This is a genomic window from Pseudomonas anuradhapurensis, assembly GCF_014269225.2.
Classification (GTDB): domain Bacteria; phylum Pseudomonadota; class Gammaproteobacteria; order Pseudomonadales; family Pseudomonadaceae; genus Aquipseudomonas; species Aquipseudomonas anuradhapurensis.
The window spans coordinates 591,373-1,041,073 of record NZ_CP077097.1; the positions used below are offsets into that span (position 1 = coordinate 591,373).

Annotated in this window: 419 protein-coding genes, 9 tRNA genes, 3 rRNA genes, 5 pseudogenes and 2 riboswitches (2 of these 438 running past the window's edge); of the genes and pseudogenes, 234 read left to right on the top strand and 202 right to left on the bottom strand. The window is 63.8% G+C overall.

The genetic code is table 11. From position 1 onward, the window contains the following. Positions 1–86, bottom strand: the 5' end (the start) of a protein-coding gene (locus HU763_RS02650; protein WP_186689736.1) for an alanine/glycine:cation symporter family protein. It extends 1,357 nt beyond the left edge of the window; the window shows 86 of its 1,443 coding nt (coding positions 1–86); its start codon is at positions 84–86; its stop codon lies beyond the left edge, outside the window. 179 nt (positions 87–265) lie between these two features. Here HU763_RS02650 and HU763_RS02655 point away from each other — a divergent pair, with 179 nt between their 5' ends. Next, complete coding sequence (locus HU763_RS02655) at positions 266–1,075, top strand: helix-turn-helix domain-containing protein (protein ID WP_170028040.1); 810 nt, start codon at positions 266–268, stop codon at positions 1,073–1,075. Positions 1,076–1,086: 11 nt separating this feature from the next. Here HU763_RS02655 and HU763_RS02660 read toward each other — a convergent pair whose 3' ends face one another. Then, positions 1,087–1,932 carry an alpha/beta hydrolase gene (locus HU763_RS02660; RefSeq protein WP_186689734.1) on the bottom strand — a complete coding sequence of 282 codons (846 nt, stop codon included), beginning with the start codon at positions 1,930–1,932 and terminating at the stop codon, positions 1,087–1,089. A 336-nt stretch (positions 1,933–2,268) separates the two neighbouring features. On the opposite strand from HU763_RS02660, the gene HU763_RS02665 reads away from it, so the two are divergent. Further along, positions 2,269–3,153 (top strand): sugar nucleotide-binding protein, encoded by an 885-nt coding sequence (locus HU763_RS02665; protein WP_170028042.1) that lies wholly within the window; start codon positions 2,269–2,271, stop codon positions 3,151–3,153. Next, positions 3,146–4,078, top strand: a complete 933-nt coding sequence (locus HU763_RS02670; protein ID WP_170028043.1) for an NAD-dependent epimerase/dehydratase family protein — start codon at positions 3,146–3,148, stop codon at positions 4,076–4,078. Before HU763_RS02665 ends, HU763_RS02670 begins: the two co-directional genes overlap by 8 nt. A gap of 148 nt (positions 4,079–4,226) precedes the next feature. Here the strand turns inward: HU763_RS02670 and HU763_RS02675 are convergent, their stop codons facing one another. Beyond that, on the bottom strand, positions 4,227–4,670 hold the full coding sequence (locus tag HU763_RS02675; RefSeq protein WP_186689732.1) for a winged helix-turn-helix transcriptional regulator: 444 nt from the start codon (positions 4,668–4,670) through the stop codon (positions 4,227–4,229). Between the two features lie 103 nt (positions 4,671–4,773). Between HU763_RS02675 and HU763_RS02680 the strand changes: the two are divergent. Further along, positions 4,774–5,978, top strand: a pseudogene (locus tag HU763_RS02680) (MFS transporter). On the opposite strand, the gene HU763_RS02685 reads toward HU763_RS02680, so the two are convergent. From HU763_RS02685 to HU763_RS02705, 5 genes are all read right to left on the bottom strand, one after another. Next, positions 5,966–6,649 carry an OmpW/AlkL family protein gene (locus HU763_RS02685; RefSeq protein ID WP_186689730.1) on the bottom strand — a complete coding sequence of 228 codons (684 nt, stop codon included), beginning with the start codon at positions 6,647–6,649 and terminating at the stop codon, positions 5,966–5,968. The pseudogene HU763_RS02680 and the gene HU763_RS02685 sit on opposite strands and share 13 nt — an antisense overlap. 109 nt (positions 6,650–6,758) lie before the next feature. Beyond that, positions 6,759–7,325: a DUF3299 domain-containing protein gene (locus tag HU763_RS02690; protein WP_225931918.1), complete on the bottom strand. Its 567-nt coding sequence runs from the start codon at positions 7,323–7,325 to the stop codon at positions 6,759–6,761. Between the two features lie 8 nt (positions 7,326–7,333). Continuing rightward, on the bottom strand, positions 7,334–8,599 hold the full coding sequence (locus tag HU763_RS02695) for an ABC transporter permease (protein WP_186689728.1): 1,266 nt from the start codon (positions 8,597–8,599) through the stop codon (positions 7,334–7,336). Beyond that, positions 8,599–9,309 carry an ABC transporter ATP-binding protein gene (locus HU763_RS02700; RefSeq protein ID WP_170028048.1) on the bottom strand — a complete coding sequence of 237 codons (711 nt, stop codon included), beginning with the start codon at positions 9,307–9,309 and terminating at the stop codon, positions 8,599–8,601. Before HU763_RS02700 ends, HU763_RS02695 begins: the two co-directional genes overlap by 1 nt. After that, positions 9,310–9,888, bottom strand: a complete 579-nt coding sequence (locus tag HU763_RS02705) for a DUF2796 domain-containing protein (protein ID WP_186689726.1) — start codon at positions 9,886–9,888, stop codon at positions 9,310–9,312. Positions 9,889–10,017: 129 nt separating this feature from the next. On the opposite strand from HU763_RS02705, the gene HU763_RS02710 reads away from it, so the two are divergent. Further along, positions 10,018–10,359 carry a hypothetical protein gene (locus tag HU763_RS02710; protein ID WP_186689724.1) on the top strand — a complete coding sequence of 114 codons (342 nt, stop codon included), beginning with the start codon at positions 10,018–10,020 and terminating at the stop codon, positions 10,357–10,359. A gap of 137 nt (positions 10,360–10,496) precedes the next feature. Here the strand turns inward: HU763_RS02710 and trxA are convergent, their stop codons facing one another. From trxA to HU763_RS02725, 3 genes are read right to left on the bottom strand one after another with little or no spacing between them, the layout of a single operon-like run. Further along, a complete protein-coding gene (gene trxA, locus HU763_RS02715) occupies positions 10,497–11,369 on the bottom strand; it encodes a thioredoxin (RefSeq protein WP_186689722.1) in 873 nt (290 codons plus the stop codon). 31 nt (positions 11,370–11,400) lie between these two features. Continuing rightward, on the bottom strand, positions 11,401–12,060 hold the full coding sequence (locus tag HU763_RS02720; protein WP_186689720.1) for a class I SAM-dependent methyltransferase: 660 nt from the start codon (positions 12,058–12,060) through the stop codon (positions 11,401–11,403). Further along, positions 12,061–12,513, bottom strand: a complete 453-nt coding sequence (locus HU763_RS02725; RefSeq protein ID WP_170028053.1) for a YbaY family lipoprotein — start codon at positions 12,511–12,513, stop codon at positions 12,061–12,063. Positions 12,514–12,619: 106 nt separating this feature from the next. Between HU763_RS02725 and nrdR the strand changes: the two genes are divergently transcribed. The 11 genes from nrdR to HU763_RS02780 all read left to right on the top strand — a co-directional run bounded on the left by nrdR (position 12,620) and on the right by HU763_RS02780 (position 20,522). Continuing rightward, complete coding sequence (gene nrdR, locus HU763_RS02730) at positions 12,620–13,084, top strand: transcriptional regulator NrdR (protein WP_003255402.1); 465 nt, start codon at positions 12,620–12,622, stop codon at positions 13,082–13,084. 2 nt (positions 13,085–13,086) lie between these two features. Further along, on the top strand, positions 13,087–14,217 hold the full coding sequence (gene ribD / locus HU763_RS02735) for a bifunctional diaminohydroxyphosphoribosylaminopyrimidine deaminase/5-amino-6-(5-phosphoribosylamino)uracil reductase RibD (protein ID WP_186689718.1): 1,131 nt from the start codon (positions 13,087–13,089) through the stop codon (positions 14,215–14,217). Between the two features lie 42 nt (positions 14,218–14,259). Next, the gene (locus tag HU763_RS02740) at positions 14,260–14,925 is read left to right on the top strand and encodes a riboflavin synthase (protein WP_170028055.1); all 666 of its coding nucleotides are present in this window, start codon (positions 14,260–14,262) and stop codon (positions 14,923–14,925) included. A gap of 18 nt (positions 14,926–14,943) precedes the next feature. Then, on the top strand, positions 14,944–16,035 hold the full coding sequence (ribBA, locus tag HU763_RS02745) for a bifunctional 3,4-dihydroxy-2-butanone-4-phosphate synthase/GTP cyclohydrolase II (protein ID WP_170028056.1): 1,092 nt from the start codon (positions 14,944–14,946) through the stop codon (positions 16,033–16,035). Between the two features lie 92 nt (positions 16,036–16,127). Then, positions 16,128–16,604: a 6,7-dimethyl-8-ribityllumazine synthase gene (ribH, locus tag HU763_RS02750; RefSeq protein WP_003255395.1), complete on the top strand. Its 477-nt coding sequence runs from the start codon at positions 16,128–16,130 to the stop codon at positions 16,602–16,604. Continuing rightward, entirely contained in the window at positions 16,601–17,101 is a 501-nt protein-coding gene (nusB, locus tag HU763_RS02755) for a transcription antitermination factor NusB (protein ID WP_170028057.1), read from the top strand. Before ribH ends, nusB begins: the two co-directional genes overlap by 4 nt. A gap of 18 nt (positions 17,102–17,119) precedes the next feature. Continuing rightward, positions 17,120–18,088, top strand: a complete 969-nt coding sequence (gene thiL, locus HU763_RS02760) for a thiamine-phosphate kinase (RefSeq protein WP_186689716.1) — start codon at positions 17,120–17,122, stop codon at positions 18,086–18,088. After that, the gene (locus HU763_RS02765; RefSeq protein ID WP_170028059.1) at positions 18,085–18,588 is read left to right on the top strand and encodes a phosphatidylglycerophosphatase A family protein; all 504 of its coding nucleotides are present in this window, start codon (positions 18,085–18,087) and stop codon (positions 18,586–18,588) included. The genes thiL and HU763_RS02765 overlap by 4 nt, the downstream gene beginning before the upstream one ends. Before the next feature lie 32 nt (positions 18,589–18,620). Then, complete coding sequence (locus tag HU763_RS02770) at positions 18,621–19,337, top strand: substrate-binding periplasmic protein (RefSeq protein ID WP_186689753.1); 717 nt, start codon at positions 18,621–18,623, stop codon at positions 19,335–19,337. Positions 19,338–19,488: 151 nt separating this feature from the next. Continuing rightward, positions 19,489–20,106, top strand: coding sequence for a GTP cyclohydrolase II (gene ribA, locus HU763_RS02775; protein WP_003260612.1), 618 nt, complete (start codon positions 19,489–19,491; stop codon positions 20,104–20,106). Beyond that, positions 20,103–20,522: an MFS transporter gene (locus HU763_RS02780; RefSeq protein ID WP_186689714.1), complete on the top strand. Its 420-nt coding sequence runs from the start codon at positions 20,103–20,105 to the stop codon at positions 20,520–20,522. The genes ribA and HU763_RS02780 overlap by 4 nt, the downstream gene beginning before the upstream one ends. Positions 20,523–20,853: 331 nt before the next feature. Here the strand turns inward: HU763_RS02780 and dxs are convergent, their stop codons facing one another. From dxs to ribB, 4 genes are all read right to left on the bottom strand, one after another. Next, positions 20,854–22,749, bottom strand: coding sequence for a 1-deoxy-D-xylulose-5-phosphate synthase (dxs, locus tag HU763_RS02785; protein ID WP_186689713.1), 1,896 nt, complete (start codon positions 22,747–22,749; stop codon positions 20,854–20,856). A gap of 203 nt (positions 22,750–22,952) precedes the next feature. Then, positions 22,953–23,840 (bottom strand): (2E,6E)-farnesyl diphosphate synthase, encoded by an 888-nt coding sequence (ispA, locus tag HU763_RS02790; protein WP_186689711.1) that lies wholly within the window; start codon positions 23,838–23,840, stop codon positions 22,953–22,955. Then, positions 23,837–24,079 carry an exodeoxyribonuclease VII small subunit gene (locus tag HU763_RS02795; protein WP_003255380.1) on the bottom strand — a complete coding sequence of 81 codons (243 nt, stop codon included), beginning with the start codon at positions 24,077–24,079 and terminating at the stop codon, positions 23,837–23,839. Before HU763_RS02795 ends, ispA begins: the two co-directional genes overlap by 4 nt. 234 nt (positions 24,080–24,313) lie before the next feature. Then, positions 24,314–24,964, bottom strand: a complete 651-nt coding sequence (gene ribB / locus HU763_RS02800; RefSeq protein ID WP_186689709.1) for a 3,4-dihydroxy-2-butanone-4-phosphate synthase — start codon at positions 24,962–24,964, stop codon at positions 24,314–24,316. A gap of 80 nt (positions 24,965–25,044) precedes the next feature. Beyond that, a riboswitch (FMN riboswitch) is annotated at positions 25,045–25,186 on the bottom strand. A gap of 92 nt (positions 25,187–25,278) precedes the next feature. On the opposite strand from ribB, the gene HU763_RS02805 reads away from it, so the two are divergent. From HU763_RS02805 to HU763_RS02815, 3 genes are all read left to right on the top strand, one after another. After that, positions 25,279–26,484, top strand: coding sequence for an RtcB family protein (locus tag HU763_RS02805; RefSeq protein WP_170028064.1), 1,206 nt, complete (start codon positions 25,279–25,281; stop codon positions 26,482–26,484). 523 nt (positions 26,485–27,007) lie between these two features. Beyond that, the gene (locus HU763_RS02810) at positions 27,008–27,250 is read left to right on the top strand and encodes a hypothetical protein (protein ID WP_186689707.1); all 243 of its coding nucleotides are present in this window, start codon (positions 27,008–27,010) and stop codon (positions 27,248–27,250) included. 155 nt (positions 27,251–27,405) lie between these two features. Further along, entirely contained in the window at positions 27,406–27,669 is a 264-nt protein-coding gene (locus tag HU763_RS02815) for a DUF3077 domain-containing protein (protein ID WP_170028070.1), read from the top strand. 31 nt (positions 27,670–27,700) lie between these two features. Here the strand turns inward: HU763_RS02815 and HU763_RS02820 are convergent, their stop codons facing one another. The 13 genes from HU763_RS02820 to exaC form a co-directional block, all read right to left on the bottom strand. After that, positions 27,701–28,393, bottom strand: a complete 693-nt coding sequence (locus HU763_RS02820; protein WP_186689705.1) for a c-type cytochrome — start codon at positions 28,391–28,393, stop codon at positions 27,701–27,703. Between the two features lie 9 nt (positions 28,394–28,402). Next, entirely contained in the window at positions 28,403–29,443 is a 1,041-nt protein-coding gene (locus HU763_RS02825) for a copper resistance protein B (protein WP_186689703.1), read from the bottom strand. Then, positions 29,433–29,780, bottom strand: coding sequence for a hypothetical protein (locus tag HU763_RS02830; protein ID WP_186689701.1), 348 nt, complete (start codon positions 29,778–29,780; stop codon positions 29,433–29,435). The genes HU763_RS02825 and HU763_RS02830 overlap by 11 nt, the downstream gene beginning before the upstream one ends. Then, positions 29,777–31,522 carry a copper resistance system multicopper oxidase gene (locus tag HU763_RS02835; protein WP_186689699.1) on the bottom strand — a complete coding sequence of 582 codons (1,746 nt, stop codon included), beginning with the start codon at positions 31,520–31,522 and terminating at the stop codon, positions 29,777–29,779. Before HU763_RS02835 ends, HU763_RS02830 begins: the two co-directional genes overlap by 4 nt. A 395-nt stretch (positions 31,523–31,917) precedes the next feature. Next, positions 31,918–32,619, bottom strand: a complete 702-nt coding sequence (locus HU763_RS02840) for a LexA family transcriptional regulator (protein ID WP_170028075.1) — start codon at positions 32,617–32,619, stop codon at positions 31,918–31,920. Positions 32,620–32,832: 213 nt separating this feature from the next. Next, the gene (gene ppa, locus HU763_RS02845) at positions 32,833–33,360 is read right to left on the bottom strand and encodes an inorganic diphosphatase (RefSeq protein WP_003255365.1); all 528 of its coding nucleotides are present in this window, start codon (positions 33,358–33,360) and stop codon (positions 32,833–32,835) included. Positions 33,361–33,453: 93 nt separating this feature from the next. Then, positions 33,454–34,269 (bottom strand): M90 family metallopeptidase, encoded by an 816-nt coding sequence (locus HU763_RS02850; RefSeq protein ID WP_170028076.1) that lies wholly within the window; start codon positions 34,267–34,269, stop codon positions 33,454–33,456. 9 nt (positions 34,270–34,278) lie between these two features. Then, positions 34,279–34,926, bottom strand: coding sequence for a DedA family protein (locus HU763_RS02855; protein ID WP_170028077.1), 648 nt, complete (start codon positions 34,924–34,926; stop codon positions 34,279–34,281). A 248-nt stretch (positions 34,927–35,174) separates the two neighbouring features. Continuing rightward, positions 35,175–35,633: a GNAT family N-acetyltransferase gene (locus HU763_RS02860; RefSeq protein ID WP_170028078.1), complete on the bottom strand. Its 459-nt coding sequence runs from the start codon at positions 35,631–35,633 to the stop codon at positions 35,175–35,177. A 108-nt stretch (positions 35,634–35,741) separates the two neighbouring features. Further along, positions 35,742–36,560: an ethanolamine ammonia-lyase subunit EutC gene (gene eutC / locus HU763_RS02865; RefSeq protein ID WP_170028079.1), complete on the bottom strand. Its 819-nt coding sequence runs from the start codon at positions 36,558–36,560 to the stop codon at positions 35,742–35,744. Between the two features lie 8 nt (positions 36,561–36,568). Next, positions 36,569–37,963, bottom strand: a complete 1,395-nt coding sequence (locus HU763_RS02870; RefSeq protein WP_186689697.1) for an ethanolamine ammonia-lyase subunit EutB — start codon at positions 37,961–37,963, stop codon at positions 36,569–36,571. Between the two features lie 46 nt (positions 37,964–38,009). Continuing rightward, positions 38,010–39,458: an ethanolamine permease gene (gene eat, locus HU763_RS02875; RefSeq protein ID WP_186689695.1), complete on the bottom strand. Its 1,449-nt coding sequence runs from the start codon at positions 39,456–39,458 to the stop codon at positions 38,010–38,012. 226 nt (positions 39,459–39,684) lie between these two features. Continuing rightward, positions 39,685–41,205, bottom strand: a complete 1,521-nt coding sequence (exaC, locus tag HU763_RS02880; protein ID WP_170028082.1) for an acetaldehyde dehydrogenase ExaC — start codon at positions 41,203–41,205, stop codon at positions 39,685–39,687. Positions 41,206–41,460: 255 nt separating this feature from the next. On the opposite strand from exaC, the gene HU763_RS02885 reads away from it, so the two are divergent. The 4 genes from HU763_RS02885 (at position 41,461) to HU763_RS02900 (ending at position 45,775) form a co-directional block, all read left to right on the top strand. After that, the gene (locus tag HU763_RS02885) at positions 41,461–43,449 is read left to right on the top strand and encodes a sigma-54-dependent Fis family transcriptional regulator (RefSeq protein ID WP_186689693.1); all 1,989 of its coding nucleotides are present in this window, start codon (positions 41,461–41,463) and stop codon (positions 43,447–43,449) included. A 66-nt stretch (positions 43,450–43,515) separates the two neighbouring features. Then, entirely contained in the window at positions 43,516–44,865 is a 1,350-nt protein-coding gene (gene mpl, locus HU763_RS02890; RefSeq protein WP_186689691.1) for a UDP-N-acetylmuramate:L-alanyl-gamma-D-glutamyl-meso-diaminopimelate ligase, read from the top strand. Next, positions 44,862–45,491 (top strand): flavin prenyltransferase UbiX, encoded by a 630-nt coding sequence (gene ubiX, locus HU763_RS02895; RefSeq protein WP_186689689.1) that lies wholly within the window; start codon positions 44,862–44,864, stop codon positions 45,489–45,491. The genes mpl and ubiX overlap by 4 nt, the downstream gene beginning before the upstream one ends. Further along, a complete protein-coding gene (locus tag HU763_RS02900) occupies positions 45,488–45,775 on the top strand; it encodes a YceK/YidQ family lipoprotein (RefSeq protein ID WP_170028086.1) in 288 nt (95 codons plus the stop codon). Before ubiX ends, HU763_RS02900 begins: the two co-directional genes overlap by 4 nt. A 146-nt stretch (positions 45,776–45,921) precedes the next feature. On the opposite strand, the gene HU763_RS02905 is transcribed toward HU763_RS02900, so the two are convergent. From HU763_RS02905 to HU763_RS02935, 7 genes are all read right to left on the bottom strand, one after another. Continuing rightward, positions 45,922–46,566, bottom strand: a complete 645-nt coding sequence (locus HU763_RS02905; RefSeq protein ID WP_186689687.1) for an oxidoreductase — start codon at positions 46,564–46,566, stop codon at positions 45,922–45,924. Positions 46,567–46,593: 27 nt separating this feature from the next. Then, positions 46,594–48,327, bottom strand: coding sequence for a C13 family peptidase (locus HU763_RS02910; RefSeq protein WP_186689685.1), 1,734 nt, complete (start codon positions 48,325–48,327; stop codon positions 46,594–46,596). Positions 48,328–48,557: 230 nt separating this feature from the next. Continuing rightward, positions 48,558–49,622, bottom strand: coding sequence for a 2,3-butanediol dehydrogenase (locus HU763_RS02915; protein ID WP_225931952.1), 1,065 nt, complete (start codon positions 49,620–49,622; stop codon positions 48,558–48,560). Positions 49,623–49,676: 54 nt separating this feature from the next. Continuing rightward, a complete protein-coding gene (locus HU763_RS02920; RefSeq protein WP_186689683.1) occupies positions 49,677–50,783 on the bottom strand; it encodes an acetoin dehydrogenase dihydrolipoyllysine-residue acetyltransferase subunit in 1,107 nt (368 codons plus the stop codon). Further along, entirely contained in the window at positions 50,780–51,802 is a 1,023-nt protein-coding gene (locus HU763_RS02925) for an alpha-ketoacid dehydrogenase subunit beta (RefSeq protein ID WP_186689681.1), read from the bottom strand. The genes HU763_RS02920 and HU763_RS02925 overlap by 4 nt, the downstream gene beginning before the upstream one ends. 33 nt (positions 51,803–51,835) lie before the next feature. After that, entirely contained in the window at positions 51,836–52,813 is a 978-nt protein-coding gene (locus HU763_RS02930; RefSeq protein WP_170028092.1) for a thiamine pyrophosphate-dependent dehydrogenase E1 component subunit alpha, read from the bottom strand. Positions 52,814–52,835: 22 nt separating this feature from the next. Beyond that, entirely contained in the window at positions 52,836–53,891 is a 1,056-nt protein-coding gene (locus tag HU763_RS02935; protein WP_186689679.1) for an ATP-NAD kinase family protein, read from the bottom strand. A gap of 282 nt (positions 53,892–54,173) precedes the next feature. Between HU763_RS02935 and HU763_RS02940 the strand changes: the two genes are divergently transcribed. Beyond that, positions 54,174–56,027: a sigma-54-dependent Fis family transcriptional regulator gene (locus HU763_RS02940; protein ID WP_186689677.1), complete on the top strand. Its 1,854-nt coding sequence runs from the start codon at positions 54,174–54,176 to the stop codon at positions 56,025–56,027. A gap of 208 nt (positions 56,028–56,235) precedes the next feature. Here the strand turns inward: HU763_RS02940 and accC are convergent, their stop codons facing one another. From accC to HU763_RS02970, 6 genes are all read right to left on the bottom strand, one after another. Next, a complete protein-coding gene (gene accC, locus HU763_RS02945) occupies positions 56,236–57,591 on the bottom strand; it encodes an acetyl-CoA carboxylase biotin carboxylase subunit (protein ID WP_170028095.1) in 1,356 nt (451 codons plus the stop codon). A 17-nt stretch (positions 57,592–57,608) separates the two neighbouring features. After that, the gene (gene accB, locus HU763_RS02950; protein ID WP_170028096.1) at positions 57,609–58,073 is read right to left on the bottom strand and encodes an acetyl-CoA carboxylase biotin carboxyl carrier protein; all 465 of its coding nucleotides are present in this window, start codon (positions 58,071–58,073) and stop codon (positions 57,609–57,611) included. Positions 58,074–58,173: 100 nt separating this feature from the next. Then, the gene (aroQ, locus tag HU763_RS02955; RefSeq protein WP_003255330.1) at positions 58,174–58,629 is read right to left on the bottom strand and encodes a type II 3-dehydroquinate dehydratase; all 456 of its coding nucleotides are present in this window, start codon (positions 58,627–58,629) and stop codon (positions 58,174–58,176) included. 178 nt (positions 58,630–58,807) lie between these two features. Beyond that, complete coding sequence (locus HU763_RS02960; RefSeq protein WP_186689674.1) at positions 58,808–60,580, bottom strand: protein-disulfide reductase DsbD; 1,773 nt, start codon at positions 60,578–60,580, stop codon at positions 58,808–58,810. A gap of 219 nt (positions 60,581–60,799) precedes the next feature. Next, positions 60,800–62,761 (bottom strand): methyl-accepting chemotaxis protein, encoded by a 1,962-nt coding sequence (locus tag HU763_RS02965; RefSeq protein WP_186689672.1) that lies wholly within the window; start codon positions 62,759–62,761, stop codon positions 60,800–60,802. 244 nt (positions 62,762–63,005) lie between these two features. Next, a complete protein-coding gene (locus HU763_RS02970; RefSeq protein WP_186689669.1) occupies positions 63,006–64,364 on the bottom strand; it encodes a diguanylate cyclase in 1,359 nt (452 codons plus the stop codon). Positions 64,365–64,614: 250 nt separating this feature from the next. Between HU763_RS02970 and HU763_RS02975 the strand changes: the two genes are divergently transcribed. The 5 genes from HU763_RS02975 (at position 64,615) to HU763_RS02995 (ending at position 69,615) form a co-directional block, all read left to right on the top strand. Continuing rightward, positions 64,615–65,682: a DUF2333 family protein gene (locus HU763_RS02975; RefSeq protein WP_170028100.1), complete on the top strand. Its 1,068-nt coding sequence runs from the start codon at positions 64,615–64,617 to the stop codon at positions 65,680–65,682. 2 nt (positions 65,683–65,684) lie between these two features. After that, a complete protein-coding gene (locus tag HU763_RS02980) occupies positions 65,685–66,221 on the top strand; it encodes an NUDIX hydrolase (protein ID WP_186689667.1) in 537 nt (178 codons plus the stop codon). A 286-nt stretch (positions 66,222–66,507) separates the two neighbouring features. After that, positions 66,508–66,879 (top strand): translation initiation factor Sui1, encoded by a 372-nt coding sequence (locus HU763_RS02985; protein WP_186689665.1) that lies wholly within the window; start codon positions 66,508–66,510, stop codon positions 66,877–66,879. A 151-nt stretch (positions 66,880–67,030) separates the two neighbouring features. Next, the gene (gene speA / locus HU763_RS02990; RefSeq protein ID WP_170028103.1) at positions 67,031–68,944 is read left to right on the top strand and encodes an arginine decarboxylase; all 1,914 of its coding nucleotides are present in this window, start codon (positions 67,031–67,033) and stop codon (positions 68,942–68,944) included. A 215-nt stretch (positions 68,945–69,159) separates the two neighbouring features. Then, positions 69,160–69,615, top strand: coding sequence for an REP-associated tyrosine transposase (locus HU763_RS02995; protein WP_186689663.1), 456 nt, complete (start codon positions 69,160–69,162; stop codon positions 69,613–69,615). A 133-nt stretch (positions 69,616–69,748) separates the two neighbouring features. Here the strand turns inward: HU763_RS02995 and HU763_RS03000 are convergent, their stop codons facing one another. After that, complete coding sequence (locus tag HU763_RS03000; RefSeq protein ID WP_186689661.1) at positions 69,749–71,086, bottom strand: MATE family efflux transporter; 1,338 nt, start codon at positions 71,084–71,086, stop codon at positions 69,749–69,751. Positions 71,087–71,255: 169 nt separating this feature from the next. On the opposite strand from HU763_RS03000, the gene HU763_RS03005 reads away from it, so the two are divergent. Further along, on the top strand, positions 71,256–76,157 hold the full coding sequence (locus tag HU763_RS03005) for an alpha-2-macroglobulin family protein (RefSeq protein WP_186689659.1): 4,902 nt from the start codon (positions 71,256–71,258) through the stop codon (positions 76,155–76,157). 164 nt (positions 76,158–76,321) lie between these two features. On the opposite strand, the gene HU763_RS03010 is transcribed toward HU763_RS03005, so the two are convergent. Further along, positions 76,322–76,615 (bottom strand): hypothetical protein, encoded by a 294-nt coding sequence (locus tag HU763_RS03010; protein WP_170028107.1) that lies wholly within the window; start codon positions 76,613–76,615, stop codon positions 76,322–76,324. 77 nt (positions 76,616–76,692) lie between these two features. Here HU763_RS03010 and pbpC point away from each other — a divergent pair, with 77 nt between their 5' ends. Continuing rightward, complete coding sequence (gene pbpC / locus HU763_RS03015) at positions 76,693–79,047, top strand: peptidoglycan glycosyltransferase PbpC (protein WP_186689658.1); 2,355 nt, start codon at positions 76,693–76,695, stop codon at positions 79,045–79,047. A gap of 8 nt (positions 79,048–79,055) precedes the next feature. Here pbpC and HU763_RS03020 read toward each other — a convergent pair whose 3' ends face one another. From HU763_RS03020 to HU763_RS03055, 8 genes are all read right to left on the bottom strand, one after another. Beyond that, positions 79,056–79,829: a response regulator transcription factor gene (locus HU763_RS03020; RefSeq protein WP_186689656.1), complete on the bottom strand. Its 774-nt coding sequence runs from the start codon at positions 79,827–79,829 to the stop codon at positions 79,056–79,058. 117 nt (positions 79,830–79,946) lie between these two features. Next, positions 79,947–80,417: an A24 family peptidase gene (locus HU763_RS03025; RefSeq protein WP_186689654.1), complete on the bottom strand. Its 471-nt coding sequence runs from the start codon at positions 80,415–80,417 to the stop codon at positions 79,947–79,949. Positions 80,418–80,520: 103 nt separating this feature from the next. Continuing rightward, entirely contained in the window at positions 80,521–81,090 is a 570-nt protein-coding gene (locus HU763_RS03030; protein WP_170028111.1) for a DUF4136 domain-containing protein, read from the bottom strand. A gap of 19 nt (positions 81,091–81,109) precedes the next feature. Beyond that, entirely contained in the window at positions 81,110–81,745 is a 636-nt protein-coding gene (locus tag HU763_RS03035) for a DUF4136 domain-containing protein (protein ID WP_186689653.1), read from the bottom strand. A 20-nt stretch (positions 81,746–81,765) separates the two neighbouring features. Beyond that, complete coding sequence (locus HU763_RS03040) at positions 81,766–82,515, bottom strand: methyltransferase domain-containing protein (RefSeq protein WP_170028113.1); 750 nt, start codon at positions 82,513–82,515, stop codon at positions 81,766–81,768. Beyond that, on the bottom strand, positions 82,512–82,817 hold the full coding sequence (locus HU763_RS03045) for a MazG-like family protein (RefSeq protein ID WP_013970728.1): 306 nt from the start codon (positions 82,815–82,817) through the stop codon (positions 82,512–82,514). Before HU763_RS03045 ends, HU763_RS03040 begins: the two co-directional genes overlap by 4 nt. A 103-nt stretch (positions 82,818–82,920) precedes the next feature. Next, positions 82,921–83,772 carry a MaoC family dehydratase gene (locus tag HU763_RS03050; protein WP_186689652.1) on the bottom strand — a complete coding sequence of 284 codons (852 nt, stop codon included), beginning with the start codon at positions 83,770–83,772 and terminating at the stop codon, positions 82,921–82,923. A 2-nt stretch (positions 83,773–83,774) separates the two neighbouring features. After that, on the bottom strand, positions 83,775–85,127 hold the full coding sequence (locus tag HU763_RS03055) for a 3-oxoacyl-ACP reductase (RefSeq protein WP_186689651.1): 1,353 nt from the start codon (positions 85,125–85,127) through the stop codon (positions 83,775–83,777). A gap of 117 nt (positions 85,128–85,244) precedes the next feature. Here HU763_RS03055 and HU763_RS03060 point away from each other — a divergent pair, with 117 nt between their 5' ends. Then, positions 85,245–86,522 (top strand): acetyl-CoA C-acetyltransferase, encoded by a 1,278-nt coding sequence (locus HU763_RS03060; RefSeq protein WP_186689650.1) that lies wholly within the window; start codon positions 85,245–85,247, stop codon positions 86,520–86,522. Between the two features lie 188 nt (positions 86,523–86,710). Continuing rightward, on the top strand, positions 86,711–87,490 hold the full coding sequence (locus HU763_RS03065; RefSeq protein WP_186689649.1) for an AraC family transcriptional regulator: 780 nt from the start codon (positions 86,711–86,713) through the stop codon (positions 87,488–87,490). A gap of 65 nt (positions 87,491–87,555) precedes the next feature. Here the strand turns inward: HU763_RS03065 and HU763_RS24960 are convergent, their stop codons facing one another. The 5 genes and pseudogenes from HU763_RS24960 to HU763_RS03085 form a co-directional block, all read right to left on the bottom strand. Beyond that, positions 87,556–88,323 (bottom strand): methyl-accepting chemotaxis protein, encoded by a 768-nt coding sequence (locus tag HU763_RS24960; protein WP_420831047.1) that lies wholly within the window; start codon positions 88,321–88,323, stop codon positions 87,556–87,558. 90 nt (positions 88,324–88,413) lie between these two features. Continuing rightward, positions 88,414–89,499: pseudogene (locus HU763_RS24965) on the bottom strand (HAMP domain-containing protein); the annotation flags it as partial. Positions 89,500–89,665: 166 nt separating this feature from the next. Then, positions 89,666–90,076 (bottom strand): Cu(I)-responsive transcriptional regulator, encoded by a 411-nt coding sequence (gene cueR / locus HU763_RS03075; protein ID WP_170028119.1) that lies wholly within the window; start codon positions 90,074–90,076, stop codon positions 89,666–89,668. After that, positions 90,073–92,472: a heavy metal translocating P-type ATPase gene (locus tag HU763_RS03080; protein WP_186689645.1), complete on the bottom strand. Its 2,400-nt coding sequence runs from the start codon at positions 92,470–92,472 to the stop codon at positions 90,073–90,075. The genes cueR and HU763_RS03080 overlap by 4 nt, the downstream gene beginning before the upstream one ends. 53 nt (positions 92,473–92,525) lie before the next feature. Next, complete coding sequence (locus HU763_RS03085) at positions 92,526–92,912, bottom strand: hypothetical protein (RefSeq protein WP_186689643.1); 387 nt, start codon at positions 92,910–92,912, stop codon at positions 92,526–92,528. Positions 92,913–93,052: 140 nt separating this feature from the next. Between HU763_RS03085 and HU763_RS03090 the strand changes: the two genes are divergently transcribed. Both HU763_RS03090 and HU763_RS03095 read left to right on the top strand, forming a co-directional pair. Further along, positions 93,053–93,250, top strand: a complete 198-nt coding sequence (locus HU763_RS03090; RefSeq protein ID WP_186689641.1) for a heavy-metal-associated domain-containing protein — start codon at positions 93,053–93,055, stop codon at positions 93,248–93,250. A 122-nt stretch (positions 93,251–93,372) separates the two neighbouring features. Beyond that, positions 93,373–94,554, top strand: a complete 1,182-nt coding sequence (locus HU763_RS03095; protein ID WP_186689639.1) for a multidrug effflux MFS transporter — start codon at positions 93,373–93,375, stop codon at positions 94,552–94,554. Here HU763_RS03095 and HU763_RS24655 read toward each other — a convergent pair. Then, positions 94,505–94,702: a hypothetical protein gene (locus HU763_RS24655; protein WP_225931920.1), complete on the bottom strand. Its 198-nt coding sequence runs from the start codon at positions 94,700–94,702 to the stop codon at positions 94,505–94,507. The two genes, HU763_RS03095 and HU763_RS24655, sit on opposite strands and share 50 nt — an antisense overlap. Positions 94,703–95,189: 487 nt before the next feature. On the opposite strand from HU763_RS24655, the gene HU763_RS03100 reads away from it, so the two are divergent. Beyond that, entirely contained in the window at positions 95,190–95,903 is a 714-nt protein-coding gene (locus HU763_RS03100; protein ID WP_186689637.1) for an ArsR/SmtB family transcription factor, read from the top strand. A gap of 19 nt (positions 95,904–95,922) precedes the next feature. Here HU763_RS03100 and HU763_RS03105 read toward each other — a convergent pair whose 3' ends face one another. The 5 genes from HU763_RS03105 to HU763_RS03125 all read right to left on the bottom strand — a co-directional run bounded on the left by HU763_RS03105 (position 95,923) and on the right by HU763_RS03125 (position 100,273). Continuing rightward, positions 95,923–96,870: an adenosine deaminase gene (locus HU763_RS03105; protein WP_186689635.1), complete on the bottom strand. Its 948-nt coding sequence runs from the start codon at positions 96,868–96,870 to the stop codon at positions 95,923–95,925. A gap of 86 nt (positions 96,871–96,956) precedes the next feature. Further along, positions 96,957–97,643, bottom strand: a complete 687-nt coding sequence (locus HU763_RS03110) for an SDR family oxidoreductase (RefSeq protein WP_186689633.1) — start codon at positions 97,641–97,643, stop codon at positions 96,957–96,959. Positions 97,644–98,005: 362 nt separating this feature from the next. Next, positions 98,006–98,590: an IMPACT family protein gene (locus HU763_RS03115; protein WP_170028127.1), complete on the bottom strand. Its 585-nt coding sequence runs from the start codon at positions 98,588–98,590 to the stop codon at positions 98,006–98,008. Between the two features lie 9 nt (positions 98,591–98,599). Then, the gene (locus HU763_RS03120) at positions 98,600–99,262 is read right to left on the bottom strand and encodes a TetR/AcrR family transcriptional regulator (RefSeq protein WP_170028128.1); all 663 of its coding nucleotides are present in this window, start codon (positions 99,260–99,262) and stop codon (positions 98,600–98,602) included. A gap of 90 nt (positions 99,263–99,352) precedes the next feature. After that, positions 99,353–100,273, bottom strand: a complete 921-nt coding sequence (locus HU763_RS03125; RefSeq protein ID WP_186689751.1) for a LysR family transcriptional regulator — start codon at positions 100,271–100,273, stop codon at positions 99,353–99,355. Between the two features lie 114 nt (positions 100,274–100,387). Between HU763_RS03125 and aptA the strand changes: the two genes are divergently transcribed. The 10 genes from aptA to HU763_RS03175 all read left to right on the top strand — a co-directional run bounded on the left by aptA (position 100,388) and on the right by HU763_RS03175 (position 113,000). Further along, positions 100,388–101,734 carry an omega-aminotransferase AptA gene (aptA, locus tag HU763_RS03130; RefSeq protein WP_186689631.1) on the top strand — a complete coding sequence of 449 codons (1,347 nt, stop codon included), beginning with the start codon at positions 100,388–100,390 and terminating at the stop codon, positions 101,732–101,734. A gap of 72 nt (positions 101,735–101,806) precedes the next feature. Further along, a complete protein-coding gene (locus HU763_RS03135) occupies positions 101,807–103,300 on the top strand; it encodes a CoA-acylating methylmalonate-semialdehyde dehydrogenase (RefSeq protein WP_186689629.1) in 1,494 nt (497 codons plus the stop codon). Between the two features lie 686 nt (positions 103,301–103,986). Continuing rightward, positions 103,987–105,523, top strand: a 16S ribosomal RNA gene (locus HU763_RS03140). A gap of 85 nt (positions 105,524–105,608) precedes the next feature. Further along, a tRNA-Ile gene (locus HU763_RS03145) sits at positions 105,609–105,685 on the top strand. A gap of 26 nt (positions 105,686–105,711) precedes the next feature. Then, positions 105,712–105,787: transfer RNA gene (locus HU763_RS03150), tRNA-Ala, on the top strand. A gap of 245 nt (positions 105,788–106,032) precedes the next feature. Next, positions 106,033–108,924, top strand: a 23S ribosomal RNA gene (locus HU763_RS03155). 134 nt (positions 108,925–109,058) lie between these two features. After that, positions 109,059–109,174: ribosomal RNA gene (gene rrf / locus HU763_RS03160) — 5S ribosomal RNA — on the top strand. The 16S, 23S and 5S rRNA genes sit together here with 2 tRNA genes alongside, the layout of an rRNA operon. Before the next feature lie 263 nt (positions 109,175–109,437). Next, positions 109,438–110,097 (top strand): paraquat-inducible protein A, encoded by a 660-nt coding sequence (locus HU763_RS03165; protein ID WP_186689422.1) that lies wholly within the window; start codon positions 109,438–109,440, stop codon positions 110,095–110,097. Continuing rightward, positions 110,084–110,707, top strand: coding sequence for a paraquat-inducible protein A (locus HU763_RS03170; RefSeq protein WP_186689420.1), 624 nt, complete (start codon positions 110,084–110,086; stop codon positions 110,705–110,707). The genes HU763_RS03165 and HU763_RS03170 overlap by 14 nt, the downstream gene beginning before the upstream one ends. Further along, entirely contained in the window at positions 110,700–113,000 is a 2,301-nt protein-coding gene (locus HU763_RS03175) for a PqiB family protein (RefSeq protein WP_186689418.1), read from the top strand. The genes HU763_RS03170 and HU763_RS03175 overlap by 8 nt, the downstream gene beginning before the upstream one ends. Positions 113,001–113,235: 235 nt before the next feature. Here HU763_RS03175 and rpsT read toward each other — a convergent pair whose 3' ends face one another. Further along, the gene (gene rpsT, locus HU763_RS03180) at positions 113,236–113,514 is read right to left on the bottom strand and encodes a 30S ribosomal protein S20 (protein ID WP_003247625.1); all 279 of its coding nucleotides are present in this window, start codon (positions 113,512–113,514) and stop codon (positions 113,236–113,238) included. Positions 113,515–113,764: 250 nt separating this feature from the next. Here rpsT and murJ point away from each other — a divergent pair, with 250 nt between their 5' ends. The 6 genes from murJ (at position 113,765) to ispH (ending at position 121,100) form a co-directional block, all read left to right on the top strand. After that, positions 113,765–115,303, top strand: a complete 1,539-nt coding sequence (gene murJ, locus HU763_RS03185; protein WP_186689416.1) for a murein biosynthesis integral membrane protein MurJ — start codon at positions 113,765–113,767, stop codon at positions 115,301–115,303. Positions 115,304–115,421: 118 nt separating this feature from the next. Next, positions 115,422–116,372, top strand: a complete 951-nt coding sequence (gene ribF, locus HU763_RS03190) for a bifunctional riboflavin kinase/FAD synthetase (protein ID WP_186689414.1) — start codon at positions 115,422–115,424, stop codon at positions 116,370–116,372. Then, a complete protein-coding gene (ileS, locus tag HU763_RS03195; protein ID WP_186689413.1) occupies positions 116,369–119,200 on the top strand; it encodes an isoleucine--tRNA ligase in 2,832 nt (943 codons plus the stop codon). Before ribF ends, ileS begins: the two co-directional genes overlap by 4 nt. Beyond that, positions 119,193–119,708: a signal peptidase II gene (gene lspA, locus HU763_RS03200; RefSeq protein ID WP_170028137.1), complete on the top strand. Its 516-nt coding sequence runs from the start codon at positions 119,193–119,195 to the stop codon at positions 119,706–119,708. Before ileS ends, lspA begins: the two co-directional genes overlap by 8 nt. Next, complete coding sequence (fkpB, locus tag HU763_RS03205) at positions 119,701–120,138, top strand: FKBP-type peptidyl-prolyl cis-trans isomerase (RefSeq protein ID WP_186674028.1); 438 nt, start codon at positions 119,701–119,703, stop codon at positions 120,136–120,138. Before lspA ends, fkpB begins: the two co-directional genes overlap by 8 nt. Positions 120,139–120,152: 14 nt before the next feature. Next, entirely contained in the window at positions 120,153–121,100 is a 948-nt protein-coding gene (gene ispH / locus HU763_RS03210; protein ID WP_170028139.1) for a 4-hydroxy-3-methylbut-2-enyl diphosphate reductase, read from the top strand. A 57-nt stretch (positions 121,101–121,157) separates the two neighbouring features. Here the strand turns inward: ispH and HU763_RS03215 are convergent, their stop codons facing one another. Further along, a complete protein-coding gene (locus HU763_RS03215; RefSeq protein ID WP_186689411.1) occupies positions 121,158–121,655 on the bottom strand; it encodes a GspH/FimT family pseudopilin in 498 nt (165 codons plus the stop codon). A 109-nt stretch (positions 121,656–121,764) separates the two neighbouring features. Between HU763_RS03215 and HU763_RS03220 the strand changes: the two genes are divergently transcribed. Genes HU763_RS03220 through thiO form a run of 5 tightly spaced genes read left to right on the top strand, consistent with a single transcriptional unit; the run spans position 121,765 to position 124,592 of the window. Continuing rightward, complete coding sequence (locus HU763_RS03220; protein ID WP_186689432.1) at positions 121,765–121,947, top strand: prepilin-type N-terminal cleavage/methylation domain-containing protein; 183 nt, start codon at positions 121,765–121,767, stop codon at positions 121,945–121,947. Continuing rightward, entirely contained in the window at positions 121,944–122,588 is a 645-nt protein-coding gene (locus HU763_RS03225; protein WP_186689409.1) for a PilW family protein, read from the top strand. Before HU763_RS03220 ends, HU763_RS03225 begins: the two co-directional genes overlap by 4 nt. Next, on the top strand, positions 122,585–123,049 hold the full coding sequence (locus HU763_RS03230) for a hypothetical protein (protein WP_186689407.1): 465 nt from the start codon (positions 122,585–122,587) through the stop codon (positions 123,047–123,049). Before HU763_RS03225 ends, HU763_RS03230 begins: the two co-directional genes overlap by 4 nt. Before the next feature lies 1 nt (position 123,050). After that, entirely contained in the window at positions 123,051–123,440 is a 390-nt protein-coding gene (locus tag HU763_RS03235; RefSeq protein ID WP_186689405.1) for a type IV pilin protein, read from the top strand. A 54-nt stretch (positions 123,441–123,494) separates the two neighbouring features. Next, the gene (thiO, locus tag HU763_RS03240) at positions 123,495–124,592 is read left to right on the top strand and encodes a glycine oxidase ThiO (protein ID WP_186689403.1); all 1,098 of its coding nucleotides are present in this window, start codon (positions 123,495–123,497) and stop codon (positions 124,590–124,592) included. A gap of 157 nt (positions 124,593–124,749) precedes the next feature. Here the strand turns inward: thiO and HU763_RS03245 are convergent, their stop codons facing one another. The 10 genes from HU763_RS03245 to HU763_RS03290 all read right to left on the bottom strand — a co-directional run bounded on the left by HU763_RS03245 (position 124,750) and on the right by HU763_RS03290 (position 134,572). After that, positions 124,750–126,159 carry an amidase gene (locus HU763_RS03245; protein ID WP_186689401.1) on the bottom strand — a complete coding sequence of 470 codons (1,410 nt, stop codon included), beginning with the start codon at positions 126,157–126,159 and terminating at the stop codon, positions 124,750–124,752. 1 nt (position 126,160) lies between these two features. After that, positions 126,161–127,438, bottom strand: coding sequence for a Zn-dependent hydrolase (locus HU763_RS03250; protein WP_225931921.1), 1,278 nt, complete (start codon positions 127,436–127,438; stop codon positions 126,161–126,163). Between the two features lie 111 nt (positions 127,439–127,549). Beyond that, the gene (locus HU763_RS03255; protein WP_186689399.1) at positions 127,550–128,245 is read right to left on the bottom strand and encodes an ABC transporter ATP-binding protein; all 696 of its coding nucleotides are present in this window, start codon (positions 128,243–128,245) and stop codon (positions 127,550–127,552) included. Next, positions 128,245–128,997: an ABC transporter ATP-binding protein gene (locus tag HU763_RS03260; RefSeq protein ID WP_186689396.1), complete on the bottom strand. Its 753-nt coding sequence runs from the start codon at positions 128,995–128,997 to the stop codon at positions 128,245–128,247. The genes HU763_RS03255 and HU763_RS03260 overlap by 1 nt, the downstream gene beginning before the upstream one ends. Beyond that, the gene (locus HU763_RS03265; protein ID WP_170028149.1) at positions 128,997–130,016 is read right to left on the bottom strand and encodes a branched-chain amino acid ABC transporter permease; all 1,020 of its coding nucleotides are present in this window, start codon (positions 130,014–130,016) and stop codon (positions 128,997–128,999) included. The genes HU763_RS03260 and HU763_RS03265 overlap by 1 nt, the downstream gene beginning before the upstream one ends. 1 nt (position 130,017) lies before the next feature. Then, a complete protein-coding gene (locus HU763_RS03270; protein WP_170028150.1) occupies positions 130,018–130,878 on the bottom strand; it encodes a branched-chain amino acid ABC transporter permease in 861 nt (286 codons plus the stop codon). A gap of 65 nt (positions 130,879–130,943) precedes the next feature. After that, the gene (locus HU763_RS03275) at positions 130,944–132,146 is read right to left on the bottom strand and encodes an ABC transporter substrate-binding protein (RefSeq protein ID WP_186689395.1); all 1,203 of its coding nucleotides are present in this window, start codon (positions 132,144–132,146) and stop codon (positions 130,944–130,946) included. Between the two features lie 90 nt (positions 132,147–132,236). After that, entirely contained in the window at positions 132,237–133,001 is a 765-nt protein-coding gene (locus HU763_RS03280) for a FadR/GntR family transcriptional regulator (protein ID WP_170028152.1), read from the bottom strand. Between the two features lie 226 nt (positions 133,002–133,227). After that, entirely contained in the window at positions 133,228–133,458 is a 231-nt protein-coding gene (locus tag HU763_RS03285) for a PP0621 family protein (RefSeq protein ID WP_170028153.1), read from the bottom strand. Positions 133,459–133,552: 94 nt separating this feature from the next. Further along, complete coding sequence (locus HU763_RS03290) at positions 133,553–134,572, bottom strand: outer membrane protein assembly factor BamD (RefSeq protein ID WP_186689394.1); 1,020 nt, start codon at positions 134,570–134,572, stop codon at positions 133,553–133,555. A gap of 147 nt (positions 134,573–134,719) precedes the next feature. Between HU763_RS03290 and rluD the strand changes: the two genes are divergently transcribed. From rluD to HU763_RS03320, 6 genes are all read left to right on the top strand, one after another. Next, the gene (gene rluD / locus HU763_RS03295; RefSeq protein WP_170028155.1) at positions 134,720–135,682 is read left to right on the top strand and encodes a 23S rRNA pseudouridine(1911/1915/1917) synthase RluD; all 963 of its coding nucleotides are present in this window, start codon (positions 134,720–134,722) and stop codon (positions 135,680–135,682) included. Further along, positions 135,679–136,419, top strand: a complete 741-nt coding sequence (pgeF, locus tag HU763_RS03300) for a peptidoglycan editing factor PgeF (RefSeq protein WP_186689393.1) — start codon at positions 135,679–135,681, stop codon at positions 136,417–136,419. Before rluD ends, pgeF begins: the two co-directional genes overlap by 4 nt. A gap of 250 nt (positions 136,420–136,669) precedes the next feature. Then, positions 136,670–139,234, top strand: coding sequence for an ATP-dependent chaperone ClpB (gene clpB / locus HU763_RS03305; protein WP_186689392.1), 2,565 nt, complete (start codon positions 136,670–136,672; stop codon positions 139,232–139,234). 466 nt (positions 139,235–139,700) lie between these two features. Continuing rightward, positions 139,701–139,776 (top strand) — tRNA-Asn (locus tag HU763_RS03310). Positions 139,777–139,780: 4 nt separating this feature from the next. Next, a tRNA-Pro gene (locus HU763_RS03315) sits at positions 139,781–139,857 on the top strand. A 6-nt stretch (positions 139,858–139,863) separates the two neighbouring features. After that, positions 139,864–139,939 (top strand) — tRNA-Lys (locus HU763_RS03320). Positions 139,940–140,167: 228 nt separating this feature from the next. Here the strand turns inward: HU763_RS03320 and HU763_RS03325 are convergent. The 3 genes from HU763_RS03325 to HU763_RS03335 form a co-directional block, all read right to left on the bottom strand. Beyond that, positions 140,168–141,463, bottom strand: coding sequence for an NAD(P)/FAD-dependent oxidoreductase (locus tag HU763_RS03325; protein WP_170028158.1), 1,296 nt, complete (start codon positions 141,461–141,463; stop codon positions 140,168–140,170). Between the two features lie 84 nt (positions 141,464–141,547). Further along, positions 141,548–141,721 carry a DUF3094 family protein gene (locus tag HU763_RS03330; protein ID WP_013970765.1) on the bottom strand — a complete coding sequence of 58 codons (174 nt, stop codon included), beginning with the start codon at positions 141,719–141,721 and terminating at the stop codon, positions 141,548–141,550. Between the two features lie 133 nt (positions 141,722–141,854). Then, positions 141,855–142,484 (bottom strand): DUF1780 domain-containing protein, encoded by a 630-nt coding sequence (locus tag HU763_RS03335; protein WP_186673993.1) that lies wholly within the window; start codon positions 142,482–142,484, stop codon positions 141,855–141,857. Positions 142,485–142,696: 212 nt separating this feature from the next. Here HU763_RS03335 and HU763_RS03340 point away from each other — a divergent pair, with 212 nt between their 5' ends. Continuing rightward, complete coding sequence (locus HU763_RS03340) at positions 142,697–143,380, top strand: energy-coupling factor ABC transporter permease (RefSeq protein ID WP_186689379.1); 684 nt, start codon at positions 142,697–142,699, stop codon at positions 143,378–143,380. Between the two features lie 192 nt (positions 143,381–143,572). On the opposite strand, the gene yacG is transcribed toward HU763_RS03340, so the two are convergent. Genes yacG through HU763_RS03360 form a run of 4 tightly spaced genes read right to left on the bottom strand, consistent with a single transcriptional unit; the run spans position 143,573 to position 146,470 of the window. Continuing rightward, positions 143,573–143,773: a DNA gyrase inhibitor YacG gene (yacG, locus tag HU763_RS03345; protein WP_170028160.1), complete on the bottom strand. Its 201-nt coding sequence runs from the start codon at positions 143,771–143,773 to the stop codon at positions 143,573–143,575. After that, the gene (gene coaE, locus HU763_RS03350; RefSeq protein WP_186689368.1) at positions 143,770–144,393 is read right to left on the bottom strand and encodes a dephospho-CoA kinase; all 624 of its coding nucleotides are present in this window, start codon (positions 144,391–144,393) and stop codon (positions 143,770–143,772) included. Before coaE ends, yacG begins: the two co-directional genes overlap by 4 nt. After that, entirely contained in the window at positions 144,393–145,259 is an 867-nt protein-coding gene (locus HU763_RS03355) for a prepilin peptidase (protein ID WP_186689364.1), read from the bottom strand. The genes coaE and HU763_RS03355 overlap by 1 nt, the downstream gene beginning before the upstream one ends. A gap of 2 nt (positions 145,260–145,261) precedes the next feature. Then, the gene (locus tag HU763_RS03360) at positions 145,262–146,470 is read right to left on the bottom strand and encodes a type II secretion system F family protein (protein ID WP_186689361.1); all 1,209 of its coding nucleotides are present in this window, start codon (positions 146,468–146,470) and stop codon (positions 145,262–145,264) included. 216 nt (positions 146,471–146,686) lie between these two features. Between HU763_RS03360 and HU763_RS03365 the strand changes: the two genes are divergently transcribed. The 3 genes from HU763_RS03365 to HU763_RS03375 all read left to right on the top strand — a co-directional run bounded on the left by HU763_RS03365 (position 146,687) and on the right by HU763_RS03375 (position 148,327). Further along, complete coding sequence (locus tag HU763_RS03365; RefSeq protein ID WP_186673979.1) at positions 146,687–147,097, top strand: pilin; 411 nt, start codon at positions 146,687–146,689, stop codon at positions 147,095–147,097. Positions 147,098–147,167: 70 nt separating this feature from the next. After that, positions 147,168–147,243: transfer RNA gene (locus tag HU763_RS03370), tRNA-Thr, on the top strand. A gap of 595 nt (positions 147,244–147,838) precedes the next feature. Then, a complete protein-coding gene (locus HU763_RS03375; protein ID WP_186673967.1) occupies positions 147,839–148,327 on the top strand; it encodes an Lrp/AsnC family transcriptional regulator in 489 nt (162 codons plus the stop codon). 6 nt (positions 148,328–148,333) lie between these two features. Here the strand turns inward: HU763_RS03375 and HU763_RS03380 are convergent, their stop codons facing one another. From HU763_RS03380 to HU763_RS03415, 8 genes are all read right to left on the bottom strand, one after another. Next, entirely contained in the window at positions 148,334–148,786 is a 453-nt protein-coding gene (locus HU763_RS03380) for a GNAT family N-acetyltransferase (protein WP_186689358.1), read from the bottom strand. Next, on the bottom strand, positions 148,770–149,990 hold the full coding sequence (locus tag HU763_RS03385) for an MFS transporter (protein ID WP_186689356.1): 1,221 nt from the start codon (positions 149,988–149,990) through the stop codon (positions 148,770–148,772). The genes HU763_RS03380 and HU763_RS03385 overlap by 17 nt, the downstream gene beginning before the upstream one ends. Then, on the bottom strand, positions 149,987–151,138 hold the full coding sequence (locus HU763_RS03390; protein WP_186689354.1) for an ATP-grasp domain-containing protein: 1,152 nt from the start codon (positions 151,136–151,138) through the stop codon (positions 149,987–149,989). The genes HU763_RS03385 and HU763_RS03390 overlap by 4 nt, the downstream gene beginning before the upstream one ends. A gap of 3 nt (positions 151,139–151,141) precedes the next feature. Then, the gene (locus HU763_RS03395; protein ID WP_186689352.1) at positions 151,142–152,392 is read right to left on the bottom strand and encodes an aminotransferase class III-fold pyridoxal phosphate-dependent enzyme; all 1,251 of its coding nucleotides are present in this window, start codon (positions 152,390–152,392) and stop codon (positions 151,142–151,144) included. Continuing rightward, the gene (locus tag HU763_RS03400; protein ID WP_186689350.1) at positions 152,389–153,798 is read right to left on the bottom strand and encodes a hypothetical protein; all 1,410 of its coding nucleotides are present in this window, start codon (positions 153,796–153,798) and stop codon (positions 152,389–152,391) included. Before HU763_RS03400 ends, HU763_RS03395 begins: the two co-directional genes overlap by 4 nt. Positions 153,799–153,808: 10 nt before the next feature. Beyond that, a complete protein-coding gene (locus tag HU763_RS03405) occupies positions 153,809–154,798 on the bottom strand; it encodes an iron-containing redox enzyme family protein (protein ID WP_186689348.1) in 990 nt (329 codons plus the stop codon). An 11-nt stretch (positions 154,799–154,809) separates the two neighbouring features. Further along, entirely contained in the window at positions 154,810–155,787 is a 978-nt protein-coding gene (locus HU763_RS03410) for a heme oxygenase-like domain-containing protein (RefSeq protein WP_186689335.1), read from the bottom strand. A gap of 406 nt (positions 155,788–156,193) precedes the next feature. Beyond that, a complete protein-coding gene (locus HU763_RS03415; RefSeq protein WP_186689332.1) occupies positions 156,194–156,646 on the bottom strand; it encodes an Lrp/AsnC family transcriptional regulator in 453 nt (150 codons plus the stop codon). Between the two features lie 112 nt (positions 156,647–156,758). On the opposite strand from HU763_RS03415, the gene HU763_RS03420 reads away from it, so the two are divergent. Continuing rightward, the gene (locus HU763_RS03420; protein ID WP_186689328.1) at positions 156,759–157,406 is read left to right on the top strand and encodes a LysE family translocator; all 648 of its coding nucleotides are present in this window, start codon (positions 156,759–156,761) and stop codon (positions 157,404–157,406) included. 26 nt (positions 157,407–157,432) lie between these two features. On the opposite strand, the gene chrA is transcribed toward HU763_RS03420, so the two are convergent. Continuing rightward, positions 157,433–158,803, bottom strand: coding sequence for a chromate efflux transporter (gene chrA / locus HU763_RS03425; RefSeq protein ID WP_186689312.1), 1,371 nt, complete (start codon positions 158,801–158,803; stop codon positions 157,433–157,435). Next, complete coding sequence (locus tag HU763_RS03430; protein WP_186689309.1) at positions 158,796–159,737, bottom strand: chromate resistance protein ChrB domain-containing protein; 942 nt, start codon at positions 159,735–159,737, stop codon at positions 158,796–158,798. Before HU763_RS03430 ends, chrA begins: the two co-directional genes overlap by 8 nt. A 189-nt stretch (positions 159,738–159,926) precedes the next feature. Here HU763_RS03430 and HU763_RS03435 point away from each other — a divergent pair, with 189 nt between their 5' ends. The 4 genes from HU763_RS03435 (at position 159,927) to HU763_RS03450 (ending at position 162,687) form a co-directional block, all read left to right on the top strand. Beyond that, positions 159,927–161,132: an MFS transporter gene (locus HU763_RS03435; protein ID WP_275959735.1), complete on the top strand. Its 1,206-nt coding sequence runs from the start codon at positions 159,927–159,929 to the stop codon at positions 161,130–161,132. Between the two features lie 61 nt (positions 161,133–161,193). Beyond that, positions 161,194–161,511 carry a metal-sensing transcriptional repressor gene (locus HU763_RS03440; RefSeq protein WP_186689306.1) on the top strand — a complete coding sequence of 106 codons (318 nt, stop codon included), beginning with the start codon at positions 161,194–161,196 and terminating at the stop codon, positions 161,509–161,511. 4 nt (positions 161,512–161,515) lie between these two features. Further along, positions 161,516–161,956 (top strand): YqaA family protein, encoded by a 441-nt coding sequence (locus HU763_RS03445; protein WP_186689294.1) that lies wholly within the window; start codon positions 161,516–161,518, stop codon positions 161,954–161,956. Further along, complete coding sequence (locus HU763_RS03450) at positions 161,953–162,687, top strand: TraX family protein (RefSeq protein WP_186689292.1); 735 nt, start codon at positions 161,953–161,955, stop codon at positions 162,685–162,687. Before HU763_RS03445 ends, HU763_RS03450 begins: the two co-directional genes overlap by 4 nt. A gap of 71 nt (positions 162,688–162,758) precedes the next feature. On the opposite strand, the gene HU763_RS24970 is transcribed toward HU763_RS03450, so the two are convergent. Then, positions 162,759–162,932, bottom strand: a complete 174-nt coding sequence (locus HU763_RS24970; RefSeq protein ID WP_476705419.1) for a YHYH domain-containing protein — start codon at positions 162,930–162,932, stop codon at positions 162,759–162,761. Positions 162,933–163,351: 419 nt separating this feature from the next. On the opposite strand from HU763_RS24970, the gene leuA reads away from it, so the two are divergent. After that, entirely contained in the window at positions 163,352–165,052 is a 1,701-nt protein-coding gene (gene leuA, locus HU763_RS03460; protein WP_186689287.1) for a 2-isopropylmalate synthase, read from the top strand. Positions 165,053–165,165: 113 nt separating this feature from the next. Continuing rightward, positions 165,166–166,095 carry a malate dehydrogenase gene (locus HU763_RS03465; protein WP_186689283.1) on the top strand — a complete coding sequence of 310 codons (930 nt, stop codon included), beginning with the start codon at positions 165,166–165,168 and terminating at the stop codon, positions 166,093–166,095. Positions 166,096–166,152: 57 nt separating this feature from the next. Here the strand turns inward: HU763_RS03465 and HU763_RS03470 are convergent, their stop codons facing one another. Then, entirely contained in the window at positions 166,153–166,974 is an 822-nt protein-coding gene (locus HU763_RS03470; RefSeq protein ID WP_186689280.1) for an amino acid ABC transporter permease, read from the bottom strand. Further along, a complete protein-coding gene (locus HU763_RS03475) occupies positions 166,971–167,792 on the bottom strand; it encodes an ABC transporter substrate-binding protein (RefSeq protein ID WP_186689277.1) in 822 nt (273 codons plus the stop codon). The genes HU763_RS03470 and HU763_RS03475 overlap by 4 nt, the downstream gene beginning before the upstream one ends. A 118-nt stretch (positions 167,793–167,910) precedes the next feature. On the opposite strand from HU763_RS03475, the gene HU763_RS03480 reads away from it, so the two are divergent. From HU763_RS03480 to HU763_RS03520, 9 genes are all read left to right on the top strand, one after another. Beyond that, complete coding sequence (locus HU763_RS03480; protein WP_186689428.1) at positions 167,911–168,795, top strand: homocysteine S-methyltransferase family protein; 885 nt, start codon at positions 167,911–167,913, stop codon at positions 168,793–168,795. A gap of 169 nt (positions 168,796–168,964) precedes the next feature. After that, positions 168,965–170,236 carry a cystathionine gamma-synthase family protein gene (locus HU763_RS03485; RefSeq protein WP_186689275.1) on the top strand — a complete coding sequence of 424 codons (1,272 nt, stop codon included), beginning with the start codon at positions 168,965–168,967 and terminating at the stop codon, positions 170,234–170,236. 143 nt (positions 170,237–170,379) lie between these two features. After that, positions 170,380–171,819, top strand: a complete 1,440-nt coding sequence (locus HU763_RS03490) for an amino acid permease (RefSeq protein WP_186689271.1) — start codon at positions 170,380–170,382, stop codon at positions 171,817–171,819. Between the two features lie 46 nt (positions 171,820–171,865). Next, positions 171,866–172,750, top strand: coding sequence for a LysR substrate-binding domain-containing protein (locus HU763_RS03495; RefSeq protein WP_186689267.1), 885 nt, complete (start codon positions 171,866–171,868; stop codon positions 172,748–172,750). Positions 172,751–172,772: 22 nt separating this feature from the next. After that, entirely contained in the window at positions 172,773–174,161 is a 1,389-nt protein-coding gene (locus HU763_RS03500) for a threonine synthase (protein WP_186689265.1), read from the top strand. Beyond that, positions 174,158–174,595, top strand: coding sequence for an Lrp/AsnC family transcriptional regulator (locus HU763_RS03505; RefSeq protein ID WP_170028186.1), 438 nt, complete (start codon positions 174,158–174,160; stop codon positions 174,593–174,595). Before HU763_RS03500 ends, HU763_RS03505 begins: the two co-directional genes overlap by 4 nt. A gap of 206 nt (positions 174,596–174,801) precedes the next feature. Continuing rightward, entirely contained in the window at positions 174,802–175,845 is a 1,044-nt protein-coding gene (locus HU763_RS03510; protein ID WP_186689262.1) for a homoserine dehydrogenase, read from the top strand. A gap of 12 nt (positions 175,846–175,857) precedes the next feature. Next, positions 175,858–177,276 carry an aldehyde dehydrogenase family protein gene (locus tag HU763_RS03515; protein WP_186689258.1) on the top strand — a complete coding sequence of 473 codons (1,419 nt, stop codon included), beginning with the start codon at positions 175,858–175,860 and terminating at the stop codon, positions 177,274–177,276. Between the two features lie 41 nt (positions 177,277–177,317). Then, entirely contained in the window at positions 177,318–177,641 is a 324-nt protein-coding gene (locus tag HU763_RS03520) for a RidA family protein (protein ID WP_186689426.1), read from the top strand. A gap of 24 nt (positions 177,642–177,665) precedes the next feature. Here the strand turns inward: HU763_RS03520 and HU763_RS03525 are convergent, their stop codons facing one another. The 3 genes and pseudogenes from HU763_RS03525 to HU763_RS03535 all read right to left on the bottom strand — a co-directional run. After that, on the bottom strand, positions 177,666–178,613 hold the full coding sequence (locus tag HU763_RS03525; RefSeq protein WP_186689255.1) for a bile acid:sodium symporter: 948 nt from the start codon (positions 178,611–178,613) through the stop codon (positions 177,666–177,668). 260 nt (positions 178,614–178,873) lie between these two features. Next, positions 178,874–180,127 (bottom strand): serine hydroxymethyltransferase, encoded by a 1,254-nt coding sequence (gene glyA, locus HU763_RS03530; protein ID WP_186689252.1) that lies wholly within the window; start codon positions 180,125–180,127, stop codon positions 178,874–178,876. A gap of 310 nt (positions 180,128–180,437) precedes the next feature. After that, a pseudogene (locus tag HU763_RS03535) lies at positions 180,438–183,422 on the bottom strand (bifunctional diguanylate cyclase/phosphodiesterase); the annotation flags it as partial. A gap of 1,094 nt (positions 183,423–184,516) precedes the next feature. Here HU763_RS03535 and HU763_RS03540 point away from each other — a divergent pair. From HU763_RS03540 to gdhA, 3 genes are all read left to right on the top strand, one after another. Continuing rightward, positions 184,517–184,918 carry a hypothetical protein gene (locus HU763_RS03540; RefSeq protein ID WP_186689247.1) on the top strand — a complete coding sequence of 134 codons (402 nt, stop codon included), beginning with the start codon at positions 184,517–184,519 and terminating at the stop codon, positions 184,916–184,918. 230 nt (positions 184,919–185,148) lie between these two features. Further along, the gene (ettA, locus tag HU763_RS03545; RefSeq protein ID WP_170028194.1) at positions 185,149–186,816 is read left to right on the top strand and encodes an energy-dependent translational throttle protein EttA; all 1,668 of its coding nucleotides are present in this window, start codon (positions 185,149–185,151) and stop codon (positions 186,814–186,816) included. Positions 186,817–187,129: 313 nt separating this feature from the next. Beyond that, positions 187,130–188,470, top strand: coding sequence for an NADP-specific glutamate dehydrogenase (gene gdhA / locus HU763_RS03550; protein ID WP_170028195.1), 1,341 nt, complete (start codon positions 187,130–187,132; stop codon positions 188,468–188,470). 403 nt (positions 188,471–188,873) lie between these two features. Here gdhA and HU763_RS03555 read toward each other — a convergent pair whose 3' ends face one another. The 4 genes from HU763_RS03555 to HU763_RS03570 form a co-directional block, all read right to left on the bottom strand. Next, the gene (locus tag HU763_RS03555; RefSeq protein ID WP_170028196.1) at positions 188,874–189,371 is read right to left on the bottom strand and encodes a GreA/GreB family elongation factor; all 498 of its coding nucleotides are present in this window, start codon (positions 189,369–189,371) and stop codon (positions 188,874–188,876) included. A gap of 66 nt (positions 189,372–189,437) precedes the next feature. After that, positions 189,438–189,794 (bottom strand): hypothetical protein, encoded by a 357-nt coding sequence (locus tag HU763_RS03560; protein WP_186689245.1) that lies wholly within the window; start codon positions 189,792–189,794, stop codon positions 189,438–189,440. Between the two features lie 94 nt (positions 189,795–189,888). Then, positions 189,889–191,742: an Lnb N-terminal periplasmic domain-containing protein gene (locus HU763_RS03565; protein ID WP_186689241.1), complete on the bottom strand. Its 1,854-nt coding sequence runs from the start codon at positions 191,740–191,742 to the stop codon at positions 189,889–189,891. Between the two features lie 74 nt (positions 191,743–191,816). Further along, on the bottom strand, positions 191,817–192,305 hold the full coding sequence (locus tag HU763_RS03570) for a DUF3015 domain-containing protein (RefSeq protein WP_186689238.1): 489 nt from the start codon (positions 192,303–192,305) through the stop codon (positions 191,817–191,819). A gap of 252 nt (positions 192,306–192,557) precedes the next feature. Here HU763_RS03570 and HU763_RS03575 point away from each other — a divergent pair, with 252 nt between their 5' ends. From HU763_RS03575 to HU763_RS03595, 5 genes are all read left to right on the top strand, one after another. After that, a complete protein-coding gene (locus tag HU763_RS03575; protein ID WP_170028200.1) occupies positions 192,558–194,996 on the top strand; it encodes a Lon protease family protein in 2,439 nt (812 codons plus the stop codon). Between the two features lie 160 nt (positions 194,997–195,156). Next, positions 195,157–195,495, top strand: coding sequence for a PA4575 family protein (locus HU763_RS03580; RefSeq protein ID WP_186673859.1), 339 nt, complete (start codon positions 195,157–195,159; stop codon positions 195,493–195,495). A gap of 110 nt (positions 195,496–195,605) precedes the next feature. Beyond that, the gene (locus HU763_RS03585; protein ID WP_170028202.1) at positions 195,606–196,094 is read left to right on the top strand and encodes a TIGR00645 family protein; all 489 of its coding nucleotides are present in this window, start codon (positions 195,606–195,608) and stop codon (positions 196,092–196,094) included. A 272-nt stretch (positions 196,095–196,366) separates the two neighbouring features. Then, on the top strand, positions 196,367–196,672 hold the full coding sequence (locus tag HU763_RS03590) for a DUF6482 family protein (protein ID WP_170028203.1): 306 nt from the start codon (positions 196,367–196,369) through the stop codon (positions 196,670–196,672). 85 nt (positions 196,673–196,757) lie between these two features. Further along, complete coding sequence (locus tag HU763_RS03595) at positions 196,758–197,375, top strand: BamJ family beta-barrel-assembly machinery protein (protein WP_170028204.1); 618 nt, start codon at positions 196,758–196,760, stop codon at positions 197,373–197,375. Between the two features lie 174 nt (positions 197,376–197,549). Here the strand turns inward: HU763_RS03595 and HU763_RS03600 are convergent, their stop codons facing one another. From HU763_RS03600 to HU763_RS03610, 3 genes are all read right to left on the bottom strand, one after another. Continuing rightward, a complete protein-coding gene (locus tag HU763_RS03600) occupies positions 197,550–197,795 on the bottom strand; it encodes a PA4570 family protein (protein ID WP_170028205.1) in 246 nt (81 codons plus the stop codon). Positions 197,796–197,878: 83 nt separating this feature from the next. Next, a complete protein-coding gene (locus HU763_RS03605; protein ID WP_009686103.1) occupies positions 197,879–198,220 on the bottom strand; it encodes a zinc ribbon domain-containing protein YjdM in 342 nt (113 codons plus the stop codon). 182 nt (positions 198,221–198,402) lie between these two features. Next, positions 198,403–199,371, bottom strand: coding sequence for a polyprenyl synthetase family protein (locus HU763_RS03610; RefSeq protein WP_170028206.1), 969 nt, complete (start codon positions 199,369–199,371; stop codon positions 198,403–198,405). 244 nt (positions 199,372–199,615) lie between these two features. Between HU763_RS03610 and rplU the strand changes: the two genes are divergently transcribed. The 5 genes from rplU (at position 199,616) to HU763_RS03635 (ending at position 203,311) form a co-directional block, all read left to right on the top strand. Then, entirely contained in the window at positions 199,616–199,930 is a 315-nt protein-coding gene (gene rplU, locus HU763_RS03615; protein ID WP_003247466.1) for a 50S ribosomal protein L21, read from the top strand. A 38-nt stretch (positions 199,931–199,968) separates the two neighbouring features. Then, the gene (gene rpmA, locus HU763_RS03620) at positions 199,969–200,226 is read left to right on the top strand and encodes a 50S ribosomal protein L27 (protein WP_070092741.1); all 258 of its coding nucleotides are present in this window, start codon (positions 199,969–199,971) and stop codon (positions 200,224–200,226) included. A gap of 188 nt (positions 200,227–200,414) precedes the next feature. Further along, complete coding sequence (gene cgtA, locus HU763_RS03625; RefSeq protein WP_186689235.1) at positions 200,415–201,641, top strand: Obg family GTPase CgtA; 1,227 nt, start codon at positions 200,415–200,417, stop codon at positions 201,639–201,641. A gap of 85 nt (positions 201,642–201,726) precedes the next feature. Next, positions 201,727–202,845 (top strand): glutamate 5-kinase, encoded by a 1,119-nt coding sequence (proB, locus tag HU763_RS03630; RefSeq protein WP_170028208.1) that lies wholly within the window; start codon positions 201,727–201,729, stop codon positions 202,843–202,845. Between the two features lie 22 nt (positions 202,846–202,867). After that, a complete protein-coding gene (locus tag HU763_RS03635; protein WP_085617292.1) occupies positions 202,868–203,311 on the top strand; it encodes a CreA family protein in 444 nt (147 codons plus the stop codon). Between the two features lie 146 nt (positions 203,312–203,457). On the opposite strand, the gene mksF is transcribed toward HU763_RS03635, so the two are convergent. From mksF to mksB, 3 genes are read right to left on the bottom strand one after another with little or no spacing between them, the layout of a single operon-like run. After that, on the bottom strand, positions 203,458–206,289 hold the full coding sequence (gene mksF / locus HU763_RS03640; RefSeq protein ID WP_186689225.1) for an Mks condensin complex protein MksF: 2,832 nt from the start codon (positions 206,287–206,289) through the stop codon (positions 203,458–203,460). Beyond that, positions 206,286–206,993 (bottom strand): Mks condensin complex protein MksE, encoded by a 708-nt coding sequence (gene mksE, locus HU763_RS03645; RefSeq protein ID WP_170028210.1) that lies wholly within the window; start codon positions 206,991–206,993, stop codon positions 206,286–206,288. The genes mksF and mksE overlap by 4 nt, the downstream gene beginning before the upstream one ends. Next, the gene (mksB, locus tag HU763_RS03650; RefSeq protein ID WP_186689223.1) at positions 206,983–208,269 is read right to left on the bottom strand and encodes an Mks condensin complex protein MksB; all 1,287 of its coding nucleotides are present in this window, start codon (positions 208,267–208,269) and stop codon (positions 206,983–206,985) included. The genes mksE and mksB overlap by 11 nt, the downstream gene beginning before the upstream one ends. A gap of 302 nt (positions 208,270–208,571) precedes the next feature. Between mksB and HU763_RS03655 the strand changes: the two genes are divergently transcribed. Both HU763_RS03655 and rimI read left to right on the top strand, forming a co-directional pair. Then, positions 208,572–209,357 carry an energy transducer TonB gene (locus HU763_RS03655; RefSeq protein ID WP_186689221.1) on the top strand — a complete coding sequence of 262 codons (786 nt, stop codon included), beginning with the start codon at positions 208,572–208,574 and terminating at the stop codon, positions 209,355–209,357. Further along, on the top strand, positions 209,354–209,809 hold the full coding sequence (gene rimI, locus HU763_RS03660) for a ribosomal protein S18-alanine N-acetyltransferase (protein WP_085626970.1): 456 nt from the start codon (positions 209,354–209,356) through the stop codon (positions 209,807–209,809). The genes HU763_RS03655 and rimI overlap by 4 nt, the downstream gene beginning before the upstream one ends. Before the next feature lie 116 nt (positions 209,810–209,925). On the opposite strand, the gene HU763_RS03665 is transcribed toward rimI, so the two are convergent. Next, complete coding sequence (locus tag HU763_RS03665) at positions 209,926–211,083, bottom strand: hypothetical protein (protein WP_186689219.1); 1,158 nt, start codon at positions 211,081–211,083, stop codon at positions 209,926–209,928. A 67-nt stretch (positions 211,084–211,150) separates the two neighbouring features. Here HU763_RS03665 and HU763_RS03670 point away from each other — a divergent pair, with 67 nt between their 5' ends. Continuing rightward, positions 211,151–211,732: a D-Ala-D-Ala carboxypeptidase family metallohydrolase gene (locus HU763_RS03670; RefSeq protein WP_186689216.1), complete on the top strand. Its 582-nt coding sequence runs from the start codon at positions 211,151–211,153 to the stop codon at positions 211,730–211,732. Here HU763_RS03670 and HU763_RS03675 read toward each other — a convergent pair. Further along, entirely contained in the window at positions 211,672–212,589 is a 918-nt protein-coding gene (locus HU763_RS03675; protein ID WP_186689213.1) for a LysR substrate-binding domain-containing protein, read from the bottom strand. The two genes, HU763_RS03670 and HU763_RS03675, sit on opposite strands and share 61 nt — an antisense overlap. Before the next feature lie 182 nt (positions 212,590–212,771). Here HU763_RS03675 and HU763_RS03680 point away from each other — a divergent pair, with 182 nt between their 5' ends. Continuing rightward, positions 212,772–213,383, top strand: coding sequence for a LysE family translocator (locus HU763_RS03680; protein WP_186689210.1), 612 nt, complete (start codon positions 212,772–212,774; stop codon positions 213,381–213,383). A gap of 66 nt (positions 213,384–213,449) precedes the next feature. Here the strand turns inward: HU763_RS03680 and HU763_RS03685 are convergent. Next, positions 213,450–213,526, bottom strand: a tRNA-Met gene (locus HU763_RS03685). 259 nt (positions 213,527–213,785) lie between these two features. On the opposite strand from HU763_RS03685, the gene HU763_RS03690 reads away from it, so the two are divergent. From HU763_RS03690 to HU763_RS03700, 3 genes are all read left to right on the top strand, one after another. Beyond that, positions 213,786–215,000, top strand: coding sequence for an MFS transporter (locus HU763_RS03690; protein WP_186689208.1), 1,215 nt, complete (start codon positions 213,786–213,788; stop codon positions 214,998–215,000). A 100-nt stretch (positions 215,001–215,100) separates the two neighbouring features. After that, the gene (locus HU763_RS03695) at positions 215,101–215,238 is read left to right on the top strand and encodes a hypothetical protein (protein WP_186689205.1); all 138 of its coding nucleotides are present in this window, start codon (positions 215,101–215,103) and stop codon (positions 215,236–215,238) included. 83 nt (positions 215,239–215,321) lie between these two features. Continuing rightward, positions 215,322–216,479 carry an MFS transporter gene (locus HU763_RS03700; protein ID WP_186689203.1) on the top strand — a complete coding sequence of 386 codons (1,158 nt, stop codon included), beginning with the start codon at positions 215,322–215,324 and terminating at the stop codon, positions 216,477–216,479. Positions 216,480–216,485: 6 nt separating this feature from the next. On the opposite strand, the gene HU763_RS03705 is transcribed toward HU763_RS03700, so the two are convergent. Next, complete coding sequence (locus tag HU763_RS03705) at positions 216,486–217,442, bottom strand: FecR domain-containing protein (RefSeq protein WP_186689200.1); 957 nt, start codon at positions 217,440–217,442, stop codon at positions 216,486–216,488. Next, on the bottom strand, positions 217,429–217,944 hold the full coding sequence (locus HU763_RS03710; protein WP_186689197.1) for a sigma-70 family RNA polymerase sigma factor: 516 nt from the start codon (positions 217,942–217,944) through the stop codon (positions 217,429–217,431). Before HU763_RS03710 ends, HU763_RS03705 begins: the two co-directional genes overlap by 14 nt. 169 nt (positions 217,945–218,113) lie before the next feature. Between HU763_RS03710 and HU763_RS03715 the strand changes: the two genes are divergently transcribed. From HU763_RS03715 to HU763_RS03725, 3 genes are read left to right on the top strand one after another with little or no spacing between them, the layout of a single operon-like run. Further along, entirely contained in the window at positions 218,114–218,740 is a 627-nt protein-coding gene (locus HU763_RS03715) for a DNA-3-methyladenine glycosylase family protein (RefSeq protein WP_186689194.1), read from the top strand. Positions 218,741–218,782: 42 nt separating this feature from the next. Further along, positions 218,783–219,835, top strand: coding sequence for a bifunctional DNA-binding transcriptional regulator/O6-methylguanine-DNA methyltransferase Ada (gene ada / locus HU763_RS03720; RefSeq protein ID WP_186689192.1), 1,053 nt, complete (start codon positions 218,783–218,785; stop codon positions 219,833–219,835). Positions 219,836–219,890: 55 nt separating this feature from the next. Continuing rightward, on the top strand, positions 219,891–222,302 hold the full coding sequence (locus HU763_RS03725) for a DUF3772 domain-containing protein (RefSeq protein ID WP_186689190.1): 2,412 nt from the start codon (positions 219,891–219,893) through the stop codon (positions 222,300–222,302). Between the two features lie 132 nt (positions 222,303–222,434). On the opposite strand, the gene HU763_RS03730 is transcribed toward HU763_RS03725, so the two are convergent. From HU763_RS03730 to ehuB, 7 genes are all read right to left on the bottom strand, one after another. Then, positions 222,435–223,865, bottom strand: a complete 1,431-nt coding sequence (locus HU763_RS03730; protein WP_186689188.1) for an aldehyde dehydrogenase family protein — start codon at positions 223,863–223,865, stop codon at positions 222,435–222,437. Between the two features lie 13 nt (positions 223,866–223,878). Beyond that, complete coding sequence (locus HU763_RS03735) at positions 223,879–225,378, bottom strand: purine-cytosine permease family protein (RefSeq protein ID WP_186689187.1); 1,500 nt, start codon at positions 225,376–225,378, stop codon at positions 223,879–223,881. Positions 225,379–225,474: 96 nt separating this feature from the next. Continuing rightward, a complete protein-coding gene (locus tag HU763_RS03740; protein WP_186689185.1) occupies positions 225,475–225,864 on the bottom strand; it encodes a YybH family protein in 390 nt (129 codons plus the stop codon). 344 nt (positions 225,865–226,208) lie between these two features. After that, a complete protein-coding gene (gene ehuA / locus HU763_RS03745) occupies positions 226,209–227,003 on the bottom strand; it encodes an ectoine/hydroxyectoine ABC transporter ATP-binding protein EhuA (protein ID WP_186689424.1) in 795 nt (264 codons plus the stop codon). 59 nt (positions 227,004–227,062) lie between these two features. After that, the gene (gene ehuD / locus HU763_RS03750) at positions 227,063–227,719 is read right to left on the bottom strand and encodes an ectoine/hydroxyectoine ABC transporter permease subunit EhuD (protein ID WP_170028227.1); all 657 of its coding nucleotides are present in this window, start codon (positions 227,717–227,719) and stop codon (positions 227,063–227,065) included. After that, a complete protein-coding gene (ehuC, locus tag HU763_RS03755; RefSeq protein ID WP_170028228.1) occupies positions 227,716–228,375 on the bottom strand; it encodes an ectoine/hydroxyectoine ABC transporter permease subunit EhuC in 660 nt (219 codons plus the stop codon). The genes ehuD and ehuC overlap by 4 nt, the downstream gene beginning before the upstream one ends. Positions 228,376–228,437: 62 nt before the next feature. Then, positions 228,438–229,292: an ectoine/hydroxyectoine ABC transporter substrate-binding protein EhuB gene (gene ehuB, locus HU763_RS03760; protein ID WP_186689183.1), complete on the bottom strand. Its 855-nt coding sequence runs from the start codon at positions 229,290–229,292 to the stop codon at positions 228,438–228,440. Positions 229,293–229,530: 238 nt separating this feature from the next. Here ehuB and ehuR point away from each other — a divergent pair, with 238 nt between their 5' ends. The 14 genes from ehuR to HU763_RS03830 all read left to right on the top strand — a co-directional run bounded on the left by ehuR (position 229,531) and on the right by HU763_RS03830 (position 246,077). Beyond that, positions 229,531–230,925: a MocR-like ectoine utilization transcription factor EhuR gene (gene ehuR, locus HU763_RS03765; protein ID WP_170034030.1), complete on the top strand. Its 1,395-nt coding sequence runs from the start codon at positions 229,531–229,533 to the stop codon at positions 230,923–230,925. 214 nt (positions 230,926–231,139) lie between these two features. Further along, the gene (eutB, locus tag HU763_RS03770) at positions 231,140–232,111 is read left to right on the top strand and encodes a hydroxyectoine utilization dehydratase EutB (RefSeq protein WP_186689181.1); all 972 of its coding nucleotides are present in this window, start codon (positions 231,140–231,142) and stop codon (positions 232,109–232,111) included. A gap of 32 nt (positions 232,112–232,143) precedes the next feature. Next, positions 232,144–233,136, top strand: coding sequence for a cyclodeaminase (locus tag HU763_RS03775; RefSeq protein ID WP_186689178.1), 993 nt, complete (start codon positions 232,144–232,146; stop codon positions 233,134–233,136). A gap of 37 nt (positions 233,137–233,173) precedes the next feature. After that, a complete protein-coding gene (gene doeA / locus HU763_RS03780; protein WP_170028232.1) occupies positions 233,174–234,364 on the top strand; it encodes an ectoine hydrolase DoeA in 1,191 nt (396 codons plus the stop codon). A gap of 3 nt (positions 234,365–234,367) precedes the next feature. Continuing rightward, positions 234,368–235,387, top strand: a complete 1,020-nt coding sequence (gene doeB, locus HU763_RS03785; protein WP_186689176.1) for a N(2)-acetyl-L-2,4-diaminobutanoate deacetylase DoeB — start codon at positions 234,368–234,370, stop codon at positions 235,385–235,387. 36 nt (positions 235,388–235,423) lie between these two features. Further along, positions 235,424–236,890: an NAD-dependent succinate-semialdehyde dehydrogenase gene (locus HU763_RS03790; RefSeq protein ID WP_186689173.1), complete on the top strand. Its 1,467-nt coding sequence runs from the start codon at positions 235,424–235,426 to the stop codon at positions 236,888–236,890. Between the two features lie 12 nt (positions 236,891–236,902). Beyond that, positions 236,903–238,288, top strand: a complete 1,386-nt coding sequence (locus HU763_RS03795; RefSeq protein ID WP_186689170.1) for an aspartate aminotransferase family protein — start codon at positions 236,903–236,905, stop codon at positions 238,286–238,288. Positions 238,289–238,415: 127 nt separating this feature from the next. Continuing rightward, a complete protein-coding gene (ycaC, locus tag HU763_RS03800) occupies positions 238,416–239,036 on the top strand; it encodes an isochorismate family cysteine hydrolase YcaC (RefSeq protein ID WP_010951959.1) in 621 nt (206 codons plus the stop codon). A gap of 214 nt (positions 239,037–239,250) precedes the next feature. Then, positions 239,251–240,069, top strand: a complete 819-nt coding sequence (ppk2, locus tag HU763_RS03805; RefSeq protein ID WP_186689167.1) for a polyphosphate kinase 2 — start codon at positions 239,251–239,253, stop codon at positions 240,067–240,069. 35 nt (positions 240,070–240,104) lie between these two features. Continuing rightward, on the top strand, positions 240,105–241,301 hold the full coding sequence (locus HU763_RS03810) for a monovalent cation:proton antiporter-2 (CPA2) family protein (RefSeq protein WP_186689164.1): 1,197 nt from the start codon (positions 240,105–240,107) through the stop codon (positions 241,299–241,301). Positions 241,302–241,339: 38 nt separating this feature from the next. Beyond that, positions 241,340–242,437, top strand: a complete 1,098-nt coding sequence (locus HU763_RS03815; protein WP_186689161.1) for an AI-2E family transporter — start codon at positions 241,340–241,342, stop codon at positions 242,435–242,437. Between the two features lie 13 nt (positions 242,438–242,450). Next, the gene (locus HU763_RS03820; RefSeq protein WP_186689158.1) at positions 242,451–243,971 is read left to right on the top strand and encodes an efflux transporter outer membrane subunit; all 1,521 of its coding nucleotides are present in this window, start codon (positions 242,451–242,453) and stop codon (positions 243,969–243,971) included. Then, on the top strand, positions 243,968–245,065 hold the full coding sequence (locus HU763_RS03825) for an HlyD family secretion protein (RefSeq protein WP_186689155.1): 1,098 nt from the start codon (positions 243,968–243,970) through the stop codon (positions 245,063–245,065). Before HU763_RS03820 ends, HU763_RS03825 begins: the two co-directional genes overlap by 4 nt. Beyond that, entirely contained in the window at positions 245,055–246,077 is a 1,023-nt protein-coding gene (locus tag HU763_RS03830) for a DUF2955 domain-containing protein (RefSeq protein WP_186689152.1), read from the top strand. Before HU763_RS03825 ends, HU763_RS03830 begins: the two co-directional genes overlap by 11 nt. 165 nt (positions 246,078–246,242) lie before the next feature. Here the strand turns inward: HU763_RS03830 and HU763_RS03835 are convergent, their stop codons facing one another. Together HU763_RS03835 and HU763_RS03840 are read right to left on the bottom strand one after the other, a co-directional pair. Then, entirely contained in the window at positions 246,243–247,955 is a 1,713-nt protein-coding gene (locus HU763_RS03835) for a SulP family inorganic anion transporter (RefSeq protein WP_186689150.1), read from the bottom strand. Between the two features lie 146 nt (positions 247,956–248,101). Further along, positions 248,102–248,317: a TIGR02450 family Trp-rich protein gene (locus HU763_RS03840; RefSeq protein ID WP_170028243.1), complete on the bottom strand. Its 216-nt coding sequence runs from the start codon at positions 248,315–248,317 to the stop codon at positions 248,102–248,104. Between the two features lie 214 nt (positions 248,318–248,531). On the opposite strand from HU763_RS03840, the gene folE reads away from it, so the two are divergent. Together folE and HU763_RS03850 are read left to right on the top strand one after the other, a co-directional pair. Beyond that, complete coding sequence (gene folE / locus HU763_RS03845; protein ID WP_186689148.1) at positions 248,532–249,092, top strand: GTP cyclohydrolase I FolE; 561 nt, start codon at positions 248,532–248,534, stop codon at positions 249,090–249,092. Then, a complete protein-coding gene (locus tag HU763_RS03850) occupies positions 249,089–249,559 on the top strand; it encodes a DUF3429 domain-containing protein (RefSeq protein ID WP_225931923.1) in 471 nt (156 codons plus the stop codon). Before folE ends, HU763_RS03850 begins: the two co-directional genes overlap by 4 nt. 59 nt (positions 249,560–249,618) lie before the next feature. On the opposite strand, the gene HU763_RS03855 is transcribed toward HU763_RS03850, so the two are convergent. Next, positions 249,619–250,089, bottom strand: coding sequence for an OsmC family protein (locus HU763_RS03855; RefSeq protein ID WP_170028245.1), 471 nt, complete (start codon positions 250,087–250,089; stop codon positions 249,619–249,621). 122 nt (positions 250,090–250,211) lie between these two features. Between HU763_RS03855 and HU763_RS03860 the strand changes: the two genes are divergently transcribed. Beyond that, positions 250,212–250,391: a hypothetical protein gene (locus HU763_RS03860; RefSeq protein WP_186689434.1), complete on the top strand. Its 180-nt coding sequence runs from the start codon at positions 250,212–250,214 to the stop codon at positions 250,389–250,391. Between the two features lie 93 nt (positions 250,392–250,484). On the opposite strand, the gene ychF is transcribed toward HU763_RS03860, so the two are convergent. The 8 genes from ychF to HU763_RS03900 form a co-directional block, all read right to left on the bottom strand. Continuing rightward, entirely contained in the window at positions 250,485–251,585 is a 1,101-nt protein-coding gene (ychF, locus tag HU763_RS03865; RefSeq protein ID WP_186689144.1) for a redox-regulated ATPase YchF, read from the bottom strand. A 24-nt stretch (positions 251,586–251,609) separates the two neighbouring features. Then, on the bottom strand, positions 251,610–252,194 hold the full coding sequence (gene pth, locus HU763_RS03870) for an aminoacyl-tRNA hydrolase (protein ID WP_051095896.1): 585 nt from the start codon (positions 252,192–252,194) through the stop codon (positions 251,610–251,612). A gap of 79 nt (positions 252,195–252,273) precedes the next feature. Continuing rightward, positions 252,274–252,867, bottom strand: a complete 594-nt coding sequence (locus HU763_RS03875) for a 50S ribosomal protein L25/general stress protein Ctc (RefSeq protein ID WP_087502895.1) — start codon at positions 252,865–252,867, stop codon at positions 252,274–252,276. Between the two features lie 121 nt (positions 252,868–252,988). Next, a complete protein-coding gene (locus HU763_RS03880) occupies positions 252,989–253,930 on the bottom strand; it encodes a ribose-phosphate pyrophosphokinase (protein ID WP_016391678.1) in 942 nt (313 codons plus the stop codon). A 47-nt stretch (positions 253,931–253,977) separates the two neighbouring features. Continuing rightward, a tRNA-Gln gene (locus HU763_RS03885) sits at positions 253,978–254,052 on the bottom strand. A gap of 20 nt (positions 254,053–254,072) precedes the next feature. After that, on the bottom strand, positions 254,073–254,933 hold the full coding sequence (ispE, locus tag HU763_RS03890) for a 4-(cytidine 5'-diphospho)-2-C-methyl-D-erythritol kinase (RefSeq protein ID WP_186689142.1): 861 nt from the start codon (positions 254,931–254,933) through the stop codon (positions 254,073–254,075). A gap of 3 nt (positions 254,934–254,936) precedes the next feature. After that, complete coding sequence (gene lolB / locus HU763_RS03895; RefSeq protein WP_170028250.1) at positions 254,937–255,554, bottom strand: lipoprotein insertase outer membrane protein LolB; 618 nt, start codon at positions 255,552–255,554, stop codon at positions 254,937–254,939. Between the two features lie 4 nt (positions 255,555–255,558). Next, positions 255,559–257,280, bottom strand: coding sequence for a tetratricopeptide repeat protein (locus HU763_RS03900; RefSeq protein WP_170028251.1), 1,722 nt, complete (start codon positions 257,278–257,280; stop codon positions 255,559–255,561). 1,145 nt (positions 257,281–258,425) lie between these two features. On the opposite strand from HU763_RS03900, the gene hemA reads away from it, so the two are divergent. The 6 genes from hemA (at position 258,426) to HU763_RS03930 (ending at position 263,775) form a co-directional block, all read left to right on the top strand. Beyond that, positions 258,426–259,703 (top strand): glutamyl-tRNA reductase, encoded by a 1,278-nt coding sequence (gene hemA / locus HU763_RS03905; protein WP_170028252.1) that lies wholly within the window; start codon positions 258,426–258,428, stop codon positions 259,701–259,703. After that, the gene (gene prfA / locus HU763_RS03910; protein ID WP_170028253.1) at positions 259,700–260,782 is read left to right on the top strand and encodes a peptide chain release factor 1; all 1,083 of its coding nucleotides are present in this window, start codon (positions 259,700–259,702) and stop codon (positions 260,780–260,782) included. Before hemA ends, prfA begins: the two co-directional genes overlap by 4 nt. Then, positions 260,782–261,612: a peptide chain release factor N(5)-glutamine methyltransferase gene (gene prmC, locus HU763_RS03915; protein ID WP_186686403.1), complete on the top strand. Its 831-nt coding sequence runs from the start codon at positions 260,782–260,784 to the stop codon at positions 261,610–261,612. Before prfA ends, prmC begins: the two co-directional genes overlap by 1 nt. Next, the gene (locus tag HU763_RS03920; protein WP_170028255.1) at positions 261,606–262,361 is read left to right on the top strand and encodes a molybdopterin-synthase adenylyltransferase MoeB; all 756 of its coding nucleotides are present in this window, start codon (positions 261,606–261,608) and stop codon (positions 262,359–262,361) included. Before prmC ends, HU763_RS03920 begins: the two co-directional genes overlap by 7 nt. Next, positions 262,354–263,151 (top strand): glutamate racemase, encoded by a 798-nt coding sequence (gene murI, locus HU763_RS03925; RefSeq protein WP_186686400.1) that lies wholly within the window; start codon positions 262,354–262,356, stop codon positions 263,149–263,151. Before HU763_RS03920 ends, murI begins: the two co-directional genes overlap by 8 nt. 105 nt (positions 263,152–263,256) lie before the next feature. Then, positions 263,257–263,775 (top strand): acyloxyacyl hydrolase, encoded by a 519-nt coding sequence (locus tag HU763_RS03930; RefSeq protein ID WP_186686397.1) that lies wholly within the window; start codon positions 263,257–263,259, stop codon positions 263,773–263,775. Between the two features lie 38 nt (positions 263,776–263,813). Here the strand turns inward: HU763_RS03930 and HU763_RS03935 are convergent, their stop codons facing one another. The 5 genes from HU763_RS03935 to HU763_RS03955 all read right to left on the bottom strand — a co-directional run bounded on the left by HU763_RS03935 (position 263,814) and on the right by HU763_RS03955 (position 268,883). Beyond that, on the bottom strand, positions 263,814–264,512 hold the full coding sequence (locus tag HU763_RS03935) for an SDR family NAD(P)-dependent oxidoreductase (protein WP_186686394.1): 699 nt from the start codon (positions 264,510–264,512) through the stop codon (positions 263,814–263,816). Continuing rightward, positions 264,509–265,951, bottom strand: a complete 1,443-nt coding sequence (gene phrB, locus HU763_RS03940) for a deoxyribodipyrimidine photo-lyase (RefSeq protein ID WP_186686391.1) — start codon at positions 265,949–265,951, stop codon at positions 264,509–264,511. The genes HU763_RS03935 and phrB overlap by 4 nt, the downstream gene beginning before the upstream one ends. Beyond that, positions 265,942–266,841 (bottom strand): MerR family transcriptional regulator, encoded by a 900-nt coding sequence (locus HU763_RS03945; RefSeq protein ID WP_186686389.1) that lies wholly within the window; start codon positions 266,839–266,841, stop codon positions 265,942–265,944. Before HU763_RS03945 ends, phrB begins: the two co-directional genes overlap by 10 nt. Then, on the bottom strand, positions 266,831–267,799 hold the full coding sequence (locus HU763_RS03950) for a YbgA family protein (RefSeq protein ID WP_186686387.1): 969 nt from the start codon (positions 267,797–267,799) through the stop codon (positions 266,831–266,833). Before HU763_RS03950 ends, HU763_RS03945 begins: the two co-directional genes overlap by 11 nt. Before the next feature lie 97 nt (positions 267,800–267,896). Then, complete coding sequence (locus tag HU763_RS03955) at positions 267,897–268,883, bottom strand: NAD(P)/FAD-dependent oxidoreductase (RefSeq protein ID WP_186686385.1); 987 nt, start codon at positions 268,881–268,883, stop codon at positions 267,897–267,899. 187 nt (positions 268,884–269,070) lie between these two features. Between HU763_RS03955 and HU763_RS03960 the strand changes: the two genes are divergently transcribed. Then, positions 269,071–269,976 (top strand): TIGR01777 family oxidoreductase, encoded by a 906-nt coding sequence (locus tag HU763_RS03960; protein ID WP_186686383.1) that lies wholly within the window; start codon positions 269,071–269,073, stop codon positions 269,974–269,976. A 13-nt stretch (positions 269,977–269,989) separates the two neighbouring features. Continuing rightward, the gene (gene hemH / locus HU763_RS03965; RefSeq protein WP_186686381.1) at positions 269,990–271,006 is read left to right on the top strand and encodes a ferrochelatase; all 1,017 of its coding nucleotides are present in this window, start codon (positions 269,990–269,992) and stop codon (positions 271,004–271,006) included. Between the two features lie 115 nt (positions 271,007–271,121). On the opposite strand, the gene HU763_RS03970 is transcribed toward hemH, so the two are convergent. Both HU763_RS03970 and upp read right to left on the bottom strand, forming a co-directional pair. Then, on the bottom strand, positions 271,122–272,396 hold the full coding sequence (locus HU763_RS03970) for a uracil-xanthine permease family protein (protein ID WP_170028264.1): 1,275 nt from the start codon (positions 272,394–272,396) through the stop codon (positions 271,122–271,124). A 2-nt stretch (positions 272,397–272,398) separates the two neighbouring features. Next, entirely contained in the window at positions 272,399–273,037 is a 639-nt protein-coding gene (gene upp / locus HU763_RS03975) for a uracil phosphoribosyltransferase (protein WP_186686379.1), read from the bottom strand. Positions 273,038–273,196: 159 nt separating this feature from the next. Here upp and HU763_RS03980 point away from each other — a divergent pair, with 159 nt between their 5' ends. From HU763_RS03980 to HU763_RS03995, 4 genes are all read left to right on the top strand, one after another. Further along, a complete protein-coding gene (locus HU763_RS03980; RefSeq protein WP_170028265.1) occupies positions 273,197–273,754 on the top strand; it encodes a hypoxanthine-guanine phosphoribosyltransferase in 558 nt (185 codons plus the stop codon). A 2-nt stretch (positions 273,755–273,756) separates the two neighbouring features. Next, the gene (locus tag HU763_RS03985; RefSeq protein ID WP_170028266.1) at positions 273,757–274,230 is read left to right on the top strand and encodes a WbuC family cupin fold metalloprotein; all 474 of its coding nucleotides are present in this window, start codon (positions 273,757–273,759) and stop codon (positions 274,228–274,230) included. Between the two features lie 186 nt (positions 274,231–274,416). Further along, positions 274,417–274,887: a hypothetical protein gene (locus HU763_RS03990; RefSeq protein WP_170028267.1), complete on the top strand. Its 471-nt coding sequence runs from the start codon at positions 274,417–274,419 to the stop codon at positions 274,885–274,887. A gap of 68 nt (positions 274,888–274,955) precedes the next feature. Continuing rightward, positions 274,956–275,246 (top strand): PA4642 family protein, encoded by a 291-nt coding sequence (locus HU763_RS03995; RefSeq protein WP_186686377.1) that lies wholly within the window; start codon positions 274,956–274,958, stop codon positions 275,244–275,246. Positions 275,247–275,423: 177 nt separating this feature from the next. Here the strand turns inward: HU763_RS03995 and mqo are convergent, their stop codons facing one another. Together mqo and HU763_RS04005 are read right to left on the bottom strand one after the other, a co-directional pair. Further along, entirely contained in the window at positions 275,424–276,932 is a 1,509-nt protein-coding gene (gene mqo / locus HU763_RS04000; protein ID WP_186686374.1) for a malate dehydrogenase (quinone), read from the bottom strand. 597 nt (positions 276,933–277,529) lie between these two features. Next, complete coding sequence (locus HU763_RS04005) at positions 277,530–277,763, bottom strand: hypothetical protein (RefSeq protein ID WP_170028270.1); 234 nt, start codon at positions 277,761–277,763, stop codon at positions 277,530–277,532. Between the two features lie 145 nt (positions 277,764–277,908). Here HU763_RS04005 and HU763_RS04010 point away from each other — a divergent pair, with 145 nt between their 5' ends. Next, positions 277,909–278,493 (top strand): YajG family lipoprotein, encoded by a 585-nt coding sequence (locus HU763_RS04010; protein WP_186686372.1) that lies wholly within the window; start codon positions 277,909–277,911, stop codon positions 278,491–278,493. 102 nt (positions 278,494–278,595) lie between these two features. Here the strand turns inward: HU763_RS04010 and HU763_RS04015 are convergent, their stop codons facing one another. Beyond that, entirely contained in the window at positions 278,596–278,802 is a 207-nt protein-coding gene (locus HU763_RS04015) for a hypothetical protein (RefSeq protein WP_170028272.1), read from the bottom strand. 160 nt (positions 278,803–278,962) lie between these two features. Between HU763_RS04015 and HU763_RS04020 the strand changes: the two genes are divergently transcribed. After that, a complete protein-coding gene (locus tag HU763_RS04020) occupies positions 278,963–279,223 on the top strand; it encodes a hypothetical protein (protein WP_186673704.1) in 261 nt (86 codons plus the stop codon). A 93-nt stretch (positions 279,224–279,316) separates the two neighbouring features. On the opposite strand, the gene HU763_RS04025 is transcribed toward HU763_RS04020, so the two are convergent. Next, the gene (locus HU763_RS04025; RefSeq protein WP_170028274.1) at positions 279,317–280,486 is read right to left on the bottom strand and encodes a 1-acyl-sn-glycerol-3-phosphate acyltransferase; all 1,170 of its coding nucleotides are present in this window, start codon (positions 280,484–280,486) and stop codon (positions 279,317–279,319) included. Between the two features lie 122 nt (positions 280,487–280,608). Between HU763_RS04025 and HU763_RS04030 the strand changes: the two genes are divergently transcribed. From HU763_RS04030 to HU763_RS04045, 4 genes are all read left to right on the top strand, one after another. Next, the gene (locus tag HU763_RS04030; protein WP_170028275.1) at positions 280,609–280,794 is read left to right on the top strand and encodes a CPXCG motif-containing cysteine-rich protein; all 186 of its coding nucleotides are present in this window, start codon (positions 280,609–280,611) and stop codon (positions 280,792–280,794) included. Next, positions 280,794–281,054 (top strand): putative signal transducing protein, encoded by a 261-nt coding sequence (locus HU763_RS04035; RefSeq protein ID WP_170028276.1) that lies wholly within the window; start codon positions 280,794–280,796, stop codon positions 281,052–281,054. Before HU763_RS04030 ends, HU763_RS04035 begins: the two co-directional genes overlap by 1 nt. 15 nt (positions 281,055–281,069) lie before the next feature. Next, positions 281,070–281,690: an SOS response-associated peptidase gene (locus tag HU763_RS04040; protein ID WP_186686370.1), complete on the top strand. Its 621-nt coding sequence runs from the start codon at positions 281,070–281,072 to the stop codon at positions 281,688–281,690. A 115-nt stretch (positions 281,691–281,805) separates the two neighbouring features. Further along, positions 281,806–282,621, top strand: coding sequence for a M48 family metallopeptidase (locus tag HU763_RS04045; RefSeq protein WP_170028278.1), 816 nt, complete (start codon positions 281,806–281,808; stop codon positions 282,619–282,621). Between the two features lie 124 nt (positions 282,622–282,745). On the opposite strand, the gene HU763_RS04050 is transcribed toward HU763_RS04045, so the two are convergent. The 3 genes from HU763_RS04050 to HU763_RS04060 form a co-directional block, all read right to left on the bottom strand. Then, positions 282,746–283,327 carry a TMEM165/GDT1 family protein gene (locus HU763_RS04050; RefSeq protein WP_170034036.1) on the bottom strand — a complete coding sequence of 194 codons (582 nt, stop codon included), beginning with the start codon at positions 283,325–283,327 and terminating at the stop codon, positions 282,746–282,748. Positions 283,328–283,417: 90 nt separating this feature from the next. Next, positions 283,418–283,557: riboswitch (yybP-ykoY riboswitch) on the bottom strand. Between the two features lie 39 nt (positions 283,558–283,596). Next, positions 283,597–284,595 (bottom strand): class I SAM-dependent methyltransferase, encoded by a 999-nt coding sequence (locus tag HU763_RS04055; RefSeq protein WP_186686368.1) that lies wholly within the window; start codon positions 284,593–284,595, stop codon positions 283,597–283,599. Positions 284,596–284,647: 52 nt separating this feature from the next. Then, positions 284,648–285,613, bottom strand: coding sequence for a 2-hydroxyacid dehydrogenase (locus HU763_RS04060; protein WP_186686366.1), 966 nt, complete (start codon positions 285,611–285,613; stop codon positions 284,648–284,650). A gap of 237 nt (positions 285,614–285,850) precedes the next feature. Here HU763_RS04060 and HU763_RS04065 point away from each other — a divergent pair, with 237 nt between their 5' ends. The 8 genes from HU763_RS04065 to HU763_RS04100 all read left to right on the top strand — a co-directional run bounded on the left by HU763_RS04065 (position 285,851) and on the right by HU763_RS04100 (position 298,172). Continuing rightward, positions 285,851–287,533 (top strand): fatty acid--CoA ligase, encoded by a 1,683-nt coding sequence (locus HU763_RS04065; protein WP_170028281.1) that lies wholly within the window; start codon positions 285,851–285,853, stop codon positions 287,531–287,533. Between the two features lie 331 nt (positions 287,534–287,864). Further along, the gene (locus HU763_RS04070) at positions 287,865–289,751 is read left to right on the top strand and encodes a DUF1302 domain-containing protein (protein WP_186686364.1); all 1,887 of its coding nucleotides are present in this window, start codon (positions 287,865–287,867) and stop codon (positions 289,749–289,751) included. A gap of 25 nt (positions 289,752–289,776) precedes the next feature. Further along, positions 289,777–291,141 (top strand): DUF1329 domain-containing protein, encoded by a 1,365-nt coding sequence (locus HU763_RS04075; RefSeq protein WP_170028283.1) that lies wholly within the window; start codon positions 289,777–289,779, stop codon positions 291,139–291,141. A gap of 319 nt (positions 291,142–291,460) precedes the next feature. After that, positions 291,461–294,172, top strand: a complete 2,712-nt coding sequence (locus HU763_RS04080) for a winged helix-turn-helix domain-containing protein (RefSeq protein ID WP_186686362.1) — start codon at positions 291,461–291,463, stop codon at positions 294,170–294,172. Between the two features lie 158 nt (positions 294,173–294,330). Beyond that, complete coding sequence (locus HU763_RS04085; protein ID WP_170028285.1) at positions 294,331–295,938, top strand: response regulator; 1,608 nt, start codon at positions 294,331–294,333, stop codon at positions 295,936–295,938. Continuing rightward, positions 295,935–296,627: a sensor histidine kinase gene (locus tag HU763_RS04090; protein ID WP_170028286.1), complete on the top strand. Its 693-nt coding sequence runs from the start codon at positions 295,935–295,937 to the stop codon at positions 296,625–296,627. The genes HU763_RS04085 and HU763_RS04090 overlap by 4 nt, the downstream gene beginning before the upstream one ends. Positions 296,628–296,699: 72 nt before the next feature. After that, positions 296,700–297,344 carry an MBL fold metallo-hydrolase gene (locus HU763_RS04095; RefSeq protein ID WP_186686434.1) on the top strand — a complete coding sequence of 215 codons (645 nt, stop codon included), beginning with the start codon at positions 296,700–296,702 and terminating at the stop codon, positions 297,342–297,344. Between the two features lie 108 nt (positions 297,345–297,452). Then, the gene (locus HU763_RS04100) at positions 297,453–298,172 is read left to right on the top strand and encodes a YiaD family glycine zipper/OmpA-like lipoprotein (RefSeq protein ID WP_170028287.1); all 720 of its coding nucleotides are present in this window, start codon (positions 297,453–297,455) and stop codon (positions 298,170–298,172) included. A gap of 36 nt (positions 298,173–298,208) precedes the next feature. Here HU763_RS04100 and pta read toward each other — a convergent pair whose 3' ends face one another. Together pta and HU763_RS04110 are read right to left on the bottom strand one after the other, a co-directional pair. Then, positions 298,209–300,296 (bottom strand): phosphate acetyltransferase, encoded by a 2,088-nt coding sequence (gene pta, locus HU763_RS04105; protein ID WP_186686359.1) that lies wholly within the window; start codon positions 300,294–300,296, stop codon positions 298,209–298,211. Positions 300,297–300,327: 31 nt separating this feature from the next. Continuing rightward, on the bottom strand, positions 300,328–300,630 hold the full coding sequence (locus HU763_RS04110; RefSeq protein ID WP_186686433.1) for a DUF3565 domain-containing protein: 303 nt from the start codon (positions 300,628–300,630) through the stop codon (positions 300,328–300,330). Between HU763_RS04110 and HU763_RS04115 the strand changes: the two genes are divergently transcribed. Together HU763_RS04115 and HU763_RS04120 are read left to right on the top strand one after the other, a co-directional pair. After that, entirely contained in the window at positions 300,629–301,114 is a 486-nt protein-coding gene (locus tag HU763_RS04115; protein ID WP_170028289.1) for an FKBP-type peptidyl-prolyl cis-trans isomerase, read from the top strand. The two genes, HU763_RS04110 and HU763_RS04115, sit on opposite strands and share 2 nt — an antisense overlap. Before the next feature lie 143 nt (positions 301,115–301,257). Further along, on the top strand, positions 301,258–301,740 hold the full coding sequence (locus tag HU763_RS04120; RefSeq protein ID WP_170028290.1) for a glutathione peroxidase: 483 nt from the start codon (positions 301,258–301,260) through the stop codon (positions 301,738–301,740). Between the two features lie 28 nt (positions 301,741–301,768). On the opposite strand, the gene HU763_RS04125 is transcribed toward HU763_RS04120, so the two are convergent. Further along, entirely contained in the window at positions 301,769–302,986 is a 1,218-nt protein-coding gene (locus HU763_RS04125; RefSeq protein ID WP_186686356.1) for a glycosyltransferase family 4 protein, read from the bottom strand. Positions 302,987–303,291: 305 nt separating this feature from the next. Between HU763_RS04125 and HU763_RS24975 the strand changes: the two are divergent. Together HU763_RS24975 and HU763_RS24980 are read left to right on the top strand one after the other, a co-directional pair. Next, positions 303,292–303,891, top strand: a pseudogene (locus tag HU763_RS24975) (PAS domain-containing protein); the annotation flags it as partial. Positions 303,892–304,062: 171 nt separating this feature from the next. Then, positions 304,063–304,479 (top strand): annotated as a pseudogene (locus HU763_RS24980) (methyl-accepting chemotaxis protein); the annotation flags it as partial. Between the two features lie 162 nt (positions 304,480–304,641). Here HU763_RS24980 and cysZ read toward each other — a convergent pair. Next, positions 304,642–305,370 carry a sulfate transporter CysZ gene (gene cysZ / locus HU763_RS04135; protein WP_170028293.1) on the bottom strand — a complete coding sequence of 243 codons (729 nt, stop codon included), beginning with the start codon at positions 305,368–305,370 and terminating at the stop codon, positions 304,642–304,644. Between the two features lie 331 nt (positions 305,371–305,701). Here cysZ and trxB point away from each other — a divergent pair, with 331 nt between their 5' ends. After that, entirely contained in the window at positions 305,702–306,664 is a 963-nt protein-coding gene (gene trxB / locus HU763_RS04140; RefSeq protein WP_170028294.1) for a thioredoxin-disulfide reductase, read from the top strand. Positions 306,665–306,789: 125 nt separating this feature from the next. Here trxB and nadC read toward each other — a convergent pair whose 3' ends face one another. Continuing rightward, entirely contained in the window at positions 306,790–307,638 is an 849-nt protein-coding gene (nadC, locus tag HU763_RS04145) for a carboxylating nicotinate-nucleotide diphosphorylase (protein WP_170028295.1), read from the bottom strand. A 242-nt stretch (positions 307,639–307,880) separates the two neighbouring features. On the opposite strand from nadC, the gene HU763_RS04150 reads away from it, so the two are divergent. The 3 genes from HU763_RS04150 to ampE all read left to right on the top strand — a co-directional run bounded on the left by HU763_RS04150 (position 307,881) and on the right by ampE (position 311,529). Continuing rightward, complete coding sequence (locus HU763_RS04150; protein ID WP_186686354.1) at positions 307,881–310,028, top strand: DUF1631 domain-containing protein; 2,148 nt, start codon at positions 307,881–307,883, stop codon at positions 310,026–310,028. Between the two features lie 101 nt (positions 310,029–310,129). Beyond that, complete coding sequence (ampD, locus tag HU763_RS04155; RefSeq protein WP_186686352.1) at positions 310,130–310,702, top strand: 1,6-anhydro-N-acetylmuramyl-L-alanine amidase AmpD; 573 nt, start codon at positions 310,130–310,132, stop codon at positions 310,700–310,702. Then, the gene (ampE, locus tag HU763_RS04160) at positions 310,699–311,529 is read left to right on the top strand and encodes a regulatory signaling modulator protein AmpE (RefSeq protein WP_170028298.1); all 831 of its coding nucleotides are present in this window, start codon (positions 310,699–310,701) and stop codon (positions 311,527–311,529) included. The genes ampD and ampE overlap by 4 nt, the downstream gene beginning before the upstream one ends. 165 nt (positions 311,530–311,694) lie before the next feature. Here ampE and HU763_RS04165 read toward each other — a convergent pair whose 3' ends face one another. Both HU763_RS04165 and cra read right to left on the bottom strand, forming a co-directional pair. Continuing rightward, entirely contained in the window at positions 311,695–312,471 is a 777-nt protein-coding gene (locus tag HU763_RS04165; protein ID WP_186686350.1) for a TatD family hydrolase, read from the bottom strand. 2 nt (positions 312,472–312,473) lie between these two features. Then, positions 312,474–313,469: a catabolite repressor/activator gene (cra, locus tag HU763_RS04170; protein ID WP_186686348.1), complete on the bottom strand. Its 996-nt coding sequence runs from the start codon at positions 313,467–313,469 to the stop codon at positions 312,474–312,476. 283 nt (positions 313,470–313,752) lie between these two features. Here cra and ptsP point away from each other — a divergent pair, with 283 nt between their 5' ends. From ptsP to HU763_RS04185, 3 genes are read left to right on the top strand one after another with little or no spacing between them, the layout of a single operon-like run. Next, complete coding sequence (gene ptsP, locus HU763_RS04175) at positions 313,753–316,605, top strand: phosphoenolpyruvate--protein phosphotransferase (protein WP_186686346.1); 2,853 nt, start codon at positions 313,753–313,755, stop codon at positions 316,603–316,605. Then, entirely contained in the window at positions 316,606–317,553 is a 948-nt protein-coding gene (gene pfkB / locus HU763_RS04180; RefSeq protein WP_186686344.1) for a 1-phosphofructokinase, read from the top strand. Then, on the top strand, positions 317,550–319,289 hold the full coding sequence (locus tag HU763_RS04185) for a PTS fructose-like transporter subunit IIB (protein ID WP_186686342.1): 1,740 nt from the start codon (positions 317,550–317,552) through the stop codon (positions 319,287–319,289). The genes pfkB and HU763_RS04185 overlap by 4 nt, the downstream gene beginning before the upstream one ends. A gap of 59 nt (positions 319,290–319,348) precedes the next feature. On the opposite strand, the gene HU763_RS04190 is transcribed toward HU763_RS04185, so the two are convergent. Beyond that, positions 319,349–319,570: a DUF3820 family protein gene (locus HU763_RS04190; protein ID WP_170034042.1), complete on the bottom strand. Its 222-nt coding sequence runs from the start codon at positions 319,568–319,570 to the stop codon at positions 319,349–319,351. Positions 319,571–319,771: 201 nt separating this feature from the next. Between HU763_RS04190 and HU763_RS04195 the strand changes: the two genes are divergently transcribed. Beyond that, complete coding sequence (locus HU763_RS04195; protein ID WP_186686339.1) at positions 319,772–320,248, top strand: ferritin-like domain-containing protein; 477 nt, start codon at positions 319,772–319,774, stop codon at positions 320,246–320,248. Here HU763_RS04195 and HU763_RS04200 read toward each other — a convergent pair. From HU763_RS04200 to norR, 7 genes are all read right to left on the bottom strand, one after another. Continuing rightward, positions 320,245–321,735 carry a sensor domain-containing diguanylate cyclase gene (locus HU763_RS04200; RefSeq protein ID WP_186686336.1) on the bottom strand — a complete coding sequence of 497 codons (1,491 nt, stop codon included), beginning with the start codon at positions 321,733–321,735 and terminating at the stop codon, positions 320,245–320,247. The genes HU763_RS04195 and HU763_RS04200 overlap by 4 nt on opposite strands. Before the next feature lie 277 nt (positions 321,736–322,012). After that, the gene (locus HU763_RS04205; RefSeq protein ID WP_170028306.1) at positions 322,013–323,347 is read right to left on the bottom strand and encodes an OprD family porin; all 1,335 of its coding nucleotides are present in this window, start codon (positions 323,345–323,347) and stop codon (positions 322,013–322,015) included. 204 nt (positions 323,348–323,551) lie between these two features. Beyond that, positions 323,552–323,776: a hypothetical protein gene (locus HU763_RS04210; RefSeq protein WP_186686333.1), complete on the bottom strand. Its 225-nt coding sequence runs from the start codon at positions 323,774–323,776 to the stop codon at positions 323,552–323,554. A 193-nt stretch (positions 323,777–323,969) separates the two neighbouring features. Beyond that, positions 323,970–324,704 carry a YkgJ family cysteine cluster protein gene (locus tag HU763_RS04215; protein ID WP_186686330.1) on the bottom strand — a complete coding sequence of 245 codons (735 nt, stop codon included), beginning with the start codon at positions 324,702–324,704 and terminating at the stop codon, positions 323,970–323,972. Then, positions 324,701–325,012 carry a hypothetical protein gene (locus tag HU763_RS04220; RefSeq protein ID WP_186686328.1) on the bottom strand — a complete coding sequence of 104 codons (312 nt, stop codon included), beginning with the start codon at positions 325,010–325,012 and terminating at the stop codon, positions 324,701–324,703. The genes HU763_RS04215 and HU763_RS04220 overlap by 4 nt, the downstream gene beginning before the upstream one ends. Positions 325,013–325,098: 86 nt before the next feature. Then, the gene (locus HU763_RS04225) at positions 325,099–325,998 is read right to left on the bottom strand and encodes a chemotaxis protein (protein WP_170028310.1); all 900 of its coding nucleotides are present in this window, start codon (positions 325,996–325,998) and stop codon (positions 325,099–325,101) included. A gap of 211 nt (positions 325,999–326,209) precedes the next feature. Next, positions 326,210–327,763, bottom strand: a complete 1,554-nt coding sequence (norR, locus tag HU763_RS04230; protein ID WP_186686326.1) for a nitric oxide reductase transcriptional regulator NorR — start codon at positions 327,761–327,763, stop codon at positions 326,210–326,212. A 154-nt stretch (positions 327,764–327,917) separates the two neighbouring features. Between norR and hmpA the strand changes: the two genes are divergently transcribed. From hmpA to HU763_RS04295, 13 genes are all read left to right on the top strand, one after another. Beyond that, positions 327,918–329,096, top strand: coding sequence for an NO-inducible flavohemoprotein (gene hmpA, locus HU763_RS04235; protein ID WP_186686324.1), 1,179 nt, complete (start codon positions 327,918–327,920; stop codon positions 329,094–329,096). A 494-nt stretch (positions 329,097–329,590) separates the two neighbouring features. Further along, positions 329,591–330,097, top strand: coding sequence for a disulfide bond formation protein B (locus HU763_RS04240; RefSeq protein WP_170028313.1), 507 nt, complete (start codon positions 329,591–329,593; stop codon positions 330,095–330,097). Positions 330,098–330,655: 558 nt separating this feature from the next. After that, positions 330,656–331,600, top strand: coding sequence for a ubiquinol oxidase subunit II (gene cyoA, locus HU763_RS04245; RefSeq protein WP_015268993.1), 945 nt, complete (start codon positions 330,656–330,658; stop codon positions 331,598–331,600). Positions 331,601–331,603: 3 nt separating this feature from the next. After that, complete coding sequence (gene cyoB, locus HU763_RS04250; RefSeq protein WP_063911280.1) at positions 331,604–333,622, top strand: cytochrome o ubiquinol oxidase subunit I; 2,019 nt, start codon at positions 331,604–331,606, stop codon at positions 333,620–333,622. Positions 333,623–333,625: 3 nt separating this feature from the next. Then, on the top strand, positions 333,626–334,249 hold the full coding sequence (gene cyoC, locus HU763_RS04255; RefSeq protein ID WP_170028314.1) for a cytochrome o ubiquinol oxidase subunit III: 624 nt from the start codon (positions 333,626–333,628) through the stop codon (positions 334,247–334,249). Continuing rightward, on the top strand, positions 334,249–334,581 hold the full coding sequence (cyoD, locus tag HU763_RS04260; protein ID WP_003259128.1) for a cytochrome o ubiquinol oxidase subunit IV: 333 nt from the start codon (positions 334,249–334,251) through the stop codon (positions 334,579–334,581). Before cyoC ends, cyoD begins: the two co-directional genes overlap by 1 nt. 11 nt (positions 334,582–334,592) lie before the next feature. Next, on the top strand, positions 334,593–335,480 hold the full coding sequence (gene cyoE / locus HU763_RS04265) for a heme o synthase (RefSeq protein ID WP_170028315.1): 888 nt from the start codon (positions 334,593–334,595) through the stop codon (positions 335,478–335,480). A gap of 337 nt (positions 335,481–335,817) precedes the next feature. Next, a complete protein-coding gene (gene alaC, locus HU763_RS04270) occupies positions 335,818–337,026 on the top strand; it encodes an alanine transaminase (RefSeq protein WP_186686323.1) in 1,209 nt (402 codons plus the stop codon). A 197-nt stretch (positions 337,027–337,223) separates the two neighbouring features. Beyond that, the gene (locus HU763_RS04275; RefSeq protein ID WP_186686322.1) at positions 337,224–338,351 is read left to right on the top strand and encodes a hypothetical protein; all 1,128 of its coding nucleotides are present in this window, start codon (positions 337,224–337,226) and stop codon (positions 338,349–338,351) included. 159 nt (positions 338,352–338,510) lie between these two features. Then, positions 338,511–338,894 (top strand): YkgJ family cysteine cluster protein, encoded by a 384-nt coding sequence (locus HU763_RS04280; RefSeq protein WP_170028317.1) that lies wholly within the window; start codon positions 338,511–338,513, stop codon positions 338,892–338,894. A gap of 88 nt (positions 338,895–338,982) precedes the next feature. After that, the gene (locus tag HU763_RS04285; RefSeq protein WP_170028318.1) at positions 338,983–339,546 is read left to right on the top strand and encodes a GNAT family N-acetyltransferase; all 564 of its coding nucleotides are present in this window, start codon (positions 338,983–338,985) and stop codon (positions 339,544–339,546) included. Between the two features lie 84 nt (positions 339,547–339,630). Continuing rightward, positions 339,631–340,170 (top strand): hypothetical protein, encoded by a 540-nt coding sequence (locus HU763_RS04290; protein WP_170028319.1) that lies wholly within the window; start codon positions 339,631–339,633, stop codon positions 340,168–340,170. Positions 340,171–340,190: 20 nt separating this feature from the next. Further along, positions 340,191–340,577 (top strand): lysozyme inhibitor LprI family protein, encoded by a 387-nt coding sequence (locus tag HU763_RS04295; RefSeq protein ID WP_186686321.1) that lies wholly within the window; start codon positions 340,191–340,193, stop codon positions 340,575–340,577. Positions 340,578–340,744: 167 nt separating this feature from the next. Here the strand turns inward: HU763_RS04295 and mnmH are convergent, their stop codons facing one another. Both mnmH and selD read right to left on the bottom strand, forming a co-directional pair. Beyond that, the gene (gene mnmH / locus HU763_RS04300) at positions 340,745–341,857 is read right to left on the bottom strand and encodes a tRNA 2-selenouridine(34) synthase MnmH (RefSeq protein ID WP_186686319.1); all 1,113 of its coding nucleotides are present in this window, start codon (positions 341,855–341,857) and stop codon (positions 340,745–340,747) included. Further along, positions 341,857–342,891 carry a selenide, water dikinase SelD gene (gene selD / locus HU763_RS04305; protein ID WP_186686317.1) on the bottom strand — a complete coding sequence of 345 codons (1,035 nt, stop codon included), beginning with the start codon at positions 342,889–342,891 and terminating at the stop codon, positions 341,857–341,859. Before selD ends, mnmH begins: the two co-directional genes overlap by 1 nt. Before the next feature lie 126 nt (positions 342,892–343,017). Here selD and HU763_RS04310 point away from each other — a divergent pair, with 126 nt between their 5' ends. The 4 genes from HU763_RS04310 to phnE are packed head-to-tail and all read left to right on the top strand — an operon-like array spanning position 343,018 to position 346,266. Continuing rightward, positions 343,018–343,872 (top strand): putative selenate ABC transporter substrate-binding protein, encoded by an 855-nt coding sequence (locus tag HU763_RS04310; protein WP_186686315.1) that lies wholly within the window; start codon positions 343,018–343,020, stop codon positions 343,870–343,872. 14 nt (positions 343,873–343,886) lie between these two features. Next, entirely contained in the window at positions 343,887–344,681 is a 795-nt protein-coding gene (locus HU763_RS04315) for a phosphonate ABC transporter ATP-binding protein (RefSeq protein WP_186686431.1), read from the top strand. Beyond that, positions 344,675–345,502 (top strand): PhnE/PtxC family ABC transporter permease, encoded by an 828-nt coding sequence (locus tag HU763_RS04320; protein ID WP_186686312.1) that lies wholly within the window; start codon positions 344,675–344,677, stop codon positions 345,500–345,502. The genes HU763_RS04315 and HU763_RS04320 overlap by 7 nt, the downstream gene beginning before the upstream one ends. Next, a complete protein-coding gene (gene phnE, locus HU763_RS04325) occupies positions 345,499–346,266 on the top strand; it encodes a phosphonate ABC transporter, permease protein PhnE (protein WP_186686310.1) in 768 nt (255 codons plus the stop codon). The genes HU763_RS04320 and phnE overlap by 4 nt, the downstream gene beginning before the upstream one ends. 183 nt (positions 346,267–346,449) lie before the next feature. Here phnE and HU763_RS04330 read toward each other — a convergent pair whose 3' ends face one another. The 3 genes from HU763_RS04330 to HU763_RS04340 form a co-directional block, all read right to left on the bottom strand. After that, positions 346,450–347,343 carry a bestrophin family protein gene (locus HU763_RS04330; protein ID WP_186686308.1) on the bottom strand — a complete coding sequence of 298 codons (894 nt, stop codon included), beginning with the start codon at positions 347,341–347,343 and terminating at the stop codon, positions 346,450–346,452. Positions 347,344–347,465: 122 nt separating this feature from the next. Further along, positions 347,466–347,954 carry a GNAT family N-acetyltransferase gene (locus tag HU763_RS04335; RefSeq protein ID WP_186686306.1) on the bottom strand — a complete coding sequence of 163 codons (489 nt, stop codon included), beginning with the start codon at positions 347,952–347,954 and terminating at the stop codon, positions 347,466–347,468. A 119-nt stretch (positions 347,955–348,073) separates the two neighbouring features. Further along, positions 348,074–349,177, bottom strand: coding sequence for a GlxA family transcriptional regulator (locus HU763_RS04340; RefSeq protein ID WP_186686304.1), 1,104 nt, complete (start codon positions 349,175–349,177; stop codon positions 348,074–348,076). 98 nt (positions 349,178–349,275) lie between these two features. On the opposite strand from HU763_RS04340, the gene HU763_RS04345 reads away from it, so the two are divergent. The 6 genes from HU763_RS04345 (at position 349,276) to alr (ending at position 355,250) form a co-directional block, all read left to right on the top strand. After that, positions 349,276–350,148, top strand: coding sequence for a substrate-binding periplasmic protein (locus tag HU763_RS04345; protein ID WP_186686302.1), 873 nt, complete (start codon positions 349,276–349,278; stop codon positions 350,146–350,148). A gap of 71 nt (positions 350,149–350,219) precedes the next feature. Then, a complete protein-coding gene (locus HU763_RS04350; protein WP_170028331.1) occupies positions 350,220–351,008 on the top strand; it encodes an amino acid ABC transporter ATP-binding protein in 789 nt (262 codons plus the stop codon). Next, positions 351,008–351,664, top strand: coding sequence for an amino acid ABC transporter permease (locus HU763_RS04355; protein ID WP_186686298.1), 657 nt, complete (start codon positions 351,008–351,010; stop codon positions 351,662–351,664). Before HU763_RS04350 ends, HU763_RS04355 begins: the two co-directional genes overlap by 1 nt. Continuing rightward, positions 351,661–352,344, top strand: a complete 684-nt coding sequence (locus HU763_RS04360) for an amino acid ABC transporter permease (protein ID WP_186686295.1) — start codon at positions 351,661–351,663, stop codon at positions 352,342–352,344. Before HU763_RS04355 ends, HU763_RS04360 begins: the two co-directional genes overlap by 4 nt. Positions 352,345–352,348: 4 nt before the next feature. Continuing rightward, entirely contained in the window at positions 352,349–353,776 is a 1,428-nt protein-coding gene (locus tag HU763_RS04365; protein ID WP_186686292.1) for an amidase, read from the top strand. Positions 353,777–354,008: 232 nt separating this feature from the next. Continuing rightward, the gene (gene alr, locus HU763_RS04370; RefSeq protein ID WP_186686428.1) at positions 354,009–355,250 is read left to right on the top strand and encodes an alanine racemase; all 1,242 of its coding nucleotides are present in this window, start codon (positions 354,009–354,011) and stop codon (positions 355,248–355,250) included. Between the two features lie 119 nt (positions 355,251–355,369). Here alr and HU763_RS04375 read toward each other — a convergent pair whose 3' ends face one another. Genes HU763_RS04375 through HU763_RS04385 form a run of 3 tightly spaced genes read right to left on the bottom strand, consistent with a single transcriptional unit; the run spans position 355,370 to position 357,921 of the window. Then, entirely contained in the window at positions 355,370–356,272 is a 903-nt protein-coding gene (locus tag HU763_RS04375) for a transporter substrate-binding domain-containing protein (RefSeq protein WP_186686289.1), read from the bottom strand. A gap of 29 nt (positions 356,273–356,301) precedes the next feature. Further along, positions 356,302–356,652 (bottom strand): RidA family protein, encoded by a 351-nt coding sequence (locus HU763_RS04380; protein ID WP_186686287.1) that lies wholly within the window; start codon positions 356,650–356,652, stop codon positions 356,302–356,304. A 27-nt stretch (positions 356,653–356,679) separates the two neighbouring features. Then, positions 356,680–357,921 carry a D-amino acid dehydrogenase gene (locus HU763_RS04385; RefSeq protein WP_186686285.1) on the bottom strand — a complete coding sequence of 414 codons (1,242 nt, stop codon included), beginning with the start codon at positions 357,919–357,921 and terminating at the stop codon, positions 356,680–356,682. A gap of 107 nt (positions 357,922–358,028) precedes the next feature. Between HU763_RS04385 and HU763_RS04390 the strand changes: the two genes are divergently transcribed. Then, positions 358,029–358,934, top strand: a complete 906-nt coding sequence (locus tag HU763_RS04390) for a LysR family transcriptional regulator (protein ID WP_186686283.1) — start codon at positions 358,029–358,031, stop codon at positions 358,932–358,934. A gap of 103 nt (positions 358,935–359,037) precedes the next feature. Here the strand turns inward: HU763_RS04390 and HU763_RS04395 are convergent. Continuing rightward, positions 359,038–359,122, bottom strand: a tRNA-Leu gene (locus HU763_RS04395). A 107-nt stretch (positions 359,123–359,229) separates the two neighbouring features. Here HU763_RS04395 and queA point away from each other — a divergent pair. The 6 genes from queA (at position 359,230) to HU763_RS04425 (ending at position 365,295) form a co-directional block, all read left to right on the top strand. Continuing rightward, positions 359,230–360,279: a tRNA preQ1(34) S-adenosylmethionine ribosyltransferase-isomerase QueA gene (queA, locus tag HU763_RS04400; protein WP_170028339.1), complete on the top strand. Its 1,050-nt coding sequence runs from the start codon at positions 359,230–359,232 to the stop codon at positions 360,277–360,279. A gap of 14 nt (positions 360,280–360,293) precedes the next feature. Next, on the top strand, positions 360,294–361,409 hold the full coding sequence (gene tgt, locus HU763_RS04405; protein ID WP_161959640.1) for a tRNA guanosine(34) transglycosylase Tgt: 1,116 nt from the start codon (positions 360,294–360,296) through the stop codon (positions 361,407–361,409). A gap of 42 nt (positions 361,410–361,451) precedes the next feature. After that, positions 361,452–361,787, top strand: a complete 336-nt coding sequence (gene yajC, locus HU763_RS04410; RefSeq protein WP_085623861.1) for a preprotein translocase subunit YajC — start codon at positions 361,452–361,454, stop codon at positions 361,785–361,787. Between the two features lie 64 nt (positions 361,788–361,851). Beyond that, a complete protein-coding gene (secD, locus tag HU763_RS04415) occupies positions 361,852–363,714 on the top strand; it encodes a protein translocase subunit SecD (RefSeq protein ID WP_186673521.1) in 1,863 nt (620 codons plus the stop codon). Between the two features lie 11 nt (positions 363,715–363,725). Then, a complete protein-coding gene (gene secF, locus HU763_RS04420; protein WP_170028341.1) occupies positions 363,726–364,634 on the top strand; it encodes a protein translocase subunit SecF in 909 nt (302 codons plus the stop codon). Between the two features lie 118 nt (positions 364,635–364,752). Next, a complete protein-coding gene (locus HU763_RS04425) occupies positions 364,753–365,295 on the top strand; it encodes a glycine zipper 2TM domain-containing protein (RefSeq protein ID WP_170028342.1) in 543 nt (180 codons plus the stop codon). 218 nt (positions 365,296–365,513) lie between these two features. Here HU763_RS04425 and suhB read toward each other — a convergent pair whose 3' ends face one another. After that, positions 365,514–366,332, bottom strand: a complete 819-nt coding sequence (gene suhB / locus HU763_RS04430) for a type III secretion system regulator SuhB (protein ID WP_186686281.1) — start codon at positions 366,330–366,332, stop codon at positions 365,514–365,516. Between the two features lie 151 nt (positions 366,333–366,483). Here suhB and trmJ point away from each other — a divergent pair, with 151 nt between their 5' ends. From trmJ to HU763_RS04535, 21 genes are all read left to right on the top strand, one after another. Further along, a complete protein-coding gene (gene trmJ / locus HU763_RS04435) occupies positions 366,484–367,239 on the top strand; it encodes a tRNA (cytosine(32)/uridine(32)-2'-O)-methyltransferase TrmJ (protein WP_186686278.1) in 756 nt (251 codons plus the stop codon). A gap of 3 nt (positions 367,240–367,242) precedes the next feature. Continuing rightward, a complete protein-coding gene (gene cysE / locus HU763_RS04440) occupies positions 367,243–368,028 on the top strand; it encodes a serine O-acetyltransferase (RefSeq protein WP_186686275.1) in 786 nt (261 codons plus the stop codon). Positions 368,029–368,207: 179 nt separating this feature from the next. Beyond that, complete coding sequence (iscR, locus tag HU763_RS04445; RefSeq protein ID WP_186686273.1) at positions 368,208–368,699, top strand: Fe-S cluster assembly transcriptional regulator IscR; 492 nt, start codon at positions 368,208–368,210, stop codon at positions 368,697–368,699. Positions 368,700–368,745: 46 nt separating this feature from the next. Further along, a complete protein-coding gene (locus tag HU763_RS04450) occupies positions 368,746–369,960 on the top strand; it encodes an IscS subfamily cysteine desulfurase (protein WP_170028346.1) in 1,215 nt (404 codons plus the stop codon). Positions 369,961–370,006: 46 nt separating this feature from the next. Then, positions 370,007–370,393 (top strand): Fe-S cluster assembly scaffold IscU, encoded by a 387-nt coding sequence (iscU, locus tag HU763_RS04455; protein ID WP_003248539.1) that lies wholly within the window; start codon positions 370,007–370,009, stop codon positions 370,391–370,393. A 28-nt stretch (positions 370,394–370,421) separates the two neighbouring features. Continuing rightward, entirely contained in the window at positions 370,422–370,745 is a 324-nt protein-coding gene (iscA, locus tag HU763_RS04460) for an iron-sulfur cluster assembly protein IscA (protein WP_170028347.1), read from the top strand. An 8-nt stretch (positions 370,746–370,753) separates the two neighbouring features. Next, positions 370,754–371,275, top strand: coding sequence for a co-chaperone HscB (gene hscB, locus HU763_RS04465; protein ID WP_186686271.1), 522 nt, complete (start codon positions 370,754–370,756; stop codon positions 371,273–371,275). A gap of 42 nt (positions 371,276–371,317) precedes the next feature. Continuing rightward, on the top strand, positions 371,318–373,180 hold the full coding sequence (gene hscA, locus HU763_RS04470; protein ID WP_186686269.1) for a Fe-S protein assembly chaperone HscA: 1,863 nt from the start codon (positions 371,318–371,320) through the stop codon (positions 373,178–373,180). A 3-nt stretch (positions 373,181–373,183) separates the two neighbouring features. Further along, on the top strand, positions 373,184–373,525 hold the full coding sequence (fdx, locus tag HU763_RS04475) for an ISC system 2Fe-2S type ferredoxin (RefSeq protein ID WP_186686267.1): 342 nt from the start codon (positions 373,184–373,186) through the stop codon (positions 373,523–373,525). 10 nt (positions 373,526–373,535) lie between these two features. After that, positions 373,536–373,736 (top strand): Fe-S cluster assembly protein IscX, encoded by a 201-nt coding sequence (gene iscX, locus HU763_RS04480; RefSeq protein ID WP_110699949.1) that lies wholly within the window; start codon positions 373,536–373,538, stop codon positions 373,734–373,736. A gap of 89 nt (positions 373,737–373,825) precedes the next feature. After that, the gene (ndk, locus tag HU763_RS04485) at positions 373,826–374,257 is read left to right on the top strand and encodes a nucleoside-diphosphate kinase (RefSeq protein WP_023382208.1); all 432 of its coding nucleotides are present in this window, start codon (positions 373,826–373,828) and stop codon (positions 374,255–374,257) included. 24 nt (positions 374,258–374,281) lie between these two features. Continuing rightward, positions 374,282–375,427 carry a dual-specificity RNA methyltransferase RlmN gene (gene rlmN, locus HU763_RS04490; RefSeq protein ID WP_170028351.1) on the top strand — a complete coding sequence of 382 codons (1,146 nt, stop codon included), beginning with the start codon at positions 374,282–374,284 and terminating at the stop codon, positions 375,425–375,427. A 14-nt stretch (positions 375,428–375,441) separates the two neighbouring features. Next, a complete protein-coding gene (pilW, locus tag HU763_RS04495; protein WP_186686265.1) occupies positions 375,442–376,203 on the top strand; it encodes a type IV pilus biogenesis/stability protein PilW in 762 nt (253 codons plus the stop codon). Beyond that, on the top strand, positions 376,200–377,258 hold the full coding sequence (locus tag HU763_RS04500; RefSeq protein ID WP_186686263.1) for a RodZ domain-containing protein: 1,059 nt from the start codon (positions 376,200–376,202) through the stop codon (positions 377,256–377,258). Before pilW ends, HU763_RS04500 begins: the two co-directional genes overlap by 4 nt. Positions 377,259–377,261: 3 nt before the next feature. Next, positions 377,262–378,371: a flavodoxin-dependent (E)-4-hydroxy-3-methylbut-2-enyl-diphosphate synthase gene (ispG, locus tag HU763_RS04505; RefSeq protein ID WP_038408727.1), complete on the top strand. Its 1,110-nt coding sequence runs from the start codon at positions 377,262–377,264 to the stop codon at positions 378,369–378,371. Positions 378,372–378,395: 24 nt separating this feature from the next. Further along, complete coding sequence (gene hisS / locus HU763_RS04510; protein ID WP_186686260.1) at positions 378,396–379,685, top strand: histidine--tRNA ligase; 1,290 nt, start codon at positions 378,396–378,398, stop codon at positions 379,683–379,685. A 39-nt stretch (positions 379,686–379,724) separates the two neighbouring features. Further along, on the top strand, positions 379,725–380,363 hold the full coding sequence (locus HU763_RS04515; protein ID WP_186686258.1) for a tetratricopeptide repeat protein: 639 nt from the start codon (positions 379,725–379,727) through the stop codon (positions 380,361–380,363). After that, the gene (gene bamB / locus HU763_RS04520; protein ID WP_170028355.1) at positions 380,364–381,506 is read left to right on the top strand and encodes an outer membrane protein assembly factor BamB; all 1,143 of its coding nucleotides are present in this window, start codon (positions 380,364–380,366) and stop codon (positions 381,504–381,506) included. A gap of 117 nt (positions 381,507–381,623) precedes the next feature. Beyond that, entirely contained in the window at positions 381,624–383,090 is a 1,467-nt protein-coding gene (gene der / locus HU763_RS04525; RefSeq protein ID WP_170028356.1) for a ribosome biogenesis GTPase Der, read from the top strand. A 210-nt stretch (positions 383,091–383,300) separates the two neighbouring features. Next, a complete protein-coding gene (locus tag HU763_RS04530) occupies positions 383,301–384,449 on the top strand; it encodes a pyridoxal phosphate-dependent aminotransferase (protein ID WP_186686256.1) in 1,149 nt (382 codons plus the stop codon). Continuing rightward, entirely contained in the window at positions 384,437–385,228 is a 792-nt protein-coding gene (locus tag HU763_RS04535) for an amidohydrolase (protein ID WP_186686255.1), read from the top strand. Before HU763_RS04530 ends, HU763_RS04535 begins: the two co-directional genes overlap by 13 nt. 142 nt (positions 385,229–385,370) lie before the next feature. Here the strand turns inward: HU763_RS04535 and HU763_RS04540 are convergent, their stop codons facing one another. After that, positions 385,371–387,926: a PepSY domain-containing protein gene (locus tag HU763_RS04540; protein ID WP_186686254.1), complete on the bottom strand. Its 2,556-nt coding sequence runs from the start codon at positions 387,924–387,926 to the stop codon at positions 385,371–385,373. A 239-nt stretch (positions 387,927–388,165) separates the two neighbouring features. Continuing rightward, positions 388,166–390,448: a TonB-dependent receptor gene (locus tag HU763_RS04545; protein WP_170028361.1), complete on the bottom strand. Its 2,283-nt coding sequence runs from the start codon at positions 390,446–390,448 to the stop codon at positions 388,166–388,168. Positions 390,449–390,671: 223 nt separating this feature from the next. On the opposite strand from HU763_RS04545, the gene HU763_RS04550 reads away from it, so the two are divergent. Both HU763_RS04550 and HU763_RS04555 read left to right on the top strand, forming a co-directional pair. Next, positions 390,672–391,352: a Fe2+-dependent dioxygenase gene (locus tag HU763_RS04550; protein ID WP_170028362.1), complete on the top strand. Its 681-nt coding sequence runs from the start codon at positions 390,672–390,674 to the stop codon at positions 391,350–391,352. A gap of 3 nt (positions 391,353–391,355) precedes the next feature. Next, positions 391,356–392,105: a tetratricopeptide repeat protein gene (locus HU763_RS04555; protein ID WP_186686253.1), complete on the top strand. Its 750-nt coding sequence runs from the start codon at positions 391,356–391,358 to the stop codon at positions 392,103–392,105. Positions 392,106–392,180: 75 nt separating this feature from the next. Here the strand turns inward: HU763_RS04555 and HU763_RS04560 are convergent, their stop codons facing one another. Continuing rightward, positions 392,181–393,344, bottom strand: a complete 1,164-nt coding sequence (locus HU763_RS04560; RefSeq protein ID WP_170028364.1) for a type III PLP-dependent enzyme — start codon at positions 393,342–393,344, stop codon at positions 392,181–392,183. A 507-nt stretch (positions 393,345–393,851) separates the two neighbouring features. Here HU763_RS04560 and HU763_RS04565 point away from each other — a divergent pair. The 3 genes from HU763_RS04565 (at position 393,852) to HU763_RS04575 (ending at position 397,858) form a co-directional block, all read left to right on the top strand. Continuing rightward, entirely contained in the window at positions 393,852–394,337 is a 486-nt protein-coding gene (locus tag HU763_RS04565) for a sigma-70 family RNA polymerase sigma factor (RefSeq protein ID WP_186686252.1), read from the top strand. 20 nt (positions 394,338–394,357) lie between these two features. Beyond that, a complete protein-coding gene (locus HU763_RS04570) occupies positions 394,358–395,320 on the top strand; it encodes a FecR family protein (RefSeq protein WP_186686251.1) in 963 nt (320 codons plus the stop codon). 108 nt (positions 395,321–395,428) lie between these two features. Then, positions 395,429–397,858, top strand: a complete 2,430-nt coding sequence (locus HU763_RS04575) for a TonB-dependent siderophore receptor (RefSeq protein ID WP_186686250.1) — start codon at positions 395,429–395,431, stop codon at positions 397,856–397,858. Between the two features lie 118 nt (positions 397,859–397,976). Here the strand turns inward: HU763_RS04575 and HU763_RS04580 are convergent, their stop codons facing one another. The 4 genes from HU763_RS04580 to HU763_RS04595 are packed head-to-tail and all read right to left on the bottom strand — an operon-like array spanning position 397,977 to position 401,422. After that, positions 397,977–399,134 (bottom strand): osmoprotectant ABC transporter ATP-binding protein OsmV, encoded by a 1,158-nt coding sequence (locus HU763_RS04580; protein WP_186686249.1) that lies wholly within the window; start codon positions 399,132–399,134, stop codon positions 397,977–397,979. Next, a complete protein-coding gene (locus tag HU763_RS04585) occupies positions 399,131–399,784 on the bottom strand; it encodes an ABC transporter permease (protein ID WP_186686246.1) in 654 nt (217 codons plus the stop codon). The genes HU763_RS04580 and HU763_RS04585 overlap by 4 nt, the downstream gene beginning before the upstream one ends. After that, complete coding sequence (locus HU763_RS04590) at positions 399,781–400,695, bottom strand: glycine betaine ABC transporter substrate-binding protein (RefSeq protein WP_186686244.1); 915 nt, start codon at positions 400,693–400,695, stop codon at positions 399,781–399,783. The genes HU763_RS04585 and HU763_RS04590 overlap by 4 nt, the downstream gene beginning before the upstream one ends. A 13-nt stretch (positions 400,696–400,708) precedes the next feature. Continuing rightward, positions 400,709–401,422 (bottom strand): ABC transporter permease, encoded by a 714-nt coding sequence (locus HU763_RS04595; protein ID WP_186686243.1) that lies wholly within the window; start codon positions 401,420–401,422, stop codon positions 400,709–400,711. A 347-nt stretch (positions 401,423–401,769) separates the two neighbouring features. Here HU763_RS04595 and HU763_RS04600 point away from each other — a divergent pair, with 347 nt between their 5' ends. Together HU763_RS04600 and HU763_RS04605 are read left to right on the top strand one after the other, a co-directional pair. Beyond that, positions 401,770–402,348: a hypothetical protein gene (locus HU763_RS04600; RefSeq protein WP_186686241.1), complete on the top strand. Its 579-nt coding sequence runs from the start codon at positions 401,770–401,772 to the stop codon at positions 402,346–402,348. Between the two features lie 107 nt (positions 402,349–402,455). Next, positions 402,456–404,039 (top strand): peptide chain release factor 3, encoded by a 1,584-nt coding sequence (locus tag HU763_RS04605; protein ID WP_170028373.1) that lies wholly within the window; start codon positions 402,456–402,458, stop codon positions 404,037–404,039. A gap of 137 nt (positions 404,040–404,176) precedes the next feature. Here the strand turns inward: HU763_RS04605 and HU763_RS04610 are convergent, their stop codons facing one another. The 13 genes from HU763_RS04610 to HU763_RS04670 all read right to left on the bottom strand — a co-directional run bounded on the left by HU763_RS04610 (position 404,177) and on the right by HU763_RS04670 (position 420,054). After that, entirely contained in the window at positions 404,177–405,256 is a 1,080-nt protein-coding gene (locus HU763_RS04610; RefSeq protein WP_186686239.1) for a polyamine ABC transporter substrate-binding protein, read from the bottom strand. 52 nt (positions 405,257–405,308) lie between these two features. Next, on the bottom strand, positions 405,309–405,650 hold the full coding sequence (locus tag HU763_RS04615; RefSeq protein ID WP_186686237.1) for a cupin domain-containing protein: 342 nt from the start codon (positions 405,648–405,650) through the stop codon (positions 405,309–405,311). Positions 405,651–405,682: 32 nt separating this feature from the next. Next, complete coding sequence (locus HU763_RS04620; RefSeq protein WP_186686235.1) at positions 405,683–407,089, bottom strand: NAD(P)/FAD-dependent oxidoreductase; 1,407 nt, start codon at positions 407,087–407,089, stop codon at positions 405,683–405,685. Between the two features lie 64 nt (positions 407,090–407,153). Further along, the gene (locus HU763_RS04625) at positions 407,154–407,963 is read right to left on the bottom strand and encodes an AraC family transcriptional regulator (protein WP_186686232.1); all 810 of its coding nucleotides are present in this window, start codon (positions 407,961–407,963) and stop codon (positions 407,154–407,156) included. Positions 407,964–408,391: 428 nt separating this feature from the next. Beyond that, positions 408,392–409,360, bottom strand: coding sequence for a peptide ABC transporter ATP-binding protein (locus HU763_RS04630; protein ID WP_170028378.1), 969 nt, complete (start codon positions 409,358–409,360; stop codon positions 408,392–408,394). After that, the gene (locus tag HU763_RS04635; RefSeq protein ID WP_170028379.1) at positions 409,360–410,328 is read right to left on the bottom strand and encodes an ABC transporter ATP-binding protein; all 969 of its coding nucleotides are present in this window, start codon (positions 410,326–410,328) and stop codon (positions 409,360–409,362) included. Before HU763_RS04635 ends, HU763_RS04630 begins: the two co-directional genes overlap by 1 nt. Positions 410,329–410,338: 10 nt before the next feature. After that, the gene (locus HU763_RS04640; RefSeq protein ID WP_063911340.1) at positions 410,339–411,265 is read right to left on the bottom strand and encodes an ABC transporter permease subunit; all 927 of its coding nucleotides are present in this window, start codon (positions 411,263–411,265) and stop codon (positions 410,339–410,341) included. A gap of 10 nt (positions 411,266–411,275) precedes the next feature. After that, positions 411,276–412,286, bottom strand: coding sequence for an ABC transporter permease subunit (locus HU763_RS04645; protein WP_170028381.1), 1,011 nt, complete (start codon positions 412,284–412,286; stop codon positions 411,276–411,278). Between the two features lie 91 nt (positions 412,287–412,377). Further along, positions 412,378–413,988: an ABC transporter substrate-binding protein gene (locus HU763_RS04650; protein WP_186686231.1), complete on the bottom strand. Its 1,611-nt coding sequence runs from the start codon at positions 413,986–413,988 to the stop codon at positions 412,378–412,380. A gap of 77 nt (positions 413,989–414,065) precedes the next feature. After that, the gene (locus tag HU763_RS04655) at positions 414,066–415,445 is read right to left on the bottom strand and encodes an OprD family porin (RefSeq protein WP_170028383.1); all 1,380 of its coding nucleotides are present in this window, start codon (positions 415,443–415,445) and stop codon (positions 414,066–414,068) included. 204 nt (positions 415,446–415,649) lie between these two features. Beyond that, on the bottom strand, positions 415,650–417,242 hold the full coding sequence (locus tag HU763_RS04660; RefSeq protein WP_186686230.1) for an ABC transporter substrate-binding protein: 1,593 nt from the start codon (positions 417,240–417,242) through the stop codon (positions 415,650–415,652). A gap of 149 nt (positions 417,243–417,391) precedes the next feature. Next, on the bottom strand, positions 417,392–419,017 hold the full coding sequence (locus HU763_RS04665) for an ABC transporter substrate-binding protein (protein WP_186686229.1): 1,626 nt from the start codon (positions 419,015–419,017) through the stop codon (positions 417,392–417,394). A gap of 320 nt (positions 419,018–419,337) precedes the next feature. Then, on the bottom strand, positions 419,338–420,054 hold the full coding sequence (locus HU763_RS04670; protein WP_186686228.1) for an SIMPL domain-containing protein: 717 nt from the start codon (positions 420,052–420,054) through the stop codon (positions 419,338–419,340). 203 nt (positions 420,055–420,257) lie between these two features. Between HU763_RS04670 and HU763_RS04675 the strand changes: the two genes are divergently transcribed. The 4 genes from HU763_RS04675 (at position 420,258) to HU763_RS04690 (ending at position 424,646) form a co-directional block, all read left to right on the top strand. Beyond that, positions 420,258–421,514, top strand: coding sequence for an ATP-binding protein (locus HU763_RS04675; RefSeq protein WP_170028387.1), 1,257 nt, complete (start codon positions 420,258–420,260; stop codon positions 421,512–421,514). Beyond that, the gene (locus HU763_RS04680; protein ID WP_170028388.1) at positions 421,514–422,074 is read left to right on the top strand and encodes a response regulator transcription factor; all 561 of its coding nucleotides are present in this window, start codon (positions 421,514–421,516) and stop codon (positions 422,072–422,074) included. The genes HU763_RS04675 and HU763_RS04680 overlap by 1 nt, the downstream gene beginning before the upstream one ends. Positions 422,075–422,290: 216 nt before the next feature. Next, the gene (locus HU763_RS04685) at positions 422,291–423,232 is read left to right on the top strand and encodes an AEC family transporter (protein ID WP_186686227.1); all 942 of its coding nucleotides are present in this window, start codon (positions 422,291–422,293) and stop codon (positions 423,230–423,232) included. A gap of 55 nt (positions 423,233–423,287) precedes the next feature. Beyond that, complete coding sequence (locus tag HU763_RS04690; RefSeq protein WP_186686224.1) at positions 423,288–424,646, top strand: amino acid permease; 1,359 nt, start codon at positions 423,288–423,290, stop codon at positions 424,644–424,646. A gap of 126 nt (positions 424,647–424,772) precedes the next feature. Here the strand turns inward: HU763_RS04690 and HU763_RS04695 are convergent, their stop codons facing one another. The 6 genes from HU763_RS04695 to gatC all read right to left on the bottom strand — a co-directional run bounded on the left by HU763_RS04695 (position 424,773) and on the right by gatC (position 430,001). Next, positions 424,773–425,147, bottom strand: coding sequence for a carboxymuconolactone decarboxylase family protein (locus HU763_RS04695; RefSeq protein WP_012270635.1), 375 nt, complete (start codon positions 425,145–425,147; stop codon positions 424,773–424,775). Positions 425,148–425,157: 10 nt separating this feature from the next. Continuing rightward, a complete protein-coding gene (locus HU763_RS04700) occupies positions 425,158–426,201 on the bottom strand; it encodes a calcium/sodium antiporter (RefSeq protein ID WP_170034046.1) in 1,044 nt (347 codons plus the stop codon). Between the two features lie 60 nt (positions 426,202–426,261). Then, positions 426,262–426,636: a septal ring lytic transglycosylase RlpA family protein gene (locus HU763_RS04705; RefSeq protein ID WP_186686221.1), complete on the bottom strand. Its 375-nt coding sequence runs from the start codon at positions 426,634–426,636 to the stop codon at positions 426,262–426,264. A gap of 153 nt (positions 426,637–426,789) precedes the next feature. Further along, a complete protein-coding gene (gene gatB, locus HU763_RS04710; RefSeq protein ID WP_170028393.1) occupies positions 426,790–428,235 on the bottom strand; it encodes an Asp-tRNA(Asn)/Glu-tRNA(Gln) amidotransferase subunit GatB in 1,446 nt (481 codons plus the stop codon). A gap of 11 nt (positions 428,236–428,246) precedes the next feature. Next, positions 428,247–429,698 carry an Asp-tRNA(Asn)/Glu-tRNA(Gln) amidotransferase subunit GatA gene (gene gatA, locus HU763_RS04715; RefSeq protein WP_170028394.1) on the bottom strand — a complete coding sequence of 484 codons (1,452 nt, stop codon included), beginning with the start codon at positions 429,696–429,698 and terminating at the stop codon, positions 428,247–428,249. A gap of 15 nt (positions 429,699–429,713) precedes the next feature. Then, the gene (gatC, locus tag HU763_RS04720) at positions 429,714–430,001 is read right to left on the bottom strand and encodes an Asp-tRNA(Asn)/Glu-tRNA(Gln) amidotransferase subunit GatC (protein WP_003255165.1); all 288 of its coding nucleotides are present in this window, start codon (positions 429,999–430,001) and stop codon (positions 429,714–429,716) included. A 205-nt stretch (positions 430,002–430,206) separates the two neighbouring features. Between gatC and mreB the strand changes: the two genes are divergently transcribed. The 8 genes from mreB (at position 430,207) to tldD (ending at position 441,315) form a co-directional block, all read left to right on the top strand. Then, positions 430,207–431,244, top strand: coding sequence for a rod shape-determining protein MreB (mreB, locus tag HU763_RS04725; RefSeq protein WP_003255163.1), 1,038 nt, complete (start codon positions 430,207–430,209; stop codon positions 431,242–431,244). A 196-nt stretch (positions 431,245–431,440) separates the two neighbouring features. Next, a complete protein-coding gene (gene mreC / locus HU763_RS04730; protein ID WP_189665766.1) occupies positions 431,441–432,466 on the top strand; it encodes a rod shape-determining protein MreC in 1,026 nt (341 codons plus the stop codon). After that, on the top strand, positions 432,466–432,954 hold the full coding sequence (gene mreD, locus HU763_RS04735) for a rod shape-determining protein MreD (protein ID WP_186686219.1): 489 nt from the start codon (positions 432,466–432,468) through the stop codon (positions 432,952–432,954). Before mreC ends, mreD begins: the two co-directional genes overlap by 1 nt. Before the next feature lie 31 nt (positions 432,955–432,985). Next, positions 432,986–433,597, top strand: coding sequence for a Maf family protein (locus HU763_RS04740; protein ID WP_170028396.1), 612 nt, complete (start codon positions 432,986–432,988; stop codon positions 433,595–433,597). A gap of 54 nt (positions 433,598–433,651) precedes the next feature. After that, entirely contained in the window at positions 433,652–435,109 is a 1,458-nt protein-coding gene (rng, locus tag HU763_RS04745) for a ribonuclease G (RefSeq protein WP_186686217.1), read from the top strand. An 82-nt stretch (positions 435,110–435,191) separates the two neighbouring features. Next, positions 435,192–439,019 carry a YhdP family protein gene (locus tag HU763_RS04750; protein WP_186686215.1) on the top strand — a complete coding sequence of 1,276 codons (3,828 nt, stop codon included), beginning with the start codon at positions 435,192–435,194 and terminating at the stop codon, positions 439,017–439,019. A gap of 2 nt (positions 439,020–439,021) precedes the next feature. After that, complete coding sequence (locus HU763_RS04755) at positions 439,022–439,873, top strand: carbon-nitrogen hydrolase family protein (RefSeq protein ID WP_186686213.1); 852 nt, start codon at positions 439,022–439,024, stop codon at positions 439,871–439,873. A 2-nt stretch (positions 439,874–439,875) separates the two neighbouring features. Continuing rightward, entirely contained in the window at positions 439,876–441,315 is a 1,440-nt protein-coding gene (tldD, locus tag HU763_RS04760; protein WP_186686211.1) for a metalloprotease TldD, read from the top strand. A 114-nt stretch (positions 441,316–441,429) separates the two neighbouring features. Here tldD and yjgA read toward each other — a convergent pair whose 3' ends face one another. Then, positions 441,430–441,951, bottom strand: a complete 522-nt coding sequence (yjgA, locus tag HU763_RS04765; protein WP_003255152.1) for a ribosome biogenesis factor YjgA — start codon at positions 441,949–441,951, stop codon at positions 441,430–441,432. 108 nt (positions 441,952–442,059) lie between these two features. Between yjgA and pmbA the strand changes: the two genes are divergently transcribed. The 3 genes from pmbA (at position 442,060) to HU763_RS04780 (ending at position 445,347) form a co-directional block, all read left to right on the top strand. Continuing rightward, positions 442,060–443,406 (top strand): metalloprotease PmbA, encoded by a 1,347-nt coding sequence (gene pmbA, locus HU763_RS04770; protein ID WP_186686209.1) that lies wholly within the window; start codon positions 442,060–442,062, stop codon positions 443,404–443,406. Between the two features lie 169 nt (positions 443,407–443,575). After that, positions 443,576–443,968 (top strand): FagA protein, encoded by a 393-nt coding sequence (locus HU763_RS04775; RefSeq protein ID WP_186686422.1) that lies wholly within the window; start codon positions 443,576–443,578, stop codon positions 443,966–443,968. Between the two features lie 2 nt (positions 443,969–443,970). Beyond that, complete coding sequence (locus HU763_RS04780; protein ID WP_186686206.1) at positions 443,971–445,347, top strand: class II fumarate hydratase; 1,377 nt, start codon at positions 443,971–443,973, stop codon at positions 445,345–445,347. A gap of 81 nt (positions 445,348–445,428) precedes the next feature. Here the strand turns inward: HU763_RS04780 and HU763_RS04785 are convergent, their stop codons facing one another. The 6 genes from HU763_RS04785 to lptB form a co-directional block, all read right to left on the bottom strand. Further along, on the bottom strand, positions 445,429–445,701 hold the full coding sequence (locus HU763_RS04785) for an HPr family phosphocarrier protein (RefSeq protein WP_170028403.1): 273 nt from the start codon (positions 445,699–445,701) through the stop codon (positions 445,429–445,431). Between the two features lie 19 nt (positions 445,702–445,720). Beyond that, complete coding sequence (gene rapZ, locus HU763_RS04790) at positions 445,721–446,575, bottom strand: RNase adapter RapZ (RefSeq protein ID WP_170028404.1); 855 nt, start codon at positions 446,573–446,575, stop codon at positions 445,721–445,723. Between the two features lie 2 nt (positions 446,576–446,577). Continuing rightward, positions 446,578–447,042 (bottom strand): PTS IIA-like nitrogen regulatory protein PtsN, encoded by a 465-nt coding sequence (gene ptsN, locus HU763_RS04795; protein WP_186686204.1) that lies wholly within the window; start codon positions 447,040–447,042, stop codon positions 446,578–446,580. Positions 447,043–447,054: 12 nt separating this feature from the next. Next, a complete protein-coding gene (hpf, locus tag HU763_RS04800; RefSeq protein ID WP_003255135.1) occupies positions 447,055–447,363 on the bottom strand; it encodes a ribosome hibernation-promoting factor, HPF/YfiA family in 309 nt (102 codons plus the stop codon). Positions 447,364–447,442: 79 nt separating this feature from the next. Further along, complete coding sequence (locus HU763_RS04805; protein ID WP_170028406.1) at positions 447,443–448,936, bottom strand: RNA polymerase factor sigma-54; 1,494 nt, start codon at positions 448,934–448,936, stop codon at positions 447,443–447,445. A gap of 175 nt (positions 448,937–449,111) precedes the next feature. Beyond that, on the bottom strand, positions 449,112–449,701 hold the 3' portion of the coding sequence (lptB, locus tag HU763_RS04810; protein ID WP_012270657.1) for an LPS export ABC transporter ATP-binding protein. It continues 136 nt past the right edge of the window; 590 of the gene's 726 nt are visible here — the last part of the coding sequence; the start codon falls outside the window, past its right edge; it ends in the stop codon at positions 449,112–449,114.

Here is a 449,701-nt window from a genome sequence, read left to right on the forward strand (position 1 = left end):
GAACGGATGGTGAAGTAGCTACCCAGCCCCACGATCAGCACGATGAGCAGTTTCCCCGAGAGGAAATCGTTGAGTACTTCGAGCATTGGAAAATGACCTCGATTCTTATTGTTCGTGTGGAATGACCAGCGGATGGCAGGCACACCGCTATTCGTTGGCGCGCATGGTTGGCTATGACAAGAGCGGTTACAATTTCGCGGGTTGCTCCAATTTGGTGCGAATTGCTGCTACACTGGCGTCATTCGCGTCACCTGGGTTCCGTGTCATGAGCGATAATTTCGCTACCAACCTCAAATTTGCCTGCAGTCATTACCGCTCTATCTCCGAAGTTTGCCGCCAGCTCTCGATCAATCGCGCCCAGTTCAACAAGTACCTGAGCGGGCAGAGCCGTCCGACGGCTTTCAACCTCAAGCGCATCAGCGATTTCTTCGGCGTCGAAGAATACGAGCTGAATTTGCCGCCCGAGCAGTTCAGCCAGCTGATCGGAGCCCGCGCACCTGCGTTGGTGGAACAACCTGGCGACCCGATCAGCGAGCTGTTCCGCCCGTTGCACGATCACGGCGGCAACCTGTCGCGTTATTGCGGCTATTACCTGGAGTATTCCAACTGCCTGTCGGTGCCGGGCACCGTCCTGGTGTCGCTGGTGCACTTGTGGGAGGAGCGTGGGCGTTTCCTGTTCGAGCGTGAGGAGCGCCAGGAGCGCTCCAGCACCATCGACCACCATGCCGAGGTGCGTTGCCGTTACCTGGGCGCGGCGTTCCAGCTGCAGGACCGGATGTTCCTGGTCGACTACGAGTCGCTGACCTTCAATGAGATGAGCCACACCATCCTCATCCCCAGTTTCAAAAGCCGCATCACTCGCCTTAACGGCTTGAAGGCGGGCGTATCCAGTGGTGACCGGCGCAACCCGGCCTGCACCCGGGTGGTGTGGGAGTACCTGGGTGAGCAGATCAATCGCGCCAGCATCTTCCGCCAGGTGAAACTGTACCAGCCGGATGATCCGCGTATAGATGACGATATACGTGAGCGGTTGAGTGAGCGGCCGTTGCGTAACAGCCTGTTCGAGATCGAGTAACGCTCAACGCCTCAAGCAGTGTCGAGGATGAACGTGCCTACCGCATCGGCCACCTGGTCTGCGATGGCTGGTGTACTGCGCAGATGTGCCGCGATGCCATGGTCGCAGTCTGTCAGAAACAGGCATTGCAAACGCGACGGTGAAACGGCCCTGATCAAGGCGAGGGTAACTTCTTCCGGGATCGGGCTGTAGCGTTCAGTGCCGGCAAGCCACAGGTTGCCAGCGCTGGTTCCGGGTGTTTTGCCGAATTTCTGTGAATTGAGGCCGTCGTACTCGCCGATCACCAACATTACCTTCCCTTGAAACTGGTTGAGGAAGGCATAGCTGTCGCTCAGCAGAAAACCAAAAGGCTGGCTGATGGCTGCTGTAAATGCCGGGCCGAACGGCGCAGGGTGGGCTTGGTCTGGATAGACTGCCGGGCAGATCAGTACGATTTTGTCCACTTGAGGCAACTTTGCTGCAAGCTTGAGCGTGATTGCCGCGCCAAGACTATGGCCTATGAGCGTTCGACATCGCGGTGCAATATGCGCGTGGAAGCGCAGTGCTTCATCAAGGTTGGTCGCCAATGATGGCGATACTGCGCCTGGCTCGGCGGCGAGGCTATGGCCTGACAGATTACCGGTAAGTGAACCAATGCCTGCAGCTTGCAGGCGGTAGAGCAGGGGGTTGAGCCGGGTAAAGTCGGAGCGCGCGCCTCCCAGGACGAATGCTGGGGCTGCGCGCTCGACATCAGGTACCAGCAACCGCGCCTGTTGCCGGTAGTTTCCAAAAACTTCATCGATGAATAATTCTGTACCCGGTGCGGGCTCGTCGAACTGCCATTGCAGCCGTTGAGAAGAACTCTTTTGGAAGTGCATGGTAGTTTTCTGGAAGAGCCAATGATTGGTGCCACGGTCACGCAGAACAGGCTAGTCGATACCGTTACCTTGCGCGATTGTCCTTTGCTTTTGGATTGAAGGCAAAGTGTGAAACGCCCTGGCTGGCAAGTGGCGAACCTATTATTCAATGCAGTTTTGCTGTGGCATGGAAGTCAGCTCTTCCTGCAGCCTTATAGGGGGATTTCAGCTTGTGGCGGTTTTTGACTGGAATTACCCACGCTGTGGCAGTGAACAGGCCCGGTGTTGGACTTCCCGGGCGGGAAACCGCAAAATGACCCCTTTCCCTTGATCAACCTCTCCGGATCTGCTGACTCTATGCGTATGCGCCTAATGCTGTTGGGTGGTGGCAATGCCCTCGGGCAAGCGCTGATTCGTCTTGGGGCCGAGGAGGACATCGCTTTCCTGGCGCCGCGCCCGCCCGAAAACGGCTGGACCCCGGCCAGCCTTACCCAGTTGCTCGATGACCATCGCCCCGACGCGCTGGTCAACCTGGCCTACTACTTCGACTGGTTCCAGGCCGAGACGGTCAGCGAGCAACGCCTGGCCCTGCAGGAGCGGGCGGTGGAGCGCCTGGCGGAACTGTGCCAGCACCACCAGATCACCCTGGTGCAGCCTTCCAGCTACCGGGTATTCGATGGTTCGCGGGCCACGGCCTACAGCGAAAAGGACGAACCGGTGCCGCTGGGCCTGCGCGGCCAGGCACTGTGGCGCATCGAACAGAGCGTGCGTGCGGCTTGCCCGCAACATGTGCTGCTGCGCTTTGGCTGGTTGCTCGATGAAAGCATCGACGGCGCGCTGGGCCGCTTCCTGACCCGCGCCGAGCAACCGCAGGAATTGCTGCTGGCCGATGACCGGCGCGGCAACCCGACACCGGTCGACGATGCCGCCCGGGTCATCCTGTCGGTGCTCAAGCAGCTGGATTGCAATGCGCCGCTGTGGGGCACCTACCATTACGCCGGCAACGAGGCGACCACGCCGCTGGCGCTGGGCCAGGCGATCCTCGCCGAGGCCGGCCATTATCGCCAGCTGGCGGTACAGGCGCCGACGCCTCAGGCACATGCCGCGCGGCCGGATGCCAGCGAAGAGCCGCAGCACGCCGTGCTGGCCTGCAAGAAAATCCTTCACACCTTCGGCATCAAGCCGCGTGCCTGGCGCGCTGGCTTGCCGCCCCTACTGGACCGGTTCTACCGCCATGGCTGACGCCCCCATCCTGATCACCGGCGGTGCCGGCTTCATTGGCTCCCACCTGTGCGATGCGTTGTTGGACAAAGGCTACGCCGTACGCATTCTCGACGACTTCTCCACCGGCCGGCGCGACAACCTGCAGGTCGATCACCCACGGCTGCAGCTGATCGAAGGCGATGTTGCCGATGCCGCGCTGGTGACCCAGGCGGCGGCCGGCTGCGGTGCCGTGGTACACCTGGCAGCGGTGGCCTCGGTACAGGCCTCGGTCGAGGACCCGGTGCGGACCCACCAGAGCAATTTCATCGGCACCCTCAACGTCTGCGAAGCCATGCGCGTGCACGGCCTGCGCCGGGTGTTGTTCGCCTCCAGCGCAGCGGTATATGGCAACAATGGCGAAGGCGAATCGATTGCCGAAGACACCCCCAAGGCGCCGCTGACGCCCTATGCCGTGGACAAGCTGGCCAGTGAGCAGTACCTGGACTTCTACCGTCGCCAGCATGGCCTGGAGCCGGTGGTGTTCCGCTTCTTCAATATCTTCGGGCCGCGTCAGGACCCGTCCTCGCCTTACTCCGGAGTGATCAGCATCTTTTCCGAGCGCGCGGTGCAGGGCTTGCCGATCACGGTGTTCGGCGACGGCGAGCAGACGCGGGACTTCCTCTACGTGGGTGACCTGGTACAGGTGATGGTGCAGGCGCTGGAGCAGGCCCAGGTCGAGGAGGGCGCGGTGAACATCGGCCTCAACCAGGCCACCTCGCTGAACCAGTTGCTGGCGGCGCTGAAGACGGTGGTCGGTAGCTTGCCGCCGATCAGCTACGCGGCGGCGCGTTCGGGTGACATTCGCCATTCGCGGGCGGATAACCAGCGCTTGCTGGCGCGGTTCGACTTCCCGCAGGCGACGCCGATCGTCGAAGGCTTGGCGCGGCTTCTGGGTAAGGGCTGAACATCTCCGGGGGCGCTATGCGCCCCTATCGCGACGCAAGGCCGCTCCTACCGCGACCGCGAAACCTCGGCTTGCGCACCCCTCGGCCCCGCACGCCCCTGTAGGAGCGGCCTTGCGTCGCGATGGGCTGCGCAGCAGCCCCCGATAATCACGGATGCTGCACCACTTTGCGCTGGCAATCCTCGGCCGCCAGCACTCGCCCATCGCGGCTTCGAACCTGCAATATCTCCAGCGCCTGCCCGGTAACACCCTCCACCAACGCCGAACGCGGCTCACCGGGTTCGAACAGAAACCGCTCGCCCCATTGCCTCAAGCCGACCACCACCGGAAACACTGATCGGCCTTTCTCGGTCAGCACGTACTCCTTGTAGGCACTGCCATCCGATGCCGGTTGCAGTGTCAGCAGCCCGCTCTCCACCAGCAGCTTCAGGCGTGACGCAAGGATGTTCTTCGCCAATCCCAGGTTTTTCTGGAATTCACTGAAGCGCCGCAGGCCATCGAAGGCATCGCGCAGAATCATCAGCGCCCAGCGGTCACCCAGCACCTCCAGGGCCCGTGCCACCGGGCAGCGGGCGTTGTTTTCATCGAGCATTGCGGCCAACCTGTCCTGATTGTCTGGTTGCAGATTAAAACCACATTTGCTAGAAAGCCAGCATGTGGTTTCAATTCGAAACCAGATTGGTGAGGCCCATCCTATGCCCCCTGTGCTGACACGCTGGACGACACTGCTGCTCGCCATTACCAGCGCCATGGCCGTGGCGACTGTGTATTTTGCCCAGCCTTTGCTCGAATCGATGGCCAACGACCTGGGGGTGGCGCAGCAGCGAATCGGCTGGGTAGTTGGCGCAACGCAGGCGGGCTACGCGCTGGGGCTGCTGACGATCGTGCCGTTGGCCGACCTGATCGAGCGCAAGCGCTTGTTGCTTGGGCAGCTACTGTTCTCGGCCCTGGCATTGGTCGGTGTAAGCCTGGCTCCCAACTGGCCGCTGCTGTTGCTGGCGCTGGCCATTACCGGGCTGATGGCGGTCATGGTGCAGGTCATGGTGGCGCATGCCGCGAGCCTTGCCGCAGCCGGCCAGCAAGGGCAAGCCGTGGGCACGGTTACCAGTGGGGTGGTGCTGGGGATATTGCTGGCGCGGTTGGCCTCGGGCGGGCTTGCCGACCTGGCCGGGTGGCGCAGCGTGTACCTGATGGCCGCAGGGCTGCTGCTGGTGCTGGCCCTGGTGCTGTGGCGCAGCTTGCCTTCGGCGCCGCCGGTGGCGCTGCGGTCTGGCTACCGCGCGCTGATCGTGGCCCAGTTCAGCTTGTATCGGCATGACCGGCTGCTACGCCAGCGCGGAATGTTCGGTGTGTTGATCTTCGCCGCGTTCAGCGTGCTGTGGAGCGCCATGGTCATGCCCCTGAGTGCCGCGCCATTGGCATTGAGCCACACCGAGATCGGCCTGTTCGGCATCGCCGGTGTGGCCGGCACGCTGGCGGCAGCGCGCGCCGGCCGCCTGGCCGACCAGGGGCTGGGGGAGCGCACCACCGGGGTGGCGCTGGCCCTGCTGACACTGTCGTGGCTGCCAACGGCTTGGTCGGGCAGTCGCTGACGCTGTTCGTGTTGGGTGTGCTGATGCTGGATGTTGCCGTGCAGGCGGTGCATGTCACCAACCAGAGCCTGTTGCTGGCCGGGCGCAGCGCTATGGCCAGCCGCTTGATCGGCGCCTACATGGGTTGCTATTCGCTGGGCAGTGGGCTGGGGGCGGTGCTGGCGAGCTGGGTGTTTGCCCATTGGGGGTGGGCTGCGGTGTGTGGCCTGGGCATGGCCATCAGCACGCTCGCGCTGGGGTATTGGCTGTGGCTACGACGGGCGAGGGCGGCCGAAGCCGCCCTGCAGTGTCCAGGTCAGAACTTGTAGCCAAGGCCGACCATGTACACCCATGGGTCGACTTCGACGTCGACCTTGGTCTTGCTGAAGCCCAGGGCGGATGGGCCGTCGACGGTGGCTTTGGTGTCGATGTCGACGTACCAGACCGCGGCGTTGACCAGCAGGTTGTCGGTGAGCATGTAGTCCATGCCCAGCTGGCCGGCGATACCGACCGAGTCCTGCAGTTTCAGGTTGCTGAAGCCCTGCTGCTTGCGAGCGCTGCTGAGGTCTTCATCGAAGAACAGGGTGTAGTTGATGCCCACGCCAGCATACGGCTGGAATCTGGAGCTGGGCTCCATCGGGTAGTACTGCAGCGACAGGGTCGGTGGCAGTTGCTTGATGTCTGCCAGCTTGCCATCCAGGCCGCCGCCCAGGCCCTTGACGCCGACGGTGTGCTTGAACGGGGTGGCAGCCAGCAGCTCCAGGCCGACGTGGTCGGTGAGCATGTAGGCGAAGGTCAGGCCCAGCTGGGTGTCGCTGTCCAGGGTAGCCTTGGTACCCGAAACCTTGTTGCCATCGAACTTGAGGTCGCCACTGCTTTCGTTGGGAGCGGTGGTGATGGCGCCGGCGCGCAGGATCATATCGCCTGCCTGATAGGCGTGGGCGGCGGGTGCGGCGAGCGCAAGGGCCACGAGTGAGGCGCCGAGCAAGGTCTTGTTCATGGAAGCTCCCAGAGGACGTGAGTAATCGAGTGGCCCAATGGTACGGATGCGTTTGAACAGAAAGTTTGACCCAGCTCAAAGAAGCGTCGTCACGAATTCGAAACAGTTCTCACTTCAGCTCATAAGCGTATATTTTCTCGGCTTCCATCTGGTAGCCGGCATCCGCCAGTTCGCTGGTGGAGGCTCTAACCTGCAGCTTTCCCTCGATCCAGTAAGGCTGGTAGAGGTCTTCGATGCGCACGCCCATTTCGCTGAAGATGTGTACGATCTGGTTCGACGGCGGCGGCGGCACATGAATGCACGCGCCGTAGTAGGGGACCAGCAGGAACTCGGTGGTGCGGCCTTCTTCGCTCACCTCCAGCGGCACGATGTAGCCGGGCAGCTTGATCTGCTGGCCGTCGAGGCTTTTTACCACCGGTGCATCGGGGGCCTGCTGGCGCGCCGCAGGTGCCGATTCGGCGGACAGCGCGTTGCCGAGCTGCGACATGTCGTGCAGCGGCGCGAGTTGCGGCGGAATGACCGGGGCGCCCTCGGGGATCAGCGAAGGCCAGTCCAGCTCGCGCGGTTCGGCGGCCCACAGCGGCATTGCGACAGTCAGCAGCAGGGTCAGCAGTGTGTGCAGTGCCGGCTTCTTCGCGGGCGTGCCCGCGAACAAGGCCGTGAGGTTTCGGATCATTACGGCTCTCACAAATGTATCGACAGGCCATCGGCCAGCGACTGCCGATAGGCCCGCCACGCCGGCACGCTGCCCATCAGCAGCGCAGCCCCCAGGATGATAGCCAGCAATGTCCACTCATGGGCACTGGGCAGGGCCAGCGGCAGGTATAAACCATAGTTGGCTTGCACATAGCCCTGCGCCAGGGCGATACCGGCATACAGCAAGCCAAGCCCGGCGACGATCCCGACCGCTGCCAGCGACAGGGCCTCCAGCACCAGCAGCCCGGCGATGTGCCACGGCCTGGCACCAACCGAGCGCAAGATCGCCATTTCCCGCCGACGCTCGTTCAGGCTGGTGAGGATCGCCGTGAGCATGCCGATCAAACCGGTCAGCACGACGAACAGCGACACCACGAACAACGCCTGCTCGGCAGTCCCCATCAGGCTCCACAATTCCTGCAGGGCCACCCCGGGCAGGATCGCCAGCAATGGCTCGTTGCGGTATTCGTTGATCTCCCGCTGCAGGCTGAAGGTGGCGATCTTGTTGTTCAGGCCAAGCATGAATGCAGTGATGGCGGCAGGTTGCAGGTCCATGGTGCGCGCTTGCTCGGCGCTGATGCGCCCGGCACCACGGGCTGGTACGCCGTTGTGCCAGTCGATGTGGATGGCTTCCATGCCGCCCAGGCTGATATGCAGGGTACGGTCAACCGGCGTGCCGGTGCGCTTGAGCACGCCGACCACGGTGAACGGTTTGTCGTCGTGCTTGACCAGGCTGACCGCGGCCACGCCATGGGCCAGTACCAGCTTGTCGCCAAGCTTGTAGTGCAACGCATCAGCCACTTCGGCACCCAGTACCACCTCGAACGGGTCATCGGCAAATGCGCGGCCCTGGCTGAGCTCCAGGTGCTGGCGCCGGCCGTACTGGTAATGGCTGAAGTAGTCAGCGGTGGTGCCCATTACCCGATAGCCCCGGTGCGAGTCGCCCAGCGAGATGGGGATGGCCCATTTCACCCGCGGGTCCTTGGCGTAGTGCTGGTAGCTGTCCCAGTGGATGTTGTTGGTGGCGTTGCCGATGCGAAACACCGAGTACAGCAGCAGGTTCACCGAGCCGGAGCGGGCACCGACGATCAGGTCGGTGCCGCTGATGGTGCTGGCGAAGCTGGCGCGGGCCTCGGTACGCACCCGCTCCACGGCCAGCAACAGGCATATCGACAGGGCGATGGCAAAGGCGGTGAGCAACGCGGTGAAGCGGCGGTTGGCCAGGCTGGCCAAGGCAAGGCGAAGCAGGTACATCAGGCCTCCCGGGGCTTGGCGGCACGGTTGAGTTCGGCCAGCGACAGGTGGCGGTCGAACAGCGGCGCCAGGCTCTGGTCATGGCTGACGAACAGCAGGCTGGCACCGGCGGCGCGGCATTCATCGAACAGCAGGCGGATGAAGGCTTCGCGGGTGTCGGCGTCCAGCGCCGAGGTCGGTTCGTCGGCGATCACCAGCTCGGGCTGGCCGATCAGCGCGCGGGCGGCGGCCACCCGTTGCTGCTGGCCGATCGACAGGCTGTCGGCGCGGCGGGCGAGCAGCATCGGGTCGCCCAGGCCAAGATGGGCCAGCAACGTGCTGGCCGCCTGGTCGACACTGCCATGGCGCTGCTCGGCACGGGCCTTGCGGCTGCGCGAGAAGCGGCAGGGCAGCTCGACGTTCTCACGTACCGAGAGGAATGGCAGCAGGTTGAATTGCTGGAAGATATAGCCGGTGTGGTCAACCCGGAAGCGGTCACGGGCGCCTTGGCCCAGGCTGCCGAGGTCCTGGCCGAGCAACTGGATGCGGCCCTCGGCTGGCACATTCACCCCACCCAGCAAACCGAGCAAGGTGGTTTTGCCGCTGCCGCTGGGGCCCTTGAGGAACAGGGCCTCGCCAGCTTCCAGGTGGAACGCCGGTATGTCCAGCAGCGCTGGCTGGCCTGGCCAGGCGAACACCAGGTCATGCAGTTCGATCAACGGCTGGCGCATTCAGAACGCGACCGCTGCCTTGGCCGGCGTGGCTTCCACGCCCTTCTGGCCGTTGCGGCCGATCAGCTGCACGTTGATTTTCTGCGTGGCCGGGAAGGCCTTGAACAGCGGCGCGAGGTCCAGTTGCGCCAGTTTGTCCGGGCTGGCGCAGGTCAGCTGGTAATGGGCGCCGATGTCGCTGTGCGAGTGCTCGTGGTCATGTTCATCGCCTTCGTCGTCGGCTTTCGGGGCGTCACCGAACAGCGGGCTTTCCAGCTCTTGCTGGTCTTCCTTGCAACCGGCGGCAGCCGCCAGGCCGAACAGTTTCAGCGGCTGTTCGAGTTGCTGACGCACTGCCGCGACCTTGGCTTTGTCGGCATCGCTGCTGGCGGCGTGTTCGAAGCCGACCAGGTTCATGGCCGGGCTGTCCAGCTCCAGTTCAAGGGTGTTGCCATCGAGCACGGCATTGAGCCTGGCCACGCCATGCTCGTGGGCCCCAAGGGTGCCGTGGGCGTGGTCATGATCGTGGTCATCGTCGTGGGCTTGGGCCACGGCCAGTGGCAACAAGGCGAAGGGCAGGGCGAGCAGCAGGCGGCGCATGGACGACTCCGGGACGGCTGGAAGATGTGGTTATGTTATAACAACTTTTCTGCGCGCTGCCAGCCTGCGTGGCGCAGGTTTCATGTTCGGGTAGCATGGTTGCATTGACCTGGGTTCAAGGAATGCATCATGAGAATTCGTGGACAGATCGGTGACTGGCCGGTGGACCTGACCTTCGAGCTGGCGCCAGAAGAGTGGGCGCAACTGCGGCGCCAAGAGGAGCCGGCGCTGGCGCAGACGGCTGCGGCGGCAACGGTGGCACCGCCGCGCCAGGATGACGGGCAATGGACGGCGGCGCGCGACGTGTTGCGCCTGGCGGGGCAGATGAGCGGGCCGGAGTTGCTCGACCGCCTGGAAGGGTTGGCCGGGAGTACGGCAGCAGGTAAACGGCTGCTGGTGCGCTTGCGGCACAGCAGCGAGGTGAAGGTGGAAAGTGGCGTGGATGCGCCGGTTTATCACTGGGTGGGGTGAGCTTTTTCGGGAATTCGGGGCAGCTTTGCAGCCCATCGCGACCACGCCCCTGCAAGGGAGCGGCGAATCATCTGCGTAGGCCGTCCCTGTAGGAGCGGCCTTGTGTCGCGATGGGCCGCAAAGCGGCCCCAACATGCTCAGAACATTGCCGCCGAAAGCTTGCGACGGTACACGCTGACCAGCGGGTGGTCGCCACCGAGCAACTCGAACACCTGCAGCATCGCCTTCTGTGGCAAGCCGTTTTCATAACCACGGTTGCGCTGGAACAGCTTCAGCAACCCCTCCAGCGCCGCCTCATACTGCTGGCGCGCCAGCTGCTGCACGCTCAGCTGGTAGGCGGCCTCGTCATCCTGCGGGTTCTGCGCCAGGCGGCTCTTCAGGTCAGCCACTTCCGGCAGGCTGGCGGCCTGGCGCAGGAAAGTCAGCTGGGCCTTGGCACCGGCCAATGCAGCCTTGTGCTCGTCAGTCTTGACTGCGTCCAGCACCACCTGGGCTTCACCCAGCTCACCGCGTTCGGCCAGGCAGCGGGCGTACAGGATCAACGCCTCGGCATTGCTGTTGTCCTCTCCGAGCAACGCCTGCAGCAGCGCCTCGGCCTCGGCAAAGCGGCTTTCGGCGAACAGCGCCTTGGCCTGCTCCAGCGGCGAGGCGGTAGGTGCGGCAGGCAGCTGCACGTGCGGCTCGAGCATGCCGCGGATCGCCGACTCCGGCTGGGCACCGGCAAAACCGTCCACCGGCTGGCCATCCTTGAACAGCACCACGGTCGGCAGGCTGCGGATGCCGAACTGGGCAACCACCTGTTGCTCCACGTCGCAGTTGATCTTGGCCAGCAGCAGCTCGCCCTGGTAGCCCTCGGCGATCTTCGCCAGCAGCGGCATCAGCGCCTTGCAGGGCGCGCACCACTCGGCCCAGAAGTCGACCAGTACCGGCTTGTGGAAGGAGTTCTCGATCACCAGCTGCTGGAAGGTGGCATCGGTGGCGTCGAAAATGTACGGCGTGTCTTGGCTCATCGCGACTCTCGCAAACTCATCAATGGCACCACTATAAGGTGTCGCGGCTGGCGTGGTACAGGCTGACCCGGCGGAATTCGTGTGGCTCGGCCAGGTCCGGCAGGGTCAGGGCTTCGAGCACCCCCAGTTGCTGGTAGAGCGGGTGGCTGAAGTCGCGCACCCGCGAGTCGGCCACCAGCGCCTGACGGCCGCGGTCGAGGAAGGCGTCCAGCAGCGGCAGGTTGGCGCAGTCATACAGTACATCGGCGACCAGAATCAGGTCGAAGCGGTCGTCTTCGGCGAAGAAATCACGGCTGTAACCCAGCTCCACCCCGTTCAGCGCGGCATTCGCCCGGCAGGCATCGAGGGCCAGCGGGTCGAGGTCGCAGGCCACCACCTCCAGCGCACCGGCGCGGGCGGCAGCAATGCCAGCGATGCCGGAGCCGGCGCCAAAGTCCAGCACGCGCTTGCCAGCTACCCACTGCGGGCGCTCGGCCAGGTAACGGGCCATGGCCAGGCCGCTGGCCCAGCAGAAGCTCCAGTAGGGCGGGTCTTCGAGAATACGCCGGGTCTCTTCGCTGCTGAAGGCGCGGTCCATGTTCTGATCATCGACCAGCCACAGCTTCAGCTCGCAGCCGGGCAGCTCGCTGACGACCAGGCGCGCCTCGCCGATCAGGCTGCTGAGCGCCTGTTGCAGGGCAAGCGGCGCCACTTATGGCGCCTTCTCGAAACGCAGCGGGCCGGTGGCCTGGGTCTGGGCCTGGGTAATACGCACGGGCGGCAGGTGCAGGATCAGTTGACCGGAGCGGCTGGCGCGGCCGCGCAGTTCGACCCGGGCACCGGCGGGGAAGGCCTCGGGGTTGAAGCGCAGCTGGTAGGGCAGGGCCTGGCCGGTGCCGGTCAGGTTGCTGCTGGCCAGCAGGCGCTGCGGGCGGTCGCGCTCGTCGATGACCAGCAAGGCCAGTTCGACCTCGGCCCCGGCCGGGATTTCCAGCAAGGTGCCGCTCAGCTCGCGCTGGTAGGCTGGCAGCGGGCCCGGTACGTTGGCCGGTTTGGCCACCCGGGCCGGCGTGGGCGCCGCAGGGGTATCGGGCTTCGGCCTGTCGCTGCCACAGGCGGCGAGCAAGGCGGCGGCGCACAGCACGACGAGCGCTCGGTAGTGCATGGGGTTGTCCTTCACGGGCAGATTTCCCATGGATGTTAACCCCTTTGGCTTGTCTTGCCAGTGGGATGCGCTACCATGGCCCTCCCTTTTTTTGTTGCCTGCCACCATGCACTGTCCCTTTTGCGGTGCCAACGACACCAAGGTCATCGACTCTCGCCTCGTTGCCGAGGGCGAGCAGGTGCGCCGCCGCCGCGAATGCGTGGCCTGTGGCGAGCGCTTCACCACCTTCGAAACGGCCGAACTGGTGCTGCCCCGGCTGATCAAGCAGGACGGCACGCGCCAGCCTTTCGACGAAGAAAAACTGCGCGCCGGCATGCAACGGGCACTGGAAAAACGCCCGGTCAGCGTCGAGCGCCTGGAAGCCGCGCTGGCCCACATCAAGAGCCGCCTGCGCGCCACCGGCGAGCGTGAAGTCAAGTCGCTGGTGGTGGGTGAAATGGTCATGGCTGAGCTGCGCAAGCTCGACGAAGTGGCCTACATCCGTTTTGCCTCGGTTTACCGGCGCTTCCAGGACCTCGACGAGTTCCGCGAAGAAATCGACCGTCTGGCGCGTGAGCCGGCCAAAGAGTGACCATGCCCAACCAGACTGCCATCCTTGATGCCCACTACATGGCCCGCGCGCTGCAGCTGGCGCGCAAGGGCCTGTACAGCACTCATCCGAACCCGCGTGTCGGCTGCGTGATCGTGCGCGATGGCGAAGTGGTCGGCGAGGGCTGGCACGTGCGTGCCGGCGAGCCGCACGCCGAAGTGCATGCCCTGCGCCAGGCTGGTGAACGTGCCCGGGGTGCCTGTGCCTACGTCACCCTGGAGCCGTGCAGCCACCATGGCCGCACGCCGCCGTGCGCCGAAGCGTTGGTCAAGGCCGGCGTGGCGCGGGTGGTCGCCGCCATGCAGGACCCTAACCCGCAAGTGGCAGGGCAAGGCCTGCAACGCCTGGCCGAGGCCGGCATCGAAGTGGCCAGCGGGGTGCTCGAGGGCGAGGCCCGCGCGCTCAACCCGGGCTTTCTCAAGCGCATGGAGCACGGCCTGCCGTTCGTTCGCGCCAAACTGGCGATGAGCCTGGACGGGCGCACGGCCATGGCCAGCGGTGAAAGCCAGTGGATCACCGGCCCGGCCGCCCGTTCTGCCGTGCAGCGCCTGCGCGCCCGCTCCAGCGTGGTACTGACCAGCGCCGCCAGCGTACTGGCCGACCATGCGCGCATGACCGTACGCGGTGCCGAGCTGGGCCTGGATGCCGAAGCCACCGCCCTGGCGCTCAGCCGTGCACCGCTGCGCGTGCTGGTCGATGGCCGCCTGCGCCTGCCGCTGGACGCACCGTTCTTCCAGGCCGGCCCGGCCCTGGTGGTGTGCGCTGTCGCGGATGACCCGCGCTATGCCGCTGCCGGCCACGAACTGCTCAGCCTGCCGGGCAATAATGGCCAGGTCGACCTGCCCGCGCTGCTGCAGGCCCTGGCTGCCCGTGGCGTCAACGAAATCCTGCTGGAAGCCGGGGCCGGCCTGGTCGGTGCCTTTGCCCGGCAGGGCCTGATCGACGAGTACCAGTTGTTCGTCGCCGGCACCTTCCTCGGCTGCCATGCCCGCCCGCTGCTGGACTGGCCAATGGACAAGATGAGCGAAGCGCCGCGGCTGAAAATTACCGGAATGCGCGCAGTGGGCGATGACTGGCGGGTCACGGCCGTACCCCTGCCGGCGCCCGGCGTATAATGCCCGGCTTGCCCTGCGCAAACCGTTTTTGAGGAAGACCCAATGTTCACCGGCATCATCGAATCCATCGGCACCATCCGCAGCCTGACCCCCAAGGGGGGGGACGTGCGCGTCTACGTCGAAACCGGCAAGCTCGACCTGGCTGACGTCAAGCTCGGCGACAGCATTGCCGTCAATGGCGTGTGCCTGACGGCCGTCGAATTGCCGGGCGACGGCTTCTGGGCCGACGTCAGCGTCGAGACCCTCAAGCGCACCGCTTTCATCGACCTCAAGAGCGGCAGCAAGGTCAACCTGGAAAAGGCCCTGACCCCCACCACCCGCCTGGGCGGGCACCTGGTCAGCGGCCACGTCGACGGGGTTGGCGAAATCATCTCGCGCAGCGATAACGCCCGCGCCATCCAGTTCCGTGTGCGTGCACCGAAGGAACTGGCCAAGTACATCGCCCACAAGGGTTCGATCACCGTCGACGGCACCAGCCTGACGGTCAACGAGGTCAATGGCGCCGAGTTCGAGCTGACCATTGTCCCGCACACCCTGTCCGAAACCATCATGGCCGACTACCGTGCAGGGCGTCGGGTAAACCTTGAGGTCGACTTGCTGGCCCGTTACCTGGAGCGTTTGCTGCTGGGTGACAAGGCCGCCGAACCGAGCAAGGGCAGTGGCATTACCGAAAGCTTCCTGGCCGCCAACGGCTTCTTGAAATCCTGATTGAGAAGGGGGTGCCGCGTGGCGCTCAACAGCATCGAAGAACTGGTCGAAGACATCCGCCAGGGCAAAATGGTCATCCTCATGGATGACGAAGATCGTGAAAACGAAGGCGACATCATCATGGCCGCCGAGTGCTGCCAGCCTGAGCACATCAACTTCATGGCCAAGCACGCCCGCGGCCTGATCTGCATGCCGATGACCCGCGAGCGTTGCGAAACGCTGAAGCTGCCGCTGATGGCGCCGCGCAACGGCTCCGGCTTCGGCACCAAGTTCACCGTGTCGATCGAAGCCGCTGAAGGCGTCACCACCGGCATTTCCGCCGCCGACCGTGCACGTACCGTGCAGGCCGCCGCCGCCAAGGATGCCAAGGCCGAAGACATCGTCAGCCCTGGCCACATCTTCCCGCTGATGGCCCAGCCCGGCGGCACCCTGGCCCGCGCCGGCCATACCGAGGCGGCCTGCGACCTGGCGCGCATGGCCGGTTTCGAGCCGAGCGGGGTGATCTGCGAGGTGATGAACGACGACGGCACCATGTCGCGCCGCGCCGAGCTGGAAGTGTTTGCCGCCGAACATGGCCTGAAGATCGGCACCATCGCCGACCTGATCCACTACCGCATGATCCACGAGCGCACCGTGCAGCGCGTTTCCGAGCAACTGATCGAGAGCGAGCTGGGCGAATTCAACCTGGTCACCTACCGTGACGCGGTCGAAGGCGACGTGCACATGGCGCTGACCCTGGGCAAGATCTGCGCCGAAGAGCCGACCCTGGTGCGCGTGCACAACATGGACCCGCTGCGCGACCTGCTGCTGGTCAAGCAGCCGGGCCGCTGGAGCCTGCGCGCCGCCATGGCCGCGGTGGCCGAGGCCGGCAGCGGCGTGGTACTGCTGCTGGGCCACCCGCTGGACGGCGACGTACTGCTGGCGCACATCCGCGAAAGTGCCGGCGAAGCGCCGGTCAAGGCGCCGACCACCTACAGCACCGTGGGTGCCGGTTCGCAGATCCTGCGTGACCTGGGTGTGCGCAAGATGCGCCTGATGAGTTCGCCGATGAAGTTCAACGCGATATCCGGATTCGATCTGGAAGTTGTAGAATACGTGCCCTCCGAGTGACTTGAGGCGGCATTTGCGCCCTCCAGCTCGAGTCCATACCCCTGTCGAGGCCGCCAGCAAGCGGCCTCGCTCTTGAAGATGAGAATATCGGAATGACCCTGAAGACCATCGAAGGTACCTTCATCGCCCCCAAAGGTCGCTATGCTTTGGTGGTTGGCCGCTTCAACAGCTTCGTAGTCGAAAGCCTGGTAAGCGGTGCCGTTGATGCCCTGGTACGCCACGGTGTCAGCGAAAGCGACATCACCATCATCCGTGCCCCGGGCGCGTTCGAAATCCCGCTGGTGGCACAGAAAGTCGCCCAGCAAGGTGCCTATGACGCGATCATCGCCCTGGGCGCAGTGATCCGTGGCGGTACCCCACACTTTGAATACGTAGCGGGCGAATGCACCAAGGGCCTGGCCCAGGTGTCCATGGAGTTCGGTGTTCCGGTGGCCTTCGGCGTGCTGACCGTCGACTCCATCGAGCAAGCCATCGAGCGTTCCGGCACCAAGGCCGGTAACAAAGGTGCTGAAGCTGCCCTGTCCGCTCTGGAAATGGTCAGCCTGCTGGCGCAGTTGGAGGCCAAGTGATTAGCGACGAAAGCGATCGTTTCAACCCGCGCGATCCAAAACCTGCGGATGCCGGCAAGCCGTCGAAGAGCGCCAAGCGCCGCGAGGCCCGCAAGCTCGCGACCCAGGCGCTGTACCAGTGGCACATGGCGCAGCATTCGCTGAACGAGATCGAAGCGCAATTCCGGGTCGATAACGATTTTTCCGATGTCGATGGCGCCTATTTCCGCGAGATCCTGCATGGGGTCCCGGCGATCAAGAGCGAAATCGACAGCGCCCTGAAGCCATGCCTCGACCTGCCGCTGGAAGAACTCGACCCGGTCGAGCTGGCCGTGCTGCGCCTGTCCACCTGGGAGTTCATCAAGCGCGTCGACGTACCGTACCGCGTGGTGATCAACGAGGGTGTCGAGCTGGCCAAGGTGTTCGGTGCCACCGACGGCCACAAGTTCGTCAACGGTGTGCTGGACAAGCTGGCGCCGAACCTGCGCGAAGCAGAAGTCAAGGCGAACAAGCGCTGATCCTGGCGCCGCTAGCCCATGGGTGAGTTCGAACTGATCAACCATTACTTCGCCGCCGCGCCTTGTGCGCAAGGTGGCGAGGGCGTGGCGCTGGGTATCGGCGACGACTGTGCCCTGCTGGACCTTCCCCCTGGCGAGCAACTGGCGGTGTCCACCGACACCTTGGTGGCCGGCGTGCATTTCCCTGCGGTGTGCGATCCGCTTCTGCTGGGCCAGCGGTCGTTGGCCGTGGCGGCCAGTGACCTGGCGGCCATGGGCGCGACTGCCATAGGCTTCACCCTTGCGCTGACCTTGCCCGACGTCGGCCCCGACTGGCTCGAGGCATACGCCAACGGCCTCAGCCGCATGGCCCATCGCTGCCGCATGAGCCTGATCGGCGGTGACACCACCCGTGGCCCGTTGAGCATCACCGTGACCGTATTCGGCCGTGTGCCCGTCGGCCAGGCCTTGCGCCGCAGCGGCGCAAGGCCTGGCGACCTGCTGTGCGTGGGCGGTTCGCTGGGCAAGGCCGCCGGTGCGTTGCCGTTGGTGCTGGGTGAGCGACAGGCGCCTGCTGAGCAGGCCAAGCCGCTGCTGCGCCACTACTGGGCGCCGATGCCGCAGTTGACCCTCGGCACCTGGCTGCGAGGCCGCGCTACGGCTGCGCTGGATATCTCCGACGGCCTGCTCGCCGATTGTGGCCATATCGCCAAGGCATCCGGGGTCGCCCTCGAGGTGAACCTGGCCCAGGTACCAGTGTCTGCTGAGGTGGAGGCACTACTGGGTCGTGAGGCCGCACTGCAGGCGGCGCTTAGCGGCGGCGATGACTACGTGCTGGCCTTTACCCTGCCGCGTGAAGCACTTGCGCCGCTGACGGGCCTGGGTTTCATCGAAGTGCATGTCATTGGCCGTGTGGTCGAAGGGCAGGGCGTGACCTTGCGCGATGCGCAGGGCCGTGACATCACCCCCGCACAACGCGGCTACCAACATTTCAGGGAGACACCGTGACCGATCACCCCAACCAGGTGCCTGCGGAGTTCGTTCCGCCCTCGGTCTGGCGCAACCCATGGCACTTCATTGCCTTTGGTTTCGGCTCCGGCACCTTGCCCAAGGCCCCGGGTACCTGGGGCTCGCTGGTCGCAATCCCGTTCATCCCGCTGTGGCAGATGCTGCCCGACTGGGGCTACTGGCTGCTGCTGGGCGTGAGCATGCTGTTCGGTTTCTGGCTGTGCGGCAAGGTTGCCACTGACCTGCGTGTGCATGACCATGAAGGCATCGTCTGGGACGAAATCGTCGGCATGTGGATAACCCTCTGGCTGGTGCCGGAAGGCTGGCAATGGCTGCTGGCAGGGTTCCTGATGTTCCGCTTCTTCGACATCCTCAAGCCGTGGCCGATCCGCTGGGTCGACCGCCACGTACATGGGGGTGTCGGGATCATGCTCGACGATATCCTGGCCGGTGTGTTCGCCTGGCTGGGCATGCAGGTGCTGGTGTGGGCGGTTGCCTGATTCGCCGGCGGTTGCCGACGCTGCTGCTGGCCATGCTGCTCAGCTTTGCGCCGTGGCTAGCGGCTGCCGAGCGCGTACCCGCTCAAATTCACCTGGTCAGCGAGCAGTGGCTCGACTACACCAACGCCGACGGTACCGGGGTGGCCTGGGATGTGCTGCGCAAGGTGTTCGAGCCGGCCGGGGTCAAGGTGCTCGCCCAGAGCGTGCCCTATAGCCGGGCGGTCGGGCTGGTCAAACGCGGCGAGGCGGATGCCTGGGTGGGGTCTTACAAGGAAGAGAACGCCGACAACCTGTATCCGCGTTGGCACTTCGACATGGACCACATCTACGCCCTGGGCCTGGCCAGCAAGCCCGTACCTACCCTGGAGAACATAGGCCAGTATCGTCTGGCCTGGGTGCGTGGCTACGACTTCGGCAGCTACCTGCCCAATATCCAGGATTCCCGCGAAGTGCAGCGCCGCGAGAGCATTCTGCCGATGCTCGAACATGACCGGGTGGACTTCTACATCGATGCGGCGGCGGAAGTCGATAACGTGCTCGGCCGGGCTTCCCAGCCCGAGCGTTTCCGCCGCACCCACATCGCCGAACTGCCGCTGTACCTGGCTTTTGCCCGCAGCGACAAGGCCAAGGCCCTGCGTGAGCTGTTCGACAAGCGCATGGCCGAGCTGGTGCGCAGCGGCGAACTGAAACCGATTTTCGAACGTTGGCAGCAGCCGTATCCGTTCGGTCCGGGCAGCAAGCCGCAATAGCGCCGAGGCAGAGCGCCTCAGCATCATGGCTGCTCCCTGCTAAGCATCGAACTTTTCGATCTTACCCCACGGTATTCAGCCAGCGCACAGCCCTCAACCTGCTGATACAATCGGCCCACGAGAAATTTCCTACTTATTCCAGGAGCACAACGTGCCCGTCGTCTTTGTTGCCGCCTCTAAACTCCCGACTCCCTTCGCGACCTTCACCATGCATGGTTTCCTCGACGAAGCCACGGGCCGTGAGCATGTGGTGCTCAGCCTGGGTGACATCGCGGACGGCCAGCCGGTGCTGGGGCGCCTGCACTCCGAGTGCCTGACCGGCGATGCCCTGTTCAGCCAGCGCTGTGACTGTGGCTCGCAACTGGAAGCAGCGTTGCAGGCCATCGCCCGCGAGGGCCGCGGCGTGCTGCTGTACCTGCGCCAGGAAGGCCGTGGCATTGGCCTGCTGAACAAGATCCGCGCCTATGAACTGCAGGATGGTGGCGCCGATACCGTCGAGGCCAACGAACGCCTGGGCTTCGCCGCCGACCAGCGCGACTACGCCATGTGCCTGCCGATGCTGGAGCACCTGGGGGTGAAGTCGCTGCGCCTGATGACCAACAACCCGCGCAAGGTCAAAGCCCTGACCGACATGAACATCGTCGTCGCCGAGCGCGTGCCGCTGCACACCGGGCACAACCCGCACAACCGCTATTACCTGGCAACCAAGGCCGGCAAGCTCGGTCACATGCTGGGTAACGAGCACCAGGGCGAGGTGCCCCAGGCGTGACCCGCGCCGAGGTCAAGCGGCGTCTGGCGCTGGCGTGGTGGCAATACCTGGCGGTGGGCCTGGTGCCGCTGCCGGTCATGGCCTGGGCCTTTGGCGGTGGTGATGCGCTGGTGCCGGTGCTGGCCATGCCGCTGTTCATTGGCGGCGCGGCGACCATGTTCCTCAGCCTGCCGCGCTTCGCGGCCTACAAGCGCGCGTTGATTGCCACCTCGCAGGTGCTGGGCACTGGCGAAGAGCCCGCCGCCTGGATCGAGCTGGCGCGGGTACGGCGCCTGGCCATGCTGTATGCCTGCTTCCCGGCCTGGGTCGCTGCGCTGTCGGTGTTGGTCGGCCTTGAGGCGGTGCCGCAGATCCTGCTGGCGTTGTCCACCGTGGTGGTGCTTTACCTCTACCGCATTCCGCGCCAGCTCGGCTGACGCCTGCTGCCTGGCCCGCTGGGCAGATGCTCGAAGCGATGGGGCACCGATGTGCTAGCGCGCGCTGGCGTCCAGGTGAGATTCGGCGAGGGCTGCGCCCTCGATCGCGACACAAGGCCGCTCCTACAGGAAGGCGCAGCCCTCGGTCGCGGCGCAAGGCGCATCAGGAAGGCGCAGCCCTCGGTCGCGGCGCAAGGCGCATCAGGAAGGCGCAGCCCTCGGTCGCGGCGCAAGGCGCATCAGGAAGGCGCAACCCTCGTTCGCGATGCAAGGCGCATTCCTGTAGGAGCGGCCTTGCGTCGCGATGGGCCGCAAGGCGGCCCCAGGGGGATTACAGCCCGAGCCTGGCCATCCGAGCCTTCACCGAAGCCTCGATCCCGGCTGCATCCAGCCCACACTCAGCCAGCATTTGTGCAGGCTTGGCATGCTCGACGTAGATGTCCGGCAGCCCCAGATGCAGCAACGGTTTCACGATTGCCTGGCTGGCCAGGAACTCGCCGACGGCAGCCCCCGCACCGCCCATGATGGCGTTTTCTTCGATGGTCACCAGCAGTTCATGGCTAGCAGCCAGCTCCAGCACCAGCGCCTCGTCCAGCGGCTTGACGAAGCGCATGTCGACCACCGTGGCGTTGATCTGCTCAGCCACCTGCATGGCCTCGGCCAGTTGCACGCCGAACACCAGCAAGGCGACTTTCTCGCCCTGGCGCCGCACGATGCCCTTGCCGATCTCCAGCGGTTCCAGGTCGCCGCTGATCGGCGCGTTGGGGCCGGTGCCGCGCGGGTAGCGTACCGCCGCCGGGCCGTTGTACAGGTGGCCGGTGCTGAGCATCTTGCGCAGCTCGTTCTCGTTGCTCGGGGTCATCACCAGCATGCCCGGGATGCAGCGCAGGTACGACAGGTCGTAGCTACCCGCGTGGGTCGGGCCGTCTTCGCCGACCAGGCCGGCGCGGTCGATGGCGAACAGCACGTCGAGGTTCTGCACCGCCACGTCGTGGATCAGCTGGTCATAGGCGCGCTGCAGGAAGGTGGAATAAATCGCCACCACCGGCTTGCTGCCCTCGCAGGCCATGCCCGCCGCCAGGGTCACGGCATGCTGCTCGGCAATCGCCACGTCGAAGTAGCGCTCCGGGTAGCGTTCGCTGAAAGCGACCAGGTCGGAACCTTCCTTCATCGCCGGGGTAATACCCACCAGGCGCTTGTCGGCAGCGGCCATGTCGCACAGCCACTGGCCAAACACGGCGGAATACTTGGGTCCGCTGGCTTTTTTCGGCGCGGCGGGCTTGTCTGCCGGTTCCAGCTTGGTAATGGCGTGATAGCCGATCGGGTCAAGCTCGGCGGGGGCGAAGCCCTTGCCCTTCTTGGTGACCACGTGCAGGAACTGCGGGCCCTTGAGGTCACGCATGTTGCGCAGGGTGGCGATCATGGTTGGCAGGTCATGACCGTCGATCGGGCCGATGTAGTTCCAGCCCAGCTCTTCGAACAGCGTACCCGGCACCAGCATGCCTTTGGCGTATTCCTCGGTGCGGCGGGCGATTTCCCAGGCGCCTGGCAGGCGTGACAGCACTTTCTTGCTGCCTTCGCGCATGCTCGCGTAGGTGCGGCTGGAGAGGATCTTGGCCAGGTAGTTGGACAGGCCGCCGACGTTGCGCGAAATCGACATGTCGTTGTCGTTGAGGATCACCAGCATGTCGGCGTTGACTTCCTGGGCGTGGTTCAACGCCTCGAAGGCCATGCCGGCGGTCAGCGCGCCGTCACCAATCACCGCGATCGACTTGCGCGCGCTGTTTTGCAGACGGGCGGCAATGGCCATGCCCAGCGCGGCGCTGATCGAGGTGCTGGAATGGCCGACGCCGAAGGTGTCGTACTCGCTCTCGCTGCGGCGCGGGAAGGCGGCGATGCCGTCTTTCTGGCGCAGGCTGAGCATGCGCTTACGGCGCCCGGTGAGGATCTTGTGCGGGTAGGCCTGGTGGCCGACGTCCCACACCAGCCGGTCGTCCGGGGTGTCGAAGACGTAGTGCAGGGCGATGGTCAGCTCGATGACGCCCAGGCCGGCACCAAAATGCCCACCGGTCTGGCCCACGGTGTAGAGCAGCTCCTGGCGCAGTTCGTCGGCCAGGGTCTCCAGGTCGGCTTCGGCCAGCCGGCGCAGGCCGGCAGGCGTGTCAGCGCGGTCGAGCAACGGCGTGACCGGGCGTTCGCGGGGGATCTCTTGAAACGTCGTGGGCATCAGGCGAGTCGTTATAGGTGTGTAAGACGCGGCAGTTTACCCCATTGTAGGAAATACTGCCCATTCAGACGGGTGTCGCATGGGCCTGCTTTGCAGCCCATCGCCGGCAAGCCAGCACGCACAGGGTATTCAGTTTTATAGCCACTGAGGCGTCTGTGGCCGCTGGCTTGCCGGCGATGGGCCGCACCGCGGCCCCAATCAAATCAGTTGCGGCGCTCGACGATATAGCGCGCCAAGGCTCGCAGCGGCTCGGCTTTTTCGCCAAAACCATCCAGTGCGAGCAGTGCCTGGTCGCGCAGTTCGATGGCATAGGCCTTGGCCGCCTCCAGGCCCAGCAATGCCGGGTAGGTCGGCTTGTCGCGGGCGATGTCGGCGCCCTGACGCTTGCCAAGGGTGGCGGTGTCGCTTTCCACATCGAGGATGTCGTCCTGCACCTGGAACGCCAGGCCGATGGCCTGGGCATAGGCCTGCAAGGCATCCAGTTGCGCCTGTTCGGCGCGGGCGCTGGCCAGGGCGCCCAGGCGCACGCTGGCTTCGATCAGCGCACCGGTCTTGTGCCGGTGCATGGACTCCAGCGCCTGCTGGTCAAGCTTCAGGCCCACCGAGCCGAGGTCGATGGCCTGGCCGCCGACCATGCCGGCCGGGCCGGCGGCCTTGGCCAGCGCCTGGACCATGGCCAGGCGGATGCTGTCGGCCTGCGGGCTCAGGCGTGGGTCGAGCAGGGCGCTGAAGGCCAGGCTCTGCAAACCATCGCCAGCGAGGATGGCACAGGCTTCATCGAAGGCCTTGTGAGTGGTTGGCTGGCCCCGGCGCAGGTCGTCGTCGTCCATCGCCGGCAAATCGTCATGCACCAGCGAGTAGGCGTGGATGAGCTCTACCGCACAGGCCGCGCCGTTGGCCTGTTCGGCCGGGGCGCCCAGGGCTTCGCAGGCCGCATAGACCAGCAACGGGCGCACGCGCTTGCCGCCGTTCATCACGCTGTAGCGCATGGCGGCGTAGAGGCGCTCGAGTTCCCGGGTGGGGGCGACGAACAGCGGCTCGAGTGCGGCGTCGACCCGCGCCTGGCAGTTGGCCTGGTAGGTGCCGATCATGCTTCCGGCTCCGCGTCGAAGGGCTGCGCGGCCAGCTCGCCGTCGCGTTCCAGCAGGATCTGCACCTTCTGCTCGGCCTGGGCCAGGGCGCCTTGGCAATCACGGGTCAGGGCGATGCCTTGCTCGAAGGCGGCCAGCGACTCTTCCAGCGACAATTCGCCGTTCTCCAGGCGCTCGACCAGGGCTTGCAGGTCTGCGAGGGATTGCTCGAAATCGAGGGAGGCTTTTTTGCGGGCCATGGCGACTGTCTCGGTGGCATTCAGAACGGCGCGACACTAGCAGAGCGGGGCGGGGGGAGCAAACTTCCGGCCACCCGATCGGCTAACGCCGTCAATTGTGTAGGAGCGGCCTTGTGTCGCGAAAGGGCCGCACAGCGGCCCCACGATGTCAGCGCAGATGCACAAATTGCTGGGGCTGCTTTGCAGCCCTTTCGCGACACAAGGCCGCTACAGGCACTGTGTCCCGGTGCGGGATCAGGCTGGCTCTGCTTCTAGCTCCAGCATGGCCTCACGGTACTGCGCCAGTTCCTCGATGGTCAGCACCGGCAAATTGTACTGCCGTGCATACACCGCCACCTGCTCGCCGCGCGCCATGCTGCCATCGGGATTCATCAGCTCGCACAGCACCGCCGCCGGGCGCAGGCCGGCCAGGCGCGCCAGGTCCACCGAACCTTCGGTGTGGCCACGGCGGGTCAGCACCCCGCCATTGCGCGCGCGCAGCGGGAATACATGGCCCGGGCTGACGATATGGCGCTGCTCGGCAGTAGAGCGCAGCGCCGCGCCGATGGTGGTGATGCGGTCCTGGGCGGAAACCCCGGTGCTGATTCCTTCGGCCGCCTCGATGGTGACGGTGAAGCCGGTGCCATGGCGAGCCTGGTTGTTCTGCACCATCGGTGCCAGCTGCAGCTCGTCGACGGTGGCTTCGTCCAGGCACAGGCAGACGATGCCGCTGCAATCGCGAATCATCATGGCCATGGTCTGCAGCGAAATGTTCTCGGCGGCGGCAATGATGTCCGCTTCGTCCTCGCGGTCGTCATCGTCGAGCAGCAGCACAGGGCGCCCGGCCTGGAAGGCGGCGATGGCGGCGGCAACATTGGGAAATTGTGGGTGGCGCTGGGTGGACATGAAACGCTCCTCGTGAATGATCGATGAACGTCTCGGGGCGAACCAAATGCGCGCGCAGGGGCGCCCGGATGGCCCCTGCCTGACGCCTTCTTTCATCCGGACTATGACCGTCGGCCCTGGAATTGCACCAGATCTGCTGACCCCCGGCATGGCCGGGGCGCTCGCGGGCTCATCTTTCGATTTACCGCCGGTGGGGACTTTCACCCCGCCCTGAAGACCGGCCAAGCATACCGCACCTCGCCACCCCGCTGGCAACCCACGGCGCTACGACCTTTGGCGGTATCATGCCGGCATGGCCTTTCAGGAACAGCCCCATGGACATTCTCCAGGTTGCCGGCGGCAAGCCGGTCAAGTTATGGACCGATGGCGTGCCGGTCGAAGACGACGCCCGCCGGCAATTGCTCAATACCGCCAGGATGCCGTTCATCTTCAAGCACCTGGCGGTGATGCCGGACGTGCATCTGGGCAAAGGCTCGACCATCGGCAGCGTGATCCCGACCGTTGGCGCGATCATCCCCGCGGCGGTAGGGGTAGACATCGGCTGCGGCATGATCGCCGCGCGCACCTCGCTGCATGCCCGCGACCTGCCGGACCATCTGCACGGCCTGCGCAGCGCCATCGAGCAGGCGGTGCCGCATGGCAAGACGTTCGGCAAACATGACCAGGGCGCCTGGGCCGATGTGCCGGCCCAGGCCGACCAGGCCTGGGGGCGGTTGGCCGGGCGGTTCAAGGCCATTACCGACAAGTACCCGCGCCTGGCGAAGACCAACAACCGCCAGCACCTGGGTACGCTGGGGGGTGGCAACCACTTCATCGAGGTGTGCCTGGACGAGGCCGACCGTGTCTGGTTCATGCTGCACAGCGGCTCGCGGGGGGTGGGCAATGCGATTGGCAACCTGTTCATCGAACTGGCCCAGGCCGACATGCGCCAGCACCTGGCCAACCTGCCAGACAAGGACCTGGCGTACTTCGAGGAAGGCAGCCGCCATTTCGCCGACTACGTGGAAGCGGTGGAATGGGCGCAGGACTATGCCCGGCAGAACCGCGAGCTGATGATGCTGGCGGTGGTCGGGGCAGCCCGCAAGGTGCTGGGCAAACCGTTCGAGGCTAGCCTGGAAGCGGTGAACTGCCACCACAACTATGTGCAGCGCGAGCAGCATTTTGGCCGCGAAGTGCTGGTGACGCGCAAGGGCGCGGTGTCGGCGCAGAAAGGGCAGCTAGGCATCATTCCTGGGTCGATGGGGGCCAGGAGCTTCATCGTGCGGGGGCTGGGTAACGAGGAATCGTTCTGTTCCTGCAGCCATGGCGCCGGCCGGGTGATGAGCCGGACCAAGGCCAAGAGTCGCTTCACCGTGGAGGACCAGCGACGGGCCACGGCGCATGTGGAATGCCGCAAGGACAAGGAGGTGATCGACGAGATCCCGATGGCCTACAAGGACATCGATGCGGTGATGCGCGCGCAGCGGGAACTGGTGGAGGTGGTGCACACCTTGCGCCAGGTGGTGTGTGTGAAGGGCTGACGGGGGTATTCCTGCACTGGCCTCTCGCGGGTAAACCCGCTCCTACAGGGGCTCCACAGGCTTCAAGATTTGCACGGTACCTGTGGAAAAGTTCAGTGTTTAAGACCTGCACAGTACCTGTAGGAGCGGGTTTACCCGCGAAGAGGCCGGCACAGGTCTACTACGTAATGCCTTCGATCGCGCAACGGCATGAATCGCTGATAATCAGATTTTTCCCGTTGCGTGTAGGCCATTTCTGAAATAGCTTCCTACCGCCTTTGCGCCATTGCGGTGGTGTTCTCAGCGACCTAGTCTGGCCCCGTCGTTGCCAAATCAGCGACCGGGCCTGCAAGCCCGCAGACGATTCAGTACCGCTTTCCAAGTTGCCGCGTGCCGGCGATTTCGGTCAATGGTGGCTGCGTGCGGGAGATCTTCGGATCTGCCGGTTTATCGTCTGTCCGGTCTTGCAGACCCGTACGTAGCCGCCACCCATCAACTGCAAGTGATGTCGTGGCTGTCCCTTCGGAACAGACGAGATTACACCATGCTCAAGATTGTCCCCGATCCACCCCACGATATTCATGCCCTTGAAGACACCCTGATCCAGGCCACGGACTATGCGCTGTGCGCTGCGACCGTCGTGCGCCAGGCAATGCTGCTGCAGCCCAAGTCACCGGCATCGATCCTGATGATGACCTCGATGCATGAGCTGGAGACGCTGCGGGCTTTGCTGGAGACGGCACTGGTTCAGGTGCAGATGCCTACAGAGCCCAGGATTTTGCACTAGGCATTAGTGATGTGTTTTCTGGGCTGGCCTCTTCGCGGGCATGCCCGCTCCCACAGGCTCACCACAGGCCTCAAGGCTTGCACAGTACCTGTGGGAGCGGGCAAGCCCGCGAAAGGGCCGGCCCGGAGAGTCGAGAACTATCAGGGAATTCAACAATGACTACCGACGACACCCAATTCACCGTCGGCAAGACCACCTTCTACCAAGGCGAAAACGGCACCCACCCACTGTTCCGCATCGAGCCCGGCATCCCGTGCGAGGACGCCCGCGAGCAGGCCTCGGAACTGATGGGCTATGTCCGCGAGTTGACCATCACCGGCCTGATGGATGAAAAACCGATGATGATCTGGGCTGCGCACTACCTGAGTGCGATGGCCAAGGCGCTGATGGATGATGCTGAGCTAGGCATGAAGCACTGAAATGAGAGGCCTGCTTCGGACCGAGCGGCCTTCAGTTCCCATGGGTGTGCGCTTTGCCATCACGGTGCATATGTGTCTTCGGAACTGGGTTGCCGGGCGCTGGGTGATGCGCTTCTGAATTGCCCATTGCGTGGTGGCCCGCGCGCTCAGGCGCGTGGCTGCCGTGCTGGCCTTCATGGTTGTGCATTTGGCTTTCGCCACCGCCATGCTGGTGGCCGCTGCTGCTCGCTACCAGCGCGTTGTACTGCTGGGTATCGAGCTTGGGCAATTGGTCGAGGAAGGCCACGATGCCCCAGATGTATTCATCACCCATGCTTTTGCCCCAGGCCGGCATGCCAGTGGCCTTGATGCCATGCTTGATGATCCAGAACGCTGCGGCAGGGTCGCCGCCGAGGCCACGGGTGGCCAGGTTGGGCGGCGAGGGGTACAGCGCCTGGCTGAGCTCGGTTTTCTCCACGCCCGGGGCCAGGTGGCAACCGATGCACATGGCATTGTAGTTGCCCGCGCCAGTACGGATCAGGGCTTCGTCTTGCAGGTCGGGCACTTCGATGTCGTTGGCACGTACCGCAATGGAACGGTCCCGGGCCATGGCCAGAAAGGCATGCACGGCGGGGAAGTGCGGGTCATCGGCGCCGACGTTGACCAGGCCGGAGTAGGCGGCACCCAGCACTGCCGCGCTGGTCAGCACGCCAGCCATGACAAGCGTTGTTATTGTTTTCTTCATGTCAGGGTCTCAAAACCACATGCGGATACCGGCGACGAAACGCGCTTCATCCACATCGCCACCCTCATCCCGGACGAAGTCGGCAGTTTTGCCATAGGAACGTTTCCAGGTGATGCCGATGTAGGGAGCGAACTGGCGGACAATCTCGTAGCGCAGGCGCAGCCCGACCTCGGTATTGGCCAGGCCGGAACCTACGCCGCGCTCAGGGTCGTTCTTGCCGTAGAAGTTGGCTTCAGCGGTTGGCTGCAGGATCAGGCGGTTGGTCAGCAGGATGTCGTAGTCGCCTTCCAGGCGAGCAGCAGCCTGGCCGTTCTCGCCAATGAATGCGGTGGCTTCGGTCTCGAAGTCGTACAGTGCCATGCCCTGGATACCGAATGCCGCCCAGGTCTGGGGCGATTCGGGCTTGAAGTCCTGGCGCACCCCGGCAACCACATCCCACCAGGGGCTGACCGAGCGGCCGTATAGCAACTGCAATTCGGCATCTTCGCTGACGCCGTTGGTGCGTTCGCCTTCGGAGCGGATCCACAACCGGTTAATATCGCCACCTATCCAGCCGGATGCATCCCAGGCCAGGGTGCTGCCTTCGTCCGCATCCTGGTACTCCAGCTGATCCAGCAGCAGGAAGCTGTTGATTGCGCTGTCGTGCATCTGGTGCCCACCCAATGGCGGAAAGGCTGCCTGGCGGTCTGCATCCGTCAATACCGGGATCGGGGTACGGCTGGTCGTCGTCGGCGCCTCTGCCGAGCCGTGGTTCATCGTCGAGTGGTCCATGCCATGCATGCTGCCGTGGTCCATCTTGCCGTGGTCCATGCCCTGCATGCTGCCGTGGTCCATCGTGCCATGGTCCATGCCCTGCATGCTGTCATGGTCCATCTTGCTGTGGTCCATGCCAGGCATCGAATCGTGCGACGAGCCGCTATCCATCGGCATGGCATCGTGCCCCATGGCCGAATGGTCCATTGCTCCGGCGGCGAAGCTGGGCGCAGTGCCCAGCATGCCCAGGGCAACGCCCAATGCCAGTAGCGATGGTCGTGCCAGGCTATTGAGCATCGTTCCCTGCCTTAGCTTTATCGCTGCCATGCGATTCCATCATCTTGCCGTGGTCCATGCCTTGCATCGCGCCATGGTCCATTCCCTTCATGGTGCTATGGTCCATGCCTTTCATGGCGTCATGGTTCATACCCTGCATATTGCCGTGGTCCATGCCTTTCATGGCGCCGTGGTCCATGCCCTGTGCGCCTTTGGCGTTTGCAGCATTGGCCGGTTGTTTGCTGGTGTCGCCGGACCACGAGGAGGGGGCATGGACAGCAAGCAGGCCCGCCATCGCGGCAGAGAGGAAAAACGCGCTTCGTTTCATGGCTTTGCTCATCTCGGATCTCCAGTTCATTCGTCCACACGGACTTCTCGGAACATGCCCATTTCCATATGGAACAGCAGGTGACAGTGATAGGCCCAACGCCCCAAGGCATCTGCAGTGACGCGATAGCTGCGTTTCGAGCCAGGCGGCATATCGATGGTGTGCTTACGCACCATGAAGTTGCCGTTGTCATCCTCCAGGTCGCTCCACATGCCATGCAGGTGGATGGGGTGAGTCATCATGGTGTCGTTGACCAGGGTGATACGCAGGCGCTCGCCATACTTCAGGCGCAGTGGCTCGGCATCGGAAAACTTGATGCCGTCGAAGGACCAGGCGAATTTTTCCATGTGACCGGTAAGGTGCAGTTCGATTGTGCGCCCCGGCGCGCGGCCGTCCGGGTCAGGGAAGGTGCTGCGCAGGTCGGCATAGGTGAGCACGCGACGGCCATTGTTGCGTAGCCCAATCCCGGGATCGCTCAGCTTTGGCGTCGGCGACATCGTCTGCATGTCGACCAGCGGGTTGTTGGTCTCGGAGGCCGGGTGGCGCTGCATGGCGGCGCTTGTGCCGGTCATGGCGCCGTGGTCCATGCCGGCCATGCTGTTGTGGTCCATGCCGGCCATGCTGTCATGGTCCATACCGCCCATGTCGCCATGGTCCATGCCCATATCGTTCATCGAGATGATGGGGCGTGGATCCACGGTTGGCACAGGCGCCTGCAAGCCCTCGCGGACAGCCAGGGTGCCCCTGGAATACCCGGTACGGTCCATGGACTGGGCGAAAATGGTGTATGCCTGCTCGCTTTCAGGCTCGACGATGACGTCGTAGGTTTCGGCAACGGCGATGCGCAACTCGTCGACCGAAACAGGCTTGACGTGCTGCCCGTCTGCCGCGACAACGGTCATCTTCAGGCCGGGAATGCGCACGTCGAAATAGGTCATGGCAGAGCCGTTGATGAAGCGCAGGCGGATTTTCTCGCCCGGCTTGAACACGCCCGTCCAGTTACCGTCCGGCGCCTGACCATTCATCAGGTAGGTGTAGGTGTAGCCACTCACGTCGGCGAGGTCGGTGGGGCTCATCTTCATCTCGGCCCACATCTTCCGGTCGGCTAGCGCAGCCGACCAGCCCATTTCGCTGACGTCGTTGACGAAGTCACCCACCGTGCGCTTGTGGTAGTTGTAATAGTCCGACTGCTTCTTGAGCTTGGACAGCACCCGGGCAGGGTCTTCATCTGTCCAGTCGCTGAGCATCACCACGTAGTCCCGGTCGTAGCTGAACGGCTCGGGCTCTTTCGCATCGATGACCAGGGCGCCGTACACCCCAACTTGTTCCTGGAACCCGGAGTGGCTGTGGTACCAGTAGGTACCATTCTGCTGGACCTTGAACCGGTACTCGTACATGCCGTCGGGGGCGATGCCGTGGAAGCTCAGGCCCGGCACGCCGTCCATGTTGGCCGGCAGGATGATGCCGTGCCAGTGGATGGAGGTGTCCTGCTGCAAACGGTTACGCACACGCAGGGTGACGGTGTCGCCTTCGCGCCAGCGCAGAATGGGCCCGGGCACGGAGCCGTTGATGGCCATCGCCGTGCGCTTGGCGCCGGTGAAATTCACCGGCAGTTCACCGATGTACAGGTCAAAGTCGGTGCCCGTCAGTACATTCGGTTGGCCAGGGCTGGTCACCGCCCAGACCGGCGCGCGCCACATGCCCAACCCGCCAAGCAGTCCGGTAGCGGCCAGGCCTTTGACGAAGGAGCGTCTCGTGGTTTTGCTTTGCATGCCGTTGCGTCCAGTCAGTCGATAATTTTGCGATAAGCACCAACAGACTGCAGGCTAGCCGGCCCGCGCTGTCAACTGGCTGAGCGCTACATTACTTTTTAGTCAGCTTGCGCAGGCGAGGCGTGCACGCGCAGCCTTGAAGGCAGGGAAGGAATTTCAGGAGGGCATTAAAAAGCCGGCTTGTGGCCGGCTTCTCGGGGACGCTTCCGACTAATTTTTGGTAAGCCGCAATCGCCTTAACTGTGTGGCCATCAAGGCCTGAAAGAATTGGCAGATGCCCGTGTGGGACATCGCCGAGCCCTCTGGACCGCGGCATGCGCCGGTCGGGGCTGAATGTGCGGCGTAGCATACAAGGGCGCGCGCGGGATGCCCAGCAAAAAATGGAACAGGTTGTTTCAGCCAGGCCGTTGCTGGCGAAAATGCGACCAGTGGAAGACCCAGCCGAGGATTTCCAGCCCCTGCGCCTGGCGCTGCACGGTGGTATAGCGTTCGACCGCGTAGCTGCGCCGGTCAAGGCTGTGCAGGTACAGCGTGCCGTGCTGGCCGAGGCTGAGGTTGTTCACCCGGAGCGTGCCATTGTGCAGCAGGGCATAGGTTTCGCCCTCAACCACCTGGGTCATGCCCAGGTCGATGGCAAGGGTGGCCTGCTGCGGCATCAGTGGGGCCATGTTGCCGGCGGGCATGGCCAGGCAGATGGCGTTTTCGGCTTGCACGCCGAGGCTTCTCAGCGCTTTTGCGGGCAGGCACAGGTGCCTGCCGGGCACGGGCGACAGCAGGCCGCTGTGCAATTCGTAAAAGGGCAGCTTCAACACCCGGCCCCCTCGCGCCGACAGCGGCGTGGGCAGGTTGCCGGGCGCTGGCGCCGGGGAATGGTTGCGCGGGATCGGGTTGAGGTGCTTGGGCCCTTCACCGGTGCGCAACCAGCGACGATGTACGCAGAACAGGTCGGCCAGTTCGTCCAGCCGGGCCAACGGCACACCGCGCTTGAACCAGTTGTTGACGTGCTGGGGTGTGACGCTGCGCTGGGCGGCGAAATCGGACGGGGTAAGGCCACATTCGTGGAGGAGAGCTTTGAGGCGGTCACCGGATGTGTTCATGGCGGCGAGTGTAGCGGCGCGGTGCCAGCAAGGATATCAACCGGATGTTGATGAGGTCTGTGTGAAAACAGCGATTTGTAGGGCGTTGGAGTAGGACGGTGTAGGATTTTTTACTAAGCGTCGCACTTGCCACAGGCCGCCTCCACAGCCCCCTGGGCCAGCCTCCAAGCATAAAAAAACCCCGCCGAGGCGGGGTTCTTCGTGCAACCGGTATCAGCCCTTGTAGGCAGCCACCGACTTGGTGATCGCGGCACGAGCGGCGTCGGCGCCTTCCCAGCCTTCGATCTTGACCCACTTGCCCTTTTCGAGATCTTTGTAGTTGGCAAAGAAGTGCTCGATCTGCTGGATCAGCAGGGCTGGCAGGTCGGTGTATTCCTTCACGTCGACGTACAGCTGCGACAGCTTGTCGTGAGGAACAGCGATGACCTTGGCGTCGCCGCCGCCGTCGTCGGTCATGTTCAGTACGCCAACCGGACGGGCGCGGATAACCGAACCAGGGGCAACCGGATAAGGGGTAACGACCAGCACGTCCAGCGGGTCGCCGTCGTCAGCCAGGGTGTTCGGGATGAAACCGTAGTTGGCTGGGTAGAACATCGGGGTAGCCATGAAACGGTCGACGAACAGGGTGTCGCTGTCCTTGTCGATCTCGTATTTGATCGGCGCGTGGTTGGCCGGGATCTCGATGGCGACGTAGATGTCGTTCGGCAGGTCTTTGCCCGCCGGAATCTTGCTGTAGCTCATTGGGCAGTGCCCCCGTGTTTGACCAAAAAAGTGGCGGCGATTATAGGCACATTCTGCCGGGGCATGCCACGCCTGGCCTGATGTGCGGCCCCGTCAGGCGTGGCTTGCGCGGTAGTCCGGGTGTTCGGCCTGCAGCCGGCACAGGCGCGCCAGCGGGTCCTGGCGGTAGAACTGCGACAACTGGTGGTAGACCTTTGGATAAGCCTGCTGCAGCAGGTCGGGGGCACTAAAGAAGTATTCGCTGGTGACGGCGAAGAACTCGGCCGGGTTTTCCGCTGCATAAGGGTCGATGGCGGTTTCGGCGTCGGGGTCGTTGTCCAGCTGGCGGTTGAGGTCGTCGTAGGCCTGTTGCATGGCGCTGGCCCATTCCTCCACAGGCATGCCGTTGTGCAGCGGCGGCAGGCCGTTGGCGTCGCCATTGAGCATGTCGAGCTTGTGCGCCAGCTCATGGATGACCAGGTTGTAAGCCTCCCAGCCGCCACTGGCCAGTACGCCATTCCAGGCCAGGATGACCGGGCCTTGCTGCCAGGCCTCGCCGCTGTGTTCGCCATCCCAGACGTGTTCCACGCCACTGGCATCGCGGTGGCGTTGGGGGCTCTTGAAGTCGTCGGGGTAGAGGATGATCTCGTGGAAACCCTGGTACCAGTTCAGCTCGCCCAGGTGCAACAGAGGCAACTGCGCCTGGGCCGCCAGCAACAGGCGCTGCTCGTCGTCCAGTTCGACGCCGGGCAGGCAGGTGAGGTGTTTGTCCAGCAGGAACAGGATGCAGGCTTCTCGCAGCCAGCGGTCTTCTGCTTCAGTGATGCCGTCCAGCATCGGCAGGCGCGCGCGCACGGCCTGCCATTGCTGGGGGGCGATGGGGTAGCGCGCCAGGGTGCGCTTGCGCCGCCAGGCGCTGAATGACCACATCGGCCAGCTTCAGTGAGCCTTGGCCGTACGGCCCAGGCGGCCACGCAGCAGGCCCAGGATCATCGGCACCAGCGACAGGAGGATGATACCCACCACCATCAGCGACAGGTGCTGCTTGATGAATGGCACGTTGCCGAAGAAGTAACCCAGGGTTACCAGGCCTCCGACCCACAGCAGCGAACCGGCAACGCTGAAGCCGAGGAAGCGCGGGTAATGCATGTGGGCGATGCCGGCGACGAAGGGCGCGAAGGTGCGCAGGATCGGCAGGAAGCGCGCCATGGTCACGGTCTTGCCGCCGTGGCGCTCATAGAAATCGTGGGTGCGCTGCAGGTAATCGCGGCGGAAGATCTTCGAGTTGGGCTTGTTGAACAGGCGTTCGCCAACCGTGCGGCCGATCACATAGTTGGTGCTGTCGCCGAGGATCGCTGCAGCCATCAGCAGGCCGGCCAGCAGCAACGGGTCCATGCCGCCACCGGCGGCCACGGCGCCAGCAATGAACAGCAGCGAATCACCAGGCAGGAAGGGCATGACCACCAGCCCGGTTTCGCAGAAGATCACGGTGAAGAGGATGGCGTAGATCCAGGGACCGTAATTGGTGACCAGCAGATCGAGGTAGGCATCGAGATGCAGGATAAGGTCCAGCGGGTTGAAATCCATGTACAGCACCTGTGTTCTTGGGGCGTAGGCTCGGTTACCTGGCGATGGGTAAAATTTCACACATGACAGGTGGGCCATTATACGGCGAAGTCGGGAACATGCCCGGGGAGTTTGTAGCGGGGGGTTACGGCAGGGGAGTCCTGTTCCGGCCTCTTCGCGGGCACGCCCGCTCCCTCAGGGATATCACCGCTTCCTGAGGCTGTGCTGTACCTGTGGGAGCGGGCGTGCCCGCGAAAGGGCTGGAACAGTCAATCCTGATTGATCGGCAGGATATAGCTCTTGAACTCGTTATCCTCACGAAACCCGATGGACTCGTAAGTCTTGTGCGCGACCTCGTTGTCCGCGCTGGTTGACACCCGCATGCGCACGGCGTTGGTTTCCTTGGCCATCTTCTTCGCCTCGCGCATCAGGTGGTCGGCCACCAGCATGCGCCGCGAATCCTCGGCCACATAGATGTCGTTGAGAATCCACACCCGCTTCAGCGACAGCGACGAATAGCTCGGGTAGAGCTGGCAGAAACCCAGCAGCTTGCTGTCGTCGTCATCCGGCAAGGCCAGGTAGATCACCGACTCATCCCGCTTCAGGCGCTTTTCCAGGAAGCTGCGCGAGCTGTCGGGGTAGGGAAGCTGCCCGTAGAACTCACGGTATTTGACGAACATCGGCGTGAGCAGGTCGAGGTGTTCCAGGGTTGCCTTGATGATGCGCATGTGCGGCCCTCAGAGTCCATTAGGGGAAACAGCGGATTGCCAGCAGCTTTCCTGGGCATGCTGCCCAATGCGCGGCGCAAGTGCAATCCGCCTTCCGTTACAGGTTTTTTACCCTTTGCCGAGCAGGAAGTTGCCCTTCTGGCCGGCGCCATGTTCACTCTCAAGGCTATGGACTTCGGCTTCGTCCTTCAGATTCACTCCGGAAAGCTGACGTCGGCAGGCTTCGCGCATCAGGTACAACAGGCGGTGCGCCGCCATCCCGTAGCTCAGCCCCTCCAGGCGGATGTTGGAAATGCAGTTGCGGTAGGCATCGGTCAGGCCGACCTTCGGCGCGTAGGTAAAATACAGGCCGAGGCTGTCGGGCGAGCTGAGCCCCGGGCGTTCGCCAATCAGCATCACCGTCATGCGCGCACCCAGCAGCTCACCGACCTCGTCGGCCACGGCCACGCGGCCCTGCTGCACCAGCACCACCGGGGCACTGCTCCAGCCGTCGGCGGCGGCCTGCTCTTCGAAGCGGGCCAGGAACGGCAGGGTGTGGCGGTGCACGGCCAGGGCCGACAGGCCGTCCGCCACGACGATGGCCAGGTCGACCCCGCCGGGGTTGGCTTGGGCGTGCTGGCGCAGCGCCGCCACCGAGTCCTGGTTCAGGCGCCGCCCCAGGTCCGGGCGTTGCAGGTATTGGTTGCGGTCGCTGGCGGCGCTGTGCAGCACCAGGCTGTCGCGGCCGCGGTCAGCCAGCTGCGCAGCCAGGCTGGCGTGATCGAACGCCAGGTGTACGGCGTCGCGCGCCTGGGCATGGGCGAACTGGAAGTCCAGCTGCGCGCCGGTTGGCAGGCTGGTGCCGGCACGGCCCAGGGCGATGCGCGCCGGGGTGAGGTTGCGCAGGGCCAGCCAGGGGTTGTCGGGGGTAGGCGTGCGATGGTCCATGGTCATCCCTATGCAAGCTGTGCCAAGGCCTGGCGGAAAGCCGGCGGCAGGTTGTCACCAAAGCGTACCCGGCCATCGGCCTGGGTGAAGATGCCGGTGCGGGCCAGCCAGGCCTCGAATTCCGGCCCGGGTTTCAGGCCCAGGGTCTGGCGCGCGTACAGCGCATCGTGGAACGAGGTGGTCTGGTAGTTGAGCATGATGTCGTCGGAACCGGGGATGCCCATGATGAAGTTGATCCCGGCCACGCCCAGCAAGGTCAGCAGGGTGTCCATGTCGTCCTGGTCGGCTTCGGCGTGGTTGGTGTAGCAGATGTCGCAACCCATCGGCACCCCCAGCAGCTTGCCGCAGAAGTGGTCCTCGAGGCCGGCGCGGATGATCTGCTTGCCGTTGTACAGGTATTCCGGGCCGATGAAGCCGACCACGGTGTTGACCAGGAACGGCTTGAAATGGCGGGCCACGGCATAGGCGCGGGTTTCGCAGGTTTGCTGGTCGACGCCGTGGTGGGCGTTGGCCGACAGGGCGCTGCCCTGGCCGGTTTCGAAGTACATCAGGTTCTGCCCGAGTGTGCCGCGCTTCAGCGAAAGGCCCGCTTCGTAGCCTTCCTGCAGCACATTGAGGTTGATGCCGAAGCCGGCGTTGGCCGCTTCGGTGCCGGCGATGGACTGGAACACCAGGTCCAGCGGCACGCCACGGTTGATCGCCTCGATCGACGTGGTCACGTGGGTTAGTACGCAAGCCTGGGTGGGGATGTCGTAGCGCTGGATGATGGCGTCGAGCATCTCCAGCAGCGCGCAGATCGAAGCGATGCTGTCGGTGGCCGGGTTGATGCCGATCATGGCGTCGCCGTTGCCGTACAAAAGGCCGTCGAGGATGCTGGCGGCGATGCCGGCCGGTTCGTCGGTCGGGTGGTTGGGCTGCAGCCGGGTCGACAGCCGCCCGCGCAGGCCCATGGTGCCACGGAAGCGCGTGACCACGCGGATCTTCTGCGCCACCAGCACCAGGTCCTGCACGCGCATGATCTTCGACACCGCTGCGGCCATTTCCGGGGTCAGCCCGGGCGCCAGGGCGCGCAGGCTGTCCTCGTTGGCTTCATCGCTGAGCAGCCAGTCGCGCAGGCCACCCACGGTCAGGTGGCTGACGATTGCAAATGCCTGGGCATCGTGGCTGTCGATGATCAGCCGGGTGACTTCGTCTTCTTCGTAAGGGATCAGTGCTTCATTGAGGAAATGCGTCAGCGGGATATTGGCCAGGGCCATCTGAGCGGCGACGCGTTCACCGTCGTTGCTGGCGGCGACACCCGCCAGGTAGTCCCCCGAACGGGCGGGGCTGGCCTTGGCCATCACTTCCTTGAGGCTGTCGAAGCGGTAGACCAGGTGGCCCACCGTGTGTACGAAACTTGCCATACAGACTCTCCAGAGCCGCGGGTTGCCCCGCGGCGGGTGGCGGCGATCAGTGCAGGGCCTCTTCGGCCTTCTGGATCGCGGCGAATTCCTCTTCCGGTGTGCCCGCTACCAGGTGGTGGCGGCTGTACAAAGCAAAGTAGGCAATTAATACCGCATAGATCACTGCGGCGCCAATCACCACCCGTGGGTCGACCAGGAAACCGGCGACCACGGCGATGCAGGCCAGTACCAGGGCCACGCCCGAGGTGACGATGCCACCGGGGGTGCGGTACGGGCGCTCCATCTTCGGCCGGCGGATACGCAAGGTGATGTGCGCAGCCATCATCAGCACATATGACAGTGTGGCACCGAACACCGCCACCAGGATCAGCAGGTCGCCCTGGCCGGTCAGCGACAGGGCAAAGCCGATGATGCCAGGGATGACCAGAGCCATGACCGGGGCTTTGCTCTTGTTGGTTTCCGACAGCTTGCGCGGCAGGTAGCCGGCGCGCGACAGGGCGAAGATCTGCCGGGAATAGGCGTAGATGATCGAGAAGAAGCTGGCGATCAGCCCGGCCAGCCCGACCAGGTTGACGAAGCCGCCCATCCAGGTGGAGCCGCCGTAGGCCTTGGACAAGGCTTCGACCAGCGGGTTGCCGGAGGCCTTCAGCGCCTCGGAGCCTGCGCCGCCGGGCCCGACCACCAGGATCAGCAGGGCGAAGGCGAGCAGGACCAGCATGGCCCCGATCAACCCGCGTGGCAGGTCGCGCTTGGGGTTCTTGGTTTCTTCCGCGGCCAGCGGCACGCCTTCGACAGCCAGGAAGAACCAGATGGCGTAGGGGATGGCTGCCCACACACCGACGTAGCCGAACGGCAGGAAGCTGCTGGCGCCCACGGCATCTGTCTTGGCGATGTCGAACAGGTTGGCTGCATCAAAATGGGGCACCATGCCCAGCAAAAACACAGCCAGGGCAATGGCGGCGATGGCGGTGATGATGAACATCAGCTTCAGTGCCTCACCCACGCCGAAGATGTGAATGCCGATGAACACGATGTAGAACGCCAGGTAGATCATCCAGCCGCCGATACCGAACAGCGACTGGCAATAGGCGCCGATGAACACCGCGATGGCGGCGGGGGCGATGGCGTATTCGATGAGGATTGCCGTGCCGGTGAGGAAGCCGCCCCACGGGCCGAAGGCGCTGCGGGCAAAACCGTAGCCGCCGCCTGCGGTGGGGATCATCGACGACAGTTCGGCCAGCGAGAAGCACATGCACAGGTACATGGTGGCCATCAGCAGGGTGGCGAGGAACATCCCGCCCCAGCCACCCTGGGCCAGGCCGAAGTTCCAGCCGGCGTAGTCGCCGGAGATGACATAGGCCACGCCCAGGCCGACCAGCAGTACCCAGCCGGCGGCGCCTTTTTTCAGTTCACGTTGCTGGAAATAGTCCGAGCCGACCTTTTCGAAGTCGACGGAAGAGCCTGCCGGAGAGCCGGCGGAATGATCGCTTGGCATAGATTCACCTGTTGTTTTTCTTGGTGGCCGGAAGGGTTCCGGGCCGATGGTGATAGGTGTTGCAGGAAGCGAGCCAGAGCGGTTGGTGCGCGGTTGCCGCTCTGGGTTTGGTGTATGCAGGCCTGGCCTCTTCGCGGGCTTGCCCGCTCCCACAGGGACTGCACAAGTTTCAAGACCAGTGCAATACCTGTGGGGGCGGGCGTGCCCGCGAAGGCCGCGACGCGGTTTAGAAGAAGCCCAACGGATTGATGTCGTAGCTCACCAGCAGGTTCTTGGTCTGCTGATAGTGGTCCAGCATCATCTTGTGCGTCTCACGCCCGACGCCCGACTTCTTGTACCCGCCAAACGCCGCATGCGCCGGGTACAGGTGGTAGCAGTTGGTCCACACCCGGCCTGCCTTGATCCCACGGCCCACGCGGTAGGCACGGTTGATGTCACGGGTCCACACGCCGGCGCCCAGGCCGAACTCGGTGTCGTTGGCGATCGCCAGCGCTTCGGCTTCGTCCTTGAACGTGGTGACGCTGACCACCGGCCCGAAGATTTCCTCCTGGAACACGCGCATGCGGTTGTTGCCCTTGAGCAGGGTCGGCTGGATGTAGTAACCGGTGGCCAGCGAGCCTTCGAGTTTTTCCACCTTGCCGCCAGTCAGCAGCTCGGCGCCTTCCTTCTCGGCAATCTCCAGGTACGACAGGATTTTCTCGAACTGCTGCTGCGAGGCCTGGGCACCGACCATGGTGTCGGTGTCCAGCGGGTCGCCACGCTTGATCTGTTGCACCTTCTTCATCACCGCTTCCATGAACTGCGGGTAGATCGACTCCTGGACCAGGGCGCGCGACGGGCAGGTGCACACCTCACCCTGGTTGAAGAACGCCAGCACCATGCCTTCGGCGGCTTTCTCGATGAAGCTCGGCTCGGCCTGCATGATGTCTTCGAAGTAGATGTTCGGCGACTTGCCGCCCAGCTCCACGGTGGACGGGATGATGTTCTCGGCGGCGCACTTCATGATGTGCGAGCCCACCGGGGTCGAGCCGGTGAAGGCGATCTTGGCGATGCGCTTGCTGGTGGCCAGCGCCTCGCCGGCTTCGCGGCCATAGCCCTGCACCACGTTGAGTACGCCTTTTGGCAGCAGGTCGCCGATCAGTTCCAGCAGCACGGTGATGCCCAGTGGGGTCTGCTCGGCCGGCTTGAGCACCACGCAGTTGCCGGCGGCCAGGGCCGGGGCAAGCTTCCAGGCGGCCATCAGGATCGGGAAGTTCCACGGGATGATCTGCCCGACCACGCCCAGTGGCTCGTGGATGTGATAGGCCACGGTGCCTTCGTTGATCTCGGCGGCGCCGCCTTCCTGGGCACGAATGCAACCAGCGAAGTAGCGGAAGTGGTCGACCGCCAGCGGGATGTCGGCATTCAGGGTTTCACGCACCGGCTTGCCGTTGTCCCAGGTTTCGGTGATGGCCAGCAGTTCGAGGTTCTGTTCGATACGGTCGGCGATCTTCAGCAGGACGTTGGAGCGGTCCTGCACCGAGGTACGGCCCCAGGCGTCGGCAGCCGCATGGGCGGCATCCAGGGCTTTTTCGATGTCTTCGGCAGTGGAGCGGGGGAATTCGGCGATCGGCTGGCCGTTCACCGGCGAGGTGTTGGTGAAGTACTCACCCTTTACCGGAGGAACGAACTCACCACCGATGTAGTTGCCGTAGCGGCTCTTGAAGGAAACCTTCGCGCCTTCGGTACCGGGATGTGCGTAACGCATGGTGTGTCTCCTGGCTATTGTGCTTGTTAGGGAGTTGAAAAGCGTAGAGCAAAGGTTGGGCCAGCGTTGCCAGTGCCAGGCAAATCAATGGCTTGGCCTGCTTTCCAGGGCCTGGGCCAGCGACGTTGTGCCAGCGCCGGTACGCACCGGGGTGACACTTTGTGCCATTTGCGACACGTAACCCGGGGATGCATTGCAAAGGCCACCCGGGTGGAGGATGCTGGCGGGACGCTCCATCTGCGGAGAACTACAACAATGCAGAGCAATCATTTCAGTCGCCATGCCCAGCAAGTCCACACCGTTGCCCATGGCGGGGCCGGGGCAGGCGCTAGCGACCCTTCCATCGCCCGCTCCTGGCTGCGCTGCCTGGAGGACTACCACCTCGACCCGGCGCTGATCGAGGCGCCAGTAGTGCTTGAGCACGGGCGCCTGCTGGAAAGCCGCGAGCGCCTGCGCCAGGTGCTGCAGATTGCCGACCATGAGATGAACAGCCTGCACCAGCAGCTATCCGGGGCCGGCCATGCGGTGCTGCTGACCGATGCGCGCGGGGTCATCCTCAACTGTGTCAGCGCCCCGAGCGAGCGACGCAGCTTCGAGCGCGCTGGCCTGTGGCTGGGCGCTGACTGGAGTGAAGCGCGCGAAGGCACCAACGGTATTGGCACGTGCCTGGTCGAGCGCCAGGCCCTGACCATTCATCAGGACGAGCACTTCCGCGGCCGCCACACCGGCCTGACGTGCTCGGCCAGCCCGGTGTTCGACCCGCATGGCGAGTTGCTGGCGGTGCTGGACGTGTCTTCGGCACGGCCTGATGTTTCCCGGCAGAGCCAGTTCCACACCATGGCCCTGGTCAACCTGTCGGCGAAGATGATCGAAAGTTGCTATTTCCTGCGTCATTTCGAACAACAGTGGCTGCTGCGTTTTCATTTGCAGGCCGAATCGGTCGGCCTGTTCAGCGAAGGCCTGCTGGCCTTCGACGGTGACGGGCGCATCTGCGCTGCCAACCAGAGCGCACTGAACTTGCTGGGTACGGTGCGTGGTGGTGTGCTGGGCAAACCGCTGGAGCGTTTCTTCGCCTGCAGCCATGACGAGCTGTTCAGCCGTGCCACGCCCTCCGGCAGCACGGCCTGGCCGCTGCATACCCTGGACGGGCGCCAGGTATTCGCCAGCCTGCGTGGCCAGGCCCGCGCGCCGGTATGGTCGGTGCCAGCCGCGCAGCCACGGCCGGCGCGGGAGGCCGAGCCGCTTGTCTGCCTGCTCGACCCGGCCTTGCAGAACGACTTCCGGCGCAGCGTGCGCGTATTCGATCGCGACGTGCCGTTGTTGCTGCGCGGCGAGACCGGTTGCGGCAAGGAGGCGTTCGCCCAGGCCGTGCACCAAGCCAGCGAGCGGCGCGGCAAACCGTTCGTCGCCATCAACTGTGCGTCGATCCCGGAGAGCCTGATCGAGAGCGAGCTGTTCGGCTATCGCGGCGGCAGTTTTACCGGGGCGCGCAAGGAAGGCATGCGTGGCAAGCTGCTGCAGGCCGACGGTGGCACCTTGCTGCTGGACGAGATCGGCGACATGCCGCTGGCCCTGCAAACCCGCTTGCTGCGGGTACTTGAAGAGCGCCAGGTGGTGCCGATCGGTGGCGAGCCGCAGGCGGTCGACGTGCGCATCGTCAGTGCTACCCACCGCGACCTGCTGGAGCGGGTGGAGCAGGGCAGTTTCCGTGAAGACCTGTATTACCGCCTGAATGGCCTGGAAGTGGCGTTGCCGGCGGTGCGCGAGCGCAGTGACAAGGCGCAGTTGCTGGACTTCCTGCTGCGCCAGGAAGCGCAGGGTCAGTTGATAGACATCGAGCCCCGGGCGCGACAAGCGCTACTCGACTTTGCCTGGCCGGGAAACGTGCGGCAGATGCGCAACGTGCTGCGTACCCTGGTGGCGCTGGGTGAAAACGGTTGCATCGGACTCCCGGACCTTCCCGCCATCCTCCGCAGCAGCACCGCCCCTGTAGGAGCGGCCTTGGGTCGCGAAAGGGCCGCAGAGCGGCCCCAGGGGCCCAGCCGCGCCGACCAATCTGCCGGGGCTGCTTCGCAGCCCGATCGCGACACAAGGCCGCTCCTACAGGATGCGGAGCGGCGAGCATTGTTGGTGACGCTAGAGGCAAAACACTGGCACCTCACCCGTGTCGCCGAGCACTTGGGCATCAGCCGTAATACCTTGTATCGAAAACTGCGCAAACACGGCATCACCAGGGCCGGCTGAGCGAAACAGCGGGTGCGAATTGTCGCGCCCTAGGCTACCCTGCCTCGATGTTTTGCGAGGTCGACCATGCATATTCACATTCTCGGTATTTGCGGCACTTTCATGGGCTCGCTGGCGGTGCTGGCCAAGGAACTTGGTCACCGTGTCACCGGCTCTGACGCCAACGTCTATCCCCCGATGAGCACCCAGCTCGAAGCCCAGGGCATCGAGCTGACCCAAGGCTACGACCCGGCCCAACTGGAGCCGGCGCCGGACCTGGTGGTTGTCGGCAATGCCATGTCGCGTGGCAACCCGGCGGTGGAGTACGTGCTGAACAAAGGCCTGCCGTATGTTTCCGGCCCGCACTGGCTGGCCGACCACGTGCTGCAGGGCCGCTGGGTACTGGCTGTTGCCGGTACCCATGGCAAGACCACCACCAGCAGCATGCTGGCCTGGGTGCTGGAGCACGCCGGCATGAGCCCGGGCTTCCTGATCGGCGGTGTGCCGCAGAATTTCTCGGTATCGGCGCGCCTGGGCAATACGCCATTCTTCGTGGTCGAGGCCGATGAGTACGACAGCGCCTTCTTCGACAAGCGTTCCAAGTTCGTCCATTACCACCCGCGCACCGCGATCCTCAACAACCTCGAATTCGACCACGCGGACATCTTCCCCGACCTGGCTTCGATCGAGCGGCAGTTCCACCACCTGGTACGCACCATCCCCAGCGAAGGCCTGGTGATTCACCCAACCACCGAGCAGGCGCTGGAACGCGTGATCGGCATGGGCTGCTGGACCCCGGTGCAAACCACCGGTGAAGGTGGCCAGTGGCAGGCCCGCCTGCTGAGCCCGGACGGTTCGCGCTTCGAAGTGCTGTTCGAAGGCGAAGTGCAGGGCGTGGTGGACTGGGCGCTGACCGGCCAGCACAACGTCGCCAATGCCCTGGCAACCCTGGCAGCGGCCCGCCACGTCGGTGTGGTGCCGGCCATGGGCATCGAAGGCCTGAGCGCGTTCAAGAGCGTCAAGCGGCGCATGGAGAAGGTCGCCGAGGTGCAGGGCGTGACCATCTACGACGATTTCGCCCACCACCCGACCGCCATTGCCACCACCCTCGACGGCCTGCGCAAGCGCGTTGGCGAGGCCCCGGTAATCGCCGTGATCGAGCCGCGCTCCAATTCGATGAAGCTCGGTGCCCACCGTGACGGCCTGCCGGAAAGCGTCAACGATGCCGACCAGGTGATCTGGTACGCCCCGGCCAACCTCGGCTGGGACCTGGCCGCGACTGCCGCGCAGTGCAAGGTGCCGAGCGTGGTGGCCGACAGCCTCGAGGCGATCATCGAGCGAGTCAAGGGCCAGGCCCGCCCGGGCACCCACGTGGTGATCATGAGCAACGGCGGCTTTGGTGGCCTGCACGGCAAGCTGGCCGAGGCATTGCAGTGAGCGGGCCGGAACGCATCACCCTGGCCATGACGGGCGCCTCGGGCGCCCAGTATGGCCTGCGCCTGCTCGATTGCCTGGTGCGTGAAGACCGCGAGGTGCACTTTCTGATCTCCAAGGCCGCGCAGCTGGTGATGGCCACCGAGACCGATGTGTTGCTGCCGGCCAAACCGCAGGCAATGCAGGCGTTTCTTACCGAATACACGGGTGCCGCCGATGGGCAGATCCGGGTGTATGGCAAGGAAGACTGGATGTCGCCGGTAGCCTCGGGCTCCGGCGCGCCGGCGGCGATGGTGGTGGTGCCCTGTTCCACTGGCACCTTGTCGGCGATTGCCACCGGTGCCTGCAACAATCTGATCGAGCGTGCCGCCGACGTTACCCTCAAGGAGCGCCGCCAGCTGATCCTGGTGCCGCGCGAAGCGCCGTTCTCCACCATCCACCTGGAGAACATGCTCAAGCTGTCGCAGATGGGTGCGATCATCCTGCCAGCAGCGCCGGGCTTCTATCACCAGCCGCAGACCATCGACGACCTGGTCGACTTTGTCGTGGCGCGCATTCTCAACCTGCTGAACATTCCCCAGGACATGTTGCCGCGTTGGGGTGAGCACCACTACGGGGTGGATGATTGAGGCGCGCATTGTGCGGCTTGCTGGCGCTGGGGTTGCTGAGTGGTTGCGCCACGGTGCGGACGCTGGATGCCAACAAACCCGGGGCGCCGGTGGTGTATGCCGGCACCCGGTTGGACTTGTATGTCATGAATGGCGGCTGTTGCCCGCGGGATCATTATGGGGCTGATGCGCCGGCGTATCCGGGGTTGGATTTGCCTGGGAGCATGTTGCTCGACACCCTGTTGCTGCCGTTGTCGTTGCTGACCGCAGCAGGTGTGGGCTTCCAGGCCACCGGCGGCCTCTAGGCAGTACACCGGCCCCTGTAGGAGCGGCCTTGTGTCGCGATGGGCTGCAAAGCAGCCCCGGGGTTTCAGCGCAGATGCACAAATTGCCGGGGCCGCTTCGCGCCCCATCGCGACACAAGGCCGCTCCTACAGCAGCTGCAGGGCTATTACTTCTTGCCCAACCTGCGCAATTCATCCGACTCCACAATGCGCACCCCGTCCTCTTCCTCCAGCGCCAGGCGCCACAACGCCCGGGCCAACGTGCAAGCCTCGATGCCCCGGTACTTCCCGGGTATCAGCTTGGAGAACGGCGAAATCAGCTGCTCGCTCAGCCGCGGCTCGATCCGCTCGCCCAGCAGCAATGACGGCCGCACGATGGTCAACTGTGGCCAGTCCTGAGCCTTGAGCGCCTCTTCCATTTCGCCTTTGACCCGGTTGTAGAAGATCGACGATTTCGGGTCGGCCCCCAGCGCACTGACTACCAGCAGGTGCCGCGCGCCCATCTCGCGGGCACGCTTGCTGAACGCCACCACCATGTCCAGGTCCACCGCGCGGAAGGCCGATTCGGAGCCGGCCTGCTTCAACGTGGTGCCCAGGCAGCAATAGGCGATATCGACCCGCCCGGCCAGTTGCGGCAAAAACACCGCCGGGTCACCCACCGGGTTTTCCAGGTGCGGGTGCTCGGCCAGTGGCCGGCGGGTAGGCGCCAGTACGCGGGTGATGGTGGGCTCGTTGAGCAGGCGGTCGAGCAGGTGTTCACCTGTAAGACCCGTGGCACCGGCAAGCAGGACATGCTGAGGCGTCAAATACATGATGTCTCTCCCTCGTTACTCACAAGCTTAGTGGCTGCCGGGCGTTTTCGCCTGCGCCCTCACGTTGGCCCGTGCGGCATTACGTAATGCTTCTTCGGCCTGCTGCCGCCGCAGGTGCTGCCAATGCTCGAGCACCGAGGGCGGCGCCCACAGCTGCGGTTCGGAGGCCTCGAAACCTTCCCTTTGTTCTCTTTCGGCAACACTGGCGCGCGCCAGTTCGAACGCTTGTTTCAAGTCATCGGTCTGGTTCAGCGCCTCGGCGAACAGGGCATCGCCGAAGTAGGTGAAATCGGCTTCTTCCGAGCAGCCGAAGGACACCCGATCGGCTCGCGCAGCGGTCATGATGACGGTGCGTTGATCCTTGAGCGGGGCGATGTAGCCCCCTGAATAGCAGGCGGATATGACGATTACCTTGTCGCGGTCTTTCAGCGGTGCCAGGGCGCTGGCGAGTTCGTCGGCGGACAGGTCGGCCAGCTGCAGGCGCGGCTGGTCGAGCACCAGTTGGTGGTCCTGGCTGCCGTGGCTGGTGAGGTAGATGAACACCAGGTCTTCGGGGCCGCTGCGCTCGGCCAGGGTGCGGGCGGCGCGGGTGAGGTTCTCGCGGGTGGCCATGGGGCGGCTGGCCATGTGGTCGCGGTGGTTGACCAGGGTTACCTGGCCCCAGGCACCAAAGCGCACCTTGAGCATGTTGCTGACGTAGTCGGCTTCGCGCAGGAACACGCTCTGTTGGCCATCGCCAGCGACCACCAGGCTGTACAGCTGGATGGGTGGCGCCGAGCGGGGCACCTGCGCCAGCGCCTGGTCCAGCAGCCGGCCCTGGTTGAGCAAGGCCAGGTCCAGCGGGTCGGGCAGCAGCTTGCCGTTCTGGTCGCGTACGCGCACGCCGTTGGCCCAGGTGCCGCTTTCCACCTTGCCGCTGGGCAGAATCAGCCGGCCCTGACCGTGGTAGGCATCGTCGAGGAAGCCGCCGATGTACTTGCTGCCATCGGCCAGTTGCAGACTCCCCTGGCCCGACATGCGCCAGTCGACGAAGGTGCCCTTGTAGTGGCTGCCGTCGCTGCCCAGCAGCTCGCCGTCACCGACCAGGGCGCCATCCTTGAACTGGCCGATCCACACATCGCCATCGGCGTTTTCATAGCGGCCACGGCCTTCCAGGCGGTTGTCCTTGAACTCGCCGATATACTGCTCGCCGTCGACGCTGTCATAGGTGCCGCTGCCTTGCAGTTGGCCATTGACGAAGCGGCCGCTGAACTGGTTGCCGCTGGCATCGCTGCGCACCCCGGCGCCATTGGGCTTGCCTTTGGCGAACAGGCCCTGGTAGCGGCTGCCATCGGCCAGTTCCAGTTCGCCGGCGCCTTCGTACAGGTCGTCCTTGAACTGGCCACGGTAGGTCTGGTCGGCCTGCTTGAGGGTACCTTCACCGTCGCGCCGGCCATGGCGGAAGGTGCCGGCATAGTGGCTGCCTGGGGTGGTCAGCTCACCCAGCCCCTGGAACAGCCCGGCGGCAAACTGCCCGCGATACACCTCGCCATTCTGGCCGTGCCATTCGCCCTGGCCGTGCCACTGGCCGTCCTTGAAGCCGCCGGCGTACCAGCTGCCGTTGGGGTAGTCGATACGGCCCTCGCCTTGCAGCAGCCCATCGACCACCTGCCCCCGGTAGCGTCCGCCGTCAGGCAAGCGCGCGTCGGGCGGCAGCAGCGATTCACCATCGCCACAGGCGGCGAGTAGCAGGACCAGGGAGAAGGGGAGCAGTAGACGCATGGCGAGGACCGGGCAATAGGTCTGCCGAGTATGCCGCAGAATGGGATCCCGAAACAGCGAGCGTACGTGCTGGCGCAGCTCTCGAGCCTGCACTGGATTGAAAATGCTGGCACGGAACCTGTGGGAGCGGCTTTAGCCGCGAACACCGGCGAAGCCGGTGCCAGGCACCGCGTCGTCGGCTTCGCGGGCACGCCCGCTCCCACAGGTTCCGTGTTGTCTTTGAGGTGCAATCAGCGCAGGCCCGGCGACACGATGATCTTCACGTTCTCCTCCTTGTTGTTCACCAACTCCTCGAAGCCCAGCTCGACGATCTGCTCCAGCCCGATCCGCCCGGTCACCAGGGGGCGGATGTCCAGCCTGCCATCAGCGATGAAGGCAATCACATCAGCGAATTCGCCGTTGTAGGCCAGCGCCCCCAGCACCTGCTTCTCGGTGGACACCAGCTCGAAGAAGTTGAACTCGCTAGGCTCCTCGAAGATGCCCACCATCACGCATTTGCCGGCCTTGCGGATGGTGTCGATGGCCAGCTTGGCGGTGTGCTTGTTGCCAATGCACTCGAAACTCACATCCGCACCCAGCCCGGCGGTAAGCGCGCGGATCTCCGCCAGCGCGTCGCACTGGCTGGGGTCGAGCACCACGCTGGCGCCGACTTCCTTGGCCTTGGCCTTGCGCGCCGAAGACATTTCCAGGGCGATCACCTGCGCCGCTCCGGCAGCCCTGGCGCACATGATGGTGCACAGGCCGATGGTACCGGCGCCGACCACCACTACAGTCTGGCCCAGCAGGCTGCCGGCCTTTTTCACCGCATGCATGCCCACCGCCAGCGGCTCGATCAGCGCCCCGGCTTCGGCCGGGAAACCCTGCGGTAGCCGGTACAGCAAGTTGGCCGGCACGTTGACCAGCTCGGCAAACGCGCCGTTGTTCATCAGGCCGGTGAAGGCCAGGCGTTCGCAGATGTTGTACATGCCATGGGTGCAGTAGTAGCAGGTACCGCAATGCTGGCAGGCGTCCGCCGCCACCGGGTCACCGACGGCAAAGCCTTGCACGCCTTCGCCCAGCTTGGCGATCTGGCCGCAGAACTCGTGGCCGAGGATGCACTGGCCCTGGATGCCGGTCAGCGGGTGCGGTGCCTCGACCGGGATGAACACCGGGCCGGCGACGTATTCATGCAGGTCGGAGCCGCAGATGCCGCACCAGTCCACTTTGATCTGCACCCAACCGGGTGCGGGGTCGGCTGGCAGGGGTACCTGTTCGACGCGGATGTCGTTGCGGCCATGCCAGACGGCCGCGCGCATGTGGGTGTGGCTCAGGTCGTTCATTGTGTTTGTCTCCAGGCTCACGGAAAGGGCTCAGTGCTTGCGCAGGAAGGCGAGCAGCTGCTGGTTGACCTGTTCGGCCGCTTCCATCTGCACCATGTGGCCGGCCTCCGGCAGCACCAGCACTTCGGCTTCCAGCCCTTCGGCATGGCTGGCCGGGATGATCGCGTCCTTGCCGCCCCACACCACCAGTGCCGGGTGTTGCCCCAGCACCCCGCGCAGGTCGTGGCGCTGCCGGTCACCGTCAGCGAGTGCCGCCGCCAGCTGCTGCAGGGCCTGCTCGACCCCTTCCAGGCGCTTGAACTTGAGCATGTCTTCGAGCATCTGGCGGGTGACCAGCGCCGGGTCGGCAAACAGTTGCACCATCTGGGGCTTGAGCGCGTTGCGGTTGGCCGCCGCGACGAAGCCTTGCAGGTACTGGCCGTTGATCGCTTCGCCCAGGCCGGCACTGGCCACCAGGCTCAGGCTGGCCACCCGCTGCGGCGCCAGGCGCGCGACGTTCAGGCTGACCGCGCCGCCCATGGAATGGCCGGCCAGGTGGGCCTTGGCGATGTCCAGGTGGTCGAGCAGGGCCAGCACGGTTTCGCTCAGCTCATCCAGGTCGCCGCGCTGCAACGCCTTGGCCGACTCGCCATGCCCTGGCAGGTCGAGGGCGATCACCCGGCGCTCGGCCGCCAGTGCCGGGTGGTTGAACAGCCAGTTGTTGAGGTCGCCACCAAAGCCGTGCACCAGCACCAGCGGTGTGCCGCCTTCACCCAGCTCGAACCAGCGCAGCTGCCGGCCAGCCACTTCAGCCTTCTGCGGTGCCGGGCCCTGGGCCTGCTCAGCGCCACCGTCGGCGACGAACTCGGCCTGGAAGCGTTGCACCACCGCATCGATCTCGGCTTCCTCGGCTTCGCCTTCCACCACCACTGCCAGCAGGGCGCCGACCGGCAGGGTTTCATCGGGCTTGGCCACCTGGCGACGCAGCACGCCGCTGAACGGGGCTTCGACGCTGCTGCTGATCTTGTCGGTCTCGACGTCCAGCACCTCGTCACCCTTGTTGATCGCGTCGCCTTCCTGCTTGAGCCAGGTGTCGACCCTGCCTTCGGTCATCGACAGGCCCCACTTGGGCATGGTCAGGGTATGGATCTGGCTCATGCGGCACTCCTTGCAGCTTCGATAACCTTGCGCACGGCGGCCTCGATCTTCGCCGCGTCAGGGATGTACAGGTCTTCCAGGGCGTCGGAGAACGGCACTGGGGTGTGCGGTGCGGTGACCATTTCGATCGGCCCCTTGAGCGCGCCGAAGGCCTTCTGCGCGACCAGGGCGCTGATGTCGGTAGCCATGGAGCAGCGCGGGTTGGCTTCGTCGATCACTACCAGGCGGCCGGTCTTTTCCACGCTCTCCAGAATGCTGTCTTCGTCCAGCGGGCTGGTGGTGCGCAGGTCCAGCACCTCGCAGTCGATGCCCTGGCGGGCCAGGTTGTTGGCGGCTTCCAGCGCCACGTGCACCATGCGGCCATAGGTGACCAGGGTCACGTCGTCGCCATCGCGCAGGAAGTTGGCCTCGCCGAACGGCACGCTGTACACCTCTTCCGGCACCTCGCCCTGCATGCTGTAGAGCAGCTTGTGCTCACAGAAGATCACCGGGTCGTTGTCGCGGATCGCCTGGATCAGCAGGCCCTTGGCATCGTATGGCGAGGACGGGCACACCACTTTCAGGCCAGGGATGTGGGTCCACAGCGAGGTAAGCATCTGCGAATGCTGGGCCGCCGCGCGCAGGCCGGCACCGTACATGGTGCGCATCACCAATGGGGTGACCGCCTTGCCGCCGAACATGTAGCGGAACTTGGCAGCCTGGTTGAGGATCTGGTCCAGGCAGCAGCCGGCGAAGTCGACGAACATCAGTTCGCACACCGGGCGCAGGCCCTGGGTGGCCGCGCCGACGGCAGCACCGACGTAGCCGATTTCGGACAGCGGCGCGTCGAGCACGCGCCCCGGGAACTGGTGATACAGGCCCTTGGTCACGCCCAGCACGCCACCCCAGGCGTCGTCCTCGCCCGGTGCACCGGCACCACCGGCGACGTCTTCGCCAATGATGAACACGCTGTTGTCGCGGCGCATTTCCTGGGCCAGGGCTTCGTTGATGGCCTGCTGGTAACTGATCTTTCTTGCCATGGTGGTTCTCCTGTTGTTCTTGTAATCCGCAGCTCAGGGGTAGGCGACGTAGACGTCGGTGAGCAGGTCGGCGGGCTGTGGCTTGGGATCGGACTTGGCGCGGCGCACGGCGTCTTCGATCAGGTCCTCGACGCGGGCGTCGATGGCATCCAGCTGGGCGGCCGTGAGCAGGCCGGCGCGGGTGGTCTTGTTGCGGAACTGCAGCAGGCAGTCGCGGGACTCGCGCAGGTTCTTCACCTCATCGGGGGCGCGGTAGGTTTGTGCATCGCCTTCGAAGTGGCCGTAGTAGCGGCTGAGCTTGACCTCGATCAGCGATGGGCCTTGCCCGGCACGGGCACGTTCGATGGCGGCACCGGCAGCCTCGTACACGGCAAAGAAATCGAAGCCGTCGATGGTGACGCCGGGCATGCCGAAGCCGGCAGCGCGGTCGGCGATGTGGTCGCACGCCACCGACCAGGTCGAGGCGGTAGCTTCGGCGTAGCCGTTGTTCTCGGCGACGAAGATGCACGGCAGGTTCATGATCGACGCCAGGTTCATGGCCTCGAACACTGCGCCTTCGTTGGAAGCGCCGTCGCCGAAGAAGGCCACCGACACATCGTCGCGGCCCTTGATCTTGGCTGCCAGCGCCGCCCCGGCCACCAGCGGTGCACCGGCACCGACGATGCCGTTGGCACCGAGCATGCCTTTTTCCAGGTCGGCGATGTGCATCGAGCCGCCCTTGCCGCCGCAGACGCCGGTCTTCTTGCCGTAGATCTCGGCCATCATGCCGTACACGTCCACGCCCTTGGCGATGCAGTGGCCGTGGCCGCGGTGGGTCGAGGCGATGCAATCGCTGTCGCGCAGGTGGGCCATGACCCCGGCGGCGGAAGCCTCTTCGCCGGCATACAGGTGCACGAAGCCAGGAATCTCGCCGGTGGCGAACTCGACGTGCAGGCGTTCTTCGAAGGCACGGATGGTGCGCATCACTTCATAGGCATGCAGCAGTTGTTCGGTACTGAGTTGATTGGACATCTTGTTGTTCTCCGGGGTTGTCTCAACACGGGTTTGCAGGGTGCAGCCGGTGGCCACGGGGCACGGCCAGCAGGTGATGGCGGGCCGCGTGCGCCAGTACGGCCTCGACGTCCACGCTCAGTGGGCCTTGGTGGTCGAGGGTGATGGTGGGGCTGTCGTGCTCGGCGAATTCGATCTCGCGCTCGCCGTCCAGGGCCAGGGTGCCGCTGGCCAGGCTCAGGCGATGGGCGACACCGGGGCTCAGGGTACCGCTGGCGGTGATGCCACAGCCTTGCAGCAGGCCGGGCGCCAACGGTGCCAGCAGGGCCTGGTCGGCAGCGGGGTTGAGGCGAACCCAGGCGCCGTGCGGGTCCTGCCGGGAAACCGGGCACCACAGGCCACACAGCGCCGAGAGGCCGATGGCATGTGGCTCGGCGAAACAGGCGAACACTTCGCTCAGGTCTTCGCTGCGGCTGAGCGCGCGGGCACCGATGAAACGCTGGGGCGACACCGCCACCTCCACCAGGGCCCATTCGGCAAGCCGTTGTTCGGGCACTATCACCAGCAGGCGCTTGTTGCGGCGCAGGCCGATGCTGGCGGGCACCCGGCCGCTGGCGAGCAGGCCGCCGGCCAGGCCGGCACTGGTGGCTTCGCGCAATTCGGGGAAGGCATTGTTGGTGCCGGTGGACAAGGTCAGCAGCGGCACGTCGCCGGCTTCGGCGGCGACCGCCTTGTGCGTGCCATCGCCGCCGAGCACGGCGATCATCGCCACGCCGCGTTCGACCATGCGTCGGGTGGCCAGGCGGGTATCGGCAACGGTCTGGGTCAGTGGCAGGTCGAGGATCTCGATGGCCGGCCAGTGCTGGTCGCGGGCGACCGGGCCCTGGCTGGCCTTGAGCACGGCAGCGGCGATGCCGGTCATGTCGCTGGGCAGCAGCACCTGGCCGATACCGGTGGCACCGAAGGCGGCGAGCAGGCGCTGGATCGCCGAGGCCTTGTCGGTGCTCGAATAGAGCCCGGCATTGGCAGTCAGGCGGCGTAGGTCGCGGCCAGAGGCAGGGTTGGCAATGATCCCGACAGTCGGGGCGGGTAGCGGCATGGCGCACCTCGTTTCTTGTTTGCCAGTGCCGGAGCAAGCGCGGTGCCAGTTTTGTTGAAGTTGGCTGGAATGGCCGAGCCAGAGCGGTTTCGTTGCGCAAAGGCGGGCGTGCATGGCCAGGCCGGCGAGACGCCGGGTGCCAGCCGCGCGATGGCCCGGCCGAGACGCTGAGACGCTGCGTCTCAGGCCGGCCGGTAATCACTCAGTGCTTGTCGGGGCATGCCCGGAGGCGCTTAATGGCCGGACAACGATAAAAACAGCAACGAGAACCGGAGGGCCTGAATGCTTGCCGCGAACTCCCGAGCCCATGTCGATTGCGTCAGCCGGGTGCTGAAGAATGCCGATCGCCTGCCGCAGGCGCCGGTGCCACCGCTGATCCTCGATTCCTGGCGCCGTTCCATGGAGCTGTACCGTCTCGACCCCGCTTCCCAGCAGGGGCCGCGTATTCTCTCCCAGAGCCTACTCAACGAATGCCGCGAACGGGCCGAGCTGTTCCTGCGCATCGCCAGCGATGCCGTTGCGCGCCTGCATGAGCGGGTGCGCGGGGCCGATTATTGCGTACTGCTCACCGACGCCCAGGGGCGCACCATCGACTACCGGGTCGAGTCGGCCATCCGCAACGACTGCCGCAAGGCCGGGTTGTACCTGGGCACTTGCTGGTCCGAGGGTGAGGAGGGCACTTGCGGGGTGGCCGCGGTGCTCACCAGCAAGGCGCCGGTCACGGTGCACAAGCGTGACCATTTCCGCGCTGCGTTTATCGGCCTCACCTGCACCGCGGCGCCGGTGTTCGACCCGCTGGGCGAGCTGCTGGGCGTGGTCGACGTGTCGGCCTTGCAGTCACCGGACGACCGCCGCAGCCAGCACCTGATCCGCCAGCTGGTCGAGCAGACCGCGCGCGAGATCGAAAACGCCTTCTTCATGCACAGTGCCCAGGGCCATTGGGTGATGCGCGCCCATGGCACGCCGGGCTATGTGGAAAGCCAGCCCGACTACCTGCTGGCCTGGGATGCCGATGGCCGCCTGCAGGCCATCAACAGCCTGGCGCGGCAGCGCCTGGTGGAGCGCCTGGGGCGGTTGCCCGAGCACATTGGCGAGTTGTTCGACATCGACCAGTTGCGCCGGGTCAATGGCGCATCGGCCCAGCGTTTGCCAGGCCTGGGCGGGCTGTATGGCCGGGTCAGTGCACCACAGCAGCGCCAGCGCGCGCAGCCCTTGCGCCAGGCCCAGGACGCCCGCATCGAGCAGCACCTGCGGCTGGCCACGCGGGTCAAGGACTGCAACCTGGCGGTGCTGGTGCAGGGCGAGACCGGGGCCGGCAAAGAGGTGTTCGCCCGCCAGTTGCACCAGCAGAGCCTGCGCCGTGACGGACCGTTCGTCACCCTCAACTGCGCGGCCATTCCGGAAAGCCTGATCGAGAGCGAACTGTTCGGTTATGTCGCCGGGGCGTTCACCGGGGCCTCCAGCAAAGGCATGCAGGGCCTGTTGCAGCAGGCTGACGGCGGCACGTTGTTCCTCGACGAGATTGGCGACATGCCAGTCAACCTGCAGACCCGCCTGTTGCGCGTGCTGGCCGAAGGCGAAGTGGCACCGCTGGGCGCTGCGCGGCGGGAGCGGGTGGACATCCAGGTGATCTGCGCGACCCATCGCGACCTGGCGGCGATGGTCAAGGAGGGGCGTTTCCGTGAGGACCTCTACTTCCGCCTGGCCAATGCCCGCTTCGAGTTGCCACCGTTGCGTGAGCGCGAGGACCGGCTGGGGCTGATTCACCAGTTGCTGGCCGAGGAAGCCGCGGCCTGTGGAGTCGAGGTGGTGCTGGCGGATGATGCGCTACAGGCGCTGTTGCTGTACCGCTGGCCGGGTAACCTGCGCCAGCTGCGGCAGGTGCTGCGTTATGCCTGTGCAGTGAGCGAAGGCGGGCAGGTGCAACTGCAGGATTTGCCACAGGAGGTGCGGGGCGATGCGGTCGCCTGCGCTGACAGCGTGGTGTCCTGTCCGGCCCGGCAGCTGTTGCTGGATGCGCTGATCCGCCATCGCTGGAAGCCGGCCGATGCGGCGCGGGCTTTGGGGATTTCGCGGGCGACCTTGTACCGGCGGGTGCATGAACATCACATCGAGATGCCGCGAATGAAAGGCTAAGCCTCGTCGCGGTCCCTGTAGGAGCGGCCTTGTGTCGCGATGGGCCGCGCAGCGGCCCCAGGATTTCAGCTTCGCCGCAGATATTGCCGGGGCCGCTTCGCGCCCCATCGCGACACAAGGCCGCTCCTACAGGGACCCAGACCAAGCCCTTGCAGACAATAAAAAACCCCGGCGCAAGTCCGGGGTTTCAGTACTTCACACTATCCGATCACTCCTGGTTGGCCAGTTTGTGCTCGAGGTAGTGAATGTTGACGCCGCCTTTGCAGAAACCTTCATCACGCACCAGGTCGCGGTGCAGCGGGATGTTGGTCTTGATGCCGTCGACGACGATCTCGTCCAGGGCATTGCGCATGCGCGCCATGGCTTCGTCGCGGTCCTTGCCGTAGGTGATCAGCTTGCCGATCAGCGAGTCGTAGTTCGGTGGAACCGAGTAACCGCTGTACAGGTGCGAGTCGACGCGCACGCCGTTGCCACCCGGGGCGTGGAAGTGCTTCACCTTGCCAGGGCTCGGGATGAACTTCTTCGGGTCTTCGGCGTTGATACGGCATTCCAGCGCGTGGCCACGAATAACCACGTCTTCCTGGCGGAACGACAGCTTGTTGCCAGCGGCGATGCTCAGCATCTCCTTGACGATGTCGATACCGGTCACCATCTCCGACACCGGGTGCTCAACCTGCACACGGGTGTTCATCTCGATGAAGTAGAAGCGGCCGTTCTCGTACAGGAACTCGAAGGTACCCGCACCACGGTAGCCGATCTCGATGCACGCATCGACACAGCGCTTGAACACTTCCTGACGGGCTTTCTCGTCGATGCCCGGGGCTGGCGCTTCTTCCAGTACCTTCTGGTGACGGCGCTGCAGCGAGCAGTCACGGTCGCCCAGGTGCACGGCGTTGCCCTGGCCGTCGGACAGTACCTGCACTTCCACGTGACGTGGGTTGGTCAGGAACTTCTCCAGGTAGACCATCGGGTTGCCGAAGGCAGCACCGGCTTCGGTACGGGTGAGCTTGGCCGAGGCGATCAGGTCCTCTTCCTTGTGCACCACGCGCATGCCGCGACCACCACCGCCACCGGCGGCCTTGATGATCACCGGGTAGCCGACGTCTCGGGCAATGGCCAGGGCGACTTCTTCGTCTTCCGGCAGCGGGCCATCGGAGCCCGGTACGGTCGGTACGCCCGACTTGATCATCGCGTCCTTGGCCGAAACCTTGTCGCCCATCAGGCGAATGGTGTCGGCTTTCGGGCCGATGAAGGCGAAACCGGATTTTTCCACCTGCTCGGCGAAGTCGGCGTTTTCCGCCAGGAAGCCGTAGCCCGGGTGGATCGCGGTGGCGCCGGTGACTTCGGCAGCAGCGATGATCGCCGGGATATGCAGGTAGGAATCCTTGGACGATGCAGGGCCGATGCAGACCGACTCGTCTGCCAGGCCCAGGTGCATCAGTTCACGGTCGGCAGTGGAGTGCACGGCGACGGTCTTGATACCCAGCTCTTTGCAGGCACGCAGGATCCGCAGGGCAATTTCCCCGCGGTTGGCGATCAGGACTTTTTCGAGCTTCCCAGACATCGTTGGCTCTCCGCGATTCAAACGATGGTGAACAGCGGCTGGTCGAACTCAACCGGCTGGCCGTCTTCTACCAGGATGGCGTCGATGACACCGCCAACATCGGCTTCGATGTGGTTCATCATCTTCATGGCTTCGACGATGCACAGGGTGTCGCCTTTCTTCACGCTCTGGCCCACTTCAGCGAAGTTCGGCGAGGTTGGCGAAGGCTTGCGGTAGAAGGTACCGACCATCGGCGAGCGGATCACGGTGCCTTTCAGGGCTGGCGCAGCGGCAGCGGCTTCGGCGGCCGGGGCAGCAGCAGCGGCAACCGGGGCAGCGGCAGGCGCAGCGGCTACCGGGGCCGGTGCGAAGTACTGCTGGGCAGCAGGGGTCTTGCTGTGGCGGCTGATACGGACCGACTCTTCGCCTTCCTTGATTTCCAGCTCGTCGATGCCAGACTCTTCCAGCAGCTCGATCAGTTTCTTGACTTTACGGATATCCATTAATCATCAACTCCCAAAGGTTCGGTCAGGGGGCGAAATTACAAAAAACGTATCTGAAACGTTTCTCTCGAACCCTGGCCCACCGAGGCCAGGGTTTTCATCATTTGGGCTGTGCGTTGGCAGCCAGTTGTTCCAGCGCGGACTCCAGGGCCAGGCGGTAACCGCTGGCGCCCAGGCCGCAGATCACCCCTACGGCAACATCGGAAAAGTAGGAGTGATGGCGGAACGGTTCGCGTTTGTGCACGTTGGACAGGTGCACTTCGATGAATGGGATGCTCACCGCAAGCAACGCGTCACGTAATGCAACGCTTGTGTGCGTGAAAGCAGCCGGATTGATCAGGATGAAGTCCACACCCTCGTTGCGTGCGGCGTGAATACGGTCGATCAGTTCGTACTCAGCGTTGCTCTGCAGGTATTGCAGATGGTGGCCTGCGGCGCGGGCACGTTGCTCCAGGTCCTGGTTGATCTGGGCCAGGGTCACGGCGCCGTAATGGCCAGGCTCGCGGGTACCGAGCAGGTTGAGGTTGGGGCCGTGGAGCACCAGTAGCGTTGCCATCTGCGATTCCTTGGATTTGTAGGGCAATTCGACACAGCGCGGCGAGTGTGCCGCAAAGCGACAGCGAGTGTCCAGTTCCCGGCAATAGGCAGCACGATGTCCGAGATTCGCGCGAGATATGTGACCAGATAACTAGATCCAGTCACTGATTTTCGGTTTTTTCACCGCGCGCGAGAAGTTATAGACCGACTTTGCCGCGTACGCGTGTAAGAATTTGCGCAAATTCACTGGCGTTTAGCTCGCCAATGACCCGATCAGCGTTGATTTCGCTGCCGTTCGCGGCGAAGAACAACAGGGCAGGGGGGCCGAACAGTTGGTAGCGGTCGAGCAGCGCGCGTTGTTCGGCATTGCTGGCGGTTATGTCGAAACGCAGCAGCTTGAAGCCGGCCAGTTGTGCTTGTACCTGCGGCGCGGTCAGCACTTCGCGCTCGATCACCTTGCAACTGATGCACCAGTCGGCATACCAGTCCAGCAGTACCGGTTGGCCGGCGGTCTTGGCCTCGGCCAGGGCGGCGTCCAGTGCAGCCGGGGTGGTCACGGTGTGCCAGCTATCCGCGGCAGCCGCCGGTTTGCCGCCAGCACTGGCAAGGGCCGGCGGTGGCAGCGGGCGCAGCGGGTCGCCCTGGCCACTGAGCGCGCCGTACCAGCAGGCCACGGCATACACCAGCAAAGCCAGGCCGAGCAGTTGCGCCAGGCGCTGGCGCGGGGACTTGACCACGAACTCCAGGGCGCCCAGGAACAGCGCCACCCCGGCGGCCAGGAAACCGACCAGCAGCAAGGTCAGCGGGCCCGGCAGCACTCGGCTGAGCAGGCCGATGGCCAGGCCCAGCAGCAGCACGCCGATGGCATTTTTCACCGTGTTCAGCCAGGGGCCGCTTTTCGGCAGCCAGGCCGCGCCGCCGGTGGCCACCAGCAGCAGCGGTGCGCCCATGCCCAGGCCCAGGGCAAACAGCTTGAGGGCGCCGCCCAGGGCATCACCACTGGCGCTGATGTACAGCAACGCACCGGCCAGCGGCGCTGAAACACACGGCGAAACCAGCAGGCTGGAAAGCACGCCCAGTATCGCCGCGCCCAGCAGCGAGCCACCCCGGGTGTGATTGGCGACATTATTCAGGCGCTGATTGAGGGCCTGCGGCAGCTTCAGTTCGAACAGGCCGAACATGGCCAGGGCGAACACCACGAAGAACAGTGCGAAGGGCACCAGCACCCAGGCCGATTGCAGGCGTGCCTGCAGGTTCAGGCCGGCGCCGAACAGGCCCATCAGGGCGCCGAGGACGGCAAAGCTGGCCGCCATCGGCAGCACGTAGGCCAGTGACAGGGCCAGGCCGCGCAGGCCGCCGGCCTGGCCGCGCAGCACCACGCCGGAGAGGATCGGCAACATTGGCAGCACGCAAGGGGTGAAGGTGAGGCCGACCCCGGCAAGGAAGAACAGCAGCAGCGACTTCCAGCTCCAGCCATGCTCGGTGCTGGCCGGTGTGTTCGCGCCGGCTTCGCCATCGATGCTCAGGCGTGCGGTTTCCGGTGGGTAGCACAGGCCTTTGTCGGCACAACCCTGGTAGCCCACCAGCAAGGTGAAGGCGCGCGGGTCGTTGCGCGGTAGTTCGATGTCGAGCACGCCATGGTATACCTCGACATCGCCGAAGAATTCATCGTGCTTGGCCTCGCCCTTGGGGATATTCGGCGTACCCAGGGCAACGTCGGCCGGTTCCGTACGGAACTGGAAGCGGTGGCGGTAGAGGTAATAGCCATCGGTGGCGACGAAGCGCAGCTTGATGGTTTGCGCATCGGCCTGGATCAGGTTGAGCCTGAACGCTTCGTGTACCGGCAGGAAGTCGGCGTTGTTGGACAACGAAGCGGCGCCGAGGGTGGCGCTGGGGCGGTTGTCGAGCAGGCCCGTGGCGAAGGCGGGGCTGGCCAGCAGCAGGAACAGCAGGAAAAACAGGCGGCGCATGGCGGACTCGCGAGGTCGAACGTGCCGGGCATGATAGCGGAGTTGGTGCAGGTTGGGGCCATGCTGATGGCGGGGGCGACACATGGCCGCTGGCTGATTTGCTACCTGTGTCAGCCTCTTCGCGGGTAAACCCGCTCCCACCTCGACCGCATAGACCTCAAGCCATACGCTATCCCTGTGGGAGCGGGTTTACCCGCGAAGACGCCAGTACAGGCCAACCTAGACTCTGAAGGCCCGCACCGCCCGGTTCAGCTCACCGCCCAGGCTCAGCAATTGCTCGCCTTGCTCACGCCCCTCGCCAATGCGTTGCAGGTTGTCCTCGCCTAGCGCATGAATGCGTTGGCTGTGGTCGCGAATTTCACTTACCGCGCCACTCTGCTGCGCCGTGACGTCGGCAATCCGCACCGCAGTATCCGCGATGGTGCGGATGGCACTGACGATCTGGTCCAGCGCCCCGTCTGCGGCCTGGGCCTGGCTGGCGGTGGCCTCGGCATGTTCGAGCTGCGCACGCATGCCGGCCACCGAGCCTCTGGCGGCCTGCTGCAGGCGGTCGATCAGTGCCTGGATTTCGCCAGTTGCCCCGGTGGTGCGCTGCGCCAGCGAACGCACCTCATCGGCCACCACGGCAAAACCACGGCCCATCTCGCCGGCACGCGCGGCTTCGATCGCGGCATTCAATGCCAGCAGGTTGGTCTGTTCGGCAATCGAGCGGATCACTGTCAGTACGCCACCAATGGTGGCCGACTCTTCCGCCAGTTGCTCGATCATGCGGGCGTTGCCTTGCACTTCATCGACCAGTGCGCGCAAGCCCGACAGGCTCTGGCCAATCACCGTCTGGCCCTGTTCCACTGCGCGGCCGGCATCGCGGCTGGCGTCGGCGGCGGCGCTGGCGTCACCGGCCACCTGCTGGATGGTCGCTTCCAGTTCACCCAGGGCATCGCGAATCTGCCCGGTGTCACCCGCCTGGCGTTCGGCACCGTCATGCAACGCGGCACTCATGCCGGCAAGGGCATGGCTGCTGCCGGCCACCTGTTCGGCGTTGTGGCGGATGGTGCCGACCAGCTCCACCAGGTACTGGCGCAGGCGGTTGAGCGAATCCTGGATGTCGTGCAGTTCGCGGTTGGTCTTGCCCAGCGTGATGGGCTTGGCGAAGTCGCCTTCGGCCCAGCGCGACAGGGCCGGGGCCAGGCCGGTCAGGGTGCGTGCCAGGCACCGTTGCAAGGTGTCGACCAGCAGGGCGATGAGTAGGATCAGGGCAATCATCAGGCCCTGGATGATGCGTACTTCGGCGGCGATTTTCGCGTGCTGGCTGCGTACTTCTGGCTCCAGCGCGGCGATGGCCTGCTGCACCGCTTGCAGACGCTGGCCGGTGCTGGCGGCCAGGGCTGCTCGGCGCTCGATCTGGTCGCGGGTGCGCTGCAGCTCGGCCGGGTAGCGGCTGAGCAGGCTTTGCAGCTCACGTTTCAGGCCAATTGCGATGTCTTCCTGCTGGGCGCTGGCCTGGGTCTCCAGGCCCATCATGGCCGCAAAGTCGTCGGCGCCGGATTCGGCAGCACGAGTTACCCCAAGCAGTGGCAGGCTGTCGATGATCTGGGCCTGGGCGCGAATCCGCTGCAGCTCGCGCTCGACTTCGTCGGCCAGTTCCGGGCGACTGCTGCTGACCAGCTTGTCCCGTGCCAGCGAAAGGCGACCGAGGTGCACGGTGGCCTCCAGCAGGGGCTGCAGGTAGCGGTTGGCGTCGGCGCTGGCGCTGTCACGCACGTAATCAGCCAGCTGTTCGAAGTTGGCCCCCAGCTCCCGCTCGGCCTGCAGCAACAGCGCCTGCGGGTCGCCGGCCAGCTTGCCGGCAGCCAGCAGTTCCTCGGCGGTGAAGGCCTGCAGGCTGTCCAGGCTGGGGCGTAGCTGGTCAGCCAGTTCGGCGGGCCATTCGGCCAACGCCGCTTGCAGTTGCTGGTTGGCCTCCATGGCCGCTGCGTGGCGCAGGGCATCGCCGCTGGCCAGGTAGGCCTGGATGTTGCCTGCAGCCTGGTGCTGGAACTGCTGGGACAGGCCCAGGTAGTGCTCCATCAATTGATAGGGGCGCTCCAGGGCCCGCTGCGACCACCACAGGGTGGCGCCCAGGGCGATACACACGGTTACCAGCAACAGGGTGTTGAAATTGGTCAGCCACTTCAGGCGCATAGCCGCGAGCTTCCTGCGGGAGGAGAGAGTCGGTGGCTGAAGTTATGGCGGTTGTGTGACGGAGTGATGACGAAAGGGGCTGGTGTCAGATAAAAAAGTGGCACTGTGCCTGTATCTGTATTGCCTGTACTGGCCTCTTCGCGGGCTCGCCCGCTCCCACAGGATATCTACCAGTCCTGAATGCAGCGTAATCCTTGTGGGAGCGGGCAAGCCCGCGAAGAGGCCGGTACAGGCGATGAGCAACTCAGGGCTCTACCCGCACCACGCAATTACGCCCGGCATGCTTGGCCCGGTACAGCGCCTCGTCTGCCGCACTGGCCATGGTCAGTGCATCCAGCCCGTCGTCCAGCTGCACCACCCCGGCACTGAAGGTGCAGCGTAGATCCTGCGGCTGGGCCGGGTAGAGAATTTCGGCAAAGCGCCGGCGGATTTCGTCCAGCACCTTGTGCGCCGCGTGCAGCGCGGTATTGGGCATGACGATGGCGAACTCTTCGCCACCATAGCGGCCAATGAAGTCGGTCTTGCGCAAGCGCTGCTTGAGAAACAGCGCCAGGCTCTTGATCACGCGGTCGCCCATCGGGTGGCCGTGGCGATCGTTGATCTTCTTGAAGTGGTCGATGTCGAGCATGGCGAAGCTCAACGGTTGCTGCTCGCGCCGGGCGCGGAAGCTGCAATCTTCAAGCAGTTGCAGGATATGCGTGTGGTTGTACAGCCCGGTCAGGCTGTCGCGCACCATGCGCGCCTTCAGGTGCCTGGCACGGGCGGCCCGGTTGCGCACCGTGGTGATCAGCTGGCGTGAGCGAAACGGCTTGGTCAGGAAATCATCACCGCCTTCACTCATGGCATCCAGCTGCTTGTCCAGGTCATCCTCGGCAGACAGGTAGATGATCGGCACGCTCACGTAGCGGTCGCTGTGGCGGATGACCTTGGCCAGCTCGGGGCCGGTGCAGGCGGGCATGTACAGGTCGAGGATGATCAGGTCGGGCTGGAAGTCGGCCAGTTCGGCCATGGTGCGGATGGGGTCGGTCAGGCTGCGGGTGAGCATGCCGGCACTGCTCAGCACCTTCTCGGTGTGCAATGCCTGGGTGCGCGAATCGTCGATGATCAGCACGCGCAACGGGTCGTGCGGGGTAGCGTTGGTCAGCCGCTCGACCTTTTCCAGCAGGCTGGAGGCTTCCAGGGTACCGGTGAGAAAGTCCTGGGCCCCGGCGCGCACCGCGGCCAGGCGCGTCGGGGTATCGGTTTCGTGGTGGCTGAAGAACAGCAGCGGAATGTGGCGGGCCAGCCCCTGCTGGACCTGGGCCGCCAGCAGCAGGCCTTGGCCGGCGCCGTTGAAATCGACATCCATGATGATGGCCGAGGGAGGGTATTCGGCGATCGAGGCGTGGAATGCCGACGTGCTGGCCAGCGCCTGCACCACCAGGCCAAAGAATTCCAGTTGCTGGGCCAGGCGCTGGGCACGTTCGTGGTCCTGCAGCAGGATGTACACCGGCTTGCGGATGGGCGATGGCAGCAACTGGCCGAGCGGGTCGTCCTTGCGCAGGCCGCTACGCGTCAGCTGTTGGGCGGGGCACTGCGGGCTCGGCTCGACTGCTTGGCTCATGTCCTGGCTACTTTGTAGGGGTGGGAGGTGCAGAGGCGATGATGGCTCTATGCTAGCAGTTCTTTGCCGGTGCGTGAGTGCTCTGTATCAACAAAGCGGGCAGAACGAATATTCAGTTGCCGACCGATTGGTCGCTTATGCGTAAGGCGGTGTCTGCTTTATAGTGCAGCCATGCGGGCTTGCCGTGGCACCCTGGCACAGGCCTGTGGTCCAAGCCCCTGAACCGTCGTGACTGATTAAGGACAAAGCCATGCTGGACTGGAAAAACCGCGAGGCCCAAGCCGAGCCCCGTGAGCGCGTCGATGGCCGTGGCGCCGCCGCCCGTAGCTACCTTGGCGGCCTCTGGAGCCGTGCACTGGGCACCCTCATCGGGTTGTACCTGCTGGTGTGTATCGGCCTGGGCTGGTACTGGAGCCAGGAGCCGGCCCTGTTCCCGGTGCAGCAGAACGCCCAGGCTGCAGCCGAGCGCGCTGGCCAGCAGATGGTGGTGGGCTACACCACCGTCGAAACCCTCAAGACCGTGGCTGGCACCTTGTTGAACAAGCCGGGTGGCTACATTTCCAACGACCGCTTCCCGCCAGGGTTGTGGATGGACAACATGCCCAGCTGGGAGTACGGCGTGCTGGTCCAGGTGCGCGATCTGTCCCGTGCCCTGCGCAAGGACTTCGCCCGCTCGCAATCGCAGTCCACTGAAGACGCCGACCTGGCCAAGGCCGAGCCGCGCTTCAACTTCGACAACAAGAGCTGGATCCTGCCATCGAGCGAATCGGAGTTCGAAGAGGGCATCAAGTCGCTGAGCCGCTACCAGACCCGTCTGGCGGCTGGCGACAAGGGCGCGATCTTCTATACCCGTGCCGACAACCTGAACAACTGGCTGGGTGACGTGGCCACCCGCCTGGGCTCGCTGTCGCAGCGCCTGTCGGCCAGCGTTGGCCGGGTCAAGCTCAACACCACGCTGAAGACCGAGTCGGTGGTTGCCGGCCAGGCGCCGCAGGTGGATGAAGAACTGGTGGAAACCCCGTGGTTGCAGATCGACAACGTGTTCTACGAAGCCCGTGGCCAGGCCTGGGCGCTGTCGCACCTGCTGCGCGCGATCGAGGTGGACTTCGCCGACGTGCTGGCGAAGAAGAACGCCACGGTCAGCGTGCGGCAGATCATCCGTGAGCTGGAAGCCTCGCAGGAAGCCTTGTGGAGCCCGATGGTGCTCAATGGCAGCGGCTTTGGCATGTGGGCCAACCACTCGCTGGTCATGGCCAACTACATTTCCCGGGCCAACGCCGCAGTGATCGACCTGCGTCAGCTGCTGTCGCAGGGTTGAAGATGGCTATCAGCCCTGACGAGGCCGCCCACCGGGCGGCTTCCGACCGCGAGCTGGTCACCTGGGTGGACGAAGCCGACCAGGTCCTGGGGGCCTTGCCACGCGCCGAGCTGCGCCAGCGCGGCCTGATTGGGCGGTGCACGTTCATTCTGCTGTTCAACAGCGCCGGTGAGCTGTGCGTGCACCGGCGCACCCTGAGCAAGGCGCTGTACCCGGGTTACTGGGATGTGGCGGCAGGAGGCATGGTCACCGCCGGGGAGGCCTATGCCGATTCGGCGGCGCGCGAGCTGGCCGAGGAGTTGGGCATCGACGGTGTCGAGTTGCGCTTCCACGAGCGCTTCTACTTCGATCAGCCGGATAACCGCTTGTGGTGTGCGGTGTATTCGGCGGTGTCGGATGCGCCGTTGCGGCTGCAGCCAGAGGAAGTCATCGAGGCGCGCTTCATTGGCCTGGAGCAGGTCGAGCAGGAGCGCCTGGCAAAGCCGTATTGCCCGGACTCGTTGACGGCATTGCAACGCTATAAAGCCAGCCTCGAATAGGGCTGGGAGCCATGCCGGCCCCTTCGCGGGTAACCTGCACCCACAGGTACTGCGAAGGCCTCCTGGCCTGTGAAATCCCGCTGGCAGCGGGTTTACCCGCGCGGGGTCGCAAAACTTTCGCAAAATGCCGCAATCCGGTACTTAGCAACAGTCGCATTTATCGTTAAACTGCGCGCCCTTTTCGGGCTGCCGCAGTTCTTGTGGCAGTAGCGCCGCCCCTGCCAGAGTGGGGCTTCGCGGTCGGCTCCCGCCGACCAGTTTTTGTCCTCAGCCCAGAGGAACAAAAGTGGCCAAGAAAGCTTCGTCCTTCGCCGCCCTTGGCGGTCTTGTTTACTCCACCGACGCTGGTCGGCACTGTCCCGACTGCAGCCAGCCGGTGGATGCCTGTATCTGCAAGCAGCAAACCATTCCCGAAGGTGATGGCATTGCCCGTGTGCGCCGCGAAAGCAAGGGCCGCGGCGGCAAGACCGTGACCACCGTCAGCGGTGTGCCGCTGCCGCTCGAACAGCTCAAGGAGCTGGCCTCCACCCTCAAGCGCCGCTGCGGTACCGGTGGCGCCCTGAAGGATGGGGTCATTGAAATCCAGGGCGACTATGTCGAGCTGTTGATCGGCGAGCTGATCAAGCAGGGTTTCAAGGCGAAAAAGTCCGGCGGCTGATGCGGCCACGCGCTTTTTTGCCCAGTGCTTTCTAAACTCGTTGCCGTGACCAGGGTCTACCTTGGGCACGGACGAATCGTCATTTTTGGCTTTTACACTGCGCCCGCCTCCTTGCGGGGCAGTGTCTTCGACTTATCTATAGGGGACTTGAATGTCCGTACGACGCACACGCAAAGACGATGGTAGCCAATGGACCGTGGCCGACAGCCGCAGTGTTTATGGCATCCGTCATTGGGGCGCTGGTTATTTCGCCATCAATGAAGCCGGGCGCGTCGAAGTGCGCCCCAACGGCCCGCAAAGCGCACCGATCGACCTGTTCGAACAGGTCGACGAACTGCGCCAGAGCGGCCTGTCGCTGCCATTGCTGGTGCGCTTCCCAGACATTCTGCAGGACCGCGTGCGCCAGCTGACCGGCGCCTTCGATGCCAACATCGCGCGCCTGGAATACCAGAGCCAGTACACCGCGCTGTACCCGATCAAGGTCAACCAGCAGGAAGCGGTGGTGGAAAACATCATCGCCACGCAAAACGTTTCCATCGGCCTGGAAGCCGGCTCCAAGCCCGAGCTGCTGGCGGTGCTGGCGCTGGCGCCGAAGGGCGGCACCATCGTCTGCAACGGCTACAAGGACCGCGAGTTCATCCGCCTGGCGCTGATGGGCCAGAAGCTCGGCCACAATGTGTTCATCGTCATCGAGAAAGAGTCGGAAGTGGCGCTGGTGATCGATGAAGCCGCCGAGCTCAAGGTCAAGCCGCAGGTAGGCCTGCGCGTGCGCCTGTCGTCGCTGGCCTCGAGCAAGTGGGCCGACACCGGTGGCGAGAAGTCCAAGTTCGGTTTGTCAGCTGCCCAGCTGATTTCGGTGGTGCAGCGCTTCCGCGATGCCGGCCTGGACCAGGGCATTCGCCTGCTGCATTTCCACATGGGTTCGCAGATCGCCAACCTGGCCGACTACCAGCATGGTTTCAAGGAAGCCATCCGGTACTACGGCGAGCTGCGCGCGCTGGGCCTGCCGGTGGACCATATCGACGTCGGTGGTGGCCTGGGCGTGGACTACGACGGTACCCACTCGCGCAATGCCAGCTCGATCAACTACGACATGGACGACTATGCCGGCGTGGTCGTCGGCATGCTCAAGGAGTTCTGCGATGCGCAGGGCCTGCCGCACCCGCACATCTTCTCGGAGAGTGGCCGCTCGCTGACCGCGCATCACGCCATGCTGGTCATCCAGGTAACGGATGTCGAGAAACACAACGACGACGTGCCGACCATCGAAAACAAGGAATCCCTGCCCGAGACCGTGCAGTGGCTGGTCGACCTGCTCGGCCCGACCGACATCGAGATGGTGACCGAGACTTACTGGCGCGCCACCCATTACATGGGTGACGTGGCCGCGCAGTACGCCGACGGCAAGATCAGCCTGGCCGAAAAGGCCCTGGCCGAGCAGTGCTATTTCGCCGTGTGCCGGCGCCTGCACAACTCGCTGAAAGCCCGCCAACGCTCGCACCGCCAGGTGCTGGACGAGCTCAACGACAAGCTGGCCGACAAGTACATCTGCAACTTCTCGGTGTTCCAGAGCCTGCCGGACACCTGGGCCATCGGTCAGGTGCTGCCGATCATCCCGCTGCACCGCCTGGACGAGGAGCCAATGCGCCGGGCCGTGCTGCAGGACCTGACCTGCGACTCGGACGGCAAGATCAACCAGTACGTCGACGAGCAGAGCATCGAGACCAGCATGCCAGTGCATGCGGTGAAGGAAGGTGAGGACTACCTGCTGGGCGTGTTCCTGGTGGGTGCCTACCAGGAAATCCTCGGTGACATGCACAACCTGTTCGGTGACACCGACTCGGTGAACATCTACCAGAACGCCGACGGCAGCGTGTACCACGCCGGTATCGAGACCCACGACACCATCGAGGACATGCTGCGCTACGTGCACCTGTCGCCGGAGGAGTTGATGACTCATTACCGTGACAAGGTGGCCAGTGCCAGGATCAGCGCGCGTGAGCGGACCCAGTATCTGGATGCCTTGCGCCTGGGGTTGACCCGGTCTTCGTACCTGTCGTCCTGAGTCCAGGGGGCCGCTTTGCGGCCCATCGCGACACAAGGCCGCTCCATGAGATAGCGGTTACAAATGGAGACAGGGTGATGGGGCCTGTCGTAGGAGCGGCCTTGTGTCGCGATCTGAGGGCGTAGCCCTCACCGCGTCATACCCGGTAATGGTTCGCTGGCGATGGCCTTCATCGCCACGGCTACCTTTGAATGCAATGTTCAAGGGAGTTCGACATGGATCGTCACGGTAACCATCGATTACGCCAAGGGCGCTTCTCAGAGCCAGGCCGGCTCTATCTGCTGACCACGATTACTCGCCAGCGGCTACCTCTGTTCAGAAACCTCTGGTTCGCACGTGCGGCCATCCAGCAATTACGTCTGAGTCACCATGAAGGTAGTTGCCGCTCATTAGCATGGGTTCTGATGCCAGACCATCTGCACTGGCTGGTCGAGCTTGGGCCGAGCAGCCTGGGCAAACTCATGTGCGGCTTCAAGTCGCGTAGCAGTTGTGCGCTTTACCCCAGAGGCGCTGAGCGACGGCATATCTGGCAGCCTGGCTTTCATGACCGGGCTCTGCGCAGGGAGGAAGATGTGAAAGCCGCTGCTCGATACATCATTGCTAATCCCATTCGGGCTGGGTTGGTGCGGCGGGCTGGCGATTATCCACATTGGGATTGTGTGTGGCTGTGAGCCTGCAGGTGAAGGCTTCGCCCTCATTTCGCGACACAAGGCCGCTCCTACAGATGACCGCGATACCACGCCGCCCCGCGAACCTTTGTAGGAGCGGCCTTGTGTCGCGATGGGCCGCAAAGCGGCCCCGGCGTCACTGAACCCAAAGGCCCTTTTCCTGCAACTGCCACCCCACCCACCCCAGGGTGATCGCCCGCAACCCCATGAACCCGAGGAACGCCAACCACAATCCATGGTTGCCGAACCCTCCCATGAGAACACCCAGGGGCAAAGCAATCAGCACCGAAAGCAACATCGCATTGCGCATCTCCCGCGCCCGGGTTGCACCAATGAACAACCCGTCCAGCAGATAACTCCACACCGCAATCAACGGCAGCAATGCCAGGTATGGCAGGTACGGATAAGCCGCCGCCCGCACGCTATCAATATTGGTCTGCAGGTCGATGAACAGGTGCCCGCCCAGCAGGAACACACCGGCAAACCCCAGGCTGATGATCAACGACCAACCACAGGCCACGACCAGCGAGCGGCGCAAGGTATCCCGGTCCCGTGCACCGATGGCATGCCCGCACAGCGCCTCCACGGCGTGCGCCAGGCCATCGAGGGCGTAAGCGGTGAGCAGCAGCCCGTTGAGCAGCAGGGCATTGGCCGCCACCGTGGCTTCACCCAGGCGCGCACCCTGCACGGTGATCAGCAGAAACACCATCTGCAGCGCCAGGCTGCGCAGAAAGATGTCGCGGTTCACCGCCAGCAGCGGGCGCCAGGCCTGCCAGCGTTTGAGCGTTGACCACACGATCTGCCCCGGGTAGGCGCGCAGGGCCGGGCGGGTCAGGGCAAGGCCGAGCAACGCGGCGCTCCATTCGGCGATCACCGAGGCCCGTGCCGAGCCCAGCACGCCCCAGTTCAGGCCCAGCACGAACCACAGGTTGAGAGCGATGTTCAGCAGGTTGGTGGTCAGCAGAATCGCTAGCGGCGCCCGCGCGTTCTGGGTGCCGAGGAACCAGCCGACCAGCGCATAACTGGCCAGCGCTGCCGGCAGGCCGAGCAAGCGGGTGTGGAAGAAGTCTTCGGTGGATTGCTGCAACGCCTCGCTTGGCTGCATGGCGTGCAGCGCCAGCTGGCTGAAGGGCAGGGCGAGCAGGCCGATCAGCAGGGCAAAGGCCACCGCCAGTAGCAGGCCCTGCACCAGCACCTGGCGCAGCGCCGCGCCGTCGGCACGCCCGGCGGCCTGGGCGGCGAAGCCGGTGGAACCCATGCGCAGGAACCCCATCAGGCCGACCATGAAGGTGAACAGCGTGGCGCCCACGGCCACGGCGCCAAGCTGGTGGGCATGGGGCAGGTGGCCGATGACGGTGCTGTCGACCAGGGCGACCAGCGGCACGGAAATATTCGAGAGGATCATCGGCGCAGCCAGCGCCCAGACCTTGCTGTGGGTGGGACGATGCTGCCAGTCGGTGGCCAGTTGCGACATTGGAATCCTTGCCTGATCAGGGTCCGCTTCAACGATGGCCACAGTGTAACGGCCGGGCCACCTATTCGCGCGACTCTGGTCACACCTCGCACGCAACATCGGGTACTGCGCCTGCGTTTGCGCTATAGTTGCTGCCCTCACGTACACCCTGCCAAAGAGTTTCTACTCCATGTTCAACAAAGGATTGTTGCTGGCCTGTGCGCTGGCTTTGCTCAGTGCCTGTGACTCTTCGACACCGGACAAACCTGTACCGGCCGAAAAACCGGCGGCCAGCGCGCCTGCCGCTGCCCCGGCAGCCCAGCGCGAAGACCCGGCCAAGCTCGCCAAGCGCTACGAGGGCCGCGAGCTCACGGTGCTGGATGTTTCCGAAGTGCAGCTCGATGGCGCTGCCACATTGTCGATCAGTTTCTCCGCGCCGCTGGATGCCAAGCAGGACTTGGCCACCAAGGTGCATCTGGTCGATACCGTCAAAGGTAAGCTCGATGGCGCCTGGGAACTCTCCGACAACCAGATGGAGCTGCGCCTGCGTCACCTCGAGCCACAGCGCAAGCTGGTGCTGACCGTCGACAAAGGCCTGCTGGCCGTCAACGGCAAGCAACTGGAAGAAGAGTCGATCACCCGCCTGGAAACCCGCGACATGCAGCCGACCATCGGCTTCGCCAGCCGCGGTTCGCTGCTGCCGACCCGCCTGGCCGAAGGCCTGCCGGTGATCGCCCTGAATGTCGACAAGGTCGATGTCGAGTTCTTCCGGGTAAAACCGGAAATGCTCTCGACCTTCCTCGCCAACTGGGGACGCAACAGCAGCCTGTACTACTACCAGTCCAAGGAAACCCTGGACATGGCCGAACTGGTCTACAGCGGCCGCTTCGACCTCAACCCCGCGCGTAACACCCGCGAGACCGTGCTGCTGCCGATCGCCGGCATCAAGCCGCTGCAGGAGCCAGGCGTGTACCTGGCGGTGATGCGTGCCTCGGGGACCTACGACTACTCGCAACCGGCGACGTTGTTCACCCTCAGCGATATCGGCGTATCCGCGCACCGTTACCGCGACCGCCTCGATGTATTCGCCCAGGCCCTGGAAGGCGGCAAGGCGATGAGCGGGGTCAACCTGGAAATCCACGACGACAAGGGCAAGCTGCTGGCCCAGGCCAGCACCGATGGCGATGGCCATGCCCAACTGCCGATCACGCCCAAGGCTGACACCCTGATCGCCACCCAGGGCGTGCACACCACCCTGCTGCGCCTGAACAGCGCAGCGCTGGACCTGGCCGAGTTCGATATCACCGGGCCCCAGGCCAACCCGCTGCAGTTCTTCATCTTCGGCCCGCGCGACCTGTACCGCCCAGGCGAAACCGTGCTGCTCAACGGCCTGCTGCGCGACCAGGACGGCAAGCCGGTCAAAGCCCAGCCAGTCAGCGTGGAAGTGCGCCGACCCGATGAACAGGTCAGCCGCAAGTTCGTCTGGGAGGCCGACAGCAATGGCCTTTACCAGTACCAGCTGCAACTGGCTACCGAGGCCCCGACCGGCCGCTGGCAACTGCTGCTGGACCTCGGCGGCGGGCGCAAGCAGGTGTATGAATTCCTTGTCGAAGACTTCCTGCCCGAGCGCCTGGCGCTGGAGCTCAAGGGCAGCAGCACCCCGCTGTCGCCTGACGAGAATGCGCGCATCCGGGTCAATGGCCGTTACCTCTACGGCGCCCCGGCAGCCGGCAATCGCCTGAGCGGCCAGGCTTATGTGCGCCCGCTGCGCGAGGCGGTCCCCGCGCTGCCCGGCTACCAGTTCGGTTCGGTCACCGAAACCGAGCTGAACCAGGACCTGGAGCTGGACGAAGTGACCCTCGACCAGGCCGGCAAGGCCGTGGTCGAAATCGAGAGCCGTTGGGCTGAAGCCCGTTCGCCGCTGCAACTGACCGTGCAGGCCAGCCTGCAGGAGTCGGGTGGTCGGCCGATTACCCGGCGCCTGGAACAACCCATCTGGCCGGCTGAGCGTCTGCCAGGCCTGCGTGGCCTGTTTGACGGTGAGGAAACCGACAGCGACGCGCCGGTGGAATTCGAGTTCCTGGTAGCCGACCGCGACGGCAACAAGTTGGCCGCCGAAGACCTCAAGGTGCGCTTGATCCGCGAGCGCCGCGACTATTACTGGAACTACTCGCAGAGCGATGGCTGGAGCTACGCCTACAACGAGAAGTTCCTCACCCAGAGCGAGGAGACCATCAGCGTCAAGGCCGGCTCCACCGCCAAGCTGAGCTTCCCGGTTGAATGGGGCCCGTACCGCGTCGAGGTGGAAGACCCGCAGACCGGCCTGGTGTCCAGCGAGCGTTTCTGGGCTGGCTACCGTGCCCAGGACAACGCCGAAGGCGGCGCGGTGCGCCCGGACCAGGTCAAGCTGGCGCTGGACAAGCCATCCTATGCCGACGGCGCTACCGCCAAGGTCACCGTTACCCCACCGGCGGCCGGCAGCGGCTACCTGATGATCGAATCCAGCGACGGCCCGCTGTGGTGGCAGGAGATCGACGTGCCCGCCGAAGGCAAGACCTTCGATGTGGAGCTGGACGAGAAGTGGGCCCGCCATGACCTGTACATCAGCGCACTGGTGATCCGCCCCGGTGAGCGCAAGGCCAATGCCACGCCGAAACGCGCGGTGGGCGTGCTGCACCTGCCGCTGGACCGTGCCGAGCGCAAACTGGCGGTGAGCCTGCAGGCACCGGAAAAGATGCGCCCGAAACAGCCGCTGACAGTCAAGGTCAAGGCCGCCAATGCCGATGGCAGTATCCCCAAGCAGGTGCATGTGCTGTTGTCGGCGGTGGACGTGGGTATCCTCAACATCACCGACTTCAAAACCCCCGACCCGTTCGCCAGCCTGTTCGGGCGCAAGGCCTATGGTGCCGACCAGCTGGATATCTACGGCCAGCTGATCGAAGCCGGCCAGGGCCGCCTGGCCAGCCTGGCATTCGGCGGTGACGCGGCGATGGCCAAGGGTGGCAAGCGCCCCAACACCACCGTGACCATCGTTGCCCAGCAGAGCCTGCCGGTGACCCTGGACGCCAAGGGCGAGGGCCAGGCCACGGTCGATATCCCCGATTTCAACGGCGAACTGCGGCTGATGGCCCAGGCCTGGACCGATGAGCACTTCGGCATGGCCGAAGGCAAGACGGTAGTCGCCGCGCCACTGATTGCCGAGCTGTCGGCGCCGCGCTTCCTCGCCGGTGGCGACCGCACCAGCCTGGCGCTGGACCTGGCCAACCTGTCCGGCCGCGCCCAGCAGCTGAACGTTGAAATCAGCACCGAAGGCCAGCTGAGCCTGGCGGCCAGCGCCCAGCAGAACGTCAACCTGGCTGAGGGCCAGCGTTCGACGCTGATGATCCCGGTACAGGCCCAGGGTGGCCTGGGCCAGGGCAAGGTGCGTGTGCGGGTCACCGGCCTGCAGCTACCGAACGAGCCGAGCAGGGCGTTCGAACGTGACTGGACCCTGGGCGTGCGCCCGGCCTACCCGGCCATGCTCAAGCATTACCGCGTGGCCTTGAAGGATCAGCCGTGGACCCTGCCTGAAGCAGACCTGGCCGCCTTCGAGCCTGCCGGCCTGGAAGCCACCCTGGCCTTGTCGAGCCGGCCGCCGCTGAACCTGGGCGAGCAGATCCGCGCCCTCGAGGCCTACCCTTACGGGTGCCTGGAGCAGACCACCAGTGGCCTGTACCCGTCGCTGTACGCGGATGCCGACAGCCTCAAGCGCCTGGGCATCAAGGGCGAACCGGCGGATGTGCGCAAGCGCAAGATCGAAATGGGCATCGAGCACCTGCTGGGCATGCAGCGCTACAACGGCAGCTTCGGCCTGTGGAGCTCGGACAGCGAAGAAGAGTACTGGCTGACCGCCTATGTCACCGACTTCTTGCTGCGTGCCCGTGACCAGGGCTACGGCGTGCCGGCCGAAGCACTGAAGAAGGCCAGCGAGCGCTTGCTGCGTTATGTGCAGGAGCGCAACCTGATCGAAGTCGACTACAGCGACAACGCCGAGCACACCCGCTTTGCCGTACAGGCCTACGCCGCATTGGTGTTGGCGCGCAGCCAGCAGGCACCGTTGGGCGCCCTGCGTGGCCTGTTCGAACGCCGCGCCGACGCCCGTTCCGGCCTGCCACTGGTGCAGCTGGCGGTGGCACTGGACAAGATGGGCGACAAGCCACGCGCCAACCAAGCCTTGCAGGCTGGCCTGGCCATCAGCCGCAGCAAAGGCTGGATGGCTGATTACGGCAGTTCGCTGCGAGACCAGGCGCTGATCCTGGCACTACTGCAGGAGAACGACATGGCCAGCAGCAAGGTCGACCAGCGCCTGTTCGCCTTGTCGGACGAGCTGGCAGCCAACCGCTGGTTGTCGACCCAGGAACGCAATGCGCTGTTCCTGGCTGGCCGTGGCCTGCTGGGCAAGCCGGAAGGCCAGTGGCAGGCACGCCTGGACAGCGCCGGTGAGGTACGTGAGTTCAACAATGCCGAGTCCGGCATGAAGCTGGAAGGCCCACTGCTGGCCTCGCCGCTGAGTGTGCAGAACCAGGGCAGCGAGACGCTGTACCAGCAGCTGACCTTGTCGGGTTACCCACGCCAGGCACAGCCAGCGGGTGGCAACGGCATGCAGATCCGCCGTGAGTACCTGGGCATGAATGGCCAGCCGCTGGACCTGCACAGCCTGCGCAGTGGCGACTTGGTGCTGGTGCACCTGGCGCTCAAGGCGGAAAACCCGGTGCCGGACGCGTTGGTAGTGGATCTGCTGCCGGCGGGCCTGGAGCTGGAAAACCAGAACCTGGCACAAAGTGCCGCCAGCCTGGACAACGCCAGCAGCGCGGTGAAGGAATGGCGCGATTCCATGCAGAACGCCAGCCTGGTGCACCAGGAGTACCGTGACGACCGTTACGTCGCCGCGCTCAAGCTCGACGGCTACGGCACCACCCACCTGCTGTACCTGGCGCGGGCGGTAACCCCGGGCACCTACCGTGTGCCAGCGCCGCAGGTCGAGTCGATGTACCGGCCCAACCTGCAGGCCGTGGGCGATGGGCAAGGGGAAATGACCGTCAGAGCCCGCTAGGGCGATGCGGTCTGGTGTAGGAGCGGCCTTGTGTCGCGAAAGGGCCGCAACGCGGCCCCATTGCCTGGGTACGCGGAACGGCGGGTAGACCGCGTCGCCAGGTTTTGCGGCCGCTGCGCGCCCGATCGCGACGCAAGGCCGCTCCTACACGATCGCCGCATCAGTCAGTGAATCACCCAGCTCATCACCCACAACCCCAGCATCAGCCAGATGATCCCGAGGATGATCGAGGCGCGCATGAACGCACGGATGGCCGAATACAGCAGCATCAGCCCGATGATCAGGGCCAGGATGCTGAGCAATGAGGTGTCCATGCCCAAGGTGCGTGCCAGGCCATCGATGAAATTGCCACCGGCGTTGGCCAGCAGATTGAACAACCCGCTGAATATGTCGACGATGAAGCGGATCAACGAGCCCAATGCCTGGCCCAGCCACTCGAAAAAACCTTCTACATGCATAGTTGCTTCCTGATGAACGAATCGGCGAGGTTACCGTTCCCCAGCCTTTGGCCATCACCTGGCCAGGTCGGTTCCCGATGCCAAGCTTAACGCGGCTGCGTAGCCGTGCGCGCCGGCTGTTGCGCATTGCCGTGCCTGGCATGCTGGTGGTGCTCGGTCTGTTGTGGCTGGCCGACCGCCTGTGGCCGCTGCCCATGCCTGGCGATGACCTGGCGCGGGTGGTGCTGGCCGAGGACGGCACGCCGTTGTGGCGCTTTGCCGATGCCGATGGCGTGTGGCGGTACCCGGTCAGCCCCGACGAGGTGTCGCCGTTGTACCTGCAGGCGCTGCTGACCTACGAGGACCGCTGGTTCTACCGCCACCCTGGGGTCAACCCACTGGCCCTGGCCCGCGCCGCCTGGCTCAACCTGCGCGGCGGGCGGGTGGTGTCGGGCGGCAGTACGCTGTCGATGCAGGTGGCACGCCTGCTCGACCCGCATGACCGCACCCTGGCCGGCAAGCTGCGGCAGTTGTGGCGTACCGCGCAGCTGGAGTGGCATCTGTCGAAACGCGAGATCCTGCAGATCTACCTGGACCGTGCGCCTTTCGGTGGCACCCTGCAGGGTGTTGCCGCTGCCAGCTGGGCCTACCTGGGCAAGTCGCCCATGCACCTGACCCCGGCCGAAGCGGCGCTGCTGGCGGTGCTGCCGCAGGCACCCAGCCGGCTGCGCCCGGATCGCCACCCCGAACGCGCCCAGCGCGCCCGTGACAAGGTGCTGCAACGCCTGGCCGAATACCAGGTATGGCCGGAGCGGCAAATCCGCGAGGCAACTGAAGAGCCGCTGGTGCTGGCGCCACGCCAGGAACCTGCCCTGGCGCCGCTGCTGGCGCGGCGCCTGAACAGCGCCGACAGCCCGCCGCTGATCCGCACCACGCTCGACGCCGCCTTGCAGCGGCGCCTCGAAGACCTGCTGCTGGGCTGGCGAGCACGGCTGCCGGAGCGGACCTCCGCCGCCATCCTGGTGGTCGAGGCGCAGACCATGGCGGTGCGCGCCTACCTGGGGTCGATCGACCTCGCCGACGAGCGCCGCTTCGGGCATGTCGACATGGTGCGCTCGCTGCGCTCGCCAGGTTCCACGCTCAAGCCGTTTCTCTACGGCATGGCCTTGGACGACGGCCTGATCCATTCCGAGTCGTTGCTGCAGGACGTACCGCGGCGCTATGGCGACTACCGCCCCGGCAACTTCTCCATGGGCTTCAGCGGGCCGGTGTCGGCCAGTTCGGCTTTGGCGCTTTCGCTCAACCTGCCGGCAGTGCAGTTGCTGGAAGCCTACGGCCCGAAACGCTTTGCCGCGCAGTTGCGCATGGCTGGCATGCCGCTGACCTTGCCGCCCCTGGCCGAGCCCAACCTGTCGTTGATCCTGGGCGGCGCGGGCAGCCGCCTGGAAGACCTGGTGGGTGGCTATGCGGCGCTGGCACGGGGTGGCAACAGTGCACGGGTGCGCCTGCAACCGCAGGACCCGTTGCTGGAACGCCGCCTGCTGTCGCCCGGGGCGGCCTGGATCATCCGGCGTATCCTCAGCGGGCAGGCGCGCCCCGACCGCGACCCGCATGCCGAGTTGGTGCAACGCCCGCAACTGGCCTGGAAGACTGGCACCAGTTACGGCTTTCGTGACGCCTGGTCGATTGGCGTGGGGCCACGCTACCTGATCGGTGTGTGGATCGGCCGCCCCGACGGTACGCCGGTGCCCGGGCAGTTCGGCCTGGCTTCGGCGGCGCCGCTGATGCTGCAGGTGCACGACCTGTTGAGCAACCGCGACAGCCAACGTGGCATCAGTGTGCCGGTCGAACGGGTACCGGCGAATGTTGGCGTGGCAGCGATCTGTTGGCCGCTGGGCCAGCCATTGCACAAGCAGGACCCGAATTGCCGGCGTCAGCGTTTCGCCTGGACGTTGGACGGCACTACACCGCCCACCCTGCAGGCGGCCGACCAGCCGCTCGGCCTGGGCCTGCGTGAAAGCGTGTGGGTCAACGACCAAGGGCTCCGCGTCGATGGTAGCTGCCCCGGCGCCAAGGCGCGCGACATCGCGTTGTGGCCGGCCCCGCTGGAGCCTTGGCTACCTCGTGTCGAGCGGCGGGCGGCGCGCCTGCCGGCCATCGACCCGGTGTGCCCGCCGCAGGTGCCGGCCAGTGCGCCGCCGCTATCGATCGTGGGCGTGCGCCCGGGCGACAACCTGCGTCGTCCGGCGACCAGCAGCGAGCCGTTGCAGCTGCATGTGTCAGCGCTGGGTGGCGGCGGCCGGCGTTGGTGGTTCCTCAACGGCCAGCCGTTGGGCGAGACCCAGGGGCAGGACAGCTTGCTGGTCCGCTTCCAGCAGGTCGGTCAGGCCGAAATCAGCGCGCTGGATGAAAGCGGCGAGACGGCGCGGGTGGCGTTCCAGATCAGCGAATAGCGGTTGCTTCAATGGCGGGTGAAGCGCTGCTGTATCGGCGATGAACTGGGCGTCAGCGCCAAGGCCAGTTGGGTGCGGTTGTGCATGTGGGTCAGGCGCAATACCTGTGACACATACAGCTTCACGGTATTTTCGGTAATGCCCAGCTCGCAGGCGATCTGGTAATTGGTCTTGCCGGTGCTCACCAGCCGCGCCACTTCCAGCTGGCGCGGTGATAGCTTCTCGAACGCAGCAGGCAGCTCGCTTTCAGCGTCTTCGGCATCGTTGGCACGCCGATGCACACCTTGGCCGCGGGCTTTTTCCAGGTCCCGATACAGCTCGTCCACGGACTCGGCCAACTCCTGCAAACGTTGGTTCAGCCCGCCCAGGTCGCGGATATTGCGTTGGCGCTCCAGTACCACCTGTTCCTGCCGACGCACCCCTTCCAGCAGTTCATCGAGGTCCATGGGCTTCTGGTAGTAATCGGCAAAGCCTTCACGCAATGCGCGAATAACGTCCTGCTTCTCGGCACGCCCGGTCAGCAGGATGGCCTCGAAAATACGCTGGTCACCCAGTGCCTTCAACGCGCGGACCAGCTCGATACCATCTCGCCCGGGCATGCTCAGGTCACAGATGACCAGGCCGATGGCCTCGTCGGCCTGGTAACGGTCGATGGCTTCGTCAGTGCAATGGGCTGGCAGGCATTGATAACCCTGGGCCCCGAGGAACTCACAGAGTTGCTCGACGATTACGGCTTGGTCATCCACCACCAGGATTTTCACTTGGCTGAATGCTTTGGACACGATCGACTCCCTGTTCTTATGCAGTCCTGCTCCCGAGCCAGACGCTGTGGCAAGTAAAAATAGTCGCGGGGAGCGGCTTTGTACAAGTTATGTACAGGTATCGGACCAAGGGATCGTTCATTGGATCCATACAGCGGTCAAAAGAAAACCGCTGAGTACATAGGGGACGAATGCCTGCTTGTCGCCCATTTCCTCGGTAAGGGCCTGCAAACGCTTTTTCACCTTGGGGTTGAGCAAGGTCCACAGGCGTCGGCGGGTGAGTAGCCACACCAGCACGCTGACGCCGGCGCCGATGAAGGTGCCGAGCACATAGTGCGGGCTGGTGGCCAGGGCCAGGGCGCCCATCAGCTTGACATCATCGGCGCCGAAACGGCCGAGCATGTAGCCGGGCAGGGTCAGCAACATGACGATGGCCAGTGCCCAGCCGGCATCGCTGGCATCGGCGCCGATCCAGCTGCGCCCGGTGGCGAACAGCCAGACCAGGGCGCAGGTCGCCACGCCCAGTGTCAGCAGGTTGGAGATCTGGCGTTGACGCACGTCCTGTTCGGAGCACAAGGCAAGCCACAGCAGGAGAACAATGCTTTGCATGGGCGGGGCGCCTTCCAAAGGTTGAACACATCTACCCGGTCAGTCAGGTTTCCTTAAGTGAAGATAGACCTGCAGGAACAGGCTTGCCCGCTCCTGCAGGACATCACTTCCGGCTGCCAGGCGGATAATTGCCCAGCACCTTGGCCACGGTGTTCTGGATTGCGCTGTTGCGTTCTTCCGGGCTTGGCGGGTAGTTGTTCATGATCTGCTCGGCACTGCCGCGCCATACCAGCTTGCCATCACGCCCGTCGAACAGGTCGATCTGAATGGTGGCGACCTTGTAGTCGACACTGCGGGTTTCGTTGTACATCGGGCCGCCCCAGTAGCCACCCCAGTATCCGCCCCAGCCACCGCCGTAGTTGGTGGTGATCTGTTGCTGGCGCTGCTCGACGATCAGGTAGGTGCGCACGGTCAGGTCCGGCCGTGCGCCGCCCTGGGCCGGGCGCAGGCCGCGTTGGTCGAGCTGGTCGGCGACCGCCTGGCGAATGCGTTGTTCGGTCAGGTCGCTCTTGATCCGTGGGTCGTCCGGGCGGTATTGCAGGCCCGGTTCCTGCCAGGCCCAGCTGCGGTAGGCGGCAAAATCGCGGCTGGCGTCGAAATCCTGCTGGACGTTATTGCTGGAGCAGGCGGCCAGCAACAACGCGAATGACAGTAGAACGAGGCGGCGCAACATGATGGTTCTCCGTTAGGCACTAACTGGGAGGATAGCCGCTGAGCGCCTTGTATACCGAGTCGCGCACGGCACTTTCGCGTTCTCGCGGCGAGTCCCTGTCACTGCCGCTTTCGGCGCTGGCGCTCCACACCGGCTGGCCGCTGCGGGCGTCGTACAGGTCGATGCGGACCACCATCACCTGCACTTCGTAGGTACGTACGACAGGCACATTGGCATAGCCCCCATAACCATTGCGGTAGCCGCCATAGCCGATACCGCCGTAGGGGTAGGGGCCGTAATAGGGGTCGTAGGTGTCGTAGTCACGCACTTGGCGCAAGCGCTTTTCCAGGCGTATGTCGGCGCTCACCAGCAGGTCGCCGGGGCCACTGTGGGCCGGGCGCAGGCCGTGCTGGTCGAGGGCACCGCTGACGGCATCGGCCAGTTGCGCCGGGTCGGTATTCGCCGAGCCGCTGGGCAACTGGCCGTTGCGCCAGCTCCAGCTGCGGTAGTGCCCGTAGTCTCGCGTGGGCGCCGGGTAGGCACTGGCATCGAAGGTGGTCGCCGCCTGGGCAGGGGCGGGGGGCAACGGGCGGCTGCTGGCCACGTACGGGTTGCTGCCCTGGCAGCCAGCCAGGGCAAGCGGCAGCAGCGCCAGGCACAACAGACGGTACGGCATGTAGTCCTCCGACGGATGAGTCAGCGGGGGCGGCAGACCCAGTGCAGGTAGCGGCCGAGCCCGGCGAAACTGGGGTGGCGACGGTAGGCCAGTTCCATTTCCAGCAGGTCGAGCAGCTCGGCCTTGCCTTGGAATTCCTTGGGCATGTAGTCATGGAACACGCGCACGCCACTTTCGCTTTCAACCTGCCACATAGGCTCAAGTTGCGCCCTGAGTTGGCGCGGATCAAGTGGTTTTTGTGGCGTGAGGCTCTGCTTTTCGCCTTCCAGCCGGTTGCTGCGCAACTTGCGGAAATGGCCCTTGAGCAGGTTGCGATAGACCAGTGCGTCACGGTTGTAGAAAGCCAGCGACAGCCACCCGGAAGGGGCGGTGAGCTGATGCAGCACAGGCAGGATGCTTTCCGGTTCGGCCAGCCATTCGAGCACAGCGTGGCACAGCACCAGGTCATAGCGTTCGGTGAGCTGGCCAAGCAGGTCTTGCCACGGGGCCTGGATGAAGGTGGCCGGCTGGCCCGCTTCGGCGAAGCGTGCCCGGGCGCCATCGAGCATCGGCGCGGCGGGCTCGGCCAGGGTCAGCTGGTGGCCACGTTGTGCCAGCCACAAGGCCATGTGGCCCAACCCGGCGCCAATATCGAGAATGCGCAGGGGGCGGTCGGGCAAGGCTTCGGCCAGGTCGGCCTGGAGCACGGCCAGGCGGATCGCGCCCTTGGCGCCGCCATAGATCTTCTCGGCAAAGCGGGTGGCCAGCTCATCGAAATGACGGTCGTTCATCGGGCGAAGCGCCTCTCGCTGTCGGCCAGCTTGGCCCGCACCACCTGGTCCATGTCCAGGCCAAGTTCGCTGCACAACAGCAGCAGGTAGAGCACTACGTCACCGATTTCCTGGCCGGCATGGGCCAGCTTGTCGGCGGGCAGCTGGCGCGATTGGTCTTCGCTCAGCCACTGAAAGATTTCCACCAGCTCGGCCATTTCGACGCTGGCGGCCATGGCCAGGTTCTTCGGGCTATGGAAGCCGCGCCAGTCGTTGTTGTCGCGGATTTGGTGCAGGCGTTGGGTGAGTTCTTGCAGGTTCATCGGGGTCTCCTAATGCTGCATAGCTTCAGCGCAGGCCCGATGCAAAGCAAGCGTGTTCCGCCACGGCAGGCGGGGTTCATGTAGGCGCGACACAAGGCCGCGCCTACAAGGGCTCCCAACGCCCGACCATATGCAGCACGCCGCCATGCCCGTCCAGCCGCAGCGTTCCCTGCGGCCCTGCCTCACTGGCACTGAGCAGCACCTCCGACGGCAACCGCACCGGCTTGCGGAAACCCACCTCGAAGGCATAACCACTGTGCGGCAGGTGGCCACGCAACGCTGCCAGGGCCATGGCCTTGCTCCACATGCCATGGGCGATGGCGGTGGGGAAGCCGAACAGCCGGGCACTGGCGGCGCTGAGGTGGATCGGGTTGTAATCCCCGCAGACCTTGGCATAACGCCGGCCAATATCGCTGTCGGCGTACCAGCGGGTCGCCTCCGGCAATGCCGCCGGTTGCTCTTCGGCCGGCTCGTCCGCCGCGCCATCCAGCTTCAGCCCGCGCACCAGCATGCGGCTGGTCTCGCGCCAGAGCAGGCCGATGCCGTCTTCGGCTTCGCTGACCAGGTCGAAGGTGCCGCCCTTGGCGTGCGCTTGCAGGTTGTCCGTATACACCGCAAAGCGCAGCCCTTCGACAGCGCCGAGCGGGCGTAGCACTTCGATGCGGTTGTGCAGGTGCACCAGGCCCAGCAGGGGGAAGGGGAAATCGTCGGCGGTCATCAATTGCAACTGCAAGGTGAACGCCATCACGTGCGGGTAAGTAGCCGGCAGGCGGCCATCGTCGGTGAAATGGCACAGCCGCCGATAGGCTGCCAGGTTGCCCGGCTGGACGCCGATGAGGCAACGCAGGCCATCGCCCGGCAGGCGGTCACCGCTGATCTTGCGCTTGCTGGCTGCGCGCAGGTACAGGCTGGCGCGCGAAGCCGGGCTGTGCAGGTCGTGCCAGTGTCGGCTCATGTTCACGCTCCCATCAAGGCCTGGCCGCAAACGCGCAGCACCTGGCCGTTGATCGCCCCGGAGCCGGGCTGGCTGAGCCAGGCGATGGCTTCGGCGACGTCCTGCGGGCGCCCGCCCTGGCCCAGCGAACTCAAGCGTCGCCCGGCCTCGCGCAGGCCCATGGGCATGACGGCGGTCATGTGGGTTTCGATGAACCCGGGGGCCACGGCATTGATGCTGCCGCCACGCTCGGCAAGGCGTGGCGCCCAGGCCTGGGCCAGGCCGATCAAACCAGCCTTGCTGGCGGCATAGTTGGCCTGCCCGCGGTTGCCGGCGATGCCGCTGACCGAGGCCAGCAAGGTGATCCGCGCATTGTCACCGAGGGCGCCGTGGTCAAGCAGCGCCTGGGTCAGTACCTGCGGCGCCTTGAGGTTTACCGCCAGCACCGCATCCCAGTATTCCGGGGTCATGTTGGCCAGGGTCTTGTCGCGGGTGATACCGGCATTGTGCACCACGATGTCGATGCCCTCCGGCAGCGCTGCGAGCAAGCGGCTGGCCGCGTCGCCCGCGCAGATATCCAGCGCCAGCGCCTTGCCACCCAGGCGCGCGGCCAGGGCGTCGAGGTCCTGGCTGGCCTGCGGCACGTCCAGCAACAACACGTCGGCGCCATCCCGCGCCAGGGTTTCGGCAATCGCAGCGCCGATGCCGCGTGCGGCGCCGGTGACCAGGGCGCGGCGGCCCGCCAGTGGCCGGGTCCAGTCCTCGACCTGGCTGGCGCAGGCTTCCAGGCGCAGCACCTGGCCGGAAACGAAGGCGCTTTTCGGCGACAGGAAGAAACGCAATGCGCCCTCCAGCTGGCTGTCTGCGCCGGGGGCGACATACAGCAGCTGCGCGGTCGCGCCATTGCGCAGTTCCTTGGCCAGCGAGCGGCTGAAGCCCTCCAGGGCCCGTTGCGCAATGCTCGCCAGCGGGTCAGCGAGGCTTTCCGGGGCGCGCCCCAGCAGCACCACGTGGGCGCACGGTGCCAGGCTGCGCAGCAACGGCTGGAAGAATTCGCGCAACTGCTTCAACGCGTCGCTGTCGGACAAATGCGTGGCATCGAACACCACGGCCTTGATTTTCGGCCCCAGGCCGGCCACCCACGGCTCGGCCTGGAGGTTGTCGGTATTGAAGCGGTAAAGCGTGTCGGTAAGGCGCGGGGCGAGGGCTTCGACCTGGCTTGCCAGCGGCCCGCCACCCAGCACCAGGGCGCCCTCCACCGGGCGCAGGCGGCCGGCCTGCCAGCGCTCCAGCGGAGCCGGGTGTGGCAGGCCAAGGGCATCCACAAGCCGGCGGCCGAGGGTGGAGTTGGCAAAGCCGAGGTAGCGATCGCTCATGAGTGGTCTCCCGGAAGGCAAGCTTGAAAGTGTGGACCAAGTTTGTAGCAAGGTCGTTCGAATGCGCTAAAAACACCTAGGCTGTACGGATCAAATTGTTTCAGGAGGAACCAACGCATGCGTTCACCTCGCCGGGTCGCGATCCTGGGCGGCAACCGAATTCCCTTCGCCCGCTCCAATGGTGCCTATGCCACCGCCAGCAACCAGGCGATGCTCACTGCCACGCTCGAGGGGCTGATCGAACGTTATCGCCTGCATGGCTTGCGCATGGGCGAAGTGGTCGCCGGTACGGTGCTCAAGCACTCGCGTGACATGAACCTGACCCGTGAATGCGTGCTGGGTTCGCGCCTGTCGCCGCAAACCCCGGCCTATGACATTCAGCAAGCCTGTGGCACCGGGCTGGAGGCGGCGCTGCTGGTGGCCAACAAGATTGCCCTGGGGCAGATCGACTGCGGCATTGCCGGTGGCGTGGACACCACCTCCGATGCACCGATTGCGGTAAATGAAGGCTTGCGCTACATCCTGCTGCAGGCCAACCGTGGCAAAAGCCTGGGCGAACGGCTCAAGCCGCTGCTGAAGCTGCGCCCCCACCACCTGAAACCCGAGTTGCCGCGCAATGGCGAGCCGCGTACCGGCTTGTCGATGGGCGAGCACTGCGAACGCATGGCCCAGGCCTGGCACAGCGAGCGTGCCGAGCAGGACCAGCTGGCACTGCTAAGCCACCAGCGGCTGGCCGCTGCCTACGCCGAAGGCTGGCAGGATGACCTGCTGACGCCGTTCCTGGCGCTGACCCGCGACAACAACCTGCGCCCTGACCTGACCCTGGAGCAACTGGCCCGGCTCAAGCCAGCCTTCGACCGCAGCGGCCAGGGCACGCTGACGGCCGGTAACTCCACACCGCTCACCGACGGTGCTTCGCTGGTGCTGTTGGGCACTGAGGAGTGGGCGGCGCAGCAAGGGCTGTCGGTGCTGGCGTATCTGGTCGATGGTGAAACGGCGGCGGTGGATTTCGTCACTGGCCGCGAAGGGCTGTTGATGGCGCCGGTGTATGCGGTACCGCGGCTGCTGGCGCGTAATGGGTTGAGCTTGCAGGATTTTGACTACTACGAGATTCACGAAGCCTTTGCCGCCCAGGTGCTGTGTACGCTCAAGGCCTGGGAGGATGCCGACTACTGCCGCCAGCGGCTGGGGCTGGAGGCGCCGCTTGGGGCAATCGACCGCAGCAAGCTCAACGTCAAGGGCAGTTCGCTGGCGGCCGGACACCCGTTCGCGGCGACCGGCGGGCGGATCCTGGCCAACCTGGCGAAGCTGTTGGCTCAGGCCGGGCGGGGGCGTGGGTTGATTTCGATCTGCGCGGCGGGTGGGCAGGGGGTGACTGTCATCGTCGAGCGCTGAAACCAAGCCCTGTAGGAGCGGCCTTGTGTCGCGATAGGGCTGCAAAGCAGCCCCAGCAATTTGTGCGTCTGCGCTGAAACCCTGGGGCTGCCTTGCAGCCCTATCGCGACACAAGGCCGCTCCTACACGTTGACCGATCAGCTGTCCCGGCTGTTAGGCTTGTCTGCTCAGAACTACAAGAAACCGCCATGCCGACCATCGGACAACCCCGCGCCATCCCGGCGCTGGCCCGCCTGCCCAGGCCTTTGTACGCCCGCGCCGAAAGCCTTGGCGCCGGCTCCTGGACCACTCGCCACCAGCACGACTGGGTGCAATTTTCCTACGCCATCAGCGGTGTACTGGGCGTCTATACCCAAGAAGGCAGCTACTTCGCCCCGCCGCAGTGGGGGGTGTGGATACCTGCCGATGCCGAACACGAAGTGGTTACCTCGATGCAGGCCGAAATGCGCAGCCTGTACGTGCGCCGTGACGCCTGCGCGTGGGCGCCGGCGCGATGCCGGGTGCTGGAGGTGACACCGTTGGCGCGCGAACTGATCAAGCAGTTCTGCCTGTTCCCGGCAGATTACCCGGAAGGCGACAGCGCCGAAGCGCGGCTGGTGGCGGTGCTGCTCGACCAGTTGCGCACGCTACCCGAGGTCGGCTTCTCGCTGCCGTTACCGCGCCATCCGGGGTTGCTGGCGTTGTGCAACGGCCTGATCGCTGCCCCGGAACAGCCGCAGACCTTGCAGCAATGGGCGCGCCAGCTGGGCTGTTCGGAAAAGACCTTGATGCGGCTGTTCCAGCGGGAAACCGGCTTGAGCTTTCGTAACTGGCGCCAGCGCATGCGGCTGCTGTCGTCGCTGGCCTTGCTGGAGGCGGGGGAGAATGTGACCGCAGCGGCGTTGGGCTGTGGCTATGACTCTACGTCGGCCTATATTGCGGCGTTCAAGCAGCTGTTCGGGGCGACGCCGGGTGAGTTGAAACTCTGATCGTAGGTCCCCGGTACTGGCTGCTTCGCCGCTGATCCCGCGAAGCAGCCAGTACCGGTATTGCATCAGGTACGGAACCTGCGTACCAGCGCATCCAGTTCGTTGGACAGCCCGGCCAGGCTCTCCGAATCCACCCGGGCTGCATGGGCCAGTTCGGCAACCAGCTGCGCATCCCCGTGAATCTGGCTGATGTGCCGGTTGATGTCCTCGGCCACCTGATGCTGTTCCTCGGCCGCCGTGGCGATCTGGGTGTTCATGTCGCGGATCACGTCCACCGACTCGCGAATCTGCCCGAAGCTGTCACGGGCCATGCCGATGCGGCTTACCGATTGCTGGGAAACTTCCAGGCTGGCATGCATCTGAGCGGCCACTTCGGCGGTGCGGCTGGCCAGGTTGCCGAGCAGGCCATCGATCTCGGCGGTGGAGTCGGCGGTGCGCTTGGCCAGCGCCCGCACTTCGTCGGCGACCACGGCAAAGCCGCGGCCCTGCTCACCGGCGCGGGCCGCCTCGATGGCGGCGTTGAGGGCCAGCAGGTTGGTCTGTTCGGCAATCGAGCGGATGGTGCCCAGGATCGACTGGATAGCGTTGCTGTCGCGCTCCAGCTGCTGGATCGACTGCGCCGATTGCTCGATCTCCTGGCTCAGGCGGTCGACACTGTGCACCGCTGCGTCGATCTGCTGCTGGCCTTCCCGGGCCTGCTGCTGGCCGCTGTCGGCCGATTGCGCCGCCTGGCTGCAGGAACGCGCTACTTCGTTGGCAGTGGCGACCATCTCGTGGAAAGCGGTCGAGACCATGTCCACGGCTTCGCGCTGGCGGCCCGCCGCTTCGGCCATGTCGCTGGACACGCGGGTGGAGCTGGTCGAGGTGCTGAGAATCTTGCCGGCTGCAGCCCCGATGTGCTGGATGAGGCTGCGAATGGCACCGAGGAACTGGTTGAACCAGTTGGCCAGTTGTGCGGTTTCGTCGCGGCCGCGAATTTCCAGGTTGCGGGTCAGGTCGCCTTCGCCCTGGGCGATGTCTTCCAGGCCGCTGGTGACGCTGTTGATCGGCCGCACGATCAGCTTGGCGAAGGTTGCACCGACCACGGCGAACAGTGCCGCCAGCACCACGGCCACGATACCGATCAGCCAGGTCAGGCGGGTGGTGGTCTGCATCACTTCGCTTTGCTCGATCAGGCCGATCAAGGTCCAGCCCAGCTGTTCATCCGGGTAGATGTTGGCCATGTAGCGCACGCCACCAAGCTCCACTTCAGCCAACCCTTTGCCATGCTTGGCCAGTTCGGCGTAGCCGTCGCCAAAACTCGCCAGTGGCTTGAAGTTGTGCTTGGCGTCACGCGGGTCGACCAGCACGTTGCCGTTGTTTTCCACCAGCAGCACGTAGCCGCTCTCGCCCAGCTTGATCTGCTGCACGATCTCGGTCAGGCCTTTGAGCGAGACGTCGACGTTGACCACGCCGCCGGGGTTGCCCAGCTGGTTGGCGACGGTACGCACGGTGCTGACCAGCACGGCATCGTCGGGCGCCCAGTAGTAGGCTTCGGTGCGCAGGGTCTTGCCAGGGTTGGCCATGGCCAACTGGTACCAGGGGCGGGTGCGGGGGTCGTAGTTGACGAACTTCTGCCCGGCCGGCCAGCCGACGTAACCACCGTCACTCACCCCGTAGGACAGGTAGGCATAGGCGGGGTGCGAGGTGGCCAGGCGGGTCATGAACTCCAGCACTTTGCTGGCCTGCTCGCCCAGTTCGTAGGACGGCGTCGCGCTCATGTACTTGTTCAGTTCGCTGCCGGTGGCGGCGACCAGGGGCTGCGCCGCCATGTACTCGACGTTCTGGTTGATGCCCTGGAAGAAGATGTTCATCGCGTTGCTGACCTGGCGGATTTCTCGGCTGCTGCCGTCCAGGAAGCCGTCGCGTGCTTCGCCACGCAGATTGAGGACCACCAAGGTGGCCACCAGGACGATGGGCAAGCCGGCAATGACCGCGAATGCCCAGGTCAGTTTTTGTTTGATGCTCATCGATGCCCCCGGATTGTTATTGTCGCTACTCGAAGCAGGTAACAATTACATCGGCAGCATCTGGGTTTAATGTAGGAAAAGTCCCCGTATTTATTGGATCAAGTCGCGGGCGAGTGACTAGCGGTCGTGTTTGAACCGATGGGGCCTGCTGCAGGCACGGGGCGCCTCAGTGACAGCAGCCGCCCGCAGCGCCATTTGCCAGGTCCTTGAGGATCGGGCAATCCGGGCGGTCGTCCCCCTGGCAGTGGGAAACCAGCTCCCCGAGGGTGTCGCGCAGGCTCACCAGTTCCTCGATGCGGCGGTTCAGCTCATCGATGTGCTGCAGGGCCAGCGCCTTGACATCGGCGCTGGCACGCTGGCGGTCTTGCCACAAGGTCAGCAGCTTGCCAACTTCCTCAAGGGAGAAGCCCAGGTCGCGGGAGCGCTTGATGAATGCCAGGCTGTGCAGGTCTTCGGCCTGGTACAGGCGGTAGCCGCTGTCGCTGCGTGTGGCGGGCTTGAGCAGGCCGATGGACTCGTAGTACCGGATCATCTTGGTGCTGAGCCCGCTGCGGCGGGCGGCCTGGCCGATGTTCATGGAGCCTCCTGGGTATCGCTGGTGGGTTTCCAGGCCTTGAGCCACAACGCGTTGCTCACCACGCTGACGCTGGACAGGGCCATGGCGGCGCCCGCCAGTACCGGGTTGAGGTAACCCAGCGCGGCCAGCGGGATGCCGATGAGGTTATAGATGAACGCCCAGAACAGGTTCTGGCGGATCTTCGCGTAGGTCTTGCGGCAGATCTCCAACGCAGCCGGCACCAGGCGCGGGTCACCGCGCATCAAGGTGATGCCGGCGGCCTGCATGGCCACGTCGGTGCCGCCGCCCATGGCAATGCCGATATCGGCGGCGGCCAGCGCCGGCGCATCGTTGATGCCGTCGCCGACCATGGCGACCACGCCATCGCGCTTCAATGCGGCCACGGTTGCCGCCTTGTCGGCCGGCAGCACTTCGGCATGCACATCGTCGATGCCCAGCGCGTCAGCCACCACCTTGGCGCTGCCGCGGTTGTCGCCGGTCAGCAGGTGGCTGCTGATGGCTTGTGCATGCAGGGCCTCGATCGCCTGCGCGGCGCCGGGCTTGAGGCTGTCACCAAAGGCGAACAGGCCCAGCACACGGGGCTGCGTGCCGCGTTCGACCAACCACGACAGGGTGCGCCCTTCGGCTTCCCAGGCTTGGGCCAGGGCAGCCAGGTCTCCGGCTGGCAGGGCGCTTTCGTCGAGCAGGCGGCGGTTGCCAAGGGCCAGCTCGCGGCCTTCCACCCAGCCGGCGATGCCGCGCCCGGCCAGCGCCTGGCTGCCGGTGACGGCGGGGACATCCAGCCCTTGTTCGGCACAGGCAGCCAGCACCGCCTTGGCCAGCGGGTGTTCGCTGCCGCGCTGCAGGGCGCCAGCCAGGCGGTGCAGGTCGGCGCTGCTGCCTACCTGCGCCTGGCTGTGCACTACCCGCGGGCTGCCGGAGGTGAGGGTGCCGGTCTTGTCGAACACCACGCGGTTGACCGCATGCGCACGTTCCAGGGCTTCAGCGTCCTTGATCAGGATGCCGTGGCGGGCGGCGACCCCGGTGCCGGCCATGATCGCGGCGGGGGTGGCCAGGCCGAGTGCACAGGGGCAGGCGATGACCAGCACGGCAACGGCGTTGATCAACGCGATTTCCAGCGGCGCGCCGGCCAGCCACCAGCCGCCCAGGGTAACCAGCGCCAGCACCAGCACGGCCGGGACGAACACCTGGCTGACCCGGTCGACCAGCTTCTGGATCGGGGCCTTGGCGGCCTGGGCGTCTTCGACCAGGCGGATGATGCGTGCCAGCACGGTTTCGGTGCCCAGCGCCTGGGTGCGTATCAGCAGCCGGCCTTCGCCATTGATGGCGCCGCCGGTGACGTTGTCGCCAGGTTGCTTGGGCACCGGCAGGCTTTCGCCACTGATGAGCGCTTCATCGGCATGGCTGTTGCCGTCCTCGACCTTGCCATCGACCGGAAAGCGCTCGCCAGGCTTGACCAGCACCAGGTCGCCGAGGCGCAGCTGGGCGATGGCAACGTCTTCTTCGCGGCCATCGACGACGCGCACGGCCCGTTCCGGGCGCAGGGCTTCGAGGGCGCGGATGGCGCTGGCGGTCTGGCGTTTGGCGCGGCTTTCCAGGTACTTGCCCAGCAGCACCAGGGCAATCACCACGGCCGAGGCTTCGAAATACAAGTGTGGCGCCATGCCCGCCGAAGCCTGCGCCCATTGGTACAGGCTCAGGCCGTAACCGGCGCTGGTACCCAGGGCCACCAGCAGGTCCATGTTGCCGGCGCCGGCGCGCACGGCCTTCCAGGCCGCCACGTAGAAGCGGGCCCCGAGCACGAACTGCACTGGCGTGGCGAGCACGAACTGCACCCAGGCGGGCAACATCCAGTGCACACCAAACGGTTGTAGCAGCATGGGCAACACCAGCGGCAAGGCCAGCACCAGGGCCGCGCCGACGGCCAGGCGTTCGTGGCGCAGGCGCCGCTGGGCGGCAGCTTGGTCGTCCCGGGCCGTTTGCGGCAGGCTGGCGCTGTAGCCGGCCTTTTGCACCGCGTCGATCAGCAGGTTGTCGTCGACGGTCGGCAGCACTGCGAGGTGTGCCCGTTCGCTTGCCAGGTTGACACTCACCTGCTCCACACCGGGCAGCTTGGCAAGGGCACGCTCCACGCGCCCGACGCAGCTGGCGCAGGTCATGCCGCCGATCTGCAGCTCGACGGTGCGGGTGGGCACGCTGTAGCCGGCTTCGCGTACGGCATCGACCAGCGCAGGCAGGCTGTTGGCCGGGGCCTGGATCCGGGCCTGTTCGGTGGCGAGGTTGACACTGACCTGCTCGGCGCCGGTGACCTTGCGCAGGGCGCGTTCGACCCGGCCGGCACAGCTGGCGCAGGTCATGCCGGCGATCGGCAGGTCATAAGTGGTAGATGCGGGCATGGGCTCTCCTCCTTGGGCATGCCGCCAGCATCAACCTTGCCACGCGGGTAAGGTCAATAGCCCAGGCCGGCTCGTTGCAACTCCAGCCCATGTTGCCCCATGGCGATGCGGTATTTGTTGATCTGGCCCGCCTGCAGGTTCAATCGTGTGCTGCGTTGGTCCTCGATGCCTGGCGCGCAGCCCGGCATTTGCCCGGGCAACATGCGCAGGCGCACATCCACGGGGCCTGCTGGCAGGTTGAACGAGGTGGACTGCTCCTGGAATACGCGCCCGGAGAGCTGGTCGTTGAGGTAGATGCCGATTTCACAACTGGTGGCCACTTCCAGGCGCTCGCGGGAAATGATCAGTACGCTGTAGTCCGAGTTGCCCTCGGCGCTGGCCGGTGGCACCGCAGCCAGCGTGCTCAATAGCCCGACGGCGCCCAATACTGCCCTGAACATGAAGAATCTCCTGCTTGCCTGATCGTCAAAGGCGCAGCTTGGCCGACGCGCGCGCGGATTTCCACCCCGGCAGTTGTTGGCAAGACTTGACCTTGACCCGGTGGCAAGCTTGAGACTGGCCAAAACTGAAGGAGGTAACCATGCAAGTGTTCAATGTACAAGGCATGACCTGTGGCCACTGTGTGAAGGCCGTGATCCAGGCGGTGCAGGCGCAGGATGCTGCGGCCAAGGTGGAAGTCGACCTGGCGGCCAGGCAGGTACGGGTGCACAGCGAGCTGGCGCAGGAGCAGATCCTCAACGCCATTCGGGAAGAAGGCTATCAAGCCGAAGTGGCATGACCGGCCAAGGCCGCTCCTCCACGGGCCGCGGCGAACAGGCAAGATTGTTGCAAATGTTTTCGTACTGATGGGGTGCATAGCAGGTAGAATCAAATACTTGCTTAGCCTGCTATGGATTCCTGATGAACCTGCGAATGGTGCTCATCCTGGGCGCACTCAGTGCGTTCGGGCCCTTGGCGATCGACTTCTACCTGCCAGCCTTCCCGGCCATGGCGCAGGCGTTCGCCACCGATGAAAAACACGTCCAGATCACCTTGGCGGCCTATTTCCTCGGTTTGTCCATCGGCCAACTGGCCTATGGCCCGGTGGCTGACCGCTTTGGTCGACGCAAACCGCTGATGTTCGGCGTGACCCTGTTCACCCTGGCGTCGCTGGCCTGTGCCTATGCTCCCAACCTCGACACCCTGGTGCTGGCGCGGTTTGTCCAGGCATTGGGCGGTTGCGCCGGTATGGTGCTGTCGCGCGCCATCGTCAGCGACAAGTGCGACCCGGTGGCCTCGGCCAAGGTGTTTTCGCAATTGATGCTGGTCATGGGCCTGGCGCCGATCCTGGCGCCGATGCTCGGTGGGGTACTGGTGAACCTGGCCGGCTGGCAATCGATCTTCCTCGCCCTGAGCCTGTTCAGTGCCGGTTGCCTGCTGGCAATCAGCCTCGGCCTGCCGGAAAGCCTGCCTGCGCACATGCCGCGCCAGCCGTTGTCTGGCGCCTTGCGCCAATACCTGCGGCTGTTCGCTGACCGGGTGTTCCTCGGCCATGCCTTGACCGGCGGCATCGCGATTGCCGGGATGTTCGCCTACATTGCCGGCTCACCGTTCGTCTTCATCAAGCTCTACGGTGTGCCGGCCGAGCATTACGGCTGGTTGTTCGGCACCAATGCTGCCGGTTTCATCCTCGTGGCGCAGGTGAATGCCCGTTTGCTGGCCAAGCGTGGCCCGGCATTCCTGCTGGCCCGGGCGGTTTGGCTATACCTGGCTGCCGGGCTGGTGCTGCTGGGCGTGGCGGCGCTGCGGCCGGCGCAGTTGTGGCCATTGTTGGTGCCATTGTTCGTGTGCATCGCCAGCCTCGGCTGCATCATCCCCAATGCTTCGGCTTGTGCCATGAGCGGGCAGGGTGCCCGGGCTGGCAGTGCCTCGGCGCTGATGGGCTGCCTGCAGTTCAGTGTCGCTGCCGGCGCGGCGGCGCTGGTCGGGCTGCTGCATGACGGCAGTGCGATACCGATGGCGCTGGTAATCAGTTTGTGCGGCGCGCTGGTCGTCAGTGTCGCGCTGCTGACCCGGCGCTTGCAGGCCAGGGCTCGCGCATAAGCGGGTGAGGTGCCTGCAGGCGGGTTTCCAGCGTGGCGACGAAGGCACGCGCTTCGGCCTCGCTGCGGAAACTGACCACGTGTTGATCGAGTTGCACCTGCCACGGGCAGGCAGGGTTTCGGCTAGACGTGCTGACGACAATCTTCATCGCGGCATACCTCCACAGGGAAACAGCCGCTGTAGTGTAGCGCCGCCCCTCCTGCCTGCCATGGCCTGCAACAGCGTCCTGACTGACGGTCGAGCAGGCTGGTTCGCCAGTCCTTCTGCACCCCAGGGCGCAACGCCCATGAGCGCGTGGAACCTTCGCTTTGGTCTGCGTTATTTGTGGAAGGCAACTGTCGGGCACATCCGAAGTTGTGCCTGGTGTTTCTACCGTGCTACGTCGCGGCCCAGCAGGCTGTGCGCCCCGGCTGCTTCAGCGCGCGGCTTGGGGTGGGTTTGCAGGTTTGTTCCCGGTTCACCATGGGTACACCTACCCAGTTGTTTCCGCGCGGAGGTGCCGCCGCGCTAGGGCTGCCTGAGTGGCGTTTTTTGCGGCTTATACTGGCGAGCCAGGCCAGTGCCAGCGAGAGGTGCTTCCCTGCCAGGGTTGGCCATCGCATCCACACAGTGAACTTGCAGGGAGTTACAGGGACATGAACGCAGCCAGCAGTATCAGCCAGATCGCCAGCCTGATGGCCGACCCCAAGCGCAGTGCCATGTTGTGGGCATTGATCGATGGCACACCACGCTTGGCCAAAGAGCTTGCGGTGATGACCGGCCTGACCTCGTCATCGGCCTGCGCTCACCTTTCCTTGTTGTCGTCTGCCGGCTTGCTCCGGCATGAAGCGCGCGGGCGCAAGCGCTATTTCTGCCTGGCGACTCCGCAGGTCGGGGCCGCAGTGGAGGCGCTGGCCAGTGTCCAGCTGGAAAGCGCCAAGGGGACGCAGGCCAAGGCATCGGTGGCACCCTTGCCCATGTCGGTACGCCGGGCGCGCCGCTGTGGTGATCATCTGGGCGGGGAGCTGGCCAGTGAGCTGTATCACCGCCTGGTGGTCGCCGGCTGGCTGGAGGGCAGTGGTCGGCAGCTGATGGTCAGTGATGAAGGGCGGGCGCAGTTGGCGCTGGTCGGGGTCTACATAGATGCGCTGGCGCCTCACCAGCAACGTGGCTGTGTGATCTGCCACTGCACCGAGCGCAACGACCAGGGGCCGCATCTGGGCGGCGTGCTGGGGCAGGCCTTGTTCAGGTTGTTCCTTCAATCTGGCTGGATGCGCGAGGCCGAGGATACGCGAGCCTTGCATATCTCGGCGTTGGGCATCCAGCAGATCAATCGCATTGCCCGCGTGGCGACGTTGCAGGTCGGCTGACCGCAACACCGTCCTTCATTCAGACCAACCGCGCATCCAGGCTATTCTGGGCCAAGCGACGGGCCTGGGCTTCGGTCATGCTCAGGTGGGTGTACAGGGCGTGGAAGTTTTCGGTGACGTAGCCACCGAAGTAGGCCGGGTCGTCCGAGTTGACCGTCACTTTCACGCCGCGCTCGAGCATGTCGAGGATGTTGTGCTGGCTCATGTGGTCGAACACACAGAGCTTGGTGTTCGACAGCGGGCACACCGTGAGCGGGATCTGCTCGTCGATGATGCGCTGCATCAGGCGCTCGTCCTCGATAGCGCGCACACCGTGGTCGATGCGCTTGACCTTCAGCAGGTCCAGGGCCTCCCAGATGTACTCGGGTGGGCCTTCTTCACCGGCATGGGCAACGGCGGCGAAGCCTTCGCTACGAGCGCGATCGAACACACGCTGGAACTTGCTGGGCGGGTGGCCCATTTCCGAGCTGTCCAGGCCAACGGCAATGAACGCATCGCGGAACGGCAGCGCCTGGTCGAGGGTTTTCTGCGCTTCTTCTTCGCTGAGGTGGCGCAGGAAGCTGAGGATCAGGCCACTGCTGATGCCCAGTTGTTTGCGGCCATCCTTGAGCGCGTGGTCGATGCCATTGAGCACCACTTCGAAGGGGATGCCACGGTCGGTGTGGGTTTGCGGGTCGAAAAACGGTTCGGTGTGGATGACATTCTGTGCCTTGCAGCGTTGCAGGTAGGCCCAGGTCAGGTCGTAGAAGTCCTGCTCGGTGCGCAGCACGTCGGCGCCCTGGTAATACAAGTCGAGGAATTCCTGCAGGTTGTTGAAGGCATAGGCACCACGCAAGGTTTCCACGTCGGCCCACGGCAAGGCGATCTTGTTGCGCTCGGCAAGGGCGAACAGCAACTCGGGCTCCAGCGAGCCTTCCAGGTGCAGGTGCAGTTCGGCCTTGGGCAGGGCGTTCAACCAGTCATACATAGTGGGTCATCTCGATCAGGTACGGTTGCTGCCATTCTACAGGGCCTGGCTGGGCAATGCGCCCGGCCAGGCTGCAACCCGCTGAATCACCAGACCAGGGGTTCGCCCTTGTAGTTGATGAAACGCAGGCCGCCGTGGCCGCTTTGCGCCTTGATCTGTTCGAGCATGCCGCGGGTACTGGTCAGCACGTCAATCTCGGCGTTCTCGCCGCCCATGTCGGTCTTTACCCAGCCTGGGTGCATGGCCAGCACACACAGGTCGGGACGTTGCTGCTCGACGACGAAGCTGTTGATCATCGAGTTGAGTGCTGCCTTGCTGGCCTTGTACAGGCAGATCTCGCCACCGTCGGGGATGGTCACGCTGCCCAGGATCGAGCTCATGAAGGCCAGCACACCGCTACCTTCACGGACCTGGCCGACCAGGCGGCGGGCCACGCGGATCGGTGCCACGGCGTTGGTCATGAACAGCTCACCGATGTCCCTGTTCTGCACGGCTTCCAGGTCTTGGGGCAGGGGCCCCATGATGCCGGCGTTGACGAAGACCAGGTCGAACACCTGGCCTTGCAGGCGCTGCTTGAGGCCATCCAGCTGGGCCGTGTCGTTCATTTCCAACTGCTCGATACGCACGCCGGGCACATCGGCCAGCGCCCCGGGCTGCTGCGGGTTGCGCACGGTGGCGGTAATGTTCCAGCCGTCCTCATGCAGGCGTTGCACCAGGCCAAGGCCCAATCCGCGCGAGGCGCCGATGATGAGGGCCGATCTTGAAGAAGCCATAGGATCATTCCTTTATCGGTGTATGAAAGGTAATGAGCATACGTCACCGTGGGCACCGGTGCCCGTTCTCTGAGTGGATAAAAATTGACCAGTTACCCACGGTCCTGCGTGGCCGGGCGCCTGGCCTGTTGGCGCACGGGTTATCCACAAGCTGTTCCACAGTTATTGTGTGCAAGTTCAGAGGGAAGGTGGGTGGTTTGGCCGTTGCATTGGGGATAACTCGTGAGGTTTCAGCTGTTCGAAGCTATCCCAATGTTCTGGTTAAAAAATGACCATGGCTCTGTAGGCCTTGAAAACATTGGCCTGCAAGCGAGTGCCCCAAGCTTATCCACAGGCCGGCCCACAGTTGTTGTGGGCAATGTTCAGCGCGCTTCGAGCAGAATACGCCCCCGGCTCAGGTCGGCCAGTTGTTGCTGCAATGACGCCAGGTGGGCATCGCCGAGGGCAATCAGCAGATCAACACCATTGGCAGTGAACTGCTCGTCGAGCACCAACCCGTCAACCTCCGCCAGGCGCAACTTCACCAGCGCCAGTTCGCTGAAACCGCAGCTGCAGGTGAATTCGCTGCGTTGCACCAGCAGCCGCTTCGGGGCCTGTTGCAGGCACTTGTTGGCACCGCCGCCGTAGGCCCTGGCCAGGCCACCGGTGCCCAGCTGGATACCGCCGTACCAGCGGATCACCAGCACCACCACCTGGTCGCAGTCCTGCGCTTCGATGGCTGCCAGGATCGGTCGCCCGGCGGTGCCCCCCGGTTCGCCGTCATCACTGCTGCGGTACTGGGCGCCAAGCTTCCAGGCCCAGCAGTTGTGGGTAGCGGCCAGGTCGCTGTGGCGTTCGATGAAGCTCATCGCTTCCGCGGCACTGCTGATGGGCCCGGCGAGGGTGATGAAGCGGCTTTTGCGGATTTCCTCGCGGAATTCGCACAGGTCAAGCAGGGTAGAAGGCATAAATGACGGTCAGGCAGCCGGCTTGATGCCGCAGCCTTTCAGGATGATGTGGATAAGGTTGTTGCTCGCGTCTTCCATGTCCTGCTTGGTCAGGCGGCTACGACCGGTAACCTGGCAGATCTGGGTAGCGAAGTCGGCGTAATGCTGGGTACTGCCCCAGAGCAGGAAGATCAGGTGCACCGGGTCGACCGGGTCCATCTTGCCGGCCTCGATCCAGGCCTGGAACACCGCGGCCCGGCCGCGGAACCATTCGCGGTAGTCGGCACTGAAGTACTCGGTCAGGCAGGTGCCACCGCTGATCACTTCCATGGCGAAAATCCGCGAGGCTTGCGGGTTGCGCCGGGAGAATTCCATCTTGGTGCGGATGTACTGGCTCAGGGCTTCGGCGGGGTCGTCGTCGACGCTCAAGGCGTTGAAGGTGCTGTCCCACAACTCGATGATGTTGCTGAGCACGGCAATGTACAGGCCCAGCTTGTTGGTGAAGTAGTAGTGCAGGTTGGCCTTGGGCAACCCTGCCTTGAGGGCGATGGTGTTCATGCTGGTGCCCTTGAAACCATGGCGGGCGAACTCGTCTTCGGCGGCCTGGATAATGGCCTGTTCGTTCTTCTGGCGGATGCGGCCCGCGGGCTTGCCCGAGGTGGCGAGGCGATGCGCAGGGACTTCTAGGGTCATGGACGATTCCGTACGGGTCAGTGGCTGCGGCTGTCGGACAAGATTACCTGCCTGCGCCGAAGTGACAAGCGTTAGCGGCAAAGACTGGCATCAGCGTGTCGCAGCCAGGCTCTCGAGGAAGCTTTCCAGCACCAGGTTTGGCCGCCGGCCCTTGCGCGTTACCCAACTGAGGCTCAGGTCATAGAAGCGTTGCCGGGGCTTGAGCGCGCGCAGGCGGCCTTGCTGGACCCAGAACGTGGCGTAGTGGTCTGGCAGGTAGCCGATGTAACGCCCGGTAAGGATGAGAAACGCCATGCCCTCGCGGTCCGAAGCGCTGGCCGTGCAGTTCAGGGCCTGGTAATGGGCCTGGATCTCGGCCGGCAGGCGGAAGGTGGGGGCGATGGCTTCCTGGCTGTTGAGGCGGTCGTCATCTACCTGCTGGTCATCGGCGTAGAACAGCGGGTGGCCGACGGCGCAGTACAGCAGCGAACGCTCGCTGTACAACGGCTGGTACTCCAGGCCCGACAGCGGGCTGGTCTGCGGCACCACGCCGACGTGCAGGCTGCCGTCGAGCACGCCGTGTTCGACCTGGCTGGGGGCGATCATGCGGATCTGGATGCGTACATCGGGGCCACGGTCCTTGAGTTCGGCCAGGGCATGGGTGATGCGCATGTGCGGCAAGGTGACCAGGTTGTCGGTCAGGCCAATGTTCAGCTCACCACGCAAATGCTGGTGCAGGCCGTTGACTTCGGTGCGGAAGCTTTCCAGGGCGCTGAGCAATTGCAGGGCCGAATGGTAGACCTCGCGGCCTTCCTCGGTCAGCGAGAACCCGGCGCGACCGCGCTGGCACAGGCGCAGGCCCAGGCGTTGCTCCAGGTCGTTCATTTGCTGGCTGATGGCCGAGCGACCTATGCCCAGCACGTTCTCGGCAGCCGAGAAGCCCCCGCACTCGACGACGCTGCGGTAGATCTTCAGCAGGCGGATGTCGAAATCGCTGACTTGGGCGAGTGGATCGGGGCGTCGGCTCATCAGTTTAGTCAGGGCCTGTCTGAAGGTTAGAAATGTTGGCTTTTTCAGACTTTATCGCCGTGCCACCTTAGCTGCAACAACATCCATCGTTGCCTAATCGTCTTCCGAGGAACCGCAATGAACATGCCCGAAACCGCCAGCGCCGGTATCGCCAGCCAGCTCAAGCTGGATGCCCACTGGATGCCCTACACCGCCAACCGCAACTTCCAGCGCGACCCGCGCCTGATCGTGGCGGCCGAAGGCAACCACCTGGTCGATGACACGGGGCGCAAGATCTTCGACGCGCTGTCCGGCCTGTGGACCTGTGGCGCCGGGCACACCCGCAAGGAGATCACCGAGGCGGTAGCCCGCCAGGTCGGTACCCTGGATTACTCTCCGGCCTTCCAGTTCGGCCACCCACTGTCGTTCCAGCTGGCCGAGAAAATTACCGAGCTGACCCCGGGCGACCTGAACCATGTGTTCTATACCAACTCCGGTTCCGAGTGTGCCGACACCGCCCTGAAGATGGTGCGCGCCTACTGGCGCCTGAAAGGCCAGGCGACCAAGACCAAGATCATCGGCCGTGCCCGCGGCTACCACGGCGTGAATATCGCCGGCACCAGCCTGGGGGGTGTCAACGGCAACCGCAAGCTGTTCGGCCAGTTGCTGGATGTCGACCACCTGCCTCACACCGTGCTGCCGGTGAACGCGTTCACCAAGGGCCTGCCGGAAGAGGGCGGCATCGCCCTGGCCGACGAGATGCTCAAGCTGATCGAGCTGCACGATGCGTCCAATATCGCGGCGGTGATCGTCGAGCCACTGGCGGGTTCGGCTGGCGTACTGCCGCCGCCAAAGGGTTATCTGAAACGTCTGCGTGAAATCTGCACCCAGCACAACATCCTGCTGATCTTCGACGAAGTGATCACCGGTTTCGGTCGCATGGGTGCAATGACGGGTGCCGAAGCCTTCGGCGTGACCCCGGACCTGATGTGCATCGCCAAGCAGGTGACCAACGGCGCCATCCCGATGGGCGCGGTCATTGCCAGCAGCGAGATCTACCAGACCTTCATGAACCAGCCGACCCCGGAATACGCCGTGGAATTCCCACATGGCTACACCTACTCGGCCCACCCGGTAGCTTGCGCCGCCGGTATCGCGGCACTGGACCTGCTGCAGAAGGAAAACCTGGTGCAGTCGGCTGCCGAGCTGGCGCCGCTCTTCGAGAAGCTGCTGCACGGCGTGAAGGGCACGAAGAACATCGTCGACATCCGCAACTACGGCCTGGCCGGCGCGATCCAGATCGCGGCCCGTGACGGTGATGCCATTGTGCGTCCGTACGAAGCGGCGATGAAGCTGTGGAAGGCTGGCTTCTATGTGCGCTTTGGTGGCGACACCCTGCAGTTTGGCCCAACCTTCAACACCACGCCGCAGCAACTGGACCGCCTGTTCGACGCAGTGGGCGAGACCCTGAACCTGATCGACTGATCTGTCCGATTCTGAGGTCAGGTGCGCGAGCAGATCGCGCGCTTGGCTCAACCTTCTTATCTGGAGTTTTGCATGAGCATTGTTCAGCACCTGATCAACGGCGAGCTGGTTACCAAGGGTGAGCGCAGCGCCGATGTCTTCAACCCGTCCACTGGCCAGGCTGTACGCAAGGTCGAGCTGGCCAGCCGCGCGACCGTGCAGCAGGCGATCGACTCGGCCAAGGCGGCCTTCCCGGCGTGGCGCAACACCCCACCGGCCAAGCGTGCCCAGGTCATGTTCCGCTTCAAGCAGCTGCTGGAGCAGAACGAAGCTCGCATTGCGCAGATGATCAGCGAAGAACATGGCAAGACCCTGGAAGACGCTGCCGGCGAACTGAAGCGTGGCATCGAGAACGTCGAGTTCGCCTGTGCAGCGCCAGAAGTGCTGAAAGGCGAGTACAGCCGCAACGTCGGCCCCAACATCGACGCCTGGTCCGACTTCCAGCCGCTGGGCGTGGTTGCCGGTATCACCCCGTTCAACTTCCCGGCCATGGTGCCGCTGTGGATGTATCCGTTGGCCATCGCCTGCGGTAACGCGTTCATCCTCAAGCCTTCCGAGCGTGACCCGAGCTCGACCCTGTACATCGCCCAGCTGCTGCACGAAGCCGGCCTGCCGAAGGGCATCCTCAACGTGGTGCATGGTGACAAGGAAGCGGTGGATGCGCTGATCGAAGCGCCGGAGGTGAAGGCCCTGAGCTTCGTCGGTTCGACCCCGATCGCCGAGTACATCTATGCCGAAGGCACCAAGCGTGGCAAGCGCGTGCAAGCCCTGGGTGGTGCCAAGAACCACGCAGTGCTGATGCCCGATGCCGACCTGGACAATGCGGTCAGCGCACTGATGGGCGCGGCCTATGGTTCCTGCGGCGAGCGTTGCATGGCCATTTCGGTAGCGGTGTGCGTGGGTGACCAGGTGGCGGATGCGCTGATTGCCAAGCTCGAACCGCAGATCAAGGCGCTGAAGATCGGTGCTGGCACTTCGTGCGGCCTGGACATGGGCCCGTTGGTGACTGCTGCAGCCCGTGACAAGGTGGTGGGCTACATCGACGAGGGTGTTGCTGCTGGCGCCAAGCTGGTGGTGGATGGCCGAGGCTACCGAGTAGCCGGTAATGAGGATGGCTACTTTGTGGGTGGCACCTTGTTCGACAAAGTGACCCCGCAGATGCGCATCTATAAGGAAGAGATCTTTGGCCCGGTGCTGTGCGTGGTGCGCGTGAACAGCCTGGAGCAGGCCATGCAGCTGATCAATGATCACGAATATGGCAATGGCACCTGCATCTTCACCCGTGACGGTGAAGCGGCGCGGCTGTTCTGCGACGAGATCGAAGTGGGCATGGTCGGTGTGAACGTACCGTTGCCAGTGCCGGTGGCTTACCACAGCTTTGGTGGCTGGAAGCGTTCGCTGTTTGGTGACCTGCATGCCTATGGGCCGGACGGGGTGCGTTTCTATACCCGTCGCAAGGCGATCACCCAGCGCTGGCCGCAACGCGCCAGCCATGAGGCTTCGCAGTTTGCCTTCCCTAGTTTGTAAGGGATAGTGAAGAAGCGGGGAGGCCGGTAGGCCTCCCCGCTTTGTTTTTGGGGTGCTGGGTGGTTTGCCTTGGTTTTTGGGGTGGGGCGTGAATCGAGCGCCGCCCGCGCGGCGCTCGATCTCATGGGCGCCGAAGGTGTAGGCGAGCATCTGGTGGCCTTGATAGGGTCTTCGCCTGAAATATTCCAGCCTAATGAAATTAAAGGTTGACGCGGTTTCGAATGCCCTTATAATGCGCCCCACTTCCAGCGACATCGGAACGAAAAACTCCTTGCTCATCAAAGAGTTAAGTAGTAACGAAGAAGCTGAAAGTGCTACGATCGAATGATCGGCAGCGGTCGAGATGAAGGTTGACAGCGTTTCAAAACGCTGTATGATTCGCCTCCCGCTACGAGAGATCGCAGCGAGTCAAGTGTTTGAAGCTAAACGAGTTTCTCGCAAAAAACTTCAAAATAAACGCTTGACAGCAAATGAGGAAGGCGTAGAATGCGCGCCTCGGTTGAGACGAAACGCTCTTAGCCAAACGCTCTTTAACAAATCGAATCAAGCAATTCGTGTGGGTGCTTGTGAGTACGGACTGATAGTCACAAAGATTATCAGCATCACAAGTGGCCATGCGAGAAATCACATAGTCATTTGAGATTGCTGAGCCAAGTTTAGGGTTTCTTAAAAACCCAAGCAGTATTGAACTGAAGAGTTTGATCATGGCTCAGATTGAACGCTGGCGGCAGGCCTAACACATGCAAGTCGAGCGGATGAGGGGAGCTTGCTCCTTGATTCAGCGGCGGACGGGTGAGTAATGCCTAGGAATCTGCCTGGTAGTGGGGGACAACGTTTCGAAAGGAACGCTAATACCGCATACGTCCTACGGGAGAAAGTGGGGGATCTTCGGACCTCACGCTATCAGATGAGCCTAGGTCGGATTAGCTAGTTGGTGAGGTAATGGCTCACCAAGGCGACGATCCGTAACTGGTCTGAGAGGATGATCAGTCACACTGGAACTGAGACACGGTCCAGACTCCTACGGGAGGCAGCAGTGGGGAATATTGGACAATGGGCGAAAGCCTGATCCAGCCATGCCGCGTGTGTGAAGAAGGTCTTCGGATTGTAAAGCACTTTAAGTTGGGAGGAAGGGCAGTAAGTTAATACCTTGCTGTTTTGACGTTACCGACAGAATAAGCACCGGCTAACTCTGTGCCAGCAGCCGCGGTAATACAGAGGGTGCAAGCGTTAATCGGAATTACTGGGCGTAAAGCGCGCGTAGGTGGTTCGTTAAGTTGGATGTGAAAGCCCCGGGCTCAACCTGGGAACTGCATCCAAAACTGGCGAGCTAGAGTACGGTAGAGGGTGGTGGAATTTCCTGTGTAGCGGTGAAATGCGTAGATATAGGAAGGAACACCAGTGGCGAAGGCGACCACCTGGACTGATACTGACACTGAGGTGCGAAAGCGTGGGGAGCAAACAGGATTAGATACCCTGGTAGTCCACGCCGTAAACGATGTCAACTAGCCGTTGGAATCCTTGAGATTTTAGTGGCGCAGCTAACGCATTAAGTTGACCGCCTGGGGAGTACGGCCGCAAGGTTAAAACTCAAATGAATTGACGGGGGCCCGCACAAGCGGTGGAGCATGTGGTTTAATTCGAAGCAACGCGAAGAACCTTACCAGGCCTTGACATGCAGAGAACTTTCCAGAGATGGATTGGTGCCTTCGGGAACTCTGACACAGGTGCTGCATGGCTGTCGTCAGCTCGTGTCGTGAGATGTTGGGTTAAGTCCCGTAACGAGCGCAACCCTTGTCCTTAGTTACCAGCACGTTATGGTGGGCACTCTAAGGAGACTGCCGGTGACAAACCGGAGGAAGGTGGGGATGACGTCAAGTCATCATGGCCCTTACGGCCTGGGCTACACACGTGCTACAATGGTCGGTACAGAGGGTTGCCAAGCCGCGAGGTGGAGCTAATCTCACAAAACCGATCGTAGTCCGGATCGCAGTCTGCAACTCGACTGCGTGAAGTCGGAATCGCTAGTAATCGCGAATCAGAATGTCGCGGTGAATACGTTCCCGGGCCTTGTACACACCGCCCGTCACACCATGGGAGTGGGTTGCACCAGAAGTAGCTAGTCTAACCTTCGGGAGGACGGTTACCACGGTGTGATTCATGACTGGGGTGAAGTCGTAACAAGGTAGCCGTAGGGGAACCTGCGGCTGGATCACCTCCTTAATCGACGACATCAGCCTGCTGATGAGCTCCCACACGAATTGCTTGATTCATTGTAAAAGACGATGCTGTAACGCGACCCTGTTATAGGTCTGTAGCTCAGTTGGTTAGAGCGCACCCCTGATAAGGGTGAGGTCGGCAGTTCAAATCTGCCCAGACCTACCAATTACTTGGTGCGGCCTAGAATACACGGGGCCATAGCTCAGCTGGGAGAGCGCCTGCCTTGCACGCAGGAGGTCAGCGGTTCGATCCCGCTTGGCTCCACCACTCTTTCAGGTTTCGCAGCACTGCTCAGAACTTAGAAATGAGCATTCCAATGTGAATGTTGATTTCTGGCTTTTGTCAGATCGTTCTTTAAAAATTCGGATATGTGATAGATATAGACTGATGGCCAGTTTCACTGCTGGTTAATCAGGCTAAGGTAAAATTTGTGAGTTCTGCTCGAAAGAGCAACATGCGAATTTTCGGCGAATGTCGTCTTCACAGTATAACCAGATTGCTTGGGGTTATATGGTCAAGTGAAGAAGCGCATACGGTGGATGCCTTGGCAGTCAGAGGCGATGAAAGACGTGGTAGCCTGCGATAAGCTTTGGGGAGTCGGCAAACAGACTGTGATCCAGAGATCTCTGAATGGGGGAACCCACTCAGCACAAGCTGAGTATCTTGTACTGAATACATAGGTGCAAGAGGCGAACCAGGGGAACTGAAACATCTAAGTACCCTGAGGAAAAGAAATCAACCGAGATTCCCTTAGTAGTGGCGAGCGAACGGGGACCAGCCCTTAAGTTGATTTGAGATTAGTGGAACGCTCTGGAAAGTGCGGCCATAGTGGGTGATAGCCCCGTACACGAAAATCTCTTGTCAATGAAATCGAGTAGGACGGAGCACGAGAAACTTTGTCTGAACATGGGGGGACCATCCTCCAAGGCTAAATACTACTGACTGACCGATAGTGAACCAGTACCGTGAGGGAAAGGCGAAAAGAACCCCGGAGAGGGGAGTGAAATAGAACCTGAAACCGTATGCGTACAAGCAGTGGGAGCCTACTTTGTTAGGTGACTGCGTACCTTTTGTATAATGGGTCAGCGACTTATATTCAGTGGCGAGCTTAACCGAATAGGGGAGGCGTAGCGAAAGCGAGTCTTAATAGGGCGTTTAGTCGCTGGGTATAGACCCGAAACCGGGCGATCTATCCATGGGCAGGTTGAAGGTTAGGTAACACTGACTGGAGGACCGAACCGACTACCGTTGAAAAGTTAGCGGATGACCTGTGGATCGGAGTGAAAGGCTAATCAAGCTCGGAGATAGCTGGTTCTCCTCGAAAGCTATTTAGGTAGCGCCTCATGTATCACTCCAGGGGGTAGAGCACTGTTTCGGCTAGGGGGTCATCCCGACTTACCAAACCGATGCAAACTCCGAATACCTGGAAGTGCCGAGCATGGGAGACACACGGCGGGTGCTAACGTCCGTCGTGAAAAGGGAAACAACCCAGACCGTCAGCTAAGGTCCCAAAGTCATGGTTAAGTGGGAAACGATGTGGGAAGGCTTAGACAGCTAGGAGGTTGGCTTAGAAGCAGCCACCCTTTAAAGAAAGCGTAATAGCTCACTAGTCGAGTCGGCCTGCGCGGAAGATGTAACGGGGCTCAAACCATGCACCGAAGCTACGGGTGTCATCTTTGATGACGCGGTAGAGGAGCGTTCTGTAAGCCTGTGAAGGTGAGTTGAGAAGCTTGCTGGAGGTATCAGAAGTGCGAATGCTGACATGAGTAACGACAATGCGAGTGAAAAACTCGCACGCCGAAAGACCAAGGTTTCCTGCGCAACGTTAATCGACGCAGGGTTAGTCGGTCCCTAAGGCGAGGCTGAAAAGCGTAGTCGATGGAAAACAGGTTAATATTCCTGTACTTCCAGTTATTGCGATGGAGGGACGGAGAAGGTTAGGCCAGCCTGGCGTTGGTTGTCCAGGTTTAAGGTGGTAGGCTGAAATCTTAGGCAAATCCGGGATTTCAAGGCCGAGAGCTGATGACGAGTTGCCTTTAGGCGACGAAGTGGTTGATACCATGCTTCCAAGAAAAGCTCCTAAGCTTCAGATAACTGGGAACCGTACCCCAAACCGACACAGGTGGTTAGGTAGAGAATACCAAGGCGCTTGAGAGAACTCGGGTGAAGGAACTAGGCAAAATGGCACCGTAACTTCGGGAGAAGGTGCGCCGGCGAGGGTGAAGGACTTGCTCCGTAAGCCCATGCCGGTCGAAGATACCAGGCCGCTGCGACTGTTTATTAAAAACACAGCACTCTGCAAACACGAAAGTGGACGTATAGGGTGTGACGCCTGCCCGGTGCCGGAAGGTTAATTGATGGGGTTAGCGCAAGCGAAGCTCTTGATCGAAGCCCCGGTAAACGGCGGCCGTAACTATAACGGTCCTAAGGTAGCGAAATTCCTTGTCGGGTAAGTTCCGACCTGCACGAATGGCGTAACGATGGCGGCGCTGTCTCCACCCGAGACTCAGTGAAATTGAAATCGCTGTGAAGATGCAGTGTATCCGCGGCTAGACGGAAAGACCCCGTGAACCTTTACTATAGCTTTGCACTGGACTTTGAATTTGCTTGTGTAGGATAGGTGGGAGGCTTTGAAGTGGGGACGCCAGTTCTCATGGAGCCATCCTTGAAATACCACCCTGGCAACTTTGAGGTTCTAACTCAGGTCCGTTATCCGGATCGAGGACAGTGTATGGTGGGTAGTTTGACTGGGGCGGTCTCCTCCCAAAGAGTAACGGAGGAGTACGAAGGTGCGCTCAGACCGGTCGGAAATCGGTCGTAGAGTATAAAGGCAAAAGCGCGCTTGACTGCGAGACAAACACGTCGAGCAGGTACGAAAGTAGGTCTTAGTGATCCGGTGGTTCTGTATGGAAGGGCCATCGCTCAACGGATAAAAGGTACTCCGGGGATAACAGGCTGATACCGCCCAAGAGTTCATATCGACGGCGGTGTTTGGCACCTCGATGTCGGCTCATCACATCCTGGGGCTGAAGCCGGTCCCAAGGGTATGGCTGTTCGCCATTTAAAGTGGTACGCGAGCTGGGTTTAGAACGTCGTGAGACAGTTCGGTCCCTATCTGCCGTGGACGTTTGAGATTTGAGAGGGGCTGCTCCTAGTACGAGAGGACCGGAGTGGACGAACCTCTGGTGTTCCGGTTGTCACGCCAGTGGCATTGCCGGGTAGCTATGTTCGGAAGAGATAACCGCTGAAAGCATCTAAGCGGGAAACTTGCCTCAAGATGAGATCTCACTGGAACCTTGAGTTCCCTGAAGGGCCGTCGAAGACTACGACGTTGATAGGTTGGGTGTGTAAGCGCTGTGAGGCGTTGAGCTAACCAATACTAATTGCCCGTGAGGCTTGACCATATAACACCCAAGCAATTTGCTGACGCAGATTGCGGTGGTGAAGATGATACGAACCGAAAGTTCGCAACGAACCACGAACATCACATATCCGAATTCGCTGGAGTGTCTACCAAGACCTTCTGGCAACAGAATTTCTTGACGACCATAGAGCATTGGAACCACCTGATCCCATCCCGAACTCAGCAGTGAAACGATGCATCGCCGATGGTAGTGTGGGGCTTCCCCATGTGAGAGTAGGTCATCGTCAAGATTCATTTCGCAAAACCCCTATCTGCGCATGCAGGTAGGGGTTTTGTCTTTGCGCCGGCAAAACAAGCGCGCGCCCTGTAGGAGCGGCCTTGCGTCGCGACCGGCCGCACAGCGGCCGCCACCCTGCAACGCCGAGCTACCTGGCAAACCGCGTCGCCGGTTTCGCGGCTAAAGCCGCTCCTACACCGATCGCACGAAAGGCCCGCTCCCACTATCCAGGCAAGAACACTAGAATAGCCCCACGCACCTATTCAGAAGCGCTATATGCCCAACCCTGTCGAACCCGAATCATTGGCCCGCTTGCCGTTGGACGAGCTGGTTGCCTGCCATGAATGCGATTTGCTGCTGCGCAAGCCCGTACTCCAGCATGATGAAAAGGCCTTGTGCCCACGCTGCGGCTACGAGCTCTATGCCCATCGGCACAACGTGGTCAACCGTAGCCTGGCGTTGGTGCTGACTGCCCTGCTGCTGTTCGTGCCGGCCAATTTCCTGCCAATCATGCAACTGCACCTGCTGGGCCAGACATCGGACGATACCGTGTGGAGCGGCGTGTTGGGCCTGTACAACTCAGGCATGCGCGGCGTGGCCGTAGTGGTATTCCTTTGCAGCATGGCCATACCCCTGGCAAAACTCCTGTGCCAACTGGCCGTACTGTTGAGCATCCGGTTGGACATCGGGCGTGATTACGGCCTGCTGTTCTACCGCATCTATCACCACTTGCGTGACTGGGGCATGCTTGAGGTCTATTTCATGGGAGTGCTGGTGGCCATCGTCAAACTGGTGGACCTGGCTGAACTGACCGTGGGCCTGGGGTTGTTCTGCTTCATCAGCCTGCTGTTGATCCAGGTATGGCTCGAAGTGGTGATGTCGCCGCACCAGATCTGGAGTGCGTTATCGGGGGAGGACCTGCATGCGGGCGATTGATGCGGGCATTCTGGTCTGCAACGAATGTCACGAGCTGAACCGGCAAGAGCCGGGCAGCACTTCCCAAACCTGCACACGCTGCGGCGCCATCGTGCATGCCCGCCGCCCGAACAGCATCGTGCGTACCTGGGCGCTGCTGATCGCTGCATCGATCCTGTACATTCCGGCCAACATGCTGCCGATCATGACCGTGAGTACCCTCGGCCAAGGTAGCCCTGACACGATCATGTCCGGCGTCATTACCTTGCTCAAGCATGGCATGGTGCCCATTGCTGCGGTGGTGTTCATTGCCAGTATCCTGGTGCCCACCTTCAAGCTGGTGGGCATTGGCCTGCTGTTGTATTCCGTTCAGCGGCGGCAGCCGCTTTCGGCGCGGCAACGGATATTGATGTACCGCTTCATCGAATTCATCGGGCGCTGGTCCATGCTTGATATCTTCGTTATCGCCATCCTGGTGGCGGTGGTGAATTTTGGCCGTATCGCCAGTGTCGAAGCCAACCTGGGCGCTGTCGCCTTTGCAACTGTGGTGATCCTGACAATGCTTGCTGCTTTAACTTTCGATCCCCGACTGATTTGGGATAACACGGAGTCGGATGACGACCATGAGTGACCTGCCAACGGCTAAAACCCGCCCAGCCTCGAACTGGTCGGCCATCTGGATACTGCCTTTGATCGCCTTGATGATCGGTGGTTGGCTGGCCTGGCAGGCTTACCGTGATGCCGGGGTGGAAATTGAAGTGCGCTTCGAATCGGGTGAGGGGATCGTCGCCAACAAGACCGAGGTCATCTACAAGGGCATGCCGGTTGGCAAGGTGACCCGCCTGGTCCTGGATGCCAAGGGCGAGAACCAAGGGGTGATCGCCACCATCGAGATGAACAAGGCTGCCGAGCCCCACCTGACCAAGGGCACGCGCTTCTGGCTGGTGAAGCCAAGTGTCAGCCTGGCGGGTATTTCCGGTCTTGAGACATTGGTGTCAGGTAACTACATCGCCGTCAGCCCGGGGGAGGGTGAACGTACCAAGCGCTTCACCGCGTTGAAAGTGGCACCGCCGCTGTCGGACACCGAGCCCGGCCTGCACCTGACCCTCAAGGCCGACCGGCTGGGCTCGCTTAACCGTGACAGCCCTGTGTTCTACAAGCAGATCCAGGTCGGCCGGGTGAAAAGCTATCGTCTTTCCGACGACCAGAGCACCGTCGAAATCAAAGTTTTCATCGAGCCGGCATACGCCAGCCTGGTGCGCAAGCACACACGTTTCTGGAACGCCAGCGGCGTCAGCATCGATGCGTCGCTGTCGGGGGTGAAGGTGCGCAGCGAGTCGCTGTCGAGCATCGTGGCTGGTGGTATCGCCTTCGCCACGCCGGAACACCGCAAGGACAGCCCGCCTACCGACTCCAGCCTGCCGTTCCGCCTGTATGAAGATTTCGACGCGGCCCAGGCCGGTATCCGGGTAAAGCTGAAGCTGAGCGACTATGAAGGCCTGCAGGCGGGGCGTACGCCGGTAATGTACAAGGGAATCCAGGTCGGCTCGCTGAAAACCCTGAAGATGGAAGACAACCTGGCCAGCGCATCGGCCGAATTGACGCTGGACCCATTGACCGAGGACTACCTGGTCGAGGGCACGCAGTTCTGGGTGGTCAAACCATCGATTTCGTTGGCGGGTATAACCGGCCTGGAGGCGTTGGTCAAAGGCAACTACATCGCTATCCGTCCCGGCGAGAAGGGCGCGCGCCCCGAGCGTGAGTTCGAGGCCCGTGCCAAGGCGCCGCCACTCGATCTGAAGGCACCTGGCCTGCACATGGTGTTGTTCGCCGACACCCTGGGCTCGCTGGAGATCGGTAGCCCGGTCATGTACCGCCAGGTCAAGGTGGGTAGCGTGCAGAGCTACCAGTTTGCGCGTAACAGCAACCGCATCCTGATCGGCGTGCATATCGAGAAGGAATACGAAAAACTGGTCAACGGCTCGTCGCGCTTCTGGAACGTCAGTGGTATCACGCTGAGTGGCGGTCTGTCCGGCATCAAGATCAAGAGTGAGTCGCTGCAGACGCTGATGGCCGGTGGTATCGCCTTCGACACGCCGCGACCCGATGTGGCGCTCAAACGCCATATTCCGCGCTTCCGCCTGCATGACAGCCAGGAAGCGGCCAACCGCGCTGGAACGTTGGTCACCATCCGTGTCGACCGTGCCGATGGTTTGAAGCCGGGTACGGCTATCCGCTTCCGTGGCCTGGATGTAGGCAGCATCGAGAGCGTCGACCTCACGGATGACCTGCAGGCGGTATTGCTGCGGGCACGTATTACCGAAGCTGCAGACCGTATTGCCCGGGTCGGCACGCAGTTCTGGGTGGTCAAGCCGGCTTTTGGCCTGGTGCGCACCCAGAACCTCGACACCCTGGTCGGCGGGCAATACCTGGAAGTGCAGCCGGCAGCCAAGGACCGTGGCCCGCAGCGTGACTTCATCGCGCTGGCCGAGGCTCCGCAAGTGGCTGGGCCGGAAGTCGGCCTGCCGTTGACGCTCAGCGCGCCGCGCCGTGGCTCGATCAAGCCGGGCGTGCCGGTGACCTACCGCGAGGTTGCGGTGGGCAAGGTGACAGGCTTCGAGTTGGGCCAGAGTGCTGACCGCGTGCTGATCCATATCCTGATCGAGCCGCGCTATGCGGCCCTGGTACGCAGCGGCAGTCGCTTCTGGAACAGCAGTGGCTTCGGTTTCGACTGGGGGCTGTTCAAAGGGGCTTCGGTGCGTACCGAGTCGGTGGAGACCCTGATCGACGGCGGTATCGCCTTCGCCACGCCGGATGGTGACCAGATGGGCACCCCGGCACGGCCGCAGCAGACGTTTGCCTTGTTTGATCAGGCCGAAGAAGACTGGCTGAAGTGGGCGCCGAAGATTCAGATAGCCAAGTAGTACCGGGCCACCTCAGGCTCGCCTCTTTGTAGGAGCGGCCTTGTGTCGCGATCGGGCTGCAAGGCAGCCCCAGCGGTATCTGCGTTGCAGCTGCAATCGAGGGGCTGCTACGCAGCCCGATCGCGACACAAGGCCGCTCCTACAAAAAGCGGTGCGGCGATGGAGTAGTGCCGAAGCACAAATCGCAGGCAATAAAAAACCGACCCTGAGGTCGGTTTTTTGACTAGCGCGTCGCTTAGGCAGCTGCAGCTTCTTTCAGCGCCTTGATGTGGCCATTCAGACGGCCTTTGTGACGAGCAGCCTTGTTCTTGTGGATGATGCCCTTGTCGGCCATACGGTCGATTACAGGCACAGCCAGAACGTAAGCGGCTTGCGCTTTTTCGGCGTCTTTTGCGTCGATGGCTTTGACTACATTCTTGATGTAGGTGCGGACCATGGAACGCAGGCTGGCGTTGTGGCTGCGACGCTTCTCAGCCTGTTTTGCACGTTTCTTGGCGGAAGGTGTGTTGGCCACCGTCGAGCTCCTCGAAAGACTTTAGGTAAATAGCAAACAAAATAGGCCGCGAATCATGCCGATCAGTCGAGCGGATGTCAAGGCCACCTGCAAGGTTCCGCCGAGCGGTGCGCCAACAGGAGGGAAAGATTCCTTTCTGCTGCGCGACCTGTAAACTCGGGAATTTTTGGCTCCCCTGCGAAGGCGCGGGAGTATCGCACATTCGGACGCTGTCTGGCAGCGTCCTCTGCCCTTGGCGTGAATCTTTTCGATGAACCTGCTCAAATCCCTGGCTGCGGTAAGCTCGATCACCATGATTTCGCGGGTGCTGGGCTTTGTCCGCGACACCATCCTGGCGCGTATCTTCGGCGCCGGCATCGCCACCGATGCCTTCTTCATCGCCTTCAAGCTGCCCAACCTGCTGCGGCGCATCTTCGCCGAAGGTGCGTTTTCCCAGGCGTTCGTGCCGATCCTGGCCGAATACAAGACCCAGCAAGGCGAGGAGGCCACCCGTACCTTCGTCGCCTATGTCAGCGGCCTGCTGACCCTGGTCCTGGCGCTGGTCACCGCCATCGGCATCCTGGCCGCGCCGTGGGTGGTCTGGGCGACCGCCCCCGGCTTCGTCGACAGTGCCGAAAAGTACCAGCTGACCACCGCCCTGCTGCGGGTGACGTTTCCTTATATATTGCTGATCTCGCTGTCTTCGCTGGTCGGGGCCATCCTCAATACCTGGAACCGCTTCTCGGTACCGGCCTTCACCCCGACCCTGTTGAACGTGGCGATGATCGCCTTCGCCGTACTGCTGACGCCGTACTTCGACCCGCCGATCATGGCCCTGGCCTGGGGTGTGCTGGTCGGCGGCCTGGCGCAGCTGCTGTACCAGCTGCCCGCGCTGAAGCGGATCGGCATGCTCGTGCTGCCGCGCCTGAACCTGCGCGACACCGGGGTATGGCGGGTGCTCAAGCAGATGCTGCCGGCGATCCTCGGGGTGTCGGTGAGCCAGATCTCGCTGATCATCAACACCATCTTCGCCTCGTTCCTGGTGGCTGGCTCGGTGTCGTGGATGTACTACGCTGACCGCCTCATGGAACTGCCTTCAGGCGTGCTGGGCGTGGCCTTGGGCACCATCCTCCTGCCGACCCTGGCCAAGACCTACGCCAACAAGGACCGCGAAGAGTACTCGCGGATCCTCGACTGGGGCCTGCGCCTGTGCTTCCTGCTGGTGCTGCCTTGCACCCTGGCCCTGGCCATCCTCGCCGAGCCGCTGACCGTGGCGCTGTTCCAGTACGGCAAGTTCACCGCCACCGACGCGGCGATGACCCAGCGGGCGCTGATTGCCTATTCGGTGGGCTTGCTGGCGATCATTCTGGTCAAGGTACTGGCCCCGGGCTTCTATGCGCAGCAGAATATCCGCACGCCGGTGAAGATCGCGGTGTTCACCCTGGTCTGCACCCAGCTGTTCAACCTGGCCCTGATCGGCCCGCTGGCTCATGCCGGGCTGGCACTGGCGATCAGCCTGGGTGCCTGCCTGAATGCCGGCCTGCTGTTCTGGAAGCTGCGCAGCCAACAACTGTTCCAGCCGCAGCCAGGCTGGGCGATGTTCCTGCTCAAGCTGCTGCTGGCAGTGGGGCTGATGTCGGCGGTGTTGCTGGCTGGCATGCACTTCCTGCCGGCCTGGGAGCAGGGCAACATGCTCGAGCGCCTGCTACGCCTGGCAGCGCTGGTACTGGCCGGCGTCGTGAGCTATTTCGGCTGCCTGTACCTGTGCGGCTTCCGCCCACGGCATTTCGCCCGCAAGGCCTTGCACTAGGGCAACGGGTGGGTCAGGCGTCGGTTTTTCGCATTCCACGCCGCCCTTGGGCGCTGCTGCCTGTCACCGGCGCCCGGGTGTGGTTATAATCGGCCACTTTATGAGCAAGAAGCGCGTTATGCAGCTGGTTCGAGGTCTTCACAACCTGCGCCCCGAGCACCGGGGCTGTGTCGCCACCATTGGCAACTTCGACGGGGTTCACCGCGGCCACCAGGCGATCCTGGCGCGCCTGCGCGAGCGCGGCCAGGCCTTGGGCCTGCCAACCTGCGTGGTGATCTTCGAACCCCAACCACGCGAGTACTTCGCCCCTGATAGCGCGCCGGCGCGCCTGGCGCGCCTGCGCGACAAGATCGAGCTGCTGGCAGCCGAAGGCATCGACCAGGTCCTGTGCCTGGCATTCAACCAGCGCCTGAGCCAGCTCGGTGCCGATGCCTTCGTCAAGACCATCCTCGTCGACGGCCTGGGGGTACGCCACCTTGAAGTGGGTGATGACTTCCGCTTTGGTTGCGATCGCGCCGGTGACTTTGCCTTCCTGGTCGATGCCGGCAAGCAGTACGGCTTCTCTGTCGAGGCCGCCAATACGGTGATCCAGGACGGCCTGCGGGTCAGCAGCACCGAAGTGCGCAAGGCGCTGTCCGAGGGCAACTTCGAACTCGCCGAGCACCTGCTGGGCCGCCCCTACAGTATCAGCGGCCGCGTGCTGCACGGCCAGAAGCTGGCCCGCCAGCTCGGTACACCCACTGCCAACATCCAGCTCAAGCGCCGTCGGGTGCCGTTGTCCGGGGTCTACCTGGCCAGCATCGAGATCGACGGCAAGGCCTGGCCGGGTGTCGGCAATATCGGCGTGCGCCCCACCGTTGCCGGTGACGGGCGCCCGCACCTGGAAATTCATCTGCTGGACTATGCCGGCGACCTGTATGGCCGGCGCCTGACGGTGAAGTTCCACCACAAGCTGCGTGAAGAGCAGCGTTTCGCCTCCCTGGAGGCGCTGAAGTCGGCGATCGATGCGGATATCGCCGCCGCACGTGCACATTGGCACGCTCAACCGTTAACGAAGAGCCTGAAATGACCGACTACAAAGCCACGCTAAACCTTCCGGACACCGCCTTCCCCATGAAGGCCGGCCTGCCACAGCGCGAACCGCAGATCCTGCAGCGCTGGGACAGCATTGGCCTGTACCAGAAGCTGCGCGAAATTGGCAAGGATCGTCCCAAGTTCGTCCTGCACGACGGCCCGCCCTATGCCAACGGCAAGATTCACATCGGTCATGCGCTGAACAAGATCCTCAAGGACATGATCGTCCGTTCCAAGACCCTGGCCGGCTTCGATGCGCCTTACGTGCCGGGTTGGGACTGCCATGGCCTGCCGATCGAGCACAAGGTCGAGGTCACCCACGGCAAGCACCTGTCCGCCGACCGCACCCGCGAGCTGTGCCGCGAGTATGCCGCCGAGCAGATCGAAGGGCAGAAGACCGAGTTCATTCGCCTGGGCGTGCTGGGTGACTGGGACAACCCGTACAAGACCATGAACTTTGCCAACGAGGCCGGGGAAATCCGCGCCCTGGCCGAGATGGTCAAGCAAGGCTTCGTGTTCAAGGGCCTGAAGCCGGTGAACTGGTGCTTCGACTGCGGTTCGGCGCTGGCCGAAGCCGAGGTCGAGTACGCCGACAAGAAATCGCAGACCATCGACGTGGCCTTCCCGGTTGCCGACGAGGCCAAGCTGGCCGCCGCGTTCGGCCTTGATGCGCTGGCCAAGCCGGCCGCCATCGTGATCTGGACCACCACTCCGTGGACCATCCCGGCCAACCAGGCGCTGAACATTCACCCGGAGTTCAAGTACGCCCTGGTCGATACCGGCGCGCGCCTGCTAGTGCTGGCCGAAGAACTGGTCGAAGCGTGCCTGAAGCGCTACAACCTGGAAGGCTCGGTCATCGCCACCGCCCAGGGTTCGGCACTGGAGCTGATCAACTTCCGTCACCCGTTCTACGATCGCCTGTCGCCGGTGTACCTGGCCGACTACGTCGAACTGGGCGCCGGTACCGGCGTGGTGCACTCCTCGCCAGCCTACGGTGAAGACGACTTCGTCACCTGCAAGCGCTACGGCATGGTCAACGACGACATCCTCACCCCGGTGCAGAGCAACGGCGTGTACGTGGATTCGCTGCCGTTCTTCGGCGGCCAGTTCATCTGGAAGGCCAACCCGGCCATCGTCGACAAGCTGAGCGAAGTCGGTGCGCTGATGCACACCGAAACCATCAGCCACAGCTACATGCACTGCTGGCGCCACAAGACCCCGCTGATCTACCGCGCCACCGCGCAGTGGTTCGTGGGCATGGACAAACAGCCGTCCACTGGCGAGCCGCTGCGTGAGCGCGCGCTGAAAGCCATCGAGGACACCAAGTTCGTACCCGCCTGGGGCCAGGCGCGCCTGCACGCGATGATCGCCAACCGCCCGGACTGGTGCATCTCGCGTCAGCGCAACTGGGGCGTGCCGATCCCGTTCTTCCTGCACAAGCAGACCGGCGAACTGCACCCGCGCACCGTCGAATTGATGGAAGAAGTGGCCAAGCGCGTCGAGCAGCAAGGTATCGAGGCCTGGTTCAAGCTGGACGCTGCCGAACTGCTGGGCGCCGAAGCCGAGCAATACGACAAGATCGCCGACACCCTCGACGTGTGGTTCGACTCGGGGACCACCCACTGGCATGTGCTGCGTGGTTCGCACGACATCGGCCACGCCACCGGCCCACGTGCCGACCTGTACCTGGAAGGTTCCGACCAGCACCGCGGCTGGTTCCACTCTTCGCTGCTGACCGGCTGCGCCATCGACGGCCATGCGCCGTACCGCGAGCTGCTGACCCACGGCTTCACCGTGGACGAGAACGGCCGCAAGATGTCCAAGTCGCTGGGTAACACCATCGAGCCGGAAAAGGTCAACAACACCCTGGGTGCCGACATCCTGCGCCTGTGGGTCGCCGCCACCGACTACTCCGGCGAGATGGCCGTTTCCGAGCAGATCCTGCAGCGTAGCGCCGACGCCTACCGTCGTATCCGCAATACCGCACGCTTCCTGCTGTCCAACCTGTCCGGCTTCGACCCGGCGCGCGACCTGCTGGCCCCGCAAGACATGCTGGCGCTGGACCGCTGGGCAGTCGACCGCACCCTGCTGCTGCAGCGCGAGCTGGAAGAGCACTACAGCGAGTACCGTTTCTGGAACGTCTACTCCAAGGTGCACAACTTCTGCGTGCAGGAACTGGGTGGCTTCTACCTCGACATCATCAAGGACCGCCAGTACACCACCGGCGCCAATAGTGTCGCCCGTCGTTCCTGCCAGACCGCGCTGTACCACATCAGCGAGGCGCTGGTGCGCTGGATCGCTCCGATCCTGGCGTTCACCGCCGACGAAATCTGGCAATACCTGCCGGGCGAGCGCAACGAGTCGGTGATGCTCAATGGCTGGTACCAGGGCCTGAGCGAGCTGCCGGAAGGCACCGAGCTGGACCGTGCCTACTGGGACCGCGTGATGGCGGTGAAGGCATCGGTCAACAAGGAGCTGGAAAACCAGCGTACCGCCAAGGTCATCGGCGGCAACCTGCAGGCCGAAGTCACCCTGTACGCCGACGAAGGCCTGAGCGCCGACCTGGGCAAGCTGGGCGACGAACTGCGCTTCGTGCTGATCACCTCGGCTGCCAGCGTGGTGCCGTTCGCCCAGGCGCCGGCCGAAGCCGTGGCCACCGAAGTCGAAGGCCTCAAGCTGAAGGTGGTCAAGTCCGGCCACGCCAAGTGCGGCCGTTGCTGGCACTTCCGCGCCGACGTCGGCAGCCACCCGGAGCATCCGGAAATCTGCGGCCGTTGCGTCGACAACCTGAGCGGCTCGGGTGAGGTGCGCCACTATGCCTAACCCTGCAGCGGGGCGCTTCGGGCGCCTTGCATGGCTTTGGCTGAGCCTGCTGGTCCTGGTCCTCGACCAGGCCACCAAGCTGTATTTCAACAATGCCCTGACCATGTACCAGCAGATCGTCGTGATTCCCGACTACTTCAGCTGGACCCTGGCCTACAACACCGGCGCGGCCTTCAGCTTCCTCGCGGAAAGCTCCGGCTGGCAGCGCTGGCTGTTCGCCCTGATCGCCGTGGTGGTCAGTGCCGTGCTGGTGGTATGGCTCAAGCGCCTGGGGCGCAACGAGACCTGGCTGGCCGTGGCGCTGGCGCTGGTACTGGGTGGTGCGATCGGCAACCTGTACGACCGCGTCGTGCTCGGCCATGTGGTCGACTTCATCCTGGTGCACTGGCAGAACCGCCATTACTTCCCGGCCTTCAACCTGGCCGACAGCGCCATCACCGTTGGTGCGGTGATGCTGGCGCTGGATATGTTCAAGAGCAAGAAGTCCGAGGATCCGGTTCATGACTGACACCCGTATCGGCCAGAACACCGAAGTCACCCTGCACTTCGCGCTGCACCTGGAAAACGGCGATACCGTCGACAGCACCTTCGACAAGGCCCCGGCCACCTTCAAGGTGGGCGATGGCAACCTGCTGCCAGGTTTCGAGAACGCCCTGTTCGGCTTCAAGGCCGGCGACAAGCGTAACGTGGTGGTGGCCCCAGAGAATGCCTTCGGCCAGCCTAACCCACAGAACGTGCAAGTCATGCCGCGGTCCCAGTTCGAGGGCATGGAGCTGTCCGAAGGATTGCTGATCATCTTCAACGATGCCGCCAACACCGAGCTGCCGGGTGTGGTCAAAGCGTTCGATGACGACCAGGTGACCATCGACTTCAATCACCCACTGGCTGGCAAGACCCTGACCTTCGAGGTGGAGATCCTCGAGGTCAAGGCCCTGTGAGCCTGGAGCCGAGCATGCAAATCAAACTCGCCAACCCTCGCGGCTTCTGCGCGGGGGTCGACCGGGCGATCGAGATCGTCAACCGCGCGCTGGAAGTCTTCGGCCCGCCGATCTATGTGCGTCACGAAGTGGTGCACAACAAGTTCGTGGTCGAAGACCTGCGCAACCGTGGGGCGATCTTCGTCGAGGAGCTGGACCAGGTGCCGGACGACGTCATCGTCATCTTCAGCGCCCACGGGGTTTCCCAGGCCGTGCGCCAGGAAGCCGCTGGCCGTGGCCTGAAAGTGTTCGACGCCACCTGCCCGCTGGTGACCAAGGTGCACATCGAAGTGGCCAAGTACAGCCGCGATGGCCGTGAGTGCATCCTCATCGGCCACGCAGGGCACCCGGAAGTCGAAGGCACCATGGGCCAGTACGACGCCAGCAACGGTGGCGCCATCTATCTCGTCGAGGACGAGGAGGATGTCGCCAACCTGCAGGTGAAAGACCCGGACCACCTGGCCTTCGTCACCCAGACCACGCTGTCGATGGACGACACCAGCCGCGTCATCGACGCCCTGCGCGCCCGCTTCCCGAACATCGGCGGCCCACGCAAGGACGACATCTGTTACGCAACCCAGAACCGCCAGGATGCGGTGAAGCAGCTGGCAGACGAATGCGACGTGGTACTGGTGGTCGGCAGCCCGAACAGCTCCAATTCCAACCGCCTGCGCGAGCTGGCCGAGCGCATGGGCACCCCGGCTTACCTGATCGACGGCGCCGAAGACCTGCAACGTGGCTGGTTCGAGCAGAAGGCGCGAATCGGCATTACCGCCGGCGCTTCGGCCCCCGAAGTGCTGGTGCGTGGCGTGATCGAGCAGCTCAAGGCCTGGGGCGCTACCGGCGCTGAAGAGCTGGATGGGCGAGAAGAGAACATCACCTTCTCCATGCCCAAAGAGCTGCGGGTTCGTTCGCTGATTTAAGGTGACCCTGTCCCGGCCCTATCGCTGGCTTGCCGGCGATAGGTGGCTACGGCTTGTTCAGGGCTGGGCGGCCGGACACTGGGTGTCTGGGCCGGCCTCTGTATCCAGCCTGACCCTGCCGGTCGATGCCAGCACCACCTTGTAGCGGCTGTCGCCTGGCGACCGCTCGCAAACACGCAGCGTGGCAGCCAGCAACTGGTTGCCCACCCCCAGCGGAACACCCTGCGCACTGAATTTCACCTGCCCGCCACGATTGCCAGCAATGTCCAGAGGCCGGGAAAGACGCTGTTCACGCAACACTTGCTGGTTATGTTCCAGCAGTACCCGCCAACCGTTCCCCCACTTACCGTTCAGGGCCTGCACCAGCACCGGCTGGCCTTGCAACATGGCATGGCTGCGCGCACTGCGCAGGGCCTGCGCCAGGTCGCGGGCGGCAGCTGCCCTGTGCAAGTCGTCGCTCAACCGGGCATAGGCGGGCATGCCGAGCTGAGTCAACAGAACTGCCACTGCCAAGGCCGACAACATTTGAATCAGTGTTACGCCGCGTTGCTTCACCGTGCATTCCTCCCTGGAAGTGCTTGGCTATAGCTTCTCGGTCGTTGGACAGGAGCACCAGTCGCCCGAGTTCAAGGCAATTGCAGGAAAAGTCCTAGGAGGTGCAGGGATGCACGGAGTTCAACGAGGCATGACACTGCTGGAAGTACTCTTGGCAGTGGTGGTAGTGGCGGTCGGCCTGTTTGCAGCAGCAGGCCTGCAACTGCAGGCATTGCAGGCCGTGGAGGACGCGCGCCGCGATGGACAGGCAGCAATGGCGGCGCACAGCGAGCGAGAACGGAGGCTGCAGTGAAGCGCAGGCAACGCGGGTTTGGTCTGCATGAGGTGATGATCGCCCTGGCGTTTGGCCTGATGTTGCTGGCGGCGGCTAGCCAGGTCTTTGTTTCGGCACACCAGGGCTGGCGACTACAGAGTACGGCAGCACACATGCAGGACGAGGCCCGCCTGGCACTGCTGCGCATGGCACAGGATATCCGCATGACGGGCATGTTCGGCTGCTTGCGCCTGCAGCCTGGCGATTTTGCCGATGCGGCAGCACGTCAGTCGTTCGGCCGCCCGTTGCAAGTCGAAGGCACCACGCTCAGCCTGGTGGTGACAGAGTTGCCCGGGCAGGCCGGGGCGCCAGACTGGTACTTGCACACAGACTGTCGGAGTAGGGTGCTTGTCGATGCGCAGCGCAAGGCGGGCTTCCCAGTGGTGCATCCGATCAGCAGGTATACCTATCAGCTGCAAGGCACCAGGCTGAGGTTCAAGCGCGGTGAAAGAGCGTTCCAACCGCTGCTCGAGAACGTGCAGGCGATGCGTCTCGAGCATGTGCAAATGCCGGAGGGAGAGCGGATAGACATTGCCCTGACGCTGTACGAACCGACGCTCGGGCTCGAACAGCGGCATGAGCTGAGCGTGGCAATCCGCAACCCGGTGCCTGCCTCATGAACCGCCAGCGTGGCCTGGTCCTGTTGCTGGCACTGCTATTGAGCATGCTGTTAAGCCTGCTGGCAGCTTCTGCCCTACGCGCGGCGCTGGTAGAAACGCGAATGGTCGGCTACCTGAGCGATGGCCTGCTGGCGCTGGAGCAGGCCGAGGAAGCCTTGCTGGCAGGGGAGGGCGAGGTGCATCGGGCACCGCCTGCCCCTTGTGATGCATGCCCGCCCCCGGTCCGCCCGCATGATCTGGCCGGGCAATGGCAGCGCACGCGCATGGGCTATTTCCAGTTGCAGAACCTGGGGTCAAGCAGCCGCGCCGCGCACATGCCGGAAGGACAGCAGGTCGCCCTGTTCAGGGTTACCGCCGTCAGCCTGCAAGCCCAGCCACGCTATGTACTGGAGGCGGTCTATGCCGTGGGAGACGACGGTGCACGGCGCATTGCCTGGCGGCAGAGATTGCAAGGAGACTGACATGCAGCAAGGCTTGAGCCTGATTGAGTTGTTGATTGTGCTGGCGGTCACCGGCATTCTGGCAGCCATTGCCTACCCAAGTTACAACGATCAGCTCCGGCGCGCTGCACGCAGCGAGGTGGTCGGCCTGCTGCACGATACCGCCCTGCGCCTGGAGCGCCATCGCGTGCTCACCGGCCAGTACGCCGAGGGCGAGCCGGACTTGCCCATGGGTAACCGCTACTACCGCCTGCAGGCCCAGCGTGACAGGGATACCTTCACGCTGCGTGCCCGGCGGCTGCCGGGCGCACTGATGGCGCAGGATAGCTGTGGTGATTTCCAGCTCGACCAGGCCGGTGTACGGAGTAATCCGGGCGCCGTTGGTGGCAGCGAACACTGCTGGGGAAGCTGAAGGTTGAATGATGCCGGGTGCATCGCGAATTTACTTCAGGTGTTGGATCGACAGATGAGCAAGCGAGTAGTGGTGGTCGGCGGCGGGGTGATCGGCCTGCTGACGGCGTTCAACCTGGCCGCGAAGGTCGGGCAGGTGGTGCTGTGTGACCAGGGCGAGGTCGGTCGCGAGTCGTCCTGGGCCGGCGGTGGCATTGTTTCGCCGCTGTACCCGTGGCGCTACAGCCCGGCAGTGACGGCCCTGGCGCACTGGTCGCAGGACTTTTATCCACAGCTGGGCGAGCGGCTGTTCGCCAGCACTGGCGTCGACCCTGAAGTGCACACCACTGGCCTGTACTGGCTCGATCTGGACGACGAGGCCGAAGCGCTGGCCTGGGCCGAGCGTGAGCAGCGGCCGCTGAGTGCCGTGGATATCTCGGCGGCCTATGACGCAGTGCCGGTGCTGGGCCCAGGCTTCAAGCGTGCCATCTACATGGCCGGCGTGGCCAACGTGCGCAACCCGCGCCTGGTGAAGTCGCTCAAGGCGGCGTTGCTGGCGTTGCCCAACGTGACCTTGCGTGAGCACTGCCAGATTACCGGCTTCGTCGGGCAAGGCGGCCGCGTGACCGGTGTGCAGACGGCAGACGGCGTGCTGGCAGCGGATGCGGTGGTGCTCAGCGCCGGGGCCTGGAGTGGTGAGCTGCTGGGTACGCTTGGCCTCGCGCTGCCGGTGGAGCCGGTGAAAGGCCAGATGATCCTGTTCAAGTGTGCCGAAGACTTCCTGCCGAGCATGGTGCTGGCCAAGGGGCGCTATGCGATCCCGCGGCGTGACGGGCATATTCTGGTAGGTAGCACGCTGGAGCATGCCGGGTACGACAAGACCCCGACCGGGGAGGCGTTGGAGAGCCTGAAAGCGTCGGCGGTGGAGTTGTTGCCTGAACTGGAGGGGGCTCCGGTGGTGGCGCATTGGGCCGGGTTGCGGCCGGGGTCACCGGAAGGTATTCCGTATATCGGACCGGTGCCGGGGCATGAGGGGTTGTGGTTGAACTGCGGGCATTACCGCAACGGTCTGGTGCTGGCGCCGGCTTCGTGCCAGCTGTTTACCGACCTGTTGACCGGGGCAGAGCCGATCATTGACCCGGCGCCGTATGCGCCAGCCGGGCGTTTGAGCTGAGATTGCCGGGGCCGCTGTGCGGCCCTTTCGCCGGCAGCCAGCTCCCACAGGTTCACCGACAGCCTCGGGACTTGTGCTTTACCTGTGGGAGCCGGCTGGCCGGCGATGAGGCCAGCAAGGCCAGTAAATATTTCAACCGGCGGGGCCAATGGAGCACTTAGCCGGTAATGGGGGCTTGCAAGTGCCGGCCAGGATAATGCTGCTCATACACCTTGCACACTCGCAGCACCTGCTCATCGGCAAAGCGCCCGGCCACCACCTGCAGCCCCACCGGCAACCCCTCGCGGGTGAACCCGCACGGCACCGAAGCCGCCGGCTGCTGAGTCAGGTTGAAGGGATAGCTGAACGGCGTCCATTCCATCCACTGCGCCATCCCCGACCCAGGCGGCACATTGTGCCCTGTCTCGAATGCCACCAGTGGCAGCATCGGCGATACCAGCACGTCATAGCGCTGGTGGAAGGCATTCATCCTGGCGATCAACTCTGCCCGTGCCTCCAGGGCCTGGGTGTATTCGCCCAGGTTGATCCGCGCCCCCTGTTCGGCAATCCAGTGCAGCCCTGGGTCAAGCAGCGCCCGCTGTTCATTGCTGAGCGCACTGGCCAACCGCGCCGCGCCGGCAAACCACAGGGTGTTGAACGTCTCCAGCGGGTCGCCGAACCCCGGGTCGACCTCTTCAACCTGCGCGCCCAGCCGTGCCAAGCGTTGCACGGCCTGGGCCACCAGTGCCTGGATTTGCGGGTCGACCTGCACGTAGCCGAAGTTGGCACTGTAGGCGATGCGCAGGCCGCTCAGGTCCTGCTCCTGGCACAGCCACGGCGCCTGCCTGGGTGCGCCAGCCAGCCCGTCACGGGCGTCGGGCCGGGCGACGCAGCCGAGCATCAGTACCGAATCGTCGACGGTGCGCGTCATCGGCCCCAGGTGCGACAGTACGGTCATGGCACTGGCGGGCCATTGCGGTACGTAGCCGAAGGTCGGCTTGATGCCGAACGTGCCGGTAAAGGCGCAGGGGATGCGAATCGAGCCGCCGGCATCGCTACCCTGGTGCAGCACGCCCAGGTTCAGCGCGGCTGCAGCCGCGGCACCACCGGAAGAGCCGCCAGCTGTCAGCCGGGTATTCCAGGGGTTGCGGGTGATGCCATACAGCGGGTTGTCGGTGACCCCCTTCCAGCCGAACTCCGGCGTGGTGGTCTTGCCCACCAATACAGCGCCGGCTTCGCGCATGAAGGCCGTGAAGGGCGCATCGACTTCCCACGGGCCGCTGCCCGAAGTGGTGCGCGAACCCTTGCGTGTGGGCATACCGCGGGTCAGGGTCAGGTCCTTGATCGAGGCGGGTACGCCATCCAGCCGGCCGCAGGGCTCGCCACGTTGCCAGCGCTGTTCGCTGGCGCGGGCGGCGGCGCGGGCACCTTCGCCGTCGACATGGCAATAGGCGTTGACCGCCGGGTTGTGCAGGTCGATGCGTGCCAGTACATCGTCGATCACCTCGACCGGTGACAGTTGGTGGCGCTGGTACAACTCGAGCAGTTCGACGGCGGTGAACTCGCCAATCGCGGTTTTCTGATTCATCTCAGCGGGCTCCCGGGTTGGCGGCCTGGAACATGGCGCGCAGCAGCACGTCGCAGCCATCGGCCAGGTCCTGTGGCGCGGCATTTTCGATTTCGTTGTGGCTGATGCCGCCCTCGCAGGGCACGAAGATCATCCCGGCCGGGCCCAGTTCGGCGAGGAAGATCGCGTCGTGGCCAGCGCCGCTGACGATATCCATGTGGCTCAGGCCCAGCTCCCGCGCGCCTTGGCGCACAGCGTCCACGCACTGCTCGGCGAAGTACAGCGGTGGAAAGTCGGCGGTTGGCGTCAGCTTGTAACTCAGCCCGTGTCTTGCCGTGCTGGTTTCAATGGCCGTGAACACCTCGTTGACCATGGCTGCGAGGTGCTCGGGGTCGAGGTGGCGCAGATCGATGGTCATTTGCACCTGGCCCGGAATGACATTGCGCGAGCCCGGGTGCAGGTTCAGGCAGCCGACGGTGCCGCAGGCATGCGGCTGGTGAGCATGGGCCACGCGGTTGACCGCAGCCACCACCTCGGCGGCACCGACCAGGGCATCCTTGCGCAGGTGCATCGGGGTGGGGCCGGCGTGGGCCTCTACGCCGGTCAGTACCAGGTCGAACCATTTCTGCCCCAGACAGCCCTGGACCACGCCAATGGTGGTGCGCTGGTCTTCCAGCACCGGGCCCTGTTCGATATGCGCCTCGAAGTAGGCGCCGACGGCGTGCCCGGTGGGTACACGCGGGCCAGCGTAACCGATGCGCTGGAGTTCCGCGCCTACCGACAGGCCCTTGTCGTCGACCTTGGCCAGCGTCTCCTGCAGGCCGAACTTACCGGCGAACACCCCCGAGCCCATCATGCATGGCGGGAAACGCGAGCCTTCCTCGTTGGTCCACACCACCACTTCCAGCGGGGCTTCGGTGGTCAGGTTCAGGTCGTTCAGGGTGCGCAGCACCTCGAGGCCGGCCATGACGCCGTAGCAGCCATCGAACTTTCCGCCGGTGGGTTGGGTGTCGATGTGGCTGCCGGTCATCACGGGCGGCAGCGATGGGTTGCGGCCGGGGCGGCGGGCGAAAATGTTGCCGATGGCGTCGATGCTGACGGTACAGCCGGCTTCTTCGCACCAACGCACGAAAAGGTCGCGGGCCTGGCGGTCGAGGTCGGTCAGGGCCAGGCGGCACACGCCGCCCTTGGCGGTGGCGCCGAGGCCGGCCAGGTCCATCAGCGATTGCCAGAGCCGTTCGCGGCTGACCAGCGGGCCCTGGCCGAGCAGGTGTTGCGAGGGATCGATGCGGTTGTTCATGGTTCATCTCTCCTGAAATGACTGGGTTGCTTGTGCCGGCTTCTTCGCGGGTGAACCCGCTCCGCAGGGACATCACTGCCTTCAGGCCTGCGGGCCCCTACGAGGCCTGTATCAGGCACTAAGGGCCAGATAACGGTTCTTGATACTCGGGTCCTCGCGGAACTGCGCGGCACTGCCTTGATAGGCAACCCGACCCTGCTCCAGCACGTAATGGCGGTCAGCCAGGGCATCGCAGACCATCAGGTTCTGCTCCACCAGCAGGATCGACAGGCCTTCGTCCTTGATCCGCCGCAGAATCTTCACCAGTTCGTCGACGATTACCGGGGCCAGGCCTTCGGTGGGCTCGTCGAGGATCAGCAGCTTGGGGCCGTTGAGCAGGGCGCGAGCGATAGCCAGCATCTGCTGTTCGCCGCCGGAAAGGGCGAAACCGCCGTTGCGGCGCCGTTCCTTCAGCCGCGGGAACATGCTGTACACGTCTTCCAGCTGCCAGCGGCTGTCCTTGCGTACGGCAATCCTCAGGTTTTCCTCCACGCTGAGCTGGCGAAAGATGCCGCGGTGCTCCGGCACCAGGGCAATGCCGAGCCGCGCGATATCGAAGATTTCGCGGCCGACCAGCTGCTGGCCGTTGAAGCTGATCTGCCCCTGTCGTGGGCGGACGATGCCGAGGATGCTGCGTAGGGTGGTGGTCTTGCCGGCGCCGTTGCGCCCCAGCAAGGTCACCAGTTCGCCAGCCTCGACCTTGAGCGAGACGCCTTCGAGCACATGGCTCTTGTCATAGTAGGAGTGGATCGAATCGACTTTGAGCATCAGGCGGCCTCTCCAAGGTAGGCGGTGCGGACACGCTCGTCGTTGCGCACCTGTTCAGGGGTACCCTCGACCAGGATCTGGCCGTGGCTCATCACTGTGATGCGCTGGCTGATTGACATGACGATGCTCATGTTGTGCTCGATCAGCAGCACGGTGTGGTCGCGGCCGAGGTCGCTGATCAGGTTGGTCATCACCGGGATGTCGTCGATGCCCATGCCCGAAGTGGGCTCGTCGAGCATCAGCAACGTCGGTTTGGCGCAGATCGACATGCCCACCTCCAGCACCCGTTGCTGGCCGTGCGACAACTCGCCGGCCAGGGTCTCGGCGCGGGCGGTCAGCTTCAGGCGCTCCAGCACCTGGTCGGCAGTGTCCCAGTGGCTGCGCTTGTGCTCGACGCTGCGCCAGAAGTTCAGCGCACCCAGACCATCGCGCCCCTGGGCGGCCAGGCGCAGGTTCTCGCGCACCGACAGGTTCTGGAACAGGCTGGTGAGCTGGAACGAACGGGCCATACCCAGCGCCACGCGCCCGTGGGACGGTTTGCGGATGATGTCCTGGCCGTTGAACAGGATCTTGCCCGCGGTGGCCTGGCGCTCGCCGGTCAGGCAGTGGAACAGGCTGGTCTTGCCGGCGCCGTTGGGGCCGATGATGGTGTGGATTGAGCCGGCGCTGACCTTGAGGTCGACGCCTGCAACCGCCTTGAACGGCCCGTAGGCCAGCTCCAGCTGGCGGGTTTCCAGAAGGTAGTCGCTCATCACAGGGTCTCCTTGGTCTTGGCCTGGGGTTTGTCATTGGCGTTGCGGGTAGCCAGCAGGCGCTTGCCCAGTCCGGCGAGGCCGCCCCACAGGCCACCGCGCATGAACACCACCACCAGGATCAGGATCACCCCCAGCAGCATCAGCCAGCGCGGCCACAGCTCCGACAGCACATCACCCAGCAACACGATGGCGCCGGCCCCCAGCAGCGAGCCGAACAGCGAGCCGGTGCCACCGACGATGGTCATGATCAGGATGTTCTCGCTCATCATCAGGTCGATGTTCGACAGTGGCGCAAAGTGCAGCAGCATGGCGTACAGCGCCCCGGCGATACCGGTGATGGCACCCGACAGCATGAACACCAGGATCTTGAAGTGGCGGGTGTCGTAGCCGATGGCTGCGGCGCGGGTCTCGTTTTCGCGGATGGCCAGCAGGGTACTGCCGAACGGTGAGCGGATCACCCGCAGGGCGCCGGCAAAGATCAGCAGGAACAGCACCGCAACGAACACATAGAAATGCCGTGGGTCGGCCAGGTCGAATAGCACATGGCCGGCGATTTCGATGTTGGGCCGGGGCACATCGAGCAGGCCGTTGTCACCGCCGGTCCAGCCGCTGAGGGTGTAGGCCAGGAAGTAGGCCATCTGGCTGAAGGCCAGGGTCAGCATGACGAAGTAGATACCCGTGCGGCGGATCGCCAGGGCACCTACCAGCAGCGCCAGGAAGGCACCGAACACGGCTGCGCCAAGCAGCGCGGCGAACATGCCCCACTGCAGGTGGATCATCAGCAACGCCGCGCCATAGGCGCCCACGCCAAAGAAGATGCCCTGGCCGAACGACAGCAGGCCGGTGTAGCCGAGCAGCAGGTTGCAGGCCAGCGCCGCCAGGGCAAAGATCAGGATCTCGGTGGCCAGGGTGGCAGATGGAAGCAGCAGCGGCAGCGCCACCAGGCTGGCGACCACCAGCAACAACAGGGCCGGGGCGCGGCCCTTGGCGACCGGCAATGGGTTTTTCTCGCTCATCTCAGGCTCTCCCGAACAGGCCATAGGGACGGACCAGGATCACGGCGGCCATGGCGCCGTAGATCATCAGGCTGGCGCCTTGCGGCCAGAGACTGGTCATCATGCTTTGCACCACACCCACCAGCAGGCCGCCGACCAGTGCACCGCCGAACGAGCCCATGCCGCCGATCACCACCACCACGAAGGCGATGCCGAGGATTTCCGGGCCGACGAAGGGCTGGGCGCCACGCAGCGGTGCGAATAGCACGCCCGCCACGCCGGCCAGGCCCACGCCCAGGGCGAAGGTCAGGGAGAACAGGCGGAAGATGTTGGTGCCCAGCAGCGACACGGTTTCGGTGCTTTCGCTGCCGGCCCGGACCAGGGCGCCGAAGCGGGTGCGCTCCAGCAGCAGCCACAGGCCAAGGCCGATCAGTGCGGCGAAAGCGATCAGGAACAGCCGGTAGTAGGGGTAGATGAAGTCACCGACGATCAGCACCCCGCGCAGCTCCGGCGGCACCGCGATGTTCTTGCCCACCGGGCCCCAGATCAGTACCGAGGCTTCCTGGATGATCAGCGCGATACCAAGGGTGACGAGGATCTGGAACGTGTGCGGCAGGTGGTAGATGCGCTTGATCAGCAGCCGCTCGACCGCCCAGGCCAGCGCCGCCACCACCAGTGGTGCGATCAGCAGGGCAAGCCAGAAGCTGCCGGTAATGGCCACGGCGGTATAGCACAGGTAGGCGCCCAGCAAGAAAAACGCGCCGTGGGCGAAGTTGACGAAGTTGAGCAGGCCGAAAATGATCGTCAGGCCCACGGCGATGAGGAAGTAGATCATCCCCAGGCCCAGGCCGTTGAGCAGTTGGAACAGGTACAAATCGAGCATGAACGTGCCCTCGACAGCGCGCGGTGCGGCTGCCTGTACGAGTGGGTGTGACTGACGCCGCGGCTTCAGGCCAGGGCGCAACCGGTGTGGTCGACTTCGACGAACGAGCGACCCGAGCTGATGACTTCGGCCAGGTCGTCCTCGTCGCGCATCTGCCCCTGGGGCTTGCCGCGCAGCAGGTAGTAGTCCTTGAGCACCTGGTGGTCGCCCGGACGGATAAGTTCATCACCCGTCGGGCCCTGGAAGCGCATGCCCTGCAGTGCCGCGGACACGGCCGCGCCATCCAGGCTGCCGGCCTTGATGATGGCCTCGAGCATGACCTTGGTGCCGATGTAGTCGGCCGCCAGCGGGTAGTTGGGGTTGATGCCATAGGCCTTGCGGGTGGCGGCGACCAGCTGTTTGTTCAGTGGGGTATCGACCTGGTGCCAGTACTGCGCGCCTAGGTACACGCCTTCGAGCACGTCGCTGCCCAGCTCCTGGAACTGATCGAGGCCGGCGGACCACACCATCAGCACTTTCATGCGCTCCTTGATACCGAAGTTCACTGCCTGGCGCAGGGCGTTGGACGCCTGGCTGCCGAAGTTGAGCAGCACCAGCACGTCGGGCTTGGCGGCGATGGCGTTGGTCAGGTAGCCGGAAAATTCCTGCTCCTGCAGCGAGTGGTAGCTGTTGCCGATGTGTTCCACGCCGAGCTCGGCAAACACCTTGCGGGCATTGTCCAGCAGGGCATCGCCGAACACGTACTGCGGGGTGATGGTGTACCAGCGCTTGGCCTGGGGCAGTTGGCGGATCATCGGCACCAGCGTTTCGCGGATGGCGCCGTAGGTGGGCACCGACCAGCGGAAGGTCGAGGCATTGCAGTCCTTGCCGGTAATCTCGTCGGCGCCGACCGGGGTCATGAATATGCCGCCGGCCTTGTGGATTTCCTTCGACACCGCCAGTGCCGAGGACGACAGGGTGCAGCCCTGGAAGAAGCGTGCGCCATCCTGGCCGATGGCTTCCTGCACCTTGCGCACCGCCTTGCCGGCGTTGCCTTCAGTGTCGATGACCTTGTACTTGAGCGGGTGGCCAAGCAGTTGCGGGTGTTCGGCGATAGCCAGGCGCGAGCCCATGTCGGCGTACTTGCCGTAGCTGGCGAAGGCGCCAGACATGGACTTGAGCCCATAGAAGGTCAACGGTTGGTCGGCGAATGCCCGGTGCGACCCCAGGGGGAGGCTACCTAAGGCACCCAGGGCAAGGCCTGCCTTGAGCAGGGTACGTCTTTGCATGAGTAACTCCTTGGTTGTGGTTATTAGGCAGGAGTAGCAATGACAAAGCGGGTACGGCCGGGCCTGTGTGCAGGCCTCTTTCCAGGTGGATCAGTGGTGGTGTTCGAACTCCAGCAGGAAGTTGCGGGCAACCTCGCCTTCCAGCGCGGTCATGTGGTGTTCGGCGTCGCACATGTGATCGTGCATCAGCCGGCGTACGGCAGGCTCGTCGCTGGCGCGCAGGGCGGTGAGCAATTGCTTGTGGTAGGCGATGTTGGCGGCGGCGAACTGCTGGCGCTTGGGCAGGTAGGCCTTTTTCAGCACCACCAGGTCGCGCAGCAGGTCATTGAGGAACACCGCCATGAAACGCAGCAATGGGTTGGAGCAGCGGTCGGCCAGCAGGGTGTGGAACTCCAGCTCGGCCAGGCGCTGTTCGCGCTGTCCTTCCTCGCTGTCCTCCGGTGCGCTGCAGAAGTCGATGTTGGCCTGCAGTGCGGCGTAGTCGGCTTCGCTCAGCTTGCCCATCACCGACACCGCCAGCTCCACCTCGATGACCTTGCGCAGCTGGTACACCTGCTCGCCGTCCAGGTGCTGGAAGTGCAGGTAGTTGCGCAGCGCGCGGCTGGCAGGTTCGGTGCCCACTTCGTTGAGGTAGGCACCGCCGCTCGGGCCGGTGCGGGTGCTGACCAGGCCCTCGACCTCCAGGGCCTTGAGCGCTTCGCGGGCGGTACCCTTGGAGCATTCGAAATGCTCCATCAGCTCGCGCTCGGTGGGCAGGCGGTCGCCGGGGTGCAGCGCTTCGGTGACGATCGAGCGCTTTACCGATTCGACAATCACGTCGGACAGCTTCTGGCGCTTGCGTTTGGGTTTGAGCATTTCGCTATTTTTCATATTTATGCGGATAAATAGGATTTAGCGAGTTTTGCCGGGGTGGGTCAATGCTGGTGGCGGGGGAGGGGTCGCAAATGGTGCGAAAGGGTCGGGGAGGGATAAGTGAAGAGGCGATCAACCGCGCAACCTGTGGGAGCGGGTTTGCCCGCGAATGCTGCAGTGAAGCCAGCGACGCATTCGCGGATGAACCCGCTTCCACAGGCTACCGTGTTCAGTTCTGGCGGCCGGGCCCCTGCTGCAGGTGCGCCTGGCTGCAATACCACTCGTTGCCCTGCTGCAGCGCCCGGTCATTGGGCAGGTGCACACCACAATGGGCGCAGCGCACCATCTTCAGTGGCGCATCCAGCTTGGCCTCGGGGCGTGACTGCTGGCTGACTTTGAATTTGCGCCACAGCCAGAACGCGGCGGCGATCAGGGCGATCCAGAAAAGTAGGCGAACCATGGTGTCCAGCTTGTCGGTTGAAGAAGTCGACAGTCTAGGACGCGGCCAATAAAAAAGGGAGGCCCAAGGCCTCCCTTTCACCTACCGCAGCAGATCAGTCGAACAGACCAAAGGTCATGTAGCTGAACCAGGAGCGGTCTTGCTCGGCTTCCTTCGGCCCTTCCGGCACGATCGGGTCGCCGTTCTCGTCCTTCGGCAGCAGCTCTTCCGGCATCTCGTCGCGCGCGTCCTGGAACTGCTTGACCACGTCCTGGTTGGCGCGGGTTTCGCCCGGCGGCAGCGGGGTTTCGGTTTCGATCAGGCCCAGGGTGGCCTTGGACAGCCAGCCACGGCCGTCAGACTCGGTCTGCTTGGGCTGGAACTCACCATCCGCCAGGCTCGGGTGGTCCGGGTAGTTGAGCTTGAGGGTTTCCAGGCTGGTGGCCGCCAGTTCGTCCAGGTGCATCTTCTGGTACGACTCGACCATCACCGCCAGGCCATCACCGACCGACGGGGTTTCCTGGAAGTTTTCCACCACGTAGCGGCCACGGTTGGCTGCGGCCACATAGGCCTGGCGGCTCAGGTAGTAGTCGGCCACATGGATTTCATACGCGGCCAGCAGGTTGCGCAGGTAGATCATGCGCTGCTTGGCATCAGGCGCGTAGCGGCTGTTGGGGAAACGGCTGGTCAGCTGGGCGAACTCGTTGTACGAGTCGCGCGCGGCACCCGGGTCACGCTTGGTCATGTCCAGCGGCAGGAAGCGCGCCAGCAGGCCACGGTCCTGGTCGAACGAGGTCAGGCCCTTGAGGTAGTAGGCATAGTCGACGTTCGGGTGCTGCGGGTGCAGGCGGATGAAGCGCTCGGCGGCCGACTTGGCAGCCTCGGGCTCCGAGTTCTTGTAGTTGGCGTAGATCAGCTCGAGCTGCGCCTGGTCGGCATAACGGCCGAACGGGTAGCGCGACTCCAGGGCCTTGAGCTTGTTCACGGCGCTGGTGTAGCTGGAGTTGTCCAGGTCAGCCTGCGCCTGCTGGTACAGCTCGGCCTCGCTGAGGTTCTCGTCAATGACTTCCTTATTCGAGGAACAGGCCGCGGTGAGCCCGAGGATGGCGATCAGCAGCAGGTGTTTCACTTGCATGGCGGCTTGCGTCCCTTTGACGGCCGCTGTCTTGGGCGGTGCCGTCCTGTTATGATGAGCGCCCCGGCCAACCCCGGGACAAAAGAAGCCGTATTTAACCACAAGCTCGCAGCCGAAACCAAAGGCTGTGCGCCCGCCGAATCGAGCATGTCCGAGATCATTCAACTTAGCGCAGAGGTGCCGTCCGAACTGGGCGGTCAACGCCTCGACCAGGTCGCCGCCCAATTGTTCGCCGAGTACTCGCGTTCGCGGCTAACTTCGTGGATCAAAGAAGGCCGCCTGACGGTCGATGGCGCGGTAGTGCGCCCTCGCGACCTCGTCCATGGTGGCTCGCAGCTTATCCTGGAGGCCGAGCAAGAGGCCCAGGGTGAGTGGGTCGCAGAAGATATCGAACTGGATATCGTCTACGAGGACGACCACATCATGGTGATCAACAAGCCTGCCGGGCTGGTTGTGCACCCAGCCGCCGGGCATGCCAGTGGCACCCTGCTCAATGCCTTGCTGCACCACGTGCCGGATATCGTCAACGTACCGCGCGCCGGTATTGTTCATCGCCTGGACAAGGACACCACCGGCCTGATGGTGGTGGCCAAGACCTTGCAGGCGCAGACCCGGCTGGTCGAGCAGATGCAGGCGCGCAAGGTCAGCCGCATCTACGAGTGCATCGTGATTGGCGTGGTGACAGCTGGTGGCAAGATCGATGCCCCGATCGGTCGCCATGGCGGCATGCGTCAGCGCATGGCGGTCACCGACGGCGGCAAGCCGGCGGTCAGCCACTACCGTGTGCTCAAGCGCTTCCGCTCGCACACCCACGTGCGGGTCAAGCTGGAAACCGGCCGTACCCATCAGATTCGCGTGCATATGGCGCATGTCGGTTTCCCGCTGGTCGGCGACCAGACCTACGGTGGCCGCTTCCGGATTCCACCGGCGGCCAGCCCGACCATGGTCGAGGCAGTGAAAACCTTCCCGCGTCAGGCACTGCATGCACGCTTCCTCGCGTTGGCCCACCCGATTACCGGTGAAGTCATGAAGTGGGAATCGCCACTGCCGGACGACTTCGTCTGGTTGCTGTCGCTGCTGAACCAGGACCGCGAGAGCTTTATCGGATGAGTGGCCTGACGCAGACGCTGCTGTACCCCGACTGGCCGGCCCCGGCCTCGGTGCGCGCCTGCGTCACCACTCGCCAGGGCGGCGTCAGCCTGCCGCCCTATGAAACCTTCAACCTTGGCGACCACGTTGGCGATGACCCGGCAGCGGTGGCCGAGAACCGTCGCCGCCTGAGCGACGCATTCGCCATTCAGCCGGCCTGGCTCAAGCAGGTACATGGGCTGGTGGTGGCGGATGCCGACCCGGCGATGGTGGCCGAAGCTGACGCCAGCTGGACCGACCAGCCTGGCATTGCCTGTGCCGTGATGACTGCCGACTGCCTGCCCGCGCTGTTCTGCGACCGGGCGGGTACCCGCGTGGCGGCGGCGCATGCTGGCTGGCGCGGGCTGGCCGGTGGTGTGCTGGAGGCCACGCTTGACCGTTTGGCAGTGGCCCCGGAAGAGGTGCTGGTGTGGTTGGGGCCGGCAATTGGCCCCCAGGCATTCGAAGTCGGGCTGGAAGTGCGTGATGCGTTTACTGCCGTTCATCCTGAAGCGGCCCGGGCGTTTGTCGACGGCGAACGGCCAGGCAAGCTGATGGCTGACATCTACGAACTGGCGCGCATTCGCCTGGCTGCCCGTGGGGTGACTGCCGTTTATGGCGGTGGCTGGTGCACGGTCAGCGATGAGCGCTTCTTCTCCTATCGCCGTACCCCGCAGGGGGGGCGGTTTGCTTCGCTGGTGTGGCTGGAGCCGCGCTGACCTGCACCGGCCTCTTCGCGGGTGAACCCGCTCCCACAGGATAATCACAGTCTCTGAGAGCAGTGCAGTACTTTTGGGAGCGGGTTCACCCGCGAATGGCCCGGCATTAATCCAACAGGTTGACTTTGGTCAACCCCGCTACGCTTGAATCTTCCACAATCAGCCTTATCTATAAGGTCATCTCAGGCAGGTTTCTTCATCAACAGGCGCTGTCCATCGCTCCGACCTGCCCTTTAAAGGAAGGTATCCCATGCGAATAGACCGTTTGACCAGCAAGCTGCAGCTTGCCATATCCGATGCCCAGTCCCTGGCCGTTGGCATGGACCACCCAGCCATCGAGCCCGTGCACCTGCTGCAGGCGCTGCTCGAGCAGCAGGGCGGTTCGATCAAGCCGCTGCTGATGCAGGTAGGTTTCGACATCAACAGCTTGCGCCAGGCGCTGGTGAAGGAGCTCGACCACCTGCCGAAAATCCAGAACCCGACCGGCGACGTGAACATGTCGCAGGACCTGGCGCGCCTGCTCAACCAGGCCGACCGCCTGGCCCAGCAGAAGGGTGACCAGTTCATTTCCAGCGAGCTGGTGTTGCTTGCTGCCATGGACGAGAACAGCAAGCTCGGCAAGTTGCTGCTCGGCCAGGGCGTCAGCAAGAAGGCCCTGGAAAACGCCATCAACAACCTGCGCGGCGGTGCGGCAGTCAACGACGCCAACGCCGAGGAATCGCGCCAGGCGCTGGACAAGTACACCGTCGACCTGACCAAGCGTGCCGAGGAAGGCAAGCTGGACCCGGTGATCGGCCGTGACGATGAAATCCGCCGTACCGTGCAGGTATTGCAACGCCGGACCAAGAACAACCCGGTGCTGATCGGCGAACCTGGGGTCGGCAAGACCGCCATCGCCGAAGGCCTGGCGCAGCGCATCATCAACGGTGAAGTGCCTGACGGCCTCAAGGGCAAGCGCCTGTTGGCGCTGGACATGGGCGCGCTGATCGCCGGTGCCAAGTACCGCGGCGAGTTCGAAGAGCGCCTCAAAGGCCTGCTCAATGAGCTGTCCAAGCAGGAAGGCCAGATCATCCTGTTCATCGACGAACTGCACACCATGGTCGGTGCCGGCAAGGGCGAGGGCGCCATGGACGCCGGCAACATGCTCAAGCCGGCCCTGGCCCGTGGCGAGCTGCACTGTGTGGGCGCGACCACGCTCAACGAATACCGCCAGTTCATCGAGAAGGACGCTGCCCTGGAGCGGCGCTTCCAGAAGGTGCTGGTCGAGGAGCCGAGCGAGGAAGACACCATTGCCATCCTGCGTGGCTTGAAGGAGCGCTATGAAGTGCACCACAAGGTGGCCATCACCGACGGTGCCATCATCGCCGCGGCCAAGCTCAGCCACCGCTACATCACCGACCGCCAGCTGCCGGACAAGGCCATCGACCTGATCGACGAAGCGGCCAGCCGCATCCGCATGGAGATCGACTCCAAGCCGGAAGTGCTCGACCGCCTCGACCGTCGCCTGATCCAGCTCAAGGTGGAATCGCAGGCGCTGAAGAAGGAAGAAGACGAAGCCGCGAAAAAACGCCTGGAGAAGCTCACCGAGGAAATTACCCGGCTGGAGCGTGAATACGCCGACCTGGAAGAAATCTGGGCGTCGGAAAAGGCCGAAGTGCAGGGCTCGGCGCAGATCCAGCAAAAGATCGAGCAGGCCCGCCAGGAACTGGAAGCCGCCCGGCGCAAAGGCGACCTGAGCCGCATGGCCGAGCTGCAATACGGGGTGATCCCGGACCTGGAGCGCAGCCTGCAGATGGTCGACCAGCACGGCAAGGCCGACAACCAGTTGCTGCGCAACAAGGTCACCGAGGAAGAAATTGCCGAAGTGGTGTCCAAATGGACCGGCATCCCGGTGGCCAAGATGCTCGAAGGCGAGCGCGAGAAGCTGTTGAAGATGGAAGAGCTGCTGCACCAGCGCGTGATTGGCCAGGGCGAGGCGGTAACCGCCGTGTCCAACGCCGTGCGCCGCTCGCGTGCCGGGCTGTCCGACCCGAACCGGCCCAGTGGCTCGTTCCTGTTCCTCGGCCCGACCGGGGTGGGCAAGACCGAGCTGTGCAAGGCGCTGGCCGAGTTCCTGTTCGACACCGAAGAGGCCATGGTGCGTATCGATATGTCCGAGTTCATGGAGAAGCACTCCGTGGCGCGCCTGATCGGCGCCCCGCCAGGCTATGTCGGCTATGAAGAGGGCGGTTACCTGACCGAGGCGGTACGCCGCAAGCCTTACTCGGTGGTGTTGCTGGACGAGGTGGAAAAGGCTCACCCGGATGTGTTCAACGTGCTGTTGCAGGTGCTGGAAGACGGCCGCCTGACCGACAGCCACGGGCGCACCGTGGACTTCCGCAACACGGTGATCGTGATGACCTCCAACCTGGGCTCGGCGCAGATCCAGGAACTGGTGGGTGACCGCGAGGCACAGCGGGCAGCGGTGATGGATGCGGTGGGTTCGCATTTCCGCCCGGAATTCATCAACCGTATCGACGAAGTGGTGGTGTTCGAGCCGTTGGGCCGCGAGCAGATTGCCGGTATTACCGAAATCCAGCTGGGCCGCCTGCGCAGCCGTCTGCAGGAGCGCGAGCTGTCGCTGAGCCTGAGCCCGGAAGCCCTGGACAAGCTGATTGCCGTGGGTTACGACCCGGTGTATGGCGCACGGCCGCTGAAGCGCGCCATCCAGCGCTGGATCGAAAACCCGCTGGCGCAGCTGATCCTGGCAGGCAAGTTCATGCCTGGTACGGCGATTACCGCCAAGGTGGAAGGCGAAGAAATCGTCTTTGCCTGAATAGCAGCACCCAGAGCCCCGCATCTGCGGGGCTTTTTCTTGCCTGTTTTCCTGTGCTGGCCTCTTCGCGGGCATGCCCGCTCCCACAGGAATTGCATAGATTTCGAGGGCTGCGCCGTCCCTGTGGGAGCGGGCGAGCCCGCGAAGAGGCCGGCGCGGCCCCAGCAAATCCGGGGTGTTTAGAATTTCCTGGATAACTTGCTGAAATTTTTGAAATTTTTGCTTGCATCTGAAATCGAGTGCCCCTAATATACGCCGCGTTGTCAGGCACTAAGCGAATCACCAGCAACATCGGGGATCGCAAAACAACTTACAAATCAGTAAGTTGAACGAAAAAAAGTGGTTGACAAGCAAAACGAAGAATGTAGAATAGCCGGCCTCAGCAGCGACAACGCGAAAGCGGATAGCCAAAGAGACCGAAGCTAACACAAGCTTCGAAGTAGTAAAGGTTGTACCGAAGTTCAGTTCCGCGATAGCTCAGTCGGTAGAGCAAATGACTGTTAATCATTGGGTCCCTGGTTCGAGTCCAGGTCGCGGAGCCAATCTCGGGGTGTAGCGCAGTCCGGTAGCGCGCCTGCTTTGGGAGCAGGATGTCAGGAGTTCGAATCCCCTCACCCCGACCATTTTCCGGGTCGTTAGCTCAGTTGGTAGAGCAGTTGGCTTTTAACCAATTGGTCGTAGGTTCGAATCCTACACGACCCACCATGTAAAAAGGGCATCTCGAATGAGATGCCCTTTTTCTTTTGCCTCGATTTTTTCCAGAGCGCCGGCCGTCCGGTGCATCTCGACGCTAGCCTTGCAAGAGGGCTACCAGCCTTGTCGCCGACAAGCCAGCTCCCACAGGTACAGCACAGAACTTGAGGTCTGTGAGCATTGTGTGGAGCCGGCTTGCCGGCGATGGGGCCAGTACAGGCAACCGCTACGGCGTGCCTGTCAGTGCAACTTCAGGCGCGGCTCGGTACCGCGGCCAATCTTGCTGCCCAGCATCATCAGCGCAGTGCGGAAGAAACCGTACAGCGCCATCTGGTGCATGCGGTACAACGACACATAGAACATGCGCGCCAGCCAGCCCTCCAGCTTCACGCTGCCCATCAGGTTACCCATCAGGTTGCCCACCGCCGAGAAGCGCGACAATGACACCAGCGAACCGTAGTCCTTGTACGCATAAGTCGGCAGCGCCTTGTTCTCCAGCCGTGCCTTCAGGCTCTGCGCCAGCATCGAGGCCTGCTGGTGCGCGGCCTGCGCCCGTGGCGGCACGTTGCGGTCGCTGCCGGGTTGCGGGCAGGCGGCGCAGTCGCCGAAGGCAAAGATGTTGTCGTCGCGCGTGGTCTGCAGGGTCGGGCGCACCACCAGCTGGTTGATGCGGTTGGTTTCCAGGCCATCGATGTCCTTGAGGAAGGCTGGCGCACGGATACCCGCCGCCCACACCTTCAGGCTGGCCTGGATCACTTCGCCATCCTTGGTCTTCAGGCCATCCTCGGTCACTTCACTGACGGCGGCGTTGGTCATCACCTTGACCCCGAGTTTTTCCAGGGTCTTGTGCACCGGCACGCTGATGCGCTCGGGCAGTGCCGGCAGCACGCGCGGGCCTGCTTCGATCAGGGTGATGTGCATGTCCTTGGGCTGGATACGGTCCAGGCCATAGGCTGCCAGTTCGTGGGCCGCGTGGTGCAGCTCGGCCGCCAGCTCCACACCGGTGGCACCCGCGCCGACGATGGCCACGCTGATTTTCTCGCTGGCCACGTCACCGGCATGGGCACGCAGGTAGTGGTTGAGCAATTGCTGGTGGAAACGCTCGGCCTGCTTGCGGGTGTCGAGAAACAGGCAGTGCTGCGCTGCGCCCAGGGTGCCGAAGTCGTTGGTATTGGAACCCACGGCAATCACCAGGGTGTCGTAGCCCAAGGTACGCGCAGGCAGCAGCTCGCGGCCCTCTTCGTCGAGGGTGGCGGCCAGCTGGATCTGTTTGCCTTCACGGTCCAGGCCGCTCATGCGCCCCAGCTGGAAGTTGAAGTGGTTCCACTTGGCCTGGGCCACGTAGTTCAGTTCGTCTTCCGAGGAGTTCAGCGAGCCGGCGGCCACTTCGTGCAGCAGCGGTTTCCAGATGTGCGTGAGGTTGGCGTCGACCAGGGTGATCTCGGCCTGCTTGCGCTTGCCCAGGCTTTTACCCAGGCGGGTCGCCAGTTCCAGGCCGCCGGCGCCGCCGCCGACAATCACGATGCGATGAGTCATGGGAATATCTCATAAGGTTTACGGAATTCGGGGCCCAGGGGGCCGGCCGCACACTGCGCGAGGGGAGGGCGAGCGCGAAGCAGCTCATAGCACCAACCCACTCAGCAGGCGGCTGATGAGACCCAACCCGATGGTCACGGCCACCACCAGCACAAGGAGCAGCCACGGCCGGAAGGGCCTGCGCTCGACTTGGTGCTGGGGGGCTCGCAGATACTCATCGACACGACGCTGATCTTCTGGATTCAGACGGCTGGTCATGGTGGGGCCTCGTCAGGTAGACGTTTGTGACTGCGCAAACGCTACAGCGTTCACGCAGGGGCTTGAAACAAATGATAATGCTTTCTATCTCTGGCGCCGAGTGTACGCCATCGCAAACACTCGCTGCACTGGATCAAAGACTGATGCCCACGTCGAACACGATGCTGCGCCCCAGGTTGCCGCGCAGGAAGTCCGGCGCATCCGGGTGGGCGAACAGCACCCGGGCAAAGGTCGGCCCGACCAGCGACAGCGAGCGCCAGCCCTGGCGCAGGTATTCGGTGGGTGGCGGGAAGTGCGTGTTGAGGTCGAGCACCTCGCGCTTGAGGCTGGCGAAGGCGATGATGTCCAGCTCGTTCAGCTCCAGCCCGCGCTCACGGTAGTTGTGTGCCTTCTTGCGCAAGGTCGGCGCCAGGCGCCCCAGCAGTTCGCTGGCACTGATGCGCCGCGGGCGCGCTTCGCGGCGCACCAGTTGCGCCAGGGAAAACGCACTGCGCCGGCGCTGCAGCTCTTCGCGCCATTCATCGTTCAGCCGGCGGCCCTCGTCGAGCACGAAGAACACCTCGAAGGCGGCGTCGCGGAACAGCACGTCTGGCGGCTCCTGGCCGGCCGGGGTGAAGTCCTCGCTGCGGTAGGGGATGTTCAGCCCCTGCAACAGGCGTTGGCACACCCAACGCTCCCGCTCCCACTTGCGGGCGTTGGAGAGAAAGGCATTGGCTTGTTCGGCCTGGATAGTAAGCAGGCGCAGGTAGTCTGAGTCATCCATGGTGCAAGCTTAGACGCTAATCGATGACGGTAAGATGCTGTTTGTGCGTATAAATCAGCGCCGCGTTGGCCCTTGCTGCCGGCCCTGCGTATTCACCGGGCCAAAGCCCGGCCGGCGCTGATGCTGTGGAGCGCTGCTGCCCGCAGCCGAATGAAACGGATAATAGGTGTAGACTCGGCCTTATCCACAGGAAGGCAGGGGGCATTGTTCAGGTGATCAGCGCGCAGGTATTGTCCGGCACCACCCTTACCCTTGGCTGGCTGGGTTACGTACCGTTGCTGATCTGGGCAATCAGCCAGGTGCGCTGGGTAGAGCTGTTCACCGACCGGCGCCGCCAGCACCTGCTGTTCGGCACGGTGTTCTGCCTGTTCGCCCTGTGGCTGGTGAGGCGCGATTTCGACACTGGGGTGTCGTACCACTTCATCGGCATGACGGCGGTGACGCTGTTGCTGGACTGGCCGTTGGCCGTGCTCGGCGGTTTCATGGCGCAGCTCGGTTTGCTGGTGCTCGGGCGCCAGGACCTGGCCGCGCTGGGGATCAATGGCTTGTTGCTGGTTGGATTGCCGGTGTTGATTGCCGAGGCGTGCGCGATAGGGGTCGAGCGCGCTCAACCCAGAAACCTGTTCGTGTATATCTTCTGTTCCGGCTTCTTCCCCGCAGCCCTGACGGTGCTGGCCTGCCTGTCGGCCGGGTTGGGCTTGCTGTGGCTGAACGGGCGCTTCGCCATGCCGGAGTGGCTGAGCGACTTTGTCGGCTACCTGTGGCTGATGATGTTCCCCGAGGCGTTCATCAACGGCACGGTGATCAGTGCGCTGGTGGTGTTTTGCCCGGAGTGGCTGGAAACCTTCAACCGCACACGGTATCTGCAGGCGCCGTGGAAGGAGGATGAGCGATAGCTGTGCAACCACATGCCCCCCTGTGGGGCGGGCTTGTGTCGCGGAAGGGCAGCGAAGCAGCCTCGGCGATAGTGGCCATGAAGCCATTGAAGGGGGCCGCTTTGCGGCCCATCGCGACACAAGGCCGCTCCTACAGGGGCGGAATGCGGCAGCAGGTTGCCAACGAAGGCCGGCATGGCCGGTGTGGTGGACTTAGTGGCGCGGTTCCAGGTCGCCCGAATACAGCTCATCCTCGGACTCGTCCGAACCCGGGATCTTGTGCTCCTCCGCCGCCCAGGCGCCCAGGTCGATCAGCTTGCAACGGTCCGAGCAAAACGGCCGGAACGGGCTTTTCTCGTTCCATTCCACAGGTGCGCCACAGGTCGGGCAATCGACGGTCAATGGCTGGCTCATGGCTGGCCTCCTCGTAAAGTCAGGTAAAAGTGGTGCAGGCGGTCAATCTGTTCATGCAACGCGGCGAGGTCGCCGTCATTGACCACCACATCGTCGGCATGGCGCAGGCGCTCCTCACGCGCCAGTTGGGCCTTGAGTATGGCCTGCACCTGCTCGGTACTGGTGTTGTCCCGCGCCAGGGTTCGCGCCATCTGCAGTTCTTGTGGCGCATCGATCACCAGCACCCGTTGGGTTTTCTGGTATTGCCCCGACTCGATCAACAGCGGCGAGACATACACCGCATACGGCGACTCGGCCTTGGCCAGGTAGCTGAAGATCTCCTGGCCGATCAGTGGGTGCAGCAATTGCTCCAGCCATTTGCGTTGCGCCGGGTCGGCGAAGATCAGCTGGCGCAGGGCCGTGCGGTCGAGCTGGCCGTCCGCTTGCAGCACGCCAGGGCCGAAGCGCTCGACGATGCTGGCCAGCGCCGGTCGGCCAGGTTCGACCACCCAGCGCGCCGCCTGGTCGGCATCGACCAGGTGCACGCCAAGCTCGACGAAGCGCTCGGCAGCGGCGCTCTTGCCGCTGCCGATGCCGCCGGTCAGGCCGAGAATCCAGGGGGTAAAGGCCGCAGTGGTCATCAGAATCCAAGCAGTTGCAGGTATGAGGCGTATATTTCATCACCCCAGAGCACGGCAATCCACCCCGCAATCGCCAGATAGGGCCCAAACGGCATCGCCGTGCCCAAGGCATGCCGGTGCAAGCGCAGCAGGCACAGCCCCACCAACGCCCCGACCAGCGACGACAGCAGCAGCGTCAACGGCAATACCTGCCAGCCCCCCCAGGCGCCGATCAGTGCCATTAGCTTGAAGTCGCCGTAGCCCATGCCCTCCTTGCCGGTGACCAACTTGAACAGCCAGTACACCGTCCACAGGCTGAGGTAGCCGATCACCGCCCCCCACAGCGCCCCGGCCAGGGGCGCATAGAGGCCGAAGGCGTTGACGATCAGCCCCAGCCACAGCATCGGCAGCACCAGCACATCCGGCAACAGCTGGTGCCTGGCATCGATCAGGCTCAGGGCCAGCAGGCACCAGGTCAGCGGCAGTGCCAGCACGGCCTCGAGCGAAACACCAAAGTGCCAGGCCACCACCAGCGAAAGCAGCGCGCTGGCCACCTCCACCAGCGGATAGCGCAGGCTGATGCGGGTCTTGCAGGCTGAACAACGCCCGCGCAAGGCCAGGTAGCTGATCAGCGGAATGTTCTCCCACGCGCGGATTCGATGGCCGCAATGCGGGCAACGCGAGGCTGGCAGCCACAGGTCGAAGCGTTCCTGCGCCGTTGTCGGCAGCCCCAACACCTCCTGCGCCTCACGCTGCCATTGCTGCTCCAGCATGATCGGCAGGCGGTACACCAGCACATTGAGGAAACTGCCCACCAGCAGGCCGAGCAGCGTGGCCAGGGTGAGGAAGTACGCTGGCTGCTCCGCCAGTAAAATCCATGAAGTCATGTTCAGATCAAGCTACCCAACTGGAAGATCGGCAGGTACATCGCCACCACCAGGCCGCCTACCAGCACGCCCAGGATCAGCACGATGGCTGGCTCCAGCAGGCTGGTCAACTGGTCCAGCGCCTGGCTGACCTGTTCCTCGTAATGGCTGGCGGCTTTCTCCAGCATCTGGTCCAGCGTACCGCTGGTTTCACCGATGGCCGTCAGTTGCACCAGCAACGGTGGAAACAGCGGCTCGGCGGCCATCGCCTGGTGCAGCCCCTGCCCATTGGCCATGCCCTGGCGCAACCGCAAAACCGCCTGTTCGTGCAAGTCGCCACCACTCACCCGCGCCACCGTACCCAATGCATCCAGCAAAGGCACTCCGGCGGCATAGGCCGTTGCCAAGCTACGGGCGAACCGCGCCAGCGCCGCCTGCGCCAGCAACCTGCCGAACACCGGCAAGCCCAGCACCTGCCGGGATAGCCACAGGCGCGTCGGTGCATGCTGCCGGTAAATCCGGCGCATGGCGAAACCGAGCACAGCGCTCAGCACCACCAACAGCGGCGCAAACCGGCTCAGCAGCGTGGACAAGTCGATGACCCATTGGGTGTACGCTGGCAATGCCGCGCCCATGCCTGAAAACAGGTTCTCGAATTCGGGTATCACCTCCAGCAGCAGAATCGCCGACACCCCCAACCCGGTCAGCAACAGCAGCAGCGGATAGATCATCGCCTTGCGCACTTTCCTGTGCAGCGCTTGGCGTTGTTCCAGCATGGTCGCCAGCTGTTCCAGCTGCCGGTCGAGCGTGCCGGATTGCTCACCCACCCGCACCAGGTTGCAGTACAGCGCATCGAACCAGCCTGGGTGGCGCTGCAACGCGTCCGCCAGCCCCAGGCCCAAGGCCACATCCTGTTTCAATCTGCCCAGCAACGCCGCCTGCCCCGCGTCGCAGCCACTGCGCCCCATCACCTCGAACGCCTGCAGCAGCGGTACCCCGGCCTTGAGCAAGGTCGCCAATTGCCGGCTGAATCCTGCCGGGTCGGCTTTTGCCTGGCGTTTCGGCAAACTGAAGGTCAGCCCGCCGGCGGGCCGCAAACTTGCCACTTTGATGCCCTGACGAATCAGCCCGGCGCGCACGTGTGCCGGGCTGCGCCCGGGCGTCTGGCCGCTGACCGGCTGGCCGTTGGCGTCGGTGCCGTGCCAGCTGTAGAGAGGAGTCGATGGGTTCATGCCAAGGTCCTTTTTCCTGCCCGTGCGACAAGCTTCGAAACAGCTTGCCGGGTCCATGCCAGGGCGCGCGTCCATGATGCTCACTAGAGTAGTTCAGCGAAGATGACGCCCAAGCGGGCAGGGGTGACAAAAGGTGTCTGTTCAGGCCTACTGCGCCGCTGCCGGTTGGGGCGAGACAGACCTCAACGAGTACACGTAGCAAAAAGGAAACTGTTCATGAAAGGGCAACGCGGTATCACCCTGATCGAACTGATGATCGTTGTCGCGATCATCGGCATTCTGGCGACCATCGCCTTACCGATGTACACCAACCACCAGTCCCGCTCGAAGGCTGCGGCCGGGTTGCTGGAGATCAGCGCGCTGAAGACCGCGATGGACCTGCGCCTGAATGATGGCAAGGACGTGGCGACGGTGGCCGAGCTGGGTGGGCAGCCGGCCACGGCGCATTGTGCGATCACGGCCAGCGGCAAGGCGGCGGACGGCACCGGGAGCATCGTTTGTACCCTGGTGGATGCGCCGGCTACCGTGCTCGGCAAGGCCATTACCCTGACGCGCGCGGCGGCTGGCTGGGCGTGTACGACCGACATTGAAGAAGACCTGGCACCGAAGGGGTGCAAGGCGCCTTGAGGTGGGGTAATAAGGTAGGCGAAACAGGGGTTTGCGTAACGGGTGCGAGCAGTGGTACGTTGCGCTACACGCCGGTGTAGCTCAGTCGGTAGAGCAGCGCACTCGTAACGCGAAGGTCGCAGGTTCGATTCCTGTCTCCGGCACCAGACAGTTTGGTCGATAGTATTCTTTGCTATCGCACCATCAGTAAGCCCGCCTAGTGCGGGCTTTCTTGCGCCTGTTTTTTCTCAACAGGCCTGCAAGTCTCGGACTTAACCGTTCAAACCCCTGCGGCCACCACGCCCATTTTTACAGGCAGCTCCCGCCCTGTAGGAGCGGGTTTACCCGCGATCCCGGGCGAAAATATTGCCGGTTTTGCGAGTACGCCTACGAAACCTTGTCCCGCAATAGAGACCCGTTTTTAAAAGCTCACGAAACACCCCGCAAGGGCTGCAGAGTGAGGGGCTTGGTTCTCCCTATCTGTCTCATGCTGCTGTCGGCTCGCACACTTTGGCCGCAGATATCTCGTATCTCAACAGTCCGGCGGAGGACTTGCGCTACCTATTGACACCAACCCCCCGCCGTTGCTTAATCGATTCGCCCCTCGCGACCTGGCAGGCCCAGATCCCTGTAGTACCTGCCCCCGGCCCATCGCAATCCCTACCCGTCGTGTATTCCCAGTTTCATATAACAACAGGGGTAGTACCGTTCATCTGCCGATTACGTTATGTCCTGATTGAGTAATCCAACCAAGGAATGGCCATGAAAAGGAAATCGAGCGCCCTTGATTCAGTGGACCTGCAAATCCTGTCCATCATGCAATCCGATTGCCGGACAACCCTCTCCAAATTGAGCGAAAAGATCGCCCTGAGCGAGACGCCTTGTTGGCGGCGGCTCAAGCGGCTGGAAGACGATGGCTATATCAAGCGCTACCAGGCGATCCTCGACAAGCAAGTGCTGGGCTTCGACATCACGGCATTCATCCAGCTGTCGGTGGATTCCCATACCCCCGAATGCACGCGTGACCTCGAACAGCGGCTGACCGCCTCGCCCGAAGTGATGGCGCTGTACAACGTCACCGGCGACTTCGATTTCCTGGTCCACATCGTCTGTCCGAACATGGAGATCTATTCGCAGTTCGTCGAGCTGACGTTGCGCTCGCTGAAATGCATCAAACAGATCAAGACCTCGGTCAGCCTACGGGAGATCCGCGCCAGCAACGACCTGCCGATCTTCTCGATCTCCGCTTGAGTCATTTCACGTGGTGGGAGGCTGGGCGTACACGTCCGGGCGGTGGAGTTGCCACAGGTAGTTGGGCCGGTTCACCGGTGTGAAGCCAATTTTCTCGTACAGCCAGGGAGCGGTGGTGGTGGCCAGGAGGATGCGCCGCAGCGAACGGACCTCGGGTACTTCGAGCAACGTTTCCGACAGGCGCCGCCCCAGGCCCCGCCCCCGGTACGCTTCGTCGACGAAGACGTCGCACAGGTAACCGAACGTCGCGTAATCCGTGACCAGCCGGGCGAAGCCCACCTGCTTGTCGCCGTCGTAGGCACCCACGCACAGGCTGTTGTTGATGCTGGTTTCCACCCGCTCCCGGGAGATGCCGGCGGCCCAGCTCGAGGTAGTGAGGAAGCCGTGGACGTACGGGATGTCCAGGCGGGTCTTGTCCAGTGTCAGCGTGATGGTGTCGGTTTCAGTGATGGTGTCCATGAAGCCCTTCCTTGAATGCCGGGTTGTCTTGTTTGCGGTAGAAGGCCACCAGGGCCACCGCCAGTGCCGCAAGCGCGCAGTTAACATACCAGAACAAGGTGAAGTCGCCCGCGGCGACGAAGCGGCTGGCGACCGCGTTGCCTGCCACTGCGCCCAATAGGCCCATCAGGCCCAGCACACCGAAGCCCACCGGGAGCAGGTCGACCGCCAGGCCTTTGCTGAGCAACGCGTCGATCGCCGGGTCGATGGTGATTTCGCCAAGGGTGAACAACAACACGCCAATCAGGAACAGTGGCCGGCCGGACGACTCGGCCAGAAGCCAGAAGGCCAGCAACATGCAAGCGAAGCCCAGGGCCAGGGTGAAATACACCGACAGTCGTTGCGACAGCCACGTGTTCAGGGGAATCTGCAGCGCCATCACCGCGGCGGCGTTCACCCAGAATACGTGGGCCACAGCATCGGTGCCCCACGCGCTGTCGGCGACCAGGGGCAGGGCATACTCCAACTGGATGTAATGGAACTGGTAGCACAGGGTGACGATCATCAGGATCACTGCCAGTGGCATGCCCACCACTGCACGTACGGCCTTGCCGAAGGCTGGTTTCGGCCGGGCAACGCGCTCGGGTGCCGTCGCGGGAGCACGTACGACCCGAAGCACCCACAGCGCCACTACCTGGATGCACGCTGCGAACAAAAAGAAGGCGAATGCCGTCTGGTCGATGAGCGCGGCCCCCAGGGCACTGCCCACCGCTACACCGAGGTTGTTGACCGTGCTTCGGAAGGAAAACAGCAGGTAGTGGTTCTCACCCGGTGTCAGGGCGACGAGTGCGGCCTTCGCTGCAGGTGTGAAAAACGCCTTGCTCACCCCCAGCGCCAGGCTCAGCGCGCAGAGTGCGGGCGCGGCGGACACACCGGTGGCGAACAGGGCATAGGTGGCGATCTGCAACACCAGGCCAACCTTCATCGTCAACAAGGGGTTGGTCCGGTGGCTCAGGTAGGCCCCGGCAAAGGATGCCACGTATTGCCCCGTGAGAAACAACGTGAGCTGCCCCGCGGCGAAGGCCGGGGACTGCCCGAGCACCTTGACCAGGTACACCACGAAGAAGGGAATGACCGAAAAGTAACCCAGTGCGGTCAGGAACTGGACCAGTACGACGCGCCGTGCGTCGCTCGGCATGGTAACCAGCAGGGTGCGTAGGTTCATGGGGCGACAATGACCTCGATGTGGTCGATTTCCAGGTTCAGGCGTGCGTCCAGCAGAGCCCGATCGGGCGCCGAGACGATGATGCCGCCATGACGGTGGAACGAGTCGGTCATGCCTGCGATCCGGTCGCCGGGTGCAAGCTTCATTTCCAGCCAATGCACGTAATCGGCCCTGTTTTCGGGCAGGCGGATCGACCTTACGGTGCCGGCAGGGAAGTCGAAATAGCGGATGGCGGCGCACCCGCGACGAGCGAGCGTCACCTTCACCGGCTCGTCGAGCAGCAGCCGGGCATGGGCGCTGACCATGTCGAACCCGGTTGCTATCTCCACCAGATGCCAGATGCGGTCGCCTCCTGGCCGGTTATGGCATTCAATGATCTCGATTGCCTCGCCGTCGAGCTTGAACTCCAGGTGTCCCGGCCCGTCGCTGAGGCCGATGGCATCCAGGCAGCGGGTGATGTAACGCCAGTGGCTGGCGGACAGGCCGGATGATTCGGGATCGACCACGTGGCCGAGTTCCACCAGCCCGCTTACCCCACCCAGGCGTTTCTCCGTCACGGCCAGCAAATGGTGAACCCCGGCGATGCTGAAGGTCTCGCAACTGTATTCCTTGCCTGGTATCCAGGTTTCGACGATGTAGCGTCGGTTTGCCGCGAGGTTCACGCTGGCACCGGGTTCGACCCGCTGCACGTCGCGGCTGCCGGTACCGTCCACAGGCTTGACCACAAGCGTATCGCTGCCTTCGTTGTGCAGCGCAGTCTCGCTCGTGCCGGTCCACCGCTCGCAGAAGGCGACCTGGGTGAGCCCATGGTCGCGCAGCGCCTCGCGCGTCAACACCTTGTCCCGCGTGACCAGCGAGGGATGCAGCGGCGGGGCCACGATACCCAGGACTCGGCCGATGATGGCCGCCGGTACGGTACCGAGCTCGGTGAACGACAACACCGCCCGCAACGGCGCGGATGCGTCGATGGCGCTGGCTTTGAACAGCAGGCCAGGGAGGTCGTTGAAATCCGCCAGGTGGATTTCGCACGGTGCCGTACGTTGCCAAGGGGTCAGCCGGTTCGGCTCGGTCAGCACGATGACCGACGGCGCCACGGCCATGACCTTGCGCAAGTAGTCGTCTGTGGGGCCGAGCAATAGCAGGCTCATCGATCACCCTTGCAGGTCGAGGGTCAGTTCGGAGAACACGTGCAGGAACTCGTCCAGCGAGTCCTGGCTGACGGTCAGCGGCACGATCAGCTTCAGCACAGCGGGATCATGCGCGCAGATCGTGGTGCAGACCTGGTTGAGAAACAGCGAGTGCCACAGGTTGAAGCAGGTCTGTGCATCCCGCGCGCGGATGAAGAAGCACGCACCGAGTGCGGTAACCTCCTCGATCACACCCGGGCAGCGTGTCGCGCAGGCGCGCAGTTGCCCGGCAAAGCGCTCCAGTGGGGCCAGCGCATGGTCCGCCCGAAGGTACTCGTCGAGCAGGTCCAGCACAGCGCTGGCCAGGTTCAGCGCCAGGTTGTTGTTGGCGAAGGTGCTGCCGAGGATCTTCTGGCAACCGGGCCGGGCGAACAGTTTGTCGAACAGCGGCGTGCGCAGCAGCAATTGGGCACTGGGTATCATGCCCCCGGTCAGCGCCTTGGCCAGCAACAGCACGTCGGGCCGTTCACGCCAGCCCAGGGCCTGCATCGCCGAATAGGCGCCGCAGCGGCCGAGCCCGGAGAACACCTCGTCGACGATGCTGACGGTGCCGAACTCCCGGCACGCCAGGAGCAAGCGGTCTGCCTCGTCGGCAGTGCAGCAACGGCCGCCGCCGATGGCCTGGACGGGTTCGATGAGCAGGGCGGCGACGTCTTCATGGGCGATCAGTGCCAATGCCTGGTCGATCTCCTCGAAATACACCACTTGCAGGTCGGGGCGCAGCGTCTCGAAACCCGCGCGGTGGGCGGGCTGATCGCTGAGGTGCAGGGTCAAGGCACTGTTGCCATGGAAGCAGCGCTGGCGGACCAGCACCTTGCGCCGCGAGGTGTGAAACAGCGCCGCCTTGACCGCGCCTTCCACCGCTTCGGTGCCGGTGGTCAGGGTACACAGCTTCCATGAGCCGGGCAGTTCGATGCGCTCGACCAGGCGCTCCGCCAGTGGCGCGGCCGCGGTACAAATTCCCAAGGGCGCCCCGGCGGGCAGGTCTTGGCGGAGCAGCGCCACCAGGCACTGCTGGACCGCTTCATGGTTGTGCCCGAGGATCGAAGCCCCGTAGTGGCCGATGAAGTCCAGCCAGCGCTTATTTTCGTTGTCGTACAAGAATTCGCCTTTGGCGCGAAGGAATACCGGGGCCTCGCCCAGCTGCTGCAACAAGCCTGCCCAGTGCGGGTTGACCAGCGCCTGGTATCGCTCCAGAGCCGTCGTTGGGCTCACAGGAAATCTTCCATGGCGAAATTCAGCGGCGGGCGGCGGTTGACGACATGCAGCCGGTGCAGTTCCTCCCAGGCGCGGTGGGTCAGCTCCAGCAGCAGGGCGTAGGCCGTGGCGGTCGAGCACTGTTGTGCCACGCTCAGTTCGCCCACCTCGGACAGCATGATCCGCGAGATGTACTGGTGGGCCAGTTTGTCGTTCAACTGCTCATGCTTGCGCGAAGGGCGGTTGTTGAACAGGGGCGTGCTGCTGAATTGCGCAGACAAGGCATTGAGCAGGTTTTCCTGGCCTGGCAGCCCTTCGGTGATGGTGGCTGCCGCGAAGTACGACACCACGTCGCGGGTCGCGAAATAGGTGTAGAAATCGCACAACAATTGGGCGAAGGGTGTCGGTAGCGCGGTGTGCAATGCCTCTTCGCTCATGCCCAGCGATTTGCAGGTCTTGAGCTCGTAAAGCTCATGTCCGGCTTCTTCCATGTAGTAGCGGCGCGCGAGTTTCTTCAGCGGTCGGGGCAACCGCTGGGCGATGGCCGGGCAGATCAGGTCGATGAACCGGTCGGTGATGTAGTACTCCTGGGCATAGCTCGCGGCGATCAGGGCGTCGCGGCGGTCGTTGTCGGCGTTGAACGAGGCGCGGTACTGGCTGCTGCCTTGCTCGGCGAGGAAATCCAGCCCCCAGCGTTCCAGGCGAATGGCCAGGTTGAGGCCCGAATCCTCGGCATCAACGGCCAGCACGCTCGTGCAGAGCTTATGCGCCCCCGGCTGTTGGCTGCGCACCAGCAGCCAGGTCAGTACCGACAGACATTTGCGCACTTCGCTCACCCAGAACGCGCTGAACTCCACGGCAACCTCGCGCGGCGGCCCGCCCAGCAGCCGCTCAAGCAGCGCGGCGGCTGCGGGTACCGCGGGCGGGCAGATGACCGACCAGCTCTGCAGCGCCACACGGGCATAGACCAGGTAGACGTTCGGGCTGCTGGCGTACAAGGCATCGAAAGGGCGTGGCGAGGTGTCGGCAATGCAGTGCAGTAATTCGCGGACAACGTCGAGGTCGGCGAAGCGCTGTCCTTGCAGGGCCGACCACGCCTCTTCAAGGGCCTGCTGCAACAGTTGGTGTTTCTTCGCCAGGGTGTGTTCGGGCGCCGACTCCCTGATCAGGCCGGCATCGTCGAGTATCGCAACGATGTCCTGCAGCTGCGGGTCGGCGGCTTTCTGCCGCAGCGCCGGCCAATGCTCGCTGTCTTCGCGCATCAGGCCTTTCAATGTCGCGTCGAGAAAGGCCATGGATTCGGAAGACAAGGCGAATTCGGAATCCTTTTCGCCAATCTCGACCGTTCCACTGGCCGCGTCCGAATGGAAATAGCCAACGTCGAGGAACGGTTTGCGGTAGCTGCCAATGGACCACTTTTCCATGTCGGGTTCCTCAGCTGAACAGGCGAAGTTTGACGCTCGTCTCGTAGTACGAGCAGATCTGGTTGTCCCAGCGGCCCATCAGTTCGAGCAGCGAACAGGTGTGAATCAGCGTCACTCGGGCTTCCTCGTCCGAAATCGCCGGGAAGTAGCCGAGTAATTCGTTGGTGATGTTGCCGTGGCCTTCGGACTCGTTGACGTTGGAGTGCCCGATGATTGGGCCCCAGAACGCCTTGGGAATGTCCAGGCGCTGACAGGATTCGATGAACAGCTGGTTGAATTCCGGATAGGGCTCTTCGAACAGGAACAGCGCGCTGATGAACGACAGCAGGTGCTGGCGCGCGTACACACCGAGCGAGGAAAAGATGGAGAAGGTCGAGTCCAGTGGCGCCACCTGGCTGAGCTTGTGCTTGTCGATTCCCACCGCGTGCAGCGCGTCGGCCAGCAGCGACTCATGATCGTGCTCTTCCAGGAACAGCTTCTTGATCCCTTGATACACCTCAGGGCTGGTGTGGTGGGCCAGCGCCGGCGAGATGACTTTCGGCGCCTGCTTGACGATGTGGTAGTACTCGACGGCGAAGCCGATGAGCTGAGTGCGGGTGACACTCTGGTCCTTCATGCGCGTATACAGCGGCGAGTCGCCCTGTTTCCGGTGGAAACTGGCAATACTGGCGTTGAGCTTGCGCGTGAACTCCTTGCCAGAAAGCACCCCTACCGGTTTGCGGTAGCGGCCTTCTGTCAGCAGGTAGTGCTTGTCCAGGTCGGCGATAAGCTCAGCTATTGATTCGGCCTCGAAGCGCGCTTCATGCTTGCGGTAGAGCTCGTCGGTGCTGAGGCAGCCTTCTTTCAGGTCGGCCAGCAATTCCACCAGGCTGGTGTCCTGCGGATCCTCCAGCACCACGCTCTGCAGCCGATAGTCCAGGTGATGGCTGTCACCGACCTGTGTGTGCAGGACGCCCGCCCGGAACTTGGGATAACGAAAACGTTGGCTATGGGTTTGCATGCGGGCGCCCCTTATGGGTTGACTGGCCGGAGAAGGGTGTCGGTGGTCGAGTAGAAATCCCAGACGGCGGAGTGGAAGTTGTCGTACAGCTCGACGAACACATGGGTGTTGGCTTTCATGCTGCGCAACTGGTCTGCTGTCACCACAGGTATTTCGGCGAACAGTTCACGGGTCAGTACGCCGTGCTCGGCGCCGATGTTGATGTTGGCGTGGGCCAGGATCGGGTCGATGAAGGCTTTGTCGACCTTCCCGCTGGCCTGCATCGCCAGGATGTAGCTGTCGACCTCGATGTCCTTGCCTTCGAGAATGCCCATGGTGGTGAAGAAGAACAGCGGATCGGTCGCGGCCCAATAGGCCAGTGCATTGCACAGGGCGAGGGTTTCCGGCAGCGGCACCGATGCGCGTATCTGCTGCTGGGTGATGCCGAGGGTACTCAGCGCCTTGAAGATGAGTTCATCGTGGCCGTACTCTTCACCGTAGAACTCATTCATTTTCAACCGCGCCTTTTCCGACGCCACATAATTGAGTACGGGCGAGTCGAACCAACTTTCGCGGTAGAGGAAGTTGAAATTCTCGATGGCCATGCCGTAATAAACGTTTACCGGTACTTGCTTCGGCGTCTGCAATGCACGCCAGAACTTGTTTGCATAGAGCGTCTTGTGCAGCAACTCCGCCTGCAGGTCCTCGATAACGAGTATGGCTTCATCACCGGTCATGTAGCGTTCGCCGGAGTCGACGCGGTAGGCCAGGTTGTTTTCGGCAAGAGAGTTCAGGAAATCCCCCACCTCCTGGCTGGGCAGGGCGCCGTTGAGCGCACAGACTTCGTCCAGTGTTTTAGTGCCGTCACATAACGCGAGCACCTGGTTCCACTGAGCGGTGTCGCCCGTCAAACCGCTGATTTCATGCTCGCTGCCTGAATACAGAAAGGTTTTTACTGCAGGGTCATTACCCTCTTCGAACCGGCCAAATGCGACAAAAGACTCGCTCATCCCAATGCTCCTGGTCGAAAGAAATAGCCGGGCATTACGCCCGGCCAGTGACGCCTTGTTACAGGTGAGCAGCCATCAGGATCGGGCGCTGATTCTTGGCCTTGATCACGATTTTTTTGCTGGAGGTTTCAACTTTCTTTTCCGATTTGGCAACGGTAGTCGACATAGCTTTATCCCTTCAGTAATGGGTGGTGCCGGTCCGGTCCGATACATGGCGTGCATGCAATTAAACATCGAAATGTCTAAACCCGGCGGGAACTATTCAAGCACCCGCTGAAGGAAAAAAAATTGCTTTTTCGAAGCTTCGCTGGCGCCAGGTTTGGAAGATTTTTCCAAGGCGCTGCTGTTGCTCTGGGCATACCTGGGAGTGGCCGCAGGCGGTCAAGTGCGGTGGAGTCTTGGGGCGTTAAGCGGCTGGTATCCGCGCAGGCCGCTCAAGCGCACGCGGTGGAATCGGGGTCGACATCACAATGGACGTCCGCGTCTCCCCATAGTGGTTGATCTTTTCAATCAACCGCTCCAAATCACCCATGCTCGCCGCCACCACCCGAAAGATGTAGGAGTCCGCCCCCGTTATGTGATGGCACTCCAAAACCTCCGGTATCCCCTCCAACACCTTGAGAAACTTCGCCTTGGCCGGTTGAGGCACGGTCATCGCCAACATTGCGCCAACCAGGTAACCCGCAGCTATCGGGTTGACCCGAGCCGCATAGCCCTCAATCACCCCCTCTTCTTCAAGGCGCCTGATGCGCTCGGTTACAGCGGGCACCGATAGATGCACATGCCGCGCAAGCTCGGTATAGGTCATGCGGCCATTGCCTTGAAGGCGCTCGAGGATTTTCCAGTCAATATCATCCATGTGCCTTAATTCCTTAGGTAGATTTGTTTTTTTCCTTGGAAAACCCATTCTGCACAATCGCCGGTATACCTACCATTCTCCCGAGCCCCCTGCCTATCGTCTGGAGAAACCCATGCTGCTGGCTAAATCATTCGTTATCGGCTTTTCGATTGCTGCGCCTGTGGGCCCGATTGGACTGCTGTGCGTTCAGCGAAGCCTGAAGAACGGCTTCCGTTCGGGGCTCGCGACCGGGCTGGGGGCTGCCAGCGCCGATACGGTCTATGGGTTGATCGGCGCGCTGGGCATTACCGGGATTTTCCTGGCTGCCCCTTCGCTGGCCAGCGTGCTCAAAGTGTTGGGTGGTGCATTTCTGCTGTGGTTGGCCTGGAGCATTGCCCGAGATGCGTTGAAACCCAGGCAGGCTGCGGAGGCGGCCGCTTCTGCGTCGGTGACGCGCGACTTTCTCACAGCGTTTGGGCTAACCCTGTCAAACCCGATGACCATATTGGCCTTCATTGCCATTTTTGCAGCGCTCGATCCCTTGGCCAGCCAGCGACAGCAGAGCGACAGCGCAATGTGGTTCGCCACCTTCCTGATGCTCGCCGGGGTGTTTCTAGGATCGGCTGCCTGGTGGCTCTGCCTGAGCGGGTTTACCGCAGCACTGCGCAAGAAAATGCCTGTTGCCTTCATGCGCGTCATCTCTGCCGTTTCCGCAGTCGCCATCGGCACTTTCGGGTTCGTCCAGGTGTTCTCCGAGTTGTGGCAGGTCGTTCCTCGTTGAGCAGGGGCTGTGAATCGCCGCTGGTTTCAAGCCCGCAGCAAATGCACTACCAGGCCAAGCACGGCACAGCCAAACAGCACCTGAATCACCCCGCGCTTGAAGCGGAACAAGGCGACCGCCGCCGCAACCGCAATCACCGCCGAAGGCCAGTCGAACGCGCCAGCAAACCCCTTCGGCCAAAGCACGTGATAACCGAAGAACATCGCCAGGTTCAGGATCACCCCCACCACCGCCGCCGTAATCCCGGTCAGCGGCGCAGTGAACTTCACCTCGTCATGCGTCGACTCCACCAACGGCCCACCGCCGAGAATGAACAGGAACGACGGCAGGAAGGTGAACCAGGTGACCAGGCTGGCCGAGACCGCGCCAGCGAGGAACGGGTGTTCCGCGCCAAACATCGGGTGCAGGTAACCTCCAACGAAGCCGACAAAGGCCACCACCATGATCAGCGGCCCTGGCGTGGTTTCGCCCAGGGCGAGCCCGTCGATCATCTGCGCCGGTGACAGCCAGCCGTAATGGCCGACAGCGCCCTGGTAGACATAGGGCAACACGGCGTAGGCCCCGCCAAAGGTCAACAACGCGGCCTTGGTGAAGAACCAGCCCATCTGGGTCAGGGTCGCACCCCAGCCAAACGTCAGTGTCAGCAGCGCCATGGGCAGGCACCACAGCGCAGCACCGACCAGCAGCAGGCGCAGCAGGTGTCCCCAGCTGAAACGGGCATGTTCGGGCGTCGGTGTGTCGTCATCGATCAGCGCCGGGCCATAGCTGTTCTTCGCAGCCCCATGGCCACCACCGATCACGAACTTGTCCGGGGCGAAGCGGCCGCCCGCATAGCCGATCAGCGCGGCGGCCAGCACGATCAGCGGGAACGGCACGTTGAGCGCGAAGATGGCCACGAACGAGGCCGCGGCCATGGCCCACAGCCAGCCGTTCTTCAGGGCCCGCGAGCCGATCCGGTGGGCCGCGTGAACGACGATGGCGGTGACCGCCGGCTTGATGCCATAGAAGATGCCGGCGACTACTGGCACCTCACCGAAGGCGATGTAGACCCAGGACAAGCCGATCAGGATGAACAGCGAAGGCAGCACGAACAGCGCGCCGGCAATCACGCCGCCCCACGAGCGGTGCATCAGCCAGCCGATGTACGTGGCGAGTTGCTGGGCCTCGGGGCCGGGCAGCAGCATGCAGTAGTTCAGTGCATGCAGGAAGCGCTTTTCGCTGATCCACCGACGGCGCTCGACCAGCTCCTGGTGCATCATCGAAATCTGCCCGGCGGGCCCGCCAAAGCTGATGAAGCCCAGCTTGAGCCAGAACAGGAAGGCCTCGAACAAGCTGACCGGCCGCAGCGCAGCTTGCGGCTCTGGCTGTTCGCTCACGGCGGAGGGGGTATCAACCATTTTCGATTTCCTCACTTGCGAAAGCCGTCAGCAGCCCATCGAAGATGCTCCCGGCAACGGTTGTCAGTTGGTCGTCATCGCCGATGCTTGCGCGCAAGCCGGCGAGGACACGCTCGATACCGGGTGCTTCGGAGGGTTGGTAGCCTCCCACATCCAGGTAGTGAATCACACGCGCCAGGCGTGCCAGGCCTGGCTGCTGAACCTCAAAACTGTCGATAAGCGTTTCGAACGACACCCGCTGCCCGACATGGCTGAACCTGGCGCCATCGAAGTCGAAGCCCAGCGCATCGTCTGGGCAATCGCCGGGGCTGTCGAGCCAGATGAACCGGGCGTTAGCATCAATGAAGCGGCGGATAAGCCAGGCACAGGCCAGGCGATCGACCCACGGGCGCTTGCGGGTCGCCCAGCGGCGGCCCTGATAGTCGCCACGCGCCAGGCGGGTGATGGCCTGGTCGTGGGCGCGCGGCTCATCGGCAGACAAGGCGCGGCTGATGTCGGTCTCGAGCGCCTGCAAAGCCGAGTCGGTCTGGGCTTTCAGTGCGCCCGGGAAGAAATCGATGGCTGCCAGCTGAGTGAACATCTTCCTCAGCTTGCGCGCCTGCCGGGCTGTCTGCAGGGCATTGTCCGGCGACAGGTCCGCCCGGCAGCCGGCAATTTCAGCGAGCAGCTTGGCGTATTCGTCACTGCGGTCGAACAGCCCGCTGAAGCGCTCTTCACGTTCCGCCAGCGTCAGCAGAAATGCCGTGCCGTTGATGGCCAGCACGTCTCGTTCCACGGCTTCGAACGTTTTACGCCCCGCACTGTGTTCCGGCAGCAGGTATACGCCATCCCGAAGTACTGCGGCACCGCAGGCTTTAAGGGTTCTCCAGGCGCGCATACGCTCGGTGGCGTTGGCTGTCGGCAGCCCGAGGATCAGTAGCGCCCAGTCAATCATGTAGGAAGCTCAACATAAAATGTATCTATCCCTACATTAAGCCAGGTTGGCGCAAAAGTAACGGTATTTGACGAGGTGTCGTGGACAGCAGGGCGCCGCGTTGCGATATCCCCCCTGGGGGGATAGGCTATTGGCATGATGATTCAGTCCAGGCGATAGCAATCGCCTTCAGCCTTGCCCCGAGGTGCCATGCTCTCCGTCCTGCAAAACCGCACTTACAGGCACCTGTTCATCGCCCAGGTGATCGCCTTGATCGGCACCGGCCTGGCGACCGTGGCGCTCGGCCTGCTGGCCTACGATCTGGCCGGCGCGCAGGCCGGTGCCGTGCTGGGTACGGCGTTGGCGATCAAGATGCTGGCCTACATCGGCGTGGCGCCGATTGCCGGGGCGTTGGCGGAACATTTGCCGAGGAAGGCCATGCTGGTCACGCTCGACCTGGTCAGGGCCGCGGTGGCGCTGTTGCTGCCCTTCGTCACGCAGATCTGGCAGGTGTATGTCCTGATCTTCGTGCTGCAGTCGGCTTCCGCCGCTTTCACCCCGACGTTCCAGGCCACTATCCCAGACATCCTTCCCGATGAGCGTGAGTACACCAAGGCGCTGTCGCTTTCACGCCTGGCTTACGACCTGGAGAGCGTCATCAGCCCGATGCTGGCGGCGGCGCTGTTGACTGTGCTCAGCTTCCATAGCCTGTTTGGCGGCACCGTCGTCGGTTTTGTGGTTTCGGCGGCCATGGTGGTTTCGGCGGTACTGCCGGTTGCCGTGCGTGGGCCCAGGCGCAGCATCTACGAACGCACTACCAAAGGCCTGCGGATTTTCCTGCATACCCCACGCCTGCGCGGCTTGCTGGCGCTGAACCTGGCGATTGCTGCGGCCAGTGCGATGGTGATCGTGAACACGGTGGTGTTCGTGCAGGCGCAGCTGGGGCTCGACCAGCGTGCCATGGCCATGGCCTTGATGGCCTTCGGCGGCGGGTCGATGGTGGTGGCGTTGGTATTGCCGCGGCTTCTGGAGCGCCTGGACGAGCGCAAGGCCATGCTGGCCGGTGGCGCGATTCTGGTGGTCGGCTTGCTGCTCGGCGCTTTCGTCTCGAGCTATTCGGCCTTGATCGCGCTTTGGGTGGTGTTGGGTGCGGGCTACTCGCTGGCACAAACGCCGTCGGGGCGGATTTTGCGTCGATCGTCCTCGGCGCAGGACCGGCCAGCCCTGTTCGCGGCGCAATTCGCGTTGTCCCATGCCTGCTGGCTGGTCACCTATCCGTTGGCCGGGTGGCTGGGTGCCAGCGTCAATCTCGGCGCAGCGTTCATCGGCCTGGGCCTGCTCGCCGGGTTCGCCTGGGTAGTGAGCAAACGGATCTGGCACCCTGACAGTGAATCAGCCGCAAAGCTGCACGTTTGACCCAACCCCGAGGGGGGGATAGCATCGCCAGCGTAAATAACCCCTGACAGAGGCCCTGGATATGTCCGATCATTCCCATGATCACCCACATGATGCCGAGCCGGGGCATACCCATGTACACCAGAGCCATGAGGCGATCATCAAGCGCCTGAAGCGTGCTGACGGGCACCTGCGCAGCATCATCGTGATGATCGAGGACGGGCGTGAATGCGTGGACATTGCCCAGCAACTGCATGCGGTTGAAAAGGCGGTCTGCCAGGCCAAGCGCACGCTGATCCAGGACCATATCGATCACTGCCTGGAAGATTCGGTCACGGCCTTGAGCAAGGGCGATCGCTCGGCCCTCGACGAATTCAAGCAAATCACCAAGTACCTGTAGCGCCGTGTTCGCACTCAGCAGCTACCTCGGGCTGTTCCTGGCCGCGTTTGCAGCGGCAACCTTGTTGCCCATGCAATCGGAAGCGGCGCTGGTCGCGATGCTCCTGTCCGGGCACTACCTGCCAGTAACGCTGGTCGCGGTGGCCACCGCCGGCAACGTGCTTGGCTCAGTGGCGAACTGGGTGCTTGGCCGGGGCATCGAACATTTCCGCCACAAGCGCTGGTTCCCGGTCAGCGAGGCCAAGCTGGAAAAAGCGCAGGTCATGTACCGGCGCTACGGATACTGGTCACTGCTGCTGAGCTGGGTGCCGCTGATCGGCGATCCGATCACCCTGGTGGCCGGGGTCATGCGCGAACCGTTCTGGCGCTTCCTGTTGCTGGTCATCCTGGCCAAGGGTGGGCGTTACCTGGTGCTGACGCTGGTGGTGCTCGGGAGCATGGCATGACGCCGGCCCCCGTCTGCCCGCTGGCAGCGCGGCACACCGGCCAGGACCTGATCAAGTGGATCGCCCTGATCAGCATGGTGCTCGACCACATGCGGTTGGCCTGGCCAGCGAGCGCTGACCTGTTCGTACTCGGCCGGCTGTCCTTTCCCTTGTTCTGCCTGGCAGTGGCGATCAATGTCTCGCGAAACCCGCGAGGCGAGTTGTTCACCTGCAGCAACGCTCGCTACCTCGCACTTCTGCTGCTGTTCGCTGCGCTTTCCGAAGTGCCTTACCGGCTGCTCGGCACTTCGGCAACCTTCAACGTGCTGGTCACCCTGGCGCTGGGCCTCATGGTCGCTTGGGGCGTGCAACACCGGACCCTCGCAAGCCTGATAGTGGCTGGCGCTGCACTGGTGGCGGGCTATTTGTTGAGCGAACCGTTGATGTACGGTTTTTACGGGGTGTTGCTCCCCGCTGCGCTGCTGCTTGCACTCAAGCGGCCCGAGCGGTTCTTGCTGGTCCCGGTCGCCTTGTGCGTTGCCAGCAACACGCGAAGCGACCTGTTCGAACGGGCCGCACAGCTTGAGCCATTCGCGATCCTGGCGCTTTCGACCGCAGCCCTGGCGCCGCTGCTCGGGTTGGCCCTGTTCTGGGCACGCCTGCCGTTCAAGGTCTTGCCCGTCACGCAGTGGGGCTACTGGTTCTACCCTGGGCATCTGCTGGCGTTGTTGGGTATTCGCCAGCTGTTGTAACGCTCATGAGTTGATTCCCTACTTGGCATCCTCAGGCTCAAGGACGCCAAGGTTCAGGGTTGATCACTCCCTCAGTGGCAGTGATAGCCACCCGTCTTGTGATTGGTATGGCAACCCTTGGAATCGGTACCGCCGCTATGTGCGAAAGCGGCTACCGAGTAGAACGAAAGGACTGCAGCGATCATGAGAGAAGCAACTTTCATCAGGCTACTCCTTGCTTGGTTTGAGTGATGGCTTATTGCCATATATAGCGTAGGACAAAGTGCTGCCGCACAACAACCAAGATGACGGTGAAGCTGATAAAAGGATTGGTCGGTAAGGACGGTGCAGGCTTTGGGCGGGCTGAAATCCGCGCCAGCCTGCTTCCCTGTTCGCACCTGTCTACCCTCGATGGCTGATTCAGACGGACGTTGAATACAGGCTGAGGGGCATCGGAAAGGCTTCGATATTTCTGGCAGCAATTAATAGCCTTCAGTATTTTTGCGCAAATAATCACCAATAAAACTATCTTTCATGCAATCCTGCATTAATTGATTCACGCTTGCGGAAAAAAACGCAATCGCGGGCAACATCATTCGGCATAAATTGGATCCAATGTTGAAATCTGGTCGTCGTCTCGTCGCCGGCCATTCATGATCCGTCGCAGGCAAAGGAGACCGCCGCCATGATGTTGAAAGACCCTTCCACCAAGTACCGCCATTTCGCCACCGTCGATCTGCCAGACCGCACCTGGCCGGGCAGGGTACAGAAAGCGGCGCCCACCTGGTGCAGTGTCGATATGCGAGACGGCAATCAGGCGCTGATAGAGCCAATGAATGCCGAGCGCAAACGTCGCTTCTTCGATTTGTTGGTCAAGGTGGGCTTCAAGCAGATCGAAGTCGGCTTCCCGGCGGCCTCGCAGACCGACTTCGATTACCTGCGCGAGTTGATCGAAAGCGGTGCAATCCCTGACGACGTCACGATCCAGGTCATGACCCAGGCCCGTACCCACCTGATCGAACGTACCTTCGAAGCGCTCAAGGGCGTGCCGCGGGCGATCGTGCATGTCTACAATGCCACCGCTCCGGTATTCCGCGAGGTCGTGTTCGGTGTCGATCGCGCCGGGTGCGTCGGTATCGCCACCCAGGCCACCCGCGAGATCAAGGCACTGATGCAGGCCAACCCGCAAACTCAGTGGACCTATCAGTATTCGCCGGAAACCTTCTGTTTCACCGAGCTGGATTTCGGCCTGGAAATCTGTGAAGCGGTCATCGACGAGTTTCAGCCAACTCCGTGCAACAAGATGATCCTCAACCTGCCCACTACCGTCGAGGTCGCCACCGCCAATGTGTTCGCCGATCAGATCGAGTGGTTCTGCCGCCAGGTAAAGAAACGCGACAGCGTGATCATCAGCGTTCACCCGCATAATGACCGTGGCACCGGGGTCGCTACTGCCGAACAGGCCTGCCTGGCGGGTGCCGAACGGGTCGAAGGGACGTTGTTCGGTAATGGTGAGCGCACCGGTAACGTCGATATCCTGACCTTGGCCATGAACCTGTACACCAGCGGTATCAGCCCCGGGCTGGACTTCTCGGACATCATCCATGTTCAGCGCGAAGTCGAGTATTGCAACCAGCTGCCCACCCATCCGCGTCATCCTTATGCCGGTGAACTGGTCTTCACCGCTTTCTCCGGTTCCCATCAGGACGCCATCAAGAAGGGCTTTGCCCGCCGCCGCGACAACCCTGGCGGCTATTGGGAAATTCCCTACCTGCCGATCGATCCGGCCGACATGGGACGCAACTACGAGGCCGTGATCCGCGTCAACAGCCAGTCGGGTAAAGGCGGGGTCGCCTACTTGCTGGAGCAGCAGGGCATCGTCTTGCCGCGTCGCCTGCAGATGGAATTCAGCGGCCTGGTTCAGCGCGTCGCCGACGCCAAGGGCCAGGAAGTGACCAGCGAGATGATCCTGTCCAGCTTTACCGATCACTATCTGGAGCGGGGCAAGCCCTACACCCTGACCCAGCCTGTAATCACCAGTGACGATGCTGGCACCTACATCAATGCACAGCTGGCATTCGAGGGCGGGCGGGTGACGCTGGCTGGTAAAGGCAACGGGCCGCTGGCCGGGTTGGTCAATGCGTTCGCCGCACAAGGGCTGAGTTTCGACATCGCCGACTACCACGAGCATGCGGTGCGTGATGGTGCCCAGGCCGAAGCCATTGCCTACGTGGAAATTCGCGTCAACGGCCAGTTGCTGTTTGGCGTCGGCAGGGACCACAGCAGTTTGCAGGCCTCGTTGCAGGCGGTGGTCAGCGCCGTATGCAGGGCGACTCGCCAGGGGCTGCTGGAGCCGATAGGGGACGTGGTTGCGGCCCTCAGCTGAGAGCGCAACGGGCCAGATGATCGTCGGTCAATGTGGCCTTTTGGTCCCAACCGGCGATACTCCTTCTATACGCAGGCGTGTTCCTGGTGGCGCGCGCCGCTGGGAGGTGTCAGATGAACAAACTGTCAATCGTAGGCGCCGGCATCGTCGGCGAGGCGGCGGCGCAGATCATTGCCCGGGACGAGCTGTGCCGTGAACTGGTGCTGATGGACGTGCAAGGTGAAATGGCCAAGGGCAAGGCGCTGGACGTGTGGCAAGCTGCAGTCGAATCAGGTTCCGATACCCGCGTGCATGGCGGCGGCGACGCCGAGTTGCTGCAGGGCTCCGAGCTGGTGGTGATCACCGCAGGCGTGCCGCGCAAGCCGGGCCAGTCGCGTCAGGATGTACTCGCTACCAACCTGCCCATCCTCGACGGCATCATGGCGGACATCAAGCAGCATGCGCCGACGGCCACCGTGCTGGTAGTGTCCAACCCGGTCGATGTGCTCACCTACCGCGCCTGGAGCCTCAGCGGGCAGGGGCGCAGCAAGGTGTTCGGCCAGGCAGGGGTGCTGGATACCGCGCGAATGAAATGTTTCATCGCCGAACAGACCGGTTTCTCCGCCCGCGATATCACCGCGCTGGTGCTCGGCGGGCATGGCGACAGCATGGTGCCGCTGATGCGCTACTGCCAGATCGGCTCGGTGCCGTTGTCGCACTTCCTGTCCAGTGAGCAGATCGAGCAGATCGTCGAGCGCACGCGCAAAGGTGGCGGCGAGATCCTTGGCTTGAAGAAGCTGGGCAGCGCCTGCGATGCGCCGGGCGTGGCCATTGCGCAGATGGTGGATGCGATCGCCAACGGGCGCAACCGCATCTTGCCGGCGGTAGCGATTCTGGAGGGCGAGTATGGGCGCAAGGATATTGCCATGGGCGTGCCTTGCGTACTGGCAGAGAAGGGGCTGGCGCGGGTGATCGAGCTGCCGCTGGATGCGCAGGAACAGGCAATGTTCGACCAGTCGGCCGATCAGGTGGCGCGGGATATTGCCGAAATGAAAGCGCTGTGACTGTGTGGGAGCGGGCACGCCCGCTCCCACAGAGCCCCTGCCTACCGAGCCTGGCCCTTAGCGCTGATACGCCCGGCCAAAATGCCGCTCCAGCCGCGCCTGCAACAGTTCCAGCAATATCGACAGCACCCAGTAGATCACCGCTGCCGTGGTCAGCATCTCCAGGTAGCGATAGCTCGAGCGCCCGTACGACTGCGCCAGGAACATCACCTCCCACACGCCCATTACCGAAATCAGCGACGAATCCTTGAGCATCGAGATGAACTGGTTGGCCGTCGGTGGAATGATCACGCGCATGGCCTGGGGCAGGACGATGTGCCAGAAGATCTGCGGCGTGCGCATGCCCAGCGCCAGCGCCGCTTCACGCTGCCCGCGGGCGACGCCGAGGATGCCGGCGCGGAAGATCTCGCTCAGGTAGGCCCCGTAGTTCAGCGACAGGGCGATGATGCCGGCACTGATGGCGCCCGGTACCAGGCCCAGCTGTGGCAGCCCCAGGTAGATCAGCAGGATCTGGATCAGCAGCGGCGTGCCGCGGAAGAACGAGGTGTAGAAGCTGGCGATGCCCACCAGCACCGCACTGTTCGACAAGCGCGCCAACGCGGCGGCAAAGCCGAACAGCACCGACACCACCATCGAACACAGGCACAGGAACAGGGTCAGCGCCGCGCCCTGCAGAAAACCGTTGGGCCCGAGCTTGAAGCCGGCGAGGTTCGGGAACTTCTCCAGGATGATCGAAAACTTCAGGTCGAAGCTGAGGAAAAACGCGACGAACAGGCCGAACAGCGCCAGCCAGGTCAGCAGTAACCGGGTGCGAAAGCCGAACAGGCCGGCACCCGTGGCTTTTGCCACGGGCTTGAGGGACGGGGGGAAGGTGCTCATTTGCTGATATCGGCGCCGATCCATTTCTGCGACAGCTTGGCCAGGGTGCCGTCAGCCTTCAGCTCGGCAAACACCTGGCGCACCTTGGCATCCCACTCGGGGTCGCCTTTCTCGATGGCCACCGAGTTCGGTTCCTCGTACAGCGGGGCGCCGGCCAGCTTGAAGCGCTTGTCCTGTTCCAGGCGCGGCTGCGCGGTCACCAGGTTGGTGAGGATGGCATCCAGGCGCACGCCAGCGCCCAGGCCCAGGTCCTGGAAGGCGACGTTGTCGGTGTCGTACGGCGCGATCTGCACGAAGTCGAAGGGGTAGTCGATCTTCTGCTCTTCCTTGCCTTCGATCACCAGGTTCTTGTTCAGGTAGCTCTCGTAGCTCGAGGCACTGGTCAGACCGACCTTGCGGCCGTCCAGGTCTTTCGCCCCATGGATGCGCTCATCCTTGGCGTTGACCACGATCACCGCAGGCGAGGCGTAGTACTCCACCGGGAAGTCGAACACCTCGGCGCGGGCCTTGCTCGGGGTCATCGAGCAGATGCAGATGTCATAGCGGCCACTCCAGCGGCCGGCGGCGATCACATCCCAAGATGGGGTTTCCAGACGCAGCTTGACGCCCAGCTTGTCTGCCACGGCCTTGGCCACATCCACGTCGAAACCGGCCAGTTGGTTCTGCTCGTTGACGAAGGAAAACGGCGGGTAGCTTTCCATCAGCACGTTGACCAGTTCCTTGCGCGATTCAACCCGCTCCAGCGTGGCGCCCGCAAAGGCCTGGGAAGCAGTCGCGAGCAGCACGAGGCCCGCACCGAGCACAGTAGAAAATCGCATGCACATACCTGAAATGTTGGCCAATTGGGAGAAAGCGTATTTAATAGTTATAAATGAAACTCACATAATGAATTTAATTCATAAGAACCTGCAGAGTAGTTATATGAAACAGCGAGCGATGGTGATTCTCGACGGTGGCATGGGCCGTGAACTGCAGCGCAGTGGGGCGCCGTTTCGCCAGCCCGAATGGTCGGCCCTGGCGCTGAGCGAGGCGCCCGAAGCGGTGGTCGGCGTACACGCCGCATTTATCGCCGCCGGTGCCCAAGTCATCACCAGCAACAGTTATGCGGTGGTGCCTTTCCATATTGGCGAGGAGCGTTTTGCCAAGGAAGGGCGCCAGCTGGCCAATATCGCAGGGCAGCTGGCGCGGCACGCCGCCGATGTCGCTGCGCACCCGGTCAAGGTCGCGGGCTCGCTGCCGCCGCTGTTCGGCTCCTACCGCCCGGACCTGTTCCAGCCCGAGCGCGTCGAGGAAGTGCTGTCGCCGCTGTTGCAGGGCCTGGCTCCGCACGTCGACCTGTGGCTGGCAGAAACCCAGAGCTCGGTGGCCGAAGTACGGGCCATCCATGCCCACCTGCCGGAAGACGGCAGGCCGTTCTGGGTGTCGTTCACCCTGCAGGACGAAGAAGTGGACGACACCCCGCGCCTGCGTTCCGGCGAGCCGGTAGCCGATGCCATCGAAGCCGTGGTCGGCCTGGGTGTGGCGGCCGTGCTGTTCAACTGCAGCCAGCCCGAGGTCATCGGTGCTGCGGTGGATGTGGCGCGCTCGGTGATCGAGCGACACAACGCTGACGTTGCCATCGGTGCCTATGCCAACGCCTTCCCGCCGCAGCCGAAGGAAGCCACCGCCAATGATGGCCTGGATGAGCTGCGCGAAGACCTCGATCCGCCGGGTTACCTGGCATGGGCCGCTGACTGGCGCAAGCGGGGTGCCAGCATGATCGGTGGCTGCTGTGGCATCGGCCCGGAGCACATTGCCGAGCTGAAGCGTAATCTGGCGTGAAGCCATGAGGGGGCCGGGCGGCTGCCACACTCGACCGGCCCCCAGCCATTAAAAAAAACGCCACTCAGACCCGGATTCCATCGTTTTTCAGTCCCCCGCCATGTCCCTATAGTCCGCTGAAAGCCGATGCTCGATCGGCATACACAACTCAGCCGTGCGGGAACCGGATATGAACAACAACGAAAAATTCGAGGGCAATGCAGCGGCCGGTGTCGGTACGCGCGTGGTGTGGGGCGGCGAGCAGGTGCAGCACCCGTACAACGCCACCCAGACCCCGATCGTGGTCAGCGCCGCCTACGGCTACAACGATATCGACGCCTGGTATGACGTGGCCCAGGGCAAACTGCCGGGCTACATCTACAGCCGCATGAGCAACCCGACGGTCGCCACCCTGGAAGCCAAGCTGTGCGAGCTGGAGCAGGCCGAGTCGGCCGTGGCTTTCAGCAGTGGCATGGCGGCCATCAGCGCGGTGCTGCATACCTTCCTGTGCACCGGCAAGCGCGTGGTATCGACCCGCGACAGCTACGGTGGCACCAACAAGATCTTCGAAGAGTTCCTGCCGCGCATGGGCGTGCAGGTGTGTCTGTGCGACACCCTCGACACCGAGGCGCTGGAGCGCGAAATCGCCGCCGGCTGCGACCTGCTGTATCTGGAAACCCCGACCAACCCGACCTTGAAGGTACTGGATATCCAGCGCCTGTGTGCGGCTGCCCGGCGGGTGGGTGCCGTGGTGGTGGCCGACAACACCTTCGCCACCCCGCTGAATCAGAACCCGCTGGCCCTGGGCGTGGACGTGGTGGTGCACAGCGCCACCAAGTTCCTGTCCGGGCATGGTGACGTGCTGGGCGGTGTGGTCTGCGGTGCCGAGCCGCTGATGGCGCAGGTGCGTCACTACCGTGAAATCAACGGTGCGGCGCTGGACCCGTTTTCCGCCTACCTGATCATCCGCGGGATCAAGACCCTGGCTTTGCGCCTGCGTCAGCAACAGGCCAGCGCCCAGGCCCTGGCCCAGTACCTGAGCAGCGAACCGCTGGTCGAAGCGGTCAACTACCCAGGGTTGCCCGAGCACCCGGGCCATGCGATCGCCAAGGCGCAGATGCGCGGCTTCGGTGCCATTGTCAGCTTCGTGCTCAAGGGCGGCATGCCCACCGTGGCACAGCTGCTGCCGCGCCTGAAATACGCCCACCGGGCAGGCAACCTGGGCGCGGTGGAAACCATCTATGGGCCGGCGCGGACCACCAGCCATGTGGAAAACACCCTCGAAGAACGCCTGGCCCTGGGTATTTCCGAAGGGCTGGTGCGCATCTCGGTGGGTATCGAAGACACCGAGGACCTGCTGGCAGACCTGGCACAGGCGTGTGCAGCGGTCCGCCAGGAGTTGGCCGCAGCAAAGGACTTGCACGGTGACGCGTACGCCGGCCTGGCCGCAGTACAGGCCTGAGGCAGGCGCGTGGCACCCGTTCCTTGCGGTGGGTGCCAGTTCATGAAGTCGAACAAAAACAATATGCAAGGCAATTCGCTTCGCTCTGCCAAGACGAGGTCGTTGCAACGTCCTTGCCCGCCAACTTTCATGAGAAAACCACAATGTCCCTGCAGACAACTACAACGACAAATGCTTCTGCGCATGGCTTCAAGCAGGATATGCAAACCCGCCATATCGTCATGCTGGCGCTGGGCGGTGTCATCGGTACCGGCCTGTTCCTGACATCGGGCTACACGGTCAACCAGGCCGGGCCCCTGGGTGCGGTCATCGCCTATATCCTCGGCGCGATCATGGTCTACCTGGTGATGATGTGCCTGGGCGAACTGGCCGTGCACATGCCCGAGGTCGGCTCGTTCAGCAGTTACGCCACGCGCTACATCGGGCCGGGTACCGGCTACATGGTGGCGTGGATGTACTGGCTGACCTGGACCGTGGCCATCGGCTCGGAATTCACCGCCGCCGGCATCCTCATGGTGCGCTGGTTCCCCGATACGCCGGTGTGGCTATGGAGTGCCCTGTTCGGCCTGGCAGTGTTCATCAGCAATATCATTTCGGTGCGGTCGTTTGCCGAGACCGAGTTCTGGCTGTCACTGATCAAGGTGCTGGCGGTGGTGGCCTTCCTGGTAGTGGGCGGTGGCGCGATCCTCGGCGTGTTCGAGATTACCCAGGCGCACAGTGTCGGGCTGGGCAACTTCACCCGTGAAGGGCTGTTCCCCACCGGCTTCTGGTCGATTGCCATGACCCTGCTGGCGGTGGCCTTCGCCTTCTCCGGCACCGAGCTGATCGGCATTGCCGCCGGCGAAACCCGCGACCCGGAAAAGAACGTGCCCAAGGCCATCCGCACCACGGTGCTGCGCCTGGCGCTGTTCTTCGTCGGCACCATTTTTGTCCTCGCCACCTTGTTGCCGCGCGAACAGGCCGGCGTGGTGGAAAGCCCGTTCGTGATGGCCTTTGAAATGATCGGCATCCCCTACGCGGCAGACATCATGAACTTCGTCATCATCACTGCGCTGCTGTCCGCCGCCAACTCCGGGCTCTATGCCGCCGCGCGCATGCTCTGGACCCTCAGCGACCAAGGCAACATGCCACGCCGCTATGCCGCGCTGTCCCGCCGTGGCACGCCGTTCAATGCCATCGTCCTGAGCATGGCCGGCGGCATGGCGTCGCTGCTCAGCAGCGTGTTCGCGCCGGACACCATCTACCTGGCGCTGGTGTCGATTTCCGGGCTGGCAGTGGTGGTGGTGTGGATCAGCATCGCGGTCAGCCAGATGGCCTTCCGTCGTCATTACCTGGCCCATGGCGGCAAGCTGGAAGACATGAAGTTCCGCGTGCGCGGCTACCCGTTCGTGCCGCTGGCGGCGATCTTCTGCTGCGTGCTGGCCTGCGTGGGCATCGCCTTCGACCCGGCCCAGCGCGTGGCCCTGTACTTCGGCCTGCCGTTCATCGCCTGGTGCTATCTGGCGTACTGGCTGACTTGCAAGTACCGCGCGCAGCGTCCGTTGCCGCTGCAAACCGTGACGTCAGGTTCCGAGCCCGCCTGAGCAGAGTGATACTAGGCCACCGGAACGTTGCCACGAGAAACCGCCGATGACCCAGAAAACCCTGCCCCCCTTGAACTGGCTGAGAGCCTTCGAAGTGTCGGCGCGTTACCTGAACTTCACCCATGCCGCGGAAGAGCTGCACCTCACCCAGGGGGCCGTGAGCCAGCAGATTCGCCACCTGGAGAGCCAGTTGGGGGTGGCGCTGTTCAAGCGCCTGCCCCGGGGGCTGGGCTTGACCGAAGAAGGGCAGTCCTACCTGCCGGTGGTGCAGGACGCGATCAGCCGCCTGGCAGTGGGCACCAACGAGATCTTCGGGCAGCGCCAGCGGCGGCCGCTGAAGGTGCGCGGCAGCCTGTCGTTCCTGCACTTCTGGCTGGCCCCCCGGCTGGCCGATTTCCGCCGTGCCCACCCACAGGTGGATATCCGCTACATCAGCAACCTGTGGGTCAAGGAACTGGATGCCGAGGACGACCTGGAAATCCGCTGGGGCAGCGGCCAGTGGCCGGGGGTGGAGGCGCAGCGGCTGACCCGCGACCTGCTGGTGCCGGTCTGCTCGCCTGCGCTGATCGCAGGCTCGCCGTTACGCGAGCCGCGCGACCTGGCCGGTGTGCCGTTGCTGCATGTGCTGGGTTACGAGGAGGGCTGGGGCTACTGGCTGGAGCGGGTTGGCGCCGATCAGGTCGATTCCTCCAGCGGCCTGCAGTTCGACACCCTGGTGTCGACCTTGCGCATGGCGGAGTTGGGGCTTGGGGTGGCGCTGGCGCGTTCGTCGCTGGTCGAGGACTTGCTGCAGGAAGGGCGGCTGGTCGCGCCTTTTACCCAACGCATCGAGGCCAGCGAATCGTTCTACCTGGTACGCGGCCTGGGTGAGGCGTTGTCCAGCGATGCCCAGGCCTTCAGCCACTGGTTGGTGGCGATGGCTCACCGTTAATCAATACATACCTGGAGCACCGATGCAGTACACATCCACGCGTGGCAACGAGATACGGGTCGATTTCCGCACGGCGCTGCTTTCCGGCCTGGCCGACGATGGCGGGCTGTACGTGCCGACTGCGGTGCCAACCTTCAGCCAGCAGGAAATCGCCAGCTGGTCCTGGCTGCCGTTCGATGAACTGGCCTGGCGGGTGATGGCGCCGTTTGTCGGCGATACCCTCGACGAGCCGACCCTCAGGGCGCTGGTCAGCGACAGCTACCGTGGCTTCAGGCACCGTGGCATCGCGCCGTTGCAGCAGATTGGCCATAACGAATGGATCCTGCAGCTGTTTCACGGGCCGACCCGCTCCTCCAAGGACTTTGCCGCGCAGTTGCAGGCGCGGCTAATCCGCCATTTCCTCGGCGCCGATTGCGAGCGGGTGATGCTGGTCGGTGCCAGCAACGGCGACACCGCGGTGGCGGCCATCGACGCCTTGCGCCATTGCCCGACGGCACGCCTGCTGGCGCTGTACCCCAACGCCGGGACGCCACCCGACCGGGCCGCAGTGATGCGCAGTGCCGCGGGCGAAAGCGTCAGCTGCGTGGCCGTGGCTGGCAGCTTCGATGACTGCCAGTCGCTGGTGTCGGCGCTGCTGCGCGCATGGCCGTGCCCGGAGCTGATTCCGGTCAGCTTCAATTCGACCAACTGGGTCGGCGTGCTGGCGCAGATCGTGTTCTATTTTCATGCGGCGCTGCAGCTGGGCGGGGGTATCCGGCCGGTCGGTTTCAGCATTCCCACGGCCAGTTTTGCCGAGATCTACGCAGGCTTCATCGCCCAGAAGATGGGCCTGCCGATCAACCAGATCATTGTCTCCACCAACCGTAACGATGCCTTGCACCGGTTCATCCACTGCAACCGCTACAGCCGTGGCTCAACCAGCCAGACCTTGTCACCGGTCATGGACTTCTCGCTGTTCTCCAACCTGGAGCGCTTCGTCTGGGAGCTGTATGAGCGCGACGGCGCGGCGACCAGGGCGTTGATGGAGCACTTCGAGGATTGCGGTGAACTGAGCATCGGTAACCGCCAGTGGCTGCATGCGCGCATGCTGTTCGACTCGTATGCCGTGGACGACGCGCTGATCCGCGAGGAAATCGTCACGCTGTTCCAGGAGACCGGCACGGCAGTAGACCCGCATGCGGCAACCGGGGCGTTCGCCGGGCGCCTGCACCGGCGCAATATCGGCGCGCCGATCGTCACGCTGGGGCAGTTCGCCCCGGAAAAGTCCGCCGCGCTGCTGGCGGAACTGGGGGCCTGGCACGGCGAGGTGCCAGCCAACGTCGCTGGCACCGCAGACAGTGGGCCGCTGCTGGCACCCGAGGACCTGGCGGGGGTTCATGAACTGTTGGCGCAGTTGCAGGCACGGCGATGAAGCGCATCCTCGACCCCCTGGACGAGCGCATTCTCGCCGAGCTCACCGCCAATGCGCGCATTGCCCATGCCGAGTTGGGGCTGAAAGTGAACCTGTCGCGCAATGCGGTTCGCCAGCGCATCGAACGCCTGGAGCGGGACGGCGCCATCCAGGGCTACACCTTGCGCATTGGCGAGGGGCGACGGCCGACCTCGTTGATCAACGCGGTGATCTTCGTCTACCGCTACGACCGCATGCGCGGTGAAGCGGTGCTCGATGCCCTGCGCCAGATCCCCGAGGTGATCCAGTGCGAGGTACTCAGCGGCGAATTCGACCTGCTGCTACGTGTCGAAGCCTCCAGCCCGGAGCGGGTGCATCATGTGTGGAAGGAAATTGCCGCCATGCCCGGGGTCGAGAACACGGTGACGTCGTTCGTCCTGGCCGCGGTGATCTGAACCGCCCCGTTGCCCCCCAACCCTCGATACCACAACGCCGCCCGGGCTCGCGCCCTGGCGGCGTTGTGCATTCCTGGGCCGCCCAGCTGTGGTTAGGGCACTGGCCAGATTGGCCAATAAATACAGCGGATTGCCATATTCAACTGGCATTGCCCGGCTCATAGGCTTGTCCTCATCGACCCATCGCCTGGAAAGGACAGCAAACCATGACCGAATACAAGATCGCACTCGTTGGCTTTGGCGGCGTGAACCGTGCCCTGGCCCAACTGATCGCCAAACGCAACGCGCGCTGGCAGCAAGAACTGGGCTTTGCCCTGAAGATCGTCGGCGTCACCGACCTGTTCCTCGGCTCGGTGATCGACCGCGATGGCCTGGATGCAGCCAGGCTGGCCGCCTTGCCCGCTGAGAAGGGCGCCCTGGCGCAGTTCCCTCAGGGTTCGGCCGAGGCATTCAACGAGGCGGTGATCAAGCAGTCCGGCGCCGACATCATCGCCGAAGCCACCTTTACCAACCCCAAGGATGGTGAGCCGGCAGCTACCTTCTGCCGCTGGGCACTGGAAGCGGGCAAGCACGTGGTCACCACCAACAAGGGGCCGATCGCCTTGCATGCCCAGGCGCTGAAAACCCTGGCCAAGGCCAACGGCGTGTCGTTCGAATACGAAGGCGCAGTGATGAGCGGTACACCCGTACTGCGCATGGCCCGGCAGACCTTGGCCGGCGCAGGCCTGGTCGGCTTCGAGGGCATCCTCAACGGTACTTCGAACTACGTACTGACGCGCATGGAGCAAGGGCTTGGCTTTGCCGATGCAGTGGCGCAGGCACAAGCGCTTGGCTACGCCGAGGCCGACCCGACGGCCGATGTGGAAGGGCATGACGTGCGCCTGAAAGTGGTCATCCTTGCCAACGAGCTGCTCGGTGCCTGCCTGCAGGTGAGCGATGTCACCTGCAGCGGTATCAGTGGCATCGACAGCGCGGCGATCCAGCAGGCGCAGGCAGCGGGCGAGCGTTGGAAGCTGATCGGCAGCGCCAGCCGGCAGGCCGATGGTTCGGTGCGCGCCCGTGTCGAAGCGCGCCTGTTGCCGGGTAACCACCCCCTGGCCGGTATCACCGGCGCAACCAACGCGGTGGCGTTCGACACCGAGTTGCTGGGCGCGGTGACCGTGTCCGGCCCGGGTGCGGGGCGTGTCGAAACGGCCTTTGCCCTGCTGTCGGATATCGTCGCCATCCACACCGCTGGCCGTTCGGCCTGAGGAGCTACTTTCATGAGCCTGACTTCCGTGTCCCGGGTAGCCTTCCAGCAACCCGCCCTGATCGATGTGTACAGCCCCTACGACGGCAGCCTGGTCGGCAGCGTCGCCAACCTCACAGCCGATGCGGTGCCGGGCCTGCTGGCGCGTGCTCGCCAAGGGGTACGCGAAAGTGCCGCGCTGCCCCGTCACCGTCGCGCCAGCATTCTTGAACAGGCCGCCCGCCTCATCGAACGCGATGCTGCCGATTTTGCCGGGCTGATTGTCGATGAAGCGGGCAAGACCCTGCGCCAGGCCGAAAAGGAGGTAAAACGCTGCATCAACACGCTCAAGCTGTCTGCCGAGGAAGCGCGGCGCAACGCCGGTGAAGTGGTGCCGTTCGATGCCTATGAAGGCTCCGAGTCGCGCCAGGGCTGGTTCACCCGCGAGCCGCTGGGGCTGATCCTGGCCATCACCCCGTACAACGACCCGCTCAATCTGGTGGCACACAAGCTGGGCCCGGCCATTGCTGGCGGCAATGCGGTCGTTCTCAAACCCTCGGAGCTGGCCCCGTTATCGGCGCTCAAGCTGGTGCAGTACCTCACCGATGCCGGGCTGCCTGAAACCGTTGTCAGCGTTGCCACCGGCGGCGCCGAGCTGGGCAAGGCGCTGGTGGCCGTGCGTGATGTGCGCATGGTTTCGTTTACCGGCGGCTTCGCCACGGGCGAGCAGATTGCCCAGGGCGCAGGCCTGAAAAAGCTCGCCATGGACCTGGGCGGCAACGCCCCGGTGCTGGTGCTCAAGGACTGCGACCTCGAAGCCACTGTCGAATCGTGCGTGTCCGGCGCGTTCTGGGCCGCTGGACAGAACTGCATCGGCACCCAGCGTATCCTGGTCGACGCCTCGATCTACGAAGCATTTCGCCAGCGCTTCGTCGCCCTGACCCAGGCCATGGTGCTGGGAGACCCGGGCCTGCGCGAAACCGACATGGGGCCGATGATCAGCGAAGCCGCTGCACGGCACATCGAAGAGCGTGTCCAGCAGGCCCTGCAGGGCGGCGCCCGGCTGCTCTGTGGCCACAAGCGCCAGGGCGCCAACTACGCGCCGACGGTGCTGGAAGGTGTCGACCACAGCAGCCGGCTGTGGCGTGAAGAGGTGTTCGCCCCGGTGGTGATGCTGGCGCCTTTCGAGGACATCGAGCAGGCCGTCGCCTTGGCCAATGCCCCTGAGTACAGTTTGCATGCCGGGGTGTTTACCCGCGACTTGTCCTTGGCGCTGAGCCTGGCGAAGCGCATCGAGGCAGGCGGCGTGATGATCAACGACTCGTCCGACTACCGCTTCGACGCCATGCCATTCGGTGGTTCCAAGTATGGAAGCCTGGGCCGCGAGGGGGTGCGGTTCGCCTACGAGGACATGACCCAGCCCAAGGTCGTGTGCATCAACCAGATGGGCTGAGAGGGAAGCTTATGATCGAGCGATACGGGGTTGGCCAGCGGATGTCGTTGGCGGTCAGCTACAGGGGCCTGTTCGAAACCGCTGGCGTGGTCGCCGACGACCTGCAGCTGGACGTGCAGGGGCAGTTGCGCCAGGCGCTGAATACGATCGACGGGCTCATGGCTGAGGCCAGGGTGACCAAGGAGCAGTTGACCCGGGTCCAGCTGTGGATCGCCGACTACCGCCACTTCGACCTGGTGAACGAGGTATATGACGCCTGGTTGCAGGGCTGTGCCAAACCGGCACGGGCCTGCGTCGGTGCCGACCTGGGGGAAGGCTACCTGGTCGAGGTGCAGGTGTTTGCCGTGTGTAGCGAGCGCCCATGACCGGCGGTGGCATATGCCCGCGGGTCAGCGCACCAGCCGTGGTACCACCCGTACGTAGACGAGCTCGCTCACCAGCTCGACCAATGTCTGGGTAATCACGGCTGCTGCCGCCAACCCGCGCACCTCGTCCGGCAGCGCCAGCGCCAGCGGCAGCACTACCAGCGAGTTGCGCGTGGCGGCGCTGAAGGTCACCGCGCGTGCTTCGCTGGCCGGCAGGCGCAACAGGCGCGCCGCGAGCCTGCCGAGCAGCGGTGCCGCAAGCATGAAGCCCAGGTATACCGGGATCACCGGCAGTAACTGCTCGAAGTCACCCTGCACCTTGGTGATCTGCGAGGCGATCACCACCAGCAGTACCAAAGCCATCGCCGGTACCGGCAGCCATGCCCAGGCGCTGTTCCACGTTGCGACCCTGCGTGAGCGACGGGCGCCGGCGCTGGTGAGTACAGCCAGGGCCAGCGGCAGCACGATCAGCAGCACGAAGGCTTCCACGAACGGGGTGAGCGCGAGCGGCACGTTGTTACCCAGCATCAGCGCCAGGTACAGCGGCAACAGCGCCAGTTGCGCCAGCAGCAGCACAGGTGTGGCGGCCAGGGTCAGGCGCGCATCGCCTTTGCCGATATGGGTGAACACCACCACGTAGTCGATGCACGGGGTCAGCAGCACCAGCAGCGCACCGACGAGGAGTGCCGGCTGGTCGCCCAGCCCGCGGGTGATGGCCCAGACCAGCAATGGCACAAGAATGAAGTTGGCCAGCAGCAAGGCCGCCATGAAACGGCGGTTACCCAGGCCTTGGCGCAGGTCGAGGAAGGGAATCTGCAGGAACATCGCGTACATCAGCACGGCGATGGCGGGCGTGATCAGGGCTTGCAACAGGCGTGCGGTATCGCTGGCCAGCAGGCCGAAGGCGACGGCGGCGAATACGGCGGCGAAATAGATCGGGATCTGCCGGGTTTCGAGTTGCTCTCTGGTCAAGGTGCGGCCTGTGTCTGCTGGCTGAAAGGCACACAGGGTAATACGCACTATCAGCAGCGTGTCGCGCTTTTTTGTAGGAGCGGCCTTGTGTCGCGAAAGGACCGCAAAGCGGTCCCGGCTAGCCCGGCGGCGAAGCTAGGGTCGTGGGGCCGCTGCGCGCTCCTTTCGCGACACAAGGCCGCTCCTACAGGTTGGCGACAGGGCCGAAAACGAAAAAGCCCGGCACTAGGCCGGGCTTTTTCCTGTCAGGCAATCGCCAATCAGTTGCCGTAGACCGGCAGCTTCTTGCAGATAGCCTTGACCTTCTCACGTACGGCGTCGATGACCGCTTCGTTGTTCAGGTCAGCCAGGATGTCGCAGATCCAGCCAGCCAGCTCGCGGCACTCGGCTTCCTTGAAACCACGGGTGGTCACGGCCGGGGTGCCGAAACGCAGGCCCGAGGTGACGAACGGGGAACGTGGGTCGTTCGGTACCGAGTTCTTGTTGACGGTGATGAAGGCTTTGCCCAGTGCGGCGTCAGCATCCTTACCGGAGATTTCCTGCTTGATCAGCGACAGCAGGAACAGGTGGTTCTGGGTGCCACCGGAAACCACGTCGAAACCACGCTCGATGAACACGGCGGCCATGGCCTGGGCGTTCTTCACCACCTGCTGCTGGTAAGCCTTGAACTCAGGCTGCAGGGCTTCCTTGAAGCAGATGGCCTTGGCGGCGATGACGTGCTCCAGCGGGCCGCCCTGGGCGCCGGGGAACACGGCGGAGTTCAGCTTCTTCTCGATCTCTTCGTTCTTGCGAGCGAGGATCAGGCCACCGCGCGGGCCGCGCAGGGTCTTGTGGGTGGTGGTGGTGACCACGTCGGCGAACGGCACCGGGTTCGGGTACACGCCAGCGGCAACCAGGCCGGCAACGTGGGCCATGTCGACGAACAGGTAGGCACCGACCTTGTCGGCGATGGCGCGGAAGCGGGCGAAGTCCAGAACCTGCGAGTAGGCCGAGAAGCCGGCAACGATCATCTTCGGCTTGTGCTCGACAGCCAGGCGCTCGACTTCGTCGTAGTCGATCAGGCCGTTGGCATCGATGCCGTACTGGATGGCGTTGTACAGCTTGCCCGAGGAGCTTACCGAAGCACCGTGGGTCAGGTGGCCACCGTGGGCCAGGCTCATGCCCAGGATGGTGTCACCGGCCGACAGCAGGGCCAGGTAGACAGCGGCGTTGGCCTGGGAGCCGGCGTGCGGCTGAACGTTGGCGTAGTCGGCGCCGAACAGCTGCTTGGCACGGTCGATGGCCAGTTGCTCGACGACGTCGACATACTCGCAACCACCGTAGTAGCGCTTGCCCGGGTAGCCTTCGGCGTACTTGTTGGTCAGGACCGAGCCCTGGGCTTCCATGACTGCCGGGCTGGTGTAGTTTTCCGAAGCGATCAGCTCGATATGCTCTTCCTGGCGCAGAGCTTCTTGCTGCATGGCTTCGAAGAGCTCGGCGTCGTACTTGGCAATGGTCAAATCACGGCTGAACATGGCGGTCCTCAAGGATCGGGGTGAATTGGGGGGGCATTCTAACCGATTGATTCGCCGCTGGCATATGAAGTGGCATCAAGTCGCGGACCAATGGGCTTCATGTTGCATCCCGCGCCGTGTCTGGGCTGGGCGCGGATCGGAGTTGACTCTCAGGTCCGTTTTTCAGGCGTGGGGCGCGGGCCCTGCATGGGCTTCTGCAGGAGCGGCTTCAGCCGCGATCGCCGGCAAGGCCGGTGCCAGCCAGCGCGTCGCCTGCATCGCGGATAAATCCGCTCCTGCAAGCGCCCGCGTATGCCAGGAGAGGGCCGGCTCAATTGAACATGAACAACGTCTCGTTGGCGAACTGCGCCTCGAACTGATGCGCCGGCATCGGCCGCCCGAACAGGTAGCCCTGCACTTCGTCACAGCCATGCTCGCGAAGGAATTCCAGTTGCTCGTGGGTTTCCACGCCTTCGGCGATCACCGCCAGGTTGAGGCTGTGGGCCATGGCGATGATCGCCCGGGCAATCTGCGCATCCTGCTCGCCTTCTGGCAGGCCGTCGACGAAGGTGCGGTCGATCTTCAGCACGTCGATAGGGAACTGCTTGAGGTAGTTCAGCGACGAATAACCGGTGCCGAAGTCGTCTACCGCGATGCTCAGGCCAAGGTTTTTCAGGCCGGCGAGAATCTGCAACGCTTCGTTCACCTCGCGCATCAGGATACTTTCGGTCAGCTCCAGTTCCAGGCACGCCGGCGGCAGGCCGCTCTCTTGCAGGACCCTGGCGATGCGCGTGCCCAGCTGGCCATCGGAGAACTGCCGCGCAGAAATGTTCACCGATACCTTCGGTACACGCACCTTGGCCTTGTGCCAGGCCTTGAGCTGGCGGCTGGCTTCGCGCAGCACCCAGTCGCCCACGTCCACCACCAGGCCCAGCTCCTCGATCACCGGGATGAAATCGCCCGGTGGCACCAGGCCGCGGGTCGGGTGCCGCCAGCGCAGCAGGGCTTCGGCACCGGTCAGGCGTTTGCCATCGCCGCTGAACTGCGGCTGGTAGTAGAGGATGAACTCGTTCTGCTCCATGGCATGGCGCAGGTCGCTCTCCAGCTCCAGGCGCTCCAGGGCGCTGGCGTTCATCTCGGCCTGGTAGAACTGGAAGTTGTTCTTGCCGCGTTCCTTGGCGTGGTACATGGCGGTGTCGGCGTTCTTCATCAGCTGGCTCAGTTCGCTGCCGTCCTGCGGGCTGAGGGCGATGCCGATACTGGCGGTGACGAAGAACTCGCGGTTTTCCAGCACGAACGGCCGCACCAGGCTGGCGAGGATGTTCTCGGCCACGTGAATCGCGCGGTTGAGGGCGATCTCGCGGGTAGCGCGTGGTTGCAGCAGCAGGGTGAACTCGTCGCCACCCATGCGCGCCACGGTATCGTCGTCGTCCACGCAGGCCAGCAAACGCTGGGCCATGTCCTTGAGCATGCGGTCGCCGGCGGCGTGGCCGAGGGAGTCGTTGATCGGCTTGAAACGGTCCAGGTCGAGGAACATCAGCACCACCCAGGCCTTCTGCCGCTCGGCCTGTTGCAGGGCGTTGTACAGGCGGTCCTGGAACAGCGTGCGGTTGGGCAGGTGGGTGAGGGCGTCGTAGTACGCCAGGCGGTGGATGCGCTGTTCGCTGGCCTTGCGCTCGCTGATGTCGGTGAAGAAGCACACGTAGCTGGCCAGGTCGCCCTCGTCGTCCAGCACCGCGGTAATGCCGACCCAGGCTGGGTAGTGGTCACCGTCACGGCGCTTGAGCCACACTTCACCTTCCCAGCTGCCGCGCTGGTGCAGCTGCTTGACCACATAGCGCAGGTGGCCTTCCTGCTGTTCGTCGACGGTGAGCATGCCCGGCAACTGGTCGAGCACCTCGCTGACGGCGTAGCCACTGACGCGGCTGAACGCCTCGTTGGCCTGCACGATATAGCCGGCCGGGTCGGTGATGAGAATCGCCGATGTCGAGTGCTCGAATACCGTCGCAGCCATGCGCAGGTCTTTTTCGGCACGGCGTTGCTGGCTGATGTCGCGGCCCACCCCGAGCACGCCTTCGAAGTGCTGGTCATCGTCCCACACCAGCACCAGGCGCAGTTCGATGGGTATCTTGCGGCCATCGGCGCGCAGGCAGTCGAACAGGAACAGCTGGGTTGGCAACTGGCTGCGCAGCTGGGCCAGCAGCGCGGGGTCGCCCATGGCCTTGCTGACGCGCTCCATCAAACTGTAGATGCCGGTCAGCTGCGCCGGGTTGGCGATGATCGACTGCCAGCCATTGGTGAAGATCCAGTCGGCCTGGTAGCCCAGCACGCTCTGCACCGAGGGGCTGACGTAGTTGAGCTGGAGCCGGCTGTCGGTGGAGAAGATCACGTCGCTGATGCTCTCGGCGAGCATGCGGTAACGCTGCTCGCTGTCGCGTAGTGACTGGCTGGCTTCGATCTGCACTGTCACGTCCTTGCCCACGCCGATGATGCGTGTGACCAGGCCATCGGCGTCACGGGTCAGCACCTGTTCGCGGATGTCGTAGCAGCGCCAGCCGCCATCGCGATGACGGAAGCGCAGTTGGCAGTGCAGCGGCTGGTCATGGCCGCTGTCGCGCTGCTGGCGGCGCAGTGCCTGGTAGTGCGTGGCGTCTTCGGGGTGCAGCAGCAGCTCCCAGAAGCGGTCGCCCATCTGCGCCAGTTCGGTACGGTCGTAGCCCAGAGTCTGGCCGAGATGGCGGTTGCTGAAGATCATCCGCTGGCTGAGCACGTCCTGCACGTACAACTGGTCAGGCACGGTGCGCACGACGTCCGACCAGAAGCTTTCGCGCTCCAGCAACGACAGTTCAACCTGCTTGCGGCTGGTGATATCGCTGATGCTGAGGATCACTGCCTGGTAATCACGGCGCTGTTGCGGCAAGCGAGCCATCAGCCACAAGTGCAGTTCGCCGCCCAGGGGGGCCGGCAGGCGCACTTCCAGCTCCAGCAACTCGCGTTGCTCGATCAATGCATCGATCAATTGCATGCCCACACTGTCGCGACCATCGCCGGTGCCGTCGATCAGGCGCTGCCAGGCACCTTGGTGGCACTCGATGTTCAACAACTGGCGTGCCACCTGGTTGATCTCGGTGATCTTCAGCTCCAGCAGCAGCGAGCGGCGCAGGTTCGGGTCGAGGGCCAGGCTGTGTTTGAGCGCGGCGCGGTTGCGCAGGTGGTAGCGGTCGAGCTCGCCGGGCAGGCTGGACAGATCGAGCACGCACAAGGCCACGCCGGTGCCCTCGAAAATTTCCTGGTAGCGCCGACGGTCTTCCTGCAGCGCCCGTTGCCGACGGCGCATGTTGATCAGCGCCACAACCGGCAGCATGGCGCAGAACAGCACCAGCAGGCATTTGCCCAGCAGCGCGGGCAGCAGGGTCTGGCGCGCCAGCTTGGCGTCGAACAGGCCGCGCAGCTGCCAGGTGCTGTTATCGATGAAGGCCAGCATCACGCTCTGCAGCGGCGCGTTGCTGCCAGGGGTTGGCGCATGGCGCTGCAGCACTTCGCCGCTGCGGCTGTTTTCCAGCAGCCACAGCGGACGGCCGGGGCCATCCAGGTAGGTGATCAGCGGGCGGTAGTACGCTGGCGCCAGGCGCAACAGCCAATAACCGCTGTGCTCATCGGAGCCTTGACGCAGTAACAGGTAGACGGAGCTGTTGTTGGCCGAATTGGTGAAGAAATACGGGCTGCCCTGGCTCAGCTTGAGCAATTCGTCAATCGACTGGCGGTCGGGGCTGCCGGCAAGGCTGTCGGCCTGCAGCTTCCCGGCTGCATCCAGCCAGGCCAGGCTCTGCAGGTCCGGCAGGTGTTCGCGCAAACCGGCCAGCACGGCGGGCAGGGCCGTGGGCGTCGGTACATTGGCGTAGGGCTGCACCACATTCGTGGCCTGTTGGGCCTTGAACGCCAGGTTCAGGCTGAGGTGGTCGGCCAGCTCGGCGGTGCCTTCCAGGGTTTTCTTGCGCAGGTCGGCCTGGGTATGGCTGAACTGGGCGAACAACTGCCACAGCAGCAAACCCAGCAGGATCAGGGCCAGCAGCGCCAACGCACCCTTGATCGACCCGCGCAGGGAGGCAGCGGGCGCCTGGGGCGCGGAACGCAATGACGGCGGATGAGTGAGATTGGTCAAGCGTTGATCCTGCGATTGGGCTGGCGATGGCAGGGGTTGATGATGCACGGTACGTGCCGGTATCTGGTTGCCAGACTGCGGTGGCGCACTATAAGGCCGGACACCCGAAACGGGCTAGCATGCCTAGGATTATGGCAAAGTGCCAGCCAATGTGACCGGTGGTGCCTGCCGTGTGGTTCGGCAAGCCCCTGCGACCTGTGCGAGAATAGCGCCCGCTTCACATGACAACGCATCGGAGATGTTCGGTTTTGGTTACTCACTTTTCCTCCAATGGCCTCGATTCCGCCTGCGGGCGCAGCAGTCAGACCCTTGTCAGCACTGCCGTGACCGAGGACGTATCCTGCAAGTCTTGCCAGCGTTCGCTGAGCAAACCCGAGGCGGCCACTGCCGCCAAGAGCAAGAGCCCGTCGCTGGCGGAACTGCGCAAGACCGCCAAGGCGGCAGCAGAGCCGGCAGTTGCCGTAGCCGCGGCCAGCAAACCGGCCGCCAGGGTGGTCAGCGTGCCTGCTGCGCAGCCGGCCAAGGCGGCGCAACAACAACCGGCCCGTGCCGCTGGCTTCAGTGTCAAGGCAGCCTGGGCTGCGCGCCTGGCCGAGCAGGGCGACCGTTGCCGCTTGCCCCGCGGCAAGGCCAAGCAGCGTCACGTCTGAGCCCGCTTCGGCTGTTGTGCCGGCCCTTTCATGGGCGAGCCCGCGAAGAGGCCGGTACTGGCAACCATTTTCCCCTGGGGATCACCCCACCATCGGCCCCTCCTGTGCAACGCTGCGCGTTGGCGTAGAATGGTCGACTTTGTTCAATGACACCCCGTAAGCACATCCCCCTGGCCAGCGTGCCGGGGCGATCGTCGATGTCTTTACCTATCTGATTAGAGGGCTTGGTTTTGGCTCAATACGTCTACACCATGCATCGGCTGAGCAAAGTCGTGCCGCCGAAGCGGGAAATTCTCAAGAATATTTCCCTGTCGTTCTTCCCGGGCGCCAAGATTGGCGTGCTCGGCCTGAACGGCGCCGGTAAATCGACCCTGCTGCGGATCATGGCGGGCGTCGACAAGGAATTCGACGGCGAAGCCCGTCCGATGCCCGACATCAACGTTGGCTACCTGCCGCAGGAACCGCAACTGGACCCGAACAAGTCGGTGCGTGAAGTGGTCGAGGAAGCGGTCAGCGTGATCAAGGACGCCCAGGCACGCCTGGACGAGGTCTACGCCGCCTATGCCGAACCCGATGCCGACTTCGACAAGCTGGCTGCCGAGCAGGCCAAGCTCGAGGCCATCCTGCAGGCCGCCGACGGCCACAACCTGGAGCGCCAGCTGGACGTTGCCGCCGACGCCCTGCGCCTGCCGGCCTGGGATGCGCGCATCGAGCACCTGTCCGGTGGTGAAAAGCGCCGTGTGGCCCTGTGCCGCCTGCTGCTGTCGGCCCCCGACATGCTGCTGCTGGACGAACCGACCAACCACCTGGATGCCGACTCGGTGGCCTGGCTGGAGCGTTTCCTGCACGACTTCCCGGGCACCGTGGTAGCGATTACCCACGACCGTTACTTCCTCGACAACGTCGCCGGCTGGATCCTGGAACTGGACCGCGGCGCCGGCATCCCGTACGAAGGCAACTACTCGGGCTGGCTGGAAGCCAAGTCCGAGCGCCTGGCGCAGGAATCGAAGCAGCAGAGCGCCCATGAAAAGGCCATGAAAGAGGAACTGGAATGGGTGCGCAAAGGCGCCAAGGCCCGCCAGTCCAAGTCCAAGGCCCGTCTGCAGCGCTTCGAGGAAATGCAATCGCAGGAATTCCAGAAGCGCAGCGAAACCAACGAGATCTACATCCCGGCCGGTCCGCGCCTGGGTGACAAGGTGATCGAGTTCAAGAACGTCACCAAGGGCTACGGCGACCGCGTGCTGATCGACAACCTGTCGTTCGCCATGCCGAAAGGCGCCATCGTCGGCGTGATCGGTGGTAACGGTGCCGGTAAGTCGACCCTGTTCCGCATGCTGATGGGCAAGGAGCAGCCGGACTCGGGCAGCATCGAGATCGGTGAAACCGTGCAGCTGGCCTGCGTCGACCAGAGCCGTGAAGACCTGGACGGCAGCAAGACCGTGTTCCAGCAGATCTCCGACGGTTCCGACGTGATCCGCATCGGCAACTACGAGATCCCGTCGCGTACCTATGTGGGCCGCTTCAACTTCAAGGGTGGCGACCAGCAGAAGTTCGTCAAGGACCTGTCCGGTGGTGAGCGTGGCCGCCTGCACCTGGCCCTGACCCTGAAGGAGGGCGGTAACGTCCTGCTGCTCGACGAACCGTCCAACGACCTCGACGTCGAAACCCTGCGTTCGCTGGAAGAAGCCCTGCTGGACTTCCCGGGCGCCGCGATCGTGATTTCCCACGACCGTTGGTTCCTGGACCGTGTGGCCACCCACATCCTGGCGTACGAAGACGACTCGAACGTGGTGTTCTTCGAAGGCAACTACACCGAGTACGAAGCCGACCGCAAGAAGCGCCTGGGTGATGCCGCTGCCCAGCCGCACCGTGTACGGCACAAGAAGCTGGCCCAGTAAGCCGGTATTCAGATGCACAATAATGGGGCCTTGTCAGGCCCCATTTTTGTGCCTGGCTGGAAACTGGAGTTGGCTTCATTCGCGGGCATGCCCGCTCCCACAGCAGCCCTTGGAACCTCAGGTCTGTAATGGGCCTGTGGGAGCGGGCGAGCCCGCGAAGAAGCCGCCGCCGACATTTGGTTTTGTATACACTTATAGAAAACGCACCAAATAATTTCAAAAAAACGACATTTCGCCCTGTTCCGGTGCGATGGCTTCTTGGTACATTCGGGAAAAAACCAATAAGTCCAATCCTCTTGGTGAGATGTCTACCATGATCGAATCCGTCGACAATTTCCTCGCGCGCCTGAAGCAACGCGACCCGGCCCAGCCCGAATTCCACCAGGCGGTGGAAGAAGTGCTGCGCAGCCTGTGGCCGTTCCTCGAAGCCAACCCACATTACCTGCAGGCCGGCATTCTGGAACGCATGGTCGAGCCGGAGCGCGCCGTGCTGTTCCGCGTGTCCTGGGTCGATGACCAAGGCAAGGTGCAGGTCAACCGCGGCTACCGCATCCAGATGAGCAGCGCCATCGGCCCGTACAAGGGCGGCCTGCGCTTCCACCCGTCGGTCAACCTCGGCGTACTCAAGTTCCTGGCTTTCGAACAGGTGTTCAAGAACTCCCTCACCTCGCTGCCCATGGGCGGCGGCAAAGGTGGCTCGGACTTCGACCCGAAAGGCAAGAGCGACGCCGAAGTGATGCGCTTCTGCCAGGCGTTCATGAGCGAGCTGTACCGCCACATCGGCGCCGACCTGGACGTGCCGGCCGGTGACATTGGCGTAGGAGCCCGCGAAATCGGCTTCATGTTCGGCCAGTACAAGCGCCTGGCCAACCAGTTCACCTCGGTGCTGACCGGCAAGGGCATGACCTATGGCGGCAGCCTGATCCGCCCGGAAGCCACTGGCTACGGTTGCGTGTACTTCGCCGAGGAAATGCTCAAGCGCCAGGACAAGCGCATCGATGGTTGCCGCGTGGCGATTTCCGGCTCGGGCAACGTGGCCCAGTATGCGGCGCGCAAGGTCATGGACCTGGGCGGCAAGGTCATCTCGCTGTCCGACTCCGAAGGCACCCTGTACGCCGAGGCCGGCCTGACCGACGCCCAGTGGGAAGCGGTCATGCAGCTGAAGAACGTCAAGCGTGGCCGCATCAGCGAACTGGCCGCCCAGTTCGGCCTGGAGTTCCGCCAGGGCCAGACCCCATGGAACCTGCCGTGCGACATCGCCTTGCCGTGCGCCACGCAGAACGAGCTGGACGTCGAAGACGCCCGCACCCTGCTGCGTAATGGCTGCATCTGCGTGGCAGAAGGCGCCAACATGCCGACCACCCTCGCGGCTGTGGATATCTTCCTGGACGCCGGCATTCTTTACGCGCCTGGCAAGGCCTCCAACGCCGGCGGCGTGGCTGTGTCGGGGCTGGAGATGTCGCAGAATGCCATGCGCTTGCTGTGGAGCGCCGGTGAGGTGGACAGCAAGCTGCACAACATCATGCAGTCGATTCACCATGCGTGCGTGCACTACGGTGAAGAGGCCGATGGCCGGATCAACTATGTGAAGGGTGCGAACATCGCCGGCTTCGTGAAAGTGGCGGATGCGATGCTGGCGCAAGGCGTGGTCTGATTCGAGCGTGCCGGGGCCGCTTTGCGGCCCTTTCGCGACGCAAGTCCGCTCCTACAAGCGCCGCGGTCACCCAGGTTGTCGGGGTTTGCTGTAGAAGCGGCCTTGCGTCGCGATGGGCTGCAAAGCAGCCCCCTGGCTCCTACAAGCGCCGCGGTCATCCAGGTTGTCGCGGTCTGCTGCAGGAGCGGCCTTGCGTCGCGATGGGCTGCAAAGCAGCCCCCTGGCTCCTACAAGCGCCGCGGTCATTCAGGTTGTCGGGGTTTGCTGTAGGAGCGGCCTTGCGTCGCGATGGGCTGCAAAGCAGCCCCCTGGCTCCTACAAGCGCCGCGGTCACCCAGGTTGTCGGGGTTTGCTGTAGGAGCGGCCTTGCGTCGCGATGGGCTGCAAAGCAGCCCCCTGGCCTTCAATCCTCGCCCTCGATATCGACTACCTCGATCATCTGCTCTCCCGCCGGCCGTCGCCACAGCACTTCATCTCCAGGCCCGGCCCCGAGCAATGCCCGCCCCAGCGGCGAACCCCAGTTGATCAACCCGCGCCCCGCATCCGCCTCGTCCTCGCCCACCAGCCGCACCACATGCTCCTGGTCCTGGGCATCGACAAAGCGCACCCGGCTACCGATCTGCACCTTGCTCCGCGACGTCGCCGCCGCGACCACCTGGGCGCTCTGCAGCCGCGCGTTGAAATAGCGCAGGTCCCGCTCGGTATCGGCCAGGCGCTGCTTGTCGCCGCGCTCGCCTTGTGCCTGCAGCTCGTTGCGCAGGGCATTCAGCTCGGCCACGCGGTCTTGCAGCTGGCGCAGGCCACTGGCGGTCACGTAGTTGGGTTGTTCGCTGACCCGCCGCTCGACCGGCTGGTCGGCCTGGGCGGCGGCCTGGTCTTCGTTGACGAATGCTCGGCTCATGGATACCTCCTTGTGCAGGAGACCATCATGGCTGGCTGCCGGTTTCAAGGAATGTCCGATTGCGACTCAGTCGTGCCGATAAGCCTTGGCAGCGCCGCGATCCTTTTCCTGTTGCCATTCGCGTTCACGCTCGTCCCAGAAACGCTCGTGGTACTGGCGCTGTTCTTCACTGTTCTGCATGGCCTGGCACTGGCGGAAGCCGTCGTCCCAGCCCGATTCGTACTGCCGGTCGTGCAGGTAGCGCGGTACATCCTTGCGGAAGTCGCCGACCATCAGCCCGGCCGCCTGGCGGCCACTGCTGCAGCCATCTTCATAGCCGTCGGCGAATGCGGGGGGATAACCCCGGTCGACCAGCTGTTCGTGGGTCGTTTCGCAACCCGCCAGCAACAAGGCAATGCACAAGCCCGACCAATACCGCGACATGACCACCTGGACCTTCGGAGAGATACCGGAAAGTCTAGGTGGCGATTTGTCGGGGAGCTGTCAAAACAGTGTCAAAGAGTCGGTTGGTTCACACTCAGTAGTGGTACCACTTCAGTTCCAGCATCACCTCGTTCTGCGCCGTTGCCAGGTGGCTGAACTCGCGCGAGGCGCTCAGGCGCAGCCCCAGGTTCTGGCTGATTTCCCACTGCTGGTTCAGGCTCACGCTGCGTCGCACTTCGCCATTGGTGAAGTAATCCCCCTTGGCCTCGAGCGTCATGTTGCCCAGCCCGTTGCGCCACAGCAGCCCGCTGTTGAACCCCGCCGCCGGGGCGATGAACTGGGCAAAGTCGTTGTGGTGCTCGACTCGCAGCGTGCCCAGGGCAAAGCCCAGCAGCCCGTCCGCCAGCTGCCAGGTGCCACCGGCTCCACCATTCACATGGCTCACCAGCACTTCGTCATCATGCTTGCCCGGTACCCGTTCCAGCCCGCCGGCCACCTGCCACGACCACGGCTGCAGCAACTCGTTGCGCGGGGTCAGCGAGCGGATGGTGGCCAGGTCCAGGCGCTGTACCTGCCAGTCGTTGCCTTCGTACTGGCGCACCTTCAATTGCAGGATCTCGATCTGCGCCCCCAGCGGAAAGCCATAAGCGTTGTCATTCAGGTCGTGGTAGGCCATGCGCAGGCCGTATTCGGCATAGGCGCGGTCTTCGCGCGTGCCCACGCCCAGCTGCCAGGTGCGCGAGTCGTGGCCGTCCTCGGGCAGGCCCGGGCGCTCGATCTGCAGGGGCGGTGGCGGGTTGCTGTTGATCGCCCGCAGCAGTTCGAAACTGCGCTTGGCCTGCCCAGGGTCGCGCTCCTGGCCATTGGCGCGGTAACGCTCCAGGCGGTACGCGGCATCCTGCACCAGCGCCTGGCGCTGGGGGGGCAGGGCCTTGAATTCGCGGCTCTGTAGTTGCGCGGTGTCGGCGCTTACCGCCAGCACCTGGCGTTTTTCGTCGTGATCGAGTGGCTCGGCCCGGGCCAGCAGTTCACGTTCGCGAGAGGGGCGGTACGTCTCGCTGGCGACCAGGCCGGACTGTTTCACGGCCTTCACCGTGTCGGTGGGGATGGCGGTCAGCGGGAACTGTGAGGTCAGGTCCAGGCTCGGCCGGGCTACCTGCAGCAACTCCAGCAGGCGATACGAGCAGTTTTCGTCGAAGAAGAAGTAGTCGAACTGGATCTGCTTCAGCTCCCACACATGCTCGACCATGCGCCCGGTCTCTGCTGGCGTCAGGTCCAGCTGGTATTCCCACAGGTCGCGGTTTTCCAGGCTGCGGTACTCGGAGAGTTTTTCCTGGTAGGGCATCAGCGCGAACAGCCCCGGGTAGCCGCCCATCAGGCCTTTCCAGGCATACAGGATGCTGTTGTCGCTGCCTTCGATATAGGCGCCGAAGTTGATCGCGTAGCTCAGCAGCGTGGTGTCGTCGCTGCGGGTTTTCGACTGGTCGATGCGCAGCAAGGTATGGCCGAACATCGAAGACGGGCTGTTCAGGTACGCCGCCGGAAAGATCAGCGCCGCGCTGTGCGGGTCGATCGACTGGTACCAGGTGGTGAATTCCTGGCAGGCCGGCTGTGGCAAGCCTTGCAGGTCGAGCTGTTCGCGCAGCCAGCGGGTACGCGCCGGGAACCGGCACTGGGCGTGCTGGTCGCCGAGGCTGGCCGGGGCGTACAGCGCTTCGACGGTGGCTTGCAGCTCCTGGTCGGGGTGGTGCGCGCCGTCCTCGGCGAGGAAGAATGCGTCATCGTCCACATAGCTGCGCCAGCCACCGAGCTTGGCGGTTTCGTAGTGGCCCAGGGCAGTCCAGTAGGGGGTGTTGGCCAGTTGCTGGAGACGGCCTTGGTCCAGCAACGGTGCGGCATGTACAGGGGCGCAGGCACACAGCGCCAGGGAAACGAGGCGTTTGAGCATGTCGGGCAACTACTTCTCAACGATGCCGAAAAAAGGCGAAACCCGCCCCGTAGCCGGGGCGGGGGCAGCTGCGCTTAGGCCTCGGTAGCGTATTTGGCCAGGCGTGGATCGTTCTTCAGAACGGCCAGGGTGTTGCTGTGGACCGTTTCGGCAGTGACGTCGGCACTGCTGAAGATCTGGTTGAAGTGCTGGTGGGTGACTGCTGCGAAGTAGCCGCGGTCTTCCGGCGCTACGCCGAGTACCACGGCATAGGTGGTCAGTGCTTCGCCCTGGCCCAGGGCCATGTCTTCGGACAGCTCGTTCATCATGCCGTTCATGGCGAACCAGGACTTGCCGCCGTAGGTCAGCGAAGCCTTGGTCGAGCAACCGTTGGTGCCGGACGTCATGCCGAAGGTAGCGTTACCGGAGGTGCCGTTGGTGGTAGAAGCCAGGAAGTGTGCCGGAGTGCCGCGCTGGCCTTCGAACAGCATGTTGCCCCAGCCGCAGTTCGGGCCACCTGGCGCTTCGGCCATGGCGTTGAGAGAAACTACGGTGAACAGAGTACCCAGAAGAATCCGTTTCATAGCATTTGTTCTCTATTTGACTTAACCAAGGGTCAGGGTTTCTGGCAACTCGGTTGCCAGGTCGGGAAAGCTTTTCACCCACCCGCGCAGCTTGGAGTTTAGGCACGATCTAAAGGTTGCGTTGCTGATTGCGAAAAATTTGCTCTCAGATGACCCGCTGCGGCTGGAGATAAAGTCCCGCGGAGCCTTGCAAGGCGCGCGCGGGCAGCGCCAGAATGCTGCGTATCTGCCCCGCCGAAGTAAGGAAACCCAATGCCCGATCCTGTCGCTGCGCGCCTGCGTCTCGCGCCTGAAGCCCTGACCCGGCGTTTCTCCCCCGAGCAGTTTGCCTTTACCAACACCGACGATCTGGAGCCGTTTCGCGGAGTCCTGGGCCAGGAACGTGCTGTCGAGGCCCTGCAGTTCGGCGTGGCCATGCCGCGCCCCGGTTACAACGTGTATGTGATGGGCGAGCCCGGCACCGGCCGTTTCTCGTTCGTCAAGCGCTACCTCAAGGCCGAGGGCAAGCGCCAGCAGACCCCGGCCGACTGGGTCTACGTCAATCACTTCGATGACACCCGCGAACCGCGCGCGCTGGAATTGCCCTCCGGCAGCGCCGGGGCGTTCATTGCCGACATGAACGGGTTGATCGACAACCTGTTGGCGACCTTCCCGGCGGTGTTCGAGCACCCGTCCTACCAGCAGAAGAAAGGCGCCATCGACCGTGCCTTCAACCAGCGCTACGACCGCGCCCTGGATGTGATCGAGCGTGCCTCGCTGGAAAAGGACGTGGCCCTGTACCGCGATGCCAGCAATGTCGCCTTCACCCCGATGGCCGACGGCAAGGCCCTGGATGAAGCCGAATTCGCCCAGCTGCCGGAAGAAGTACGCGAGCAGTTTCACGAAGATATCGCCCTGCTCGAGGAGCGCCTGAACGAAGAACTGGCCAGCCTGCCGCAATGGAAGCGCGAGTCGAACAACCAGCTGCGCCAGCTCAACGAAGAAACCATCACCCTGGCCCTGCAGCCGTTGCTGGCGCCGTTGTCGGAAAAATACGCGGAAAACGCGGCGGTCTGTGCCTACCTGCAGTCGGTGCAGTTGAACCTGCTGCGGACCGTGGTCGAGCAACTGGTCGACGACAGCAAGAGTGACGCCGCCGCGCGCAAGCTGCTCGAAGAGCAGTATGCTCCCAGCCTGGTGGTCGGCCACCACGCCGACGGCGGTGCGCCGGTGGTGTTCGAGCCCCACCCGACCTACGACAACCTGTTCGGCCGCATCGAGTACAGCACCGACCAGGGCGCCCTGTATACCTCGTACCGCCAGCTGCGCCCGGGCGCACTGCATCGCGCCAACGGGGGGTTCCTGATCCTCGAAGCCGAGAAGATGCTCGGCGAGCCGTTCGTCTGGGACGCACTCAAGCGTGCCCTGCAGTCGCGCAAGCTGAAGATGGAGTCGCCGTTGGGCGAGCTGGGCCGCGTGGCCACCGTCAGCCTGACGCCGCAGGTGATCCCGCTGAACGTCAAGCTGATCATCATCGGTTCGCGCCAGCTGTACTACGCGCTGCAAGACCACGACCCGGACTTCCAGGAGATGTTCCGCGTGCTGGTCGACTTCGACGAAGACATGCCCATGGTCGACGAGAACCTGGAGCAGTTCGCCCAGTTGCTGCGCACCCGCACCAACGAAGAGGGCATGGCGCCGCTGACCAGTGATGCGGTGGCGCGCCTGGCCACCTACAGCGCCCGCCTGGCAGAGAACCAGTCGCGCTTGTCGGCGCGTATCGGCGACCTGTTCCAGCTGGTCAGCGAAGCCGATTTCATTCGCCAGCTGGCCAGTGACGAAATGACCGACGCCGGCCATATCGAACGCGCGCTCAAGGCCAAGGCCACCCGTACCGGGCGTGTTTCGCAGCGGGTGCTGGACGACATGCTGGCCGGCATCATCCTGATCGACACCGAAGGCGCGGCCATCGGCAAGTGCAACGGCCTGACCGTGCTGGAAGTGGGCGACTCGGCGTTCGGCATGCCGGCGCGTATCTCCGCCACCGTGTACCCGGGCGGCAGCGGCATCGTCGACATCGAGCGCGAGGTCAACCTCGGCCAGCCAATCCACTCCAAGGGCGTGATGATCCTTACCGGTTACCTGGGCAGCCGTTATGCCCAGGAATTCCCGCTGGCGATCTCGGCGAGCATTGCCCTGGAACAATCCTACGGCTACGTCGACGGTGACAGCGCCTCGCTGGGCGAGGCCTGCACGCTGATCTCGGCCTTGTCGCGCACGCCGCTCAAGCAGTGCTTCGCCATCACTGGCTCGATCAACCAGTTTGGTGAAGTGCAGGCGGTGGGTGGGGTCAACGAGAAGATCGAAGGTTTCTTCCGTTTGTGCGAGGCACGTGGCCTGACCGGCGAACAGGGGGTGATCATCCCGCGGGCCAACGTCGCCACGCTGATGCTCGACGAGCGCGTGCTGCAGGCGGTGGAGAACGGCATGTTCCACGTCTATGCGGTCAGCCAGGCCGACGAGGCGCTGAGCCTGCTGGTGGGCGAGGAGGCCGGCGTGCTGGATGACAAGGGCCAGTTCACCGAAGGCAGCGTCAATGCTCGCGTAGTAGAGCGCCTGCGCGAGATCGCCGAGATGATCGGCGAGGAAGAAATCGAGAAGGCGGAGAAAGAGCGTCTGGAAGAGGTGATTGCCCAGGCCAAGCCGGCCTGAGTCAATAAATCGGCGCTGGCGGCGATATGCTACCGTTCAGCGCCGGTTTTCCATCTTTTCGTGCTGTTCTTCTATGCTGGAACTTAAGGACGTTATCAGCGTTCAGGATGGAAACAGCCTGACTCCAGGCTGAACAAGGCTCTTTGGAGGGGACGCGGCCATGCGCAACCTCAGCCTCACGCGCCAGTGCCTAGGCCTGGTGACCCGTATCGAATGTTGCATCCGACCGCTGGCCGGGGACAACGGTATGTGGACGCTGCTGTTCGCTGCTGGAATGGCCGGTGAACAGCCTTCCGCGATCAAGGCCCAGGGGCCGTTTCATGGGCCGCTGGTGGCCGAGTCGGTAATGAATGCCATTGTCGACAGCCTGACCTTGCATGGCTACCAGGTGGCCGAAGATCCGCAGATCTGGTGTTTGCACCTGCAGGCGCAGTTGCGGCGAATCAATGGCGATCGTTGTCGCAACCTTGGGGATTTCCAGTTCCATCCTGAAACCTGAACCATTGCTGGGGCTGCAGCACAGCCCCTTTTCAGCGGGCTTTTGCTGCAACAGGTGGCTGGCTATACTCGCCGTCGCTTTTTTAGTCACCTGATGAGTCCCAACCCTCCATGGAACGTATCCTCGAAAACGCGATGTATGCCTCGCGCTGGCTGCTCGCACCGATCTACTTCGGTCTGTCCCTTGGCCTGCTGGCCCTGGCGCTGAAATTCTTCCAGGAAGTGATCCACGTCCTGCCCAATGTCTTCGCCCTGAGTGAAGCCGACCTGATCCTGGTGATCCTGTCGTTGATCGACATGTCGCTGGTCGGTGGGCTGCTGGTGATGGTGATGATCTCTGGCTATGAGAACTTCGTCTCGCAACTGGATATCGACGAAAGCAAGGAAAAGCTCAACTGGCTGGGCAAGATGGATTCTTCGTCGCTGAAGATGAAAGTCGCGGCGTCGATCGTGGCCATTTCGTCCATTCACCTGCTGCGAGTGTTCATGGATGCGCAGAACATCTCCACCGACTACCTGATGTGGTACGTGATCATCCACATGACCTTCGTGGTCTCGGCGTTCTGCATGGGCTACCTGGACAAGCTCACCAAGCACTGAACCCTCGCCTGACGCGGCCCGTGTAGGAGCGGCCTTGTGTCGCGATGGGGCGCGCAGCGGCCCTGACGATTGCAGCTTCGCCGCGAATTTGCAGCTTTGCACGACTATGGCCGGGACCGCTGCGCGCCCCATCGCGACGCAAGGCCGCTCCTACAGCAATTGCGCTGCTTGGCGCTGGCAACTGACGAGCGGCGTCAGTCGTGCCTTGTGTATTCTGCGTTTCTGTACAAAAAATGAGCTTTCATGCGTGGTTCCCGTCCCGAGGTGCTCTCATGAACCTGCATCAGCTCAACACCGAGGCCAGGTCTGGCCATGTCGACGAACTGAACCTGATCGCCATCGAAGGCGGTGACTACCTGCTCGAGGCCCGGGTCAAGGGCCACGCCCATCCGCTGTCCGACGCCCGTGGGCAACGCCTGCGCGTGCACTCGGTAGAGGATGCGCGCAAGCTGCTGCAAACCATCCCCATGGTTTCGATGAACCTGGTGCACTGGTCGGTGCAGGATGAAATGTGTGGCATGGGCACGCACCCGGAAGAAGACTTGAAGGTGCCGATTTCCCAGCGCTCGGCCTGGTAGCTGCTCGCGGCGCCCCAGTGTGCTAGGCTGCTCGCCCTTTTCATCAAGGGCGCGGCTTCACTGCGCCCTGCAGTGGAGCACGACAATGTCCGAACTCAACCTGTCCACCGACGAAACTCGCGTCAGCTACGGCATCGGCCGTCAGCTGGGCGGCCAGCTGCGTGACAACCCGCCACCAGGCGTGAGCCTGGAAGCCATCCTCGCCGGCCTGACCGACGCCTTCAACGGTGCCGACAGCCGCGTCAGCGAAGCCGACCTGTCGGCCAGCTTCAAGGTCATCCGCGAAGTGATGCAAGCCGAAGCGGCCGCCAAGGCTGAAGCTGCTGCTGCCGCTGGCAAGGAATTCCTGGCTGAAAACGCCAAGCGCGAAGGCATCACCACCCTGGCCTCGGGCCTGCAGTTCGAAGTGCTGACCGCAGGTGAAGGCGCCAAGCCGACCCGCGAAAGCAACGTTCGCACCCACTACCACGGCACCCTGATCGACGGCACTGTGTTCGACAGCTCCTACGATCGTGGCCAGCCGGCCGAATTCCCGGTGGGTGGCGTGATCGCTGGCTGGACCGAAGCCCTGCAACTGATGAACGCCGGCAGCAAATGGCGCCTGTACGTACCGAGCGAGCTGGCTTACGGCGCCCAGGGCGTTGGCAGCATCCCGCCGCACAGCGTGCTGGTGTTCGACGTCGAGCTGCTCGACGTTCTGTAATACCGCTGGGGCCGCTTTGCGGCCCATTCGCGACACAAGGCTGCTGCTACAGGGTGAACTGCGCCCCTGATGTTGGACAAAAAATCCAACCTCAGGGGCGTAGTTCAGGGATATGCGTTCTCCTGTAGGAGCGGCCTTGCGTCGCGATCGAGGGCGAAGCCCTCGCCAGGCTAGTCAGTTCCAGTCTGTTCCCCCAGGGCGCAATGCCCGTGCATAGCAGAACAGAAACAGGTTGCGCACCAGCTCCTTGAGCACCCCCGGTTCACTCGAGTTGAGCCCGCTCATGTCCAGGTCGCCCTGGTCACGCAGTTCGTCGAGCGCTTCTTGTTCAAGCACCGCGCACACTTCGCCGGTTTCCCGATGAAGGATGCGCAGGTAGGGGTGAGGGCGGTCCAGCCAGGCGTCGATCAGATAAGTCATGGCTATTCTCCTTGGATAGCGGACCCAATGAGAATAATTCTTATTATCTAAATAGCAAGCGCCAATTGGCGGTTTTTGCGTTATCAGACTTTACGCACGAACTCGGACTTCAGCTTCATGGCGCCGATGCCGTCGATCTTGCAGTCGATGTCGTGGTCGCCATCGCACAGGCGGATGTTCTTGACCTTGGTACCGACCTTGACCACCAGGGACGAACCCTTGACCTTGAGGTCCTTGATCACGGTGACGGTATCGCCGTCCTGCAGGATGTTGCCGACCGAGTCCTTCTTCACCACCTCGTCGCTGGCTGCCTCGGCATCGCCGCTGGCCGACCATTCGTGGGCGCATTCAGGGCAGATCAGCTGAGTGCCATCCTCGTAGGTGTATTCGGAGTTGCATTTTGGGCAGGGTGGCAGAGTGCTCACTTCGGTTCCTCAAACAGACAGGCGGTAAAGCCCGACATTGTAAGAGGTATCGTTGCAGAAGGGATTATGTCCGGACAAAAGCATTCGCGGGCTTGCCCGCTCCCACCGGGATAGCACCACCTCGAGGGCTGTACTTATCCTGTGGGAGCGGGCGAGCCCGCGAATGGAGTTGACGCGATCTATCAGTGAGTACGCGCGACCGCAAACTCGCTTAGCTCAACCAGCGCATCCCGGTACTCGCTGGCCGGCAGCACCTCGAGGCATGCGATGGCGCGCTTCACATAGTCACGTGCCAGCTCGGCGGTGTAGTTCAGCGCACCGGATGCCTCGACCGCCACGCGAATCTGCTCGAGGTCTTCCAGGCCACCCTTCTGGATCGCCTGGCGCACCAGCGCAGCCTGTTCGGCGGTGCCTTCGCGCATGGTGTAGATCAGCGGCAGGGTAGGCTTGCCTTCGGCCAGGTCGTCGCCGACGTTCTTGCCCAGGGTCTGCGAGTCGCCCTTGTAATCCAGCAGGTCGTCGACCAGCTGGAAGGCCACGCCCAGGTGATCGCCGAAGGTGCGCAGGGCTTCGCGCTGCTCGTCGCTGGCATCCGCCAGCGCGGCGGCGCTGTGGGTCGAGGCCTCGAACAGCATCGCGGTCTTGCCGCGAATCACCTCCATGTAGACTTCCTCGGTGGTGCTGGCATCGCGTACCCGCGACAGCTGCAGCACTTCGCCCTCGGCAATCACCCGGGTGGCCTTGGACAGGATCTGCATGACCGGCATCGAACCGAGTTCGACCATCATCTCGAACGAGCGCGAATAGAGGAAGTCGCCCACCAGCACGCTCGGCGCGTTGCCCCACAGGGCATTGGCGGTGGAGCGGCCACGGCGCATGCCGGACATGTCGACCACGTCGTCGTGCAGCAGGGTGGCGGTGTGCAGGAACTCGATGGTGGCGGCCAGCAGGCGCAGGTCGTCGCCTTCGCGGCCCAGGGCCTTGCCGCACAGCAGGACCAGCAGCGGACGCAGGCGCTTGCCGCCGGCCGACGTGATATAGTCGCCGATCTTCGATACCAGCGGCACGCGCGAGGTCAGCTGCTTCTTGATGATCTCGTCGACGGCGCTGAAATCATCAGCCACCGCTCGGTAGAAGGATTGGGGTTGCATCGGCTGCTCCAGTGAGGTTGCGCGGCATGCTAGGTCGCGGGTCCCGGTGTGTCAAGGCACGGTGCCGCCTGCCCGGGGGCGGTACTTGCAAGCAAAACCGCGGTTGCGTACAATCGCGCACCCTAACTTCCTGGGCAGCACCTGCCTTACGCAATTGCACCGGGCCGTTCCAGCCCTGTGCAGCCATGCCAGCCAATACTCATCATATAAAGCGCTGGGTGAGCAGGATTATCGGAGAAATACCATGTCTTACGCAGTAATCGTTACCGGCGGCAAGCAGTACAAAGTCGCTGAAGGTGAATTCCTCAAGATCGAAAAACTGGAAGTCGCCACTGGCGAATCCGTGACCTTCGATCGCGTTCTGCTGGTCGCCAACGGTGAAGAAGTCACCATCGGTGCTCCAGTTGTTGCTGGCGCTAAAGTAGTGGCCGAAGTCGTTTCGCAAGGCCGCCACGACAAGGTTCGCATCATCAAGTTCCGTCGTCGTAAGCACCACATGAAGCGCATGGGCCACCGCCAGTGGTTCACCGAGATCAAAATCACCGGCATCCAGGCTTAATCCCCTAGATCCCCTGAATTTATTTGGAGAATTGAACCATGGCTCACAAGAAGGCTGGTGGTAGTACTCGTAACGGTCGCGACTCAGAATCGAAACGCCTTGGCGTGAAGATGTATGGCGGCCAGGTTATCAAGCCAGGCAACATCATCGTCCGCCAGCGCGGCACCGAATTCCACGCCGGCTACGGTGTTGGTATGGGCAAGGATCACACCCTGTTCGCCAAGATCGAAGGCGTGATCAAGTTCGAGAAGAAAGGCGAGTTCAACCGCCGTTACGTGAGCATCGTCGCAGCTTAATCGCGACGTCGCTCCAGAAGCCCCGTCATGCGACGGGGCTTTTTCGTTTGTGGTGAGCCTCTTGCAAAGCTGTTTGTATGGGCTGCCGGCGTGGGTTTCTACGGTCGTACGGGGCCGCCGCGCTCATTTTTGCAAGAGCCTCAGGTTTATCAGTATTCAGCTCGTCGGAAGGCGAGAGGCGGTTTTGAATGAAGTTTGTTGACGAAGTATCCATTCGGGTCAAGGCCGGTGACGGTGGCAACGGTTGCATGAGCTTCCGTCGCGAGAAATTCATCGAGAACGGTGGTCCCAACGGCGGTGACGGTGGCGACGGCGGCTCGGTGTACATGGTCGCCGACGAAAACCTCAACACTCTGGTCGACTATCGCTACACCCGTCACCACGAGGCCCAGCGTGGCGCCAACGGTGGCAGTACCGATTGCACCGGCAAGAAAGGCGACGACCTGTTCCTGCGCGTACCGGTCGGCACCACCGTGATCGACGCTTCCACCCAGGAAGTGATCGGTGACCTGGTTACCCCGGGGCAGAAGCTGATGGTCGCCCAGGGCGGCTGGCACGGCCTGGGCAACATCCGTTTCAAGTCCAGCACCAACCGTGCCCCGCGCCAGACCACCCCGGGCAAGCCGGGTGAGCAGCGCGACCTGAAGATGGAAATGAAAGTGCTGGCCGACGTCGGCCTGCTGGGCTTGCCGAACGCCGGCAAGAGCACCTTCATCCGCTCGGTTTCGGCAGCCAAGCCGAAAGTGGCCGACTACCCGTTCACCACCCTGGTGCCGAACCTGGGCGTGGTCAGCGTCGACCGTTGGAAGAGCTTCGTCATCGCCGACATTCCCGGCCTGATCGAGGGCGCTTCCGAAGGTGCCGGTCTGGGTATCCGCTTCCTCAAGCACCTGGCGCGTACCCGCGTGCTGCTGCACCTGGTGGACCTGGCGCCGCTGGACGGCAGCAGCCCGGCCGATGCTGCCGAAGTGATCATCAACGAGCTGACCCAGTTCAGCCCGTCGCTGGCCGAGCGTGAGCGCTGGCTGGTGCTGAACAAGGCCGACATGGTCATGGATGACGAGCGCGACGAGCGCGTCAAGGAAGTGGTCGAGCGCCTGCAGTGGGAAGGCCCGGTCTACGTGATTTCGGCCATCGCCAAGCAGGGCACCGAGAAGCTCAGCCACGACCTGATGCGCTACCTCGAAGACCGCGCCGACCGCCTGGCCAATGACCCGGCCTACGCCGAAGAGCTGGCCGACCTCGACCAGCGCATCGAAGACGAGGCGCGTGCCCAGCTGCAGGCCCTGGACGACGCTCGTACCCTGCGTCGTACTGGCGTCAAGAGCGTGCATGACATCGGCGACGATGACGGTTGGGACGATGATTTCGAGGACGACGAAGACGGCCCGGAAATCATTTACGTGCGCGACTGACCGGTTGCAGTACACTAAACGCCGCTCTCGGGAGCGGCGTTTTTGTATCCACGGTATCTACAGATTCGACATAGGTTGGAAGAAGATGCGAAGCAAGGTGACGGGCGCCAAGCGCTGGGTCGTGAAGATTGGCAGTGCTCTGCTGACCGCCGATGGCAAGGGCCTCGACCGCGGTGCCATGGCCGTTTGGGTCGAGCAGATGGTTGCGCTGCGTGAGGCAGGCGTGGAGTTGGTTCTGGTCTCCTCCGGGGCCGTGGCTGCCGGCATGAGCCAGCTGGGCTGGACTTCGCGACCGAGTGCGATGAACGAGCTGCAGGCGGCCGCCTCGATTGGCCAGATGCGCCTGGTGCAGGCCTGGGAATCGAGCTTCGGCGAGCACGGCAAGCACACTGCGCAGATTCTCCTGACCCATGACGACCTGTCCGACCGCAAGCGCTACCTGAATGCCCGCAGCACCCTGCGTACGCTGGTCGACCTGGGCGTGGTGCCGGTGATCAACGAAAACGACACCGTGGTCACCGACGAGATCCGCTTCGGCGACAACGACACCCTGGCGGCGCTGGTGGCCAACCTGGTCGAGGCCGATTTGCTGGTGATCCTCACCGACCGCGATGGCATGTTCGACGCCGACCCGCGCAACAACCCCGAAGCCCAGCTGATCTACGAAGCCCGCGCTGACGACCCGGCGCTGGATGCCGTGGCCGGCGGTACCGGTGGTGCGCTGGGCCGTGGCGGCATGCAGACCAAGCTGCGCGCCGCACGCCTGGCGGCCCGTTCCGGTGCCCACACCATCATCATCGGCGGTCGCATCGAGCGCGTGCTGGACCGGCTCAAGGCCGGCGAGCGCCTGGGTACCCTGCTGTCGCCAGAGCGCGGCATGCTCGCGGCGCGCAAGCAGTGGCTGGCCGGCCACCTGCAGACCCGTGGCACCCTGGTGCTGGATGCCGGTGCGGTGCAGGCCCTGCGCCAGGCCAACAAGAGCCTGCTGCCGGTTGGCGTGAAGACCGTGCAAGGCAGCTTCCGCCGCGGCGAAATGGTGGTGTGCGTCGGCCCGGACGGCCATGAAGTGGCGCGCGGCCTGGCCAACTACAGCGCCCTGGAGGCGCAGAAGATCATCGGTCAGCCGTCGGATGCCATCGAAAGTATCCTCGGCTACATCGCGGAGCCCGAGTTGGTGCACCGTGACAACCTGGTTCTGGTCTGAGGGTGCGTACGTGCTGAAAAGGATGATTGCCGTGGCAGCACTGGCCTTGCCGATGCTGGCCGGGGCCGAGGAAATCGGCCAGGTGTCCACCGTGTTCAAGTTCCTCGGGCCGAACGACCGGATTGTCGTCGAGGCGTTCGACGACCCCAAGGTCGAGGGCGTGACCTGCTACCTGTCGCGGGCCAAGACCGGCGGCGTGAAGGGTGGGCTGGGGCTGGCGGAAGACCGGGCCGAGGCATCGATTGCCTGCCGTCAGGTGGGGCCGATCAACTTCAAGGGTGAGCTGAAGGATGGCGAGGAGGTGTTCAAGGAACGCACCTCGCTGGTGTTCAAGACCATGCAAGTGGTGCGCTTCCTCGACAAGAAGCGCAATACGCTGGTGTACCTGGTGTACAGCGACCGGATGATCGAAGGCAGCCCGCAGAATGCGGTGACGGCGATACCAATCCTGCCTTGGGCGCATTGATCGCCTGGTAGAACCTGGGAGGCCGTTGGCCTCCATCGCGACACAAGGCCGCTCCTCCAGGGATTCGCGTATTCCGGTGATACGCAAATCCCTGTAGGAGCGGCCTTGTGTCGCGAAAGGGCCGCAAAGCGGCCCCACGCTCTCTGTCAGGCCAATTCCTCGGCCTGATCTTCGCGCACAACCGCCTTCACCTCATCCCGACGGCTGATGTACTTCCAGTCCGCCTCGTCGATGTAGATGCCGTTCGGCCCGCTGCCACCTTCCAGGTCGATTGCCACGCGCGCCGACACCTGCGGCTTCACGCTCGCCAGAATCGGCACGAAGCCCAGCTGCAGGCTGGTCTCCAGCAGCGCGGCCTGGTTGCGTTCGTCGATGTCCGCCGCTTCGTCCAGGTAGTACGGCAGGCGGATGCGCCCGGCCAGGTCACGGTCCATCAGGTGCAGCAACAGGTACATGTTGGTCAGCGCCTTGATGGTCATGGTGGTGCCGTTGGAGGCCGCGCCGTCGATGTCGGCGTGGATCACCGGCTGGCCGTTGACCTTGGTGATCTCGAACGCCAGTTCGAACAGGTCCTTGAGGCCCAGCTGGTTGTGGTTGGCCGCCACCAGGCGTGCCAGGTACTCCTTGGCCTCTTCGTTCTTGTTGTCCTGCTCGGCGCTTTGGGTCAGGTCGAACACCGACAGGGTCTCGCCCTCTTCGTACTGGCCGGCGCTGTGGATGATCTGGTCGATGTGCTTGAGCGCCTCCTTGTTCGGTGCCAGCACCACGCGGAAGCTCTCCAGGTTGGACACCTGGCGCCGGTTGATCTCGCGGTTGAACAGGGCCAGCTGGTGCTCGAGGCTGTCGTAGTCGCTACGGATGTTGCGCAAGGTCCGGGCGATGTCGGTGACCGCGGCGCGGCGGGCCTTGGCCAGGGTCAGGGCCTCGTCGGTGCGGTGCGCATAGGCGTTCACCAACAGCTGCAGGCGGCGTTCCATGTCGTCTTCGCTGTCGAACTTGGCCACGCCTTTGAGGCGCACCTGGGCGTACAGCGCCTCGATCTGGTTGTCCACCCGCTGCAGGCTCTGCCAACTGTCCTGGTAGTCGTTGAGCAGCGGCAGCAGGTTGTCCATCGAATCGTCGATGGCCTCCATGTACGGCGTGCCGAAGGGCAGGTCGGCCGGCAGCAGCTGGCGACGGCGCAGGGCGTCTTCCAGGGTGCGCTGCTTGGCCTCGAGGTCGCCGATCTGCCGGCCAACCAGCTGCAGCTTGGCCGACAGCTGCTGGACGCGCTCGGTGAAGGCATCGCTGGAGCGCTTGAGTTCGTCCTGGGCGGCTTCCAGCTGCGCCAGTTGCTCCAGTTTCTCGGGCTCTTCGGCGGCCAGGGTTTCGCTGCGGCGGAAGTCTTCCAGCGCTTTCTGCGCGTCCAGCACCTGCTGGTACAGGGCTTCGGTCTGGGCCTTGGACGCGGAGCGGTCGGCGGCTACGGCTTGCTGGGTCTTGAGCTGCTTCAGCTCTTTTTCCAGGCGCTCCTTCTGGTCGCGCAGGGCGGCGCGGTCGGCCAGGGCCTGCAGTGCCGGCGGGTCGATGTGCGACAGGTCGATGGACAGGCCGGGCGCCTCGAAACGCTCGCCCTTGAAGCCGTCGAGCACCGCTTCCAGCGATTTTACCCACAGCTCGCTGTCATCCAGCTCGATCCCCCGGTCGCCCAGCGGCAGGCTGAACAGGGCCCCGTTGAACAGGCGCATAAGGCGGTCGACGTCCTGCTGCGAGAACTCTTCGCGCAGGCGCGCGTAGCTGTTGTTGTCGGCGTGGTCGAGCTGCTGGCGTACCTGCTTCAGGCGTTTTTCCAGGTCGCGCACGCGTTCGTCCAGGTCTTCGGCACTGAACTGCCGCGACTGGGCCAGGGCGCCGGCCAGTTCGTCGTGGGCGTCCTTGGCCGCCAGCAGCTGCTGCTCCAGGACCTTGACGTCATCGACCAGGGCAAAGCGGTGCTTGAGCACCGACAGCTCGCCCAGCCAGCGCTGGATGCCGGTGATTTCCCGCTCCAGGCGCATCAGCTCCTGGGTGCCGCCGCGCTGGTCGTTCTGCAGGCGGTCTTGCTCGCCACGGTAGTGCTCGGCCTGGATTACCAGCTCTTCCTTGCGTGCCATGGCGTATTCCTGCCAGGTCGCCAGCAGGGTATCGAGCACGGGTGAAATGCGGTGCAGCTTGCCGCGCAGGATGTCGCGCTGCGCCACACCACCGGCCAGAGCCTCGACCAGTGGGCCGGCGGCGACCAGGGCGTTGTAGTCCTGTTCCATGCGGCGTACGTCGCGGAAGGCCTCTTCGCAAGCGGCGATGTAGTCGACACTGCCGGAGCGCAGGCTGTGCTCGAAGGCATCGAGGAACAGCTGCTTGAGCTTGGCGGCGGTGATCTCGCGCATGTGCAGCAGGTTGATGAACAGCGCGCGGAAGGTTTTCAGGCTTTGCTCGCTGGTCGAGCGCAGCGGGATCATGGTCAGGTCCAGCGGCACCGAGGTGTGGCCGCCGACCAGCAGCCGGCGCAGCTCGTCCGGCTTCACTTCATAGGCCTTGATGCCCAGGCGTTCGAGGTTGGTGAACAGCTCTTTCTGACGCAGGCAGGTGTCGTTCTTCTGGTAGTGGGCCAGGTCCAGCTCGCCCTTGTAGGCGAAGAACTGGTGGCCGAAACCGCCGCCCGGGCCACGCCCGACCACGCCGATCACGTGCGGGCCGTGGGGCAGGCTCAGCTCGCAGAGGATGTACGAGGTGTCGCTGGCGAAGTAGAAGCGGCGCGACTGCTCCAGGCTGTACTTGCCGAAGCTCATGTCCGACATGCGTGCCAGGATCGGGAACTGCAGGGCGTTGATCGACGCCGATTTACCCAGGTTGTTGGCACCGTAGACCGACAGCGGCTGTTCCAGCGGGAACAGGCCAAGGCTGTAGCCAGCGGTGTTGAGCAGTGCGAAGCGGCGGATGCCGTAGCGTTCCTGGCTCATGCGTCAATCTCCTGTTGCTCTTCGCGGATCGCCCGGGCCAGGGCTTCCTCTTCGCTTTCCTCGCCCTCGAAGGGGCTGAGGTCGAGCGGGTCGTCGGTGCGGTTGAGTTCTTCGGGGCTTTCTTCCTCGACCAGCACCGGGGTCGGCAGTGGCAGGTCGCTGTGCAGCGTGGCCGCCAGGTCGCGGTCCTGCTGCACCGCCAGGCACACGTCGAGGAAACGGTGCATCGGCGGCAGGAAGCGGTAGATACCGCCTTCCTCGAAGGCGAAACCGAGCTGGGTCATACGCCGGAGGATTTTTTCTTCCAGCTCGTCCACGGTCTGCACTTCGGCCTGCAGGAACAGGTCGCGGTACTTGTCCAGCAGCGACGGCAGTTCGTCGCGGCCAATGCTGCCGCCGTCGAGCACGGCCATCGGGTCGCGGCCCTGGTCGGCCAGGTGCTCGACCAGGATGAAGGTGAACAGCGACAGGCGCTGCGCGGTCTTGTTGACCTGCGCGGCGCTCAGGTCCGGCACGAAGTAGTAGAAGCCACGGGTGTCGCACACCAGTTCGAAGCCCAGGGCCTTGAACAGGGTGCGGTACTGGTCCTGGAAGTTCGACAGCTGGGCATACAGCTCGGGGTCGCGGCGGCTGACGTGGAAGCCTTTGAACAGCTCGCGGAAGATCGGCGCGAGCTGGGACAGTTCGGAAAGATCAAGATGCATGGGCTGGGCTCGCGTTGGTTTCGGTAGACGCAGTGGCGTCTTCGCGGCTGGAGGTCAGGGCGAACGAGCGCAGGCTGACCAGGTGTTCCTGGGTGGTGTACTCGCGGCGGTCGAGGCGTTCGCGCTTGAAGCGCTTTTCCCGCGACAGGCGCGAGAACCAGTACAGCAGCTCGTCGGTGGCGCTTTCCGGTTCCTGCTCCAGCAGCCAGACCATCAGGTCGGGCAGCGGCAGGGCCTGTTCGCAGCGTTCGGCCATTTCCTTGACCGTGCGCGGTGCGCGCGGCAGGACGCCGGACTGGGTCTTGTGGGCCTTGGGGAAGCGCGCCGGCTTGGGCTCGAAGCGAGCCAGGGCGTAGACGTAGGCTTCAACCTGGCTGGCACTGCCGAGGAAGGTGCTTTGCGGGCGGGTGAACAGCGGCATGGCGGCTTGCGGCACGGCATCGATGCCCTTGCGCCGGATCACTGACAGGGCCAGCGCGGCGCCACGGGTCACGGCGTTGTGCCGGCGGGCTTCTTCACGCAGCGGCAGCAACAGTTCGCGGGCGTGGCGCAGGGTCAGCTGGGCGCTGGTCTGCATTTCCAGGATGCGTGCGTGGGTGCGCAGCAGCATGTCGTCGTCGACCAGGTGACCCAGGCGCGCCTGTTCGCCGAGCAGCTTCAACAGCACCGTCTCGACCTTGCGCACGCCCTGCTCGAAGGCGCCATCGGCGTTGACCAGCTGGATCATCGGCTCGACGTATTCGTCCCAGGTGGCGAGCACTTCGGCATAGCGCTGGCGCAGCGGGATCTGGCGGTTGCTGGTCTTGGCCCGTTCGGCCACGGCCACCAGTGCCTGCTCGTCATTGTCGAGTTTCTTCAGCACATCGCGCACGCGCATGTCGAGCAGGCGCAACTGGCGCGCCAGGTCGTCGCTGTCGCGGTTGTCGAAGGCATCCTGGATATGCCCGGCCAAGCGCTCCAGGTGGCGCAGGTAGGCTTCGATCTCCAGGCACAGGCCCAGCCGGTGTTCGCGGCGCAGGTAGGCGAGGAAGTCGTGGATCTGCGCGTTGAGCTCGAAACGGTTCGGGCTCTTGGCCACCGGGACCAGGATGTCCAGGCGGATCCACACGTCGAGCAGCTGGGTGATGTCCTGCGGGGTGCTCTCGACCTGCTGGCGGGCGACGTGCTGGCGCAGTTCGACCAGGCTCAGGGTGCCCTGGTCGAAACGCTCGCACAGCGGCTCGATCAGGGCCCAGTGTTCGGCTAGGGCGCGCAGGACGCGCTTGGGTTCGATCATTGGCTTCGACTCGTTGCCAAGAAAAAGGGGGCGATTGTACTGCATCCGGGGGGGAGGTTTTCACCCCTTGGTCTGTAATGCGAGATAACCTTTGCTTCTATAAGGGATTCACTGGCCTCTTCGCGGGCTCGCCCGCTCCCACAGATCCTCCATGCACCTCAAACTGTGGGTGATACCTGTGGGAGCGGGCGCGCCCGCGAATGCGTCGGCACAGGCATCAAAAATCCGCCGACCAGTTGCGGCACTCGCATGCCAACAGCGTTAGAATGCGCAATTGTCTTCACCCCTCGGGACCCCGCACCTTGCTCACCGAACCCCGTCGCCGCGCCTACCTTTCCGCCATGCAAGTGGTGCACTGGCTGCCGCGCGCCGAACTGCCGTTCGCCGCACCGTCGCGGCCCGAGCTGCTGCTGCCGGTGGCACCGGTCGAGGACGTCGATTTCCAAGCCCGGCCCGCACCAGCCACCAACGAAGCGCCCGCCGCCCCACAAGCGCGCGCCGGCGAGCGGCCGAAAATCGAGATACCGCGCCCGGCCAGTCTGCCCAAGCCGGCCGCCAAAGCCGCCGAGGCCGAGGAGCCGGTCGCCGCTACCCGCCCGGCACCGGTGCCGCCCCCGCGCTTCTCGCTGCAGCTGCTGCGCGCCGGCAACTGCCTGCTGCTGGTGGAATTGGCCACCGGCCAGCCGTTCCAGAGCCGCGACCCGTCCTACCTGCTGCTCAAGGACATGCTGCGCGCCGCCGGCCTGCCCGATGCCCCGCAGATCATCGGCGAACCGGTGCGCTGGCCGCTGCTGGTGCGCGGCAACCTGGACCAGGGCCCGGAAGCCGCGCGCGACTTTGTCCAGGGCTTTGTCCAGGCACGCCTGGAAGACGCCCCGTGCGCCTGCCTGTGGCTGGTCGGCCTGCCGGCGCTGCGCTTTGCCGCCAATACCGACAGCGACGCCTATTACCAAACCCTGACGCTCGACGGCCTGGGCGACGCCTGGGCCTTGCCGGGCCTTGAACTGTTGATGGACGAGCCGCAGCGCAAGGCGGACGTCTGGAAAGCCATGCGCCAGCTGATGGCGCGCTGGAAGAGCGTTGAATGAGTGACTCGATCAGCTTCCGCCCAATGACCGAGGCGGATCTGGATGCCGTACTTAAAATCGAATATGCCGCGTTCAGTCATCCCTGGACCCGTGGGATCTTCCAGGATGCGCTCAAATCCTACGAAGTCTGGCTGATGTTCGACGGCCAGCAGCAGGTGGGGCATGGCGTGATCAACGTGATCATCGACGAGGCGCACCTGCTCAATATCACGGTCAAGCCGGAAAACCAGGGCCGCGGCCTGGGCCTGCGCCTGCTCGAACACCTGATGGCGCGGGCTTACCAGCTCAATGGCCGTGAGTGCTTCCTGGAGGTGCGTGCCAGCAACCAGTCGGCCTATCGCCTGTACGAGCGCTATGGTTTCAACGAAATCGGTCGCCGGCGCGACTATTACCCGATCGCCGGCGGCCGCGAGGATGCGCTGGTGATGGCCTGTACCCTGCTCGAAGACTGAGCGGGCCTGCACGGGCCCCTTCGCGGGCATGCCCGCTCCCACAGATGCAATGCAAGGCCTGAGGCCTGTGGTTCAGCTGTGGGAGCGAGCGTTTTCACAAATAGACGGTATGCCGGTCACAAGCCCTGCGGCTGAGCCTCGACCGGCTTGTCCAGCTCGCGCAGGCTGCGGGTCACGCTGGCGGTGTTGCATTTTGCCGCAGCCTGCTCTGGCGTGTACTTGCGCACAGTGCGGAAGAACAGTTCACAGGTCTGCTTTTTCTGTGTCACCTGCCACTTGGTTGCGCAGGCATCCAGCGTCAGCTTGGCATCGGCGCGTTGATTGCGCCCCATCCCCGCCTGCCAGCAAGCCGCTGTCAGGTCCTGGCCCATCATCTTCAGCCCGGCGGCATCGGCGGCGTCCTGATCGCCACCGTGGCTGTCCTTGTCCGCTGCATACCAGATGGCACTCGGGTGGTTGGCACCCAGCACCGGCACCTTGGTCCCGGCTTGCGGGCTGATGGTGACCAGCCCCAGCACATTCACCTGCGGCCCATATTGCTGCTGGATCCAGCTGCGCACTGGCGCGCCGAAGGCGACCATCGGCAGGGGCTTGGCGGGGTTCTGCAGGGTCATCTCGCTGACCATGCGCACCTGGTAGTCCTTGAAGTAGCTATAGGTGTCCTTCAGCGTTTCACCGGCGCTGGCCGGCGCGGCGATGGGGGCGATATCGATGATGGTCTGGTAGGCCGGGGTCTGGCTGGCGTCGACACCGTTGAAGGTCAGCAGCTCGGCCCAGCGGTCGGTGGTGTTGGAGCGCAGGTAGTCCTGGGCCTGGGTCAGCGAGTAATCCGGCGGGAAGTGCAGCAGCTCGATGCTGCGGCGGTTCTGCAGGGCCATCCCCAGCGGCAGGAACAGGTACCAGTCGTAGGACCATTTGCCGTCCTTGTTCAGCTGGGTCGCGCCCTGGTAGGCCAGTTCACCGGTGTCGAGCAGCTTGCGCAGGGGCTTGGCATAGCTGGCGGGTACGCCGCTGATGGTCGCCTGCAGGCGGTCGTTGTCGCGGCTCACCTTTACCTGGGCATCGGCGTGGCCGTCGCGCCGTACGCTCTGGGTCAGGTAGTGCTCGACGGTCTGTTCCAGGGTCCAGTCGCGATAGCAGATGACGTGGCAGTTGTTGGGGAAGGCGAACAGGCGGGTAACGCGCTGGGCGTCGCCCAGGTCGATACGCGCATCGGCCGCGGCCAGGCCGCTGAAGGCGAGGGCGATGAGGCCCGGTAAGGCAATCTTGTGCATGCTTAACTCCTTGTCGTGCGCCGCCGTGTTTGGCAGCGTTGCACATACTGGGGCAGGGAGAGCAGGGATGAAAAGGGCTAGATGGTTGCTGCTGGCGCTGGGCATGCTGGGGGCTGCGCTGCGGGCCGATGAGCGTGACTTGTGGATGTTCGCGCAATGGGCCGGGGACCATCAGACCCGGCCATTTCGCCAGATGCTGGTGGACGCCCGGCTGTATGGCGTGGTACCCATCCACCAGTTGCTGCGTTCGGCTTCGGACTGGCGGCTGTGCCGGGCTTCACCTTTTGCGCTGCCGCCTGCCAGCAACTGGCCGGCAGTGCGGGCCACGCTGTCGCTGATCAAGGTGCTTGACCAACAAGGCATCCTGCGCCAGTTCGAGGTGGTGTCGGCCTACCGTGACCCAGGCCTCAACCGCTGCGCGGGTGGTGCCGTGGGTAGCGCTCATACTCGCGCCTTTGCGGTGGATATCCTGCTGCCGGCGTGGGCCGACCCCAACCCGCTATGCCGTTTCTGGCAGCAATCCGGCCAGGCCTGGAACATGGGGCTTGGGCGCTACCCGAGCGGGCGCATTCACATCGATACCGCAGGCTATCGCACCTGGGGCGGTGACGGCCGTTCGGGTTCGTCGTTCTGCACCAGGCCCAGCTGAGCCAGGCAGCTGCGGCATTCGTCCGTCACCCAGGCGGCGAAGCGCTGGCGCTTGCCGCCGTCGTGCAAAGGCTGGGGGCTGAGCAGATGATAGGCCGAGCCGTCAGGTACAAAGCCGAAGGGGGCTTGCAACTGCCTGCTGTCGAGTTCGTCGCGTACCATCAGGGCGGAGGCCATGGCCAGGCCCAGGCCAGCGCTGGCGGCCTGGATCGACAGGTAGAAGTGCTCGTAGTCGCTGCGCTCGGCATGCCGGGCCTGCTGCCCGCTCAGGCGCAGCCAGGTGGGCCATGCCGCGGGGCGGGTGCTGCTGTGCAGCAGGCGCTGGTGGTCGAGCCGCACGCTGGCGGTGGGGTGGCACACCGGGCCGATCCATTCGTCACAGATCTTCACGCTGTGCAGCTGGTTGCCCCAATGGAAGTCGTCGCGGCGGATTGCCAGGTCGACACCGCTGCGGGTGAAGTCCAGCGGCCCGCCGGCAGCCACCAGGTGCAACTGCAGGTCGGGGTGGGCAGCATGAAAGCGCGGCAGGCGCGGGATCAGCCAGCGCATGGCGATGGTGGGCTCGCAGGACAGCACCAGTACATTATCGCGGCCCTGTTGTTGCAGGCGCTGCACAGCGCCTTCGAGTTGCTCGAAAATCGCCTGGGTGGTGCTGTGCAAGGTGCGGCCGGCCGGAGTCAGGAAAATGGCCCGGTTACGGCGCTCGAACAGTTCCACGCCAAGGCTTTCTTCAAGCAGGCGCACCTGGCGGCTGACCGCGCCATGGGTGACATGCAGGTGCTCGGCGGCGCGCACGAAGCTTTCGGCCTGCGCGGCGATGTCGAAATAGCGGAAGGCGTTCAGTGGCGGCAGCTTCATGGCGTCCCTGTTTGGCTGTGCCGGCCTCTTCGCGATTAAACCGCGAAGAGGCCGGCACAGGTTTCTATGATCAGTGAGAAAAACTAGCAGATTTACCTCACTTTAAATCGATTTTGCCTTGTCCATAAGCTCTCGATAATCAGCGAATCTGTGCATTTACATCGTCTATCGAGAGCCCCTTCATGACCGAACTCATCGCCATCGCCCTGTTCACCTTGCTCGCCGTCATCAGCCCCGGCGCGGATTTCGCCATGGTTACCCGCAGCAGTTATGCACAGGGCCGCAAGGCAGGGCTGGCTGCCGCCGTGGGCATAGCGCTGGGCGTGCAGGTGCACGTGCTGTACACGGTGCTGGGAATTGCCCTGATCATCAGCCACAGCCCGACGCTGTTCCTGGCCATGAAAGTGCTCGGTGCGGGTTATCTGATCTACCTGGGTTACCGGTTGCTGACCCGCCGCAGCCAGGTAAGCGTGAACGGGGAGGCGGGCCAAGCAGGCTTGCTGATTGCGCTGCGCACCGGCTTTCTGACCAATGCCCTCAACCCCAAGACCATGCTGTTCGTGATCAGCGCCTATACCCAGGTGGTTCAGCCGGGCAGCTCGCTGGCACTGGACTTCGCCTATGGTGGGTTCATGTCATTCGCTCACTGGGCCTGGTTCAGCCTGGTGGCGGTGTTCTTTTCCAATGCGGGATTGCGCAAGGCGATGCTGGCAAGGCAGCAGCTGGTCGATCGGATGATCGGCGTCGCGCTGATCGGCCTGGGCCTGGCCGTGGCGTTCGCCGGGGTGAAGTGAGGGAGGGCGGATTTTCTGCAGGCAAAGAAAAAGGGCTTACCTTGCGGTAAGCCCTTCGTCTTTGTTTGGTGGCTACACAGGGACTTGAACCCCGGACCCCAGCATTATGAATGCTATGCTCTAACCAACTGAGCTATGTAGCCGATGGCGCGCATTATTCTCTTGAACGGCCCCCCTGTCAACACTCATTTCAAAAAAAATTTGCACGCTTTCAAAAACTTAGCGGCCAGGCTGGGTTTCTGCCTGGCCTGATGGGATCACCCTGCCGCGACAGCGGGCATTTCGCCCAACGCTGGCGGGGACATTTGCAAGAAAAGCGCGACTGGATTGTAAAAAAGGTAGCTAGGTAGCTATCTATTTCCTGATAATCGGATCCCAGACTGCGGACGGAGACTCAGGGCCATGGCCATCAGTAGCGCCCCCACGGCATCCACCAGTGCGGCGGCGAGCCAAGCCACGCCGCTGGTGATGCGCATCATCGGTTTCTGCGCGCTGGCGCACCTGATCAATGACCTTATCCAGTCGGTACTGCCGGCGATCTACCCGATGCTCAAGGCCAACTACGACCTGAGTTTCGCCCAGATCGGCATGATTACCCTGACCTTCCAGATCACCGCCTCGTTGCTGCAGCCCTGGGTCGGCTTCTTCACCGACCGCCGGCCCGCACCCAACCTGTTACCGCTCGGCACCCTGTGCACCTTGGTCGGCATCGTGATGCTGGCTTTCGTCGGCAGCTTCCCGATGATCCTGCTGGCTTCGGCGCTGGTAGGCATTGGCTCTTCGACGTTCCATCCCGAGACTTCACGCATCGCCCGCCTGGCTTCGGGTGGCCGTTTCGGCCTGGCCCAGTCGACCTTCCAGGTCGGTGGCAACACCGGTTCGGCGCTGGGCCCGCTGCTGGCGGCAGCCATCGTCATTCCGTTCGGCCAGAGCCACGTCGCCTGGTTCGGCCTGGCCGCGCTGTTCTTCCTCGGCGTCACCCTGATGCTGCGCAGCTGGTACAAGGAACACCTCAACCAGGCCAAGGCGCGCAAGGCAGTACAGGCAACCCATGGCATTTCCCGCACGCGGGTGGTCGCGGCGCTGATCGTGCTGGGCCTGCTGGTGTTCTCCAAGTACTTTTACATGGCCAGCTTCACCAGCTACTTCACCTTCTACCTGATCGAGAAGTTCCAGGTGTCGGTGGCCAGCTCGCAGCTGCACCTGTTCCTGTTCCTCGGTGCGGTGGCGGCGGGTACGTTCTTTGGTGGGCCGATCGGTGACCGCATCGGGCGCAAGGCGGTGATCTGGTTCTCGATCCTGGGCGCGGCGCCGTTCACCCTGGCACTGCCGTATGCCGATTTGTTCTGGACCACGGTGCTGAGCGTGGTGATCGGTTTCATCCTGGCTTCGGCATTTTCCGCCATCGTGGTGTATGCGCAGGAGCTGGTACCGGGTAGCGTCGGCATGATCGCCGGCATTTTCTTCGGGCTGATGTTTGGCTTCGGTGGCATTGGCGCGGCACTGCTGGGGTATGTGGCGGACTTGCGCGGCATCGAATATGTATATGGGCTGTGCTCGTTCCTGCCACTGTTCGGATTGTTGGCGGTGTTCTTGCCGAGTACCGGTAAGCGCTGATATTGGCGGGGCGCGCAGCCGCCCCGGCGATTGACGACCTGGCCCCCTTGGCCTAGAGTGCCGCCTCTTTTCCCCAGCCACCTGCGTAGTAGCCACCGCAATGCGCCGTACCCAGTCCCTGCCACACGCCCGCCAGCCTGCCCTGCAGGCCCTGCGTCGTGCGTGGCCGAGCGACACCGTGCTCAAGCGCCGCCGCAGCGTGCTGTTTGCCTTCACTTTCTCGCCACACTCCGCCTGACCTGATCTGCGCTTTCGCGTCGCGCGCCGCCCTGGCGTGCGCGCCTGTGTCTGCACGTCTTTTCGGTTTGCAAGGAGTGGTACATGAACATGCGTTTGCTGGCGGGCCTATTGTTCGCCGTCTCGGTGGTGGGTTTCAGCCTGGGGGCCAGCCTGCCGCTGGTGTCGTTGCGCCTGCATCAAGCGGGGGCGAGCACGCTGGAGATCGGCGTCCTCTCGGCCATTCCGGCTGCGGGCATGATGCTCTCGGCATTCCTGGTCGATTTCTGCTGCCGCCATTTCACCCGGCGCACCCTCTATCTGCTGTGCTTCAGCCTGTGCACGGTCAGCATCGCCCTGCTCGAATCGGCGTTCGGTTCCCTGTGGCTGCTGGGCTTGCTCCGCCTGGGCCTGGGGCTGGGCATGGGTATCGCCATCATTCTCGGGGAATCATGGGTCAACGAACTGTGCCCGGAACATAACCGCGGCAAGATCATGGCCCTGTACGCCACCAGTTTTACCGGCTTCCAGGTGCTCGGCCCGGCCATGCTGGCCGTGCTGGGGGCCGACAGCCCATGGATCACCGCCGTGGTCACGGCCTGCTATGGCCTGGCATTGCTGTGCATCGTGCTGACCGTGCCTAACGACTATGTCGAACACGAAGAGGGCGACAAGAGCTTCGGCCTGGCCGGCTTCTTCCGCGTGGCGCCGGCGTTGTGCGTGGCGGTGCTGTTCTTCTCGTTCTTCGATGCGGTGGTGCTGTCGTTGCTGCCGGTCTATGCCAGCAGCCATGGCTTCGCCATGGGCGTGGCGGCGCTGATGGTGACGGTGGTGTTCGCCGGCGACATGCTGTTCCAGCTACCGCTGGGCTGGTTGGCCGACCGGGTCGAGCGTACCGGGCTGCACCTGGCCTGCGGGCTGGTGGCGATGGCGATCGGTATCGGCTTGCCCTGGCTGCTGAACATGCCCTGGCTGCTCTGGCCGCTGCTGGTGCTGCTGGGGGCCGTGGCCGGAGGCATCTATACCTTGGCGCTGGTGCTGATCGGGCAGCGCTTCAAGGGCCAGGACCTGGTTACCGCCAACGCCAGCGTGGGCTTGCTGTGGGGTGTCGGCAGCCTGGTCGGGCCGCTGCTGAGCGGCGCGGCGATGGACGTGGCGCCGCATGGCCTGCCGATGGCGCTGGCCCTGATGGCCGGCTTGTTCGTGTGCTTTGCCCGGCAGTCTTACCGGCGCGCGGGGCGCTTGCGGGCATTGGCGGACTGAGGTTGTTCAGGCCGCGTCGATGCTCACCCAATAGCGTGTGTGGTAATCGACCCGCACCGGCAGGCTGCGGGTGAGCAGTTGCAGGATCTGCCCGGTGTCGTTCAGCTGGTAGGTGCCGGACACCGCCAGCCCGGCCACCTCGGGGGCGCAGCGCAGCAGGCCCGGGCGGTAGCGGGCCAGTTCGGCGATGAACTCGCCCAACGGCATCTGTTGCACGCTGAGTACGCCGTCGGTCCAGCCCCACGGGTCGCTGCGCAGGGTCACCGCCTGGAAGCTGCCGCTGGCCCACACCTGCAAGGTTTCGCCAGGCAGCACCCGACGTGGCGAAGCAGAGGCGGGGAACAGCGTGACATCGCCCCGACGCACCGCCAGCAGCAGGCCGTGGTCGTTCTCGCGCAACAGTAGTTGGCCATCGAGGGTGGTCATTGGGCCGACGCGAGTGTCGATGCGGAATGGGCGCTTGTCGTTGGGGTTGCTGTCCAGGCTTATCTCGCCGCGCAGCAGTTGCAGCCGGCGTTGCCCGGCGTCGAAGTGCAGGTCGATGGCGCTGGCGGTGTTGAGCTGGATGTGGCTGCCATCGCTGCCTTGCAACTGGCGGCGCTCGCCGGTGGCGGTACGGCTGTCGGCCAGCAGCTGAGGCAGGCCCAACGGTTCACGCGCGGCCCAGCCCAGGCTGCCGCCCACGGTCAGCACGGCCAATAGCTTGAGGTGGTCGCGACGGCTGCTGCGCTGCCGCTGGCAGGTATCCAGGGTGCGCCGGCTCAGGTCGTTGGGCAGCCCGGCCAGCTCGTCGCCGAGGCGGCTGACCCGCTGCCAGGCCAGGGGGTTATGCGGATGGCTGGCCAACCACTGCTGGAACTGCTGCTGCAGACGCGGGCTGGGGCGGTCGAAGCGCAACTTCACCAGCCAATCGATCGCCTGGTCGACATGCGCCTGCGCGGGCGTGCTGTCAGGCGTCGGCATAGCGCAACCGGTAGCAGGCGCCCAGGGCCTTGGCCAGGTCGCGCTCGACCGTGGCCCGCGACACGTTCAGCCGTTGGGCAATCCGCACGATGCCCAAGCCGTCCAGCTGGGCCAGCAGGAATGCCTGCCGGGCGCGCGGCTTCAATTGCTGCAAGGCTTGGTCGAGGCGTGCCAGGGTATCGAGTATGAGCAGGCGATCTTCTTCGCTGGGCACGTCGGCTTCCGGCAGGTGGGCCAGGCTTTCCTGGAAGGCCCGCTCCAGCGCGCGACGACGGAACTGGTCGATCATCAGGCCCCGGGCGATGCTGCTGAGGTAGGCGCGCGGTTCCTTCAGTGGCGACACCTGGCGCGCCCGCAACAGCCGCACGAAGGTATCCTGGGCCAGGTCGGCGGCATGCTCGCTGCACCCGACCCGGCTGCGTAGCCAGCCGCGAAGCCAGCTGTGGTGGGCCTGATAGAGCAGAGCGACCTCGGCCGGCTTGAGCATGTCGTTGGTCTGCATCTTGGTGAAGGCCCGGTCCCGTGTGCATGCGATTGTGAATGGTTCTCAATTCTATGCGGGGATGATGCCGCTGGGCAACGGCATGCGCGCAATTAACGCGCAAGAACCGGCGTTTGTCTGGTGCACGGCTGCGCTAAGCTGGACCTGCAATCGACCTGATGGAGGTGCCATGATCCTCGCCGACCTTTCGCCTGACACCTACCGGGAGGCCACCGAATACCTGGCGGCGCTCGACCCGGACTGGGCGCGGCACATCGCCGCGACCGGGCCCTGCCTGCATCAGGCCACGCCGGGGCGTGAACCCTATGAAGTGCTGGTGCGGGCGATTGCCTACCAGCAGCTGCATGCGCGTGCCGCCGAAGCCATTCTCGGGCGGTTGCTGGCACTGTTCCCGGACAACGCGTTCCCAGGGCCGGAGCAGTTGTTGGCGGTTGCCCCGGAAACGATGCGCGCCTGTGGCTTTTCGGCGAGCAAGATGGCCACGCTTCAAGGCATCGCCCGGGGCCGGCTGGAGGGCTTGGTGCCGACTCGGGAAGAGGCCCTGGGCATGGCCGACGAGGCGTTGATCGAGCGGCTGGTGGCGCTGCGCGGGGTGGGGCGGTGGACCGTGGAAATGTTGCTGATCTACAGCCTGGCGCGTGCGGATGTGCTGCCGGTGGACGATTTCGGCGTGCGTGAGGGATACCGGCGGCTGAAGGGGCTGGACAAGGCGCCGACACCGGCGCAGATGCGCTCGTTGGGGGGCGGCTGGCGGCCGTACCGTACCGTGGCGGCCTGGTACCTGTGGCGGGCCTGAAGCAGCGCCTGCACAGGCAACAACCTATCTGGACACTGACTAATGAACCTTTACACCACCCCCGAGCAACGCTGGCAAGCCGTGGAATCCCGTGACCGCGCCGCCAGCGGCCACTTCGTCTACGCCGTACGCACCACCGGCATCTATTGCCAGCCCGGCTGCAAGTCACGCCTGGCCAAGCGCAGCAATGTCGTGTTCTACGATACCCCGGCCGCCGCCGAAGCGGCCGGTTACCGCGCCTGCAAACGTTGCACCGCGTCCACCAGCCCCACTCGCCATAGCCAGCTGGTCACCCGCGCCTGCCGCCTGATCGAAGCCTGCGACCCCGCGCCCAGCCTGGACCAGCTCAGCGCCGAGCTGGCGATCAGCCCGTTCCACCTGCACCGGCTGTTCAAGGCCGAAACCGGCCTTACCCCCAAGGCCTACGCCACGGCCTTCCGCGCCCGGCGCCTGCGTGCGCACCTGGTGGATGGCCAGCGTTCGGTCACCGATGCCATCTACGACGCTGGCTACAACTCCAACAGCCGGTTCTACGAAAGCGCCGAGCAGCGCCTGGGCATGCGCCCGCGGCAATACCGCGCCGGTGGTGCCGGGGCGACCATTCACTTCGCCCTTGGCCAATGTTCCCTGGGCGCGATCCTGGTGGCGCAGAGCGAGAAGGGCATCTGCGCGATCCTGCTGGGCGACGACCCCGAGGCCTTGTTGCAGGAGCTGCAGGACCAGTTCCCCAAGGCCCGGCTGATCGGTGGCGATAGCGCCTACGAACAGCTGGTTGCCGAAGTGGTGGGCTTCGTCGAAGCGCCATCATTGGGCCTGGCCCTGCCACTGGATGTGCAGGGCACCGCCTTCCAGGAGCGGGTATGGCAGGCCCTGCGCGAGGTACCGGCCGGCAGCCGGGTCAGCTACACCGAGATCGCCGAGCGCATCGGTGCGCCCAAGGCGGTTCGCGCGGTGGCGATGGCCTGCGCGGCCAACCACATTGCCGTGGCGATCCCTTGTCATCGGGTGGTGCGCCGCGACGGCGACCTCAGCGGCTACCGCTGGGGCGTGGCGCGCAAAGCGCAACTGCTCAAGCGAGAAACGGCACTCTCCTGATCGCCTGAAGCCGCGTAGAATCCCCCGCCAAATCGAATTGCAAGAGGAATATTCGATGAGGCGTGTCAGCCTTGCCCGTTACTGCCCAGGCCTGATGGTCCTGATGGCCTTCATGCTGGTTCTTGCCAACCCTGCCTGGTCGGCCCCGGCCACGCCGTTATCCAACCTGGCGGTCGCCGAAGCGCCCGTGCTGGATGAAAACGCCAGCATCGAGCAACTGAGCGAGCGCCTGGACCAGATCCGCCAGGGCGTTACCAGCGAGGCCAACGACGACCTGCTGGCGCAACTGCGCCTCGGCGCCGTGCAGGTGCAACGCCAGGCCGATGCGTTGAGTGCCCTGCGCACTGCCGACGTGGAAAAGCTCGACGACAAGCTCAAGGTCATCGGCCCGCGCCAGCCGGACGAGGCTGCCACCCTGACCCAGCAGCGCAAGGAACTGGAAGCTGAGAAAAAGGCGCTGGTGGCGCAGCAGGACCAGGCCATCAAGCTGACCCAGTCGGCCCGCGACCTGTCCACGCAGATCGTCAACCTGCGCCGCAGCCAGTTCAACTCGCAGATCACCAGCCGCGCCGCCTCGCCGCTCAGCCCGGCGTTCTGGCAGAGCATCATTCGCCCGACCCAGGACGATGTGGCGCGCTTGCGCGACCTGCGTGGCGAGGCAGCCGATGCCATCGGCAGTGCCTTCAGCGTCGAGCACCGCTGGTTGTTCATTACCAGCCTGGTGGCGGCCATCCTGGTCTGGACCCTGGTCCGCCGTGTGTTCGAGCGCCTGCTGGCCAGCGCCATGGTCCGCTGGCTGCCGGAAGGCCGGCTGCGCCGCAGTTCGTTGGCGCTGAGTGTGAGCCTGGCAACCCTGGGGACCATCGCCGGCTCGGTTTCGCTGCTGCGTTGGGGGCTGGAGAGCAGCGCCGAACTGGGCTCCGATATCGCCAGCCTGGCCAACCATGTGCTCGCCCTGGTGGTGTTCAGCGCCTTCATCACCGGCCTGGGCCGCGCCATGCTGATGCTCCAGCGGCCGTCCTGGCGCCTGCCGCCGATCCATGACGAAGTGGCCAGCGCGCTGGGCTGGTTCCCCAAGGTCCTGGCGCTGGCGCTGATGGTCATGATGACCATGGAACGCATCAACAGTGTGATTGGTGCCAGCCTGGCGTTGACCGTGGCGGTCAACGGTCTGACCGCGCTGGTGGTGGCGTTTACCTTCGCCGGTGCGCTGCTGTGCTACCGCCGTACCCTGCGCAAGCATGACCTGGAGCGCCCCACGGGCCTGGCCGGGTTGATTCCGTTCGTGATGGTGATCTGGCTGACGCTGATCCTGCTGGCGCTGCTTGCCGGCTACCTGACGCTCGCCTACTTCCTCACTGGCAAGTTGCTGTGGGTCAGCCTGGTCATCACCTGTGCCTACCTGCTGACCACGTTCTTTGGCGACCTGTGCGAAACCCTGTTGTCGCCGCGTCAGCCCGGTGGCCTGGCGCTGGCCTCGACCCTGGGCCTGGCGCCTCGTCACCAGGCCCAGGCCAGCACCATCCTTGCCGGTATCGGCCGTACCGTGGTGCTGTTCCTGGCGCTGTTGCTGGCGCTGATGCCGTCGGGCACCAGCCCCAGCGAGCTGCTGCTGAGCCTGGCTGACTGGGACGGCACCGGCGGCAAGTTGCTCGGCAACCTGAACATCGTGCCCCAGGACATCCTGCTGGCGCTGGCGATTTTCTTCGGCGGGCTGTTCGCCATCCGCGTGGTCAAGCGCTGGCTGAGTGAGCGCCTGCTGCCGGAAACCGACATGGACGCTGGCATGCGCGCCTCGTTGGTCACCCTGGTGGGTTACCTGGGCTTCATCTTCCTGGCCATGCTGGTGATGTCGACCTTGCGCATCAACCTCACCAGCCTGACCTGGGTGGTCAGTGCCCTGTCGGTGGGTATTGGTTTCGGCCTGCAGCAGATCGTGCAGAACTTCATCTCCGGCCTGATCCTGCTGACCGAGCGCCCGGTGAAGGTGGGTGACTGGGTCAGCCTGGCCGGTGTCGAAGGTGACATTCGCCGCATCAACGTGCGTGCTACCGAGATCCAGATGTCCGACCGTTCGACGGTGATCGTGCCCAACTCGCAGTTCATTTCCCAGAACGTGCGCAACGTGACCATGGGCAATGCGCTGGGCGTGGTCGGCATCACCCTGACCTTGCCGCTGGAGACCGATGCCAACCGCGTGCGTGAGCTGCTGTTGGCGGCGTACCAGGAGCATGAGGCGATTCTGGATGCGCCGGCCACTTCCGTGTCGTTCAAGGACCTGACCAGCAGTGGCATGGTGATTGGCGTGAGTGGTTACGTGGCGGGGCCGCGGCAGGTGTCGGGTACTCGCAGCGATCTGCTGTTCACCATCCTTGGGCGCTTGCGTGCCGAAGGTATTGCCTTGTCTTCGCCGCAGAGCATGGTACTGCTGCAAGAAAGCGCGCGGTCGGCTGACGAGACGGTGTGAATGCCGGGGGCTGCTGTGCAGCCCATCGCGACGCAAGGCCGCTCCTACAGGTATCGCGCCAGCACATGGACTGCGCATTCCCTGTAGGAGCGGCCTTGTGTCGCGAGCGGGCCGCAGAGCGGCCCCAGAAATCTAGCCCAAACACCGCGTCACATGTTTGACCGACTGATACGCCGACAACCCCCATGGCCCCAACTCGCGCCCGATCCCGCTGCCCTTGGTGCCGCCCCACGAAGTCTCGACGAACACCGCCTGCACCGAGTTGATCCACACATGGCCAACCTCAAGTGCATCGGCCACCCGCTCGGCACGCGCCAGGTCGGTAGAGCACACCGTCGCCACCAGCCCGAAACGGCTGTCGTTGGCTTCGGCAATCGCCTGTTCCTCGGTAGCGAAGCGACGCGCGCAGAGCACCGGGCCGAAAATCTCCTCGGTCCACAAGCGGCTGTCCTTCGGCACATCGGCATACAACGTCGGGCTGACGAACCAGCCGTCCCGGTCCAGCGCCCTGCCACCGGCCAGGCACTGCAGACCTTCTTCCCGCGCCGTGGCAAAGTAGCTGGCCACCTTCAGCCACTGCGCCTGGCTGGTCAGCGGCCCCATGTCGACCTCTTCGGTCAGCGGGTTGCCCACCCGCAGGTTGTCCAGGGCCGCCTGCAAGCGTGGCAGCAGCGCATCGGCAATGCCGTCCTGCACCAGCAACCGCGACGTGGCCGAACACATCTGCCCGGCGTTCCAGGTGATGCCGGCGACAATCCATGCCACCGCCTGGTCGACATCGCAATCATCGAACACCACGATCGCCGACTTGCCGCCCAGCTCCAGCGTCACTGGCCGACATTGCGCCGACGCGCTGCGCATCACCTGGCTACCGACGCTGTTGCTGCCGGTGAAGGACAGCTTGTCCAGGCCAGTGTGGTTGCTCAGTGCGGCGCCGGTCTCGGCCTTGCCGTTGACGATATTCAGCACCCCGGCGGGCAGGCCCAGGGCATCGGCGATCTGGCCGTAGGCCTGTTCGACCAGCGGGGTGACTTCCGAGGGCTTGAGCACCACCGTGCAGCCCGCTGCCAAAGCCGGGGCGAGCTTCCAGGCGCTGGTCACCAGCGGGAAGTTCCACGGCACGATCAGGCCGACTACACCCACCGGCTCCAGGCGGGTGCGTGCCGTGAAACCCGGGGCGGCCAGGGGGACCTCACGGTTTTTCGACGGAAGTTGCGCGGCCAGCTCGGCGTAGTAGTTGAACGTGGCAATGGCATCATCCAGGTCGATTTCCGCCTCGTGGCGCGGCTTGCCGTTGTTGCGCATCTGCACGCTGATCAGCGCTTCGCGGCGCTGGCCCAGTTGCTCGGCAAAGCCGCGCAGGTAGCCTGCGCGCTCGCCGGCGCTGGTGGCTTTCCAGGCGGGCAGGGCACCACGGGCGGCGGCCACGGCCTGGTCGACCTGGGCGGCGCTGGCTGCCATCAGTTCGGCGAACGGTTGCCCCAGCGCAGGGTCGTTGACGCTGATGCAATCGCTACCCTGGCCTTCGACCCAGCGGCCGGCGATGTAATGGGAAGTGGTCATGGTCAGTTTCCAGTCAGGCCATTTCGGCAGTGGTTACCGGCGTATGCGCGGCGCTTTTGCAACGCACCCAACGCGGGCCCTGGGGGCCATACACGCCAGCAGGTTCGGGGAACAGGTTGAGCAGTGCCAGGTACAGCACACCGGCCAAGCCCAGGGTGACCGGCAGGCTCAGGTCGATGCCGCCAGCCAGGTCACCCAGCGGGCCGACGAACTGCCCTGGCAGGTTGACGAAGCACAGGCCGACTGCCGCGCTGGGGATCCACGCCCCCATGCCGCGCCAGTTCCAGCCATGCAGGAACCAGTAGTGGCCGCCGCGCTGGCCACGGGTGAACACCTGCAGGTCATCGGCATGGTAGAAGCCGCGGCGGGTGACCAGGCCAAGGATCATGATCACCATCCACGGGCTGGTGCAGGTGATGATCAGCACGGCAAAGGTCGACACGCTCTGCACCAGGTTGAAGGTGAAGCGGCCGATGAAGATGAAGCCGATCGCCAGCACCCCGATCAGCAGGGTGGCACCGGCGCGGCTGAGCAGGCGCGGGAACACGCTGGACATGTCCAGGCCGGTGCCATACAGCGCGGTGGTGCCGGTGGACATGCCGCCGATCACGGCGATCAGGCACACCGGCAGGAAGAACCAGCTGGGCGCCACTGCCAGCAGGCCACCGACGTAGTTGTTGGCGGCGATGTAGTCGGGGGCCTGGGTCGCTACCAGCGTGGCCGTGCACAGGCCGAACAGGAACGGGATCAGCGTCGCGCCCTGGGCCGCGATCACCGCCAGCATGATGCGCGCCTTGGGCGTTGCTCGCGGGATGTAGCGCGACCAGTCGCCGAGGAACGCGCCGAACGACACCGGGTTGCTCATGGCCAGGATCGCCGCGCCGACGAATGCCGCCCAGAAGCCCGCCTGGCCGAGGTTGACGCTGCCGGCATAACCGGCATCGAACGGCCCGGCGAAGGCGACGATGCCGAGCAGGAACAGCAGGCTCGAAGCCCACACGGCCACCTTGTTGACCCACAGCATGAAGCGGAAGCCGAAGATGCACACCACCAGCACCAGGACCGCGAACAGGCCATAGGCCAGGCCTAGGGTCAGGTCGGTTTCCGGCAGGCCAGCCAGGCGCTTGGCACCGCCCACCAGGGCGTCGCCCGAACTCCATACCGACAGCGAGAAGAACGCCACCGCCGTGAGCAGCGACAGGAACGAGCCGACGATGCGCCCGTGCACGCCAAAATGCGCGCCCGACGACACCGCGTTGTTGGTGCCGTTGAGTGCACCGAACAGGCCCATCGGTGCAAGGATCAGGGCGCCTACGCCGACGCCAAGCAGGATCGCCCATACCCCGGCCTGGAACGACAGCCCGAACAGTACCGGGAAGCTGCCCAGCACCGCCGTGGCAAAGGTATTGGCACCGCCGAAGATCAGGCGGAACAGGTCCAGCGGGGAGGCGTCGCGTTGATCGTCAGGGATCTGTTCGACGCCGTTGGTCTCGATAGCGGTCGAGTGGCTCATGGTGATGCTCCAGCGCGGTTGTTGTGGGCCGGCGCGGTGCGCGGGCCTTCTTGTGGGTGCGATGGCAGGGCGGCAAGGCCGCAGGAAAAATGCAGGTCAGCCCGAGGACACGACCGACAGGTGCTCGTGGCACGCCAACCATTGGGCGCCGTGGCGGCGGAACACGATGGTCTCGCGTTCGCTTAGCTGGTGCTCTTCACCGGCATTGCGGATGTGCGTGGCCACGTCATGCATGAAGATCGCCACATCGCCTTGCAGGCTGACCTGGGCATTGCCGGATTCGCAGGCGAGCACGGCAAAGCCGTCGGCCTGCCACTGCGCCCACAGTTCTTCGTAGGCACGGCGTGACAGCAGGGGCTGTGGCAAGGTGTGGAACAGGAAGGTGGCGTCTTCGCTGAAGCAGGCGAAATAACGGGCGGTGTCGTTGCTGGCGAACGCGGCAACGAGCTCGGCGGCGGCTTGGCGTACCTGGAGTGTCTGGTCCACGGAAGTGGCCTCACGGTTCTTGTGATTATGGTGAAGCGATTCTGGTGGCGGTCGGCGGGCGGAAAAATCGCTATCGGCAAATAATCAGTTCAGAAATTCGTGAAGTGATGTGGCATGCGCGCAGTTGACCCTGTGGGAAAGGGCATGCCCGCGAAGCAGGCAACGCGGTGGATGGCACCGGCGTTGCCGGTGATCGCGGCTGAAGCCGCTCCTACAGGCAGCGTCAATTCGAAGTGTAGGAGCGGATTTATCCGCGAAGCAGGTAGCGCAGTTTACAGGTTGCTTGCCCCGCCTGGCGTGGCGGCGCTGGTCGTTTCGCAAGCAGTGTGCGCAGCGCCCCGTGCTCAGTTCGCCTCCCGCACGGCGCTGAGAAACGCCCGGGTACGTTCCTGTTGCGGGTTCTCGTAGATCTGCGTCGGCGTCCCCTGTTCATGGATCTGCCCCTTGTAGAAGAAGCACACCCGGTCGGCGAACTCGCGGGCAAAGCCCATCTGGTGCGTGACCATCAGCATGGTCAGGTTGTGCTCGCTGCCCAACCGACGGATCACGTTCAGTACCTCGCCGCACAGTTCCGGGTCCAGCGCCGAGGTGACTTCGTCGAACAGCATCACCTTGGGCCGCATCGCCAACGCCCGGGCAATCGCCACGCGCTGTTGCTGGCCGCCGGACAACTGCGAGGGGTAGTGCTCGAACTTGTTGCCCAGGCCAACCATCTCCAGCAGCTCGGCAGCCCGCTCGCGCGCTTCGGCCGGCTTGACCCCGAGCACCTGCACCGGGGCCTCGATCACGTTCTGCAAGGCGCTCATGTGCGGGAACAGGTTGAAACTCTGGAACACCATGCCGATCTTCGCCCGCACCTTGCGCACATGGCGCTCGCTGGCGGTGACCAGCGCGCCGTTGCGCCCGGGCATGTGGGTGAGCGATTCGCCATCGACTTCGATCATGCCCTGGTCGATGCCTTCCAGCGTCATCAGCACGCGCAGCAAGGTCGACTTGCCCGAGCCGCTGGGGCCGATGATCGCCACCTTCTCGCCGGGGGCGACATCCAGGTTGAGGCCATCGAGCACGGTGAAGTTGCCGTAGCGCTTGGTCACGTCCTTGAAGCTGACGATGGGTTGGGCGATGGCCGGTGTGGGCATGGCGGTGTCCAACGGCAGGGGGGTAGTTGCGGTTGCGAGGTGGGTCACAGGCGCGATCATCAGCGGAGCTCCAGGCGCACTTCAAGGCGCCGCACGAGGTAGGCCAGAGCGACGCTCAAGGCCAGGAAGAACAGGCCGACCAGGGTGATCGGCTCGAGGTAGCGGAAGCTTTCCGAGCCGACGTTCTTGGCCTGCTGCATGATTTCCACCACGGTAATGGCCGACAGCACCGGGGTGTCCTTGAGCATGGCGATCAGGTAATTGCCCAGCGGCGGCAGGATCGGCCGGATCGCCTGGGGCAGGATGACCACCCGGTAGGCGGTCCACGGTGCGAAGTTCAACGCGACCACCGCCTCCCACTGGCTGCGTGCGACCGAATCCAGGCCGCCGCGGTATACCTCGGCCAGGTAGCAGGCGTAGTGCAGGCCGATACCGATGATGCCGGCCTGCATGGCGGTCATGTTGACGCCGTAGTTGGGCAGCACGTAGTAGAGGAAGTACACCTGGATCAGCAACGGCGTGCTGCGGATGAACTCGATCAGCACTGCCACCGGCCATGACAGCCAGGCCTGGCGGCTGCGCCGGGCGATCGCCAGGAACAGGCCGAGCACGACCGCGATGAGGAAGCCGGCAACGGTGATGCCCAGGGTTTTCAGCGATGCCTGCAGCAGGTCGGGCAGGATCTGCGCAACATAGTTCCAGTCCCAGACATTCATGACAGGCTCCCCCGCAGGCGACCACGCCCCAGGCGCCGTTCGACCCGGCGCATGAGCAGGTTGATGACCTGCGCCAGGATGAAATACAGCAGCAGGGTAAGGCTGAAGATCTCCAGGGTCTGGAACGTCGCCTGGTCCAGCTGGCGGGCGCGGAAGCTCAGGTCCGACAGGGTGATCAGCGACACCAGCGAGGTGTTCTTCAGCAGTTCGATCAGCAGGTTGGTACCCGGCGCGATGGCCGCCAGCAAAGCCTGCGGCAGGATGATGCGCCGAAAGCGGATGGCGGCGGGCATGTTCAATGCCGTGCAGGCTTCGTACTGCCCCTTGGCCACCGAGCTGATCGCCCCGCGCATCACTTCGGCGCCGTAGGCACCGATATGCAGCCCGAGGCCGACGATGGCCACCGTGTAGGCGCTGAGTTCCAGATTGAACGGTGGCAATGGCAACACGAAGAACAGCCAGAACAACTGCACCAGCAACGAGGTGCCGCGGAACACTTCGATATAGGCCACGCACAGCCAGCTCAGTGGCCGCCACGACGAGCGTCGGCCAAGCGCGGCGAGGATCGCGGCGACGATGGCCAGCAGCGAGCCGAAGAAGGTGACCTGGACGGTGATCCAGGCGCCTTGCAACAACAACGGTATCAATTCACCCATGGTTCGACCTGAATAAGCGGATTACACAGGGAATGGCACGGCAAGCGCCATGCCACCTCGATTCACTGCTGGGCACACAGCTCGGCGGCGGTCTTGTCCGTCACGTTGTTGCGGTCGAAGCCGAACGGCGCGACGGTCTGCAGGTGCTCCTCGCTGCCCAGCCACTTTTTCAGCTCGGCGTTCACTGCATCGCGCAGGGCTTTGTCTTCCGGGCGGAAGGCCAGCGCGCCGTAACCGGTATGGGCCGGGTCGTCGCTGAAATCGCTGATCGCCTCGACCTTGTCGCCGCCTTTTTTCGCCAGGCCCTTCATGGTCAGCTGGGTACCGACGGCAGCATCGGCGCGGCCGGCGCGCACGGCCTGCAGCTGGGCGGTGGTGTCCGGCACCTGGAGGATCTGCGCGTCCTCGACCCCGGAGTCGCGGGCATAGGCGAGGTTGACCGTGCCAGCCATGATCGCCAGCTTCACCTCCGGGTTCTTGGCGATGTCGGCGTAGCTGTGCAGGTTCTTCGGATTACCCTGGGCCACCAACAGGGTGTCGGGCAGGGCGTATTGCGGGTCGGTGAAGATCACTTGCTTGCAGCGCGCCGGGGTGATGTACATGCCGGCGGCAATCACATCGAAGCGCCCGGCCCGCAAGCCGGGAATCAGCGAGCCCCACTCGGTGAGCACGCCATCGACCTGTTGGATGCCCATCTTGGCGAAGATGACCTTGGCGATTTCCGGCGATTCCCCGGTTACCCGGCCATCGGTCTCGGTGAAGGCGAACGGGGTTTCGTTGGCGTAGCCGATGCGGATGTGGCTGCTCGCCTTGATCTCGTCCAGGCTGGCGGCCTGGGCGCTGGTGAGCACGGCGCTGGTGGCGCAGGCCATCAGCAGGCGTTGGAACGGGCGTGGGATGTTGAACGGCTGGCTCATCAATGAATCTCCTGTTTGTTATAAAAACCGTCGCCGACGGCTCTGTGTTAGGAGGCAGTGGAGCAAAACAGCGAACGCAGGCTCGGTCGTTTGTTCGAGGCTGCCAGGCAGCGGGTGGTCGACCTTGGGCCGAGCATACAAAAGCTGAAACGGCGGTGGCATTGCACTAGGACAATTGCCCGAGGCGCTTGTCCGGGAGATGCTGTGTCCTGGCCCGGCAAGCGAAGCGAAGATCATGATGCACAGTTGGAAGGCAGCCCTGGATGCCGCGCGCATCGGCGAGTCCAAGTACAAGATTCTGGTGCAGGCGGTTACCGGCGAGATCGAGCGTGGCGTGCTGGTGCACGACCAGCGCCTGCCACCGCAGCGCCAGGTGGCCGACGCCTTGGGTATCAGCGTGCAGACCGTGACCAACGCCTACAAGGAGCTGGAGCGTCAAGGGCTGGTGCGCTGCGAGATCGGCCGTGGCAGTTTCGTCAGCCGACGCATGAGTGACCGTGTGTCGGACGACATCATCGACCTGCCCGAGCGCACCCTGGTCGACTTCTCCATCACCCGCATCCTCCATACCCAGGTGCATGAGCGCATTTGGCGCGACACCTGCGCCGAGCTGGCCGTGGAGGAGGAGCAGCCGTGGATCCACGCCTACCGGCCGATCGCCGGTTTCGAGAGCCACCGCGAGGCGGCGGTACGCTGGCTCGACGGCCTGGGCATGCAGGTGGAGCGCGACGATGTGTTGGTCACCAACGGTGCCGCCCACGCTATTTTCCTGGCCCTGGCGTCACTGGCCGGGCCGGATGACGTGGTGCTTTGCGAAGGGCTGACCGACCACGGCGTGATCGGCAATTCCCAGGTGCTCGGGTTTACCCTGAAAGGCCTGGAAATGGACCGCGAAGGTATCAACCCGGAACATTTCGAGGACATCTGCAGCAACGAGCGGGTCACCGCACTGGTGTGCACCCCCAACCTCAACAACCCCACCGTCAGCCTGATGCCCGACAGCCGGCGCCAGGAGATTGCTGCAATTGCCCGGCGTTTCGGCGTACACATCATCGAGGATGATGTGTACGGGCCGCTGCTCGGCGGGCGCCATGCACGGCCGCTCAGTGCCTATGCACCGGAGCTGTCGTTCTATTGCACCAGCATGACCAAGTCGGTGTTGACCGGCCTGCGCGTGGGCTACCTGGTGATGCCCAAGCGCCTGGCTTTGCGCACCGAGAGCATCCTGCGGGTGAACAGCTGGATGGCCACGCCGCTGGTGGCGGAAATCGCTGCGCGCTGGATCAACGACGGGCGCGCCCTGCAGCTGGTGGAATTGCAGCGCGAGTTGCTGGGCAAGCGCCAGGCATTGCTGCGCGAGTATCTGGGCGAGTACCTGCGCGGTCAGCATGCCCATGCCCTGGGGGCATGGCTGAACATTCCCGAGCGCTGGGAGGTGGACAGCCTGGTACGCGCCTTGCGCCGCCGGCAGATTGCCGTGACGCCGCCAGAGCCGTTCCTCGTGCGTGGCACGCCGCGGCCACGGGCCGTGCGTTTGTGCGTAGGCGCCGAGTGTTCCGAGGCCAAGCTGCGCCAGGCGCTGGGCGATATGCGGGAGTTGTTCGGGCAGTATCCGCAGATTCACGAACTTTGAGCTGCCTGTACCGGCCTCTTCGCGGGTAAACCCGCTCCCACAGGAACAGCGCACTTTATGCACCTCGTACGGAACCTGTGGGAGCGGGTTTACCCGCGAAGAGGCCGGTACAGGCAAAAACAAATTCCCCGGCAAATTGCCCTAGTACATTCATCACGACAATTTTCGCCTCATACACTCCGCCCAACATCAGCTCACTGGTTGGGTCCCGGTCATGTCAGCGCTCTCGCTCCACGATATCTACCTTGCTCGCCAGCGCATCCACGGTCTGGTGCGCAACACGCCGCTGGAGCTTTCACCCAGCCTGTCACGCCACCTGGGCGCGCCGGTCTACCTGAAACTCGAAGCGCTGCAGACCACCGGCAGCTTCAAGCTGCGCGGGGCCAGCAATGCCATTGCTGCGCTCAATGCCGAACAACGCGCTTGCGGCGTGGTTACCGCCTCCACTGGTAATCACGGCCGGGCAGTGGCCCATGCGGCAGCTCAACTGGGCGTGAAGGCGACCGTATTTCTTTCGCAACGGGTACCGGGCAACAAGGTCCAGGCCATCCGCGACCTGGGTGCCGAGGTGTGTATCGTCGGCCATTCCCAGGACGACGCCCAGCACGCCGCGCAACAGTATGCCGAGCAACAGGGCGCAACCCTGGTTCCACCCTTCGACCACCCCCAGGTCATCGCCGGCCAAGGCACCTTGGGCGTGGAAATCATCGAGCAGTTGCCCGAGGTGGCGCAGGTGCTGGTGCCGCTCTCCGGTGGCGGCCTGTTCGCCGGTGTGGCGCTGGCCCTGAAAAGCATCAACCCGGCGATTACCACCCACGGCATCAGCATGCAGCGCGGCGCCGCGATGCACGCCAGCCTGCAAGCCGGCCGGCCGGTCGAGATCGAGGAGTTGCCGACCCTGGCCGACTCGCTCGGCGGTGGTATCGGCCTGGGCAACCAGCACACCCTGAGCATGACCCAACGGCTGCTCGACCAGCTGCACCTGTTGCCGGAAGGGTCGATCGCCAATGCCATGCGCCACGCCTACCAGCACGAACGCCTGGTACTCGAAGGCGCCGGCGCAGTGGGTATCGCGGCGCTGCTCGACGGCCTGGTGCCGGCCCGTGGCCCGGTGGTGGTGGTGCTCAGCGGGCGCAATGTCGACAGCGCACAACACCTGCGCGTGCTCAATGGCGGCGACGCCTGAAACCCACGTTTCCCTGCCCTGGAGGTATTCGAATGCCGGCCATCACCTTGCTCAGCGAAGCCGACCTGCGTAGCTGCATCACCCTCGATCGCGCCGCGGTCGATGCCATCGAACAGGCCTTTGCCCTGCTCGCCACGGCCAAGGTGGCGATGCCGCCGATCCTGCGCCTGGATATACCCGAGCACAATGGCGAAGTGGACGTGAAGACCGCCTACCTGCCGGGGCTGGAGCGCTTCGCGATCAAGGTCAGCCCGGGTTTCTTCGACAACCCCAGGCTTGGCCTGCCCAGCCTCAACGGCATGATGATGCTGTTGTCGGCGCGCACTGGCCTGCTGGATGCCTTGCTGCTCGACAACGGCTACCTCACCGCCGTGCGCACTGCCGCAGCCGGTGCGGTGGCCGCTCGCTGGCTGTCGCGGCCAGACAGCCGCAGCGTGGCCCTGATCGGCAGCGGCGAACAGGCCCGCCTGCAATTGCAGGCACTGCGCCTGGTGCGGCCGATCGCGCAGGTCAGGGTGTGGGGCCGCGATGCGCAGAAGACCGCAGCCTTGTGTGATGACCTGGGGCGCGACGGGCAGTTGCAAGTGCAGGCCTGCGCCAGTGTCGACCAGGCCATGCAGGCGGTGGACATCGCCATTACCTGCACGCCCAGCCGCGAGCCGCTGATCCAGCCGCAGCACCTGCAACCGGGGCTGCACATCACCGCCATGGGCTCGGATGCCGAGCACAAGAACGAAATCGCGCCAAGCGCACTGGCCCTGGTCGATCGCTACGTCGCCGACCGCCTGAGCCAGACCCGCGTCCTGGGCGAGCTGCACCACGCCTTGCGCGCCGGCACGCTCGACGACCAGGCCATGCTTGCCGAACTGGGCCAGGTCATCGCCGGCCTGCAACCGGGCCGCGTGCACGCCGAAGAGGTCACCCTGTGCGACCTGACCGGCACCGGGGCCCAGGACACCGCCATCGCCAACCTTGCCTTCGAACGCGCAGTCGCTGCCAACAAAGGCCTGGCGTTTCACAGCTGACACCTTTTAGCAACCCACTCACAAGAAGGGCACCCGTATGTCACAGACAGTGGTCAACCTGCCGTTCAGCCGGCAGGAGTACGCCCAGCGCCTGGCCAGGACCCGCAGCGCCATGCAGGCGCAGGGCCTGGAGCTGTTGCTGGTCACCGATCCCTCGAACATGGCTTGGCTTACCGGCTATGACGGCTGGTCGTTCTACGTGCACCAGTGCGTGCTGCTGGCGCTCGACGGCGAGCCGATCTGGTTCGGCCGCGGGCAGGACGCCAACGGTGCCAAGCGCACGGTGTTCATGCAGCACGACAACATCGTTGGCTACCCGGACATCTACGTGCAGTCACGCGAGCGCCACCCGATGGACTACCTGTGCCAGGAAGTGATTCTGGCCAAGGGCTGGGGCGGCCTGAGCATTGGCGTGGAGATGGACAACTACTACTTCAGCGCGGCGGCCTACCAGGCCCTGTGCAAGCACTTGCCGCAGGCGCGTTTCAGCGATGCCGCCGGGTTGGTCAACTGGCAACGGGCGGTCAAGTCGCCGCAGGAAATCCAGTACATGCGCATTGCCGCACGCATCGTCGAGAAGATGCACGGGTGCATCCTCGAACGTATCGAGCCCGGCATGCGCAAGAACGAGCTGGTGGCCGAGATCTACCGCAGCGGCATCCTCGGTGTCGATGGCCACGGCGGCGACTACCCGGCGATCGTGCCGCTGTTGCCGACCGGCGCGGACGCCAGTGCGCCGCACCTGACCTGGGACGATTCACCCTTTGCCCGGGGCGCCGGTACCTTCTTCGAGATCGCCGGCTGCTACAAGCGCTACCACTGCCCGCTGTCGCGCACGGTTTACCTGGGCAAGCCGCCGCAGCATTTCCTCGACGGCGAAAAGGCGGTGGTCGAAGGCATTGCGGCCGGCCTCGATGCCGCGCGGCCGGGCAACACCACCGGTGACATCGCCCGGGCGTTCTTCGGCGTGCTGGAGAAGTTCGGCATCCACAAGGACAGCCGCTGTGGCTACCCGATCGGTATCAGCTATCCGCCAGACTGGGGCGAGCGGACCATGAGCCTGCGCCCGAGCGACACCAGCGTGTTGCAACCGGGCATGACCTTCCACTTCATGCCGGGGCTGTGGATGGACGACTGGGGCCTGGAAATCACCGAAAGCATCCTCATCACCGAGACCGGGGTCGAGACCCTGTGCAACGTGCCGCGCCAGCTGTTCGTGAAGGACTGACCCATGAATGCGATCGCACAGGCCGCCACCTCGGTGGCCAATCCCATCGGCTGTAACCTGGACTTCGAGCAGGACGGCGTGCAGCACGGTTTTCTCAAGCTGCCGTACTCGCGTGACGACTCGGCCTGGGGCGCGGTGATGATCCCGCTGACGGTGGTCCGCAATGGCAACGGCCCGACCGCCTTGCTCACCGGCGGCAACCACGGCGACGAATACGAGGGCCCGGTGGCGCTGAGCAAGCTGGCCCAGCAACTGCAGGCCGGGCAGGTGCGCGGGCGGGTGATCATCGTGCCGTTCATGAACACGCCGGCGTTCCACGCCGGTACCCGCACCTCGCCAATCGACCGCGGCAATCTCAACCGCAGCTTCCCGGGCCGCGCGGATGGCAGCGTGACGGAAAAGATCGCCGATTACTTCCGCCGCACCTTGCTGCCGTTGGCCGATATCGTGCTGGACATCCATTCCGGTGGCCGCACCCTCGACTTCCTGCCGTTCGCCGCTTGCCATGTACTGGCCGACAAGGCCCAGCAGGCCCGCTGTGAAGCCGCCATGCTGGCCTTCGCCGCGCCCTACAGCATGCGCATGCTCGAGCTGGATGCGCAGGCCATGTACGACACCGCGGCGGAGGAGCAGGGCAAGGTGTTCGTCACCACCGAGCTGGGCGGTGGCGGCACCTCCACGGCAAAAAGCGTGGCCCTGGCCGAACGCGGTGTGCGCAACCTGCTGATTCACGCCGGCATCCTCGCGGGCGAAAGAGAGCAGGGCGAGACCACCCTGCTCGACATGCCCGATGGCGACTGCTTCATCGCCAGCGAGCACGACGGCCTGCTGGAGATGTGTCGCGACCTGGGCGAGACGGTCAGCCAGGGCGAAGTGATCGCGCGAATCCATGACATCCGCCGCACCGGCAGCGCCCCGGTCGAATATCGCGCCAGGCGAACGGGCCTGCTCACCGCCCGGCACTTCCCCGGGCTGGTGCAGTGTGGCGACACCCTGGCGGTGATCGCCGACGTACTGGCCTGAAGCGGGCGCCACGACAACGAGGTATGGAGAACAGTCATGTCACACCACTACCCATTCAACAGCCTGTGCTACGTCGATGGCCAATGGCTGCACAGCAATAGCGGCAACAGCATCGCCGTGCATGACCCGGCCAGCCGCCAGGTCATCGGCCATGTGCCGCTGCTCGAGCACGAGCAGATCGTCGCTGCGGTGGATGCTGCGCAGCAGGCCTTTGCCGCCTGGCGCCAGCAGAGCCTGGATAGCCGCGCCGCGCTGTTGCGGCGCTGGGCCGAGCTGATGCTGGAGCATCAGGAAGCGCTGGCGCGCATCCTCAGTACCGAGCAGGGCAAGCCGCTGGCCGAAGCACGCGGCGAGATCGCCTATGCGGCAAGCTTCATCCCCTGGTTTGCCGAAGAGGCCCGGCGCCTCAACGGGCAGACCATCCCCAGCCATATTCCTGGCGCGCAGCTGAGCACGCTGAAGGAGCCTGTCGGCGTCTGCGCACTGCTCACTCCCTGGAACTTCCCCAGCGCCATGATCACTCGCAAGGCGGCTGCAGCGTTGGCTGCCGGCTGCAGCGTGGTGGTCAAGCCGGCCCATGAGACGCCGTTTTCGGCGCTGGCCCTGGCCCAGCTGGCGGAGGACGCCGGCTTCCCGCCGGGGGTGTTCAACGTGGTCATCGGCGAGCCGCAGATGGTCATGGAAACCCTGGTCCGCGACAGCCGGGTGCGGGCGGTCAGCTTCACCGGCTCGACCCGGGTCGGCAAGCTGGTGCTGCAGGCCGCGGCGCAGGATGTGAAGAAAGTGGCGCTGGAACTGGGCGGCAATGCACCGTTCATCGTCTGCGCCGATGCCGACCTCGAACTGGCCGTGCGGGTGGCCGTGGCGGCCAAGTTCCAGACCTCTGGCCAGGACTGCTGCGCTGCCAACCGGATCATGGTGCAACGGCCGCTGTACGAAGCCTTCCTGGCGCGCTTCGCCGAAGCGGTACGGGCGCTGAAGGTTGGCCCGGCCATGGTCGATGGCGAGGCAACGACGGCAGAGGTCGGCCCGCTGATGCACCAGGCCGCCTTCGATGCCACCCAGGCCCGGGTCGAGGACGCCCTGCAGCGTGGCGCGCGGCGGCTGGTCGGCGGCGAAGGGCATGCGCTGGGAGGCTGGTTCTTCCAGCCGACGGTGTTGGCCGATGTGACCCCGGCGATGCGCATCTACCAGGAAGAAAACTTCGCGCCGATTGCCGGGGTCATGCCGTTCGACACGCTGGAGCAGGCCATCACTCTGGCCAACGACACCGAGTACGGCCTGGCGGCCTATATCGTCGGCAATCGCCTCGATGTGGTGCACCCGCTGGTGCGCCGCCTCGACCACGCGATGGTGGCGATCAACGGCGTCAAGTTCACCGGCCACCCCATCCCGTTCGGCGGCATGAAGGCTTCCGGCCTGGGCCGCGAGGGCGGTAGCGAAGGCTTCGAGCCCTTCGTCGAGACCAAATACGTTTGCCTGCACCACCACGGTCAGTTCTAAGGAGTGTTTGCCATGAGCCAAGATTTCAGCCAGCTGTTCGAACAGGACCGCGCCCACTTCATGCACCCTTCGACCCACGCCCACGATCACGCCAGCGGCGCGCTCAAGGGCCGGATCATTACCGGTGCCGAGGGCATCCGCCTGCGTGACCATGAAGGCCGCGAGTTGATCGACGCCTTCGCCGGGCTGTATTGCGTGAATATCGGCTACGGCCGTACCGAGGTCGCCGACGCCATCCACCGCCAGGCCACGGAGCTGGCGTACTACCACACCTACGTCGGCCACTCGACCGAGGCAATCATCGAGCTTTCCAGGCGCATCATCGACTGGGCGCCGGCAGGCATGAAGAAGGTCTACTACGGCCTGTCGGGGTCCGATGCCAACGAGACCCAGGTCAAGCTGGTGCGCTACTACAACAACATCCTCGGCCGCCCAGGCAAGAAGAAGATCATCTCCCGCGACCGCGGCTACCACGGCTCGGGGATCATGACCGGCAGCCTCACCGGCCTGCCCAGCTTCCACCAGCATTTCGACCTGCCGGTGGAGGGCGTGCGGCACACGGTCTGCCCGCACTGGTACCGCAAGGCGCCAGCGGGCATGGACGAGCAGGCGTTCGTGCAGTACTGCGCCGATCAGCTGGAGCAGTTGATCCTTGCCGAAGGCCCCGACACCGTCGCCGCGTTCATTGGCGAGCCGCTGATGGGTACCGGTGGCATCATCGTGCCGCCCAAGGGTTACTGGAAGGCGATCCAGGCCGTGCTCGATCGCTACGATGTGCTGCTGATCGCCGACGAAGTGGTCTGCGCGTTCGGCCGCCTGGGGTCGAAGATGGGCAGCCAGCGTTACGACATCCGACCGGACCTGATCACCACCGCCAAGGGCCTGACCAGCGCCTATGCGCCGCTGTCGGCGGTGATCGTTGGCGAGAAGGTGTGGAACGTGATCGACGAGGGCTCGCAGAAGGCTGGCCCGATGGGCCACGGCTGGACCTACTCGGGGCACCCGATCTGCGCGGCGGCGGCGCTGGCCAACCTGCATATTCTCGAGCGCGAGAACCTGACCGGGAATGCCGAAGTGGTGGGGGCGTACCTCAACCGGCGCATGCGCGAAACCTTCGAAGGCCACCCGCTGGTCGGTGAAGTGCGCGGTGACGGCATGCTCTGCGCGGTCGAGTTCATGGCTGACCGCGATGCCCGCACGGCATTCGACCCGGCGCTGAAAGTCGGGCCGCAGGTGTCGGCAGCATGCCTTGAACGCGGCATGATCGCGCGGGCCATGCCACATGGCGACATCCTCGGTTTTGCCCCACCGTTGGTGCTGACCCAGGCGGATGCCGAGCAGATCGTTGCCATTACCAAGGCGGCGGTCGACGAGGTGTCTGCCAAGGTGCTTGGCTGAAGCCGTGCCGGGGCCGCGCGCGGCGGCCCCATTGCCGGCGCCCCGGGCGAACCGACTGGCGGTATTCCCTGCGGCTGATCCTTGCCTACGCTGATATTCCCAACCTGCCGAAGCAAGGAGATCCGTCATGGCCTTCCAATACAAGCGTCTGGACAAGAACAACGCAGCGGTGCTGCTGGTCGATCACCAGACCGGCCTGCTCTCGCTGGTGAGGGATATCGACCCCGACCGTTTCAAGAACAATGTGCTGGCCCTGTCGGACCTGGCCAAGTACTTCAAGCTGCCGACCATCCTCACCACCAGTTTCGAAACCGGCCCCAACGGCCCGCTGGTCCCCGAGCTCAAAGAGCAGTTCCCCGACGCCCCGTACATCGCCCGCCCGGGCAACATCAATGCCTGGGACAACGAGGATTTCGTCAAGGCGGTCAAGGCCACCGGCAAGAAGCAGTTGCTGATTGCCGGTGTGGTCACCGAAGTGTGCGTGGCCTTCCCGGCACTGTCGGCGCTGGAGGAGGGCTTCGAGGTGTTCGTCGTCACCGACGCCTCCGGGACCTTCAACGAACTGACCCGTGACTCGGCCTGGCGGCGCATGGAGGCAGCCGGGGCGCAGTTGATGACCTGGTTCGGCGTGGCCTGCGAGCTGCATCGCGACTGGCGCAACGACATCGAAGGGCTGGGCACCCTGTTCTCCAACCATATTCCGGACTACCGCAACCTGATGACCAGCTACAACAAGCTGGCCAAGTAGCCACCTCACAGCCACTACACACCCTGTGGGGACGGGTTCACCCGCCAATGCTGCGCTCGCTTCACTGACGCATCCGCGGCTAAAACCGCTCCCACAGTCAGCTGAACACCCACAAATCAATCGGCTGGAAGCCAATCCTGGGGAAACTACAAGCGAAGCGGCAAATCGCCATGGATCGACCATACTGACTCTTCAATCGCCTCAGGAGAGCGCCATGTCGAAGCCGTCCAGGAAAAAAACCACCCTCGATCTACCGGAAAAACTGGGCAGCAAGGCGTACGAGAAGGAACTCAAGCGCCTGCATGTGGAGCTGGTAAAACTGCAGGAGTGGGTGGTGGCCCAGGGCCTGAAGGTCTGCATTGTCTTCGAAGGCCGCGACGGCGCTGGCAAGGGCGGCACCATCAAAGCCATTACCGAGCGGGTCAGCCCACGGGTATTCCGCGTGGTGGCGCTGCCGGCACCGACCGAGCGGGAAAAGACCCAGATGTACGTGCAACGCTACCTGGGCCATCTACCCGCTGCGGGAGAGGTGGTGATCTTTGACCGCAGCTGGTACAACCGTGCCGGCGTCGAGCGGGTAATGGGCTTCTGTACCGAGGAGCAGAGCAGCAAGTTCCTCACCGTGGTGCCGCTGTTTGAAAAGTTGATGGTCGAGTCCGGGATCATCCTCATCAAATACTGGCTGGAGGTCAGCGCCGAGGAGCAGACCCGGCGTTTGCAGGACCGCATCAACGACGGGCGCAAACTGTGGAAGCTGTCGCCGATGGACCTCAAATCCTACACCCGCTGGGATGACTACACCCGCGCCCGCGATGACATGTTCGCCGCCTCCGATTCGTCCTGGGCGCCCTGGTTCATGGCCAACTCCAACGACAAGCGTCGTGCCCGTCTGAACATCATCAGCCATTTGCTGACACGTATTCCCTACAAGGACGTAACCCGTGACCAGGTAGTGAAGCTGCCCAAGCGCGGCAAGATCGGCAAGTACAAGGCCGTTGCCTACCCGTTCAAAGTGGTCGAAGAGCGTTTCTGATCCCTCCCTGCGGGGAGCAGCAAGGGTGCAAACCTATGCCACATGACGGCAGCCTGCTACAGGCGACGGTGGTGTTCCTGCTGGCCGTGGTGCTTCTGGTACCGCTGGCGCAGCGTCTGAAAATGGGGGCAGTGCCGGGCTATCTGCTGGCCGGCATCCTCATCGGCCCCTCCGTGCTCGGGCTGCTCGACAACCCCGAGAACGTGGCGCGGCTATCGGAAATGGGCGTGGTCATGCTGCTGTTCGTCATTGGCCTGGAGCTGTCACCGCAGCGCCTGTGGACCATGCGCCGGGCGCTGTTTGGCGTCGGTTCGCTGCAGGTAGGGCTGACCGCCATCGCGCTGGGCCTGCTGGCGTATTTCGCGTTCGGCCAGTCGAAGGCTGCAGCGATCGTGCTGGGCCTGGGCCTGGCGTTGTCTTCGACAGCGTTCGGCCTGCAAGTCCTGGCCGAGCGCAAGGACCTCGGCAAGCCACACGGGCGGCTGGCCGTGGCCATCCTGCTGTTCCAGGACATCGCTGCCATTCCCTTGATCGCCGTGGTGCCCCTGCTCGGTGGCAATGTCAGCACCGCCGACGAAGGCACGTGGCCGCTGTTGGCGGTGGCGCTCGGCCTTGGCACGTTGATCGTGTTTGGCCGCTATCTGTTGAGCCCGGTGTTCAAGTGGACGGTCGGTTCGGGTTTGCCCGAGCTGTCGACCGCTACCGCTTTGCTGGTGGTGCTGGGCACGGCCTGGGTGATGGAGCATGTGGGCGTGTCGATGGCCCTGGGTGCCTTTCTCGCCGGCGTGCTGATGGCCGAGTCGCCTTTCCGGCACGAGCTGGAGACCCAGATCGAACCGCTCAAAGGCTTGCTGCTGGGGTTGTTCTTCGTCGGCGTCGGCATGAGCGCCGACCTGCGCCTGCTGTTCGATCTGCCGTTGCTGGTGTTGGGGCTGGCGCTATTGCTGGTGGCCATAAAGCTGCCGCTGCTGTACGGCCTGGGGCGTACGGCCGGTGGCCTCAACCAGGCGCAGGCGCTGTGCCTGGGCGTGGTGCTGGCCTCTGGCGGCGAGTTTGCCTTCGTGGTGTTCAAGCTGGCGCTGGAGCACCAGGTGCTGGCGCAGCAGGTGCACGACCTGTTGGTGCTGGCCATCACCTTGTCGATGGCAGTGGTGCCCCTGGTAATGATGGCCCTGGCGCGGCAACTGCGTGACCCCAGCCCCGCCCAGGCAAGCCCTGAAACGGGCCACTGATCGCGCCACACGGCGCAGCTGAAGTTCGGAGGTGAAGCATGCAACCGGGTGTCAAGCTGGACAGCCGCCTGTCGCGGGGCTTGCTCGATGTGCTCATCAAGGCTGGCCTGATAGCTGCCCTGGTGATGTTTGCCTTCCAGACGTTCCAGCCGTTCCTGGAACTGATGCTGTGGTCGGTGATCCTGGCAGTGACCCTGTATCCGCTGTATTGCCGTGTCCAGCGCCGCACCGGGCTCAAGGACGGGCTCTCGGCGACCCTGGTAGTGGTGCTGGTACTGGTCGTGCTGCTGGTGCCGATCTACCTGGTGGTGATGTCCATCGGCGAATCGGTGGACAGCCTGGTGACCTTGCTCAAGAGCGGCGCCTGGAGCGTGCCGCCACCCCCTGAGTCGGTGGCCACCTGGCCGCTGATCGGGCCGAAAGTCCATGCCCTGTGGCTGGCGGCTTCGGAAAACATGGCCGGTGTGCTGAACCAGTGGATGCCGCAACTCAAGGGCGCCGGGCGCACGGTGCTGGGGGCTGCTGCCAGCGCCGGGGGCGCGTTCCTGCTGTTCATCGCGGCGATCGTCATCTCTGGCATCATCATGGCCTTCGGTGAGCGTGGCGAAATTGCCGCGCAGCGCATTGCCATGCGGGTATCGGGCGAGGAGCGCGGCAAGCCCCTGGCCAAACTGTGCACCGCCACCATTCGGGCCGTGGCCCAGGGGGTGATCGGCATTGCCTTCATCCAGATGTTGCTGATCGGTGTCGGCTTTGTCGTCAAGGGCGTGCCAGGTGCCGGGATGCTGGCCATCGTCATCCTCATGCTGGGGATTGCCCAGGCACCCGCCACGCTGGTCACCGTGCCGGTGATCATCTATGTCTTCAATGCCGAAGGCTTCACCGTGGCCACCATCGTATTCGCCATCTACACCTTCGTCGCCGGGCTTGCCGACAACGTGCTCAAACCGTTGCTGCTGGGGCGCGGGGTGGATGTGCCGATGCCAGTGGTACTGATCGGCGCGCTCGGTGGCATGGTGGTCAAAGGCATCATTGGCCTGTTCATTGGCCCGGTGATCCTCGGCGTCACCTATGTGCTGTTCTGGCAGTGGGTGGCGCTGCAGGTGCCGGAAAACCCCGCAGAGCCGACCGCCTGAGCCAAGGATTGCCATGCCCGGACGCGTCTACGGTTGTGCACTGAGCCTGGTTGCCGTGTTGGCCGGCTGCACCCAGGTCGGCCCGGATTTCCAGCCGCTGCAGGACCCCTGGCTGCACACGTGGGATACTCCTTTGCTGAAGCAGGCCGGGCAGCAGGCCAGCGCGCCCGACCTGCGCCAGTGGTGGGCGGTGTTCGCCGACCCGGCGCTGGACGCCCTGATTGCCGAGGCGGATGCCAACAACACCAACCTGCGCGTGGCTGGCTTGCGCATCGCTGAAGCCCGTGCCCAGCTGGCTATCGTGCAGACCGGGCGTTATCCACAGCTGCAGCAACTACGTGCCCAGAGCCTGTACCTGAAGCAGGACCAGTCCGGCAGCGCCAACGCCCGCGACTCGGTGTTCTGGCAATCCAGCGCAGGCTTCGACATCGGCTGGGAAATCGACTTCTGGGGGCGCTTCAGCCGCGCCATCGAAAGTGCCGATGCTGCCTACTTCGCCTCCCAGGCCAATTACGCCGATGCCATGCTGCTGTTGCGGGCGCAAGTGGCTGACACCTACTTTGCCCTGCGCACTGCCGAGGCGCGGCTGGATATCGCCGAAGAAAACGCCCGACGCCAGGCGCGCAGCCTGGACATTACCGAACGGCTGTTCCGCCATGGTGAAAACGACGAACTCGACTGGCAACAGGCGCGTAGCCAATACCTGGCCACCCAAGCCACCATCCCCGAGTTCCACAACCAGCTCAATGCCCTGCGCAACGTGTTGTGTGCGCTGCTCGGCCGGCCACCCGGGCCGTTGCCGCAGCTGGACGCAGGCCACGGCCAGCTGCCGTTGCCGGACCGTGCCGTACTGCAGGACGTACCCGCCAACCTGCTGCAGCGCCGCCCGGACATCCGCGCCGCCGAGCAGGCAGTGACCGCGCAATCGGCGCTGGTCGGGGTGGCCGAGGCCGATCTCTATCCCCAGCTGAGCCTGCTGGGCAGCATTGGCTGGAGCTTCGTCACGGCCAGTCACCTGCCCGACACGTTTGATCTTGCCGCCGGGCCCAGCCTGATCTGGAACCCGTTCGACTACGGCCGGCGCAAGAACGCCGTGCGCGTGGAGGATGCTCGCTTGCAGCAACTGATCGAGCTGTACCACCAGGGGGTGCGCGAAGCCGCGCGCGAGGCGGACGATGCCGCCAGCGGGCTGGTGCGCTCGCTGCAGAGCGCGCGCATTCGCGAGCAGGCCTCGCAGGCCGCGCAACGCTCGTTGAGCCTGGCCAGCTCGCAGTACCGCGAAGGTTTCGCCGACTTCCAGCGGGTGCTCGATGCCCAGCAACTGCTGTTGCAGCAACAGGACGGTTACCTGGTCAGCCGCGGCAATGCCGTGAGCAGCCTGGTGACCTTGTACAAGGCCCTGGGTGGCGGTTGGGACGCCAGCCGCACGCCGATCGACCCGGCCACGCGCCAGCAGATGCAGCAACGGACCGACTGGGGCGAACTGCTCGACGGGCCAGCCCCCAGCGCACATGCACAAGGTGAAATGAAATGAGTGACGCCGCCCCGACGCCGCCCCCAGCCGCCCCCGATCGCGGCATGCGCTGGGTATTGCTGCTGATTGCCGTGAGCCTGCTCTGGTACCTGCTGGCCGACCGCTTCACGCCCTACACCCAGCAGGCCCGCTTGCAGGCCTATGTGATACCGGTCAGTGCCGAGGTGGCCGGCCAGGTGAAGCGTGTGGCGGTGGGCAACAACCAGGAAGTGCGCCGGGGTGATGTGCTGTTCGAGCTGGACCAGGAGCAGTACCGCATCGCCCTGGCGCGTGCCGAGGCCGACCTGGACGCGGTGCGCCGGCAGATCGGCGCGCACACGGCTGGCATCGATTCGGCACAAGCGGCGTTGCTCGCGGCGCAGGCCAACGAGCGCAAGGCGCGGCAGGACGCCGAACGGCTCAAGCGCCTGATCGACGAAGACCCGGGGACGGTGTCGGTGCGCCGCCTGGAAGGCGCCCAGGCCACTCGCGACCAAGCCATCAGCCAGGTGGCTGCAGCCCGCGCCGAAGTGGAGCGGGCGCGGGAGCAGCAGGGCGGAGGGCAGGATGACAACGCCCAATTGCGCAGTGCCGCAGCCAATGTGGAAAAGGCCCGCCTGGACCTGGCACGCACCGTGGTGCGCGCCGATGCGAACGGCTTGATCACCGACCTGCGTACCGACGTCGGCCACTATGTCGGGGCCGGCAGCCCGATGATGACCCTGATCGCCATCCATGACGTGTGGATAAGTGCCGACATGACCGAGAACAACCTCGGCCGCCTGCGCCCCGACACCCCGGTGCTGGTGGTGCTCGACGCACTGCCCGGCACGGTGTTGAAGGGGCGCATTCGCAGCATCGGCTACGGTGTGAGCGTGGGCCAGAGTACCCCGCCGGGTACGCTGCCGAGCGTGCAGAACAGCCGCGAGTGGCTGCGTTCGGCGCAACGCTTCCCGGTCATCGTCGAACTTGAGCGTGACCAGTTGCAGGACAAGAGCGGGCTGCGGGTTGGCGGGCAGGCCGAGGTCATGGCCCTGCCCAGCGAAGGTAACCCGTTGAACCTGCTGGGCCGGCTGTTCATGTGGCTGATGAGCTGGTTGTCGTATGCCTATTGAATTGCGCCGCCTGCACGCCCTGCGCCTGGCCTGGGGCGTGGCACTGTGCCTGGCGGTGAGTTTCGGCATCGGCCTGCCGGTGCCGATCCTGGCGCCGGTGTTCGCGGTACTGTTGCTGGCCATGCGCAGCCAGCCCTTGCCGCTGCGTGCGGCACCGGTTTTGGCGTTGCTGGTGCTGCTCAGTTGCGGCAGCGGGCTGTTGCTGATTCCGCTGCTGCGCCATGCGCCGGTGAGCGGGGTGTTGCTGGTGGGCGTGGGGGTTTTCCTGACCTTGCGCTACGCCCTGAAGGGCGGCAACGGCTTGCTGGCGAACCTGCTGGTGATCGGGCTGACCATGATCGCTGCCGCCGGTACCAGCGACTTCACCCTGGCACTGTCGGTGGTCGAAGCGTTGGCCAAGGGTATGCTGCTGGCGGTACTTGGCACGGCCTTGGCCCATGTGCTGTTTCCCGAACCTGCCGATGCGCCGGCGCAACCTGCGCCGCCGTTGCTGGGCAGTGAGCAGGTCAGCTGGGTGGCGCTGCGTGCCACGCTGATCGTTATGCCAGCGTTCCTGCTGGCATTGATCGCCCCGGACCAGTACATGCCACTGATCATGAAGGCGGTAAGCCTTGGGCAACAGGCTGGCGAGACCCGTGCACGGCATGCCAGCCGGGAGCTGATTGGCTCGACCTTGCTGGCCGGCTTGCTGGCGATCCTGATGTGGGGGGCGCTGAGCCTGTTCGTGCACCTGTGGATGTTTTTCCTGTGGGTGCTGCTGTTCGCACTTTGGCAGGGGCGGCGGATGTACCAGGCCGTGCCCAACCGGCAAGGCCCAGCCTATTGGCTGAGCTGCCTGACGACCATGCTGATATTGCTGGGGCAGTCGGTGCAGGACAGTGCCGGTGGGCAGGATGTCTACCGCGCCTTTGCCGTGCGCATGGCGCTGTTCCTGGCGGTGTCGGTATATGCCAGTGCCATGCTCATCTGGATCGACCGGCTTCGGCTACAGCGTGGCCTGCTTCGCGGGTAAACCCGCTGACGCAGCTCAAACGTTGTAGGAGCGGCCTTGTGTCGCGAAAGGGCTGCGTAGCAGCCCCAGGTTTTCAGCGCAGATGCACAAATTGCTGGGGCTGCTTCGCAGCCCTTTCGCGACACAAGGCCGCTCCTACAAGGGGGCGCAGACCTTCCATTGCTACTAGGGCTTCCAGTCAACCCCACTCTCGTCCAGATAAGCATCCACCGCCGCCCCCACGGTGGGATGAAACGCGGTCTCCCCCATGTGCTCGAACAACTCGAACTGCCGCATCTTGTCCTTCACCGGGTCTTTCATCTCGGCAAACTGCAACTCCACCCCGCGCGCCTCCAGGGCCCGGTCCAGCTCGGCGAGCATGTCTGCCGAGGTGACATCGATACTGGTCACCGGTTCTGCCGCAATCACCAGCCGTTGCACCGGGGTAGGCGATGCGTCCACCGCCGCCATCACCGTGCTCTGGAACTGCTCGGCATTGGCAAAGAACAACGGCGCATCCCAACGCAGCAGCACCAGCCCCGGAATGCGCCGGGCCTGTGGATAACGCTGCACGTCATGGTAACCGCGGGTGCCATCCACCCGGCCCAGCACCGCATGATGCGGCCGCCAGCCGTCCCACAGGAACTCGATCACCGAAATCACCACGGCAATGCCGATACCGGGGATCGCACCGAACACCGCCACCCCGACAAAGCAGGTGATGGACAACCAGAACTCCCACTGCTGCATGCGGAAGATGCGCTTGAGGTCGGCGAACTCGAACAGCCCCAGTGCGGCTGCTATCACCACCGCTGCCAGGGCGCTGTTGGGCAGGTACTGCAGCAGGTTGGGCGCCACCAGCAGCAACAGGGTCACCGCCAGTGCACCGATGATGCCGGTGAGCTGGGTCTGCGAGCCGGCCGCTTCGGCCACCGGGGTACGTGACGAACTACTGCTGATGGGGATGCCCTGGAACAGCCCGGCGGCCAGGTTGGCCACGCCCAGGCCGAACATTTCCTGGTTCGGGTTGACCGGCATCTTCATGCGCGCGGCATAGGAGCGCGACAGCACGCTGGTATCGGCGAACGACACCAGCGCCACGGCAATGCCGCCCAGTACCACTTCGACCAGGTCGATGTCGGAGACCCAGGGGAACACGAAACTGGGCAGGCCCTGGGGCAGTTGACCAAGTACCTTGACACCCATCTGCTCGAGGTCGAGCAGGCTCACTGCGAGTGTAGCCAGGACCACGGCGATCAGGATCCCTGGCAGGCGCTTGTAGGGTTTGAGCAGCAGGATCAGCAGCAGGCTACCGCCACCGACGATGAAGCTGGGCCAGTGCCCTTGGCCGGCGAGCAGTGCTTCGCCCAGTTGCCAAAGGTCACGCAGCGGCCCCTGGCTATCGACCTTGATGCCGAACAGCTTGGGCAACTGGCTGATCAATACGGTGAGGGCAATGCCGTTCATGTAGCCATAGCGGATCGGCTTGGACAGCAGTTCGGTGATGAAGCCCAGGCGCAGCAGCCCGGCGATCATGCAGAAGGCCCCGGCGACCAGGGCCATCAGGCTGGCGATGGCGATCGCCCGCTGTGGGTCGCTGGCAGCATACTGCACCACCACCGCCAGGATCGGTGCGGCCAGCGCCGAGTCCGGGCCCAGCACCAGGATGCGGCTGGGGCCGAACAGGGCATAGGCCAGCAGCGGGATGATGGTGGCGTACAGGCCATAGATGCCGGGTACCCCGGAGGCCTCGGCGTAGGCGATGCCCACCGGTACCAGCATGGTGGTGAGCACCAGGCCGGCAGCGATGTCCTTGGGCAGCCAGGCGGGTTGGTAATGGAGCAGGGTGACCAGGCCGGGTAACCAGCGTTGCCAGTCGAAGCGGTTCTTTTCCGCCATGGTGCGCTCCGAGGGAACAGTGCTGAGTCACAGCTTAGATGCTGTTTTTTCTGCCCGCTGGCAAACGCTGCCATGTCGAGAAGGCAGCAAGAAGCTGCTTCTTGCCTATCGTCATTCGCTGCTAGCTCGGATGGCGCCCTGGGTGTTCAACACCAGCCGAATTTCCAGCGTTGGCTATCCCTGAGTTCTCGCCAGTCGAGCACTTGCTTGCGTTGGCTGTGGACGGCCTCCAGTTCAATCTGCACAGGCGTACCGTCTTCGTCGCAAATCAGCTCGGTCACCATGAAGTGCTTTTCCCGGTTTACAGGCTGGCACGCCGTCCACTTGGACGCCCCCAGCTTGCGCGGATTGAATCTGTTCATCTGGTGTGGATCCCCTGATCACCTTCACGTTGAGGTTCGTGACGCTCTGCGCTCGGCCGGGTCCGGGCCGGCAAACGCTGCTGGCGACATTTCGTACTCGAAGCCGGAGCGGGTATTGCTTATTGCTGGCTTTCGGCTAAATTGTACAAAACCTATACAAGAATTCAATCTTGTACATATTTTTCGGTCGTCGCCGTAGCGGTGAGGAGTCCAAATGTCCCATTCGTTAGCTGAAAACTATCGCGAAATTCTGCTCGAAGTAGGCGAAGACCCGCAGCGAGAAGGGCTGTTGGACACTCCCCAGCGCGCGGCCAAGGCCATGCAGTACTTGTGCAACGGCTACAGGCTGAGTATCGAAGAGGTCATCAATGGAGCGCTGTTCGAGTCCCAGAACGACGAGATGATTGTCGTGCGCGATATCGAGCTTTATTCATTGTGCGAGCACCACATGCTGCCCTTTATCGGCAAGGCGCATGTTGCCTACCTACCCACTGGCAGGGTGCTGGGGTTGTCCAAGGTCGCGCGCGTGGTCGATGTCTTTGCCCGCCGTCTGCAGATTCAGGAAAACCTCACCCGGCAAATTGCCTGTGCCATACAAGACATCACCGATGCGGCAGGGGTGGCTGTGGTCATCGAAGCAAAGCATATGTGCATGATGATGAGAGGTGTCGAAAAGCAGAACTCGGTGATGGTGTCATCCGTGATGCTGGGTGTGTTTCGCGACTCGGCGACGACGCGCCAGGAGTTTCTTCAACTGATTGGTCGAAACAAATGACAGGCATTCAGATGAGCGGGTCTAGCACGTTATTGCCAAGGCGCTTTGCCATCCTCGGTTATGGCGGCTTGCTGCCGTTTGTTGGCTTGATGCTGCTGGTGGTCTTTTTTCCCGAGTACCGAGCATGGTGGGCGATGATGCTGGTGAACTATGGCGCCGTCATTTTGAGTTTCGTCGGCGCCTTGCACTGGGGCTTCGCGATGGCCCTGCCGGCGCTACCCGCAGAGCAGCGTCGCAAACGGCTGATGTGGAGCGTCGTGCCGGCGTTGCTCGGTTGGGTCAGCACTTTGCTGCCTGTTTCCCTGGGTTGCCTGATGTTGCTTGGCGGCTTTGCCCTTCATTATTGGCAAGATCGGAAGTTGCTGCAGGTCGTGCCAGGCTGGTACCTGCCGATGCGATTGCAGCTGACCACCGTGGCGAGCATTTGCCTGCTGCTTGGCGCGATGGCTCTGACCAGCGATATTTGAATCTACGTGCCATCGCGACACCAAGCCATGCCTGCAAACGGAGCGTTAGCCCCGGGCCTCTAAGCCAGCGTCACCAGCGCCTCGCACTCGACCGGGAAATTCACCGAATTGGCAATGAAGCACTCATGGTGGGCCTCCTCGTGCAAACGCAAGGCAAGCTCACGGTTCGAGCCGGCGCTGATGGTCACCTGCGGGCGCAGCAGCACATGGGTGAAGCGGCCTTTGCCCTGAGCGTCGCCTTCCACCATGCGTCCCAGGGGCTGGTCGACATAGGCCAGCACATTCACGCCATTTACCGCGCACAAGTGCAGGTACCAGAGCTTGTGGCACGCCGACAGTGAGGCCACCAGCAGGTCTTCCGGGTTCCAGCGCAGGGGGTTACCGCGAAAAGCCGGGTCGGCTGAACCTTCCAGAGTCGCCTTGCCCGGGGCTTCGACACTGAAGTCGCGGGCGTAAGCGGTGTAGCTGGACGTGCCATTGCCATTGTTGCCGGTCCAGGTCACCTGGACCTCATACTGGTGTTCTTTCATGGTTCCTCCTGGAGTTGACTCGCCGCATGGCGGGCAGCGCTGACGATAGCGCTTGCGAACACGGTTACAGGCTACTCAGATAAGCACAAGTCTTCGTCAAAGACATACCCTCACCCGAGGCATTGCTCTTTGCCATTCAGTTGCTACATGGGATTGAAGACACCCCCGACGAGTACATTTGTGGCAATGCAGGCGAGCCGGATATCGGCATGCTGGTCAACCGTGTGCATAACATGCAGATGGCGAAGGCGTTTGCTGAGCTGGTAGCGGCCCGGGAGGCGGGGGAGATCACCTGGCACTGAGCCAGCGGCTGTGCAAAAGCGCGTGCGCCGCACAAAACAAAACCCCTTGAAGCCATGGGCCTCAAGGGGTTTGTCAGTACTGCAAACGGCCGCTTAGACGTTGAAGCGGAAGTGCATCACGTCGCCATCCTTGACGATGTAGTCCTTGCCTTCCAGGCGCCATTTACCGGCTTCCTTGGCACCGCTTTCACCCTTGAACTGGATGAAGTCGTCATAGGCCACCACTTCAGCGCGGATGAAGCCTTTTTCGAAGTCGGTGTGGATAACCCCGGCCGCCTGCGGTGCGGTGGCACCGACGCGCACGGTCCAGGCGCGTACTTCCTGTACGCCGGCAGTGAAGTAGGTCTGCAGGTTCAGCAGTTCGTAACCGGCGCGGATCACACGGTTCAGGCCAGGCTCTTCCAGGCCCAGGGCCTCAAGGAACATGTCCTTCTCTTCACCGTCTTCCAGCTCGGCGATTTCCGCTTCGATCTTGTTGCACACCGGCACCACGACCGCGCCTTCTTCCTCGGCGATGGCCTTGACCACGTCCAGGTGCGGGTTGTTCTCGAAGCCGTCTTCGGCCACGTTGGCGATGTACATCACCGGCTTGCTGGTCAGCAGGTGGAAGCCGCGAATGACCGCCTTGTCTTCGGCGCTCATGTTCTTCATCAGGCTGCGCGCTGGCTTGCCTTCGGTGAAGTGCGGGATCAGCTGCTCGAGAATGGCTTTCTGCCCCAGGGCGTCCTTGTCGCCGCCCTTGGCGTTGCGGGCAACCTTCTGCAGCTGCTTCTCGCAGCTGTCGAGGTCGGCGAAGATCAGCTCGAGGTCGATGATCTCGATGTCACGCTTGGGGTCGACGCTGTTGGAAACGTGGATCACGTTCTCGTCTTCGAAGCAGCGCACCACGTGGGCAATGGCGTCGGTCTCGCGGATGTTGGCGAGGAACTTGTTGCCCAGGCCTTCGCCTTTCGAAGCACCAGCCACCAGGCCGGCGATGTCGACGAATTCCATGGTGGTTGGCAGGATGCGGTTGGGCTTGACGATTTCAGCCAGCGCATTCAGGCGCGCATCGGGCATCGGCACGATGCCGCTGTTTGGCTCGATGGTGCAGAAAGGGAAGTTCTCCGCCGCGATGCCAGACTTGGTCAGGGCGTTGAACAGGGTGGACTTGCCGACGTTGGGCAGGCCGACGATGCCGCAATTGAAACCCATGGGTATTCCCCTCTCTAAAGGAAATCAGGCCTTCTGGCTGTGCAGCTCGCGCATCGCCTTGGCGAAGTCGCCGGCAAGCACGTCCGGCAGCACGCCGAGGGCAAAATCGATGCTGGCGTCGAGCTTCTCCTGCTCGGCGCGCGGCGCGCGGCCCAGGACGAAGTTGGAGACCAGTTTGGCGTCACCCGGGTGGCCGATGCCAAGCCGCAGGCGGTGGAAGTCGTTCTGGTTGCCGAGCTGCGCGATGATGTCGCGCAGGCCGTTGTGCCCACCATGGCCACCGCCGCGCTTGAGCTTGGCGACGCCCGGGGGCAGGTCGAGTTCGTCATGCGCCACCAGGATCGCTTCCGGCTTGATGCGGAAGAAATTGGCCAAGGCCGCCACGGCCTGGCCGCTGCGGTTCATGTAGGTGGTGGGGATGAGCAGACGAACGTCGTTGCCCTGATGGCTGAATTTAGCCGTCAGGCCGAAATATTTGCGGTCAGCGGTCAACGAGACACGCTGGGCGCTGGCAATGCGTTCAACGAAAAGAGCCCCTGCGTTATGCCGGGTCTGTTCGTATTCGGGGCCGGGGTTACCCAGGCCGACGATCAACTGGATGGCGGTCACGTCAGGGGCTCTTCCTTGGAGTTGGTGGGTTACAGTGCGCGCGGCACTGTAACCCGATCAACGCCGGCGCGCGAGTGGATTACTCGGCAGCGCCTTCTGCTTCTGGAGCAACGCGTGGAGCGTGTACGTTGGCAACAGCTTTGTCATCACCGTGGGCCAGAGCGACGAACTCTACGCCTTTCGGAGCTTTCAGGTCCGACAGGTGGATGATGGTGCCGATTTCAGCGTTGGCCAGGTCGACTTCGATGAACTCAGGCAGGTCCTTGGCTTCGCAGGAAACTTCGATCTCGGCTTCTACGTGGGAGATCTCGCCGCCTTTCTTGACCGGGGCTTCTTCGTTGACGAAGTGAACCGGTACCTTGGCGGTCAGTTTCTGGCCAGCAACGACGCGAACGAAGTCGGCGTGCATGATGAAGCCTTTGGCCGGGTGGCGCTGCAGGGCCTTGACCACGACGTTTTGCTTGGCGCCGTCGACGTTCAGTTCCAGAACGTGGCTGAAGGCAGCCTCGTTTTCGAACAGCTTGGTGATTTCCTTGGCCAGGATGGTCAGGGACTGAGCGTCCTGGTTACCACCGTAGACAACGGCTGGGATGTTCGCGGAGTGACGCAGGCGGCGGCTCGCACCTTTCCCCAGGTCAGTACGCGCTTGGGCGTTCAGAGTGAATTCGGTCATTTTGTTTCTCCAAAATAGCCCCCCGAGGGCGTTTGCGACCAGCGCCAACGGGGATGGCAAAAAAGCCCCGCCCCAACAACCAGTGTTGGGGCGGGGCGCTTTTCGTCAGCGTGTGTTCCGCTTAGCGGAACATCGCGCTGATCGATTCTTCGTTGCTGATGCGGCGTACCGCTTCAGCCACAACCGGTGCGATATCCAGCTGGCGGATACGATCACAGGCTTGAGCAGCGGCGGACAGCGGAACGGTGTTGGTCACCACCAGCTCGTCCAGTACCGACTTCTCGATGTTCTCGATCGCGCGGCCCGACAGGACAGGGTGCGTGCAGTAGGCGTAAACCTTGGCAGCGCCGTGTTCTTTCAGGGCTTTGGCCGCGTGGCACAGGGTGCCGGCGGTGTCGACCATGTCGTCTACCAGGATGCAGGTGCGCCCTTCGACGTCGCCGATGATGTGCATGACCTCGGAGTGGTTAGCCTTCTCGCGGCGTTTGTCGATGATACCCAGGTCGACACCCAGGGACTTGGCGACGGCACGTGCGCGCACGACACCACCGATGTCCGGGGAGACGATCATCAGGTTCTCGAAACGCTGGTCCTCGATATCGTCGACCAGTACGGGCGAGCCGTAGATGTTGTCGACCGGGATATCGAAGAAACCCTGGATCTGGTCAGCGTGCAGGTCGACGGTGAGTACACGGTCGATACCGACGACAGTGAGCATGTCTGCGACGACTTTGGCGCTGATGGCTACACGTGCCGAACGCGGACGGCGGTCCTGGCGGGCGTATCCGAAGTAAGGAATCACGGCGGTGATTCGGGATGCTGAGGAGCGGCGGAAGGCGTCGGCCATCACTACCAGTTCCATCAGGTTATCGTTGGTCGGGGCACAGGTCGGCTGAATAATGAAGACGTCTTTACCGCGAACGTTTTCATTGATCTCGGCACTGATCTCGCCGTCGGAAAACTTACCGACAGAGACGTCACCGAGAGGGATATGCAGCTGACGTACTACACGCCGAGCCAGATCGGGGTTGGCATTCCCCGTAAAGACCATCATCTTGGACACGCGCAGTACCTGGAGGCTGAGGGTAACCTGGATGAGTATAAGGAAAATGGCAGGGGCGGCTGGATTCGAACCAACGCATGGCAGGATCAAAACCTGCTGCCTTACCGCTTGGCGACGCCCCTGTATCTGTTGCTGCGAACGCTTATGCGCTCGACTTCTTGATCAGACTTTGCAGCTTGCGATGCAACATCGAAATATTGCTTCCTTTCGCCACAAACCCTGTTTGGGTCGCTGAAAGAAGGGCCAGAACTTTATCAGCTTCGGCTTTGCTTGGGAAGGCCCCAAACACACAACTTCCAGTTCCGGTTAGTCGAGCTTCAGTGAATTTGCCCAAAGAATTCAACGCATTGCGAACTTCCGGGTAACTCTGCTCTACCACCGGTTGGCAGTCATTTCGACTGTTTCCCTCGGGAACGGGGCGCATCTTAAGGGGCAGTGAATCACGTGTCAACTGCGGATGTGAAAAAATTTCTGCTGTGCTGACAGACACTTGCGGCACCAGCACGACATACCAGGGCTCGACCGGGTCGACCGGGGTCAGTTGTTCGCCCACGCCCTGGGCGAAGGCCGCATGGCCGCGCACGAACACAGGTACATCGGCACCCAGGCTCAGGCCCAGGGCGGCCAGGCGGTCTTCGTCCCAGTCCAGTTGCCACAGGTGGGCGAGGGCCAGCAGGGTGGTGGCGGCATCCGAGCTGCCACCGCCGATGCCGCCGCCCATGGGCAACACCTTGGTCAGCCAGATGTCGGCGCCCAGCGTCGTGCCGGATTGTGCCTGCAGCATGCGCGCGGCACGCACGATCAGGTTGCTGTCGTGCGGTACCGCCTCGATCTCGGTGTGCAGGTGGATCACGCCGTCGTCACGCACGGCGAAACTCAGCTCGTCGCCGTGGTCGAGGAACTGGAACACGGTTTCCAGCTCGTGATAGCCGTCGGCGCGGCGGCCGATGATATGCAGCCACAGGTTGAGCTTGGCCGGAGCGGGCAGGGTGAGCGTGCGCATATGTCAGTGCCCCAGCTGGCGCGGCTGCCAGTCCTTGACTACCAGGGTAACGTCGAGGTCCTTGCCGTGCAGCTTCAGGCGCTCGGGCAGCCAATAGCCGTTCTGTTCGGTGTAGCTCAGGTACTGTACCTGCCAGCCATCCTGGTCAAGGCTGGCCAGGCGGCTGTCGCCGTCCAGGGTCAGTTTGCTCTTGCTGTCGGGGGCGGGCAGGCCGCGGACCCACCAGACCAAATGGGAGACCGGCAGTTGCCAGCCCAGCTGCTCTTCCAGCAGTGCCTCGGGGCTGCTGGCCTCGTAGCGGCCCTGGTTGGCCACTTCCAGCACCACGCCACCGGGGCGGCCGGTCAGGCGTGCGGCGCCACGGCCCAATGGGCCGGCCAGGCGGATGTCGTAGTAGTCCTGGCGTTGCAGCCAGAACAGCGTACCGCTGCCGGAATCACGCGGGGCGCGGATACCGACCTTGCCGTTGATCTGCCAGCCATCGAGGCTGCTCAACTGCTCTTTATGGGCGCGCCACTGCTGCGGGTTGCCGTGGCCCTCCAGGGCCTCGCGGCTACCGAAACCGGCACAGCCGGCCAGCAGGGCGATCAGGGTGAAGGTGATGCAATGGCGCAGGAACATGGCGTTAAAGGGTCTCGGATCCGGTCAGGCGCAGGAGGGTCTTGCGCAGGATGGGGCTGTCGGCCTGGGCGTCGAAGCCCTTGGCCCAGACCTGGCGGGCTTCGCGGCGCTTGCCGTTGGCCCACAGTACTTCGCCCAGGTGGGCGGCCACTTCATGGTCGGGGAAGCTGGCGAAGGCCCGGCGCAGGTACGACTCAGCCTCGTCGAGGTTACCCAGGCGGTAATTGACCCAGCCCAGGCTGTCGAGTATCGCCGGGTCGTCCGGGGTCAGCTGGTGGGCCTTGTCGATCAGCGCCTTGGCTTCGCTGTAGCGGGTGGTGCGGTCGGCCAGGGTATAACCCAGGGCGTTCAGGGCCATGGCGTTTTCCGGCTCGCGGGCGATGATCGCGCGCAGGTCCTTTTCCATCTGCGGCAGGTCATCGCGCTTTTCCGCCAGCATGGCGCGGGTGTACAGCAGGTTGAGGTCGTCCGGGTAGCGCTGGATGGCCTGCTGCAGGACCTGGCTGGCCTGGGCGTCCTTGTTGTTGTTGCTGTAGCTTTCCGACTCGATCAGGTACAGCTGGATGGCGTAGTCCGGCTGGGCTTCGCGGGCCTCGGCGAGCAGGCGCGAGGCTTCGCTGCCGCGGCCGTTGGCAACCAGGATGTCGGCCTGGCGCAGCTGCGCCGGCAGGTAATCGGGGCCTGGGCCGACCAGGGCGTATTCACGCAGGGCGCCGGCGGGGTCGTGGCGTTCCTCGCGGATGCGGCCCAGGTTCAGGTGCGCGGCGTCGACATTGCTGTCGCGCTCGATCAGCTCCTGCAGGTAGCCCTCGGCTTCATCCCAGTCTTTGTTTTCCAGGCATACCAGGGCCAGCGAATAGCGCAGTTCGTCGTCGTCGGGGTATTGCTGGACCAGGCTGAGGAACTCGCCCTTGGCATCGGCGATGCGGTCCTGTTCGACCAGGGTGCGCGCGTAGGTCAGGCGCAGGCGTTTGTCATCCGGGTTGTCGCGGATCGCCCCGCGCAGCAGTGGCAGGGCTTCCGGGCCGCGGTCCAGGGCCTGCAGCAGGCGGGCGCGAAGCAGGATGGGGGCGACCTCGCCGTTTTGCGGCGGGTGCGACTCGAGCAGCTCGAGGGCTTCTTCGGCCTTGCCGTCCTGGTTCAGCAGCAGGGCCTTGCCGAACACCAGCTGGCTGTTTTGCGGGTACTTGGCCAGCAAGCGTTCGAAACTGTGCAGCAGGCCGTCGCGGGTGCTCTGGTCGGTTTCTGCCGCAGACAGGGCAAGGAAGTCGAAATGGGTGTCACCCTGGCCTTGCAGGACCTTTTCCATGTACGTCATGGACTCGTCATAGCGGCCGGCGCGGGCCAGCTGGATGGCGGCGGCGCGTTGGGCGTCGAGATTCTGCGGGTCGTTGCGGGCCCAGACCAGCGCATTGTCCAGGGCCGGTTCGTCGGCGCCGAGGTATTCGGCAATGCGGTAGGCGCGCTCGGAAACTGCGGGGTCCTGGGTTTTCGCGGCCTGGTCGGTGTAGTTGGCCAGGGCGATGTCGAAGCGGTTGCGCTGGCCGGCCAGTTCCGCCACCAGCAGGCTATAGAGCGTTTCCTGCTTGAACGAGCCATACACCACGGGCTTTTCCGCCTCGCGCTTGGCGGCCTCGGCAGTGGGAGGCTCGGCCTTTTGTGGGGCCAGGCTCTGGCAGCCCTGGAGCAGGGCGAAGGCAAGCAGCAATGCGTATGGTTTGTTCATAAAAGGCTTTAGAAAGACTCACCGGCGGTCGGAGCATGATGACACAAGCGCGGGGGCAAACCCACCTGCGAAGGTATGAAGCTATCGCTTCGCTCATGAAGACCGCGCCATGCACGGGTGGTTCGTCCCAGAGCAGTCACGATGGTACCTGGACTGTTGTTTTTGCTCTTGCTTCGGCTCTTGCTCTTGCTCTTGCTCTTGCTTCTAAGCGCGCAGTAGTCCAGGCGCCGCCGAATGCGACTTCAGGAGGCCGAGCGAAGGGCTTGCGGAGGGAGGTGACGGGCATGGATGCCCGTCAAGCGCTGAGGCCCCATGGATGGGGCCTGCAGCGCGTCCTCCCGGGAGCAAGCCCGTAGCGAGGGGACCCCGGAGCGCAGCGTAGGGGCCGGATGATGGGAGCCAGCGTTTTTTGGTTACTTTTTGCCGCGTTTGGCAAAAAGTGACCCGCCGTAAGGGCGGAAAGGTGACTAAGCGCCGCCTTTGAAAATGAATGTTGATTTCATTGTTGAAGCCCACGCTTGAAAACGAAAAGCGAAAAGCGAAAAGCGAAAAGCGAAAAGCGAAAAGCGAAAAGCGAAAAGCGAAAAGCGAAAAGCGAAAAGCGAAAAGCGAAAAGCGAAAAGCTTGAAGCGGGATAGCGCTGGTTTTTATCGCGCGCAAAGTCCATTGGCGATGGCGACGCTGAATCACCTTTTCGCCCTTACGGCGAGTCACTTTTTGCCAAACGCGGCAAAAAGTAACCAAAAAACGCTGCGCTCCCATCATCCGGCCCCTCCGCTTCGCTCCGGGGTTCCCTCACTCCGGCCTTGCTCCCGGGAGGACGCGCTGCAGGCCCCATCCATGGGGCCTCAGCGCTTGACGGGCATCCATGCCCGTCACCTCCCTCCGCAAGGCCTACGTTCGGCCTACTGAAGTCGCGAAGATCAAAAGCAAGATCAAAAGCAAGATCAAAAGCAAGATCAAAAGCAAGATCAAAAGCAAGATCAAAAGCAAGATCAAAAGCGGAGCATGCCTGAAATCGCTGCTTGTGCAGGCCTGGAGGCGGCGATAGCCGCAGCGCTACCAGCGCAATAGCGAACGGTGGTTGTCCTGAAACCTGCGAAAGAGGACAATTATCGGCTTCCCGTCACAACCAGCGACCTTGCATGGCCTTTCTTGCACTTGGTATCAACCATAAGACTGCCTCGGTAGACGTACGCGAGCGCGTGGCGTTTACCCCAGAGCAGCTGGTAGACGCCCTGCAGCAGCTCTGCCGGCTGACATCCAGCCGCGAAGCGGCGATCCTGTCGACCTGCAACCGCAGCGAGCTCTATATAGAGCAGGATCACCTGTCCGCCGATGCCGTGCTGCAATGGCTGGCCGACTATCACCGGCTCAGCCTGGACGAGCTGCGCGCCAGCGCCTACGTGCACGAAGAACACGAGGCGGTGAAACACATGATGCGCGTGGCCTCGGGCCTGGATTCGCTGGTGCTCGGCGAGCCGCAGATCCTCGGCCAGATGAAATCTGCCTATGCTGTGGCGCGTGAAGCCGGGACCGTCGGCCCGCTGCTCGGGCGCCTGTTCCAGGCCACCTTCAGCGCCGCCAAGCAGGTGCGCACCGACACCGCCATCGGCGAAAACCCGGTGTCGGTGGCGTTCGCCGCAGTCAGCCTGGCCAAGCAGATCTTCAGCGACCTGGGCCGCAGCCAGGCCCTGCTGATCGGCGCCGGTGAAACCATCACCCTGGTCGCCCGCCACCTGCACGAGCAGGGCGTGCGCCGCATCGTCGTCGCCAACCGGACCCTGGAGCGGGCCAGCATCCTCGCCGAACAGTTCGGCGCACATGCCGTGCTGCTGGCCGATATCCCCCAGGAACTGGCCAACAGCGACATCGTCATCAGCTCCACCGCCAGCCAACTGCCGATCCTCGGCAAGGGCGCGGTGGAAAGCGCACTGAAGCAGCGCCGACACAAGCCCATCTTCATGGTCGACATCGCCGTGCCACGCGACATCGAGACCGAAGTCGGTGAGCTGGACGATGTCTACCTGTACACTGTCGATGACCTGCACGATGTAGTGGCGGAAAACCTCAAGAGCCGCCAGGGCGCAGCCCAGGCCGCCGAAGAGCTGGTGGCGGTCGGGGCGGAAGATTTCATGCTGCGCCTGCGTGAGCTGGCCGCAGTGGACGTGCTCAAGGCCTATCGCCAGCAAAGCGAGCGCCTGCGCGACGAAGAACTGCAAAAAGCCCTGCGCCTGCTGGCCAACGGCGGCAACCCCGAAGACGTGCTGGCCCAACTGGCCCGAGGGCTGACCAACAAACTCCTGCATGCGCCCAGCGTGCAACTGAAAAGGCTCTCGGCCGAGGGCCGCCTCGATGCGCTGGCCATGGCCCAGGAACTCTTTGCCCTCAACGAGGGCTCGACGGACAAATCCCCGCAATGAAAGCGTCGCTGCTGAACAAACTGGAAATCCTCCAGGACCGCTTCGAAGAACTCACCGCGCTGCTCGGTGATGCCGAGGTCATTTCCGACCAGACGCGCTTCCGCGCCTATTCCCGTGAATACGCCGAAGTCGAGCCGGTCTACGCTGCATATAAAGAGTGGCGCAAAGTCCAGGACGACCTCGAAGGCGCCCAGGCGCTGCTCAAGGACAGTGACCCGGACCTGCGCGAAATGGCCGTGGAAGAAGTGCGTGAAGCCAAGGAACAACTGCTGACGCTGGAGGCGCAGCTGCAACGCATGCTGCTGCCCAAAGACCCCAACGACGGCCGCAACGTGTTCCTCGAAATCCGTGCCGGTACCGGTGGCGACGAGGCGGCGATTTTCTCCGGCGACCTGTTCCGCATGTATTCGCGCTACGCCGAAAAGCGTGGCTGGCGCCTGGAAATCCTCTCCGAGAACGAAGGCGAGCACGGCGGCTACAAGGAAATCATCGCCCGCGTCGAGGGTGACAACGTGTACGGCAAGCTCAAGTTCGAGTCCGGCGCGCACCGTGTACAGCGCGTGCCCGAGACCGAGTCCCAGGGCCGTATCCACACGTCGGCGTGCACCGTGGCGGTACTGCCCGAACCGGACGAACAGGCCGCCATCGAGATCAACCCGGCCGACCTGCGTGTGGACACCTACCGCGCATCCGGTGCCGGTGGCCAGCACGTCAACAAGACCGACTCGGCGATCCGCATCACCCACTTGCCGACCGGCATCGTGGTCGAGTGCCAGGAAGAGCGTTCGCAGCACAAGAACCGTGCCCGCGCCATGTCCTGGCTGTCGGCCAAGCTCAACGACATGCAGACCAGCGCCGCGCAGAACGCCATCGCCAGCGAGCGCAAGCTGCTGGTGGGGTCGGGCGACCGCTCCGAGCGCATCCGTACCTACAACTACCCACAGGGCCGGGTGACCGACCACCGTATCAACCTGACCCTGTACTCGCTGGACGACATCCTCGCCGGTGGCGTGGAGGCCGTCATCGAACCGCTGTTGGCCGAATACCAGGCCGATCAGCTGGCCGCGCTGGGGGACTGATGACCATCATCGCCAGCCTGCTGCGCAACGCGCAGCTGCCAGAATCGCCCACCGAGCGGCTGGATGCCGAGCTGTTGCTGGCTGCGGCCATCGGCAAGTCGCGCAGCTACCTGCACACCTGGCCCGAGCGGATCGTCAGCAGCGAAGATGCCGAGACCTATGCCAGCTACCTGCAGCGCCGCCGCGACGGCGAGCCGGTCGCCTACATCCTCGGCCAGCAGGGCTTCTGGACGCTCGACCTGGAAGTCGCCCCGCATACCCTGATCCCGCGGCCGGATACCGAGCTGCTGGTGGAAACCGCCCTTGAACTGCAACCCGCCACGCCGGCCAAGGTCCTTGACCTGGGCACCGGCACCGGCGCGATTGCCCTGGCCCTGGCCAGCGATCGCCCGGCCTGGCAGGTAACCGCAGTGGACCGGGTGGAGGAGGCTGCCGCCCTGGCCGAGCGCAACCGCCAGCGCCTGGGCCTGGCCAACGCCCAGGTGCGGGTCAGCCACTGGTTCGACAGCCTGGTCGGCGAGCGTTTCGACCTGATTGTCAGCAACCCGCCGTACATTGCCGCCGCCGACCCGCACCTGGCCGTCGGCGATGTACGTTTCGAGCCCAGCAGCGCCCTGGTGGCCGGCGCCGATGGCCTGGACGACCTGCGCGTCATCGCCGCCCAGGCCCCCGCCCACCTGGTAGCGGGCGGCTGGCTGCTGCTGGAACACGGCTACGATCAGGCAGCGGCAGTACGCGCCTTGCTGGCTGAACAAGGCTTCACCGAGGTCGCCAGCCGCACCGACCTGGGTGGCCATGAACGCATTACCCTGGGACGGCTGCCATGCTGAGTGATCAGGAACTGCTGCGTTACAGCCGGCAGGTATTGCTGGCCCAGATCGACATTGACGGCCAGTTGCGCCTCAAGCGGAGCAAGGCGCTGATCGTCGGGCTCGGTGGCCTTGGTTCACCGGTCGCCTTGTACCTGGCTGCCGCCGGCGTGGGCGAGCTGCACCTGGCCGACTTCGACACCGTCGACCTGACCAACCTGCAACGCCAGGTCATTCACGACAGTGCCAGCGTCGGCATGAGCAAGGTCGATTCGGCCTTGCAGCGTTTGCAGGCGATCAACCCGGAAATCAGCCTGGTCGCCCATCGCCAGGCACTGGACGAAGACTCGCTGGCCGCAGCAGTGGCAGCGGTCGACCTGGTGCTGGACTGCTCCGACAACTTCAGTACCCGCGAGGCGGTCAATGCCGCCTGTGTCGCTGCGGTCAAACCGCTGGTCAGCGGTGCGGCGATCCGCCTGGAGGGGCAGCTGTCGGTATTCGACCCACGGCGCGACTACAGCCCTTGCTACCACTGCCTGTACGGCCATGGCAGCGAAGCCGAACTGACCTGCAGCGAAGCCGGGGTGATTGGCCCTCTGGTCGGCCTGGTAGGCAGCCTGCAGGCGCTGGAGGCCATGAAGCTGCTGGCCGGGTTTGGCGAACCGCTGGTCGGGCGCCTGCTGCTGATCGATGCCCTTGGCACCCGCATGCGCGAATTGCGGGTGAAACGCGACCCGGCCTGTGCGGTCTGCGGTAAGCGCGATGGCTGAGCGCTCGGCGCCGATCGGCGTGATGGATTCTGGGGTAGGCGGCTTGTCGGTACTCGCCGAGATCCAGCGTTTGCTGCCCCATGAGACGCTGCTGTACGTGGCCGATTGCGGTCACGTGCCGTATGGCGAGAAGACCCCGGACTATATCCGTGAGCGTTGCCGGCGCATTGCCGGGTTCTTCCATGAACAAGGCGCCAAGGCCATGGTGCTGGCCTGCAACACCGCAACGGTGGCAGCGGTGGCCGACCTGCGTGAGTTGTACCCGAGCTGGCCGCTGGTTGGCATGGAGCCGGCGGTAAAGCCCGCTGCGGCCGCCACGCGTTCCGGCGTGGTGGGTGTGCTGGCGACCACTGGTACCCTGCAGAGCGCCAAGTTCGCCGCCTTGCTCGACCGTTTCGCCAGCGACGTACAGGTCATCACTCAGCCTTGCCCGGGCCTGGTCGAGCGCATCGAGGCGGGTGACCTGGCCAGCCCGGCGCTGCACCAGTTGCTGTCGGGTTATGTGCAGCCTCTGCTGGCTGCGGGCTGCGATACCCTGATCCTCGGCTGCACCCATTATCCCTTCCTGCGCCCGTTGCTGGCCGACATGGTGCCTGCCGACGTGGCAATCATCGACACCGGCGCCGCGGTGGCACGCCAGCTGCAGCGCTTGCTGGCCGCACATGACCTGCTGGCCGCTGGGCCTGCCGGCGATACCCGCTTCTGGACCAGCGCCGATCCGCAAGCGTTGAGAAAAATCCTGCCTTTGCTGTGGCATAAATCCGACAGTGTGCAAAGCTTTGCGTTGTGAAAAAAACGTGAAATCAAGCTGAACTATCGTACTACTGCCGCTTTCTACCGTTTGCCTGCCATGAGGCAGACACTAATAACAGCATCAGGAAGAAGGATGTTTCTCATGAAGAAACTGCTGTGCTTGGCGACGGCTGCCGTCGTAACCCTGGGGCAGACACTGTCGGCGCAAGCTGCCGACGTTTCGTTTTCGGTGGGCCAGACCGGCGACTCGACCATGGTCTATCGGCTGGGGCTGCAATCGAACTGGGACGCGAGCTGGTGGCAAACCAGTGTCGGCCGCCTGACCGGTTACTGGGATGGGGCCTACAGCTATTGGGACGGGGATGAGACCGCAAGCAATCACAGCCTCTCGTTCGCACCGGTATTCGTCTATGAATTTGCTGGCGACTCGGTGAAGCCGTACATCGAGGCGGGTATTGGCGTGGCAGCGTTCTCCAGTACCGAGCTGGAAGACAACGACCTGGGCTCGTCATTCCAGTTCGAAGACCGCATCGGCTTTGGCCTGCGCTTTGCCGGTGGGCATGAGATCGGGGTACGGGCGATCCACTATTCCAACGCCGGCCTGAAACAGCCCAACGATGGGGTCGAAAGCTACAGCCTGCATTACCGCATGGCGCTCTGAACCCGCCTGGCAGTCGGGCCCTGCAGGCGCCATGCCGGCTAGCGTGGCAAAGGCCACAAACCGCTTGGGTCCAGGGTTTCCAGGACCAGCTCCGGCTCCCGCTGCGGCCACCGCCGCCGCAGCTCTTCTGCCGCGCTCTGCGCTGCCCACGCCTCCGGTATCGCCTGCACCGGGGTCACCGGTGCCTTGAGCGACTGTGGTCCCACCACGGTCAGCTCGATCCCTTCGGCTTTCAATGCCTGGCGCTGCTTGCGCATCCACTGCGGCATGTTGTTCCAGTCTGCGCTCGGCTGCGTCGGCGCGTACAACTGCAACGCCGAATAACGGTTGAAAACCGCCATCACCTGCGGCGAGTCACCTTGCGCCAGCAATGGCAGCGCATTGGCCAGGCAATTTTCGCCGGCCAACTGGTTGCTGGTGACAATTGCCTCGAACAGTTCGCTGGCTGGCACATTGTCCGCCAGGTAATCGCTGGTCCCGGCATTCAGGATCAGGCCATCCAGCGAGCACCAGGCATGGCAGATCTGCTGGCTGGCCTGTGCCGCCTGCTGTTCTTCATGCAACTGCCAGGGCAAACGCAACAGCTGGCGGCCATAGCGCGCCGCCAAGGCATCCAGCGCCTCGTCCTCCTTGCCACTTGCGGCTACCTGGTGCCCTTGCCCAAGTAACCCCTCCACCAACGCCAGGCCTAGTCCGTTGGCGGCGCCCGTCACCCAGATACGACGAACATTATTCACGATACTGCCCTCTGATCCTGCCGACGCGGGAGGTTCTTGAATGCTTCCAGTGCGCGTTGGCGACTACTGTCGAGGTCGACAATGGGACTGTGATAGCAATGTGTAGCAAAAAGATCGGCTGTCTTCACCGGCAAGTGAATAGTTTTTTCATTCAGCCCCTGCAATTCAGGCAACCAGTGGCGAATGAATTGCCCCTGGGGGTCGAAACGCTGCGATTGTGAAACCGGGTTGAACAGGCGGAAATAGGGTACGGCGTCGGTGCCGGTGGACGCGCTCCACTGCCAGCCGCCGTTGTTGGCAGCGAGGTCGCCATCGATCAGGTGGCGCATGAAGTGCCGTTCGCCCTTGCGCCAGTCGATCAGCAGGTTCTTGCTGAGGAACATGGCCACGATCATGCGCAGGCGGTTGTGCATCCAGCCGGTGTGCAGCAGCTGGCGCATTGCCGCGTCGATGATTGGAAAGCCGGTGCGGCCCTGTTCCCAGGCAGCGAGGTCGCCCGGTGCGTCGCGCCAGGGCAACGCTTCGGTATGGGCGCGGAAGGCGCGGTGGCGCGAGACCTGTGGATAACCGGTCAGGATGTGTTTGTAGAATTCGCGCCAGAGCAGTTCGTTGATCCAGGTCTGCACGCCGCTGCTGCCGCTGTCGAACTCGCCTCGGTTGCTGGCCAAGGCGGCGTGCAGGCACTGGCGCGGCGAGATCACGCCGGCGGCCAGATAGGGGGACAGCTGGCTGGTGCCAGGCTTGGCCGGCAAGTCGCGCAGCTGGTGGTAATCGTCGATGGTTTCGTCGACAAAGCGGGCCAGCCGCGCCTGTGCCTCGGTTTCACCGGCAGGCCAATGTTCGCGCAGGGAGCGCCCCGGCTGTTCGAAGCCATTCACTTGCTCGGGTATGGGGTCGCTGGCGACCTGGAGCGGCGCCTGACGCTGCACCCGCCGGGCCAGGGCCGGCAGGCTGCGGTGCAGGTGCTCCAGGCAGCTCTTCTTGAACTGGCTGAACACCTGGAAGTAGTCACCACTGCGGGTGAGGATGCTGCCCGGACGGAACAACAGCTGGTCGAGATGGCTGTGAACCTGGATGGCCGAGCGTTCCAGCAAGGCCCGTGTGGCGTCGTCACGGCGCTGCTCGTTGAGGCCGTACTCTTCGTTCCAGTGCACACCTTGCACCCGATGCTGGCGGCAAACCTCGAGCACGGCCTGTGGCGCCTGTTCCCAGCTGTCGACCGTGCGAATCAGCAGGGGGATGTTCAAGCGCGCCAGTGACTGGCTCAGGTCGCGCAGGTTACGCAGCCAGAAGTCGACTTTGCAGGCTGCATCGTCATGTGCCAGCCACTGCCCGGGGCTGACCAGCCACAAGGCGATGGTCGGGCCGCGTTCAGTGGCGGCACTGAGTGCGGTATTGTCATCGATGCGCAGGTCGCTGCGCAGCCAGGTCAATTGCATGATGAGTCCAGTCCTGCAGGCGGCCGCTCATTGCCCTGAAGCAACCGCAGGGCGGCCTGGGGGGTGTCGAACAAGGAGAGGTCGGGGTGGTCGAGGTTACCGAGCTGCGCTTCGTGCATGGCCATTGTCGGTCCGCCCAGCAGGGCGGGCGTTGGCAGATTGCGTAGCATGCGTTGCAGCGCCTTGGCATCGATGCGCGGGCCAAGGTACAGGATGACGGCGCGCACTTTCAGGGTGGTGGCGGCATGGCTGAGTTGAGCACCTGCGATGGGGTGTTCCAGCACTTCCACGGCGATACCGTTATTGGTCAGCAGCCAGGCGCATAACCACAATTCAGGGTTGAAGCCGCGCTCGTGATCATCGGCCAATAGCACCGCAGGGCCTTGCAGCAACTGGTTGTCGTGATAGACCCGGGCACCGAGCTTGCTGCGCAGCCATGTGTTGAAAAAGATCTGTTCCAGCCCTGCATTGAAGTAGTTGCGCCAGCGCAGCTCGAGTATGTCGAGCAGCGGCAGCAGCAATTGCTCGCACAGGGTCACTGCCGGGTACAGCGCCATGGCCTGGTTGAGCTGCTGGTCGAGCGCACGCTGGGATAGATTGGCGATGGCTTCGATCAACTGGAACTGCCTGGCCTGCCAGTCGCCTTTGGGGGGCGTGGCAGTGGGCTTGTCGAGTAGCTCGCCTACCTGGCTGACCGATGCACCGCGCTGCAGCCAGGCGAGGATCGTCTGTACCCGCTCCACCTGGTCCAGCGGATACAGGCGATGGCCCTTGGCTGTGCGCTGAGGCTTGAGCAAGCCGTAGCGCCGCTCCCACGCCCGCAGGGTAACCGGGTTGACGCCGGTGCGACGGGCCAGCTCGCCGATGGGCAGCAAGATCTCAGACAGCATTGCGCAACCCCAGGCGCTCGGGATGCGGCTGCAGGTAGGCCTGTTGCAGCAGGTACGGGTCGGGGTGCTTGCGCAAGTGGTGCTTGAGCAAGGTCAGCGGCACCACCAGTGGCACCACGCCTTGCCGGTACTGGCTGATGATGCTCTGCAGCTCGGCCTTGTCCTGCTGCGTCAGGGCATCCTTGAAATAGCCGCTCAGGTGCTGCAGCACATTGCCATGGGTGCCACGGCTGGCGCAGCGGCGCAGCGCCTGCATCAGCTGGCTGAAGTAGCGCGGGCCGATGCTTTGCGGGTCGTCATCACGGCGCATGCTGCCGAGCATGCGCCCCAGGGTGCGGTAGGCCTGGGGGTTGTTGGCCATCAGCAGGTACTTGTAGCGCGCATGGAAATGCACCAGCGCCCCACGGCTCAGGCCCTCGGCCAGCAGGCGCTGCCAGTCGGCATAGGCGTATACCCGGCTGATGAAGTTCTCGCGCAGCACGGCATCGTGCAGGCGGCCTTCTTCTTCCACGGGCAGGTCCGGGCGCTGTGCGCAGAACGCCTGGGCGTACACACCACGCCCGTTGTGGAAGGCCGGGCGGCCGTTGTCCTGGTAGACCTTGACCCGCTCCAGCCCGCAGGACGGCGACTTTTGCATGAAGATGTAGCCGCAGATGTCATCGAGTTCCGCGGCCATCTGCTGGCCATAACTGCGCAGCGGGCCGGTCAGGTCGATGTCGGGGTTGCGTGTGCCGACCACTTCCGGTTGCTCGGGGTCGCCGACCAGGCGAATCGGGTCGCGCGGTACGCCCAGGCCGATGGCCACTTCAGGGCATACCGGCAACCAGTCGAAATGTTCCTCGAGCTGCGTTCGACACAGGTCGGAGGCCTTGTGGCCGCCGTTATAGCGCACGCTGTGACCGGTCAGGCAGGCACTGATGGCAATGCGCGGCTTGCGATGCGTGGAGGGGTCGTGCATGGCTGTCTCCATAAACCTGTACATGGTCAAAAACTTGTACAGGTCAATTCCAGCACAGCCAAGAAATTATGCAAACTAGTTTTTTTGTATAACTCTGTCACTCAAGGTGTTCAAGCAACCGCCGCGCTGCTTCCTGGCCACTCAGCCAGGCGCCCTCGACACGCCCGGACAGGCACCAGTCGCCACAGGCGTACAAGCCTTGGTCGGCATCGGCCAGCGCGCCCCATTCATGGTTGCTGGTCGGGCGGGCATATAGCCAGCGGTGGGCCAAGGCAAAGGTCGGTGCCGGTACCACGCAGCCGACCAGCTCGGCGAATTCGCCCCACAGCTGTTCGATCACCTCTTCCTTGGCCAGGTCGATGTGTTGCCGGCTCCAGGCTGAGGTGGCGTGCAGCACCCAGGTGTCGAGCTGCTCGTCACGGCCTGGTTTGCTGCGGTTGCGCGCCAGCCAGTCGAGTGGGTTGTCCTGCACGAAGCAGCCTTGCATCGGGGTGTCCAGCGGGGTCTGGAAGGCCAGGGCGACGGCCCAGGTAGGCTCCATCTGCACGCCAGCAGCAACGGCAGCCAGCTTCGGGGTAGCGGCCAGCAGCGGTGTGGCTTGTGGGGCCGGCACGGCGATGACCACGCGGCTGTACGGGCCGTGGCTGCAGCCTTCGGTATCCTGCAGGTGCCAGTACTGCTTGCCACGGAACACTTCGGCGATGCGGCAGCCGAAGTTGACGGTCACATCCTTGAGCAGGCCGCGGGTGATGGCGCTCATGCGCGGTACCCCCACCCAGCGCGTCTGCTCGTCGGGCGAGGGGCTGAGTTCGCCATCGCGGTAGTTGTACAGCTGCGGTTTCCATTGCTCGGCCCAGCCGGCGGCAACCCACTGTTGCACCTGCTCGACGAAGCGCCGGTCGCGCGCGGTGAAGTACTGGGCACCAAGATCCAGCGCGCCAGCCTCGCTGCGCTTGCTGGCCATGCGCCCGCCACTGCCATGGCCTTTGTCGAACAAATGCACGGATTGCCCGGCCTTCTGCAAAGCCTGGGCGGCAGACAGGCCGGCGATACCGGCCCCGATGATGGCGATTGGTACTGTCATGATGGCCTCTTTAAACCTTGCTGTAAGCAGACTACGCTGTCAGGCAAACCTGTACAATGCACAATTTTTGTATAAGGTTATACCGCTTTGGCGGGCAGGTTGGCCTATGTTTATCCGAGAGCGTCGGGTCAAAAAAGTGCCTTGTTGTTAAAAATAGACCACCGCCGCAATCTGCGAGGACACTGCCATGCATATATTACTGACAGGCGGCACCGGGTTGATTGGCCGGCACCTGTGCCGCTACTGGCTTGGCCAGGGACATCGGCTGACGGTGTGGAGCCGCCGACCTGAGCAGGTGCCGACGATCTGCGGGGCGGGCGTGCGTGGCATCGCCCGCCTGGAGCAACTGGAGCCGGGCGATCAGCTCGATGCGGTGGTCAACCTGGCCGGTGCACCGATCGCCGACCGCCCCTGGACGGCGACTCGGCGCAACCTGCTGTGGGCCAGCCGTATCGCCCTCACCGAACAATTGCTGAGCTGGCTGGGCAGCCGTGAGCAGCGCCCGGAAGTGCTGATCTCGGGTTCGGCGGTGGGCTGGTACGGGGACGGCGGCGAACGCGAGCTGAGCGAGGCTTCACCCCCGGTGCGAGAGGATTTCGCCAGCCAGTTGTGCATTGCCTGGGAAGAAACCGCCCTGCGTTCGCAGGCCCAGGGCATCCGCGTGGTGCTGGTACGGACCGGGTTGGTGCTGGCCAGCGATGGCGGCTTTTTGTCGCGCCTGCGCCTGCCCTTCAAGCTGGGACTGGGCGGGCCCCTGGGCCACGGGCGGCAATGGATGCCCTGGATCCATATAGACGACCAGGTGGCCCTGATTGATTTTCTCTTGCAGCACAAGGACGCCAGCGGTCCCTATAATGCCTGCGCCCCAGAGCCGGTGCGCAACCGCGAGTTCGCCAGGCGCCTGGGCCGCACCTTGCATCGCCCGGCGCTGCTGCCGGTGCCGGCGGTGCTGCTCAAGGCCCTTCTGGGCGAGCTGTCGATCCTGCTGCTCGGCGGCCAGCGCGCGCGCCCGGTACGCTTGCTGGCGGCAGGCTTCACCTTCCGCTTCAACGATCTGCAATCGGCCCTGGACAACCTGTCCAGCCAACTTTGACATAGGACGCTGCATGACCGATCACGCTCTGCTGCTGGTCAACCTGGGTTCCCCTGCCTCCACTTCGGTGGCCGATGTGCGCCGCTACCTCGACCAGTTCCTCATGGACCCGTATGTGGTCGACCTGCCCTGGCCGCTGCGGCGCCTGCTGGTGTCGCTGATCCTGATCAAGCGGCCGGAGCAGTCGGCGCACGCCTATGGCTCGATCTGGTGGGACGAGGGCTCGCCGCTGGTGGTGCTGACCCGGCGCCTGCAGGCGGCCATGGTCGAACACTGGCCCCACGGCCCGGTGGAAATCGCCATGCGCTACGGCCAGCCGGCCTTGCCTGAGGTGCTGGAACGGCTTGCCCGACAAGGCGTGCGCAAGGTGACCCTGGCGCCGCTTTACCCACAGTTCGCCGACAGCACGGTGACCACCGTGGTAGAGCAGGCCAGGCGGACCATCGAAGAGCAGCGGTTAGCGCTGCAGATGCGCGTGCTGCAACCGTTCTACCAACACCCGGCGTACATCGAGGCGCTGGCCGCCAGCGCCCGTTCTTACCTGGAACAGCCGTATGACCACGTACTGCTCAGCTTCCATGGCCTGCCGGAGCGGCACCTGAAGAAGCTGTTCCCCAAAGGCAGCCGGCACGACCTGCGGGCTGCCGATTGTTGCCATGATGCGTCCGCCGAGGTACGGGCGGTTTGCTACCGTGGGCAGTGCCTGGCCACGGCCAAGGCCTTTGCGCAGAAAATGGGCATCGCCGAGGGTAAGTGGTCGGTATCGTTCCAGTCGCGGCTGGGCCGGGACAAGTGGATCGAGCCCTACACCGAGACGCGGCTGGATGAGTTGGCCAAGGCTGGGGTGAAGAAGTTGCTGGTGATGTGCCCGGCATTCGTCGCCGATTGCATCGAGACGCTGGAAGAAATCGGCATGCGTGGCAGCGAGCAGTTTGTCGAGGCGGGTGGGCAGGAGCTGGTGCTGGTGCCGTGCCTGAATGACCACCCGGAGTGGGCGAGGGTGCTGGCTGACATGTGCGAAAAGGCTTGAACAGCTGGGGCTGCGTTGCAGCCCTGCCGCGACACAAGGCTGCTTCTACAGGGGCCGGAATTCCGGGCAGGGGCGGCCTTGTGACCCGACCGGGCTGCAAGGCCGCCCCAGGACCTCAAGGCATCTGATCATCCAGCTTCTTGTGCTTCCAACCATCGTTGCCCGGCAGGATCAGGTTCAGGGCGATCGCCACGATGGCGCACAGGGCAATGCCTTTCAGGCCCCAGTCATCCGGGCCATCGCCGCTGCCGATGAGCACGCCGCCGATACCGAACACCAGAGTGACCGAGACGATCACCAGGTTGCGCGCTTCGGCCAGGTCGATCTTGTGACGGATCATGGTGTTCATGCCCACCGCTGCGATCGAGCCGAACAGCAGGCACAGGATGCCGCCCATCACCGGCACCGGGATGCTCTGCAGCAGCGCGCCGAACTTGCCGATGAAGGCCAGGGTGATGGCAAAGATCGCCGCCCAGGTCATGATCTTCGGGTTGTAGTTCTTGGTCAGCATCACCGCGCCGGTCACTTCGGCGTAGGTGGTGTTGGGCGGGCCGCCGAACAGGCCGGCTGCGGTGGTGGCCAGGCCGTCACCGAGCAGGGTGCGGTGCAGGCCGGGTTTCTTCAGGTAGTCACGGCCGGTCACGCTGCCGACGGCGATCACCCCGCCGATGTGCTCGATCGCCGGTGCCAGGGCAACCGGGACGATGAACAGGATGGCCTGCCAGTTGAACGCCGGCGCGGTGAAGTTGGGCAGTTCCAGCCACGGGGCGGCGGCGATTTTGGCCGTGTCGACCACGCCAAAGGCGAACGACAGGGCAAAGCCTACCAGCACGCCGGCAATGATCGGCACCAGGCGGAAGATGCCTTTGCCGAACACGGCGACGATCAGTGTGGTCAGCAGGGCGGGCATGGAGATCATCATCGCCGTCTTGTACGGCAGCAGCACGCTGCCGTCCCCGGCCTTGCCCATGGCCATGTTCGCCGCGATCGGTGCCATGGCCAGGCCGATGGAAATGATCACCGGGCCGATCACTACTGGCGGCAGCATGCGGTCGATGAAACCGGTGCCTTTGATTTTTACCATCAGGCCCATGAAGGTGTAGACGAAGCCTGCGGCCATCACCCCGCCCATGGTCTCGGCCAGGCCGAACTGGCCCTTGGCGAGGATGATCGGGGTGATGAAGGCAAAGCTCGAGGCCAGGAACACCGGTACCTGGCGGCCGGTGACCAGCTGGAACAGCAGGGTACCGATGCCGGCGGTGAACAACGCGACGTTCGGGTCGAGGCCGGTGATCAGTGGCATCAGCACCAGCGCGCCGAATGCCACGAAGAGCATCTGCGCGCCCGAAACGACCTGGCGCCAGAGCGGGTCGTTGAAGCCGTCCTGCATGGTCAGGCGTCCTTTTGCTTGGTGCCGAAGATCTTGTCACCGGCATCGCCCAGGCCAGGCACGATATAGCCGTGTTCGTTCAGGTGCTGGTCGATCGACGCGGTGTAGATCTGCACGTCCGGGTGGGCTTTTTCCACCGCTTCGATGCCTTCCGGCGCGGCCACCAGGACCATGGCACGGATTTCCTTGCAGCCGGCCTTCTTCAGCAGGTCGATGGTGGCGACCATCGAACCGCCGGTGGCCAGCATCGGGTCGATGATCAGGGCCAGGCGCTGGTTGATGTCCGGGGCGAGCTTTTCCAGGTAGGTGTGGGCTTCGAGGGTTTCTTCGTTGCGGGCAACGCCGACCGCGCTGACCTTGGCCCCGGGGATCAAGCTGAGCACACCGTCGAGCATGCCGATGCCGGCGCGCAGGATCGGCACCACGGTAATCTTCTTGCCAGCGATCTTTTCAACCTGCACCTTGCCGCACCAGCCGTCGATCTCGTAGGTTTCCAGCGGCAGGTCCTGGGTCGCTTCGTAGGTCAGGAGCGCGCCGACTTCCTGGGCGAGTTCGCGAAAATTCTTGGTGCTGATATCGGCACGGCGCATCAGGCCGAGCTTGTGGCGGATCAGCGGATGGCGGATCTCACGAGTGGGCATAGGGGGCTCCGAAAGGCGGGCAAAAAAACCGGGCTAGATTAATCTATTCAGCCTGTGCTGTCGTCTGGTCATTTTGGACGTTAGTCCATAAATGCTTGATCTGTGACGAGCGGATGCGTACCTTTGCCCGCTTTTCCAAAGTGCCACCCGGAGAGCGCCATGTCCGCCGATCTCGAGCATATCCGTCAAGTCATGCGTGAAGCTGACTGCCTGTACACCGAAGCCGAAGTCGAAGCGGCCATCGCCAAAGTCGGCGAGCAGATCTGCAAGGACCTGCACGACAAGAATCCGGTGGTGTTCTGCGTAATGAACGGCGGCCTGATCTTTTCCGGCAAATTGCTGACCCACCTGCAGTTCCCGCTGGAGGCCAGCTACCTGCACGCCACCCGCTACCGCAACCAGACCAGCGGCGGCGAGTTGTTCTGGAAGGCCAAACCAGAAGTTTCGTTCATTGACCGTGACGTGCTGATCGTCGACGACATTCTCGATGAAGGCCACACCCTCAGTGCCATCATCGAGTTCTGCAAGCACGCAGGTGCGCGCTCGGTGCACACTGCAGTGCTGATCGACAAGGACCACGACCGCAAGGCCAGCCCGGACCTCAAGGCCGACTACGTGGGCCTGCCCTGCGTCGACCGCTACATCTTCGGCTACGGCATGGACTACAAAGGCTACTGGCGCAACGCCAACGGCATCTTCGCGGTCAAGGGGCTGTAACCATGCGCCAGCCTGCGTTCATCGACCAAGCGTTGTTCGCCGGGCTGGCCGCGCAGGCTGCCGCCAACCCGCGCGGGCGCCAGCACCATAATTTCCACGAGATGGAAGAACCCTGCCACCGCATGGCAGTCGGCCTGCAACCGGGTACCTACATTCCGCCGCACCGCCACCTCAGCGCCGACAAGGCGGAAACGCTGCTTGCCCTCAAGGGGCGCTTCGGCCTGCTGTTGTTCGATGAGCAGGGTGCGGTGACCGGCAAGCGGATATTGCAGGCTGGCGGCGACTGCCTGGGCGTGGACCTGGCGCCTGGCACCTACCACGGGTTGGTGGTACTGGAGCCGGACAGCATCCTGTTCGAGTGCAAGGCCGGGCCGTACCGGCCGGTGGGCGAGGGCGAGCACGCGCACTGGGCGCCGCGCGAAGGTGACGAGGGCGTTGCCGAGTACCAGGCCTGGATGCTTGCGCAGTTCGATTGATGCCAGGCCGGCGTACTCAGCTGTAGGAGCGGCCTTGTGTCGCGATGGGCCGCAAAGCGGCCCCGACCTTGTTGGTGCGAAGCTTCAATCGAGGAGCTGCGGCGCAGCCCGATCGCGACACAAGGCCGCTCCTACAAGAGGCGGTGCACGCCGTGCTAGAGTGCCCCTTCATACAAGGAGCCTCACATGCGTGCGATTCTTCCCCTGCTGCTGGCGGTCAGCCTGCCACTCGCCGCCGCACCGCTGCACAGCCAGTTCCTGCCACCTGACGACCAGTCCCTGCGCCAGGAAGCGCCGACCGGCCAGCAATTGCTGCAAGTAACCGATTATTCGGTGGTCGTCGGGGCCCAGCGCCAGTCCGACCAGCAGCCGATCCCGATCACTTCATCATTGCAGGTGCGCCTCAAGGGCAAGCCACTGAGCAAGGGCGCCACCATCACCCAGGTGCTGCTGACCTTCGACGGGGAAGCGGCCAAGAGCCTGAAAAAGCCTGTGTATGACGAGAAGACTCGCACCCTGAGCCTGAATTACCCGGTCAGCGACTACCGGGTAATCATGGACCTGCTGCGCAACGAAACGCTGTATGTACAGTTCCTCACCTACGGTAACGGCCATATCTGGGCCGACCTGCACACCGGCACCGTACGTACGCGTTGAGGCGCGCGGCCTGCGGGGGGTACACTGCCGGCCTTCGAAATCCCGTGATGGTCCAGTTGGAGTCGGCAATGCGTAAAGACAAGAAACAGGTAATCGGCGACGAGATCAGCGACGACTACATCAAGACGTTCCTGCAATTCGAGCCTGCCGACGGGGTGACCTCGCCGTCGCTGCACAAGCTGGTCAAGGCCTACCGCGGCCTGCGCGTCGACGATTTCGAGCGCTTTGTCGGCTTCTTCGTCGAAGCGGGCCTGGACCTGGATGGCAAGGACGAGCATGGCAAGACCTTCGTCGAGCAGATTGCCGACCAGCGCAATGCGGCAGAGTACCTCGAGATCATCGCCAACGCCCGTGGTTGATCGTTAGCCTGCACCGGCCTCTTCGCGGGCGCGCCCGCTGCCACAGGGATAGCACAGAGCCTGAGGGCGGCGCCGAACCTGTGGGAGCGGGCATGCCCGCGAAGAGGCCGGCACAGGTTGGTGAGTATCCAGGCACAAAAAAACGCCCCGAGGGGCGTTTTTTCGTTACCGGTTCAATCAGGCGTAATGCTTGGCCGCCGGGCTGCTTTCCACCAGGTCCAGCGCCACGTCGTTGTCGGCACTGATCTTGTGGTACAGGGCCGCGTCGGTCGCCAGGGTCTTCTCGCGAGCCGGGAAGATTTCCTTGAGCTTGGCAGCCCAGGCACCTTTGGCCTGCTCGGGGAAGCAGCGCTCGATCAGTTCCAGCATGATCGACACGGTCACCGAAGCACCCGGGGATGCGCCGAGCAGTGCGGCCAGGCTGCCGTCCTGGGCCGAGACCAGCTCGGTACCGAACTGCAGCACACCGCCTTTCTTCGGGTCTTTCTTGATGATCTGCACGCGCTGGCCAGCCACTTCCAGGCGCCAGTCTTCGGCCTTGGCCTGCGGGTAGAAGCGACGCAGGGCTTCCAGGCGCTGTTCCATCGACTGCATCACTTCACTGACCAGGTACTTGGTCAGGTCCATGTTGTCGCGGGCCACGGCCAGCATCGGGCCGATGTTGCCCATGCGCACCGACAGCGGCAGGTCCATCAGCGAACCGTGCTTGAGGAACTTGGTGGTGAAGCCGGCGTATGGCCCGAACAGCAGCGACTTCTTGCCGTCGACCACGCGGGTGTCCAGGTGCGGTACCGACATCGGCGGGGCGCCGACCGCAGCCTGGCTGTAGACCTTGGCCTGGTGCTGCTTGACGATTTCCGGGTTGTCGCAACGCAGCCACTGGCCGCTGACCGGGAAGCCACCGAAGCCTTTGCTTTCCGGAATGCCAGACAGCTGCAGCAGCGGCAGGGCCGCGCCACCGGCTCCGAGGAAGACGAAGCGGGCGTCCACTTCGCGGCTGCCGCCGCTGTTGACGTCCTTGATGCTCACGGTCCAGCCGCTGCCGTTACGGCGCAGGCCAACGACCTTCTTGCTGTACTTGACCTGTGCATGCTCGGCGTCGCCCAGCAGCTTGAGCAGCTTGTTGGTCAGTGCGCCGAAGTTGACGTCGGTGCCCTTGAGTACGCGGGTGGCGGCGATGCGCTGGTCGGCCGGGCGGCCTGGCATCATCAGCGGCATCCACTCCTTCATCAGCGCCTTGTCTTCGGTGTATTCCATCTCGGCGAAGGCGTGGTGCTGCTTGAGCAGCTCGAAGCGCTTCTTGAGGAAGGCAATACCCTTGTCACCCTCGACGTAGCTCAGGTGTGGGACAGGGTTGATGAAGGCACGCGCCGAGCCGAAGTTGCCCTTCTTGCTCAGGTAGGCCCAGAACTGGCGCGAGACCTCGAACTGGGTGTTGATGTGCACGGCCTTCTTGATGTCGATGCTGCCATCGGCGGCCTGCGGCGTGTAGTTAAGCTCGCACAGGCCGGCGTGGCCGGTACCTGCGTTGTTCCAGGGGTTGGAGCTTTCCGCGGCTCCGGAGTCCATCGCCTCGACGACCTCGAGTTTCAGGGTCGGGTCGAGCTCCTTGAGCAGTACGGCCAGGGTGGCACTCATGATGCCCGCGCCTACCAGTACCACATCAACCGATTCGTTCTGCGCCATTTAACGCGTCTCCACAATCTACAGCTACCTAATTGACAGCATAGGACCTGGGGTCGCCAGGATCGCCATGTCCGACTTATCGCAGTTCTTGCAACTTCCGCGGGCACCGCCAATCAGTCTTCGGGTTCGCTATTGAACGCCGTTTGCCACGGGTGCGGCAATTCGACTTATGGTCAAGGTGTCGTGCGTGCGTTATGGAACGGCTCAGATACTCATCCGCGATGAGCGCATTTGCCGCCTGTTCAGGGCTGTTCGGGACACATCTGCCGCTTTTGCACATGCCAGACTGTTCATTTGCTCGCCACACTCTTGTGAAGTTGTGAAAACCGTTTTTTCACGCTCTTTTGGAGACGTGAACCTCAAAAGGGGACTGCGCGATGGCAACCCGCAGGTTCATGCAGTGTGAAGGGCCGGAAAGCAGGCACGACAGCCGATGCAAGACCTGAGTGGAAGGCTCTCTGTGGGCGAAGCGGTGAAGTTGCCGGGGTCAAGCGGCGATGCGGGGCCCGATCAGGAGACGTCCTTATAATCGGGGGGAGATTATAGCGATGTCGCGCGCAGAAATGTCGCCATTCGTGGTTTTTATTGCAGCGTTTGTCAGGCCGTGAGGATGCGCTGGTGCCAGCGGCGGCTTGCGCGTGCGCAAACCCGGGCGCTGGCGGGCAGCTCGCGGCCCAGCCAGGCGAGCTGGATTTCCCCGACCCGGACCCAGCCGCTGCCGCTGGGGGCCTGGCTGCATTGCTTGAAGGCCAGGCATTTGCCGTCGGCGTCGAGGCGGGCATAGGCGTTGTGGCGCGGGCGTCGGAAGAGCAGGGTCCAGAGCGAGGCCATGGCAGCAGGTCCTGTGCGTTGGGGCTTGGCGCAAGGATAAGGGCGCGGCGATGAAACCATTGTGACAACCGGGCCAGGCCGATGACTGGTCGATGTGTCGCTGGGTATACTGTGGGCCTTCGCCGCATTTTCTGGAGTAACGCGCATGTTGCAACGTCTGTTGTTCGGTTTGATCACCGTGGCCAGCCTCAGCCTGGTTGGTTGTGCCCACAGCCCGCAACAACTCAACCCGCAACCCACGCTCAAGGCCCAGCTCGCCCCGGTCGGCCATGGCCAGCCGGTGGTGGTCCGGGTGGTTGACGGCCGGGCGTCGCAGTCCCTGGGCACTCGTGGTGGCATGTACCCCGAAACCAGCACCATCAGCGTCAGCGGTAACGACATCGTGCCCAAGCTGCAGGCCCAGGCCGAAGCCGCCGTGCGTCTGCTCGGCTTCACCCCGACGCCCAACGCCTATAACGCGCCGCAGCTGACCGTGACCCTGGCCGAACTGAAGTACCAGTCGCCGAAAGACAACCTGTACGTCACCGAGGCGACCATCGGCGCTACCTTCCGTGCCGACGTCGCCAACGGCGGCCGTACCTACAGTGGCCGTTACGGCGCCTCGCTGGACCAGCGTTTCGGCATGGCGCCGAACCAGGAAACCAACAACCAGTTGGTGGGTGATGTGCTGAGCGATGCCCTGACCCGCCTGTTCAAGGACCCGAGCATCGGCCAGGTGCTGGGGCAGTAAGCCTTCAGCCGCACGAAGAAAACCCGCTGCCTGGTTTCAGGTAGCGGGTTTTTTGTTATCTGGACTTTTTGCCGGCGCGCCCGCGAACAGGCCGGCGCAGGGTTACGCAGCTTCTATCTGGAAATCCAGCACGCTGAGGCCGGTATGGGGATCGATATCCGGCAGGCTTTCATGCGCGTGCCCGCCCAATGCGCAATACACCAGCCACTGGCGGTCCTGCACGTTGATGGCAAAACCATCGATCAGCGCCTGCTGGTCATCGCTCTGGGCGACCAGATAGAGGCGGTCCTGGTTTTCGGCATGCAGCATGAACAAGCTCCGGGTCATGGAAAGGCCGACAGGGTGGCCTGTTCAGATGACGAGCTCATGACAGATGAAATTTAATGACACTTTGTCGCCCGGGCCGGGCGTGAGGGCTTGACTTGGGTAGAATGCGGGCCTTTGCCGTCGCTCACACCGAGGTTGCGTGATGTCCTTGCAAGTGCTCTGGGGGTTCCTGGCCGCCCATCCGACCAAGCTGATCAATCTGCTGGCGCTGTTGCTGACCTGCCCGGGCGGGTTGCTGCTGCACAGTGCACGGCGCCGCGAGGCGGAAACCCGCGAGATGCTGGCGCTGGAGGATGTGCTGGTCGACGCGTTCGACCTGCGGGTACCGCGATACTTCTACATTCTGGGTTTTTCGTGCCTGGCGATGGCGTTGCTGCTGTCCTGGCTCAGTACCTGGGTCTGATTTCGACACCGCCTTGCGCCCATCGCAGGCAAGCTCGGCCGCTGTGGCAGCTGGCTTGCCTGCGATGGGCTGCAAAGCAGCGCCGGCGTTCCTTCAGGCGACCGATGCCTGCTGCCTGACCTGATACTGGTTACGCACCGGCGTTGCATATTGCAGCACCAGATACGGCCGCTGCTCCTCAGGGCAGGCCTCCAGGCGGCGTTGCCATTCCTCCCTGGCCCGGGCCAGCTCATCAGCCGGGAATACCTTTTCCGCACTCGGCACCTGCAAGGACTCATCCTTGCCGTCCCACATCGCATACGCCAGGTAATGGACCGGGAACAGCCGGTAGCCACCGAGGATCTGACGGTCGATTTCGGCAGCCAGTTGCTTGGTGTCCTCGTAGTACTCGGTCACCGGTGGGGCGAAGTTGATATGTACCCGGCCTTTGTAGCCGGTAATGCCCTTGGCAATGCTGTTGTCGTCCTCGCCCGGCGCCTTCTTGTAGGTGCCGGTGGTAGCGCGGATGTACAGCTCGCGGGCCTTGGCCTGGTCGCATGGGTCGTATTCGTAGCTGATCGACACCGGCGTCAGGTTCAGGCTCTGGATCACCGCGCCGAACGCTTCGTCCTTGCGGCTCATGTGGAACATCTTGAGGATCGCCGAATCGGTGCGATCGTCACCATCCTTGGCGCGGCCTTCGGCCTGGGCGATCCAGATCGAGGTAACGTCGTTGCGGATCGAGTGGTTGATGTACGCCGAAAGCAGCTGGTAGGCGGCCAGCTTCTCGCGCCGCCCACTGATCGAGCGGTGCACGATGAAGCTCTTGTTCAGGCGCATCATGTCGCTGACAAAGGGTTTTTGCAGCAGGTTGTCACCAATGGCGATGCGCGGCGTGGGCAGGCCGGCGTGGTACACCGCATAGTTGACGAAGGCCGGGTCCATGACGATGTCACGGTGGTTGGCCAGGAACAGGTAGGCCGTGCCGGCCTTGAGCTGCTCGACGCCAGAATAGGTAACGCCGTCGGTGGCGCGATCGATGGTCTGGTCGACGTAGTACTCGACTTTGTCCTGCAAGGTCGAGACACAGGTAACGCCGGCGAATTCCTTGCGCAGGCGGCGGGCGATCAGCGGCTTGAGCAACCAGCCCAGGGCGCCGGCGGCACGCGGGAAGCGGAAGTGGGTGAGGATATCGAGGAATGCCGGGTCGCTGAGCAGGCGTGCCAGAACGGCAGGGACCTCAGCGTCGTCGTACGGTCGGATGGCATCGAATTCGCCCATCATGCTCTCTTGTTGGAAACGGCTAGGGTAATAAGGTAGGGACGGGCTCCGAAAAACGGCTCGGACGCACGCAGGCCCTGTAAACAGACCGGCAATTATACGCATAAGTCACTGCGGAGACCGCGATGCTGGAAACCGACTTCTACGATTGCCCTTATTGTGGCGAACGGGTGGAAACTACCGTCGATCTGTCTGCTGGCGACCAGGTCTATACCGAGGATTGCCAGGTGTGTTGCCAGCCTGTGGTGTGCATTCTGCAGGTGCATGGTGACGAATGGCTGCTCGAAGTCCGCCGTGAGGATGACACTTGATGCAGCGCATCTACGAACCGGAAAGCCTGCTCGAGGCGGAAATGCTGGCGGGTATGCTTGCCAGCGAAGGGGTCGTGGTGCACGTGGTTGGCCGTGACCTGGTCGGTGCTGCCGGCGAGCTGCCGCTGCAAGGCCTGCTGGGGCTGGCCGTGGCTGATGAGCAGGCCGAATACGCACGACAGCTGATCGATGCGTACAATGACGCCCAGCCACTGGTTGGCGACGAACCGGAGAGTTTCCCCGGTACCTTGATCTGTTAGGTTCTGAATTCGCCCATGTGTGGACGTTACGCGCTGTTTCGCTGGCCCCAGGCGCTGGTCTGCCTACCGGGCTTTCCTGCCGGGCAACCGGCCCAATGGAACATCTCGCCCGGGGCTTCGGTGCTGATCCAGCGCCAGTTGGACGGCCAGTTGCAACTGGCCAAGGCGCGCTGGGGGCTGACCCCGGCCTGGCTCACCGACCTGTCCCGCACCCCCGCCCATGCCCGTGCCGAGACCTTGGCCGAACAGCCGATGTTTCGTGATGCGTTCCGCCAGCGGCGCTGCCTGATGCCGGCCAACGGTTTCTACGAATGGCGTGGCAATGTGCGCAAGCGCCCGTATTGGTTGACCCCAGGGGAGGGCGCATCGCTATACTTCGCCGCCGTGTGGGAGGCTTACCCCGTGCAAGACCAGGTGTGGCTGAGCTGTGCAGTGGTGACCCAGGCGGCAATGAACCAGCGCCGGCCGCTGATCCTGGACGAAGCAGGGCAGGCGGCCTGGCTTGACCCGGACACGCCGCTGACGCGCCTGCACGAGCTGCTGGCCAGCCCGTCGGCACAGTTGCGTGAACGGGCGTTGGCCAACTTTGTCAATGACCCGAAGCTGGACGCCCCGGAGTGCCTGACCCCGGCCTGATGGCCGGTGTGCACCCGAGGTTGTCTGGCTTCAGTGTGAAATCTTATCTACGGCTATGGCGGCCCACGGGCCAGTCAGCCTAGGATACGGCGCATGTAGTAAAGGGAGTGTTTTCATGCGTAAGTCTTTTGTCGTCAGCCTGTTGAGTGCTGGCATCCTGCTAGCTGGCTGCCAGGCGGTGAATACCACCAGCGGCGGTGCTGTCGGCGTCGAACGCCAGCAATACATGTTCAGCATGCTGTCGGCCGATGAGGTCAACCAGATGTACGCCCAGTCGTACCAGCAGACCCTCGGCGAGGCGTCCAGCAAAGGCGTGCTCGACAAGTCCAGCAGCGATGCCAAGCGCGTGCAGGCCATCGCCGACCGCCTGATCGCCCAGGCCCCCAAGTTCCGCCCGGATGCCGCGCAGTGGGACTGGCAGGTCAACGTGATCAAGAGCGACGAGCTCAACGCCAACTGCGGCCCGGGTGGCAAGATCATCGTCTATACCGGGCTGATCGACCAGCTCAAGCTCACCGATGCGGAAATCGCCGCGGTGGTCGGCCACGAGATCGCCCACGCCTTGCGTGAGCACAGCCGCGAGGCGATGTCCAAGGCGTACGGCGTGGAAATGGCCCGCCAGGGTGCCGGTGCCATCTTCGGCCTGGGCCAGAGCAGCATGGCCCTGGCCGACACGGTGGTGAACTATGCCATGACCCTGCCCAACAGCCGGGCCAACGAGAACGAGGCCGACCTGATTGGCCTGGAACTCTCGGCACGTGCCGGTTACGACCCGAATGCCGCGATCACCCTGTGGAACAAGATGACCAAGGCTTCCGAAGGTGCGCCGCCCGAGTTCATGAGCACCCACCCGGCGTCGTCGAGCCGTATCGCTTCGTTGCAGGCGGCGATTCCGAAGGTGATGCCGCTGTATCAGGCGGCCAAGAAGTAATTGCTGGTCATGGGGCCGCTTCGCGGCCCTGTCGCGACACAAGGCCGCTCGTACAGCAGGCGCGTACTGCTTGTAGGCGCGGCCTTGTGTCGCGATGGGCTACGCAGCAGCCGCGCCTTGCGGGTTACCCGACCCAGCCACTGGCCTTCATCGCCGAGTAGACGGCCACGATCGCCAGCACGAAGAACGCTGTCGCTGCCAGGCGACGAATCAGCGTCAGCGGCAGTTTGTCTGCTGCGAAGTTACCTGCCAGGACCACCGGTACGTTGGCAATCAGCATGCCCAGGGTGGTGCCGATGATGACCATGATCAGGTGCGGATACTGAGCCGCCAGCATCACCGTGGCGACCTGGGTCTTGTCCCCGATTTCCGCCAGGAAGAACGCGATCAGCGTCGTCAGGAACGGCCCGAAGCGGCGCGCCGGGCTCTCGTCGTCATCCATCTTGTCCGGCACCAGGGTCCACAGCGCCGTGGCGGTGAAGCTCGCGGCCAGCACCCAGTGCAGCGCCGCAGCGCTGAAGAAACTGCCGACCCATGCCCCCACGGCACCGGCTGCGGCATGGTTGGCCAGGGTCGCCGCGATGATGCCGGCGATGATCGGCCATGGCTTGCGGAAGCGGGCCGCGAGAATGAGCGCGAGCAGTTGCGTCTTGTCGCCAATTTCGGCGAGCGCAACGATTGCGGTGGGGACCAACAGAGATTCCAGCATCAGGATTCCTACGGGGGCGGGTCGACACGGCTATGACACGTACAGCCTCCCCGCCCCGGGTAAGGTGTGCGTGTCATAGGTCTTGTCAAACCCTGGATCCGTCTATGCGGATCTCGCCATGCAGCCTGCATGGTGGGTCGCACGCGCCATGGCCTGTGGGCCAAGTATGTTGACGCGTACCGGGCGAGCTGGGCGCTCGCGGGAGACTACTCCCCTAGGACGGTGCGGATTCTGCCTAGGCAAAACGCTTTCGGCAAGCGCTGTTTTTATCCGTGTGTTGCCTGGTAGATGCGGAAGCCATCGGCTTCGTCGCGCACCCGGCAGTTGCCCAGCGCGCCTTCGATCAGCGGCTGGTAGCGCAGGAAGCTGTTGGCCACCAGGCGCATTTCGCCACCTTTTCGCAGATGAATTGCCGATTTTTTCAGCAAGTTTTCCGATGCCTGGTAGTTGGTGTGGACCCCGGTGTGGAATGGCGGGTTGCTCAGGATCAGGCTCAGTTCGGTAGGGGCCGCGTCGATGCCGTCGCCGCTGATCACTTCGCCTTCCAGGCCGTTGGCCGCCAAGGTCAGGCGGCTGGCGGCCACGGCGAAGGCATCCACGTCGAGCAGGGTCACGCGGCTTTGCGGATAACGGCGTTTCACCGTGGCGCCGAGCACCCCGGCGCCGCAGCCGAAGTCCAGCACATGCCCGCTTGGCAGGTTATCGAGGTGCTTGAGCAGCAGGGCTGTACCGCGATCGAGGCGACCATGGCTGAACACCCCGGGCAGGCTGACCACGTGCAACGGGCCGTCTTCCAGGGCGAGTTCAAAACGTTCGGCCAGGCTTTCCAGGGGTTTGGCTTCTGGTGCCTGGTCGATGCTCACTTGCCACAGCTGGCAATGGCGGGCGCTGTCGAGTTTGCGTGGTTTGCCGAACGCCTGCAGTTGCCTGGCTGCGCCTTCGATGCCGCCACGTTTCTCGCCGACCAGGTACAGCTCGCGGCCGCCCAGGCGCGCGGCCAGGGCATTGAGCAGGTAGGCTGCCAATTCGCGGGACTTGGGCAGGAACAGCACGGCACTGTCGAACGCCACCTGTGGCGGCTCGACCCCGTAGTGGCTGCGGCCGGCGTAACGGCTTTCGAGGATGCCCTGATCGCCGGCATGCCAGGTCCAGGCCTGGGCCTGGGGCAACTGGCCGAGCAGGCCGTCGGCGGGGGCACCGGCGAGCAGCAGCGGCCCCTGGAACAGCTCTGCCTGGCGGAGCAACACTTCACTGCGCGGGTCCATGGACGACGCCTCCTGAAAAAGTGGCGCAGTGTAGCAGAGCCGGGCGCCGCGCTCAGCTGACCACGCGGCGCGGTTGCCCGGCGAAGAAGGCCTGGGCGTTCTCGCTCAGCTGGCCGACGATGCGCTGGCGCGACTCCACTGCGCCCCAGGCACTGTGCGGGGTGATGATCAGGCGCGGAATACCGGGTTCAAGCAACGGATTGCCGTTGACCGGCGGCTCCACGCTCAGCACGTCGGTGGCGACGCCGCCGAGGTGGCCGCTGCGCAGGGCGTCGGCCAGCGCCTGCTCGTCGATCAGGCCACCGCGAGCGGTGTTGACCACCAGTGCATTGGGCTTGAGCATCGCCAGTTCGCGGGCGCCGAGCATGTGCCGGGTGTGCTCGTTCAGCGGGCAGTGCAGGCTCAGGGCGTCGACCTGTGGCAGCAGCTCGTCCAGCGGCAGCCGGTCGGGGCGTTCCGGGCGGCCGGGGATCTGCCCGCTCAGCACGCGCATGCCAAAGGCTTCGGCCAGCCGTGCCACCGCGCCACCCAGCTCGCCGTGGCCGAGCAGGCCGAGGGTCTTGCCTTCCAGTTCGACGATAGGGAAGTCCAGCAGGCAGAACTGGCTGGCCTCGGCCCAGCGGCCGGCGGCTACTGCCTGGTTGTAGTCGCACAGGCGGGTGGCCAGGGCCAGCAGCAGGGCGAGGGTGTGCTGGGCCACAGACGGGGTGCCGTAGCCCTGGCAGTTGCAGACGGTGATGCCCTGGGCACGGGCCGCCGCCAGGTCGACATTGTTGGTGCCGGTGGCGGCAATCAGGATCAGCTTCAGCTGCGGATTGGCGACTAGCGCCGCGGCGTCGAGCACGACCTTGTTGCTGATTACCGCCACTGCGCCCTGCAGGCGTTCGGCGACCTGGTCCGGGCGGGTTGCGGCGTAGAGCTCGAATTCGTCGAACTGTTGCTTCAGGGGCGAGAGGTCGAGATCGCCCAGGTCCAGGGACTGGTGATCGAGAAACACGGCACGACGCGGGCTGGGCATGGGGCTCTCCGGTGCAGGGCAGGGGTATCGGTGTTGTGGCCCGCGAAAGGGCCTGCAGATCCAGCACAAATCCTGAAGCTGTCAGCGCAGTGTCTAGCCCGCGGTTACCGCCCGTCAACGCCCCTCACTCATACCTTTGGCGCACAAATCATTCCTTCGGCTGATTTGGCCGTCACATTGGCGGACTACAGTAGTTGCCAGAGTTGTCCGGCCCGCCTTTTCCAGAAAGGGATACCCATGTTGCAGACCCGCATCATCAAGCCCGCCGAGGGCGCCTACGCCTACCCGCTGCTGATCAAACGCCTGCTGATGTCTGGCAGCCGCTATGAAAAGACCCGTGAAATCGTCTACCGCGACCAGTTGCGGCTGACCTATCCTCAGCTCAACGAGCGCATTGCGCGCCTGGCCAACGTGCTGACCGAGGCGGGCGTGAAGGCGGGTGACACCGTGGCCGTGATGGACTGGGACAGCCACCGCTACCTGGAATGCATGTTCGCCATCCCGATGATCGGTGCGGTGGTGCACACCATCAACGTGCGCCTGTCGCCCGAGCAGATCCTCTACACCATGAACCACGCCGAAGACCGCGTGGTGCTGGTCAACAGCGACTTCGTCGGCCTGTACCAGGCCATTGCCGGGCAATTGACCACTGTCGACAAGACCCTGCTGCTGACCGATGGCCCGGACAAGACCGCCGAGCTGCCCGGGCTGGTCGGCGAATACGAGCAACTGCTGGCCGCTGCCAGCCCGCACTACGCCTTCCCGGATTTCGACGAAGATTCGGTGGCCACCACCTTCTACACCACCGGCACCACCGGTAACCCCAAGGGTGTGTACTTCACTCACCGGCAACTGGTGCTGCATACCCTGGCCGAAGCTTCGGTGACCGGCAGCATCGACAGCGTGCGGTTGATGGGCAGCGACGACGTGTACATGCCGATCACCCCGATGTTCCACGTGCACGCCTGGGGCATCCCCTACGTTGCCACCATGCTCGGCATGAAGCAGGTGTACCCGGGGCGCTACGAGCCGGAGATGCTGGTCAAGCTGTGGCGCGAGGAAAAGGTCACGTTCTCCCATTGCGTGCCGACCATCCTGCAGATGCTGCTCAACTGCCCGACCGCCCAAGGGCAGAGTTTTGGCGGCTGGAAGATCATCATTGGCGGCAGCGCGCTCAACCGTTCGCTGTACCAGGCCGCCCTGGCGCGTGGCATCCAGCTGACTGCGGCGTATGGCATGTCGGAAACCTGCCCGCTGATTTCCGCCGCCCACCTGAACGACGAGCTGCAGGCCGGCAGCGACGATGAGCGCGTCACCTACCGCATCAAGGCCGGCGTGCCGGTACCGTTGGTGGAAGCGGCGATCGTCGACGGTGACGGCAACTTCCTGCCTGCCGACGGCGAAACCCAGGGCGAGCTGGTGTTGCGTGCACCTTGGCTGACCCTGGGCTATTTCAAGGAGCCGGAGAAGAGCGAGGAGCTGTGGCAGGGGGGCTGGCTGCACACCGGTGATGTCGCGACCCTGGACGGCATGGGCTACATCGACATCCGCGACCGCATCAAGGATGTGATCAAGACCGGTGGCGAGTGGATCTCCTCGCTTGATCTGGAGGACCTGGTCAGCCGCCACCCGGCGGTGCGCGAAGTGGCCGTGGTGGGGGTGGCCGACCCGCAATGGGGCGAGCGCCCGTTTGCCCTGCTGGTGGTGCGCGAAGGCCAGGCCATCGACGCCAAGGCACTCAAGGAGCACCTCAAGCCCTTTGTCGAGCAAGGGCATATCAACAAATGGGCGATTCCAAGCCAGATCGCCATTGTTACTGAAATTCCCAAGACCAGCGTCGGCAAGCTCGACAAGAAACGCATCCGCCAGGACATCGTCCAGTGGCAGGCCAGCAACAGCGCCTTCCTTTCCACCCTGTAACCGCCCTGCGGGTCGCCTTGCACAGCATGCGACCCGCATTCTAGAGCGCTCCAACCTTGCCAAACGGCGAAAATACGCCATCCTTTAGCACCGCCAGCGCGCCACCGACAGCACACGGCAGCGCGTTGGCAGCACGGAGCGCAAATCACACTTTAGAGGGATCAAGCGCCTGTGCCTTGCTGGCTATAGTCGGGGCCAGGGGATTTTCAGGAATGGGGGTGGCGACATGCGCAAGCCATGTCGTCGCGGGCGCAAGCCTGCAAACCGGTCGCTCGGGCCGTTCTTGAAAGGACTCACTGCCATAACAAAAAAAGTACATGGAGTAGCGTCGATGAAATCTGCAAACCCGTTCTGGCGCCGGGCCAAGTTGCCCTTGGCCGTCAGCCTTGCTTCCACGCTCGCAAGTCCTGCTTTCGCTGTCAGTTTCAACATTGGTGAAATCGAAGGCCAGTTCGACTCGTCGCTCTCCATCGGCGCCAGCTGGTCGACGGCCAACCCCAACAAGAACCTGATCGGGGTGAACAACGGCGGCAAGGGCCTGTCGCAGACATCGGACGATGGCCACCTGAACTTCAAGAAGGGCGAAACCTTCTCCAAGATCTTCAAGGGCATCCATGACCTGGAGCTCAAGTACGGCGACACTGGCGTATTCGTGCGGGGCAAGTACTGGTACGACTTCGAACTGAAAGACGAAGGCCGCGAATTCAAGGACATCAGCGACTCCAACCGCAAGGAAGGCGCCAAGTCGTCCGGCGCGGAGCTGCTCGATGCCTTCGTCTACCACAACTATTCCATCGGCGATCAGCCAGGCTCGGTGCGCCTGGGCAAGCAGGTGGTGAGCTGGGGTGAAAGTACCTTCATCGGTGGCGGTATCAACTCGATCAACCCGATCGACGTGTCGGCGTTCCGCCGCCCGGGGGCCGAGATCAAGGAAGGCCTGATTCCGGTCAACATGTTCTACGTCTCGCAGAGCCTGACCGACAACCTGTCGGCCGAGGCCTTCTACCAGATCGAGTGGGACCAGACGGTCGTCGACAACTGCGGCACCTTCTTCTCCCAGCCGGACATCATTGCCGACGGCTGTACCGACAACCTGCGCGTGCTCAACAGCAGCCGCACGGTGCCGGGCGCGGCGCAGCAGTTCCTGGCCAGCCGGGGCGTGAACATCAACGAAGAGGGGGTGATGGTACGCCGTGGCGCTGATCGTGATGCGCGCGACAGCGGCCAGTTCGGCGTAGCGATGCGTTACATGTTCGAGCCGCTGGATACTGAATTCGGCGCTTATTTCATGAACTACCACAGCCGTGCGCCAATCTTCAGCGCCACAGGCGCACCGCCTTCCGTGTTTGGCGGGTTGAGCGCCCTGCCTGCACAACTGCGTGCGCTGGCACCGCTGATCGTGGCTGGCAATTCCGAGTACTTCGTCGAGTATCCCGAAGATATTCGCCTTTATGGCTTGAGCTTCTCCACCACCTTGCCCACCGGGACCGCCTGGAGCGGCGAACTCAGCTATCGCCCCAACGCACCCGTGCAGCTCAATACCACGGATATCCTGTTCGCCGGGGTGCGTCCGATTGGCGGCGCGTTGAGCAATGCATCGTTGCTGAGCGGTACGCCAGGGCAGGACCTGCACGGCTACCGCCGCAAGGAAATCACGCAGTTCCAGACCACCCTGACGCACTTCTTCGACCAGGTGATGGGCGCCAGCCGCATGACGGTGGTCGGTGAGGTGGGTGTCACTCATGTCGGCGGCCTGGAGAGCGCACACGATACCCGTTACGGTCGTGACCCTGTATTCGGCCCCGGCCCGTTGCCATCCACGGGCGGTGCCAATACTTGCCAGGCGCTCAATGCCAGCACCATCGCGGGCGCAGGCGCTGGGGCCTCTACCGCCAACCTGTCGCGCAACTGCGAGAACGATGGCTTTACCACCAGTACTTCCTGGGGTTACCGCGCTCGGGTCATCTGGGACTACAACGACGTTTTCGCCGGGGTCAACCTGAAACCCAGCGTGGCCTGGTCGCATGACGTCTCCGGCTACTCGCCAGGCCCGGGCGCCAACTTCGAGGAAGGCCGCAAGGCGGTCAGCCTGGGACTCGACGCCGAGTACCAGAACACCTACACGGCAAGCCTGTCGTACACCAACTTCTTCGATGGCAAGTACACCACCGTGGATGACCGTGACTTCGTCGCGCTCAGCTTCGGCGTGAACTTCTAAGCACACAGATCCAGGACGACACGACATGAACAAGACCAGAAGTCTGCTGCAGGCCGGTGTACTGGGCCTGTCCCTGCTGGCCACCAGCGTCATGGCTGCGGTATCCGCCGACGAGGCAGCCAAGCTGGGCAGTACCCTGACCCCGATGGGGGCCGAAAAGGCCGGTAACGCCGATGGCTCGATCGGCCCATGGGAGCCGCTGGCGAAGAGCGCCGGCAGCGCCGACGGCAAGGGCTTCCTGTCCGACCCGTACGGCAGTGAAAAACCGCTGTTCACCATCACCGCGCAGAATGCCGAGCAGTACAAGGACAAGCTGTCGCCGGGCCAGCTGGCCATGCTCAAGCGCTACCCGGACACCTTCAAGCTTCCGGTATACAAGACCCATCGCGGTGCCACGGTACCGGCCGATGTGTTCGCCGCCATCAAGGAAAACGCCACCAAGACCACCCTGGTCGAAGGCGGCAACGGCCTGAGCAACTTCCGCACCGCCGTACCGTTCCCAGTCCCGAAAAGCGGCCTGGAAGTGATCTGGAACCATATCACCCGCTACCGCGGCGGCAGCGTCAGCCGCCTGGTGACCCAGGCCACGCCGCAGCAGAACGGGTCTTTCAACCCTGTGTACTTTTCCGACCAGTTCGTCTTCCGCGACAAGATGAAGGACTACGACCCGAACAACCCGGGCAACATCCTGTTCTACTTCAAGCAGGAAGTGACCGCGCCTGCGCGCCTGGCCGGTACCGTGCTGCTGGTACACGAAACCCTCGACCAGGTGAAGGAACCGCGCAAGGCGTGGATCTACAACGCTGGCCAGCGCCGCGTGCGCCAGGCCCCGCAAGTGTCGTATGACGGCCCGGGTACCGCCGCCGACGGCCTGCGCACCTCGGACAACCTGGACATGTTCAACGGCGCCCCGGACCGCTATGACTGGAAGCTCGAAGGCAAGAAGGAGCTGTATATCGCTTCCAACGCCTTCAAGCTCGACGACCCCAAGCTCAAGTACACCGACATCATCAAGGCCGGCCACATCAACCAGGACCTGACCCGTTACGAGTTGCGCCGTGTGTGGCACGTGGTCGCCACCTTGAAGCCGGGCCAGCGGCACATCTACGCCAAGCGTGACTTCTACATCGACGAAGACACCTGGCAGGCAGCGGTGATCGACCAGTATGACGGCCGTGGCCAGCTGTGGCGGGTGTCCGAGGCACATGCCCAGCCGTACTACAACGTGGAAGTGCCGTGGTACACCCTGGAGGCGATCTACGACCTGCAGTCGGGCCGTTACCTGGCCCTGGGCATGAAGAACGAAGAGAAGCGCGCCTACGACTTCGGCTTCAGCGCCAGCAAGGCGGATTTCCAGCCTGCGGCACTGCGCCAGTCGGGCATTCGCTAGGTTGTGCAGCCCCAGAACGCCCCGGCTTGCCGGGGCGTTTCCATTTGCCTGTTCCGCGCGCTTCGCGGGTAAGCCCGCTGCTACCGGGATAGCGCAGTTCAGGTGGCAGCGGGTTTACCCGCGAAGCGCCCGGAACAGCCGATAAACCTGCTGAATATCTCTCCAAACCCCCGCTCCAGCTCCTGTCCATCAGCCTTGTTGCTTTTTGTCGTAGTCTTTTCCGGCCCGGTGGCGCCCATCATCTTCAAATACGCAGCGTTACCCGCTAGTCTCGCAGGCATCCATATCGCCGTAGTCTTCCAACCAGAACGAGCCGGCCATGACAGATCTGTCCCGTACGCATGGATTCACCAGCCAGGCCCTGGGCCTGCTGGACGGGCGTTTCTTCCGGCCGCCCTTGCCGGACGGCCATGTCCCGCGCCTGCGCCTGTGCCAGCGGCTGCAGGCCGGCCTCGGCGGGCGGCTGCTGCTGGTCAACGCCCCCGCAGGGTTCGGCAAAAGCTCGCTGGCCATCGAATTTTGCGAAGCGCTACCCGAACACTGGCGCAGCCTGTGGCTGGGCCTGAGCCAGCGCGATGCCGACCCTGGCCGCTTCCTCGAGCGCCTGCTCGAAGGCCTGCAGCAGTATTGCCCAGCGCTGGGCGGCCAGGCCATGGGCCTGCTGAAAATGCGCCAGCGCCACCAGCCATTCGCCTTCGAGGAATGGCTCGATGGCCTGCTCGACGAGCTGGCGCAGTACCTGCAAACCGATACGCCGCTGTTGCTGGTGCTGGATGACTATCACCTGGCCCAAGGGCCGGTGCTCGACCGTTGCCTGCAGTTCTTTCTCAATCACCTGCCGCCCGGCCTGGTGCTGCTGGTCACCAGCCGCCAGCGCCCGGACTGGCACCTGGCGCGCCTGCGCCTGTCGCGGCAGCTGGTCGAACTCAATGAGCAGGACCTGCGGCTGACCGCCGAAGAGTCACTGGCGGTGATCGGCCGCCAACCCACCGGCCTGCGTGGCCAGGCGCTGGACAACCTGATCCAGCGCAGCGACGGCTGGGTGGCCGGGTTGCGCTTCTGGCAGCTGGCGGCCAGCGAGTCCGCTGACGAGCAGGCCTTGCCCCAGGCTTTGCATGGCGGCGAAGGCTTGATCCGCGATTACCTGCTGGAAGAAGTCATCGACAGGCTACCGGCCGACGTGCAGGCCTTCCTCTACGACACCGCCTGCCAGGAGCGCTTCTGCGCCCCGTTGTGCGATGCCGTGCGTGGTCGCCACGACAGTGCCGCGATCCTGCGCTTCCTGCAGGCGCACCAGGTGTTCCTGGTACCGCTGGACGAGCATGGCCACTGGTTTCGCTACCACCACCTGTTCTCCGACCTGTTGCGCAGCCGCCAGGCCAGCCAGCCGCTGGCAGCGCTGCAGTTGCGCGCCTGCCGCTGGTTCGAAAGCCAGGGCCTGCTGGACGAGGCGGTGGAACAAGCCCTGCGTGCCGGCCACCTGGATGTCGCCGCCAACCTGGTGCAGAGCTTGTCCGAGGAACAATTGCTGGCCGAACAGAACGTCGGCATGTTGCTGCGCTGGAAGATGGACCTGCCCGACAGCCTGCTGATCAGCACGCCGCGGCTGATCGTGCTGTACAGCTGGGCGTTGGGCCTGGCCTGCCAACTGGACGCGGCCGAGGAGCTGGCAGGCTACCTCAGCCGCTTCCTGCCGGCGCCTTCGGCGACCGCGCAAAAGTCCATGCTGGCGCAGTGGCTGGCGCTCAGTGGTGTGATCGCCCGGGGCCGTGGCAACCGCGAACGCACCCTGGCCTATTGCAGTGAAGCCCTGCAAAGCCTGCCGAACAAGCGTTATGGCCAGCGCCTGGTGTGCCTGTCGACATTGTCCAACCTGGCGATTGCCGATGGCGACTTCTGGCGCTCGCGGGGCTGGAACCGCGAGGCCCTGGAGCTGGCGCAGCGGGTCGGCAACCCGTTGTTCGAGGCCCTGGCCCATTACGACCGCGCACGCGTCCTGCACGCGCGTGGCGAGGTGCTGCGGGCACTGGACGAAGTGCGCCAGGGGCTGCAACGCCTGCAAGGGCTGTCGGCGCAGCGCCTGTATGCCGTGCGCGCGCGCCTGACCTTGTACGAAGGCTACCTGCTGGTCTCGCGCCTGCAACCGGCCCAGGGCCGTGCCCGCTTGCGTGCGGGGCTGGGCGAGGCACGGGCGTGCCGTGACATCAGCGTGCTCATCGGCCACTGCGTGATTGCCACCCTGGATGGCCGCGAAGGGCATTTTGCCGAGGCCTTTGCCGAACTGGCCGAGGCCGAGCGGCTGATGCACATCTGGGACGTCCCGCCGGTCTACTACCTGGCCATGATCACCCTGGTCAAATGCGAGTTGTGGCTGGCCCAGGGGCGCATGGACCTGGCCGAATCCTGGCTGCTGCGCCTGGGCCAGACCTATGGCGGCGAACACCCGGCGGCGGCGCCGGAATTCCACCCGTTGCTGCCGCTGCACATTGCCTTGCAACAGGCGCTGCTGGAGCGCACCCAGTCGCGTGGCGACGCTGCGGAGCAACGCCTGGCCGGCCTGGTCGAGCGCGGCCAGGCCAGTGGCGGCATGCTGCTGGCCGTCAACGCCCTGTGCCAGTGGCTTGCCTTGTTGTTGGGCGAAGGCCGGGAAGGGCAGGCCGCCCAGTTGCTGCCCAGGCTGCTGGAAGCTGCCCGTGGCGGCGTGCTGCAACCGTTTCAGCCGTTGCTGGAGCAGCACCCGCAGTGGCTTCACGAGCACTTGCAGGCAAGCGCCGCTTGCCCGGTGCAGGCCGAGCTGCTCAAGCGCCTGCCGCAGATGCCCTGCAGCGGCAGCGGCGAAGCGCTGAGCGGCCGTGAGCTGGCGGTGCTGGAGCTGATTGCCCAAGGCTGTTCCAACCAGCAGATCAGCGAGCGGCTGTTCATTTCCCTGCACACGGTAAAAACCCACGCCAGCCATATCAACAGCAAGCTGGGGGTAGAGCGGCGTACCCAGGCGGTGGCCAAGGCCAAAACCCTGGGGCTGCTGGCCTGAAGCTGGCTGCGCAGGGCATTGCCCGCTAGCGTCATGACCGAGGCCAGGGCTGCTGGCCGCCAACGCGCTGCCCTCATCTTTCCCGAGCCGCTGCCGATACAGCTAGCGGTGGCATCGCTTCGCGCGATTTTTCAATTATTCCAAGGCAGGCCGTGTTGATGCTGCAGTACGGGCAAAAGAGCTTTCTGATCGTCGACGACTTTACCGACTTTCGCACGTCGACCCGGTCCATGCTGCGCGAGCTGGGTGTGCGTGACGTGGACACCGCCGACAGCGGCGAGCAGGCGCTGCGCATGTGCGCGCAGAAGCGTTATGACGTGATCCTGCAGGACTTCCACCTGGGCGACGGCAAGAAGAATGGCCAGCAGGTGCTCGAAGACCTGATCCTCGACAAGCACATCAGCCATGAGTGCATATTCATCATGGTCACGGCCGAGAGCAGCCAGGCCATTGTCCTCAGCGCCATCGAGCACGAGCCCGATGCCTACCTGACCAAGCCGTTCAACCGGGTTGGCCTGGCCCAGCGCGTCGAGAAGCTGTACCAGCGCAAGAACCTGCTGAAGCCGATCCTGCAGGCCCTGGACCGCGATCGCCCGGCCGAAGTGCTGGCTGCCTGCGCCGAGCTGTGCAAGCGCGACCCGCGCCTGGCGCCGCTGTGCCTGCGCTATCGGGCCGATGCCCTGCGCAATCTCAATCGCTTCGAGGAACTGGAGAAATTCCTCAAGGCCATCCTCGCCAGCCGCCCGCAGCCGTGGGTGTACGCGGCCCTGGGCAGCCTGATGCACAAGCGTGGCCAGAATGCCCAGGCCCAGGGGGTGTACGAGCAGGCGCTCAAGGCCTTCCCGATCATGCCAAGCCTGTACGATGGCATGGCCGAGGTGCTGGTGGCCCAGGGCGAAACCAGGCGTGCGCAGAGCATGCTCGAAGAAGCCGTGCGGCTGTCACCGTTGTCGGTGCGCCGGCAGTCGACGCTGGGCAAGCTGGCATTGGAAAACGACGACTTCGAGAGCGCCTCGAAGGCGTTTCGCCATGCGGTGAACCAGGGCCAGAGCTCGCGCTACAAGGACCCCGAGAACAACCTTGGCCTGGTGCAGTCGCTGATGAACAAGAATTCCGGTTTTGGCCTGGATGCACGCACCCGGGTCGAGATCAACGCCACGCTCAGCGAGGTGGCCAAGGACAACCCCGAGGACCAGGGGTTGCAGGTGCGCGCGCGCATGATGAAGGCCGCCAGCCTGCAGCAGGCCGGCGACCCGGAAACCGCGGCCAAACTGACCGAGCAGGCTATCCAGCGCCTGGACAAGATGAACCAGTTCTTCTCGGTCGATTCGGCCCTGACCGTCGCCGCACAGTTGCAGGCCATGGGCCAGGAAGCCGCCGCCGCCGGTGTGCTGAAGGGCTGTGTGGAAAGCTACGGTGATGACCCCAAGGTCATGGAAAAGGTGGGCAAGCTGACCAGCGACCCGGGCGTGCTCAATGCCATTACCGAAGCCGTCAGCCTCAATCGCCAAGGCGTGCGCAGTTACCAGGAGGGGCAGCTTGGCGAGGCGTTGCAGCTGTTCCGCAAGGCGTTGGGCTTGCAGCCGAAAAACATCAGTATCGCCCTGAACACCGCCCAGGCGCTGCTGCGCATCGGCGGTGAGAACCCCCAGCCAGCGATCATGCAGGAATGCCGCGACGCCCTGACCAGCGTGGCCGGCATCCCCGCCAGCGACAACCGTTACGACCGTTACCGCAAATTGCACATTCGGGTGTTCGGCGCATGAATCAAGACAATCAAGGGCTGGATTTTTCCACGGTGATCGCCTCCACCGTGCATGACCTGAAGAATTCCCTGTCGGCGCTGATCCAGGCCCACAACCAGTGGATGGAGCGTTTGCCCGAAGAACTGCGCGGTGGTACCGAGCAGGGGGTGATGGAACATGAGTTTCGCCACCTCAACGGCATGCTGGTGCAGCTGTTGGGGTTGTACAAACTGGGCGTCAACCAGCTGCCGGTATGCCCGGACTACCACGAGCTGGACGACTTCATCGAAGCCCAATTGGCCGCCCACGAGGAAGTGCTCAGGCACAAGGACATCCTCGCCACCTGGCGCGTCGACACCGACAACCCACTGGGCTTCTTCGACCGCGAGCTGGTGGCCTCGGTGGTCGCCAACGTCATCACCAACGCCACTCGCTTTGCCGCGCATGCCTTGCTGATCACCATCGAGGAAGCCGACAACCAGCTGGCCATCTGCGTCAACGATGACGGGCCAGGTTATCCACAGCGCATGCTCGAACGCCAGGAAGAATTCATCCAGGGCATCGATTCGACCAGCGGCAGTACCGGCCTTGGCCTTTACTTTGCCGCACGCATCGCGGCGTTACATGAAAGCGGCGGGGTGCGCGGGCGCATCGAGATCGCCAATGGCGGGGCGCTCGGCGGGGGGCTGTTCAAGCTGTTCTTGCCTTGAAACTGGCAGGGTTTGCATTTCGGACGGGCACGCATGCAAACTCTTCCGATCAACCAGCTGCCGTATTCCCCCATGCATAGTCCATCGCCAGCGCTTATTCGCGAAACCTTCCCCGTAGGCCCCTTGCAATGCAATTGCACCCTGATTGGCGACCCGCTGAGCAAGAAGGCCATCGTCGTCGACCCGGGCGGTGACCCGGAGAAGATCCTGGCCCGCCTGCAGGCCCATGGCCTGACGCTGGTGAGCATCATCCATACCCACGCGCACTTCGATCACTTCCTGGCCTCTGGCAAGCTCAAGGCGCTGACCGGTGCCACCCTGCACCTGCACAAGGACGACCAGGCGTTGTGGGACAACCTGGAGATGCAGTGCCAGATGTTCGGCGTGCCATATACCCCGGTACCTGCGCCAGACCGCTGGCTGAATGACGACGAAGAGCTGGCCTGCGGCTGCGGCGTGGCCCTGCATACCCCAGGCCACACGCCGGGCTCGATGAGTTTCTGGTTTGCCGATGCCAAGCTGCTGATCGCCGGCGACACCCTGTTCCGTCGCGGTATTGGCCGCACCGATTTGTGGGGCGGCGACCAGCGGGCTATCGTGCGTTCGATCCGGGAGCGGCTTTACCGGCTGGATGAAGAGGCCATCGTGGTGACCGGCCATGGGCCTGATACCCGGCTGGGTGACGAGATGCGCGAAAACCCCTTCGTGCGGGCCTGATGGCACATGAAGGCACTTTCACGGAATTTTTCGTTGCCTGCGCAATCCAAGGCTGGCATAGATCCGTTTGCGATCTCTCGCATTCATGAATTCAGTAGGAGCTTGTCCATGTTCACCATGCGTCGTCTGATTATCGTCGCAACCGCCGCTGCCCTGATGACCGGCTGTGCCGGCCAGAACCCGTATGACAGCCAGGGTCAGGCGCAGGGCTCCACAGGGATGAGCAAGACCGCCAAGTACGGTGGCCTGGGCGCGCTGGCCGGCGCTATTGCCGGTGCCGCCATCGACCACAACAACCGCGGCAAGGGTGCGCTGATCGGCGCCGCCGCCGTGGGTGCCGCCGCCGCCGGTTATGGCTACTACGCCGACAAGCAGGAAGCCGAGCTGCGCGCGCAAATGGCCAACACCGGCGTGGAAGTGCAGCGCCAGGGTGACCAGATCAAGCTGATCATGCCGGGCAACATCACCTTCGCCACCGACTCCGCGAATATCGCGCCAAGCTTCTATTCGCCGCTGAACAACCTGGCCAACTCGTTCAAGCAGTTCAACCAGAACACCATCGAGGTGGTCGGCTTCACCGACAGCACCGGCAGCCGCCAGCACAACATGGACCTGTCCCAGCGTCGCGCGCAGGCGGTCAGCACCTACCTGACCTCGCAGGGTGTGGATGCCTCGCGTATTTCGGTACGTGGCATGGGCCCGGACCAGCCGATCGCCAGCAACGCCGATGCCAATGGCCGTGCGCAGAACCGTCGGGTGGAAGTGAACCTGAAGCCGATTCCGGGTCAGCAGTATGACCAGCAAGGCCAGGTTCAGCAGTATCCCTGATCGACCCTTGGGGCCGCCGCAAGGCGGCCCCAGCTTTTAGCGCGCCACGCTGGCCTGAATCGCCGTCAGGGCGATGGTATGCACGATATCGTCTACCTGGGCCCCACGCGGCAAGTCGTTCACCGGCTTGCGCAGCCCCTGCAGCATGGGCCCCAGGCTGACCCCGTCGGTACTGCGCTGCACTGCCTTGTGCGTGGTGTTGCCGGTATTCAGGTCGGGGAACACGAACACCGTGGCACGCCCGGCCACCGGGCTGTCTGGCGCCAGTTCACGGGCAATCGCCGGGTTGGCTGCTGCGTCATATTGCAACGGCCCGTCGATCAGCAGCTCCTGTGCCGCCCCCTGCGCCAGGCGGGTCGCTTCGCGCACTTTCTCGACTTCTTCATCGCTGGCCGAATCGCTTGAATAACTGATCATCGCCACGCGCGGTGCGATGCCGAAGGCCTGCGCCGATTCGGCACTCTGCCGGGCGATTTCGGCCAGTTCGGCAGCGCTCGGGTGCGGGTTCATCACGCAGTCGCCGTACACCAGCACCTGCTCGGGGAACAGCATGAAGAACACCGACGACACCAGGCTCGAGCCTGGGGCAGTCTTGATCAGCTGCAGGGCCGGGCGGATGGTGTTGGCGGTCGAGTGCACCAGGCCTGATACCAGGCCATCCACTTCATCCAGCGCCAGCATCATGGTACCGATCACCACCGGGTCTTCCAGTTGCTGCTCGGCCATCGGCGCATTGAGATTCTTGCTCTTGCGCAGCTCGACCATCGGCTCCACGTAGCGCCCGCGAATCAGTTCCGGGTCAAGAACTTCCAGGCCCGGTGGCAGGGTGATGCCCTGGGCGCGGGCCACCGCATCGACCTCCTCTGGCCTGGCCAGCAGCACGCAGCGGGCGATGCCACGGGCCTGGCAGATGGCTGCAGCCTGCACCAGCAGTGGCTCGGCGCCTTCCGGCAGGACGATGCGCTTGTTGGCCTGCTGCGCCCGCTGGATCAACTGGTAGCGGAACACCGCCGGCGACAGGCGCAGTTCGCGCGGGGTACCACAACGCTGGTGCAACCAGGCGGCGTCGAGGTGGCTGGCGACAAAGTCGGTAATGAATTCGGCGCGCTCGCGGTCGTCCACCGGGATTTCACGGTTCAGCGAGTTGAGCTGGTTGGCGGTGTCGTACGAGCCGGTACTGACCGACAGGATCGGCAGGCCGGCCTGCAGGGCGCCACGGCACAGACCGAGGATGCGCGCGTCTGGCTTGCTGTCGCTGGTCAGCAGCAGGCCGGCCAGCGGTACGCCGTTGATCGCCGCGAGGCTGACGGCGAGGATGATGTCGTCGCGGTCGCCCGGGGTGACCACCAGGGTGCCCGAGGTCAGCAGCGGCACCGTGTTGGCCACCGTGCGTGCGCAGATGATGATCTTGCTCATGCGCCGCTGCTCGTAGTCGCCAGCGTTGAGCACCTGGGCACCGAGCAGTTCGGCCACGTCGCGGGTGCGCGGGGCGTTCAGTTCCGGCTGGTAGGGGATGCAGCCGAGCAGGCGGAAGTCATTGCCGCGCAGCAGCGGCGAGTGCTCACGCAGGCGGGCGGAGAATTCCGCCATGCTCTCGTCGGTGCGCACTTTGTTGAGGATCACCCCGAGCACTTTCGGGTCGCGCGGGCCACCGAACAGCTGCGCCTGCAATTCGACCCGGCCAGACAGCTCGCTGAGCACTTCGTTTTCCGGCGCCGAGACCAGGATCACCTCGGCATCCAGGCTCTTGGCCAGGTGCAGGTTGACCCGTGCCGCATAGCTGGCGTGGCGGGTAGGCACCATGCCCTCGACCACCACCACGTCGTTGCCGATGCAGGCTTGCTGGTACAGGCGGATGATTTCCTCAAGCAGTTCGTCCAGCTGGCCTTCGCCGAGCATGCGTTCGACGTGGGCCAGGCTCAGCGGTACTGGGGGCTTGATGCCGTGGGTGCGGGCGACCAGTTCGGTGGAGCGCTCGGGGCCGGTGTCGCCCGGGTGCGGCTGGGCGATCGGCTTGAAGAAGCCGACCTTCAGGCCGGCGCGCTCCAGGGTGCGCACCAGGCCCAGGCTGATGGAGGTCAGGCCGACACCGAAGTCGGTCGGCGCAATGAAAAATGTCTGCATGCGTGCTTCTCGAAATAAGCGGTGCAAGAAATTAGCGGCCAAGGGTAGCGCTATCGGCCCCCTGTGCGCACCAGCCGCAAGCGAAAGGCTGGCCGATGCGCTGCGCGCGCCGAGCCGGGTCCAGCACCCACGGGCGCGCCTGCCACGGCGGCTGGTGGCGCAGATGCTGGGTATGGCCGCAGGACAGTTCGGCCACCCAATGGCCTTGTTCGTCCAGGTGAAAGCCGATGATCCGACTGATGGGCCGCTGCTCATCCGCAGCGCGGTCGCAATCGGACGATGGCTTGGTTACACTTGTGCGCTCTACATTCTTTTGCAAAAGGTCTTGCCCCATGCTGATCGCCGCCAACAAGGCTGTCTCCATCGACTATACCCTGACCAACGACGCCGGGGAGACCATCGACAGCTCCGCCGGTGGCGCGCCGCTGGTTTACCTGCACGGTGCCGGCAACATCATCCCGGGCCTGGAAAAAGCCCTGGAAGGCAAGCAGGCCGGTGACGAACTGAACGTTTCCGTCGAGCCGGAAGACGCCTACGGTGAATACCTGGCCGAGCTGGTCAGCACCCTGAACCGCAGCCTGTTCGAAGGCGTCGACGAGCTGGAAGTGGGCATGCAGTTCCACGCTTCGGCGCCGGACGGCCAGATGCAGATCGTCACCATCCGCGACATCGACGGCGACGATATCACTGTCGACGGCAACCACCCGCTGGCCGGCCAGCGCCTGACCTTCCAGGTCAAGGTAGTCAACGTGCGTGACGCCAGCGATGAAGAAATCGCTCACCGTCACATCCACGGTGAAGGTGGCCATCACCACTGATTTTCTGCGCTAAGCTCAGAAAGTCGCCAGGCGCTCGGGCAAGCCGACTTGCCTTCCTTCGGGAGGTGGACGGCTTGGCCGGGCGCCTTTTTATTGGGTGGAATTCGCCTGCGCGGCAACCGGCAACCTGAGAGGGATTCATCATGAGTGCATTTCACGACCTGAAACTGGACGCGCTGAACGGCGGGGAGCTGCCTCTCGCCCCCTTCAAGGGCCAAGTGGTGCTGGTGGTCAACGTAGCTTCCAAGTGCGGCCTGACACCGCAATACAAGGCTTTGGAAAATCTCTACCAGGACTACAAGGACAAGGGCTTCAATGTGCTTGGCCTGCCGTGCAACCAGTTTGCCGGCCAGGAGCCGGGCAGTGAAAAGGAAATCCAGGAGTTCTGCAGCCTCAATTACGGGGTGAGCTTCCCGCTGGGAGCCAAGCTGGAAGTCAACGGGCCACATCGCCATTCGCTGTATCGCCTGCTGGCGGGCGAGGGCGCCGAATTCCCCGGCGACATCACCTGGAACTTCGAGAAGTTCCTGGTTGGCAAGGACGGGCGGGTGCTGGCGCGCTTCTCGCCGCGCACGGCGCCGGATGATCCTGCGGTGGTGCAAGCCATCGAAAAGGCGCTCGCCTGAACCGGGGCCGCTTTGCGGCCCCGACGGTTCAGCCCCGAGGTGCCGATGAGCCTGGCTTGGCCCTGAGCGCGGCAGCTTGAGCTTGCTCAGCTGCCGCGCCGGTTTGCCGGCAGGCGCTATACAGATACCCTTCGAACTGCTCGACAATCGCTGGCCAGCCCTGGCGGCTGGCATGCTGCCGTGCATTCAGGCGCACCCGGCGCAAGGTTTCCGCTTCTTCCAGCAGCCAGCAGGCGGCATCGACAAATGCCGCCTGGTCGCCCGGCATGGCCAGTGCACCGCTGTGCCCGTGGCGAATATGCTGCGCTGCGGCCGCCTCGTCATAGGCGACCACCGCCAACCCCGCAGCCATGGCTTCGAGCACCACATTGCCAAAGGTCTCGGTCAGGCTCGGGAACAGGAACAGGTCACCGCTGGCATAGTGCTCGGCCAGCACCTCGCCGCGCTGGGCGCCGCAGAACACGGCATCGGGCAACTGCTGGGCGAGGGTGCTGCGCTGCGGGCCATCACCGACCACGATCAGGCGCAGGCGCTTTTGCGGATAAGCCTTGTGCAACGCATCAAGGCATGGGCGCAGTAAGCTCAGGTTCTTTTCCACTGCCAGCCTGCCGACGTGCAGTACGGCGATATCGTCCGGGCCAAGCTCCCAGCTGTCGCGCAATGCCTGGCTGCGGCGTGCCGGATTGAACAGGCCGGCATCGACCCCCCTTGCCAGCAGTGCCAGGCGCTCGAAACCACGGCGTTCAAGCTCCAGGCGCTGGCTGAGGCTGGGTACCAGGGTGGTGGCCGTGCGCCGATGGAACCAGCGCAGGTAATGGGTGAGCAAGCGCGTCAGCAGGCCCAGCCCGTACTGGCCGGAATACTGCGGGAAATTGGTATGAAAACCGCTGACCACGGCCACCCCAAGGCGCCGCGCGGCGCGCAGGGCGCTGAGCCCCAGAGGCCCCTCGGTGGCGATGTACAGCACATCCGGGCGCTGCCGACGCCAGCGGCGCAACAGCTTGTGCATCGACACCTCGCCCCACTGCAAACCTGGGTAGCCAGGCAGTGGCCAGCCACGGCACAGCATCAGGGCCGGGTCGTTGTGCAGCGGCCTTTCACCGGCCTGGCGTGGGCGCACCACTTCGACCTTGTGGCCGCGTTGGCTCAAGCCTTCGCTGAGCCGGCCAAGGGTGTTGGCCACGCCATTGATTTCGGGTGGGAAGGTTTCGCTGACCAGCGTGATACGTAGCGCGGGTGTATTCATGACAAAAAGTTTCCGCCCCCTGAGTTGCGCCGATGTGACGGCATTGTGACGGATTCATGACGCCTGATCGCTGACGTTCCGGGTTTGTGAATTTTCCTTGCAAGGCACTCAAGAAGCTGTGGCCGGCAGCCGATGCAGAAGCATTCGACGACCTGATGCGCTCCAGGAGAGCGGTGATGTTCAACAACAAGCTCAAGCAAGAAATCCGGCAACTGCGTGAAGACCTGATGTCCATCGAACAGGTCAAGAGCAGCCTCGACAGCGAGATGTTGGTACTGCAACTGGACCCTCAGGGGCGGATCGAGATGGTCAACGGCAACTTCGAGAGCGAGATGCTCTACCGTGCCGAACAACTGCTTGGTCGCAACATCGAGGAAATCGTCCCTGCGCACGTGAAGTCACTGGACTTCTACCAGCGCATGAAAAGTGCGATCAGCCGCGGTGAGCACCTGAACGGCGCCTTCCGCCTGCTGCGCGGCAATGGCCAGGAAGCCTGGCTGCGGTCGATCCTGCAACCGGTCAAGGACAGCCAGGGGCGCATCAAGTACTTCACCCTGCACTCCAGCGACCTGACGCGTACCATCGAGACCTCTCGGGAGCACGAGAGCCTGATCAAGGCATTGATGCGTTCCACTGCGGTGATCGAATTTTCCCTCGACGGCACCATTCTCACCGCCAATGATCGGTTCTTGTCCGCGCTCGGCTATCGCCTGGAACAGATCCGTGGCAAGCATCACCGCATGTTCTGCGAGCCGGAGGAGGTCAACTCGGCGGGCTACCAGGCGTTCTGGGACAAGCTGCGCCGTGGCGAATACGTTGCCGACCGCTTCAAGCGTATCGATGCCCACGGCCGGGTGGTCTGGCTGGAGGCTTCGTACAACCCGATCTTCGACGCCCATGACGTACTGTACAAGGTGGTCAAGTTCGCCACCGTCATCACCGACCAGGTGAACCAGGAGCAGGCCGTGGCCGAGGCGGCGGACGTGGCGTTCAACACCTCGCTGGGCACCGATGCCAGTGCCCGCAAGGCGACCGATGTGGTGACCCAGACGGTCAGCGTGATGCGTGGGCTGGAAGCCTCGATGCAAGAAGCCGCCGAGGGCATCCAGGCGCTGGACACCCAGTCGCGGGTGATCGGCTCGATCATCAAGACCATCAGCGACATCGCCGGGCAGACCAACCTGCTGGCGCTCAACGCGGCCATCGAAGCGGCCCGCGCTGGTGAGCAGGGCCGTGGCTTTGCCGTGGTTGCCGATGAAGTGCGCCAGCTGGCCTCGCGCACCAGCACCGCCACCGAGGAAATCGCCCGGGTGGTGCAGCAGAACGAGCAGCTGGCCCAGGCGGCGGTGGCCATCATCGACACCAGCAAGCGCCAGGCCGAGCAGGGGCTGGCGCTGGCCGATGAGACGGGCGAGGTGATTGTCGAGATCCAGGACGGGGCGAAGCGGGTAGTGGATGTGGTGGGGCAGTTTTCCAGCCGGTTGGGGCAGTGAAACCCAAGCCGGACCTGGTTCCTGTAGAAGCGGCGCGGTATCGCGACAGGCCGCAACACGGCCCCGGCATTGCAGCGCTGAGGCATACAATCGACTGGGGCCGCTGTGCGGCCCTATCGCGACACAAGGCCGCTCCTACCGGGAATGCGTACAGCCTTGGCGTCAGTTGCGCTCCCGCACCCAGAACAACGTGGCGCCGGCCACCGCTGCCGGCATCATCAGCACGTTCACCAGCGGTATCATCAGCGCCAGGTAGGTGATGCCGCCAAAGCCCAGCGACTGCCAGCGCTTCTGGCGCAGCCAGGCGAGCATGTCCTGCCAGCTCATCTTGTTGTTGTCTGCCGGGTAGTCGATGTACTGGATGGCCATCATCCAGACCCCGAAGATCAGCCACAGCGGCGCAGCTACCACGTTGACCACCGGGACCAGCGACAGGATGAACAGGCCGATGGCCCGTGGCAGGAAGTAGCCCAGCTTGCGCATTTCGCGGCTGAAGGTACGTGGCACCATGGCCACCAGCTCGGCCCAGCTGAAGGCCGGGAAGGTGTCTTCGCCACGCAGCACCACCTCGACCTTTTCCGCCAGGAAGCCATTGAACGGTGCGGCAATGATGTTGGCCACCAGGGTGAAGGTGAAGAACACCATCAGCACCACCAGGGCGACGAACAGCGGCCAGAGGATGTAGGTGAGGAAGCTCAGCCAGCTTGGCAGGGTGGGCATCAGGGCATCCACCCACAGGCTGAACTGGTGGCCGGCGAAGTAGATCAGGCCACCGAACAGCAGCAGGTTGACCGCCAGCGGCAGCAGCACGAACAACCGCAGGTTGGGGCTCAGCACCAGTTTCAGGCCTTCGCGCAGGTACTGGGGGCCAGACAGGACAGGGGCTTGCATCGGGAGACTCCGCAGAGAAGGTAAACGCGCTGACCTTACCGAGTTTGCCGCGCCGACGAAAGGCGGGCAGCGGCAGGGAAACGGGGTGTAACAAAAGCGCCAGCCCATGGCTATCCGAACAAATCGATGGATAGGCGATGCCTATGAGGTGGATTGTCTAAGGATATTTCCTTAATCTTTGCCACCTCGCTACAGTGCGTTCAACTTTCCGCTTTTCGGGCCTGCGCGTTGTAGCCTTCCCCAAGTGCTGCGTGGGTCCCTTTTAAATTCCAGCTGGCGCAGCCGGTGCACACGATGCCGGCCCGTGCGGCCCGCTCGACAGGAGTTCGACATGTCTGAAGTACGTCATTCGCGCGTCATCATTCTCGGTTCCGGCCCTGCCGGTTACAGTGCCGCGGTGTACGCCGCCCGCGCCAACCTCAAGCCGCTGCTGATCACCGGCATGCAGGCCGGCGGCCAGCTGACCACCACCACCGAAGTCGACAACTGGCCGGGCGACCCCCATGGCCTGACCGGCCCGGCGCTGATGCAGCGCATGCAGGAGCACGCCGAGCGTTTCGAAACCGAAATCGTCTTCGACCACATCAATGCCGTCGACCTGGCCAACAAGCCCTTCACCCTGCAGGGTGACAGTGGCAAGTACACCTGCGATGCGCTGATCATCGCCACGGGTGCCAGCGCCCGCTACCTGGGCCTGCCGTCCGAAGAAGCGTTCATGGGCAAAGGTGTCTCGGCCTGCGCTACCTGCGACGGTTTCTTCTACCGCAACAAGCCGGTTGCCGTGGTCGGCGGCGGCAACACCGCCGTTGAAGAGGCGCTGTACCTGGCCAACATCGCCAGCAAGGTCACCCTGGTGCACCGTCGCGATACCTTCCGCGCCGAGAAGATCCTGGTCGACAAGCTGCACGCCCGTGTCGCCGAAGGCAAGATCGAGCTCAAGCTCAACGCCACCCTGGATGAAGTACTGGGCGACAACATGGGTGTGACCGGTGCGCGGCTGAAGAACAACGACGGCAGCAGCGACGAAATCAAGGTCGATGGCGTGTTCATCGCCATCGGCCACACCCCGAACACCTCGCTGTTCGAAGGCCAGCTGACCCTGAAGGACGGCTACCTGGTGGTCAACGGTGGCCGTGAAGGCAATGCCACCGCCACCAACGTCGAGGGCGTGTTCGCCGCCGGTGACGTGGCTGACCACGTTTACCGTCAGGCCATCACCTCGGCCGGTGCCGGTTGCATGGCGGCACTGGACGTCGAGCGTTACCTGGACGGTCTGGCCAACGCCTCGTTCTGATCCGGGAATGCCAGGGCCGCTTTGCGGCCCATCGCGACACAAGGCCGTTGCAACAGAATGGCTACGCCCCAGATGTCGCATGAAAAAACCGGCCAGAGGCCGGTTTTTTCATGCCTGCAATTCGATTACAGGCTCAGTCGCATCGACAGGTCCACTGCCTTCACATCCTTGGTCATGGCACCAATCGAGATGTAGTCCACCCCGGTCTCGGCAATCACGCGCAAGGTCTGCTCGTTGACCCCGCCGCTGGCCTCGAGCTTGGCCTTGCCGGCGGTAATGCGCACCGCTTCGCGCATTTCCTCCAGGTTCAGCTCGTCGAGCATGATGATATCCGCACCGGCGGCCAGCGCCTGGCGCAGTTCGTCCAGGCTTTCCACTTCGATTTCCACCGGTTTGCCCGGTGCAATACGGTGCGCGGCTGCCACTGCCTCGGCCACGCCGCCACTGGCTGCAATGTGGTTTTCCTTGATCAGGAAGGCATCGTACAAGCCAATGCGGTGGTTGTCGCAGCCGCCACAGGTCACTGCGTACTTCTGCGCCAGGCGCAGGCCGGGCAAGGTCTTGCGGGTGTCCAGCAGGCGTACCTGGGTGCCTTGCACCAGGTCGGCGAGAAAGCGTGCACGGGTGGCCACACCCGACAGCAACTGCAGGAAGTTCAGCGCACTGCGTTCACCGCTGAGCAGCGAGCGTGCCGGGCCTTCCAGGTGGAACAACGCCTGGTTGGCCGTGGCGCGTTCGCCGTCGGCCACCTGCCAGTGCACCGCCACCCGCGGGTCGAGTTGGCGAAACACCGCATCGACCCAGGCGGTGCCGGCAATCACGCAGTCTTCGCGGGTGATGATGGTCGCCTTGGCCAGGCGCTCGGCCGGGATCAACTGCGCGGTTATATCGCCACTGCCGATGTCCTCCAACAGCGCGCGGCGCACGTTGGCTTCGATTTCAGCGGTCAGATCGGCGAGGCGTAGGTTCGGCATGGTCGGCTCCACAAGCTAGATGCCCGCGATTATAGGGCAGGGGGCCGGTGTGTACAGCCGCCTTGGCAGCGACCTTCGGTCGGGCGCGTTGAGCAACCGGGGCAAATCGGGGTCACTAGCCAGCGAGTGAAACGGCGCTGGCAGCGGTATGGTTTTTTGCCGATAATAGCGACCAGTATTTGGCGTCATAGCTTTGACGATCTTCAGCCCCTTCGGGCGAGACACCCTGCAAGGAGTCCAGGATGCAAAAAGAAGGCAAGGTGGTGCCCTTGGCGGCCGCCATCGACCGAGGGGGGCGTGCGCCCCTGCCTTGCCTTCCGGTATTGCTCCTGCAGGTGCGCGACAAAGCCGCCTTGCAGTTGCGCCAGGGCTTGCAAGGCTTGTTCGACAACGCCGACGACACCCTCTTCGAGATGGCCGACAAGGCATTCGACCGCGGGGACCAGAACCTCTACTTCGAGGCCATGCGCGACCTGCGCCTGAAGCGCAAGAGCATCGAACGGGGCTTTCTCGACACCTTCTACGACGCCTTTTCCCGGATGGGCCAGGTCGACCTGCTGGCCCACCTGGGCGATCCTCGCGACCTGCGCAGCAAGGCCCAGGCTGAGCGGGCCGCCGCGATCGAAGGCATGGTCGCGCGGGTGCTGTCGCGTGACGGCATTGCCCTGCAGCAACTGGGCCTGCGCTTGCAGGCACTGCTCGATCGCCCGCTGCACGAGCAGCACAACCCATTGGGGCCGGCTGCACTGTGTGGCTACTTCCTCGATGCCGGGCGTAACCTGGGGGTTGGCTTGCGGGTAAAGCTGGTGCTGCTGAAACTGTTCGAGCGCTATGTACTGCGCGATGCCGACGTCATCTATGGCGAAGCCAACCAGTTGCTGGCTGCTGCAGGCGTGCTCCCCGAGTTGCCGCCGGCACCGCGCCGGCGTGCCGAAGACCGGCGTATGGGCGCTCGACGTGGCACGGCGAACCTGGCGCAGGAGGTTGGCGCCGACGCGGCAGGGCAGGCCTTCTTTGCCGCGTTGCAGCCCCTGCTGGCGCCGTTGCGCGGGCAGTTTGCGCCGCGTCTGCAAGCGGTAGCCGCTGCCCAGCCGATCAGCACCGCCGACCTGCTGCGGCTGCTGTCCCATTTGCAGCACTACGTGCCCGCTACCCACGAAGACGAGGATTTCGAACTCGGCCAGCAGCTTGAACAGTTGCTCTTGCGGGTCAGCGTGCGCAGCGGCACACGCCGGCGCATCGAAGTGGCCGACGAGGACATGATCAACCTGGTAGGCCTGTTGTTCGGCTACATCCGCAACGACGACAATCTGCCGGCCAGCCTGCGCGCGCTGATCGTGCGCCTGCATATTCCGCTGTTGAAAGTCGCCCTGCTGGACAAGGGTCTGTTAAGCCGGGCCAGCCACCCGGCCAGGCGACTGCTCAACGAGATCGCCGGTGCCGCCATCGGCTGGGAATGTGCCGGCGATGGGCTGCGCGACAGCCTGCATCTGCGCGTGGAGCGGACCATCCAGCGCCTGCTCAACGATTTTGCCGAAAATACCAGCCTGTTCGCTGAACTGCTGGAAGACTTCCTCGCTTTCAACCAGGACGAGCGGCGGCGCAACGAACTGCTCGAACAACGCACCCGCGATGCCGAAGAAGGGCGTGCCCGCGCCCAGCAGGCCAGGCAACAGGTGCAGCATGCGCTGAACCAGCGCCTGCGCGGCCGGGTATGGCCGCAGGTGGTGGTGCAGATGCTGGTGCACTCGTGGAGCCAGGTCATGCTGCTGGCCTGGCTCAAGCAGGGCGAGGCTTCCCAGGCCTGGCGGGATGCAGTGCAGACCATGGACGCGCTGCTGGCCAGCATCACCCCACCGCATGAAACACAAGCCTTGTTGCAGCAGGTGCCTGGCCTGCTCAAGGCACTGCGCGATGGCCTGGCCAGCGTCGCCCTGGACTCGGCCGCGACCCGCGAGTTCTTCCTGCAACTGGAGCAGTTGCACTTGCGCGCCTGCGCCGGCACCGAGCTACAGCCTGGCGCAGAGGGCCAACGCCTGGGCGAGGTGCTGGTGGCCGAGGATATCGTGTTGGCCATTGCCGAAGAGCCCGCCTGCGCGCCGCTGCATGTCGCCCATGGCCAGGCCGCTGCGCTGCGTCAGGTACAGCGCCTGCGTATCGGTACCTGGGTCGAGGTGCTCGACGAGGACGAGCCGCTGCGCTGCAAGCTGGTGGCGCGCATCGACAGTAGCGACAGGCTGGTGTTTGCCAACCGCACCGGCATGAAAGTGCGCGAGTGGAACGGTGCCAGCCTGGCCCGGGCCCTGCACCGCGGCGAGGTGCGGGTGCTGGACGACGGCCTGCTGTTCGAGCGGGCGCTGGACGCGGTGCTCCAGGCGTTGCGACAGTAACCAGGCCTGTAGGCGCAAACATTACAATCATTCACATGCAAACGGCCTTGGCCACAGGGCATACTGATGCCCTGTTCACGGCGCTTTCAGGATCTGCCCCCATGCAATTGGACCGTGCCACTGGCTGGTTCCACGGAATCGGAATCACCCACTGCCCCTCGCCGAACTTCAATGCCCGCCCCCAGGGCGAATCGATTTCCCTGCTGGTGATCCATAACATCAGCCTGCCTCCGGCCTGTTTCGGCACCGGCAAGGTCCAGCAATTCTTCCAGAACCGCCTGGACCCTGACGAGCATCCGTATTTCGCCAGCATCAACCACCTGACCGTGTCGGCGCACCTGTTCGTCGAGCGCGACGGCGCGGTGACCCAGTTCGTGTCATTGCTCGACCGTGCCTGGCATGCCGGTGTGTCATGCTTCGACGGGCGCGAGGGTTGCAACGACTTCTCCATCGGTATCGAGCTGGAAGGCACTGACGAGCTGCCCTATACCGATGCCCAGTACGCAGTGCTGGAGCAACTTACCCGGCATATCCGCAACGCCTGGCCGGCCATCGACCCCAGCCGTATCCAAGGCCACAGCGACATTGCCCCGCAGCGCAAGACCGACCCTGGCCCGGCCTTCGACTGGCCACGCTACCGCAAGGCGCTGCTGCACAACGAGGACAAGGCATGAGTTTTCTGGTGTTGTTGCTGGCGCTGTGGGTCGAGAAGTTCTCGGCGTTGCGCCATCAGGTGCAGCGTGACGGGTTCTTCCTTGGCGAACTGGTGCGCCTGGAGCGCAGCGGCAAGGTGCACCCGTGGTGGACGCTGGCCATTCTGGTGTTGGCTCCGGTCGCGTTGCTGGTGTTGCTGCTGCATGTGCTGGACCCTGTGGCGTATGGCCTGCTGGCCTTGCCGGTGCATCTGCTGGTGCTGATCTACAGCCTGGGCCGCGGCGATGCCAAGGCATCGCTGGGGCCGTTCCGCGACGCCTGGCGCCGGGGCGATGACCAAGCCGCGCTGCACGTGGCAGAACGTGACCTGGGGCTGGCTGCCGACAATCCCCGCAGCTTGCTGGTAAGCGTTCAGGGCAACCTGTTGTGGCAGGTATACCAAGGCTTTTTCGCGGTGATCTTCTGGTACTTCGTGCTCGGCCCGGGCGCCGCGCTGGCCTATCGTCTGCTGGCACTGTGTGGCGAGCACAGCAAGCAGCCAGCGCTCAAGGCCCGTGCCGAGCAGCTACGGCATGTGATGGACTGGTTGCCGGTGCGGGTACTAGCATTGAGCTTTGCCTTGGTGGGCAATTTTGTCGCGGTCACGCGGGTGATGCTGCATGAGTTGCTGAACTGGCATATCAGCGCCGCGCATCTGGTGGCTCGGGTCGGGCGCATTGCCGATGACATTCCAGAGGAAGAAGACGACCAGCGTGGGCTGGGGCGGCTGGACAGCCTGTGGGAATTGCTGCTGCGCTGTGCGGTGCTGTGGTATGCCGGGTTTGCGCTGTGGACGGTGCTGGTCTGACGTAGACGCGTCCCTTTGTAGGAGCGGCCTTGTGTCGCGATGGGCTGCGCAGCAGCCCCGGGGGTTCAGACTCGCCACCTGATGGTCGGGACCGCGTTGCCGCCCTTCGCGACCCAAGGCTGCTCCTGCAAGGGCCGTGAATCCTGGGCCGAGGCGGTTCAGCTGCTACCAGCCAAACACCTCGCAAGCATTGCGGCTGCTGGCTTCGGCCAGCTCCCCGACGTCCACCCCCATCACCTCTGCCAGCACCGTGGCGATCTCCGGCAGGTGCTCCGGGCTGTTCCGTTGCCCCGGGTACATCACCGGTGCCATGTCCGGTGCATCGGTCTCCAGCACCACGCTGTCCAGCGGCAACCGTGCCAGGGTCTTGCGCAGCCGCAGTGCCTGCGGCCAGGTAGCCGCACCGCCCAAGCCAAGCCGGAAGCCCAGCTTGATGTATTCCCGGGCCTCTTCGTAACTGCCGGCAAACGCATGAATCACCCCCGCTCGCAGCGGCTTGTAGCGCTTGAGCGTGGCGATCACCTGGGCGTGGCTGCGGCGCACGTGCAGCAGGGCCGGCAGCTCGAAGTCGCAGGCCATTTGCAGTTGCGCTTCGAACAGGCCCTGCTGGCGCGCCTTGTCCAGGTCTTCGAGGTAATAGTCCAGGCCGAACTCGCCTACCGCACACAGCCGCGGGTGGCCGCGCAGGCGCTCCAGCCACTCGCGCAATTGGCCCAGGTGCTGCGGGCGATGTTGCTCGAGGTAGACCGGGTGCAGGCCGAACGCGGCGAACAGGCGCTGATCGCTGCAGGCCAGGTCCCACACCCGTTGGAAGTTGGCCTGGTGCACCGCCAGCACCACCAGCCGTTCCACCCCGCGCGCCGCCGCGTTGGCCAGCAGGCGCGGGCGGTCGGCGTCGAAGTCGGGGAAGTCCAGGTGGGTGTGGGTGTCGATCAGGCGCATGTTCAGGCCGCTGCGATGCGTTGCTTGAAGGTTCGACCGACGGCGTGCACGCCAGGTTCGTAGCGTTTCTCCTCGATAGCGGCCAACGCCAGTTCCAGGGCGGTGGCGGCAATCAGGCCGTGCTGCTGGGCCATGGCGTTTACCGGCAGCGGCAGGAAGTCGAGCAACTGGTTGTCGCCAAAGGTACCCAGTTGCAGCTGGCGTGAGTCAGCCGGGCGCGCCTGAAGGGCGTCGAACACCCCTTGCAGCAGCACGTACGAGGTGGTCACCAGGGCATCCGGAAGGCCGCCGAGGTCGTCAATCAGCTGTTGCATCAGGCGTTGGCCGCATTCGCGGCTGAAGGCCTCGCCTTGGTAGCGGCGAACTTCGCCGGCATAACCGTGCAGGGCCTCGTCGAAGCCGCCGGCACGCGCCTGGCTGACCGAAAGCTCCGGGCGTGCGCCGATCAGGGCGATGCTGCGCGGGGCCGCGCTGAGCAGGCTGGCGGCCAGTTGGCGGCTGGCATCGCGGTCGTCGCTGATGACCGAACAGAAGTGCGCCGGGTCCAGGCGGCGGTCGATGGCGATCACCGGCAGGCCCTTGTCCTGCAGTTCGCGGTAGCTGTCGTCTTGCGGTGGCAGGCAGCTGGCGACGAACAGCGCATCGCAACGGCGCGCGCGGAACAGCTGCTGCAACTGGCGCTCGCTGTCGGGCTGGTCGTCGCTGCTGGCGATCAGCAACTGGTAGCCACGGGCTCGGGCGCCTTGTTCGAGCTGTTTGGCGATGCGCGCGTAGCTGGGGTTCTCCAGATCGGGGAGAATGAAGCCCAAGGTACGCGTATGCCGGCTGCGCAAGCCAGCAGCCTGCGGGTTGGGGGTGAAGCCATGGGCTTCGACCACCGCACGCACCCGCTCGACGGTGCTGTTGCTGATGCGCTGTTGTTCGGCCTTGCCATTGATGACGTAGCTGGCAGTGGTCACGGACACACCGGCCAGACGGGCGATATCGCTGAGTTTCACCGAATTTTCCTTGTTATTACCGGGGCTGGCTGTGAAGCCTGACCGGGTAGTTTGACCCGGCAGCGGCGCCACGCGCAGACGACCATTGTCGCAATTGTCCGACAGGATGGGGCTTTTTCCCTGGCAGATTATCGAGTAACGTGGCCGCCTGGTCAGATTAAACGTTTCAGCTGCCGATTTTTCTGCCTCGGCTGCCATCGTGCAAGGCTGTCGAACTGGCCGTTCATGTGAATTCCACAACAATACTCCAGTACCCGACCGGGAACTGCAAAAGGAGAAGGTCATGCTCGAGCTCGCCAAGGAGCAGATAGCCATGGGCCAGAAGGCCGCCACCAAGGCCGAGGCCTTGTGCCTGCTGGCCGACCGGTTGGTCGCCGACGGCCTGGTCGCCGAAGGGTACCTGCAAGGGCTGCAGGCCCGCGAGGCGCAGGGCTCCACCTTCCTTGGCCAGGGCATCGCCATTCCCCACGGCACCCCGCAGACGCGCGACCTGGTGTACGCCACCGGCGTGCGCCTGCTGCAGTTTCCCGAGGGTGTGGACTGGGGCGATGGGCAAATGGTCTACCTGGCCATTGGCATCGCCGCCCGTTCCGACGAACACCTGCGCCTGTTGCAGCTGCTGACCCGCGCCCTGGGCGAGACCGACCTGGCCGAAGCGCTGCGTCGCGCCGGCTCCGCCGAGGCGTTGCTGAAACTGTTGCAAGGCGCGCCCCAGGAACTGGCCCTGGATGCGCAACTGGTCGGCCTGAACCTGCCTGCTGAAGACTTCGACGAACTGGCCTGGCGCGGCGCTCGCCTGTTGCAGCGGGCCGAGTGCGTCGACAGCGGGTTCGCTGCCGTGCTGCAGCAGGCCGAACCGTTACCGCTGGGCGAGGGCCTGTGGTGGCTGCACAGCGAACGCCAGGTGCGTCAGCCGGGGCTGGCCTTCATCACCCCGCAACAGCCATTGCGCTATCGCGACCAGCCGCTCAACGGCCTGTTCTGCCTGGCCAGCCTCGGCGCAGCCCACCAGGCCTTGCTCGAACGCCTGTGTGAAGTACTGATCGAAGGGCGCGGGCAGATGCTCTACCAGGCCACCAGCAGCCGCGCAGTCCTGGAAGTGCTGGGCGGAGAGGCGCCGGCGGACTGGCCCAGCGCGCGTATCGTGCTGGCCAACCCGCATGGCTTGCATGCCCGCCCAGCCAAGGTGCTGGCGCAACTGGCCAAAGGTTTCGAGGGGGAAATCCGCGTGCGCCTGGTCGACAGCGCGCAGCCAGCGGTGTCGGTGAAGAGCCTGAGCAAGTTGCTCAGCCTCGGCGCCCGTCGTGGCCAGGCGCTGGAACTGGTGGCTGAACCCACTATTGCCGCCGATGCCTTGCCGGTGCTGTTGGCTGCCATCGAACAAGGTCTGGGCGAGGAGGTGGAACCGTTGCCGCAGGGCAGCGCGGCTGCCGTCAGCACCACCGCCGAAGTGCTGCAGGCACCGCCGGCCGGTAGCCGTGTCCAGGGCGTGGGCGCCGCCCCGGGTATTGCCAGTGGCCCGGCCCACGTGTGTGTCGAGCGCGAGTTCGACTACCCCCTGCGCGGCGAGTCGTACGCCCAGGAGCGGCAGAGGCTGCGTGAAGCCGTGGCGACTGTGAACAGCGAATTGCAAGCCTTGGTCCAGCGCAGTGACAAGGCCATTGGCGAGATCTTCGTGACCCACCAGGAAATGCTCGCCGACCCGGCCCTGAGCGACGATGTCGAGCAGCGCCTGACCCAGGGCGAGAGCGCCGCGGCGGCGTGGATGGCGGTGATCGAGGCGGCGGCACGCCAGCAGGAGTCGCTGCACGATGCCTTGCTCGCCGAGCGTGCCGCTGACCTGCGCGACATCGGTCGCCGGGTGCTGGCGCAACTGTGTGGTGTGCAGGCGCAAGCCGAACCGCAACAACCGTACGTCCTGGTGATGACTGAAGTCGGCCCGTCCGATGTCGCCCGGCTGGACCCGAGCCGTGTTGCCGGTATCGTCACTGCCCAGGGCGGCGCCACCGCCCACAGCGCGATTGTCGCCCGTGCCCTGGGCATCCCGGCGGTGGTCGGCGCCGGCGCCGCGATCCTGCTGCTGGAGGCGGGCACGCCGTTGCTGCTCGATGGCCAGCGCGGCGTGGTCAGCGTGGCGCCACCGGCAGATGAACTGCAACGTGCCCTGGCCGAGCGGGACCTGCGCGAGCAACGCCTGCAGGCGGCCTGGGCCAACCGCTACGAGCCGGCAGTCACCCGCGATGGGCATGCCATCGAGGTGTTCGCCAACATCGGCGAAAGCAGCGGCATCGCCAAGGTGGTGGAGCAGGGCGCCGAAGGCGTGGGCTTGCTGCGCACCGAGCTGATTTTCATGGCCCACCCCCAGGTGCCGGACGTGGCCACCCAGGAGGCGGAATACCGACGCGTGCTCGATGGCCTCGACGGTCGCCCGCTGGTGGTGCGTACCCTCGATGTCGGCGGCGACAAGCCGCTGCCGTACTGGCCGATCGCTGCCGAGGAAAACCCGTTCCTCGGCGTGCGTGGGGTACGCCTGACCTTGCAGCGCCCGCAGGTGATGGAGGACCAGCTGCGCGCCTTGCTGCGGGCCGCCGACCAGCGCCCGCTGCGCATCATGTTCCCGATGGTGGGCCAGGTGCACGAGTGGCGCGAAGCGCGGGCCATGGTCGAGCGCCTGCGGGCGGAAATCCCGGTGGCCGATTTGCAATTGGGCATCATGGTCGAAGTGCCGTCGGCAGCCCTGCTGGCCGCGCAACTGGCGCGCGAAGTCGACTTCTTCAGCATCGGCACCAATGACCTGACCCAGTACACCCTGGCCATCGACCGTGGCCACCCGAGCCTTTCGGCCCAGGCCGATGGCCTGCATCCGGCGGTGCTCAGCCTGATCGACATGACCGTGCGCGCCGCGCATGCCCATGGCAAGTGGGTGGGCGTGTGCGGCGAACTGGCGGCCGACCCGCAGGCGGTGGCGGTGCTGCTCGGCCTGGACGTGGACGAGCTCAGCGTTGCGGCGCGCAGCATTGCCGAAGTCAAGGCCCTGGTCCGCCAGGCCGATCACCAGACGGCCCGCGCCCTGGCGCGCGAGGCCCTGCAACAGGACAGCGCCGCAGCGGTTCGCGCGCTGGTGGAGCGTTACTGAATGGCCAAGATCCTCACCCTCACCCTGAACCCGGCGCTGGATATCACCATCGGCCTGGGGACCCTGCGCCCGGGGCAGGTCAACCGCAGCCAGACGCAGCACAGCCACGCTGCGGGCAAAGGGCTGAACGTTGCCCAGGTACTGGCCGACCTGGGGCACAGTGTCACGGTAGGCGGCTTCCTCGGCCGCGATAACCTGCAGCCGTTCGAAGCGCTGATCCAGTGGCGTGGCTTTGCCGACTGCTTTGTCCGTGTGCCCGGCGAAACCCGCAGCAACATCAAGCTGGTCGAGGCCGATGGCCGTGTCACCGACGTCAACGGCCAGGGCCCGGAGGTCGACGAGGCGGCCCGCAGCGCCTTGTTGCGCCTGCTGGAGCAGGTTGCGCCGGGGCATGACGCGGTGGTGGTGGCGGGCAGCCTGCCACGCGGCATCAGTGCCGAGTGGTTCTGCCAGTTGCTCGAACGATTGAAAGCCCTGGGGCTGAAGGTTGCCCTGGACAGCAGTGGCGAAGCCCTGCGTGCTGGCTTGCAGAGCATTCCCTGGCTGGTCAAGCCGAATACCGAAGAGCTGGGCGAAGTGCTGGGCCTGGCTGTGGATAACCCGCAACAGCAGCGTGCCGCCGCCGCCCGCCTGGTGGCCAGTGGCATCGAACACGTGGTGGTGTCGGCGGGCGAGCAGGGGGTCAGCTGGTTCACCCGCGAGCTCGCCGTGCATGCCCGCCCGCCCAAGGTGCAGGTAGCCAGCACGGTTGGGGCGGGGGATTCGCTGGTGGCCGGCATGGTCCATGGCCTGCTGCAGGGCGAAGCCCCGGCACAGACCTTGGCCCGCGCCACCGCCATCGCCGCCCAGGCCGTTACCCAGGTGGGGTTCGGCATCTGTGACCGGGAGCAACTGGCGCGCCTGGAAGCCGCCGTGCAACTGACAGAACAACAAGAGGGTTGCCGATGAACATTGCCATTGTCACCGCCTGCCCCAACGGCCAGGTGTCGAGCGTGCTGAGCGCGCGTTTGCTGTCCGCCGCGGCCCAGCGGCGTGGCTGGAGTACCAGCGTCGAGGTTCAGGACGCCGAGCACCCCGAGCGGCAACTGAGCGCCGCGCAGATCGCCGAGGCCGACTGGGTGCTGGTGATCAGCACCGGGCCGGTGGACCTCGCCCGCTTCGTCGGCAAGCGGGTCTACCAGAGTACGCCGTCCCAGGCTTTGACCGACCGCGAGGGCTTTCTCGACGAAGCCGCCGCCAATGCCGAGCTGCTGACTTCAGTGGCAACCGGCCCGGCCGAGCTGGCCGGTGCCGGTGCACGCATCGTCGCGGTCACCGCCTGCCCGACCGGCGTCGCGCACACGTTCATGGCCGCAGAAGCACTGCAGCAGGCCGCGCAGCAACTGGGCTACCAGCTCACCGTCGAGACCCAGGGTTCGGTCGGCGCGCGCAACCCTTTGTCTGCCGAAGCCATCGCCGCCGCCGACGTGGTCCTGCTGGCTGCCGACATCGAAGTGCCCACCGCGCGTTTCGCCGGCAAGCGCATCTACCGCTGCGGCACTGGCATCGCCCTCAAGCAGGCCCGTGCCACCCTGGACAAGGCCCTGGCCGAAGCCAAGGTGGAAAGCGGCGCCGATGCCTCGGCAGCGGCTACGCCAACCAAGGGCGAGAAGACCGGGGTGTACAAGCACCTGCTTACCGGTGTGTCGTTCATGCTGCCCATGGTGGTGGCGGGCGGGCTGCTGATCGCCCTGTCGTTCGTGTTCGGTATCGAGGCCTACAAACATCCGGGGACCCTGCCAGCGGCGTTGATGCAGATCGGTGGCGAGGCGGCATTCAAGCTGATGGTGCCATTGCTGGCGGGCTACATCGCCTGGTCGATCGCCGACCGCCCGGGGCTGGCCCCCGGCATGATCGGCGGGCTGCTGGCCAGCACCCTGGGTGCGGGCTTCATCGGCGGCATCGTCGCCGGCTTCCTCGCCGGTTACAGCGCCAAGACCATCGCCCGCTGGGCACGCTTGCCCAGCAGCCTGGAAGCGCTCAAGCCGATCCTGATCATCCCGTTGCTGGCCAGCCTGTTCACCGGGCTGGTGATGATTTACGTGGTTGGCCAGCCGGTGGCGGCGATGCTCGACGGCCTTACCCACTTCCTCGACAGCATGGGCACCACCAACGCCATCCTGCTGGGGCTGTTGCTGGGCGGCATGATGTGCGTCGACCTGGGCGGGCCGATCAACAAGGCCGCCTATGCCTTTTCGGTGGGGCTGCTGGCCTCGTCGAGCTACGCGCCGATGGCGGCGACCATGGCCGCGGGCATGGTGCCGCCGATCGGCCTGGGTATTGCCACCTTCCTGGCCCGTCGCAAGTTCGCCCAAAGCGAGCGCGAGGCGGGCAAGGCAGCCCTGGCGCTGGGCCTGTGCTTCATTTCCGAAGGGGCGATACCGTTTGCCGCCAAGGACCCGCTGCGGGTCATCCCCGCCAGCATCGCCGGCGGCGCGCTGACCGGGGCCTTGTCGATGTACTTCGGCTGCAAGCTGATGGCACCGCATGGCGGCCTGTTCGTGCTGCTGATCCCGAATGCGATCAACCATGCGGCGCTGTACCTGCTGGCGATCGTGGCCGGTAGCTTGCTGACGGCGGTGGTGTATGCGCTGATCAAGAAGAGCGAAGGGGTAGAGCTGGCGGTAGTACCGGCGAAAGGCTAGAGGCCTGGGTTGGCGCACTGGCCGCTTCGCGGATTCAACCGCGAGGTGGCCGCTGCCGGCTAGCGTCGATGCTTCTGCCGCAGTGGCACCAGCAAGTCGCCCAACCCGTTATGGTCGATCTCGTGCATCAACGCCAACAACCCACCCAGTTCCCCTGCCGGGAAGCCTTTGCGGGCGAACCATGCCAGGTAGTCCCCCGGCAGGTCGGCGATCAGCCGGCCCTGATACTTGCCGAACGGCATGCTGCGGGTCACCAGCAGTTCTAGGGTTTCCGGCTTCATCATCGGCGCACCTGGCAGGAGAGAGTGCCGACCATACTGCAAAGTGCACGAACGCCCAAGCGGCAATCATGCAGAACGCCGCTTGCCGGGCTTCCGTTAATCAAGCTAACTATTTGATATTTGGTGTGTTTTGTTTTTGAAGCGGGTTGGCACGATCACTGCTCCCATCTAGTGGACTATCACCTGCCAAGGAGTATTGCCATGAGCAACCCGAACAAAGATGTGATCGACGTACTGAACGACCTGATCGAGTACAGCAAGGACGGCGAAAAGGGTTTTCGTGAATCGGCCGATGATGTCAAGAACCCGGAGCTGAAAGCCTTCTTCGTGCAACGTGCCGGCGAGTGCGCCAATGCTGCTGGTGAGCTGCAAAGCGAGGTGCGGCGCCTGGGCGGTAATCCGGAAACCTCGACCAGCCTGAGCGGCGACCTGCACCGTGGCTGGGTCAACTTCAAGTCGATGGTTACCGGCAAGAGCGAAGAGGCCGTGTTGAACGAGGTCGAGCGTGGTGAAGACTACGCACTCAAGGCCTACAAGGACGCCCGGGAAAAACTGGTAAAACTGGGCCGCACCGCCAGCGACCAGACCTACAACCTGGTGGAAAAGCAGCTGCAGGGCGTGCAGCGCAATCATGACCAGGTCAAGGCACTGCGCAACGCTGCACGCGCCAGTTCCTAATCGGCCGGCCCCTCTACCCGGTTGCGGCCCTTGGCCTTGGCCCGGTAGAGGGCTTCATCCGCAGCACCCAGCACCCTTGCCAGGTCGTGCTGGGTGCCGGAAACGCCGATGCCGATGCTCACCGTGACCGAGTGGGCATCATCGGCGAACGGCGTCAGTGCTTCGACACTGGCGCGGATACGTTCGGCCAGCCAGTGTGCGCCTGCCAGGTCGGTTTCCGGCAGCACCACCTGGAATTCCTCCCCACCATAGCGCGCCGCCAGGTCGGCAGGGCGGCGGATACAAGCCTCGATGGTCTTGGCCACTTCGCGCAGGGCATGGTCGCCTCCCGCGTGGCCATGGCGCTGGTTGAAGGCCTTGAAATGGTCCACATCCACCATCAATACCGCCAACGGCTTGCGGTTGCGTTGCGCGCGCGCCCACTCCTGGCGCAACACCTGGTCCAGGCGACGGCGGTTGGCCAGGCCGGTCAGGCTGTCGGTGGAGGCCAGTGTTTCCAGGCCTTGTTCGGCCTCGTGGCGGCGGCGTAATTCGCGGCCCAGCAGCAGGGTCAGCCAGAGGATGCCCACGCACAGTACGCCGGTGGCGACGCTGACCATGATCGCGGTGCGGCGCCAGGACTGGAACACTTCGTCGGCCGAGTGCGCCACCAGTACGATCAGCGGCAGCTGCGGGACCCGGGCAAAGGTATAGATGCGCAGTTTTGCACTACTGCCGGAGCGGGCGGTGAAGCTGCCGCTCTGTTCGTTGAGGATGCGTTTGAAATTGGGGCGGTCGGCGAAGTTGGTGCCAATCAGCGGGTCCTGTGCACGTGATGGCTGGCGTGCGAGCAGTTGGCCGTCGGTGTTGATCAGGTTGATGCTGCTGTCGTCGCCAATGTCCAGTCGCTGAAACAGTTCGCTGAAGTACGACAGGCGCAGCGCGCCAGCTGCCACCCCGGCAAACTCGCCATCCGCGCCGGAGATGCGTCGGCTGAAACTGATGCACCAGTCCAGGTCGCCGAGCTGCGCCTTGAACGGTGGGCCCACCAGCAGGCCGAGGTTGGCATCGCGCTGGTGCGCCTGAAACACCCCGGTAGCGCCGAAATTGGCTGTACGCGGTACGCTGCTGGTGGAGTCGCCTACCACATTGCCCTGTTTGTCCAGCCACAGCACATCACCGCGCTTGCGGTCGACGAAGGCTTCATTGAACAGCAGGCGCTGGCGCAGCGGGCCGGGTATGTTTGGCAGCTCCTGGCGCCCGACTGCCCAGATCAGGCCCTTCAGGGACTGGTCGTAGAGTTCGACATTGCGCAGGATATCGCTTTCGATCAGCTGGACGATGTTGTTGGACGAGCGGATCGCCGACAGCTCGACGCTATCGCGCTCACGGGCCAGCAGGTAGCTGACGATGGCCACGATGGCGAGCACGGCAAGGCAACTGCCCAGGTTGAGGAACAGCTCGGGGTGTGACCTGTAAAGTGCGAAACGCGGGGGTCGGGGGGTCATGCTCGCTACTGCGTGGGCAGGGCCATTCGCGGCGGCCACATTCTAGGGAAGTGGGGATTGTCGAACAAGATTTGTCCGACGGAATTACGCAGGCGAGTCTGCGCAGCCCATCGCCGGCAAGCTCCCACAGCTACCGCGTTGCCTGCTTCGCGGATAAATCCGCTCCTACAGATGTGAACTGCCCTGTAGGAGCGGCTTCAGCCGCGATCACCGGCGAAGCCGGTGCCATCCACCGTCTTAGCGAACCGAGGGCAAAGCCTTCGCTGGCGGTTTCGAATCAGAACACGTTCAATGGGTAATCGACGATTACCCGCAATTCATCGTTGTCGCTGTTGCTGTCGATCGAGGCATAACCCTGGCTGCCACGGTGCACGGCATAGCGCAGCAGCACCGACAAGTCCTTCAGGTCACCTTCCTGGAATACGTACTTCAGGTCCAGGTCCCGCTCCCAGTGCATGGCGTTCTTGCCATCGGCACGGTAGTAGTCGTAGTGGCTGGTGTCCTGGGTGGCCTTGGTCAGGTCGGCCTCACCGCGCGAGTACGACAGCGCGCTGGTCAGGCCCGGGACGCCCCAGCCAGCGAAGTCATAGTTGTACTGCAACTTCCACGAACGCTCGTTCGGCGCATTGAAGTCGGAGTACATGCGCGAGTTGTCCAGGTAGATGCTGTCGCCAAGGTTGATGTAGTCGAACGGCGTGTTGCCGTTGACCCGCTGGTAGGCGGCAGTGACGCTGTGGTACCCGGCGTTGACGGTGAAGTGCACGCTGTAGGTATTGTTGTCGATCTTGCCCAGCAGCGCCTGGCCGGTGTCCTGGGTGTGATAGAAATGCACGCCCGGGTTCAGGCTGACCAGGTCGTTGACTACATAGGTGTAGTCGAAATCGGCGTAGTACTGGTTCCAGATGTCCTTCAGCTCGGCAGCATACAGGTTGGCAGTGATGTTCGGGGTACCGCTCCACGACGCGCCGGCCCAGTTCAGGTGCTTGCTCTTGTCGTGCTCGTCCAGCGCGCCGTAGTAGGTGTCGATACGGCGGTGGCCGCTCTGGTTGTAGGGCTTGGTGAAGCTTGCCTGGCCGCCTTCGAGCAGCAACCCGTCGATGCTGGTGTTGGTCAGGCTTACGCCACGGAAGGTCTGCGGCAGCATGCGGCTTTCGCCACCGGCGATCACCGGGTTGGTGAGGAACAGGTCACCGGCTTTGAGCTCGGTGTCGAATGCCTTGAATTTGATCGCGGCCCCGGCAGTGGAGAACGAATGCGGCGCTGCACCCAGTTCGCCATCGTCCTTGATGTGCTCGGGCAGGATGCTGGTGCCGGCGTGGCCGCCACCGCCATCGAGCTTCAAGCCCAGCATGGCATGGGCATCCAGGCCAACGCCAAGCACCCCTGGGGTGTAGCCAGATTCGAAGCGCGCAACCGCGCCCTGGCCCCACTCGCGGGTGTCACGCACGCCAGCGTTGTGGTTGTCGCGGTTGAAATAGGCATTACGCAAATGCAGGTTGAGCGACGACCCTTCGATGAAGCCATCAGCCTTGTCTTCATCTGCCTGGGCGGCGAAAGGGATCGTTGCAGTCAACGCAATGAACAGCGGGGTAAAACGAAACGCGGAAGGCACCGGTACTCGCTCCTTTGGTCTGGCGGTGGGGCAGTTTTTATTTTCGAATGTGCGTCTTTTTATTGATGTACGTTACAGCCGGGCTGATAGTTGAAGCACATAAAAAAAGCCGCTGATCGGCAGCGGCTTTAAAAGGCTAACATATCGGCACCGGTGGTGCCCATGGCGTAGCCAAGGGAAAACGGGAGCAGCGACAGCGCTTGCTCAACTGTCGGCATTGGCATCGGCTTCAGCTTTCGAAGCTGTCTGGTTTGCGCTTTTGGCGGCATCAGCCTTCTGTGCGGCTACGGCTTCGCGGGCCTCTTGATGAATGGCGGCAAGCTCAGCGTTACGGGTGATGAAAGCCTGGGATTCTTCGGCCATGGCCAGCGGCGACAACAACAGGGACGACAGGACGAAGAGGCTGGCAATACCCTTACTGTTGGACATTTGAAACTACCTTCTTGCAGTGCAAGTGCTAATGAGGACAGGGCTAAAGTTAGTCCTTTCAATGCATTTGAAACAGAGCGAAGCGCGATAAGCACTGTTGCGCAAAAGGTAATTATTGGGCAAAAAGCAATTGGACTTTCGCCGGAAAGCCCCGTGCTAGACAGGCCCATGCACGGGGGCGCGTACGGCCTGGTCAGAAGCCGATGAAGGCGTAGTACACCGGGGGCTTGTGGGTGGTGCGCAATCCCTGCTGTCGCAAGTCCGCCAGCAACGCTTCATCCTCCACGTGCAGGGTCCACTGTGCTCCGGCATCGTCCGGCATTTGCCCCAGCGCCGCGGCAAATACGTGCATGTCGGGCAGGTAAGCAGTAAAACCATTGCCCTTGAGCGCACTGGTGGTGATGCCCAGCGCCTGGCATAGCGCCACCTTGGTCGCGATGTCATCCCGGTCAGCCTGACGCGAGGCTTGCACCAGCGCCTCCAGCTCGGTGTCGACCAGGCGCGTGCCGTGGATCAGCACAGGCCCCTGCTGCCAGGCTTGTGGCGGGCAGTCCTTGCTGCCTGGGCGCAGCGGGATATGCGGGTTGATCTCTACCGGGTAAATGCGGCAGACCAGCGGGCGCTGGTCATAGATAGTGCAGCGGTCGTTGACGTCGAGGTTGCGGCAGCGGCCAGGGTTGAACGCGGCAAAGGTCACCGCGACGCGTATTTCGCCTTCGCCGCAGCGCACGGGATGGGAGCGGGGTAGTACGTGCTCGCGCTGTTCCTGCGGCATGCCTGGGCCGTCGGTCACGAACGCTTCGAGCAACACGATCACCTGGCCGTTGTCTGCCGCCCAGCGACGGGTTTCGGCCAGGGTCAGTGGCACGTGGTGGCCGGTGCAGCACTTGCCGCAGCCGGTGCAGGCGAAATGCAAGCTGCCGGTCACCTGGCCTCGGGGCTCCATTCGCTGACGAAGGCGCGCTGCTGACGGCGGTCGTACAGGCACAGTTCGCTGCCGGTACGCTGCTGCAGGTGCTGCTGTGGGTAGACGCCTTCGATCAGCAGGGCGCTCATGCCGACCTGGTCATCGAACTCGGCGGGCTTGCCGCGGGCGTGGGCATCCTTGAACTGGCTGGCGGCCAGGCAGGCTTTGAGCATCTGCTGGCGCTGCTCGTTCCAGGCCTGGCTGGTCGAGGCCTGGGCGGCTGCGCTGAACAGGGCGTAGACGACCAGGATGGAGCTGAAGCATTTCATGGCGATACCGGCAAATTGCATGCGTAGGCCGCGATTATGCCTGGCTCGGCCCCGGTGGCAAGCCGGTGAATTTGTCGCTGGATTTATCAGCGCTCGGCAAACACCACGGTACGCGCCGCCACCACCAGGCAATCGGTCAGCTCCGGCGAGGAGAACTTGGTGAGGATGGCATTGGCTCCGGCCAGCCTGGCCTTCTCGGCGCTCATGGTGCTGTCCAGCGAAGTATGCAGCAGGATGTACAGGTGCTGGAAATCCGGGGTCTCGCGCAGGGTGCGGGTGAATGCGTAGCCATCCATCTCGGACATTTCGATGTCGGATACGATGATGTTGATTTCCTGCGCGGTGCCCTGCAGTTCCAGCAGCACGTTGATGGCGTCCTTGGCGCTGCGCGCGGTGTGGCATTCGATGCCGAGGTTGCGCAGGGTATGCACCGACTGCTGCAGGGCCACCTGGCTGTCGTCCACCACCAGGATGTTGGCGGCGGCCAGCAGGCTGATGTCTTCTTCACTCAAGGTTTTTTGCGGCGGCTCAGGCAGCGGCGGGGCAATGGCGTGGATGACTTTTTCAATGTCCAGCACCTGCACCAGGGTGTTGTCGACCCGGGTCACGCCGGTAATGAACGAGCGGTTGCCCGAGCCATAGGGTGGCGGTTTGATGTCAGTGCTCAGGCAATGCACGATACGGCTGACCGCCTGCACATGCAGGCCCTGGCGCGAGCGGCTGATCTCGGTGACGATCAGGCAGCCGCCGTCCGGGTCGGTCAAAGGCTGTTCACCGATGGCGCGGGACAGGTCGATGACCGACAGCGAATGGCCGCGCAGGGTCGCCACGCCTTTCACGTGGGGGTGCGATTCGGGCAGCTTGGTCAGCGCTGGGCAGGGGATGATCTCGCTGACCTTGAGCAGGTTGATTGCCATCAACTTGCCGCTGCGCAGCGTGAACAGCAGCAGGGACAGCGAGTCCGCGCGGGCATTTTGCGTGGCCATGGTGACCTTCGTCGGGAACAGGGGTAACCGGTTATCGGCCTGATCTGTTCGGGCTTTAGGCTCTGTACGAAAAGCCTTGATACTTGTTCATGCTGCGTTGAAAACAGCCTCGGAATGCTCATTCACTCCAGTACACTCCGCTTCCTCGGCTGTTTTCGCCTTGCCTGACCTGCGTCTCAAGACTTTTCGTACAGAGCCAAGGGGCAACCCCTCAGCGTAATCCCAGGCGGTGCGCCAAACGGCTGAGATTGGCCCGATCCAGTCCCAGCTCTCGGGCTGCGGCCGCCCAGTTGTGCTGATGCCGCTGCAGGCAGGCTTCGATCAGCTGGCGCTGGTAGACGTCGACGGCTGCGCGCAGTCCACCTTCGGCCAGGGCCGCCGCCTGTATGGGGGCAGCAGGGGAGGGCGGGGTGCCGGGCGCGGCGTTTGCGCGCAGGTCGAGGTCGATGGCTTCCAGGGTGAGGATGCGTGGCCTGTCTGGGTGCTGGCCCAGCGCCTTGAGCGCCGAGCGGCCGATCAGGTGTTCCAGTTCCCGCACGTTGCCTGGCCAGTCGTAGGCCAGCAGTGCCGCCTGGGCGCCGCTGCTCAGGCGCAGGCTGTTCAGGCCCAGGCGCGAACGGTTCTGTTCGAGGAAGTAGCCAGCCAGCAGCAGCACATCGCGCCCGCGTTCGCGCAACGGCGGCACGTGCAGCGGGTAGACACTGAGGCGGTGGTAGAAATCGGCGCGGAAGTTACCGCTGCGCACCTCCGCCGCCAGGTCGCGGTTGGTGGCGGCGATCAGGCGCACATCCACCCGGTGCTCGCGGTCCGAGCCAAGGCGCTGCAACTGGCCGCTCTGCAGGACACGCAGCAACTTGGCCTGCACCGTCAGCGGCAGTTCACCCACTTCGTCGAGGAACAGCGTGCCGCCATTGGCCAGCTCGAACTTGCCGCGGCGCTCGCCATGGGCGCCGGTGAAAGCGCCGCGGACATGGCCGAACAGTTCGCTTTCAACCAGCGTGTCGGGCAAGGCGGCGCAGTTGAGGCTGACCAGCGGTTTGTCGGCGCGGTTGCTGGCCTGGTGCAAGGCCTGCGCCACCAGTTCCTTGCCAACCCCGGTTTCACCGGTGATCAGCACGGTCAGGTCGCTGCCACCAACCAGGCGGATTTCCTCCACCAGGCGCTTGTGGGCGGGGCTCTGGCCGATCAGTTCTCTATCCTGGCCGCTGGCCTGGCGGTAGATCTCGGCGCGGTGGTGCTCGTCTTCGGCACGCAGGGCCAGGTGCTCGATTCGTTCGGCCACGGTAACCGTGGCGGCAGCCAGGCTGGCGAAGGCCTGCAGGGCATCCAGCTCCAGGCTCTGGAACTGCCCGGGGGTGAGGGCGTCGAGGGTGACCAGGCCCCAGGGGCGCTCATCGACCATCAGTGGGCAGCCCATGCAGTCATGTACTTCCAGGTTGGCATGGGCGGCGTTGACCAGGCCATCGTAAGGGTCGGGCAGCTCGGAGTCGCTGGCGAAGCGGGTGGGCTCCGGGCGGCTGAGCAGGATCTGGAAGCGCGGGTGCTCGCTGACCCGGAAGCGCCGGCCAAGGGTATCCGGGCTCAGGCCGTCCACCGCCAGCGGCACCAGCCACTCACCGTCCAGGCGCAGCAGCGCGGCGGCATCGCAGGGCAGTAGCCCGCGCATGGCCTGTAACAGGCGGCGGTATCGTTCCTGGTCCGGCAAGTCGCGGGACAGGTCACTGACCAGGGGCAGCAGGGCGGTGAGCAGTGGCTTTGTAGTCATATGGACTCCTGTGGGTCGTTATGACTATACGCGCGGGCGGGTCGTTTTGACATGACGCCGGTCAAAGCCCTGATTTTGCTGGGAATAAAAGTTGGCACGATTGCTGTAATAACCGCGGCAGTCATTCGAAGCCACAGGCTCAGGAGTTGTCGCAATGCTCAATGCCGAACAACGTGCAATCATCAAGGCCACTGTCCCCCTGCTGGAAAGCGGCGGCGAAGCGCTGACCACCCACTTCTACAAGATGATGCTCAGCGAGTACCCGCAGGTACGCCCGCTGTTCAACCAGGCCCACCAGGCCAGCGGTGACCAGCCGCGTGCCCTGGCCAACGGCGTGCTGATGTATGCCCGCCACATCGATCAACTGGAGCAGCTGGGCGGCCTGGTCGGTCAGATCATCAACAAGCATGTCGCCTTGCAGATTCTGCCGGAGCACTACCCGATCGTCGGCAGCTGCCTGCTGCGCGCCATCGAGGAGGTGCTGGGCAAGGACATCGCCACCCCCGCCGTCATCGAGGCCTGGGGCGCGGCCTATGGCCAACTGGCCGACATTCTGATCGGCGCTGAAGAAAATCTCTACATGCAGAAGGAAGAAGCCGAAGGTGGCTGGCGCGGTACCCGTGAATTCCGCCTGGTACGCCGGGAGCAGGAAAGCAGCGAGATCGTTTCGTTCTACTTTGCCCCGGTTGATGGCAAAGCGGTGCTCAAGGCCGAACCTGGCCAGTATATCGGCCTGAAGCTGGACATCGACGGTGCCGAGCAGCGCCGCAACTATTCCCTGTCGGCCCTGTGCGATGGCAAGGAATATCGCATCAGCGTCAAGCGCGAGCAGGGTGGCAAGGTTTCCAATTACCTGCATGACCAGTTGGCCGTGGGCGATACCCTGCAGCTGTTCCCGCCGGCTGGCGACTTCACCCTGGCCGCAGGTGACAAGCCGCTGGTGCTGATCAGTGGTGGCGTTGGCATCACCCCGACCTTGGCGATGCTGCAGGCGGCCCTGCAAACCCGGCGCGAGGTGCATTTCATCCATTGTGCGCGTAACGGCGCCGTGCATGCCTTCCGTGACTGGGTCGATGGCCTGGCCGAGCGTTATCCTCAGCTCAAGCGCTTCTATTGCTATGCCGAGCCGGAAGGTGCTGCTGCAGCCGATGCGGTGGGCTTGCTGAGTGAAGACCTGCTGGCCGAGTGGCTGCCGCAGGAGCGCGATGTGGATGCGTACTTCCTCGGGCCGAAGGGCTTCATGGCGGCGGTCAAGCGCCAGCTGAAAGGCCTGGGCGTGCCGGAGCAGCAGAGCCGCTACGAGTTCTTCGGGCCGGCGGCGGCGCTGGAGTGATGTAGCGCCGGTATCGGCCTCTTCGCGGGTTTACCTGCGAAAGGTCCGGTACGGGCTTGCGAAACTCGTCATCCCAGCCGCTGGCAAGCCAGCTCCCTTGCAGCATTGCTCCCGCCCGTGGGTAATCGAGAACGAAACGGTCGACAGCATTCGCCGCCTGGGGGCTGGCTTGCCAGCGGCTGGGCCAGCCACCTTGTGCCTATATATAAGGAACGATTAAAACCTTCGTGTAGTTTTCATCGTTAATTCTCCTTTAATCACGGTATCCTTCACTCCCGGGTGTCGAGGGGCTTGGCCCTGCGCGGCACCTGGGCAGCCGCTTTTTGCTGCCCGACGTTGAACCGACGTCGTCGCGGCCGGTCTCAGCCACGCTGGATAGCCCTGCGCCGCGCTATCACGCTGCTTCCTCGGCATGCTCACAGGCCCTGCCCAGCGTGTAGACTTGCGCCCAGGCAGGCGGACCACGCTGCCACTATCCATCGAAGGAATCGGCAATGAACGAACAAACATCGCGCCTGAATCGGGAACGGCGCTTTCTGGTGCTGTTGGGCCTGATCTGCATTTCGCTGATCGGCGGCGCCCTGTACATGCAGATCGTGCTCGGCGAGGCGCCGTGCCCTCTGTGCATCCTGCAGCGTTATGCGCTGCTGTTCATTGCCCTGTTCGCCTTCATCGCGGCTGCGATGCCCGGGCGCCGCAGCCTGACCTTCTTCGAGGCACTGGTAGTGCTCAGCGCCATTGGCGGAATCGTTGCGGCCGGCAACCATGTGTATATACTCGCCAACCCCATGGTCAGTTGTGGCATCGATACCCTGCAGCCAATCGTGGACGATCTGCCGCTGGCCAAGCTATGGCCGCTGGTGTTCCAGGTCGATGGTTTCTGCAGCACGCCGTATCCGCCGATCCTCGGCCTGTCCCTGGCGCAGTGGGCGTTGCTGGCGTTTGTCCTGACGGCCGTGCTGGTTCCGCTCGGGATCTACCGCAACCGACGCCAGGCTTAGACAAAAGTACCGAATGGCATGGGGTCTTTTGCACCCCATGAGAAGAGTGAAAAGTTGCTCCCCGCTTGATCCAGATCAACCCGTAGGCCTTGCAGAATGCGGCTTTGGGGGCTAGCAAGCGGGGTGCGACAAACTGTCGCGAAGTTGAATTTTCGAGCAGTATTGTTGCGGATTCTGTAAAAGACTGTTGCTCAATAAGTCATAGTCAAGGGTTGGCGACCTATCTACAATCGCCCCCAATTTCCGTTCGGCACTGCTTGCGAGTCGCAGGATTGAAGGAAGCCCCAGCGCTCCTTTTTGCTGACTTCGTCAAGTTTCGCCCAACGGCGATACCGGGCGGACCCCCCTCCGCGTTTTCCCGCACCAAATGGACTTGGTCTGAAGTACAGGCCTGTTGCCTACGAAACCATAAGCACCGCTAACCCGCTTGACGCCAAGGTCCTGCAGTCGGACCCGGGCAGGAGCGAGTACGGGCGCGAAATGCCGCACTTGGCAGGACGAAGTGTTGGCTACCAAAACACAAATTGCATTGAAGCAAGCTGATCTAGAGGTCGTGAGATGAGTAAAAAGCGTTACCCCAGACTGTTTGGCATATTGCCCTTTTTAGGCATGCTTTTACTCAGTGGGTGCAACTGGACCCTGCTCGACCCGAAGGGCCAGGTCGGCATTGAGCAAAAGAACCTGATCCTCATCGCTACCGGCCTGATGCTGCTGGTGGTGATTCCGGTCATCATCATGACCGTGGTTTTCGCCTGGAAGTACCGTGCTTCCAACAAGGCCGCCACCTACACCCCCGACTGGTCGCACTCGACCAAGATCGAAGCCGCGGTGTGGATCATCCCGATCCTTATCATCATCGCCCTGGGCTACTTCACCTACCACTCCACGCACAAGCTGGACCCGTATCGCCCACTGGATTCCGATGTGAAGCCGGTGCAGATCGACGTGGTCGCGCTGGACTGGAAATGGCTGTTCATCTACCCGGAGCAGGGCATTGCCACGGTCAACAAGATCGTCTTCCCGGCTAACACCCCGGTCAACTTCCGCGTCACTTCCGACGCCGTGATGAACTCGTTCTTCATCCCGGGCCTGGGCGGCCAGATCTACGCCATGGCCGGCATGACCACCAAGCTGCACCTGATCGCCAACGAAAACGGCGAGTTCGACGGTATCAGCGCCAACTATAGCGGTGCTGGCTTCACCGGCATGAAATTCAAGGCTACTGCCACCTCCCAGGAAGACTTCGACAAGTGGGTCGCCGAGGTCAAGCAGTCGCCGAAGAAGCTGGACAAGGCCGAATACGACGCCTTGGCCAAACCAAGCGAAAACAACCCGGTCGCGCTGTACAGCGAGGCTTCGCCTGACCAGTTCCAGCTGATCGTCGACAAGTACGAAGGCATGAACCGCGGTCGTCCGAGCCACGAAGAAGCAGGCAGCAAAGATCTGGCCACTACCAAGGGTGTGGAATCGAGTATGCAACCAGCTGCCGGTGCAGAGGAGTAAGAGATGTTCGGTAAACTAAGCCTGGAGGCGATACCCTATCACGAGCCGATAGTCATGGTGACACTTGCCATGATCGCGCTCGGTGGTATCGCTGTCGTCGGTGCTATCACCTACTTCCGCAAGTGGACCTACTTGTGGACCGAGTGGTTGACGACTGTCGACCACAAGAAGATCGGGGTGATGTACATCATCGTCGCGATGGTCATGCTGCTGCGCGGCTTTGCCGACGCCATCATGATGCGTACCCAGCTGGCTGCCGCTACCGGTGGCTCCGAAGGCTACCTGCCGCCTGAACACTATGACCAGATCTTCACCGCGCACGGTGTGATCATGATCATCTTCATGGCGATGCCGTTCTTCACCGGCCTGATGAACCTGGCGGTTCCGCTGCAGATCGGTGCACGTGACGTTGCCTTCCCGTTCCTCAACTCGCTGAGCTTCTACCTGCTGCTGGCAGGCGTGCTGCTGGTCAACATCTCGCTGGGCGTTGGTGAATTCGCCAAGACCGGCTGGGTTGCCTATCCGCCGCTCGCGGGCATTCAGTACAGCCCTGGGGTGGGTGTCGACTACTACATCTGGGCGCTACAGCTATCAGGCCTGGGTACGACGCTTACCGGTGTGAACTTCCTCGTCACCGTGATGAAGATGCGCGCACCTGGCATGAAGCTGATGGACATGCCGATCTTCACCTGGACCTGCACCTGGGCCAACGTGCTGATCGTGGCTTCCTTCCCGATCCTGACCGCTGCACTCGCTCTGCTGACTGTTGACCGTTATCTGGACTTCCACATCTTCACCAACGAGCTTGGTGGGAACCCGATGATGTACGTCAACCTGTTCTGGGCGTGGGGTCACCCTGAGGTTTACATCCTGATCCTGCCGGCCTTCGGTGTGTTCTCGGAAGTCACCTCGACCTTCTCCGGCAAGCGTCTGTTCGGCCACCACTCGATGATCTATGCATCGGGCGCGATCGCCGTGCTGGGCTTCGCTGTATGGCTGCACCACTTCTTCACCATGGGTGCCGGCGCCAGCGTCAACACCTTCTTCGGCCTGGCGACGATGCTGATCTCCATTCCGACCGGTGTGAAGCTGTTCAACTGGCTGTTCACCATCTACCAGGGCCGTCTGCGCTTCACCGCGCCGATCATGTGGACCCTGGGCTTCATGATCACCTTCTCCATCGGTGGCATGACTGGCGTTCTGCTGGCTGTTCCGGGTGCTGACTTCGTCCTGCACAACAGCCTGTTCGTAATTGCTCACTTCCACAACGTGATCATCGGTGGTGCGGTATTCGGCTACATCGCCGGCTTCGCCTACTGGTTCCCGAAAGCCTTCGGTTTCACCCTGAACGAGAAGTGGGGCAAAGCTGCCTTCTGGTTCTGGATCTCGGGCTTCTACGTAGCGTTCATGCCGCTGTACGCCCTGGGCTTCATGGGCATGACCCGTCGTCTGAACCACTCCGACAACCCGCTGTGGGAACCCTACCTGTACGTAGCCGTCGTCGGCGCCGTGCTGATCCTGTTCGGTATCGCCTGCCAGCTGATCCAGCTGTACGTATCGGTTCGCGACCGCAACCAGAACCTGGACGTGACCGGCGACCCATGGGGCGGCCGTACCCTGGAATGGTCGACTTCGTCGCCACCTCCGTTCTACAACTTCGCCCACATGCCTGAGAAGGTTGGCCTGGACGCCTGGCACGAAGCCAAGGAAGCCGGTGTTGCCTACAAGCCAGCGGCCAAGTACGAAGCGATCCACATGCCGAGCAACACCTCCACCGGTTTGTTCATGGGCCTGTTCCTGACCGTCTTCGGCTTCGCCTTCATCTGGCACATCTGGTGGCTGGTTGGCGCGAGCCTGGTTGCAACCATCGCTGTCTTCGTTCGCCACGCTGCGCGTGACGACCAGGGCTACATGGTTCCGGCCGAAGAAGTGGCGCGCATCGAAGGCGAGCGCATGAAAGCGTTGGCCAAAGCAGGTGCTCTGCCTGCCGGCGCACGTGTCGAATCGTTTGAGCGGGTGTAATCAATGTCCAGTCAAGTAATGCACGGTGCTGCTCATGGTCACGACCATGGGCATGACGACCACCACCACGACTCGGGCCAGATGACCGTACTGGGTTTCTGGCTGTACCTGATGACCGACTGCATCCTGTTTGCGTCGCTCTTCGCCACCTACGCGGTGCTGTCCGGCAGTTTTGCCGGCGGCCCGTCGGGTCATGACATCTTCCAGCTCGATTTCGTAGCTGTTGAAACGCTGTTCCTGCTGCTGTCCTCGATCACCTTCGGCTTCGCCATGCTGAAGATGTTCGATGGCAAGAAAGCTGGCGTACTGGGCTGGTTGGCTGTGACCTTCCTGTTCGGTGCAGGCTTCATCGCGATGGAAATCTATGAATTCCATCACCTGATCGGCGAAGGCTTCGGCCCGAACCGCAGTGGCTTCCTGTCGGGCTTCTTCGCCCTGGTAGGTACCCACGGCCTGCACGTGACCGCCGGCCTGATCTGGATGGCAATCATGATGTACCAGATCAACAAGCACGGCATCACGCCGACCGCCAAGACCCGCATGAGCTGCCTGAGCCTGTTCTGGCACTTCCTGGACGTGGTCTGGATCTGCGTATTCACCGTCGTCTACCTGTTGGGAGTTCTGTAATGGCTAACGCACACGACACTCATCACGAAGGTAACCACGGCAGCGTCAAGTCGTACATGATCGGCTTCATCCTGTCGATCATCCTGACTGCGATCCCGTTCGGCCTGGCCATGTCGCCAAGCCTGCCGAAGAACCTGACCGTTCTGATCATTGTTGCCATGGCCGTGATCCAGGTAGTCGTACACCTCGTGTACTTCCTGCACATGGACCGCTCGAAAGAGCAACGCAACAACGTTTCGACGTTCCTGTTCACCACCTTGGTGATCGCGCTGCTGGTCGGCCTGTCGCTGTGGATCATGTTCAGCATCCACTTCGAAATGTTGGCCAAGTGAGGTAAGACTGCATGTCCGTTAAGCACTTTATCCAAATCACCAAACCGGGGATCATTTTCGGTAACGTGCTTTCCGTGGCAGGCGGTTTCTTCCTTGCCGCGAAGGGCCATGTGGATTTCGCCCTGTTCCTGGCGGTGGTAGTGGGTACTTCGCTGGTAGTCGCGTCCGGTTGCGTGTTCAACAACTGCATCGACCGCGACATCGACCAGAAGATGGAACGCACCAAGAACCGCGTCATGGTTCAGGGCGGCATGCCGCTGCCCCTCGCGCTGATCTACGCCACCCTGCTCGGGGTGGCGGGTTTCAGCCTGCTGTATGTCCAGGCCAACCCGCTGTCGGCGTTCTGCGCGCTGATCGGCTTCATCGTCTACGTCGGTTTCTACAGCCTGTGGCTGAAGCGTAAATCGGTGCACGGCACCCTGGTTGGCAGCCTGTCCGGTGCCATGCCTCCGGTGATCGGCTACTGCGCCGTGAGCAACAGCTTCGACCTGGCTGCGGTCACCCTGCTGGTGATGTTCAGCCTGTGGCAGATGCCGCACAGCTTTGCCATCGCGATCTTCCGCTTCAAGGACTACAGCGCTGCCAACATTCCGGTCCTGCCGGTGGCGCGCGGTGTCCTCGCGGCGAAGAAGCAGATCGTGCTGTACGTGCTGGCCTTCGTGCTCGCCACCCTGATGCTTACCCTCGGCGGTTACGCCGGCCTCGGCTACCTGGCCGTGGCTGCTGCCATGGGCCTGTACTGGCTGTACATGGCCTGGGGAGGCTACAAGGCCGAGGACGACAGCAAATGGGCACGCAAGGTGTTCGGCTTCTCCATCCTCACCGTCACTGCGCTCAGCGTGATGATGGGTGTGGACAGCCAGACCGCTGCGGACGTGCTGATGACCTACGCGCGCTGAGACTGCTGCCTGTTTCACGAAAACCCCGGCCATGTGCCGGGGTTTTTTTATGTGCGTTTTCCTGTGCCGGCCCCTTCGCGGGCTCGCCCGCTCCCACAGGGTTACTCTCGGCCCTGAGACTGCGCCGTATCTGTGGGGGGGGGCGGGCGAGCCCGCGAAGAGGCCCGTCCTGAAAACATAAAGTTCAGATTTTCAAAAAATACATCTGAAAAATTCTATGAAAACAGGAAATTACCCTTTACAAAATTCCTGTTTCGGCACTATCTTCTGATCCAGGCCGCCATATCGGCCAACGTCGCTCGGACGGTTCCGGGCGCTTACGTACTCAGAGGAAGCCATGGCCAACCCAGGTTCGCCGCGCCGCTTTGCGCGCATCGATCGTCTCCCCCCTTACGTCTTCAACATCACCGCCGAGCTCAAGATGGCTGCCCGCCGCCGTGGCGAGGACATCATCGACCTGAGCATGGGCAACCCCGATGGCGCCACTCCGCCTCACATCGTCGAAAAGCTGGTGCAGGTCGCCCAGCGTGAAGACACCCACGGCTATTCCACCTCTCGCGGTATTCCGCGCCTGCGCCGGGCCATCTCCAACTGGTACAAGGAACGCTACGAGGTCGATATCGACCCGGAAAGCGAAGCCATCGTCACCATTGGTTCGAAGGAAGGCCTGGCGCACCTGATGCTGGCCACACTCGACCAGGGCGATACGGTGCTGGTGCCCAACCCCAGCTACCCGATCCATATCTACGGTGCAGTGATCGCCGGTGCCCAGGTGCGTTCGGTGCCGCTGGTGCCGGGGGTGGACTTCTTCAACGAGCTGGAGCGGGCCATACGCGAGTCGATCCCCAAGCCGAAGATGATGATCCTTGGCTTCCCGTCCAACCCTACCGCGCAGTGCGTGGAGCTGGATTTCTTCGAGCGCGTGGTGGCCCTGGCCAAGCAGTATGGGGTTCTGGTGGTGCATGACCTGGCGTATGCCGACATCGTCTACGACGGCTGGAAAGCGCCGTCGATCATGCAGGTGCCGGGGGCCAAGGATATCGCCGTGGAGTTCTTTACCCTGTCCAAGAGCTACAACATGGCCGGCTGGCGCATCGGCTTCATGGTTGGCAACCCCGAGTTGGTCAGCGCCCTGGCGCGGATCAAGAGCTACCACGACTACGGCACCTTCACCCCGCTGCAGGTAGCCGCCATCGCTGCGCTGGAAGGTGACCAACAGTGCGTTCGCGACATTGCCGAGCAGTACCGCCAGCGCCGCAACTTGCTGGTGAAAGGGCTGCACGAACTGGGCTGGATGGTCGAGAACCCCAAGGCCTCGATGTATGTGTGGGCGAAGATTCCGCCGGAGTATGTGCACCTGGGTTCGCTGGAGTTTTCCAAGAAGCTGCTGGCCGAGGCCAAGGTGTGCGTGTCGCCGGGGATCGGCTTTGGTGACTACGGTGATGACCACGTACGCTTTGCCCTGATCGAGAACCAGGACCGCATTCGCCAGGCGATTCGCGGGATCCGGCAGATGTTTCGGGCCGATGGTCTGACCCGCAAGTAAGCCATTGGTGCCGCTTTGCGCCCATCGCCTCACAGGTATGCTCAATCCCTGGGGCCTGTGATACCCCTGTGGGAAACCGGCGATGGGCTGTGAAGCAGCCCCCGATACCAAGAGGTAAAGGGAGCTGCCTTCCGCCTGCGTTCTCATTGTTCATCGCCCTACCTTGCGCACTCATTTCTCACCACAGAGACCCACAAATGAGTGTATTCACCGCCTACTTCTGCGGCACCGGCTCCCACCGCTTCGACCACGCCAACCCCAATTTCTGGAACGGCGAGCTGGTATCAACCCTGGCCAGCAACGATCTAGGCCGCGAGTTCGCCCATTGGATCGCCGTGGATGGCCCAGGCAGCGGCAACCTGCAGGATGACAACCTGTTCGTCGAGCCCGGTGGCTATTTCAACTGGACCGGCCAGCTGTTCGGGCGTGGCTGGGAAGAGAACGTCAGGCATGTGTTGCAGGTGATAAAAGGCGAAAGCAGCTGGCAGCGTACCGAACTGAGCGAGCAAGAATACCAGCGCCTGAAAGACGCCGGCGTACCGGTTCCGGACCCTTCTTCCACTGCCTCCTGGTTCTGGCGTACCCATTACTATGGTCACCGCCATCCGACACCCCAGCAATTGCAAGAGCGCATTATCGGCATCTTCCGCAAGCCGCGCATTCCGGCCCAGGTCAACCTGATCGGCTGGAGCCGGGGAGGGATCAGCTGCCACATGCTGGCCAATGCCATGGCCCAGGACCCGGTGTTGCGCCACATACCCGTGAACATCTTTGCCATCGACCCGGTGCCAGGCGTTGGCAACGTGCAGACCGAGCGTGTGACGCTGGCGGAGAACGTCAAAGAGTACGTGGGCTTCTACTCGCGGGATGAGCGTTCCAAAGGGTTTGCCTGTGTGATCCCTTCGGTAGCGAGCGGGACGCGGATATGCGTTTACCCCATGCCAGGCCGCCACGCCACGCTGGTCGGCAACGCCTCGGCGGATGGCGCCGGTGCCGGCAAGGTGCTGGTGGAGCCGGGGCTGATCGTGCGTCATTTCGCCGAGGTTTGCCTGACCCGCTGGGGTGTGCAGCTCGACAAGCGCTTGACGCTGGACGACAGCCAGCTGATGAAGCATCACCAGGCGATGGCGACAGCAGATAGCCAATATCAGGCCATGCGTAGCGAGTCCTACACCGTCCTCACCGAGGGTGAAAAGGACGACCGCCTGGTGCACTGTGGTGAAGCACGTACCTACTTCAGCAAGGTGCAAGGCAGCCATTATGAGCCAAACGCCGGGCTTGCTCTGCAGCGCGCGGATGCCTCGACGTACAAGGCTATCTGCTAATGGAAACGGGCGGTCGGCGCAGGTGTTGGCCGCCCTCGGCCGGCCGCCGGATCAGCGGCAAATATTTTTGCATTGCCCCCCTATCCAGCAGCCCCGGCTTGGATTGAAAATGGCGCCGCGGGCCAGCCCCGATAACAACAACCTTCCCTCCGTGCCATCATGTCCGAATATAACCCTTGCCTTGACTGCGGCGCCTGCTGCGGGTACTTCCGTGTGTCCTTCTTCTGGGGCGAATGCCAGTCATCCGGCGGCCTGGTACCGGATGACCTGGTGGTACAGATCAACCCCACCCGTGTCGCCATGATCGGCACCGACGCCAAGCCATGCCGCTGCATCAGCCTGCAGGGCGAGATTGGCCAGCAAGTGGCGTGCACCATCTACGCCAACCGCTCCAGCCCCTGCCGCGAGTTCGAGGCGTCGTGGGTGGGTGGGGTACACAACCCCAGCTGTGACGATGCGCGGGCGGCATATGGGCTGCCACCGCTGACGCCGCCAGGGGCCAATGAGCCGCATTGGCCGGATGACGGCGCTGAGGTGGCCTGAGCGCCAGCCTGCGCGGGCCACCCGGATGCCTGAACCGTGCGCTTGACGTTAAACTGTCATTTCCCCAGCCATGGACAGGAGATCCGGCGTGACCCCACCCCGCAGTTTCCCCAGTGACCTCTGCCTTGACAGCCCGCGCCTGCAATTGCGCCCCATGCGCCATGCCGATGCAGCACAGTGGCTGGCAATCATGGCCGACCCCGAGGTCATGCGCTATTGGCACCATGCCCCCTGGCAAGACCTGGCCGAAGCCGAAAGCGCCCTGGCCGCCGATCGTGAAGCCTATGCCAACGGTGACCAGCTCAAGCTGGGCATGTACCGGCGCGACAACGGTGAACTGATCGGCATGGTCCAGCTGTTCAACATCGACGATGTCTCTCGCCGTGGCGAGATCGGTTATTGCCTGGCCAGCGCCATGCAGGGCCGAGGCTACATGGACGAGGCGCTGACCTGCTTCATCGACTACCTCGCCCACACCCTGCACATGCGCCGCCTGGAGGGCGAGATCGACCCACGCAACCAAGGCTCGGCACGTACCCTCGAACGCCAGGGCTTCGTGCTAGAAGGTACCCTGCGTGCGCGCTGGTGTGTGGCTGGCGAACTGTCCGACTCCGGTATCTATGGCCTGCTGCTGGAGCCGCCGGTTGCCTGACCGCATGCCATCCCATCGAAGGTTTGGAAGCGGGGCAGGGGCTGGGTTATGGTCACAGCCTGTTCCTTTCCCCAGGTATGCCCCTTGCCCGTTTTCTACCTGAGCGCCAGCTTGCTGCTGTACCTGCTCGCACTGTTCTTCGATGGCGCGCTGATGAGTGGCGACCGTCACATGCCGGCCTTGCAGATGCTGTTGTATGGGCCATGGGGCCTGCCTTTCGGGATGTATCAGTGGTTCGCCAACCCGTTGCTGGCGCTGGCCGTCCTGGCGCATCGGCGGTTCCGCCGGCTGGCACTCCTGGCCGGCCTGGTGGCGCTGTACCTGGCTGCCAGCAGTTTCGGAATTGACCGCTTGCCGGACAACCAGAGCTACGCGTTTCATGAGCGTACCGGCTTTGGGGCCGGGTTCTACCTGTGGCTGGCGGCGATGATGGTGTTCTGCCTGGGACAGGCCTGGTGTTGCTGGAAGGCGCGCAGTGCCGCCGATATGCCGGGTTGGAGCTGGCTGGACGTGGTGCTGGTTGCGGCGCTGGGTGTGGCGTTCTATGCCGCGACGCAGATGCCGACGTTGCGCTTTGAGCCGGGCAGGGTGCTGATGCCGCAGGAGCAGCCGCAGACGCTTTGAAATCCACAAGGAGAGTTTGCATGATCAAGCATTACCTGACCGGCCTGGCATTGGCCTGCTCGCTGTCATCGGCAATGGCCGATGACTACACGGCCGCCTACGGGCAGTGCATGGACAAGGCGTCCAGTACCGTGGCCATGAGTGAATGCATCAAGGCCGAAACGCAGGTGCAGGACCAGCGCCTGAACCGGGTGTACAAGCAACTGATGGGCAAGCTCGATGCCGGGCAGCAGAAGCGCCTGCGGGATGTGCAGCGTACGTGGCTGGCTTACCGCGATGGCAATTGCCAGTTCCATGTGCAGGCCAGTGGTGGAACCATGGCGGTACTGGAAGGTGGGTCCTGTTTGATGGACATGACCCGCGACCGGGCGGCGGAGCTGGAACGAGTGCTCAGCCCCGGGCAATGAGGTCGTGTCCGGGATGACTGGCCCCGTTGTAGGAGCGGCCTTGTGTCGCGAAAGGGCCGCAAAGCGGCCCCCCGGTTCAACATGGCGAAAACGGCCGGGGCCGCTGCGCAGCCCTTTCGCGACACAAGGCCGCTCCTACAGGTATTGCCGTGCCCTTGGCAGCAGCTTTAGCTGCGCGGTGCGCGTAGTGCCCGGGCCTTGAGGTACTCGCGTACTTCCACGGCATCCCCGGCAAACTCGATACGCTCTGCCTTGGCTGCGCGCTGGTAGGCGTACATCGGGTCGTAGTACTCGTTCAGCAAGCCTTCGATCCAGCCTCGATGCAAGTCCACCGCACCGCTGCGCTGCTGTTCCTCTAGGGCCAGGCGGAGGATGTCCGACAGGCGCTGATAGCGTTCGCCGCCCAAGCGCTTGTAGATGTTGGCCATGCTCTGCAGCAGACGCTCGGCGAACAGCCGGCGGCCGTCCTCTTCGCCATGCACGCTGACGAACTCGGCGCTCAGGTTGATCACATAATCGCGCAGGATGCGCTCCACCCGGTTGGCGAACGTGTCTTCCAGCCACACCAGTGGGTACTGCTGCATACCCTGGTATAGCTCCAGTGGCACCGTGCAGCTGCCGACAATGCGGCCTTCGTCTTCCAATACGAACTGCTCGATGCCGCGGGCACGTTTCTTCAGTACATCGATGGCCAGCTGGTTCTCGAAGTCGATCTGCGCCGGCTGTGCGGTGGCGCGCTTGCCGAAGCTGGAGCCGCGATGGTTGGCGTGGCCTTCCAGGTCGAGCACGTTGTCCAGCTGGTGCAGCACGTCGGTCTTGCCGGTGCCGGTCAGGCCGCCAACCAGCACGAAATCACATTGCTCCACTGCCTGCTGAGTGGTTTCCAGCAGGAAGGTACGCATGGCCTTGTAGCCACCTTTGATCCGCGGGTAATGGATACCCGCTTCATCACGCAGCCAGCCCTGCACGATCTGCGAGCGCAAGCCACCACGGAAGCAATACAGGTAACCCTCCGGGTGAGCCTGGGCAAATGCCGCCCAGGCTTCCAGGCGGGCCTGTTTGCTGGCGCCACTGACCAGCTGGTGGCCGAGGGCGATGGCGGCGGCCTGGCCCTGCTGCTTGTAGCAGGTACCGACCTTCTGCCGTTCCTGATCGGTCATCAGCGGCAGGTTGACGGCGCCGGGGAAGGCGCCCTTGGCAAATTCGATGGGGGCGCGCATGTCCATCATCGGCACGTCATCGAGGAACAGCTGGCGGAAGTCGGTGCAGTCGGGGCGCATCAGATCACCTCGACCGCGTGGCTCTGTCGCTCGACCAACTGGCCGATCGCTGCCAATTGCAGGCCCAGCCCGGCGGCTTCGGCGAGGAACTCGGCTTCCCCGTCCGGGGTGACCGCCACCAGCAGGCCGCCGCTGGTTTGCGGGTCGCACAGCAGGTGCTTCTGGTCGTCAGTGAGGGCGCCGATCTTGTGCCCGTAGCTGTCGAAGTTGCGCAGGGTGCCACCGGGGATGCAGCCCTCGGCCAGGTAGTGTTCGACACTCGGCAGCCGTGGCACAGCGGCGTACTCCAGGTGCGCGGTGAGGCCACTGCCTTCGGCCAGTTCCACCAGGTGGCCGAGCAGGCCAAAGCCGGTGACGTCGGTCATCGCCTTGACCCCGTCGAGCTTGCCGAAGCGGCTGCCGGGGGTATTGAGGGTGCACATCCAGTCACGGGCCAGGCCCTGGTCCTGTGGGCGCAGCTTGGCCTTTTTCTCGGCGGTGGTGAGGATGCCGATGCCCAGCGGCTTGGTCAGGTACAGGCGGCAACCTGCGCTGGCGGTGTCGTTGCGCTTGAGGTGGCGCTTGTTCACCACGCCGGTGACAGCAAGGCCGAAGATCGGTTCGGGGGCGTCGATGGAGTGGCCTCCAGCCAGCGGGATGCCGGCTTCGGCGCACACCGCACGGCCACCGCGGATCACTTCGCGGGCCACTTCCGGCGGCAGCACATTTACTGGCCAACCGAGGATGGCGATGGCCATCAACGGGTCGCCGCCCATGGCATAGATGTCGCTAATGGCGTTGGTGGCGGCGATGCGGCCGAAGTCGTAGGGGTCATCGACGATCGGCATGAAGAAGTCGGTGGTCGAAACCACACCACGCTCGTCGTCCAGCGCATACACGGCCGCGTCGTCACGCGAGGCGTTGCCGACCCACAGTTTCGGATCCAGGGCCTGGGCGCCGCTTTCGGCGAGGATCACATCCAGCACCTTGGGGGAGATCTTGCAGCCACAGCCGGCACCATGGCTGTACTGGGTCAGGCGAATCGGCTCGCTCATGTGTACCTCGGCAGGTCAAATTATTGCGCGATTGTAGCAAAGCTGGCCTTTGCGCCCGCGCCTCTTATAATTCCCGTGGTCGGCCTGACGGTCGGCCTTTCCCCGCTATTGAACCGGAGAACACCCATGCTCAAACGCCCCCTGGCGCTCGCCGCCGGCCTCGTGCTGTCCTGCTGTGCCGTAGTCGCCCAGGCTGCTGAAACCCTGCGGGTCAGCGCCATTCCCGACGAAGCACCGACCGAACTGCAGCGCAAGTTCAAGCCGTTGGGCGAATACCTGGCCAGGCAACTGGGCATGGAAGTCAAGTTCGTGCCGGTCGCCGACTACCCGGCAGTGGTCGAGTCGCTGGCTTCCGGTCGCCTGGACCTGGCCTGGCTGGGCGGTTTCACCTTCGTTCAGGTCCACCTGAAGGACCCGACCGCCACGCCGCTGGTGCAGCGTGAGCAGGATGCGCAGTTCACCTCCAAGTTCATTACCGCCAACCCCGATGTGAAGAGCCTGGCCGACCTCAAGGGCAAGTCGTTTGCCTTCGGTTCCATCTCGTCCACCTCGGGCAGCCTGATGCCGCGTTACTTCATGCTCAAGCAGGACAATATCAAGCCTGAAGACTACTTCAGCCGAGTGGCCTATTCCGGTGCCCACGATGCCACCGTGGCCTGGGTGCAAGCCGGCAAGGTCGATGGCGGCGTGCTCAACGCCAGTGTCTGGCAGAAGCTGGTCGATGCCGGCAAGGTCGATACCGCCAAGGTGAAGGTGTTCGCCACCACCCCGACCTACTACGACTACAACTGGACCGTGCGCGGCAACATGGACCCGGCGCTGAAGGAAAAGATCCAGAAGGCGTTCCTCGACCTCGACCCGGCCAACCCGGAGCACAAGGCCATTCTCGACCTGCAAGCGGCCAGCCGCTTCATCGAGACCAAGCCCGAGAATTACGTGGGCACCGAGCAGGCTGCACGCGAGGCCGGCCTGCTCAAGTGACAGTCTCTTGCGAAGTGGCTATTCAGCTGCACGGCGCCGGCCTGCGCCATGGCCAGGTGCGTGCGCTTGACGCGGTGAACCTGCGTATCTGCCAGGGCGAGCGCGTCGCCATCATCGGGCCGTCAGGGGCAGGCAAGTCCAGCTTGCTGCACCTGATGGCCACGGCGATCCAGCCCAGCAGCGGGCGCCTGGAGCTGCTGGGCGAACAGCCCTGGGCGTTGTCCGCCAGGGCGCGGCAGCGCCTGCGTGCGCGGGTCGGCCTGGTGCATCAGGCCCCGCCATTGCCGCCACGCCAGCGGGTGGTGACGGCGGTGCTGGCCGGCCGCCTGGGGCAGTGGGGTGTGCTGCGCGGCTTGCTCAACCTGTTGTACCCCAGCGATGTGCCTGGCGCGCGCCAGGTCCTGGCCGAGTTGGGCCTGGCCGACAAATTGTTCGTGCAGTGCGGGCAATTGTCCGGCGGCCAGTTGCAGCGCGTGGGCATTGCCCGCGCGTTGTACCAGCAGCCACAGCTGTTGTTGACCGATGAGCCGGTGTCGGCCATGGACCCGGTACTGGCTGACCACAGCCTGGCCTTGCTCAACCGTCACGCCCAGGCCCATGGCATAACCCTGGTGGCCAGCCTGCACGCGGTGGAGTTGGCGCTGGCGCACTTTCCGCGGGTGGTGGGGATCCGCGAAGGGCAGGTGGTATTCGACTGCCCGGCGCACGCGGTGACCGAGCAGTTGCTCGATGCGCTGTACGCCAACGGACAGCTGGTGCCGGCGCCGCCTCAGGGGCCGACGCTGACTGTGCAGATTCCGCGATGCTGAAGGCTGACGTGCGCGACCCGGCCTTGCTGCCGAGGTTGCTGCTGGCGCTGCTGGCGGTACTGCTGCTGTGGCCGGGCGTGCAACTGAGCGAACTGAACCCGGGGGTGCTGCTCCAGGCGCAGAATCGCCAGCAGATCGCCAGTTTTACCAGCGCCTTCTGGCCGCCGGCTCACACAGCAGACTTCCTGGCGCTGCTGTATGAAGCCACCTTGCAGACCCTGGCCGTGGCCACCGCCGGGATGGCGTTGGCCTTGTTGCTGGCGGTCCCTGCCGGGCTGCTGGCCAGCCGGGCCTTGTCGTTGCGCGCGGCCTCGCGTGGCGGTCGTGCCGGGCTAAGGTCACGCGTGCTGCGCCTGCCGGTGCGCTGGCTGCTGATATTCCTGCGCAGTGTGCCGGAAATTGTCTGGGCGTTGCTGTTCGTGCGGGCTGTCGGGCTGGGGCCGACGGCCGGTGTGCTGGCTATCGCCATTACTTACAGCGGCATGCTCGGCAAGGTCTACGCGGAAATCTTCGAGTCGGTCGACCAGCGCCCGGCCCATGCGTTGTTGCAAGCGGGCAGTGGCAGGTTGGCGGCGTTTCTCTACGGCATCCTGCCCAGCGCTGCGTCGGAAGTGGTGTCGTATACCGTGTATCGCTGGGAGTGTGCGGTGCGGGCCTCGGTGGTGATGGGCTTCGTCGGTGCCGGTGGGTTAGGGCAGCAGATCGACCTGTCGATGCGCATGTTCGCCGGTGCGGAAGTGGCGAGCATGCTGCTGACATTCCTGGTGCTGGTGATGCTGGCTGACCTGCTCAGCCGCTTGCTGCGCTGGAGGCTGGCATGAACCGGGCGATCAACCTGCTGCTGCTCGGGGCCATTATCGCCGCAGTGGTGGCCTCGTTCGCCTACCTCGAGCTGGACTGGCAGGCCCTGTTCGGCAATGGCGGGCTGGGGCAGATGGCGGAATATGCCGGGCGTTTTCTGCACCCGGACCTGTCTGCCGGGCATTTGCGCGCGGTCGCGCATGGCGCGTTGGAAACCTTGGCCATGTCTGGGTTGGGTACTTTGTTGGCCATGCTGTTGGGCCTGGTGCTGGCGTTACCCGCCGCGGGCCGCTTCGGGTGGCCGCTGCAGGGCTGTGCGCGGTTGTTGCTCAATGCCCTGCGGGCCATTCCGGAACTGGTGTGGGCCGCGCTGACGGTACTGGCGGCCGGGCTGGGGCCCAATGCCGGTACCCTGGCCCTGGCGCTGCACACCGCCGGCGTGCTCGGGCGGCTGTTTGCCGAGGCCCTGGAGAACGCGCCGCCGGAGCCGGCGGCGGCCATCCGCCTGCAGGGTGGCAGCCAGCTGGCGGCGTTCTGCTTCGGTACCTTGCCTAACCTGTGGCCGCAGTTGCTGGCCTACAGCTTGTACCGCTGGGAGAACAACATCCGCATGGCCAGCGTGCTGGGGTTTGTCGGCGCTGGTGGTTTGGGGCAGATGCTGTACACCACCTTGAGCCTGTTCCAGGAGGCCCAGGCCAGCACGGTGATCATGGGCATGCTGGTGCTGGTTTTGCTGGTGGATGCCTTGAGCGATGTGCTGCGTCAACGCTACGTACGCGCCTGATCGGTAGCCGGGGCTGCTCTGCAGGCTGGCGCTGTACCTGTAGGAGCGGATTCATCCGCGAAGCAGGCGACGCGGTGGCTGGCACCGGCTGTGCCGGTTATCGCGGCTGAATCCGCTCCTACGAGGATCGCGCAAGGCCTAGGATCCCGAGCAAGGCAGATGCTTGCGTGGAGTCGGAATCGTTCACGCACCAACCACTTCGGCACATTGCGCTTCCCGCTGCATCGACTCCAGGTTGCGCTCGATCGTCTCGCAAATGCTGTCCATCTGGATCTGGTGCTCACTGAAGCGGAACGGGCTCTGCAAGTCCGTTCCGATCCGCTCGATCGCCAGCAGCATGAACCCCACCACCGTCGACGCCAGCGGCGTGAACCAGCCCAGCGACTCCACCAGCCCCACCGGTACGATCAGGCAGAACAGGGTGATGAACAGCCGCGGGAAATACACATAGGGGTAGGGCAGCGGGGTGTTGGCGATCCGCTCCATGCCACCCTGGGCATTGGACAGGTCTACCAGCGTCGACTCCAGCCGCGCCAGGCGAATGCTGTCCAGCCGCCCGGCCTGGTACTCCCGCGCCAGCAGGGCCGCCGAGCCGCTGAGGATGTCGTTGGCGAAATTGTTCGAGCGGTTGCGCCGTTCGAACTCTGCGGGCGGGATGAAAGCCATCAGCGCGTCCGGGCAGCTTTCGCCCTTCAAATGCGCTGCCAGGCAGTTCACATAGGCGATATGCCGGCGCAGCAGGGTGGCCTTGACCGGGTTGAGCGCGTCATCCGCGTCGTCGATCAACGTAAGTGTCTGCCGAGCGAAGCTGCGCGAACTATTGACCAGCGCCCCCCACAAGGTGCGTGCCTCCCACCAGCGGTTGTAGGCGCTGCTGTTGCGAAAACTCACCAGCACCACCAGCGCAGAACCCAGCAAGGTCAACGGGATCAGCGGCAGGGTGAACTTGCTGTTGAAGAACAGCATGAAGTCGATGGTGACCAGCACATCCCAGATCAGCAGCCAGAACAGCGACCAGCCGATGTAGCCGATGGTCTTCACGGCCAGGCGGTACTTGCGGACGATGATGTCTTTCACGCGGGGTACCTCGAAAATGGGCAGATGCAGGATCCGACGTCGAGGTAGTGTGAAGGTTCGCTGGATGATTGTTGCAAGGGATTTTGCTTTCCTCGTTCAGCCCCATGCACTGCCACGCTGACTCAGCCGGGCTGAGTCAAGACCTGTTTCATCTGCACCAACGCCACTCGCGAACCCTCCCACGCCTGCCGTTCCTCGATACCGAACGGCACGAAGCCCAGCTGTGGATAAAGCAGCAGGCCCGCGGTGTTGTGGTTGAAGCACGACACCCACACCTCCCGGGCTGCGAACTGTTGGCGGGCCAGTTCGATCATGGCCGTTACCAGGTAGCGCGCCACGCCGTGGCCGCGTGCAGCGGGGGCCACGACCACGTTGCCCAGGGCGCATACACCGCCGTGTTCGGCCTTGTAGAAGTTGGCGAAGGCCAGCACCGTGCCGTTGCCTTCCACCACCGTGGAGCCGCTGCGTTGGGCGATGGCATCGCTCAATTGCGCGGGGGTGAGGGGATAGGTGGCTTTGGGGAACATATAGAACAGCTCGGCCGGGCTTTGCGGGAAGCGGCAGATTGCGGGGATGTCGTCGGGCCGTACCGCGCGGTGGGTCAGGTGCATGGCGAGTCCTTGTGTGCTGGCTGATCGGGCCTATTCGCGGGTTGGGGCAGTATCGGTGTGGGCAGGTGTGCCCGCGAAGCCACATTCTGCCCCACGACGGGTCAATGCTCACTGTCTGGCTATTTCCCCGCTTGGTTCGGGTTGGCGTTTCGCAGCAGCTCTTTGCGCAATTTGCCGGGAGACATGCCGAACAGGTTCTGGAAATGCCGAATGAAATGGGGCGCATCGGCAAAACCGCATTCAAAAGCGATTTCGCCGATATGTCGATCCGAGCTGATCAGCAGCCAGCGGCCAAACCTGAGGCGAACCTGGCGATAGAACTGGGCCGGAGTGCTACTGGTTTCAGCAACGAACAGCCGCTCAAGCTGGCGTTTACTGGTCCCGACCAGGTTGGCGATCGCGTCGATAGCCAAAGGCTCGGTCATGTGCTTTTCCATCAGCATCACGGCTTCGTGCAGGCGCCTGTTCGAAGAGCTGGCGTAGCCCAGCGCCTTGCGCCGGTCGACGAAACTGCCAGAGCTGCTTTTCGCGACGGTCATCTGGTGCACGACCTTGCCGGCCCGATCCGGACCGCAATGCAGCCCGACAAGATGGATGGCCAACTCGATCACCGAGATACCCCCTGCGCAGGTGATGCGATCCTTGTCGATGAGGAAGTCACTGTTGCTGACAAAGCGCAATCGGGGGAACAGGCGTTTCCAGTCATCGCAATGGTAGGCATGCACGCAAGCGGTACGCCCTTCCATCAGGCCATGGCGTGCGAGCACGAAGCTGCCCGTGCACAGGCCGATCAATGGCACGCCAGCGGCAGCCGCCTGATGCAGGAATGCCGGATAAGTCTTCGGCGCTGTCTCCAGGTAGTCCAGTAACCCACCTATCACCACGATGTAGTCGAATTGATGAGGGTCGCTGAGTTCACTGTCGATGGGTACATCCAGCCCGCAACTGGAAACAACCCTTTGCCCAGGGCTACCGAGGACATTCCATCGGCAACGTATCGGGCGGCTCTGATCGCCGGTGTCGGCAGCATGTCGCAACGCATCGGTCAGGCCCGAGAGAGACAGCAAGGGGAAACGCGGCCATAGCACGATCCCGATAGACAACTCGGTGGCGCCGCGTCGGCTTGGCGGATGCCGTGCCTGGCCCTTGTCGAGTGCTTCCACGAGGCTTGCGCTGGAGGTGTTGGGCAGCACATCTCCGAAATGTCGCAAATGTTCAATCATTCCTGCAAACCATCCAACCAGTTATGCCGCTGGTCACCATACGATGAGTGCCTGCCTAACACCATGCTGTTCATAGAAAAACAATCAAGGAGCACGTGATGCAGAAGCCCATTGTTCAACGGTTGGCCGGTATCTACGCGGGTTTGCTGGTATCCATGCTGGCCTCGCTACCGGCGTCCGCACTGGAAACGGTAGAGCCGGGAAGCCTGACTATCGCCTTCACCGGGGACATGCCAGGGACCGGTTATCAAGACAGCCGGATGGTCGGCTACGACGGTGAAATCCTTCAACAAATATCCGAGAAACTGGGTTTGAAGGTCAAACCTGCCTTGATGGACTGGGCCAGCACCATTGCCTCGGTACAAGCCAACCGCGTGGATGTCATGGCCGGCACCATGGGTTGGACCGAGCAGCGCGCGAAGATCATGACCGTGAGCGACCCGATTCACTATTTCAAGAACGGCATCACCCAGACCGACAAGACCAACTGGAGCAGCCTCAAGGATCTGCAGGGCAAGAAAGTCGGCACCATCACCGGTTTTTCGTTCATCCCGGAGATGCGCAAGATCGAAGGGTTGCAAGTGGCGCTGTACGACACCTCGGATGCTGCGGTGCGTGATCTGCTCGCCGGGCGCATCGATGCAGTGATTGGCGACCCTCCAGTCATGCAGTACGCCATTTTCCGCAATCCACAATGGCACCTGCGCTTCAACGCATTCACCGACAACGATCCGAAGTTCCCCCTGCTGACCGGCCTGGGGCAGGTGGTGTACGGCTTCAACAAAGAGGCCAGCCCGCAGCTGGTGGCCGCCGTCAACGAGCAGATCCAGACCCTCTGGAAAAACTGTGAAATGCGCAAGATCGGTGCCCGCTACGGCCTGACCCAGGATGTCTGGTATGTGCCGCAAGGCAGCAACCTGAGGCTGGGTGTCGACCGCCCGGCGGACTGGCAACTGCCTGGCTGCAAGTAAGCGCCTGAGCGGATGAATCGGCCACATGCCGGTTCATCGCCACACCTATAACAATAAAGAGGTTAACCAAGATGTCGACCCCGTCCGAACCTGCGTTGCTGCGCGTGCATGACCTGCACAAGAGTTATGGTGATCTGGAGGTGCTCAAGGGCATCAACCTGGAGTTGAAAGCCGGGGAAACGCTGTCGTTGATCGGCCCCAGCGGGTCGGGCAAGTCCACTTGCCTGCGCTGCATCAATTACCTGGAAAAACCCACCCGGGGCGATATCTGGCTGGGCGACGAGCTGATCGGTCAGGTCAAGGACGGCAAGCGCATACGCCTGATGAGTGATCGGGAAATGGCCCCGCAGCGTCGCGAGATCGCGATGGTGTTCCAGCTGTTCTACCTCTGGCCACATTTGACCGTGCGCGACAACGTTGCGCTGGGGCCGATCAAGGCGCAGGGAATGCCACGCAAGCAGGCCTACGAGCTGGCTGATGCCATGCTGGAAAAGGTCCACCTGCGGCACAAGGCCGAGGTCTATCCCGAGCAGTTGTCCGGCGGCCAGCAACAGCGGGTGGCTATCGCCCGCGCGTTGGCCCAGCAACCCAAAGTCATCCTGTTCGACGAGCCGACCTCGGCACTGGACCCCGAGCTGGTGGGCGAAGTACTCGCCGTGATTCGTGAGCTGGCGCAGGAGGGCCGCACCATGATCATGGTGACCCATGAAGTGCGCTTTGCTCGGGACGTGGCGGACCGGGTGATCTTCATGGACGGTGGCCACATTGTCGAGCAAGGGCCCTCGGCGCAGGTAATCGACAGCCCGCGTCATGAGCGTACCCGCAGTTTTCTTGGGCGCATGGCCATGGAGGGCGCTTGATGGCGAACGTCGAGGTGTTTCTCGGGCTGTTGCCCCTGTTGCTCAAAGGCGCGCTCACCGCTCTGGAAATCGCACTATGCACCTTGCTGCTGGCGAGCGCCGGCGGCGTGGTATTGGCTGTGTTGCTGACGTTCAGTCGGTCACGGCTGTTGCATGGGGTGATTGGCTGCTTCATCGAGTGGATGCGCAATGTGCCGGCGCTGGCGCATCTGTTCCTGATCTATTTCGGTCTCTCCTACCTTGGCATCAACCTGCCCGCATGGCTGGCCGCCATCGTTGGCCTGAGCCTGGTCGGCAGTGCGGTGTTGGCCGATATCTTCCGTAGCGGCTTGCAGTCGCTGCATGTCGGCCAGCATGAAGCCGGGTTGGCTGTCGGCCTGAGCCGGATGCAGATTCTGCGGTGCATTTTGTTGCCCCAGGCCCTGCGCGTGACCTTGCCAGCGTTCGCCAACTACGTCACCCAATTGATCAAGGACACCTCCATCGCCTCGGCCATCGCCGTGCCGGAGATCATGTTCCTGGCGCGCAATCTGGTGACCTCAACCTTCCAGACGTCACTGATCTACCTGGCGGTGATGTGCATCTACGCGGCGATGATCCTGCCGATCGGTGTGGGATTCATTCGCCTCGAACGTCATTTGGGGAGCGCGCGATGATCGGTTTCTTCCAGCAATACCCGGAGTACTGGAGCGACTGGAGCGTTCGCCTGTTGCTCGGTGCACGGATCACTGCCGAACTGTCGCTGATCGGGTTCGCCCTGGCGGTCGTGCTGGGCGCGTTGCTGGTCTGGGCGCTGAGAAGCCCCAACCGCATCCTCAAGCGCCTGGCAGCGTTGTTCATCCAGAGCATGCGGGCAGTACCGCTTCTGGCGTTGCTGCTGGCCCTGTATTTCGCACTGCCCAGCCTGGGGTTGACCTTGTCCGGCTATTGGGCAGGGGCCATCGGCCTGGGTTTGCAGGGTGCCGCGTACGTTGCGGAAATCCTCCGTGGCGGCCTGGATTCGCTGCATCGCGGCCAGCGCGAAGCCGCTATCGCAATCGGCCTGACGCCGCTGAAAGCGTTTACCGCGGTCATCCTGCCGCAAGTGTTTCGGGTCATCTTGCCGCCCCTGCTCAATGCCTACGTGTCGATCCTCAAGGACAGCTCGTTGTGCGCCCTGATTGCCACCGATGAATTGATGCTGGCAGCGCGGGCCATCGCTTCGGAAACCTTCCTGCCAATGCATGTCTTCCTGCTGGTTGGGCTGTTCTATTTCGTTATCGCCTTCCCTCTTTCAATGCTGTCGCGGGTGCTTGAAAAGCACGTTTCACGCGGCCGCAAAACCGTGCGAGGTTGAACCTATGAACACCATGGATCAGGTAACTTTCCACAGCATCGGCCAGTTGCAGCAGGCGCTGCAGGCCGGCTCGCTGACCAGCGAAGCGCTGGTGCGTGCGCAACTGGCGCGCATCGAGCGCTTTGACGAGCAACTGAATGCCTATGTCGAAGCCTATCCCTCGCGTGCGTTGAACGCGGCCATCGCTGCAGATCGCCAGCGTGCATCCGGCATTCACCTGGGGCCGCTGCATGGCATTCCGCTGGCGATCAAGGATTTGTTCGAGATCCAAGGCCAGGCCATCACCGGTGGCTCATTGGCGCAGCAACCGCGAGTTTCCACGTTGACCGCCACTGCAGTGCAACGCCTGGAGCGGGCCGGTGCGATCATTCTCGGCAAGACCCACACCGTCGAGTTCGCTTTTGGTGGCTGGGGCACCAATGCGGTGATGGGCACGCCCTGGAACCCGTGGGACCGTAACGTACATCACGCTCCTGGTGGCTCCAGCAGTGGTTCGGCAGTGGCCGTGGCCAGCGGCCTGGCGAGCGCGGCGCTGGGTACCGATACCGGCGGTTCGGTGCGGATTCCGGCGGGGATGTGCGGCCTGGTCGGGCTGAAGACCACACGTGGCCTGGTCAGCCGCCATGGCTTGATCGAGCTGTGCCCTTCGCTGGACTCGGTAGGGCCTATCACGCACACGGTGGAAGATGCGGCGTGGATGCTGGATGCCCTGCTGGGGCCAGACCCGCTGGACCCGGTTTCGGCCCGCGCACCGGTGTTCAGCGCCGCTGCCGGCCTCGAGCGGCCGGTCGCCGGCTTGCGCATCTGGGTGTTGCCCGAGGCGGAACGCGCGCACATCGCCCCCGGGGTACTGAAGGCATACGACCTGGGGCTCAAGCAGTTGGCCGCGCTGGGCATGCAATTGATCGAGCAACCGCTGCCCACGTCGCTGGAGCAATGCATGCGCATCGCTGGCGGGCTGATGAGCGCCGAGGGTTACGCCAACCTCGGGCGCTTGTTCGAGCGCGACGACCTGCGCTTCGACCCCCATGTGCAACGGCGCATACTCAGTGGTCGCGCCATCGACGCGGCGGCTTATATCCAGCTGCAGCATCAGCGCCGCGCCGCCCGGCAAACCATGCAGGAGGCGATGAGCAACATAGACGCCTGCGTCTTCCCGACCAATGCTATTGGCAGTGTGCCGTTGGAAGAGGTCGACGAATATGGCACGCCATTGGCCTTGCTGGGGCGCTTCGCCAACTTGTTGAATCTGTGCTCGGTGGCGCTGCCCATCGGCTTCGATGAAAAGCGCATGCCTGTCTCGATGCAGATCGTGGGGCCGGCCTTCGCCGAAGCGTTGGTTCTGCGCATCGGCCATGCCTATCAACAGGCCAGCGACTGGCACACGCTACGGCCTCAGGGTTGGGCGCTGGCAGATAAAGCGGTGGCATGATCCATGTGACGCTTTGATATATCCCTGAGTATCACCCTGGCAGTATCAAAAGTTGCGGGCGCTTCAAACTTTTTTGACCCGGTGTTTGGTTTTTTGTCGCTGTTGGTAATGTTTATTGCTGCACGTCAAGCCAAGCCATTTTCTGCCTCGGTTAATGGCTTGCGCAGGGCAATACATGACTGTAAGCTTCGCCGCCCTCATCAGCTGTATCGTGTACCTGGAGATGTATTGTATGCCTTTAACACGGACTGTTATTGCTCTTTCCTTGGCGATGATCATAGGGCAAGGGTATGTTCAGGCTGCGCCGTTGCTTGCTGTGGATAATGCGCAGTCTGAACAAGCCGTGGCAACCAGTAACGCCTGGGTTGAAGTCAACCAGGTGGTGTTTGAAAACAATATCCGGATGCTTCAGGGCACCCTGACGAATAAAGCGAAACTGTGCGCCATTCTCAAGGCGGATGCCTATGGGCACGGTGTTGCTTTATTGATGCCTTCGGTCATCAAGATGGAGGTGCCCTGCGTAGGGGTTGCCAGCAATGAAGAGGCCCGAATCGTACGGGAAAGCGGGTTCAAGGGCGAACTTGTACGTGTGCGTACAGCGACGTTGGCCGAGGTGGAAGGCGCACTGCCGTACAACATGGAAGAGCTGGTCAGTGGCCTCGATTATGCTCGGAAAATGGCCGCCGTTGCTGAAAAGCACGGGAAGCGCCTCAAGGTTCACCTGGCCTTGAACGCAGGTGGCATGAGCCGTAACGGCCTTGAAATGAGCACTGAGCAGGGTCGGCAGGAAGCCTTGGCGATCACGCGTCTGGCGCCTCTGCAACTGGTCGGCATCATGACTCACTTCGCGGTGCAGGATAAGCAGGATGTTCGCCAAGGGCTCGCTGCCTTCAATGAGCAAACGGCCTGGCTGATAAAGACTGCCGGCATTGATAGAAATAAAATCACCCTGCATGCAGCAAATTCCTATGCAACGTTGGAAGTGCCAGAGTCGCATCTGGACATGGTGCGTGCTGGTGGTGCCTTGTATGGCATGATGCAACCGTCGCAGGTTCAATACAAACCTGTCATGCAAGTCAAGTCATACGTGGCGTCTGTCAACCAATACCCGAAAGGCAATACAGTAGGGTATGACCGAACAGTGACGCTGAGTCGTGATTCACGGCTGGCGAATATTCCAGTGGGTTTCTCTGACGGCTACCGTCGCGCGTTTACCAATAAAGGCGTTGTTCTGGTAAATGGACAGCGTGCGCCAGTGGTGGGGAAAGTTTCCATGAATACCGTCATGGTGGACGTGACGGATATTCCGGCGGTGGCGACTGGCGATCAAGTTGTGCTGTTCGGTAAACAGGGTGAAAGTGAGATCACCCAGGGTGAAATTGAAGCGCTCAGCGGAACATTGCTGGTCGACCTTGCGACTGTGTGGGGAAGCAGCAATCCGCAAACGCTGGTGACGAATAAAACGTCTGATTAACTCACAAAAGAGCGAGTCGCTACTGCGGTGCTGACGCTTCGCAGTAGCGACCTTTGGCAGTGACCAACGCTGTTCACTGCCGCTCCCGGATTTCACCGAGGATGGACGCCGGGCTGAAGCTATTGCACCGGATCGCTCACCGGCTTGGCGAAGATCGCCTTGAGTTCGCTGGTCATCGGGAATTCCAGGTTCAAGCCTTTAGGCGGAATCGGCTGCTGGAACCAGCGTTGGTAGATCCCGTTGATTTCCCCTGAGCTGTACAGCTCGCCCAGCGACGCGTTCACCAGGGCGAGGAACTGCGGGTCATCCTTGCGTACCATGCAGCTGTAGATTTCCCGTGACTGCTCTTCCCCGACCACTATCCAGTTGTGCGGATCACGGGCCTTGGCGCGTTCGCCGTAGAGCAGCGCATCGTCCATGTAGAACGCCGCCGCCCGACCGGACTGCAACATCTGGAAGGCTTCGCCATGGTCCTTGGCGCTGATCACGAACATGTCCATCTTGTTATCGACGTTATAGCTTTTCAGGTAGCGTTCGTTGGTGGTGCCGGCGGTGGTCACTACATTCTTGCCACGCAGGTCGGCGAAGCTCTTGATCCCGCTGTCCTTGGCCGTCAGCAACTGGCCCTTGACGTAGATGAAGCCATAGGAAAACGCCACCTGTTTCTGCCGCTCTGCGGTGACGCCAGTCGAGCCGCATTCCAGGTCCACGGTACCGTTCTGCACCAGCGGAATACGGCTTTGCGAGGTCACCAGGTTGTACTTCACCTTGAGTTCGGGCAACGCCAGCTTCTGCCGCACCCGCTCGACGATCTTGTTCGCCAGGTCGACCGAGTAGCCCATGGGTTGGCCCGAGTGATCGCCCACGTAGGAGAACGGCACTGAAGCATCGCGATAGCCCAGGGTGATACTGTTGGCTTTGGCAATCTTGCTTAACGTGGGCCCCAACGCTGCTTCATCGGCATGGGCCTGGGCACCGAGCAACAGGGCAAGGGTGCAGCCGATCAACGTGATTTTTTGCATTGTTATTCTCCGTTGTGGGTAAGGGGTGGTCAGCGGCGTGCCGCGACCACGGATATTTCCACCAGCACCTGCGGGCGTGCCAGTTCGGCCTGCAAGGTGGTGCGGCTGGGAGCCTGGCCGGGCGACAACCAGGCGGACCAGACGTCATTCATCGCGGCGAAATCCCTGCCGATGTCCTTCAGGTAGATGGTCGCGCTGAGCAGATGGTCTTTGTCGCTGCCAGCCTCGGCCAGCAATGCGTCGATTTTTTCCAGTACCTGGGCAGTCTGGCCGGTGGCATCGCTGGCGTCATCCGGCACCTGGCCGGAGAGAAACACCAGGTCGCCATAGGTGACGGCGGCGGACAAGCGTGGGTTGGGCTGGATGCGCTCAATGATCATTGCGGTAGTCCTTCAGAGGGTTGGGGTTCAGGCCGCACGGGGCGTAAAGCCGTGCAGGTCGATGGCGGGGCGGCGCTGGCCGATCAGTTCGCTGAGCAGGCGTGCGCTGGCGCAGGCCAGGGTGAAGCCCAGCGCACCATGGCCAAGGTTCAGCCACAGGTTGCGATACGCCGTTGCGCCCAGCAGCGGTACGCCGCTAGGGGTCGCCGGACGCATGCCGGCCCATTCGATGGCATAGTCGTAGTCGCCGGCATTGGCGAAGGTTTCGCGGGCCTGGCGTTTGAGCAGGGCCAGGCGCTTGGGGTCCAGCGATGGGTCGAAACCGACGATGTCGACCATCGCCGCCACCCGCAACTGCTCGCCAATCCGCGCGTAGACGATCTTGCGGTCGTAATCGGTGATGCTCAGGTCTGGCGCCCGGTGCTGGCTGCCGATCGGTACGGTCAGGCTGTAACCCTTGAGCGGGTACAGCGGCAGGTCGACACCCGGCAGTGCCAGCAATGCACTGCGATGGCCGGCAGCAACCACCAGGTGCTCCACCGGCAGCACTTCGTCACCCAGTTCGATCGCACTTACCGCGCCATGCGCATGGCGAATGCCGGAGACGGCCTGGCCCAGGCGGAACTGGCAACGTCCCGACGCCCGCAGGCGCGCCGCCAGTTGCTGGCAGAACGCGTGGCAATCACCGACTTCTTCATCCGGGGTATAGACGGCGCCGACAAAGGGCGCCTCCGCCAGCGCCGGGTCCAGGCGGGCGCAGTCGGCGTGCGACAGCACCTGTTGTTGCTGAGGCGCGGCAAGGTTGTTGCGTGCGTGTGCGAAGCTGCTGGCCTGGCGGAAGGTGACCAGCTTGCCGTTGCGCCGCCAGTTGAAACCACTCAGGCCATCCTCTTCACGCCAGGCCTGCAAGGTCGACTGGCTCAACAGCGCCAGGCGCAACAGATGGCCTGCATTGGCGCGGTTGACCGAGGAGCGGCAAGCAGCGAGGAACGCGGCCATCCAACGCCACTGTGCAGGATCGAAGCGTGGGCGCAATCTCAGCGGTGAGTCACCGCGCAGCATCCAGCCAATGGCCTGCAACGGCACGCCGGCATCGGCCAGCGGCGCCACGTAGCGATAGGACAACTGGCCGCCGTTGGCGAAGCTGGTTTCACTGCCCAGCGAATCGCGAGCCTCGACCAGCGTCACCTCAACGCCGTCGCGCACCAGTGCGTAAGCCGTTGCCAGGCCAATCACGCCACCGCCGATGATGCATACATGCTTTGCCATGTCAGTCCTTGTTCGTGGTTGGAACAAGCCTGAGGTTAGGGTCAGGTGACAGGTGGCGAAAAATGAATAAAGATCACTGAGCCATAAACAAAGGTTATAGGCTTGCCATGCGCCTTCGCCATATCGAGATTTTCCAGGCCATCCGCCAGACCGGCTCGGTCAGCGGTGCCGCGCAGTTGCTGCACGTGTCCCAGCCTGCCGTGACCAAGGTGCTGCAACACGCCGAGCAGCAGTTGGGCTTCCCGTTGTTTCTGCGAGTGCGCGGCAAGCTGCAGCCGACGCCCGAAGCGCTGGAGCTGGAGCGTGAGGTCGACAAGGTCACGGAGAGCCTGCAAGGGGTGCGCCGCCTGGCGCAAAGCCTGCGTCGTGAGCCGGGCCACAGCCTGCGCATCGGTGCCACCCCGGCGCTGGCCCTGTCGCTGTTGCCGCCGGCGATTCACGAGTGGACCCAGCGTTATCCGGACATCGCCTGTGAACTGTCCAGCGCCCACAGCCGCGAACTGGTGCAGAACCTGCTGATGCGCGAGATCGATGTCGCCCTGACCCTGCAACAGCCCGATCACCCTGCGCTGAAGGCGCAGGCACTGGCCAGTGGGGTGCTGGTGGCGTTGGCACCGGTCGGCTATTGGCCGCCTGCGGATGAAGGCAAGCCGCTGCCATTGACGGCCCTGGCCGATGCGCCGTTGATCGGCCTGAGCAGTGCCGACCCGCTGTCGGCCCGCCTCGACAGCTACCTGAAGGCAGTCGAGCCACCGCCGCGAGTGAGCATCGCGGTGCAGACCTATTCGCTGGCCAGGGCGATGGTCGAATCCGGCGCCGGGCTGGCGGTCATCGACCCGTTCACCGCGCTTGGCGCAGCGCCCGGGGCGACCACGATTCGTCCGCTGGCACCGGCATTGCCGATCAACTTGTATGCGGTGACCCGCGCTGCCGAGCCGTCAGCGCATACCCTGAGCGAGCTGCTGGCCATCTTCAGCAGCCGTGCCCAGGGGCAGTTGGACCGTTGGCGCTGATTGAAAACCGGCTGATTGAAAACCGATAGGCACAAAAAAACCGGCTCAGTGGCCGGTTTTTCTGCTGTTCCGGGTCCGCTAGGGACCGCTTGGAACGATGTGATGGTGCCCCGAGGGAGACTCGAACTCCCACTCCTTTCGAAAACGGATTTTGAATCCGCCGCGTCTACCAATTCCGCCATCAGGGCTTGTGGCGCGCAGTATAGAGAGGCTCCGCTGGTCGGTCAATCGGCTTTCATGGTCAATTTTCACACATTGGGCTAAACTTCCCGGCCCTGCCGAACCGAACATCATCATGCGCGTCGCCGATTTTTCCTTCGAACTCCCTGATTCCCTGATCGCCCGCCACCCGTTGGCCGAGCGCCATGGCAGCCGTCTGCTGGTGCTCGATGGGCCAACCGGCGCGCTGGCGCACCGGCAATTCCCCGACCTGCTCGAGTACCTGCGCCCGGGCGACCTGATGGTGTTCAACAACACCCGGGTGATCCCGGCGCGCCTGTTCGGCCAGAAGGCTTCCGGCGGCAAGCTGGAAGTGCTGGTCGAGCGCGTGCTCGACAGCCACCGGGTGCTGGCCCACGTGCGTGCCAGCAAGGCGCCCAAGGAGGGCGCGGTCATCCTCATCGACGGTGGTGGCGAGGCGGAAATGGTCGCGCGCCATGACACGTTGTTCGAGCTGCGCTTCAGCGAAGAGGTGCTGCCGCTGCTCGACCGCGTCGGCCACATGCCGCTGCCGCCCTATATCGACCGCCCGGACGAGGGCGCCGACCGCGAGCGCTACCAGACCGTGTACGCCGAACGCGCCGGTGCGGTCGCCGCGCCGACGGCGGGCCTGCACTTCGACGAGGCGCTGCTGGAGAAGATCGCCGCCAAGGGCGTCGAGCGCGCCTTCGTCACCCTGCACGTGGGCGCAGGTACCTTCCAGCCGGTGCGGGTCGACAAGATCGAAGACCACCACATGCATAAAGAGTGGCTTGAAGTGAGCCAGGATGTGGTGGATGCCATCGACGCCTGCCGCGCCCGTGGCGGCCGGGTGATCGCGGTTGGCACCACCAGCGTGCGTTCGCTGGAAAGCGCAGCGCGCGACGGCGTGCTCAAGGCCTTCAGCGGCGACACCGACATCTTCATCTACCCGGGCCGGCCGTTCCATGTGGTCGACGCCCTGGTCACCAACTTCCACCTGCCGGAGTCCACGCTGCTGATGCTGGTCTCGGCCTTTGCCGGCTACCCCGAGACCATGGCCGCCTATGCGGCGGCGGTGGCGCAGGGGTACCGCTTCTTCAGTTACGGTGATGCCATGTTCATCACCCGCAATCCGGCGCCACGCGGGCCCGAGGATCAAGCATGAGTCGCACCTGTCGAATGTCCTTCGAACTGCTGGCCACCGACGGCAAGGCCCGTCGTGGCCGCATCACCTTCCCACGTGGCACCGTGGAAACCCCGGCGTTCATGCCGGTGGGCACCTATGGTACGGTCAAGGGCATGCTGCCGCGCGATATCGAGGCCATCGGCGCCGAGATGATCCTGGGCAACACCTTCCACCTGTGGCTGCGCCCGGGCACCGAGGTGATCAAGAAGCACAACGGCCTGCACGACTTCATGCAGTGGAAAGGCCCGATCCTCACCGATTCCGGTGGTTTCCAGGTGTTCAGCCTGGGCGCCATGCGCAAGATCAAGGAGGAGGGCGTGACCTTCGCCTCGCCGGTCGACGGCGCCAAGGTGTTCATGGGCCCGGAAGAGTCGATGCAGGTGCAGCGCGACCTGGGCTCGGATGTGGTGATGATCTTCGACGAGTGCACCCCGTACCCGGCCGAGCACGATGTGGCGCGCGCCTCGATGGAGCTGTCGCTGCGCTGGGCCCAGCGCTCGAAGAACGCCCATGCCGACAATACCGCGGCGCTGTTCGGTATCGTCCAGGGCGGCATGTACCAGGACCTGCGCATGCGCTCGCTGGAAGGCCTGGAAAACATCGGTTTCGATGGCCTGGCCATCGGCGGCCTGTCGGTCGGCGAACCCAAGCACGAAATGATCAAGGTGCTGGATTACCTGCCGGGCCAGATGCCTGCTGACAAACCTCGTTACCTTATGGGGGTAGGCAAACCGGAAGATCTCGTTGAGGGTGTGCGCCGCGGCGTCGACATGTTCGACTGCGTGATGCCTACGCGTAACGCACGCAACGGCCATCTGTTCGTCGATACCGGGGTGATCAAGATCCGCAACGCGTTCCATCGCCACGATGATTCGCCGCTGGATCCGACCTGTGATTGCTATACCTGCAGCAACTTCTCCCGCGCCTATCTGCATCACCTGGACAAGTGCGGCGAAATGCTGAGCAGCATGCTGAATACCATCCACAACTTGCGCCATTACCAGCGCTTGATGGCCGGTTTACGCGAGGCTATTCAACAAGGTAAATTGGCCGCCTTTGTCGACGCCTTCTACGCCAAGCGCGGGCTTCCGGTACCGCCCTTGGACTGACTGTTCGCATCCATTATTAGAAAATTACATTAGGAGTGCCCAATGAGCTTCTTGATCCCCGCCGCATACGCGGACGCCGCAGCACCCGCCGCCGGCCCAGCCGGTACCGGCTTCGAGTGGATTTTCCTGGTCGGTTTCCTGGTCATCTTCTACCTGATGATCTGGCGCCCGCAGGCCAAGCGTGCCAAAGAGCAGAAGAACCTGCTAAGCAACTTGCAAAAGGGTGACGAAGTTGTCACCAACGGCGGCATCGCCGGCAAGATCGTCAAGGTTTCCGATGATTTCGTGGTCCTGGAAGTTTCCGACAGCGTCGAGCTGAAGTTCCAGAAGGGTGCCATTGCGGCCACCCTGCCAAAAGGTACGCTCAAGGCTATCTGAGTTACCAGTTTCATTTTTCCAGTCGGGGCGCGCAAAGCGCCCCGCGTCTTGAACGGGCGGCGTGATGCTGAACAAATACCCTCTGTGGAAATACGCACTGATCGTGCTGGTACTGGCGATCGGTTTTATTTATTCCGCTCCCAACCTCTACCCGGATGATCCGGCGGTACAGATCAGCGGTGCCAGCTCGGCGCTGCACGTGAGCCAGGCCGACCTCGATCGCGTCAGCAAGGCGCTGGTCGATGCCAAGATCGCCGTCAAGGGCGCGAGCCTGGGTGAAAAGGGCAGCGGGCTGATCCGCCTGACCAGTCAGGAAGACCAGCTGCCAGCCAAGGATGTAGTGCGCAAGGCACTTGGCGATGACTACGTCGTGGCCCTGAACCTGGCCCAGACCACCCCGCAATGGCTGCGCAGCCTGGGCGCCAGCCCGATGAAGCTGGGCCTGGACCTGTCCGGTGGTGTGCACTTCCTGCTGGAAGTGGACATGGACAAGGCCATGAGCGCGCGCATGAAAGTCTACGAAGGCGAGGTCAAGACCTTGCTGCGCAAAGAGCGCGTCCGCTACCGCAGCCTGCCTCAGCAGGATGGCGGCATCATGCTGGGCTTCGCTGACGATGCCACCCGCGAGCAGGCACGTGCCCTGATTCGCAAGAATTTCAATGATTTCGACCTGACCACCACCGAGCGCAACGAGCTCGCCGTGCTGCGTCTGGCGCTGACCCAGGCGAAAGTCGCCGAGATCCGCGAATACTCGATCAAGCAGAACCTCACCACCGTGCGCAACCGGGTCAACGAGCTGGGCGTGGCCGAGCCGCTGGTACAGCGCCAGGGCGCCAACCGCATCGTGGTCGAGCTGCCAGGCGTGCAGGATACTGCCGAAGCCAAGCGCATCCTCGGCAAGACCGCCAACCTGGAATTCCGCTTCGGTGCCGAGCCGGGTGCATCCAAGGCCACCACCGAAGTGTTCGAGTTCCGTGAAGGCGGCCGCTCCGCCGCGGTCGAGCGCGGCCTGATCATCACCGGTGACCAGGTCACCGACGCCCAGGCCAGCTTCGACGAGCACGGCCGCCCGCAGGTGAACATCCGCCTCGATGGCCATGGTGGCGAGCTCATGAGCCGCGCTACCCGCAGCAATGTCGGCCGCAGCATGGCGGTGATCTTCATCGAGCAGAAGCCGGTTACCCGCTACGTCAAGCAGACCGTCGACGGCGTCGAGAAGGACGTTGCCGTACAGAGCTTCCAGGAAGAGAAGAAGATCATCAGCCTGGCGACCATCCAGTCGCCGCTGGGCAGCCAGTTCCGCATCACCGGCCTGAACGGCCAGGGCGAATCGTCCGAACTGGCCCTGCTGCTGCGTGCCGGTGGCCTGGCCGCGCCGATGTACTTCGCTGAAGAACGGACCATCGGCCCAAGCCTGGGTGCCGACAACATCACCAAAGGTATCGATGCGTCGCTGTGGGGCATGCTGTTCGTCTCGCTGTTCATCATCGCCATCTACCGCGGCTTCGGCGTGCTGGCGACCATCGCCCTGGCTGGCAACATGGTATTGCTGCTGGCGTTGATGTCCTTGCTGGGGGCCACCCTGACCCTGCCGGGTATCGCCGGTATCGTACTGACCATGGGTATGGCGGTAGACGCCAACGTGCTGATCTTCTCGCGTATCCGTGAGGAACTGGCGGCGGGCATGTCGGTGCAGCGTGCCATCCATGAAGGTTTCAACCGCGCCTACTCGGCCATCGTCGACGCCAACCTGACCACCTTGCTTGTAGGTGGCATCCTGTTCGCCATGGGCACCGGGCCGGTGAAGGGCTTTGCGGTCACCATGTCCCTCGGGATTTTCACATCGATGTTCACTGCCGTGATGGTGACCCGTGCGCTGGTCAACCTGACCTGCGGCGGGCGTGACATCAAGAAGCTGTGGGTTTGAGGGGAGCTGCGATGAAAACCATCAACTTCATGGGCGTGCGCAATGTCGCGTTCGCCATTACCTTGCTCCTCACTGTGCTGGCGCTGTTCAGCTGGTGGCACAAGGGCCTGAACTTCGGCCTGGACTTCACTGGCGGTACGCTGATCGAGCTGACCTACGAGCGCCCGGCCGACCTTGAGGCGGTGCGCACCGAGCTGGTCGGTTCCGGCTTCCACGAGGCAGTGGTGCAGAGCTTCGGCGCCACCACCGACCTGCTGGTGCGCATGCCGGGCGATGACCCGCAGTTGGGCACCAAGGTCGCCGAGGCCTTGCAGAAGGCTGGTGGCGACAACCCGGCCACGGTCAAGCGGGTCGAGTTCGTCGGCCCGCAAGTGGGTGAAGAGCTGCGCGACCAGGGTGGCCTGGGCATGCTGCTGGCCCTCGGTGGCATCCTCATCTACCTGGCCTTCCGCTTCCAGTGGAAGTTCGCCGTGGGCGCGATCGTCTCGCTGATCCACGACGTGGTGGTGACCCTGGGTATCCTGTCGTTCTTCCAGATCACCTTCGACCTGACCGTGCTGGCAGCGGTGCTGGCGATCATCGGCTATTCGCTGAACGACACCATCGTCGTGTTCGACCGGGTGCGCGAGAACTTCCGGGTCATGCGCAAGGCCTCGCTGATCGAGAACATCAACGTTTCCACCACGCAGACCCTGCTGCGCACCGTTGCCACCTCGGTTTCGACCTTGCTGGCGATTGCCGCGCTGCTGTTCTTCGGTGGTGACAACCTGTTCGGCTTCTCGCTGGCGCTGTTCATTGGCGTCATGGCCGGTACCTACTCGTCGATCTACATCGCCAACGTGGTGCTGATCTGGCTGAACCTGAACAGTGAAGACCTGATCCCGCCGGCCAAGACCGACGGTGTCGACGACCGTCCATAAGGCATGCTGCATGCCGCCCGGCGGCCCAAAAGGCGCAAGTGTTGAACTTGCGCCTTTTTTTTCGCTCCAAGGCTGGGAGAAGGCGGGTCGGACCCGCGGGTATGATCAGGAGGTTCATGTGAACAAATCAATGCTGGTGGGTGCGGTACTGGGTGCTGTCGGTGTGACTGCCGGAGGTGCTGTCGCGACCTACAGCTTGGTCAACAAGGGGCCTGAGTATGCGCAGGTCACCGACGTGCAACCGATCAAACAACAGGTAAAAACCCCGCGTGAGGTCTGCAAGGACGTCACCGTGACGCGCCAGGCGCCGGTCAAGGACCAGCACCAGATCGCCGGTACCGTGGTGGGTGCCATTGCCGGTGGCCTGCTGGGTAACCAGATCGGCGGTGGTACCGGCAAGAAGATTGCCACCGTGGCCGGTGCGGTCGGTGGCGGTTATGCCGGTAACAAGGTGCAGGAAGGCATGCAGGAGCGTGATACCTACACGACCACGCAAACCCGCTGCAACACGGTCAATGACATCAGCGAGAAGGTGGTGGGCTACAACGTCAAGTACACCATCGGCGATCAGGTAGGGCAGGTGAAGATGGATCACGAGCCTGGTTCGACCATTCCGGTGGACAAGAATGGCAAGCTGATCCTCAGCGAAGCCGGGCAATAAGTCCCGGCGCGGTCTGCTCTTTGTAGGAGCGGCCTTGTGTCGCGAAAGGGGTGCGAAGCAGCCCCGACAATCTCTGATATGGCACAGATCGTGGGGGCGCTTCGCACCCCTTTCGCGACACAAGGCCGCTCCTACACGGATCGCGAAAGCCCTGGGATATGGGTACAGGCACAAAAAAAGCACCCCGCGGGGTGCTTTTTCGTATCTGCAATTCGCGCTTAGCGCTTCATGCTTTCTGGCAGGTGCGGCTGGATGGCGGTCAGCACCGCCTTGAAGCACTTGATGTTGCCAGCAACGATATGGCCTTTCTCGAGGAAGTCATGGCCACCGTTGAAGTCGCTGACCAGGCCGCCCGCTTCCTGGATCAGCAGCACGCCGGCCGCCATGTCCCACTCGGACAGGCCCGACTCCCAGAAGGCGTCGAAACGGCCAGCGGCAACGTAGGCCAGGTCCAGGCTGGCGGAGCCGGCGCGGCGGATGCCGGCGGTCTGGCCGGTCAGCGCGCGGAACATACCCAGGTAGTTGTCCAGCTCGGCCATCTGGCTGTCACGGAACGGGAAGCCGGTGCCCAGCAGGGCGCCTTCGAGGCTGGTACGCGAGCTGACGCGCAGGCGGCGGCCATTGAGCTGGGCGCCACGGCCACGGCTGGCGGTGAATTCTTCCTGGCGAACCGGGTCGACGATTACGGCGTGCTCAAGGCGGCCACGGTATTTGCAGGCGATGCTGACCGCGAAGTGTGGGATGCCACGCAGGAAGTTGGTGGTGCCGTCCAGCGGGTCGATGATCCACAGGTAGTCCTTGCCTTCTTCGCCACTACCCACGTGCAGGCCGGTTTCCTCGCCCTGGATGGAGTGGTTCGGGTAGGCCTTGCGCAGGGCGTTGACGATGCTCTGCTCGGCGGCGCGATCGACTTCGGAAACGTAGTCCTTGGCCTCTTTCTCATCGACCTTGATGCTATCCAGGCGTTCGATGGAGCGGAAAATCAGTTCACTGGCGCTGCGAGCGGCGCGCAGGGCGATATTCAGCATAGGCTGCATGGGCGGGTCACCTGGAGATGTTAAAGAAGAAAGCCGATCATTCTAGCAGAAATCTTTGGCGGCAGAAGTGTCACATTTGCTTTCGTGGCGTTACGTCTGTCGGTTCTGTAAGATCGGAAGCCCTGATTCCTGCATCTGTGAGCACAACACCTTGCTGCAAAATATTCGTGTTGTTCTGGTCAATACCAGCCACCCCGGCAACATCGGCGGCGCTGCACGAGCCATGAAAAACATGGGCTTGTCGCGTCTGGTGCTGGTGCAGCCGAAAGAATTTCCCGCCGTGGATGCAAGCGCCCGAGCCTCCGGGGCCGACGATGTGCTGGACAGCGCCCAGGTGGTCGACAGCCTGGAGCAGGCGCTGGTCGGCTGCAACCTGGTGATGGGCACCAGCGCCCGCGAGCGGAGCATCCCCTGGCCGCTGATCGGCCCACGTGAATGCGGAGCCAAGGCAGTGGAGCATGCCAATGGCGGCGAGGAGATCGCCCTGGTGTTCGGGCGCGAGCACGCCGGCCTGACCAACGAAGAACTGCAGCGATGTCACTTCCACGTGCACATTCCCTCCAGCCCCGACTTCAGCTCGCTGAACCTGGCTGCGGCTGTCCAGGTGCTCGCCTACGAGGTGCGCATGGCCTGGCTGGCGGCCGGCGAAGCGCCGGGCAAGGTCGACAAGGTTGACGCCAGCGAACTGGCGACCATGGACGAAATGGAGCTGTTCTACGACCACCTGGAGAAGACCCTGGTCGGTATCGGCTTCCTCGACCCCGAAAAGCCCAAGCACCTGATGCCGCGCCTGCGCCGGCTGTATGGGCGGGTCGCGGTCGAACGTTCGGAAATGAGCATTTTGCGCGGCATCCTCACCGAGACCCAGAAAGTGGTCCGCGGCGAGCCGCATAAACGGAAGGACTGACAGATGTTCGAACGCCTGCGTGAAGATATTCAAAGCGTATTCCACCGCGACCCGGCCGCGCGCAATGCCTTCGAGGTGCTGACCTGCTACCCCGGCATGCACGCCATCTGGCTGCACCGCCTGGGCCATGCCCTGTGGAAGCGTGATTTCAAATGGCTGGCCCGCCTGGTGTCGAACTTCGGGCGCTGGCTGACCGGCATCGAGATCCACCCCGGCGCCACCATCGGCCGGCGCTTCTTCATTGACCATGGCATGGGCATCGTCATCGGTGAAACCGCCGAGATCGGCGATGATGTCACCCTGTACCAGGGGGTGACCCTGGGCGGCACCAGCTGGAACAAGGGCAAGCGCCACCCGACCCTGGAAAACGGCGTGGTGGTAGGGGCGGGGGCCAAGGTGCTGGGCCCGTTCACCGTCGGCGCCGGGGCCAAGATCGGCTCCAATGCGGTGGTGACCAAGGCGGTGCCGGCGGGCGCCACGGCGGTGGGTATCCCGGGGCGTATCATCGTCAAGAGCGAAGACACTGAAGTCGAGGCCAAGCGCAAGGCCATGGCCGAGAAGATCGGCTTCGATGCCTACGGGGTCAGCGGCGACATGCCCGATCCGGTGGCCCGTGCCATCGGCCAGATGCTCGATCACCTGCAAGCGGTCGACGAGCGGCTTGAGGGGATGTGCGGCGCCCTGACCAAGATGGGCAGCGATTATTGCGCCAAGGAGCTGCCGGCCCTGCCGGAAGATGACTTCAAGGATGTCGCCCAGGTGGCCCAGCGCGACACCCAGCCGCATTGATTGCGCCGTGCCCGCGGTGCCGTGACATACGGGGCGTGTGCTCACGCCCCTGGTCTGCTACAATCGCGCCCGCCTCCCCGATGCAAACCCGACTAAAGCACTAGGTCTAATAGTTGACTTAAATGCTCGGGAATCGCATACTCGCACACATCCCGAAACTCCCGTGGTACCCAATAGCCATGCGACTGACTACCAAAGGCCGATACGCCGTGACCGCCATGCTCGACCTGGCGTTGCACGCGCAGCATGGGCCGGTGTCTTTGGCCGACATTTCCGAGCGCCAGGGCATTTCCCTCTCTTATCTGGAGCAGCTGTTCGCCAAGCTGCGCCGCAGCAGCCTGGTTTCCAGCGTGCGCGGTCCAGGCGGTGGCTACCAGCTGTCGCGGGGCATGGAAACCATCCGGGTGGCCCAGGTCATCGATGCGGTCAACGAATCGGTCGATGCCACCCGCTGCCAGGGCCTCGGGGACTGCCATGCCGGTGATACCTGCCTGACCCACCACCTGTGGTGCGACCTCAGCCAGCAGATCCATGAATTCCTCAGTGGCATCAGCCTGGCCGACCTCGTCATGCGCCGTGAGGTGCAGGAAGTCGCCCAGCGCCAGGACCTGCGTCGTGTCGCAGGCCGAGCCGCCCAGCTGGACAAGATTGAGACGTCCGCCGTCGATTGATCCCCTTGGGACGACGAGCGACGCCACCGCCTGATAGGAGAGACAAATGAAGTTGCCGATCTACCTCGATTACTCCGCGACCACCCCGGTCGACCCACGCGTGGCCCAGAAGATGGCCGAGTGCCTGCTGGTCGACGGGAACTTCGGTAACCCGGCTTCGCGCTCCCATGTCTTCGGCTGGAAGGCCGAGGAAGCGGTCGAGAACGGTCGCCGTCAGGTTGCCGAACTGATCAATGCCGATCCGCGCGAAATCGTCTGGACCAGCGGTGCCACCGAGTCCGACAACCTCGCACTGAAAGGTGTCGCGCACTTCTATCAGACCAAGGGCAAGCACATCATCACCTCCAAGATCGAGCACAAGGCGGTGCTGGACACTGCTCGCCAGCTGGAGCGTGAAGGGTTCGAAGTCACCTACCTGGAGCCGGGCGAAGACGGCATCGTCACCCCGGCCATGGTCGAGGCGGCGCTGCGTGACGACACCATCCTGGTCTCGCTGATGCACGTGAACAACGAAGTCGGCTCGATCAACGACATCGCCGCCATCGGTGAACTGACCCGCTCGCGCGGCGTGCTGTTCCACGTCGATGCCGCGCAGTCGGCCGGCAAGGTCGAAATCGACCTGCAGAAGCTGAAGGTCGACCTGATGTCGTTCTCGGCGCACAAGGTCTATGGCCCCAAGGGTATCGGCGCGCTGTACGTCAGCCGCAAGCCGCGTGTGCGCCTGGAAGCCATCATCCACGGCGGTGGTCATGAGCGCGGCATGCGTTCGGGCACCCTGCCGACCCACCAGATCGTCGGCATGGGCGAAGCCTTCGCCATCGCCAAGCAGGAAATGGCCGCTGAAAACGCGCGCATCAAGGGCCTGAGCGAGCGCTTCTTCAAGCAGGTTTCCAACCTGGAAGAGCTGTACGTCAACGGCAGCCAGACCGCCCGCGTACCGCACAACCTGAACCTGAGCTTCAACTACGTCGAAGGCGAATCTCTGCTGATGTCGCTGAAGGACATCGCCGTATCGTCCGGTTCGGCATGCACCTCCGCGTCGCTCGAGCCGTCGTACGTACTGCGCGCCCTGGGCCGCAACGACGAGCTGGCGCACAGCTCGATCCGCTTCTCCTTCGGCCGTTTCACCACCGAAGAAGAAGTCGACTACGCCGCGCAGAAGGTCTGCGAGGCAGTGAACAAACTGCGTGAGCTGTCGCCGCTGTGGGACATGTACAAAGACGGCGTTGACATCTCCAAGATCGAGTGGGCCGCCCACTAAGCAGTCGCCGGCAAGAGCGGCTCCCTGATGAGGAAGGAATTGCACCATGGCATACAGTGAAAAGGTCATCGACCACTACGAAAACCCGCGCAACGTCGGCAAGATGAATGCCGAAGACCCGGACGTCGGCACCGGCATGGTCGGCGCCCCGGCCTGCGGTGACGTGATGCGCCTGCAGATCAAGGTCAACGAACAGGGCGTGATCGAAGACGCCAAGTTCAAGACCTATGGCTGCGGTTCGGCCATCGCTTCCAGCTCCCTCGCCACCGAGTGGATGAAGGGCAAGACCCTGGACGAAGCCGAAACCATCAAGAACACCCAGCTGGCCGAAGAACTGGCGTTGCCGCCGGTCAAGATCCACTGCTCGGTACTCGCCGAAGATGCCATCAAGGCAGCGGTACGCGATTACAAGCAGAAGAAAGGCTTGATCTAAGTCGCCTGTTGCGAGGTAAGGAGTGCAGATGGCTATCAGCATGACAGAAGCCGCCGCCAACCACGTGCGGCGTTCCCTGGAAGGGCGCGGCAAGGGTGAAGGCATTCGCCTGGGCGTGCGCACCACCGGTTGCTCGGGCCTGGCCTACGTGCTGGAGTTCGTCGACGAACTGGCGGAGGAAGACCAGGTGTTCGAGAACCATGGCGTCAAGGTGATCATCGATCCCAAGAGCCTGGTCTACCTCGACGGCACCGAGCTGGACTTCGTCAAGGAAGGGTTGAACGAAGGCTTCAAGTTCAACAACCCCAACGTGCGCGGTGAGTGTGGCTGCGGCGAAAGCTTCAACGTTTGAGGCTGGCTGTGGGTACTCCTTGTCATTTCGCATTGTTTGACCTCCAGCCAGGCTTCCGTCTGGATCTCGACAAGCTGGCCACTCGCTATCGCGAGTTGGCCCGCGAAGTCCATCCCGACCGCTTTGCCGATGCCTCCGAGCGCGAGCAGCGCGTAGCCCTGGAAAAGTCCGCAGCTCTCAACGACGCCTACCAGACCCTGCGCAGTGCGCCGCGTCGCGCCCGCTACCTGCTGGCCATCAGCGGCCACGAAGTGCCCCAGGAAGTCACGGTCCATGACCCGGACTTCCTGTTGCAGCAGATGCAGTGGCGCGAGGAGCTCGAAGAGCTGCACGACGAAGCCGACCTTGACGGTGTCGGTGTGTTCAAGAAGCGCCTGAAGGTCGCCCAGGACACGCTGAACGAGGATTTTGCCGCCTGCTGGGACGCCCCGGGCGAGCGCGATAAGGCAGAGCGCCTGATGCGCCGCATGCAATTCCTCGACAAGCTCGCCCAAGAAGTGCGCCAACTGGAAGAGCGCCTCGACGACTAACCCGGTGCTGCCCGTGATGGCACCTAAGGTATTCAGATAAGCATGGCCCTACTGCAGATTGCCGAACCCGGTCAAAGCCCTCAGCCGCATCAGCGCCGCCTGGCGGTGGGGATCGACCTGGGTACCACCAACTCCCTGGTCGCCGCTCTGCGCAGCGGCCGTAGCGAGCCCCTGCCCGACGCGCAGGGCAACGTCATTCTGCCGTCCGCGGTGCGCTACCTCGAAGGGCGCAACGAAGTGGGGCAGGCTGCGCGTGACGCTGCCTCCAGCGACCCGCTGAACACCGTGCTGTCGGTCAAGCGCCTGATGGGGCGCGGCCTGGCCGACGTCAAGCAATTGGGCGAGCAGCTGCCCTATCGCTTCGTTGGCGGTGAATCGCACATGCCGTTCATCGATACCATACAGGGGCCGAAGAGCCCGGTTGAAGTGTCCGCCGACATCCTCAAGGTGCTGCGCGAGCGTGCCGAAGCCACCCTGGGTGGTGAGCTGGTGGGCGCGGTGATCACCGTGCCGGCCTATTTCGACGACGCCCAGCGCCAGGCCACCAAGGACGCTGCGCGCCTGGCCGGCCTCAATGTGCTGCGCCTGCTCAACGAGCCGACCGCGGCCGCCGTGGCCTATGGCCTGGACCAGAACGCCGAGGGCGTGGTGGCCATCTATGACCTGGGTGGTGGCACCTTCGATATTTCCATTCTGCGCCTGACCGCCGGCGTGTTCGAAGTGCTGGCCACCGGTGGCGATACCGCCCTGGGTGGAGACGACTTCGATCACGCGATTGCCGGCTGGATCATCGAGCAGGCCGGCCTGTCGTCCGACCTGGATCCCGCCACCCAGCGCGCATTGCTGCAAACCGCCTGTGCCGCCAAGGAAGCCCTGACCGACGTTGACGTGGTCAGTGTCCGCCATGGCGCCTGGCAGGGCGAGCTCAGCCGTGCCGCTTTCGAAGCCATGATCGAACCGCTGGTCGCCCGCAGCCTCAAGGCCTGCCGCCGCGCCGTGCGCGACAGCGGCATCGAGCTGGAGGAAGTCAGCGCCGTGGTCATGGTCGGTGGCTCGACCCGCGTGCCGCGTGTGCGCGAAGCGGTGGGCGCGTTGTTCGGGCGCACCCCGCTGACCTCGATCGACCCTGACCAGGTAGTGGCCATCGGTGCCGCGATCCAGGCCGATACCCTGGCCGGCAACCGCCGTGAGGGTGGCGAACTGCTGCTGCTCGATGTCATCCCGCTGTCGCTTGGCCTCGAGACCATGGGCGGGCTGATGGAGAAGGTGATCCCGCGCAACACCACCATTCCGGTGGCGCGGGCCCAGGAGTTCACCACCTACAAGGATGGCCAGACGGCCATGATGATCCATGTGCTGCAAGGTGAGCGCGAGCTGATCAGCGACTGCCGCTCGCTGGCGCGTTTCGAGCTGCGCGGCATTCCGGCCATGGTCGCCGGTGCGGCAAAGATCCGCGTCACCTTCCAGGTCGACGCCGACGGCCTGCTCAGCGTGGCTGCCCGCGAGCTGGGTTCGGGCGTGGAAGCCAGCATCCAGGTCAAGCCGTCCTACGGCCTGACCGACGGCGAAATTGCCCGCATGCTCAAGGATTCCTTCGAACACGCAGGTTCCGACAAGCAGGCCCGCCAGTTGCGCGAGCACCAGGTGGACGGTGAACGCCTGCTCGAAGCGGTACAGGGCGCCCTGGACGCCGATGGCGAACGCCTGCTCAGCAGTGACGAACGCGAAGCCATCGAATTCCAGATGCAAGAACTACGTGATTTGCTGGCCGGCACCGATGGCGCTGCCATCGAGCAACAGACCAAGCGTCTGTCGCAGGTGACCGACGCATTTGCCGCCCGTCGCCTTGATTCGACGGTCAAAGCCGCACTGGCCGGGCGCAACCTGAATGAGATCGAGGAGTAACCGATGCCGCTGGTGACATTCCTGCCGCACGAGAAATTCTGCCCCGACGGGCTGACTGTGGAGGTTGAGCCCGGGACCAACATCCTGGAGCTGGCCCACGACCATCACATCGAGATGGAAAGCGCCTGCGGCGGCGTCAAGGCCTGCACCACCTGCCATTGCATCGTGCGCAAGGGCTTCGACTCGCTGCAAGAAGCCGACGAGCTGGAAGAGGACATGCTGGACAAGGCCTGGGGCCTGGAGGCTCAATCGCGGCTCGGCTGCCAGGTGGTCGTCGCTGACCAGGACCTGGTCATCGAAATCCCCAAGTATTCGCTCAACCACGCCGCCGAAGCGCCGCACTGAGGTTTGTTCCATGAGCCTGAAATGGATTGATGTACTTGAGATCGCCATCCAGCTTGCAGAAAGCAAGCCTGACGTCGATCCTCGTTATGTGAATTTCGTCGATCTGCACCGTTGGGTGCTGGCCTTGCCAGAATTCAGCGACGATCCGTCACGCGGCGGTGAGAAGGTGCTCGAGGCCATCCAGGCGGCCTGGATCGACGAAGCCGACTGAACGCGACCTGCAGGTTAGGCAATCCCCTGGAACCCGCGTATAATTCGCGGGTTTAATTTTTCGCAACACTCATTTTTCTGGAGTTTTCCATGGCTGTTCAACGTACTTTCTCCATCATCAAGCCTGACGCCGTCGCCAAGAACGTCATCGGCGAGATCACCACTCGTTTCGAGAAAGCCGGCCTGCGCGTCGTCGCTTCGAAAATGAAGCAGCTGTCCAAAGCCGAAGCCGAAGGCTTCTACGCCGAGCACAAAGAGCGCGGCTTCTTCGCTGACCTGGTTGCCTTCATGACTTCCGGCCCGGTCATCGTTCAGGTTCTGGAAGGCGAAAACGCCGTTCTGGCCAACCGCGAGCTGATGGGCGCCACCAACCCGAAAGAAGCTGCTGCCGGCACCATCCGTGCTGACTTCGCCGTTTCCATCGACGAGAACGCCGTTCACGGTTCCGACTCGGAAGCTTCGGCTGCCCGCGAAATCGCTTACTTCTTCTCCGCTACCGAGCTGTGCGACCGCATTCGCTAAGCGAAGCAGGTCTTGGGTGATTCCATGAGTGACATGACTGGCAAGATCAACCTGTTGGGCCTGACCCTGCAGGAAATGGAAAAATTCTTCGAGTCGATCGGAGAGAAGCGTTTTCGTGCCGGTCAGGTCATGAAATGGATTCACCACTATGGCGTCGACGATTTCGCCGCCATGACCAATGTCGGCAAGGCCTTGCGCGAAAAGCTCGAGGCCGTTGCCGAGATTCGGGGCCCGGAAGTGGTCAGTGAAGACATTTCCGCCGACGGCACCCGCAAGTGGGTGGTGCGCGTTGCTTCCGGCAGCTGCGTCGAAACCGTCTACATCCCCACCGACGACCGCGGCACCCTGTGTGTCTCGTCGCAAGCCGGCTGTGCCCTGGATTGCAGCTTCTGCTCCACCGGCAAGCAAGGCTTCAACAGCAACCTCACCGCCGCCGAAGTGATCGGCCAGGTTTGGCTTGCCAACAAATCCTTCGGGACCGTTCCGGCCAAGATCGACCGCGCCATTACCAACGTGGTCATGATGGGCATGGGCGAACCCCTGCTGAATTTCGACAATGTCATCGCCGCCATGAAGATCATGATGGAAGATCTCGGCTATGGCATTTCCAAGCGTCGCGTCACCCTCTCGACATCAGGCGTGGTGCCGATGATCGACGAGTTGGCCAAGCATATCGACGTGTCGCTGGCCCTGTCGCTGCACGCGCCGAACGACGAACTGCGCAACAAGCTGGTACCGATCAACAAGAAGTACCCGCTGAAGATGCTGCTGGAATCGTGCATGGGCTATATGTCCACCCTGGGTGGCAAACGCGTGCTGACCATCGAGTACACCCTGCTCAAGGACGTCAACGACCAGCCCGAGCACGCTGCGCAAATGATCGAGCTGCTGCGCGACGTGCCGTGCAAGATCAACCTGATCCCGTTCAACCCGTTCCCGCATTCGGGCTACGAGCGGCCGAGCAACAACGCTATCCGCCGCTTCCAGGACCTGTTGCACCACGGTGGCTTCAACGTCACTACCCGTACTACCCGTGGTGATGACATCGACGCCGCCTGCGGCCAGCTGGTTGGCCAGGTCAACGACCGCACCCGCCGCAGCGAGCGCTATATCGCTGTGCGCCAGCTTTCTGCGGACGCCGACCTGCAAGACAGCGCTGCGCAGCACTGACCGGGACCTTGCCCATGAGCCTGCGCGCCGCGCTGTCGATCCTTGCGCTTTCGCTGCTGGCCGGCTGCGTGTCGGGCGGCGCGGGCGACCCCCTGGCCAGCCGCCAGGGCAGGGCAGAGGCAGGGCGGGCTTATGTGCAGCTTGGCCTGGGCTATTTGCAACAAGGTTTGACCGAGCAGGCCAAGGCGCCGCTGGGCAAGGCCTTGGCCCTGGACAACGACGACGCCGATGCGCATGCCGCCCTGGCGCTGGTGCTGCAGGCCGAAGGCGAGGCCGAAATGGCCGAAAGCCACTACCGCAAGGCACTGCAGGCGCGCCCTGGCGACACGCGAATTCGCAACAATTACGGCAGTTTCCTTTATGCTCGGGGACGATTTGCCGAGGCCGAGCAGATGTTTCGCCTGGCCAGCGCCGATACCCTGTATCCTGAGCGTTCACGCGTTTACGAGAACCTGGGCCTGACTGCCCTGAAGCTCGAGCGCCGCGACCAGGCGCACGCCTATTTGCTGAAAGCTTTGCAACTCAACCAGCGGCAACCGAAAGCGTTGTTGGAAATGGCTGAGTTGTCCTACGAAAACAGGCATTATGTGCCGGCCCGGGACTACTACGATCGTTTCAGCCAGCTGAGCGAACACGATGCCCGTAGCCTGCTGCTGGGCAGCCGCCTTGCCAGGGTGTTCGACGAGCAGGGCAAACTGGCCGAGCTGGGTCAGCAATTACAACGACTTTATCCCGGTACGCCGGAATATCAGCAATACCTGTCGGAGCAACGATGAAAGCCGCGCATCCCGAAGTAGCCGTAGCGCCTGGCCAGAACCCCGGTGAGCTTTTGCGTCAGGCCCGTGAGAACCGGGACTGGTCACAAGCCGAGGTGGCCCGCAAGCTCAACCTCACTGTCAGTTCGTTGAACCACGTGGAAACCGGCGCCTTCGACAAGCTGCCCGGGCATACGTTTGCCCGTGGCTACATCCGCGCCTATGCCAAGCTGATGGAGCTGGACCAGGCCGCCCTGGTAGATGCCTTCGACCGCTACACCGGTACCCACGCCAAAGGCAGCGACGTGCACTCGCTGGGCCGTATCGAAGAGCCGGTGCGCCTGTCGCACAACATCCTGCGTGGCGTCAGCCTGCTGTTGCTGGTGGCCGTGGTCGGTGGCGGCTTTGTCTGGTGGCAGGACCAGGGCAGCCTGCGTGGCAAGGACCTGGCCAAGATCGCCCTGGAACACGTCGAAGTCGAGAGCGCCGACGGTACCACCCAGATTCACCCGCTCGATGAGCCTGAAGACCAGGCCGTTTCGGCTGGCCAGCAGCCCGAGAGCGCGCCGCTGCCGCTGGAGCAGGGCGCTAGCGGGCAGCCCGCCGCTGTCGCCGAACAGGCCCCGGCAAGCCCCGCCGCCGCCGCTGCCGCAGCACCTGCCCCGGCGCCCGCGCAGCCGGCTCCGGCGCAGCCTGCGGTCAGTGCACCGGTGGTGGCGCCTGCGCCGGCAGCGCCGGTTGCTCCGGCCCCGGCGGCTGCTCCGAGCGCCCCGGCGGCGACCGTAGCCGCCGCCGAGCCTGCCACGCCCGCCGTGCCCGCCGAAGTGCCGGCCGGCAGTGGCAAGGTGGCCATCCAGTTCAGCGCCGATTGCTGGACCCAGGTCAGCGACGGCAATGGCAAGGTGCTGTTCAGCGCCATCAAGCGCAAGGGGGACAACCTCGAGCTGACCGGCAAGCCGCCGTTCGCGGTACGCCTGGGCTTTGCCCGTGGCGCCCAGGTCAGCTACAACGGCCAGGCCGTCGATGTTGCCCCGTTCACCAGTGGCGAAACCGCTCGCCTGAAGTTGGGACAGTAAGTCATGCACGGCGAATCTCCGATCAAACGTCGCGAATCCCGCAAAATCTGGGTCGGCAATGTGCCTGTGGGTGGTGATGCGCCCATCGCGGTGCAGAGCATGACCAACACCGACACCAACGATGTGGCCGCCACCGTGGCGCAGATCCAGCGCCTGGTCGATGCCGGCGTGGACATCGTGCGGGTCTCGGTGCCGGACATGGACGCCGCCGAGGCGTTCGGCCGCATCAAGCAGCAGGTCAGCGTGCCGCTGGTTGCCGACATTCACTTCGACTACAAGATCGCCCTGCGCGTAGCCGAACTGGGCGTCGACTGCCTGCGTATCAACCCGGGCAACATCGGCCGTGAAGACCGCGTGCGCGCGGTGGTCGATGCGGCCCGCGACCGTGGCATCCCGATCCGTATCGGCGTCAACGCCGGCTCCCTGGAGAAGGACCTGCAGAAGAAGTATGGCGAACCGACCCCGGCTGCGCTGGTCGAGTCGGCGCTGCGCCACGTCGAGCACCTCGACCGCCTGGACTTCCAGGACTTCAAGGTCAGCGTCAAGGCCTCCGACGTGTTCATGGCCGTCGAAGCCTACCGCCTGTTGGCCAAGCAGATCGTGCAGCCGCTGCACCTGGGCATCACCGAAGCCGGTGGCCTGCGTTCCGGCACGGTGAAATCCGCTGTCGGCCTCGGTATGCTGCTGGCCGAAGGCATTGGCGATACCATCCGTATCTCGCTGGCGGCCGACCCGGTCGAAGAAGTGAAGGTCGGCTACGACATCCTCAAGTCGCTGCACCTGCGCTCGCGTGGCATCAACTTCATCGCCTGCCCTAGCTGCTCGCGGCAGAACTTCGATGTGGTCAAGACCATGAACGAGCTGGAAGGGCGCCTGGAAGACCTGTTGGTACCGCTGGACGTGGCGGTGATCGGTTGCGTGGTCAACGGCCCGGGCGAAGCCAAGGAGTCCCATGTGGGGCTGACCGGCGGTACGCCGAACCTGGTCTACATCGACGGCAAGCCGGCGCAGAAGCTGACCAACGACAACCTGGTCGACGAGCTGGAAAAGCTCATTCGCCAGAAAGCGGCCGAAAAGGCCGAAGCCGACGCGGCGCTGATCGTCCGTGGCTGACACCCGAATTCGTAAGGACTTTTCGTGAGCAAATCGCTGCAAGCCATCCGTGGCATGAACGACATCCTGCCTGAACAGTCGCCGTTGTGGCGCTACTTCGAAGGCACCGTGGCCGGCCTGCTGGATACCTACGGGTACAGCCAGATCCGCACGCCGATCGTCGAGTTCACCGAGCTGTTCAAGCGCTCCATCGGTGAAGTGACCGACATCGTCGAAAAAGAGATGTACACCTTCGAGGACCGCAACGGCGATTCGCTGACCCTGCGTCCAGAAGGTACTGCTGCCTGTGTGCGTGCCGTGCTCGAGCATGGCATCACCGGCAACGGCCAGGTACAGAAACTGTGGTACATCGGCCAGATGTTCCGCCACGAGCGCCCGCAGAAAGGCCGTTACCGCCAGTTCCACCAGATTGGCGTGGAAGTGTTCAACCTGGACGGCCCGGACATCGACGCCGAGCTGATCATGCTGACCTGGCGCCTGTGGGGCCTGCTGGGCATCCAGGACGCGGTCAAGCTGGAGCTCAACAGCCTGGGCACCAGCGAAGCCCGTGCGCGTTACCGCGATGCGCTGGTCGAGTTCCTCTCGGCACGCCTGGAGCAGCTGGATGAAGACAGCCAGCGCCGGCTCAAGAGCAACCCGCTGCGCATCCTCGACAGCAAGGACCAGAACACCCAGGCGGTGCTGGTTGGCGCGCCGAAGCTGGAAGACTACCTGGACGAAGAATCGCGCGTGCACTTCGAGGGCCTCAAGGCCCGCCTGGACGCTGCCGGTATCCCGTTCGTGATCAACACCAAGCTGGTGCGTGGCCTGGACTACTACAGCAAGACCGTGTTCGAGTGGGTGACCGACAAGCTCGGCGCCCAGGGCACGGTCTGCGCTGGTGGCCGCTACGACGGCCTGGTCGAGCAGATGGGCGGCAAACCGACCCCGGGCGTCGGTTTCGCCATGGGTATCGAGCGCCTGATCCTGCTGCTGGAAACCCTGGGCAAGGTGCCCGAGTCCATCAGCCGACAGATCGACGTCTACCTCTGCGCCTTCGGCGAACCGGCCGAACTGGCAGGCCTGCGCTTGTCCGAGGGCCTGCGCGACCGCCTGCCGGGCCTGCGCCTGGCGGTCAACGCCGGTGGCGGCAGCTTCAAGAGCCAGTTCAAGAAAGCCGACAAGAGCGGCGCGCTGTTCGCGCTGATCCTTGGTGATGACGAGCTGGCCAAGCAAGAGATCGGCTTCAAGCCCCTGCGTGGGCAGGGCGAACAACAGAACATTGCCTGGGATGCTCTGGCTGAGCACCTGGAAACCGCGATCGCGCAGGCGTAACGCGGTTCAACAAGCGAATAGGCGAAAAGGAGTATTGGGGTGTCGAGTACCGATGATGAACTGGCAGGGGTCAAGGACTGGTGGAACCGCAACGGCAAGCCGCTGCTGACCGGTGCCCTGCTGGCTGGCGTGGTGGTGTTGGGCTGGAATACCTGGCACAAGTACCAGAACAATCAGTCGCAAGGTGCCTCGCAGCTGTACCAGGCCTTGCTGGAAACCAGCCTGACGCCCACTGGCCAGCCTGACGCGACCAAGGTCGCGGAACTGGCCGGCAAGCTCAAGAGCGAGTTCGGCGGTACCGCCTACGCCCAGTACGGCAGCCTGTTCGTGGCCAAGGTCGCGGTCGAGAGCGGCAAGCTCGACGACGCCGCTGCCGAGCTGAAAAGCGTGCTGGACAAGCCGGCCGATGCCACCCTGGGCGAAATTGCACGCCAGCGCCTGGCTCGCGTACTGGCTGCCCAGAACAAGGCCGAGGACGCCCTCAAGCTGCTCGACGGGGATGCCGACCAGGCCTTCCTGGCCAGCCGTGAAGAGTTGAAGGGTGACCTGCTGGTGCAGCTGGGTCGCGCCGACGACGCGCACAGTGCTTACGAGAAAGCCAAGGCTGCGTTGTCCGATGAGGCGGCGGTCGGTGGCCTGCAATTGAAGCTGGATGACTTGGCCAAAGGGGACGCGTAAGTGATCGGTTGGAAACATGCAGCAGTGCTGACCCTGGCCGTACTGGCCGCGGGTTGCAGCAGCAACAGCAAGAAGGAACTGCCCCCGGCCGAGCTGACCAAGTTCACCGAGGAAGTGGTGCTGAAGAAGCAGTGGAGCCGTTCGATCGGTGACGGCCAGGGCGAAACCTACAACACCCTGGTGCCGGCCATCGAAAACGACCGCATCTACGCCTCCGACGTCAATGGCGAAGTCTTCGCCCTCGACCGCATCACCGGCGACGTGGTGTGGAAGAAGGACCTCGAGCTGCCGGTTTCCGGTGCTGTCGGCGTCGGCTATGGCCTGGTCATGCTGGGTACCCTCAAGGGTGAAGTGATTGCCCTGGACTCCAGCACTGGCGAGGAGCGCTGGCGCTCCCGGGTGACCAGCGAAGTGCTGGCCCCGCCTGCCAACAATGGTGATGTGGTGGTCGTGCAGACCCAGGACGATCGCCTGATCGGCCTGGATGCCGCTACCGGTGACCGCCGCTGGATCTACGAGAACAGCCCGGCCGTGCTGACCCTGCGTGGCACCGGTGCGCCGATCGTCACCAACCGCCTGGCCGTCGCCGGCCTGTCCACCGGCAAGGTGGTGGCGGTAGACATCAACAACGGTGTGCCGGTGTGGGAAAGCCGTGTGGCGATTCCGCAAGGCCGTTCCGAGCTGGACCGTGTGGTCGATATCGACGGCGGCCTGCTGCTGTCGGGTGGTACCCTGTACGTCAGCACCTACCAGGGCCGCGTCGCGGGCCTGGACCTGGAAAGCGGCCGGGTGCTGTGGCAGCGTGATGCCTCCAGCTACGTGGGTGTCGCCCAGGGCTTCGGCAACGTCTACGTCAGCGAAGCTTCCGGCACTGTCGAAAGCGTGGATGAACGCTCTTCCAGCGCGCTGTGGAGCAACGACACCATGGCGCGTCGCCAGCTGACCGCGCCGGAAGTGTTCTCCAGCTACGTGGCGGTGGGTGACTTCGAGGGCTACCTGCACCTGCTGAGCCAGGTCGATGGCCGCTTCGTCGGCCGTGAGCGTATCGACAGCGATGGCCTGCGTGCCCGCCCACTCGTGGTCGGCGACACCATCTACGTCTTTGGCAACAGCGGCAAGCTCGAGGCACTGACCATCCGCTGAAGCTATGCTTGAAGCCTTGGCGGGCTTCAAGCCGCGGCGTAGGACACGCCGCCCGAACTCCGGCCGCTGCCTTGCAGCGGCCTTTGCATTTTCAAGAATTCAAGAGTGGAGAGCCGAATGGTTCCCGTAATCGCCCTGGTGGGCCGCCCGAACGTCGGCAAATCCACCATGTTCAACCGCCTGACCAAGACCCGCGATGCCATCGTTGGTGACCTGTCGGGCCTGACCCGTGACCGCCAGTACGGTGATGCCAGCTGGCAGGGTCGTTCCTTCATCCTGATCGACACCGGTGGTATCACCGGTGACGAAGTGGGCATGGACGAGAAAATGGCCGAGCAGTCGCTCATGGCCATCGAAGAAGCCGACTATGTGCTGTTCCTGGTCGATGCCCGTGCCGGCATGACCGCTGCTGACCAGATGATCGCCGAGCACCTGCGCAAGCGGAACAAGGAAGCGATCCTGGTTGCCAACAAGATCGACAACATCGATGCCGATGTCGCCCGCGCCGAGTTCTCGCCGCTGGGCATGGGCAATGCCATTCCGGTGGCGGGCTCCCAGGGCCGTGGTATCAATGCGTTGATGGAGGCCGTGCTCGGCCACCTGCCGCGCGACCAGGTCGAGGAAGCGCTGGACGCCGAAGTCGCCGAAGGCGAAGAAGCGGTGCGCATCCCTGGCCCGAGCGAGAAGGACGGCATCAAGATCGCCATCATCGGCCGCCCCAACGTGGGCAAGTCGACCCTGGTCAACCGCATGCTCGGCGAAGAGCGCGTGGTGGTGTACGACCAGCCGGGCACCACCCGCGACAGCATCTACATCCCGTTCGAGCGCGATGACGAGAAGTACACCTTCATCGACACCGCCGGCGTACGCAAGCGCGGCAAGATCCACGAGGAAGTCGAGAAGTTCTCGGTGGTGAAGACGCTGCAGGCGATCAAGGACGCCAACGTGGTGATCTTCGTCATGGATGCCCGCGAAGGCGTGGTGGACCATGACCTGAACCTGCTGGGCTTCGCCCTGGAAGCCGGCCGCGCCATTGTCATTGCCCTGAACAAGTGGGACGGCATGGAGCCGGGCGAACGCGACTACGTGAAGACCGAGCTGGAGCGCCGGCTGTTCTTCGTCGACTTCGCCGACATTCACTTCATCTCCGCCCTGCACGGCACCGGCGTAGGCCACCTGTACAAGTCGGTGCAGGCCGCGTTCAAGTCGGCCGTGACCCGTTGGCCGACCAGCCGCCTGACGCAAATCCTCGAAGATGCCGTGAGCGAGCACCAGCCGCCGCTGGTCAATGGCCGCCGCATCAAGCTGCGCTATGCCCACCTCGGTGGTGCCAACCCGCCGCTGATCGTGATCCACGGTAACCAGACCGACAAGATTCCGAAGTCGTACTCGCGTTACCTGGAAAACACCTACCGCCGCGTGCTGAAACTGGTCGGTACGCCGATTCGCATCGAATACAAGGGCGGTGAGAACCCGTACGAGGGCAAGAAGAACACCCTCACCGATCGTCAGGTCAACAAGAAACGCCGCCTGATGTCGCACCACAAGAAGGCCGAGAAGAAGCGTCGCGACAAGAAACGCTGATTCCGCGTCAGCTTCTTCGCGGGCTTGCCCGCTCCCACAGATACGGTACGACCCTTGAGCTACGTGCAGTACCTGTGGGAGCGGGCAAGCCCGCGAATCGCCCTTTGACCCAGCGCAATGCCCCCAGCGTTTCAACCTTTTTCCTGACCGCTCGATCCGCTATGCTCGGACTCCAACCCGTGCCGGATACACCCCAGGAAAGAGGGCTTCATGATCCGCAGCAAACTGCCGAATGTCGGCACGACCATCTTCACCAGCATGTCCCAGCTCGCCGCGCAGACCGGTGCGCTCAACCTGTCGCAAGGCTTCCCCGACTTCAATGGCCCGCAGGCGCTGCTCGATGCAGTGGGCCGGCATGTGGCTGCCGGGCATAACCAGTATTCACCGATGACCGGCCTGCCGGCGTTGCGCCAGCAGGTGGCGGCCAAGGTCGCGCGGCTATACGGTGCACAGGTGGATGCCGACCAGGAAGTGACCATCACCCCCGGTGCCACCGAGGCGATTTTCTGTGCCATCCAGGCGCTGGTCCACGCTGGCGACGAGGTGATCGTCTTCGACCCGTGCTATGACAGCTACGAACCGTCCGTGGAACTGGCCGGTGGCCGTTGCGTGCATGTGCGCCTGAGCGATGGCGACTTCCGTATCGACTGGCAGCAGTTCGCCGATGCGCTCAGCCCGCGCACGCGCATGGTCATCCTCAACTCGCCGCACAATCCCAGCGGTGCGCTGATCACTCGCGCAGACCTGGACCAGCTGGCGCAGCTGATCGCCGGCCGCGATATCCACCTGATCAGCGATGAAGTGTACGAACATCTGGTCTATGACGGTGTGCGCCATGCCAGCGTACTGGCCCATGAGCAGCTGTACTCGCGCGCTTTCGTGGTCAGCTCGTTCGGCAAGACCTATCACGTTACCGGCTGGAAGACCGGTTATGTGATCGCGCCGCCGGCGCTGAGCGCCGAGCTGCGCAAGGTGCACCAGTACGTCAACTTCTGCGGGGTGACGCCGCTGCAGTGCGCCTTGGCCGAGTTCATGGCCGAGCATCCCGAGCATATCGATCAATTGCCTGCCTTCTACCAGGCCAAGCGCGACCTGTTCTGCGGTTTGCTGGACGGCTCGCGGTTTCGTTTCACCCGCACGGCGGGTACCTATTTCCAGCTGGTGGACTATTCGCAGATCCGCCCGGACCTGAACGATGTCGACATGGCACTGTGGCTGACCCGTGAGCACGGAGTGGCGAGCATCCCGGTGTCGGTGTTCTACCAGCAGCCCATCCCCGAGCAACGCCTGGTCCGCCTGTGCTTTGCCAAACGAGAGGAGACGCTGCGTCAGGCAGCGGAAAGACTATGCGCGATCTGAGCACACTGCCCAACCTGAAAGTCGCCCTGGTGCAAACCACCCTGGCCTGGCACGACCGCGAGGCCAACTATGCGCACTTCGAGGAGCTGCTGGCGCAGGTCGGCGAGGTGGACCTGGTGATTCTGCCGGAAATGTTCACCACCGGTTTCTCGATGCAGTCGGAGAGCCTGTGCGAGCCTGAGAATGGCCCGACCTACAAATGGTTGAAGGCCCAGGCGAAGAAGTGCAACGCGGTTGTCACCGGCAGCGTGATCATCCAGGCCGCCGATGGCAGCCACCGTAACCGCCTGCTGTGGGCACGGCCGGATGGCGAGATCCTGCACTACGACAAGCGCCACCTGTTCCGCATGGCCGGTGAGCACAAGCACTACACCCCGGGCGAGCGCCAGGTGCAGTTCGAGCTCAAAGGCTGGCGGATTCGCCCGCTGATCTGCTACGACCTGCGCTTCCCGGTGTGGAGCCGCGATGCCCAGGACACCGACCTGCTGCTGTACACCGCCAACTGGCCGGCTGCGCGGCGCCAGCACTGGAACCGCCTGTTGCCGGCACGGGGCATCGAGAACCTGTGCTATGTGGCGGCGGTGAACCGGGTAGGCACCGATGGCAAGGGCTTCGCCTATTCTGGCGACAGCCAGGTGCTGGACTTCCAAGGCGAGAGCCTGCTCAGTGCCGGGGAGGCGGACGGGGTGTTCACCGCCGTATTGAGCGCGGCGGAACTGGCGGCGTACCGGGCCAAGTTCCCGGCCAACCTGGATGCCGATACCTTCGAACTCCGTTGAGCTGCCACTGGCCCCTGTAGGAGCGGCCTTGTGTCGCGAAGGGCCGCAGAGCGGCCCCAGGGTTCTGGTGGCGATGCGAAGATTGCCGGGGCCGCTTTGCGGCCCTTCGCGACACAAGGCCGCTCCTACAGAGGTTGCGTTATCAGTACACATCCCGTCGGTAGCGTCCATCCTCGATCAGTTGCTGCACTACTGCTTCGCCCAGGATGCCATTGAGCGCCGTGTCGACACCCGCCGCCATCCCTTGCAGGCTACCGCAGACATATACACAGGCGCCGTCGTGCATCCAGCGCTTGAACTCATCGGCCTGTTGCCACAACACATCCTGCACATACACCTTCTCGGCCTGGTCCCGCGAAAACGCCAGGTCCAGGCGCGCCAGGTCGCCGCTGGCCAGCCAGCCTTGCAGTTCGTCGCCACACAACAGGTCGTGCGCCCGGTTGCGCTCGCCAAACAGCAGCCAGTTGCGCTGCTCACCTGCATTCACCCGCGCGCGGATCAGGCTGCGCAGGCCGGCCAGGCCGGTGCCGTTACCGATCAGCACCAACGGTGCCGCCGTTTCCGGCAGGTGGAAGCTGCTGTTACGCCGCACCCGCAGGCTCAGCGTGCCGTTCAGCGGCAGGTACTCGGTCAGCCAGCCGGAGCCCAGGCCCAGGTGGCCATCGGCGTGGCGTTCCTGGCGCACGATCAGTTCCAGCACGCCATCGCTGGCGATCGAGGCGATCGAGTATTCGCGGCTGCCGATCGGCACAAGTGCATCGACCAGCGCTTGCGGCTGCAAGCCGACCAGATGCTCGCGATGGGCCGGCAACTGCCGGCCGGCCAAGGCTTGGACGAGGGTTTCAGCCAGGCCGTTCACCTGCACCTTGGCCCCGGCATCCAGCGCCATGCCAGCGAGGAAGGCGTCGATCCGCGGCTGGCCATTGAGTGGCAGGATCTCGACCAGGTCGCCGGCTTCCCAGCTGGCGGGCTGTTGCGGCTGCAGGCCGAGCAGGTACACCGGTTGGCCCTGACTGCCCGGGTTGAGCAGTACCCGGCGCACCAGTGACCAGTTGCCGAAGCTCGGCGGCTGCCAGGCAGCCACTGGCTGGGCGCCAGTCAGTTGCGCCAGTTCCTGCTGCCACTGCTGCAGGGCGGCCTGGTCGGCGTTGTCCACTTCCACCGGGCTGAATGCGCTGCTGGCACCGCGCTCACCCAGCCACGCCTGCAGGCGCCGGGCGAAGCCGCAGAAGTGCGGGTACTGGCGGTCGCCGAGGGCGAGCAGGGCATAGCTGAGGTTGTTCAGCGCCCACGGCTGGCCGAGCACCTTGCGCTCGAACACGCGGGCGCTGTCCGGGGCTTGGCCGTCGCCGAAGGTGCTGACCACGAACAGCGCACGGCGGGCCTGGCGCAAGTCGTTTTCACCCAGTTCGGCCAGGGCGCGCACCTGTACCGCCAGGCCGGCAGCCTGCAACTGACCGGCGCTCTGCCAGGCAAGCTGCTCGGCCAGGCCGCTCTGGCTGGCAAACCCGATCAGCCAGCTGTCGCCGCTGCCATGGCTGTCGGCGACCTTGCCACGTGCGGCGCGCACCTGGCGCTTCTTGCGGCGGCGGTCGAGGTACAGCAGCCAGCCGGTGACGAAGAACAGCGGCATGCTCAGGCTGGCGAGGGTGACGATGATGCGCCCCGGCAGGCCGAAGTATTCGCCGACATGCAGGGCGTAGACGCTCTGCAGCAGTTGCGCCTTGAAGGATTTTTCGCTGTAGCGGTCATGCTTTTTTACCTGGCCGGTGGCCGGGTCCAGCACCAGGGTGTTGAAGGCACGCGGATGGTCGGCGTTTTCCAGCAGGTAGAACAGGTTGGCCGGTTGGCCGCCCACCGGTGGCAGGCGCAGGTTGTACATGGCCAGGCCCGGGCCCGCAGCGTCCTTCAGGTTGGCCCAGATCGCGTCATAGTCGACCACCAGCGGCGGGGCGTTCTTGTCGCTGTGCTGCGGCCCGTGGCGGCCACGGCCTTCGCCACGTTGCTGCTGCTGGCCGCTGGCTGGGGCGTCGGCCAACAGCCGGTTCAGGCCTTCGCGGTACCACTCGTAGGACCAGAACAGCCCGGTCAGGGCGAACAGCAGGTAGAACAGCAGGCACCAGGTGCCGGCCACGGCGTGCAGGTCCCAGTTGAACGCACGGCCCGTCTTGGCCCAGTCGAGGGTCAGCCAGGCGCGCCAGTCCAGCGCCTTGCGCGGCCAGCGCAGGTACAGGCCGGACAGGCAGAAGAACACCAGCATCAAGGTGCAGGCACCGGTAATCTGCCGGCCAGTGTCGCCCATGGCCAGAAAACGGTGCAGGTTGAGCATGAGGTTGAAGAAGCCTTGGCCGGCTGCTTCACCCTTGAGTTCGCCGGTGTAGGGGTCGGCATAGCGCAGCTGGCCACGGCGCTCGCCCGGTGGCGGCGTGAAGAAGATACGTGCGGCATTGCCGTCGCGCACGTCAACCCACAGCATTGCCACCTTGTCGTGTTGCTGGGCCTCCACCCGCCGTACCAGCTCGGCCGGCGGCAGCACGCCTTCGGTGCGCACTTCTACCTTGAGGACATCGGCATTGAAGGCACGCAGCAGTTCGTCCTGAAACGAATACAAGGCCCCGGTAATGCCCATCAAGGCCAGCACCAGGCCGGCGCTGATGCCGAACAACCAGTGCAACTGGAACAGCGTCTTCTTCACCACCTGATCACCTTGTGTTTCTGCCGCATACCGCGCGGCGTGCATTATGCCTTGATACGCGAACGCCCCGCTCACGGCGTGTGAACGGGGCGGGGGCTTATCGGTCATTGGTTGCCCGTGCCGGCCTCTTTACGGGTAATCTCGCTCCCGCCGTTGCTCCACTAAACTCGGGGCTGGTGACACCTGTGGCAGCGGTTTACCCGCGAAGAGGCCAGCACAGATGCATCAACCCCGCCCGGCCATCAGAAGTGCACGCTGGTGGTCAACAGCGCAGTCCGCCCGGCTGCCTGGTTGGCGAAGTGGGTCGAGAACGCCTTGTCGTAGTACACCTCGTTGGTCAGGTTCTGCACGTTCAGCTGCAGGTCGACATTCTTGGTCAGCTTGTAGGCGGCCATGGCGTCGTAGCGCACGTAGCTGTCGACCATCGTGGTGTTGGCCACGTTGCCATACACGTCATCCACGTAGAACGCGCCACCGCCGACGGTCAGCTTGGGCGTAATGGCGTAAGTGGTCCACACGCTGGCACTGTTGTTCGGCGTGTTCGGCAGCTGGTTGCCATCGTTGGCCTTGCCCATCGGCCCGCCGTCGATCTGGCGGGCTTGCAGGTAGGTGTAGCCGGCGAACACCTGCCACTTGTCGGTCAGCTTGCCGCTGGCCGACAGCTCGATGCCTTGGACCCGGGTTTCGCCGACGTTTTCGTAACTGGTGGTGTCCACCTGCACACGGGCGTTTTCCTTCTCGGTGCGGAAGATCGCGGCCGCCAGCGACAGGCGTTCGTCCAGCAAGTCCCACTTGGTACCGATTTCGTAGTTGCTGGTTTCTTCCGGTTCCAGGTCGCTGCTGAGAATGTTGCCGCCGCGGTCAGTGGTGCCTGACTGTGGGTTGGTCTCGGTACCTTCGCCGAGCATGGCGCCAGGCGGAGTCGCGGATGTGGCGTAGGAAACATAGATGCTGCCGTTCTCGGCCGGCTTCCAGACCAGACCCAGCTGGCCGGTGAAGAATTCGCTCTTGTCGCGGCCTTTGAGAGGGACGCCATTCTTGTTCACGCTGGTTGCGCCATTGGCGTTGTAGGTGCGGAAGCGGGTATCGAAGTGGTCGTAACGCAGGCCCATGTTCAACAGCCACTGGGGCGTCAGCTCCAATGTGTCGAACGCATAGATCGCCCGGGTCTTGCCGCTGGTCTTGGTACCGGCGTAGTTGCGCGTGACGGTGCCGTCCCAGGCGTCGTCCGGGTTCGGGTCGCTCAGCGAGGTGCAGCTACCGCCATTGCCGGGCCCGCTGCAGGTGAGCTTGCTGTTGGGCGTGACGGTGTAGCTCTGGCGGTCGGAGTCTTCCTTGCTGAGCTCGATACCGGTGGAAAAGCTGTTCTTGAAACCTGCCACGAAGAACTCGCCGAACAGGTCGGTCTGGTTGGTGGTGGTAGCGGTATTGCCCACACGGCTGTTGGCACGACGCCATACACCGTTGTTGTTCACGTTGCCGGCACTGTCGTCAGGCTGGGTCAGCACATAGTCCTGCATGCTGTTGCCGTGACGCAGGGTGTTCTTGATGGTCAGCGAATCGCTGAGGTCATGCTCGATGGCGATGGTCGCGATATCGGTGCGGGTCTTGCGGAAGTCGCGGCCGGTGAGGCCGTAGAAGTTGTCGCTGTCACCGCCATCGATTGGCTTGCTCGGATGGGCCGAAGTACGCGCGTTGCTGCCGCCAGCCGGAATGCTGTAGGGGATGCCGGAATCCGGCAGGTCGTCGCTTTCCAGGTGGTAGTAGTCGAGGTTGACGCGGGTCGGCGTGCCCAGGCCGAAGGCCAGCGATGGGGCGATACCCCAACGGTCGTAGTTGACCTTGTCGCGGCCGGCGACGTTGCTTTCGTGGGTCATCAGGTTCAGGCGCCCGGCCGCGCTGTCGCTGAACTGGTAGTTGCCATCGAAGGTGTAGCGCTGGGTCTGGTCGCTGCCCCAGGTCCAGGCGCCGTCCAGCGAGTTGCCCAGGTGCGCGCGCTTGCTCACCAGGTTGATGGTGCCACCCGCGGCGCCGCGGCCACCGATGGCAGAGTTCGGGCCCTTGGCCACTTCCACCGATTCGATGGCGAAGATCTCGCGGGTTTGCGCGCCGGTATCACGTACACCATCCAGGTAAGTGTCGCCCTGGGCATCGAAGCCGCGGATGAACGGGCGGTCGCCTTGCGGGTTGCCACCTTCGCCAGCACCGAAGGTGATGCCCGGCACGGTGCGCAGGGCGTCCTGCAGGGTCAGGGCGGTGGTGTCCTTGATCACTTGCTGCGGGATCACGGTGACCGAGCGCGGGGTGTCCACCAATGGCGCGGTGTACTTCTGCGAGGAAGCTTTCTCAACCTTGTAGTCGGTGCTGGCCTGTTCGGCCTTGCCCTGGACGCTGGTGGCATCCAGGGTGATCGCGTTGCTGGCGGCCGGGTCGGCGGCGTAGGCCGTCGAGGCGCTGAGGGCAACGCCGATGGCGGAGGCGATCAGGCGTGGTGAACTCACTGCAGTTGGTACGGATTGGCGCATTGCTCAGGACCTTCCCCAAGGTTTCAAGGCCGCGGATCTTAATGTAAGCAATTAGGAGTCTCAATTGAGATCGGTTACCATTCGCGAATAATTTACAAACTTTACAATTTGCCTTTACGGTTTCATCCGCCTGTAGCGTCTTGCCGGGTGGATAGGGCTTGTGAAGCGCAAAAGGGAATCAATATCATTGGTCCCCCTTTCTGTTGCCAATGGTGCTGACGCCATGCTGCTTCACATCCCCGGCCTGTTCGACGCCGATGAACTGGCCCGTATCCGCGAGGCGCTGGAACAGGCCGACTGGGCTGATGGCAAGATCACCGCTGGCTATCAGTCGGCCAAGGCCAAGCACAACCTGCAGCTGCCGGAAGGCCACCCGCTGGCCAAGGAGATCGGCAGTGCGCTGATCGAGCGCCTGTGGAAAACCCCGCGCTTCATGTCGGCGGCCTTGCCGCACAAGGTGTTCCCGCCACTGATCAACTGTTACCGCGAAGGCGGCAACTTCGGCTTCCACATCGATAATGCCCTGCGCCAGCCCAAGGGCAGCCCGGAGCGGGTGCGCACCGACCTGTCCTCGACGTTGTTCCTCAGCGACCCGGAAAGCTACGACGGCGGCGAGCTGGTGATTCAGGACACCTTTGGCGAGCAGCAGGTCAAGCTGGCCGCCGGTGACCTGGTGCTGTACCCGGGCACCAGCCTGCACAAGGTCAACCCGGTCACTCGTGGCCAGCGTTACGCCGCGTTCTTCTGGACCCAGAGCCTGGTCCGCGAGGACAGCCAGCGCGCCTTGCTGTTCGAGATGGACAATGCCATCCAGCAACTGACTGCCGATGTGCCGGACCATCCTGCGTTGCTGCAGCTGACCGGCACCTACCACAACCTGCTGCGCCGCTGGGCGGAGGTCTGAAACGTGTCCTACCCGTTGCGACGTGAGGAAGTACTGGATGTGGCCGGGTTGCAGGCCATGCTCGAACAGCGTCCTGGCAAGGCCGCCCAGGCGATCCTGGCGGCGGCGGGGCAGGGTGTGGTCGAGGCCCAGTTGCTGCTGGGGCAGATCCTGCTCGACGGGCGGGGTATCGAAACGGATGCCGGCGTGGCCCGGCGCTGGTTCGGCATTGCTGCCCAAGGCGGCAGCGCCATGGCGCACAACATGCTGGGGCGGTGCCTGGAGCATGGCTGGGGCGGCAGCGTAGACCTTGCGCAAGCTGCCATCCACTATGCCCGGGCAGCCGATGCGGGGTTGGACTGGGGGCTCTACAACCTTGGCAACCTGTTGGCCACCGGCCGTGGCGTACCGGCCAACCAGGCGCAGGCACTGCTGTGCTACGAGAAGGCCGCACACATGGGGCATGCCAAGTCGATGAACCTGTATGGGCGTTACCTTGAACAGGGCATTGCCACCGCGCCCAGCCCGGCGCGGGCGGTACGCTGGTATCGGCGTGCGGCCGAGGCGGGGGATTTCCGCGGCATGTTCAGCCTGGGCCTGGTGCTGGTCGAACGCGGGCAGATGGTCGAGGCCGGGCGTTGGCTGGAGCAGGCTCGGCTCGAGGGCAACATGAACTTCCTGCGCAGTGCGCTGGCGACCTTGCAGGGCGCGGGGCCGGTGCTGATGGCTGTTGCGGCGCGCTATGCCGAAGAGATCGAACGGCGCGGGAAATGAGGTTTGGCTGTGCTGGCCGGATCGCCGGCGCCGCACTGCACAAATGAAAACGGGGCCTCGCGGCCCCGTCGTGCATTACAGGTAGTAAGCCTTCAGCGGCGGGAAGCCGTTGAATTCCACTGCGCTGTAGCTGGTGGTGTAGGCACCGGTCGACAGCCAGTACAGGCGGTCACCGATTGCCAGGTTCAGCGGCAGGCCGTACTTGTAGTGCTCGTACATGATGTCGGCGCTGTCGCAGGTCGGGCCGGCGATGACCACTTCTTCGGTTTCGCCTTTTTTCTCGGTCCAGATCGGGAACTTGATCGACTCGTCCATGGTTTCGATCAGGCCGGAGAACTTGCCCACGTCGGTGTAGATCCAGCGCTCGACGGCGGTGCGCGACTTGCGCGCCACCAGCACCACTTCGCTGACCAGGATCCCGGCGTTGGCAATCAGCGAACGGCCCGGCTCGAGGATGATTTCCGGCAGGTCGTCACCGAAGTCTTCCTTGAGGAAGCGGATGATTTCTTCGGCGTAGGTTTCCAGGCTGTTGGTACGGGTGATGTAGTTGGCCGGGAAACCGCCACCCATGTTGATCAGCTTCAGCTCGATGCCGTCTTCGTCCTTCAGGCGTTCGAAGATCACCTTGACCTTGGCGATGGCGGCGTCCCACACGCTGATATCGCGCTGCTGCGAGCCCACGTGGAAGGAGATGCCGTATGGCACCAGGCCCAGGTCGCGGGCGAGGATCAGCAGGTCCATGGCCATGTCGGTCTGGCAGCCGAACTTGCGCGACAGCGGCCAGTCGGCAGTGGTGGAGCCTTCGGTAAGGATGCGCACGTACACTTTCGAACCCGGTGCGGCCTTGGCGATGTTGCGCAGGTCGGCTTCCGAGTCGGTGGCATACAGGCGCACGCCCTTCTCGTAGAAGTAGCGGATGTCCTTGGACTTCTTGATGGTGTTGCCGTAGCTGATGCGGTCGGCGCTGACACCGCGGCCCATTACCTTGTCCAGCTCGTAGATCGAGGCGATGTCGAAGCTCGAACCTTTATCCTTGAGCAGGTCGATGATCTCGACGGCCGGGTTGGCCTTGACCGCGTAGTACACCTTGGCGAACTCGAAGCCGGCGCGCAGGTCGTCATAGGCCTGGCTGATCATCTGGGTATCGATGAGTACGAACGGGGTTTCCTGCTTGTCGGCGAACGCCTTCATCTTCTGGAAGGTGTCACGCGCGAAATAGTCTTCGACCTGGATCGACATGCTCAGGGACTCCATGGGCAAACTGAAAGATTAAGTGGCTGCAAACTGAACGTCCTCCGTATCCCCACTTTGGTTCGCCTACTCAGTACTTGAGCCGGATGGATCGTTTCCAGCATGGACGTTCGGCGCGCACTTTAGGGCGTGAAGAATGCAGAATCAACAGGCAATCCGGGCGTGATCGACGCGGATCGACGACCAGCCATTTGAATAACCGACTCGTGTGACCGGCTGATGTTCCCCAGCGTGTTTCAAACGTAAAAAATAGTGGAATGGAATGCGTTGGCTCCTTCGCGGGCACGCCCGCTCCCACAGGCATCTCGCGGTTCCTGTGGGAGCGGGCATGCCCGCGAAGGGGCCTCAGGTGTTCATATTTATGGCCACATTTCCCTGGCACTGCCGTGCATGAAAAAGACGATAAATTTTTTGTTACCGACTGGCGGAATTGCCGTTCTTGATGAGAAACATTACTATTCGCACCCTCATCCGCCTCCCTGACGACCACCGACCGTGTCCGGACCCAAAGGCTTCCTCGACCACTACCATGAGCTGATCGGCACCTGGACGCGCAAGCTGCGCAGTCGTCAGCAGGCCGAGGACCTCGCCCACGATGCCTTCGTCCGGGTCCTGGAAAGCCCGGGCGAGCAGGTCGAGCAGCCACGCGCCTACCTGCACCAGACCGCACGCAACATTGCCGTGGATGGTTTTCGTCGCGAGGATCGGCGCCAGGCCCTGGAGCTGCAGGCCTGCGACGAAAGCCCGGCCGGCGGTGGCGACCCCGAGGCCTACGTGCACGCCCTGGAACTGGCCGACAGCGTCGAGCGGGCGCTGGCCGAGCTGCCGCTCAACTGCCGCCAGGTGTTCATCTGGCAGAAGCTCGAAGGCCGCACCCAGGCGGAGATCGCCGCGCGCATGGGGTTGAGCAAGAACATGGTCGAAAAGTATATGATCCGCACGCTCCGGCATCTGCGTGAGCACCTGGATGTGTCGGCATGATGAGTCAGGAGGCCTTTTCGATGGAACAGCACGGTAGCGAAACCGTCCGCGAGCAGGCGGCCGCATGGTTCGCCCGCGTGCAGGATGCGCCGCGGGATGCCGGGCTGCAGGTGCAGTTGCGGGCCTGGCTGGAGGCTGACAGGCAACACCGTGACGAGTACGAGCAACTCGCCCGCCTGTGGCACGCCGCCGATTTCATCCCCCGCCAGCGCCTGGAAGCGCTGGCCCGGCCAGCCCCGGTACCCCAGTTGCCACGGCGGCGCCTGGTGCGCATGGCGTTGGCCGCCACGCTGGGCGCCGTGGCGGTGGGGCTGGGCTGGGGCGGCTGGCAGTACCAGCAGCTCAATCACCAAGGCAGCCTGCAAACCGCCTTCAACGAACGCCGCCAGGTCGAATTGCCGGATGGTTCCTACCTTGAACTCAACGGCAGCAGCCATGTGCAGGTCGCGTTCAGCGCCGGCCAGCGTCATGTCCGGCTGATGGCGGGCGAGGTGATGTTCACCGTCGCCCACGACAGCGGCAGGCCGTTCGTGGTCGCCACTGCCCAAGGCCGCGTGACGGTCACCGGTACCCGTTTCGACGTCCGTCAGGATACGGCCAGCACCCGCGTGGCGGTGGAGCAGGGTTCGGTGCGCGTGCAGGGCAAGGGCGCTTCGCTGGCACAGCTTACCGCTGGCCAGGGCTCGCACATCGACGCCCAGGGCCAGGTGGCTGCGCCCTATGCGGTGAATGCCGCCGCGCTGACGGCCTGGCGCCAGGGCAAGCTGGTGTTCGACAACGCCACCCTGGCCGACGTGGTGGCGGAAGTTTCCCGCTACCGCAGCCAGCCGCTGCGGGTCGCCCCCGGCAAGGTTGCCCAGCTACGCCTGTCCAGCACGTTCCGCACCGACGACAGCGACGCCTTGCTGCGCGCCTTGCCGAGCATCCTGCCGGTGGCCATCAAGGCCCATGCCGATGGCTCCAGCGAAATAATCGCGAAATAGATTCAGGTTTTTTTCCGCTCGTTCGTCTTCCCCGCCAGCTGCAACTGCCAAGCATTTCCATTTGCATGCAATTGGCGTTTATTCGGTTTTCCAGGAAGTTTCGACGACGTGAACAACAACAAGCCCTTCCCACGCTTGCGCGCCCTGGCCCTGACCCTGGCGGTCAGTGCCGTGGCCGCCGGCAGCCAGGCCGCAGAAACTGGCAACACCATCCAGATCCAGGCACAACCGTTGGCTTCGGCACTGAACCAGCTGGGTCAGCAGAGCAACCTGCAGCTGTTCTTCAGCCCCGAGCTGGTGACCGGCAAGCAGGCCCCGGCGGTGTCTGGCCAGCTGACGCCCGAGCAGGCGCTGCAACAGTTGTTGCAAGGCAGCGGCCTGACCTATGAAATGTCCCAGGGCACCGTGGTGCTCAAGGCGGCCCAGGCCGATGGCACTGCCACGCCTGGCAGCCTGGAGCTGGCGCCCACCGACATCAAGGTGGTGGGTGACTGGCTGGGCGATGCCCAGCAGAGCGTGGTGCAGAACCACCCCGGTGCGCGGACCGTGGTGCGCCGCGAAGCGATGGTGGAGAAGGGCGCGATGAACGTGCGCGATGTGCTGCGCGGCATTCCGGGGGTACAGGTGCAGGACTCCAACGGCACCGGCGGCAGCGACCTGTCGCTGAACGTTGGCGTGCGTGGCCTGACTTCGCGGCTGTCGCCGCGCTCCACGGTACTGATCGATGGCATCCCGGCCGCTTTCGCGCCGTACGGCCAGCCGCAGCTGTCGATGGCCCCGATTTCCTCGGGCAACCTCGACAGTATCGACGTGGTGCGTGGTGCCGGCTCGGTGCGTTATGGCCCGCAGAACGTCGGCGGGGTGATCAACTTCGTGACCCGGGCGATCCCGGAAAAGCCTTCGGCAGAGCTGGCCACCACCCTGGAAACCTCCCAGCATGGCGGCTGGAAGCACACCGAGTCGGCGTTCGTCGGCGGTACGGCGGACAACGGCATGGGCCTGGCGCTGCTGTACACCGGGGTAAATGGCAACGGCTACCGGGAAAGCAACAATGGCAATGACATCGATGACGTCATCCTCAAGACGCACTGGGCGCCCACCGAGGTCGACGAGTTCTGGCTCAATTTCCATTACTACGACGGCCGTGCCGACATGCCGGGCGGCCTGACCCAGGCCCAGTACGACAGCAACCCGTACCAGTCGCTACGCGACTACGACTACTTCGCTGGCCGGCGCAAGGATGTGTCGTTCAAGTGGCAACGTCAGCTGGACGACGCCACTCAGTTCGAAGTGCTGACCTACTACACCGACAGCTTTCGCGGCAGCGCCATTGCCTCGCGGGACATGAAGACCCTGTCGACCTACCCGCGCAACTACCATACCTTCGCCATCGAGCCGCGGCTGTCACGCATCTTCTTCGCCGGACCCACCACCCAGGAAGTCAGCGTGGGTTACCGTTACCTGAAGGAAGCGATGCGCGAACAGTCGACGCGCCTGGGCCTGGTCGACAACGTGCCGACCCCCGTGCCGGGCTCCGACGGCCATGTGTTCCAGGACCGCAGCGGCGGCACCGAGGCCAGCGCCTACTACATCGACGACAAGATCGACGTGGGTAACTGGACCATCACCCCGGGCCTGCGCTTCGAGCACATCAATACCGACTGGCGCGACCGCCCGGTGCTCGGTGCCAACGGCAAGCCGGTGGCGGAGAAGAACCGCAGCATCACCAGCAACGAACCGCTGCCGGCGCTGAGCGTGATGTATCACCTCTCCGATGCGTGGAAGCTGTTCGCCAACTACGAGACCTCGTTCGGCAGCCTGCAGTACTTCCAGCTGGGCCAGGGCGGTACCGGCAACAGCACGGCCAATGGCCTGGAGCCGGAAAAGGCCAAGACCTATGAAATCGGTACGCGCTATGACAATGGCGGTTTTGCCGGTGAGCTGACGGCGTTCTACATCGACTTCGACGATGAGCTGCAGTACATCAGCAACGACGTGGGCTGGACCAACCTGGGCGCGACCAAGCACCAGGGTATCGAGGCCTCGGTGCGCTATGACCTGGCCGGGCTGGACCCGCGCCTGGACGGGCTGTCGCTGAGCGGTGGCTACACCTATACCCGCGCGACTTATGAAGGGGACATTCCCGGCTTCAAAGGCCGTGACCTGCCGTTCTATTCACGCCAGGTGGCCACCGCCGGGGTGCGCTATGCCGTCAACCGCTGGACCTGGAACCTGGATGCCTATGCACAATCCAGGCAGCGCGCGCCGGGGACCGGAATCAATGCCGAGGGCAGCTTCAATGGTGACTATATTACCGAGCCGAGTGCCGATGGGCAGTATGGCGACATTCCCGGCTATGTGACCTGGCATGCCCGTGGCGGCTACGAGTTCGGGCCACAGCTGTCCAACCTGAAGCTGGCGGCGGGGGTGAAGAACCTGTTCGACAAGCAGTACTTCACCCGCTCCAGCGACAACAATGCCGGCCTCTATGTGGGTGAGCCGCGGACCTTCTACGTGCAGGCCAGTGTAGGGTTCTGATCGGCATTGCCGGGGCCGCTTTGCGGCCCACCGCGACACAAGGCCGCGCCTACAGGAGATCGCATTCCGCTGTAGGCGCGGCCTTGTGTCGCGATGGGGCGCAAAGCGCCCCCAGCGTTCAGGAAGTCACCACCTCAGCCGGCGAGACAATGCTGGTCTTGGCCCCGCGCGAGCGCCCCGAACTCAGGTAAGCCGCAATCGACTCTTGGGTCACCTCACCCAGGAACACCTGCCCGGCATCCAGCACCGGCAACCATGCCCGGTTGTACTCGTACATCCGCGACAACAGGATACGCAGGTGCTCGTCATGTGACGCCGTGGCATTGAAGGGCCGCAGGAAGTCGCCACAGCTGCCCTGCTGGCGATGCATGTCGCGCCGGCGCACATAGCCCAGCGCCTTGTTCTGCCCGTCGGTCACCACCACATAACGGCGGTCGTGCTCGTCGAGCAGTTCCAGCGCCTCGCCCACCGGGGTTTCCGGGCTCACCGATGGCGCGTTGTCCGCCGCATCCTCGGCCCGCACCAGCAGCAGGCGCTTGAGGGTGCTGTCCTGGCCGACGAAATTGCTCACGAACTCATCCGCAGGATGGGCCAGCAAAGTGTCCGGGTGGTCCAGCTGCAACAGCTTGCCGGCACGGAAGATGGCGATCTTGTCGCCCAGCTTGATCGCTTCGTCGATATCGTGGCTGACCATGATCACGGTCTTGTTCAGGGCCCGCTGCATCTCGAAGAATTCGTTCTGGATCAGCTCGCGGTTGATCGGGTCGACCGCACCGAATGGCTCGTCCATCAACAGCACCGGCGCTTCGGCAGCCAAGGCACGGATCACGCCGATACGCTGCTGCTGGCCGCCGGACAGCTCGCGCGGGTAGCGCTGCAGGTACTGCTTGGGCTCCAGCTTGATCATGTGCATCAGCTCGCGGGCGCGTTCGTGGCACTTTTGCCGGTCCCAGCCGAGCAGGCGCGGGACCACGGTGATGTTCTCCTCGATGGTCATGTTCGGGAACAGGCCGATCTGCTGGATCACGTAGCCGATGTGTCGACGCAGGGTCACTTCGTCCAGCCCGGTGGTGTCTTCGCCATTGATGAACACCTGGCCAGAGGTGGGCATGATCAGGCGGTTGATCATTTTCAGCGTGGTGCTTTTGCCGCAGCCCGAGGGGCCGAGGAACACGCAGATCTCGCCTTCATTGACGGTGAGGCTTACCGAGTCGACGGCTTTGACGTCCTTGCCGTTGACGTTGAAGGTTTTGCTGAGGTTCTTCAGTTCGATCATGGGCGCAGTCCTTCTGGAGTCAGGGCACGTTGCAGGGTTTGCAGGAGCAGGTCGGCGACGATCGCCAGCAGGCTGACCAATACCGCACCGACCAGCAGCATCGACATGTCGCTGCGGCTGATGGAGGTGAGGATGAGCACGCCCAGGCCGCCAGCGCCGATGGTGGCGGCAATGGTCATGACGCCAATGTTCATCACCACGGCGGTGCGCACGCCGGCGAGGATCACCGGCACCGCGATGGGCAGCTCGACCATGCGCAGGCGCTGGCCGAAGGTCATGCCGATACCGCGCGCGGCCTCGCGAATGCCGGGTTCGACGTTGGTCAGGGCGAGGTAGGTGTTGCGCAGGATGGGCAGCAGCGAATAGAGGAACACGGCGGTGATCGCCGGCAGCGGCCCCAGGCCCTGGCCGAACTTCGAGTAGAACGGCAGCAGCAGGCCGAACAGGGCGATCGAGGGGATGGTCAGCAGCACCGTGGCGCTGGCTTGCAACGGCCCGGCGACGGCGGGGAAGCGGGTCATCAGGATGCCCAGTGGTACGCCGACGAGGATGGCCAGGCCCACGGCGACGCCCACCAGCATGATGTGCTGCCAGGTGAGCTGCAGCACCTGGGCCCAGTCCAGGTGGCTGAAGGTATCGATCAGGTTCATGGCTGGCCCTCGCTGTTCAGTGGGTGCTCACGCAGGAAGGCCGCCGCCACGGAGGAGGGGTTCTGGTGTTCGACATCGACCTTGGCGTTGAGCTGGCGCATGGTTTCATCGTCCAGTTGCTCGGCCAGTGGCTTGAGCAGGCCGGCCAGTTGCGGGTTGGCGTCGAGCACGGCCTTGCGCACCACCGGGGCGGCGGTGTAGTCGGGGAAGTAGTGCTTGTCGTCTTCCAGCAGCTTGAGCTTGAACGCGTTCAGGCGGCCGTCGGTGGTGTACACCAGGCCGGCGAACACCTGATTGTTGTGCATGGCGGTGTAGACCAGGCCAGCGTCCATCTGGCGAATGTTGGCGCGATCCACTTGCAGGCCGTACATGGCCTTCAGGCCGACCAGGCCATCCGGGCGGTTGGCGAACTCGGTGTCCAGTGCCACCAGGTGCTGGCGGCTACGTTCGCTGCGCAGCACCTGGTTGAGGTCGCTGATCGAATTGATCTGCGGGTAGGCCTCGGCGACCTGGCTGGGCAGGCCAAGCGCGTAGGTGTTGCTGAACTTCGACGGGGTCAGCCAGATCAGCCCCTTCTGCGCATCCAGTTGCTTGACCTTGGCATAGGTTGCGGCAGCACTGGGCATGCGTTGCTCGACGTGGTTGTACGACACCAGTGACACACCGGTATATTCCCACATCAGGTCGAGCTGGCCGGTTTCCTGGGCCTGGCGCGCGATATTGCTGCCCAGGCCGCCGGTGACACGCACGTCAAAGCCATTGGCGCGCAGGTATTGCGCAGTGATTTCGGCGAGTACGGTCTGTTCGGTGAACACCCGCGCGCCGATGCGGATCAGTGGTTTTTCTGCCGCTTGGGCAAATCCTGCGAACAGCAGGGCCGCGCCCAGCAGCAAGGCGATTTTCTTGTTCATCGGTTCCCTCTCGTTATCCGGCCAGGCCGCGTTCCAGCCAGCGTTTGCTGGCGAAGCTCACCGCAGCGTCCAGCGCCAGTGCCAGCAGCGCGGTGCAGGCGGCACCCAGCAGCAGCTGCGGCTGGTTGTTCAGGGCGATGCCGGGGAAGATCAGGCTGCCCAGGCTGTTGGCGCCGATCAAAAAGGCCAGCGGTGCGGTGCCCACGTTCAACGCCAGGGCCACGCGCACACCGCCGACGATGATCGGTACGGCATTGGGCAGTTCCACCTGCCACAGTTGCTGGCGCGGGGTCATGCCGATGCCGGTGGCGGCTTCCTTGAGCGAGGCGGGGACGTTTTTCAGGCCCTCGTAGGTGTTGCGTACGATGGGCAGGAGCGAGGCGAGGAACAGGGCGAAGATTGCAGGCCCGGCGCCGATGCCCAGGATACTCAGGGCGATGGCCAGAACGGCCAGGGGAGGGATGGTGTTGCCAACATTGAACAACTGCATGAAGCGCTCGGCCTTGTCGACCCGTTGCGGTCGACTCAAGGCAATGCCGGCGGGGATGCCCACGGCCAGCGCCGCCGCCATCGAAGCCAGCACCAGTACCAGGTGCGCTTGCAGGTAGAACCCGAGATCGTCGCGATAACGGGCGATCGTGTCGATGCCGATCCAGTGGACCAGCAGGGCCAGGATGACGAGCACGGCGGCCCATCCCAACAGCCCTTTTCCGTAGCGTTCAGCCACAGGCGGACTCCTTGTGTAGTCGGCGAGCACACTTCTTGATAGCCGGCCAGTCCTGGCGGCGGGTGGTGTGTTCGCGAGTAGCAGCGTGACGCATGCCGAAGGCAGCGATCAGGCCATGAGCCGAACCCCGTCGGGTCCGAAAATGCTGATGAAACCAGTCCCCAACCGAAGCGGGTTACGGGGGAGTGGACGTCTCCGAAGGGATAAAGGTTCCCATGGAAAGCGGCATGTGGCCAGCCCGGGTTGCCCCGACGTGCGCTCTTTCCTTGTGCCAATCGCTCGTCCATTGGGTTTGGATACGAGGCCTGTGGGATACCCGTGGGCATTTATTTCAAGGAGCCAATCTGATGCTTGTTCATAACTATGATCGATCTTTCGTTGCACACGTCGCATGCACCACACCGGAGTTCGAGGGCTACCTGGATTGCGCCAAGCTCTCCGAACGGGAGGGCCAGGCAGCGCGCATAGCCGATGATTTTCTAGTGGTTTCCTCGCTGCTGGGCAGAGAGCCTCATCGTTTCTGGTTCCGTTGCATGGTGGACGAGACCCGGGGGCGTCGCTACTACGACATTCAGTCCTGGAGCCGGCGCACCGGTCGTGATTTCAATTCCAGAAAGCGCTACCTGGATCGTGACGGCAATGGCTACGCTTGCCTGTATGACACAAAGGTCAGCGACGACAGGTTATGGAAGGTGATGACACGCAACGATCAAGGGCAGTTTGTCAGCATGGATCAGGACCTGCACGCGGGTGACAAGCTGGCCGTGCGCATCTGGACCCGCACCACCAACATCCAGTTGTGCGCGATGGGCCGGATGGACGTGCTTGATCATTGGTTTGCCTACGGCTGTGCCGGCACGGGCGAACCGCTCGACCTGGAAGTACAGATCACCGACATCGGCGAAGAATTGCTGGACGACCATTGATCCGCAACCGGCATGCGGCTTCGATGGGGGGCATGCCGGTGCTTTGGTCTGCCTGCGGTTTCGGGTATAATCTTGGCCCTTTTTGATCCCCAGTCAGGCGATTTCCCATGACCAACCAGGCCGCCGAAGTCGCGAAGCGCCGCACTTTCGCAATCATTTCCCACCCCGACGCCGGTAAGACCACCATCACCGAGAAGCTGCTGCTGATGGGCAAGGCCATTGCCGTCGCCGGTACCGTGAAGTCGCGCAAGTCCGACCGCCACGCCACTTCCGACTGGATGGAGATGGAGAAGCAGCGTGGCATCTCCATCACCACCTCGGTGATGCAGTTCCCGTACCGCGAGCACATGATCAACCTGCTCGACACCCCCGGCCACGAAGACTTCTCGGAAGACACCTACCGCACCCTGACCGCGGTGGACTCGGCGTTGATGGTGCTCGACGGTGGTAAGGGTGTAGAGCCGCGTACCATCGCCCTGATGGACGTGTGCCGCCTGCGCGACACGCCGATCGTCAGCTTCATCAACAAGCTCGACCGTGACATCCGTGACCCGATCGAACTGCTCGACGAGATCGAAGCCGTACTGAAGATCAAGGCCGCGCCGATCACCTGGCCGATCGGTTGCTACCGCGACTTCAAGGGCGTGTACCACCTGACCGGCGACTATATCGTGGTCTACACCCCGGGCCACGGCCACGAGCGTACCGAGGCCAAGATCATCCAGAAGCTGGACTCGGACGAAGCCCGCGCCCACCTCGGCGACCAGTACGACGCGTTCGTCGAGCAGCTGGAGCTGGTGCAGGGGGCCTGCCACGAGTTCAACCAGGACGAGTTCATCAACGGCCAGCTGACCCCGGTGTTCTTCGGTACCGCGCTGGGCAACTTCGGTGTCGACCATGTGCTCGATGCGGTGGTCGACTGGGCGCCGCGCCCGCTGAGCCGGGTCGCCCACGAGCGCACCGTGGAGCCTGTGGAAGAGAAGTTCAGCGGCTTCGTGTTCAAGATCCAGGCGAACATGGACCCGAAACACCGCGACCGCATCGCCTTCATGCGCATCTGCTCCGGCAAGTACGAGAAGGGCATGAAGATGCGCCACGTGCGTATCAACAAGGACCTGCGCATCGGCGATGCGCTGACCTTCTTCTCCTCCGAGCGTGAGCAGCTGGAAGAGGCCTACGCCGGCGACATCATCGGCCTGCACAACCACGGCACCATCCAGATCGGCGACACCTTCACCGAAGGCGAGGCGCTGGGCTTCACCGGTATTCCGCACTTCGCCCCGGAACTGTTCCGCCGTGTGCGCCTGAAGGACCCGCTGAAATCCAAGCAGCTGCGCCAGGGCCTGCAGCAGCTGGCCGAAGAGGGGGCGACCCAGGTGTTCTTCCCCGAGCGCAGCAACGACATCATTCTCGGTGCGGTCGGTGTGCTGCAGTTCGACGTGGTCGCCAGCCGGTTGAAGGAAGAGTACAAGGTCGAGTGCGCCTACGAGCCGATCACTGTGTGGTCGGCTCGCTGGATCACCTGCGACGACAAGAAGAAGCTCGAGGAATTCCAGAACAAGGCCATGGAAAACCTGGCCATCGACGGTGGCGGGCACCTGACCTACCTGGCGCCGACCCGGGTCAACCTGTCGCTGATGGAAGAGCGCTGGCCGGACATCAAGTTCCGCGCTACCCGAGAGCACCACTGATTTCGCAAGCTTGCTCCTGATTTCCAGGGCCTGCTCCTGCCCCTCGTGGGAGCGGGTTTACCCGCGAATGCGTCGGTAAACTAAACATCGCATTCGCGGGTGAACCCGCTCCCACAGGGACCGTGTTACGGTCGAAATCAATTCCCTGCCTTGATACTGGTCCAGATCCGCGTCCGGATACGGTCGATCTTGGCCGGCATCGCTTGCAGCGCATACAACTTGCCCATCACGTCGTCGCTCGGGTAGATCATCGTGTTGCTCTTCAGCGCCGGGTTCACCAGTGCGTCCGCCTCGCGGTTGCCGTTGGCGTACTGCACGTGATTGCTGATGTTGGCCATCACCTCTGGCTGCAGCAGGTAGTTCATGTAGGCATACGCAGCCTTCTCGTCCGGTGCATCGGCTGGCATGGCGACCATGTCGAACCACATCGGCGCACCTTCCCTGGGGATCGAGTAGCCCACTTTCACCCCGTTGTTCGCTTCTTCGGCACGGTTCTTCGCCTGCAGTACATCCCCCGAGAAGCCCACCACCACGCAGATGTCGCCATTGGCCAGGTCACCGGTGTACTTCGAGGAGTGGAAGTAGCTGATGTACGGGCGCACCTGCATCAGCAGCGCCTTGGCCTTGTCGTAATCCGCCGGGTCCTGGCTGTGGTGCGGCAGGCCGAGGTAGTGCAGGGCGATCGGCAGCAGTTCGGGGCCGTTGTCCAGCACCGCGACGCCGCAGCTTTTCAGCTTGCTCATGTATTCGGGCTTGAAGATCAGGTCCCAGGAACCCACCGGCGCATTGTCGCCAAGCACGGCCTTGACCTTGTCGATGTTGTAGCCGATGCCGGTACTGCCCCACAGGTAGGGGAAGCCGTACTGGTTGCCCGGGTCGTTGACTTCCAGTGCCTTCAGCAGCACCGGGTTGAGGTTGTGCCAGCCGGGCAGTTGCGCCTTGTCCAGGCGCTTGAGGGCCTTGCCCTGGATCTGCCGGGCCATGAAGTGGTTGGAAGGGAACACCACGTCGTAGCCGGAGTTGCCGGTCATCAACTTGCCATCGAGGGTTTCGTTGCTGTCGTACACGTCGTAGGTGGGTACGATGCCACTGGCCTGCTGGAAGTTCTTCAGCGTGTCGGGGGCAACATAGCTGGACCAGTTGTAGATCTTCACCGTTTCGGCGGCGCTGGCCACGCTGGCAGCCAGCATCAGGGGGGCGAGAAGGTGCGTGCGCATGTCGGATTTACCTTGCTTTGTCTGTTGTTATCGAAGGCAGGCGATCAGCGGATCAGAAGATAAGGACGTAGGTCTTGCGCACCGTCTCCTGGATGTCCCAGGTGCCGGTGCTGTTGGCCGGTAGCATCAGTGCGTCTCCGGCTTCTATATGCAGCGGCTCGCCGTCGTCGGGGGTGAAGGTGCAGCGGCCCTTGATGAAATGGCAGAACTCCTGCTGCACGATCTGCCGACGCCAGCGCCCGGGGGAGCACTCCCAGATGCCGGTCTCGACGCCGTCGTTGCGAGCCACACAGGTGACCGAGGTCACTGCCACGGGGTCGCCGAGGGGGACCGCGACCGGGCTGGAACTGTCGAGCACGGCGATGTCGGTGTTCTTGAACTGGGTGATGCTCATGACCGGTTGATCCTGTGTCGGGTGATGGGAAATCAGTGCATGAAGCCTTCCATGAAGTCCGCCAGCGCGCCGGCCAGACGCCGCCGCCAGGGCGCGCTGGCGGGGTTGGCGAGGGTACGGTCCTCGTGGACGAAACTCTGGATGATCGCGTTGTAGCCCAGCCAGCGGCAGGGCTCGGCGGGCCAACTGGCCAGGCTCGACAGCGGGCGGTTGTCGAGCACCCAGGGTTGCCCGGTCAGTTCGTTGTGCTGGTTGAGGATCAGCGCCGCCAGGGTGCGCCCGCCGAGGTTGCTGGCGCCGACGCCTTCGCCACCGTAGCCACCGGCCAGGGCGATGCCACGCTGGCGGTCACAGAGCATGTGCGGACGAAAACGCCGGGCCATGCCCAGGTTGCCGCCCCAGGTGTGGGTGATGCGCACATGCTTCAGCTGCGGGAACAGCTCGCTGAACAGGTAGCGGCGCAGTTCTACTTCGTGTTCGCCAAGGGTGAAATTTTCTCGCAGGCGGCCGCCGAAGCGGTAGCCGCCACGCGCACCGAACACCAGGCGGTTGTCGGCCGTGCGTTGGCCGTAGGTGACCTGGCGGCTGTTCTCGCTGAAGGCCTGGCCCTGGCTCAGGCCGATCTGTGCCCAGGTGGCCTCTGGTAGCGGTTCGGTAGCCACCAGCAGGCTTTGCACCGGTAACTGGTGTTTGCCCAGTGGCGGCAGGGTGACGGCATAGCCTTCCACGGCAGGTACGGTCCACTGGCAGCGGATACGTGCCAGCGGGGTACGCACCTCACCGGGCTGCCAGTCGATGGCCGGGGTATTTTCATAAAGCTGCACGCCCAGCGCTTCCACCGCCCGAGCCAGGCCGCGCACCAGCTTGGCCGGCTGAATGGTGGCGGTGTGAGGGCTGTAGATGGCGCCATAGGCGTTGCTGACCCGCAGCTGGGTGTCCAGTTGCTCGGGGCGCAGCCAGCGGTAGTCGTCTTCGGTCATGCCCTGGCGGTACAGGTCGTCCAGGTAAGCGCGCAGGCTGCGCTCCTGCTCCGGATAACGCGCGGCGCAATACAGCACGCCGCCCTTGCGGTAGTCGCAATCGATGCCTTCGCGTTGCAATACGCGGTGCACTTCATCGGGGATGCCGTGCAGCAGGTCGATGCTGGCCCGGCGCTGCTGCGGCGACAGGCTGGCCAGCAGGCGGTCTTCCCCGAGCAGGTTGCCCATCAACCAGCCGCCATTGCGCCCCGAGGCGCCGAAGCCGGCGATGTTGGCCTCGATCACCGCGATGTTCAGGTGCGGTGCCTGGCGCTTGAGGTAGTAGGCAGTCCACAGCCCGGTGTAGCCGGCGCCGAGGATGCACACATCGACTTCGAGGTCCTGGCGCAGGGCCGGGCGCGCGCACAGTGGCTCGTCGAGCTGGTCCATCCACAGGCTGAGCGTGCGCAGGGGTTGCATCGGGTTTTGCTCCACATCCGTCGAGGTCTGTGGGCGATGCTAGTAGTGTCGGTCGGCGCCTGTCTTACGTGCGTGCACGCAGGGAATTTTGCTTCAGGTAGGCCTTGGGGGTCAGGCCGGTGTGTTCGCGGAAGCACTTGTAGAACGCCGAGAGCGAGTTGAAGCCGGCGTTGAACGCCAGCTCGTCGATCGTCGCCTCGACGCTGTTGTCGCCCAGGCTGGCCATCAGGTGTTGCAGGCGGGCCTGGTTGACGTAGCGGTAGAAGCTTTGCCCTAGCACCTGGTTGAGCAGGTAGGAAATCTGGTTGCGGCTATAGCCACTCGCGTCCGCCACCTGTTGCAAGTCCAGTTGCGGGTCCAGGTAGGGGCGCTGGCGCTGGAAGTACTGCTCCAGGTCCTGGGCCATGGTCGACAGCTGCCGCGGTGACAGGCCCAGGCGGCTGGTGGCCGGGCGCGGGCCGCTGCTGGCCAGGCCGTTGCCGTTCTGGCGCACCAGGGTGGCGTACTCGTTGACCTGCCAGATCAGGCCGTCCTTGACGGTAATCGCCTCGCTGGACTGGAACGCCACCAGGCCGTCGCCGCCCTGCACCGTGACCTGGTACTGGATGAACGCCGTGCTGCCGTCGACGCGGATGCGGTCGCTGTGGACGATGTCTTCGCCGGCTTCATGGGGCAGGCAGGCGCGTACGTAGTCGCGCAGTTCCTGGTAGCGGAGCACGCGGTTCTGGAAAAAATCGTGGTAGTGGATGTCGGGGTGGTAAAGCGCGATGACGCCGTCGAGGTCACGGTGCTTCCAGCACAGGTGGTAGCGCAGCACGGTGTCGGCGGTGAGCGGGGTCTGCTCGGGGCCGTCGGGGAGGGTGGTGGCGGTCATGAGGCCGATAGTGCATTGCAGAACACCCAGGTGCAAGGGTGGGGATCTGGCATATTGCATGGTTCTGGCAAGCGGCTTGGGGGTAAGCCTTTGATTCGGTTGGGTGTGATTCTTTGACAAGGATGGCATGGCAAGTGCACCGAACTGTTCAACATCGAACAAGGAGAAAGGCCATGCGCTCGATACTGCTGTGGATGATTGGGGTGCCGATTCCGGTGATTATCCTGATCTGGTTGTTCATGCATTGAGAATTCAGGGGGCCGCTTTGCGACCCTTTCGCGACACAAGGCCGCTCCTACAGGATGAGGTGCGCCTCATTTGTTGGACAAAAAATCCAACCTAGGGGCGCAGTTCAGGAGATCGCGGTCCCTTGTAGGAGCGGCCTTGCGTCGCGAAAGGGCTGCAAAGCAGCCCCGGCAATCCAAGGGCTAAAGAAACTGCTCGGCATAATGACAAGCCACCTGCCGCGTACCCACCTGCCTGAACGCCGGCACCTCCTTGGCACAGCGCTCGGTCGCATACGGGCAGCGTTTGTGGAATGCGCACCCGTCCGGTGGATTGAGCGGGTTGGGTAGCTCCCCGGCAATGCGGATCTTCGGCTTCAGCGGATCAGGATGGATCGCCGGTGTCGCCGACAGCAGAGCCTGGGTGTACGGATGCAGCGGCTTCTCGTAGATGTCCTCCTTCGGCCCCATTTCTGCCGGTCGGCCCAGGTACATCACCAGCACCTGATCCGCCACATGTCGCACCACCGCCAGGTTGTGCGAGATGAACACATAGGCGGTGTTGAACTCCTTCTGCAAGTCCATGAACAAGTTCAGCACCTGGGCCTGGATCGACACGTCCAGCGCGGAGGTCGGTTCGTCGGCGACCAGCACCTTGGGTTGCAGCATCATCGCCCGGGCCAGGGCAATACGTTGGCGCTGGCCACCCGAGAACATGTGCGGGTAGCGCTGGTAATGCTCGGGGCGCAGGCCGACCTGTTCCATCATCTTCTGCACCTTTTCGCGCCGCTCGGCCTTGCTCAGCGAAGTGTTGATCAACAGTGGCTCGGCGAGCTGGTCGCCAATCTTCTGCCGCGGGTTGAGCGAGGCGTAGGGGCTCTGGAACACCATTTGCACGTCGCGACGCAGTTGCTTGCGTTCGGTTTTGCTGGCGCCTTTCACCTCGGTGCCGGCGATCTGCAGCGAGCCGGACGACGGCTCTTCGATCAGGGTCAGGGCGCGGGCCAGGGTCGACTTGCCACAGCCGGACTCGCCGACCACGGCCAGGGTCTTGCCCGCCTCCAGCTCGAACGACACGCCATTCAATGCACGCACCAGGGCATGGCCCTTGAACAGCCCGCGGGAGACTTCGTAATGCCGGGTAAGCTCCCGGGCGGAGAGAACGACGGCCATTACGCCACCTCCTGGTTCAGCGGGTAGAAGCAACGTGCCAGGCTGTTGGCCTGGGGATCGAGGGGGGGGCGCTGGTGCCGGCAGTTGTCCTGCACGTAGGGGCAGCGCGGCGACAGCAAGCATCCCGCCGGGCGGTCGTAGCGACCGGGGACGATGCCGGGCAGGGTAGCCAGGCGTTCGGCACCGATGCTGTGCTCGGGGATCGCCGCCAGCAGCGCTTCGCTGTAGGGGTGGGCGGGCACGTCGAACAGCTCTGGCACCTGGCCGACTTCCACAGCCTGGCCGGCGTACATCACGCACACCCGCCTGGCGGTTTCGGCTACCACGGCGAGGTCATGGGTGATCAGGATGAGCGCCATGTTGCGCTCCTTCTGCAGGTTGACCAGCAGTTCCATGATCTGTGCCTGGATGGTCACGTCCAGCGCCGTAGTCGGTTCGTCGGCGATCAGTAGCTTGGGTTCGCCAGCGATGGCCATGGCGATCGCCACACGCTGGCTCATGCCGCCGGACAATTGATGCGGGTAGGCATCCAGGCGGCTTTCCGCCGCCGGGATCTCGACTTTCTTCAACAGCTCCAGGGCCCGCTGGCGCGCGGCCTTGCCCTTCAGGCCCAGGTGCTGGCGCAGCACTTCCTCGATCTGGTAGCCCACGGTGTAGCTGGGGTTGAGCGCGGTCATCGGGTCCTGGAAGACCATGGCGATGTCCTTGCCCACCACCTTGCGCCGCTGGCGCCCGCTGAGCTTGAGCATGTCGGTGCCATCGAAGGTCAGTGCGTCGGCGGTGATGCGCCCGGGGGCGTCGACTAGGCCCATCAGAGCCATCATGGTGACCGACTTGCCCGAGCCGGATTCACCGACGATGGCCAGGATCTCGCCGGCTTCCACCGTCAGGTCCAGGCCATCGACCACCGGTACGGCATTGGCGTCGCCGAAGCGCACGTTCAGGTTGTTGATCTGCAACAGTGACATGGCGTTCTCCTCAGGCGGCGTTCTTGAGTTTCGGGTCCAGCGCATCGCGCAGGCCGTCGCCCATCAGGTTGATTGCCAGCACACTGAGCAGAATGGTCAGGCCGGGCAGGCTCACCACCCACCAGGCGCGCTCGATGTAGTCACGGGCCGATGCCAGCATGGTGCCCCACTCGGGGGTCGGTGGTTGTACACCGAGGCCGAGGAAGCCCAGGGCGGCGGCGTCGAGAATGGCCGAAGAGAAACTCAGGGTGGCCTGCACGATCAGCGGTGCCATGCAGTTGGGCAGCACGGTGACGAACATCAGCCGTGGCAGGCCGGCACCGGCCAGGCGCGCGGCGGTGACATAGTCGCGGTTCAGCTCGCCCATCACGGCGGCGCGGGTCAGGCGCACATAGGAGGGCAATGAAACGATGGCGATGGCGATCACCGTGTTGATCAGGCCAGGGCCGAGGATGGCAACGATGGCCACTGCCAGCAGCAGCGAGGGCAGGGCCAGCATCACGTCCATCAGGCGCATGATCGACGGGCCGAGCAGTTGCGGGAAGAACCCTGCCAGCAGGCCCAGCAGGATGCCCGGGATCAGCGACATCACCACCGACGACAGGCCGATCAGCAGCGACAGCCGCGCGCCCTGGATCAGCCGCGAAAGCAGGTCGCGGCCCAGCTCGTCGGTGCCGAGGATGAACTGCCAGCTGCCGCCTTCCAGCCATACCGGCGGGGTCAGCAGGAAGTCGCGGTACTGCTCGCTCGGGTCGTGCGGGGCGACCCACGGCGCGAACAGCGCGCAGAACACCACCAGGCACATGAAGGCCAGGCCCATCACCGCGCCTTTGTTGCGCGCGAAGGCTTGCCAGAATTCTTTGTACGGCGAAGGGTAGAGCAGGCTCTGGTCCACCGGGCTGGCCGGTGTGACGGATTTCGGAATCGGGCTAGTCATGGCGAAGGCCTCAGCGCTGATGACGGATGCGTGGGTTGGCCAGGCCGTAGAGGATGTCCACGACGAAGTTGACCAGGATCACCAGGCAGGCGATCAACAGGATGCCGTTCTGGACCACGGGGTAGTCACGGGCACCGATGGCTTCGATCAGCCATTTGCCGATGCCCGGCCAGGAAAAGATGGTTTCGGTCAGCACCGCACCGGCCAGCAGCGTGCCGACCTGCAGGCCGAACACGGTCAGCACCGGGATCAAGGCATTGCGCAGGCCGTGCACGAACACCACGCGGGCTGGCGACAGGCCTTTGGCGCGGGCGGTACGGATGTAGTCCTCGCGCAGCACTTCGAGCATCGACGAGCGGGTCATGCGGGCAATCACCGCCAACGGGATGGTGCCGAGCACGATGGCGGGCAGGATCAGGTGCATCAGCGCGTCCTTGAACGCGCCTTCCTCGTCGCTGAGCAGGGTGTCGATGAGCATGAAGCCGGTTTTCGGCTCGATGTCATAGAGCAGGTCGATGCGCCCGGATACCGGGGTCCAGCCCAGGCTTACCGAGAAGAACATGATCAGGATCAGGCCCCACCAGAAGATCGGCATGGAGTAGCCCGCCAGGGAAATCCCCATCACCCCATGGTCGAACAGCGAACCGCGCTTGAGCGCGGCGATCACCCCGGCCAGCAGGCCGACGATGCCGGCGAACAGCAGGGCGGCGAAGGCCAGTTCGAGGGTAGCCGGGAACAGGGTGAGAAACTCGTGCCAGACACTCTCGCGGGTGCGCAACGATTCACCCAGGTCGCCCTGGGCCAGCTTGCCAACGTAGTCCAGGTACTGGACCGGCAGCGGCTTGTTCAGCCCCAGACGCTCCATGGCCTGGGCATGCATTTCGGGGTCGACCCTGCGCTCGCCCATCATCACTTCCACCGGGTCGCCGGGGATCAGGCGTATGAGCGCGAAGGTCAGCAAGGTGATGCCGAAGAACGTCGGTATCAACAGGCCAAGGCGCCGGGCAATAAAACTCAACATTGTCGGGGTTACCTCATCAGGCCGTGGGGCGATCAGCCCGTTACGGCGGGGCCGCCGGGCCCCGTGTGGGCGGCCGGCGGTCGTTGTTGTTCTACTTCACCTTGGTAGTGGCGAAGTTGTTGTTGGTCAGAGGGTTGATCACGTAGCCCTCCACGTTGTCACGCATGGCGGTGAACATCTTCGGATGGGCCATGCTGATCCAGGGTTGTTCGTCATCGTACACTTTCAATGCCTCGTTATAGAGCCTTGCACGCTCGTCGTTGTCGATCACTTCGCGGGCGCGGCTGATCAGCTCCTGGAACTTAGGGTTGCACCAGCGCGCATAGTTCTCGCCGCTCTTGACGGCATCACAACTGAGCATCGGCGTGAGGAAGTTGTCCGGGTCGCCGTTGTCGCCGGCCCAGCCGGCGGACACCAGGTCGGCTTCGCCCTTCTTGGCCCGGCGCAGCATCTCGGCCCACTCCATGACGCGGATATCCAGCTTGAGGCCGATCTGTTTGAGGTCGCCCTGCAGCATCTCGGCGGACAGCCGCGGGTTGGGGTTGGTCGGGCCACCACCGTTGCGGGTGAACAGGGTGAACGTCGTGCCCGGCGGTACGCCAGCTTCGTTGAGCAGTTGGCGTGCCTTGGCCAGGTCGCGGGGCGGGTTCCTGTTCTCGTTGTTGTAGCCGATCATGGTCGGCGGATAAGGGTTCACGCCCACCAGCGCATTGCCCTTGCCGAACAGCTGGTCGACGTGGGTCTGGCGGTCGAAGGCCATGTTGATGGCTTTGCGTACCCGCACGTCGCTCAGGTATTTGTGTTCGGTGTTCATCGAGATGTAACCGGTGACCAGGGCCTCGATTTCCTCAACCTTGAGTTTCGGGTCCTGCTTGATCGACGGCACATCATCGGGCTTGGGATAGAGCGCCACCTGGCACTCGTTGGCGCGCAGTTTCTGCAGGCGCACGTTGCTGTCGGTGGCGATGGCGAACACCAGCGCATCGGCCGGCGGCTTGCCACGGAAATAGTCCGGGTTGGGCTTGAAGCGAACCTGGGCGTCCTTGTTGTAACGCTGGAAGATGAACGGGCCGGTGCCGATCGGCTTGCTGTTCAGCTCGGCGGTCTTGCCAGCCTTGAGCAACTGGTCGCCGTACTCGGCGGAGTAGATCGAGGTAAAGCCCATGGCCATGTCGCGCAGGAACGGCGCTTCCGGTCGGGTGAGGGTAATCACCACGGTGTGCTCGTCAGCCTTGCTGACCGACTTGAGCAGTTGCTTGAACCCCATGCTCTCGAAGTACGGGTAGCCGACGCTGGTCTTGTCATGCCAGGGATGGTTCGGGTCGAGCTGGCGATTGAGGCTCCACAGCACGTCATCGGCGTTGAAGTCGCGGGTCGGCTTGAAGTAGTCGGTGGTGTGGAACTTCACCCCCTGGCGCAGGTGGAAGGTGTAGGTCAGGCCGTCGTCGGAAATGTCCCAGCGCTCGGCCAGGGCCGGCTGGATTTCGGTAGTACCGGGCTTGAAGTCGACCAGGCGGTTGAACACTGTCTCGGCCGAGGCATCGGCGGTGACCGCAGTGGTGTACTGGACGATGTCGAACCCTTCCGGGCTGGCTTCGGTGCACACCACCAGCGGTTTGGCCGCCAATTGCGTGGCGCCACCCAGAAGCAGCGCGGCCAGGGCCAGGCGCAGTGGTCGCGATTTGGTGAACGTTCTCTGCATGGGGTGAAACTCCCTGCTTGCATTGGTTCCAGCGTAGCCGCCCCGGCCCGCAGCGAAGCAGGCCGGGGCGCCGACGGTCAGAGGATGTTGAACGGAATGGTGGTGACCACCCGGAACTCGTCCAGGCTGCCATCGCCCTGGGCCTTGCTGGCGCGGTGCGCGGTGTAGGTGGCGCGGATGCTGGTGTCCTTCAGCGGCCCGCTCTGCACCGCGTAGCTGGTGCCGATGCCCCACTCGTAGTGGGTTTCGCCATCCAGGCCGTTGACGTCATAGGCGGTACCACGGTAATGGGTGCCGTCGATACCCCAGCCGCGGGCGTTGTACAGGTTGAATTTCAGCCCCGGCACGCCATACGGCGCCATGTTCAGCACGTAGGAAAGCTGCAGCGATTTCTCGTTGGGGCCGTTGAAGTCCGACAGCAGCGAGTTGGCCAGGTAGATGCCATTGGTTTCGTGCAGGTAGTCGAAGTACTCGTTGCCGTTGACCTGCTGCCACGAGGCGCTGACGGTGTGGGCCTGGTGGGTCAGGCCGAATGACAGGCTGTAGGTGTCGTTGTCGATTTCGCCCATCTTCTGGCTGCCGGCGTCGACGGTCTTGTAGTAGTTCAGGCCGGTGCTCAGGCTCAGCACTGCGCTGTCGCCGAGCACGTGGTTGGCGCCGAAATAGTACTGGTTCCAGAAGTCGTCGACCTTGGTGGCGTACAGGCTGGTGGTCAGGCTCTTGAACGGCTGGTAGTTGATGCCGGCGGTGCTGGCGCGGTCGGTTTCAACGCCAGTGGCGCTGTACTCGCTGCGGAACTTGCTGAGGCTCTGCTCGGTGCGTGGCGAGACGCGGTCGAAGGTGCCCAGGTCGAAGCTCAGGTTGTCGAATTCGGCGCTGTGCAGGAATGCCCCCTGGAAGCTCGAGGGCAGGGCGCGGTTGCCGATGTAGGCGATCATCGGTGTGTCCACCGATTGGCGGCCGACGGTCAGGGTGGTGTTGGACACGCGTGCCTTGACGTTGGCCAGGCCCATCTTGCTCCACTGGCCGACCGGGTCGCCGTCGCTGTGGGTCAGGGTGCGGTTGTTGGGGCCGGCGACCGCCTCGCGGCTTTGCTGCAGGGCGATGGCATTGTAGCCAGCGGCTTCGACGGCGAAGCCGACGGTGCCCTGGGTGAAGCCGGAACTGTAGTTGAGGATGGTGCCCTGCACCCAGTTCTCGCGGCTGTGGGTGTCGTGACGGGTGCCGTCGCTCTTGTAGTACTTCCACAGCGGTGCGCGGGCGGCGCGTTCGTGGGCATACCAGTTGCGGGTGCTGCCCGACAGGCTCTGGCCGTCGATGAAACCGCTGGCCTGCTCCTGCTCGCTGCTGCCTTTGAGGGTGACGGGCACATAGTCCTGGCTTTGCGGGTCGGCCAGGGTCACGGTGGATAATGCACTGATGGATAACGCCAGTGCGGTCAAGGTGAATAGTCTCAAGGTTAAAAGCTCCCTTTCTGTTCTTCTAGTTATTCCCTGGCCTTGTGGGCCGGGCTTCTTGTTGCGGTGTTGCCAGGGTTGCCCGGGGTCACCGGGCAGAATCGGGCCTCTTCGCGGGCGCGCCCGCTCCCACAGGTTTCGTGAACCTGAGGAGAACCCTGTGGGAGCGGGTTTACCCGCGAAGAGGCCGGTACCGGCTAATGCTCAATCAACACTCACACCGGAAAAATCGTTGCGCCCGAAAGGGCTGACCTTGAATTCGGAAACCTTGATGCTCAGCGGTTGGTTGACCGTTGAATGTGCCACGGGGGTAATCGGCACCTGTTGCTTGAGCCGCTGCTGGGCCTGCTGGTACAGGGCGGTGCGCTGGGAGCGGTCGGTGACCTGCTTGGCCTGCTTGACCAAGCTGTCGTACTGCGGGTCGCACCACAGCGAATAGTTGTTGCTGCCAATCGCATCGCAGTTGTAAAGAGTGCCAAGCCAGTTGTCCGGGTCACCGTTGTCACCGGTCCAGCCGATCAGGGCGATATCGTGTTCGCCGCTTTTCATGCGTTTGAGGTATTCGCCCCATTCGTAGCTGACGATGCGCACCTTGAAGCCGAGCTTGCTCCAGTCGGCCTGGAGCATTTCCGCCATCAGCTTGGCGTTGGGGTTGTACGGACGCTGTACCGGCATGGCCCACAGGGTGATTTCGCTGCCGGGCTTCACGCCGGCCTGCTGCAGCAGCTGCCGGGCCTTGTCCGGGTCGTACGGCGCATCCTTGATGCTGCTGTCATAGGACCACTGGGTCGGCGGCATGGCGTTGACGGCCAGCTGGCCGGAGTCCTGGTACACCGCCTGGAGGATCGCCTGTTTGTTCACCGCCATGTCCATCGCCTGGCGCACTTCCAGGCGGTCGAATGGCGGGTGCTTGGTGTTGTAGGCGATGTAGCCGAGGTTAAAGCCCGGTTGCTGCAGCACCTGCAGCTTGCTGTCGGCCTTCAGCGCCGGCAGGTCGGCCGGGCGCGGGTGCAGGGTGACCTGGCATTCGTTGCGGCGCAGCTTCTGGATGCGCACCGACGGGTCGGTGTTGATCGAGAACACCAGGTTGTCGATCTTCACCTCGTCTGCTGCCCAGTAAGCCTGGTTGCCCTTGTAGCGAATCTGCGAATCCTTCTGGTAGCGCTGGAACACGAACGGCCCGGTGCCGATCGGTTGCTGGTTGATGTCGCTGGGGCGCCCGCTGGCCAGCAACTGCCCGGCGTATTCGGCAGAGAGAATGGAGGCGAAGCTCATGGCCAGGTTCTGGATGAAGGCGGCATCGACCGCGTTCAAGGTGAATACCACGGTCATGGGGCCGGTTTTCTCGACACGGGCGATGTTCTTGTCCAGGCCCATGCTGACGAAATAGGGGAACTCGGTCGGGTAGGCCTGGCGGAACGGGTGGCCCTTGTCGAGCATGCGGTTGAAGGTGAACAGCACGTCGTCGGCGTTGAACTCGCGGCTGGGTGTAAAGGCCTTGTTGCTGTGGAACTTCACTCCCTCGCGCAGGTGAAAGGTGTAGCGCAGGCCATCGTCAGACACCTCCCAGCGGGTTGCCAGCGCAGGCTGCACGGCGGTGCCACCGCGCTCGAACTCGACCAGGCGGTTGTAGATGGGCTCGGCGGCATCGTTGTCGGTGGCGCTGGTGTACTGCGCGGTGTCGAAGCCGGCCGGGCTGCCTTCGGAGCAGAACACCAGGTTGTTGGCCAGCACGACCGGGGTCTGGCTGACCAGGCCGAGGGCCAGCAGGGCGGAAAGGCGGGTGGTGTAGCGCATGAACAAGTCCTTTTACGTCTGTTTGCGCCGCCGCGTGCAAAAAATGCCGGCAACAGCGCGCCGCCCCCGCAGTGCTGGCGGCGGGGCGACATGAAGGGGGAGGCGAGGTTGGCAGGGGCACCCGCACTTCAGCGGGTGCCACAGCTAGCCTATTTGTCCACGCTGACGCCGTAGAAGGAGTTCAGGCCGAACGGGCTGATCTTGAAGTCCTTCACTTTGGCGCTCATGGGCTGGTACACGGTGGAATGGGCAATCGGGGTGATCGGCACCTGCTCCTTGAGGATGTGCTGCGCCTGCTTGTACAGCTCGGTGCGCTTGGCCTGGTCGGGAGTGGCCTTGGCCTGCTTGATCAGATCGTCGTAGGGTTTGTAGCACCACTTGGAGAAGTTGTTGCCGTTCATGGCATCGCAGCCGTACAGGGTGCCCAGCCAGTTGTCCGGGTCACCATTGTCACCGCTCCAGCCGATCAGCATGGCGCCCTGTTCGCCACCCTTGGAACGTTTGATGTATTCCCCCCATTCATAGCTGACGATCTTCGCCTTGATGCCCACCTTGGCCCAGTCCGATTGCAGCATTTCGGCCATCAGCTTGGCATTGGGGTTGTACGGGCGCTGCACCGGCATGGCCCACAGGGAGATTTCGGTGCCTTCCTTGATGCCGGCTTCCTTGAGCAGCTGCCGGGCTTTCTCCGGGTCGTACGGGGCGTCCTTGATACTGTCGTCGTAGGACCACTGGGTGGGCGGCATGCCATTGACCGCCAGCTGGCCGGCGCCCTGGTAGACCGACTCGATGATCTTTTTCTTGTCCACAGCCATGTCCAGCGCCTGGCGGACTTTCAGCTGGGCCAGCGGGTTGGCTTCGTTGCTGCCCTTGACCTTGTCCATCACGTTGTAGGCGATGTAGCCGAGGTTGAAGCCGGCCTGGTCAGGCATCTGCAGCTTGGGGTCCTGCTTCAGCGGCTGGATGTCGGCCGGGCGCGGGAACAGGGTGACCTGGCACTCGTTCTTCTTCAGCTTCTGCATGCGCACCGAGGCGTCGGTGGTGATGGCGAAGATCAGGTTGTCGATCTTCACGTCATCCGGTTGCCAGTAGTCCTTGTTGCCCTTGAAGCGGATCTGCGCGTCCTTTTGGTACTTGCTGAACACGAACGGGCCGGTGCCGATCGGCTTCTGGTTGATATCGGCAGCCTTGCCGTCCTTGAGCAACTGGTCGGCGTATTCGGCGGACTGGATCGAGGCAAAGCTCATGGCCAGGTTCTGGATGAATGCGGCGTCGACCTCGTTGAGGGTGAACCTCACCGTGTGGTCGTCGAGCTTCTCCACCTTGGCGATGTTCTTGTCCATGCCCATGTCGGTGAAGTACGGAAACTCGGTGGGGTAGGCCTTGCGGAACGGGTGGTCCTTGTCGAGCATGCGGTCGAAGGTGAACAGCACGTCGTCGGCGTTGAATGCACGGGTGGGCTTGAAGTAGTCGGTGCTGTGGAACTTGACCCCTTCGCGCAGGTGGAAGGTGTAGGTCTTGCCGTCGTCGGACACTTCCCACTTGGTCGCCAGGCCCGGGATCACGGCAGTGCCGCCGCGTTCGAACTGGGTCAGGCGGTTGAACACGGTCTCGGCCGAGGCGTCGAAATCGGTCCCCGTGGTGTATTGCCCCGGGTCGAAGCCGGCCGGGCTGCCTTCGGAGCAGAACACCAGGTTGGACGCGGCGAGGGCCGACGGTGCGCCGGAGAGCAAGCCTGCGCCTAGCAGGAACGGAATGACTGCGTGTTTGAGCATGGTGGCCTCATTGTTGTCATTTTTCGATTTGAGGTGGCCTCGTGAGCCGACCTGCGGATACTTATGCAGGGGGTGTACCCAATGCAATACGGGAAGGGTTCCTTGGCGCCAGAAAAGTGGTACGGCCGTACATGGATGTCGCATTGGTGTAACTTTTCGCGAAGTTGAACGTTTGCGCGGGCAGAATGATGGCTTTTTGCGGGATATTTCGGGGCGGGGAAAGCTGTAGGAAGCACCTGAATGGTGCGTAGGAGTGTTCTGAAAAGCTTGAAGTTGACGCGATCCTCAAGGAGCGGGCTCGCCCGCTCCCATCGGTTGGATCAAGGCATTTGCACTTCGATCAGGCCATCGGCATTCATGCTGACTTCGCTGGTGCCAGCCTCGATATCCGGTGCCGGCGCCGCTTCATCGGCTGCCATCGCCTTCATCGGCATCGGCGCGCTGCGCATGTAGGGGTGGGGGTAACCACTGCTGTTGAGGTTCAGGCTGACCACCTTGTAGCCTTTGCCGCCCAGCGCCTCGGTGGCGAGTTGCGCGCGTGCCTTGAAGGCATCCACCGCATCCTTGAGCAGCGCATCCTCACTGGCCTTGCGCGTGGCCGGGGCAATGGAGAAGTCCATGCCGCCCATCTTCAGCTCCTGCAGCAGGTCGGCGGTCAACTGCGACAGGGCCGGGAAGTTGGCGCTTTCCAGGCGCAGCTCGGCGCGCTCGCGCCAGCCGGTGATCTTCTGCCCCTTGCTGTCATACACCGGGTAGCTGTTGCGGCTGCCCTGGCTGATCTTCACGTCCTTGACCTGGCGCGCCTGCTTGACGGCCTTGTTCATGGTTTCGGTGATCTGCTGGGCGAGCTTGCCCGGGTCGGTGTTCTGCGCTTCGCTGTAGAGGGTCACCACCATCAGGTCGCGCGCCACTTCCTTGCTGACTTCAGCACGCAGCGATACCTGGTTGTAGCGCGGTTCATCGGCAGCCAGCGCCGGCAGGCTGGCGAGCAGGCCGCAGGACAGGATCAGCGCGGCGCCGCGACGAGGGTTTTGCATGTGGGATACTCCTTGGCAATAAAAGGCGTGGGCTTTGGCCATCCATTCCACGCATGGGCCATCAGACCGGCAACAGTGTAGTGGGTTCAAAAGTGCCATCATGGACTTGTGACAAAGTGTGGCGCTTTGCCGCATCACTGCAGCGCGGCGCCAGGCTTCGGTATACTCCAGCCGATTTTCTGGAGCACTCATCAGGAGAGCTCATGCTCGCCGCCGTACAACCGCTGTCCGCTACCCGCCAGAACCTCTGGCGCCTGACCGTCATTCGGGTCCTGGTCCTGGCTGCCCAGGCCGGCTCCGTAGGCGTCGCCTACTGGACCGAACTGCTGCCGCTGCCCTGGCTGTCGCTGGCTGGCACCTTGGCCTTGTCATCGCTGCTGTGTGCTTTCACGGCCCTGCGCCTGCGCCTGTCGTTGCCGGTTACCGAGCTGGAATACGCCCTGCAGCTGGCCTGCGACCTGCTGATCCACAGTGCCTTGCTGTACTACTCCGGCGGTTCGACCAACCCGTTCGTCTCGTATTACCTGGTGCCGCTGGCGATTGCTGCGGTGACCTTGCCGTGGCTGTATTCGCTGATTCTTTCCGGCATCGCGCTGACCGCCTACAGCTTGCTGCTGGTGCAGTTCTACCCGCTCGAAGGCTTGCCGATGGCGCGGGACAAGATGCAGGTCTATGGCATGTGGCTGAGCATCGCCCTGGCCGCTGCCGTGATCACCTTCTTTGCGGCGCGCATGGCCGAAGAGCTGCGTCGCCAGGAGCAGTTGCGCTCCGAGCGGCGCGAAGAAAGCCTGCGCGACGAGCAGCTGCTGGCCGTGGCCACCCAGGCTGCCGGCGCAGCCCATGAGCTGGGCACGCCGTTGGCGACCATGAGCGTGTTGCTCAACGAAATGCGCCAGGACCACGCCGACCCGCTGCTGCAGGAAGACCTGCAGATCCTCCAGGACCAGGTGAAGCTGTGCAAGGAGACCTTGCAGCAGCTGGTGCGCGCCGCCGAGGCCAATCGCCGCCTGGCGGTGGTGGAGCAGGACGTGACTGCCTGGCTCGACGAAGCGCTCAACCGCTGGCACCTGATGCGCCCGGAGGCCAGCTACCGCTTCCAGCGTCTGCGCGATGGCCAGGTACCGCGCCTGACCCCGCCACCCGACCTGACCCAGGCGCTGCTGAACCTGTTGAACAATGCTGCCGATGCCTGCCCCGATGACCTTGAAGTGCGCCTGGACTGGGATGCCCACGACATCGTCATCAGTATCCGCGACCATGGCCCCGGCGTGCCGCCGGCCATTGCCGAAGCCATCGGCAAGCCCTTCATTACCACCAAAGGCAAAGGCTTCGGCCTGGGCCTGTTCTTGAGCAAGGCCAGCGTGACCCGTGCGGGCGGTTCGGTGAAACTCTATAGTCATGAACAGGGTGGCACCCTGACCGAACTGCGCCTGCCCCATGGCAAGCGAGGAGATGAATGATGAGCGAAGAAAACCAGGTCGAAGGCGAAGAGCTTCCGCACCTGCTGCTGGTGGATGACGATGCCACCTTCACCCGGGTCATGGCCCGTGCCATGAGCCGCCGCGGGTTCCGCGTAAGCACCGCCAGCTCGGCCGAGGAAGGCTTGCTGCTGGCCCAGCAGGACCTGCCGGACTACGCCACGCTGGACCTCAAGATGGACGGCGACTCCGGCCTGGTGCTGCTGCCCAAGCTGCTGGAGCTGGACCCGGAAATGCGCGTGGTGATCCTGACTGGCTATTCGAGCATTGCCACCGCCGTGGAGGCGGTCAAGCGTGGTGCCTGCAACTACCTGTGCAAACCGGCCGATGCCGATGACGTGCTGGCGGCGCTGCTGTCGGAACACACCGACCTGGATACCCTGGTGCCGGAAAACCCGATGTCGGTCGACCGCCTGCAGTGGGAGCACATCCAGCGCGTGCTGAACGAGCACGAAGGCAATATCTCGGCCACTGCGCGGGCGCTGGGCATGCACCGCCGGACCTTGCAGCGCAAACTGCAGAAGCGCCCGGTCCGGCGCTGATTCCTGCCGGGCTTGTACCGGCCCTTTCGCGGGCTCGCCCGCTCCCACAGGTACTGCACAGGTCTTGGGCTTGTGGAATACCTGTGGGAGCGGGCAAGCCCGCGAAGAGGCTGGTACTGACAGAGATTTCTCTGTATTACCCCGCGATCCCCGCAAGTCCCGGCCGTTGGCGTATCATTAGCCGCCTAACGGCAACCCCTCCAGGATCGCTTGCGCATGCTCGCCCTTCTTATCCAGACGCTGAACATCACGGCACCGGTCTTCGCCATGCTGTTCATGGGTGTGCTGCTCAAACGCATCCGTCTGATCGATGACAATTTCAACCGCGTCGCCTCGCAGCTGGTATTCAACGTATGCATGCCGGCGCTGCTGTTCCTCGGCATCTACCACGCCGACCTGGGCGCTGCGGTCAAACCCGGGGTCCTGCTGTATTTCACCGCCGCCACCCTGGTCGGCTTCGCCATCGCCTGGGGGCTGGCCATCTGGCGTTGCCCCGAAGCGGACCGGGGCATCTACACCCAAGGCGCATTCCGTGGCAACAACGGTGTGATCGGCCTGGCCCTGGCCGCCAGCCTGTACGGCGACTACGGTATTTCCCTGGGCGCGGTGCTCGCCGGCCTGGTGATCCTGCTGTACAACTCGCTGTCGGCGGTGGTGCTGGCGGTGTACAGCCCGGACCTGAAGTCCGACCCATGGAGCATCTGCAAGAGCATCTTCAGCAACCCGTTGATCATCAGCGTACTGGTGGCCACGCCGATGGCCTACGGCCAGGTGCCGCTGCCCAACTGGCTGCTCACTTCAGGCGACTACCTGGCGCAGATGACCCTGCCGCTGGCGTTGATCTGCATCGGCGGCACCCTGTCGCTGGCGGCGTTGCGCGACAGCGGCAGGCTGGCCATCGACGCCAGCCTGGTGAAGATGGTCTGGCTGCCGCTGGTCGGCACCCTGGGTGCCTGGCTCTGCGGCTTTCGCGGTGCCGAACTGGGCATCCTGTTCCTGTACATCGGTAGCCCGACCGCAGCAGCCAGCTACGTGATGGCGCGGGCAGCCAACGGTAACCATGAGCTGGCGGCGTCGATCATCGTGGTTACCACGCTGATGGCGGCAATTACCACCAATATTGGTATTTTCATCTTGCAGTGGGGCGGATGGATCTAGATCCTTCACTGCAAATAACACAACAACACTGCCTCACTGAGCTAAAGGACACTTCATGCAAGACCAGAGCACGCCCGAGCGGTTGCAGCGCGGGCTGAAGAATCGCCATATCCAGCTGATTGCGCTGGGTGGGGCTATCGGCACCGGTTTGTTCCTGGGTATCGCCCAAACCATCCAGCTGGCCGGCCCCTCCGTCCTGCTGGGCTATGCCATCGCCGGTCTGATGGCCTTCCTGATCATGCGCCAACTCGGCGAAATGGTGGTGGAAGAGCCAGTGGCCGGCAGCTTCAGCCACTTCGCGCACCAGTACTGGAGCGAGTTCGCCGGTTTCGTCTCGGGCTGGAACTACTGGGTGGTGTACGTGCTGGTCGGCATGGCCGAACTCACCGCGGTGGGTATCTATGTGCAGTACTGGTGGCCGGGCTTCCCCACCTGGGCGACGGCAGCGATCTTCTTCGTGGTGATCAACCTGATCAACCTGACCCAGGTGAAGGTCTATGGCGAGATGGAATTCTGGTTCGCCCTGGTCAAGGTGGTAGCCATCGTCAGCATGATCGGTTTCGGCGCCTGGCTGCTGACCAGTGGCCATGGTGGCCCGGATGCCAGCGTGGCCAACCTGTGGCAGTACGGCGGCTTCTTCCCCAACGGTGTCACCGGCCTGGTGATGGCATTGGCGGTGATCATGTTTTCCTTCGGCGGCCTGGAACTGGTGGGTATCACTGCTGCCGAGGCCGACAACCCGCGCCAGAGCATCCCCAAAGCCACCAACCAGGTGGTGTACCGCATCCTCATCTTCTACATCGGTGCCCTGGCGGTGCTGCTGTCGCTGTACCCGTGGCAGAAGGTGGTGCAGGGCGGCAGCCCGTTCGTGATGATCTTCCACGAACTGGACAGCGACCTGGTGGCGACCATCCTCAACATCGTGGTGCTGACGGCCGCGCTGTCGGTGTACAACAGCTGTGTATACGCCAACAGCCGCATGCTGTTCGGCCTGGCCAGCCAGGGCGACGCGCCGCGGCAGTTGCTGAAGGTCAGCCGCAGCGGCGTGCCGCTGACCGCGCTGGGCGTGTCGGCGCTGGCGACCGGGCTGTGCGTGTTGATCAACTACCTGATGCCAGGTGAAGCGTTCGGGTTGCTGATGGCGCTGGCGGTCTCGGCGCTGGTGATCAACTGGGCGAGCATCAGCATTACCCACCTGAAATTCCGCAAGGCCAAGCTGGCGGCCGGGATCATCCCGTTCTACAAGAGCTGGGGGCACCCGTTGACCAACTACCTGTGCCTGGCGTTCATCGTGCTGATCCTGGTGGTGATGTACCTGACTCCGCCGATTCGCATTTCGGTGATGCTGATTCCATCGTGGATTGCTGCGCTGTGGGTGGCCTTCAAGCTGAAGAAGGCGCGCCAGGCCAAATAGGCAAGGCAGGCCTGGCCTCTTCGCGGGCACGCCCGCTGCCACAGGTACTGCACAGGTTTCGGAGCCTGTGGGGTCCCTGTGGGAGCGGGCGTGCCCGCGAAGAGGCCGGGCCTGAAAAAGGCTGAATCAGCCCTGATAGCTGTCAATCACTTCCTGCGCGGCCCGGAACGCATCGATCGCCGCCGGCACCCCGGCGTACACCGCGCAATGCAGCAGCGCTTCACGAATCTCCTCCACCGTACAGCCATTGTTCAACGCCCCGCGTACATGCCCCTTGAGTTCCTGCGGGCACTTGAGTGCCGTCAGCGTGGCCAGGGTAATCAGGCTGCGGGTCTTCAGCGGCAGGCCATCGCGCGCCCACACGCTGCCCCAGGCATGTTCGTTGACGAAGTCCTGCAGCGGCTGGGTAAAGTCGGTGGCATTGCCCAGGGCGCGGTCGACGAACGCGTCGCCCATTACCTGGCGGCGAATCTGCTCGCCGGTCTTGTTGCTATCAGCCATGTTGTTTTCCTTAGTGTTGGCGGCGCCAGGCACGCACGGTGGTGTACAGCAACACCACGGCGAGCACTGGCAGTACGTAGAACAGCATCAGCCGCTCCAGGCGGCCGGCCAGCGGCAGGCCCATGGTAAACGCCGCCACGTGCAGCCCATAGGCCAGATACAGGCAGAGGAACACCAGGCCTTCGGCGCGGGTAATGCGGTAGCCGGAATAGAACACTGGCAGGCTCAGCGCGGCAACGCCAAGCATCACTGGCAGGTCGAAGGCCAGGGCGTTGGGTGAAATCGACAGCGGCTGCGGGGTGACCAGTGCGGTCAGGCCCAGTACGGCCAGCAGGTTGAACAGGTTGCTGCCGATCACCGTACCCACGGCGATTTCTCGTTCCCCGCGCAGTGCGGCGATCAGCGCGGCGGCCAGTTCCGGCAGGGAGGTGCAGATGGCGACCACGGTCAGGCCGATGATGCGCTCGGACAGGCCGAGGTCGGTGGCCACTTCCACCGCGGCTTCCAGCAGCAGGTGGCCGGCCAGGCTCAGCAGGCCCAGGCCGGCCAGCACCTGCAACAGCGTGCCCGACCAGAAGCGTCCGGCGCTGGTGACGAGCGTGGCCGGTGCAGGGTAGGTGCGTGCATAGTGGCGGGACTGATGCCACAGCGTGGCCAGGTAGCCGGCCAGGCCAAGCAGCAGCAATGCCCCTTCGATGCGGCCCAGGTGGCCGTTGGCGGCTAGCCCGAAGACCAGCCCGCTGGCGGCGATCATCAGCGGAATGTCCAGGCGCACCAGTTGCCGTGACACGCGCAGCGGAATGATCAGCGCGGCCAGGCCGAGGATGACCAGCACGTTGAAGATATTGCTGCCGACCACGCTGCCCACTGCCACGTCCGGCGCCCCCTGGTAGGCGGCCTGCAGGCTCACCGTCAGTTGCGGCGCGGTGCTGCCGAAGGCCACCAGGCTCAGGCCGATGATCAGCGGGCGTACATGCAGGCGCTGGGCCAGGCGCAAGGCTGCGCGCACCAGCAATTCGGCGCCAGCAACCAGCAACAGCAGGGCGATGCCCAGTTGCAGAAGGCTGAAGGTAGCAAGGGTGGCCAGGTCGAAAATGGTCGGACTCCTGTCGCGTCAGTCGCTAAGCCCTTGTACTCGCACCTGCGCGGTTCCGCTACGGATCATGCCGATTTTTTCCGCCGCGGCACGTGACAGGTCGATGAGGCGGCCACGCGTATGTGGCCCACGGTCGTTGATGCGCACTACCACGCTGCGCTGGTTGGCGGTGTTGGTGACCCGTACCCGGGTGCCGAAGGGCAGGCTGCGGTGGGCGGCAGTGAGGCCGTTCTGGTTGAACGGTTCGCCGCTGGCGGTGCGTTTGCCGTGGTGGCGCGAGCCGTAGTAGGAGGCGGTGCCTGTCTGGTCGTAGCCGCGCGGGTCGATGTCATGGCTGGCGCAGCCGGCCAGCAGGGAATAGAGGGCGAGGGTGCTCAGGGATCGTTTTAGCAATTCAGATGCTCCGATGCTGCATTTGGGGCCGCTGTGCGGCCCATCGCTGGCAGGCCGGCTCCCACAGGGACCCCACAGCCCTCGAGAGCGCTGCTGTACCTGTGGGCGCTGGCTTGCCGGCGATCGAGGGCGGGGCCCTCGCCGATGTTCAGATCACCCTTCGAGCTTGGCCTTGAGCAGTTGGTTCACCTGCCCCGGGTTGGCCTTGCCTTTGGAGGCTTTCATCGCCTGGCCGACGAAGAAGCCGAACATCTTGCCACGCTTGGCCTCGTCGGCTGCGCGGTACTGTTCGACCTGCTCGGCGTTGGCCGCCAGCACTTCGTCGAGCATCTTGTCGATCGCGCCGGTATCGGTGACCTGCTTGAGGCCTTTGCTGTCGATGATGCTGTCGGCATCACCTTCACCGGCAGCCATGGCCTCGAACACGGTCTTGGCGATCTTGCCGCTGATGGTGTTGTCGCGGATACGCAGCAGCATGCCACCCAGTTGCGCGGCGCTGACCGGGGCCTGGTCGATCTCGATGCCCAGCTTGTTCAGCAGGCTGCCCAGCTCGACCATGACCCAGTTGGCGGCCAGCTTGGCATCGCCACCGATCTTCACCACTTCTTCGAAGTAATCAGCCTGTTCGCGGCTGGATGCCAGCACGTTGGCATCGTAGGCCGACAGGCCGTATTGCTGCTGGAAGCGCTCGACCTTTTGTGTTGGCAGCTCGGGCAGGCTGGCGCGGACGGTTTCCAGGAAGCTGTCCTCGATCACCACCGGCAGCAGGTCCGGGTCGGGGAAGTAACGGTAGTCGTTGGCTTCCTCCTTGCTGCGCATGGAGCGGGTCTCGTCCTTGTTCGGGTCGTACAGGCGGGTTTCCTGGACCACCTTGCCGCCGTCTTCGATCAGGTCGATCTGGCGCTGGATCTCGCTGTTGATCGCGCGCTCGATGAAGCGGAACGAGTTGACGTTCTTGATCTCGCAGCGGGTGCCGAACTCGGCCTGGCCTTTTGGCCGGATCGACACGTTGCAGTCGCAACGCAGCGAGCCTTCGGCCATGTTGCCGTCGCAGATGCCCAGGTAACGCACCAGCGCATGAATCGCCTTGACGTAGGCCACGGCTTCCTTGGCGCTGCGCATGTCCGGCTCGGAAACGATCTCCAGCAGCGGGGTGCCGGCACGGTTGAGGTCGATGCCGGTGGAGCCGCTGAAGTCTTCGTGCAGGCTCTTGCCGGCATCTTCTTCGAGGTGCGCACGGGTTACCCCGATGCGCTTGATGGTGCCGTCTTCCAGGGCGATGTCGAGGTGGCCCTTGCCGACGATCGGCAGGTCCATCTGGCTGATCTGGTAGCCCTTGGGCAGGTCGGGGTAGAAGTAGTTCTTGCGCGCGAACACGTTGCGCTTGCCGATTTCGGCGTCGATGGCCAGGCCGAACATGCACGCCATGCGCACGGCTTCCTGGTTCAGCACCGGCAGAACGCCTGGCATGCCCAGGTCAATCAGGCTGGCCTGGGTGTTCGGCTCGGAACCGAAGGTGGTGGCGCTGCCGGAGAAGATCTTCGACTGGGTGGCGAGCTGAGTGTGGATTTCCAGCCCGATCACAACTTCCCATTGCATGTGTGAATTCCTCAGAAGCCGTTGGGGGCGCGGGTGTGCCAGTCGGTCACTTGCTGGTAGCGGTGCGCGACATTGAGCAGGCGGCCTTCCTGGAAGTACGGCGCCAGCAGTTGCACGCCGACCGGCAGGCCGTCGACGAAGCCGGCTGGCATCGACAGGCCCGGCAGGCCTGCCAGGTTGGCGGTGATGGTGTAGACGTCTTCCAGGTACGCGGCGACCGGGTCGCTGCCCTTGGCGCCGAGTTTCCAGGCCGGGTTCGGCGTGGTCGGGCCGAGGATCAGGTCGACGTCGTTGAACGCGGCCATGAAGTCGTTCTTGATCAGCCGGCGGATCTGCTGCGCCTTCACGTAGTAGGCGTCGTAGTAGCCAGCCGACAGGGCATAGGTACCGACCATGATGCGGCGCTGCACTTCGATGCCGAAGCCTTCGCCACGGGAACGCTTGTACATGTCGGTCAGGTCTTTCGGGTTTTCGCAGCGGTAGCCGAAGCGCACGCCGTCGAAACGCGACAGGTTGGACGAGGCTTCCGCCGGGGCGATCACGTAGTAGGCCGGAATGGCGTGCTGCATGTTCGGCAGGCTGATTTCCTTGACCACCGCGCCGAGCTTTTCCAGCTCCTTGACGCTGGCCTGGACCAGGTCGGCAATGCGCGGGTCGAGGCCGGCACCGAAGTATTCCTTCGGCAGGCCGATACGCAGGCCCTGCAGCGAGGCGTTGAGGCTGGCACTGTAGTCCGGCACCGGCTCCTCGATGCTGGTGGAGTCCTTGGCATCGAAGCCGGCCATGCCTTGCAGCAGCAGGGCACAGTCTTCGGCGGTACGCGCCAGCGGGCCACCCTGGTCGAGGCTGGAGGCATAGGCGATCATGCCCCAGCGCGACACGCGACCATAGGTCGGCTTGAGGCCGGTGAGGTTGGTCAGGGCCGCCGGCTGGCGGATCGAACCGCCGGTGTCGGTGCCGGTGGTGGCGGGCAGCAGGCGCGCGGCCACGGCTGCGGCCGAACCGCCCGACGAGCCGCCCGGGACGTGCTCGAGGTTCCACGGGTTCTTCACCGCGCCGTAGTGGCTGGACTCGTTGGCCGAACCCATGGCGAATTCGTCCATGTTGGTCTTGCCCAGGGTGACCATGCCGGCTTCGGCCAGCTTGGCCACCACGGTGGCGTCATACGGCGCCTTGAAGTTGTCGAGCATCTTCGAGCCGCAACTGGTGCGTACGCCGTTGGTGCAGAACAGGTCCTTGTGGGCGATCGGGGCACCCAGCAGCGCGCCGGTTTCGCCAGCGGCGCGACGGGCGTCGGCAGCCCGCGCCTGGCCCAGGGCCAGGTCTTCGGTGACGCTGATGAAGCTGTTGATCTGCGGGTCGAGCTGCTTGATGCGCGCCAGCAGGGCGCCGGTCAGCTCTTCGGAGGAAAACGACTTGTCGGCGAGTCCGCGGGCGATCTCGGCCAGGGTCAATTGATGCATGGCAGGCTCTATCCCTTACTCGATGACTTTGGGTACCAGGTACAGACCGCTTTCGGTCGATGGCGCGATGGCCTGGTAGGCGTCGCGCTGGTTGCTCTCGGTGACCTGGTCGGGGCGCAGGCGCTGGCTGGCCTCCAGGGGGTGGGCGAGGGGCTCGATGCCCGTGGTATCGACCGCTTGCATCTGGTCGACCAGCCCGAGAATGCTGTTGAGGGCGTCGGTAATTCGTGGCAGTTCGCCATCATTCAGCCCCAGACGGGCCAGATGGGCAATCTTTTCCACGTCGCAGCGTTCAAGCGCCATGGGGATCTCCAGGGGAAACAAAGAACGGAATTTGGGTCCGCAGTGAGGAACATGTCAGCTTTCTGACGGTCTAACGGCCGCGATCATCTGCTGGCTTGCTCGGAAAAACAGCCAATTTAACATATTGGCTCCTTGCCCAAAATCCCTGCCATTGTTAGAGTTTGCCGCACTTTTTTACCCACGCTTTCCCCAGGGTCACTTTCCCATGTTCAAGAAACTGCGTGGCATGTTTTCCAGCGATCTGTCCATCGACCTGGGTACTGCCAACACCCTTATTTACGTGCGTGAGCGCGGTATCGTCCTGAATGAGCCCTCGGTTGTTGCCATCCGTACCCATGGCAACCAGAAAAGCGTCGTCGCCGTCGGTACCGAAGCCAAGCGCATGCTGGGCCGCACGCCTGGCAACATCGCTGCCATTCGTCCGATGAAGGACGGCGTGATCGCCGACTTCAGCGTTTGCGAAAAAATGTTGCAGTATTTCATCAACAAGGTTCACGAGAACAGCTTCCTGCAGCCGAGCCCGCGCGTGCTGATCTGCGTGCCGTGCAAGTCGACCCAGGTAGAGCGCCGCGCCATCCGCGAGTCGGCCCTGGGTGCCGGTGCCCGTGAAGTGTTCCTGATCGAAGAGCCGATGGCTGCTGCCATCGGTGCCGGGCTGCCGGTTGAAGAAGCCCGCGGCTCGATGGTTGTCGATATCGGTGGCGGTACCACCGAAATCGCGCTGATCTCGCTGAATGGCGTGGTCTATGCCGAATCCGTGCGTGTTGGTGGCGACCGCTTCGACGAAGCCATCGTCACCTACGTGCGCCGCAACTACGGCAGCCTGATCGGCGAATCCACCGCCGAGCGCATCAAGCAGGAAATCGGTACCGCCTACCCGGGCGGCGAAGTACGCGAAGTCGATGTCCGTGGCCGCAACCTGGCCGAAGGCGTCCCGCGTGCCTTCACCCTGAATTCCAACGAAGTGCTCGAAGCGCTGCAGGAATCCCTGGCGACCATCGTCCAGGCAGTCAAGAGTGCCCTGGAGCAATCGCCGCCCGAGCTGGCCTCGGACATCGCCGAGCGTGGCCTGGTGCTGACCGGTGGTGGCGCGCTGCTGCGCGACCTGGACAAGCTGCTGGCCCAGGAAACCGGCCTGCCGGTGATCGTCGCCGAGGACCCGCTGACCTGTGTTGCCCGTGGCGGCGGTCGCGCCCTGGAAATGATGGACAAGCACGCGATGGACCTGCTCTCCAGCGAGTGATTCAGCTCGCTGTTCACGAGCGCCCGGTTTACAGGTAGCACGCACAGTGCTACCTGTATGTGCTGGGCTGGCGCCTGTTCGCGGCGCCGTATCCATCAACCCGCAACCAGGCTGGTGCGTTGTCCCATGTCCAATGACCTCCTGAGTCGTCCACGAGGAACGGCCCATTAAACCGCTTTTCTCCAAGGGCCCTTCGCTGGGCGTTCGCCTGCTCGTTCTGGTGGTGCTGTCGGTCGCGTTGATGGTGGTCGACGCGCGCTTCGACGTGCTCAAGCCGGTGCGCAGCCAGATGGGCCTGGTACTCATGGAGTCGTACTGGATCACCGACCTGCCGCAGCGTGCCTGGCAAGGTGTGGCCGGCCAGTTCGGCAGCCGCACCGAACTGATCGCGGAAAACGAAAAGCTCAAGACCGAAGCCCTGCTGCTGCAGGGGCGCCTGCAGAAGCTGGCCGCCCTGACCGAGCAGAACGTGCGCCTGCGCGAGTTGCTCAACTCGTCGGCGCTGGTCAACGAAAAGGTCGAAGTGGCCGAGCTGATCGGGGTCGACCCCAACCCCTTCACCCACCGCATCCTGATCAACAAGGGCGAGCGCGATGGCGTGTTCCTTGGCCAGCCGGTGCTCGATGCGCGCGGCCTGATGGGCCAGGTGGTCGAGTTGATGCCCTATACCTCGCGGGTGCTGTTGCTGACCGATACCACCCACAGCATCCCGGTGCAGGTCAACCGCAACGGCCTGCGTGCGATCGCCAGTGGCACCGGTAACCCGGAGCGCCTGGAGCTGCGCCATGTGGCCGACACCGCCGACATCAAGGAAGGCGACCTGCTGGTCAGTTCCGGCATGGGCCAACGGTTCCCCGCCGGCTATCCGGTCGCCACGGTCAACGAAGTGATCCACGATTCTGGCCAGCCGTTCGCCATCGTGCGTGCCATCCCGACTGCCGCGCTCAACCGCAGCCGCTACATGCTGCTGGTGTTCAGTGACCGGCGCAGCCCGGAGCAGCGTGCCACCGAAGCTGCCATCGCCCAGGAAGAAGCCGACCGCAAGGGCTCTGCGGCGCCTGGCCAGCCGGCCAGCGCGGGTGCGCCGGGGGCAGCCGCCGGTAGCGTGCCGGCCAACCCGGCGACCCCGGCGACCCCGGCAGCACAGCCTGCAGCACCGGCGGCCGCGCCTGCCACGCCTGCCGCAGCGCCTGCCGCACCTGCTCACACCCGGAGGCAATGATGGCTGTATCACGCCGCAACCATGGCTGGGTCATCTGGCTGACTTTCGCCCTCGGCCTGCTGCTCAGCGTCTCGCCCATGCCTCAGTTCATGGAAGTGTTCCGGCCCATGTGGCTGGCCTTGCTGGTGTCGTTCTGGACCCTCGCCGTACCGGGCAAGGTCGGCATGACCACGGCGTTCGTACTGGGCCTGGCCGAGGACGTGCTGTATGGCACCCTGCTTGGGCAGAACGCGCTGATCCTCACCCTCATCACCTTCCTGGTGCTGTCCTTGCAGCAGCGCCTGCGCATGTTCCCGATGTGGCAACAGAGCCTGGTGATCCTGGTGATCTTTGGTATTGCCCAGTTGATCCAGCTGTGGCTCAGCGCGCTGACCGGCAATCGCCTGCCCACCCTGGCGCTGGTCTGGTCGGCGGTGATCAGTGCCTTGCTCTGGCCGTGGATCAGCTTCGCCCTGCGCGACCTGCGCCGACGCCTGCATATCAACTGACGGCCGCCACGCCTGACAGGGAGATGTCTGCATGACCCCGCTATTCCTGGCCTCCGGCTCGCCCCGCCGTCGTGAACTGCTGACCCAGATCGGCGTGCCGTTCAGCGTCGTCAATGCCCCGATCGATGAAACCCCGCTACCCGCCGAAGGCGCCCCGGCCTATGTCGAGCGCCTGGCCAGGGCCAAGGCTGGCGCCGGCCTGGCCAGCATCGCAGGCCCGGCCGTGGTGCTCGGGGCGGACACCGCCGTGGTGCTCGATGGTCGCATCCTCGGCAAGCCAGAAGATCGCGAACAGGCCCTGGCCATGCTCGCCGGCCTGTCGGGCCGCGAGCACCAGGTACTGACCGCAGTCGCCGTCGGCGATGGCCAGCGCATGCACAGCGTGTGCGTTACCAGCACGGTGCGTTTCCGCCCGATCAGCGCCGATGAAGCGCAACGCTACTGGGCCAGTGGCGAACCCTTGGACAAGGCCGGCGGCTATGCCATCCAGGGCCTGGGTGCGGTATTCGTCACCGGCCTTTCCGGCAGCTACTCGGCGGTGGTCGGCCTGCCGCTCAGTGAAACGGCCCAACTGCTTGGCCTATTCGGCATCGCCTGCTGGCAATCCCCCGCGCATACGCCAGAGGTAACAAACCAGCGGTAGCCAGCACTGCATACGCCGTCCATCATTACCAGATACCTTTGACGAGAGCCTGCCATGAGTGAAGAGATCCTGATCAACATCACCCCGATGGAGTCACGCGTGGCGGTGGTGGAAAACGGGGTACTGCAGGAAGTACACGTCGAGCGTACCCAGCGCCGGGGCATCGTCGGCAATATCTACAAGGGCAAGGTGGTGCGCGTGTTGCCAGGCATGCAGGCGGCGTTCGTCGACATTGGCCTGGAGCGCGCGGCGTTCATCCACGCCTCGGAAATCTCCCAGCGCGAAGGCTCGGCGGTGGAGAACATCACCGCCCTGGTGCACGAAGGCCAGGCGCTGGTGGTGCAGGTTACCAAGGACCCGATCGGTACCAAGGGCGCGCGCCTGACCACCCAGCTGTCGATCCCGTCGCGCTACCTGGTATACATGCCGCGCAGCAGCCATGTCGGTATTTCGCTGAAGATCGAAGACGAAGCCGAGCGTGAGCGCCTCAAGCAGGTGGTCAGCGACTGCATGGAAAGCGAAAACATCAAGGATGCCGGCGGCTTCATCCTGCGCACCGCTGCCGAAGGTGCGCGCGCTGAAGAGATCCTGCAGGACATCCGCTACCTGCGGCGCCTGTGGGAGCAGATTGGCACGCAGATCAAGACCTGTGGCGCGCCAATGGTCATCTACGAGGACCTGGGCCTGGCCCTGCGGACCTTGCGCGACCTGGTCAACCCGAAGATCGAGAAGATCCGCATCGACTCGCGCGAAACGTTCCAGAAGACCACGCAGTTCGTCGGCGAGCTGATGCCGGAAATCGCTGATCGCCTCGAACACTACCCGGGCGAACGGCCGATCTTCGACCTGTACGGTGTCGAGGATGAAATCCAGCGCGCCCTGGAGCGCAAGGTGCCACTCAAGTCCGGTGGCTACCTGGTGGTCGATCCGGCCGAAGCGATGACCACCATCGACGTCAACACCGGCGCCTTCGTTGGCCATCGCAACCTTGAAGAGACCATCTTCAAGACCAACCTCGAGGCTGCCACCGCCATCGCCCGGCAGCTGCGCCTGCGCAACATCGGCGGCATCATCATCATCGACTTCATCGACATGGAAGACGAGGAGCACCAGCGCCAGGTGCTGCGCACCCTGGAAAAGCAACTCGAACGCGACCATGCCAAGACCAACATCATCGGTATCACCGAGCTGGGCCTGGTGCAGATGACCCGCAAGCGCACCCGCGAGAGCCTGGAGCAGGTGCTGTGCGAGCCCTGCCTGGCTTGCCAGGGGCGCGGCAAGCTGAAGACCGCCGAAACCATCTGCTACGAGATTTTCCGCGAGATCCTGCGCGAGGCCCGTGCCTACCAGGCCGAAGGCTACCGGGTGCTGGCCAACCAGAAGGTGGTCGACCGGTTGCTGGACGAAGAATCCGGTAACGTGGCCGAGCTGGAGGCTTTCATCGGCCGAACCATTCGCTTCCAGGTCGAGTCGATGTATTCGCAGGAACAATACGATGTGGTGCTGCTCTGACACCTTCTGAAATGCATTGCGGGTGGGCCGGGCTGGCAGAACCGGTGCTACCGCCGATCATGGATAAACGACCTGGAGGGCCATGGCCATGGGACGTCTGAACCGCGTTCTTGTCGCCTTGACCCGCTGGGGGCTGGGCATTTGCGCCCTGCTGGCAGTCCTGGTGGCGCTGTATGTCAGCCTCGGCCGCGAGCTGGTGCCGTTGGTGGCCGAGTACCGTGCCGATGTGCAAAGCAAGGCCGAAAAAGCCCTGGGCTTGCCCGTGCACGTCGGTGCCCTCGAGGGCCGCTGGAGCGGCCTGGCGCCGGTGTTGCAGGTACGCGACCTGCAACTGGGCGAGGGCGCCACGGCCCTGCGCCTGGATGACGTCAAGGTGGTGCCTGACATCTGGGCCAGCCTGACGACAGGCGAAGTACGCCTGGCCCGCATACAGCTGGGCGGCCTGCAACTGATCCTGCGCGAGAACGAGCAAGGCAACTGGGCCCTCGAAGGCCTGCCGAAGAAGGACGATGCGCCGCTCGACCCCGCCGAACTGCTGCAGCGCCTGCGCCAGCTGGGCCGCATCGATGTGTTCGACAGCCAGGTCACCTTGCACCCCTGGCAGCGCGACCCATTGACCCTCACCTATGTCAGTGCCGGCTTGCAGGCCGGTGCTTCGCGGCAGTCCCTGGAGCTGCGTGCGACCTTGCCTGATGGCCAGCCCCTGGCGCTGAACCTGCGCAGCCGCGCCTCGGCCAGTGCCTGGCGCGACGGCCAGGTCGAAGCCTACCTCAGCTTGCCGCAGAGCGACTGGGCACGTTGGCTGCCGCCACGCCTGCTCGGCCAGTGGCATGCCGACAGCTTGCGGGCGGGGGGCGAGTTCTGGGTCGACTGGCAGCAAGGGCAGTTGCAGCAGGCCGTGGTGCGCCTCAATGCCCCCGAGCTGCATGGCGCCTATGCCGGGCGCAAGGCGGCCAAACTGCACAACCTTGCCCTGGGGGCCTGGTTCCAGCGGCGCGAGCAAGGCTTCGACGTGGTGCTCGATTCGCTGGCCATGGATATCGGCAAGACCCGTTGGGAGTCGCACCTGCAGTTGCAGCAGCGTCCTGGCGAGAGCGCTGCCGATGAGCGCTGGCAGTTGCAGGCCGACCGCCTCGACCTGACGCCGCTGACCCCCTTGATCGACGCCCTGGCGCCGTTGCCGGACAAGGTCATGGCGGTGGTCGATGGCCTCAAGGTGACTGGCGCATTGCGCAACGTGCGGTTGGAAGCCAGGCCCAAGGCCGAGGGCGACCAGCGCCTGCAGTTCGCAGCCAACCTGGAGAAGGTCGGCTTCGACGCCTATCACAATGCGCCGGCTGCCGGTAACGTCAGCGGCAGCATCAGCGGTGACCTCGGACATGGCGAGCTGCGCCTGGACACCGACGCGTTCATGCTGCATCTGTACCCGATCTTCGCCAAACCCTGGCACTACCAGAAGGCCAATGCACGCCTGACCTGGACTTTGGACCAGCAAGGTTTCACCCTGGTCGCGCCGTACCTCAAGGTACTGGGCGAGGAAGGCAAGATCGCCGGCGACTTCCTGATCCGCCTGCTGTTCGAAGAAGGGCGTGAGGACTACATGGACCTGCGGGTCGGCCTGACCGAAGGCGATGGCCGCTATACCGCCAAGTACCTGCCCGAGGTGCTCAGCCCGGCCCTCGATGAATGGTTGCGCAGTGCAATCGTCAAAGGCACGGTGGACGAAGGCTACTTCCAGTACCAGGGCTCGCTGAACCATGGCGCGGCGCCGGAAGCGCGCAGCATCAGCCTGTTCTTCAAGGTGCGTGATGCGGCGCTGGACTTCCAGCCCGGCTGGCCGCAGGTGCAGCACGTGGATGGCGATGTGCTGATCGAGGACAGCGGGGTACGGATCAAGGCCCAGCGTGGCGTACTGCTCGATACCAAAGTCAGTGATGTGAGCGTCGATATCCCGCATGCCGAGGCGGGCCAGCCCAGCCACCTGTACCTCGATGGTGCCTTCGACGGCAGCCTCGGCGATGGCCTGAAGATTCTCAAGGAAGCGCCTATCGGCACGGGCGAAATGTTCGCCGGCTGGGAGGGCGAGGGGCCACTCCAGGGCAAGGTCAGGCTCGACATCCCGCTGGCGCATGGGCAGCGGCCGAAAGTGCAGGTGGACTTCGCCACCCACGATGCACAGCTGAAAGTGGCGCCACCAAGCCTGGAGCTGAGCAACCTGAAGGGCGACTTCAGCTTCGATTTCGACAAGGGCCTCAGTGGCAAGGGCATCAGCCTGCAGGCTTTCGGCAAACCGGTGACGGCGCAGATCACCGCCGAAGGCCAGCCAGGGCAGATACAGTCGCGCATCAATGCCAATGGCCGGGTGTCGCTCAAGGCGCTGACCGACTGGCTGCAGTTCAAGCAGGCTTTGCCAGCCTCCGGCGAGCTGCCGTACCGCTTGCAGCTTAGCCTGGGGGGCCGCGACAACCGTCTGAGCGTCAACTCCAGCCTCAAGGGCCTCGCCATCGACCTGCCGGCACCGTTCGGCAAGGCAGCGGCGGAAACCCGTGACGGTCGGTTCAGCATGACGCTGCAAGGTCCGGAGCGGCGCTTCGATGCGGCATACGCCGACCTTGCCCGCTTTGCCTATGCGGCGCCGGCCGACAAGTTGGCCCAGGGGCGTGGCGAGCTCGTGCTGGGCGGCGGCGATGCGCAGCTGCCTGGCGGCCAAGGCCTGCGTGTGCGCGGTCGCCTGGACACGCTGGACCTGGCGCCCTGGCAAGATCAGGCTGCACGTCTGGGCGGCGACGACCCGGGCGGCAGCGCGCGGCAGAATCTGCAGGGCGTCGACTTGAGCATCGGCCAGTTGAAGGCGTTCGGCATGGACCTGAACCAGGCCGTGGTGCGCCTGGCCCGCGGCGGCCCAGCCTGGGACCTGCGCCTGGACAGCAAGGAGGTCATCGGCAACGCCCGGCTTGCGGATGCCAAGGGTGCGCCGCTGCTGGTGCGGCTGCAGACCTTGCGCCTGCCGGCTGCCAGCGCTGCCGAGCAGCAGGCAGAAGACGGCGTGGACCCGCTGGCTGCCTTCGACCCACGCAAGGTCCCGGCACTGGACCTGAGCATCGACAAGCTGTATCGCGGTAACGACCTGTTCGGCAGCGCATCGCTCAAGTTGCGGCCGACCGCGCGTGGTGTAAACGCCAGTGATATCGACCTGGCCTTCAAAGGCCTGCATATCAACGGTGGTGGCGGCTGGGAAGGCGAACCGGGCAGCACCGGCAGCTGGTACAAGGGGCGTCTGGACGGCAAGAACCTGGCAGACGTGCTCAAGGCCTGGGGCTTTGCCCCTACCGTGACCAGCCGCGAATTCCGCCTGGATGTGGATGGCCGCTGGCCGGGTTCGCCGGCAGCCGTCGGCCTCAAACGCTTCTCCGGCAGCATGGACGCGGCGCTGCGCACCGGCCAGTTCGTCGAGGTCGAAGGCAGCGCCCAGGCGCTGCGGGTATTCGGCCTGCTCAATTTCAACTCGATCGGCCGACGCCTGCGCCTGGACTTCTCCGACCTGTTCGACAAGGGCCTGGCCTACGACCGGGTCAAAGGCCTGCTGGTGGCCAGCGATGGCGTCTACGTGACCCGCGAGCCGATCGCGGTGACCGGGCCGTCGAGCAATTTCGAGCTGGATGGCACGCTGGACATGGTGAACGACCGGGTCGATGCCAACCTGCAAGTGAGCCTGCCAGTGACCAACAACCTGCCCCTGGCGGCGCTGATTGTCGGCGCGCCAGCGGTAGGCGGGGCGCTATTCCTGGTCGACCGGCTGATTGGTGACCGGGTGTCGCGTTTTGCCAGTGTCCACTACCGTGTCGAAGGGCCATGGAAAGAGCCTAGAATCACATTTGTGAAACCTTTCGAGAAATCCCGCCAGGAGTAACCATGAAGGCAGCGGTCATCCAGATGGTCAGCCAGGACGATGTGCTGGCCAACCTGCAACGCGCCGGTGCCCTGCTGGAGCAGGCAGCATTCGGCGGCGCGCGTCTGGCCGTGCTGCCAGAAAACTTCGCCGCCATGGGGCGCAAGGATGCCGCTGCCCTCGGCCGCGCCGAAGCATTGGGCGAAGGGCCCATCCTGCCATGGTTGAAACGCACCGCCCGCGACCTCAGGTTATGGATCGTCGCCGGTACCCTGCCATTGCCGCCGGTCGGGCAGCCTGAGGCGAAGGCCCATGCCTGCTCGCTGCTGATCGACGAACACGGTGAGGTGGCGGCACGCTATGACAAGCTGCACCTGTTCGATGTGGACGTTGCCGACAACCGTGGCCGTTACCGGGAGTCTGACGACTACGCCCATGGCGGCCAGGTGGTGGTAGCCGATACGCCGGTAGGGCGAGTGGGGCTGAGCGTATGCTACGACCTGCGCTTTCCCGAGCTTTACAGTGCACTGCGTGCCGCAGGTGCCGAGCTGATCACGGCGCCGGCCGCCTTCACCGCGGTAACCGGGGCGGCGCATTGGGAAGTGCTGGTGCGCGCCCGTGCCATCGAAACCCAGTGCTACCTGCTGGCAGCAGCGCAGGGCGGGACCCACCCGGGGCCACGGGAAACCCATGGCCATGCGGCGATCGTCGACCCCTGGGGGCGCATCGTCGCGGAACAGGCGCAAGGCGAAGCAGTACTGCTGGCCGAGCGCGACATCGATGAACAAGCGTCCATCCGGGCGCGCATGCCGGTGCTGTCGCACCGGCGCTTCTTCTCGCAGGACGCATTGCGGCCTGCGCACACCTCGGAGTGACTATGAGCCAGATGTTATCCACCGTCAGCGAACATCTCCTGGCCCCAGGCGGCTTGACCGTGGACAGCCTGCAGAGCGTGCTGGGTGAGTTGGCCGGCCCCGGCATCGATGCCGCCGACCTGTATTTCCAGGGTCAGATCTCGGAAACCTGGGCGCTGGAAGACGGCATCGTCAAAGAAGGCAGCTTCAACCTGGACCAGGGCGTGGGCGTGCGTGCCCAGTCCGGCGAAAAGACCGGCTTTGCCTACAGCAACGCGATCAACCTCGAGGCACTGACCTCGGCGGCCCGTGCCGCCCGTTCGATTTCGCGCGCCGGGCAGAACGGTAAGGTGCAGGTGTTCCATAGCCAGGATGTGGCCGCCCTGTACCCGGCGGACAACCCGCTGGATGTGCTGAGCCGCGCCGAGAAGGTCGAGCTGCTCAAGCGTGTCGACGCCGCCACCCGCGCCCTCGATCCGCGCATTCAGCAGGTCAGCGTGAGCATGGCCGGGGTCTGGGAGCGCATCCTCATCGCCGCCGCCGATGGCAGCCTGGCCGCTGATGTGCGCCCGCTGGTGCGTTTCAACGTCAGCGTCATCGTCGAGCAGAACGGCCGTCGCGAGCGCGGCGGGCAGGGCGGGGGCGGGCGTACCGACTACCGTTTCTTCACCGAAGAACGGGTAATGGGCTATGCCAGCGAGGCGCTGCGCCAGGCCCTGGTCAACCTCGAGGCTATCCCGGCGCCGGCCGGTACCCTGCCGGTGGTGCTCGGGTCGGGCTGGTCGGGCGTGCTGCTGCACGAGGCTGTCGGCCATGGCCTGGAAGGCGACTTCAACCGCAAGGGCAGTTCGGCGTTCAGTGGCCGTATCGGCGAAAAAGTGGCGTCGAGCCTGTGCACCATCGTCGACGACGGCACTCTGGAAGGCCGCCGTGGTTCGCTGAGCGTGGATGATGAAGGCACACCGACCGAGTGCACCACGCTGATCGAAAATGGCGTGCTCAAAGGCTACATGCAGGACAAGCTGAACGCCCGCCTGATGGGCATGGCGGTGACCGGCAACGGCCGCCGCGAATCCTACGCCCACCTGCCGATGCCACGCATGACCAATACCTATATGCGGGCTGGCGAAAGCGACCCACAGGAAATCATCGCCTCGGTGAAAAAAGGCATCTACTGCGCCAACCTGGGCGGTGGTCAGGTGGATATCACCAGCGGCAAGTTCGTGTTCTCGACCAGTGAGGCCTACCTGATCGAAGACGGCAAGATCACCGCGCCAGTAAAAGGGGCGACCCTGATCGGCAATGGCCCGGAGGCGATGAGCCGGGTGTCGATGGTTGGTAACGACCTGGCGTTGGACAGCGGGGTAGGGACCTGCGGCAAGGACGGGCAGTCGGTGCCGGTCGGGGTCGGTCAGCCGACCTTGAAGCTGGATGCGATCACGGTTGGCGGTACCGGGGCGTGATGGCTTCGGGGACCGTTGTGGGAGCGGGCGTGCCCGCGAAGCAGGCGACGCGGCGCATGGCACCGGCTTCGCCGGTGTTCGCCGGCTTGCCCGCTCCCACAGGAGCCCGGGCTGTCAGCGCAAGCCGCGCTGCAATTCGTCGAGGTCGCGGATGTACTTGAACACCTTGCGCGCAGCGGCAGGTGGCTTGTTCCGCGCTTTTTCATGCTGGGCATGGCGCACCAGCGAGCGCAACTGCTGGCGGTCGGTATCGGGGTACTCGTTGACGAAGCGTTCGAGGTCTTCGTCGTTACCGTCGATCAGCCGGTCGCGCCAGCGCTCCAGGCTGTGGAAACGCTCGTTGTACTGGCGCGTGGAGCTGTCCATCTGTTCGAGCAAGGCGTGGATGGCATCCAGGTCCTGCACACGCATCAGCTTGCCGACGAACGACATGTGCCGTTTGCGCGCGCCGTGAGCAGTGTGCTTGCTGGCCTCGGCCAGGGCCTTGCGCAACTCGTCGGTCAACGGCAGGCGGGCCAGGGTATCGGCCTTGAGCGTGGTAAGGCGCTCGCCGAGTTCGACCAGCGCATGCAATTCACGCTTGATCTGGGTTTTGCTTTTTTCGCCGTCGAAGGCGTCGTCGTTTGAATCAACCATGGTGGCAGTCCGCTAGAAATCGCCGCCATGATAACCAGTCGGGGGCCGCTTGTCCGGCCCGGTCGTAGAATGATCCTTGCCGAACGCAGAATTTGAGTGGAGAGAACCATGAGTGCAGTCCAGAGCGTAGGTCCGAAGGACCTGCCAGCATTGCAGGAGCAGGTCGAGGCGATCATCGCCGAGGCGCGCCGCCAGGGGGCCAGTGCCTGCGAAGTGGCGGTGTCGCTGGAGCAGGGCCTGTCCACCACGGTACGCCAGCGCGAGGTCGAAACGGTCGAGTTCAATCGCGACCAGGGCTTTGGCATCACCCTCTATGTCGGCCAGCGCAAAGGCTCGGCCAGCACCTCGGCCAGTGGCCCGGAGGCGATTCGCGAAACCGTTGCCGCTGCCCTGGCGATTGCCAGACATACGTCCGAGGATGCCTGTGCCGGCCTGGCCGATGCGGCCCTGATGGCCCGCGAGATCCCGGACCTTGACCTGTATCATGACTGGGCTCTGGAGCCCGAGAAGGCCATCGAGATGGCGCTGGCCTGCGAGGCGGCGGCATTTGATGCCGACCCACGCATCCTCAACGCTGACGGCACTACCCTCAATACCCATCAGGGGTGCCGCGTGTATGGCAACAGCCATGGCTTCATCGGTGGCTACGCCTCGACCCGGCACAGCCTGAGCTGTGTGATGATCGCCGAAGGCGACGGGCAGATGCAGCGCGACTACTGGTACGACGTGAACCGTCAGGGCCAGCTGCTGGCCGACCCGCGTAGCATCGGTGTGCGCGCTGCCCAGCGTGCCGCCAGCCGCCTGGGCGCACGGCCAGTACCGACCTGTGAAGTGCCGGTGCTGTTTTCCGCCGAGCTGGCGGGTGGCCTGTTCGGCAGCTTCCTGTCGGCCATTTCCGGCGGCAACCTGTACCGTAAGTCGTCGTTCCTCGAGGGGACCATCGGCCAGCGCCTGTTCCCCACCTGGCTGACCCTCGACGAACGCCCGCACATTCCGCGTGCGCTGGGCAGCGCCGCGTTCGATGGCGACGGCCTGGCGACCTATGCCAAGCCGTTCGTCGACAAGGGCGAGCTGGTCTCCTACCTGCTGGGTACCTATTCCGGGCGCAAGTTGGGGCTGCCGAGCACGGCCAATGCCGGCGGCGTGCACAACCTGTTCGTCAGCCATGGCATCGAAGACCAGGCGGCGCTGATCCGGCGCATGGGCCGCGGGCTGCTGGTGACCGAATTGATGGGGCACGGCCTGAACATGGTAACGGGCGATTATTCGCGTGGTGCGGCGGGCTTCTGGGTCGAGAATGGCGAGATCCAGCATGCGGTGCAGGAAGTGACTATCGCCGGCAACATGAAGGACATGTTCCAGCAGATTGTAGCGATTGGCAGCGATCTGGAAACCCGCAGCAATATCCACACCGGTTCGGTGCTGATCGAGCGGATGACTGTGGCGGGTAGCTGATTCGCTGCGGGTGGCGGCCTCTTCGCGGGTGAACCTGTGCACAGGCCCAGTCCAGACGGAAGACAATCCAATCCCGGCGCTCACGCCGGGATTTTTGTTTCCGCCCCTGCCCCTTGAAGTGATATAGATTCTCAATTAATAATGAATGTCATTATCTGGCAACCCGGCGATGATGTTCATGAAACCCGCTCTCCGCGAACTGCCCTACCTGGACAACTGGCGCTGGCTCAGTCGACGCATACGCTGCGCGCTCGACCCCGACGAGCCGCGGCTGATCGAGCATTACCTGGCCGAAGGCCGCTACCTGGTGTGCTGCACCGAAACCTCGCCATGGACCGTGGCCCTGACCTCGTTCCGCCTGCTGCTGGATACCGCCTGCGATCGCATGTTGCCCTGGCACTGGCGCTGCCAGTGCCTGGACCAAGCCTGGCGCCCGCTGCTGGACCTGCGCAACCTCGATCGCCAGGCGCACAACCAGCGCTGGCAACCCTATGCCCTGCAGTTGGCCAATTGCCGCCTGCTGCCGTCGTATTCCCCCGATGAACTGATGCAAGGATTGTGAACATGAGTGATACCCGTATCGAGCGCGACAGCATGGGCGAACTGCAGGTGCCGGCCCAGGCCCTGTACGGTGCCCAGACCCAGCGCGCGGTCGACAATTTCCCGATCAGCGGCCAGCGCATGCCGGCCCAGTTCATTCGGGCGCTGTTGTTGGCCAAGGCCGCGGCGGCCAAGACCAACGTCGAGCTGCAACAGCTGTCTGCAGCGCAGGGCCAGGCGATCGTCACGGCAGTCGAACAACTGTTGGCGGGGGAGTTCATCCAGCATTTCCCGGTGGATGTGTTCCAGACCGGCTCTGGTACCAGCTCGAACATGAACGCCAACGAGGTGATTGCCACCTTGGCCAGCCGTGTCCTGGGTGATGCTGTCAGCGCCAACGACCACGTCAACTGCGGCCAGAGCAGCAACGACATCATCCCTACCACCATTCATGTCAGCGCGGCGTTGGCCCTGCATGAGCAACTGCTGCCGGCCCTGGCGCATCTGGTGGAGGTCATCCAGGCCAAGTCGCAGCAAGTGCATCAGTACGTCAAGACCGGCCGTACCCACCTGATGGATGCCATGCCGGTGCGCATGAGCCAGGTGCTGGATGGCTGGGCCGCGCAACTCAACGGCGCCAAGGCGCATATCGAAGCTACCCTGCCGAGCCTGCAGGCGCTGGCCCAGGGCGGCACTGCGGTGGGTACCGGCATCAACGCCCACCCGCAATTCGCTGTCGGCTTCGCCCGCCAACTCAGCAGCCTGACCCGGGTCGAGTTCACCCCCGGGCAGAATCTGTTCGCCTTGATCGGCTCGCAGGACACCGCCGTGGCCCTGTCCGGTCAGCTCAAGACCACCGCGGTGGCGCTGATGAAAATCGCCAACGACCTGCGCTGGATGAACTCCGGGCCATTGGCCGGCCTGGGTGAGATCGAGCTGCAAGGCCTGCAACCGGGCTCTTCGATCATGCCGGGCAAGGTCAACCCGGTCATTCCGGAAGCCACCGCCATGGTCGCCGCCCAGGTGATCGGCAATGACGCCACCATCGCCATTGCTGGCCAGTCCGGTAACTTCGAGCTGAACGTGATGCTGCCGGTGATCGCCCGCAACCTGCTGGAAGGCATCGAGCTGATGGCCAACGCCAGCCGCCTGCTGGCTGACAAGGCCATCGCCAGCTTCAAGGTCAACGAAAGCAAACTCAAGGAAGCCTTGGCGCGCAACCCGATCTTGGTCACGGCGCTGAACCCGATCATCGGTTACCTGAAGGCTGCTGAAATTGCCAAGACCGCCTACAAGCAGGGCCGACCGATCATCGACGTGGCCCTGGAGCACACCGACCTGTCGCGTGAGCGACTGGAAGCGCTGCTGGATCCGGAGAAACTCACCGCTGGCGGCCTCTGATCCTGCGTCATCGCCCTGGTGGCCGGCGTCGAGCGGCTCCCTGGGCGGGTATACCGTACTTCGAGGTTATCCGACGTGGGCTTATTCGCCTTCGTCGAAATAGTTGTTGATCAGTTCGACCAGCGCCTCCATGGCTTCGTTGTCCTGGTCCCCTTCGGTATGCAGGTGCACCTGGGTGCCTTTGCCAGCCGCCAGCATCATCACCGCCATGATGCTTTTGCCATCCACCAGCTTGTCTGGCGCGCGGCCCACCCTGACCTGGCAGGGGAAGCGGCCGGCCACGCCAACGAACTTGGCTGCCGCCCGGGCGTGCAGCCCCAGCTTGTTGATGATGGTGATTTCACGGGCGGGCATCGTGGGGCGGATCCTTGGGCTAGAGGTCGCGGTGACGGACCTGGACGTTTTTCAGGGATTGCTGCAGCAACTGGCCGAGGCGCTCGGTGATGTATACCGAACGGTGATGACCACCGGTGCAGCCGATGGCGATGGTGACGTAGGCACGGTTGCTGGCGGCGAAGCGGGGCAGCCACTTCAGCAGGTAGCTGGAGATGTCGTTGAACATTTCTTCGACGTCCGGCTGTGCGGCCAGGTAGTCGATCACCGGTTGCTCGAGGCCGGAGTGTTCACGCAACTCGGGCTTCCAGTAGGGGTTGGGCAGGCAGCGTACGTCGAACACCAGGTCGGCATCGACCGGCATGCCGCGCTTGAAACCGAACGACTCGACCAGGAACGCAGTACCAGGCTCGGGCTGGTTGAGCAGGCGCAGCTTGATGGAGTCGCGCAGCTGGTACAGGTTCAGGCTAGTGGTGTCGATCTTCAGGTCGGCCAAGTCGGAAATCGGCCCCAGCAGCTCGCTCTCAACGCGGATTGCCTCGGCCAGCGAACGGTCGGCATTGGTCAGCGGGTGGCGCCGGCGGGTTTCCGAAAAGCGCTTGAGCAGCGTGTCTTCGTCGGCATCCAGGAACAGTACGTCGCACTGGATATGCCGGGCACGGGCTTCTTCGAGCAATTGAGGGAAACGGCTCAGGTGGCTGGGCAGGTTGCGTGCGTCGATCGACACGGCAACCTTGGGTTGCAGCAGCTCGGTGTTGATCAGCGCGTTTTCCGCCAGTTGCGGCAGCAGCCCGGCGGGCAGGTTGTCAATGCAGTAGAAACCGTTGTCTTCCAGGACATCGAGGGCGGTGCTCTTGCCGGAGCCGGACCGGCCGCTGACGATGATCAGGCGCATGTTCAGTGCTCGTTCTGTACGTCCAGGACAACCTGGAACAGGGCCTCGCTGCTGGTGGCCGCACGCAGGCGGTCACGCACTTCCTTGCGGTCAAGCATGCTGGCGATCTGCCGCAGTAGTTCCAGGTGAGCATCGGTCGCGGCTTCTGGCACCAGCAGGACGAACAGCAGGTCCACCGGAGCGCCATCGATCGCATCGTAGTCGATGGGGGCTTCCAGGTGCAGCAGGGCGCTGACCGGAGCGGAGCATCCTGGGAGCCGACAGTGCGGGATGGCAATGCCATTACCGAAACCGGTCGAGCCGAGTTTCTCCCGGGCGACCAGTTTTTCGAAGACGTCCTGCATCTCCAGTTCTGGTACTTGTTCGGCGATGACGGTGGCGACCTTTTCCAGGGCGCGCTTCTTGCTGCCGCCCGGCACGTTCACCAGGGAACGGCCGGGGGTCAGGATGGTTTCAAGTCGGATCATGGATGAGGGGGATCAGCGGGCAGCTGCACCTTGCAGCAGGCTTTGCTGTTTTTCCTTGTGTTTTTTCAGTTGGCGGTCGAGCTTGTCGGCCAAGGCATCGATCGCTGCATACATGTCTTCGTGTTCGGCGTTGGCAACCACTTCGCCGCCGGGAATCTGCAGGGTCGCCTCGACCTTCTGTTGCAGCTTCTCGACCTTCATGATGACCTGCACGTTGGTGATCTTGTCGAAGTGACTTTCCACCCGAGCGAGTTTTTCAAGCACGTAATCGCGCAGTGGCTGGGTGACTTCTACATGCTGTCCACTGATATTGACTTGCATACAGCTTCTCCTTTGTTGCCCGTGCATAAAGAGGCAGGTCTTGCACCTGCCCCACAAACGCTGTGGCGCATCTCAGGGGCTACATCAGTCGCTTGCGTTCGCTCGACGGTGCGATGCCGAGAGACTCGCGATACTTGGCGACGGTGCGACGGGCTACCTGGATGCCTTGTGCCTCCAGTAAACCAGCGATCTTGCTGTCACTCAATGGCTTTTTCTGATTTTCCGCCGCAACCAGTTTCTTGATGATCGCGCGGATCGCCGTGGACGAGCATTCTCCGCCTTCGGAGGTGCTGACGTGGCTGGAGAAAAAGTATTTCAGTTCGTAGATGCCACGTGGCGTGTGCATGTATTTCTGCGTGGTAACCCGCGAAATGGTCGATTCGTGCATGCCGACCGCCTCGGCGATGTCATGCAGCACCAGGGGTTTCATCGCTTCGTCGCCGTGGTCGAGGAAGCCGCGCTGATGCTCGACGATCTGCGTGGCCACCTTCATCAGCGTCTCGTTGCGGCTTTGCAGGCTCTTGATGAACCAGCGCGCTTCCTGCAGCTGGTTGCGCATGAAGGTGTTGTCGGCACTGGTATCGGCCCGGCGCACGAAGCCGGCGTACTGCGGGTTGACGCGCAGGCGCGGGATGGCTTCCTGGTTCAGCTCCACCAGCCAGCGGTCATTGTCCTTGCGCACGATGACGTCGGGCACCACGTATTCAGGTTCGCTGGACTCGATCTGCGAACCGGGGCGCGGGTTCAGGCTCTGCACCAGCTCGATGACCTGGCGCAGCTCGTCTTCCTTGATTTTCATGCGCCGCATCAGCTGGCTGTAGTCGCGGCTGCCGAGCAGGTCGATGAAATCGGTGACCAGGCGCTTGGCTTCGGTCATCCACGGGGTATTGGCTGGCAGTTGGCGCAGTTGCAGCAGCAGGCATTCGCCCAGGTTGCGGGCACCGACGCCGGCCGGTTCGAACTGCTGGATGCGGTGCAGCACCGCTTCGACCTCGTCCAGCTCGATATCCAGCTCGGGGTCGAAACCGGCACAGATCTCCTCGAGGGTGTCTTCCAGGTAACCCTGGCCGTTGATGCTGTCGATCAAGGTGACCGCAATCAGCCGGTCGGTATCTGACATCGGTGCCAGGTTCAACTGCCACAGCAGGTGGCTTTGCAGGCTTTCGCCGGCCGATGTCCGCGTGGTGAAGTCCCATTCGTCATCGTCGTTGCTGGGCAGGCTGCTGGCGCTGGTCTGGTAGATGTCTTCCCAGGCGGTGTCCACCGGCAGCTCGTTGGGAATGCGCTCGCTCCACTCACCGTCCTCAAGGTTGTCGGCACTGGTGGTGCTTTCCTGGAAGCTGTTGTCCTGGACTTCGGCGGCCGGTTTGTTCTCGGCGTTGTCCGCCATCGGGTCGCTATTGTCGAAGTCGTCGCCGTCTTCCTGACGTTCGAGCATCGGGTTCGACTCCAGCGCTTCCTGGATTTCCTGTTGGAGGTCCAGGGTGGAAAGCTGGAGCAGGCGGATGGCCTGTTGCAACTGCGGCGTCATCGTCAGTTGCTGGCCCATTTTTAGGACGAGCGATGGTTTCATGGCTGGGGCTTAATACCTTGTTCGCCGGCGCGCATGCGCCATCCACTACACGGGGGCGCCGGGGCGCCAGATCAAGCAAGTTTTATGCCTTAAATTGTAGCGTTTGCCTAGAGTACCGTAACAACTTTACCCCGATTGCAGGGCGAATTGCCGGCACTCCAGGCGCGTACTGGGTTCAGAGCCGGAACTCGTGGCCCAGGTAAACCTCTTTGACCAAGTCGTTGGCCAGGATGGTCTCGGCATCGCCTTCGGCGATAAGGCGGCCATCATTGACGATATAGGCGGTTTCGCAGATATCCAGGGTCTCGCGGACGTTGTGGTCGGTGATGAGTACACCGATGCCCTTGGCCTTGAGGTGGTGGATGATCTGCTTGATGTCGCCGACGGAAATCGGGTCGACACCGGCAAACGGTTCGTCCAGCAGGATGAACTTGGGGGCGGTCGCCAGCGCACGGGCGATCTCGACGCGACGGCGCTCGCCACCGGACAGGCTCATGCCAAGGTTGTCGCGAATGTGGCTGATGTGGAATTCCTGCAGCAGGCTTTCCAGTTCCTTGCGGCGGCCTTCGCGGTCGAGGTCCTTGCGGGTCTCGAGAATGGCCATGATGTTGTCGGCCACCGACAGCTTGCGGAAGATCGAGGCTTCCTGCGGCAGGTAGCCGATACCGGCGCGGGCGCGACCGTGCATGGGCTGGTGGCTGACATCGAGGTTGTCGATCAGCACGCGGCCCTGCTCGGCCTGGACCAGGCCGACGATCATGTAGA

Excerpts from the sequence above, each read along its gene's own strand:
- HU763_RS02655 (WP_170028040.1), top strand. The coding sequence starts at position 266 with ATGAGCGATAATTTCGCTACCAACCTCAAATTTGCCTGCAGTCATTAC.
- HU763_RS02660 (WP_186689734.1), bottom strand. The coding sequence starts at position 1,932 with ATGCACTTCCAAAAGAGTTCTTCTCAACGGCTGCAATGGCAGTTCGAC.
- HU763_RS02665 (WP_170028042.1), top strand. The coding sequence starts at position 2,269 with ATGCGTATGCGCCTAATGCTGTTGGGTGGTGGCAATGCCCTCGGGCAA.
- HU763_RS02670 (WP_170028043.1), top strand. The coding sequence starts at position 3,146 with ATGGCTGACGCCCCCATCCTGATCACCGGCGGTGCCGGCTTCATTGGC.
- HU763_RS02675 (WP_186689732.1), bottom strand. The coding sequence starts at position 4,670 with ATGCTCGATGAAAACAACGCCCGCTGCCCGGTGGCACGGGCCCTGGAG.
- HU763_RS02685 (WP_186689730.1), bottom strand. The coding sequence starts at position 6,649 with ATGAACAAGACCTTGCTCGGCGCCTCACTCGTGGCCCTTGCGCTCGCC.
- HU763_RS02690 (WP_225931918.1), bottom strand. The coding sequence starts at position 7,325 with ATGATCCGAAACCTCACGGCCTTGTTCGCGGGCACGCCCGCGAAGAAG.
- HU763_RS02695 (WP_186689728.1), bottom strand. The coding sequence starts at position 8,599 with ATGTACCTGCTTCGCCTTGCCTTGGCCAGCCTGGCCAACCGCCGCTTC.
- HU763_RS02700 (WP_170028048.1), bottom strand. The coding sequence starts at position 9,309 with ATGCGCCAGCCGTTGATCGAACTGCATGACCTGGTGTTCGCCTGGCCA.
- HU763_RS02705 (WP_186689726.1), bottom strand. The coding sequence starts at position 9,888 with ATGCGCCGCCTGCTGCTCGCCCTGCCCTTCGCCTTGTTGCCACTGGCC.
- HU763_RS02710 (WP_186689724.1), top strand. The coding sequence starts at position 10,018 with ATGAGAATTCGTGGACAGATCGGTGACTGGCCGGTGGACCTGACCTTC.
- trxA (WP_186689722.1), bottom strand. The coding sequence starts at position 11,369 with ATGAGCCAAGACACGCCGTACATTTTCGACGCCACCGATGCCACCTTC.
- HU763_RS02725 (WP_170028053.1), bottom strand. The coding sequence starts at position 12,513 with ATGCACTACCGAGCGCTCGTCGTGCTGTGCGCCGCCGCCTTGCTCGCC.
- nrdR (WP_003255402.1), top strand. The coding sequence starts at position 12,620 with ATGCACTGTCCCTTTTGCGGTGCCAACGACACCAAGGTCATCGACTCT.
- ribD (WP_186689718.1), top strand. The coding sequence starts at position 13,087 with ATGCCCAACCAGACTGCCATCCTTGATGCCCACTACATGGCCCGCGCG.
- HU763_RS02740 (WP_170028055.1), top strand. The coding sequence starts at position 14,260 with ATGTTCACCGGCATCATCGAATCCATCGGCACCATCCGCAGCCTGACC.
- ribH (WP_003255395.1), top strand. The coding sequence starts at position 16,128 with ATGACCCTGAAGACCATCGAAGGTACCTTCATCGCCCCCAAAGGTCGC.
- thiL (WP_186689716.1), top strand. The coding sequence starts at position 17,120 with ATGGGTGAGTTCGAACTGATCAACCATTACTTCGCCGCCGCGCCTTGT.
- HU763_RS02770 (WP_186689753.1), top strand. The coding sequence starts at position 18,621 with ATGCTGCTCAGCTTTGCGCCGTGGCTAGCGGCTGCCGAGCGCGTACCC.
- dxs (WP_186689713.1), bottom strand. The coding sequence starts at position 22,749 with ATGCCCACGACGTTTCAAGAGATCCCCCGCGAACGCCCGGTCACGCCG.
- ispA (WP_186689711.1), bottom strand. The coding sequence starts at position 23,840 with ATGATCGGCACCTACCAGGCCAACTGCCAGGCGCGGGTCGACGCCGCA.
- HU763_RS02795 (WP_003255380.1), bottom strand. The coding sequence starts at position 24,079 with ATGGCCCGCAAAAAAGCCTCCCTCGATTTCGAGCAATCCCTCGCAGAC.
- ribB (WP_186689709.1), bottom strand. The coding sequence starts at position 24,964 with ATGTCCACCCAGCGCCACCCACAATTTCCCAATGTTGCCGCCGCCATC.
- HU763_RS02805 (WP_170028064.1), top strand. The coding sequence starts at position 25,279 with ATGGACATTCTCCAGGTTGCCGGCGGCAAGCCGGTCAAGTTATGGACC.
- HU763_RS02810 (WP_186689707.1), top strand. The coding sequence starts at position 27,008 with ATGCTCAAGATTGTCCCCGATCCACCCCACGATATTCATGCCCTTGAA.
- HU763_RS02815 (WP_170028070.1), top strand. The coding sequence starts at position 27,406 with ATGACTACCGACGACACCCAATTCACCGTCGGCAAGACCACCTTCTAC.
- HU763_RS02820 (WP_186689705.1), bottom strand. The coding sequence starts at position 28,393 with ATGAAGAAAACAATAACAACGCTTGTCATGGCTGGCGTGCTGACCAGC.
- HU763_RS02825 (WP_186689703.1), bottom strand. The coding sequence starts at position 29,443 with ATGCTCAATAGCCTGGCACGACCATCGCTACTGGCATTGGGCGTTGCC.
- HU763_RS02830 (WP_186689701.1), bottom strand. The coding sequence starts at position 29,780 with ATGAACTGGAGATCCGAGATGAGCAAAGCCATGAAACGAAGCGCGTTT.
- HU763_RS02835 (WP_186689699.1), bottom strand. The coding sequence starts at position 31,522 with ATGCAAAGCAAAACCACGAGACGCTCCTTCGTCAAAGGCCTGGCCGCT.
- HU763_RS02840 (WP_170028075.1), bottom strand. The coding sequence starts at position 32,619 with ATGAACACATCCGGTGACCGCCTCAAAGCTCTCCTCCACGAATGTGGC.
- ppa (WP_003255365.1), bottom strand. The coding sequence starts at position 33,360 with ATGAGCTACAGCAAGATTCCGGCGGGCAAAGACCTGCCGAACGACATC.
- HU763_RS02850 (WP_170028076.1), bottom strand. The coding sequence starts at position 34,269 with ATGTGGTCATTCAGCGCCTGGCGGCGCAAGCGCACCCTGGCGCGCTAC.
- HU763_RS02855 (WP_170028077.1), bottom strand. The coding sequence starts at position 34,926 with ATGGATTTCAACCCGCTGGACCTTATCCTGCATCTCGATGCCTACCTC.
- HU763_RS02860 (WP_170028078.1), bottom strand. The coding sequence starts at position 35,633 with ATGCGCATCATCAAGGCAACCCTGGAACACCTCGACCTGCTCACGCCG.
- eutC (WP_170028079.1), bottom strand. The coding sequence starts at position 36,560 with ATGGACCATCGCACGCCTACCCCCGACAACCCCTGGCTGGCCCTGCGC.
- HU763_RS02870 (WP_186689697.1), bottom strand. The coding sequence starts at position 37,963 with ATGGCAAGTTTCGTACACACGGTGGGCCACCTGGTCTACCGCTTCGAC.
- eat (WP_186689695.1), bottom strand. The coding sequence starts at position 39,458 with ATGCCAAGCGATCATTCCGCCGGCTCTCCGGCAGGCTCTTCCGTCGAC.
- exaC (WP_170028082.1), bottom strand. The coding sequence starts at position 41,205 with ATGCGTTACGCACATCCCGGTACCGAAGGCGCGAAGGTTTCCTTCAAG.
- HU763_RS02885 (WP_186689693.1), top strand. The coding sequence starts at position 41,461 with ATGCAGAGCAATCATTTCAGTCGCCATGCCCAGCAAGTCCACACCGTT.
- mpl (WP_186689691.1), top strand. The coding sequence starts at position 43,516 with ATGCATATTCACATTCTCGGTATTTGCGGCACTTTCATGGGCTCGCTG.
- HU763_RS02905 (WP_186689687.1), bottom strand. The coding sequence starts at position 46,566 with ATGTATTTGACGCCTCAGCATGTCCTGCTTGCCGGTGCCACGGGTCTT.
- HU763_RS02910 (WP_186689685.1), bottom strand. The coding sequence starts at position 48,327 with ATGCGTCTACTGCTCCCCTTCTCCCTGGTCCTGCTACTCGCCGCCTGT.
- HU763_RS02915 (WP_225931952.1), bottom strand. The coding sequence starts at position 49,622 with ATGCGCGCGGCCGTCTGGCATGGCCGCAACGACATCCGCGTCGAACAG.
- HU763_RS02920 (WP_186689683.1), bottom strand. The coding sequence starts at position 50,783 with ATGAGCCAGATCCATACCCTGACCATGCCCAAGTGGGGCCTGTCGATG.
- HU763_RS02925 (WP_186689681.1), bottom strand. The coding sequence starts at position 51,802 with ATGGCAAGAAAGATCAGTTACCAGCAGGCCATCAACGAAGCCCTGGCC.
- HU763_RS02930 (WP_170028092.1), bottom strand. The coding sequence starts at position 52,813 with ATGTCCAATCAACTCAGTACCGAACAACTGCTGCATGCCTATGAAGTG.
- HU763_RS02935 (WP_186689679.1), bottom strand. The coding sequence starts at position 53,891 with ATGCCGCTACCCGCCCCGACTGTCGGGATCATTGCCAACCCTGCCTCT.
- HU763_RS02940 (WP_186689677.1), top strand. The coding sequence starts at position 54,174 with ATGCTTGCCGCGAACTCCCGAGCCCATGTCGATTGCGTCAGCCGGGTG.
- accC (WP_170028095.1), bottom strand. The coding sequence starts at position 57,591 with ATGTCTGGGAAGCTCGAAAAAGTCCTGATCGCCAACCGCGGGGAAATT.
- accB (WP_170028096.1), bottom strand. The coding sequence starts at position 58,073 with ATGGATATCCGTAAAGTCAAGAAACTGATCGAGCTGCTGGAAGAGTCT.
- aroQ (WP_003255330.1), bottom strand. The coding sequence starts at position 58,629 with ATGGCAACGCTACTGGTGCTCCACGGCCCCAACCTCAACCTGCTCGGT.
- HU763_RS02960 (WP_186689674.1), bottom strand. The coding sequence starts at position 60,580 with ATGCGCCGCCTGTTTTTCCTGCTGTTCCTGCTGCTGGCCAGCCCCGCC.
- HU763_RS02965 (WP_186689672.1), bottom strand. The coding sequence starts at position 62,761 with ATGCGCCTGAAGTGGCTGACCAATTTCAACACCCTGTTGCTGGTAACC.
- HU763_RS02970 (WP_186689669.1), bottom strand. The coding sequence starts at position 64,364 with ATGAGCCAAGCAGTCGAGCCGAGCCCGCAGTGCCCCGCCCAACAGCTG.
- HU763_RS02975 (WP_170028100.1), top strand. The coding sequence starts at position 64,615 with ATGCTGGACTGGAAAAACCGCGAGGCCCAAGCCGAGCCCCGTGAGCGC.
- HU763_RS02980 (WP_186689667.1), top strand. The coding sequence starts at position 65,685 with ATGGCTATCAGCCCTGACGAGGCCGCCCACCGGGCGGCTTCCGACCGC.
- speA (WP_170028103.1), top strand. The coding sequence starts at position 67,031 with ATGTCCGTACGACGCACACGCAAAGACGATGGTAGCCAATGGACCGTG.
- HU763_RS02995 (WP_186689663.1), top strand. The coding sequence starts at position 69,160 with ATGGATCGTCACGGTAACCATCGATTACGCCAAGGGCGCTTCTCAGAG.
- HU763_RS03000 (WP_186689661.1), bottom strand. The coding sequence starts at position 71,086 with ATGTCGCAACTGGCCACCGACTGGCAGCATCGTCCCACCCACAGCAAG.
- HU763_RS03005 (WP_186689659.1), top strand. The coding sequence starts at position 71,256 with ATGTTCAACAAAGGATTGTTGCTGGCCTGTGCGCTGGCTTTGCTCAGT.
- HU763_RS03010 (WP_170028107.1), bottom strand. The coding sequence starts at position 76,615 with ATGCATGTAGAAGGTTTTTTCGAGTGGCTGGGCCAGGCATTGGGCTCG.
- pbpC (WP_186689658.1), top strand. The coding sequence starts at position 76,693 with ATGCCAAGCTTAACGCGGCTGCGTAGCCGTGCGCGCCGGCTGTTGCGC.
- HU763_RS03025 (WP_186689654.1), bottom strand. The coding sequence starts at position 80,417 with ATGCAAAGCATTGTTCTCCTGCTGTGGCTTGCCTTGTGCTCCGAACAG.
- HU763_RS03030 (WP_170028111.1), bottom strand. The coding sequence starts at position 81,090 with ATGTTGCGCCGCCTCGTTCTACTGTCATTCGCGTTGTTGCTGGCCGCC.
- HU763_RS03035 (WP_186689653.1), bottom strand. The coding sequence starts at position 81,745 with ATGCCGTACCGTCTGTTGTGCCTGGCGCTGCTGCCGCTTGCCCTGGCT.
- HU763_RS03040 (WP_170028113.1), bottom strand. The coding sequence starts at position 82,515 with ATGAACGACCGTCATTTCGATGAGCTGGCCACCCGCTTTGCCGAGAAG.
- HU763_RS03045 (WP_013970728.1), bottom strand. The coding sequence starts at position 82,817 with ATGAACCTGCAAGAACTCACCCAACGCCTGCACCAAATCCGCGACAAC.
- HU763_RS03050 (WP_186689652.1), bottom strand. The coding sequence starts at position 83,772 with ATGAGCCGACACTGGCACGACCTGCACAGCCCGGCTTCGCGCGCCAGC.
- HU763_RS03055 (WP_186689651.1), bottom strand. The coding sequence starts at position 85,127 with ATGAGCGATCGCTACCTCGGCTTTGCCAACTCCACCCTCGGCCGCCGG.
- HU763_RS03060 (WP_186689650.1), top strand. The coding sequence starts at position 85,245 with ATGCGTTCACCTCGCCGGGTCGCGATCCTGGGCGGCAACCGAATTCCC.
- HU763_RS03065 (WP_186689649.1), top strand. The coding sequence starts at position 86,711 with ATGCCGACCATCGGACAACCCCGCGCCATCCCGGCGCTGGCCCGCCTG.
- HU763_RS24960 (WP_420831047.1), bottom strand. The coding sequence starts at position 88,323 with ATGGCCGAAGCGGCGGGCCGCCAGCGCGAAGCCGTGGACATGGTCTCG.
- cueR (WP_170028119.1), bottom strand. The coding sequence starts at position 90,076 with ATGAACATCGGCCAGGCCGCCCGCCGCAGCGGGCTCAGCACCAAGATG.
- HU763_RS03080 (WP_186689645.1), bottom strand. The coding sequence starts at position 92,472 with ATGCCCGCATCTACCACTTATGACCTGCCGATCGCCGGCATGACCTGC.
- HU763_RS03085 (WP_186689643.1), bottom strand. The coding sequence starts at position 92,912 with ATGTTCAGGGCAGTATTGGGCGCCGTCGGGCTATTGAGCACGCTGGCT.
- HU763_RS03090 (WP_186689641.1), top strand. The coding sequence starts at position 93,053 with ATGCAAGTGTTCAATGTACAAGGCATGACCTGTGGCCACTGTGTGAAG.
- HU763_RS03095 (WP_186689639.1), top strand. The coding sequence starts at position 93,373 with ATGAACCTGCGAATGGTGCTCATCCTGGGCGCACTCAGTGCGTTCGGG.
- HU763_RS24655 (WP_225931920.1), bottom strand. The coding sequence starts at position 94,702 with ATGAAGATTGTCGTCAGCACGTCTAGCCGAAACCCTGCCTGCCCGTGG.
- HU763_RS03100 (WP_186689637.1), top strand. The coding sequence starts at position 95,190 with ATGAACGCAGCCAGCAGTATCAGCCAGATCGCCAGCCTGATGGCCGAC.
- HU763_RS03105 (WP_186689635.1), bottom strand. The coding sequence starts at position 96,870 with ATGTATGACTGGTTGAACGCCCTGCCCAAGGCCGAACTGCACCTGCAC.
- HU763_RS03110 (WP_186689633.1), bottom strand. The coding sequence starts at position 97,643 with ATGGCTTCTTCAAGATCGGCCCTCATCATCGGCGCCTCGCGCGGATTG.
- HU763_RS03115 (WP_170028127.1), bottom strand. The coding sequence starts at position 98,590 with ATGCCTTCTACCCTGCTTGACCTGTGCGAATTCCGCGAGGAAATCCGC.
- HU763_RS03120 (WP_170028128.1), bottom strand. The coding sequence starts at position 99,262 with ATGACCCTAGAAGTCCCTGCGCATCGCCTCGCCACCTCGGGCAAGCCC.
- aptA (WP_186689631.1), top strand. The coding sequence starts at position 100,388 with ATGAACATGCCCGAAACCGCCAGCGCCGGTATCGCCAGCCAGCTCAAG.
- HU763_RS03135 (WP_186689629.1), top strand. The coding sequence starts at position 101,807 with ATGAGCATTGTTCAGCACCTGATCAACGGCGAGCTGGTTACCAAGGGT.
- HU763_RS03165 (WP_186689422.1), top strand. The coding sequence starts at position 109,438 with ATGCCCAACCCTGTCGAACCCGAATCATTGGCCCGCTTGCCGTTGGAC.
- HU763_RS03170 (WP_186689420.1), top strand. The coding sequence starts at position 110,084 with ATGCGGGCGATTGATGCGGGCATTCTGGTCTGCAACGAATGTCACGAG.
- HU763_RS03175 (WP_186689418.1), top strand. The coding sequence starts at position 110,700 with ATGAGTGACCTGCCAACGGCTAAAACCCGCCCAGCCTCGAACTGGTCG.
- murJ (WP_186689416.1), top strand. The coding sequence starts at position 113,765 with ATGAACCTGCTCAAATCCCTGGCTGCGGTAAGCTCGATCACCATGATT.
- ribF (WP_186689414.1), top strand. The coding sequence starts at position 115,422 with ATGCAGCTGGTTCGAGGTCTTCACAACCTGCGCCCCGAGCACCGGGGC.
- ileS (WP_186689413.1), top strand. The coding sequence starts at position 116,369 with ATGACCGACTACAAAGCCACGCTAAACCTTCCGGACACCGCCTTCCCC.
- lspA (WP_170028137.1), top strand. The coding sequence starts at position 119,193 with ATGCCTAACCCTGCAGCGGGGCGCTTCGGGCGCCTTGCATGGCTTTGG.
- fkpB (WP_186674028.1), top strand. The coding sequence starts at position 119,701 with ATGACTGACACCCGTATCGGCCAGAACACCGAAGTCACCCTGCACTTC.
- ispH (WP_170028139.1), top strand. The coding sequence starts at position 120,153 with ATGCAAATCAAACTCGCCAACCCTCGCGGCTTCTGCGCGGGGGTCGAC.
- HU763_RS03220 (WP_186689432.1), top strand. The coding sequence starts at position 121,765 with ATGCACGGAGTTCAACGAGGCATGACACTGCTGGAAGTACTCTTGGCA.
- HU763_RS03230 (WP_186689407.1), top strand. The coding sequence starts at position 122,585 with ATGAACCGCCAGCGTGGCCTGGTCCTGTTGCTGGCACTGCTATTGAGC.
- HU763_RS03235 (WP_186689405.1), top strand. The coding sequence starts at position 123,051 with ATGCAGCAAGGCTTGAGCCTGATTGAGTTGTTGATTGTGCTGGCGGTC.
- thiO (WP_186689403.1), top strand. The coding sequence starts at position 123,495 with ATGAGCAAGCGAGTAGTGGTGGTCGGCGGCGGGGTGATCGGCCTGCTG.
- HU763_RS03245 (WP_186689401.1), bottom strand. The coding sequence starts at position 126,159 with ATGAATCAGAAAACCGCGATTGGCGAGTTCACCGCCGTCGAACTGCTC.
- HU763_RS03250 (WP_225931921.1), bottom strand. The coding sequence starts at position 127,438 with ATGAACAACCGCATCGATCCCTCGCAACACCTGCTCGGCCAGGGCCCG.
- HU763_RS03255 (WP_186689399.1), bottom strand. The coding sequence starts at position 128,245 with ATGCTCAAAGTCGATTCGATCCACTCCTACTATGACAAGAGCCATGTG.
- HU763_RS03260 (WP_186689396.1), bottom strand. The coding sequence starts at position 128,997 with ATGAGCGACTACCTTCTGGAAACCCGCCAGCTGGAGCTGGCCTACGGG.
- HU763_RS03265 (WP_170028149.1), bottom strand. The coding sequence starts at position 130,016 with ATGAGCGAGAAAAACCCATTGCCGGTCGCCAAGGGCCGCGCCCCGGCC.
- HU763_RS03270 (WP_170028150.1), bottom strand. The coding sequence starts at position 130,878 with ATGCTCGATTTGTACCTGTTCCAACTGCTCAACGGCCTGGGCCTGGGG.
- HU763_RS03275 (WP_186689395.1), bottom strand. The coding sequence starts at position 132,146 with ATGCAAAGACGTACCCTGCTCAAGGCAGGCCTTGCCCTGGGTGCCTTA.
- HU763_RS03280 (WP_170028152.1), bottom strand. The coding sequence starts at position 133,001 with ATGCTCAAACCCAAACGCAAGCGCCAGAAGCTGTCCGACGTGATTGTC.
- HU763_RS03285 (WP_170028153.1), bottom strand. The coding sequence starts at position 133,458 with ATGGTTCGCCTACTTTTCTGGATCGCCCTGATCGCCGCCGCGTTCTGG.
- HU763_RS03290 (WP_186689394.1), bottom strand. The coding sequence starts at position 134,572 with ATGCAAGTGAAACACCTGCTGCTGATCGCCATCCTCGGGCTCACCGCG.
- rluD (WP_170028155.1), top strand. The coding sequence starts at position 134,720 with ATGTCCGAGATCATTCAACTTAGCGCAGAGGTGCCGTCCGAACTGGGC.
- pgeF (WP_186689393.1), top strand. The coding sequence starts at position 135,679 with ATGAGTGGCCTGACGCAGACGCTGCTGTACCCCGACTGGCCGGCCCCG.
- clpB (WP_186689392.1), top strand. The coding sequence starts at position 136,670 with ATGCGAATAGACCGTTTGACCAGCAAGCTGCAGCTTGCCATATCCGAT.
- HU763_RS03325 (WP_170028158.1), bottom strand. The coding sequence starts at position 141,463 with ATGACTCATCGCATCGTGATTGTCGGCGGCGGCGCCGGCGGCCTGGAA.
- HU763_RS03330 (WP_013970765.1), bottom strand. The coding sequence starts at position 141,721 with ATGACCAGCCGTCTGAATCCAGAAGATCAGCGTCGTGTCGATGAGTAT.
- HU763_RS03335 (WP_186673993.1), bottom strand. The coding sequence starts at position 142,484 with ATGGATGACTCAGACTACCTGCGCCTGCTTACTATCCAGGCCGAACAA.
- yacG (WP_170028160.1), bottom strand. The coding sequence starts at position 143,773 with ATGAGCCAGCCATTGACCGTCGATTGCCCGACCTGTGGCGCACCTGTG.
- coaE (WP_186689368.1), bottom strand. The coding sequence starts at position 144,393 with ATGACCACTGCGGCCTTTACCCCCTGGATTCTCGGCCTGACCGGCGGC.
- HU763_RS03355 (WP_186689364.1), bottom strand. The coding sequence starts at position 145,259 with ATGACTTCATGGATTTTACTGGCGGAGCAGCCAGCGTACTTCCTCACC.
- HU763_RS03360 (WP_186689361.1), bottom strand. The coding sequence starts at position 146,470 with ATGAACCCATCGACTCCTCTCTACAGCTGGCACGGCACCGACGCCAAC.
- HU763_RS03365 (WP_186673979.1), top strand. The coding sequence starts at position 146,687 with ATGAAAGGGCAACGCGGTATCACCCTGATCGAACTGATGATCGTTGTC.
- HU763_RS03375 (WP_186673967.1), top strand. The coding sequence starts at position 147,839 with ATGAAAAGGAAATCGAGCGCCCTTGATTCAGTGGACCTGCAAATCCTG.
- HU763_RS03380 (WP_186689358.1), bottom strand. The coding sequence starts at position 148,786 with ATGGACACCATCACTGAAACCGACACCATCACGCTGACACTGGACAAG.
- HU763_RS03385 (WP_186689356.1), bottom strand. The coding sequence starts at position 149,990 with ATGAACCTACGCACCCTGCTGGTTACCATGCCGAGCGACGCACGGCGC.
- HU763_RS03390 (WP_186689354.1), bottom strand. The coding sequence starts at position 151,138 with ATGAGCCTGCTATTGCTCGGCCCCACAGACGACTACTTGCGCAAGGTC.
- HU763_RS03400 (WP_186689350.1), bottom strand. The coding sequence starts at position 153,798 with ATGGAAAAGTGGTCCATTGGCAGCTACCGCAAACCGTTCCTCGACGTT.
- HU763_RS03405 (WP_186689348.1), bottom strand. The coding sequence starts at position 154,798 with ATGCAAACCCATAGCCAACGTTTTCGTTATCCCAAGTTCCGGGCGGGC.
- HU763_RS03410 (WP_186689335.1), bottom strand. The coding sequence starts at position 155,787 with ATGAGCGAGTCTTTTGTCGCATTTGGCCGGTTCGAAGAGGGTAATGAC.
- HU763_RS03415 (WP_186689332.1), bottom strand. The coding sequence starts at position 156,646 with ATGGATGATATTGACTGGAAAATCCTCGAGCGCCTTCAAGGCAATGGC.
- HU763_RS03420 (WP_186689328.1), top strand. The coding sequence starts at position 156,759 with ATGCTGCTGGCTAAATCATTCGTTATCGGCTTTTCGATTGCTGCGCCT.
- chrA (WP_186689312.1), bottom strand. The coding sequence starts at position 158,803 with ATGGTTGATACCCCCTCCGCCGTGAGCGAACAGCCAGAGCCGCAAGCT.
- HU763_RS03430 (WP_186689309.1), bottom strand. The coding sequence starts at position 159,737 with ATGATTGACTGGGCGCTACTGATCCTCGGGCTGCCGACAGCCAACGCC.
- HU763_RS03435 (WP_275959735.1), top strand. The coding sequence starts at position 159,927 with ATGCTCTCCGTCCTGCAAAACCGCACTTACAGGCACCTGTTCATCGCC.
- HU763_RS03440 (WP_186689306.1), top strand. The coding sequence starts at position 161,194 with ATGTCCGATCATTCCCATGATCACCCACATGATGCCGAGCCGGGGCAT.
- HU763_RS03450 (WP_186689292.1), top strand. The coding sequence starts at position 161,953 with ATGACGCCGGCCCCCGTCTGCCCGCTGGCAGCGCGGCACACCGGCCAG.
- HU763_RS24970 (WP_476705419.1), bottom strand. The coding sequence starts at position 162,932 with ATGGCAATAAGCCATCACTCAAACCAAGCAAGGAGTAGCCTGATGAAA.
- leuA (WP_186689287.1), top strand. The coding sequence starts at position 163,352 with ATGATGTTGAAAGACCCTTCCACCAAGTACCGCCATTTCGCCACCGTC.
- HU763_RS03465 (WP_186689283.1), top strand. The coding sequence starts at position 165,166 with ATGAACAAACTGTCAATCGTAGGCGCCGGCATCGTCGGCGAGGCGGCG.
- HU763_RS03470 (WP_186689280.1), bottom strand. The coding sequence starts at position 166,974 with ATGAGCACCTTCCCCCCGTCCCTCAAGCCCGTGGCAAAAGCCACGGGT.
- HU763_RS03475 (WP_186689277.1), bottom strand. The coding sequence starts at position 167,792 with ATGCGATTTTCTACTGTGCTCGGTGCGGGCCTCGTGCTGCTCGCGACT.
- HU763_RS03480 (WP_186689428.1), top strand. The coding sequence starts at position 167,911 with ATGGTGATTCTCGACGGTGGCATGGGCCGTGAACTGCAGCGCAGTGGG.
- HU763_RS03485 (WP_186689275.1), top strand. The coding sequence starts at position 168,965 with ATGAACAACAACGAAAAATTCGAGGGCAATGCAGCGGCCGGTGTCGGT.
- HU763_RS03490 (WP_186689271.1), top strand. The coding sequence starts at position 170,380 with ATGTCCCTGCAGACAACTACAACGACAAATGCTTCTGCGCATGGCTTC.
- HU763_RS03495 (WP_186689267.1), top strand. The coding sequence starts at position 171,866 with ATGACCCAGAAAACCCTGCCCCCCTTGAACTGGCTGAGAGCCTTCGAA.
- HU763_RS03500 (WP_186689265.1), top strand. The coding sequence starts at position 172,773 with ATGCAGTACACATCCACGCGTGGCAACGAGATACGGGTCGATTTCCGC.
- HU763_RS03505 (WP_170028186.1), top strand. The coding sequence starts at position 174,158 with ATGAAGCGCATCCTCGACCCCCTGGACGAGCGCATTCTCGCCGAGCTC.
- HU763_RS03510 (WP_186689262.1), top strand. The coding sequence starts at position 174,802 with ATGACCGAATACAAGATCGCACTCGTTGGCTTTGGCGGCGTGAACCGT.
- HU763_RS03515 (WP_186689258.1), top strand. The coding sequence starts at position 175,858 with ATGAGCCTGACTTCCGTGTCCCGGGTAGCCTTCCAGCAACCCGCCCTG.
- HU763_RS03520 (WP_186689426.1), top strand. The coding sequence starts at position 177,318 with ATGTCGTTGGCGGTCAGCTACAGGGGCCTGTTCGAAACCGCTGGCGTG.
- glyA (WP_186689252.1), bottom strand. The coding sequence starts at position 180,127 with ATGTTCAGCCGTGATTTGACCATTGCCAAGTACGACGCCGAGCTCTTC.
- gdhA (WP_170028195.1), top strand. The coding sequence starts at position 187,130 with ATGATCGAATCCGTCGACAATTTCCTCGCGCGCCTGAAGCAACGCGAC.
- HU763_RS03555 (WP_170028196.1), bottom strand. The coding sequence starts at position 189,371 with ATGAGCCGAGCATTCGTCAACGAAGACCAGGCCGCCGCCCAGGCCGAC.
- HU763_RS03560 (WP_186689245.1), bottom strand. The coding sequence starts at position 189,794 with ATGTCGCGGTATTGGTCGGGCTTGTGCATTGCCTTGTTGCTGGCGGGT.
- HU763_RS03565 (WP_186689241.1), bottom strand. The coding sequence starts at position 191,742 with ATGCTCAAACGCCTCGTTTCCCTGGCGCTGTGTGCCTGCGCCCCTGTA.
- HU763_RS03570 (WP_186689238.1), bottom strand. The coding sequence starts at position 192,305 with ATGAAACGGATTCTTCTGGGTACTCTGTTCACCGTAGTTTCTCTCAAC.
- HU763_RS03575 (WP_170028200.1), top strand. The coding sequence starts at position 192,558 with ATGCCCGATCCTGTCGCTGCGCGCCTGCGTCTCGCGCCTGAAGCCCTG.
- HU763_RS03580 (WP_186673859.1), top strand. The coding sequence starts at position 195,157 with ATGCGCAACCTCAGCCTCACGCGCCAGTGCCTAGGCCTGGTGACCCGT.
- HU763_RS03585 (WP_170028202.1), top strand. The coding sequence starts at position 195,606 with ATGGAACGTATCCTCGAAAACGCGATGTATGCCTCGCGCTGGCTGCTC.
- HU763_RS03590 (WP_170028203.1), top strand. The coding sequence starts at position 196,367 with ATGAACCTGCATCAGCTCAACACCGAGGCCAGGTCTGGCCATGTCGAC.
- HU763_RS03595 (WP_170028204.1), top strand. The coding sequence starts at position 196,758 with ATGTCCGAACTCAACCTGTCCACCGACGAAACTCGCGTCAGCTACGGC.
- HU763_RS03600 (WP_170028205.1), bottom strand. The coding sequence starts at position 197,795 with ATGACTTATCTGATCGACGCCTGGCTGGACCGCCCTCACCCCTACCTG.
- HU763_RS03610 (WP_170028206.1), bottom strand. The coding sequence starts at position 199,371 with ATGCAACCCCAATCCTTCTACCGAGCGGTGGCTGATGATTTCAGCGCC.
- rplU (WP_003247466.1), top strand. The coding sequence starts at position 199,616 with ATGTCTTACGCAGTAATCGTTACCGGCGGCAAGCAGTACAAAGTCGCT.
- rpmA (WP_070092741.1), top strand. The coding sequence starts at position 199,969 with ATGGCTCACAAGAAGGCTGGTGGTAGTACTCGTAACGGTCGCGACTCA.
- cgtA (WP_186689235.1), top strand. The coding sequence starts at position 200,415 with ATGAAGTTTGTTGACGAAGTATCCATTCGGGTCAAGGCCGGTGACGGT.
- proB (WP_170028208.1), top strand. The coding sequence starts at position 201,727 with ATGCGAAGCAAGGTGACGGGCGCCAAGCGCTGGGTCGTGAAGATTGGC.
- HU763_RS03635 (WP_085617292.1), top strand. The coding sequence starts at position 202,868 with ATGATTGCCGTGGCAGCACTGGCCTTGCCGATGCTGGCCGGGGCCGAG.
- mksF (WP_186689225.1), bottom strand. The coding sequence starts at position 206,289 with ATGAGCCAGGAACGCTACGGCATCCGCCGCTTCGCACTGCTCAACACC.
- mksE (WP_170028210.1), bottom strand. The coding sequence starts at position 206,993 with ATGCATCTTGATCTTTCCGAACTGTCCCAGCTCGCGCCGATCTTCCGC.
- mksB (WP_186689223.1), bottom strand. The coding sequence starts at position 208,269 with ATGATCGAACCCAAGCGCGTCCTGCGCGCCCTAGCCGAACACTGGGCC.
- rimI (WP_085626970.1), top strand. The coding sequence starts at position 209,354 with ATGAGTGACTCGATCAGCTTCCGCCCAATGACCGAGGCGGATCTGGAT.
- HU763_RS03665 (WP_186689219.1), bottom strand. The coding sequence starts at position 211,083 with ATGCACAAGATTGCCTTACCGGGCCTCATCGCCCTCGCCTTCAGCGGC.
- HU763_RS03670 (WP_186689216.1), top strand. The coding sequence starts at position 211,151 with ATGAAAAGGGCTAGATGGTTGCTGCTGGCGCTGGGCATGCTGGGGGCT.
- HU763_RS03675 (WP_186689213.1), bottom strand. The coding sequence starts at position 212,589 with ATGAAGCTGCCGCCACTGAACGCCTTCCGCTATTTCGACATCGCCGCG.
- HU763_RS03680 (WP_186689210.1), top strand. The coding sequence starts at position 212,772 with ATGACCGAACTCATCGCCATCGCCCTGTTCACCTTGCTCGCCGTCATC.
- HU763_RS03690 (WP_186689208.1), top strand. The coding sequence starts at position 213,786 with ATGGCCATCAGTAGCGCCCCCACGGCATCCACCAGTGCGGCGGCGAGC.
- HU763_RS03695 (WP_186689205.1), top strand. The coding sequence starts at position 215,101 with ATGCGCCGTACCCAGTCCCTGCCACACGCCCGCCAGCCTGCCCTGCAG.
- HU763_RS03700 (WP_186689203.1), top strand. The coding sequence starts at position 215,322 with ATGAACATGCGTTTGCTGGCGGGCCTATTGTTCGCCGTCTCGGTGGTG.
- HU763_RS03705 (WP_186689200.1), bottom strand. The coding sequence starts at position 217,442 with ATGCCGACGCCTGACAGCACGCCCGCGCAGGCGCATGTCGACCAGGCG.
- HU763_RS03710 (WP_186689197.1), bottom strand. The coding sequence starts at position 217,944 with ATGCAGACCAACGACATGCTCAAGCCGGCCGAGGTCGCTCTGCTCTAT.
- HU763_RS03715 (WP_186689194.1), top strand. The coding sequence starts at position 218,114 with ATGATCCTCGCCGACCTTTCGCCTGACACCTACCGGGAGGCCACCGAA.
- ada (WP_186689192.1), top strand. The coding sequence starts at position 218,783 with ATGAACCTTTACACCACCCCCGAGCAACGCTGGCAAGCCGTGGAATCC.
- HU763_RS03725 (WP_186689190.1), top strand. The coding sequence starts at position 219,891 with ATGAGGCGTGTCAGCCTTGCCCGTTACTGCCCAGGCCTGATGGTCCTG.
- HU763_RS03730 (WP_186689188.1), bottom strand. The coding sequence starts at position 223,865 with ATGACCACTTCCCATTACATCGCCGGCCGCTGGGTCGAAGGCCAGGGT.
- HU763_RS03735 (WP_186689187.1), bottom strand. The coding sequence starts at position 225,378 with ATGAGCCACTCGACCGCTATCGAGACCAACGGCGTCGAACAGATCCCT.
- ehuA (WP_186689424.1), bottom strand. The coding sequence starts at position 227,003 with ATGCCCACACCGGCCATCGCCCAACCCATCGTCAGCTTCAAGGACGTG.
- ehuD (WP_170028227.1), bottom strand. The coding sequence starts at position 227,719 with ATGAATGTCTGGGACTGGAACTATGTTGCGCAGATCCTGCCCGACCTG.
- ehuC (WP_170028228.1), bottom strand. The coding sequence starts at position 228,375 with ATGGGTGAATTGATACCGTTGTTGTTGCAAGGCGCCTGGATCACCGTC.
- ehuB (WP_186689183.1), bottom strand. The coding sequence starts at position 229,292 with ATGAGCCAGCCGTTCAACATCCCACGCCCGTTCCAACGCCTGCTGATG.
- ehuR (WP_170034030.1), top strand. The coding sequence starts at position 229,531 with ATGCACAGTTGGAAGGCAGCCCTGGATGCCGCGCGCATCGGCGAGTCC.
- eutB (WP_186689181.1), top strand. The coding sequence starts at position 231,140 with ATGTCAGCGCTCTCGCTCCACGATATCTACCTTGCTCGCCAGCGCATC.
- HU763_RS03775 (WP_186689178.1), top strand. The coding sequence starts at position 232,144 with ATGCCGGCCATCACCTTGCTCAGCGAAGCCGACCTGCGTAGCTGCATC.
- doeA (WP_170028232.1), top strand. The coding sequence starts at position 233,174 with ATGTCACAGACAGTGGTCAACCTGCCGTTCAGCCGGCAGGAGTACGCC.
- doeB (WP_186689176.1), top strand. The coding sequence starts at position 234,368 with ATGAATGCGATCGCACAGGCCGCCACCTCGGTGGCCAATCCCATCGGC.
- HU763_RS03790 (WP_186689173.1), top strand. The coding sequence starts at position 235,424 with ATGTCACACCACTACCCATTCAACAGCCTGTGCTACGTCGATGGCCAA.
- HU763_RS03795 (WP_186689170.1), top strand. The coding sequence starts at position 236,903 with ATGAGCCAAGATTTCAGCCAGCTGTTCGAACAGGACCGCGCCCACTTC.
- ycaC (WP_010951959.1), top strand. The coding sequence starts at position 238,416 with ATGGCCTTCCAATACAAGCGTCTGGACAAGAACAACGCAGCGGTGCTG.
- ppk2 (WP_186689167.1), top strand. The coding sequence starts at position 239,251 with ATGTCGAAGCCGTCCAGGAAAAAAACCACCCTCGATCTACCGGAAAAA.
- HU763_RS03810 (WP_186689164.1), top strand. The coding sequence starts at position 240,105 with ATGCCACATGACGGCAGCCTGCTACAGGCGACGGTGGTGTTCCTGCTG.
- HU763_RS03815 (WP_186689161.1), top strand. The coding sequence starts at position 241,340 with ATGCAACCGGGTGTCAAGCTGGACAGCCGCCTGTCGCGGGGCTTGCTC.
- HU763_RS03820 (WP_186689158.1), top strand. The coding sequence starts at position 242,451 with ATGCCCGGACGCGTCTACGGTTGTGCACTGAGCCTGGTTGCCGTGTTG.
- HU763_RS03825 (WP_186689155.1), top strand. The coding sequence starts at position 243,968 with ATGAGTGACGCCGCCCCGACGCCGCCCCCAGCCGCCCCCGATCGCGGC.
- HU763_RS03830 (WP_186689152.1), top strand. The coding sequence starts at position 245,055 with ATGCCTATTGAATTGCGCCGCCTGCACGCCCTGCGCCTGGCCTGGGGC.
- HU763_RS03835 (WP_186689150.1), bottom strand. The coding sequence starts at position 247,955 with ATGGCGGAAAAGAACCGCTTCGACTGGCAACGCTGGTTACCCGGCCTG.
- HU763_RS03840 (WP_170028243.1), bottom strand. The coding sequence starts at position 248,317 with ATGAACAGATTCAATCCGCGCAAGCTGGGGGCGTCCAAGTGGACGGCG.
- folE (WP_186689148.1), top strand. The coding sequence starts at position 248,532 with ATGTCCCATTCGTTAGCTGAAAACTATCGCGAAATTCTGCTCGAAGTA.
- HU763_RS03850 (WP_225931923.1), top strand. The coding sequence starts at position 249,089 with ATGACAGGCATTCAGATGAGCGGGTCTAGCACGTTATTGCCAAGGCGC.
- HU763_RS03855 (WP_170028245.1), bottom strand. The coding sequence starts at position 250,089 with ATGAAAGAACACCAGTATGAGGTCCAGGTGACCTGGACCGGCAACAAT.
- ychF (WP_186689144.1), bottom strand. The coding sequence starts at position 251,585 with ATGGGTTTCAATTGCGGCATCGTCGGCCTGCCCAACGTCGGCAAGTCC.
- HU763_RS03875 (WP_087502895.1), bottom strand. The coding sequence starts at position 252,867 with ATGACCGAATTCACTCTGAACGCCCAAGCGCGTACTGACCTGGGGAAA.
- ispE (WP_186689142.1), bottom strand. The coding sequence starts at position 254,933 with ATGCGCACGCTCACCCTGCCCGCTCCGGCCAAGCTCAACCTGTGGCTG.
- lolB (WP_170028250.1), bottom strand. The coding sequence starts at position 255,554 with ATGTTCCTGCGCCATTGCATCACCTTCACCCTGATCGCCCTGCTGGCC.
- HU763_RS03900 (WP_170028251.1), bottom strand. The coding sequence starts at position 257,280 with ATGAACAAACCATACGCATTGCTGCTTGCCTTCGCCCTGCTCCAGGGC.
- hemA (WP_170028252.1), top strand. The coding sequence starts at position 258,426 with ATGGCCTTTCTTGCACTTGGTATCAACCATAAGACTGCCTCGGTAGAC.
- prfA (WP_170028253.1), top strand. The coding sequence starts at position 259,700 with ATGAAAGCGTCGCTGCTGAACAAACTGGAAATCCTCCAGGACCGCTTC.
- prmC (WP_186686403.1), top strand. The coding sequence starts at position 260,782 with ATGACCATCATCGCCAGCCTGCTGCGCAACGCGCAGCTGCCAGAATCG.
- HU763_RS03920 (WP_170028255.1), top strand. The coding sequence starts at position 261,606 with ATGCTGAGTGATCAGGAACTGCTGCGTTACAGCCGGCAGGTATTGCTG.
- murI (WP_186686400.1), top strand. The coding sequence starts at position 262,354 with ATGGCTGAGCGCTCGGCGCCGATCGGCGTGATGGATTCTGGGGTAGGC.
- HU763_RS03930 (WP_186686397.1), top strand. The coding sequence starts at position 263,257 with ATGAAGAAACTGCTGTGCTTGGCGACGGCTGCCGTCGTAACCCTGGGG.
- phrB (WP_186686391.1), bottom strand. The coding sequence starts at position 265,951 with ATGCAATTGACCTGGCTGCGCAGCGACCTGCGCATCGATGACAATACC.
- HU763_RS03945 (WP_186686389.1), bottom strand. The coding sequence starts at position 266,841 with ATGCTGTCTGAGATCTTGCTGCCCATCGGCGAGCTGGCCCGTCGCACC.
- HU763_RS03950 (WP_186686387.1), bottom strand. The coding sequence starts at position 267,799 with ATGCACGACCCCTCCACGCATCGCAAGCCGCGCATTGCCATCAGTGCC.
- HU763_RS03955 (WP_186686385.1), bottom strand. The coding sequence starts at position 268,883 with ATGACAGTACCAATCGCCATCATCGGGGCCGGTATCGCCGGCCTGTCT.
- HU763_RS03960 (WP_186686383.1), top strand. The coding sequence starts at position 269,071 with ATGCATATATTACTGACAGGCGGCACCGGGTTGATTGGCCGGCACCTG.
- hemH (WP_186686381.1), top strand. The coding sequence starts at position 269,990 with ATGACCGATCACGCTCTGCTGCTGGTCAACCTGGGTTCCCCTGCCTCC.
- HU763_RS03970 (WP_170028264.1), bottom strand. The coding sequence starts at position 272,396 with ATGCAGGACGGCTTCAACGACCCGCTCTGGCGCCAGGTCGTTTCGGGC.
- upp (WP_186686379.1), bottom strand. The coding sequence starts at position 273,037 with ATGCCCACTCGTGAGATCCGCCATCCGCTGATCCGCCACAAGCTCGGC.
- HU763_RS03980 (WP_170028265.1), top strand. The coding sequence starts at position 273,197 with ATGTCCGCCGATCTCGAGCATATCCGTCAAGTCATGCGTGAAGCTGAC.
- HU763_RS03985 (WP_170028266.1), top strand. The coding sequence starts at position 273,757 with ATGCGCCAGCCTGCGTTCATCGACCAAGCGTTGTTCGCCGGGCTGGCC.
- HU763_RS03990 (WP_170028267.1), top strand. The coding sequence starts at position 274,417 with ATGCGTGCGATTCTTCCCCTGCTGCTGGCGGTCAGCCTGCCACTCGCC.
- HU763_RS03995 (WP_186686377.1), top strand. The coding sequence starts at position 274,956 with ATGCGTAAAGACAAGAAACAGGTAATCGGCGACGAGATCAGCGACGAC.
- mqo (WP_186686374.1), bottom strand. The coding sequence starts at position 276,932 with ATGGCGCAGAACGAATCGGTTGATGTGGTACTGGTAGGCGCGGGCATC.
- HU763_RS04005 (WP_170028270.1), bottom strand. The coding sequence starts at position 277,763 with ATGGCCTCGCTCTGGACCCTGCTCTTCCGACGCCCGCGCCACAACGCC.
- HU763_RS04010 (WP_186686372.1), top strand. The coding sequence starts at position 277,909 with ATGTTGCAACGTCTGTTGTTCGGTTTGATCACCGTGGCCAGCCTCAGC.
- HU763_RS04015 (WP_170028272.1), bottom strand. The coding sequence starts at position 278,802 with ATGCTGCATGCCGAAAACCAGGACCGCCTCTATCTGGTCGCCCAGAGC.
- HU763_RS04020 (WP_186673704.1), top strand. The coding sequence starts at position 278,963 with ATGTCCTTGCAAGTGCTCTGGGGGTTCCTGGCCGCCCATCCGACCAAG.
- HU763_RS04025 (WP_170028274.1), bottom strand. The coding sequence starts at position 280,486 with ATGATGGGCGAATTCGATGCCATCCGACCGTACGACGACGCTGAGGTC.
- HU763_RS04030 (WP_170028275.1), top strand. The coding sequence starts at position 280,609 with ATGCTGGAAACCGACTTCTACGATTGCCCTTATTGTGGCGAACGGGTG.
- HU763_RS04035 (WP_170028276.1), top strand. The coding sequence starts at position 280,794 with ATGCAGCGCATCTACGAACCGGAAAGCCTGCTCGAGGCGGAAATGCTG.
- HU763_RS04040 (WP_186686370.1), top strand. The coding sequence starts at position 281,070 with ATGTGTGGACGTTACGCGCTGTTTCGCTGGCCCCAGGCGCTGGTCTGC.
- HU763_RS04045 (WP_170028278.1), top strand. The coding sequence starts at position 281,806 with ATGCGTAAGTCTTTTGTCGTCAGCCTGTTGAGTGCTGGCATCCTGCTA.
- HU763_RS04055 (WP_186686368.1), bottom strand. The coding sequence starts at position 284,595 with ATGGACCCGCGCAGTGAAGTGTTGCTCCGCCAGGCAGAGCTGTTCCAG.
- HU763_RS04060 (WP_186686366.1), bottom strand. The coding sequence starts at position 285,613 with ATGCCCAGCCCGCGTCGTGCCGTGTTTCTCGATCACCAGTCCCTGGAC.
- HU763_RS04065 (WP_170028281.1), top strand. The coding sequence starts at position 285,851 with ATGTTGCAGACCCGCATCATCAAGCCCGCCGAGGGCGCCTACGCCTAC.
- HU763_RS04070 (WP_186686364.1), top strand. The coding sequence starts at position 287,865 with ATGAAATCTGCAAACCCGTTCTGGCGCCGGGCCAAGTTGCCCTTGGCC.
- HU763_RS04075 (WP_170028283.1), top strand. The coding sequence starts at position 289,777 with ATGAACAAGACCAGAAGTCTGCTGCAGGCCGGTGTACTGGGCCTGTCC.
- HU763_RS04080 (WP_186686362.1), top strand. The coding sequence starts at position 291,461 with ATGACAGATCTGTCCCGTACGCATGGATTCACCAGCCAGGCCCTGGGC.
- HU763_RS04085 (WP_170028285.1), top strand. The coding sequence starts at position 294,331 with ATGCTGCAGTACGGGCAAAAGAGCTTTCTGATCGTCGACGACTTTACC.
- HU763_RS04090 (WP_170028286.1), top strand. The coding sequence starts at position 295,935 with ATGAATCAAGACAATCAAGGGCTGGATTTTTCCACGGTGATCGCCTCC.
- HU763_RS04095 (WP_186686434.1), top strand. The coding sequence starts at position 296,700 with ATGCATAGTCCATCGCCAGCGCTTATTCGCGAAACCTTCCCCGTAGGC.
- HU763_RS04100 (WP_170028287.1), top strand. The coding sequence starts at position 297,453 with ATGTTCACCATGCGTCGTCTGATTATCGTCGCAACCGCCGCTGCCCTG.
- pta (WP_186686359.1), bottom strand. The coding sequence starts at position 300,296 with ATGCAGACATTTTTCATTGCGCCGACCGACTTCGGTGTCGGCCTGACC.
- HU763_RS04115 (WP_170028289.1), top strand. The coding sequence starts at position 300,629 with ATGCTGATCGCCGCCAACAAGGCTGTCTCCATCGACTATACCCTGACC.
- HU763_RS04110 (WP_186686433.1), bottom strand. The coding sequence starts at position 300,630 with ATGGGGCAAGACCTTTTGCAAAAGAATGTAGAGCGCACAAGTGTAACC.
- HU763_RS04120 (WP_170028290.1), top strand. The coding sequence starts at position 301,258 with ATGAGTGCATTTCACGACCTGAAACTGGACGCGCTGAACGGCGGGGAG.
- HU763_RS04125 (WP_186686356.1), bottom strand. The coding sequence starts at position 302,986 with ATGAATACACCCGCGCTACGTATCACGCTGGTCAGCGAAACCTTCCCA.
- cysZ (WP_170028293.1), bottom strand. The coding sequence starts at position 305,370 with ATGCAAGCCCCTGTCCTGTCTGGCCCCCAGTACCTGCGCGAAGGCCTG.
- trxB (WP_170028294.1), top strand. The coding sequence starts at position 305,702 with ATGTCTGAAGTACGTCATTCGCGCGTCATCATTCTCGGTTCCGGCCCT.
- nadC (WP_170028295.1), bottom strand. The coding sequence starts at position 307,638 with ATGCCGAACCTACGCCTCGCCGATCTGACCGCTGAAATCGAAGCCAAC.
- HU763_RS04150 (WP_186686354.1), top strand. The coding sequence starts at position 307,881 with ATGCAAAAAGAAGGCAAGGTGGTGCCCTTGGCGGCCGCCATCGACCGA.
- ampD (WP_186686352.1), top strand. The coding sequence starts at position 310,130 with ATGCAATTGGACCGTGCCACTGGCTGGTTCCACGGAATCGGAATCACC.
- ampE (WP_170028298.1), top strand. The coding sequence starts at position 310,699 with ATGAGTTTTCTGGTGTTGTTGCTGGCGCTGTGGGTCGAGAAGTTCTCG.
- HU763_RS04165 (WP_186686350.1), bottom strand. The coding sequence starts at position 312,471 with ATGCGCCTGATCGACACCCACACCCACCTGGACTTCCCCGACTTCGAC.
- ptsP (WP_186686346.1), top strand. The coding sequence starts at position 313,753 with ATGCTCGAGCTCGCCAAGGAGCAGATAGCCATGGGCCAGAAGGCCGCC.
- pfkB (WP_186686344.1), top strand. The coding sequence starts at position 316,606 with ATGGCCAAGATCCTCACCCTCACCCTGAACCCGGCGCTGGATATCACC.
- HU763_RS04185 (WP_186686342.1), top strand. The coding sequence starts at position 317,550 with ATGAACATTGCCATTGTCACCGCCTGCCCCAACGGCCAGGTGTCGAGC.
- HU763_RS04190 (WP_170034042.1), bottom strand. The coding sequence starts at position 319,570 with ATGAAGCCGGAAACCCTAGAACTGCTGGTGACCCGCAGCATGCCGTTC.
- HU763_RS04195 (WP_186686339.1), top strand. The coding sequence starts at position 319,772 with ATGAGCAACCCGAACAAAGATGTGATCGACGTACTGAACGACCTGATC.
- HU763_RS04200 (WP_186686336.1), bottom strand. The coding sequence starts at position 321,735 with ATGACCCCCCGACCCCCGCGTTTCGCACTTTACAGGTCACACCCCGAG.
- HU763_RS04210 (WP_186686333.1), bottom strand. The coding sequence starts at position 323,776 with ATGTCCAACAGTAAGGGTATTGCCAGCCTCTTCGTCCTGTCGTCCCTG.
- HU763_RS04220 (WP_186686328.1), bottom strand. The coding sequence starts at position 325,012 with ATGAAATGCTTCAGCTCCATCCTGGTCGTCTACGCCCTGTTCAGCGCA.
- HU763_RS04225 (WP_170028310.1), bottom strand. The coding sequence starts at position 325,998 with ATGGCCACGCAAAATGCCCGCGCGGACTCGCTGTCCCTGCTGCTGTTC.
- norR (WP_186686326.1), bottom strand. The coding sequence starts at position 327,763 with ATGACTACAAAGCCACTGCTCACCGCCCTGCTGCCCCTGGTCAGTGAC.
- hmpA (WP_186686324.1), top strand. The coding sequence starts at position 327,918 with ATGCTCAATGCCGAACAACGTGCAATCATCAAGGCCACTGTCCCCCTG.
- HU763_RS04240 (WP_170028313.1), top strand. The coding sequence starts at position 329,591 with ATGAACGAACAAACATCGCGCCTGAATCGGGAACGGCGCTTTCTGGTG.
- cyoA (WP_015268993.1), top strand. The coding sequence starts at position 330,656 with ATGAGTAAAAAGCGTTACCCCAGACTGTTTGGCATATTGCCCTTTTTA.
- cyoB (WP_063911280.1), top strand. The coding sequence starts at position 331,604 with ATGTTCGGTAAACTAAGCCTGGAGGCGATACCCTATCACGAGCCGATA.
- cyoC (WP_170028314.1), top strand. The coding sequence starts at position 333,626 with ATGTCCAGTCAAGTAATGCACGGTGCTGCTCATGGTCACGACCATGGG.
- cyoD (WP_003259128.1), top strand. The coding sequence starts at position 334,249 with ATGGCTAACGCACACGACACTCATCACGAAGGTAACCACGGCAGCGTC.
- cyoE (WP_170028315.1), top strand. The coding sequence starts at position 334,593 with ATGTCCGTTAAGCACTTTATCCAAATCACCAAACCGGGGATCATTTTC.
- alaC (WP_186686323.1), top strand. The coding sequence starts at position 335,818 with ATGGCCAACCCAGGTTCGCCGCGCCGCTTTGCGCGCATCGATCGTCTC.
- HU763_RS04275 (WP_186686322.1), top strand. The coding sequence starts at position 337,224 with ATGAGTGTATTCACCGCCTACTTCTGCGGCACCGGCTCCCACCGCTTC.
- HU763_RS04280 (WP_170028317.1), top strand. The coding sequence starts at position 338,511 with ATGTCCGAATATAACCCTTGCCTTGACTGCGGCGCCTGCTGCGGGTAC.
- HU763_RS04295 (WP_186686321.1), top strand. The coding sequence starts at position 340,191 with ATGATCAAGCATTACCTGACCGGCCTGGCATTGGCCTGCTCGCTGTCA.
- mnmH (WP_186686319.1), bottom strand. The coding sequence starts at position 341,857 with ATGCGCCCCGACTGCACCGACTTCCGCCAGCTGTTCCTCGATGACGTG.
- selD (WP_186686317.1), bottom strand. The coding sequence starts at position 342,891 with ATGAGCGAGCCGATTCGCCTGACCCAGTACAGCCATGGTGCCGGCTGT.
- HU763_RS04310 (WP_186686315.1), top strand. The coding sequence starts at position 343,018 with ATGCTCAAACGCCCCCTGGCGCTCGCCGCCGGCCTCGTGCTGTCCTGC.
- HU763_RS04320 (WP_186686312.1), top strand. The coding sequence starts at position 344,675 with ATGCTGAAGGCTGACGTGCGCGACCCGGCCTTGCTGCCGAGGTTGCTG.
- phnE (WP_186686310.1), top strand. The coding sequence starts at position 345,499 with ATGAACCGGGCGATCAACCTGCTGCTGCTCGGGGCCATTATCGCCGCA.
- HU763_RS04335 (WP_186686306.1), bottom strand. The coding sequence starts at position 347,954 with ATGCACCTGACCCACCGCGCGGTACGGCCCGACGACATCCCCGCAATC.
- HU763_RS04340 (WP_186686304.1), bottom strand. The coding sequence starts at position 349,177 with ATGATTGAACATTTGCGACATTTCGGAGATGTGCTGCCCAACACCTCC.
- HU763_RS04345 (WP_186686302.1), top strand. The coding sequence starts at position 349,276 with ATGCAGAAGCCCATTGTTCAACGGTTGGCCGGTATCTACGCGGGTTTG.
- HU763_RS04350 (WP_170028331.1), top strand. The coding sequence starts at position 350,220 with ATGTCGACCCCGTCCGAACCTGCGTTGCTGCGCGTGCATGACCTGCAC.
- HU763_RS04355 (WP_186686298.1), top strand. The coding sequence starts at position 351,008 with ATGGCGAACGTCGAGGTGTTTCTCGGGCTGTTGCCCCTGTTGCTCAAA.
- HU763_RS04360 (WP_186686295.1), top strand. The coding sequence starts at position 351,661 with ATGATCGGTTTCTTCCAGCAATACCCGGAGTACTGGAGCGACTGGAGC.
- HU763_RS04365 (WP_186686292.1), top strand. The coding sequence starts at position 352,349 with ATGAACACCATGGATCAGGTAACTTTCCACAGCATCGGCCAGTTGCAG.
- alr (WP_186686428.1), top strand. The coding sequence starts at position 354,009 with ATGCCTTTAACACGGACTGTTATTGCTCTTTCCTTGGCGATGATCATA.
- HU763_RS04375 (WP_186686289.1), bottom strand. The coding sequence starts at position 356,272 with ATGCAAAAAATCACGTTGATCGGCTGCACCCTTGCCCTGTTGCTCGGT.
- HU763_RS04380 (WP_186686287.1), bottom strand. The coding sequence starts at position 356,652 with ATGATCATTGAGCGCATCCAGCCCAACCCACGCTTGTCCGCCGCCGTC.
- HU763_RS04385 (WP_186686285.1), bottom strand. The coding sequence starts at position 357,921 with ATGGCAAAGCATGTATGCATCATCGGCGGTGGCGTGATTGGCCTGGCA.
- HU763_RS04390 (WP_186686283.1), top strand. The coding sequence starts at position 358,029 with ATGCGCCTTCGCCATATCGAGATTTTCCAGGCCATCCGCCAGACCGGC.
- queA (WP_170028339.1), top strand. The coding sequence starts at position 359,230 with ATGCGCGTCGCCGATTTTTCCTTCGAACTCCCTGATTCCCTGATCGCC.
- tgt (WP_161959640.1), top strand. The coding sequence starts at position 360,294 with ATGTCCTTCGAACTGCTGGCCACCGACGGCAAGGCCCGTCGTGGCCGC.
- yajC (WP_085623861.1), top strand. The coding sequence starts at position 361,452 with ATGAGCTTCTTGATCCCCGCCGCATACGCGGACGCCGCAGCACCCGCC.
- secD (WP_186673521.1), top strand. The coding sequence starts at position 361,852 with ATGCTGAACAAATACCCTCTGTGGAAATACGCACTGATCGTGCTGGTA.
- secF (WP_170028341.1), top strand. The coding sequence starts at position 363,726 with ATGAAAACCATCAACTTCATGGGCGTGCGCAATGTCGCGTTCGCCATT.
- suhB (WP_186686281.1), bottom strand. The coding sequence starts at position 366,332 with ATGCAGCCTATGCTGAATATCGCCCTGCGCGCCGCTCGCAGCGCCAGT.
- cysE (WP_186686275.1), top strand. The coding sequence starts at position 367,243 with ATGTTCGAACGCCTGCGTGAAGATATTCAAAGCGTATTCCACCGCGAC.
- iscR (WP_186686273.1), top strand. The coding sequence starts at position 368,208 with ATGCGACTGACTACCAAAGGCCGATACGCCGTGACCGCCATGCTCGAC.
- HU763_RS04450 (WP_170028346.1), top strand. The coding sequence starts at position 368,746 with ATGAAGTTGCCGATCTACCTCGATTACTCCGCGACCACCCCGGTCGAC.
- iscU (WP_003248539.1), top strand. The coding sequence starts at position 370,007 with ATGGCATACAGTGAAAAGGTCATCGACCACTACGAAAACCCGCGCAAC.
- iscA (WP_170028347.1), top strand. The coding sequence starts at position 370,422 with ATGGCTATCAGCATGACAGAAGCCGCCGCCAACCACGTGCGGCGTTCC.
- hscA (WP_186686269.1), top strand. The coding sequence starts at position 371,318 with ATGGCCCTACTGCAGATTGCCGAACCCGGTCAAAGCCCTCAGCCGCAT.
- fdx (WP_186686267.1), top strand. The coding sequence starts at position 373,184 with ATGCCGCTGGTGACATTCCTGCCGCACGAGAAATTCTGCCCCGACGGG.
- iscX (WP_110699949.1), top strand. The coding sequence starts at position 373,536 with ATGAGCCTGAAATGGATTGATGTACTTGAGATCGCCATCCAGCTTGCA.
- ndk (WP_023382208.1), top strand. The coding sequence starts at position 373,826 with ATGGCTGTTCAACGTACTTTCTCCATCATCAAGCCTGACGCCGTCGCC.
- rlmN (WP_170028351.1), top strand. The coding sequence starts at position 374,282 with ATGAGTGACATGACTGGCAAGATCAACCTGTTGGGCCTGACCCTGCAG.
- pilW (WP_186686265.1), top strand. The coding sequence starts at position 375,442 with ATGAGCCTGCGCGCCGCGCTGTCGATCCTTGCGCTTTCGCTGCTGGCC.
- HU763_RS04500 (WP_186686263.1), top strand. The coding sequence starts at position 376,200 with ATGAAAGCCGCGCATCCCGAAGTAGCCGTAGCGCCTGGCCAGAACCCC.
- ispG (WP_038408727.1), top strand. The coding sequence starts at position 377,262 with ATGCACGGCGAATCTCCGATCAAACGTCGCGAATCCCGCAAAATCTGG.
- der (WP_170028356.1), top strand. The coding sequence starts at position 381,624 with ATGGTTCCCGTAATCGCCCTGGTGGGCCGCCCGAACGTCGGCAAATCC.
- HU763_RS04530 (WP_186686256.1), top strand. The coding sequence starts at position 383,301 with ATGATCCGCAGCAAACTGCCGAATGTCGGCACGACCATCTTCACCAGC.
- HU763_RS04535 (WP_186686255.1), top strand. The coding sequence starts at position 384,437 with ATGCGCGATCTGAGCACACTGCCCAACCTGAAAGTCGCCCTGGTGCAA.
- HU763_RS04545 (WP_170028361.1), bottom strand. The coding sequence starts at position 390,448 with ATGCGCCAATCCGTACCAACTGCAGTGAGTTCACCACGCCTGATCGCC.
- HU763_RS04550 (WP_170028362.1), top strand. The coding sequence starts at position 390,672 with ATGCTGCTTCACATCCCCGGCCTGTTCGACGCCGATGAACTGGCCCGT.
- HU763_RS04560 (WP_170028364.1), bottom strand. The coding sequence starts at position 393,344 with ATGTCGATCCAGGTCGAAGACTATTTCGCGCGTGACACCTTCCAGAAG.
- HU763_RS04570 (WP_186686251.1), top strand. The coding sequence starts at position 394,358 with ATGGAACAGCACGGTAGCGAAACCGTCCGCGAGCAGGCGGCCGCATGG.
- HU763_RS04580 (WP_186686249.1), bottom strand. The coding sequence starts at position 399,134 with ATGATCGAACTGAAGAACCTCAGCAAAACCTTCAACGTCAACGGCAAG.
- HU763_RS04585 (WP_186686246.1), bottom strand. The coding sequence starts at position 399,784 with ATGAACCTGATCGATACCTTCAGCCACCTGGACTGGGCCCAGGTGCTG.
- HU763_RS04590 (WP_186686244.1), bottom strand. The coding sequence starts at position 400,695 with ATGAACAAGAAAATCGCCTTGCTGCTGGGCGCGGCCCTGCTGTTCGCA.
- HU763_RS04600 (WP_186686241.1), top strand. The coding sequence starts at position 401,770 with ATGCTTGTTCATAACTATGATCGATCTTTCGTTGCACACGTCGCATGC.
- HU763_RS04605 (WP_170028373.1), top strand. The coding sequence starts at position 402,456 with ATGACCAACCAGGCCGCCGAAGTCGCGAAGCGCCGCACTTTCGCAATC.
- HU763_RS04610 (WP_186686239.1), bottom strand. The coding sequence starts at position 405,256 with ATGCGCACGCACCTTCTCGCCCCCCTGATGCTGGCTGCCAGCGTGGCC.
- HU763_RS04615 (WP_186686237.1), bottom strand. The coding sequence starts at position 405,650 with ATGAGCATCACCCAGTTCAAGAACACCGACATCGCCGTGCTCGACAGT.
- HU763_RS04620 (WP_186686235.1), bottom strand. The coding sequence starts at position 407,089 with ATGCAACCCCTGCGCACGCTCAGCCTGTGGATGGACCAGCTCGACGAG.
- HU763_RS04625 (WP_186686232.1), bottom strand. The coding sequence starts at position 407,963 with ATGACCGCCACCACCCTCCCCGACGGCCCCGAGCAGACCCCGCTCACC.
- HU763_RS04630 (WP_170028378.1), bottom strand. The coding sequence starts at position 409,360 with ATGGCCGTCGTTCTCTCCGCCCGGGAGCTTACCCGGCATTACGAAGTC.
- HU763_RS04635 (WP_170028379.1), bottom strand. The coding sequence starts at position 410,328 with ATGTCACTGTTGCAGATCAACAACCTGAACGTGCGCTTCGGCGACGCC.
- HU763_RS04640 (WP_063911340.1), bottom strand. The coding sequence starts at position 411,265 with ATGACTAGCCCGATTCCGAAATCCGTCACACCGGCCAGCCCGGTGGAC.
- HU763_RS04645 (WP_170028381.1), bottom strand. The coding sequence starts at position 412,286 with ATGTTGAGTTTTATTGCCCGGCGCCTTGGCCTGTTGATACCGACGTTC.
- HU763_RS04650 (WP_186686231.1), bottom strand. The coding sequence starts at position 413,988 with ATGCAGAGAACGTTCACCAAATCGCGACCACTGCGCCTGGCCCTGGCC.
- HU763_RS04660 (WP_186686230.1), bottom strand. The coding sequence starts at position 417,242 with ATGCGCTACACCACCCGCCTTTCCGCCCTGCTGGCCCTCGGCCTGGTC.
- HU763_RS04665 (WP_186686229.1), bottom strand. The coding sequence starts at position 419,017 with ATGCTCAAACACGCAGTCATTCCGTTCCTGCTAGGCGCAGGCTTGCTC.
- HU763_RS04670 (WP_186686228.1), bottom strand. The coding sequence starts at position 420,054 with ATGCAAAACCCTCGTCGCGGCGCCGCGCTGATCCTGTCCTGCGGCCTG.
- HU763_RS04675 (WP_170028387.1), top strand. The coding sequence starts at position 420,258 with ATGCTCGCCGCCGTACAACCGCTGTCCGCTACCCGCCAGAACCTCTGG.
- HU763_RS04680 (WP_170028388.1), top strand. The coding sequence starts at position 421,514 with ATGAGCGAAGAAAACCAGGTCGAAGGCGAAGAGCTTCCGCACCTGCTG.
- HU763_RS04685 (WP_186686227.1), top strand. The coding sequence starts at position 422,291 with ATGCTCGCCCTTCTTATCCAGACGCTGAACATCACGGCACCGGTCTTC.
- HU763_RS04690 (WP_186686224.1), top strand. The coding sequence starts at position 423,288 with ATGCAAGACCAGAGCACGCCCGAGCGGTTGCAGCGCGGGCTGAAGAAT.
- HU763_RS04695 (WP_012270635.1), bottom strand. The coding sequence starts at position 425,147 with ATGGCTGATAGCAACAAGACCGGCGAGCAGATTCGCCGCCAGGTAATG.
- gatB (WP_170028393.1), bottom strand. The coding sequence starts at position 428,235 with ATGCAATGGGAAGTTGTGATCGGGCTGGAAATCCACACTCAGCTCGCC.
- gatA (WP_170028394.1), bottom strand. The coding sequence starts at position 429,698 with ATGCATCAATTGACCCTGGCCGAGATCGCCCGCGGACTCGCCGACAAG.
- gatC (WP_003255165.1), bottom strand. The coding sequence starts at position 430,001 with ATGGCGCTTGAACGCTGCGACGTGGAAAAGATTGCCCATCTGGCCCGT.
- mreB (WP_003255163.1), top strand. The coding sequence starts at position 430,207 with ATGTTCAAGAAACTGCGTGGCATGTTTTCCAGCGATCTGTCCATCGAC.
- mreD (WP_186686219.1), top strand. The coding sequence starts at position 432,466 with ATGGCTGTATCACGCCGCAACCATGGCTGGGTCATCTGGCTGACTTTC.
- HU763_RS04740 (WP_170028396.1), top strand. The coding sequence starts at position 432,986 with ATGACCCCGCTATTCCTGGCCTCCGGCTCGCCCCGCCGTCGTGAACTG.
- rng (WP_186686217.1), top strand. The coding sequence starts at position 433,652 with ATGAGTGAAGAGATCCTGATCAACATCACCCCGATGGAGTCACGCGTG.
- HU763_RS04750 (WP_186686215.1), top strand. The coding sequence starts at position 435,192 with ATGGCCATGGGACGTCTGAACCGCGTTCTTGTCGCCTTGACCCGCTGG.
- HU763_RS04755 (WP_186686213.1), top strand. The coding sequence starts at position 439,022 with ATGAAGGCAGCGGTCATCCAGATGGTCAGCCAGGACGATGTGCTGGCC.
- tldD (WP_186686211.1), top strand. The coding sequence starts at position 439,876 with ATGAGCCAGATGTTATCCACCGTCAGCGAACATCTCCTGGCCCCAGGC.
- yjgA (WP_003255152.1), bottom strand. The coding sequence starts at position 441,951 with ATGGTTGATTCAAACGACGACGCCTTCGACGGCGAAAAAAGCAAAACC.
- pmbA (WP_186686209.1), top strand. The coding sequence starts at position 442,060 with ATGAGTGCAGTCCAGAGCGTAGGTCCGAAGGACCTGCCAGCATTGCAG.
- HU763_RS04775 (WP_186686422.1), top strand. The coding sequence starts at position 443,576 with ATGATGTTCATGAAACCCGCTCTCCGCGAACTGCCCTACCTGGACAAC.
- HU763_RS04780 (WP_186686206.1), top strand. The coding sequence starts at position 443,971 with ATGAGTGATACCCGTATCGAGCGCGACAGCATGGGCGAACTGCAGGTG.
- HU763_RS04785 (WP_170028403.1), bottom strand. The coding sequence starts at position 445,701 with ATGCCCGCCCGTGAAATCACCATCATCAACAAGCTGGGGCTGCACGCC.
- rapZ (WP_170028404.1), bottom strand. The coding sequence starts at position 446,575 with ATGCGCCTGATCATCGTCAGCGGCCGGTCCGGCTCCGGCAAGAGCACC.
- ptsN (WP_186686204.1), bottom strand. The coding sequence starts at position 447,042 with ATGATCCGACTTGAAACCATCCTGACCCCCGGCCGTTCCCTGGTGAAC.
- hpf (WP_003255135.1), bottom strand. The coding sequence starts at position 447,363 with ATGCAAGTCAATATCAGTGGACAGCATGTAGAAGTCACCCAGCCACTG.
- HU763_RS04805 (WP_170028406.1), bottom strand. The coding sequence starts at position 448,936 with ATGAAACCATCGCTCGTCCTAAAAATGGGCCAGCAACTGACGATGACG.